At 38.7% G+C, this 461,373-nt stretch carries 376 protein-coding genes, 21 tRNA genes, 3 rRNA genes, 1 other RNA gene and 10 pseudogenes (2 of these 411 only partly in view); 233 read left to right on the top strand and 178 right to left on the bottom strand.

The features are described 5' to 3' along the window. The 4 genes in view from cbiE to cobM are tightly spaced (at most 35 nt apart) and all read left to right on the top strand, a layout consistent with a single transcriptional unit that may run on beyond the window. Positions 1-22, top strand: the final stretch of a protein-coding gene (cbiE, locus tag AAGD37_RS03940) for a precorrin-6y C5,15-methyltransferase (decarboxylating) subunit CbiE (RefSeq protein ID WP_341760232.1). The gene continues 1,199 nt to the left of window position 1, outside the view; only the last 22 of its 1,221 coding nucleotides appear in the window; the start codon falls outside the window, past its left edge; the stop codon is at positions 20-22. Continuing rightward, a complete protein-coding gene (gene cobI / locus AAGD37_RS03935) occupies positions 19-735 on the top strand; it encodes a precorrin-2 C(20)-methyltransferase (RefSeq protein ID WP_341760231.1) in 717 nt (238 codons plus the stop codon). The genes cbiE and cobI overlap by 4 nt, the downstream gene beginning before the upstream one ends. 35 nt (positions 736-770) lie before the next feature. Further along, positions 771-2,609, top strand: a complete 1,839-nt coding sequence (gene cobJ, locus AAGD37_RS03930) for a precorrin-3B C(17)-methyltransferase (RefSeq protein WP_341760230.1) — start codon at positions 771-773, stop codon at positions 2,607-2,609. Between the two features lie 2 nt (positions 2,610-2,611). Next, on the top strand, positions 2,612-3,379 hold the full coding sequence (gene cobM / locus AAGD37_RS03925; RefSeq protein ID WP_341760229.1) for a precorrin-4 C(11)-methyltransferase: 768 nt from the start codon (positions 2,612-2,614) through the stop codon (positions 3,377-3,379). A gap of 34 nt (positions 3,380-3,413) precedes the next feature. On the opposite strand, the gene AAGD37_RS03920 is transcribed toward cobM, so the two are convergent. Beyond that, a complete protein-coding gene (locus AAGD37_RS03920) occupies positions 3,414-4,094 on the bottom strand; it encodes a cobalt-precorrin-6A reductase (RefSeq protein ID WP_341760228.1) in 681 nt (226 codons plus the stop codon). Then, complete coding sequence (locus AAGD37_RS03915) at positions 4,081-5,193, bottom strand: cobalt-precorrin-5B (C(1))-methyltransferase (RefSeq protein ID WP_341760227.1); 1,113 nt, start codon at positions 5,191-5,193, stop codon at positions 4,081-4,083. Before AAGD37_RS03915 ends, AAGD37_RS03920 begins: the two co-directional genes overlap by 14 nt. A 56-nt stretch (positions 5,194-5,249) precedes the next feature. Between AAGD37_RS03915 and cobA the strand changes: the two genes are divergently transcribed. From cobA to cbiB, 4 genes are read left to right on the top strand one after another with little or no spacing between them, the layout of a single operon-like run. Continuing rightward, positions 5,250-6,092, top strand: a complete 843-nt coding sequence (gene cobA, locus AAGD37_RS03910; protein WP_341760688.1) for a uroporphyrinogen-III C-methyltransferase — start codon at positions 5,250-5,252, stop codon at positions 6,090-6,092. 4 nt (positions 6,093-6,096) lie between these two features. Continuing rightward, the gene (locus tag AAGD37_RS03905; protein ID WP_341760226.1) at positions 6,097-7,398 is read left to right on the top strand and encodes a cobyrinate a,c-diamide synthase; all 1,302 of its coding nucleotides are present in this window, start codon (positions 6,097-6,099) and stop codon (positions 7,396-7,398) included. Beyond that, positions 7,395-8,387 carry a threonine-phosphate decarboxylase CobD gene (cobD, locus tag AAGD37_RS03900; protein WP_341760225.1) on the top strand — a complete coding sequence of 331 codons (993 nt, stop codon included), beginning with the start codon at positions 7,395-7,397 and terminating at the stop codon, positions 8,385-8,387. The genes AAGD37_RS03905 and cobD overlap by 4 nt, the downstream gene beginning before the upstream one ends. Next, entirely contained in the window at positions 8,388-9,383 is a 996-nt protein-coding gene (gene cbiB / locus AAGD37_RS03895; RefSeq protein WP_341760687.1) for an adenosylcobinamide-phosphate synthase CbiB, read from the top strand. On the opposite strand, the gene miaA is transcribed toward cbiB, so the two are convergent. Then, positions 9,380-10,270, bottom strand: a complete 891-nt coding sequence (miaA, locus tag AAGD37_RS03890; RefSeq protein ID WP_341760224.1) for a tRNA (adenosine(37)-N6)-dimethylallyltransferase MiaA — start codon at positions 10,268-10,270, stop codon at positions 9,380-9,382. The two genes, cbiB and miaA, sit on opposite strands and share 4 nt — an antisense overlap. 18 nt (positions 10,271-10,288) lie before the next feature. Here miaA and serB point away from each other — a divergent pair, with 18 nt between their 5' ends. Beyond that, complete coding sequence (gene serB, locus AAGD37_RS03885) at positions 10,289-11,179, top strand: phosphoserine phosphatase SerB (RefSeq protein WP_341760223.1); 891 nt, start codon at positions 10,289-10,291, stop codon at positions 11,177-11,179. Positions 11,180-11,300: 121 nt separating this feature from the next. On the opposite strand, the gene prfB is transcribed toward serB, so the two are convergent. The 10 genes from prfB to AAGD37_RS03835 form a co-directional block, all read right to left on the bottom strand. Continuing rightward, positions 11,301-12,398: a peptide chain release factor 2 gene (gene prfB, locus AAGD37_RS03880; RefSeq protein ID WP_341760222.1), complete on the bottom strand. Its 1,098-nt coding sequence runs from the start codon at positions 12,396-12,398 to the stop codon at positions 11,301-11,303. A gap of 335 nt (positions 12,399-12,733) precedes the next feature. Then, the gene (gene rpsD, locus AAGD37_RS03875; protein WP_341760221.1) at positions 12,734-13,351 is read right to left on the bottom strand and encodes a 30S ribosomal protein S4; all 618 of its coding nucleotides are present in this window, start codon (positions 13,349-13,351) and stop codon (positions 12,734-12,736) included. Positions 13,352-13,835: 484 nt separating this feature from the next. Next, positions 13,836-14,531, bottom strand: a complete 696-nt coding sequence (locus tag AAGD37_RS03870; RefSeq protein ID WP_341760220.1) for an ABC transporter ATP-binding protein — start codon at positions 14,529-14,531, stop codon at positions 13,836-13,838. Continuing rightward, complete coding sequence (locus tag AAGD37_RS03865; RefSeq protein WP_341760219.1) at positions 14,524-15,747, bottom strand: lipoprotein-releasing ABC transporter permease subunit; 1,224 nt, start codon at positions 15,745-15,747, stop codon at positions 14,524-14,526. The genes AAGD37_RS03870 and AAGD37_RS03865 overlap by 8 nt, the downstream gene beginning before the upstream one ends. Before the next feature lie 61 nt (positions 15,748-15,808). Further along, positions 15,809-17,158 carry a proline--tRNA ligase gene (gene proS, locus AAGD37_RS03860; RefSeq protein WP_341760218.1) on the bottom strand — a complete coding sequence of 450 codons (1,350 nt, stop codon included), beginning with the start codon at positions 17,156-17,158 and terminating at the stop codon, positions 15,809-15,811. A 185-nt stretch (positions 17,159-17,343) separates the two neighbouring features. Then, a complete protein-coding gene (gcvP, locus tag AAGD37_RS03855; protein WP_341760217.1) occupies positions 17,344-20,139 on the bottom strand; it encodes an aminomethyl-transferring glycine dehydrogenase in 2,796 nt (931 codons plus the stop codon). 89 nt (positions 20,140-20,228) lie between these two features. Next, entirely contained in the window at positions 20,229-20,597 is a 369-nt protein-coding gene (gene gcvH, locus AAGD37_RS03850; RefSeq protein ID WP_341760216.1) for a glycine cleavage system protein GcvH, read from the bottom strand. A gap of 35 nt (positions 20,598-20,632) precedes the next feature. Then, on the bottom strand, positions 20,633-21,700 hold the full coding sequence (gene gcvT, locus AAGD37_RS03845; protein WP_341760215.1) for a glycine cleavage system aminomethyltransferase GcvT: 1,068 nt from the start codon (positions 21,698-21,700) through the stop codon (positions 20,633-20,635). A 286-nt stretch (positions 21,701-21,986) separates the two neighbouring features. Next, complete coding sequence (tgt, locus tag AAGD37_RS03840; protein ID WP_341760686.1) at positions 21,987-23,123, bottom strand: tRNA guanosine(34) transglycosylase Tgt; 1,137 nt, start codon at positions 23,121-23,123, stop codon at positions 21,987-21,989. Positions 23,124-23,373: 250 nt separating this feature from the next. Continuing rightward, a complete protein-coding gene (locus AAGD37_RS03835; protein ID WP_341760214.1) occupies positions 23,374-24,840 on the bottom strand; it encodes a DEAD/DEAH box helicase in 1,467 nt (488 codons plus the stop codon). Between the two features lie 283 nt (positions 24,841-25,123). Between AAGD37_RS03835 and AAGD37_RS03830 the strand changes: the two genes are divergently transcribed. Continuing rightward, entirely contained in the window at positions 25,124-26,056 is a 933-nt protein-coding gene (locus AAGD37_RS03830) for a lipid A biosynthesis lauroyl acyltransferase (RefSeq protein WP_341760213.1), read from the top strand. A gap of 169 nt (positions 26,057-26,225) precedes the next feature. Then, positions 26,226-28,259, top strand: a complete 2,034-nt coding sequence (locus tag AAGD37_RS03825) for an ATP-dependent helicase (protein WP_341760685.1) — start codon at positions 26,226-26,228, stop codon at positions 28,257-28,259. Positions 28,260-28,338: 79 nt separating this feature from the next. On the opposite strand, the gene AAGD37_RS03820 is transcribed toward AAGD37_RS03825, so the two are convergent. Continuing rightward, positions 28,339-28,413, bottom strand: a tRNA-Asn gene (locus tag AAGD37_RS03820). Between the two features lie 147 nt (positions 28,414-28,560). Between AAGD37_RS03820 and AAGD37_RS03815 the strand changes: the two genes are divergently transcribed. After that, positions 28,561-28,634: transfer RNA gene (locus AAGD37_RS03815), tRNA-Cys, on the top strand. A gap of 136 nt (positions 28,635-28,770) precedes the next feature. On the opposite strand, the gene rpoC is transcribed toward AAGD37_RS03815, so the two are convergent. The 9 genes from rpoC to ndk form a co-directional block, all read right to left on the bottom strand. Then, entirely contained in the window at positions 28,771-32,988 is a 4,218-nt protein-coding gene (gene rpoC, locus AAGD37_RS03810) for a DNA-directed RNA polymerase subunit beta' (protein WP_341760212.1), read from the bottom strand. Between the two features lie 127 nt (positions 32,989-33,115). Next, positions 33,116-37,276 carry a DNA-directed RNA polymerase subunit beta gene (gene rpoB / locus AAGD37_RS03805; protein WP_341760211.1) on the bottom strand — a complete coding sequence of 1,387 codons (4,161 nt, stop codon included), beginning with the start codon at positions 37,274-37,276 and terminating at the stop codon, positions 33,116-33,118. 231 nt (positions 37,277-37,507) lie between these two features. Next, positions 37,508-37,891: a 50S ribosomal protein L7/L12 gene (gene rplL / locus AAGD37_RS03800; RefSeq protein ID WP_341760210.1), complete on the bottom strand. Its 384-nt coding sequence runs from the start codon at positions 37,889-37,891 to the stop codon at positions 37,508-37,510. Positions 37,892-37,972: 81 nt separating this feature from the next. Then, positions 37,973-38,482 (bottom strand): 50S ribosomal protein L10, encoded by a 510-nt coding sequence (gene rplJ / locus AAGD37_RS03795; protein WP_341760209.1) that lies wholly within the window; start codon positions 38,480-38,482, stop codon positions 37,973-37,975. Positions 38,483-38,699: 217 nt separating this feature from the next. After that, positions 38,700-39,401 carry a 50S ribosomal protein L1 gene (rplA, locus tag AAGD37_RS03790; RefSeq protein WP_341760208.1) on the bottom strand — a complete coding sequence of 234 codons (702 nt, stop codon included), beginning with the start codon at positions 39,399-39,401 and terminating at the stop codon, positions 38,700-38,702. A 5-nt stretch (positions 39,402-39,406) separates the two neighbouring features. Beyond that, the gene (gene rplK, locus AAGD37_RS03785; protein ID WP_341760684.1) at positions 39,407-39,835 is read right to left on the bottom strand and encodes a 50S ribosomal protein L11; all 429 of its coding nucleotides are present in this window, start codon (positions 39,833-39,835) and stop codon (positions 39,407-39,409) included. A gap of 196 nt (positions 39,836-40,031) precedes the next feature. Next, positions 40,032-40,562, bottom strand: coding sequence for a transcription termination/antitermination protein NusG (gene nusG, locus AAGD37_RS03780; RefSeq protein WP_341760207.1), 531 nt, complete (start codon positions 40,560-40,562; stop codon positions 40,032-40,034). Positions 40,563-40,591: 29 nt separating this feature from the next. Next, positions 40,592-40,783, bottom strand: a complete 192-nt coding sequence (gene secE, locus AAGD37_RS03775; RefSeq protein WP_341760206.1) for a preprotein translocase subunit SecE — start codon at positions 40,781-40,783, stop codon at positions 40,592-40,594. A gap of 214 nt (positions 40,784-40,997) precedes the next feature. After that, complete coding sequence (ndk, locus tag AAGD37_RS03770; protein WP_341760205.1) at positions 40,998-41,420, bottom strand: nucleoside-diphosphate kinase; 423 nt, start codon at positions 41,418-41,420, stop codon at positions 40,998-41,000. Positions 41,421-41,770: 350 nt separating this feature from the next. Between ndk and AAGD37_RS03765 the strand changes: the two genes are divergently transcribed. Next, complete coding sequence (locus tag AAGD37_RS03765) at positions 41,771-43,066, top strand: TolC family outer membrane protein (protein WP_341760204.1); 1,296 nt, start codon at positions 41,771-41,773, stop codon at positions 43,064-43,066. Between the two features lie 68 nt (positions 43,067-43,134). On the opposite strand, the gene AAGD37_RS03760 is transcribed toward AAGD37_RS03765, so the two are convergent. The 4 genes from AAGD37_RS03760 to gatC form a co-directional block, all read right to left on the bottom strand. After that, positions 43,135-44,337, bottom strand: coding sequence for a pyridoxal phosphate-dependent aminotransferase (locus AAGD37_RS03760; protein ID WP_341760203.1), 1,203 nt, complete (start codon positions 44,335-44,337; stop codon positions 43,135-43,137). A 268-nt stretch (positions 44,338-44,605) separates the two neighbouring features. Then, a tRNA-Thr gene (locus tag AAGD37_RS03755) sits at positions 44,606-44,681 on the bottom strand. A gap of 137 nt (positions 44,682-44,818) precedes the next feature. Continuing rightward, positions 44,819-46,324: an Asp-tRNA(Asn)/Glu-tRNA(Gln) amidotransferase subunit GatA gene (gatA, locus tag AAGD37_RS03750; RefSeq protein ID WP_341760202.1), complete on the bottom strand. Its 1,506-nt coding sequence runs from the start codon at positions 46,322-46,324 to the stop codon at positions 44,819-44,821. Positions 46,325-46,373: 49 nt separating this feature from the next. Further along, positions 46,374-46,661 carry an Asp-tRNA(Asn)/Glu-tRNA(Gln) amidotransferase subunit GatC gene (gene gatC, locus AAGD37_RS03745; protein ID WP_341760201.1) on the bottom strand — a complete coding sequence of 96 codons (288 nt, stop codon included), beginning with the start codon at positions 46,659-46,661 and terminating at the stop codon, positions 46,374-46,376. A 335-nt stretch (positions 46,662-46,996) separates the two neighbouring features. On the opposite strand from gatC, the gene tilS reads away from it, so the two are divergent. From tilS to glmM, 3 genes are all read left to right on the top strand, one after another. Next, positions 46,997-48,124, top strand: coding sequence for a tRNA lysidine(34) synthetase TilS (gene tilS, locus AAGD37_RS03740; protein WP_341760200.1), 1,128 nt, complete (start codon positions 46,997-46,999; stop codon positions 48,122-48,124). A gap of 117 nt (positions 48,125-48,241) precedes the next feature. Beyond that, positions 48,242-50,164, top strand: a complete 1,923-nt coding sequence (gene ftsH / locus AAGD37_RS03735; RefSeq protein WP_341760199.1) for an ATP-dependent zinc metalloprotease FtsH — start codon at positions 48,242-48,244, stop codon at positions 50,162-50,164. Positions 50,165-50,314: 150 nt separating this feature from the next. Next, entirely contained in the window at positions 50,315-51,673 is a 1,359-nt protein-coding gene (gene glmM / locus AAGD37_RS03730; RefSeq protein ID WP_341760198.1) for a phosphoglucosamine mutase, read from the top strand. Positions 51,674-51,777: 104 nt separating this feature from the next. Here the strand turns inward: glmM and rpoH are convergent, their stop codons facing one another. Together rpoH and AAGD37_RS03720 are read right to left on the bottom strand one after the other, a co-directional pair. After that, on the bottom strand, positions 51,778-52,665 hold the full coding sequence (gene rpoH, locus AAGD37_RS03725) for an RNA polymerase sigma factor RpoH (RefSeq protein WP_341760197.1): 888 nt from the start codon (positions 52,663-52,665) through the stop codon (positions 51,778-51,780). A gap of 331 nt (positions 52,666-52,996) precedes the next feature. Further along, the gene (locus tag AAGD37_RS03720) at positions 52,997-53,764 is read right to left on the bottom strand and encodes an RNA methyltransferase (RefSeq protein ID WP_341760196.1); all 768 of its coding nucleotides are present in this window, start codon (positions 53,762-53,764) and stop codon (positions 52,997-52,999) included. A gap of 379 nt (positions 53,765-54,143) precedes the next feature. On the opposite strand from AAGD37_RS03720, the gene AAGD37_RS03715 reads away from it, so the two are divergent. The 4 genes from AAGD37_RS03715 to gltA all read left to right on the top strand — a co-directional run bounded on the left by AAGD37_RS03715 (position 54,144) and on the right by gltA (position 58,640). After that, a complete protein-coding gene (locus AAGD37_RS03715) occupies positions 54,144-55,367 on the top strand; it encodes an NADP-dependent isocitrate dehydrogenase (protein WP_341760195.1) in 1,224 nt (407 codons plus the stop codon). A gap of 181 nt (positions 55,368-55,548) precedes the next feature. Next, a tRNA-Ser gene (locus tag AAGD37_RS03710) sits at positions 55,549-55,638 on the top strand. A 130-nt stretch (positions 55,639-55,768) separates the two neighbouring features. Further along, positions 55,769-57,142, top strand: coding sequence for a glutamate--tRNA ligase (gene gltX, locus AAGD37_RS03705; protein WP_341760194.1), 1,374 nt, complete (start codon positions 55,769-55,771; stop codon positions 57,140-57,142). A gap of 199 nt (positions 57,143-57,341) precedes the next feature. Next, positions 57,342-58,640, top strand: coding sequence for a citrate synthase (gene gltA / locus AAGD37_RS03700; RefSeq protein ID WP_341760193.1), 1,299 nt, complete (start codon positions 57,342-57,344; stop codon positions 58,638-58,640). Between the two features lie 135 nt (positions 58,641-58,775). Here gltA and AAGD37_RS03695 read toward each other — a convergent pair whose 3' ends face one another. Both AAGD37_RS03695 and AAGD37_RS03690 read right to left on the bottom strand, forming a co-directional pair. Further along, positions 58,776-60,152: an NAD(P)(+) transhydrogenase (Re/Si-specific) subunit beta gene (locus AAGD37_RS03695; protein WP_341760192.1), complete on the bottom strand. Its 1,377-nt coding sequence runs from the start codon at positions 60,150-60,152 to the stop codon at positions 58,776-58,778. A gap of 13 nt (positions 60,153-60,165) precedes the next feature. After that, positions 60,166-61,749 carry a Re/Si-specific NAD(P)(+) transhydrogenase subunit alpha gene (locus AAGD37_RS03690; protein WP_341760683.1) on the bottom strand — a complete coding sequence of 528 codons (1,584 nt, stop codon included), beginning with the start codon at positions 61,747-61,749 and terminating at the stop codon, positions 60,166-60,168. A gap of 524 nt (positions 61,750-62,273) precedes the next feature. On the opposite strand from AAGD37_RS03690, the gene AAGD37_RS03685 reads away from it, so the two are divergent. Then, positions 62,274-62,840, top strand: coding sequence for a CDP-alcohol phosphatidyltransferase family protein (locus AAGD37_RS03685; protein WP_341760191.1), 567 nt, complete (start codon positions 62,274-62,276; stop codon positions 62,838-62,840). A 229-nt stretch (positions 62,841-63,069) separates the two neighbouring features. Here the strand turns inward: AAGD37_RS03685 and argC are convergent. After that, a pseudogene (argC, locus tag AAGD37_RS03680) lies at positions 63,070-64,004 on the bottom strand (N-acetyl-gamma-glutamyl-phosphate reductase). Positions 64,005-64,397: 393 nt separating this feature from the next. Here argC and AAGD37_RS03675 point away from each other — a divergent pair. Beyond that, positions 64,398-64,474: transfer RNA gene (locus tag AAGD37_RS03675), tRNA-Arg, on the top strand. Positions 64,475-64,517: 43 nt separating this feature from the next. Here AAGD37_RS03675 and AAGD37_RS03670 read toward each other — a convergent pair. Then, a tRNA-Lys gene (locus AAGD37_RS03670) sits at positions 64,518-64,593 on the bottom strand. A 174-nt stretch (positions 64,594-64,767) separates the two neighbouring features. Between AAGD37_RS03670 and AAGD37_RS03665 the strand changes: the two genes are divergently transcribed. The 3 genes from AAGD37_RS03665 (at position 64,768) to queA (ending at position 67,304) form a co-directional block, all read left to right on the top strand. Beyond that, positions 64,768-65,529, top strand: coding sequence for a cytochrome c biogenesis CcdA family protein (locus tag AAGD37_RS03665; protein WP_341760190.1), 762 nt, complete (start codon positions 64,768-64,770; stop codon positions 65,527-65,529). Between the two features lie 52 nt (positions 65,530-65,581). After that, on the top strand, positions 65,582-66,100 hold the full coding sequence (gene coaD / locus AAGD37_RS03660) for a pantetheine-phosphate adenylyltransferase (protein WP_424945444.1): 519 nt from the start codon (positions 65,582-65,584) through the stop codon (positions 66,098-66,100). A 124-nt stretch (positions 66,101-66,224) separates the two neighbouring features. Further along, a complete protein-coding gene (queA, locus tag AAGD37_RS03655; RefSeq protein WP_341760189.1) occupies positions 66,225-67,304 on the top strand; it encodes a tRNA preQ1(34) S-adenosylmethionine ribosyltransferase-isomerase QueA in 1,080 nt (359 codons plus the stop codon). Between the two features lie 152 nt (positions 67,305-67,456). On the opposite strand, the gene map is transcribed toward queA, so the two are convergent. Further along, positions 67,457-68,281, bottom strand: coding sequence for a type I methionyl aminopeptidase (map, locus tag AAGD37_RS03650; RefSeq protein ID WP_341760681.1), 825 nt, complete (start codon positions 68,279-68,281; stop codon positions 67,457-67,459). A gap of 541 nt (positions 68,282-68,822) precedes the next feature. Between map and dnaE the strand changes: the two genes are divergently transcribed. The 7 genes from dnaE (at position 68,823) to AAGD37_RS03615 (ending at position 83,385) form a co-directional block, all read left to right on the top strand. After that, on the top strand, positions 68,823-72,293 hold the full coding sequence (gene dnaE / locus AAGD37_RS03645; protein WP_341760188.1) for a DNA polymerase III subunit alpha: 3,471 nt from the start codon (positions 68,823-68,825) through the stop codon (positions 72,291-72,293). A gap of 442 nt (positions 72,294-72,735) precedes the next feature. Then, positions 72,736-76,686 carry a hypothetical protein gene (locus tag AAGD37_RS03640; RefSeq protein WP_341760187.1) on the top strand — a complete coding sequence of 1,317 codons (3,951 nt, stop codon included), beginning with the start codon at positions 72,736-72,738 and terminating at the stop codon, positions 76,684-76,686. Positions 76,687-77,040: 354 nt separating this feature from the next. Further along, positions 77,041-77,976 (top strand): VOC family protein, encoded by a 936-nt coding sequence (locus AAGD37_RS03635; RefSeq protein ID WP_341760186.1) that lies wholly within the window; start codon positions 77,041-77,043, stop codon positions 77,974-77,976. After that, entirely contained in the window at positions 77,960-78,829 is an 870-nt protein-coding gene (kdsA, locus tag AAGD37_RS03630) for a 3-deoxy-8-phosphooctulonate synthase (protein WP_341760680.1), read from the top strand. Before AAGD37_RS03635 ends, kdsA begins: the two co-directional genes overlap by 17 nt. A gap of 282 nt (positions 78,830-79,111) precedes the next feature. Next, positions 79,112-80,473, top strand: a complete 1,362-nt coding sequence (locus tag AAGD37_RS03625) for a sigma-54 dependent transcriptional regulator (protein WP_341760185.1) — start codon at positions 79,112-79,114, stop codon at positions 80,471-80,473. Between the two features lie 66 nt (positions 80,474-80,539). After that, on the top strand, positions 80,540-81,916 hold the full coding sequence (trkA, locus tag AAGD37_RS03620; RefSeq protein ID WP_341760184.1) for a Trk system potassium transporter TrkA: 1,377 nt from the start codon (positions 80,540-80,542) through the stop codon (positions 81,914-81,916). Then, positions 81,916-83,385 (top strand): TrkH family potassium uptake protein, encoded by a 1,470-nt coding sequence (locus AAGD37_RS03615; protein WP_341760183.1) that lies wholly within the window; start codon positions 81,916-81,918, stop codon positions 83,383-83,385. Before trkA ends, AAGD37_RS03615 begins: the two co-directional genes overlap by 1 nt. A 33-nt stretch (positions 83,386-83,418) precedes the next feature. Here the strand turns inward: AAGD37_RS03615 and rpsI are convergent, their stop codons facing one another. Together rpsI and rplM are read right to left on the bottom strand one after the other, a co-directional pair. Next, positions 83,419-83,967, bottom strand: a complete 549-nt coding sequence (gene rpsI / locus AAGD37_RS03610; protein WP_341760679.1) for a 30S ribosomal protein S9 — start codon at positions 83,965-83,967, stop codon at positions 83,419-83,421. Next, positions 83,967-84,434: a 50S ribosomal protein L13 gene (rplM, locus tag AAGD37_RS03605; protein ID WP_341760182.1), complete on the bottom strand. Its 468-nt coding sequence runs from the start codon at positions 84,432-84,434 to the stop codon at positions 83,967-83,969. The genes rpsI and rplM overlap by 1 nt, the downstream gene beginning before the upstream one ends. 407 nt (positions 84,435-84,841) lie before the next feature. On the opposite strand from rplM, the gene guaA reads away from it, so the two are divergent. From guaA to proC, 3 genes are all read left to right on the top strand, one after another. Beyond that, positions 84,842-86,398 carry a glutamine-hydrolyzing GMP synthase gene (gene guaA / locus AAGD37_RS03600; RefSeq protein WP_341760181.1) on the top strand — a complete coding sequence of 519 codons (1,557 nt, stop codon included), beginning with the start codon at positions 84,842-84,844 and terminating at the stop codon, positions 86,396-86,398. 236 nt (positions 86,399-86,634) lie between these two features. Next, positions 86,635-88,029 carry a cysteine--tRNA ligase gene (cysS, locus tag AAGD37_RS03595; RefSeq protein ID WP_341760180.1) on the top strand — a complete coding sequence of 465 codons (1,395 nt, stop codon included), beginning with the start codon at positions 86,635-86,637 and terminating at the stop codon, positions 88,027-88,029. A 379-nt stretch (positions 88,030-88,408) separates the two neighbouring features. Beyond that, positions 88,409-89,254: a pyrroline-5-carboxylate reductase gene (gene proC / locus AAGD37_RS03590; RefSeq protein WP_341760179.1), complete on the top strand. Its 846-nt coding sequence runs from the start codon at positions 88,409-88,411 to the stop codon at positions 89,252-89,254. A gap of 40 nt (positions 89,255-89,294) precedes the next feature. On the opposite strand, the gene ychF is transcribed toward proC, so the two are convergent. The 4 genes from ychF to AAGD37_RS03570 all read right to left on the bottom strand — a co-directional run bounded on the left by ychF (position 89,295) and on the right by AAGD37_RS03570 (position 93,366). Further along, a complete protein-coding gene (ychF, locus tag AAGD37_RS03585; protein WP_341760178.1) occupies positions 89,295-90,395 on the bottom strand; it encodes a redox-regulated ATPase YchF in 1,101 nt (366 codons plus the stop codon). Positions 90,396-90,490: 95 nt separating this feature from the next. Further along, positions 90,491-91,081 (bottom strand): aminoacyl-tRNA hydrolase, encoded by a 591-nt coding sequence (gene pth / locus AAGD37_RS03580; RefSeq protein WP_341760177.1) that lies wholly within the window; start codon positions 91,079-91,081, stop codon positions 90,491-90,493. A gap of 67 nt (positions 91,082-91,148) precedes the next feature. Further along, positions 91,149-91,736, bottom strand: coding sequence for a 50S ribosomal protein L25/general stress protein Ctc (locus AAGD37_RS03575; protein ID WP_341760176.1), 588 nt, complete (start codon positions 91,734-91,736; stop codon positions 91,149-91,151). 181 nt (positions 91,737-91,917) lie between these two features. Then, positions 91,918-93,366, bottom strand: coding sequence for a M23 family metallopeptidase (locus tag AAGD37_RS03570; protein WP_341760175.1), 1,449 nt, complete (start codon positions 93,364-93,366; stop codon positions 91,918-91,920). Positions 93,367-94,402: 1,036 nt separating this feature from the next. On the opposite strand from AAGD37_RS03570, the gene AAGD37_RS03565 reads away from it, so the two are divergent. The 5 genes from AAGD37_RS03565 to rrf all read left to right on the top strand — a co-directional run bounded on the left by AAGD37_RS03565 (position 94,403) and on the right by rrf (position 99,457). After that, positions 94,403-95,888, top strand: a 16S ribosomal RNA gene (locus AAGD37_RS03565). Positions 95,889-96,068: 180 nt separating this feature from the next. Next, positions 96,069-96,145, top strand: a tRNA-Ile gene (locus AAGD37_RS03560). Between the two features lie 25 nt (positions 96,146-96,170). After that, a tRNA-Ala gene (locus AAGD37_RS03555) sits at positions 96,171-96,246 on the top strand. A gap of 279 nt (positions 96,247-96,525) precedes the next feature. Beyond that, positions 96,526-99,272: ribosomal RNA gene (locus AAGD37_RS03550) — 23S ribosomal RNA — on the top strand. A 70-nt stretch (positions 99,273-99,342) separates the two neighbouring features. Further along, positions 99,343-99,457: ribosomal RNA gene (gene rrf / locus AAGD37_RS03545) — 5S ribosomal RNA — on the top strand. Together the 16S, 23S and 5S rRNA genes with 2 tRNA genes alongside form the textbook arrangement of a ribosomal RNA operon. 29 nt (positions 99,458-99,486) lie before the next feature. On the opposite strand, the gene AAGD37_RS03540 is transcribed toward rrf, so the two are convergent. After that, positions 99,487-100,830: a folylpolyglutamate synthase/dihydrofolate synthase family protein gene (locus AAGD37_RS03540; protein WP_341760174.1), complete on the bottom strand. Its 1,344-nt coding sequence runs from the start codon at positions 100,828-100,830 to the stop codon at positions 99,487-99,489. 381 nt (positions 100,831-101,211) lie between these two features. Here AAGD37_RS03540 and AAGD37_RS03535 point away from each other — a divergent pair. From AAGD37_RS03535 to AAGD37_RS03510, 6 genes and pseudogenes are all read left to right on the top strand, one after another. Further along, positions 101,212-101,303: transfer RNA gene (locus AAGD37_RS03535), tRNA-Ser, on the top strand. Positions 101,304-101,414: 111 nt separating this feature from the next. Then, a pseudogene (locus tag AAGD37_RS03530) lies at positions 101,415-101,690 on the top strand (integration host factor subunit beta); the annotation flags it as partial. 127 nt (positions 101,691-101,817) lie between these two features. Next, on the top strand, positions 101,818-103,458 hold the full coding sequence (locus AAGD37_RS03525) for a GMC family oxidoreductase (RefSeq protein ID WP_341760173.1): 1,641 nt from the start codon (positions 101,818-101,820) through the stop codon (positions 103,456-103,458). A 690-nt stretch (positions 103,459-104,148) separates the two neighbouring features. Then, positions 104,149-105,285, top strand: a complete 1,137-nt coding sequence (gene ribB, locus AAGD37_RS03520; RefSeq protein WP_424945462.1) for a 3,4-dihydroxy-2-butanone-4-phosphate synthase — start codon at positions 104,149-104,151, stop codon at positions 105,283-105,285. Between the two features lie 171 nt (positions 105,286-105,456). Next, on the top strand, positions 105,457-105,711 hold the full coding sequence (locus tag AAGD37_RS03515) for an exodeoxyribonuclease VII small subunit (protein WP_341760172.1): 255 nt from the start codon (positions 105,457-105,459) through the stop codon (positions 105,709-105,711). Between the two features lie 205 nt (positions 105,712-105,916). Next, positions 105,917-106,405: a single-stranded DNA-binding protein gene (locus AAGD37_RS03510; RefSeq protein WP_341760171.1), complete on the top strand. Its 489-nt coding sequence runs from the start codon at positions 105,917-105,919 to the stop codon at positions 106,403-106,405. Positions 106,406-106,443: 38 nt separating this feature from the next. Here the strand turns inward: AAGD37_RS03510 and der are convergent, their stop codons facing one another. The 3 genes from der to rpoZ all read right to left on the bottom strand — a co-directional run bounded on the left by der (position 106,444) and on the right by rpoZ (position 109,002). Further along, positions 106,444-107,835 carry a ribosome biogenesis GTPase Der gene (gene der / locus AAGD37_RS03505; RefSeq protein ID WP_341760170.1) on the bottom strand — a complete coding sequence of 464 codons (1,392 nt, stop codon included), beginning with the start codon at positions 107,833-107,835 and terminating at the stop codon, positions 106,444-106,446. 4 nt (positions 107,836-107,839) lie between these two features. Further along, positions 107,840-108,505: a tetratricopeptide repeat protein gene (locus AAGD37_RS03500; protein WP_341760169.1), complete on the bottom strand. Its 666-nt coding sequence runs from the start codon at positions 108,503-108,505 to the stop codon at positions 107,840-107,842. Positions 108,506-108,603: 98 nt separating this feature from the next. After that, positions 108,604-109,002: a DNA-directed RNA polymerase subunit omega gene (gene rpoZ, locus AAGD37_RS03495; RefSeq protein ID WP_341760168.1), complete on the bottom strand. Its 399-nt coding sequence runs from the start codon at positions 109,000-109,002 to the stop codon at positions 108,604-108,606. A 580-nt stretch (positions 109,003-109,582) separates the two neighbouring features. Here rpoZ and lepB point away from each other — a divergent pair. The 6 genes from lepB (at position 109,583) to nadC (ending at position 116,729) form a co-directional block, all read left to right on the top strand. After that, entirely contained in the window at positions 109,583-110,263 is a 681-nt protein-coding gene (gene lepB, locus AAGD37_RS03490; RefSeq protein ID WP_341760677.1) for a signal peptidase I, read from the top strand. Between the two features lie 8 nt (positions 110,264-110,271). Next, positions 110,272-111,012 carry a ribonuclease III gene (gene rnc, locus AAGD37_RS03485; RefSeq protein ID WP_341760167.1) on the top strand — a complete coding sequence of 247 codons (741 nt, stop codon included), beginning with the start codon at positions 110,272-110,274 and terminating at the stop codon, positions 111,010-111,012. Further along, positions 110,967-111,920, top strand: a complete 954-nt coding sequence (era, locus tag AAGD37_RS03480) for a GTPase Era (protein WP_341760166.1) — start codon at positions 110,967-110,969, stop codon at positions 111,918-111,920. Before rnc ends, era begins: the two co-directional genes overlap by 46 nt. 1,036 nt (positions 111,921-112,956) lie before the next feature. Further along, positions 112,957-114,048, top strand: coding sequence for a quinolinate synthase NadA (gene nadA, locus AAGD37_RS03475; protein WP_341760676.1), 1,092 nt, complete (start codon positions 112,957-112,959; stop codon positions 114,046-114,048). A gap of 175 nt (positions 114,049-114,223) precedes the next feature. Further along, entirely contained in the window at positions 114,224-115,819 is a 1,596-nt protein-coding gene (locus tag AAGD37_RS03470; protein WP_341760165.1) for an L-aspartate oxidase, read from the top strand. Between the two features lie 52 nt (positions 115,820-115,871). After that, on the top strand, positions 115,872-116,729 hold the full coding sequence (nadC, locus tag AAGD37_RS03465; protein ID WP_341760164.1) for a carboxylating nicotinate-nucleotide diphosphorylase: 858 nt from the start codon (positions 115,872-115,874) through the stop codon (positions 116,727-116,729). A gap of 106 nt (positions 116,730-116,835) precedes the next feature. Here nadC and rlmN read toward each other — a convergent pair whose 3' ends face one another. Then, positions 116,836-117,984 (bottom strand): 23S rRNA (adenine(2503)-C(2))-methyltransferase RlmN, encoded by a 1,149-nt coding sequence (rlmN, locus tag AAGD37_RS03460; RefSeq protein WP_341760163.1) that lies wholly within the window; start codon positions 117,982-117,984, stop codon positions 116,836-116,838. 364 nt (positions 117,985-118,348) lie between these two features. Here rlmN and dnaK point away from each other — a divergent pair, with 364 nt between their 5' ends. The 5 genes from dnaK to pyrF all read left to right on the top strand — a co-directional run bounded on the left by dnaK (position 118,349) and on the right by pyrF (position 123,753). Beyond that, a complete protein-coding gene (gene dnaK, locus AAGD37_RS03455) occupies positions 118,349-120,256 on the top strand; it encodes a molecular chaperone DnaK (RefSeq protein ID WP_341760162.1) in 1,908 nt (635 codons plus the stop codon). 125 nt (positions 120,257-120,381) lie between these two features. Next, complete coding sequence (locus AAGD37_RS03450; RefSeq protein WP_341760161.1) at positions 120,382-121,278, top strand: FkbM family methyltransferase; 897 nt, start codon at positions 120,382-120,384, stop codon at positions 121,276-121,278. Next, on the top strand, positions 121,275-122,405 hold the full coding sequence (gene dnaJ / locus AAGD37_RS03445; protein ID WP_341760160.1) for a molecular chaperone DnaJ: 1,131 nt from the start codon (positions 121,275-121,277) through the stop codon (positions 122,403-122,405). Before AAGD37_RS03450 ends, dnaJ begins: the two co-directional genes overlap by 4 nt. A gap of 29 nt (positions 122,406-122,434) precedes the next feature. Beyond that, positions 122,435-123,031, top strand: coding sequence for an NAD(P)H-dependent oxidoreductase (locus AAGD37_RS03440; protein WP_341760159.1), 597 nt, complete (start codon positions 122,435-122,437; stop codon positions 123,029-123,031). Positions 123,032-123,042: 11 nt separating this feature from the next. After that, entirely contained in the window at positions 123,043-123,753 is a 711-nt protein-coding gene (gene pyrF, locus AAGD37_RS03435) for an orotidine-5'-phosphate decarboxylase (protein WP_341760158.1), read from the top strand. 44 nt (positions 123,754-123,797) lie between these two features. Here the strand turns inward: pyrF and ubiB are convergent, their stop codons facing one another. Further along, positions 123,798-125,378, bottom strand: a complete 1,581-nt coding sequence (gene ubiB / locus AAGD37_RS03430) for a 2-polyprenylphenol 6-hydroxylase (protein ID WP_341760157.1) — start codon at positions 125,376-125,378, stop codon at positions 123,798-123,800. A gap of 4 nt (positions 125,379-125,382) precedes the next feature. Further along, on the bottom strand, positions 125,383-126,126 hold the full coding sequence (ubiE, locus tag AAGD37_RS03425; protein WP_341760675.1) for a bifunctional demethylmenaquinone methyltransferase/2-methoxy-6-polyprenyl-1,4-benzoquinol methylase UbiE: 744 nt from the start codon (positions 126,124-126,126) through the stop codon (positions 125,383-125,385). A gap of 419 nt (positions 126,127-126,545) precedes the next feature. Here ubiE and AAGD37_RS03420 point away from each other — a divergent pair. Continuing rightward, positions 126,546-127,032: pseudogene (locus AAGD37_RS03420) on the top strand (Rrf2 family transcriptional regulator). A gap of 92 nt (positions 127,033-127,124) precedes the next feature. On the opposite strand, the gene miaB reads toward AAGD37_RS03420, so the two are convergent. Both miaB and AAGD37_RS03410 read right to left on the bottom strand, forming a co-directional pair. Continuing rightward, positions 127,125-128,507, bottom strand: a complete 1,383-nt coding sequence (miaB, locus tag AAGD37_RS03415) for a tRNA (N6-isopentenyl adenosine(37)-C2)-methylthiotransferase MiaB (RefSeq protein ID WP_341760156.1) — start codon at positions 128,505-128,507, stop codon at positions 127,125-127,127. A gap of 292 nt (positions 128,508-128,799) precedes the next feature. Continuing rightward, a complete protein-coding gene (locus AAGD37_RS03410) occupies positions 128,800-129,723 on the bottom strand; it encodes a rhodanese-related sulfurtransferase (protein ID WP_341760155.1) in 924 nt (307 codons plus the stop codon). A gap of 296 nt (positions 129,724-130,019) precedes the next feature. Here AAGD37_RS03410 and AAGD37_RS03405 point away from each other — a divergent pair, with 296 nt between their 5' ends. Next, on the top strand, positions 130,020-130,322 hold the full coding sequence (locus AAGD37_RS03405) for a YggT family protein (RefSeq protein ID WP_341760154.1): 303 nt from the start codon (positions 130,020-130,022) through the stop codon (positions 130,320-130,322). A 267-nt stretch (positions 130,323-130,589) separates the two neighbouring features. Here AAGD37_RS03405 and parE read toward each other — a convergent pair. After that, positions 130,590-132,518 (bottom strand): annotated as a pseudogene (parE, locus tag AAGD37_RS03400) (DNA topoisomerase IV subunit B); the annotation flags it as partial. Between the two features lie 584 nt (positions 132,519-133,102). On the opposite strand from parE, the gene gltX (AAGD37_RS03395) reads away from it, so the two are divergent. From gltX (AAGD37_RS03395) to AAGD37_RS03275, 25 genes and pseudogenes are all read left to right on the top strand, one after another. Next, positions 133,103-134,473, top strand: a complete 1,371-nt coding sequence (gene gltX, locus AAGD37_RS03395; RefSeq protein ID WP_341760674.1) for a glutamate--tRNA ligase — start codon at positions 133,103-133,105, stop codon at positions 134,471-134,473. Between the two features lie 182 nt (positions 134,474-134,655). After that, positions 134,656-135,285, top strand: a pseudogene (nuoE, locus tag AAGD37_RS03390) (NADH-quinone oxidoreductase subunit NuoE); the annotation flags it as partial. 71 nt (positions 135,286-135,356) lie between these two features. Continuing rightward, the gene (nuoF, locus tag AAGD37_RS03385) at positions 135,357-136,658 is read left to right on the top strand and encodes an NADH-quinone oxidoreductase subunit NuoF (RefSeq protein ID WP_341760153.1); all 1,302 of its coding nucleotides are present in this window, start codon (positions 135,357-135,359) and stop codon (positions 136,656-136,658) included. 197 nt (positions 136,659-136,855) lie between these two features. Beyond that, complete coding sequence (nuoG, locus tag AAGD37_RS03380; RefSeq protein ID WP_341760152.1) at positions 136,856-138,922, top strand: NADH-quinone oxidoreductase subunit NuoG; 2,067 nt, start codon at positions 136,856-136,858, stop codon at positions 138,920-138,922. A gap of 4 nt (positions 138,923-138,926) precedes the next feature. Then, positions 138,927-139,973 carry an NADH-quinone oxidoreductase subunit NuoH gene (gene nuoH, locus AAGD37_RS03375; RefSeq protein WP_341760151.1) on the top strand — a complete coding sequence of 349 codons (1,047 nt, stop codon included), beginning with the start codon at positions 138,927-138,929 and terminating at the stop codon, positions 139,971-139,973. Positions 139,974-139,976: 3 nt separating this feature from the next. Continuing rightward, on the top strand, positions 139,977-140,468 hold the full coding sequence (gene nuoI / locus AAGD37_RS03370) for an NADH-quinone oxidoreductase subunit NuoI (RefSeq protein ID WP_341760150.1): 492 nt from the start codon (positions 139,977-139,979) through the stop codon (positions 140,466-140,468). Positions 140,469-140,634: 166 nt separating this feature from the next. Then, entirely contained in the window at positions 140,635-141,249 is a 615-nt protein-coding gene (locus AAGD37_RS03365) for an NADH-quinone oxidoreductase subunit J (protein WP_341760149.1), read from the top strand. A 4-nt stretch (positions 141,250-141,253) separates the two neighbouring features. Beyond that, positions 141,254-141,562: an NADH-quinone oxidoreductase subunit NuoK gene (gene nuoK / locus AAGD37_RS03360; RefSeq protein WP_341760148.1), complete on the top strand. Its 309-nt coding sequence runs from the start codon at positions 141,254-141,256 to the stop codon at positions 141,560-141,562. A gap of 25 nt (positions 141,563-141,587) precedes the next feature. Next, positions 141,588-143,597, top strand: coding sequence for an NADH-quinone oxidoreductase subunit L (gene nuoL / locus AAGD37_RS03355; RefSeq protein WP_341760147.1), 2,010 nt, complete (start codon positions 141,588-141,590; stop codon positions 143,595-143,597). 5 nt (positions 143,598-143,602) lie between these two features. Continuing rightward, complete coding sequence (locus AAGD37_RS03350; protein ID WP_341760146.1) at positions 143,603-145,087, top strand: NADH-quinone oxidoreductase subunit M; 1,485 nt, start codon at positions 143,603-143,605, stop codon at positions 145,085-145,087. A gap of 61 nt (positions 145,088-145,148) precedes the next feature. Next, a complete protein-coding gene (gene nuoN, locus AAGD37_RS03345) occupies positions 145,149-146,576 on the top strand; it encodes an NADH-quinone oxidoreductase subunit NuoN (RefSeq protein ID WP_341760145.1) in 1,428 nt (475 codons plus the stop codon). Positions 146,577-146,593: 17 nt separating this feature from the next. Continuing rightward, positions 146,594-147,373 (top strand): biotin--[acetyl-CoA-carboxylase] ligase, encoded by a 780-nt coding sequence (locus AAGD37_RS03340; RefSeq protein ID WP_341760144.1) that lies wholly within the window; start codon positions 146,594-146,596, stop codon positions 147,371-147,373. 10 nt (positions 147,374-147,383) lie between these two features. Further along, positions 147,384-149,057 (top strand): ribonuclease J, encoded by a 1,674-nt coding sequence (locus AAGD37_RS03335; protein ID WP_341760143.1) that lies wholly within the window; start codon positions 147,384-147,386, stop codon positions 149,055-149,057. 76 nt (positions 149,058-149,133) lie between these two features. Further along, positions 149,134-149,433 (top strand): DUF1467 family protein, encoded by a 300-nt coding sequence (locus tag AAGD37_RS03330; RefSeq protein WP_341760142.1) that lies wholly within the window; start codon positions 149,134-149,136, stop codon positions 149,431-149,433. Between the two features lie 138 nt (positions 149,434-149,571). Continuing rightward, positions 149,572-150,303, top strand: coding sequence for a UMP kinase (gene pyrH, locus AAGD37_RS03325; RefSeq protein ID WP_341760673.1), 732 nt, complete (start codon positions 149,572-149,574; stop codon positions 150,301-150,303). A gap of 30 nt (positions 150,304-150,333) precedes the next feature. Continuing rightward, entirely contained in the window at positions 150,334-150,894 is a 561-nt protein-coding gene (gene frr, locus AAGD37_RS03320) for a ribosome recycling factor (protein WP_341760141.1), read from the top strand. 95 nt (positions 150,895-150,989) lie between these two features. After that, entirely contained in the window at positions 150,990-151,676 is a 687-nt protein-coding gene (gene uppS / locus AAGD37_RS03315; RefSeq protein WP_341760672.1) for a polyprenyl diphosphate synthase, read from the top strand. Continuing rightward, positions 151,673-152,500 carry a phosphatidate cytidylyltransferase gene (locus tag AAGD37_RS03310; protein WP_341760140.1) on the top strand — a complete coding sequence of 276 codons (828 nt, stop codon included), beginning with the start codon at positions 151,673-151,675 and terminating at the stop codon, positions 152,498-152,500. The genes uppS and AAGD37_RS03310 overlap by 4 nt, the downstream gene beginning before the upstream one ends. A 73-nt stretch (positions 152,501-152,573) precedes the next feature. Further along, the gene (locus tag AAGD37_RS03305; protein WP_341760139.1) at positions 152,574-153,665 is read left to right on the top strand and encodes a M50 family metallopeptidase; all 1,092 of its coding nucleotides are present in this window, start codon (positions 152,574-152,576) and stop codon (positions 153,663-153,665) included. 120 nt (positions 153,666-153,785) lie between these two features. Further along, positions 153,786-156,176, top strand: coding sequence for an outer membrane protein assembly factor BamA (bamA, locus tag AAGD37_RS03300; protein ID WP_341760138.1), 2,391 nt, complete (start codon positions 153,786-153,788; stop codon positions 156,174-156,176). Positions 156,177-156,199: 23 nt separating this feature from the next. Beyond that, entirely contained in the window at positions 156,200-157,279 is a 1,080-nt protein-coding gene (gene lpxD / locus AAGD37_RS03295) for a UDP-3-O-(3-hydroxymyristoyl)glucosamine N-acyltransferase (RefSeq protein ID WP_341760137.1), read from the top strand. A 2-nt stretch (positions 157,280-157,281) separates the two neighbouring features. Continuing rightward, on the top strand, positions 157,282-157,746 hold the full coding sequence (fabZ, locus tag AAGD37_RS03290) for a 3-hydroxyacyl-ACP dehydratase FabZ (protein WP_341760136.1): 465 nt from the start codon (positions 157,282-157,284) through the stop codon (positions 157,744-157,746). Continuing rightward, positions 157,736-158,533 (top strand): acyl-ACP--UDP-N-acetylglucosamine O-acyltransferase, encoded by a 798-nt coding sequence (gene lpxA, locus AAGD37_RS03285; protein ID WP_341760135.1) that lies wholly within the window; start codon positions 157,736-157,738, stop codon positions 158,531-158,533. The genes fabZ and lpxA overlap by 11 nt, the downstream gene beginning before the upstream one ends. 7 nt (positions 158,534-158,540) lie before the next feature. After that, positions 158,541-159,395: an LpxI family protein gene (locus AAGD37_RS03280; RefSeq protein WP_341760134.1), complete on the top strand. Its 855-nt coding sequence runs from the start codon at positions 158,541-158,543 to the stop codon at positions 159,393-159,395. Next, the gene (locus tag AAGD37_RS03275) at positions 159,385-160,587 is read left to right on the top strand and encodes a lipid-A-disaccharide synthase (protein WP_341760133.1); all 1,203 of its coding nucleotides are present in this window, start codon (positions 159,385-159,387) and stop codon (positions 160,585-160,587) included. The genes AAGD37_RS03280 and AAGD37_RS03275 overlap by 11 nt, the downstream gene beginning before the upstream one ends. Positions 160,588-160,873: 286 nt before the next feature. On the opposite strand, the gene AAGD37_RS03270 is transcribed toward AAGD37_RS03275, so the two are convergent. Then, positions 160,874-161,824, bottom strand: a complete 951-nt coding sequence (locus AAGD37_RS03270) for a calcium/sodium antiporter (RefSeq protein WP_341760132.1) — start codon at positions 161,822-161,824, stop codon at positions 160,874-160,876. A 232-nt stretch (positions 161,825-162,056) separates the two neighbouring features. On the opposite strand from AAGD37_RS03270, the gene AAGD37_RS03265 reads away from it, so the two are divergent. From AAGD37_RS03265 to AAGD37_RS03255, 3 genes are read left to right on the top strand one after another with little or no spacing between them, the layout of a single operon-like run. Further along, complete coding sequence (locus AAGD37_RS03265; protein WP_341760131.1) at positions 162,057-163,886, top strand: M3 family oligoendopeptidase; 1,830 nt, start codon at positions 162,057-162,059, stop codon at positions 163,884-163,886. 44 nt (positions 163,887-163,930) lie between these two features. Then, positions 163,931-164,320 carry a hypothetical protein gene (locus AAGD37_RS03260; protein WP_341760130.1) on the top strand — a complete coding sequence of 130 codons (390 nt, stop codon included), beginning with the start codon at positions 163,931-163,933 and terminating at the stop codon, positions 164,318-164,320. A 60-nt stretch (positions 164,321-164,380) separates the two neighbouring features. Beyond that, on the top strand, positions 164,381-164,614 hold the full coding sequence (locus tag AAGD37_RS03255) for an aa3-type cytochrome c oxidase subunit IV (RefSeq protein ID WP_341760129.1): 234 nt from the start codon (positions 164,381-164,383) through the stop codon (positions 164,612-164,614). 42 nt (positions 164,615-164,656) lie between these two features. On the opposite strand, the gene rpsU is transcribed toward AAGD37_RS03255, so the two are convergent. The 4 genes from rpsU to AAGD37_RS03235 form a co-directional block, all read right to left on the bottom strand. Next, positions 164,657-164,881 (bottom strand): 30S ribosomal protein S21, encoded by a 225-nt coding sequence (gene rpsU, locus AAGD37_RS03250; RefSeq protein ID WP_341760128.1) that lies wholly within the window; start codon positions 164,879-164,881, stop codon positions 164,657-164,659. Between the two features lie 170 nt (positions 164,882-165,051). Then, positions 165,052-165,705 carry a copper chaperone PCu(A)C gene (locus AAGD37_RS03245; RefSeq protein WP_341760127.1) on the bottom strand — a complete coding sequence of 218 codons (654 nt, stop codon included), beginning with the start codon at positions 165,703-165,705 and terminating at the stop codon, positions 165,052-165,054. A 206-nt stretch (positions 165,706-165,911) separates the two neighbouring features. Beyond that, positions 165,912-166,145, bottom strand: coding sequence for a hypothetical protein (locus AAGD37_RS03240; RefSeq protein ID WP_341760126.1), 234 nt, complete (start codon positions 166,143-166,145; stop codon positions 165,912-165,914). Between the two features lie 106 nt (positions 166,146-166,251). Next, entirely contained in the window at positions 166,252-166,815 is a 564-nt protein-coding gene (locus AAGD37_RS03235; RefSeq protein ID WP_424945443.1) for a DUF1134 domain-containing protein, read from the bottom strand. Between the two features lie 326 nt (positions 166,816-167,141). Here AAGD37_RS03235 and AAGD37_RS03230 point away from each other — a divergent pair, with 326 nt between their 5' ends. From AAGD37_RS03230 to AAGD37_RS03220, 3 genes are all read left to right on the top strand, one after another. Further along, on the top strand, positions 167,142-168,308 hold the full coding sequence (locus AAGD37_RS03230; protein WP_341760670.1) for a phosphoserine transaminase: 1,167 nt from the start codon (positions 167,142-167,144) through the stop codon (positions 168,306-168,308). 25 nt (positions 168,309-168,333) lie between these two features. After that, on the top strand, positions 168,334-169,935 hold the full coding sequence (gene serA, locus AAGD37_RS03225) for a phosphoglycerate dehydrogenase (protein WP_341760125.1): 1,602 nt from the start codon (positions 168,334-168,336) through the stop codon (positions 169,933-169,935). A 180-nt stretch (positions 169,936-170,115) separates the two neighbouring features. Next, positions 170,116-171,441 (top strand): adenylosuccinate synthase, encoded by a 1,326-nt coding sequence (locus AAGD37_RS03220; protein WP_341760124.1) that lies wholly within the window; start codon positions 170,116-170,118, stop codon positions 171,439-171,441. 165 nt (positions 171,442-171,606) lie between these two features. Here AAGD37_RS03220 and carA read toward each other — a convergent pair whose 3' ends face one another. Beyond that, positions 171,607-172,788 (bottom strand): glutamine-hydrolyzing carbamoyl-phosphate synthase small subunit, encoded by a 1,182-nt coding sequence (gene carA / locus AAGD37_RS03215; RefSeq protein ID WP_341760669.1) that lies wholly within the window; start codon positions 172,786-172,788, stop codon positions 171,607-171,609. A 275-nt stretch (positions 172,789-173,063) separates the two neighbouring features. Here carA and dnaG point away from each other — a divergent pair, with 275 nt between their 5' ends. After that, positions 173,064-175,001 (top strand): DNA primase, encoded by a 1,938-nt coding sequence (gene dnaG, locus AAGD37_RS03210; RefSeq protein ID WP_341760123.1) that lies wholly within the window; start codon positions 173,064-173,066, stop codon positions 174,999-175,001. Between the two features lie 249 nt (positions 175,002-175,250). Further along, a complete protein-coding gene (gene rpoD, locus AAGD37_RS03205) occupies positions 175,251-177,287 on the top strand; it encodes an RNA polymerase sigma factor RpoD (RefSeq protein WP_341760122.1) in 2,037 nt (678 codons plus the stop codon). A 142-nt stretch (positions 177,288-177,429) separates the two neighbouring features. Here the strand turns inward: rpoD and AAGD37_RS03200 are convergent, their stop codons facing one another. Beyond that, positions 177,430-179,025, bottom strand: a complete 1,596-nt coding sequence (locus AAGD37_RS03200) for a FumA C-terminus/TtdB family hydratase beta subunit (RefSeq protein ID WP_341760121.1) — start codon at positions 179,023-179,025, stop codon at positions 177,430-177,432. A 262-nt stretch (positions 179,026-179,287) separates the two neighbouring features. Here AAGD37_RS03200 and ybeY point away from each other — a divergent pair, with 262 nt between their 5' ends. Both ybeY and AAGD37_RS03190 read left to right on the top strand, forming a co-directional pair. Continuing rightward, positions 179,288-179,770, top strand: coding sequence for an rRNA maturation RNase YbeY (gene ybeY, locus AAGD37_RS03195; protein ID WP_341760120.1), 483 nt, complete (start codon positions 179,288-179,290; stop codon positions 179,768-179,770). A 33-nt stretch (positions 179,771-179,803) separates the two neighbouring features. Beyond that, a complete protein-coding gene (locus AAGD37_RS03190) occupies positions 179,804-180,880 on the top strand; it encodes a hemolysin family protein (RefSeq protein WP_341760119.1) in 1,077 nt (358 codons plus the stop codon). A 192-nt stretch (positions 180,881-181,072) separates the two neighbouring features. On the opposite strand, the gene AAGD37_RS03185 is transcribed toward AAGD37_RS03190, so the two are convergent. The 3 genes from AAGD37_RS03185 to grxC form a co-directional block, all read right to left on the bottom strand. Continuing rightward, entirely contained in the window at positions 181,073-181,693 is a 621-nt protein-coding gene (locus AAGD37_RS03185; protein WP_341760118.1) for a superoxide dismutase, read from the bottom strand. Positions 181,694-181,824: 131 nt separating this feature from the next. After that, positions 181,825-182,253, bottom strand: a complete 429-nt coding sequence (locus AAGD37_RS03180) for a DUF1178 family protein (protein WP_341760117.1) — start codon at positions 182,251-182,253, stop codon at positions 181,825-181,827. Between the two features lie 215 nt (positions 182,254-182,468). Further along, positions 182,469-182,726 carry a glutaredoxin 3 gene (grxC, locus tag AAGD37_RS03175; protein WP_341760116.1) on the bottom strand — a complete coding sequence of 86 codons (258 nt, stop codon included), beginning with the start codon at positions 182,724-182,726 and terminating at the stop codon, positions 182,469-182,471. A gap of 182 nt (positions 182,727-182,908) precedes the next feature. On the opposite strand from grxC, the gene AAGD37_RS03170 reads away from it, so the two are divergent. From AAGD37_RS03170 to AAGD37_RS03070, 21 genes are all read left to right on the top strand, one after another. Next, positions 182,909-183,733, top strand: a complete 825-nt coding sequence (locus tag AAGD37_RS03170; RefSeq protein ID WP_341760115.1) for a 3'(2'),5'-bisphosphate nucleotidase CysQ — start codon at positions 182,909-182,911, stop codon at positions 183,731-183,733. A 230-nt stretch (positions 183,734-183,963) separates the two neighbouring features. Next, on the top strand, positions 183,964-185,268 hold the full coding sequence (locus AAGD37_RS03165) for a 3-deoxy-D-manno-octulosonic acid transferase (RefSeq protein WP_341760114.1): 1,305 nt from the start codon (positions 183,964-183,966) through the stop codon (positions 185,266-185,268). Positions 185,269-185,280: 12 nt separating this feature from the next. Continuing rightward, complete coding sequence (gene lpxK, locus AAGD37_RS03160; protein WP_341760113.1) at positions 185,281-186,291, top strand: tetraacyldisaccharide 4'-kinase; 1,011 nt, start codon at positions 185,281-185,283, stop codon at positions 186,289-186,291. A gap of 54 nt (positions 186,292-186,345) precedes the next feature. Then, on the top strand, positions 186,346-189,438 hold the full coding sequence (gene addB / locus AAGD37_RS03155; RefSeq protein ID WP_341760112.1) for a double-strand break repair protein AddB: 3,093 nt from the start codon (positions 186,346-186,348) through the stop codon (positions 189,436-189,438). A 4-nt stretch (positions 189,439-189,442) separates the two neighbouring features. Next, positions 189,443-192,973 (top strand): double-strand break repair helicase AddA, encoded by a 3,531-nt coding sequence (gene addA / locus AAGD37_RS03150; protein ID WP_341760111.1) that lies wholly within the window; start codon positions 189,443-189,445, stop codon positions 192,971-192,973. A gap of 55 nt (positions 192,974-193,028) precedes the next feature. Next, positions 193,029-193,349 (top strand): thioredoxin, encoded by a 321-nt coding sequence (gene trxA / locus AAGD37_RS03145; RefSeq protein WP_341760110.1) that lies wholly within the window; start codon positions 193,029-193,031, stop codon positions 193,347-193,349. Between the two features lie 95 nt (positions 193,350-193,444). Then, positions 193,445-194,323 carry an acetylglutamate kinase gene (gene argB, locus AAGD37_RS03140; protein WP_341760109.1) on the top strand — a complete coding sequence of 293 codons (879 nt, stop codon included), beginning with the start codon at positions 193,445-193,447 and terminating at the stop codon, positions 194,321-194,323. Between the two features lie 150 nt (positions 194,324-194,473). After that, positions 194,474-194,550: transfer RNA gene (locus AAGD37_RS03135), tRNA-Met, on the top strand. Positions 194,551-194,697: 147 nt separating this feature from the next. Further along, complete coding sequence (locus AAGD37_RS03130; protein WP_341760108.1) at positions 194,698-196,305, top strand: lysine--tRNA ligase; 1,608 nt, start codon at positions 194,698-194,700, stop codon at positions 196,303-196,305. 253 nt (positions 196,306-196,558) lie between these two features. Further along, positions 196,559-196,975 (top strand): MucR family transcriptional regulator, encoded by a 417-nt coding sequence (locus AAGD37_RS03125; protein WP_341760107.1) that lies wholly within the window; start codon positions 196,559-196,561, stop codon positions 196,973-196,975. A 168-nt stretch (positions 196,976-197,143) separates the two neighbouring features. Further along, complete coding sequence (locus tag AAGD37_RS03120; RefSeq protein WP_341760106.1) at positions 197,144-197,623, top strand: Na+/H+ antiporter subunit E; 480 nt, start codon at positions 197,144-197,146, stop codon at positions 197,621-197,623. Between the two features lie 46 nt (positions 197,624-197,669). Next, positions 197,670-197,951 carry a monovalent cation/H+ antiporter complex subunit F gene (locus tag AAGD37_RS03115; RefSeq protein ID WP_341760105.1) on the top strand — a complete coding sequence of 94 codons (282 nt, stop codon included), beginning with the start codon at positions 197,670-197,672 and terminating at the stop codon, positions 197,949-197,951. Next, positions 197,944-198,321, top strand: coding sequence for a monovalent cation/H(+) antiporter subunit G (gene mnhG, locus AAGD37_RS03110; protein WP_341760104.1), 378 nt, complete (start codon positions 197,944-197,946; stop codon positions 198,319-198,321). The genes AAGD37_RS03115 and mnhG overlap by 8 nt, the downstream gene beginning before the upstream one ends. Before the next feature lie 21 nt (positions 198,322-198,342). Continuing rightward, positions 198,343-198,912 (top strand): DUF4040 domain-containing protein, encoded by a 570-nt coding sequence (locus AAGD37_RS03105; RefSeq protein ID WP_341760103.1) that lies wholly within the window; start codon positions 198,343-198,345, stop codon positions 198,910-198,912. Further along, on the top strand, positions 198,912-199,349 hold the full coding sequence (locus AAGD37_RS03100; protein ID WP_341760102.1) for a Na(+)/H(+) antiporter subunit B: 438 nt from the start codon (positions 198,912-198,914) through the stop codon (positions 199,347-199,349). Before AAGD37_RS03105 ends, AAGD37_RS03100 begins: the two co-directional genes overlap by 1 nt. Positions 199,350-199,376: 27 nt before the next feature. Then, on the top strand, positions 199,377-199,796 hold the full coding sequence (locus tag AAGD37_RS03095) for a cation:proton antiporter subunit C (protein ID WP_341760101.1): 420 nt from the start codon (positions 199,377-199,379) through the stop codon (positions 199,794-199,796). Between the two features lie 13 nt (positions 199,797-199,809). Beyond that, positions 199,810-201,354, top strand: coding sequence for a monovalent cation/H+ antiporter subunit D family protein (locus AAGD37_RS03090; RefSeq protein WP_341760100.1), 1,545 nt, complete (start codon positions 199,810-199,812; stop codon positions 201,352-201,354). Further along, positions 201,354-202,829 carry a proton-conducting transporter membrane subunit gene (locus AAGD37_RS03085; protein ID WP_341760099.1) on the top strand — a complete coding sequence of 492 codons (1,476 nt, stop codon included), beginning with the start codon at positions 201,354-201,356 and terminating at the stop codon, positions 202,827-202,829. Before AAGD37_RS03090 ends, AAGD37_RS03085 begins: the two co-directional genes overlap by 1 nt. Positions 202,830-202,840: 11 nt before the next feature. Further along, on the top strand, positions 202,841-203,191 hold the full coding sequence (locus AAGD37_RS03080) for a hypothetical protein (protein ID WP_341760098.1): 351 nt from the start codon (positions 202,841-202,843) through the stop codon (positions 203,189-203,191). Further along, positions 203,184-204,914, top strand: coding sequence for a Na(+)/H(+) antiporter subunit D (locus AAGD37_RS03075; protein ID WP_341760097.1), 1,731 nt, complete (start codon positions 203,184-203,186; stop codon positions 204,912-204,914). Before AAGD37_RS03080 ends, AAGD37_RS03075 begins: the two co-directional genes overlap by 8 nt. A gap of 211 nt (positions 204,915-205,125) precedes the next feature. After that, positions 205,126-207,210, top strand: coding sequence for a S9 family peptidase (locus AAGD37_RS03070; RefSeq protein WP_341760096.1), 2,085 nt, complete (start codon positions 205,126-205,128; stop codon positions 207,208-207,210). A gap of 2 nt (positions 207,211-207,212) precedes the next feature. Here the strand turns inward: AAGD37_RS03070 and AAGD37_RS03065 are convergent, their stop codons facing one another. Beyond that, positions 207,213-207,614 (bottom strand): (deoxy)nucleoside triphosphate pyrophosphohydrolase, encoded by a 402-nt coding sequence (locus AAGD37_RS03065; protein WP_424945442.1) that lies wholly within the window; start codon positions 207,612-207,614, stop codon positions 207,213-207,215. A 198-nt stretch (positions 207,615-207,812) separates the two neighbouring features. Between AAGD37_RS03065 and ffs the strand changes: the two genes are divergently transcribed. After that, positions 207,813-207,910: signal recognition particle sRNA small type (ffs, locus tag AAGD37_RS03060), an RNA gene on the top strand. A 126-nt stretch (positions 207,911-208,036) separates the two neighbouring features. Next, positions 208,037-209,710 (top strand): DNA polymerase III subunit gamma/tau, encoded by a 1,674-nt coding sequence (locus AAGD37_RS03055; protein ID WP_341760095.1) that lies wholly within the window; start codon positions 208,037-208,039, stop codon positions 209,708-209,710. 66 nt (positions 209,711-209,776) lie between these two features. On the opposite strand, the gene rpmE is transcribed toward AAGD37_RS03055, so the two are convergent. Next, a complete protein-coding gene (gene rpmE / locus AAGD37_RS03050; RefSeq protein ID WP_341760094.1) occupies positions 209,777-209,998 on the bottom strand; it encodes a 50S ribosomal protein L31 in 222 nt (73 codons plus the stop codon). A gap of 228 nt (positions 209,999-210,226) precedes the next feature. Between rpmE and AAGD37_RS03045 the strand changes: the two genes are divergently transcribed. The 5 genes from AAGD37_RS03045 to topA all read left to right on the top strand — a co-directional run bounded on the left by AAGD37_RS03045 (position 210,227) and on the right by topA (position 217,438). Beyond that, complete coding sequence (locus tag AAGD37_RS03045) at positions 210,227-211,927, top strand: ABC transporter transmembrane domain-containing protein (protein ID WP_341760093.1); 1,701 nt, start codon at positions 210,227-210,229, stop codon at positions 211,925-211,927. A 126-nt stretch (positions 211,928-212,053) separates the two neighbouring features. Next, on the top strand, positions 212,054-213,019 hold the full coding sequence (locus AAGD37_RS03040; protein WP_341760092.1) for an aspartate carbamoyltransferase catalytic subunit: 966 nt from the start codon (positions 212,054-212,056) through the stop codon (positions 213,017-213,019). 41 nt (positions 213,020-213,060) lie between these two features. Further along, a complete protein-coding gene (gene pyrC, locus AAGD37_RS03035; protein WP_341760667.1) occupies positions 213,061-214,344 on the top strand; it encodes a dihydroorotase in 1,284 nt (427 codons plus the stop codon). A gap of 27 nt (positions 214,345-214,371) precedes the next feature. After that, the gene (gene plsY, locus AAGD37_RS03030) at positions 214,372-214,959 is read left to right on the top strand and encodes a glycerol-3-phosphate 1-O-acyltransferase PlsY (protein WP_341760091.1); all 588 of its coding nucleotides are present in this window, start codon (positions 214,372-214,374) and stop codon (positions 214,957-214,959) included. Positions 214,960-215,110: 151 nt separating this feature from the next. After that, positions 215,111-217,438: a type I DNA topoisomerase gene (gene topA / locus AAGD37_RS03025; RefSeq protein ID WP_341760090.1), complete on the top strand. Its 2,328-nt coding sequence runs from the start codon at positions 215,111-215,113 to the stop codon at positions 217,436-217,438. Between the two features lie 136 nt (positions 217,439-217,574). Here topA and AAGD37_RS03020 read toward each other — a convergent pair whose 3' ends face one another. The 11 genes from AAGD37_RS03020 to infA form a co-directional block, all read right to left on the bottom strand. After that, a complete protein-coding gene (locus AAGD37_RS03020; protein WP_341760089.1) occupies positions 217,575-218,429 on the bottom strand; it encodes a D-amino-acid transaminase in 855 nt (284 codons plus the stop codon). 264 nt (positions 218,430-218,693) lie between these two features. Beyond that, on the bottom strand, positions 218,694-219,797 hold the full coding sequence (locus AAGD37_RS03015) for a class II histone deacetylase (protein ID WP_341760088.1): 1,104 nt from the start codon (positions 219,795-219,797) through the stop codon (positions 218,694-218,696). Between the two features lie 10 nt (positions 219,798-219,807). After that, a complete protein-coding gene (locus tag AAGD37_RS03010) occupies positions 219,808-220,503 on the bottom strand; it encodes an ABC transporter ATP-binding protein (RefSeq protein ID WP_341760087.1) in 696 nt (231 codons plus the stop codon). Between the two features lies 1 nt (position 220,504). After that, a complete protein-coding gene (locus tag AAGD37_RS03005; RefSeq protein WP_341760086.1) occupies positions 220,505-221,254 on the bottom strand; it encodes an ABC transporter ATP-binding protein in 750 nt (249 codons plus the stop codon). Then, the gene (locus AAGD37_RS03000) at positions 221,190-222,233 is read right to left on the bottom strand and encodes a branched-chain amino acid ABC transporter permease (RefSeq protein WP_341760085.1); all 1,044 of its coding nucleotides are present in this window, start codon (positions 222,231-222,233) and stop codon (positions 221,190-221,192) included. The genes AAGD37_RS03005 and AAGD37_RS03000 overlap by 65 nt, the downstream gene beginning before the upstream one ends. Further along, a complete protein-coding gene (locus tag AAGD37_RS02995) occupies positions 222,234-223,091 on the bottom strand; it encodes a branched-chain amino acid ABC transporter permease (protein WP_341760084.1) in 858 nt (285 codons plus the stop codon). It abuts the gene before it with no gap. 184 nt (positions 223,092-223,275) lie between these two features. Further along, positions 223,276-224,466, bottom strand: coding sequence for an ABC transporter substrate-binding protein (locus AAGD37_RS02990; protein ID WP_341760083.1), 1,191 nt, complete (start codon positions 224,464-224,466; stop codon positions 223,276-223,278). 210 nt (positions 224,467-224,676) lie between these two features. Further along, positions 224,677-226,161, bottom strand: a complete 1,485-nt coding sequence (locus tag AAGD37_RS02985) for an alanine/glycine:cation symporter family protein (RefSeq protein ID WP_341760082.1) — start codon at positions 226,159-226,161, stop codon at positions 224,677-224,679. 418 nt (positions 226,162-226,579) lie between these two features. Next, positions 226,580-226,654 (bottom strand) — tRNA-Phe (locus AAGD37_RS02980). Between the two features lie 117 nt (positions 226,655-226,771). Beyond that, positions 226,772-227,422 (bottom strand): Maf family nucleotide pyrophosphatase, encoded by a 651-nt coding sequence (locus AAGD37_RS02975; RefSeq protein WP_341760081.1) that lies wholly within the window; start codon positions 227,420-227,422, stop codon positions 226,772-226,774. Positions 227,423-227,457: 35 nt separating this feature from the next. Then, positions 227,458-227,676: a translation initiation factor IF-1 gene (gene infA, locus AAGD37_RS02970; RefSeq protein ID WP_341760080.1), complete on the bottom strand. Its 219-nt coding sequence runs from the start codon at positions 227,674-227,676 to the stop codon at positions 227,458-227,460. A gap of 417 nt (positions 227,677-228,093) precedes the next feature. Here infA and AAGD37_RS02965 point away from each other — a divergent pair, with 417 nt between their 5' ends. Next, complete coding sequence (locus AAGD37_RS02965) at positions 228,094-229,425, top strand: NAD(P)H-dependent oxidoreductase (RefSeq protein WP_424945441.1); 1,332 nt, start codon at positions 228,094-228,096, stop codon at positions 229,423-229,425. A 111-nt stretch (positions 229,426-229,536) separates the two neighbouring features. Here AAGD37_RS02965 and AAGD37_RS02960 read toward each other — a convergent pair. Beyond that, positions 229,537-229,621, bottom strand: a tRNA-Leu gene (locus AAGD37_RS02960). Positions 229,622-229,968: 347 nt separating this feature from the next. On the opposite strand from AAGD37_RS02960, the gene AAGD37_RS02955 reads away from it, so the two are divergent. Then, a tRNA-Thr gene (locus tag AAGD37_RS02955) sits at positions 229,969-230,043 on the top strand. A gap of 184 nt (positions 230,044-230,227) precedes the next feature. Then, the gene (locus tag AAGD37_RS02950) at positions 230,228-231,700 is read left to right on the top strand and encodes a TrkH family potassium uptake protein (RefSeq protein WP_341760079.1); all 1,473 of its coding nucleotides are present in this window, start codon (positions 230,228-230,230) and stop codon (positions 231,698-231,700) included. On the opposite strand, the gene AAGD37_RS02945 is transcribed toward AAGD37_RS02950, so the two are convergent. The 4 genes from AAGD37_RS02945 to AAGD37_RS02930 all read right to left on the bottom strand — a co-directional run bounded on the left by AAGD37_RS02945 (position 231,665) and on the right by AAGD37_RS02930 (position 238,908). Then, a complete protein-coding gene (locus tag AAGD37_RS02945) occupies positions 231,665-235,222 on the bottom strand; it encodes an efflux RND transporter permease subunit (RefSeq protein WP_341760078.1) in 3,558 nt (1,185 codons plus the stop codon). The two genes, AAGD37_RS02950 and AAGD37_RS02945, sit on opposite strands and share 36 nt — an antisense overlap. 11 nt (positions 235,223-235,233) lie before the next feature. Further along, on the bottom strand, positions 235,234-236,625 hold the full coding sequence (locus AAGD37_RS02940) for an efflux RND transporter periplasmic adaptor subunit (protein WP_341760077.1): 1,392 nt from the start codon (positions 236,623-236,625) through the stop codon (positions 235,234-235,236). Positions 236,626-236,790: 165 nt separating this feature from the next. After that, positions 236,791-237,708: an ornithine carbamoyltransferase gene (argF, locus tag AAGD37_RS02935; protein WP_341760076.1), complete on the bottom strand. Its 918-nt coding sequence runs from the start codon at positions 237,706-237,708 to the stop codon at positions 236,791-236,793. A gap of 3 nt (positions 237,709-237,711) precedes the next feature. Next, positions 237,712-238,908 carry an aspartate aminotransferase family protein gene (locus tag AAGD37_RS02930; protein ID WP_424945440.1) on the bottom strand — a complete coding sequence of 399 codons (1,197 nt, stop codon included), beginning with the start codon at positions 238,906-238,908 and terminating at the stop codon, positions 237,712-237,714. A gap of 325 nt (positions 238,909-239,233) precedes the next feature. Here AAGD37_RS02930 and AAGD37_RS02925 point away from each other — a divergent pair, with 325 nt between their 5' ends. Then, positions 239,234-239,749, top strand: a complete 516-nt coding sequence (locus tag AAGD37_RS02925; RefSeq protein ID WP_341760075.1) for a GcrA family cell cycle regulator — start codon at positions 239,234-239,236, stop codon at positions 239,747-239,749. Positions 239,750-239,826: 77 nt separating this feature from the next. Here AAGD37_RS02925 and AAGD37_RS02920 read toward each other — a convergent pair whose 3' ends face one another. From AAGD37_RS02920 to folD, 9 genes are all read right to left on the bottom strand, one after another. Then, entirely contained in the window at positions 239,827-241,008 is a 1,182-nt protein-coding gene (locus AAGD37_RS02920) for an FAD-dependent monooxygenase (RefSeq protein WP_341760074.1), read from the bottom strand. 106 nt (positions 241,009-241,114) lie between these two features. Next, positions 241,115-242,008 carry a polyprenyl synthetase family protein gene (locus AAGD37_RS02915; RefSeq protein ID WP_424945461.1) on the bottom strand — a complete coding sequence of 298 codons (894 nt, stop codon included), beginning with the start codon at positions 242,006-242,008 and terminating at the stop codon, positions 241,115-241,117. Positions 242,009-242,136: 128 nt separating this feature from the next. Then, positions 242,137-242,889: a tRNA pseudouridine(38-40) synthase TruA gene (gene truA / locus AAGD37_RS02910; protein WP_341760664.1), complete on the bottom strand. Its 753-nt coding sequence runs from the start codon at positions 242,887-242,889 to the stop codon at positions 242,137-242,139. 7 nt (positions 242,890-242,896) lie between these two features. Next, positions 242,897-243,832 carry a methionyl-tRNA formyltransferase gene (gene fmt, locus AAGD37_RS02905; RefSeq protein WP_341760072.1) on the bottom strand — a complete coding sequence of 312 codons (936 nt, stop codon included), beginning with the start codon at positions 243,830-243,832 and terminating at the stop codon, positions 242,897-242,899. A 23-nt stretch (positions 243,833-243,855) separates the two neighbouring features. Further along, positions 243,856-244,410, bottom strand: a complete 555-nt coding sequence (def, locus tag AAGD37_RS02900; RefSeq protein WP_341760663.1) for a peptide deformylase — start codon at positions 244,408-244,410, stop codon at positions 243,856-243,858. A 98-nt stretch (positions 244,411-244,508) separates the two neighbouring features. Beyond that, positions 244,509-245,090 carry a cob(I)yrinic acid a,c-diamide adenosyltransferase gene (locus AAGD37_RS02895; RefSeq protein ID WP_341760071.1) on the bottom strand — a complete coding sequence of 194 codons (582 nt, stop codon included), beginning with the start codon at positions 245,088-245,090 and terminating at the stop codon, positions 244,509-244,511. A 93-nt stretch (positions 245,091-245,183) separates the two neighbouring features. Continuing rightward, the gene (gene lspA / locus AAGD37_RS02890) at positions 245,184-245,672 is read right to left on the bottom strand and encodes a signal peptidase II (protein ID WP_341760070.1); all 489 of its coding nucleotides are present in this window, start codon (positions 245,670-245,672) and stop codon (positions 245,184-245,186) included. A gap of 196 nt (positions 245,673-245,868) precedes the next feature. Beyond that, on the bottom strand, positions 245,869-246,855 hold the full coding sequence (locus tag AAGD37_RS02885) for a GlxA family transcriptional regulator (protein ID WP_341760069.1): 987 nt from the start codon (positions 246,853-246,855) through the stop codon (positions 245,869-245,871). Between the two features lie 15 nt (positions 246,856-246,870). Then, positions 246,871-247,779 (bottom strand): bifunctional methylenetetrahydrofolate dehydrogenase/methenyltetrahydrofolate cyclohydrolase FolD, encoded by a 909-nt coding sequence (gene folD, locus AAGD37_RS02880; protein ID WP_341760662.1) that lies wholly within the window; start codon positions 247,777-247,779, stop codon positions 246,871-246,873. Between the two features lie 333 nt (positions 247,780-248,112). Here folD and AAGD37_RS02875 point away from each other — a divergent pair, with 333 nt between their 5' ends. Next, positions 248,113-248,277, top strand: coding sequence for a hypothetical protein (locus AAGD37_RS02875; RefSeq protein WP_341760068.1), 165 nt, complete (start codon positions 248,113-248,115; stop codon positions 248,275-248,277). Between the two features lie 68 nt (positions 248,278-248,345). After that, positions 248,346-250,496: a diguanylate cyclase domain-containing protein gene (locus AAGD37_RS02870; protein ID WP_341760067.1), complete on the top strand. Its 2,151-nt coding sequence runs from the start codon at positions 248,346-248,348 to the stop codon at positions 250,494-250,496. A 43-nt stretch (positions 250,497-250,539) separates the two neighbouring features. Here AAGD37_RS02870 and AAGD37_RS02865 read toward each other — a convergent pair whose 3' ends face one another. The 13 genes from AAGD37_RS02865 to pdxH form a co-directional block, all read right to left on the bottom strand. Beyond that, positions 250,540-251,124 (bottom strand): YqgE/AlgH family protein, encoded by a 585-nt coding sequence (locus AAGD37_RS02865; RefSeq protein ID WP_341760066.1) that lies wholly within the window; start codon positions 251,122-251,124, stop codon positions 250,540-250,542. A 280-nt stretch (positions 251,125-251,404) separates the two neighbouring features. Next, the gene (gene rnhA / locus AAGD37_RS02860) at positions 251,405-251,893 is read right to left on the bottom strand and encodes a ribonuclease HI (protein WP_341760065.1); all 489 of its coding nucleotides are present in this window, start codon (positions 251,891-251,893) and stop codon (positions 251,405-251,407) included. Positions 251,894-251,919: 26 nt separating this feature from the next. Then, positions 251,920-252,861, bottom strand: coding sequence for a homoserine kinase (gene thrB, locus AAGD37_RS02855; protein WP_341760064.1), 942 nt, complete (start codon positions 252,859-252,861; stop codon positions 251,920-251,922). Between the two features lie 24 nt (positions 252,862-252,885). Continuing rightward, positions 252,886-253,920, bottom strand: a complete 1,035-nt coding sequence (ispH, locus tag AAGD37_RS02850; protein WP_341760063.1) for a 4-hydroxy-3-methylbut-2-enyl diphosphate reductase — start codon at positions 253,918-253,920, stop codon at positions 252,886-252,888. Between the two features lie 3 nt (positions 253,921-253,923). Further along, a complete protein-coding gene (locus tag AAGD37_RS02845) occupies positions 253,924-254,640 on the bottom strand; it encodes an SURF1 family protein (protein ID WP_341760062.1) in 717 nt (238 codons plus the stop codon). A gap of 3 nt (positions 254,641-254,643) precedes the next feature. Then, positions 254,644-255,033: a DUF983 domain-containing protein gene (locus AAGD37_RS02840; RefSeq protein WP_341760061.1), complete on the bottom strand. Its 390-nt coding sequence runs from the start codon at positions 255,031-255,033 to the stop codon at positions 254,644-254,646. Between the two features lie 8 nt (positions 255,034-255,041). After that, positions 255,042-255,920 carry a cytochrome c oxidase subunit 3 gene (locus AAGD37_RS02835; protein WP_341760060.1) on the bottom strand — a complete coding sequence of 293 codons (879 nt, stop codon included), beginning with the start codon at positions 255,918-255,920 and terminating at the stop codon, positions 255,042-255,044. An 84-nt stretch (positions 255,921-256,004) separates the two neighbouring features. Then, positions 256,005-256,526 carry a cytochrome c oxidase assembly protein gene (locus AAGD37_RS02830; protein ID WP_341760059.1) on the bottom strand — a complete coding sequence of 174 codons (522 nt, stop codon included), beginning with the start codon at positions 256,524-256,526 and terminating at the stop codon, positions 256,005-256,007. Between the two features lie 16 nt (positions 256,527-256,542). Then, positions 256,543-256,770: a hypothetical protein gene (locus AAGD37_RS02825; RefSeq protein ID WP_341760058.1), complete on the bottom strand. Its 228-nt coding sequence runs from the start codon at positions 256,768-256,770 to the stop codon at positions 256,543-256,545. A 1-nt stretch (position 256,771) separates the two neighbouring features. Continuing rightward, positions 256,772-257,698 (bottom strand): heme o synthase, encoded by a 927-nt coding sequence (locus AAGD37_RS02820; RefSeq protein WP_341760057.1) that lies wholly within the window; start codon positions 257,696-257,698, stop codon positions 256,772-256,774. 46 nt (positions 257,699-257,744) lie between these two features. Beyond that, the gene (ctaD, locus tag AAGD37_RS02815; protein ID WP_341760056.1) at positions 257,745-259,346 is read right to left on the bottom strand and encodes a cytochrome c oxidase subunit I; all 1,602 of its coding nucleotides are present in this window, start codon (positions 259,344-259,346) and stop codon (positions 257,745-257,747) included. A 42-nt stretch (positions 259,347-259,388) separates the two neighbouring features. Beyond that, on the bottom strand, positions 259,389-260,306 hold the full coding sequence (gene coxB / locus AAGD37_RS02810; RefSeq protein WP_341760055.1) for a cytochrome c oxidase subunit II: 918 nt from the start codon (positions 260,304-260,306) through the stop codon (positions 259,389-259,391). A 241-nt stretch (positions 260,307-260,547) separates the two neighbouring features. After that, positions 260,548-261,156 (bottom strand): pyridoxamine 5'-phosphate oxidase, encoded by a 609-nt coding sequence (pdxH, locus tag AAGD37_RS02805; RefSeq protein ID WP_341760054.1) that lies wholly within the window; start codon positions 261,154-261,156, stop codon positions 260,548-260,550. Positions 261,157-261,540: 384 nt separating this feature from the next. Here pdxH and fabI point away from each other — a divergent pair, with 384 nt between their 5' ends. After that, complete coding sequence (gene fabI / locus AAGD37_RS02800; protein WP_341760053.1) at positions 261,541-262,359, top strand: enoyl-ACP reductase FabI; 819 nt, start codon at positions 261,541-261,543, stop codon at positions 262,357-262,359. A 118-nt stretch (positions 262,360-262,477) separates the two neighbouring features. On the opposite strand, the gene AAGD37_RS02795 is transcribed toward fabI, so the two are convergent. Then, entirely contained in the window at positions 262,478-263,182 is a 705-nt protein-coding gene (locus AAGD37_RS02795; protein ID WP_341760052.1) for an orotate phosphoribosyltransferase, read from the bottom strand. A 3-nt stretch (positions 263,183-263,185) separates the two neighbouring features. After that, positions 263,186-264,229 (bottom strand): dihydroorotase, encoded by a 1,044-nt coding sequence (pyrC, locus tag AAGD37_RS02790; RefSeq protein WP_341760051.1) that lies wholly within the window; start codon positions 264,227-264,229, stop codon positions 263,186-263,188. A 471-nt stretch (positions 264,230-264,700) separates the two neighbouring features. Between pyrC (AAGD37_RS02790) and AAGD37_RS02785 the strand changes: the two genes are divergently transcribed. Genes AAGD37_RS02785 through AAGD37_RS02775 form a run of 3 tightly spaced genes read left to right on the top strand, consistent with a single transcriptional unit; the run spans position 264,701 to position 267,990 of the window. Next, positions 264,701-266,527, top strand: a complete 1,827-nt coding sequence (locus AAGD37_RS02785) for an ABC transporter ATP-binding protein (RefSeq protein WP_341760050.1) — start codon at positions 264,701-264,703, stop codon at positions 266,525-266,527. Between the two features lie 4 nt (positions 266,528-266,531). After that, positions 266,532-267,353 (top strand): 4-hydroxy-tetrahydrodipicolinate reductase, encoded by an 822-nt coding sequence (gene dapB, locus AAGD37_RS02780; RefSeq protein WP_341760049.1) that lies wholly within the window; start codon positions 266,532-266,534, stop codon positions 267,351-267,353. A 13-nt stretch (positions 267,354-267,366) separates the two neighbouring features. Further along, positions 267,367-267,990: a 2,3-bisphosphoglycerate-dependent phosphoglycerate mutase gene (locus tag AAGD37_RS02775; RefSeq protein ID WP_341760048.1), complete on the top strand. Its 624-nt coding sequence runs from the start codon at positions 267,367-267,369 to the stop codon at positions 267,988-267,990. A 122-nt stretch (positions 267,991-268,112) separates the two neighbouring features. Here AAGD37_RS02775 and AAGD37_RS02770 read toward each other — a convergent pair whose 3' ends face one another. Beyond that, positions 268,113-268,868: a pyridoxine 5'-phosphate synthase gene (locus AAGD37_RS02770; protein ID WP_341760047.1), complete on the bottom strand. Its 756-nt coding sequence runs from the start codon at positions 268,866-268,868 to the stop codon at positions 268,113-268,115. 217 nt (positions 268,869-269,085) lie between these two features. Here AAGD37_RS02770 and rpe point away from each other — a divergent pair, with 217 nt between their 5' ends. From rpe to acs, 9 genes are all read left to right on the top strand, one after another. Next, the gene (gene rpe / locus AAGD37_RS02765) at positions 269,086-269,754 is read left to right on the top strand and encodes a ribulose-phosphate 3-epimerase (protein WP_341760046.1); all 669 of its coding nucleotides are present in this window, start codon (positions 269,086-269,088) and stop codon (positions 269,752-269,754) included. Positions 269,755-269,874: 120 nt separating this feature from the next. After that, complete coding sequence (gene purB, locus AAGD37_RS02760) at positions 269,875-271,179, top strand: adenylosuccinate lyase (protein WP_341760045.1); 1,305 nt, start codon at positions 269,875-269,877, stop codon at positions 271,177-271,179. Positions 271,180-271,396: 217 nt separating this feature from the next. Continuing rightward, positions 271,397-272,170 (top strand): phosphoribosylaminoimidazolesuccinocarboxamide synthase, encoded by a 774-nt coding sequence (gene purC, locus AAGD37_RS02755; RefSeq protein WP_341760044.1) that lies wholly within the window; start codon positions 271,397-271,399, stop codon positions 272,168-272,170. Then, positions 272,167-272,424, top strand: coding sequence for a phosphoribosylformylglycinamidine synthase subunit PurS (gene purS, locus AAGD37_RS02750; protein WP_341760043.1), 258 nt, complete (start codon positions 272,167-272,169; stop codon positions 272,422-272,424). The genes purC and purS overlap by 4 nt, the downstream gene beginning before the upstream one ends. A 92-nt stretch (positions 272,425-272,516) precedes the next feature. Continuing rightward, entirely contained in the window at positions 272,517-273,194 is a 678-nt protein-coding gene (gene purQ, locus AAGD37_RS02745; protein WP_341760042.1) for a phosphoribosylformylglycinamidine synthase subunit PurQ, read from the top strand. 54 nt (positions 273,195-273,248) lie between these two features. Then, positions 273,249-275,456, top strand: coding sequence for a phosphoribosylformylglycinamidine synthase subunit PurL (gene purL, locus AAGD37_RS02740; RefSeq protein WP_341760661.1), 2,208 nt, complete (start codon positions 273,249-273,251; stop codon positions 275,454-275,456). Positions 275,457-275,484: 28 nt separating this feature from the next. Then, entirely contained in the window at positions 275,485-275,718 is a 234-nt protein-coding gene (locus tag AAGD37_RS02735) for a BolA/IbaG family iron-sulfur metabolism protein (RefSeq protein WP_341760041.1), read from the top strand. A 116-nt stretch (positions 275,719-275,834) separates the two neighbouring features. Next, positions 275,835-276,188: a Grx4 family monothiol glutaredoxin gene (grxD, locus tag AAGD37_RS02730; RefSeq protein ID WP_341760040.1), complete on the top strand. Its 354-nt coding sequence runs from the start codon at positions 275,835-275,837 to the stop codon at positions 276,186-276,188. 181 nt (positions 276,189-276,369) lie between these two features. Continuing rightward, positions 276,370-278,316 carry an acetate--CoA ligase gene (acs, locus tag AAGD37_RS02725; RefSeq protein ID WP_341760039.1) on the top strand — a complete coding sequence of 649 codons (1,947 nt, stop codon included), beginning with the start codon at positions 276,370-276,372 and terminating at the stop codon, positions 278,314-278,316. Positions 278,317-278,406: 90 nt separating this feature from the next. Here acs and acnA read toward each other — a convergent pair whose 3' ends face one another. Next, on the bottom strand, positions 278,407-281,109 hold the full coding sequence (gene acnA / locus AAGD37_RS02720) for an aconitate hydratase AcnA (protein ID WP_341760038.1): 2,703 nt from the start codon (positions 281,107-281,109) through the stop codon (positions 278,407-278,409). A 192-nt stretch (positions 281,110-281,301) separates the two neighbouring features. On the opposite strand from acnA, the gene AAGD37_RS02715 reads away from it, so the two are divergent. Continuing rightward, entirely contained in the window at positions 281,302-281,916 is a 615-nt protein-coding gene (locus AAGD37_RS02715; RefSeq protein WP_341760037.1) for a septation protein A, read from the top strand. 14 nt (positions 281,917-281,930) lie between these two features. Here the strand turns inward: AAGD37_RS02715 and AAGD37_RS02710 are convergent, their stop codons facing one another. From AAGD37_RS02710 to AAGD37_RS02670, 10 genes are all read right to left on the bottom strand, one after another. Continuing rightward, positions 281,931-282,509, bottom strand: a complete 579-nt coding sequence (locus tag AAGD37_RS02710) for a DsbE family thiol:disulfide interchange protein (RefSeq protein WP_341760036.1) — start codon at positions 282,507-282,509, stop codon at positions 281,931-281,933. A 14-nt stretch (positions 282,510-282,523) separates the two neighbouring features. Then, the gene (locus AAGD37_RS04125; RefSeq protein ID WP_424945460.1) at positions 282,524-282,616 is read right to left on the bottom strand and encodes a hypothetical protein; all 93 of its coding nucleotides are present in this window, start codon (positions 282,614-282,616) and stop codon (positions 282,524-282,526) included. A gap of 68 nt (positions 282,617-282,684) precedes the next feature. Next, positions 282,685-283,458 carry a heme ABC transporter permease CcmC gene (gene ccmC, locus AAGD37_RS02705; RefSeq protein ID WP_341760035.1) on the bottom strand — a complete coding sequence of 258 codons (774 nt, stop codon included), beginning with the start codon at positions 283,456-283,458 and terminating at the stop codon, positions 282,685-282,687. Between the two features lie 68 nt (positions 283,459-283,526). Beyond that, positions 283,527-284,186 carry a heme exporter protein CcmB gene (gene ccmB / locus AAGD37_RS02700; protein WP_341760034.1) on the bottom strand — a complete coding sequence of 220 codons (660 nt, stop codon included), beginning with the start codon at positions 284,184-284,186 and terminating at the stop codon, positions 283,527-283,529. Further along, positions 284,186-284,794: a heme ABC exporter ATP-binding protein CcmA gene (gene ccmA, locus AAGD37_RS02695; protein WP_341760033.1), complete on the bottom strand. Its 609-nt coding sequence runs from the start codon at positions 284,792-284,794 to the stop codon at positions 284,186-284,188. Before ccmA ends, ccmB begins: the two co-directional genes overlap by 1 nt. 18 nt (positions 284,795-284,812) lie before the next feature. Beyond that, positions 284,813-286,048 (bottom strand): signal recognition particle-docking protein FtsY, encoded by a 1,236-nt coding sequence (gene ftsY, locus AAGD37_RS02690; protein WP_341760032.1) that lies wholly within the window; start codon positions 286,046-286,048, stop codon positions 284,813-284,815. 25 nt (positions 286,049-286,073) lie between these two features. Continuing rightward, positions 286,074-287,372: a tRNA (N(6)-L-threonylcarbamoyladenosine(37)-C(2))-methylthiotransferase MtaB gene (mtaB, locus tag AAGD37_RS02685; protein ID WP_341760031.1), complete on the bottom strand. Its 1,299-nt coding sequence runs from the start codon at positions 287,370-287,372 to the stop codon at positions 286,074-286,076. Next, positions 287,372-288,232, bottom strand: a complete 861-nt coding sequence (gene dapF, locus AAGD37_RS02680; protein ID WP_341760030.1) for a diaminopimelate epimerase — start codon at positions 288,230-288,232, stop codon at positions 287,372-287,374. The genes mtaB and dapF overlap by 1 nt, the downstream gene beginning before the upstream one ends. 191 nt (positions 288,233-288,423) lie before the next feature. After that, positions 288,424-289,662 carry an argininosuccinate synthase gene (locus AAGD37_RS02675; RefSeq protein WP_341760029.1) on the bottom strand — a complete coding sequence of 413 codons (1,239 nt, stop codon included), beginning with the start codon at positions 289,660-289,662 and terminating at the stop codon, positions 288,424-288,426. 67 nt (positions 289,663-289,729) lie between these two features. Beyond that, a complete protein-coding gene (locus AAGD37_RS02670; protein ID WP_341760028.1) occupies positions 289,730-290,257 on the bottom strand; it encodes a hypothetical protein in 528 nt (175 codons plus the stop codon). A gap of 427 nt (positions 290,258-290,684) precedes the next feature. Here AAGD37_RS02670 and AAGD37_RS02665 point away from each other — a divergent pair, with 427 nt between their 5' ends. From AAGD37_RS02665 to AAGD37_RS02650, 4 genes are read left to right on the top strand one after another with little or no spacing between them, the layout of a single operon-like run. Next, the gene (locus AAGD37_RS02665; RefSeq protein WP_424945439.1) at positions 290,685-291,566 is read left to right on the top strand and encodes a metal ABC transporter substrate-binding protein; all 882 of its coding nucleotides are present in this window, start codon (positions 290,685-290,687) and stop codon (positions 291,564-291,566) included. Beyond that, positions 291,563-292,444: a manganese/iron ABC transporter ATP-binding protein gene (locus AAGD37_RS02660; RefSeq protein ID WP_341760027.1), complete on the top strand. Its 882-nt coding sequence runs from the start codon at positions 291,563-291,565 to the stop codon at positions 292,442-292,444. The genes AAGD37_RS02665 and AAGD37_RS02660 overlap by 4 nt, the downstream gene beginning before the upstream one ends. Next, positions 292,437-293,276, top strand: a complete 840-nt coding sequence (locus AAGD37_RS02655) for a metal ABC transporter permease (RefSeq protein ID WP_341760026.1) — start codon at positions 292,437-292,439, stop codon at positions 293,274-293,276. Before AAGD37_RS02660 ends, AAGD37_RS02655 begins: the two co-directional genes overlap by 8 nt. 12 nt (positions 293,277-293,288) lie before the next feature. Next, positions 293,289-294,122, top strand: a complete 834-nt coding sequence (locus AAGD37_RS02650; RefSeq protein WP_341760659.1) for a metal ABC transporter permease — start codon at positions 293,289-293,291, stop codon at positions 294,120-294,122. A gap of 170 nt (positions 294,123-294,292) precedes the next feature. Here the strand turns inward: AAGD37_RS02650 and AAGD37_RS02645 are convergent. Further along, positions 294,293-294,369: transfer RNA gene (locus AAGD37_RS02645), tRNA-Arg, on the bottom strand. 363 nt (positions 294,370-294,732) lie between these two features. Here AAGD37_RS02645 and AAGD37_RS02640 point away from each other — a divergent pair. The 11 genes from AAGD37_RS02640 (at position 294,733) to gmk (ending at position 305,583) form a co-directional block, all read left to right on the top strand. Continuing rightward, positions 294,733-295,509, top strand: a complete 777-nt coding sequence (locus AAGD37_RS02640) for an ABC transporter ATP-binding protein (RefSeq protein ID WP_341760025.1) — start codon at positions 294,733-294,735, stop codon at positions 295,507-295,509. A gap of 10 nt (positions 295,510-295,519) precedes the next feature. Then, a complete protein-coding gene (locus AAGD37_RS02635) occupies positions 295,520-296,221 on the top strand; it encodes an ABC transporter ATP-binding protein (RefSeq protein WP_341760024.1) in 702 nt (233 codons plus the stop codon). 9 nt (positions 296,222-296,230) lie between these two features. Then, positions 296,231-297,241, top strand: coding sequence for a branched-chain amino acid ABC transporter permease (locus AAGD37_RS02630; RefSeq protein WP_341760023.1), 1,011 nt, complete (start codon positions 296,231-296,233; stop codon positions 297,239-297,241). Next, positions 297,238-298,608, top strand: a complete 1,371-nt coding sequence (locus AAGD37_RS02625) for a branched-chain amino acid ABC transporter permease (protein WP_341760022.1) — start codon at positions 297,238-297,240, stop codon at positions 298,606-298,608. Before AAGD37_RS02630 ends, AAGD37_RS02625 begins: the two co-directional genes overlap by 4 nt. A 143-nt stretch (positions 298,609-298,751) precedes the next feature. Then, on the top strand, positions 298,752-299,939 hold the full coding sequence (locus AAGD37_RS02620; protein ID WP_341760021.1) for an ABC transporter substrate-binding protein: 1,188 nt from the start codon (positions 298,752-298,754) through the stop codon (positions 299,937-299,939). A gap of 195 nt (positions 299,940-300,134) precedes the next feature. Further along, positions 300,135-301,073: an ACP S-malonyltransferase gene (fabD, locus tag AAGD37_RS02615; protein ID WP_341760020.1), complete on the top strand. Its 939-nt coding sequence runs from the start codon at positions 300,135-300,137 to the stop codon at positions 301,071-301,073. A 59-nt stretch (positions 301,074-301,132) separates the two neighbouring features. Further along, positions 301,133-301,870 carry a 3-oxoacyl-[acyl-carrier-protein] reductase gene (gene fabG, locus AAGD37_RS02610; RefSeq protein ID WP_341760019.1) on the top strand — a complete coding sequence of 246 codons (738 nt, stop codon included), beginning with the start codon at positions 301,133-301,135 and terminating at the stop codon, positions 301,868-301,870. Positions 301,871-301,979: 109 nt separating this feature from the next. Beyond that, positions 301,980-302,216 (top strand): acyl carrier protein, encoded by a 237-nt coding sequence (locus AAGD37_RS02605; protein WP_341760018.1) that lies wholly within the window; start codon positions 301,980-301,982, stop codon positions 302,214-302,216. A 110-nt stretch (positions 302,217-302,326) separates the two neighbouring features. After that, the gene (fabF, locus tag AAGD37_RS02600; protein WP_341760017.1) at positions 302,327-303,586 is read left to right on the top strand and encodes a beta-ketoacyl-ACP synthase II; all 1,260 of its coding nucleotides are present in this window, start codon (positions 302,327-302,329) and stop codon (positions 303,584-303,586) included. A gap of 228 nt (positions 303,587-303,814) precedes the next feature. Then, positions 303,815-304,789 carry an endolytic transglycosylase MltG gene (mltG, locus tag AAGD37_RS02595; protein WP_341760016.1) on the top strand — a complete coding sequence of 325 codons (975 nt, stop codon included), beginning with the start codon at positions 303,815-303,817 and terminating at the stop codon, positions 304,787-304,789. Positions 304,790-304,932: 143 nt separating this feature from the next. Next, a complete protein-coding gene (gmk, locus tag AAGD37_RS02590; protein WP_341760015.1) occupies positions 304,933-305,583 on the top strand; it encodes a guanylate kinase in 651 nt (216 codons plus the stop codon). Positions 305,584-305,670: 87 nt separating this feature from the next. Here the strand turns inward: gmk and rsmA are convergent, their stop codons facing one another. From rsmA to AAGD37_RS02560, 6 genes are all read right to left on the bottom strand, one after another. Beyond that, positions 305,671-306,552 (bottom strand): 16S rRNA (adenine(1518)-N(6)/adenine(1519)-N(6))-dimethyltransferase RsmA, encoded by an 882-nt coding sequence (gene rsmA, locus AAGD37_RS02585; protein ID WP_341760014.1) that lies wholly within the window; start codon positions 306,550-306,552, stop codon positions 305,671-305,673. Next, positions 306,549-307,613: a 4-hydroxythreonine-4-phosphate dehydrogenase PdxA gene (pdxA, locus tag AAGD37_RS02580; protein WP_341760013.1), complete on the bottom strand. Its 1,065-nt coding sequence runs from the start codon at positions 307,611-307,613 to the stop codon at positions 306,549-306,551. The genes rsmA and pdxA overlap by 4 nt, the downstream gene beginning before the upstream one ends. Before the next feature lie 20 nt (positions 307,614-307,633). Then, the gene (locus AAGD37_RS02575) at positions 307,634-308,575 is read right to left on the bottom strand and encodes a SurA N-terminal domain-containing protein (protein ID WP_341760012.1); all 942 of its coding nucleotides are present in this window, start codon (positions 308,573-308,575) and stop codon (positions 307,634-307,636) included. Continuing rightward, positions 308,572-310,878: an LPS-assembly protein LptD gene (locus AAGD37_RS02570; RefSeq protein WP_341760011.1), complete on the bottom strand. Its 2,307-nt coding sequence runs from the start codon at positions 310,876-310,878 to the stop codon at positions 308,572-308,574. The genes AAGD37_RS02575 and AAGD37_RS02570 overlap by 4 nt, the downstream gene beginning before the upstream one ends. Before the next feature lie 6 nt (positions 310,879-310,884). Next, entirely contained in the window at positions 310,885-311,967 is a 1,083-nt protein-coding gene (locus AAGD37_RS02565) for an LptF/LptG family permease (protein ID WP_341760010.1), read from the bottom strand. A 93-nt stretch (positions 311,968-312,060) separates the two neighbouring features. Further along, the gene (locus AAGD37_RS02560; RefSeq protein ID WP_341760009.1) at positions 312,061-313,083 is read right to left on the bottom strand and encodes an LptF/LptG family permease; all 1,023 of its coding nucleotides are present in this window, start codon (positions 313,081-313,083) and stop codon (positions 312,061-312,063) included. A gap of 260 nt (positions 313,084-313,343) precedes the next feature. Here AAGD37_RS02560 and AAGD37_RS02555 point away from each other — a divergent pair, with 260 nt between their 5' ends. Together AAGD37_RS02555 and AAGD37_RS02550 are read left to right on the top strand one after the other, a co-directional pair. After that, a complete protein-coding gene (locus AAGD37_RS02555) occupies positions 313,344-314,846 on the top strand; it encodes a leucyl aminopeptidase (protein WP_341760008.1) in 1,503 nt (500 codons plus the stop codon). Positions 314,847-314,899: 53 nt separating this feature from the next. Then, entirely contained in the window at positions 314,900-315,370 is a 471-nt protein-coding gene (locus tag AAGD37_RS02550; protein ID WP_341760007.1) for a DNA polymerase III subunit chi, read from the top strand. A gap of 25 nt (positions 315,371-315,395) precedes the next feature. On the opposite strand, the gene AAGD37_RS02545 is transcribed toward AAGD37_RS02550, so the two are convergent. The 3 genes from AAGD37_RS02545 to AAGD37_RS02535 form a co-directional block, all read right to left on the bottom strand. Then, the gene (locus AAGD37_RS02545) at positions 315,396-316,448 is read right to left on the bottom strand and encodes an NAD(P)/FAD-dependent oxidoreductase (protein WP_341760006.1); all 1,053 of its coding nucleotides are present in this window, start codon (positions 316,446-316,448) and stop codon (positions 315,396-315,398) included. 55 nt (positions 316,449-316,503) lie between these two features. Beyond that, complete coding sequence (locus AAGD37_RS02540) at positions 316,504-316,824, bottom strand: 2Fe-2S iron-sulfur cluster-binding protein (RefSeq protein ID WP_341760005.1); 321 nt, start codon at positions 316,822-316,824, stop codon at positions 316,504-316,506. Between the two features lie 222 nt (positions 316,825-317,046). Then, complete coding sequence (locus tag AAGD37_RS02535) at positions 317,047-320,769, bottom strand: vitamin B12-dependent ribonucleotide reductase (protein WP_341760658.1); 3,723 nt, start codon at positions 320,767-320,769, stop codon at positions 317,047-317,049. A 918-nt stretch (positions 320,770-321,687) separates the two neighbouring features. On the opposite strand from AAGD37_RS02535, the gene AAGD37_RS02530 reads away from it, so the two are divergent. From AAGD37_RS02530 to AAGD37_RS02495, 8 genes are all read left to right on the top strand, one after another. Next, positions 321,688-322,443 (top strand): antibiotic biosynthesis monooxygenase family protein, encoded by a 756-nt coding sequence (locus AAGD37_RS02530; RefSeq protein WP_341760004.1) that lies wholly within the window; start codon positions 321,688-321,690, stop codon positions 322,441-322,443. Positions 322,444-322,452: 9 nt separating this feature from the next. Continuing rightward, entirely contained in the window at positions 322,453-323,007 is a 555-nt protein-coding gene (locus tag AAGD37_RS02525) for a cytochrome b (protein WP_341760003.1), read from the top strand. Then, positions 323,004-324,077: a CDGSH iron-sulfur domain-containing protein gene (locus AAGD37_RS02520; RefSeq protein ID WP_341760002.1), complete on the top strand. Its 1,074-nt coding sequence runs from the start codon at positions 323,004-323,006 to the stop codon at positions 324,075-324,077. The genes AAGD37_RS02525 and AAGD37_RS02520 overlap by 4 nt, the downstream gene beginning before the upstream one ends. A gap of 204 nt (positions 324,078-324,281) precedes the next feature. Continuing rightward, a complete protein-coding gene (gene rplS / locus AAGD37_RS02515; RefSeq protein WP_341760001.1) occupies positions 324,282-324,665 on the top strand; it encodes a 50S ribosomal protein L19 in 384 nt (127 codons plus the stop codon). A gap of 223 nt (positions 324,666-324,888) precedes the next feature. Continuing rightward, complete coding sequence (gene dxs, locus AAGD37_RS02510) at positions 324,889-326,772, top strand: 1-deoxy-D-xylulose-5-phosphate synthase (RefSeq protein ID WP_424945459.1); 1,884 nt, start codon at positions 324,889-324,891, stop codon at positions 326,770-326,772. 168 nt (positions 326,773-326,940) lie between these two features. After that, positions 326,941-327,564 carry an SCO family protein gene (locus AAGD37_RS02505; RefSeq protein WP_341760000.1) on the top strand — a complete coding sequence of 208 codons (624 nt, stop codon included), beginning with the start codon at positions 326,941-326,943 and terminating at the stop codon, positions 327,562-327,564. 205 nt (positions 327,565-327,769) lie between these two features. Then, the gene (locus AAGD37_RS02500; protein WP_341759999.1) at positions 327,770-328,714 is read left to right on the top strand and encodes an L-threonylcarbamoyladenylate synthase; all 945 of its coding nucleotides are present in this window, start codon (positions 327,770-327,772) and stop codon (positions 328,712-328,714) included. A gap of 21 nt (positions 328,715-328,735) precedes the next feature. After that, positions 328,736-330,169: an FAD-binding oxidoreductase gene (locus tag AAGD37_RS02495; protein ID WP_341759998.1), complete on the top strand. Its 1,434-nt coding sequence runs from the start codon at positions 328,736-328,738 to the stop codon at positions 330,167-330,169. A gap of 66 nt (positions 330,170-330,235) precedes the next feature. Here AAGD37_RS02495 and ubiA read toward each other — a convergent pair. Next, positions 330,236-331,251, bottom strand: a pseudogene (gene ubiA / locus AAGD37_RS02490) (4-hydroxybenzoate octaprenyltransferase). 41 nt (positions 331,252-331,292) lie between these two features. Between ubiA and purD the strand changes: the two are divergent. Further along, a complete protein-coding gene (purD, locus tag AAGD37_RS02485; protein WP_341759997.1) occupies positions 331,293-332,603 on the top strand; it encodes a phosphoribosylamine--glycine ligase in 1,311 nt (436 codons plus the stop codon). Positions 332,604-332,688: 85 nt separating this feature from the next. Beyond that, positions 332,689-333,984, top strand: coding sequence for a UDP-N-acetylglucosamine 1-carboxyvinyltransferase (gene murA / locus AAGD37_RS02480; protein WP_341759996.1), 1,296 nt, complete (start codon positions 332,689-332,691; stop codon positions 333,982-333,984). Between the two features lie 22 nt (positions 333,985-334,006). On the opposite strand, the gene ettA is transcribed toward murA, so the two are convergent. The 3 genes from ettA to AAGD37_RS02465 form a co-directional block, all read right to left on the bottom strand. Continuing rightward, entirely contained in the window at positions 334,007-335,653 is a 1,647-nt protein-coding gene (gene ettA / locus AAGD37_RS02475; RefSeq protein WP_341759995.1) for an energy-dependent translational throttle protein EttA, read from the bottom strand. A gap of 92 nt (positions 335,654-335,745) precedes the next feature. After that, positions 335,746-336,663 (bottom strand): 4-(cytidine 5'-diphospho)-2-C-methyl-D-erythritol kinase, encoded by a 918-nt coding sequence (locus tag AAGD37_RS02470; RefSeq protein WP_341759994.1) that lies wholly within the window; start codon positions 336,661-336,663, stop codon positions 335,746-335,748. A gap of 112 nt (positions 336,664-336,775) precedes the next feature. Next, entirely contained in the window at positions 336,776-337,792 is a 1,017-nt protein-coding gene (locus AAGD37_RS02465; RefSeq protein WP_341759993.1) for a polyprenyl synthetase family protein, read from the bottom strand. 437 nt (positions 337,793-338,229) lie between these two features. Between AAGD37_RS02465 and AAGD37_RS02460 the strand changes: the two genes are divergently transcribed. From AAGD37_RS02460 to gyrA, 5 genes and pseudogenes are all read left to right on the top strand, one after another. Further along, positions 338,230-338,985, top strand: a complete 756-nt coding sequence (locus tag AAGD37_RS02460; RefSeq protein WP_341759992.1) for a tRNA1(Val) (adenine(37)-N6)-methyltransferase — start codon at positions 338,230-338,232, stop codon at positions 338,983-338,985. Positions 338,986-339,070: 85 nt separating this feature from the next. Beyond that, on the top strand, positions 339,071-339,949 hold the full coding sequence (locus AAGD37_RS02455; RefSeq protein ID WP_341759991.1) for a S49 family peptidase: 879 nt from the start codon (positions 339,071-339,073) through the stop codon (positions 339,947-339,949). Positions 339,950-340,006: 57 nt separating this feature from the next. Then, positions 340,007-340,177, top strand: coding sequence for a hypothetical protein (locus tag AAGD37_RS02450; protein ID WP_341759990.1), 171 nt, complete (start codon positions 340,007-340,009; stop codon positions 340,175-340,177). Positions 340,178-340,252: 75 nt separating this feature from the next. After that, on the top strand, positions 340,253-341,191 hold the full coding sequence (locus AAGD37_RS02445; RefSeq protein WP_341759989.1) for a glycine--tRNA ligase subunit alpha: 939 nt from the start codon (positions 340,253-340,255) through the stop codon (positions 341,189-341,191). A gap of 313 nt (positions 341,192-341,504) precedes the next feature. Continuing rightward, positions 341,505-344,138: pseudogene (gene gyrA / locus AAGD37_RS02440) on the top strand (DNA gyrase subunit A); the annotation flags it as partial. Positions 344,139-344,152: 14 nt separating this feature from the next. Here gyrA and aspS read toward each other — a convergent pair. Continuing rightward, entirely contained in the window at positions 344,153-345,928 is a 1,776-nt protein-coding gene (gene aspS / locus AAGD37_RS02435) for an aspartate--tRNA ligase (protein ID WP_341759988.1), read from the bottom strand. A 337-nt stretch (positions 345,929-346,265) separates the two neighbouring features. Between aspS and glmU the strand changes: the two genes are divergently transcribed. The 14 genes and pseudogenes from glmU (at position 346,266) to AAGD37_RS02365 (ending at position 361,364) form a co-directional block, all read left to right on the top strand. Next, entirely contained in the window at positions 346,266-347,615 is a 1,350-nt protein-coding gene (gene glmU / locus AAGD37_RS02430; protein ID WP_341759987.1) for a bifunctional UDP-N-acetylglucosamine diphosphorylase/glucosamine-1-phosphate N-acetyltransferase GlmU, read from the top strand. Positions 347,616-347,746: 131 nt separating this feature from the next. Further along, entirely contained in the window at positions 347,747-349,573 is a 1,827-nt protein-coding gene (gene glmS / locus AAGD37_RS02425) for a glutamine--fructose-6-phosphate transaminase (isomerizing) (protein WP_341759986.1), read from the top strand. A gap of 68 nt (positions 349,574-349,641) precedes the next feature. Next, entirely contained in the window at positions 349,642-350,343 is a 702-nt protein-coding gene (locus AAGD37_RS02420) for a DUF502 domain-containing protein (protein WP_341759985.1), read from the top strand. Between the two features lie 211 nt (positions 350,344-350,554). Continuing rightward, positions 350,555-350,830, top strand: coding sequence for a succinate dehydrogenase assembly factor 2 (locus tag AAGD37_RS02415; RefSeq protein ID WP_341760655.1), 276 nt, complete (start codon positions 350,555-350,557; stop codon positions 350,828-350,830). Between the two features lie 299 nt (positions 350,831-351,129). After that, positions 351,130-353,145: pseudogene (mfd, locus tag AAGD37_RS02410) on the top strand (transcription-repair coupling factor); the annotation flags it as partial. A gap of 20 nt (positions 353,146-353,165) precedes the next feature. Then, the gene (gene eno, locus AAGD37_RS02405) at positions 353,166-354,455 is read left to right on the top strand and encodes a phosphopyruvate hydratase (protein WP_341759984.1); all 1,290 of its coding nucleotides are present in this window, start codon (positions 353,166-353,168) and stop codon (positions 354,453-354,455) included. A 14-nt stretch (positions 354,456-354,469) separates the two neighbouring features. Next, positions 354,470-354,808, top strand: a complete 339-nt coding sequence (locus AAGD37_RS02400; RefSeq protein WP_341759983.1) for an FtsB family cell division protein — start codon at positions 354,470-354,472, stop codon at positions 354,806-354,808. Between the two features lie 182 nt (positions 354,809-354,990). Further along, the gene (gene pdhA, locus AAGD37_RS02395) at positions 354,991-356,034 is read left to right on the top strand and encodes a pyruvate dehydrogenase (acetyl-transferring) E1 component subunit alpha (RefSeq protein ID WP_341759982.1); all 1,044 of its coding nucleotides are present in this window, start codon (positions 354,991-354,993) and stop codon (positions 356,032-356,034) included. 92 nt (positions 356,035-356,126) lie between these two features. Beyond that, positions 356,127-357,134, top strand: a pseudogene (locus AAGD37_RS02390) (pyruvate dehydrogenase complex E1 component subunit beta); the annotation flags it as partial. Positions 357,135-357,270: 136 nt separating this feature from the next. Continuing rightward, on the top strand, positions 357,271-358,533 hold the full coding sequence (locus AAGD37_RS02385; protein WP_341759981.1) for a dihydrolipoamide acetyltransferase family protein: 1,263 nt from the start codon (positions 357,271-357,273) through the stop codon (positions 358,531-358,533). 161 nt (positions 358,534-358,694) lie between these two features. After that, positions 358,695-360,140: a dihydrolipoyl dehydrogenase gene (gene lpdA / locus AAGD37_RS02380; RefSeq protein ID WP_341759980.1), complete on the top strand. Its 1,446-nt coding sequence runs from the start codon at positions 358,695-358,697 to the stop codon at positions 360,138-360,140. A 103-nt stretch (positions 360,141-360,243) separates the two neighbouring features. Beyond that, positions 360,244-360,319 (top strand) — tRNA-Trp (locus AAGD37_RS02375). Between the two features lie 201 nt (positions 360,320-360,520). Continuing rightward, positions 360,521-360,913: an NADH:ubiquinone oxidoreductase subunit NDUFA12 gene (locus AAGD37_RS02370; protein ID WP_341759979.1), complete on the top strand. Its 393-nt coding sequence runs from the start codon at positions 360,521-360,523 to the stop codon at positions 360,911-360,913. Continuing rightward, positions 360,876-361,364: a DUF2155 domain-containing protein gene (locus AAGD37_RS02365; protein WP_341759978.1), complete on the top strand. Its 489-nt coding sequence runs from the start codon at positions 360,876-360,878 to the stop codon at positions 361,362-361,364. The genes AAGD37_RS02370 and AAGD37_RS02365 overlap by 38 nt, the downstream gene beginning before the upstream one ends. Positions 361,365-361,487: 123 nt before the next feature. On the opposite strand, the gene AAGD37_RS02360 is transcribed toward AAGD37_RS02365, so the two are convergent. Both AAGD37_RS02360 and AAGD37_RS02355 read right to left on the bottom strand, forming a co-directional pair. Next, positions 361,488-361,563, bottom strand: a tRNA-Val gene (locus AAGD37_RS02360). Between the two features lie 12 nt (positions 361,564-361,575). Next, positions 361,576-361,652 (bottom strand) — tRNA-Asp (locus AAGD37_RS02355). A gap of 203 nt (positions 361,653-361,855) precedes the next feature. Between AAGD37_RS02355 and AAGD37_RS02350 the strand changes: the two genes are divergently transcribed. The 13 genes from AAGD37_RS02350 to AAGD37_RS02290 all read left to right on the top strand — a co-directional run bounded on the left by AAGD37_RS02350 (position 361,856) and on the right by AAGD37_RS02290 (position 372,749). Beyond that, positions 361,856-362,221 (top strand): NADH-quinone oxidoreductase subunit A, encoded by a 366-nt coding sequence (locus AAGD37_RS02350; RefSeq protein ID WP_341759977.1) that lies wholly within the window; start codon positions 361,856-361,858, stop codon positions 362,219-362,221. A 63-nt stretch (positions 362,222-362,284) separates the two neighbouring features. Beyond that, positions 362,285-362,812, top strand: coding sequence for an NADH-quinone oxidoreductase subunit B family protein (locus AAGD37_RS02345; RefSeq protein WP_341759976.1), 528 nt, complete (start codon positions 362,285-362,287; stop codon positions 362,810-362,812). Positions 362,813-362,821: 9 nt separating this feature from the next. Continuing rightward, positions 362,822-363,424 (top strand): NADH-quinone oxidoreductase subunit C, encoded by a 603-nt coding sequence (locus AAGD37_RS02340; protein WP_341759975.1) that lies wholly within the window; start codon positions 362,822-362,824, stop codon positions 363,422-363,424. A gap of 70 nt (positions 363,425-363,494) precedes the next feature. Then, positions 363,495-364,724, top strand: coding sequence for an NADH-quinone oxidoreductase subunit D (locus AAGD37_RS02335; RefSeq protein WP_341759974.1), 1,230 nt, complete (start codon positions 363,495-363,497; stop codon positions 364,722-364,724). Positions 364,725-365,060: 336 nt separating this feature from the next. After that, a complete protein-coding gene (locus AAGD37_RS02330; RefSeq protein WP_341759973.1) occupies positions 365,061-365,252 on the top strand; it encodes a Trm112 family protein in 192 nt (63 codons plus the stop codon). Between the two features lie 5 nt (positions 365,253-365,257). Further along, the gene (locus tag AAGD37_RS02325; protein WP_341759972.1) at positions 365,258-365,944 is read left to right on the top strand and encodes a carbonic anhydrase; all 687 of its coding nucleotides are present in this window, start codon (positions 365,258-365,260) and stop codon (positions 365,942-365,944) included. A 78-nt stretch (positions 365,945-366,022) separates the two neighbouring features. Then, positions 366,023-366,097 (top strand) — tRNA-Gly (locus tag AAGD37_RS02320). 173 nt (positions 366,098-366,270) lie between these two features. Next, complete coding sequence (locus AAGD37_RS02315) at positions 366,271-367,896, top strand: alpha-D-glucose phosphate-specific phosphoglucomutase (protein WP_341759971.1); 1,626 nt, start codon at positions 366,271-366,273, stop codon at positions 367,894-367,896. A gap of 313 nt (positions 367,897-368,209) precedes the next feature. Beyond that, positions 368,210-368,776, top strand: coding sequence for a ubiquinol-cytochrome c reductase iron-sulfur subunit (petA, locus tag AAGD37_RS02310; RefSeq protein ID WP_341759970.1), 567 nt, complete (start codon positions 368,210-368,212; stop codon positions 368,774-368,776). Between the two features lie 2 nt (positions 368,777-368,778). Then, positions 368,779-370,029 (top strand): cytochrome b, encoded by a 1,251-nt coding sequence (locus tag AAGD37_RS02305; protein WP_424945438.1) that lies wholly within the window; start codon positions 368,779-368,781, stop codon positions 370,027-370,029. Between the two features lie 62 nt (positions 370,030-370,091). Next, complete coding sequence (locus AAGD37_RS02300) at positions 370,092-370,955, top strand: cytochrome c1 (RefSeq protein ID WP_341759969.1); 864 nt, start codon at positions 370,092-370,094, stop codon at positions 370,953-370,955. Between the two features lie 374 nt (positions 370,956-371,329). Next, entirely contained in the window at positions 371,330-371,536 is a 207-nt protein-coding gene (locus AAGD37_RS02295; protein WP_341759968.1) for a cold-shock protein, read from the top strand. Between the two features lie 280 nt (positions 371,537-371,816). Then, positions 371,817-372,749 (top strand): ribose-phosphate pyrophosphokinase, encoded by a 933-nt coding sequence (locus AAGD37_RS02290; RefSeq protein ID WP_341759967.1) that lies wholly within the window; start codon positions 371,817-371,819, stop codon positions 372,747-372,749. A gap of 77 nt (positions 372,750-372,826) precedes the next feature. On the opposite strand, the gene AAGD37_RS02285 is transcribed toward AAGD37_RS02290, so the two are convergent. Continuing rightward, the gene (locus tag AAGD37_RS02285; RefSeq protein WP_341759966.1) at positions 372,827-373,687 is read right to left on the bottom strand and encodes an undecaprenyl-diphosphate phosphatase; all 861 of its coding nucleotides are present in this window, start codon (positions 373,685-373,687) and stop codon (positions 372,827-372,829) included. Positions 373,688-373,779: 92 nt separating this feature from the next. Between AAGD37_RS02285 and AAGD37_RS02280 the strand changes: the two genes are divergently transcribed. The 13 genes from AAGD37_RS02280 (at position 373,780) to tsaE (ending at position 388,238) form a co-directional block, all read left to right on the top strand. Next, positions 373,780-374,472: a glutathione S-transferase family protein gene (locus AAGD37_RS02280; protein WP_341759965.1), complete on the top strand. Its 693-nt coding sequence runs from the start codon at positions 373,780-373,782 to the stop codon at positions 374,470-374,472. A gap of 168 nt (positions 374,473-374,640) precedes the next feature. Next, positions 374,641-375,549, top strand: a complete 909-nt coding sequence (locus AAGD37_RS02275) for an SDR family oxidoreductase (RefSeq protein WP_341759964.1) — start codon at positions 374,641-374,643, stop codon at positions 375,547-375,549. Positions 375,550-375,724: 175 nt separating this feature from the next. Further along, entirely contained in the window at positions 375,725-376,381 is a 657-nt protein-coding gene (cmk, locus tag AAGD37_RS02270; RefSeq protein ID WP_341759963.1) for a (d)CMP kinase, read from the top strand. 222 nt (positions 376,382-376,603) lie between these two features. Further along, on the top strand, positions 376,604-378,313 hold the full coding sequence (gene rpsA, locus AAGD37_RS02265) for a 30S ribosomal protein S1 (protein ID WP_341759962.1): 1,710 nt from the start codon (positions 376,604-376,606) through the stop codon (positions 378,311-378,313). A gap of 122 nt (positions 378,314-378,435) precedes the next feature. Continuing rightward, the gene (gene xseA / locus AAGD37_RS02260) at positions 378,436-379,947 is read left to right on the top strand and encodes an exodeoxyribonuclease VII large subunit (RefSeq protein WP_341759961.1); all 1,512 of its coding nucleotides are present in this window, start codon (positions 378,436-378,438) and stop codon (positions 379,945-379,947) included. A 99-nt stretch (positions 379,948-380,046) separates the two neighbouring features. Further along, positions 380,047-380,123 (top strand) — tRNA-His (locus AAGD37_RS02255). Between the two features lie 258 nt (positions 380,124-380,381). Next, positions 380,382-382,034, top strand: coding sequence for an iron ABC transporter permease (locus AAGD37_RS02250; RefSeq protein WP_341759960.1), 1,653 nt, complete (start codon positions 380,382-380,384; stop codon positions 382,032-382,034). A gap of 377 nt (positions 382,035-382,411) precedes the next feature. Next, positions 382,412-383,608 (top strand): methionine adenosyltransferase, encoded by a 1,197-nt coding sequence (gene metK / locus AAGD37_RS02245; RefSeq protein WP_341759959.1) that lies wholly within the window; start codon positions 382,412-382,414, stop codon positions 383,606-383,608. A gap of 223 nt (positions 383,609-383,831) precedes the next feature. Then, positions 383,832-383,966: a 50S ribosomal protein L34 gene (rpmH, locus tag AAGD37_RS02240; protein WP_341759958.1), complete on the top strand. Its 135-nt coding sequence runs from the start codon at positions 383,832-383,834 to the stop codon at positions 383,964-383,966. Continuing rightward, a complete protein-coding gene (gene rnpA, locus AAGD37_RS02235; RefSeq protein WP_341759957.1) occupies positions 383,941-384,447 on the top strand; it encodes a ribonuclease P protein component in 507 nt (168 codons plus the stop codon). Before rpmH ends, rnpA begins: the two co-directional genes overlap by 26 nt. A gap of 34 nt (positions 384,448-384,481) precedes the next feature. After that, positions 384,482-386,254 carry a membrane protein insertase YidC gene (yidC, locus tag AAGD37_RS02230; protein WP_341759956.1) on the top strand — a complete coding sequence of 591 codons (1,773 nt, stop codon included), beginning with the start codon at positions 384,482-384,484 and terminating at the stop codon, positions 386,252-386,254. A gap of 32 nt (positions 386,255-386,286) precedes the next feature. Continuing rightward, positions 386,287-387,684 carry an adenosylhomocysteinase gene (gene ahcY, locus AAGD37_RS02225; protein ID WP_341759955.1) on the top strand — a complete coding sequence of 466 codons (1,398 nt, stop codon included), beginning with the start codon at positions 386,287-386,289 and terminating at the stop codon, positions 387,682-387,684. Positions 387,685-387,764: 80 nt separating this feature from the next. Next, complete coding sequence (tsaE, locus tag AAGD37_RS02220) at positions 387,765-388,238, top strand: tRNA (adenosine(37)-N6)-threonylcarbamoyltransferase complex ATPase subunit type 1 TsaE (RefSeq protein ID WP_341759954.1); 474 nt, start codon at positions 387,765-387,767, stop codon at positions 388,236-388,238. A 37-nt stretch (positions 388,239-388,275) separates the two neighbouring features. Here tsaE and AAGD37_RS02215 read toward each other — a convergent pair whose 3' ends face one another. The 9 genes from AAGD37_RS02215 to AAGD37_RS02175 form a co-directional block, all read right to left on the bottom strand. Next, positions 388,276-389,319, bottom strand: a complete 1,044-nt coding sequence (locus AAGD37_RS02215; protein WP_341760653.1) for a Fe(3+) ABC transporter substrate-binding protein — start codon at positions 389,317-389,319, stop codon at positions 388,276-388,278. Positions 389,320-389,605: 286 nt separating this feature from the next. After that, entirely contained in the window at positions 389,606-391,015 is a 1,410-nt protein-coding gene (gene lpdA / locus AAGD37_RS02210; protein WP_341759953.1) for a dihydrolipoyl dehydrogenase, read from the bottom strand. Between the two features lie 44 nt (positions 391,016-391,059). Further along, positions 391,060-392,268, bottom strand: coding sequence for a 2-oxoglutarate dehydrogenase complex dihydrolipoyllysine-residue succinyltransferase (gene odhB / locus AAGD37_RS02205; protein WP_341759952.1), 1,209 nt, complete (start codon positions 392,266-392,268; stop codon positions 391,060-391,062). 39 nt (positions 392,269-392,307) lie between these two features. Next, the gene (locus AAGD37_RS02200) at positions 392,308-395,241 is read right to left on the bottom strand and encodes a 2-oxoglutarate dehydrogenase E1 component (RefSeq protein ID WP_341759951.1); all 2,934 of its coding nucleotides are present in this window, start codon (positions 395,239-395,241) and stop codon (positions 392,308-392,310) included. 48 nt (positions 395,242-395,289) lie between these two features. Further along, the gene (gene sucD, locus AAGD37_RS02195) at positions 395,290-396,192 is read right to left on the bottom strand and encodes a succinate--CoA ligase subunit alpha (RefSeq protein ID WP_341759950.1); all 903 of its coding nucleotides are present in this window, start codon (positions 396,190-396,192) and stop codon (positions 395,290-395,292) included. A gap of 234 nt (positions 396,193-396,426) precedes the next feature. Beyond that, positions 396,427-397,632 (bottom strand): ADP-forming succinate--CoA ligase subunit beta, encoded by a 1,206-nt coding sequence (gene sucC, locus AAGD37_RS02190; protein WP_341759949.1) that lies wholly within the window; start codon positions 397,630-397,632, stop codon positions 396,427-396,429. Positions 397,633-397,666: 34 nt separating this feature from the next. Then, positions 397,667-398,629, bottom strand: a complete 963-nt coding sequence (mdh, locus tag AAGD37_RS02185) for a malate dehydrogenase (RefSeq protein WP_341759948.1) — start codon at positions 398,627-398,629, stop codon at positions 397,667-397,669. A 208-nt stretch (positions 398,630-398,837) separates the two neighbouring features. Continuing rightward, positions 398,838-399,440 carry an AprI/Inh family metalloprotease inhibitor gene (locus tag AAGD37_RS02180; protein WP_341759947.1) on the bottom strand — a complete coding sequence of 201 codons (603 nt, stop codon included), beginning with the start codon at positions 399,438-399,440 and terminating at the stop codon, positions 398,838-398,840. Positions 399,441-399,570: 130 nt separating this feature from the next. Beyond that, on the bottom strand, positions 399,571-400,779 hold the full coding sequence (locus tag AAGD37_RS02175) for a mandelate racemase/muconate lactonizing enzyme family protein (protein ID WP_341759946.1): 1,209 nt from the start codon (positions 400,777-400,779) through the stop codon (positions 399,571-399,573). Between the two features lie 337 nt (positions 400,780-401,116). On the opposite strand from AAGD37_RS02175, the gene rpsT reads away from it, so the two are divergent. The 4 genes from rpsT to dnaN all read left to right on the top strand — a co-directional run bounded on the left by rpsT (position 401,117) and on the right by dnaN (position 405,221). Next, entirely contained in the window at positions 401,117-401,404 is a 288-nt protein-coding gene (gene rpsT, locus AAGD37_RS02170; protein ID WP_341759945.1) for a 30S ribosomal protein S20, read from the top strand. 273 nt (positions 401,405-401,677) lie between these two features. Continuing rightward, a complete protein-coding gene (locus AAGD37_RS02165; RefSeq protein WP_341759944.1) occupies positions 401,678-402,130 on the top strand; it encodes a rhodanese-like domain-containing protein in 453 nt (150 codons plus the stop codon). A gap of 151 nt (positions 402,131-402,281) precedes the next feature. After that, complete coding sequence (gene dnaA / locus AAGD37_RS02160; RefSeq protein WP_341759943.1) at positions 402,282-403,994, top strand: chromosomal replication initiator protein DnaA; 1,713 nt, start codon at positions 402,282-402,284, stop codon at positions 403,992-403,994. A 111-nt stretch (positions 403,995-404,105) separates the two neighbouring features. After that, the gene (gene dnaN, locus AAGD37_RS02155; protein ID WP_341759942.1) at positions 404,106-405,221 is read left to right on the top strand and encodes a DNA polymerase III subunit beta; all 1,116 of its coding nucleotides are present in this window, start codon (positions 404,106-404,108) and stop codon (positions 405,219-405,221) included. Positions 405,222-405,691: 470 nt separating this feature from the next. Here the strand turns inward: dnaN and xth are convergent, their stop codons facing one another. The 8 genes from xth to ccmI form a co-directional block, all read right to left on the bottom strand. Continuing rightward, entirely contained in the window at positions 405,692-406,495 is an 804-nt protein-coding gene (xth, locus tag AAGD37_RS02150; protein ID WP_341759941.1) for an exodeoxyribonuclease III, read from the bottom strand. A gap of 64 nt (positions 406,496-406,559) precedes the next feature. After that, positions 406,560-407,192, bottom strand: coding sequence for an outer-membrane lipoprotein carrier protein LolA (locus AAGD37_RS02145; protein WP_341759940.1), 633 nt, complete (start codon positions 407,190-407,192; stop codon positions 406,560-406,562). 59 nt (positions 407,193-407,251) lie between these two features. Then, entirely contained in the window at positions 407,252-409,768 is a 2,517-nt protein-coding gene (locus AAGD37_RS02140; protein WP_341759939.1) for an FtsK/SpoIIIE family DNA translocase, read from the bottom strand. A gap of 217 nt (positions 409,769-409,985) precedes the next feature. Continuing rightward, positions 409,986-412,943 carry a bifunctional [glutamine synthetase] adenylyltransferase/[glutamine synthetase]-adenylyl-L-tyrosine phosphorylase gene (locus AAGD37_RS02135; RefSeq protein ID WP_341760620.1) on the bottom strand — a complete coding sequence of 986 codons (2,958 nt, stop codon included), beginning with the start codon at positions 412,941-412,943 and terminating at the stop codon, positions 409,986-409,988. Between the two features lie 55 nt (positions 412,944-412,998). Further along, positions 412,999-413,460, bottom strand: coding sequence for a cytochrome c-type biogenesis protein (locus AAGD37_RS02130; RefSeq protein ID WP_341760619.1), 462 nt, complete (start codon positions 413,458-413,460; stop codon positions 412,999-413,001). Between the two features lie 5 nt (positions 413,461-413,465). Next, complete coding sequence (locus AAGD37_RS02125; protein ID WP_341760618.1) at positions 413,466-415,406, bottom strand: heme lyase CcmF/NrfE family subunit; 1,941 nt, start codon at positions 415,404-415,406, stop codon at positions 413,466-413,468. Positions 415,407-415,416: 10 nt separating this feature from the next. Next, positions 415,417-415,845, bottom strand: a complete 429-nt coding sequence (locus AAGD37_RS02120) for a cytochrome c maturation protein CcmE (protein WP_341760617.1) — start codon at positions 415,843-415,845, stop codon at positions 415,417-415,419. 74 nt (positions 415,846-415,919) lie between these two features. Continuing rightward, positions 415,920-416,774, bottom strand: coding sequence for a c-type cytochrome biogenesis protein CcmI (ccmI, locus tag AAGD37_RS02115; protein ID WP_341760616.1), 855 nt, complete (start codon positions 416,772-416,774; stop codon positions 415,920-415,922). Between the two features lie 412 nt (positions 416,775-417,186). Here ccmI and AAGD37_RS02110 point away from each other — a divergent pair, with 412 nt between their 5' ends. Further along, complete coding sequence (locus tag AAGD37_RS02110) at positions 417,187-417,351, top strand: hypothetical protein (RefSeq protein WP_341760615.1); 165 nt, start codon at positions 417,187-417,189, stop codon at positions 417,349-417,351. 211 nt (positions 417,352-417,562) lie between these two features. Here the strand turns inward: AAGD37_RS02110 and AAGD37_RS02105 are convergent, their stop codons facing one another. Continuing rightward, positions 417,563-418,024 (bottom strand): peptidoglycan-binding domain-containing protein, encoded by a 462-nt coding sequence (locus AAGD37_RS02105; RefSeq protein WP_341760614.1) that lies wholly within the window; start codon positions 418,022-418,024, stop codon positions 417,563-417,565. 492 nt (positions 418,025-418,516) lie between these two features. Here AAGD37_RS02105 and pgsA point away from each other — a divergent pair, with 492 nt between their 5' ends. Beyond that, complete coding sequence (gene pgsA, locus AAGD37_RS02100; RefSeq protein WP_341760613.1) at positions 418,517-419,125, top strand: CDP-diacylglycerol--glycerol-3-phosphate 3-phosphatidyltransferase; 609 nt, start codon at positions 418,517-418,519, stop codon at positions 419,123-419,125. A 161-nt stretch (positions 419,126-419,286) separates the two neighbouring features. On the opposite strand, the pseudogene lon reads toward pgsA, so the two are convergent. Then, positions 419,287-421,645: pseudogene (lon, locus tag AAGD37_RS02095) on the bottom strand (endopeptidase La); the annotation flags it as partial. A gap of 400 nt (positions 421,646-422,045) precedes the next feature. On the opposite strand from lon, the gene AAGD37_RS02090 reads away from it, so the two are divergent. Continuing rightward, positions 422,046-423,305 (top strand): FAD-dependent monooxygenase, encoded by a 1,260-nt coding sequence (locus tag AAGD37_RS02090; RefSeq protein WP_341760612.1) that lies wholly within the window; start codon positions 422,046-422,048, stop codon positions 423,303-423,305. Between the two features lie 99 nt (positions 423,306-423,404). Here AAGD37_RS02090 and AAGD37_RS02085 read toward each other — a convergent pair. From AAGD37_RS02085 to AAGD37_RS02055, 7 genes are all read right to left on the bottom strand, one after another. Beyond that, a tRNA-Pro gene (locus AAGD37_RS02085) sits at positions 423,405-423,481 on the bottom strand. Positions 423,482-423,660: 179 nt separating this feature from the next. Beyond that, complete coding sequence (locus tag AAGD37_RS02080) at positions 423,661-424,563, bottom strand: protease modulator HflC (protein ID WP_341760611.1); 903 nt, start codon at positions 424,561-424,563, stop codon at positions 423,661-423,663. Beyond that, positions 424,563-425,660, bottom strand: coding sequence for an FtsH protease activity modulator HflK (gene hflK, locus AAGD37_RS02075; RefSeq protein WP_341760610.1), 1,098 nt, complete (start codon positions 425,658-425,660; stop codon positions 424,563-424,565). The genes AAGD37_RS02080 and hflK overlap by 1 nt, the downstream gene beginning before the upstream one ends. Before the next feature lie 149 nt (positions 425,661-425,809). Continuing rightward, positions 425,810-426,319 carry a dihydrofolate reductase gene (locus tag AAGD37_RS02070; protein WP_341760609.1) on the bottom strand — a complete coding sequence of 170 codons (510 nt, stop codon included), beginning with the start codon at positions 426,317-426,319 and terminating at the stop codon, positions 425,810-425,812. Positions 426,320-426,329: 10 nt separating this feature from the next. After that, positions 426,330-427,124, bottom strand: a complete 795-nt coding sequence (locus AAGD37_RS02065) for a thymidylate synthase (protein WP_341760608.1) — start codon at positions 427,122-427,124, stop codon at positions 426,330-426,332. Between the two features lie 108 nt (positions 427,125-427,232). After that, positions 427,233-427,538 (bottom strand): membrane protein insertion efficiency factor YidD, encoded by a 306-nt coding sequence (gene yidD, locus AAGD37_RS02060; RefSeq protein WP_341760652.1) that lies wholly within the window; start codon positions 427,536-427,538, stop codon positions 427,233-427,235. 15 nt (positions 427,539-427,553) lie between these two features. After that, entirely contained in the window at positions 427,554-427,991 is a 438-nt protein-coding gene (locus tag AAGD37_RS02055) for an iron-sulfur cluster assembly scaffold protein (protein WP_341760607.1), read from the bottom strand. A gap of 265 nt (positions 427,992-428,256) precedes the next feature. On the opposite strand from AAGD37_RS02055, the gene folE reads away from it, so the two are divergent. Then, the gene (folE, locus tag AAGD37_RS02050; protein ID WP_341760606.1) at positions 428,257-428,925 is read left to right on the top strand and encodes a GTP cyclohydrolase I FolE; all 669 of its coding nucleotides are present in this window, start codon (positions 428,257-428,259) and stop codon (positions 428,923-428,925) included. Positions 428,926-429,355: 430 nt separating this feature from the next. Here the strand turns inward: folE and AAGD37_RS02045 are convergent. The 5 genes from AAGD37_RS02045 to plsX all read right to left on the bottom strand — a co-directional run bounded on the left by AAGD37_RS02045 (position 429,356) and on the right by plsX (position 432,353). Next, positions 429,356-429,432: transfer RNA gene (locus AAGD37_RS02045), tRNA-Pro, on the bottom strand. 30 nt (positions 429,433-429,462) lie between these two features. After that, on the bottom strand, positions 429,463-429,909 hold the full coding sequence (locus AAGD37_RS02040) for a MerR family transcriptional regulator (RefSeq protein WP_341760605.1): 447 nt from the start codon (positions 429,907-429,909) through the stop codon (positions 429,463-429,465). Between the two features lie 34 nt (positions 429,910-429,943). After that, positions 429,944-430,252, bottom strand: a complete 309-nt coding sequence (locus tag AAGD37_RS02035) for an integration host factor subunit alpha (RefSeq protein ID WP_341760604.1) — start codon at positions 430,250-430,252, stop codon at positions 429,944-429,946. 79 nt (positions 430,253-430,331) lie between these two features. After that, positions 430,332-431,303, bottom strand: a complete 972-nt coding sequence (locus tag AAGD37_RS02030) for a beta-ketoacyl-ACP synthase III (RefSeq protein ID WP_341760603.1) — start codon at positions 431,301-431,303, stop codon at positions 430,332-430,334. After that, on the bottom strand, positions 431,304-432,353 hold the full coding sequence (gene plsX, locus AAGD37_RS02025) for a phosphate acyltransferase PlsX (RefSeq protein ID WP_341760602.1): 1,050 nt from the start codon (positions 432,351-432,353) through the stop codon (positions 431,304-431,306). 399 nt (positions 432,354-432,752) lie between these two features. Between plsX and AAGD37_RS02020 the strand changes: the two genes are divergently transcribed. Further along, entirely contained in the window at positions 432,753-433,238 is a 486-nt protein-coding gene (locus tag AAGD37_RS02020; RefSeq protein WP_341760601.1) for an outer membrane protein assembly factor BamE, read from the top strand. A 56-nt stretch (positions 433,239-433,294) separates the two neighbouring features. Here the strand turns inward: AAGD37_RS02020 and AAGD37_RS02015 are convergent, their stop codons facing one another. The 7 genes from AAGD37_RS02015 to glyA form a co-directional block, all read right to left on the bottom strand. Further along, positions 433,295-435,445, bottom strand: a complete 2,151-nt coding sequence (locus AAGD37_RS02015) for a sodium-translocating pyrophosphatase (protein WP_341760600.1) — start codon at positions 435,443-435,445, stop codon at positions 433,295-433,297. Positions 435,446-435,825: 380 nt separating this feature from the next. Then, positions 435,826-436,734, bottom strand: coding sequence for a thiamine-phosphate kinase (thiL, locus tag AAGD37_RS02010; protein WP_341760599.1), 909 nt, complete (start codon positions 436,732-436,734; stop codon positions 435,826-435,828). Positions 436,735-436,814: 80 nt separating this feature from the next. Further along, the gene (gene nusB / locus AAGD37_RS02005; protein WP_341760651.1) at positions 436,815-437,213 is read right to left on the bottom strand and encodes a transcription antitermination factor NusB; all 399 of its coding nucleotides are present in this window, start codon (positions 437,211-437,213) and stop codon (positions 436,815-436,817) included. Positions 437,214-437,259: 46 nt separating this feature from the next. After that, the gene (ribH, locus tag AAGD37_RS02000) at positions 437,260-437,709 is read right to left on the bottom strand and encodes a 6,7-dimethyl-8-ribityllumazine synthase (protein ID WP_341760598.1); all 450 of its coding nucleotides are present in this window, start codon (positions 437,707-437,709) and stop codon (positions 437,260-437,262) included. 70 nt (positions 437,710-437,779) lie between these two features. Further along, positions 437,780-438,409, bottom strand: a complete 630-nt coding sequence (locus AAGD37_RS01995) for a riboflavin synthase (RefSeq protein WP_341760597.1) — start codon at positions 438,407-438,409, stop codon at positions 437,780-437,782. A gap of 2 nt (positions 438,410-438,411) precedes the next feature. Next, on the bottom strand, positions 438,412-439,503 hold the full coding sequence (gene ribD / locus AAGD37_RS01990; protein WP_341760596.1) for a bifunctional diaminohydroxyphosphoribosylaminopyrimidine deaminase/5-amino-6-(5-phosphoribosylamino)uracil reductase RibD: 1,092 nt from the start codon (positions 439,501-439,503) through the stop codon (positions 438,412-438,414). A 68-nt stretch (positions 439,504-439,571) separates the two neighbouring features. Beyond that, on the bottom strand, positions 439,572-440,885 hold the full coding sequence (glyA, locus tag AAGD37_RS01985) for a serine hydroxymethyltransferase (protein WP_341760595.1): 1,314 nt from the start codon (positions 440,883-440,885) through the stop codon (positions 439,572-439,574). Between the two features lie 460 nt (positions 440,886-441,345). Here glyA and rpsF point away from each other — a divergent pair, with 460 nt between their 5' ends. From rpsF to purF, 7 genes are all read left to right on the top strand, one after another. Next, entirely contained in the window at positions 441,346-441,741 is a 396-nt protein-coding gene (rpsF, locus tag AAGD37_RS01980) for a 30S ribosomal protein S6 (protein WP_424945455.1), read from the top strand. 23 nt (positions 441,742-441,764) lie between these two features. After that, the gene (gene rpsR / locus AAGD37_RS01975; protein ID WP_341760594.1) at positions 441,765-442,013 is read left to right on the top strand and encodes a 30S ribosomal protein S18; all 249 of its coding nucleotides are present in this window, start codon (positions 441,765-441,767) and stop codon (positions 442,011-442,013) included. Positions 442,014-442,139: 126 nt separating this feature from the next. Then, entirely contained in the window at positions 442,140-443,087 is a 948-nt protein-coding gene (locus AAGD37_RS01970) for a hypothetical protein (protein WP_341760593.1), read from the top strand. A gap of 36 nt (positions 443,088-443,123) precedes the next feature. Continuing rightward, positions 443,124-443,603, top strand: a complete 480-nt coding sequence (gene rplI, locus AAGD37_RS01965) for a 50S ribosomal protein L9 (RefSeq protein WP_341760592.1) — start codon at positions 443,124-443,126, stop codon at positions 443,601-443,603. A gap of 85 nt (positions 443,604-443,688) precedes the next feature. Next, complete coding sequence (locus tag AAGD37_RS01960) at positions 443,689-445,164, top strand: replicative DNA helicase (protein WP_341760591.1); 1,476 nt, start codon at positions 443,689-443,691, stop codon at positions 445,162-445,164. Positions 445,165-445,422: 258 nt separating this feature from the next. Then, on the top strand, positions 445,423-445,971 hold the full coding sequence (locus tag AAGD37_RS01955; RefSeq protein ID WP_341760590.1) for a CvpA family protein: 549 nt from the start codon (positions 445,423-445,425) through the stop codon (positions 445,969-445,971). A gap of 46 nt (positions 445,972-446,017) precedes the next feature. Next, entirely contained in the window at positions 446,018-447,415 is a 1,398-nt protein-coding gene (gene purF, locus AAGD37_RS01950) for an amidophosphoribosyltransferase (protein WP_341760589.1), read from the top strand. 161 nt (positions 447,416-447,576) lie between these two features. Here purF and pssA read toward each other — a convergent pair whose 3' ends face one another. The 5 genes from pssA to parC form a co-directional block, all read right to left on the bottom strand. Next, the gene (gene pssA, locus AAGD37_RS01945; RefSeq protein ID WP_341760588.1) at positions 447,577-448,449 is read right to left on the bottom strand and encodes a CDP-diacylglycerol--serine O-phosphatidyltransferase; all 873 of its coding nucleotides are present in this window, start codon (positions 448,447-448,449) and stop codon (positions 447,577-447,579) included. A gap of 3 nt (positions 448,450-448,452) precedes the next feature. Beyond that, complete coding sequence (locus AAGD37_RS01940) at positions 448,453-449,154, bottom strand: phosphatidylserine decarboxylase (protein ID WP_341760587.1); 702 nt, start codon at positions 449,152-449,154, stop codon at positions 448,453-448,455. 190 nt (positions 449,155-449,344) lie between these two features. Next, complete coding sequence (locus AAGD37_RS01935) at positions 449,345-451,210, bottom strand: ABC transporter ATP-binding protein/permease (RefSeq protein ID WP_341760586.1); 1,866 nt, start codon at positions 451,208-451,210, stop codon at positions 449,345-449,347. A gap of 531 nt (positions 451,211-451,741) precedes the next feature. Further along, positions 451,742-452,956: an N-acetylmuramoyl-L-alanine amidase gene (locus AAGD37_RS01930; RefSeq protein WP_341760585.1), complete on the bottom strand. Its 1,215-nt coding sequence runs from the start codon at positions 452,954-452,956 to the stop codon at positions 451,742-451,744. 155 nt (positions 452,957-453,111) lie between these two features. Continuing rightward, entirely contained in the window at positions 453,112-455,409 is a 2,298-nt protein-coding gene (gene parC, locus AAGD37_RS01925; RefSeq protein WP_424945454.1) for a DNA topoisomerase IV subunit A, read from the bottom strand. A gap of 262 nt (positions 455,410-455,671) precedes the next feature. On the opposite strand from parC, the gene rpmG reads away from it, so the two are divergent. Together rpmG and AAGD37_RS01915 are read left to right on the top strand one after the other, a co-directional pair. Beyond that, on the top strand, positions 455,672-455,839 hold the full coding sequence (gene rpmG, locus AAGD37_RS01920) for a 50S ribosomal protein L33 (protein ID WP_341760584.1): 168 nt from the start codon (positions 455,672-455,674) through the stop codon (positions 455,837-455,839). A gap of 174 nt (positions 455,840-456,013) precedes the next feature. Further along, on the top strand, positions 456,014-456,478 hold the full coding sequence (locus AAGD37_RS01915; RefSeq protein WP_341760583.1) for an HIT family protein: 465 nt from the start codon (positions 456,014-456,016) through the stop codon (positions 456,476-456,478). Positions 456,479-456,502: 24 nt separating this feature from the next. Here AAGD37_RS01915 and AAGD37_RS01910 read toward each other — a convergent pair whose 3' ends face one another. The 3 genes from AAGD37_RS01910 to AAGD37_RS01900 form a co-directional block, all read right to left on the bottom strand. Continuing rightward, positions 456,503-457,939: a DegQ family serine endoprotease gene (locus tag AAGD37_RS01910; RefSeq protein WP_341760649.1), complete on the bottom strand. Its 1,437-nt coding sequence runs from the start codon at positions 457,937-457,939 to the stop codon at positions 456,503-456,505. A gap of 418 nt (positions 457,940-458,357) precedes the next feature. Then, positions 458,358-459,731 (bottom strand): glutamate--cysteine ligase, encoded by a 1,374-nt coding sequence (locus AAGD37_RS01905; protein WP_341760582.1) that lies wholly within the window; start codon positions 459,729-459,731, stop codon positions 458,358-458,360. Positions 459,732-459,831: 100 nt separating this feature from the next. Further along, entirely contained in the window at positions 459,832-460,584 is a 753-nt protein-coding gene (locus AAGD37_RS01900) for a 16S rRNA (uracil(1498)-N(3))-methyltransferase (RefSeq protein WP_341760581.1), read from the bottom strand. A gap of 545 nt (positions 460,585-461,129) precedes the next feature. Between AAGD37_RS01900 and AAGD37_RS01895 the strand changes: the two genes are divergently transcribed. Then, positions 461,130-461,373 carry the start of a penicillin-binding protein 1A gene (locus AAGD37_RS01895; RefSeq protein WP_341760580.1) on the top strand. The gene runs 2,237 nt beyond the window's last position, so the window shows 244 of its 2,481 coding nt (coding positions 1-244); its start codon is at positions 461,130-461,132; its stop codon lies beyond the right edge, outside the window.

The following is a 461,373-nucleotide window of genomic DNA, read 5'->3' as shown; positions in this document are numbered from 1 at the left end:
GAAGTCTTGGAGAAAGATGTGAGTACAGGAAGACTCTATGGCTTAGGTGTAGGTCCAGGAGATCCAGAATTGCTCACTCTGAAAGCTCACCGTCTTTTAACTTCTTCAGATGTAGTTGTTTATCCGTCTCCGGATAGTGTCAGCGGGGAGAGTTTTGCTCGTTCGATTGTTTCGCGCTATCTATTGTCTACGCAAGTAGAAATTCCTTTTGTTATACCCGTGCGCGTTGACTCCTTCTTAGCAAGAAGTATTTACGATCAGATTTCTTTAAAAATCTCTTCGTATTTAGATTTAGGTCATGATGTGGCCATTATATGCGAAGGAGATCCCTTTTTTTATGGTTCTTTTATTTATTTATATCATCGTTTAGCGATTCGTTATTCGTGCCAGGTTGTGCCTGGTATTTCATCAATTATGGCCTCAAGCGCTTATTTTGGTAGGCCTTTAGCCGCTCGTAATGATATCTTGATTATCATTCCCGCTCCTGTTGATGATGTAGTATTGGAGCAGGCGCTGGACCACGCTGATGCTATTGCGATCATTAAGATCGGACGGCATTTTGAACGGATGTATGAGAAGATTGTTACAGCAGGACTCCTTGAAAAGGCAGTATATCTTGAAAGAATATCTCTTGATAAGCAAACAATTTTGCCTCTTTCCTTGATGTTAGGTAAACAGGCTTCTTATTTTTCTATGATTTTGATTTACAAAGGAGAGGAAGCGTGGATCAAATAGTTTCCTTTTCTTGAATTAGTTAGGGAGCAGGTTTGATGAAAAATCGTCCAGCAATCATTCTCCTATCAGAATCTGGTATGGGAGTTGCTTCTGAGGTTAGTGCGCTAACTCAGGGTGAGATTCATGGATTTACGAAGCGTGTTAGTCAAGTAGATGTTAGTTTTGATAATGCGAGCGATCATGTTGCACGATTGTTTCTTGATGGGCGGACACTAATTGGTGTTATGGCCTCGGGTGCTATGATCCGACTGATTGCACCGCATTTGAGTGATAAGTACAAAGATCCTTGCGTGTTGAGTATTTCTGATGATGGATCGAGTGTTGTGCCTCTTTTGGGTGGACACCATGGTGGCAATCAGATGGCTCGTGTGATTGCTAACCACCTAGGTGGCTTTGCAGCTGTTACCACTGTTGGGGATGTTCGTTATGGTGTCGCTCTTGATGAGCCTCCTCGTGGATGGAGACTGAGTAATCCAATGGATACAAAGTTAGTTATGGCAGCTTTACTAATAGGAGAATCAGTGGTTCTGGATGGCGATGCAGCAGAAAAGGCGGATTGGCTCCACAATAGTGATCTGAAATTTTTCAGTAACAATAAAAATGAGACAGCCGCTATTCGTTTGACAGCTACCGTTTATCGAACTTCAGCGCTTGATAAACAATTAGTGTTTCATCCTCGTTCTCTTGCTATTGGTATTGGATGCCAGCGAGGTGCTGATTCTAAAGAATTGATTCAGCTGATTGAGAAAATTTTAATACGTGAAAATCTTGCTTCTGAATCGATTTCTTGTTTTTGTACTATTGATTTAAAAGCTGATGAAGCGGCTATAAATACGGCAGCCAAGTATTTTGATGTTCCGCTCCGCCTTTTTGATGCGAAAGTACTCGAACAGCAGAAAAAGCGACTCAAAAATCCTTCTGGTCTTGTTTTTTCAAAAGTAGGATGCCATGGGGTATGCGAGAGTTCTGCTCTTGCAGCAGTTGGCAATGATGGTGTTTTGCTGGTAGAAAAGGTCAAATCACAATCTGTGACAATTGCTGTGGCCCTATCTCATTCTGTCCTTTATGAAGAAAAAGTAGGGCGACCCCGTGGTCACTTATTTGTTGTTGGCATTGGACCAGGTATAGATGTATGGCGTTCTCCAGAAGTTTCAGGCTTAATTTCAGTCTCAAGTGATCTGGTTGGATATTCTCTTTATCTTGATCTTCTAGGTCCACTTACCGAAGGTAAGAATCGTCATGATTTTGATCTAGGTCAAGAGGAGTCACGTGTGCGACATGCTATGGAGCTTGCTGGTGAAGGGAAGAAGGTGTCCCTTGTTTGTTCAGGTGACGCAGGAATTTATGCGATGGCAACACTTGTTTTTGAGATTTACGAAAGTAAGGTTTTAAGTGATTCTGCAACGCGCATAAATATTCAGGTTTCTCCTGGAATATCAGCTTTACAGGCTGCAGCAGCAAAAGCTGGAGCACCTCTTGGTCATGACTTTTGTACGATTTCATTATCGGATTTACTCACTCCTTGGGAAGTGATAAAGGGTCGAATCAAGGCTGCAGCCCAGTGTGATTTTGTCATTGCTTTTTATAATCCAGTATCAAAGAACCGTCGGACTCAATTGTCTCATGCAAAGGATATTTTATTAGAACATAGGCCTTATGTTACCCCGGTAATTTTGGCTACGAATCTTGGACGTCAAGGGGAAACTGTTCAAGTGATATCGCTTGGTGATTTGGATAGTCATCAAGTCGATATGCTCACTATTGTGATTGTAGGTTCATCGAAAAGTCGCTCTTTTGTGAACGGTGAAGGGAAAAAATGGGTTTATACACCTCGCGGTTATCCTACCCCTCAAAGCCCTTTGCTAGCGAAATGAACATGAAAGTTTATTTTATAGGTGCAGGGCCAGGAGCTCCTGATCTCATTACTGTGCGGGGTCTCAAGTTTGTCAAAACATGTCCTGTATGTCTTTATGCTGGGTCTTTGGTTCCTAAGGAATTAGTGGCTCTTGCACCTTCCGATGCTCTGATCATGGATACTGCACCAATGCATCTGGAGAGCATCATTGAAGTGATTCAGTCGGCTCATCGATGCAATCAAAATGTAGCACGTCTTCATTCCGGTGATCCGTCTATTTATGGTGCTATTGCTGAACAAATGCGATGGCTTGATAGGATCGGTGTTAGTTATGAAGTCGTACCAGGAGTTCCTACTTTTGCTGCAGTCGCAGCAAAACTGAAAACGGAACTTACTTTACCTGAAATTGCTCAAACCGTTATTATTACTCGTACTAGAATGAAAGCATCAGTCATGCCGGATCATGAACAACTAGAGATATTAGGTCGTTCGAGGTCAACACTGGCGATACACTTGTCTATTCGGAATCTACCTTATATACGTAAAGCCTTGGAACCCTATTATAAATCTGACTGCCCAGTTGTCATAGCTTATCGAGCTACTTGGCCAGATGAACTTTATATACGGACAACTTTGTCCAAGATGAATCAAGATGTACGTAAAGTCAAGATTACACGCACTGCACTTGTTCTTATCGGATCTGTATTAGGTGATGTCAAGTTTCGTGATAGCGACCTCTATAATCCTAACTACAAACATGTTTTGCGTAATTATGCAAAAAAAGACTGAACTCAATAAAGTCCTTTTTAAAAGCTTTCTATCCTTATAGGGGATAATTGATAATAATAACAGGTAAACTGAGATTACGTGCTGCTTTTATTTTGCTATAGGCTTTCTTACCACCCGAATTTCTGCAGACAATGTAAGTAACTCGATTCTGTATTAGCAATTTCTCCTCGCTTTCTATCCTATTAGAAGGTTTGCCTGTTATGAGTGTATAATCAGAAAACGGTAATGATTTGATAGGATTATCGATCATGCGGATAATAAAATAGCAATCATCTCGTTTAATGAAGGAGTGAAGATGTTGTGATCCCAATGCAAGAAACACACGGGCTCTTAATGGTATAGCGATAGCGGCTTCAATATGTGAAGAAACCTGAATCCAATTGTCACCATTGACTTTTTTCCAGGGTGGGCGAGTATGAACCTGTAGTGGAATATTAACTTGTCTTGCAGCTTCGATTGCATGTTTACTGATTTTTTGTGCAAAAGGATGACTAGCATCAATAACTCGATCAATTTTTTGATTTTTTAACCATGTCACCATTCCTTCAATACCACCAAAATTGCCGATCCGCAAACTGCCGCTGACAGGATCTGGTGTACGCGTCTTTCCAACGAGTGATGTGATAATTTCATTGCCAGCCATGCTCAGGTTTTTAGCGATTTTAATCGCTTCTGTTGTGCCACCCAATAACAAAATTTTTTCATTCTGAATCATATTGAGCAATCATTTCTCCTTGTCTATTTGTTATGATAATCTCAACAGAGATTGGTGCATCTCGCAAAATACTTTGTGCTGTTTCATGACACAGTCGGGCAATCGTTTGGGGTAGTTCAATTTGAAGATTCTGAGTTATCTTAAGGATTTCAGCAATAGTATTTGCAGAAAAGATCTGATTCTTAAAATTTTGATTCACCCGTTCTGGTGCTATACTGGTTATGATTTCCAACAACCATTCTAAATCAACCTGACTACGGCCTGAATGTAAGTCGAGAGCGCCCTTTGCAAACTTAATCGCCTTTGCAAAGCCAAGAGCGATCGTGAGACGAGGAATTGGATTGGTGTGGAGATACTTAAGAAGCCCACCTGCGAAATCTCCCATATCGATTATAGCTGTTTCTGGCAAGTGGTAATAAGATTGGGCTGTGATCTCAGATGTTGATCCGGTTGCAGCAATAACGTGTTCAAATCCTTCAGAACGGGCTACATCAATACCATAGCGTATAGAATGTATCCAAGCGGAACAGGAAAAGGGGTGGACAACACCAGTTGTTCCCAAAATTGAAATCCCTCCTATAATACCTAGGCGAGGATTCCATGTTTTTTTAGCAATTTCTTTTCCTCCTGGAACCGTGATTGTAACCTGAAAATCTGGAGCGAGCTGGTGATCATTACAAAGTTCTTTAATGGTATTCTGAATCATCTGACGTGGTACGGGGTTAATAGCTGGTTCACCAGGAGGAAGTGGTAGACCTGATTTTGTTATAGTACCTACACCTAGACCAGCTTTAAATACGATTCCAGAGCGGGAGGGTAAAGGGATCACATGAGCAATAATTGTTGCACCATGTGTTACATCAGGATCATCGCCGGCATCTTTTACAATTCCCGCATACGCGCCATTGACATTCAGTTTTTCATAACACAGAGAAAAGTTAGGTGACTCCCCTTTAGGGAGGGTAATAGAAACAGGATTGGGGAATTGTCTCGTAATTAATGCGGTCAATGCAGCTTTGGTCGCGGCTGTTGCACATGCGCCCGTTGTCCAGCCTCTTTTTAGTTTGCCTGCTTGATTATCGCCTCCATCTCTGATCATAATTTTCTTATAAGTCACCTCTTTGAGGTGTAAAAGTGATGGTTTTCATTTATATAATGATGCATAATAAAAAAGTGGAAATTTTTATTGATACATTGCCGGAATTTGAACCTGGATGGGTGTGGTTAGTTGGGGCAGGTCCTGGTGATCCAGGATTGCTTACCTTGCATTCAGTTAATGCGCTTTGTCAGGCTGATGTTATTGTATATGATGCTCTCGTGGATCATTCGATATTGAGCATTGCTGATCCTCATGCTGAATTTCATTATGCTGGGAAACGTGGTGGAAAACCTTCCCTTAAACAGCAGGATATTTCTCTTAAACTGGTTCAACTCGCAAAAGATGGTCGTCGTGTTTGTAGGCTAAAGGGAGGAGATCCTTTTGTTTTTGGTAGGGGGGCTGAGGAAGCACTGACTTTAGTTGAAAATAGTATCAGTTTTCGTGTTATTCCTGGTATCTCTGCAGGAATAGGTGGGTTAGCCTATGCAGGTATCCCTGTTACTCACAGAGATACGAACCATAGTGTGACATTTTTAACCGGTCACGATGCCGGCGGTGTGGTGCCTGATACGATCGATTGGCAAGGATTAGCACGCAGTTCTCCTGTAATAGTTATGTATATGGCCATGAAACATGCTGAGCTAATTGCTAGAAAACTCATGGATGCCGGACGTGCAGCCGATGAACCGATGGCCTTTGTTTGTCATGCGACAACACCGACCATGACAGTTCATGAAACAACTTTAGGTACTGTCGGTAATTTATCTGATCTAGGTTTTACCCCTCCGGCAATTATTGTCATTGGCGAAGTCGTTAAATTACGAGTTGCTCTGGACTGGTTTGGCTCACTTCATAGCCATAAACTATTGAAAAATTCTTATTCACAAGTTAGAGCCTGATTCTTTGAAAAAGGGATTTATTGTTGCAGCAACTCACTCAGGCAGTGGAAAGACTACAATAACGTTAGGAATCTTAAGGGCGTTAAAGAATCGTGGTCTGCTTATCGGGTCAGCAAAAGCTGGTCCTGATTTTATTGACACTGTGTTTCATCAACAATCTAGTGGATACGATTGTTTTAATCTTGATCCTTGGGCAATGCGCGAAGAGCTGATCTTTACCTTAGCCCGCCAGCAACTCAAACAGGGTCTACTGATTGTGGAAGCAATGATGGGCTTATTTGATGGTGCCGACAATGGAAAAGGTTCTTCTGCTGATTTAGCTCAGTTGTTGGGACTTCCTATTGTTCTTGTTATTGATTGCACGAAACAGTCTCACTCAGTTGCAGCGACGGTTTGTGGATTCCGGGATTTTAAATCTGGATTATTTTTGGCCGGTGTCATTCTAAATAATCTAGGCAGCGAACACCACAGTCAGATAATGCATAGAGCGATGTCAAGTATTGGTATCACGGTGTTCGGTAGTGTGATGCGCAATCCCACTCTGAGAATGTCATCACGGTATCTTGGTTTAGTTCAATCAGAAGAATATGTTGATATTGAAAGTTTTTTAGAAAATGCAGCGACTATTATTGAGCATTCTATTCATCTTGATGCATTGCTGAATCTTGAAATTTCATATTGTTATCCTGATGGGAATGCACAATCTTTTATATCACCAGGCAAGAAATTGGTCATTGCTCGGGATCGAGCATTTTCATTTTTCTATCCTCATATCTTGAATGCCTTGCGAAAGAGGAACGCTCAATTTTCTTTTTTTTCTCCACTGGCAAATGAATCACCCGCTTTGGATGCCGATGCTGTGATACTGCCAGGTGGATATCCTGAATTATATGCAGAACAGTTAGCTTCGAACCATGTATTTCTACAAGGCCTATGGGATGCCGTAAAAAGGGGTGCCTTTGTGTACGGAGAATGCGGTGGTTATATGGTTTTAGGAACTTTTTTGATAGACTCAAAGGGCCAATATCATAAAATGGCTAATCTTTTGCCACTTATAACTAGCTTTGAGAAAAAAAAATTAAGTCTAGGGTACAGAGTAGTGAAGCCTTTAAAACAAATCCCATTTTTGACCGATTCTAATACTCATTACACTGCTCATGAATTTCATTACTCCACCATTCTTGAAGAAGGCACTACAGAACGTTTATTTGACGTAGCCGATTCACGTAATCGATCTCTTGGTAAGTGTGGATTGCGTAAAGGGAATGTGATGGGATCTTATATGCATCTTATAGATCAGATATGATACATGGTGGGAGTTTAGACGAAGCTGTGGGCCTCTATGGTGGCAATAGATATGATTGGCTTGATCTTTCAACCGGAGTTAATCCTAATCACTGGCCTATTCCTAGACTAGCTGATAATATATGGTCAACTTTGCCTGATTCTGATGCCTATTCTAAAGCTGAATCTGCTGTTCGAAAGGCTTATTCTGTACCTGATCGAGCAGCTATTTCTCTCGCTTCTGGTACCCAATCTCATATACAGTGGATACCTTTCCTGTTTAAGCCGCAGGCCGTAGCCGTTGTTAACTTTACTTATCAAGAACACATTTCTTGTTGGCGAAGGGCAGGTCATAAGGTCTATGTTACTGAGGGATTAGAAAGTGCTGAAAGGACTGCGAATATTATTATTGTTGTTAATCCCAATAATCCTGATGGACGCCAAATCCATCGAGATATCTTAAAAGATCTTGTACACAGATTAGGTGCAAAGGGAGGATTATTAATCGTTGATGAAGCTTTTTGCGATGTTACTCCAGATATTAGCATTATTGGTGAGACCGGATTGGATGGGCTTTTGGTTTTGCGGTCTTTAGGTAAATTTTACGGATTAGCTGGGGTTCGTTTTGGTTCTGTGATTTCTTTTAAAAGAATGGTAATGCGCTTAAATGAAGGGTTAGGTTATTGGTCAGTTTCTGGGCCAGCACTGGCGATTGCGGCAGCCGCTCTTGTAGATCAAAAATGGCGATTCCGGACGCTCAAACATCTCTCATATTGGCGAATCAAGTTTGAAGCTTTACTTCTTAAAAAAGGTTATCGAATCGTAGGAGGTACAGATTTATTCATTCTTGTTGAGATCAAGAATGCGTCTGAGATCTTCATTCGGTTAGTAAGATATCAAATTCTAGTGCGGTCATTTGATGCTAAGCCTAATTGGATTCGTTTTGGTATCCCGCAAAGTAACCAATCACTTGATCGTCTCGAAAAGGCGTTAACAATCATTGAGGACTAAATTGGAGAAAGGGAGAGAAAACTGGAAATTTTAATCTTTGCTTTAGTACTGGATCTTTGGATTGGGGATCCGGATTATTTTTGGGGCAAAATTCCTCATCCCGTTGTTGTATTTGGATATTTAATTAGTTGGGTTGATGAATTACGAAATGACATTGTCCTACCCTTTCGAACCCCCTTAGATGCTGATAAGAATGATTTTTATTTAGGGATCGCTCTTGTATTTATTTTACTGATTCTTTGTTTATTGGTTTCCATGTTAGTTAGCGTGGTGAGTTGGAGCTTTTTTGTTTTAGGTTGGAGCCTTGAGTTGCTAATTGTTTTTACATTGATCGCCCAAAAAAGCCTTTATGATCATGTTCGTGCAGTCTTTGTATCTTTTCATAAAAAAGATTTGATAACGGCAAAAAAGGCTCTTTCTCAGATTGTTGGGCGCGATATTTCAAATTTTGATGAAAGCAGCGTTAGCCGTGCAGCTATTGAAAGTTTAGCAGAGAATTTTTCTGACGGTGTTTTAGCTCCTGTCTTTTGGTATTCTGTTTTAGGCCTTCCAGGCATTCTTTTCTACAAAGCGATCAATACAACAGATTCTATGATTGGTTACCATTCAATAAAATATGAATATTTTGGAAAGGCAGCAGCTAAAATAGATGATTTCTTAAACTGGCCTGCTTCTCGTTTATCTGCTGGATTAGTCATAGTAGCTGGGTTATCTCAGGGAAAATTAGATGCCATAGGGGATTCTTATAAGAATATGAGAGATGCTAGTCTGCATCCTTCACCTAATTCAGGATGGCCAGAGATGGCGTTTGCGTCTGTGTTAGGAATCATGTTGGGTGGAGAACGTTGCTACACTGAAGGAAGGATTCAGGATTTTCTTATCAATGCAGAAGGGAGAGAAATTCTAACAGCAACCGACATAATGTCGGCTCTTAGTCTATATAAGAGAACCTGTCATATATTATTAATCCTTGTTATTTCGTTCGTAGTTTTTTAATAGGATGATAAGATTTTCCAGCTTTCATCAAATTGATTTCTAAACCAAGTCGATTGTCTTTTGGCATATTGACGGGAACTTAGCTTAACTTGGTCAATACAGGTATGAATGTCTAAATTCTTTTCTAGATAACGAGTGATCAGATCAACCCCAATAGCTCTCGATATGCCACAATTGGTAGGGATTTTCTGTTTCAGAAGAGTTGAAACTTCTTCAATAGCTCCATTATTGAATATAGACTCGGTACGACTATTAATACGATCATTCATCACAGAGTGTTCTGGTAATAAGAGTAATTTGAGTTGACTCTCATAGGAAAACAATGGGGACTTGGAACAGGTTTTTTGAAAAAGTAATAAAGACTTTTCTGTTGCAAGAATAACCTCAAGTGCTCTTGCAACACGCTGTCCATCACTTGCGTGAATCCGTTTGGCTAAAAAAGGATCTAGCGTTTCCAGTTGTTGGAATAGAGATTCTTTCTTCCCTTCACGCAACCGTTGTCTGACTTCATTCCGAATCGTTGAAGGTATTGCTGGCACCTCGGCCAATCCATCTAGTAAGGCACGGAAATATAATCCTGTCCCTCCTACAAATATAGGGATTTTCTCACGTAATTTCAGGTCATCCAAAACTGATGAGACATGTTGAAGCCATTTTGATACTGTGTAGACTTCATAAACTGGAACACAACCATAGAGGTGGTGAGTGATTCTATTGAGATCAAGTTGGGACGGTCTTCCCGTCAGAACATTTAATAGATCATAAGCTTGCATTGAGTCAGTATTAATAATCTCACCATGATTTTTTTCTGCTAAATCAAGGGCAAGGGCGGACTTGCCGCTTGCTGTTGGGCCTGCTATTAAGATCACATCTGGTCGACAATTCAAAACTATAAATTCTTTCTTATGTCAGAAACCGCGCGCGTCGCAACACTTATCGCTAATCCCAATCACCCTTGTCTTTATCCCGAATTAGTTTGTGCTGCAAGAGATTCTTTGGGAGCATCTTGTCTTCATTACCTTGCTGATTCCATTGCCTGTGATATTCCAATTCCAATCCATTGTGATTCGCCTATGTTGATACTAACCGATCTCCTTAAGAATCAACCCATTGATATTATAGTTCAAAATTCCGATAAGCGTAGAAAAAAGATCCTAGTTGCTGATATGGATTCAACTCTTATTCTTCAAGAATGTATAAATATCCTCGCGGAGGAAATTGGTATCGGTAAGCAGGTAGCCAAGATTACAGCTAGCGCTATGAATGGAGAAATGGACTGTGAAACCGCTTTAAAAAAAAGAGTTTCACTCCTTAAAGGCCTTCCTGTTAGTACCATACAGTCGATCCTTTCAAACAGGATAGACTTAATGCCAGGAAGCCGAACACTAGTTCAAACTATGAAAGCTCATGGCGCTTATTGCGCTCTGATTTCTAGTGGATTTACTCATTTCACAAACGCCATTGCATCGAGACTGGGTATGGATGAAAATCGGGCAAACATTTTGGAAGAACGTGAAGAGAGGCTCACTGGCAACGTTATACTCTCAATTTCAAGCGGGACCGCAAAAGTTGAAGCGCTAAAAAAAATAGCACATTCCTGTGGTATTTCAGTTCGTGAAGCGATTGCTGTTGGTGATGGTGCCAATGATCTAGGAATGTTAGCATTGGCTGGCACCGGCGTCGCTCTGCATGCAAAACCTATCGTTATCAAACAGTCTGAACACTGCATTGAACATAGTGATTTAACAGCACTTCTCTATATACAAGGATATCATCAATTAGATTTTGTTGTATAGTTCAATGAACTTTTTTCCAACCTTTAGAAGATCTTCTTGGTTTCAATTTATCTGTGAATAACAAACAGTAGAAAAATAGAAAAGTGTTGTATGTAAATGTAAGCTCGAGATAATCATATTTTCAATTTTGAACATGATGTGCCAAGGCAGCTTCCATAAAAATGTTAAGATCACCATCTAAAACAGCTTGAGGATTAGTTGACTCAACTCCGGTACGAAAATCTTTGACAAGTTGATACGGTTGGAGAACATAAGATCTAATCTGATGACCCCAGCCAATTTCTGTTTTACTTTCATGGGCAGCTTGCGTAGCTTGCTCTCTCTTTTTTAATTCAAGATCATGAAGGCGTGCTCTCAGCGCTTTCAAAGCATTAGAGCGGTTTTGGTGTTGTGATTTTTCTGAAGAAGTAACGACAATGCCAGTCGGAATATGAGTAATCCGAACAGCAGAATCTGTTGTATTAACATGTTGCCCCCCTGCCCCTGATGAGCGATAGGTATCAATACGAATATCAGTTTCAGGAATAGAAATTTGGATATTATCATCAATAACTGGATAGATCCAGATAGAAGAAAATGAAGTGTGACGACGAGCATTATTATCATAAGGTGAAATACGAATTAGACGGTGAACGCCACTTTCATTTTTGAGCCAACCATAAGCATTATGTCCTTTGATCAGCACAGTCGCTGACTTAATTCCAGCTTCATCTCCTGGTGTTGTTGCCTGGATTTCAGTTGTATATCCGTTTTGTTCAGCCCATCGAAGATACATACGCAACAGCATATTTGCCCAGTCATTGCTTTCTGTTCCACCAGCACCAGAATGTACTTCAAAGAAGGTGTCATTCGAATCAGAGTTTCCAGATAAGAAAGTTTCAATTCGACGTTTACCTAAATCGATATGTAACATTCGGATCATATCCTCTGCTTCATTTAAAATCTCTGAATCCTCTTCAATTTCTGCAAGTTCTATAAGGTCTTCTGCGTTCTTGAGATCAGATTTAAGAAGATGGATCTCCGTAATGTTTTTTAGGAGCAATTGTCGTTCACGCATCAGTAACTGTGCCTTTTGGATATCTTTCCATAAATCCGGTGCTTCAGCAGCACAATTGAGTTCTTCGAGGCGTGATTCTGCATTTTCCCAATCCAAATGGCGTTGAAGCAAACTGATTCCCTTTTTGATCTCATCAAAAAGTGATTGAATCTCTGAACGCATTTAAATTCCTGAAAGTTAAAATCAGAGAGAAAATGCCTTCTCACTTAGCAAGGGCTTTCTCTCTCTTATAATTGGTTAAGAGAATAGGATTTACGAAAATATTTTTCTCATTTTCGTTTTTATTGTTTTAGATTGTTGAGAACATACATTTCCTTAGATTTAGATCAGAGTAGAGAAGGACTGTCATCAGTTTATTAAAATAACTAAAGTCGCTCTTAAGTCTTCTTATAAAAGAAAAGATCAGTCTTAATCATCTTTACTTACCTTTAGGAAGGATTTAGAATCAGTTAAAGTTAGATCCATATGATGATTTTTTAAACTCTTAATGCATATTCTTAGCGTGAATAAAATTCGACAGTTAAATTGGGTTCCATAATGATTGGATAGGGAACATCTGAAAATGTAGGAATATGGATCAAAGAAGCTGTCAGTTTCTTATGATCTATAAGAATATATTCAGGAACATCACGTTCAGCGAGCTGAATAGACTCCAAGACAATGGAAAGCTGCTTTGATTTCTCACGCACTCCAATTACGTCACCGACTTTACAGCGATAGGATGGAATGTTTACACGACGATCATTTATATTAATATGGCCATGATTGATGAATTGACGAGCAGCAAAAACAGTGGGTACGAACTTAGCACGGTAGATAATTGTATCTAAGCGACTTTCAAGAAGACCAATTAAGTTCTCAGAAGAATCACCCCTTAATGCATTGGCATGATCATAAATCTTACGAAATTGCTTTTCTGAAATATTGCCATAGTAACCTTTCAGCTTTTGCTTCGCACGAAGTTGAAGACCGAAGTCTGATAATTTACCCTTTCGACCCTGTCCATGCTGCCCAGGACCATAATTACGACGATTGATTGGAGATTTTGGACGACCCCATATGTTTTCACCCATACGGCGGTCAATTTTATATTTAGTGCTTAATCGCTTGCTCATTGAACTTCCTAAAGAGACCTAACCGTTCCAGGATTAGATGAATCCAAACCGAAAAATAAAAATGATACCCTTCTATGATCCTTCTCCTTAATAAAAAACAAAGATTTGAATAACGTAGGAATAGGTACACGAATCATATGATTAAAACCATATACTTCGCAACCGGTAAAAGGTAAGATTAAATATGTCAAGTCTATACAAAATGAACATCATAACTTTTTGATCATGCTCTTTCAATTTCAAAGAGGTTAATGAGATTATAGAAAAAGCGTATCAATCGGAAAAACTCTTATCGTGTTTAACACGGGCACTGGTCTATATGAAAGCTTCTTCCAATCGAAGATAATATTGTTACTCCCCCCTCAAGTCAAGAATGAAGTATCATTTCAAAATTATGTAAATTCACTGATTAGGCAGTGAACAGCATATGACAAAAATTCATTGAAATAATGATCCCGCATTACGAAAGAATAAAGAATTTTAATTAGTAATTATGAATTTCGACAATCTTATGGTTTCTAATAGTTACAATACGGTCCATGCGAGCCGCTAATTCATGGTTGTGTGTTGCGATCAAAGCTGACAATCCCTTTGACTGAACTAATTTCACTAAAGTTTCAAAAACAAGATTAGCCGTGCAGGGATCAAGATTTCCAGTCGGTTCATCAGCCAATAATAATTTTGGATTATTTGCAACAGCCCTCGCAATAGCAACCCGTTGCTGTTCACCACCAGATAGATCTGATGGCCTATGGTGTGCTCTTTGTAAGAGTCCTAGATGCTCTAGTAATTTTTTTGCTCTGTGATTAGCCTGATGGACAGATTTTCCACAGATCCGCTGAGGAAAGGAGATATTTTCCAGTGCATTTAAATCAGGTAATAAGTGGTGAAATTGGTAGACAAAACCAATATCAATACGGCGTATACGTGTGCGTTCATCCTCACCTAGAAAACTACATTCTATACCTGAAATGATTAAGGATCCAGAATCAGGTTTCTCCAACAATCCAGCTAAATGAAGAAGCGTTGACTTACCTGCACCTGAGGGGGCAATAAGTGCGACCAGTTCTCCTCGTCTGATCTCAAGATCCGCATCTTTAAGAATTATCAGGGAATGATCGTTTTTACGGTAAGTTTGATTGATTCGACATAAGGAAAGAACCAGTTCAGAATTACTCATAGCGTAAAGCTTCAACTGGATCCAGACGCGCTGCTCGCCAAGCAGGAAACAAAGTGGCAAGAAGAGATAGACCCAATGCCATGAAAACCACAGTCATTGTCTCCCATATATCAAGACGTGCTGGAATTTCACTTAAAAAACGAACTGTTGGATCCCATATATTTTCTTCAGTAATTGAATGAACAAAATTCTGTATTCCCTTAATATTTAAACAAAAAAAAGTCCCAAGACAGACTCCTGAAAAAGTACCCAATATACCAATGCTGGATCCCGTAATTAAGAAAACACGCATAATTGAACCACGACTCATCCCCATAGTTCTTAACACAGCGATATCACGGCCTTTATCCTTAACAAGCATAAAGAGACCAGAAACGATATTTAAAGCTGCAATCAAAATAATCAAGGTCAGTATAAGAAACATAACATTGCGCTCAACCTCGAGTGCACTTACTATTCCGATATTTTTTTGACGCCAATCACTTATGTAAACAGGTCTTCTTGCCGCGACTTCGAGTGCGCGGCGCATAGTATTCGTATCGTCTGGATTCTCGACAAAAACTTCAACGAGATCGGTCTTTCCTTCCTTGTTAAAATACCACTGAACTTCGTTCATCGGAAGAAAGATAATTGAACTATCATACTCTGACATGCCCATTTCGAAAATGGCTACAATCGGATAATACTTAACTCTAGGCATTATTCCAAATGCCGTGATATCCCCTTGAGGGTTGATGAGCTTGATATTCTCACCCAATGTGAGACCCATTTTTTCAGCCATACGAACCCCAATTACGGCTCCTGCGTTCCTATCAAACCCATCGAGGCTTCCCTGGTTGATATTACCATGCAACGCTGGTAGGCGTTTTAAATCAACTTCAAAAATACCGCGCACAATAGCACCCGTGCTCCCTTGTCTACCCGATACAAGAGCTTGCCCCTCTATCAGAGGTAAAGCTAGTATAACACTTTCAAGGATTTCAAAACGCGTGTCTATAGCTTCATAATCAGTCATTTCTGTGTGAGCCGGTTGCACGACCATATGACCATTCATACCTAATATACGATTAAGAAGTTCGGTACGAAAACCGTTCATTACGGCCATGACGATTATTAATGTCGCAACGCCAAGCATAATCCCAATGAACGAAATGACAGAAATGAACGAAATAAAACTTTCCTTGCGGCGACTACCAAGATAACGGCAAGCTAACATCCACTCAAATGACGAAAACAAACGAGTTCAAACCAAGAAAAAGGTTAAGGTATGACCGGTTTTAAATAACAAAAGATTCTCCTTTTTTTAAAGTAAAAAGCTTATTGAGAGCTGCTTCAAGGGATAAGATTTCCCGTTCACCAGTAGATCGATTTTTAATTTCAGCCTCATCGTTTGAAAAAAGACGGGGACCAATTATCATTTGCCAAGGCAGACCTATAAGGTCAGCTAAAGCAAATTTTTCTCCAGCATGACGATCGATATCATCATAGAAAAGATCAAAACCGGCATTTAACAGTTTGGTATAAAGATCAGAACAAGTGGCGTCTATCCCTTTATCACCTACGCGGAGATTTATCAAAGCTAGATCAAATGGGGCCACTGATTCGGGCCAAATAATCCCCTTTTTATCATGACAAGCTTCAATGAGTGCAGCAACCAACCTGCTAGTTCCAATACCATAAGAACCCATAAAGACCGGTCTTTTTTTTCCGTCGGGTCCCATCACTTCTGCTCCCATAGGCTTTGAATATTTTGTACCAAAATGAAAAATGTGTCCGACTTCAATTCCTTTTATATTAAGCTGATTCTTTGGATTCAGCTGTGACCAAAGCGCTTCATCGTGAAGATCATGAGTTCTGGCATATAATTGGTTCCACTGATTAAAAATATCAGCCATCAGGAGATCATCTGAATAATCAACTTCAGCACCTGGTACCAACAAACTCAGATAATCTTTATCACAAAAAATTTTACTTTCCCCTGTATCAGCACAAATCAAAAATTCATGACTTAAATCCCCACCAATTGGACCTGTATGAGCACGGATAGGGATAGTCTTTATCCCCAAACGGTCAAAGATTCTGAGATATGAGGTAAACATACGGTAATAAGAGGTCCGGGAGGAAGCTTCATCAAAATCAAAAGAATAAGCGTCTTTCATTCGAAATTCACGACCGCGCATCACACCAAAACGAGGCCTAACTTCATCACGAAATTTCCACTGCATATGATATAGATTCAAAGGCAAATCCTTATAAGAGTGAACATAAGAACGAAAAATATCGGTAACCATCTCTTCATTTGTTGGACCGAGTAGTATTTCACGTCCATATCTGTCATAAATCCGAATCATTTCCTTGCCATAATCATCATAACGTTTAGATTCATGCCATAAATCAGCAGACTGAAGTGATGGCATCAGTAATTCAACTGCCCCGGCACGGTTTTGCTCTTCCCGTATGATGTTCTCCACTTTCCGCATGACTTTGAGACCTAAAGGCAACCATGAATAGATTCCAACTGATTGTTGCTTGATCATGCCAGCACGTAGCATCAACTGGTGCGAAATAATTTCCGCTTCGCGAGGTGCTTCTTTCAAGGCAGGAAGAAAATATTTAGAAAGGTACATCTCATTCTCAAATAGAAAACTTATTACTCACTATAATAAGTTTGAAGTTCATAAGTAGAAAATATCTGTTATTTCAGATGAACGAGTAAACTCGTTATATCCTCTTTGGGAAAAAGATACTTCTTTTAACAATTTATTATTAGAATCGTTCTTCAAGATCTGAGTCATATTTTTGTGCAATTCTCTCATCCCTCAATTGGTATACATGTACATACCAAATTTCTATCACCATATAGATTATCTACACAGCTCACAGGAGGCCAGTATTTCTTATCTGACCGAACACCGTTCGGATAAGCCGCAAGTGATCTTGGATAAGGGTGATGCCAATTATCAACCATCAAATCTTCAGAGGTATGCGGTGCATTACAGATAGGATTATCATCCTGTGGCCATTCACCATCCGCAACACGTCTTGCCTCGTCTGCGATAGCAATCATTGCATGAATAAAGCGATCTAATTCAAGCAAAGGTTCAGACTCAGTGGGTTCAACCATTAATGTACCAGAAACTGGCCATGACATGGTAGGAGCATGAAAACCATAATCAATCAAACGCTTTGCTACATGATCGACAGTCACACCAGCAAGAGATTTAAGAACTCTTACATCAATGATACATTCATGTGCACAACGCCCATAATCACCTCTGAATAAAACCGGGTAATGATTAGATAATTTTTGCGCGATATAATTCGCATTCAAGAGGGCGACTTCACTTGCTCTCTTCAATCCCTCAGCGCCAAGCATACGAATATACATCCAAGAAATAGATAGAATTGATGCAGAACCTTCAAAATTTGCCGAAACAGCATAAGATCCTCTTTCGGAGAGGTTCCCTTCTGCACCATTACTTGGCAAAAAGGGCAAAAGATGTTTCGCTACACCGATTGGTCCTACGCCGGGCCCTCCCCCTCCATGAGGAATACAAAAAGTCTTGTGTAAATTCATGTGACAGACATCACTACCCAAATCAGCTGGTCTAGCAAGACCGATCATAGCGTTCAAATTAGCACCATCTAGATAGACTTGCCCACCATTTTCATGGATAATCGAACAGATAACTTTAATACTAGACTCAAAGACACCGTGAGTTGAAGGATATGTAATCATAAGAGCGGCTAGTCGTTCTGAATGATATACGGCCTTATCTCGGAGGTCATCCATGTCTATATTACCATTCTTCCTACATTTTATAACAACAACATCATAACCCGCCATTCTTGCTGAGGCTGGGTTCGTACCATGAGCTGATGAAGGGATTAAACAAATATCACGGTTGACCTCTCCCAGAGATCGATGATAGGATCGAATGGCTAAGAGTCCAGCATATTCACCCTGACTGCCGGCATTGGGTTGAAAGCTGATTTTAGAAAAACCGGTTATTTCAGAGAGCCATATATCTAAATCATGAATCATTTCTTGATAACCGATTCGGTGATTCTCAGGAGAGAATGGGTGGATATTTGCAGTTACATCCCATGAAATTGGCATCATTTCTACTGCCGAATTCAGTTTCATAGTACAAGATCCTAACGGAATCATGGTTCGATCAAGAGCCAAGTCTTTATCCATGAGAGTACGCAAAAACCGCATCATTTCTGTTTCGGAACGATAAGAATGAAAAATCTTTTGTGTAAGAAATTTTTCACTACTACGATGTGACAAGAGTTTATCTTCGCTTATTTTTGAGATACGAAGATTAAAAATCCTGCATAGACAGTGCAGATCACCTTCTTTGATCGTTTCGTCAAAAGCAACAGAAATTGTATCTTGATCAATCACACGAAGTAAAATACCGTCCATCTCTGCAACCTTCGCAAATTCTTTAGAACGCCCAGGTACTGAAAATGTCACAACATCGAAAAAATGCCTCGGAATCTTAATTCCTTCTTCTTTTAAAGAAGAAGCAAAACGACTCGCCATTCGATGAACGCGATTGGCAATTTCTTTTAATCCAGACGGCCCGTGCCAAATGGCGTACGCTGAAACCATATTGGCGAGCAAAGCTTGAGAAGTACAGATATTCGAAGTCGCTTTTTCACGGCGTATGTGCTGTTCACGTGTTTGCAAAGCAAGACGGTAGGCTACACGGCCATGAGAATCAATAGACTGACCAATAATGCGGCCAGGAATCAGACGAGTTAATATATCTGTCGTTGCAAAATAAGCCGGATGTGGCCCTCCATTGCCCATAGGAACACCAAAACGTTGCATCGAACCAACACAAATATCAGCTCCCCAGTTACCAGGAGATTGAAGCAAAACTAGAGAAAGAGGATCAGCGGAAACAATAACTAAAGATCCAACAGACTGAGCTTGGCTAACAATTTCGCTGGGGTCATCAAGCGAACCAAAAGTATCTGGCATCTGCAACACAACGGCAGCTACGTTATCATCTATGGTACCATGATCAACACTATATTCAGCTGTTTCAGAACGTGTCTTCAGAACTGAAAGAGTTTGTGAATGTATAGAATTGGCAACAACTACGCGAGACCGATTTCCTCGATAATATCTAAAAGCTAAACTCGCAGCTTCAGAAACGGCTGTCGCTTCATCTAAAAGAGATGCATTAGCAACAGGTAATCCTGTTAGCTCAGAAATAAGAGTCTGGAAATGGAAAAGCATTTCAAGACGACCTTGAGAGATTTCAGGTTGATAGGGAGTATAGGCTGTATACCAGCCTGGATTCTCAAATAGATTACGCCGGATAACAGGAGGAACATGCGTACCATGATAACCTTGTCCGATCATAGCTTTAGCTACAAGGTTTTTCCTCAACTTCGATTCAATTTCTGCTAAGGCCTCCTCTTCACTAATTCCATGAGGTATATTCAGACTACCCTTAAATCGGATGGATTCTGGGATTGTCTGACTAATGAGAGCCTCAAGGGAGGTTACATTCAGTGCATTGAGCATCACAGATTGTTCTAAAGACTTAGGACCAATGTGGCGATCAAGAAATGGGCTGACAGTCATTGTTTGTTATCTCCTTACATCATATTTTCGATAATCCAACACGTCTTTTCTTGCCTAGTCAGTGCAATTAAATAAAAACCGAAATGTCTTTAACCAATCAAAGCTTTGTAGGCTTCCCACTCCATCAACTTTTCGAGTTCATGCTTATTAGTGAGTTGTATTTTATAAAGCCAGCCATCCGACTCAGCATCAGAATTGACTAGCGCTGGTTTATGGCTAAGAATTGAGTTAATTTCAACTACCTTTCCAGAAGCTGGTGCATAAACATCTGATGCTGCCTTAATGGATTCAATAACAACTCCTTCATCTCCATATTCCAAACTTTGACCGACTTCTGGCAGTTCTATAAACACGATATCACCGAGTTGTTCTTGCGCATAATCAGTAATGCCTATAGTGGCGACGTCACCTGCAACATTCAGCCATTCATGTTCATTTGTATAATATATTCTACTCATATTTAGATGTCCTACACTGTCTTTTAATATATAGCTCAACGTTTATAAGAATGAGAAACAAAGGGAAGAGAAACATGTTTCATTGCAATTTTCTTCCCTCGGATGTTAGCAAAAAGATTCGTGTTAATAGCATCTATATCAACAAATCCCATTGCAATAGGAATCCCAAGACTAGGACTAAACCCTCCCGATGTTACTCGACCAACTTGCATCCTGTCCGCTAATTGTAATTTAGTGCCGCCGCGCACAAGATGACCATCAGAAATCAAACCAATACGCATTTTTTTTCGGCCTTCTAATATCTTTTTTTTAAGAGAAAAAGCTCCAATAAACTCACTCTGATGTAAATCTTTGGGGATTGCCCATAGTAAACCAGCTTCATGGGGGGTGATGTCGTCTGAAAGATCCTGTCCATAAAGAGGGAATCCTGACTCCAGTCGTAAGGAATCCCGAGCACCGAGACCAATCCATTCAACATCCACATGATCGAGTAAAGATTTTGCAAACCCTGAACACTCTCTCAATGGCATAGCAATCTCAAAACCATCTTCTCCGGTATAGCCTGTACGAAAAATAAACCACCCCTCTTTGAATTCACGGGCGCTCATAAAAACCATATCAGTTACATTAAAATAATTTTTCAAAATAGATTCGGCTTTCGGTCCCTGAAGGGCAAGAAAGCCGCGTTCAATTACATTGATCGAAACATCAAAACAGCCAGAAACATTTTCAATATGTGAAATATCCTTTTCTGCGCACCCCGCATTAGATATTATAAGATAACGTGTAAGATCTAGACGAGTCACAATCATATCATCAATAATACCCGCATTATCATTGAGCATGTAAGAATAGCGGGATCGACCAACTAACTGTTTTCGAGCTACATAAGGGCAGAGACGGCTAATCAAATCAGAAGCTTCATTTCCTTCAATTTCTATATGAAGCATATGAGAAATATCGAACAAACCAGCTAACACCCGCGTATGCAAATGCTCTTTAATAGTGCCCAACCGATAAAAGAGAGGCATATTAAATCCAGAAAATGATCCCATTCGAGCTCCTGCAGCTTTATGAAGATCAAAAAAAGGCGTTCGTTTCACACCCCCCCCTCAGCATGAGTAGAGCTTAACTATATCCTCTACCTCTGGCATAATGACGAATACAACGTTCTAGATTAGAGTTGAAGAATACCAGTTATTCTTAGAGAACAGAAGAAATTCTTCATCCAAAAACGAAAAAAATGATACATGCTTTTAAAAAGGTAATCGACCCTTTTTATAAAGTTCACAATCTCAAAAGTTAGTCTACGCAACTTAAAATCCAATGTAAGATTCAAGAAGTCACCAACAATCTCAATTAAGAAATCATAATCTTGGTGTTCATTACTTATGGAGTGATATCACCATTATTCCATTCTTGGGAAGCTTGAGCCATAAAATCAGAATATCTTCCTTCTTTGATAGCCATTCGAGCATCAGCGATGAGATTTTGATAGTAAGAAAGATTATTCCAGGTTAACAGCATCCCGCCAAGAGATTCATTAGTACGGACTAAGTAATGAAGATAAGCTCGGCTATAATCTCGTGTTGCAGGACATTTAGATTCTTCATCTAGAGGTCGCTTATCTTCTGCATGACGAGTATTGCGTAGATTTATTTTTCCAAAACGAGTATAGGCCGTCCCATGGCGTCCTGCACGAGTTGGTATAACACAATCAAACATATCGATACCACAAGCTATAGATTTGAGTAAATCATCGGGTGTTCCGATTCCCATCAGATACCTTGGTTTTTCAGATGGTAATTCAAGACAAGTAGTATCAATAATTTTTAGCATCATTGCTTGCGACTCGCCAACAGCCATGCCACCAATGGAGTACCCCTCAAGGTCTAAATCTTTTAGAGCACGGGCTGATTCAATACGCATATTAAGATCATCACCACCTTGAACAATACCAAAAACAGCTCGCTTATGATGATCAGGCTGGGCAAGAAAGGATTTCTTGCAACGTTCAGCCCACCTTAAAGACCGTTCCATAGACTGACGCATCTCTTTTTTCGATGCCGGCAATCTAAGACATTCATCAAGCTGCATCTGAATATCACTGTTCAATAAAGCCTGAATTTCCATGCACCGTTCCGGTGTTAGCTCGTATTTTTGACCGTCAAGATGGGATTTAAATGTGACACCAGATTCATTAAGTTTTCTAAATTTTGCTAAGGACATTACTTGGAATCCACCAGAGTCTGTTAAGATTGGCTTTTGCCAGCGTATGAAATCATGAAGACCACCGAGTCTCGCAATCCGTTCTGCGCCAGGCCTTAACATCAGATGGTAACTATTGCCTAAAATAACATCTATTCCCATCTCGTGAATCTGACTCATATACATGGCCTTGACTGTACCATATGTCCCAACAGGCATATAAGCAGGCGTTACAATAAAACCACGGGGAGTAGAGATAACTCCTTGTCTAGCTTTGCCATCAGTAGCTGAGATAATAAATCGAAAGTTGGTTGAGATCCGTTCAGATTCTGTCTTTTTCACATAGATACTTCTTCAAAATGATCACTAACATAAAGAATGAGATTCTCGTTTGAGTAAGAAATTTTAAAAAAGATAAAGATAAAGCATTCTTATATCTTATAGATATTCCTTAACATCATAATTATGATGAACTTCCCTTATCATCAAAGCCCCCTCCTTCATAAGGAATGGATGCTACTATCACCCCATCAGAATCAGTTGCTTTTGATATAATGAATATACCTTCTCATAAGGTGGCCTTTCGCTTTTTATCTATTGATTTTTTCTTAGATTGCGATTTGGGGAAGAAAGTTCTACGCTTTCTTTTGTTGTCAACTTTTTTCCTTTTATGCGAGAATGAACTCGATTGATGAAATTTAGTATTATCCGTGTTTTCAACTGAAACTTCTAGGAGTTCTTCTGGTGCCAATAATTTTGATTGGCTTAATCTCAAAAAAGCCGCTGCAATTTGTTCTGGATTATGAATTGCCATCAAGTCCAGTATAAATCTCTGTTCACTTATTTGTATGGGATCTGTTAAATAGGAATTGGCAAGAATACGTTCTTGATCATGCCTAATAATATCACTAGCAGTGGGGGCTTTTACCCAGTTTGCAGTAATTTTCCCTTTCTTCAACAAGCACTTTGCATTATAATTCGATTGAGCATCGACAATGAGAACACTTATACCTTTTCGCCCGGCGCGACCAGTCCGGCCGCTTCTGTGTAACAATATTTCGGGATTCTGAGGCAAATCCGCGTGAATGACGAGTTCCAGGTTGGGTAAATCAATGCCTCTGGCAGCGACATCAGTAGCAACACAAATCCGAGCTTTCCCATCACGCATCGTTTGTAGTGCTCGTATGCGTTCGTTTTGAGTGAATTCTCCTGATAGGGCAACAACAGAAAAACCTTGATCATTTAACCGGGAAGCAATGTGATTAACAGCAACTCTTGTGTTACAAAAGACCAGTACATTTTGTGCATCGTAAAAGCGTAAAATATTAATAATAGCCTTCTCATGGTCCTTTTTGTGAACAGGAATCACCTGATATTGAATATCAATATGTTGTTTATTACTATCAATTGTTTTTATCCGGACTGCATGGTCTTGGTAACGGCATGCCATTTTTTCAATCATTGATGGCAATGTTGCTGAAAATAATAAAGTTCGATGTTTGTTTGAAGCCGAAATAAGAATAAACTCTAAGTCATCTTTGAAGCCTAGATCTAGCATTTCATCAGCTTCATCAAGAACAATCGCCTTTATGCCTAATAAATTAAGTGATTTTCGTTGGATGTGATCACGTAATCGCCCCGGTGTACCAACTACAAAATGAACACCATGCTCTAGCTTACACTTTTCTTTTCGGTAGTCCATACCGCCAACGCAGGAAGCAATTAAGGCTTTAGTTGGTGCATAGAGCCAATCAAGCTCACGTTTCACTTGTGCTGCTAATTCTCGTGTTGGCGTGATAATTAGACCCAAAGGAAGGTGGCTACTCTGAAAAGAATCTTTTTTATCAAGTAGAGAATTGGCTAATGCTATACCAAACGCTATAGTTTTTCCAGAACCAGTTGGTGCCGAAACTAGAATATCTGGGTTGGAGTGTTCAAGATTTGCGATAGCACGTTGGACTTGTGTTAGTTCTGTATAACCTCTCTTATTGAGTGAGGTCCGAAGTGGCAGAGGAACACCTTCAAAGTCAGTCATGTAAAATCTTTAAAAATCTGATCATCTTAATTGACGTCCATCGTCCGTTGACTTGATATCATAAATTATTAAAGCCCGACTTATCTTATTGAGTAGCAGCTTTCTGGAAAATTCAATAGCCTAGAAAGACTTGAAAGAACGAAAAGAACGAAGAGTTTGAAGAGCACTTGCGTATTTACTCCTTCTAATATAGGCAGCTATCATATCTTTGTAAAGTAAATATTATAATCTAACGGGCGGATGACTTTGAAAAGAAGGGTCTGTATTATAACTGAATAGAATCATGGTGACATCACTATCTAATCTAAAAACTGCATATAATTGGATCGTCTCTGCGTTAGTCAGCATATTGCTACGGATAGCAAAAAAATTACCACCGGATCAATCAACAGCGATTGCGGAATCAAGTGGCAAACTACTCTCTCCGTTTCTGCCTCGTTCAAAACTTGCCAGAAAGAACCTTAGATTAGCTTTTCCTCACTATAAACAACAAGAAATTAATGAGATTGTTCGATGTGTTTGGGGTAATGTTGCTCGAACCTTAACAGAATATGTTTTTCTTGATGATCTCTTTAACTACGATCTCGAAAAACAAGGGGAAGGGAGAATCGATATCAATGGTGCTGAGAATTTTAGAAAAATTCTTGAAAGTGACAAGCCAAGTATAATATTCACAGCGCATACTGGAAATTGGGAAATTCTACCCATTGCTGCAGCAAACTATGGCCTTGATATTACCGTTCTCTTTCGTCCTCCCAACAACCGATTCTTAGCTCAACGTCTATTAAAAGCACGACACATGAAGTACTGTCGATTTGTGCCGTCATGTAGAGGGGTAGCCGCAGCCTTGACACTATCGAGGGTGCTTAATTCTGGAGGAATTGTTGGACTATTAGCTGATCAAGCTTTTGCCAAAGGCCCACGTATCCAATTTCTTGGACGTCAAGCCAGTGCAAATCCTCTTGCTGCAAAGTTAGCCCTTCGTCATCATTGTGACATCTATCCTTCTCGATGTATAAGACTTCCTGGTGGACGCTTTCGTATCGAACTGAATGATGCAATTAATATACCAGATCATCAAGATCAAAAGAACAAGGTAGTAGAAATAACTCTACGTATTAACGAGATCATCGAGAGCTGGGTTAAGGAATACCCAGATCAATGGCTATGGCTACATGATCGATGGAAGTTAAAAGAAATCCTCCCTCCACTATAGCTTATATTAGGATAAAGTCCTAATTTTATTAGGAATTAGGAGAAAGAGTTTTTTTCATGTTACTAGACTTTAAAACAGTCTCTTCAAAACTGAAGAGACTTGATATAACCCCTCAATATGGTTCTCAATTTTTGATCATTATACCATATTTAGAACTTCATAAGTGAAAATGAATAGTCGTAGTTTTCTTTCCTTACCTTACCTTAAGGGGTTGAACAGTAAGCAAACTGAAGCAGTCCTCTCAACTGAAGGGCCGCTTTTAGTGTTGGCAGGAGCTGGAACAGGTAAGACTCGTGTCCTCACAAGCAGAATTGCTCACATCCTAGCACAAAAGAAAGCGTTTCCAAGACAAATATTGGCAGTAACATTTACCAACAAGGCCGCACAGGAAATAAAATACCGTGTTGCTAATACAGTTGATGAAATTGTAATGCCTTGGCTCGGTACTTTTCATTCCATTGGTTTCAAAATACTACGCCGGCACAGCAGTCTTGTTGGCCTAAAGTCTAATTTTTCAATCCTCGATAACGAGGATCAGATTCGTCTACTCAAACACTTAATTCATCTTGAAGGCATTGATAATAAAAGATGGCCTGCTAAACAGTTAGCCCAATTAATCAACATTTGGAAGAATAAGGCTTTAAGATCTGATGATCTTTCTGAATCTGAAGTCTATGCCTTCGGTCATGGACATGGCCGTACCTTATATGAATTATATCAAAAAAACCTGAAAACTCTGAATGCATGTGATCTGGGTGACTTGCTTGTCGAATGCATAAGATTATTCAGAGAATATCCTGATATTTTAGTCAAATACAACCAACGGTTTCGTTATATTCTCGTAGACGAATATCAAGATACAAATATTGCCCAGTATATTTGGCTCCGTCTCCTTGTTCAACCGCCTAAAAAACGACAAGTTAAATCAGAACATGTTTCTTATGAAAGCAATATCTCAGATTCCATAGCCAATATATGCTGTGTTGGAGATGATGACCAATCAATTTACGGATGGCGTGGTGCAGAGATCGATAATATCTTGCGATTTGATAAAGATTTTCCTAATGCAAAACTTATTCAACTTCAGGAAAATTACCGATCGACAAGACATATTTTAAGAGTAGCCTCGCACTTGATTACTCATAATGAAAAACGATTAAAGAAAAAACTTTTTACAAATTTAAACGACTTAGACGAAGAAAAAGTTAAAATTTCAATCGGATGGGATAGTGAAGAAGAAGCTAGAACTATAAGCGATGAAATAAAGAATCTTCAATCAAAAGGTCACTTACTTAAAAATATAGCGGTTTTGGTTAGAGCATCATTTCAAATGCGCGAATTTGAGGATCAGTTTGTATCTCTCGGAGTTAATTATCGTGTAGTTGGTGGTCCTAGATTTTATGAACGCAGAGAAATCCGTGATGCAATTGCCTATTTTCGTCTTACCTGTCAGCCTACTGATGACCTATCATTTGAACGAATCATCAATCAACCTAAGCGTGGTTTAGGCAGTACTACAATCCGTATTATCCGCGACTACGCAGGACTTTTTAATATTTCTATGTTGGCGGCATCTCATGAACTGATCAATACAGAAGAGTTAAAACCAAAACAGAGAAAAACACTAAGATTAGTTACTCTTAACTTTTCTCGTTGGTCACATTCAATGCATGATACCTTGCATACACGCTTAGCACAACAAATTTTAGACGAATCCGGATACACTAAAATGTGGAAAAATGAGAACAATCCAGAGAGTCAAGGTCGTTTAGAGAATCTAAAAGAATTAATCCGCTTTATGGAGGCATTCGAAAGTTTGCATGAATTTCTTGAACATGTCTCCCTTGTTACAGATTCTGACAAGAACCTTCATACTCATATAGATGCAGTCAATCTTATGACACTGCACTCCGCAAAAGGGCTAGAATTTGATACTGTATTTTTACCAGGTTGGGAGGAAGGCTTGTTTCCTCATCAACGAAGCCTTGATAAGGGTGGTAGGTTGGGATTAGAAGAAGAAAGACGACTGGCCTATGTTGGGATAACTAGAGCGCGTAAGCGAGCTAATATATGGTTTGTTTCCCATCGATTAATTCATGGACAGTGGCAAAACGCTAGACCTAGTCGTTTCATTGAGGAATTGCCCTCCGAAAATGTTGAAATAGTCAAAACGGTATGTAGGAGATATCGACCGACTAAATAAAAAAACAACGAATTTTGATCTCCATAAAATGAAGAAGAAGTATTTATCGATTTTTATCGAATCTCATCTCTTATGGCTATGGCTCCCCGGGCTGGATTCGAACCAGCGACCAATTGATTAACAGTCAACTGCTCTGCCACTGAGCTACCGAGGATCACCAAAATGAAATATTATCTTGCAAAAGTAGAAATCATTATGCAACCTTTTAAAGGAAGCATAAGAAGAAAATTTTAATAACTCAACACTTGGCAACTTTCTGGCTATTTGTTAGTAGTATCTTCATTCTTTCTTTGTAGAAAGGGGCCTTGTGGCGGAGTGGTTACGCAGAGGACTGCAAATCCTTTTACCCCGGTTCGAGTCCGGGCGAGGCCTCCACGAATGATTTTTCTATCAACACTATGAAGGTCTGTAGACAGACATAGACATCATCACCTCTCCCAATCATAATCATGGCAGGTAATGATTGTCATTATCACGCCTCATGAATAGCTTGATCTTGGTACCTCTCTCTTTATTTAACAATCCTCGTTCTATTTCTCTGGACTTCAGATTCCGACATATCAATTAACATCCTTGCTTCAGATTCATTAAATTTATTTTTCTCTTCAATAATCAACTCATCGCGAGCCTTGGCAATACGACGAATATGATTCATAACACCTCCTGTACCAGCAGGTATTAAACGACCAACAATTACATTTTCTTTTAGACCTTCCAATGTATCTGATTTACCAGAAACTGCGGCCTCAGTCAAAACACGCGTAGTTTCTTGAAAGGAAGCTGCTGAGATGAAAGAGCGTGTCTGTAGGCTGGCTTTCGTGATTCCTAAAAGAATCGGATGACCAGATGCGGGGAGTCGGCCTTCCTCAGAAAGCTTTTCATTCATTAGATCAAGTTCGATTCGATCCATCTGCTCACCACGAACAAGACCAGAATCACCAGGTTCAGTGATTTCAACTTTCTGTAACATTTGACGTACAATAACCTCAATATGCTTATCGTTAATAGTTACACCCTGCAATCGGTAAACTTCTTGAACTTCATCAACTAAATAGGATGCAAGAGCCTCAATACCTTTAATCGCAAGGATGTCATGAGGAGCAGGATTCCCATCGAGAAGGTAATCACCCTTTTCGATGAGATCACCATCCTGATAGTGAAAAGGTTTTCCTTTCGGGATTAGGTATTCAACCGATTCAAGTTCAAGGTCTGATGGTTCGATATATACACGACGTTTATTTTTGTAGTCCCGTCCAAAACGTATCACACCGTTAATATCTGCAATAACCGCAGCATCTTTAGGGCGACGGGCCTCAAAAAGCTCCGCAACGCGTGGCAAGCCACCAGTAATGTCTTTAGTTTTAGCACTTTCCAAAGGTACACGAGCTAAAACATCACCTCTCTTAATTTCTTCACCAGGTTCAACAGAGAGGATAGCATTAACAGGAAGCAAAAAGCGTGCTTCTCCACTCTGTTCAGAGATCACCAAATCACCCTTATTATCCTTGATAATAAGGGCTGGTTTCAAGTCTGTACCACGTGGATTTGAACGCCAATCAATAATTACACGTTTAACAATACCTGTGCTTTCGTCTGCCGATTCAGAAACAGAAACACCATGAATAAGATCTTCAAATTCAACTATACCTCCTTCAGATGTTAAAATCGGTCGCGTATAGGAATCCCATTCAGCAATCCGCTGACCTTGTTTAACAGAATCTCCATCATCAACGTGAAGGCGAGAACCATACGCGATACGGTGAACTGCACGTTCATAATTTTGATCATCCATAATCAATATTGCCATATTGCGCCCCATAGCTATGAGGTAACTATCAGAATCTCTCACCACATTACGGTTACGTATTTTGACAGAGCCTTCGTAGGAAGCTTCGATAAAAGATGAATCAACAACCTGAGCGGTCCCTCCTATATGAAACGTACGCATCGTTAACTGAGTGCCTGGCTCACCGATGGACTGAGCTGCTATTACACCAACAGCTTCCCCCATATTAACAGGCATACCACGTGCTAAATCACGACCGTAACAAGTACAGCAAATACCAGTACGAGTTTCACAAGTTAAGGGGGAACGTATCTTGACTTGCTGAATACCGGCCTTTTCGATAGCTAGAGCATCAAATTCCTCAATCGATTGACCCATAGCAATAATCAATTCACCAGTTTCAGGATGACTGATATTTTCTGCTGCTGCGCGACCTGCAATCCGCTGTCCTAATGAAGCAACAACCTGACCTGCATCTACAATTGACTGCATCGTTAATCCCTTTTCAGTGCCACAATCCTGTTCATTAACAATACAATCCTGAGCTACATCGACTAACCGTCTCGTGAGATATCCAGAATTGGCAGTTTTTAAAGCTGTATCAGCTAGGCCTTTTCGAGCACCATGAGTGGAGTTAAAGTACTCCATAACCGATAACCCTTCCTTAAAATTCGATATAATTGGGGTTTCGATAATTTCACCTGAAGGTTTTGCCATTAAACCACGCATTCCCGCTAATTGCTTCATCTGAGCTGGAGATCCACGGGCTCCAGAACGGGACATCATGTAAACGGAGTTCATTTGAAGCTGACGACCAGAAGCATCAAATTTAGTTTTCTGAAGCTGATTCATCATTTCATCAGCGACTTTATCACCACATTTAGCCCAGGCATCAACAATCTTATTGTACTTTTCTCCTTGAGTAATTAAGCCATCATTGTATTGTTTTTCAAATTCTTTAGTGAGAGCTTGAGTTTCTTCAACAAGTAATTCTTTTGTTGGTGGCACCACCATATCATCCTTACCAAAGGAAATACCAGCTTTACAAGCATAAGTGAAACCAAGTCTCGTAATCTGATCACAGAAAACAACCGTGTCTTTCTGACCACAACTCCTATAGACTCTCTCAATCATAGTAGAGATATTTTTCTTTGTCATCTCTTGATTGATAATATCAAAGCCAACATTTTCTTTCTTAGGCAACAAATCTCCCATCAACATACGACCTGGAGTCGTATCATAAATTTCAGAAACTGTATTTCCTTCTTTATCAAGAGTCTTATAACGACCTTTGATCTTTGTGTGCAAAGTAACCACACGGTTATCAAGTGCATGATGCAATTCACCCATATCACCAAAAATCATTCCCTGACCAGGTTCATTTTGAGCCTCAATTGATAAATAATAGAGACCTAAAACAATATCTTGAGAAGGAACAATAACAGGATGACCATTAGCCGGATGCAAAATATTATTTGTAGACATCATCAATACCCGTGCTTCTAACTGAGCTTCTAAAGACAAGGGTACATGAACAGCCATCTGATCTCCATCAAAGTCAGCATTAAATGCAGCACAAACAAGGGGATGCAAGTGTATGGCTTTCCCTTCAATCAAAACAGGCTCAAAAGCTTGAATACCTAAACGATGTAGTGTTGGTGCACGATTCAACAACACTGGATGTTCACGGATCACTTCATCAAGAATATCCCAAACTTCTGGCCTTTCTTTCTCCACCAATTTTTTAGCCTGTTTGACAGTAGAAGAGTATCCTTGGGCATCAAGACGAGCATAAATAAAAGGTTTAAAAAGTTCTAAAGCCATTTTTTTTGGCAGACCACACTGATGTAGCTTCAATTCAGGACCAACAACAATAACGGAACGACCAGAATAATCGACACGTTTCCCTAAAAGATTTTGACGAAAGCGTCCTTGTTTTCCTTTAAGCATGTCAGATAAAGATTTGAGTGGTCGCTTATTTGCACCCGTTATGGTACGCCCACGACGGCCATTATCGAATAGTGCATCAACAGATTCCTGTAGCATACGTTTTTCGTTGCGTACAATAATATCAGGAGCGCGTAGTTCAATTAGACGCTTAAGACGGTTGTTGCGGTTAATAACACGGCGATATAAATCATTAAGATCAGACGTCGCAAAACGTCCACCATCCAAAGGCACTAAAGGACGAAGATCTGGTGGAATAACAGGAATTGTCTTCAGAATCATCCATTCTGGGCGATTACCAGAATCAAGGAAAGCCTCTGAGGTCTTCAAGCGCTTAGAAAGCTTTTTATATTTTAGCTCCGATGTCGTTGTTGCAATCTCCTCACGGAGATTATTGACAAGTTTTTCAAGGTCTAGAGATGATAACATCTCATGAATGGCCTCAGCACCAATCATAGCTGTAAAAGCATCATCACCATACTCTTCCTTAGCAGTAAGATACTCCTCTTCAGAAAGAAGCTGGAACTCTTTTAAAGGAGAAAGCCCAGATTCAAGAACAACAAAATTCTCAAAGTATAAAATCCGTTCAAGATCTTTCAGCGTCAAATCCAGAAGAAGCCCTATACGTGATGGCAAAGATTTTAAAAACCAAATATGCGCCACAGGAGATGCAAGCTCGATATGGCCCATCCGCTCTCGGCGTACACGCGAAAGAGTGACTTCAACACCACATTTTTCACAGATGATACCTTTGTACTTCATGCGCTTGTATTTACCGCAAAGACATTCATAATCCTTTATAGGACCAAAAATACGTGCGCAAAATAGACCTTCACGCTCTGGTTTGAACGTACGATAATTGATCGTCTCCGGTTTCTTGATTTCACCAAACGACCACGATGGAATTGTCTCTGGACTAGCAATTGATATACGGATTGAATCAAAGGTCTGTGCACGGACCCGTGGATTGAAGAGATTCATGACTTCATGGCTCATGTTGTTTTCTCCTTATTTTATAAGGCATTTGCCCTGTTTTTGAGATCTTCTGTATTGATAGCGAAGTACGCAGGGATCGAAAATCAGATGGTCGAGAGAATCAAGTATTGATAACTATTTCTCTTAACTATTCAGATCCCTTTGAAATATCAAAGTTATTTTCTTCATTTTTGAGTTCAAGCTTTGAATTCCCTAGCTCAACTGATAAACCAAGAGATCGCATTTCCTTAACTAAAACGTTAAAGGATTCAGGAATACCCGATTCAAAGGTATCGTCACCACGAACGATGGACTCATAAACTTTGGTCCTGCCTGCAACATCATCAGATTTTACTGTTAGCATTTCCTGTAAAGTATAAGCCGCACCGTAAGCCTCCAAGGCCCAAACTTCCATCTCGCCAAAACGTTGACCTCCAAATTGGGCCTTACCCCCCAGGGGCTGCTGGGTAACTAACGAATAAGGACCGATGGAACGAGCATGAATTTTATCATCAACTAGATGATGGAGCTTCAGCATATAAATATAACCTATAGTGACCGGGCGATCGAACTTCTCACCTGTGCGACCGTCGTATACGGTCGACTGACCAGATCCATCAAGACCAGCCTTCTCTAGCATCTTAACAATGTCTGCTTCATGTGCACCATCAAAAACCGGTGTTGCTATACACACACCATTTTTTAAGTGATTAGCAAGACACTCAATAGAATCGTCACTCAAATCCGCTACGGGTTCATTCCGATCATTGGACGGATAAAGAGATTCAATTTCTTTACGTAGATTACTCAAATCAGATGATTTCTTATAATTTTCTAGCAAATCATCAATTTTATGACCCATGCCTACACAAGCCCAGCCAAGATGCGTTTCAAGAATTTGCCCCACATTCATGCGCGATGGCACACCCAGAGGATTTAAAACAATGTCCACGTGAGTCCCATCTTCTAGAAATGGCATATCCTCAATTGGCAAGATTCGAGAAACCACACCTTTATTGCCATGGCGACCAGCCATTTTATCACCAGGTTGTAATTTACGCTTAGTAGCTACAAAAACTTTGACCATTTTCATAACACCAGGTGGTAATTCATCGCCGCGCTGGAGTTTTTCTACCTTATCCATGAATCGACCTTCTAGAAGAGACTTAGATTCTTCATATTGATCGCGAAGCACTTCAATTTGTTCCTGAAGATTCGTGTTATCGATCACGAACAGCCACCATTGACTGCGAGGATATTCGTCCATTACTTTGCACGAAAGATTCGTGCCTTTTTTATGCCCTTTAGGACCAGAAATTGATTTCTGACCTTTCAGCATATCATAAAGACGACTATAAACGTTACGGTCTAAAATTTCTTGCTCATCATCTCGATCTTTTGCAAGTTTTTCTATTTCTTCACGCTCAATAGCCATAGCACGCTCATCTTTTTCAACACCATGACGATTGAAAACACGCACTTCAACAACTGTACCGAAGGCCCCTGCACTCATTCTTAGAGATGTATCACGTACATCAGATGCTTTTTCACCAAAAATAGCTCGGAGAAGTTTTTCTTCCGGAGTCATGGGACTTTCTCCCTTTGGGGTGATTTTACCGACCAGAATATCACCAGGACCAACTTCGGCACCGATATAGGTTATGCCAGCCTCATCGAGGTTTTTAAGTGCTTCTTCAGATACATTAGGAATGTCACGTGTTACTTCTTCTGGTCCCAATTTAGTATCACGAGCCATCACTTCAAATTCTTCAATATGAATTGATGTGAAGACATCGTCGCGTACAATGCGCTCAGAAAGAAGGATAGAATCTTCAAAATTGTAACCGTTCCAAGGCATAAAGGCAACAAGCACATTCCGTCCTAAAGCCAAATCTCCTAAATCTGTTGATGGACCATCTGCTATAATGTCCCCTTTTCTTAATAAATCACCTACACGTACTAAAGGACGCTGATTAATACAGGTTGATTGATTTGAGCGTTGAAATTTCTGCATCTTGTAAATGTCAACACCTGGCTTGCCAGGATCAAGATCTTCAATGGCACGAACAACGATACGGGTGGCATCTACTTGATCTACAATACCACTACGGCAAGAACTAATAGCTGCTCCTGAATCACGAGCTACAATCGCTTCCATACCAGTTCCAACATAAGGTGCTTCTGCACACAATAGCGGAACAGCCTGACGCATCATGTTCGACCCCATCAAAGCACGGTTCGCATCATCATTTTCTAAAAATGGAATAAGCGCTGCGGCAACAGATACAAGTTGTTTTGGCGATACATCCATCAGATCCACAGAATCTCTTGACATCATCTGTACATCGCCACCGTGACGGGACACAATAAACTCATTAACGAAAAAACCATGATCGTCAAGTTCAGCATTAGCCTGAGCTACTGCATATTTAGATTCTTCCATCGCAGAAAGATAAACAACATTGTTTGTCACTTGACAATCAACGACCTTACGGTAAGGACTTTCAATAAATCCATATTTATTAATACGGGCAAATGTTGCAAGTGAATTTATAAGACCAATATTAGGCCCTTCAGGCGTTTCAATTGGGCAAATCCGCCCATAGTGAGTCGGATGAACGTCACGAACCTCAAAACCAGCTCTCTCGCGAGTCAAACCGCCAGGTCCAAGCGCAGATAAGCGACGTTTGTGAGTAATTTCTGATAATGGATTCGTCTGATCCATAAATTGAGATAACTGAGAAGAACCAAAAAACTCACGTACAGAAGCAGCCGCTGGTTTTGCATTAATCAGATCCTGAGGTGTGACAGTACCGATTTCAATTGAGGACATACGCTCTTTGATGGCACGTTCCATACGTAGTAATCCAACCCGATACTGATTTTCCATCAATTCTCCAACTGAACGAACACGACGATTGCCTAGATTGTCAATGTCATCAATCTCCCCGATACCATCGCGTAACTCGAGAAGTTTCTTTACGACGGCTAGAATATCGTCTTTACGCAGAATGCGTACGGTATCCTCAACATTGAGATCAAGTCGCATGTTCATTTTGACACGACCGACTGCAGATAAATCATAACGTTCGCGATCAAAAAAGAGAGATTGGAACATTGCCTCTGCTGTTTCCATGGTAGGAGGTTCACCAGGACGCATGACCCGATAAATATCAAACAGTGCATCTTGACGAGATTGATTTTTATCAGCAACTAGAGTGTTACGAATGTAACCACCAATATTTACATGATCAATGTCGAGAACATCAAGGCAAGAATAGCCAAGATCAGATAGCGTAACAAGATTATCTATATCTAATTCATCACCAGCTTCAAAATAGATTTCGCCGGTTTCCATATTAACTATATCATCTGCGAGATATTTACCATGAATCACTTCCGAAGCAACACGAATGGTTTTTATTCCTTTCTCTTCTAGCTGTTTAATTAAGCGATGAGTTACTTTCTGTCCTGCTTCAATAATGATCCGACCAGTCTCAGCATCAACGATATCTTCAACGGGTTGAGTTCCTTTCAAACGATTACTATCAAACGGTAAAAGCCAGTTATCACCATCCTTTCGATAGGAAGTTCGGCTATAGAAGTGGTTTAATATATCTTCACCATCCATCCCCATAGCCATCAATAAAGAAGTAACTGGAATTTTCCGGCGTCGATCAATACGAGCATAAATGATCTCTTTGGCATCAAATTCGATGTCAAGCCATGAACCACGATACGGGATAATACGAGATGAAAACAATAATCGTCCAGAGGAATGACTTTTTCCTTTATCATGATCAAAAAACACGCCTGGAGAACGGTGCATTTGCGATACAATAACACGCTCTGCGCCATTGATAACAAAGGTACCATTGTCGGTCATAAGTGGCATGTCACCCATAAAAACTTCTTGTTCTTTGATGTCTTTAACCGATTTTGCACCAGTCTCATCATCAAGATCAAATACAATCAGTCTCAAAGTTACTTTTAATGGAGCTGAATAAGTCATATCTCGCTGACGACACTCTTCAGTATCGTATTTAGGTAGTTCGAAATCATAACGGACAAAGTCAAGCTGTGCAGTACCGGTAAAATCTTTAATTGGAAAAACTGAATTGAAGACGGCTTGAAGACCTTCATCTCCACGACCGTTTTCAGGTTCCTTAACCATCAAAAAACTGTCATAAGACGACTTCTGAACTTCAATAAGATTAGGCATATCGGTAACTTCTGTGATATGACCATAAACTTTTCTCATTCGTTTACGTCCGTTAAAAAGATTAACTCTTGAAGAAGACTGAGCCATTATGCTCCTCGTAATTTTTAAAAAAATAGATTTGATCGTGCATAGAATCAGTGTTATGCACTCCGGAAAGAGCATAAACTCGACTATTCATCTCCAATATTAGGATACCTTCTAAGAAGAATAGAATGACTTTCAAGGATTGAGGAGGATCTCTCTTCCCCCATCCTCGAACATTAGGATTTTATACAGAAGACTAAACTGAAAATATCATTCAGACAAGCTAGAGAAGAATTACTTGAGTTCGATGGTTGCCCCAATTTCTTCCAATTTTTTCTTAAGTTCTTCAGCTTCATTCTTCGATATACCTTCCTTAATAGGTTTAGGAGATCCTTCAACGAGATCCTTGGCTTCTTTCAGTCCAAGACCTGTAATGCTCCTAACTTCTTTAATAACATTAATTTTCTTATTGCCAACAGAAGCAAGTATAACATCGAATTCGTCTTTTTCTTCAACATTAGAAGAATTAGACGAATCAGGATCCTCACCACTAGCGGCCACAACAACTGGAGTTGCCGCTGAAACACCCCATTGATATTCTAACATTTTTGAAAGTTCTGCAGCTTGTAACACGGTTAGCTCAGAGAGATCATCTACAATCTTTTGAAGATTAGCCATTGTTTATATTCCTTATCAGTTGAAATAATATTTTCAGAATTATGCATCTTGAGTCTGCCTGTATAGCCTTCATCTTTGTATTCAATCGACCTCCCGGTTTAACCCGATTAATCGTACCAAAGAGAGGGCTGGTGCGTTGGCAAGAATTGTGATAGCCTGTGAGGGCGTCTTGAGTATACCAATAATTTTTGCCCGTATCTTATCGAGTGATGGTATCGCTGCAAGCAGCTTGACGTCATTATCATCAAGATTTTTGGCCCCCATAGCACCACCAAGAATAGAAAATTTATTGTTTTCTTTGGCAAAATCACTAGTTACTTTGGGAGCGGCTATTGGATCATCTGAATAGGCAATTAATGTAGGACCTGAAAACAAATCAGAAATATACTCCATTTCTGTTCCTTTAAGAGCAAGTTTGATAAGACTGTTTTTTGCTACTGTAATCTTACCACCACCCTCGCGCATATTAGATCGCAATTCTGTTATATCAGCTACAGTCAGACCCGCATAATGCGCTACAACAAAGGTGCCTGTGCTTGAAAGGACACCTCTCATATGTTTAACAAATTCTTGTTTTTCTAATCTATCCAATTTGGTTCTCCATTTAACCTCGCAGAAAATATTGATTTAATAAAATAGATCATATTCATATCTGCTTAACGTGAGAATATTGAGGTTGTCATTTTAATTACCTCACCGGTGGTAAGTTTATCAAAAACACAAAACAGAAATCTTTTCCAACACTGTCAGTCCTACCCCCCCCAAAGGTTCGTAAACTTTCATGAAAAGTCAATTTAAAGACAATCATTCACGAAACAGTAAGGATAGTTGAGGGATCAACTTTGATACCAAGACCCATAGTAGAAGTTACTGTCACTCTTTTTAAAAAAGGATCCTTTGTACCTGATGGCTTAGCTTGCTGTACAGCACGAGCTAACGCAATAATATTTTGCTCGATAGCTTGAAGATGAAAGCTTACTTTTCCAACTCCTGCATGAATCAAACCAGCTTTTTCAGCACGAAACTCTACAGAACCCCCTTTAGCATCTTTAACTGCCTGAGCAACATCGAAAGTAACTGTACCAACACGAGGATTTGGCATAAGACCACGCGGTCCTAAAATTTTACCTAACCGCCCAACAAGCACCATCATATCTGGCGTTGCGATGATCCTATCAAATGGGATATCTCCACTTTGAATCCGCTCCACCAAATTTTCTGAACCTACAACATCAGCACCTGCAGACTCCGCTTCTTTAGCTTTTGCATCACGTGCAAAAACAGCAACATTCATCATACGCCCGGTACCATTAGGTAGCCTTACAACACCACGAACAATTTGATCAGTACGACGAGAATCAAGACTTAAGCTGATAGCTACTTCAACAGTCTCATCAAAATTAGCTTTAGCCATACTTTGAATCATGAAAATTGCATTATTCAGAGAATATACTCTTTTCAAATCGACACTTTCCCTTGCGGATTTTAGCCGTTTTCCTAAAGGTGCCATAATTATCAAACCTCTATTTCCAGACCCATTGACCGTGCTGATCCCTCGATTATCAATATTGCCTGATCTATACTGTTAGCGTTGAGATCCTTAATTTTAACCTTGGCAACCTCACGTAGTTGATCCTGAGTTATAGATCCCGAAATCAAACGACCTGGCTCTTTCGAGCCAGATTTAAGATTCGCTGCTTTTTTCAAAAGATAAGAAGTCGGAGGAGAATTGATTTTAAAGGTAAAAGACTTATCCGAATAAATTGTGATCGTGCATGGAACAGGAGAGCCCCTTTCTATGTTCTGCGACTCAGCGTTAAACGCTCTACAAAAATCCATAATATTCAAACCACGCTGTCCGAGTGCCGGACCAATCGGTGGTGATGGAGACGCATTGCCTGCAGGAACTTGAATCTTCAAATATTCCTGAATTTTCTTGGCCATCATCTCTGCCTTTATCTTGAGATTCGGTATACCGAAAGTTACTTCATTTACCCGATCCAATTATTGGTCGGAACTAAAAGGGTGAGTAAGGATAAAGAGAGAAATCGAAACGCCCCCCCCCTTTGCCTTCTACACTAATTGAGGGACTATGTAATCCTATTCCAAAGTTGGATTAAATCCCGATTTGGACTGCACGTCATACCTTCTCTACCTGACCATACTCTAAATCAACAGGCGTTGCTCTTCCAAAAATCGAAACCTCTACCTTTAAACGAGCACGATCCTCATCAACTTCCTCAACAGTACCACTGAATGAAGCAAATGGACCATCAGAAACACGAACACTTTCACCAACTTCAAACTGAATAGAAGGCTTTGGCCTGTCAACACCTTCCTGGACTTGATGAAGTATTTGATCGGCCTCTTTATCTGTAATCGGTAATGGCTTCTTATCTGAACCTAAAAATCCTGTTACCTTTCTTGTATTTTTAATAAGATGATAAGTTTGATCTGTCATAACCATGCGCACCAAAACATAGCCTGGAAAAAATTTACGCTCACTATCAACACGACGCCCTTTTCGAATTTCAACCACTTTTTCAGTAGGGACAAAAATCTGATCAAAAAGATCATTTAACCCCTTTTGATTGGCTTGTTCTTGAATTGACTCAGCTACTTTTTTTTCAAAGTTTGAATAAGCATGAATGATATACCATCTCATTTCCATGAGTCTATTCCACTCCATTTCGGTAAATGTTAACCAAAAATCAAGCTTGTTCCATAAATCAACAGTTGATCTACAAAAAAGAAAAATAAAGCAGTCAACAAGATCAAAGTAAGAGTCATAATTGTCGTTATCATTGTCTCGCGACGACTTGGCCAGACAATTTTTAAGACTTCAGAACGAACTTGACTAAAAAAAATGAAAGGATTTGTTGTAGCAATCACGGATCGAAACTCTTAACTAAGGAATCGGCAGTTAAAATTCTAACACTTTATTTTTTCAATCAGGTGACCTTGGCTTCAATTTTACCTAACACACCTGACCAACATAGTACATAATTATAGCTCTATTTTCACAAGTGCAAGTCTCTAAAAAGAAAAATTAAGCATGTTCCAATCACCATTATACCATTAATCTTGTCTTAATTGAGTTACATTTTTATACTACGATTTCACTCTCACTAAACCAATAAGTAATTTCTTTTTTAGCACTTTCAAGTGAATCAGATCCATGGACCGAATTTTCAATCAAAGATAACGCAAATTTTTTACGAATAGTACCATCAGTGGCCTCTACAGGATTCGTGGAACCGATAATTTCACGATTTTTCATAATTGCTTTTTCACCTTCAAGAACCTGAACAATTGTTGGACCTGATGACATAAATTGTGTCAATTCAGTAAAAAATGGTTTTTTTCTGTGCACTGCATAAAATCTTTCTGACTGATGCAGGCTCATGTGAATACGTTTAGAAGCAATAATACGCAATCCCGCTTCTTCAAGGTGAACAATTATAGCACCTGTAAGATTACGTTTTGTAGCATCTGGTTTAATCATAGAAAAAGTACGTTCAATGGCCATCGATGAAATCCTATCAATACTAAAAATGTAGCGAACCTATATCCTCAATGTCTTTAGACAGCAAGAACAGAGATTATCCATCACAATTGATATAGAGATCTTATCGAAATACTATTCAACTGTTCATACGAATACTTTAAAATGAAAAAATCAGAAACACTCATTTTACTAAGTTTACAGATTGATGAGACAACAAGCTCACTAAAAGCTAAAAAATAGTAAACAGGATTTAGACGATTGAATGTTGAGTAAGTTTTTTTTAGCCTTTATCATTACATTTATAATATGGAAATCTTTATTTCATTGTCTTTCTATAACAATAAGTGGTTTCATGAGAATGGATTATATTTGTGCAATTTCTTAATTTTTTGTTTGGAATTGGTGTTGTATTCTTTATTTTAGATTCAGCCCATGCTGAAAATTTAAGATCAGCATTATCTTCTGCATATCGCTATAACGCGACGCTAAAAGCACAGCGCGCTGCTGAACGGGCCTCTCATGAGTCTTTACCGCAATCAATGGCCTATTTTCTGCCCCAAATATCAGCACTTGCTGATATAGGTGTTTCTGATACTGTCCTTAAACACTCTAACGTTTTAATAGATAACGATAAAAATATTATCCTAGGGGGATTGGGGCTTACGATCAAGCAGAACTTGTTTAATGGATTTCGTTCGATAAATTCCTTAGCGGTTGCTAAAGCTGATATTTTAGCTAATCGCGAGATCTTACGTAATTTAGAACAAGATATCCTTTTAAAAGCGATAATTGCTTATATTGATGTGATCAGAGATCATAAAATGGTCAAGATTCAACGTAAAAATCTAGACTTTTTAAATGAACAATTACGTTCATCTCAATCACAACTTAATGTAGGAGAAGGAATCTACACGGATTTGGTGCAGAGTCAGGCGCAATTATATCTTTCACAGGCAAAACTTATTGCTTCTAAGGCTAACCTCAAGGCTGCTAGAGGAACGTATTATAAGATCATCGGCAATGATCCTAAACAACTCACTTGGCCAAAGTTACCTTTTCATCTTTACCCAGGCGATTTGCAGAAAGCTATTGCTGTTGGTCTTGTAGAAAATCCTGCTGTAGTGAGGACTCAATATTTGGTTGATAGAGCCTTGTTCACTGTAAAAATATCTGAAGGGGCTTCACTTCCCACCTTAAATGCTCAAGTCACTGCAAGCCGTAATTATAATAAACCAACTGATGGTGATATATCAAACCTCTTGAGTGCGAAATTAAATTTAAAAATCCCTCTTTATCAAGGAGGGATCCTCGAAAGTCAGGGGCGTGCTAACAAAGCTATTCTTAGTCAAAGACGTTTTGAATTAGATCAAGCTCGTAATAATGTACGGAATTTAATTATATCAGCCTGGACGAAACTCGAGTCTGCGCGTGCAAGGTGCAAAGGAAATCAGGTACAGCTGAGCGCTGCTAAACTCTCTTTATCCGGCATACTAGAGAAGAGTCATGTCGGACTAAGTACAAAACTGGATGTTCTAATCGCAAAAAATAGCCTTTTTCAGGCAAAAGAAATGGCTATCCAATCACGCCATGCCGAGATCATAGCAGGTTATTCTCTTATTTCCGCAATAGGTCGTTTAAACACTAAACAGTTGAGTCTAAACTTTTAAAGGCAAAACACAAAACTATATATCGTAAAGAGTAACACACAAGTCTAAGAAAATTGTTTAGATTATGATTATACGAGATTTTGACAAAAACGCTGAATACGTTTACAAGCAGATGCAAGTAACTCTGTTGATGAGGCGTAAGAAATACGAAAATGAAGCTCTAATCCAAAAGAGGAGCCTTGAACTACAGCCACACCTTCTTCTTCTAATAATGCGGTTACGAAGTCTTCTTCAGTTGAAATGATCTTACCACTTCTAGTTTTCTTACCGATCAATCCACTACAGGATGGAAAAACATAAAACGCACCATCTGGCTTTGGGCATCGGATACCAGTGGCCTGATTCAGCATAGAAACTACCAAATCACGACGTTCCTCAAATATTTTGCGGCGTTCTTCAACCAAATCCTGTGGACCATTCAAAGCTTCTACAGCGGCCCATTGAGCAATGGTATTACTGTTGGAAGTTTGTTGTCCCTGAATCAAATCCATAGCTTTAATCAATTCTCTAGGACCACCTGCATAACCTATGCGCCAACCGGTCATAGCATAGGCCTTAGAAACACCATTCATGGTCAATGTTCGATCGTATAACTTCGGTTCTAATTCAGCCGGGGAGAATAATCTAAATTCCCCAAAAACAAGATGTTCATAAATCTCGTCAGTTAATACCCAAACATGAGGATGATTAACCAAAACATCGATAAGCGCCTTTAGTTCATAGTAGCTGTAGGCAGCTCCAGATGGATTGGATGGTGAGTTAAATATAAACCACTTCGTTTTAGGAGTAATAGCATCTGCTAATTCTTCAGGTTTAATTTTGAAGTTATTTTCAACACTTGCTTTCACATAAACACACTCACCGCCACACAGAAAAACCATCTCAGGATAACTGACCCAATACGGAGTTGGAACGATAACTTCATCACCTCGATTCAAAGTTGCCATAAAGGCATTGAATAAAATCTGTTTCCCCCCACTCCCAACAATAATCTGATCTGGTATATAGTTGAGATTATTGTCTCGTTTGAACTTAGTGCAAATTGCTTCGCGCAATTCTATTATTCCAGAAACAGCTGTGTACTTATTTTCACCGCGAACAATAGCATCTATTGCAGCCAGCTTGATATGATCAGGGGTATCGAAATCAGGCTCTCCTGTTCCCAGACCAATCACATCGAATCCTTCAGCTTTCAATTTCCTTGCCTTTTGGGCGATAGCGATAGTTGCAGAAGGTTTGATACGTGTTAAAATATCCGCAGTAACTGCCACAGTACTTATGTCTCCAATTAATACTGAAAAGATTAGATCGTCAGTTTTATTCTTTTTGAATCACGTTAACAAGAGAAAGTTTTAAATCTGATCACAAAGATTGAGTAGGATTTTGACCGTTTAAATTCAATTTATAGATCAGAAAATATCTTCTATCATGTTTTTAGATCGTCAGTTTTAAAGAATATGTTTTTGTTTTTCTCTGTTTTAGTAAAATTCCTAATTCTTCCTAACTGGCTTGAATTTGAGACCATAATCTTGAAGAGTTTGGTGCCGCATAGGTGATTCGAACACCTGACCTCATCATTACGAATGATGTGCTCTACCAGCTGAGCTAATGCGGCATGTTTTTCTTATTTTTCTTATCGATAGACACAATTGAGAGAGCTGATAAAAAATACTGTGATCACATGATAAAGAGATGAATATCAAAATTCAGTTGTCTATCTATATCGAATCTGGGTTCGAGAAAAATAATTAATTATAGCCATTTAGGCGGTCGAAATACACCTGCAGCCTTCTCGATAACACTGGCAATCTGAAACAAAGTTTCCTCCTCAAATGATCGACCAATCAGTTGTAGTCCTAATGGGAGATTGTTATTGGAGATTCCAGCAGGTACTGTGATAGCTGGTAATCCTGCCATGTTTACTGTTACAGTGAAGAGATCGTTGAGATACATGTTAATAGGATCGGATTGCATATCCTTATCTCCAATAGGAAAAGCCGTAGAAAGAGTGACAGGTGTTATTATTGTGTCTATACCTTTAGAAAAAACATGATCAAAATCATTTTTGATCAACCTTCGTACCTTTTGAGCGCGTAAATAATAATCATCGTAATAACCGGATGAAAGGACGTAGGTACCTATGATGATCCGCCGCTTAACCTCTTCACCAAATCCTTGGGCACGAGTATTTCTATACATATCGATAATATTTTCACCAGTGCGGCGCAAACCGTAACGTACTCCATCATAACGTGCTAAATTCGAAGAAGCTTCGGCGGTTGCCACGATATAATAGGCTGGGAGTGCATATTTCGTATGAGGCAAAGAGATGTCAACAATTTTAGCACCCGCTTCCTTAAGCCAAGCGACTCCCTCCTGCCATACGTCCTCTATTTCTTGAGGCATAGAGTCAATTTGATATTCTTTCGGGACACCAATCCTCATACCTTTAATGGACTTCCCAATAAAACTTTCATAATTAGGGACCGGTATGTCCATACATGTTGAATCTTTGAGATCGAATGATGCCATTGAACGCAGCATCAAGGCAGCATCGTGAACATCACGTGTGATAGAGCCGGCCTGATCTAAAGAAGAGGCAAAAGCTATGATGCCCCAGCGTGAACAACGGCCATAAGTTGGTTTAATCCCGACTGTTCCTGTAAAAGCTGCAGGCTGACGGATAGATCCTCCAGTATCAGTTCCTGTCGCTCCCGCACACAAACCCGCAGCAACAGCTGCAGCAGAACCACCGGATGAGCCACCCGGAACAAGTAGTGTTTTATCTAGATTAGAATCAGCGATATTATCTTCTTTTCGACGCCATGGATTGATTACCGGACCGTAATAGGAGTTCTCATTAGATGATCCCATAGCAAACTCATCCATATTGAGTTTGCCCAGCATCACCGCGCCATCACTCCATAAATTTTCTGTAACAGTCGATTCGTAAGCTGGCCTAAACCCTTCTAATATACGACTACAAGCCTGAGTATGAACTCCCTTGGTAGCGTACGCATCTTTGATACCTAAAGGGATTCCATCCAGTAAGGCTGATTCACCCTTTGCTATTCGCTTATCAGAAACCAAAGCCATAGCATATGCCTTATCAGGAGTTATGGCTACATAAGCATTCAAAGTATTGTTGAATTTATCAATCGCTCTCAGATATGCAGTAGTAAGCTCCACAGAAGAAAATTCTCTACTGTCAAGAGCTTTACGAGCCTGGGCTATAGTAAATTCAGTGAGATCAGTCATTCCATTTTGGTATTTAAAGGTTCTTAATATATTTTTTAGTACTACTCTTCTATTCAAGAACTTTAGGAACTATAAAGAAACCATGTTCTTTGGCAGGGGCATTAGCAGTAATATCATCGACTTTATTGCCGTCTGTCACTTTATCCATACGTTCATGCATATTTATTTCAAAGATCGATTCCATGGGCTCAACACCATCAACATTGACTTGCATCAATTGTTCTACAAATCTCATAATAGTATTTAATTCACTTTTCATAGCCCTCATGTTCTCATCAGTTATTGCAATATTTGACAAAAGAGCGAGACGTTTAACTGTGACCATATCTAACAACATATTGAACCCCTAAACAACATGGAAAATGAGAACTGATTCTCTTTTACTTTAGATTTGAAATAAGATCTTTATTCGTTTCATACTTGCTATATCTACAGTATTGTACGATAATTGACTTTATATTGAAGTTCGAAAGTTCCAGTTCATGAAGAAATATTACAAAACTATTCGCTAGTCCATTCATTTTTTCAGGGATGGAAAATCATATAGAACGGTTACATCACTTCCTGAATCGAACGATCAAACAATACATAAACGCTTGAAAATTAATATGTGAAAAGTATGGATAAAGATAACTCAATCAGATTATCTTAGATCCATATGGATTAACGATTTTGTTCAACTCTTCTCTTATAAATGATCTGAACACACTTTTTTCGCCCGTATCTAGCTACAAAAAAATTATCGCTGCTGTATCTGGAGGAAGTGACTCGATTGCACTTATGTTTCTTTTACATGAGTGGTTAAATCAAAGCCCCACAGGTCCTCATGTGAATATAGTAACTATTGATCATGGTTTGCGTAAACAATCTTCCCAAGAAGTAAGGTGGGTTCGTCAGACTTCTCTTTCCTTAGGATTTAAACATTATACTAAAATATGGGAAAACGAAAACAAACAAAAATCAGCTCATAGTGCCCGCTCCGCTCGCTATGAGCTTCTAATTCAGCAAGCCAGAGAAGTTAAGGCATCGATTATTTTACTGGGTCATACTCGGAACGATCAGGCAGAGACTATTTTGATGCGCTCTCTTCGTGTTAATAACCAGAGTGGAACATTAGGACTCTCTGGAATGAGCTCAAAATCAAGTTACGAGGAAATTTCTTTATATAGACCGCTTTTGAATTATGATCGTATAGATATAAGAAATTATTTAAAGACTCAATCTCAAGGTTGGATTGATGATCCTACAAATGAAAATAGAAATTATGAGAGGGTTCGTGCCAGACAAGCTTTATCCACATCTTCACATTTTCCATCAGTAAAGATGATAGCAAGATTTGCCGAACTTAATAACAAAACTAGACTTTGGATGAATAGAAAAATCTGTCCATTTCTTGAAAAAAACGTTTGGAAAACAAAGAGTGATTCTTTGATTTTTTCAAATAGCCAATCTCTACCTTTGGCAATTTTAGTCAATTGTTTTTCAATACTAATACAACTTGCTGGTGATCAAAATTATCGTCCCCCAGAACGAAAGGTGATCGCAGTAGCAAAGTCATATAAACAAGGAGAAAAGAGAAAATTTAGCGTTGGTAGGTGTCTAATCACTATTAGAAATTCCGAAGTCAAGTTTGAATTTGAGCATCGCAGACAATTGAAAGTCCCTCAGAGTAGGGAAGGAAAAGAGATATCAGTCCGACCTTTACAAAGATTTCGCTCACAATCGGACGATCTTCTCTATCAATATGCTCTAAGGATGATCAAAAAATACGATAAATTAGTTTCTTTAAAATTGGAATGAATAAACGTATTTATCGAGTTGTACCTTGGCAATGAGTAAATTGAAACCTATCTTCAATTCAAAAAAGCACGGTCTGAAGGGCTGAGCTAATAACCATCAGATCAGGATTATCTCAAAATGAATTCGAATTTCCGCAATTTTGCGCTATGGGGACTTATCGCGCTCCTTTTAATTGCGCTATTTCAGATGTTTCAGACACCTCATGGTCATAAGACAATTCGAGAGATTTCTTATTCGCAATTCCTTGGTGAGGTTGATGATAATCGTATTAAATCAGTAACCATTGCTGGTGATCGTATTTCTGGAGAATATTCAGATGGAGTTGGTGGCTTTACCACTTATGCTCCAGAAGATCCAGAATTAGTCGGACGCTTACAGGAAAGTGAGATAGAGATCGCAGCCAAACCAGCTATAAGCAATCGAAATACGTTAATTGGAATGCTAATCAATTGGTTACCTTTGTTGCTGCTAATAGGTGTCTGGATTTTCATTATGCGCCAGATGCAATCAGGTCAAGGAAAAGCTATGGGGTTTGGGAAAACTAAAGCGAAGCTTCTAACAGAAACACATGGTCGTATTACTTTTGAAGATGTCGCTGGGATTGACGAAGCAAAAGAGGATTTAATCGAAATAGTAGAATTTCTGCGCGATCCTCAAAAATTCCAACGTCTTGGTGGTAAAATGCCTCATGGTGTGTTGCTCGTTGGCCCCCCCGGAACAGGAAAAACTTTGACAGCACGGGCGGTTGCGGGTGAATCTAATGTTCCTTTCTTCACAATTTCAGGATCCGATTTTGTTGAGATGTTTGTAGGTGTAGGTGCAAGCCGAGTGCGTGATATGTTCGAGCAGGCTAAAAAAAACGTACCCTGCATTATCTTTATTGATGAGATCGATGCTGTTGGACGTCATCGTGGCGCTGGCTTAGGTGGTGGTAACGATGAACGTGAACAGACATTGAACCAGTTACTAGTTGAGATGGATGGGTTCAAAATCAATGAAGGGATCATTTTAATTGCAGCTACAAATCGTCCAGATGTTCTGGATCCTGCATTACTAAGACCCGGTCGTTTTGACCGTCAAGTAGTTGTTCCGAATCCTGATATTATTGGGCGTGAGGCTATCCTTAAAGTCCATATTAAAAATGTACCATTAGCATCTAATGTGAATTTGAAGGTAGTCGCTCGTGGAACTCCAGGATTTTCTGGTGCGGATCTTATGAATCTTGTCAATGAGGCTGCTCTTCTTGCTGCGCGTCGTGAGAAACGACTCGTAACATCACAAGAATTTGAAGATGCAAAAGACAAAATTCTCATGGGGACGGAACGTCGTTCAATGGCAATGTCAGAAGAGGAAAAACGAAATACTGCTTATCACGAAGCAGGTCATGCTCTCGTTGCTATAACTGTACCAGCTGCCCATCCAGTACACAAAGCAACAATTATCCCTCGGGGGAGAGCATTGGGGATGGTCATGCAATTGCCAGAACGCGATGAGATCTCTATGACTTATGAACAAATGACATCGCGTCTTTCTATTATGATGGCAGGCCGTGTTTCTGAAGAGCTTACTTTTGGGAAAAAAAATATCACCTCGGGAGCCCAGTCAGATATTGAGCAGGCAACTCGGTTAGCACGAGCGATGGTTACCCAATGGGGCTATTCAGATAAGTTAGGTAAGGTTTCTTATGGAGAAAACCAGCAGGAAGTATTCCTAGGTCATTCTGTAGCACAACAAAAGAATGTTTCTGAAGAAACCGCACAAATTATTGATGAAGAGGTTCGCCGTCTTGTCGATGATGGATTTTCTTCTGCAAAATGCATTTTAACAAGACGTAAAGAAGACCTTGAAATATTGGCACAAGGCCTTATAGAATTCGAAACTCTTTCAGGAAAAGAGATTCATGATTTATTAAATGGCAAAGCTCCAAACCGTGAATTTGGTAATGATGTTCCGCCATCGAGAGGAAGTTGTATTCCTAAATCAGGAAAAAAACGGAACCCAAAGGGCGGTAATACTGAAATGAAGCCACAACCTTCTTAATATCAAGGTCTATTCAATCCATTCCCTAGAAATCAGATCAGGTCTTCTTATCTTTAACTATATTGTTATTTTCATTCTTAACATCGGTTAGTTATGGCATAATCAGAAAACAAAAAATATTCCTCTGTGAAATAGAACGAGAAAAGTACAATGGTGAATAAAATTCATAAGTATTTCGGTACAGATGGAATCCGTGGTTATGTTAATAGATCACCAATGACAGCTGAAACTGCAATGAAGATTGGTATGGCTGTTGGTCTTCTCTTTCGTTGTGGTAGTCATCGTCATCGTGTGGTTCTTGGAAAAGACACTCGCCTTTCTGGATATATGCTTGAAAATGCAGTGGTTTCAGGCTTTACTGCTTCTGGTATGGATGTATACTTGCTCGGTTCAGTTCCAACACCTGCTGTCGCTATGCTTACTCGTTCACTACGAGCTGATATAGGTGTAATGATTTCTGCTTCCCACAATGCTTATCATGACAATGGTATCAAGCTTTTTGGACCCGAAGGAACTAAATTCTCTGATGAAACGGAAGAGAAGATTGAAGCGCTAATAGATCAGGATCTAACAAGAAAAATGGCTGATAGCGCAAGAATAGGTCGAGCTAAACGCATTGAAGGTATATATGATCGTTATATCGAATTCGCAAAACGAACGGTGCCGCGTAATCTCTCTCTTGATGGTCTACGTGTCGTTATTGATTGTGCAAACGGAGCAGCCTACAAAGTAGCACCTGCTATACTTTGGGAATTAGGTGTTGATGTTATTTCAATTGGTGTTGAACCTAATGGTATGAATATAAATGCCAAATGTGGTTCTACACATACGAAACAACTAGAAAAAAAAGTTAGGGAAACACATGCAGACATCGGGATTGCACTGGATGGTGATGCTGATCGTGTCATCATTGTTGATGAAAAAAGTAATATTATCGATGGTGATCAATTAATCGCCGTAGTCAGCCAGTTCTGGAAAGAAAAAGGCCTGCTCTCTGGTGATGGGGTTGTTGGGACAATTATGTCTAACCTTGGTCTTGAGCGTTTTCTTAGTAGCATGGGCTTATCACTTACGCGTACACCTGTTGGCGACCGATATATAGTTGAATGCATGCGTAAAAACGATTTTAATATCGGTGGTGAGCAATCCGGCCATATCGTTCTATCTGATTATGCCCCAACTAGCGATGGTCTAGTTGCGGCTCTACAGTTATTAGCTATAGTAAAATCTTGGGATAAATCAGTAAGCGAAATTTGTGGTCGCTTCGAGCCCGTTCCACAGATATTGAAGAATGTTCATTATAGCAGAAAAGATGACTTTCTAAAAGATGAACAGGTGATTGAGGTAATATCTGATGCGCGCAACCGACTTGAAAATAAAGGACGCTTAGTCGTCAGAAGATCTGGAACTGAGCCAGTAATAAGAGTGATGGCAGAAGGTGATGATAAAGAGATAATAGAAACGGTTGTTAATGATATTTGTAATTCATTAACAAAAAAATGCTTCTGATGCTTAATGTTTCGAGATTGGATGCCATTCTTCCTTTCCTTCCAGATTGTCTAGAAGAGGCAAGCGCCAAAACCTTTTGGTTAAAAGATTTTATTGCCTGAAAACTAATTAAGTGAAATTTGATATTTTTCAATTTTTTGGTGATAATAAATCATTTTTTTTTGGACTTTTTCAAAAGCGCGCACTTCGATCTGACGCACACGCTCACGACTGATTTCCAATTCATTAGATAAAGTTTCAAGGGTTAACGGTTCTTCGTATAATCTACGAGCTTTAAAGATACGTTGTTCTCGCTCGTTCAATACTGAAATAGCATCACGTAGCATTTCTCGACGTACTTGAAGTTCATCTTGCTTAATTAACAAAGATTCTTGACTCTCATTTTCATCTACCAACCAGTCTTGCCATTGTCTATTCTCGCCTTCTTTCATACGAATCGGCGCATTAAGTGAAGTATCACCTGATAGACGTTGGTTCATCGAACGAACTTCATCTTCTGAAACATTCAATTTTTTAGCAATTTTCTGGACATGATCATTTTTTAATTCACCATCTTCAAGAGCTTTTATTTTTCCTTTTAGTTGACGTAGGTTGAAGAATAGACGCTTTTGACTGCTAGTTGTCCCAATTTTAACGAGACTCCACGAACGTAATACATATTCCTGAATAGATGCTTTAATCCACCACATTGCATAGGTCGCTAAACGAAATCCCCGCTCAGGATCAAATTTTTTCACGGCTTGTATAAGACCTACATTGCCTTCAGAAATAACTTCTCCTATAGGCAAACCATAGCCACGATAATTCATAGCAATTTTAGCAACGAGGCGAAGATGGCTTGTTACTAACTTGTGGGCTGCCTGAGGGTCATGATGCTCCATATAACGTTTGCCTAGCATATATTCTTCCTGAGGTTCAAGAATAGGAAATTTGCGAATCTCGTCTAGGTATCTTTGTATTCCATACGTAATAATAGGAAGTGTATTGACCATTGATTTTTCTCCTTCCAGAGGCATAAATCCCGTAATCCATGATACCTTAAATACGAATCTTAATTCTTCTTCATTACTTTTATTCACCGAAAATGAATTAAACGAGATTAATTGAGTTTAAAATTGAAGCTCTAGTATTAGAGAATCCTTTATTCATCAAATTAAACTAATTATAATTCTTTTCTGGTCAAGTTTTTTACAGTGGAATCTGATAGTATACAAATAATGTACCGTTCCTGAATCTATAGATTCTTAAGATAGATAAGAATCTCTACAATGATGACCTTTCATATCCACCGTATCAAAAGGATAAAATCTTAATTTAAGACTCTTAATTAGATCTGGAACGTAGATTTTTACCTTCTAGAGTAGTTAAAACACCTCGTAAGGCCTGAATTTCTTGTTTACTAAGCCTAGCTTTCTGAAAAATGTTTCTTAATTTTTCTACCATAGTGGAACGTTTATGTGGTGGATAAAAATGATTCTTACGATCTAGTGCACCCTCTAAATGATCAAATAATCGAAAGAGATCGTCCTTCTCTGCGGGTTGACTCGATTCAATCTTCATTGGCAAATGAGTTGTAACTGATGTCATCCATTCATAACTCATTAACAAAACTGACTGAGCAATATTAACTGAAGTAAAGTCTGGATTAACAGGAAAAGTGATAATTTCATCAGCTAATTCTATTTCTGAATTCTTCAGCCCAGCCCGTTCACAACCAAAAAGAATGCCAGTTTTTTGTCCTGAACAGTGACGCAGACGTAACTCCTGAGCCGCTTCTCTTGGACTCCGTATTAGTTTTAACATAGCCCTCTGTCTGGCCGTTGTTGCATAAACAAATTGTAAGTCGTATAGTGCTGATCTTAAATCATCAAAAATAGTGACATGATCTATGATGTGGTAAGCTTTAGCTGCATTAGAGCGTGCAGAAGGGCTGGGCCAACAGTCTCTTGGATTGACTAACCTTAAATCTACTAATCCAAAGTTAGCCATGGCACGGGCTGCAGCACCGATATTTTCACCCAATTGGGGATTTACTAAAACAATAATAGGACCGTCAGTCAGTGGATCTTTATTCTCGTTAATTACGGCCATATTTACAGTTTCGTCAAACGCTTGATTATAAAAGAAATTCTAATTTCTGAGTCTCAAGAACTCTAGAGACAAGACCTGAACTGACTCTTGTCTATGGCGTTTAATTAATACAATACATACTATACATACTATAGATAAAGAGAAGGAAAAAATAATTTATGGAACATTATGATTTTACATTTAAATAGATGAGGGATTCTTCATTTTTGGTAAAAGTCAGGATTGAAGAATAGCCAAGCATCTTGAAGGCAAGAGAGTAGGAAAATAAAGGTTTCTTTTTTCTTGGTCCTGACCTGATGTCTGATTCATGAAACTTTATCACTATACTTTGATTATAATATAGAAGTTGATATAGAATATAAAAAAAAGGGCTAACCGTATGACAAAGATTAAGGTCGATAATCCGTTGGTTGAACTCGATGGTGATGAAATGACCCGTATTATCTGGCATGACATCAAGGATAAGCTTATTCATCCCTATCTCGATATCAACCTAAAATATTATAATTTGAGTCTTAAGGCTCGCGATAATACGAATGATCAAATCACAGTCGATTCAGCCGAAGCGATCAAGAAATATGGTGTAGGTGTAAAATGTGCAACCATTACGCCTGATGAAGCTCGTGTTAAGGAATTTAACCTTAAAAAAATGTGGCCTTCTCCGAATGGCACTATTCGTAACATTCTAGGCGGTGTAATTTTTCGAGAACCTATCATCATAAACAATGTGCCGCGTTTAGTTCCTGGATGGAATCAGCCTATTATAATAGGGCGTCATGCTTATGGTGACCAGTATCGTGCAACAGATTTTTTGTTTTCTGGTAAAGGAAAACTGACCATGAAATTTGTTCATGAAGATGGTAGAAGCAAAGAATATGATCTTTTTGATGCTCCTTCTTCCGGAATTGCTATGGGTATGTATAATCTGGATAAATCGATAGAAGATTTTGCTCGAGCCTCTCTTAATTATGGTTTGCAACGCTGTATGCCAGTTTATCTATCTACAAAAAATACCATTTTAAAAGCTTATGATGGTCGTTTTAAAGAAATTTTTCAGGAAATTTTTGAAAATGAATTCAAAACACAGTTTGATAAGAAAAAGATATGGTATGAACATAGGTTGATTGATGATATGGTTGCTGCCAACCTGAAATGGTCTGGCGGATATATATGGGCCTGTAAAAACTATGATGGTGATGTGCAGTCAGATCTTATAGCCCAAGGCTTTGGTTCCTTAGGCCTCATGACATCGGTGTTGATGACACCCGATGGTAAGGCGGTTGAATCAGAAGCCGCTCATGGTACTGTAACCCGCCACTATCGGGCACATCAAAATGGTGAAGAAACATCAACCAACTCAATAGCTTCCATCTTCGCATGGACTCGTGGTCTGTTGCACAGAGCCAAACTTGATGGTAATAAATCACTTGAAAAATTTGCTAAAATTCTTGAAACTGTTTGTATTCATACAGTTCAAAGTGGCAGTATGACCAAAGATCTTGCCCTTCTCATCGGACCTCATCAGCCTTGGCTTTCCACAACAGGATTCCTAGATAAGATCGATAAAAACCTTCAAGAAGTCATGAACAAAGTACATCTTTAATTCCCATAGTTTTTTTGAGCAGTAGGTCAGTAGATCCTTAACCAAGGAAAATATATAGGCCTCATTCCCTTTTTTGAACATAAGAGGTTTTTTGAATTTTCCTTCCTGTTTTAATTTTTAAGAAAAGATTGCTTGATTTTATACGAGGAATGCACCATAGCCTTTTTCATTCCTTGGACATGGACAGGTGGCCGAGCGGTTAAAGGCACCGGTCTTGAAAACCGGCGTGCGCGAGAGCGTACCGTGGGTTCGAATCCCACCCTGTCCGCCACCTTGAATGAAGTTAACAGTCTCTGAATCAGTTCTCTCTTGTATGAGATTAATTCTATGCTAAATGGTGAGTCTGATCTCTTTATTGTGTGATCTATTTTCAATCTATTGCCTTTAACGAACGTTCTTTAATGATCCAAAGTAATAATTGTCCTGTCATAACCCGTTTTGCACCATCGCCAACAGGAAATTTACATATTGGGGGTGCCAGAACAGCGCTCTTCAATTGGCTTTTAGCACGTGCTAACAGAGGTAAAATGTTCTTACGGATTGAAGATACGGATCGTGAACGATCAGATGATGTCATAATTAAAACGATTCTTGAAGAATTAGTTTGGCTTGGTCTTGACTGGGATGGTGAGGTTATTTCACAATCTAGCCGTATTGAACGTCATCGTGAAATTGCTGAACATTTGCTGTTTAAAGGTGCTGCTTACAAATGTTATGATTCTGACCAATCATGGAACCATTCTGGTGATGAAAACAAGACAAGACCTGCCATCCGTTTGCGCAGTCCCTTAGAAGGTGAAACGATAATTCAAGATTCTATACAAGGAAAAATTCGTATACCTAACAAGGATCTGAATGATCCTATTCTTCTACGATCGGGTGGTATGCCAACGTATATGCTAGCTGTTGTTGTTGATGATCATGACATGGGTATTACCCATATTATTCGTGGTGACGATCACCTCATAAATTCTGCCAAACAGATAATTATATATAACTATCTAGGTTGGGATATTCCGAAAATGTCACATGTCCCGTTGATTTATGGAAAAGATGGGAAAAAACTTTCCAAGCGACACGGCTCTCTTGGAGTCAAAGTTTATCGCGCAATGGGCTATCTGCCTAATGCTCTCCGTAATTATCTGCTTCGGTTAGGCTGGTCGTATGGTAATCAGGAGTATTTTTCTCAGACTCAGTTAGATAAAATATTCAATCTATCCTCTATTGGGAAATCACCTGCCCGATTTGATTTAACAAAGCTTAAAAACATGAATGGTCATTATATTCGTGAGAGTGATGATGAAAGTCTTCTCAATGCAATAGAATCGATTCTCCCAGATCTTGAAAAAGGAGCTTGGATTAAAAATCATTGGACTCAGGCTGGAAGAGAAAAACTTCTTTTAGCAATGCCTGGATTGAAAAAACGAGCAAAAACACTCCTCGATCTGATTGATGAATCCCGGTTTATTTTTTATTCCTGTCCTTTGCCAATGGAGGAAAAGGCAATCGTACTCCTCGAAGCTAATCATAAAGCAGGCCGGTGTATTTTGTCGGCTCTTGTGCCTAGGTTATCTAGGCTCTCTATTTGGTCAAGAAAAAGCCTAGAATCCGAAATTAAGCAATTTACTGATGAGAAAAAACTAAAACTAGTACAAGTTGCAGAGCCTATTAGAGCGGCCCTAACAGGAACAATAACTGCAATTGGAATTTTCGATCTTCTTTTCATTCTGGGACGCGATGAATCCTTATCCCGTTTTTCTGACCAATTAGATTAAGAAAAGAGTCCTGTCCTTTGAAAAACTTGTTTCTGGTGAATAAATCGATTATCAACAGTATGTTTTAAGAACAGTCATAACCTTATGTTCTTGATTAGGGTTCAAAAGAAAAAGGGAAAACGCAAGAGATTAATCACAATGCTCGGCATTCAATCGACTCGACACTGATAACAGTGTTGTCGAACTTAGAAGGTAACAAATGTTTAATCAAAAAGCTATCTTAACAATAGAGGAAGAAAACTATGAACTTCCTGTCTTTCATGCCGAGTTGGGACCAGATGTTCTTGACATCACTCAACTTTACAAAAAGTCAGGACGATTTACATTCGATCCTGGATTTACCTCAACAGCCTCCTGTAAAAGTGCTATTACATATATCGATGGCGATTCTGGAACCCTATTATACCGAGGCTATCCCATAGATCAGTTAGCAGAACAAGGTGATTTTTTAGAAATTTGTTTTCTGCTATTATATGGTAACTTACCATCAAAAGAACAAAAAACGAGTTTTAAGGATCAACTAACATATTACAAGATGCTTCACGATCCAATAACAAAATTATTCAGTGGGTTTCGAAAAGATGCTCATCCTATGGCGGTAATGTTGGGTGTTGTTAGCGCATTATCAGCTTTTTATCATGATTCTACTGATGTTAAAGATCCAAATCAGAGAATCATTGCATCTCTACGGATGATTTCTAAAATGCCAACTATCGCTGCGATGACATATAAACATTCATTAGGGAAGCCTTTTGTATCTCCGCGTAATGATCTCGATTATGCTTCAAATTTTTTGCATATGTGTTTTACTGAACCAAATGAAGACTATGAAATTAACCCTATTTTAGCTCGAGCTATGGATAGAATTCTTATTCTTCATGCTGATCATGAGCAAAATGCTTCAACATCAACAGTGCGTATGGCTGGTTCTTCAGGTGCAAACCCATTTGCTTGTATTGCAGCAGGTATAGCTTGTCTTTGGGGTCCTGCCCATGGCGGTGCAAATGAAGCTTCTCTCAATATGCTCTATGAAATTGGAACTCCAGATCGTATTCCAGAATTTATCAAGCGAGCAAAAGATAAAAATGATTCATTTCGATTAATGGGGTTTGGACATCGTGTTTATAAGAATTATGATCCACGCGCAAAAATTATGCGTAAAACAACTCATCAAGTACTGGAAGTTATAGGTAATCGTAACGATCCTATTTTAAATATCGCCGTAGAGTTAGAAAAAATTGCACTTGAAGATGATTATTTCAAAGAACGCGGCCTTTATCCCAACATTGATTTTTATTCTGGTATTACCCTTAAAGCTTTAGGATTCTCTACTAAAATGTTCACTGTTTTATTTTCACTGGCCAGAACTGTCGGTTGGATTGCCCAGTGGAAAGAAATGATTGAAGATCCAAAGCAACGGATAGGACGTCCTCGCCAACTATATACTGGAAAAAAACAACGTGACTATATCCCTATCGAAAAAAGAGATAATAAATAAGAAATGAACCAAGCGATCTAGAGCTAGCTAGTATTAGGGTGAAGGATAAGGATGATCAAAAAATAGAGTTTATGACTGATATTGACTATTGATCAGCGATTTGATTTTCGAAAATCTTATTGAGATTATAGATGATCAATTGATTATCTTGAGCAATGAATCTAATGATGCTTTTGCATCTCCATACAACATACATGTATTTTCTTTGAAAAAAAGAGTATTTTCAATACCTGAATACCCTGTGCCATGACCACGCTTGAAGATGATGACTTGTTTTGCCTTCCAAACTTCAAGAACTGGCATACCGGCAATAGGAGAGTTAGGATCTTCTTGTGCTGAAGGGTTAACAATATCATTTGAACCTACGACCATTACGACGTCAGTCTTTGAGAGATCGTCATTGATTTCATCCATATCTAAAACAATATCATAAGGAACATTGGCTTCTGCCAATAGCACATTCATGTGACCAGGTAAGCGGCCTGCAACAGGATGTATAGCAAATCGAACCTTTTTACCAGCTTCACGGAGGCGGTTGGTTAACTCTGATAAAGACCTTTGTGCTCGCGCAACAGCCATTCCGTATCCCGGAACGATTATAACTGTATTACTTTTATCTAGAGTAGCTGCTACAAAGCCTGCCTCTACCGAGACAATTTCACCTTCAACTTTTTTCATAATGGAGCTCGAAGAATTGCCAAGACCACCGAAAATTATGGAGATAAAGCTACGGTTCATCGATCGACACATGATGTGGGAGAGAATGGCACCTGAAGACCCAACTAGAGCTCCTGTTACGATCAATAGATCATTTTCGAGCAAAAATCCAGTGGCTGCTGCAGCCCATCCTGAATAAGAGTTCAGTATTGACACGACAACAGGCATGTCTGCGCCGCCAATGGCTATAATCAGATGTGCACCAATAATAAAAGAAGTCAATGTAAGAGCAAGGAGGATCGATACTTTAGGATCTTCCATGAATTTATAACCTAGAATAAAACAGAACACTAAACCTGAAAGATTCAGGATATGCCGACCCTGCAATATAACAGGGTTACTTTTGATTATACCCTGTAATTTACCAAATGCGATAATTGATCCAGTAAATGTGATTCCGCCAATAAAGATACCTAATAAGATCTCAATTTGATGGATGATTAATTCAGTGCTGCCAAAATGAGAAGATAGAGTCATGGATGAGCTAATGCCAATAAAAACAGCCGCTAGACCTACAAAGGAATGCAGCGCTGCAACTAACTGAGGCATACTCGTCATCTCAACTCGTTGAGAAACGAAGGCACCTACAGCTGATCCTGCCATGATTAAGGGGATCAGAAGCCAATAGTTACCAACAATAGGAAATAAAAGTGTAGCAGTGATTGCTAGTATCATTGCAAAGATACCATACCATACAGACCGTTTTGCACTTTCTTGATTGTTCATTCCACTGAGTGAAAGAATAAAAAGAATGCTAGCTACTATATAAATTGCCCTGATAAAACTAACGCTCATTAAATTAGGTTCCCTAACTTTTTTGAAACATGGCGAGCATACGTCTTGTAACTGCAAAACCACCAACAACGTTAATCATTGCGATGAAAATTGAAATTGATGAAAGCATAACAACAATCCAATTTTCATTCCCTATTTGTAGTAAGGAACCCAACAATATGATGCCAGAAATAGCATTAGTTATAGACATGAGGGGTGTATGAAGCGCATGTGAAACATTCCATATGACCTGAAAACCAACAAAACAAGCCAGAACAAATACAACTAAATGTTGCATAAAGTTTGCTGGAGCATAAAAACCTAGCAGGAAAATAAACAGTGCGCCCACAATCAGTATGCTCGTCTCTTTAATAATGGCTTTAAGATGTAACGTTGATGGTTGCTCTTCTTTTTTATGTTTTAACTCATTCTGAATCTTAGTCTTAAGAGGAGATTTTTTAACCTCCTTCGGTTCCGGCTTCTTTATAGCTAGTATAGGAGGTGGTGGAAATGTAATACATTTTTTATATGTCACAGTCACTGCACGGATAATCTCATTTTCCATGTTATGGACGATCATTCCATTTTTTTTAGGTGTCAACTCTTCTATCATGTGGAGAACGTTGTTCGAGTATAATGTCGATGACTGCCTAGCCATTCGGCTTGTAAAATCAGTAAAACCAACAATAGTGACCCCATTTTTAGTTTCAATCTGCTTATTTTTGACTGTAAGGTCACAATTTCCTCCCTGCTGGGCAGCGAGATCAATAATGATAGATCCTGACTTCATAGAAGCAACCATGTCTTTCAACCAAAGTTTAGGAGCTTCTTGATTAGGGATTAGTGCTGTTGTAATAACAATATCAATGTCTGGTGCTTGAGAGCGAAAAAGTGTGAGTTGCTTCTCATGAAACTCAGGGGAAGAAGGGGTTGCATATCCGCCTTCTCCTGATCCATCTTCTTCAAAATCTAGAGACAGAAACTCAGCCCCCATTGATTCAATTTGTTCGGAAACTTCCTTGCGGACATCAAAGGCTCGTACAATAGCACCAAGAGATTGTGCTGTACCGATTGCAGAAAGTCCTGCTACACCTGCACCGATAACGAGAATTTTAGCTGGAGCAATCTTCCCTGCGGCCGTGATTTGGCCTTTCAAAAAACGATCAAAATGATTGCTAGCTTCTATGATGGAGCGATATCCATCTATGTTGGCCATTGAGGATAGAGCATCCATCTTCTGGGCTCTCGAAATACGAGGGACCATATCCATGGCAATCAGAATCGCATTGCATTCCTTAGCAGCATTAAGCAATGCTTTATTTTTTTGGGGGTAAACAAAACTGATGATTGTTTGGCCGGATCGTAGTCTATTGGTTTCTGTTAACGATGGAGGATCAACTTTAAGAATAACATCTGATTCTAACCATAGTTCTGTTTCACTCTCTACAATCTTGACACCAACTTTTTGGTAATCTACATCGTGAAACCTAGATCCTATACCAGAACCTGACTGTATAATACAGGAAAATCCAAGTCTTTGTAATGCTTGTGCGGATTGCGGTGTCATTGCAACTCGCTTCTCTCTCCTTGCGGATTCTTTCAGTGTTCCGATGATCATCATTGTGAGCTGGATATTCCTAATGTAAAAGAGAACAGGTGTTTAAAACATCAGGATGCACAATACTAGAAAAAGTATTATAAGTCCAACTGATATCTTATCACTCTGAATCTATTAACAATCTTAGTCGTAGGCACCTCATCCTTTCGATCACTCTTCACATTTCATATTGATAATCTTTAAACTGTGGAGTCAGAAGAAAGTCCCTATTTTAAATGAGAGATCATCTCTCATCAAAAATAAAAACGGAAAGGCTCCAGAAAACAATATAGAATAATATCGTAAGTATGAAATTGTTCGTTATTAGGAAGTTGGACACCTTCTTTTTCAGATCTAGGTATACCTTCGTTAAGCTATTAGAGAGTAAATGTATATAAAAAGAAGCTGCTACAAACCTTAAATAACTGATAATGGATTATTTCTTTCCTAGAGTGAATCTATTGTAAGGTTTGTTTTTGTTGCGAATTTTTAGATCGATACCCACATTCTTTTTGATTATCTTCCTAAGAAAGTTATATTTTAAATTGACAGTAGCCAATCTTATTACGTTTTTGAGAGTTTTATTGGTACCGTTAATTGTCTGGGCTATGCTTAGCGATTGTATTTTGATTGCCTTCGTTTTGTTAATTCTTGCTGGATTATCCGATGCTATTGATGGCTCTGTAGCTAGGCTTTTTAATCAGCAAAGCAAATTGGGCACTCTTCTCGATCCTTTTGCTGATAAAATTCTCCTTGTATCTGTTTTTATTGTCTTGAGTTATCTTGGGCATTTGCCAATTTGGCTCGTTGTTTTAGTAGCAAGTCGAGATATGTTGATTCTTTCTAGTATAATCATTGCTTTCTTTTTAGGTAAGCCACTGTTGATAAAACCCTTGTGGATTTCCAAGCTGAATACGTTAACACAAATTATTCTTACTTCTCTGATATTAGGATTTTTGGTTTTCAATGTTAAAATCCCAATCTTGAAAAGCAGCTTAGAATGGATTACAGGTTTCCTGACAGCTCTTTCTGCAATTATCTATAGTATACAAGGAAGTCGTCATTTTATGTCCACTAACACTAAATCACCTTTGATCGAGAGTATCGAATAATCACTGTTGTTTTTTTTAGACATTCATTGCTAATGAAGAACCTTGTTGAACCCATTGAGTGTTACATAGTTACTAATCAATTTGAATAATCAAAGAATTTAATCGTCGTTGACGCGCTTGAAGAGAGCCTTCTAGGGTTCGATTTAACAAAATTGAAAAAAATCGAAAGAGACTTTTTCTTGATAAATTAAATGAGGAAACCAAAAAACAGATTTATTTGAGACTAATATCATAGATTATTTTTATTACCCATCATAAGATCAAGATTCTGTATACAGGCTCCGGCGGCTCCTTTTCCAAGATTATCTAGGATTGCAACTAGATTAATGTGTTCGTCGTTGCCAAATACATGTAAAACCATGTTATCTTTCCCCTTAAATGAGCTTGGATCTAACCGTATTAAATTGTTGGTTTCATCGATAGATAAAACACGAACATATTCTTTTCTAAAATAATGATCTGTCATCACTTTGTGTATTAAGAAACGATCCACTTTTTTTTTAGTAGTGCTCTATGCAATGGAACTTGCACTATCATTCCTTGTTCAAAACGTCCAACAGATGGTGAGAATAGTGGTGCATTTTTTAGCAGACTGAATTGAGTAATTTCTGCTATGTGTTTGTGTTTTAATTGAGTTTCATAAATAAAATAGGGTGCTGTGATTGCTTTATCATGGGATTTATTTTCCATCCTTGATATTAGCTTTTTGCCTCCACCGGTGTATCCTGATATTGCACTAATGGTTATTAGTGCATTTTTAGAGAGAATACCAGCTTGAGTCAGAGGTCTAATTAGCGCAATTGCTCCAGTTGAATAGCAGCCAGGATTTGATACATAACGCGCAGATGCAATTCTTTCTTCTTGTCCTTCTTCTAGTTCTGGAAAACCAAATATCCAATTAGGGTCAGTTCGATGTGCAGTTGAGGTATCAATTAAGCGAGTCTTGCAACCAGCCACTATTTTTGCTGCTTCGCGTGAAGCATAATCTGGTAGACAAAGGATAGAAAAATCTGATTTTTGTAAAAAAATTTTTCTTATATTTTGATTATGTCGCTTTTTATGCGGAATTGAGAAGAGATCAATATCATTACGCTTTTGCAACCGAGAGAAAATCTGCAACCCTGTTGTACCGTATTCACCATCGACAAAGATTCTTTTTTTGATCATCTTTAAAACCTCTTAAACTTGATAAAAACGATTAAGAATTTCCCTCGTTCTCTTCTTTAATCATTTTTCTTTCTCTCTTCTTCAAATTGATTTTCTACAATCAATGCAATAAACAAATTTTAGAATACCAGAAATTTCGATGATTTTTAACATAATCAATTACTGTCTTTAAATAATGTTAATGCTTTTATAAACAATTCTCTCTTATTTATTAGTGTTTCACGCTAATCTTTTTAAGAAACAATTGATGATGAAAGATGTTGGAAATCCATCTTTTTCTCTATTGTTTTTATGCTAAAATGAGTATTATATTTTTTTGAGTGAATATATTTTGAGACTCTTTTTGTATTGTATTTTTTATTTTAAGTAGAAAAGTATTGACTTCTCTATGGTCCCTTAGCTCAGCTGGATAGAGCAACTGCCTTCTAAGCAGGAGGTCGGAGGTTCAAATCCTCCAGGGATCACCATAACCCTTAGATAATGATCAATCCCTCTAGATTAATATAGTATTGGTGAGCCCGCACGGACTCGAACCGTGGACATCCTGATTAAAAGTCAAGCGCTCTACCAACTGAGCTACGGGCTCTCAATGATGAAACTTAAAAGCAAATAGTAACATAAGTAAACCCTATCTTAGCGTCAAGAGATGATACAAAAGAGTTAACAGTCTGTGCTACTCTAATCGTTCATCAAGAGTTAAAACTTAAAAGAGCTCAATTTTTCAAAAAGCTTAAATGATTTAAAACAAAAAGAAGGATTTATGAGTAAAGATCTGACATTTATTAGTATGTTTATTGCTGGAGTGATTTCTTTTATCTCTCCGTGTGTTTTACCGCTTGTTCCTCCCTATCTCACTTATTTGGCAGGCATTTCAATTAATGAAATATATCGAAATTCAGATAATAATTCTAATATCAAAGTATCTGTTCGCAACAAGGTATTAATTAACGCTTCATTTTTTGTATTAGGATTCTCATTTGTTTTTATCTCTTTGGGTGTAGGTGTATCTAGCATTGGTTTATTGATTAGAAGTTACCGAGATATTTTGTCAATCATTGCTGGATTCTTCATTATCCTTATGGGATTACACTTTCTAAAGCTAGTTCCAATTAATTTGTTTGATCATGAAGCGCGTTTTCAACTAAGCGATCATATAATCAAGAGAGCGAGATTATCAGCTTCATTTTTAATGGGATTAGCATTTGCTTTTGGCTGGACACCATGTATCGGTCCAGTCCTAGCAACAATTTTAGGCGTTGCGAGTACGTCTGATTCTATCGGTCAAGGGGCCATAATGCTTGCAATCTATTCTGCTGGTCTTGGTTTTCCATTTTTACTGGCATCCGTATTTTTAAATTTCTTCATGAATAGATTGAAGTATTTTAAGCAACAATTAATTAAGGTTGAGCAGATTATGGGTTCTTTGTTGATTCTAACCGGTATTGTCTTTTTAAAAAATGGGACTCAAACAATAGCCTTCTTTCTGATTGATTTTTTTCCATTATTAACAAATAATCAGTGAGTCTAGATTGATGTTAATAGAATCATTAAATTTTAAAGTTGTATTACATTTTATGATTAAGAAAGCTCTATATCCTGGTTCTTTTGACCCTTTTACCAATGGTCATCTAGATATATTGATTCGTGCTCTTAACATTGCTGATCATGTGATTATTGGAATCGGCAAGCATGCTACAAAAGAAAGACTTCTTACGTTTAATGAGTGCAAGTTTTTGATTGAAAAAATTCTTTATGAAATTAATAAGATTTACCGTGATCGTATTTCTATTCATGTTTTTGATAATCTTGTAATTGATGTAGCTCGATCCTTAAAAGCAACGATTTTGATACGCGGATTACGTGATAGCACAGATTTGAATTATGAAATTCAGATGGCTGGTATGAATAGTAGTATGGCCTCTGAGATTCAGACGGTTTTTCTACTATCTAGTCCAGAAGTTCGTTTTATTACTACTAAACTTGTACGTCAAATTGTTCAAATGGGTGGAGATATTAAATCATTTGTACCTAAAGCCGTTGCAGATACTCTGGAATCAAAATTATCTAAAAATCTTTTTGCTAATTTTTTTTAGCTCTAAGTTATTTAATAGTCTTAAATGAAAGAGGATTTGATACTTAGTAAGATCAGTCGTTCATTAAATTGATAATATTAATAAATATTAAATTTCTATGAATTCTTTCATATGGATTAAGGGGATGCGAGTAGATATATTTGATTTTGAATTACCTAAACCTCTTATAGCCACACGTCCAGCTAACCCACGTGATCACTCACGCCTAATGGTTATTAATAAAAATGGTAGAGGTTCCTTGGATGATCGCTATTTTTTAGACATAGAATATGAAATAAAGCCCGGTGATGCTTTGCTATTTAATGATACAAGAGTTATTCCGGCTCAGTTGGAAGGCTTTAGGGTGCGACGTGGTCATCGTACCCCAATTAGCTTAACTCTTCACATGCGGATTTCAGGAAATCGATGGCTTGCCTTTGCACGAGGTGCATCAAAGATACAATCGAATGACCGACTCGAATTTTACTCTCAGAATTCAAAGAGTATAAAAGATCTTCTTATTGCATACGTGATTTCCAAAAAGGAAATGGGAGAAATTGAGTGTGAATTTAACTTCACAAATGATATACTAGACTTAATGCTAACAATTGTTGGCAAAATTCCTTTGCCACCTTATATTGCATCGCAAAGGGCACAAGATACTCGTGATTGGATCGACTACCAAACAGTGTACGCACGAGAAAATGGAGCCGTTGCTGCGCCAACGGCTGGGTTACACTTCACTGAAGATCTTTTACTTCGTCTTCAGAAAAAAGGAATTTTTTGTCAAAATCTCACACTCCATATCGGAGCAGGAACGTTTCTTCCTGTAAAGGTTAGTGATAGCGACGATCATATCATGCACAGCGAAATTGGGTTCATTAGTGAGGAAACATCAAAGGTTATCAATCGAGTTAAAAAAAAGGGTGGTCGTATCTTTGCTGTTGGTACAACTTCTTTGAGATTATTAGAGTCGGCCTCAGATGATAAAGGAAATATTGATCCATGGGCTGGCAAGACTGATCTTTTCATAACCCCTGGTTATAATTTCAAAACTGTTGATGCTCTGATTACCAACTTTCATCTTCCGCGATCTACTCTTTTCATGCTAGTCAGCTCTTTTTCTGGACTAAATATAATGAAAAAAGCATATTCTCATGCCATAAAAAATCATTATCGGTTTTATTCATATGGTGATGCATCCTTACTTTACTTGGATCGTTGAATAAATTCGATTCTCTAGAATGAGAAAAGTCTGATTAATTTCTATATCTATTACCCTCTAAGGACTAATAATATCTCATGATAATTTTATCTAGAATTACTAAAGTAAAAACAAAAAGTCCTTAGAGATCCAGAAGCGTAACACGAATGTTCCTAAAAATTAGGATAAGGAGGTTTTAAGTGTCCGGAAGGGGATTGTGTGAATATCTCACAGCCGTCATCTGTTACACCAATAGAATGTTCAAATTGAGCTGATAAAGAGTGGTCACGAGTGACAGAGGTCCATCCGTCTTTGAGAATTTTAACATGATGTCTGCCAAGATTAATCATAGGCTCGATCGTGAAGATCATTCCTGACCGCATTTCTATACCGTCTTGACTCGTTCCATAATGTAGAACATTAGGTGAATCATGAAAAAGTTTACCTAATCCATGACCACAAAAATCACGAACGACACTACATCGTTCTTTTTCAGCAAGTTCTTGAATGACAGCTCCAATTGCACCCATACGGATCCCAGGTTTTACTTGAGCAATTCCAGCCATCAAACAATCGTATGTCAAGTCAATTAATCTTTGAGCTGCTCTCTTGCAATTTCCCACAATGTACATTCGACTAGAATCTCCATGCCATCCATCTAGGATAAAAGTGATATCAACATTTAAAATATCTCCGTTTCGTAGAGGTTTTGAGGATGGAAATCCATGGCAAACAACATGATTGATGGAAATACAACTAGAATAAGGATAACCACGATAATTCAGTGTTGCCGGCACTGCCCCATTATCCTTGCCAAATTGATACACAAATTCATCAATCTCTGATGTAGGGAGTCCTGGCTTGATCATACTAGCAATTTGATCAAGACAACGAGCTGTTAATTGACAAGCATAGCGCATGCCATCAAAATCGTCTTTACTGTAAAGTTTTATAGCACTAGTACTGCGTAAAGGAAATTCTTTTAGATAATTCATCATCATAAATTAATTCTATCATTCATTCAATTTAATTTTGAAAGTGTTTTCTATTCAAGAATTCAAAAAAAATAGAAGTAAATATCTTAATATTCAACTATTTCATTCTAACTTTATAGATTCTAGACTCCATCTATCTCTCCGAGAGTTAATTCAAATGATTTCCTTATTTAGGAAGAATACAAAGTAAGGAAAAACAATCCTCATAAATTTCTTATTATTAGTGATAATTATAGAAGAATTTGATTTGATCTTTCAGAAAAGAGAATCCAGGAATCTAAACTAGTAAGACATCAATAGTTAATATTTTTGGTCACATGGATCTCCTGACTGTGACTGTGATTATCAGATAGCATGATCTATGACAGCAAAACATTGTATAGCGTGAGGAAGACAATCTATAACCTGCGTAGATACAGATGATCGTTCATTACTTTTTATCTATGATAAAAATAAGTTTTTTGAAGATTGATAGGAACTTTGGTGGATTATGAATCCATACTTCTTATAAATCTGAGCTAATATGATATTTGGGGATGATCCTATGAAAAAACAGATGCCCTTTGTTCATCTTCATGTTCACTCGGCCTATTCTTTGCTGGAAAGTGCTCTTCCGTTAAAGAAAATTATTGACCTTACTATTTCTGATAATCAGCCCGCACTTGCCGTAACGGATCGCAATAATCTTTTTGGTGCTCTAGAATATTCTGACCTTGCTTATAAATCAGGTCTTCAACCAATTATTGGGTGTTCTTTAGATGTAGATCTTGTTTTGAGTGGGAATAAACCATTAAGAACCCTGAGGACAAAGAATTCGAAAGAAGAGAGAAATGGGTTTCCTAATCTCATTCTCTTAGTGTCTAATGCTAAAGGTTATAGTAACCTGACCCGTTTAGTTAGTTTCGTCCATTTGGATAATGATTCTTCTTTTAAACCCCATATCACATTACATCAACTTTTTAAGTATAGTGAAGGGTTGATTGTTCTGACAGGCGGTTCTCATGGTCTAGTGAATCAGCTCTTATCAAAGGGATGGATACAGGAAGCACGTGATACTTTGAAGCTATTAAGTCAGGTTTTTCCAAACTATCTCTATATCGAACTTCAAAGATACTTAGATTTTAATACGTTTATTGAAGACCAAATTGTAGAATGGGCATACGAATTTGATATTCCGTTAGTTGCAACTAATGAAGCCTATTTCTCAAAACCTGAAGATCATGAAGCTCATGATGTACTGATTTGTATTGCTGAAGGAAAAACCCTTGAAGACGATGATCGCCGCATGCTGAGTCCTGATCATTATCTCAAAACATCTTCTGAAATGAGAACATTGTTTTCGGATCTGCCAGAAGCTCTTGATAACACACTTGAGATTGCACAGCGTTGTGCTTTTAGAATTCCTTTTTCTGATCCCATTTTGCCATCTTTTACTAAAGTAAAAGGAGGAAGGGAAAGAGTGTTCTTGGCCGAGTCAAAAGAATTAGAGCAGCAGGCTATTAGTGGGCTTGAGGATCGATTAAGTAAAAATTCCATTGCAAAGGGGTACTCTTATCAAGACTATACTAAAAGGCTCGAATTTGAGCTTAATGTTATTCAGAAAATGAAATACCCAGGATATTTTTTGATCGTTTCTGATTTTATCAAATGGTCAAAAAGTCAGGGTATTTCAGTTGGGCCAGGGCGAGGCTCTGGAGCGGGATCATTAGTTGCCTGGTCTTTGATGATTACTGACTTAGATCCTATCCGTTTTTCGCTTATTTTTGAACGTTTTTTAAACCCAGAGCGTGTTTCTATGCCTGATTTTGATATAGATTTTTGTCAAGATAGGCGTGATGAAGTTATTCGATATGTTCAAAATAAATATGGCCACAAACAGGTAGCACAAATTATCACCTTTGGGACATTACAAGCGAGAGCCGTTTTACGTGATGTAGGACGAGTTTTACAGGTGCCTTATGGACAGGTGAACAGACTTTGTAAAATAATTTCCCAAAATTCAGTAAATCCAATTTCTTTAGCAGAAGCGATTCAAACTGAATCGAGTCTAATCGAGGCACGTAATTCTGAACCTATAGTTGATAAGATGATTTCTATTTCTTTGAAGCTTGAAGGGTTATACCGTCATACTTCAACTCATCCAGCAGGGATAGTGATCGGAGATAGAAATCTCAATACTCTTGTTCCTCTTTATCGCGATCCCCGATCGGATATGCCAGTGACTCAGTTTAATATGAAGTGGATTGAAAAGATTGGTCTTGTGAAATTCGATTTTCTTGGATTGAAAACACTGACCGTTATTCGAAAAACACAAGAATATCTGGAACAACGAGGAATATATTTTAATATAAATAGTTTATTATTAAATGATCAGAATACCTTTAAAATGTTACAAAAAGGTAAGACGATGGGTGTATTTCAGTTAGAATCTACAGGAATGCGCAAAGCTTTGATCGGCATGAAACCTGACTGTTTTGAAGATATAATTGCTCTTGTTGCGCTTTATAGACCCGGACCTATGGAAAATATTCCAGTCTACAATGCTCGAAAGCATGGCAAGGAAAAAGCCCATTATTATCATGATAAAATAACTCCGATTTTAAAGGAAACTTATGGTGTCATTATTTATCAAGAACAAGTCATGCACATTGCTCAAGTTTTGTCTGGATATTCGCTTGGGGAAGCTGACATGTTACGCCGTGCTATGGGTAAAAAAAATCGTGAAGAAATGGAAATACAGCGTAAACGGTTTATAAAAGGTGCCGTGAGAGGTGGTTTGAAAGTAGTTCAAGCGGATCGTCTTTTTAATGTGCTAGCAAAATTTTCTGGTTATGGTTTCAATAAATCACATGCAGCAGCTTATGCATTACTATCCTATCAAACAGCATGGCTAAAAGCTAATTATCCAATTGAATTCCTTGCAGCTTTAATGAGTTTAGATATGAAAAATGCAGATAAACTCAATGATTTTTATCAGGAAGCGAAAGACTCTAATATTGAATTTATTGGTCCCTCAATAAATAGGTCTGAAGTTAATTTTAGTGTCATGGATGGTAAGATTCAGTATGCTTTGGCTGCAGTTAAAGGCGTTGGAATTCAAGCTGCAACCCATATTGTGGATGTTCGTAAAAAAGGTGGCCCCTTCATTAATCTTACTAATTTTTTTTCTCGCATTGATCTTAAAATTCTGAACAGAAAAATGCTTAAAAACCTTATATACGCAGGGGGCTTCGATAGTTTTTCTTTGCGAAGAGAACAAATGATCGCAGGTCTTGATCGATTGATTGGTTACTCTAACCGCGTTTCTGATAATATCGCTATCGGAATAAGAGATCTCTTTAATGAAGATTGTCTTGAAACTGAGGTACAATTACCTATTGTGAATATCAGGTCTTCATCTGAAGAATTATTTCATGAGTTTCAATCACTTGGCTTTTACTTATCTAGTCATCCACTTGATGAATATGCTTCCTTGCTAAAGAAAATGAGAATTCAAAACTGGTTAGATTTTCAGTTAACGGTTAAGGCAGGTGGAAGTAGGGGGTGGCTAGCAGGTGTCCTAAACTCTCGTCATGAGTGTAAAAGCAAAATGAGGAAACGTCTTGGAATCGTTCAACTTTCTGATCCTACAGGTCAGTATGAAGCTGTTATTTTTTCTGAAGGTCTGATTCAATACGGTCATCTTTTAGAACCAGGGAATTTAGTAATTCTTTTAGTAGATGCAGTCAATAAACCAGAAGGTATTTCTTTGCGTATTCAATCTGTTGAATTACTCGAGAATAAAGCAAAAACTGTCCAGAACCATATGCGTATCTTTATAAAAGATGAAAGGCCTTTAACATCTATCTCAAAACGATTAGAAAAAGGAGGGGAAGGAACTGTTAGTTTGGTTGTTATGATAGAAAATGGTAAAAGCTCAGTCGAAATAGAGCTTGATGGTAAAAGAATTATTTCTCCCCAAATTTCTAGTACTATAAAGACCATTCCTGGTGTTATTCATGTTGAAACTATTTAGATAGTTGTCAAGATTGAATGAATAAATTCTTTATTCACTTTCTTGTCAAGCTAATGAATATAAGTTATTCAACATCGTTTAACTTTTATTAATCATTCATTTCTTTATTAAAAAAATAATTTCTGGGGCAAAGTTAAAGTAAGAACTGAGTCGATCTGAATATGATTTAACATGCTCATCTGCCATCAGTATGATGGAGTAGTCTAGTCTAGACTTCTTAGATTTTTTATCTTTATCAAAGATCTCTTCATTTTTAAGTATGTTAAAAATCTTATAAAACCAATTAAGATAATCGGCTCTATAACTCTTCACCCTTTTATTAAGAGATAGTTTCCATTTCTATTTAAAGAAGGTATCCTTTCGTTACTAGTCAGAGAAAGCGTATTATTTTTAGTCACAATGACTCCATGCAGAACCTATATTAACTCATGAGGCATATTCAATGGAAAAGGACGCTGCTGATAAAATAAAAAAAATAGATGAACAGCTAGAAGGAAGAGGAGAAGGATCACTGGATAGTAATTTTGATCGAGAAGAAAATGTTCCTGATGAAATTAACAAGATAAATGTTTCCAACTCTTTTTCTATCAACAAAGAGTGTTCAGAAAATCAGGCTAAGAATCATGAAAGTCTCATACCTCATCTAGAGGATAATAATCACCTCCCTTTTAGCATACTCGACACTTTAGATAAGAAACCTTCCTCCTTATCTCTTTGGATTGCTTTTTTGATTTCAGCAATGTGGGGATTCGGTGTTTTAGGGGTCAATTACGAATTTTTCAGTAAGACGCTTATTAGATTTAGTACATGGTCAACTTTTTCTAACGATCTCAACTTCCTTTATCTTTCTGGCATTCTCATTATTCCAATTCTATTGACTTGGTGTTTTACTATTTTGATTAGACGTGCTGAAGAGTTAACATCCGCAGCTCGTTCTCTAACTCAAGTAGCTTACCAATTGGTAGAAAATGATGTTGAAGCTGAATCTAAAATTCGTAGCGTAGGTCAAGCTGTTCGTTTAGAAATATTAGCATTGAATGATAGCATAGAACGTGCAATACTACGCGCTAATCAACTGCAGTTACTCGTTAATAATGAAGTGCAGTCTCTTGAAAAATCCTATTTTGATAGCGAACTAAGAATACGTAGTCTCGTAGAAGAATTCTCTCATCAAAGAGAATCAATTATAAGTCACACTGAAAATGTACGATTTTCTATCGTAGATGAAACCGAAAAGCTTCATGAAGGACTATCTAAAGTCGCTGAGGTGATTAATCAAAATATCGCTAATGCTCAGTATGAGTTTAATGCATTACTCGAAAAGACTGGAGATGATATTGAGACATCACTTAAATTTTCCAGTCAAGATTTGATGGAGCGCTTAAATAGCAAGAAGGTCGAAATTAGCGAAAAGATCCAAAATATTAGTGAAATTCTCTTAACAAAAATTGATACAGCAACTAAGAAGATCCAAAAATCTGCTGAAATAACCCAGGTATCAATGGAATGCGCTGCTGATAATCTTTCTCAATCACTTCAAGTAAAAGGTGATGAAGTAGCCTATTGTATAAATAAAAGTAGTGAGAACTTAGTTGATCAGATTAAAAAATCTAGTATCTCAACAAGCAATGCGATTAATATCAAAGTGAATGAATTAATTAAAAGAATTAATATAATTTCTGATGATTTACAGACTCATGTTGAAAATAAAATTAATAAAATAGAAGATTCGATTAATACTGCTAGTTCTCTTCTTGGAAGTTCATTCTGCAAAAATATAAATGATCTTAGTGAGATGTTGAATGATGGCACAGGTAAAATCGATTCTTTAATGGAATCTCATTTATCATCATTGAGTATTTCTTTTGATGGTAGAGTAAACCGTCTGATATCAGAAATCCAAGAAAAAAGTGCTGGGATCAGCGCTAATATCAGCAGAATTGATGCTACTCTTGGCAATAAAAGCAGAATGATCAACGAAATCCTTGTTGAAAGGACTAAAGAAATTGCCATTACCTTCAGTGAAATTCAGAGATCTATTCAAGATAATTTCAACCTACAAGTAAACAAAACTCATGAAATTCTTGACACTCAGTTAACAAAATTATGTTTTATTCTTTCTTCAAAAATTGAAAAATTTAACCATTCTGTCGACCAGAAAGCAGAAAATCTCGATAAAAGATTAGTTGATCGAATCCAATCAGTAAGCTTGATTCTTGATCAAGGCTCAAAAGAAATGGAGAACTCTCTCCTACAAAAAACTTCAGAATTTTGCGAAGCAGCTGATAGTCAGATCAAAAGCATTGATTCTAAGCTTGATGAACGTACCAATCGACTTACAAAGACATTAACAGGTAGTTACGAAAAACTCACTGAATCCTTTTCAGGAATAGAGAGTATTTTAAATGAAAAAATAGAAGATATCGAAAGAAATATGCTTGAACAAGCTAAAGGAATTAATATGGAACTCGGCTCGCAAGTCGAGAATATTAATAGTGTACTAGAAGATAAGATTTCCTATTTTGTAAGTCAACTCTTTAAGAGTGGAGATACTTTAAAGCTCTCTTTTGACACTTTGGAGAACCAGCTGAATAGATCTATAGACAAAGCTGATACTGTCCTTAATGTTCGTGTTGAGCGAGTTATTCAATCACTTGATCATCAGAAAGAAGAGTTAAATAAAGCTCTTTTGGCCTTCTCAAATGAATTAAGTCAATTGCTTGTACATGATACCCTTCCTTTACTACGTGACTTTGAAAGAGAAGGGATAATGGTAGCAGAAAAAATTTCTGAATCGACGAACACCATCAGAAATGGATTGACTGATCATCTAAATCAATCTGCTGCTCAATTTCATCAAGTTGCTAACTCTGCAGTTGATAATCTGAGCGCGATTGCCAGTAGTGCTACTAAACGTCTTGAAACTGCAGCTTCAAAAACCAATGAATCGATTACACTGAAAACTGAATCAGCGACTCAATCATTAGAGATGGCTATTTTATCGTCAAATGAACGCCTTGAATTTGTAACAAATGCTTTTTCTCTTAATTTGACTACTCAATCCTCTTCATTAGAGGATAGAAGTGCTAATCTGATAGAGAATTTATTAGCTAAAGCTGATCATCTTTCAAATCTTTTAGAAAAGCAGTCTTCAAATATAACCGAATCAAGCTCACTCTTATCTGATAAAATGATTCAAGTAGGTGACGTATTTTCTAATAGAATGATAGACACTGGTGATCTTTTTTCTAAAAAAGTAATAGAAACTGGGAACCACCTTTCCAGAAAAATAATTGACACTGGCAACTCTCTTTATGATGGAATGATTCAAGTTTCAGATAATTTTTCAGAACAGATCTCTTCTGAAAGCGTTGATCTTTTGAATTCTCTAAAAGAGAATTCAAAAGAGTATCTTGCGATGGTCTTCCAAAATAATCAAAAAATTAAAGGGGATCTTACATTACTCTTTGAAAATCTTTTATCTGCTAATAAAGAACTATCAGAATTGCTTCTCTCGGCCAATGACAATCTCAGTACAGTGCAGGATTTTATTTCTGTAAAGACAAGAGAACTTCATGAGCTTGTTAAACAAGCTTCATATGAACTTAATGCATCATCTCAACTTATTGAATCTAATTATTCAGGATTTAGAAATCTTTCTTCTTCATTGTTAATAGATCTTAACACAATTTCGAGCCGTTTTGAAACTCAGTCTAATGCTCTTTCCTTAGTTTCACAATTACTAGAACAGACACAATCAAATATTGCAGTTAGTTTGGATGAACGTTGTCATGTTATTGAAATACTAACAAATAATCTTATAGCTAAGTCTTATGATCTTGAAAAAACTTGGCAAAGGTTCAATAAAATCATAAATGAATCTGTTAGGGATATGAGCTCCCATTCTCAGTATCTCTCTGATACAATCAATGAAGAAAGACTTTATAAGTCTTTACAAAAAAAGATCAATGAGAATCAAGGTGATTTAAAAGTAGATTCGATCAATTTACCAGAAAAAACAAAGAAAAGCAAATCTCAAAATAATGATTCACTATCTATTAATAATCCAATAGGAACTTTAACAAAAGTCTCTCACACTGGAAACAAAAAGTCTCAAAATAATGAACTTTCTAACGAATCTATTTCAAAAATAGAACCGAAATCTTCAAATATTTTATTGAAAACTATCCAGAAAGAAGACTTTTTACCTCTTTCATCTCAATTAAAGAGAATTGATGTTCATCAGGTGCAGGAACATGAATCTGAATCAGATTGTCTATTCTCTAGAGAAGAATTGCCTATATCTTTAACCCATAGGAAGGATTCTGCTATTAATCAAACCTCTCCTAGGAGAGGATGGCTGAAAGATTTATTATTTCGTTTTTTAAAATAGAACTAAAGATCTTGATATCCTCATGACTACATAGAAAAAATAAGATACAAGCATAAAATTAAAGGTTGCACGATGATCTCTCACACTGAAGCTGAAGGAGTGATGGATTCGAGCTCATGCATCAATAATAAACTTAAGAAGATTTTGTGATCGTTCCTTATCGAAAAAACTCTTTGAACTTGCTTACTAAAAGTTAAGATTAACGGTGAAGCTAGCTTTCTATTTATCTATCATATACTACTATTGGTATATTGAGATTTAAAAATAAGAATCGCTTTTCGTTTTTTTGTTGAACGACAATGTCTTAATATGATGTTGTATTATGTTATCAAGTATGATCTAGTCGTTTATTATATGAGAACAGACTTTGCTAAAAAGATTAAAAAAACAAGAGTAATTGACCATCTTGTTCTTCCAGTCGCAGACATAAGTATTGCGATATCGCGTTATGAAAAAATAGGTTTTACTGTTTCTCCTATAGAAAAATATCCTCTTGGTATAAAAAGTTGCTGCGTATTTTTTTCAGATAATACATTTCTTGAGTTTTTAGCGATTGACCATCGTAAAACTTACGAGATGCATGCATATCAAGGAAATACCTTTATTCGTAATGATCAGGCTTATCGATTTAGGTGCGGAGAGAAAGGTGTATCGCACATGGTTATTAAGTCAAATGATGCTAGTCAAGATGATATCATTTACCGAAAAGCTGGAATAAGTGGTGGTCCCAATGTTCATTTTGAACGTGTATTCACTAGCTCTTTTTTTTCTCAAAAAAAGGAGCTAGAAAAAGTAGAATTCTTTTTGTCATTTGCTCAGGATATCCGTTCACCAGATTCTAGTTTCTTCTCTTGTGAAATTAAAAGTGAACGGATTCACAATCCTTTCGTTTTGAAAAGCCACAAAAATCATATTCTTGGATTAAAAGAAATTGTTTTAAGTGAATCTAATCCTGCTGATTTTCAATATTTCTTTCAGACTTACCTTGGTCAGCGTGAAATGAAAGCTGACTCTTTCGGTCTTTCTTTTCATGCTGATAATGGGGTAGTTCGTATTTTAACACCTATTGGTCTGAAAAGACTCTATGGGTTAGAGATCACTAGAAGATCAAGAGGACTGCGTTTTGAACTGGCTGTTCTTATCTCAGAAAAACTTGAAAAAACAAAAGAATGGTTCAATAAAGAGAAGATTCACTATGATGAGTACAATAATCATTTGTGCATAAATGCGTTACCAGGTCAAGGATTCCCATTGATAATAAAGAAAGTAAACAATTATGATAGCAAATGAAATGGTTTCTCTTGGGAAAGTAAGTTTTTCAAATTCAAAGCAATTTTCATTAATCGCAGGACCTTGTGCGATGGAAAGTTGCCAACATGCATTTGATATGGCTGGTATGCTAAAAGAAATTTGCCAAAAACTCAATCTTGAACTTGTATACAAGTCATCATTTGACAAAGCTAATCGTACGAGTCTCTCGGCAGAACGTGGCATTGGCCTTGATAAGGCAATAGAAATTTTTGATGCTATAAAAATGGAATTTGATATCCCTATACTGACAGACATTCACAATAATGAACAGTGTCAGATTGTAGCGACTCATGTAGATATTTTACAGATACCTGCTTTTTTGTGTCGACAAACTGATCTTTTGGTTTCAGCTGCTAGAACTAATATTGTTATCAATCTTAAGAAAGGTCAGTTTTTAGCTCCTTGGGATATTAGAAATGCTCAAGCTAAAATTGTAGAAAGCGGTAATCCCAATGTTCTGTTAACAGAGCGCGGAACTTCATTTGGTTATAACACACTTATCGTGGATTTTCGTGGATTGCCAATAATGGCATCTATGGGATCACCAGTTATTTTTGATGCGACTCATTCAATACAACATCCAGGTGGTGATGGCAAATCAACCAGTGGTAACCGCGAGTTTATATCCGTTTTATCTCGTGCTGCAATTGCAGTAGGAGTAGCTGGTATTTTTATTGAAACTCACAACAATCCTTTAACTGCCCCCTCGGATAGTAAAAGTATGATGCCACTTAATGAAATGCCTGCATTCTTAGAACAATTGCTTGAATTAGATCGGGTAGCAAAAAACAATCTTAATGTTAGTACGAGAGCATTTTATGATGGAATATAAAGATATCGAGTTATTATGTTGTTGATTCTAATGCTAAAAATTATGATGAGGCTAATGATAGCAGAATGATAAACACAATGAGAGAAGTCTTAACACTATCGGCCAAGAAAGGGGTTATGGGATAATCTAATTATTGAGCATAATAATGAATACGTCTCTTAGGCGTTCCGAAGAATATAGAAGAATGATTAAACTATAAGTCTATAGATAGTGTAATTGACGCTATGAATGATAACATTATTTCTAATGAAATTATCAAAGAAATATAAAAGGAATCAAATCATGACTTCTGATATTCTAGTTGTTGATGATGAATCAGATATCCTTAACTTAGTTTCAGGCATCTTAGAAGATGAAGGCCATGATGTTCGCAATGCAAAAAATAGCGATGAAGCATTATCGGAAATTGTAGACCGACGACCATCATTAATATTTCTTGATATCTGCCTCCAAGGTAGTCAATGCGATGGCTTAGAACTCTTAGATATTATTCATGATCGTCATCCAGAACTTCCTGTGGTTATCATATCTGGTCATGGCAATATTGAAACTGCTGTTTCAGCTATTAAGCATGGAGCTTATGATTATATTGAAAAACCGTTTAAGTCTGATCAATTAATTTTAATTTCAGAGCGTGCGCTTGAAATGTCAAGTCTACGGAAAGAGATAAAAGAACTCAAGAAAAAATCGCGTGATATGCCTGAAATACTAGGCTCTTCATCAGCAATAAATCAGTTACGTACTACTATAGAAAAAGTAGCTCAGACTAATTCACGAGTGATGATCATAGGCCCTTCTGGTTCTGGAAAAGAAACTGTTGCCCGTGCCATTCACAAGAATTCTAGTCGATCGGAGAATCCATTTGTTGTTTTAAATGCTGCTGCTATCACATCTCAAAATATGGAAGTAGAACTCTTTGGTGTTGAAACAACAAGTACTGAAGAGGGTAAAGTAGGGGCGCTTGAAGAAGCTCACAAGGGAACTTTGTTTTTAGATGAAGTGGCTGAAATGCCGCGTGATACTCAAAATAAAATACTACGTGTACTAGTTGAGCAGAAATTTCAACGTGTTGGCGGTAATAAACAAGTGACTGTGGATGTTCGCATTCTTTCATCTACTTCTGTTGATATAGAAGAGCGTATTTTCGCAGGTCAATTCCGTGAAGATTTATTTTACAGACTAGCAGTGGTTCCTGTAAGAGTTCCTGCCCTTTCTGAACGTCGAGAAGACATTCCAGAGTTGATAGCAGCTTTTATGGAACAAATCCAATCTCAAACAGGAGTCAGAGGTTGTCAAATTAGTACTAATGCTATGGTAATTCTTGAATCACATTCATGGCCAGGTAATCTAAGGCAGCTACGTAATAACATCGAACGCCTTATGATTCTCTCACATCGAGACGATTGTGGGATGATTGGTCCTGATTCTCTTCCTGAAGAAATTGGAAACATGCTCCCTAAAACGTTAACTATAGATGGTGGTCACATTATGTCAATGCCTTTAAAGCAGGCACGTGAACTTTTTGAGAAAGATTATCTAGCTGCTCAGATCAATCGTTTTGGCGGAAATATATCGAAAACCGCTTTATTTATTGGTATGGAGCGTTCAGCTTTACACCGAAAACTTCGGTCGCTTGGAATATGAATTTCATATTCATATGATAGTAAAAGGTTTTTAAGAATCTAGAATCCATAGGATCATGACTCAACTATGAAAGTAATTATTTGTGGAGCAGGCCAAGTTGGCTACGGCATTGCAGAGCGGTTAGCATATGAAAATAATGACGTAACTGTTATCGACAATTCGAATAATCTTATTCATCGTATTCGAGATGAGTTAGATGTCTGTGGTATTGTAGGACATGGCTCTCAGCCAGACGTATTATCGGCGGCCAGAGCAGAAGATGCAGATATGATTATTGCGGCGACCTTATATGATGAAGTGAATATGGTCGCTTGTCAAGTAGCGCACTCTTTGTTCGATGTCCCAACAAAAATAGCTCGTATTCGTGCTCAGCCATATCTTGAAAGTCATTGGAGTGACCTCTTTTCACGTGAACACATGCCGATAGATGTTATTATTTCACCAGAAGTTGAAGTTGGAGAGATGGTGATGCGTCGTATTGCTTTGCCTGGTGCTACAGATGCAGTCCGATTTGCTGATGGTGAGGTTTCTATGATTGCTATCGAGTGCCTTGAAAATTGCCCAGTTATTGATACCCCTCTCGGTCAGTTAAGTGAATTATTTCCTGATCTATCAGCTTTAGTCGTAGGAATATGGCGTTCTGGTAACCTATTTGTTCCTCGTTCGAGCGACGTTATGATAGCTAGTGATTTAGCTTACGTTATCGTCCGTACTGATAGGGTGCGTAGAACACTTAATATATTTGGTCACGAGGAGCAAGCCGCAAGCCGTATTGTGATTATGGGAGGTGGTAATATTGGATTATATGTTGCTTCTGCTATTGAAACACGTCAACCAAATGCCAAGGTAAAGATTATTGAGAATTCACGCGAGCGTGCAGTATTAATTGCTAACAATCTGTTACGTACTATAGTTTTGCACGGCAATGCTCTTGATCAGCAAATTTTGTTAGAAGCTGATATTGAGAATGCAGATCTTATGGTTGCTCTTACTAATGATGATCAGATCAACATATTATCCAGCGTTATGTCCAAACGCTTGGGATGTCAATCTAGCTTAACGCTTTTAAACAATACGAGCTATTATGAATTTACAAAAAATTTAGGAATTGATGCCCACCTCAATCCCCGTTCGGTTACAATTTCTAAAATTCTTCAGCATGTTCGGAGAGGAAGGATTCGTTCTGTTCATTCAGTTCAAAATGGAGCTGCAGAAATTATCGAGGCTGAAGCTTTGGAAACTTCTCCACTGTTAAATACATCTATTCGTAGTCTTTCTCTTCCTAATGGTGTAAGGATTGGAGCTATTTATAGGGATAATGTGGTAGTCGTTCCCAATGGAAATACTGTAGTAAAAGCACATGATAGGATAATTATTTTTGCAACTGCTGATCGATTGCGTCAAGTAGAACAAATGTTCAGGGTCAGTCTAGAATTTTTCTGATGGTGCTCGCATTTTTTTATTTGGGTTGTATTGGATTAATCCTTTCTCTTTCACTTTTACTCCCTGTATTTGTTGGTTTGATAGCCGGGGAAATGAATGTAGCTTTCAGACTTTTAGCTTATTTAATGCTCGGCGCATTTATTTTTGGTGGTCTATTGTTAGCAACACTAGAACGGCAAAATCAGACAGATCAGATTACCAATCTTTTATTGATGGTTCTAGTTTGGACATTGATTCCAATCTCTGCTGCTATTCCTATCATGGATATTTCTAACTTAACTTTTGTTAATGCACTATTCGAATCCGTATCTGGATTGACAACTTCTGGTGCAACAATTCTAACAAAAATAGAGAACTGGCCACAATCTTTGATATTTTGGCGTATACAACTGCAATGGTTAGGAGGTTTTTTAGCGTTGATAACCTTCATTGTTATTTTAGCTCCTATGGGGTTTGGAGTTGTATCAACACAATACATGTTATCCGGAGGTAAGAGAGGTTTTGGACTTGGAAGTATACGAGTCAGTCAACTAGTTATAAATATCTGGTTTATGTATATCATTTTAACATTTCTCTGTTCTTTATGGCTTTTATTATCAGGGATTCGCCCATTTTATGCAGTAACACTTGCTATGACAGCTGTATCTACAGGTGGATTCTTACCATTTGATACAAGTCTAAAGGAAACAGTAAATCCGGCTGCTCTTATGGCAATAGGTGTATTTCTGAGTTTAGGTTCAATTAGTATTTTTTTTCAACGATCACTGATAGATTTTCGCTTTCGAAAACTTTCATATGATCAAGAAAATTATTTTGTCTTGGGCTTAATTCTAATTATGACGATTTTTTTCGCTCTATCACTCACTGTGATTACGGAGGGCGAAGAGAACATTCATTTCATTTTTTTAATCGAAGCCTTTATGAATTCTGCCTCTCTAGTTTCCACTAGTGCAATAGAATCACGACCTGGAATTATGACTTTAATCCCTTTAACTGTTATATTGTTTATCATTATTTTAGGGGGCAGCGCTTTCTCTATATCTGGAGGAATAAAACATTATAGGATTGGTGCGATGGTTTTTCGATCTTTAAATGAAGTTGATCGTCTTATATATCCTAATATTGTCATCTCTGACTTATTTCGATTAAACTATAACAATAACCACTTGATGAATGCCATCTGGAGCTTTTTTATTGTAGCTGTTCTAGTGGTATTGGCTGGTACAGTGATGATTACCGCTACAGGGATTCAATTTGAGGCTGCACTTACCGTAACCATTGCTGCCTTTTCAACTTCAGGACCACTTTATAGTTCCGCTTGGTCAGAAATTGGAGAAAAAGCTTGGCCTGGATATAGTGATTTTTCAACCATGGCAAAAGTTACCATTATGATTATTAGTCTTCTAGGTCGACTAGAAATTCTATCCGTTTTGGGATTTTTGAGTTTAAGGGATTGGAGAAGACGATGACCTTCTCAAATTTAATCTTCTTAGGCCTTATCCTTAACGTTTTGAAAACTGAAAAGAACGACGTGCCTTTGCATGACCATACTTCTTTCTTTCAACAGAACGGGAGTCACGTGTCAGAAACCCATTCTCTTTAAGAATTGAACGTAAGCCTGGCTCAAAATATGTCAACGCTTTTGAAATACCATGGCGTAAAGCACCGGCTTGACCAGATAAGCCCCCTCCAGAAACAGTTGCCATTACATCAAATTGAGATTCACGACCGGTTATAACTAAAGGTTGTTTAATAATCATTCTAAGAACAGGCCGTGCAAAGTAGGCAAAGAATTCTAGCTTTTTAGCTGCTTTAGTCTCTTTTTTACGATTATTCTTGTCAATAAGACGATTCTTGGCGAGACCTTCGATTATGATTCGACCAGAGCCAGGACGTAACCAAACTCGAGCGACAGACTCTTTACGCTTTCCTGTTGCATAAGCACGACCTAAATCATCAACTTTTCTCTCATATACATTGATATTAACAGAGCAAGAATTCTCTTGCTCAATGTTTAGAGATGAATTTTCAAGAGAATGATCCTCAAGCATCATTGGTAACTCCTTTTATTTTTTGAATTAATAGCAGAAAAATCAATCATTTCAGGCTTTTGAGCTTCGTGCTTATGCTCGGAACCAGAATAGAGGTAAAGATGTTTCATCTGGCGACGCGCCAGCGGTCCTCTAGGCATCATGCGCTCAATAGCTTTTCGGATTATTCTCTCCGGAAATCGACTATTTAAAAAATCAAATGCTGTACGCACTTTGAGGCCACCTGGATAACCAGTATGCCATTGATATTTTTTATTGTTTAGCTTCTTACCAGTAAACCAAACTTTATCTACATTTACCAAAATAACATTGTCACCATCATCTATATGTGGCGTATAAGTAGGCTTATGCTTACCTCGTAGACGGTTTGCTACAAAAGGAGCAAGACGACCAGGAACAAGATCTTTAGCATCAACAAGAATCCATTTTTTCTGAACTTCTGCTGCTTTTTGAGAAAAAGTCTTCATTATTAAGAGGTATCCTTCATTTAAGATTGTTACAATAAAAGAAAGTGAGACACTGAAAGAAAATTCAGGGTGTAGAGTCAAGAAAATATACCTCAACTTGTTTATATGTCTGGGATGAAAATCTACATCTCTCTCACATTCTTTCCGTTAGATTCTAGGGATGCATTTATATTTAGATTATGAAGATCCATATTTTCTTTTTTTCCAACCTAGTTGAATTTGCTCATCTTTTAGCAGATATAGTGTCTCTTCATCCTAATTAAGAATAAGGAACTTAACAAGACTTTGGAATATGAAATTAAATAAAATTTGCGACCTTTTAAAAATTAGTGTATGATATTTTAGTTACTTCTCTTATTGCTGTTGGTTTTCTTTGAAGAATTTGGGAATGATTGGGATTAAGATTTTTGACTTTTCATACTGATTCTATCCTTGTTATTGATTTTGGCAGCCAATCAACACAGTTGATTGCACGTAGGATACGCGAACTTGGTGTTTATTGTGAAGTTGTTCCCTTTTATTCCTCTCAAGATAAATTTGAGAAGCTAAAACCCGTTGGAGTTATATTCTCAGGAGGACCTGAATCTGTTTTAAATGAAAATTCACCAAGGGCTCCTCAATGTGTTCTGGATTCAGGTGTACCTATTTTCGCGATTTGCTATGGTCAGCAGACCTTATGTTATCAGCTGAATGGCTTTATTGAATCCGGTACTAGCTGTGAATTTGGCAGATCTAATGTTGAAATTATTAAGAATAGTCCTCTTTTTGAAGATTTTTGGTCTGTAGGTTCTTCCTATCCTGTTTGGATGAATCATCGAGATAGAATAACACAACTTCCTGATGGTTTTGAAGTAGTTGGTCGTTCTCCGAATGCACCCTATGCAATTGCTGTTAATGAAGACCGTCAATATTATTCAACAATATTTCATCCTGAAGTTGTTCATACACCTGATGGCACTAGGTTATTATCCAATTTTCTTTATAAGATCATTGGTTTAAAAGGAGCTTGGAGTCTGTCTTCCTATCGTAATCAGATGATCCAAGAAATCAGAGAGAAAGTCGGCTCCAGTCGAGTGATATGTGGATTATCAGGAGGAGTTGACTCATCTGTTGCCGCGATACTCATTAACGAAGCAATTGGCAATCAACTTATTTGCATCCTAGTTGACCATGGATTCATGCGTGTCAATGAACCATTGGATGTGACTCAAATGTTTCGTCAATATTACAATATACCATTGATGAGAATAGATGCTTCTGATCGTTTTATTAATGAACTTAAAGATGAAAGTGATCCTGAGATAAAACGGAAAAAAATTGGTAAATTGTTTATTAATATTTTTGAAGAAGAAGCGAGAAAGATAGGTGGTGTTGAGTTTCTAGCCCAGGGAACTCTTTATCCTGATGTTATTGAAAGCATTAGCGTTTCTGATAGTCCATCAGTTACCATCAAATCTCATCATAATGTAGGTGGATTGCCTGAATATATAGATATAAAACTTATTGAGCCCTTGCGTGGATTATTTAAAGATGAAGTAAGAGCACTTGGTAGAGAACTTGGGTTGCCAGATCACTTTATTAAGCGTCATCCGTTTCCTGGTCCTGGTCTTGCAATTCGTTGTCTCGGTAGCATAACTCGTGAAAGATTAGAAATTTTACAGAAGGCGGATGCAATTTATCTTGATGAAATTAAATCTTTTGGTCTTTATGATGAAATATGGCAAGCATGTGCCATTTTGTTACCAATTCAGACAGTTGGTGTCATGGGGGATAGTCGAACATATGAATCTGTTTGTGTCCTTCGTGCAGTTGTCTCCATTGATGGTATGACAGCTGATTTTTACTGTCATGACATGTCATTTCTTGGCAACGTAGCAACACGTATCATTAATGAAGTCCGAGGTATTAATCGTGTCGTATACGATATCACTTCTAAACCTCCAGGAACTATCGAATGGGAATAGCCTCAATCCAATCGCAATAGAATTATGAAATGCATGATAGATAATAGATAAAAGTATATCTTTATTTAAAAGTACTTTTTTAAAATTTTATATTTGAAATTATTGGCTATTAGAAATAGTTTTTCATTTCTTGATCATAATCCACTACTTCATTAGAAATGATAATAGATTCTGTCTTTGAGTTAGTAAATACTTTTACTTTTATGTACTCGATCCATGGAAACGAAAACATAACAATGAAAATTAGAATTTATAATACGCTAACGCGAGGCAAGTCTATTTTTGAACCGATCGATGAAAAGAATGTAAGACTTTATGTTTGTGGTCCAACGGTTTATGGTTTTCCTCACCTTGGAAACGCAAGGCCGGTTATCATTTTTGATGTGTTATTTCGACTGATGCGTTATATTTATGGTTCGAATCATGTTACATATGTTCGGAACATTACTGATATCGATGATAAAATTAATGCTGATGCAGCAGTTAAGTTCCCCCACTTACCTCTTAATCAAGCTATTCGTCAATTTACTAGAAAAACAGCAACTCAATATCAAAATGATATGAAACAATTAGGTTGCTTAGATCCTACTCATCAGCCGAGAGCTACTGATTTCATCTTGCCGCGCACTGATGAAAAGTTTGATATGGTATCAATGATTAGACAACTCATAGATCGTAATCATGCATATATTGCTCACGGAAAAGAAGGACGTGAAATATTGTTTCGCATTAATTCGATGGTTGACTATGGATCTTTATCCAAAAGATCTTTAAAAGAACAGAAAGCAGGAATTCGTATTCCAGTAGAGAGTCATAAAGAAAATCCATTTGATTTTGTGCTTTGGAAAGAGTCCACTGAAAAAGAGCCGGGTTGGACCGCTACTTTTGGTTGTGAAGAAATTAGAGGACGTCCAGGCTGGCATATTGAATGCTCAGCTATGACTTGTGCTTATCTTGGGAAAGTATTTGATATTCATGGTGGTGGCCTTGATCTCATGTTTCCTCACCATGAGAATGAACTTGCTCAGTCTCGCTGCTGTTTTGGTACCAAAGTTATGGCTAATGTTTGGATGCACAATTCACTTTTGCGTGTTGACGGGAAAAAAATGTCTAAGAGTTTGGGTAATTTTCATACTGTTCATGAAATATTATCAACTCCAAAGATAGGAGGACGGTATTGGCCGGGGGCAGTTATACGTTTAGCAATGCTGATGACTCATTATCGTGAGCCGATTGACTTTAATTTAAATCGTCTACAAGAAGCTGAAAATATCCTTACTAAGATTATGCGTCGTGTCTCAGGGCATCAAAGAGAAATTTTAGATCAACTTTTTTTAGATGATCTTGCAAATGATCTCAATACAACAACATATCTAAAAAGAATGCTATCTCAGAATATAAGACCAGGTATGTTGTATGCAGCAGCTGAATTTATTGGACTCAATTTGTCTAAATCCAATACTGATATCGATATTAAAAGGATCATTCAGATCCGATTGAATCTTATTGCTAAAAAAAAATGGGTAAAAGCTGACCGTATTCGTGATTATCTTTTGGATCGAGGAATTAAGCTAAAAGACTCAAAAGATTCAGAAAATGGTGAGAGAATCACAAAGTGGGAAATTAACTGATCAATTAAGGAGACTTCTCTTTGAAAAGTTCAATCTATTATTTTCTAGTCATTTAGTTTTATATCTTGTATACTTTAATTTATTTTACCTGATTAATTTCCTAATTAAAGAATAAAATATATAAGCTAGAGGAAGTTAGTTTTATTTTTTCTCTATTATAAAGATGACTTAGTTTCAATTAATTATTATTAACGTCCAAAGCATTATTAGAGATTATATAGATTGTGATGTCAATTTTTGAGGAATTGAGATAAATAATAAGATGCTCCAGATATTAAGTATAACTTAACTAGTAATTAATCAAAAGATAGGAAATTATGCTCCTTTTCTGATGAGTTTTAATAAATATTTTCATTTTATTATTTTTTGTATGGACTCCATGAGTAGTTTTTCTTGTTCAATCAATATATGCCTTGTCGGTGCTGGTCATATGGGAGGCGCAATGCTATCTCGCTGGCTTGCTGATGGCTATGAAGCTAAGAATATCACCGTCATTGATCCTAATCCTTCATCTAACATTAGTAGAATTATCCAAGAACATGGAGTGGTACATTTTAAGAATTTAGTTGATATTCCTCATCCTGATATAATTGTCATTGCTATAAAACCACAGATTATAGAATCAATCTTAATATCATTATGTGATCTCATTGATAGCAAAATGCTCATTCTTTCAGTGACAGCTGGTTCAACCCTTGCACAGTTGTTAAGAGTCTTTGAAAAGGATGGAAAAAACAATGTTTGTCTAGTTCGATCCATTCCTAATATACCAGCTATGATTGGGATGGGAATTACCTGTTGCGTTGCCAATCAATTTGTTACGAAATCTCAAAGGGAGATAGTAAATCAAATCCTTTTCACTATTGGCAAAGTAGAATGGATTGATGATGAATATCTTATTGATGCTATCACAGCGATATCGGGAAGCGGTCCAGCCTATGTGTTTTATTTAACAGAAGCTTTGGTAGAGGCAGGTAAATCTGTTGGCCTTTCTACTCACTTGTCATTGCAGCTAGTCATTGCAACGATTTATGGCTCCGGTGCTCTATTAGATAGTTCTAATCTCTCTCCTGAAGAATTGCGTAAAAAGGTAACTTCTCTTCATGGAACAACAGAAGCAGCGCTGAATGTATTGATGAAAGAAGAAGCTTTAATAAGATTGATAAAAAGAGCGGTTAAAGCCGCAACTAATCGATCACGTCAGTTGGCAAATCATCACGATTGAAAGAAGCCTGCGATTTTCGAAATATTTGTATATATTTTCATCAACTAAATTTGAACAGTATGATATCACCATCTTTAACGATGTATTCTTTCCCTTCATCACGAGTTTTTCCAGCCTCTTTAGAAGGTCCTTCGCCTCCTAGAAAGATATAGTCATTAAAAGCTATAGTTTGAGCCCGTATGAATCCACGTTTAAAATCTGTATGAATAACGCCAGCGGCCTCTGGTGCTTTTGTTCCAGATACGACCGTCCATGCACGAGTTTCTTTTGGTCCAGCTGTAAAGTAAGTAATTAAAGAGAGTAGTTTGTAACCAGCACGTATCAGTCGATCAATACCTGATTCTTCTAATCCAATCATTTCAAGGAATTCATGTTGTTCTTTTTTCGAAAGTTGAGCAAGTTCTTCTTCTAAAGTTGCTGAGAGGGTAATACTTTCTGTTTTTTGTCCTTCTGCTATTGCTTTTATTTTTCTGCTGTTTTCATTTCCATTTATCGCATCTCTTTCAAGAACGTTACAAACATAAAGAACTGGATTTGCTGTGAGTAAATTGAGTCTTTTGAGGCGTTTTAAATCGTCAGAACTACTCTTCTTAGCAATAAGACGGGCAGGTTTTCCCTTATTAAGACAATCCATAGCTTTTTCCATTATAGGAAGTATACTCATCTCTTCTTCATTCTTTCTATTTACTTTTTTGCTAATCTGTTTAATCTGTCCCTCTAAACTTTCTAAGTCAGCAAGCATAAGTTCAGTTTCGATTGTATCTACATCATTAATTGGATTAACTTTTCCTTCCACATGAGTAATATTATTGTCTTCAAAACAACGTAGAACATGAATGATAGCATCTACTTCACGGATATTAGAAAGAAATTGATTGCCTAAACCTTGACCTTTTGAAGAACCTCGAACAAGGCCTGCGATATCGATAAAAGATATCTGAGTTGGAATGATTTTTTTTGATGATGCTATCTTAGAAATTTCATCAAGCCGTATATCAGGGACGGTAACTTCACCAGTATTAGGCTCGATTGTACAAAATGGATAATTTTCAGCTTGAGCTGAATTAGTTCTTGTTAGAGCATTAAAAAGTGTAGATTTTCCGACATTTGGTAATCCGATGATCCCGCATTTGAAACTCATGATTTTTCCGATTGAGTTTTTGTGATTAAGTGGTTTTTTAAGCGTTCTTATTCAGCTTGATATACATAATTATAAAATTTTCAGATATATCTTCTTTAGCTTTTAGAGAGTAAGCTTATTTTTTGAGTGCATAAATTGACCTTATTCATAAAACCAAGGGCATCGTCTTTTGTAAGATAAACGAGATTGCATGCAATTGAATCAATAAGTGGTATTAACCATATCTGATCAGAAATAGAGAAATTGCTCAGAACATATTTATATACTTTTTCTTTATAGCCTGGATGTCCTATACCAATACGAACACGTTGATACTGTTTTCCAATATAGGCATCAATCGAACGAATGCCATTATGCCCACTAGATCCACCTCCTATTTTAACTTTAATTCTGCAGGGTTCTAGATCTAGTTCGTCATAAAAAACGAGGATTTTATCTGTTGGAATTTTATAGTACTTTAAAGCTTCACTTACTGCATTGCCTGACTTATTAATGAATGTCATTGGTTTAATCAGCAAAATTTTATGGAATTCAATATTCCCTTCAGCAATTAAAGAATGAAATTGGGGTCTCCAATCCGATAATTCATAGTGACGATGTATTGCATCGATAACCATAAAGCCGATATTATGTCGATTTTTCTCATATCTTGGTCCTGGATTTCCTAATCCTACAATTATTAACATTGTAATCCATCAAACTTTTAAAAGTATAATTATCCTAATCATTTCTTTAAAGTATTTTTATCTTTTATCATTCACCATCAGAAAGAGCCTTTATAGGCATTGAAATAGTAGCAATCGTATCATCTTTATCCACAATTGTAGAAACGATATGAGTCGGGAATTTGATCGCAGAAACTTTAACTGAATCGCCAAGATCAAAAGGGGTTAAATCAACCCTAAATAATTCTGGTATTGCATTGGCATGACATTGAACTTCAATTGTATGCCGGATGATATTAAGAATACCACCACGTTTGATTCCTAAGCATATTTGATCATTTTCGAATGATATCGGGATATCAACTGTTACTATGCTTTTCTTTGAAACTCGAAGAAGATCAAGATGAATGATAAAATCATAAACCTTATCCAACTGAAAGTTTTTAGGAAGAACATCATATTTTACTTCATTTACTTTGATATTAAGAATGGTTGTTAGAAAGCTTCCTTTTCTGATTCTCATACTAATTTCTTTGTAAGAAAGTGCAATTGGCAAAGGGGGAGATTCACCTCCATAAATAATAGCTGGTATCATGGAATTTCGACGAAGATCACGTGCGGAGCCCTTTCCTATACTTTTTCTAAGCTGGGCGACGAGCTGATTATTTATGCTCATAAACATGCTCCTAAGTTATCCGAGAGTCATCTATCTGAGTTGAGATTGAGAACCCATCATGAATAATGTCATAGTTCAGAAATCACAATATTAATTGACTCATAATTTCTCAAAAGTTCTTAACTTGAGAAAACTATCATCAAATACAATGAGAAATTCAATTTTGCAACTCTCTGTTATGTTATTTCAAGAGAAGTTTTTTCTTCATCAGGAGATCAATTTGATTTTTCTCTTTCATAAAAGAGTTTAGCAGACGACCTTTTAGAAAATTCTCTTTAGGAAGACGAATTTTCATAGGGTTAACACGACTATTATTGACTTTAATTTCATAATGAAGATGAGGGCCTGTAGAATGCCCAGTTGATCCAACAGTACCAATAATCTGACCCTGACTTACATGTGTACCGGGTACAATACCTCGAGCAATTTGATGTTGATGACTATAGGATGTTTTATATCCATTAGCATGTCGAATAACAGTTAAGCGTCCATTGCTACCAGACCATCCAGCTTTTTCGACAATTCCATTGCCGGCCGCCAAAATAGGTGTACCTAAAGGTGCTGACCAATCAACGCCACCATGAAATTTATAAACACCCGAGATTGGATGACGACGCATCCCAAAAGGAGAGTTAAATTTGCTATTAGGAACAGGTTTACGTAAGAGAAACTGGTTTGTACTGTTACCATTTTCATCATAGAATATTGGGGAATCATTACCATTCACTTTAAAGCGATAGTACTTATATTTTACTCCATTAAAAGTTACTGAAAAGAATAGAATCTGTGAATCATCAGTTGCTTCTTTTTTATTTCCTGATAGGGAATACAAGATTTCCAGTTTATCTAAAATTGATATTTTTTTTCTGAAGTCAATATCAAATGTAATAGTATGAAGAATGGTTTTTGCATGATTTCGATTAAGTCCTTGTGAGAGAATAGCTCGATAAATACTATCATATCTGCTAGGTAAATTGTCTTCATTTAAAATTTTGCCAACTATCCGTTCAGTTGATTGATTCTTTTGTTTATTAATGGGAGAAGGTTCCTTAGCCCAAACAACTTCCTTAGCATCATTGAGCGCAATGCTGGCTTGATGGTTTCCTAAATAATAAACTGTTATACGATGTGGTATTCGTTTTTCAGAGCCCTTTTTATGTTCTAAGGCTACACGCAATTGTGTTCCTGGTTCTAGATTATTTTTCCTCATTTTTCGAACTAATTGAGAAGCCATTCTTCTCAATATATTTGATTTCAGATTTAGGTGAGATAATGAAGTTATTAATGATTGTGATTGTGTTATTGTGATCAATTCCTCTGAATAGAAGAATCTATTTCTCTCTGATTGATTTATTGGAGTGAATCTGGATTCATTTTCAGCGACCACTTTTGTTTTAAGTGGAGATAAAGAAAGTGATTGTTTAGCTTTTTCTTTAAAATAAGGAATAACTGCATGTTTAGTATTAAAATCCTTAAGTGAGCTTAGCGTATTTTTGACAGCTAATTCAGTTTCTAACAATGTAATATTGTTTGCTTGATCATACTGAACATTTGAGAGATCGAAGGGGGTTTGACCTGTTGTTACTTCATTCTCAATATCCGAAATGTCTATAGTATTTTTAGAAACCAAGTTCTTATTTATATCATACAAAAAAACATCAAACGGATTGAATTTAGGGTAGTTGAATTTGGGTATTAATTTAATAGCTAATGGTGTAGAAACATATGCAAGAAGACATTCTTGAGTGGAATTACTCGATTTTTCATCACGTTTTTGTATTTGTATTGGAACATAAAAAATTTTTTTTTAAAGGGGTTAACTTCTAAAAGCTCAATAATTCTATTTCCTCTTTTTTTATATTTTTTTTCTGATCTAAAATGAATAGAATTTCTTTTAAAAAAAGTAGCCCGTTCAATGATCTGTTTCTGTCTATTTAATGTTGTGTAAAATGCACAATACATTAGAATTAATGATGCCATGCCCATTAAAACGGATCCCCAAAACCATCGAACATTAATTTCACGTATACTTAATCGAGGATAGAACTGTCTAATGATCAATGGGTTTTGTTTATCGATTCTCTTCTTTATGATATTAAGTTCACACCAATGATTTTTCATAAAGCCTATTCTTTGATTGAAATCTTAACTTCTAAGCTAAATTATTATTAGAATAATAATATGATTAATCATTTTCTAACTCAATTTTAGTTTTTAAGATTAATAATAAATTTTATTTGCTCATTGATAAAAATCTTAATTTTTCAAGAAGCCTTTTGAGAAAAAGGTAAAATATTTTATTGACAAATAAAATATTTATATTGTAGGTAAGGAAATTAGCTTTTCTTAAGCTTATTTTTGATCTAGCGGTTGTTATGACTACGACTACTAATCTGTTCTTTGATATTTGAATAGGAAGAAAGAGAAACGTGGACGGCGATTTCTGATAAATTGAAATTAAGATTTCGGCGTACTCGTTTTTGAGAATGTTACACCAAAGACTATATCTATAATGTAGTAATGTAGTTTTGTGTTTAAAAATAATTCTCGTCAATTTGAGCACTCCTGATAAACAAGGAGTGGCGCAATCTCTAAAATTCATAGAGTTCTAGAGGCGTTACTATATCAATTTTAAGAGTTGATAAAATTAGCTGATATCTTAGATCAAACTTGAGAGTTTGATCCTGGCTCAGAACGAACGCTGGCGGCAGGCCTAACACATGCAAGTTGAACGCTCTCTTCGGAGAGAGTAGCAGACGGGTGAGTAACACGTGGGAATCTACCTATCGGTAGGGAATAACGCATAGAAATGTGTGCTAATGCCTTATAGCTCCTAGGGGATAAAGATTAATCGCCGATAGATGAGCCCGCGCTTGATTAGTTTGTTGGTGAGGTAAAAGCTCACCAAGACTACGATCAATAGCTGGTCTGAGAGGATGATCAGCCACACTGGGACTGAGACACGGCCCAGACTCCTACGGGAGGCAGCAGTGGGGAATATTGGACAATGGGCGAAAGCCTGATCCAGCTATGCCGCGTGAGTGATGACGGCCCTAGGGTTGTAAAGCTCTTTCAACGGTGAAGATAATGACGGTAGCCGTAGAAGAAGCCCCGGCTAACTTCGTGCCAGCAGCCGCGGTAATACGAAGGGGGCAAGCGTTGTTCGGAATAACTGGGCGTAAAGAGCGCGTAGGTGGATTTTTAAGTTAGGGGTGAAATCCCAAGGCTCAACCTTGGAACTGCCTTTAATACTGTTAATCTAGAGTTCGAGAGAGGTGAGTGGAATTCCGAGTGTAGAGGTGAAATTCGTAGATATTCGGAGGAACACCAGTGGCGAAGGCGGCTCACTGGCTCGATACTGACGCTGAGGTGCGAAAGCGTGGGGAGCGAACAGGATTAGATACCCTGGTAGTCCACGCCGTAAACGATGGAAGCTAGCCGTTAGGTAGTATTCTACTTAGTGGCGCAGCTAACGCATTAAGCTTCCCGCCTGGGGAGTACGGTCGCAAGATTAAAACTCAAAGGAATTGACGGGGGCCCGCACAAGCGGTGGAGCATGTGGTTTAATTCGAAGCAACGCGCAGAACCTTACCAGCCCTTGACATGCCAATCGCGGTTACCAGAGATGGTTTCCTTCAGTTAGGCTGGATTGGACACAGGTGCTGCATGGCTGTCGTCAGCTCGTGTCGTGAGATGTTGGGTTAAGTCCCGCAACGAGCGCAACCCTTGCCGTTAGTTGCCAGCATTTAGATGGGCACTCTAACGGAACTGCCGGTGATAAACCGGAGGAAGGTGGGGATGACGTCAAGTCCTCATGGCCCTTATGGGCTGGGCTACACACGTGCTACAATGGTGGTGACAGTGGGCAGCGAAACGGCGACGTTAAGCTAATCTCCAAAAGCCATCTCAGTTCGGATTGTTCTCTGCAACTCGAGAGCATGAAGTTGGAATCGCTAGTAATCGTGGATCAGCGTGCCACGGTGAATACGTTCCCGGGCCTTGTACACACCGCCCGTCACACCATGGGAGTTGGTTCTACTTGAAGGCGTTGTGCTAACCGTAAGGAGGCAAACGACCACGGTAGGGTTAGCGACTGGGGTGAAGTCGTAACAAGGTAGCCCTAGGGGAACCTGGGGCTGGATCACCTCCTTTCTAAGGGTGTTTCTTAGTATGATAATGCTAATGAATCTCTTAAAAACATGGATGAGTTTACTTTTTAAGCTTATCTTTATTATATTATAGGGAAGTCGCCGTCTTCATTTCTCTTTCTTCTCGAATGGATACTCATGCTGGTTTTTACTACTATTAAATAAACTGTATTTATCAGGGATTGGGCCTGTAGCTCAGTTGGTTAGAGCGCACGCCTGATAAGCGTGAGGTCGGCAGTTCGAATCTACCCAGGCCCACCAATTTTTTGAGGTTTTTCCAGAAATTGGGGCCATAGCTCAGTTGGGAGAGCGGTAGCTTTGCACGCTTCAGGTCGTCGGTTCGATTCCGACTGGCTCCACCATTATTCGAGGATTAAGGTGAGGTTTCGCATGTTGATAAATCAACATGCTTGTTCATTAAGACATTGTATAGAGAAGATCTGACTGGCTAATTGAGCTATTTATTGCTCATGATTTTTATGATGCCTATCCACGCATCGTCTTTCAGATCTCGTGAAACTGGTCTTTATGTTAGAATTAGTCTGAATTTATTGTTAAATTTCAAATTAATCCTGACAACAAGTTAACTAGATTATTTACCAAAGAAAGATTTTTTATAAATTGTCATTGGTAATGAGAACGATCAAGTGTCTTAAGGGCGTTTGGTGGATGCCTTGGTATGCACAGGCGATGAAGGACGTGATACGCTGCGATAAGCGTTGGGGAGCTGCGAATAGGCTTTGATCCGGCGATTTCCGAATGGGTGAACCTACCTCAGAATTAAATGGGGTATCCACATCTGAATACATAGGATGTGAGAAGCGAACGCGGGGAACTGAAACATCTAAGTACCCGTAGGAAAAGACATCAATAGAGATTCCGTTAGTAGTGGCGAGCGAATGCGGATCAGGCCAGTGGCATTTTGAAGACAAGTAGAACCTTCTGGAAAGGAGGGCCATAGTGGGTGATAGCCCCGTATACGCAATTCTTCTTCTTGTCCTTGAGTAAGGCGGAACACGTGAAATTCTGTCTGAATATGGGGGGACCATCCTCCAAGCCTAAATACTCGTGCATAACCGATAGTGAACAAGTACCGTGAGGGAAAGGTGAAAAGAACCCCTATTAGGGGAGTGAAATAGTACCTGAAACCGAATGCCTACAAACAGTAGGAGCCCGTAAGGGTGACTGCGTACCTTTTGTATAATGGGTCAACGACTTAGTGTAACGAGCAAGCTTAAGCCGATAGGTGTAGGCGTAGCGAAAGCGAGTCTGAAAAGGGCGTTTAGTTCGTTGCATTAGACCCGAAACCGAGTGATCTATCTATGGTCAGGCTGAAGGTGTGGTAACACTCACTGGAGGGCCGAACCCACGCATGTTGCAATATGCGGGGATGAACTGTGGATAGGGGTGAAAGGCCAATCAAACTCGGAGATAGCTGGTTCTCCGCGAAATCTATTTAGGTAGAGCGTTGACTGTATACCCTCGGGGGTAGAGCACTAAATAGGCTATGGGGGCTTATAGCCTTACTGATCCTAATTAAACTCCGAATACCGAGGAGTAATGGTCAGCAGACACACTACGGGTGCTAACGTCCGTAGTGGAAAGGGAAACAACCCTAATCGCCAATTAAGGCCCCTAAGTTATGGCTAAGTGGAAAAGGAAGTGAAAATCCCAAAACAACCAGGATGTTGGCTTAGAAGCAGCCATCATTTAAAGAAAGCGTAATAGCTCACTGGTCTAAATTAAGGATTTTTGCGCCGAAAATGTATCGGGGCTAAAGCCATACGCCGAAATTGCGAGTACGTTTTACGTGCGGTAGCGGAGCGTTGTGTAAGTCTGTGAAGGGATATCTGTGAGGAATCCTGGAGATATCACAAGTGCGAATGTTGACATGAGTAACGATAAAAGGGGTGAGAAACCCCTTCGCCGAAAGTCCAAGGTTTCCTGCTTAAAGTTAATCTGAGCAGGGTGAGTCGGCCCCTAAGGCGAGGCAGAAATGCGTAGTCGATGGGAAGCAGGTTAATATTCCTGCACCTGGTGGTAGTGACGGATTATTTAAATTGTCTATTCTTATTGGATTGAGTAGGCTTTGACATAATCACAGGAAATAGCTCCACCGTTTAAGACCGTACCCCAAACCGACACAGGTGGACAGGTAGAGAATACTAAGGCGCTTGAGAGAACTATGCTGAAGGAACTCGGCAAATTGCATGCGTAACTTCGGGATAAGCATGACCTTAAGAAAGGTAACTTTTTTAAGGTGTCACAAAATAGGGGGTGGCGACTGTTTACCAAAAACACAGGGCTCTGCTAAGCCGTAAGGCGATGTATAGGGCCTGACGCCTGCCCGGTGCTGGAAGGTTAAAAGGAGAAGTGCAAGCTTTGAATTGAAGCCCCAGTAAACGGCGGCCGTAACTATAACGGTCCTAAGGTAGCGAAATTCCTTGTCGGGTAAGTTCCGACCTGCACGAATGGCGTAACGACTTCCCCACTGTCTCCAGCATAGACTCAGTGAAATTGAAATCCCCGTGAAGATGCGGGGTTCCTGCGGTTAGACGGAAAGACCCCGTGCACCTTTACTATAGCTTCACACTGGCATCAGTGATAATATGTGTAGGATAGGTGGTAGACTGTGAAGTTGAGGCGCCAGCCTTGATCGAGTCTCCCTTGAAATACCACCCTTACTATTATTGATGTCTAACCGCGGCCCGTTATCCGGGTCCGGGACATTGTGTGGTGGGTAGTTTGACTGGGGCGGTCGCCTCCCAAATTGTAACGGAGGCGCGCGATGGTTGGCTCAGTCCGGTCGGAAATCGGACTTTGAGTGCAATGGCATAAGCCAGCCTGACTGCGAGACTGACAGGTCGAGCAGAGACGAAAGTCGGTCATAGTGATCCGGTGGTTCCTTATGGAAGGGCCATCGCTCAACGGATAAAAGGTACGCCGGGGATAACAGGCTAATGACCCCCAAGAGTTCATATCGACGGGGTTGTTTGGCACCTCGATGTCGGCTCATCGCATCCTGGGGCTGGAGTAGGTCCCAAGGGTTTGGCTGTTCGCCAATTAAAGCGGTACGTGAGCTGGGTTCAGAACGTCGTGAGACAGTTCGGTCCCTATCTGCCGTGGGTGTAGGAATATTGACAGGACCTGTCCCTAGTACGAGAGGACCGGGATGGACGTATCACTGGTGGACCTGTTGTGATGCCAATTGCATTGCAGGGTAGCTATATACGGAAGGGATAACCGCTGAAAGCATCTAAGCGGGAAGCCTGCCTGAAGATAAGTATTCCCTTAGAGTCGTCGAAGACTACGACGTTGATAGGCTGGGTGTGGAAGCACGGTAACGTGTGAAGCTTACCAGTACTAATAGCTCAATCGGCTTGATCGTTCTCATTTCTTATGACTATTGACTATTCTATTTTTTGATTGTTTAAAATATGGACTTTACGTTTTGTTGACTTGGTGGTTATTGCGAGGTTCCTACACCCGATTCCATTCCGAACTCGGAAGTGAAAAGCCTCTGCGCCGATGGTACTTTGTCTTAAGGCATGGGAGAGTAGGTCGCTGCCAGGTTTACTAAGCGTATTTTAGGGATTTAATTCTCATAAAGATGTGATTTCATTGAGAGTCATTGTATTATTGACCAGATATAAAGAACCACAAATGAGTATTCGAGATTTTTCTCTTTTAGTATGATTTTTAATAAATAACATGGCATCATATAGAGATGGAAATGGTAAGGTTTTCAATCCACATTTATAAGCTATTCTGCTTAATTCTTCTGCATTATAACTAGAAGTCCTAGATTTAATTGAAACAGTTAGAACTTCCTTAGCTAAGCATTTAAATTCATTGAAATAACCACTAGCATCTTTTGTTTTCAACATGCCACATATTAAGATCAACTTCTTCCTTTCTTTTTTTTCAAGTTCTTTCATGAAATCAGCTATGACTTTTGCAGCTCCTGGATTGTGGCCTCCATCCAACCAAACTTCGCTTCCTTGAGGGAACATATTAATTAAAGGACCTTGTTTTATTCTTTGCATACGTCCTAACCATTCCGCTTCAAGAATTCCACGTTCTAAGGCTTTTTGAGTTAATGAAAAACCGACTTTGTGAGAGAGAGCTCTAACAGCCGAAATAGCAACAGTTGCATTTGATATCTGATGACTACCATACATTCTCGGAAGGGGCAAACTAAGGAATTCTTTTTTATCTTGATAGATAAGTTGTCCATTTTTTTCTAGACCTAAATAGTTCTGATTCATTATCTGAATTGGTGCAAGACGATATGATGCTTGTTGTTCAATAATTTTAATCACTTCATCTTTTTGGGCACTGACAATTACAGGAACATTGTTTTTGATGATCCCAGCCTTAGAGAAAGCTATTTCTGATAATTTCTCTCCAAGAAGAGCTTCGTGATCGAAGGAAATTGGTGTAATAACTGTAATAGCAGGGTTATGAATAACATTAGTTGCATCTAGACGACCACCAAGGCCAACTTCTACGAGAGACACATCAGCTGGATTTTCTGAAAATAAAATAAACATTACCGCCACGAGTATTTCAAAAACAGTGATGTTCTGATTCCCATTGGCTGCTGCAACTTTATCAATTGCAATAGAAAGTTTCTCATCATCAACAAACTTTCCTTTCCCTTTGTATTGTCCGATTCGATATCGCTCATGCCATGAAAAAATATGAGGAGATGTATGAACGTGGACTGCTAAACCATTAGCTTCTAATATTGATCTCATGAAGGCGATAGTTGAACCTTTTCCGTTTGTCCCAGCTACATGGATAACTGGTGGAATCCGTTCCTGAGGGTTACCCAATTTTTCCAACAACACACTTATGCGCTGAAGATTTAGATCATATCCTTTAGGATGAGCATACATAAGTGTTTCAATTTTTTCTTTTGCGCTTCTAATTCTTTTATTCATCCTTTTCCATCTTTTTATTTGACGATTAGAGTTAAATAAAGTGAATTTGATTCTAATTCTCAGCTGAGCTTTTCGATCCCATTCAGGTCATGAAGATAAATCTATAGCATCAGTTAATTGAAGATCAACTCCTTGGACGTAAGACATATCCATCATTAGCTTTTTAGCTGATAAATTTTTTACTCCTAGATCCTAGCCTAGCATTTTTTCTGCAACCAAACTATCGCCAATGAAGATAAAGTGTGGTTAGTCCTATTCTTCTTCATTGAATTTATTCAAAAAATTTGATTGATTGAACCGTATAGATCTACTGAATAATAATTCAAGCTAGACAGATCAGATTCCTTTTAAATTATCAAAACTATTCCCTAGCTCAATGAAGGAGAGGTGGCCGAGTGGTCTAAGGCGCACGCTTGGAAAGCGTGTAGATGGTAGATTCTGTCTCCGGGGTTCGAATCCCCGCCTCTCCGCCAGTCATATAATTACTATTATCTTTATCTCAATATATTTTATAGAAATAAATGGGATAAAAAGAGATAGATATCAAAAATGATCAATGTTATTGCTATTAGGAGAATGCCCTGATGATTAAGTCCGAGCTCGTTAGGATTATTGCACAGAAAAACACCTACCTCTATCAGCGTGATGTAGAACATATAGTTAATACGGTCCTAGAAGAGATTAGTTCTGCTTTAGCTAATGGTAATAGGGTTGAGTTACGCGGTTTTGGATCCTTTTTTGTCAAATCAAGAGAATCGAGAATTGGAAGAAACCCTAGAACTGGTGAACAAGTTGATATTGAAGAAAAAAATGTACCATTCTTTAAAACAGGAAAGAATTTGCGTGAACGTATCAATAAAGAATTAGATAAACTCTCTTTAGATCAGGAAACAAGAATATCAATTCAAAATGACAGTATAGAAATAAAGAATAGAAAAAGGATCAGTGAATCAACTCTTAATAGACCATAGTTTTGAGGGTAATTCAATGAATTTTAATCCTACAAACATAGAATCTTATCACTACATCATCATCGGTGCAGGCTCAGCAGGTTGTGTTGTAGCCAATCGATTGAGTGAATCTCCCAAGCATAGAGTCTTACTTCTTGAAGCAGGAGGTAGTGATGATAACTTTTGGATAAAAGTACCTCTTGGTTATGCGAAAACCTTTATGGATCCATCTGTAAACTGGTGTTTTTCAACGCAAGCTGATCCAGGCTTAAACGGACGATTATCCTATTGGCCTCGTGGACGTGTTATTGGAGGATCTAGTTCTATTAATGCAATGTCTTATTTCCGTGGCTTACCTCATGATTTTAATGATTGGGAACTGGCTGGTGCCACTGGTTGGAACTGGAATATTGTTAACAAAACCTATGAGCAGCTCGAATCTAATGATGAAATTGACTCATTAGGAAATCGAAAAATCCGTGGAAGTGGACCGGTTTGGGTGAGTGATCTCAGCGATCAGATGCATCCATTTTCACAATATTTTTTACAGGGAGCACGAGATTTAGGCTGGCCTGTATCATACAATATTAATAGCAATCAAAATGAAGGTCTTTCACCGATACGCAGTACAGTACGCTCTGGCCGACGTTGGTCAGCCGCAGATGCTTTTTTGAAACCCGTGAAACACAGGCAAAACCTGCGGATTTTAACCAGTGCAATCGTTCAAAAAATTGTTCTAGAAAAGATGCGGGCAACTGGTCTTATTTATCGCCAAGGAGAAAAGCTAGTACAGGTACATGCCTACGAAGAGGTAATTGTGTGTGCAGGTGCTATTAATTCTCCACATCTTTTACAATTATCAGGTATTGGGCCACCAGATTTGCTCAAAAGGCATGGTATTACAATTGAAAATAGTCTCAATGCTGTAGGTTGTGGACTTCAGGACCATCTAGCACTCTCGCATTATTATCGTGCAAAAGAGCCGACCTTGAATAATCAGTTGGGCTGGTTTTTTGGAAAAATAACAGCTGGTATTCACTATTTATTAACACGCTGCGGCCCTTTAAGTGTCCCAATTAATCAGATTAGTGGTTTTATTCGCTCAGATAACGATGTATCGTCACCTGATGTTCAGGTTTATTGCAACCCTATATCCTATAAAATACAGACATCTGGTTTACCTAAGATTAATGCAGAAGCTAGTTTTTTACTATCTGCACAACCCTGCCGACCGAGCAGCAGGGGTACGATACAGCTTGCATCCTCTAATCCCCTAGATGCCCCCCTTATACAACCCAATTCTCTATCGACTGATGAAGATCGTGATATGGCCATTAAGGTAGGTAAAATACTACAAACCCTTACACAGGCTCCTTCTATCCAAGAAGTTACACAAGAGCCCTTATTGCCAGATATTACCGTAATGAATGATAAAGAATTACTAGAAAATTTTCGTAATCGTGCACAAACAGTATTTCATCCTTCTTGCACCTGCCGTATGGGAAGGAGTAAAAAGGATTCGGTTCTCGATAGCAAGTTGCGTGTTCACGGTATCTCTAGTTTAAGAGTTATAGACGCTTCCTCTTTCCCAAATATCACTTCAGGAAATACCAATGCCCCGACCCTTATGCTGGCTTCGCGCGCTTCTGATTTCATTCTTGAAGAGAAGAGCGGATAAGACAATAAGATGAATTGATAAAATTAATTCGAGTTTTCATCAAGATATTCTAACTCCCGTCCTATAGCGACACCATGAGCTAAACGTGAAATAGCTATTTTAGAATCAACCATTATCTAATTCTATATGCCGTTTGATAATTAATACTAGAGTAAATTTATAAGCTTATTAAAAACCTGAGAAATCCTTTTATATAAAAATACGATTTCGTTATCTCTATCATTGGAACATTTTTGACTATATTGCTTCGTTAGGAGGCTAAGCAAGTTTAGCATTAGCATGAACACAGCAACGTAGTAATTTTCGTAAGTTAATCAATTTGTATATACAATATACAAACCTATGTTTATTTTTCTTAGTTTAAAACTTGGTGTGAGTCTCATGGATTCTCTATTAAGAGAAAAGGAGATCAGAAAGATATTTCTAGATGAAAAATAGGATCAAAAGATAGCGAACACCTTAATAGTGAAATTGAAACTGGTTTTGACATTGCTTTGATGAGTGGAGAAATATATCATGGAAAGGACTGTTTTTAAGAGTGGTTGCAGCGTTCTATATACTCTTTTATCAGATAAATCTTCAGTTTCTCTATTTTCTACAAAACCCACTTCACTTCTTATTCCTTACTAAAGATAGCCCCTATATCTACAACAGAATCGCTATCGCTGACAAAACAGGAGAGTAAGATTGATAGCAACTAGTATGGAGAACGTATTCAAGGCCATTCGCACCTTTGAAAAAGGTGAAATACTTATAGTTACAGATGATGATGATAGAGAAAATGAAGGTGATCTGATTGTTGCAGCAGTACACTGTACACCAGAAAAAATGGCTATGATTATTCGTTACACTAGTGGCATTGTATGTACACCTATGCCAAACGAAGAAGCTCGCCGACTTCAATTAACACCAATGGTAGCTGAAAACGATGCTCCCTATTCAACTGCTTTTACAGTCTCTGTTGATTATCGATATGAAATGACAACGGGGATTTCTGCTGAAGAACGTTGTGCTACAGTTCGCGGTTTAGCTAATCCTAGTTCTTGTGCTGAAGATTTTTTTCGTCCTGGACATATCTTTCCACTAGTAGCACGATCAGGTGGTGTATTGATGCGATCTGGTCATACAGAAGCTGCTGTTGATTTGTGTAAATTGGCAGGTTTGCCACCTATAGGTGTCATTTCTGAATTGATAAATGATGATGGGACAGTAATGCGAGGTCCCCAGATCAAAGATTTTGCTATAGAAAAATCCCTGAGAATAATTACCGTTGCAGAGATAATTTCCTATAGACAAAGACAAGAACGCTTGGTTCAACGGATTGAGGAGTTTAACACACAAACATCCATTGGATTAGCTCGAGCTTATACTTATACAACCGATTGGGATCCCATGCATCAATTAGCCGTTGTTTATGGAAAAATCGGTAATGGAAGAGATGTGCTTGTTCGCTTACATGTTGAATCGGTTTTAGATGACGCATTTGGTGGATCATCTTCTCTGAACAAAAATTTAACACTGATTGAGAAGGAGGGTAGAGGAATTATCGTATATCTTCGTGAAGGCTCTGTTGGTGTTTCGTCAGGTAGTACTCGTAATAACCTTGGATTATCCAGCCTTAATGTCACTAAATTGGATGATAATCAAAAACAATATAGTGCTTCACGATTTCGAAAAGAGGAATGGCTAGAGATAGGTCTTGGTGCACAGATTTTAAGAGATTTAGGTGTTTCATCCATAAAACTTATTGCATCAAAAGAACGTCATTATGTTGGTTTATCAGGGTTTGGTATCGAGATATCTGATACAGTTATTCTAAATAGTTAATCTTTCTTGGTTAAAGATGAATTTAACGAAGAAAAATTTTAAGTTTATAGAAGCTAATTCATTGATTAAATTTGATTCAAATCTGTATTTTATTGGCCTAGATGAATTGACTATAGAAGATGCATAATCTTTTATGCCGGGCGGGAGTCATCTATAAATTAGGAACTGTTCATGTCTAAAATATCAAAGATTACTAACATTTCTACGCTGAGTTTTGAAGAAGCATTAGAACAACTAGAAAAGATTGTTAACAATCTAGAAGGTGGGGATGTTTCACTCGACGAATCGATTACATTTTATGAGCAAGGTGAACTTTTAAAAAAGCACTGTGCGAAATTGCTACAGGCAGCAGAAGATAAAGTTGAGAAAATCCGCCTTGGTGTTGACGGTTCGATCAAAGGGACTGAACCCCTAATTAAATCCTAAGTTAAGATATAAAGTTGGCCTCTTTTGGAATTCTTCAATTTTTAAGGGTTAAGGCTTACAAAACAAGTGTTATGTCTTCTTCTAAAGGAGATTGAAGATTGTTTCGTATTAGTTTAAATATAAACCTAATTTTGGCAAACAATAACACTCTATCCTGCATTTACAGCTGATGCTAACGGGTTTGAGATAATAAGGAGTGCGATTCATGGTAGGAAGTGTCAACAAAGTTATTTTAATTGGAAATCTGGGTACGGATCCTGAAATAAAACGCACTCAAGATGGTCGAAAAGTCGTTAATTTGTCTATTGCAACATCTGAATCGTGGCGAGATAAAAATACCGGTGAACGCAGGGAGAGGACCGAGTGGCATCGGGTTGTCATTTTTAATGAAAATTTATCTAAGATCATCGAAGAGTATCTTAGAAAAGGTTCTAAGGTTTATATTGAAGGACAGTTACAAACCCGAAAATGGCAGGATCAAAATGGCCAAGATCGTTACTCAACAGAGGTAGTTCTTCAGAATTTTAATAGTAATCTCACAATGTTAGATTCGCGCAGTGATAGTAGTTTTCGTTCTAGTGATCTTACTAGTATTAAGGATTATCATACCCAGTCTATATCATCACCATCTACATCTAGGCCAGCTTCCATGATGGAAGGGGGAGACGATCTGGATGATGAAATTCCTTTCTAGGGCTACATACTCAATATAAAGAATTCACCTGAATCATTTCAGTTAGCCAAATCTTTAGTTCTCCTGTACGGATTATCTTTCTTACGCAATTGCAATCTTAATGGAATGCCATGGAGTTCAAAACTTCTTCGAAGTTCGTTTATCAAATAACGTTCATAAGAATCTGGTAGATTTTCAGGATGAGGCCATTGAGCGAAAAAGGTTGGGGGACGGGTTTTGATCTGTGTAATATACTTAAATCGCATGCGCTTCCCAGAAAAAAGGGGGGGAGGATGATGCTCTTGTACACATTCAAGCCAACGGATTAATTTTGACGTGGAGATCCTCTTCTTCCAAACAGATTCAATATCAACTATCGCATCCATTAAATATTGAAGACCTATCCCATTTTTTCCAGACAGAGGGACAGTTTTTATACCTCTGATCTGAGGAAGAACATAAGCTGTCTTTTTATGAAGATCGGAAAGTAACTCTTTCTTATCTTTAATAAGATCCCATTTATTGAAAACAATGACCGGTGCACGTCCTTCTTGTACTACTAAGTCAACAATCTGAATATCCTGTTTCTTCAACGGACTCGTTGCATCGAAAACTATGATTACAACTTCAGCGTGTTGGATAGAGCGTAAACTATCTGAAACTGATAATTTTTCTATTTTCTCATGAACTCGAGCTTTCTTACGCAGTCCAGCTGTATCAAAGATTTTGATTGATCGATCTTGCCATTTCCAATCGACTGGAATGGAGTCACGAGTTGTACCCGGATCAGGACCAGTTAGCAGTCGTTCTTCTTTGATAATTTGGTTAATAAGAGTTGATTTTCCAACGTTAGGTCGACCCACAACTGTAATTTTTAGAGGTTTATTTGCATTCTTTTGATTTTCTATGGTTTTATGATCATTCATAAATTTCAAAGCTAAGGCGTTTTTTCTATTTAACGCATCATCTATTGCATTTTTTAAATCTATCATGCCATCGCCATGTCTGGCAGATATGGTGACTGGATCACCAAACCCCATCGAACAGGCCTCATAAATGTTATGTTCATCTTGAGCTCGCTCTACTTTATTAGCTACTAAAATGACAAATTTTCCTAATTTATGGAGCATGGACGCACACTTGAAGTCCAGTGAAAAGAGTCCAGAACGCCCATCAATCATGAAAAGAATAATATCAGATTCAACGATTGCTAATTTTGTTTGATCTTGTATACGAGCTGATAAACTACCAAAACTACCAGACTTAATATCCTCTAGTCCAGCTGTATCCACTATGCGGAAATTCAAGTCTCCTAATTGAGCATTACCCATACGCCTATCTCTTGTAAGACCTGGCTCATCATAAACTAGAGCGAGTTTTCTTCTCGCTAGACGGTTGAAAAGTGTAGATTTACCAACATTGGTCCGTCCTGTTATTGCTGCTGTTATCATTTTATTATTCCGTGGTAGCGCCTCCAGATTTTATCAGTTCCAACATGATCTGTACACGGTCTTCAAGACCAGCAGGAATACCTTCTTCCTTCTGAAGAGCACTAAATTGCTGAAAGGCCTTTTGGAAGTCTCCAATCTTTAAATAGGCTAATCCTAAAACTTCTTGAGCAGAGTATTTATAGGCACCCTCTGGTCTTACAAGGGGGCCAACTATTTCCTTAACATCTTCAATAGAACCAATATCTACCAATATCATACCACTACGAATTCTTGCAATATCCCTAAAATTTCTATCGACTGATATATTATTAATAACAATATTATATTGTTTTACTGCTTTCTCTAATTCACCAATATTTGCTAGTTTTGATGCAGTTAACAAGTTTGATAATACTTTGTATACACCTCTTCCCTTTTCTCTTAATTTGGCTAAAATCTGATCAGATCTTATATCCTTTCCAAGGCGAATAGAATCGATGAAAGAGTCGCCATCTGAAGCAGCTTTATGAATCATATTCCATTGATAAAGCTCTAGAGAAATGGTTATAAAAACCAACGCGATAGATGCCGCTATTAAAAATTTCTTGTATCTCTTCCAAAAGAATTGATTTTTTTCTCTCTGAATCTCTTTTTCAATTTCATCAATCAATGAACCATCCGAATCGAACATAAATCACTAAATTATCACTATTCCTAGCAGCAGAAAGTAAAAAAGGGAAAAGAGAAAGAAGAATCTTGAGGGCCTAATCTATACATTATCGTTATAATTTATGAATCTTCATCTTTTTTTTCTGGTGGAACTAAACACTGAATGCTAGTCAAAAGATCATCTTCAGAGAAAGAATCAAAAGAAAGAGCCTCAGGAGATTTTAAGATGCTACTATCAGGTTCTTCTATATACTCTATATCTAGGTTAGATATAGTTTCTGGCTCGTCTATCTCAACTTGCTTCTGCAGAGAATGGATTAAATCTTCTTTGAGATCTCCAGGAGAAAGACGCTGTTCAGCAATTTCTCGCAAAGCGACAACTGGATTCTTATCATTATCACGGTTAACAGATATTTCTGATCCTGATGAAATCTGTCGAGCTCTATGGCTAGACAAAAGCACTAATTCAAAACGGCTTGAGACTTTATCAATACAATCTTCAACGGTAACACGAGCCATAGATCAATTCCTAATTTATTTTATTAAAGTATAGAGAGATTTGTACAGTCATAATCCGCTCATCTCAAGGAAATTCAATTCTAAAAATCATTTCTATATTCTTGATATTGAAGGTTGAATATTTTCCTGCTATGATTGGATTTGTTTACTCTGTTTTCTATTTTCCTTTTATTTAAAGAATGATTGAGATCTTTAAATATCAGTTTTTTAGTTCGAATGTATTAATTTTTACTCATTTATTAAAATAGTTGGTGCATGATTGTAGATTAGATTAGGATGAGTGTATTTAATGGTATTCTCTTGACTGATCCTGGTCACTTCTAATAGAAGATGCCGTTTTTCTGAGAAAAGGAAGACTTTCATCTTTTACATTGATACCTTGAAAAAAAACAATAGATGATATTTTTTTAACAAGTCAAATCCTCTCTTTTCTCATAAATGCTTTAAATCTCTTCATGTTCGAATGAGAAGACAGCATTAGAATGAATGTGGACAATGGACTATAATTTAAAAATGAAGGATATGGCAGTTGTTATCAGTTGAAAAAAAGAAGGTGTGGTGGGAAACAATTTCAGTTATTATGCAAGCGATTCTTCTTGCTATGGTATTACGAACTTTTTTATTTCAGCCCTTCAGTATTCCATCCGGTAGCATGAAACCAACATTGCTCGTTGGTGATTATATATTTGTATCCAAATATAGCTACGGATACTCTAAGTATTCATTTCCATTTCGCCTCCCATTCTTAAGCGGTCGGATTTGGGAACGGATCCCCGAGCGTGGTGATGTTGTTGTTTTTAAGTTTCCAGTTGATACCAACAAAGATTACATTAAACGCCTCATTGGGTTACCCGGTGACAAAATCCAAATGATCGATAGTGTGATTCATATCAACGGTATACCTGTTCGGAGGGTTGAAAATGGAATTTTTTTTGATAAAACTCGTTTTTATCAGCCAATAATCCCAGAATTTGAAGAGAGTATGCCCAACGGTCGAAGTTACAAAACAATTGATCTATTTCCAGGTGATGTCAGTGATACAACGGGCATTTTTGAAGTACCAGAAGGTCACTATTTCTTCCTTGGTGATAATCGTGATAATTCTTCTGATAGTCGTTACGATGTTGGAATGGTCCCAGCTGAGTTATTAGTTGGAAAAGCACAAGTCATTTTTTTATCTCTTGATAATGATGTTGCTGCTTGGAAATTATGGCGATGGCCTAAAGATATGAGGTGGAATCGTATATTTACGTTTCTTTGAGAAAGAATATGAAATCTCCCTATATTTCAGCTGATAAAATAGAAAACCTTGAGAAGCGTATTGATCACAGGTTTAAAACACATGAACAATTAGTGAGGGCGTTAACACATGCTAGCGCAGTCCCATCATTAAATGATTTTTTACATTATGAGAGATTCGAATTCTTAGGCGATCGTATCTTAGGATTGTGTATTGCTGAACAGTTATTTTTCAGTTTTCCAGAGGCCTGTGAAGGAGAAATGGCTATGCGCTTGAATATATTAGTGAGTGGGAAGACTTGCTCTGATGTTTCTGATGAAATTGGTTTGCATGAGTTTATATTTACTGGCACTTGTTTAAAAGAACTGACAAGCGACCGTATGCGTAGCGTGCGCGCCGATGTAGTGGAATCTCTCATTGCAGCAATTTATCTAGATTCTGGAATAGAAAGTGCCAAGAAATTTATTTTCAAATTCTGGAATAATCGTATCCATGCTACTCAGACTGTAATACGTGATAGTAAAACATCTTTACAAGAATGGGCTCATTCAAAAGGATACGCAACGCCAGTTTACTATGTTTCCAGACAAACTGGTCCTGATCATGCTCCTCGCTTTGTGGTTGATGTTATTATTGAAGGCATACAAAGTGCTTCAGGATCAGGTCGTTCTAAACGAGGAGCGGAACAGAAGGCAGCTGAAATTATTTTGATAAATGTAGGCAAATGGATAAAGCACGAGGATGGTACAATACAGGAACACAATGTTTGACAAGCAGTAAAGAAATAAAAACAAGAGCTGGTCTTATTACACTCATCGGAGCACCCAATGTTGGTAAATCGACTTTACTCAATCAGTTGGTTGGCGCTAAAGTTTCAATTGTAACTCATAAAGTTCAAACAACCCGAAGAAGGGTTCATGGAATAGTAATATGTAACAATGACCAGTTCATATTCGTTGATACGCCAGGAATATTTGAATCTCGGCGGCCTCTCGATCATGTAATGGTTAATAAAACGTGGAGGCAAATCAAGAATTCTGATGTTGTTTGTCTTGTAATAGATTCTGCAAAGGGTCTTAAAGGCGAATCTGAAGTTATTTTAAGAAAAATTTCGTGCATCAAACTCCCCAAAATTTTGTTAATCAACAAGATCGACCGAGTAAAGCGTGAAAAACTTTTTCAATTAGTTATTAATGCAAATGAGTACACATATTTTGATAATACATTCATGATTTCTGCTTTGAATGGAGATGGCTGTAAAGATATTTTGAATCATATTCGTAATTTTTTACCTGTTGTACCGTGGCTTTATCCACCCAATCAGGTATCAAATGTTTCTCAACGTATGCTATCATCTGAAATTACCCGTGAAAAACTTTATCTCTGTCTTCATCAGGAATTACCCTATTCAGCTCGTGTGGAAGTTGAGTGTTGGGAGGAAAAGATCGATGGTAGTTTAAAAATCGATCAGACTATTTATATTGAGAGACTTTCTCAAAAGAGAATACTGATCGGTAATAAGGGAAAAACGATCAAGAGAATTTCGTCTATGGCTAGAAAAGAACTCTCTGAGCTTCTCAAACGTCAGGTTCATTTGTTTTTGTTGGTAAAGGTACGTGAGAGATGGGTTGATAATTCTGAACCAGATCCAGAAATGGGTCTATCGTTTCTAGACTAAAGAAAGATTAGCTAACTTGGAAGGGACAGATGAAGTGATTAGATTGGGCAATCATAAATTATGAGGCTAACTCTTCATCTTCAGCTGTTCAATTCGGTTATTTTCACTTGGCGTGCACGGTTAAGTAATAATTTAGGCCAATTCAATTCAAGATTGAATCAAATTCCTTACGTGGCCCAACAGCAACAAGTCATCGAAAAAGCTCACGGGATTTATGCTCTTCAATCCTTAGTTCCGCCTATTAGATTATGACCTGAACGTTATTCTTATCTCCTCTCTTACAAAATAAAATACTCTTGACCCCTTCATTTTAATTAGTTGAATATTTTAGGAGAATTGTTCGTTAATTTTGAGATTTTTCTTCTTCAAGAGTTTGGCTTTGGCCTTAATATAATATGAATTGTTGTGCGTTGACTCGCAAAACACAAAAATTGATTTATATATCGCCTAGAACAGGGTGTTCGGTTAGTTGATCAGATTAAAATCCTTATTACAGTTCAGTTATTCTCATACAATCCCTAATTAACGATATCATCGATGGGTTTTCTCCGTCTATCGTTCACATCCATCATGGCCTCCTTCAAAAATAACAAGTCTCTTAGCGCTTCTAAAACGCCATCGTTAAGAATCGGATTCTTACTGAAACGCCCGCTCTCCACTTTACTTCTAAAGTGAATAACATTCTAATATTGAAAGAATATCAATCTTACATTAACGTATTCATTTTTATACTGATCAATGGTTGTGTAATTCAGCATTATAGATACAATTTTTAATGATTTAGAAAAATTATCAGTGTTTACAGGGATTATAATTAAATTTAAGATTAATTTTCTTTTTATTTAGAATTTTGAAGAGTGAGTTACTCCTTTTTCGATAAAAAGGATATGAATTACATCAGATTGATCCCCTTAACCAGGTAATATTATCTGATAAAAATATTTTATTTACTTCTCTCTAACCTTGTTTTTCACTCTCTTTATACTCAAAATGATCGTAGGGTCATGACCTGACAGGAAAGCAGAATAACATGAATATGCCAGTGTCTGTGGAGAAGGACAGTATAACTCCCACTAAATGCGACTTTATCCGCCTTTCGAATGGACTTTCTTATGAAAGATTCTCTCAAGATTCTTTAGAATTTAACTCTAAAGTTGAAAGGGAAACAGCCCATCTTTATGAAAAAGTTCGTAACCATATTCCTGAAATTGAATGGCCATTCCATGCACCATATATCCACGCTATTAACCAGTTAAAAGTTGACCGCAATGCGTCAATTTTAGCACATAATTATCAAATGCCTGAGATCTATCATTGTGTTGCTGATATTTGTGGTGATTCACTTCAACTGGCACAGGAAGCTAGCCGTATTAAAACGGATATTATTATTCAATGTGGTGTTCATTTTATGGCAGAAACGTCGAAATTGTTGAATCCAGACAAGACTGTTTTAATTCCGGATTTGAAAGCTGGATGTAGTCTTGCAGAATCAATTACAGGAGAAGATGTACGAATATTGCGATCAGCTAATCCTAATGTTCCTATTGTCACTTATGTAAACACATCAGCTGATGTAAAGGCCGAAAGTGATATATGCTGTACATCATCAAATGCGGTTCAGGTTGTTGAGAGTTTTGGTGTTGACAAAGTTTTTCTTATTCCTGACGAATATCTCGCAAGAAATGTTGCCAAACAAACAAATGTCCAAATCTTAATTTGGAAAGGTCATTGTGAAGTTCATGAAAGGTTCACTGCGGAGGAATTACTGGTTTATAAGGAAGCAGATCCAGAACTTAAGATTCTGGCTCACCCCGAATGTCCGACCGAAGTGACTGACATTGCTGATTTAACAGGCTCTACAAAGAGCATGATTGATTATACTATGAATCTTAAGCCAGGTTCAAAGATTCTATTAGTTACTGAATGTTCAATGGCCTCCAATATTCAAATAAAAGCTCCAAAGGTTGAATTTATCAAACCTTGCAATTTATGTCCGCATATGCAGCGTATTACCTTACCTAAAATTCTCGATAGCCTTTTAGTAATGGAAGAAGAGGTTATTATAGATGATTTAGTAGCAAAAAAAGCACGTATAGCTGTGGAACGGATGGTCAATTTAGAAAATTAAGGAATTCCTATTTCATGGATATGGATATTGACTTAAAGCTAAGGCTTACTCTTACTGAAAAATAGAATAGAAGGATCTTCTTCTGCTGATAGTTTTCTGATTCTTCGTGGATTGAATTTTGAAGGATTGATGAATTAGAAATGTCAGTTCACTCAATAAAAAGTTTTTAATTGTGATGAGCAAGCAATTGTCTTCTGGTATTAACGATGTGATCATTATTGGTGGTGGATTAGCTGGTTTATTTTGCGCTCTAAAGCTGTCTCCAAAACCAGTGACTATTTTAACTTCTTCCTCGCTAGGGAAGGGGAATTCTTCTTCATGGGCACAGGCTGGTATTGCTGCAGCGGTATCTGAAACTGACTCCGTAGAAAAGCATTTAGCTGATACGCTAAGAGCTGGTGCTGGAATTAGTGATGAAAGTATTGCCCGCCTCATGGTCTCTCAAGCCCCCGATCGTATTTTAGATCTTCTGGAATTTGGTGTTCCCTTTGACCAGGATCGCAAAGGCAAACTTAGGGTATCGCAAGAAGCGGCTCATAGTGAGAAAAGAATTATTGGTGTCCGCGGGGATATGGCCGGTAAGGTGGTCATGGATGTCCTGGTGGATATTGTAAAAAAAACCCCATCTATTCGTGTTCTAGAAGGATATGTTGCTCAGGATTTATGGGTTCAAAGAAGGCGTGTTACCGGTGTGATTGCACGGAATGAAGAACAAGATGGAAACAATCATATAATATTGTCAACACAGGCTGTTGTAATCGCAACAGGTGGCATAGGTCATCTTTACCTTGTCACAACGAATCCTGTCGAAGCCTGCGGTGATGGTATTGGTATAGCAGCAAGGGCTGGTGCTATTCTTGCTGATATGGAATTTGTTCAATTTCATCCGACTGCGATTGATAGCGGTACAGATCCAGCACATCTAGCGACGGAGTCCCTTCGTGGTCATGGTGCAATTTTGACTAACAAAAATGGAACTCGATTTATGAAATCGATCCATCCGGATTCTGAATTAGCACCTCGCGATATTGTTGCAAGGAGTATATTTAACGAAGTTCAGTCCGGCCGAGGTGCTTTTTTAGATTGCAGGCAAATAATTGGAAAAGAATTTGAGAAGCTATTTCCAACCGTCTTTTCTTCTTGTCAAGAGGTGGGCATTAATCCAGGAAAGGATCCAATCCCCATTATTCCAGCTGCCCATTATTCTATGGGAGGTGTTTTAACAGACGTCAACGGTCGTACTACATTAGAGGGACTTTGGGCATGTGGAGAAGTCACATCGACGGGAGTCCATGGGGCTAATAGACTGGCTTCTAATTCGCTTTTAGAAGCAGTCGTTTTTTCAGGACAAGTTGCCAAGGATGTTTTTTCGATCTCCAAACGGCCAAGTCCTGCAGGGCAGGATCACTGCTTTGAATCGAAGAATCTAGAATGCAGACAGAATGAGAAAGCGATGCAACAACTAAGACAAATCATGTCTGCAGAGTTTGGTGTCGTGAGAACACCGCATGGTATGCAATATGGCCTCCAGAAAATTATTAAACTCGAATCTGACAATAACAACAAGCAATTTTCAAATTCTTTGATAGCAGCAAAATCTGTTGCTGTCTGTGCATGTGCTAGAAAAGAAAGCCGTGGCGCCCATTTCAGATTAGATTTTCCTAAAGAGAGAGCTAAATGGGCAAACCGAAGTTTTTTTACACTCAATGATATCAATGAATTAGCTAAAAAAATTGTAGATGCAGATTATTCTATTCTTGAACAGAGATGATATGATGAACTTATTTTTTCGATCTGGTCTATTTTAGTAAAAGCAGTGTGTGATGATTTCAACTATTCCTTCTTTGTCACCAATAGCTATTAAGTCCGCTGTTCAAGATGCCTTGTCAGAAGATTTTGGTCTTCATGGTGATATCACGAGCTCGGCAATTATATCAAGCGAGGAAACCGCTAAAGCTGTTTTGACTGCTCGTGACAGCGGTATTATAGCTGGGATTGCGATTGCTCATGCAACGTTTTTTGAACTTGATGAAAAAGTTCATTTTATAGCTAACGTTCGTGACGGTGAAGAAGTAAAAAAAGGTACGAAACTAGCAGTAATCAAAGGATCAGCACGGGCCCTTTTAGGAGGAGAACGAGTTGCACTTAATTATCTTTGTCATCTTTCAGGTATTGCAAGCTATACAGCTAAATTTGTAAAACTGATCCAGCATACCCATGCGAAGGTTTGCTGTACGAGAAAAACAATACCTGGTTTGAGGACCTTCGAGAAATTTTCAGTCAAATGCGGAGGGGGATCCAATCATCGCTACAGTTTAGGCGATGCTATTTTGATTAAGGATAACCATATCTCAGTCGCTGGTGGTGTCATTCAAGCAATTAAAAAAGCAAGAAACTTTTGTGGTCATCTTTTAAAGATTGAGGTCGAAGTCAACTCCATCGATGAGTTAAAGCTAGCACTCACAGCTAAACCAGATATTGTCATGCTCGACAATATGACTCCCTATGAATTGCGCAAAGGTGTTGAACTCGTTGATAGAATAATTCCTATTGAGGCTTCCGGAAATGTATCCATAGATACAATTAAGGAGATTGCAGAAACAGGTGTTGATTATATTTCAACAAGCCAGTTAACTATGAATGCTCCTATTCTTGATCTTAGCTTAGATGTTGTCATTTAACTTTAAAATATACCGATCTTCTCAATTAGTTACTTAATGGAATCGTTTACTATAAACCAATAAATCAAATCAGAAAGATAGTATGAGAGGATATTTTAATCTTCTTTCATAGACTCAATCGATAAACGGTCTCCTTAAATCGTTGGGATTGAGATTTCAACTGTCCGCAAGCCGCCAAAATATCTTGACCTCTTGGTGTACGTATCGATGAGGGATAACCATTAAGTTTTAAAAGACTTGCAAAGCATTTAATTTGCTCCTGTTCAGAAGATTCATACTCCGAACCAGGCCAAGGATTGAAGGGTATTAGATTTATTTTTGCTGGAATGCATTTTAATAATTTCACCAATTCTCTTGCATTCTGTAGAGAATCATTAATACCTTTTAACATAACATATTCAAAAGTAATGCTTTTCGCATTTGAATTTTCAAGATATGTCCGGCACGCCTCCAGCAGTTGAGAAATAGGATATTTTTTGTTAATGGGCATAATTTTACTTCGGACTTCATCTCTGGTTGCATGTAGAGAAACAGCCAACATACATTTAATTTCAGTTCCTATTTTTCTAATGTTGGGAATAACACCAGATGTTGATAGTGTAATGCGTCGTTTTGATAAAGAGAGACCTTCACTATCAGATATGATAAGTAGGGCCTTCTTTACATTTTCAAAATTATAGAGCGGTTCACCCATACCCATCATGACAATATTAGTTACTTTACGATTTTTTTCGAAGGAATTCTCGGTCTTCTCAAGAAAATCACCAAGCTTTTCACGAGCGACAATTAACTGCATAAGTATTTCTTCACTAGTCAGATTTCTTACAAACTTTTGAGATCCAGTATTGCAGAAAGAACAATTGAGTGAACATCCTACCTGTGAAGATAGACAAAGAGTACCACGGTTGTATTCAGGAATATAGACAGTCTCAACTTCAATAGGCAGGGGAGTACCTCTAAAGCGTAGTAACCATTTTATAGTTCCATCTTCTGATCTTTGCTCATTGACAATTTGAGGGCGGATGAGACAGTACTCGCGAGTTAGATCAGATCTAATTTTTTGATCTAAATTTGTCATTCCATCGAATGATCGATGTCCTCTTAGATAAATCCACTGCCAGATTTGTGAAACTCGCATGCGAATTTTCTTTTCGGGGATACCAATTTTTTTTTCTAATTCAAGGGATAACTCATCACGATCCAATCCAATGAGATTAGGCAGGGCTAATTCTCTATGAGTACTTCTGTAAACCATGAGAAAGACTGAACGAATTAAGATCTTATCTTTTCAGTACAGCAGTTAAAAATATTTGTCAATAAGATTCTATCATAGGATCATTCTATTGAGAATGATCTCTAATCTCCTCATTAAAATTTTCTTTTTAAGACTGCTCTTGCAGCGAATTAGTGGCCTTCTTATATAAATCTTTTAATGGCATAAAACACGAGGGAACGTGGAGTGTCATAGTATTTAGTGATTAGTGAAGCCAGCGAGGGGTATCGGTGAGTTTCGATCCAGTGATCGATCTTTTTCAAGCCTTCCGTTATCCGGGATACCCTCAGTTCCAGACTTTGTGGACGAGACTGGTTGGTTTGGATAAATTGGAGAAGTAAAAACGATGGCGAAAGTTATTGGTATTGACCTGGGTACAACAAATTCTTGCGTTTCAGTTATGGATGGTAAAGTCCCCAAGGTTATTGAAAATTCTGAAGGTGCACGTACAACACCATCAATGGTTGGTTTTTCAGATGACGGTGAACGTCTTGTTGGTCAGCCTGCAAAACGTCAGGCCGTAACCAACCCGGAAAATACTTTCTTTGCAGTCAAGCGCTTAATAGGTCGCCGTTTTGATGATCAGGCTGTTAAGAAAGATCAGAAGCTCGTTCCTTACAATATTATAGAGGGCGAAAATGGTGACGCTTGGGTTCAGAGTCGTGGTGACAAATATTCTCCTTCCCAAATTTCAGCAATGATTCTCCAAAAAATGAAGGAAACGGCTGAAACTTATCTTGGTGAAAAAGTTAATCAGGCTGTTATTACGGTTCCAGCTTATTTTAATGATGCTCAGCGCCAGGCAACTAAAGATGCAGGGAAAATTGCGGGCCTTGAAGTTCAACGTATTATTAATGAGCCAACCGCTGCAGCTCTTTCTTATGGAATGGATAGAAATGAAGGAAAGACGATCGTTGTTTACGATTTAGGTGGAGGTACTTTCGATGTATCTATTTTAGAAATAGGTGATGGTGTTTTCGAAGTAAAGTCGACCAACGGTGATACATTTCTAGGTGGTGAAGATTTTGATATCACTTTGGTTGATTATCTATCTAAAGAATTTAAAAGGGACCAGGGTGTTGATCTAAAAGGTGATAAACTAGCTCTTCAGCGTCTGAAAGAAGCCGCTGAGAAAGCTAAGATCGAATTGTCATCTTCCTCTCAGACTGAGATTAATTTACCATTTATCACTGCAGATTCTTCAGGTCCTAAGCACCTAACGATGAAACTTACACGTGCTAAATTTGAATCTCTTGTTTCTGATTTAGTTAAGCGAACAATAGATCCCATGCAGGGGGCTTTAAAAGATGCTGGCTTATCAACTAGCGAAATTAATGAGGTAATTTTGGTCGGTGGCATGACTCGCATGCCAAAAGTTCAAGAAACTGTGCAAAATTTTTTCGGAAAGGAACCTCACAAGGGTGTGAATCCTGATGAAGTTGTTGCTATGGGAGCAGCGATTCAGGCGGGTGTTTTACAGGGTGATGTCACTGATGTTTTACTTCTTGATGTCACGCCTTTATCATTAGGAATCGAAACCCTTGGTGGTGTCTTCACACGCTTAATTGATCGTAATACGACGATCCCTACGAAGAAATCTCAGACTTTTTCAACTGCTGAAGATAACCAAAATGCTGTTACTATTCGTGTTTCCCAGGGTGAACGTGAAATGGCATCCGACAACAAGTCACTGGGGCAATTTGATTTAGTTGGTATTCCGCCTGCACCACGCGGTGTTCCTCAAATTGAAGTTACATTTGATATTGATGCGAATGGTATTGTAAATGTATCTGCTAAAGACAAAGGGACAGGAAAATCTCAAGAAATTAAAATCCAGGCCTCTGGCGGTCTATCTGAAAAAGATATCGAAAAGATGGTTAAAGATGCTGAGGCGAATTCTGATTCTGATAAAAAACGTCGTCAAGCAGTTGAAGAAAAAAATCAAGCAGAAACACTTATCCATTCAACTGAGAAATCTTTAACTGAACATGGGGATAAAATCAGTGACGAAGATAAATCGATGATTCAGGAAGCTATAAAAAATCTTAAATCAACCTTAGAATCAGATGATTTAGATGATCTGAAAGCCAAGTCTCAAGCCTTAGCTGAAGCTAGCATGAAGATGGGACAGATGATCTATGAAGCTCAGAAGACATCTGATAAAGAAGGAGCATCCACTGATGCTCCAGATAAAAATATCGTTGATGCTGATTTTGAGGAAATAAAAGACAAGAACGGAAAAAACTCTGCATAGCAGTATTTATCTTGATCTTTAAAAAAAATGAAGCCCTAGCGCTTGTAAAGAATCATCGTTGGGGCTTCTCTTTCTTAAAGCAGGTTGAAGTTGATTTTCATTCCATTCATTCTTAATGATCGTTGATGATCCAGATCTCTCATGAAAAACCTTTTGGGACTTTCTCGCTTAATTTTTGGCGTGAATATATCCGTAATCTGGCTTCACTGGCTCCTCATTCACGTCTGGGTATGTGGATGATTTCCTTTTTTCGTAGAATAGCTCTTTTAGGACACAGAACAGGAATGGCCGGTCCCCTTGATGTAACAGTTTCTGCTGGTATCAAGGCCCGTCTTTACCCAGGATCTAACCGGTGCGAAAAACGTGCATTTGCTGGTATACATATCTGGGACACTAAAGAGCGCCAAGCACTGATTGATGCGCTTTCAAACTATAGATGCAGATGTAAGTACGAACGTCCTTTTGTTTTTATAGATGTTGGTGCAAATGTGGGACTCTACACCATGTTTGTATACGCGGCCGCCCAAAATCTGGGTCAATCTACACAACTATTAGCTATTGAACCTGATTTTAAGAATCGAGATCGTCTTATCTTTAACCTGATGATAAATGGGTGCAATGCGTTAATTGATTCGTCAGGAGTTGCTGCTGAAGTTGGCACTGGTACTCTTGTTATGGATCAAAAGAACCGTGGTGAAATGAGTGTTTGTCTTGAAGGCGAAGGTACCCCGATCAACATTAATACATTACAAAATATTATTGTTGAAAATCATTTTCACTATATTGATGCTATGAAGATTGATATTGAAGGTTATGATTTTCAAGTATTGAAAAATTTTTTAACAAACGCCCCCTCTGACTTTTGGCCTCAACTATTGATTGTTGAAACCTTCAACCTTGAAGGTCAAAAAATAATCTTAATGTTAAAGGAATATGGATATGTATTGCAGTGTCGTACAAATATTAATGCAATCATGATTCATACAACAGAATTAGAAAATTCAGGACTGATAAATGTATGAGTAAAACAGACTATTATGACCTTTTAGGCGTTTCACGGGATGCAGATGAAAAGACGTTAAAAAGAGCATTTCGTAAACAGGCTATGAAATATCACCCTGATAAAAATCCAGGAAATAAGGAAGCGGAAGCCAAATTTAAAGAAATTGGTGAAGCTTACGAAGCTTTGAAAGATCCACAAAAGAGAGCTGCCTATGACCGTTTTGGTCATGCCGCTTTTGAAAATGCTGGATCGGCGACGAGTGATCATCCTTTTTCAGGTGGATCGATGGGGGATATATTTGAAGATATTTTTGGTGAAATGATGGGGGGAGGACGCCGATCTTCTAGCGCTCGTTCTCGTGGTGCTGATATACGATACAACATGGAAATTTCTCTGGAGGAAGCCTTTACAGGAAAAACAGCTGAAATTGAGATTCCTTCTTCTATAACATGTGGTTCTTGTTCTGGTCGCAGGACGAAGAGGGGAACCTTTCCAACAAAATGCGGAACTTGTGGAGGGGTTGGTCAGGTCAGAGCAAGCCAAGGATTTTTCTCAATTCAGCGAACATGTCCATCTTGTCAGGGACAAGGGGAAGTTATCAAGGATCCCTGTCCTCAGTGTTCTGGATACGGTAAAATAACTGAAAACAAATCGATTTCAGTTAATATTCCATCAGGCGTAGATGATGGAACGAGGATAAGATTGTCTGGTGAAGGTGAATTCGGAATGCGTGATGGTCCACAGGGTGATCTTTATATATTTCTATCGATCAAACCTCATCAATTCTTTAAACGGGATGGTTCTGATATCTATTGCCATGTTCCTATTTCTATGACAACAGCTGTGCTAGGTGGTCAATTTGAAGTGGGGACTATCAGCGGCGGTAGAACACGCGTAAAAATTCCTGAAGGGACTCAAAATGGTAAACAGTTTCGATTGCGTTCAAAGGGAATGCCTGTTATGCGTTCTAGCCAAGTAGGTGATATGTATATTCAGGTAGCAATAGAAATACCACAAAACTTGACAAGGCGTCAGCGTGATCTTTTAATTGAGTTTGAAAAGGAAAGTTCAGCTGATAACAGCCCTGAGTCTACAGGATTCTTCTCTCGCATGAAAGGATTCTTTGATACCTTATCCGAAGGATGATACCTCTTATCAAAGAGAGTAAAAAAACTATGATCCCACGAGTACTCATTATTCCAGGTTCAGATCGTCATGGATCCTATAATGTTCATCTTTCTGGCCTTATCGCTGAAGGGATTCAAACATACGGAGGGCAAGCTACGATTCTATCGTTATCTGATTATGAACTTCCTTTGTTTAGTCAAAATATTGAAGAGAAAACAGGAGTTCCTGATGGTGCTAAGAAGCTTGGTTCTTTTATGGAAAAGAATGAAGGAATAATATTAGTAACTCCGGAATATAATGGATCCCTTCCGCCATTGCTCAAAAATGCACTAGATTGGTTAAGCCGTGATCTTGATAATATCACTCCTTATCAAAATTGTACTTTTGGGCTTGCAGCTTGTTCACCGAGCAATTTAGGTGGTATTCGTGTCCTTTCTCATCTCAGAGAGATTTTGGTAAGCGTAGGAGCTGATGTAGTGACACCGCAGTTAACAGTAGGAAATGCGAGCAATGCCTTTAACGAAAAAGGTCAACTATTAAATAATAAGACCAACGTTTTACTACAAAAGCTGTTAATAACTGTTATAGAAAGAGCGAAATTCTGTTTACAGGATAAAATCAAATCGAGCTTTAGAATTTCTTAAAAGTAAAATCTATGGGTTTAGATGATAGGTTAATTGTTGGTTTGGATGTTCCAACCCTTAAACAGGCTCGTGAAATTATTGATGAGTTAGGAAACTTAGTTTCCTTCTATAAGATTGGGCAACAACTGTGTTGTACTTCCCCTAGAGATGCTAATGCTTTTCGAAATGGCTTTCATTTAGCACAAGATCTTATTTCGGAAAATAAGAAAGTATTTCTTGATCTTAAATTATTAGATGTACCCAATACAGTAGCAAATGCTGTGGAACGCATTGCTGAGACAAGGGTTCATATGCTTACTATTCATGCATATCCAAAAGCAATGGAGGCCGCAGTTAAAGCGGCTCAAGGTCATCCTTTAACTTTGCTAGGGGTTACGGTTCTTACTTCATTAGATGATCTCGACCTGATCGAGGCTGGATATGCCTATAATGTTTCTCAATTAGTTAGAAGACGTGCGATTCAGGCGCGCGATATTGGCATGAATGGCATTGTTTCTTCTGCCTGTGAGGCCTTGAACGTCAGGGAAATAGTTGGCCCTGATATGGCTGTTGTGACACCGGCAATTCGACCAGCTGGTGTTGATTATGGTGATCAGAAGAGGGTTATGACACCTAAAGATGCTTTGCAGGCTGGCGCTTCACACATTGTTGTGGGTCGCCCTATTATTTTGGCTTATGATCGTCGTGCTGCTGTAAAATCAATCATTTCTGAAATGCAGTAAGAACCTAAATTCTTAGTCTGATGACTTAGTTTTCTTATTATCAATCATCCAAAAGTCCAAATTGCATATAACAAAGATAATAAGATACCCCATAAAGTGAATCTATCATACAGACCATATCTGTTTTTTTTCATGGCATGAATCGTTCTTTTATCTAAGCATCCCCCTTCAACAACGTTTCTGTGAATCTCAGAAGAAATTTTTTCAGCACGAGCCACCCAATCCGGTGTTAGTTGTGCCAACTGCCCTACAGCAGAAATCACCTGACGTGCATCATCTAAACATCCAACTGGGCCCAAAATATGTTGTAATTGGGCTTTAACAACCGGTGCAGCTGACTGCCACATGTTAAATTCCGGATCCAATTTTCTTGCTACCCCTTCGACAAGAACCATGGTCTTTTGTAATAATAAAAGTTGCGGTTGTGTCTTCATATCAAATAATTCTGTAACCTCGAACAGTAAGGTTAATAGTCTAGCTATTGAAACTTTTTCAGCTGATTGTCCGTGAATAGGCTCACCAATTGCCCGTATAGCTTGTGCAAAATTTTCAATATCATAGTTTTCAGATACATAACCAGCCTCAAAATGAACTTCGGCAACACGCTTATAATTACGTGTTATAAATCCGTAAAGAATTTCAGCAAGATACCTCCTTTCAGCTTTTTTTAGTCGTCCTGTGATCCCCATATCAACAGCAACAACATCTGAATTTTCGTCTATAAATAAATTGCCAGGGTGCATATCCGCATGAAAAAAACCATCCCGGAGAGCATGCAAAAGGAAGCTTTGGTTTAGTCGATTAGCGATCCTTGCAGAATCAAACCCCTGTTCTCGTACGCACTCCATACGAGTTAATTTGATCCCTTTTACCCAATCCATCGTCAGACAATCTCGACCCGTTCTATCCCAGTTTACGGAAGGCACTCGAAAGCCTTTATCATTTTCAATATTTTCTCCCATTTCAGAAAAAGCAGCCGCTTCAAACCGAAGATCCATCTCAAGCTTTATGGACATGGCTAACATATCAATCACCTGTACTAGCCGCAATCGATTGGCAATCTTAAACCAATATTCCATTGCATGAGCTGCAACATAAAAAAGTTGCAAATCCTTGGCGAATCTGGTCCGAATATCAGGTCGAATAACCTTAACAGCAACGGTTTTTATGCCTTTGGGGGTTTCAATCTTTGCCTTGTGGACTTGTGCTACTGAGGCAGCTGCTTCGGCAGGACCAAATTCTATAAATAACTCATGAATCGGAGCTCCGATCGTTAATTCTACCTTTTTTTTTGCTTCTTCAATAGGGAAAGAATCCATACGATCTTGGAGAAGCTCCAAGTTCATAGCAACGGATTTACCAACAATATCCGGACGCGTAGCCAAAAATTGTCCAAGCTTAACCCAAGATGGTCCTAGGCGATTCAAGGCTTTCGAAATATTTTCCGATTGAGTTTTATCTTTTGATAGTTGACATTCAATTAGACGAGCAACAGATTTTACTAAACGGATAGAAATAGACTGATCAGACTGATCTTGATCATCCAGAAATCCTGTAACAACTCCTTCACGGACAAGCACATAACCCAAGAAAATAAAAGAAAAAAAAGCCTTAATGAAAGTCATCAGGTTAAATTTTCCAACCTGTATATAAGGTAGCAATCCCAAAATTCATATTTCTGTATATGACCCGGGAAAATCCAGCGTTTTCAATAGCTGCTAAAAAAGTGTTCTGATCGGGAAATTTACGAATTGACTCAATTAAATATTGATATGAGTCTTTGTTTGACATGGTCAAATAGGCAATAGCTGGAATGATACAAAAGGACCAACTTTCGTAAATTTTATCTAGGATAGGAGCCTGAACTTGCGAAAATTCGAGACACAAAAATTGTCTTCCTGGCTTTAGAACACGATAAGCTTCCTTTAGAGCTAAATCAATCCTTGGAATATTTCTAATTCCAAAAGCAACTGTATAGGCATCAAACGTATTATCAAGAAATGGGAGTTCTTCTGCATTAGCTTGAACAAAATGAACATGACCATCTAGCCCATTTTTCTTAGCCCTTTTCTTGCCTACTTCCAGCATAGAACTGTTAATATCAAGAACGATAACTCTGGCCTTAAGATTAGAATCTTCAACAATCTGAAAAGCAATATCACCTGTTCCCCCTGCTACATCCAACGATTGCCACTCAAAACCTTTGGAAGGGGCCGTTCGATTGACCATGATTTTTTTCCAGATACGATGAATACCTAGTGACATGAGATCATTCATGAGATCATATTTTTGCGCAACCGAATGAAACACTGAATTAATGTGAACTTGTTTCTCTGTTTCAGAAACCTGAAAAAATCCATAAGTTGTTTTCATTTCTTCAATACTTTGAGATTGTTGCCAGTTTTTTTGAGTTTCGATGGTGCTGCTTATGATTGGTTTCATTTTTATACCTTTCAAATGATTGAGTACGTAATATAATCCAATGATTAGATAATCATTGGATTAAAAGGAAAGGAGCTCCTCCTCTCATCATATGATCTAAAAGTGCAATTTTTCTAAAATAGATTTTAACATGTGATTCTTGTCAGCTGTTAAGCTTGACCCAAAATCAGTAACGGCATAATATGGAGAATGAAGAGGATAAGGAAGATCTTAAAATGTTAAGAAAATTTCTTCATGTTGACGGTTAATGAGGTTGAATGACTTTCTTTTTTCTCATTAGTTAAAATTGAACTATCAGTACAACTGTTTATATTTCAATTCCGAATTCCTTCGAAAGTTGAAAACCAGCTATGCGACTTACAAAGCAAACAGATTATGCAATCCGAATGATGATGTATTGTGATGCGACTGATGGTGATGCTCTTATTCAAGTAAGTGCTATTGCAAATTTCTATAACTTATCTGAGAAATTTTTATTGAAAATCCTTCAGGTTCTTACAAAGGCTCATCTTCTTGAAGGAATTCGTGGCCGTAACGGTGGAATCCGTCTGACTCGGCCTTCTGATCGAATAGGACTTGGTTAAATCATTCGTTTAACGGAAGATAATTTTTCTCTTGCCGAGTGTTTTGAAATAGGTAAAACTATCTGTCCTCTAGTAAGCAACTGTGGTCTTAATCAAGCCTTATCTCAAGCACTTAGTGAATTTTTCTGTCATTGATAGTTATACCTTGTCAGATCTAACAAACAATAAAAGCAATTTGCATGTTTTGTTACAATTAGAATCGTTAACACGTATTCCTTTGAAAGCTAACATTAAGAACACTTCCTCCGAATGATTAAGATTCAATATTCGACTCTCTCATTCGCTAGCGATCGTAAAATAAGATGATTTATTTTTCTTCTAGTCAATAGAATTCGTAGAAAAATATTAAGATAATTCAGCATGGAGACTATTGAGAGTTGCGCCCGTTACCTTGACTGAAATCAAATCACCAATAGAACCTATTTTTGAATCTACAATGACTGACTGAAGCCATGGTGACTTACCGATCAGCTGATTAGCATCACGACCTGATTTTTCTAGAAGAATATCAATTACTTTACCAATGCAGTCTGTGTTAAATGATAACTGTTGTTTTTTCAGTAACGACTGTAACCTTTCAAGTCTTTCGGATTTGACTCCCTCATCAACCTGATTCTCCATATCTGAACCAGGTGTTCCAGGTCGTCTTGAATATTTAAAAGAAAAGGCTTGAGAGTAACAAATCTGCTGGACTATTTCGAGTGTATCCTGAAAATCACGATCTGTCTCACCAGGAAAACCAACGATAAAATCACTGGAGAGTACAAGATCAGGGCGAGCAATACGTAATTGATCTACAATTGAAAGATAATCTTGTACCGTATGCTTGCGATTCATAGCTTTTAATATACGGTTTGAGCCAGACTGTATCGGCAGATGCAGATAAGGCATAAGACTTTCCAAATCACGATGAGCATTGATCAAACTCTTATCCATATCAAGAGGATGACTCGTCACATACCGTAAGCGTCTGATACCTTTTATCATCGCAAGTTCATTCAGTAATCCACCTAAACCGATCTCCCCCCCATTAGCATCTTTTCCATGCCAAGCGTTGACATTTTGACCCAGCAAAGTAATTTCTTTCACTCCAACATCCACGAGTGCTGACGCTTCCTCTAAGATCTGATTTCTAGGGCGAGAGAATTCTGGGCCGCGAGTATAGGGAACAACACAGAAGGTACAAAACTTATCGCATCCCTCCTGTACAGTTAAAAATGCAGTTATACTTCTCCTTTTAAACTGGTTATGACTGGCTAGCAGAGGCAGACGCTCAAATTTCTCCTCAACAGAATATTCTGTATCAATCTGTGGACCATGTTTTCTAGAACGTTCCACTATATCGGGCAAACAGTGGTAATTTTGAGGACCCACCACTAGATCAACGGCACTTTCCCGACGAATAATCTCCTTGCCTTCTGCTTGGGCAACGCAACCTGTAACACCAATAGTTAGAGGGCGGTTACTATCAGCACGATTCCTCTTTAATTTTCTGATTCGGCCAAGACTAGAATAAACTTTTTCTGCTGCTTTCTCACGGATATGACAAGTATTAAGCAAGACGAGATCAGCTTCTTCTATCTGATCAGTTCTCATATATCCATTAGACTCTAATACATCATGCATGCGAGTTGAATCGTAGACATTCATTTGACATCCCCACGTTTTGATAAAAAACTTTTTGGTCACACCTTTTGATAAATCTGAGGGATTATCTGCTTTTTCCATAAAATGGCCTCTTTTAAATTTGCCAATTCGTTTTTGGCTCAATCTACTTTTTATCAGCGATTCGAACTGAATCTTGATACTAAAATCAAGATCTCTACTCATCAATGCCGTTGAATAGTAAATAGTATCTTTATTTGAAGAAGATGGATAAAGAAGATAGTGAAAACTCTCTTTTCTCTGATGGAGATCTCCTAAGATGTATTTCTATACTTAGTTAACGATTGATTGAGTTTTTGAGATCGAATCTTTCTTTCATATTTTGTGAATAAGGTTAGTGAATTAGCTGATAGATTCAGAGTCGTTTACCAATATCCAAACAACATTGATTGTTAGAACTTCTCTTCTTTTTTGCTTTCGCTAACTCAAGATTAACTGCAATATGTTTAATCCTTCCCTTTTTTTCATCCAGAGTTTGAATACAATGTGGACAGGAAATTCCGATTTTGTAATCTTTATGGAGTTGTTCTTGTTTTCTTAAAGGCATCTTACAAGAGTAACACATCTCATAACTACCGCGATTCAAGTGATCATCAACTGATACTCGTTGATCGAAAACAAAACATTCACCTTTCCAGAGACTTTCACTCTTTGGAACATCTTCTAAATATTTCAAAATACCGCCCTTAAGATAAAAAAGGTTACTATATCCTCTAGATTTTAGAAAGGCGATTGACTTTTCACAGCGTATTCCGCCTGTACAGAACAGGGCAATCTTACTATCTTTATTGGCATCGAATTTCTTATCCACCCATTCAGGAAATTCTCGAAAGCTTCTAGTATTAGGATTGAGGGCTCCTTTAAATGTTCCAATAGCTACTTCATAAGCATTTCGCGTGTCCACGAGGAACACATCTGAATCTTGAAGAAAATTATTCCAATATTTAGGATCTACGTAATTTCCTCTTTGATTCGCAACATCAATATTAGGAATACCAAGTGTGATAATTTCTTTCTTGAGCCGCACTTTTATTCGGTGAAAAGGAGGGGTACTATTCCAAGATATTTTGATATCGAAAGGAGTTTCCTTAAGGATAACCTCAAGATACTTTAAAACACTACGAACACTGTACGGATACCCAGAAATCGTTCCGTTAATTCCCTCAGGAGCAAGTAGTATAGTACCGACAACATCATGTTTCTCGCATTGTTTGATAAGGAGATGTTGCATATATGAGGGGTTGTGGAGAGTAAAAAAATTATAAAAACTTACGATCATATATTTTTTCATGGCTTTGTTATTTTCGATTTTGAAATCTAATAGCTGAAGCTTAATAGTATTTGCAGAATTGAACTGACTTCAATATAAGTCTCGACAGTGATTAATTTTACAGTTCTTTTTGATAAAAGAATAACGAAAAGGATTTAGAAATGTATATTTTGCTCATGGCTATATTTGCGATAGTACTTACACCACTCCTTTATGCACCATTCTTTTAGTTAAGAGTTATGAGATCATCTATTGAGTTAGGAGTTGGAGTTTAAAGCCTAAAAAGTGAACTTGGAAGTCTAATTATGATAGCAATATTTTCGATTCTTCATTACATTTTGGATCTTTATTGGTGGATTGTTGTCGGGTCGGTCATCATAACTTGGCTATATGTTTTCAATGTTCTCAATCCTAACAACCAGTCCGTCCGGTTAATTAAACGCTTTTTGCATGATGCAACCGAACCTTTATTAATTCCCCTCCGACGGCTCATACCTCATCTGGGTACTATCGATATTTCTCCAATCATATTGCTCTTGGGAATTTTATTCGTTCAACTGTTTCTACGGACAACAATAGCTCCTGCATTAGGAATTCATCACTATTAAATCGTTTATCTTTTTTACTTATCAGAATGATTTGCTATCCGATATCCATTTTAGTATACTTGAGTATAAGGAGGAATGAAGTGATTTTCAGATTCTTAGGATTCAACTCGAGATTGAGTTTATTCTTATGTCTTCAAGATCAATCTCAAGAATCAAAAGCACTCGATTATCCTTTACTCCATCAATCCATTCTTATCCAAGAATTATTACTAATTATCACTCGTTATCCTTATCGTTATTGTGTTCTTCTTGCAATCTTGAAGAAAGCTAAACATCCAATAGTGCATCATTAGCAAATTCTGCATTTTTCTGAATGAATCGAAACCTAAGTCCTGGTTTGTTTCCCATTAACTGATCAATCGATTGTTTTGTTAGTTCTTGGTGATTGATAGAAACACGCAAAATCTTTCGCTTCAAAGGATCCATTGTTGTTTCTTTCAGCTGGTACGGCATCATTTCTCCTAGTCCTTTAAAGCGCCTAATTTCGATTCTCTTGTTCCTATTAAACTCATTGACCAGTAACTCCTCTTTATGGCTATCATCACGGGCATAAAGGGTTTTCCCTAACTGGGTTAGTTTATAGAGTGGAGGAACTGCAAGATAGAGTCTACCTGAGGTAATAATTTCAGGCATTTCTTGATAGAAAAAGGTAATCAGCAACGAAGCGATATGGGCACCATCAACATCGGCATCAGTCATGATGATAACACGATCATAGCGCAAATCATGAATTGAAAATTGTGTTCGAGTACCGCAGCCGAGTGCTTGTATCAGTTCAGAAATTTGTTCGTTCTTCCTCAATTTCTCGTGAGACGCAGAAGCTACATTCAAGATTTTCCCGCGTAAGGGCAAAATAGCTTGATTTTTTCGATCTCTGGCCTGTTTAGCTGAACCACCCGCAGAATCGCCTTCAACAATGAAAATTTCAGTTCCCCCTTTGGCACTTTTAGCACAGTCCGCCAATTTTCCTGGCAATCGGACTTTTCGTAAGGCCTTTTTTCGAGAATTTTCTTTATCTTGACGACGACGCAAGCGATCTTTAGCGTGGCTGATTATCCATTCAAGAAGCTTAGAGGCCTGATTCGGCGAAGCGGCAAGCCAATGATCGAAGGCATTTCGAATTGCTGTATCAACAATACGCTGTGCTTCAACTGTCGCTAATTTGTCTTTTGTTTGACCAGTAAATTCTGGCTCAGAAATGAATACTGATAACATAGCCGCTGCGGAAATCATTACATCATCAGTGGTAATAAGAGAACCCTTCTTATTACCAATAATTTCAGAGTAATTCTTTAAACATCGCGTTAATGTTGAACGAAGACCAGATTCATGAGTTCCACCGTGTCTAGTGGGTACTGTATTGCAATATGACTTAACAAAACCATCATCATCAAACCAGGTAATTGCCCATTCAACATAACCATGACCGCGTTTCTTTTTTGTCGATCCTGAAAACGGTTCTCCTATAATCTGGTTGCATTTGCCTATTCTTGCGATCAGATAGTCCTTTAGACCAGCTGGAAAATGGAATAGATCCTTTTCTAAAATCCTATTTTTAGACGTTAGAAGCTGAGAATCGCAGGACCAACGAACTTCAACTCCACCAAAAAGATAAGCTTTCGATCGTGCCATCTCATAAAGTAACAATGGCTCAAATTTAGCGGATGCACCGAATATATCAGTGTCAGGTAAAAAGCGTATTCTGGTGCCGCGACGATTCTTTATTTCACCAATAGTTTCAACACTCGATGTGGCCAATCCACGAGAAAATGTCTGCCGATACAGTTTGCGATCACGAGCAACTTCTACGATCAAACTAGAAGATAAAGCATTAACAACGGATATTCCTACACCATGCAACCCCCCTGATGTCTCATAGGCTTTTCGATCAAATTTTCCCCCAGCATGAAGTGTTGTCATAATAACTTCCAAAGCAGATTTATTTTTGAATTTTGGGTGAATATCAACAGGAATGCCTCGACCGTTATCAGAAACAGTCAGGTATCCATCGACCTCTAAATCTACTTGAATCCAGCTTGCGTATCCAGCAATTGCCTCATCCATTGAATTATCTATTACTTCTGCAAATAGATGATGCATCGCTTTTGAGTCAGTACCACCAATATACATACCAGGTCTCCGCCGAACAGGTTCGAGACCTTCAAGTACCTCGATATTAGAGGCTATATAATCATTTTCTTTTTCTTTTTTTATAGTCAATTCTATTCTTTCATATCTGCGATATGAGTTTCTATTCTTGAAGAAAACTTATTCTCTCATTGAATCTCTGTAAGATAACAATCATACGACCGTCAATATACATTAAGAATAATAAACGCTTCGCCACCTTGCCTTGAAACTAAAGATGATTTCTTCAATTGAGACTTATGATCAATAAAGAATGACACAATTTTAACGATTATTTGAATAATTCAAATGAATCAAGTTTCTTTAAAAATCAGAAAATCTAAAAATGCCAATATATGTTATATGTTGTCTCCCTATTGAATTCTTGATTTCATCAATTTTAGAGTTCAGTCTGGAATGAGTCGACTCATTCGCTGAATCAGATAGGATCAAGTGATCCAGTTCTGCAGAAAAGAACTTCATATTTTTATGAACAGCTATTTTGGGGGGGGATCTTCGATGGATATCAATATTCACATCAAAATACATCGAATCAGCTAAAACAAACAGAATAGAAATAATTGATCATATTGTGTCATCGTTGAGTTTGCTTATTTCTACTTTAATAAAAGATTCATGTTATGAAAATTCAGATTAACCCCGTTGTTCGATTTGCACCTTCTCCAACAGGTAAACTACATATTGGGAATATTCGTACTGCTCTCTATAATTGGTTTTTTGCCAAAAAATATAAGGGTCGCTTTATCTTGCGCCTTGACGATACGGATAAGGTTCGTTCTACTCATGAATTTTCGGAGAGCATTCTTGAAGATTTACAATGGCTTGGGATCATTCCAGACTCTATTGAAAAACAATCTGAAAGAGTTTCTGTTTATGATGGAGTTATAGATCGATTGAAGTCTCATGGCTGGCTTTACGCTTGCTACGAATCGCCTGATGAAATTGAGTGCCTTCGTAATCGCCTGATAGCGAGAGGATTGCCGCCCATTTATGATCGTTCTTCCCTGAAGATCTCAAATGAAGATCATGCTAATTTATTGGCGCAAGGGAAAGAATCACATTGGCGGTTTCTTTTGCCTAATTTTGAGGTATCTCCGTTTGAACCTAAACGGACTGAAATTTACTGGAATGACCTGATAAGAGGTCCTCAACGTATTGATTTAGCCTCTATTTCTGATCCTATATTGGTTAGATGTGATGGAACGTATCTTTATACTTTGCCATCTGTCGTTGACGACATTGATATGGGGTTAACACATATCATTCGTGGTCGTGATCATGTTACCAATACAGCAGCTCAGATTGCCTTATTTAACGTACTTGATGCGAATATACCGGCATTCGGACACCATAATCTGTTAGTAGATTCTTCAGGGGAGGGATTTTCTAAACGCAAGGGAGCGTTGTCAATTCAAACTTTAAGAAAAAATGGATATGAGCCCATGGCTGTTTCTTCTCTTGCTTGTTTGATTGGCACTAGTCAATCGGTTCACGTTTACGAAAATCTTTCCCAATTATCTGATGTATTTGATCCCCAAAAGATTTCTTGCTCTGATGCCAAATTGGACATTTTTGACTTAGGTAAACTAAGTCAAAAAATCTTAAGTCGTCTGAGTTACGCTGATGTACGTTCCCGTTTGGTAGCTTCACATTCTGACCTTGGTGAATCCTTTTGGAATAGTGTGCGCCCTAATCTGAAAATATTTTCTGATGTGATTCAGTGGCGTGACGTCGTTAATGGCAACTTTATCCCTAGAATATTTTCTAATGATGAAATCGAGTTTTTAAAGTTTTCTGCCTTTCTCTTATCAGATGAAGTGTGGGATTCCTATGTGTGGAAGCGATGGACAGATCTACTAAAAATTAGAACAGGGCGTAAGGGTAGATCTTTGTTTATGCCGTTAAGACAGGCTATTACCGGTCAGGATTCAGGTCCTGAAATGGCATCTTTGTTATTACTCATTGGAAAGGATCGGACCATTCGTCGATTGCTCCTTCTCTAACGCTTAATTCATATCTGATGGGCCTGGAAAAATTCTTATCTAACGATTTTTCTGGAGCTTTTCTAACTTTTGGAAAAGAAAATAAAAATTCTCCTTCTGTCATTTCTTATCAGCTCTGGTAATTTAATTAACTTATGCTAAAATTGTGGTTATAAAAGTCAATCCAAACGTAACCATTACGCATGTCGATACGCCGTCTTGCTGAGGATTCAGTTCAGCCCTCTCACTTTTTCTTCAATGGTCCGAATGCGACATGGGCGAAGCATAAATTGAGACATTACCCTAAAGGTCGTGAATCCTCTGCTGTTATTCCTCTTTTAATGCGAGTTCAGGAGCAGGAAGGTTGGGTGAGTCGTGCAGCAATTGAATATGTATCTGTTATGCTTGATATGCCTGAAATCCGTGTTTTAGAGGTAGCAACCTTCTATACTCAGTTTCAGCTAGCCCCTGTTGGGAAAAAAGCTCATATTCAGGTATGCGGGACAACGCCTTGTATGTTACGAGGAGCCTGTGATCTTATGGAAGTATGCAAAGACAAAATCAGTCCTAATCAATTTCAGATTACCGAAGATAAAGAGATGTCTTGGGAAGAAGTTGAATGTCAGGGGGCCTGTGTCAATGCACCCATGATCATGATTTTTAAGGATACCTATGAAGATCTAACACCTGAGATATTGAAAACCATCATTGATAAATTTGCAGCAGATGAAGGCCAAGATGTGACTCCAGGTCCCCAGATCAACCGAACTTATTCGGCTCCGTTTGGTGGTTTAAGAACATTAGTAGGATGTTCTGAAAGGAAACAGAAGAAGTAAAAGCCTCATCGATCGTGCGAGGAAACCTCAAAGAAGAGGTGAACCATTTATAATGAGGGTGAAGAAAATTGTTACAGGATAAAGACCGAATTTTCACTAATATCTACGGATTGCATGACAAATCGTTGAAAGGTTCGATGGCGCGTGGTCATTGGTCTAACACTAAAGAAATAATAAAAAACGGCCCTGATTGGATAATTGCACAGACGAAAAAATCAGGGTTGCGGGGCCGTGGAGGGGCAGGATTTCCAACTGGTCTTAAATGGTCTTTCATGCCCCCTAAAGTCTCCGATCGTCCTCATTATTTAGTTATTAATGCAGACGAATCTGAACCAGGAACCTGTAAGGATCGTGATATCATGCGTCATGACCCTCATACCTTGATTGAGGGTTGTCTGATTGCTGGTTGTGCTATTTCCGCTCATGTCTGTTACATTTACGTACGTGGGGAGTATATTCGTGAGCGTGAGAGTTTAGAGAGAGCCATAAATGAATGTTATGATGCTGGATTACTGGGTAAAAATAACAAGAATGGTTGGGAGTACGATATATACGTTCATCATGGTGCAGGAGCCTACATCTGTGGAGAAGAAACAGCTTTATTAGAATCTCTAGAAGGCAAAAAGGGTCAGCCCCGCCTGAAGCCACCATTTCCGGCTAATTTTGGTCTCTACGGTTGTCCAACGACAGTCAATAATGTTGAATCAGTTGCAGTGGTTCCTACAATTTTGCGAAGAGGGCCAGATTGGTTTGCATCGTTTGGTGCTGAAAATAATCATGGGACCAAATTATTTTGTGTTTCTGGACATGTAGAGTCACCTTGTACGTTTGAAGAAGCTATGTCTGTACCCTTTCGCGAACTGATTGAAAAACATTGTGGTGGTGTTCATGGAGGCTGGAGTAATCTTCTTGCTGTCATTCCTGGAGGATCATCTGTCTCTTGTGTCCCTGCTGAACAGATTATTGATTGCCCCGTGGATTTTGATTCTCTTATCAAATTGAAATCGGGTTTAGGTACTGCTGCTATTATCGTTATGGATAAATCTACTGACATCATTCGCGCCATTGCTAGGCTTTCCTATTTCTATAAACATGAATCTTGTGGCCAGTGTACACCTTGTCGAGAAGGCACAGGTTGGATGTGGCGTATAATGGAAAGAATGGTCCAAGGTCGCGCCCAAAAACGCGAAATTGATATGCTCTTTGATGTGACTAAACAAATTGAAGGTCATACCATCTGTGCTTTGGGTGATGCCGCAGCATCACCTATTCAGGGTTTGATCACACATTTTCGCTCGGTTATTGAAGAACGTATTGATAGTTATATTTATAATTCAGATAGGGATAGTTCGATTTTTGAGCCATCGTAATCAGTTGAATGCTATGATATTAATTCTCACGGCTCTCTCTCAATTTATGTGTCGATTGTCGGACGCTGAAATGACTTCTCTTTGCACATTGATAAATGCTGATCTTCTGTAAAATTTTAAAAACGTGACGATTGGGTTGAAGTAAAATTCATTGATCGCTAATTAGCCATGTCAGAAAAGAATAGGAAAGTCTAGCGATGGTCAAGATAGTCATTGATGGGATTGAAAGGGAGGTTCCAGAACAATCTACTCTCTTGGAAGGGATCGAATCCTTAGGTATAGAAGTGCCACGCTTCTGTTTTCACAAGCGTCTTTCTATTGCTGGGAATTGCCGCATGTGTCTTGTTGAAATAAGAAGCTCATCAGCGAAACTTGTCCCCTCTTGTGCGATGCGTTTTCATGATTTATCCCCTGGTCTAGACGGTAAAGCACCAGAAATATTTACCAATACACTCATGGTCAAAAAGGCGCGTGAAGGGGTGATGGAGTTTCTCCTTATCAATCATCCTCTAGATTGCCCGATATGCGATCAAGGCGGTGAATGCGATTTACAAGATCAAGCCATGGCATTTGGCATGGATAAATCTCGTTATAGTGAAAGGAAACGGGCTGTAGAGGATAAGAATGTTGGACCACTCGTAAAAACAGTCATGACACGTTGCATTCATTGTACACGATGTGTAAGATTTATGAACGAGGTCGCTGGTATTTCTGAATTAGGACTTATTGGCCGTGGTGAAGATGCAGAAATTACCACCTATCTTGAAAAAGCTATGGCTTCTGAATTGCAAGGGAATGTGATTGATCTTTGCCCAGTAGGTGCTTTAACATCAAAACCCTCTTCTTTACAGGCTCGACCTTGGGAACTCAATAAGACAGATACGATTGATGTGATGGACGCTGTCGGTTCAGCAATCCGAGTTGAGACATTTGGCTCTGAAGTTATCCGTATTGTTCCACGAACTAATGAAAATGTGAATGAAGAATGGATTTCTGATAAAACACGCTTTATTTTCGATGGTCTGCGTACACAAAGATTAGATCATCCCTATATTCGTAAGCAGGGAAAACTGGTTTTAGCCACATGGAAAGAAGCCTTCTTAGTTATTTCAGAAAAAATTGATTCCCTTGATTCTAGTAAAATAGGAGCGATTGCGGGTGATTTGGCATCGGTAGAAGAAATGTATGCAATGAAACAACTTATGAAAATGCTGGGTTCAAAAAATATGGATTGCCGTGAACAACAATCTGCACTCGATCCAGCATTGGGACGCTCTAGCTATCTCTTCAATTCCACAATTAGTGGAATTGAAGAGTCTGAATTTCTCTTACTTGTCGGGACGAATCCTCGTAAAGAAGCGGCCGTTTTAAACACTCGTATCCGCAAACGATGGATCACAGGAAAACTTGAGATTATGCTGGTTGGTGAGAATGCAGATCTTACTTATGATTATCATCATTTAGGTTTGGGACCTGATTCAATTCAAAAAGTCGTCGATCATCTGCTGATCAGAAGGAAAAATCCTATGATCATAGTAGGGCAGGGGGCTCTTAATCGTGAAGATGGTGCTGCTATTCTTTCTTCACTTGCTCAAATAGCGCAATCTTTTGGTGTTGTGACTGATAGATGGAATGGATTTAATATTCTCCACACAGCGGCAGGACGAGTTGGGGGGTTGGATCTTGATTTCGTACCAGGAAAAGGTGGACACAATAGAGAACAAATGCTTGAAGATTCAGAAATTTTATTCCTTCTAGCCGCTGATGAAGTGGATATAATGAAACGCAGATCTGGATTGACAGTTTATATAGGCAGCCACGGTGATGTAGGTGCACATCATGCCGATATTATTTTACCTGGTGCTGCTTATACTGAAAAATCAGGGACGTGGGTGAATACAGAAGGTCGTGTTCAGATGAGTAAGAGAGCGTGTCTTGTACCTGGTGACGCGCGCGAAGACTGGGCAATATTACGTGCTCTTTCTGAAGCTTTGGGAAAAACTTTACCTTTCAATTCTCTTCAGCAGTTACGCTTAGCGCTCTATAATGAATACCCTCATTTTTCGGATATTGACAAAATTACTTATAGCGACAATACAGGAATTAATGCACTGGCCCTTCGCAAGTATCAGCCTTTGAGTAAATCCGTCTTTAAACCTCATGTGGAAGACTTTTATTTTACAAACCCAATAGCACGATCATCTTCTATTATGGCGTCCTGTTCCCTCTCTGCTCAGGGCACTTCAACAGAGATAGAAAAGTAGAGTTATGGATAGTACTCTCTCAAATAGCTATATCGGTCCACTTTTAACAATGATAGCACAAAGTTTACTCGTCTTGGTGCTTCTATTATTTTCAATTTCTTATATTCTTTACGCTGATCGAAAGATTTTTGCTGCTGTTCAAATGCGGCGAGGTCCTAATGTTGTCGGGCCTTGGGGCTTACTTCAGTCTTTTGCTGATCTTCTAAAATTTGTATTCAAAGAACCAATCATTCCTGCTAGGGCTAACAAGGTTTTTTTTCTTTTAGCGCCCCTAGTTACGAGTGTTTTGTCTCTTTCTTCTTGGGCTGTTATTCCTTTTGATGAAGGATGGTCAGTTGCTGATCCAAACCTTGGGTTGTTGTTTGTCTTTGCGATCTCTTCACTTCAGGTTTATGGCATAATCATGGGAGGATGGGCCTCTAATTCTAAATACCCTTTCCTTTCTGCAATCCGTTCGGCTGCCCAAATGATCTCTTATGAAGTTTCTATGGGATTTATCATTATTAGTGTTCTTTTATGTGTTGGTTCATTGAATCTAACAGATATTGTAAATGCACAAAAAGATGGTTTGGGTACGATGATGGGGATCCCCAATTCTGTCTTGGATTGGCATTGTTTTGCTCTCTTCCCGATATTTGTTGTATTTTTTATTTCAGCAATAGCAGAAACTAACCGACCCCCCTTTGATTTAAGTGAGGCTGAATCAGAGCTCGTTGCGGGCTACATGGTTGAATACTCATCGACCCCTTTTTTATTATTCTTTTTGGGTGAGTTTGTATCAATTACTCTGATGTGTGTACTGATAACCCTATTGTTTCTTGGTGGATGGCTGCCTCCTATTGACGTGACTCCATTTCATCTTGTACCAGGCATTATATGGTTTATTTTAAAGGGACTGTTTGTTTTCTTTTGCATGGCCATGATTCGCTCCATTGTCCCACGTTATCGATATGACCAATTGATGAGGCTCGGTTGGAAAGTTTTTCTACCTCTTTCAATTTTCATGGTTTTTGCAACAGCGTTTTTACGTCAGTATATGGGATGGAACTGATAAATGTATTCTTTATTAAGATATGGTAAATCACTATTTTTGTTAGAATTTTTAAAATCTTTTGGCTTAGGATTACGCTATTTCTTTAGTCCTAAAGTAACAATCAACTATCCCTTCGAAAAAGGTCACACGTCAGTCCGATTTAGAGGAGAACATGCGCTGCGGCGTTACCCCAATGGTGAAGAACGATGCATTGCCTGCAAGCTATGCGAAGCGATTTGCCCAGCACAAGCCATTACTATTGAATCAGGTCCGCGCAGTAATGATGGTACGAGGAGAACAATTCGTTATGATATTGATATGGTGAAATGTATATATTGCGGCTTTTGTCAAGAAGCCTGTCCTGTGGACGCTATCGTTGAAGGTCCGAACTTTGAGTTCGCCACTGAAACACGACAGGAACTTTATTATGACAAAGAAAAATTGCTAGAAAACGGCGATCTCTGGGAAAGTGAACTCTCCAAAAATATCATGATGGATGCACCTTATCGGTAATTTCTTTTCATTAAAATCACCCCCTAGAAATCATGACGAGTATAGACGCCGAGTTGTATAAACGCTAGGATAGCCTACAAGATAAGGGCGCAGTTGGTTCTAAGAATCAACCGCAAACAGGAAAAATCTACTGAAACGGAAAGCAGTGAGAGGATAAGGGCGGTTTATGCCAATTGTAAATCTCTTTTTTTATCTTTTTTCGTTCGTTGCTATTCTATCAGCTTTTATGGTTATAGGATCTAGGAATCCTGTTCACTCTGTCTTTTTTTTAATTTTGACTTTTTTAAATTCTGCTGGTTTGTTCATGCTCATGGGGGCAGAATTTTTAGCGCTAGTACTCATTCTTACTTATGTTGGTGCTGTTTTGGTCTTGTTTGTTTTTGTAATCATGATGCTTGATCTTCGTTTTTTAACCATGGAGAAAAGTGTTCTGAAGTATTTACCTGTTGGTGGTTCTGTGGGTCTGATTTTACTTATCGAACTTATAGCTGTTTTCAGTGGCAATGCACTTGATAGTCAAGAATTAGTAAGCGCTGTACAACCAATTCCTAATATAACTGAAGTATCAAATATCAAAGCCTTGGGGAATCTATTATACACCCGTTACATCTTGTTTTTTCAATTATCAGGGATAATTTTGCTCATTGGTATGGTTGGAGCGATTGTTCTTACATTGCATCATAAACGTAACATTTACAGACAAGATGTCGAATCACAAGTAGAACGAGATCCTCATGATTCCGTGATACTAGTGTCTGTGAAGCCCAACGAAGGGATTTAGTTCAATGACAATTGGTCTTTATCATTACCTTGTAGTCGGTTCGATTTTATTTATCTTGGGTATTTGGGGTATTTTTCTGAATCGTAAAAATATCATAGTGATTTTTATGTCAGTTGAACTTATTTTGCTTGCCGTGAATATTAATTTTCTTGCTTTTTCCCAAGAAAATGGTGATTTAATCGGACAAGTTTTTGTTTTATTCGTACTGACTGTATCGGCTGCTGAGGTAGCTCTTGGTCTCGCTATACTCGTTATCTTCTTTAGAAAAAGAGGATCTATCGCTGTTGAAGATCTCAATATGATGAAAGGTTAAGCTGGATGAGGCTGAAGTTTAATCCATGATTCACTTGATCGTTTTTCTTCCTCTAATTGGGTTTTTAATTTCTGGTTTTTTTGGTCGTCAAATTGGCCATAGGGGTGCTGGATATTTAACCTCAGGCCTTTTAGTGATTTCAGCTTTCTTAAGCTTCATCATGTTCATTCGTTTCGGGTTTGGTCCTTCTAAAACTCAATCCATTTTAATTATGCGCTGGATTCAATCTGGCCATCTGACGGCCGACTGGTCTTTTCGGCTAGATACGTTGACCACTGTTATGCTCGTTGTTGTGAACACTATCTCTTCGCTCGTACATATCTACTCAATCGGATATATGCATAATGATCCGAATCGTTCACGTTTCTTCGCTTACTTATCATTGTTTACTTTTACAATGCTTATGCTCGTAACCTCTGATAATCTTATCCAAATGTTCTTTGGATGGGAAGGAGTCGGATTAGCATCTTATCTTCTGATTGGCTTTTGGTTTAAAAAACCTTTAGCCAATGCAGCCGCTATGAAAGCCTTTATCGTCAATCGTGTTGGAGATTTTGGCTTTTTGCTAGGAATATTCGGTTTATTTTTTCTTTTCGATTCTATCGACTTCAGTACTATTTTTTCGAGAGCAGCGAGTTTTTCTGTTGATTCAGCTGAAGAAGCAAATCGTGTTTTTATAAGCTTATTAGGCTATGATTTTAATAAATTAGATGCAATTACTGTTGTGACTCTTTTTCTATTTATGGGGGCCATGGGTAAATCTGCACAGTTTTTTCTTCATGTTTGGTTACCTGATGCTATGGAAGGTCCAACACCAGTTTCAGCTTTAATTCATGCCGCTACAATGGTGACTGCAGGGGTTTTCTTGGTCGCTCGTTTATCCCCGATTTTTGAACTATCAATGATGGCATTAACAGTTGTGACATTTTTTGGTGCAATAACTGCATTTTTTGCAGCTACTGTTGGTTTAGTTCAAAATGATATTAAGCGTGTTATAGCATATTCAACCTGTTCTCAACTGGGCTATATGTTTGCAGCTCTGGGGGTAGGGGCTTATGGTCCTGCCATATTTCATCTATTTACTCATGCCTTCTTTAAAGCTCTTTTATTTTTGGGATCAGGCTCTGTTATTCATGCGCTTTCGGGTGAACAGGATATGAGAAAAATGGGAGGATTACATAAAATAATTCCTCGGACCTACTGGATGATGTTGATCGGAACACTTGCCCTAACTGGTTTTGGTGTTCCTGGAACAATAATCGGAACCGCAGGTTTCTTTTCTAAGGATTCTATCCTTGCAAGTCTTTACGTAGGACAGAATCCTTTTTCTATTTATGCATTTTGGTTAACTCTTATTGTTGTACTGTTTACTAGCTTCTATTCTTGGAGGCTTATTTTCATGACCTTTCATGGAAAAACAAGAGGATCTGCTGATATCATCAAAAATGCTCATGAAAGTCCAATCGTTATGATGGTTCCGCTTTATATTTTAGCAATTGGGTCCCTTTTTTTTGGTGTTTTCTTCTACCGTTTCTTTGTTGGGTCCCATCACGAATCTGGCCATCTTGATCCATATTACCTTTCTTTTTGGAAAGAATCTCTTTTTTTAGGTGAAGAGAATACTATCTTACAAAACATTCATAGTGTACCTAAAGTGATTGAATGGTCTCCCTTTATTATGATAATTCTAGGGCTCTATCTATCTTGGCAGTTTTATATTCATAATCCTAAGCTGCCGATTAAACTATCTCGTCAATATCCCCGCCTATATCGTTTCTTATTTAAAAAATGGTATTTTGATGACTTATACGATTTTCTATTTGTTCGAACGATGAAGTCCTTGGGTTATTTCTTATGGAAAAAAGGAGATATCGGTGTAATAGATCGTTTGGGCCCGGATGGAATTTCCAAACGTGTTATCGATATTAGCCATATGTTAACTAAGTTTCAGTCTGGTTATCTTTATCACTATGCATTTGCGATGGTTATTGGTGCAACCGCTCTAGTAACGGTCATGATGTTTTCGGGGAAATAAATTTCGTGGCTAGCTTACCTCTGCTCTTGATTGTTACTTGTTTGCCATTGATTGGTGCTGCAATGATCTTTCTGATCTGGGAGGATAGTGATATTGCTCATCGGAACATCCGTTATGTGAGCTTGCTAACTACCATTTTTACTTTTTTCGTTTCCCTCGGAATTTGGTATAATTTTGATAGCACTCAAAATAGTTTTCAGATGGTTGAGAAGTTCGATTGGATAGGTGAAGGGGGGATATCTCTTCATATGGGTGTGGATGGTATATCTATCCTCTTCATCATCTTAACAACTTTCCTCATGCCTCTTTGCGTCCTCGCTAGTTGGGAGTCCATTACTTTACGGTTACGTGAATACATGATTTCATTTCTATTGCTCGAAACTTTAATGATCGGTGTCTTCTGTGCGCTTGATACCGTTTTGTTTTATGTCTTCTTTGAAGCGAGCCTGATTCCAATGTTTTTAATTATCGGAGTTTGGGGTGGAAAAAAGCGTGTTTATGCAAGTCTAAAATTTTTCTTGTACACTCTTCTGGGGTCTGTTCTGATGTTACTAGCTATCATAGTAATGTATTGGCAGGCTGGAACGAGCGATATCACATTATTGCTGAATTATAGGTTTCCAGAATCTATGCAAACATGGTTATGGCTCGCTTTTTGGGCTTCATTTTCTGTGAAAATGCCAATGTGGCCTGTGCATACATGGTTACCTGATGCACATGTCGAGGCCCCAACAGCAGGATCCGTCATTTTAGCTGGTGTTCTTTTAAAGATGGGAGGCTATGGTTTCTTACGTTTCTCACTACCTATGTTCCCTCAAGCAAGCGACTATATGCAGATTTTTGTTTTTATTCTTTCAGCAATTGCTATTGTTTATGCCTCTTTAGTTGCCTTAATACAGGAAGATATCAAAAAGTTGATTGCTTATTCTTCTATTGCTCATATGGGGTATGTAACCTTTGGTATTTTTTCAGCTAATATGCAAGGTATCCAGGGAAGTATTTTTCAAATGGTTTCTCATGGTCTTGTATCTGGAGCTTTATTTCTATGTGTTGGCATGATTTATGATCGAATGCACACCCGTCATATTAACGCCTATGGTGGCTTAGTTAACCGAATGCCGAAATATTCGTTTGCCTTTCTGATTTTTACAATGGCTAATATTGGATTGCCGGGTACCAGTGGGTTTGTTGGTGAATTTCTGACCCTTTTAGGAGTCTTCAGATCTAACCCTGATGTAGTTTTATTCGCAACAATCGGAGTTATTTTATCAGCTTCTTACGGTTTGTGGCTCTACCAACGCATCATATTAGGTTCAATAGATAAAGAGTCTCTTAAATCAATTCTAGACATCTCAGGACGAGAAAAGTTTCTTTTGTATACTTTACTCTCTTTGATTATCCTTTTTGGTTTATATCCAGCTCCGATTCTTGATATCACTCATGAATCTGTAAAATCTTTGATTAGCAATTACAATAACGCCTTACAATAACGCGATTGAGGTGATAGTTTAGGGACTGTTGCAGCTGAAATGACATGAGATATACCATATCATGATAGACATACCCCACCTTCTTCTTGCTGCTCCTGAAATAGCTTTGGCTTTAGGGACAATGGTGCTCCTGATGGTTGGTGTTTACTTTGGTGAAAGTAGTACACCTATAGTTATAGGTCTATCTGTTGCCCTTTTCATTTGCGTCGGTTCTTGGCTGGTTTGGTATCCTGCAGGTGGAATGGCTTTCTATAATGCGTTTGCCATGGATTCTTTTGCCCGTTTAATGAAAGTTCTTGTTCTTATTGGGTCAACAACGACTATCGTGATGTCAGTAGGATTTTCTCGTTATGAGAAATTTTTACAGTTTGAGTATCCTATCTTAATCGTTTTTGCAACATTGGGCATGCTGTTAATGATATCAGCTAATGATATGATGTGTCTCTATTTGGGTTTGGAGATACACTCACTATCTCTTTATGTTCTGGCTTCTATCAATCGAGACTCTCTGCGCTCGACAGAAGCAGGACTGAAATATTTTGTTTTGGGTGCTCTATCATCCGGTATGATGCTTTATGGTATATCTTTAGTCTATGGATTTAGTGGCTCTACTGAATTTAGAAATATTTCAGACGTGATCGCCGTTGAACGATCCTTAGGTCTCCTATTGGGGATTGTTTTTGTCCTTGTAGGTATTGCTTTTAAAATTTCTGCAGTTCCGTTTCATATGTGGACACCTGATGTTTATGAAGGTGCGCCGACACCAGTAACTGCGTTTTTTTCATCTGCCCCCAAAATTGCTGCGATGGCGATGCTTATTCGGGTCATACACAGCGCTTTTGGACCAGCTTCAGCCGACTGTTATCAGATTATTACTTTTCTTTCGATCGCTTCTATGACGCTTGGTTCATTCGCGGCAATTGGTCAATTTAATATCAAACGCCTGATGGCCTATTCTTCAATCAGTCATATGGGGTTTGCGTTAGTAGGGTTAGCTTCAGGATCTCAGGAAGGTGTGAGTGGTGTTATTCTTTATATGGTTATATATATGGTCGTCACTTTGGGTACATTTTCTGGTATTATGGCTATGCGTTTTGATGATGGTGCTCAAGAAAATATTAGCAGTTTAGCAGGACTCTCCCGTACGAATCCAATGATGGCATTGATAATGACGGCTTTAATGTTTTCTTTAGCTGGCATTCCTCCATTTGCAGGTTTTTGGGGAAAATATTTTATATTCTTTGCGGCTATTCATGAAAAACTATATTGGTTATCTGTGATTGGTGTTCTCAGCAGTGTCGTTGGTGCTTTTTACTATTTACGCTTAGTCAAGATCATTTGGTTTGACGAACCTGAATTCAGATTCTTGCCAATGGTATCGGAGTTGCGTCTGGTTCTTACTGTTTCAGGTATATTTACTATGTTCTACTTTATCATAGCTGGTTCCTTCTCTGAAAGAGCAATGATTGCAGCCCTTACGTTCTTCTAATTTTTTGAGAAAAATAATTGCTATATCCTTCTGAAGGTTGGCGATCTCGTCATTTTATTCGTGTCTGTTCGACCAATGTTGTAGCTGCTGAAATTGCTAATGAAGGTGATCCTGGCCACTTGTGGATTACTGCTGATGAGCAGACGAATGGTAAAGCTCGCCGCGGAAGAAAATGGATATCGGAACATGGCAATCTCTATGCCTCTTTACTACTGATCGATCCAGTACCAGCTAACAGACTCAGTAATTTGCCATTGGTTGCTTCGCTAGCTTTACATCGTACAATTACAGAATTTCTTCCTAATAACAGACAAGATCTTCAATGCAGCTTAGTTATTAAATGGCCTAATGATTTGCTTTTTGATGGCAAAAAATTATCAGGTCTTTTATTGGAAGCAACCCTTGATCGTTATCATCGAATGGCAGTTATTATAGGATTTGGAGTCAATTGTGCGCATTCTCCTGATAATCCACTTTATCCCGCTACATCTCTATCAGAGATCGGATGTTCAGTTAACCCAATGGTATTGAAAAAAGTTTTAGCACGCCACATGGCATCTGAGCTTTTTTTATGGAACAAGGGATATGGATTCAATCTAACGAGAAAGGCATGGCTTGAGAGGGCTTTCGGTTTAGGAAAGCAGGTGATTGCTAAAATGGATGATTATGAGGTAACTGGACGCTTTCAGACAATTGATGATGAAGGTTTTCTTATTCTGAAAAAGGATGATGGTTCATCTCAAAAAATTTCTGCCGCAGATATATTTTTTGGTAACCTCAACGACTCCAAGGGATAAAAATAAATATATGATTAAAAAAAATAAAGATGAGTTATTTTTCTTACCTCTTGGGGGTGTAGGAGAGATTGGTATGAATCTTGCGCTATATGGCTATGGTTCTCGGAAAAAATGCCGATGGATAATTGTTGACGTTGGGATAACATTCCCTAATAATAATTTTCCTGGTACGGATTTAGTGGTCCCAGATATTGCATTTGTACTTGAGAGAATAGAGCAATTAGATGGGATTATTATCACCCATGCACATGAAGACCATTATGGAGCTTTGTTTACTCTATGGCCTAAATTACGTGTTCCTGTTCATTGTACACCGTTTGCTGCCAAAATGTTAGAAGCCAAAAGGCTCTCGGAGCTAAATGCCCCGAATATTCCCTTAAAAATTTTCAAAACTGAGGAACCGTTTTCTATTGGTTCTTTTACAGTTGAAGGTGTTCATGTTAATCACTCAATACCAGAACCTGTTTCCCTCATGATCCGCTCACCGCTCGGTAATATCATCCATACTGGTGATTGGAAAATAGATCGGAAACCAACAATTGGTCATCTGACTAATGAAGCATATTTCCGTTGCTTAGGAAATGAGGGGATTCTAGCATTAGTCTGTGATTCGACTAATGCAATGCAGGAAGGGATATCGGCTTCTGAAGAAGAGGTTTTAGAAAGTTTAATTGATATCATTGACCATGCGCCTGGCCGAGTTATTGTTACAACTTTTTCATCAAATGTTGGACGTATTCGATCGGTTGCACTGGCCGCTGAAAAAGTTGGCCGCCGAGTGATGATCATTGGCCGTTCTCTTTTGCGTGTTGTTGATGTATCTCGAGATCTTGGTTATTTAGATGGTGTTGCTCCTTTTCTTGATGAAAATGAATTTCAGTCTGTTCCACGCAAGAAACTGGTGGTGATCTGCACAGGATCTCAAGGTGAATCTCAGGCAGCCCTTGGAAAGATGGCACGTGATGATCATCGTAATGCCAGGCTGGTACCTGGTGATCAGGTAATTTTCTCATCTCGTTCTATACCAGGAAATGAAAAAGGGATTTTATCTATTCAAAATGCTCTTGTTGATAAGGGAGTTACCATTGTTCTTGATGAAGAAAAACTCGTTCATGTTTCTGGCCATCCTCGTCGAGACGAACTTTCACAAATGTATGAATGGACACGTCCTACAATTGGTGTGCCAGTTCATGGAGAAGCGCGTCATCTCATGGCTCATGCTAATTTAATGGAGGTGATTGGGATTCCTAATGTAGCAGTAGTCCGCAATGGAGATATGTTACGCTTGGCTCCGGGACCGACTAAAATTATTGATAAAGTTGTCCATGGACGCGCTTATAAAGATGGTAGATTGATTGGTGATCAATCTTCTATGGGCATTGACCGTCGTCGAATTTTATCCTGTGTTGGACATGTTGTGATGTCCTTAGTTGTTAATAAAGATGGTTATCTTCTTGCGGAACCCAAAATCGTTTGCGAAGGATTGCCAAAGATAGTTGATGGGGAGGACAATTTTAAAGATTTACTTTATGATGTTGCGGTCAGTGCTTTTGAGCGAATTCCACTCCCTAAACGTAGGGATCACGCAAGGATAAAGCAAGTTCTTCGTAAGGCCTTGAGAAATGAAGTTGTTGAAGTTTGGGGAAAAAAATCGATTGTTACGATTTTTGTGACGACTGTATAGAGATAATATTTAAAAGCATTTGATCGATCATAAATGTCAATTTGATACAATCAATGTCTTTGTAAAAGAATAGTCTATGAAGTTTGAAAGTAGTCTAGACATGAATATAGTCACTGGAATTGCTATCTATTTCATAATCTGGTGGCTTCTCTTGTTTATAATCTTGCCATTTAGGGCTTCATCTCAATTGAAACAGGGGCACGTGGTCAGAGGTACTGATCCAGCAGCCCCTGTAAATCCTCAAATTTTGAAACGTATTCTTTGCAACACTATAGTTAGTGGCTTCATATTTTTTCTCTACTGGTTAGTAGTTTACTATTTTGGGTTTAGTGTTGATTCGTTCCCTGAATTTATTCCGATTCGCAAAATAGGATAATCAAATGATTCAATGAAGAAAATTAAAAAATAAAACTAAAGATTAGGTTATATGAAGGCCCTGAGTGACAATACAGAACTCTTCGTGTATGCAAGTAGAAATTTAATCACCTTCTGTCATGGATTCGTCGATATTCATATGCCGAAGCCACTCTTCTCACGTGTATTATATAAAATTTCGGGGGAAGCTTTGATGGGTAATCAAGGCTTTGGGATTGATCCTAATATGGTAGATCGCATTGTCAGCGATGTCATTGAAGCTCATGAACTCGGTATCTCGATTGCTTTAGTTGTTGGCGGAGGAAATATCTGCCGTGGTGTTTCTCTTGCTATTGAAGGAGGTGACCGCGTTACCTTTGATCATATGGGTATGCTTGCTATCGTGATAAATGCATTAGCATTAAGGACAGCATTTGAATCTCGGAAGGTGAAGGTGACATTGTTGTCTGGTCTTGCTGTTCCTCAAGTCTGTGAACTGTTTACACAACGAGCTTTGGCAATAGCACGAGAAGCAGGTGATATCATCATTTTTGCTGGTGGTATTGGTAGCCCTTATTTTACTAGTGACACTGCAGCAGCGCTACGTGCATCAGAGTTCGGCGCAGATGTTTTGATCAAAGGGACACAAGTTGATGGTATTTATTCAGAAGATCCACAAAAAAATCCTGATGCTGAACGGTTTGATACCTTAAAACACAAGGACATAATCGAACGTGGATTGCATATTATGGATGCCTCAGCGGTTATGCTAGCGGAAGATAATAACATTGACCTCATTGTATTTTCGATTCACGAAAAAGGTGGTCTTATGCGTGTTTTATTAGGACAAGGTCGATTTACACGGGTCAGTCAGGATAGAGTTCGAGTTTGAAAGTTGAAAATTTGAAAAGGAAAAGTAATCATGTCAGCTAGAATTGATCTCAATGATATCAAAAATCGGATGAATTCTGTGCTTCAGGAATTTCAAAAATATCTTCAAGGTCTTTCTACAGGGCATGCATCTACTGCTATTTTTGATCCGATCATGGTAGAAGCCTATGGACAAAAAATTCAGATTAGTCAGGTTGCAACCATTAAAATCTCTGATCCTAAGTTGATTTCTATTCAAGTTTGGGATAAATCAATGGTTAACGCTGTTGATAAATCTATTCGCGAAGCACGACTTGGTCTTAATCCAATTGTTGAAGGTCAAAATCTCCGCATTCCACTTCCAGATCTCAGCGAGGACCGCCGTCGGGAATTAGTAAAAGTAGCTAAGGATTATGCCGAAAACGCTAAAGTTGGTATTCGTCACGTCCGGCGTCAAGGTATGGAATTTTTAAAAAAATCAGAAAAAGAAAAAGAAATGAGTCAGGATGAAGCGTGGTCATCATCAGTAAAAGTTCAAAAATTGACCGATGAATTGATCATAGAAGTAGACACCATTTTGATTAAAAAAGAGGCTGAAATTATGAAAATTTGAGGTCTATATTATAGAGTCTAATGATCTTCGAAGAGGCTTAAATTTTGCAGTCAAAATTTCTGGGTGAAGGGGTTCCCGCTCACGTTGCTATTATCATGGATGGCAATGGTCGCTGGGCTCAATCGCGAGGACTTCCTCGTTCTAGCGGTCATAAGAAAGGCGTTGATGCAGTGCGTTCGGCAATTCGAACGGCAAGTGAATGGGGTGTTAAGACCTTGACTTTATTTTCCTTTTCATCAGAAAATTGGAAAAGACCTAAAAGTGAGGTGAACGATCTTATGTGCTTATTAAAGTCATTCATTCGACGAGATCTGTCTGATTTACATAAGGAAGATATTAAAGTTTGTGTCATTGGGGCTCGAAAAGGTATTCCTTCTGATGTTTTACCTCTTCTACAGGAAGCAGAAAATCTAACCTGTAATAATTCATCTACTAGGTTGGTCATCGCATTCAATTATAGTGGGAGGGAGGAGATTGTTTACGCCGCTAAAGAATTAGCTAAATGTGTGGCTAAAGGAGAAATCTCATCTGATGAGATCACAGAACATCTCTTTTCGAGGGCACTTTATACCGCTGAATGGAGTGATCCTGATCTGATCATCAGGACTTCAGGAGAGTTGCGTTTATCTAATTTTCTTTTGTGGCAAGCCGCGTATTCAGAGTTTGTCTTTCTAGATTGTTTGTGGCCTGATTTTGATCAGGCACAATTTGAACACGCTCTCAGTGAGTTTGATTCAAGGATACGCCGTTTTGGAAGTCTTGTTAGAAATACAGTCACATGATTTTTCTGCGATCTTGCCAGTTTTGGCAAAGCGATCTTGGTCTTCGTATATTACCCTCGATTGTGATGATAATAGCTATTATTAGTATTAGCTACTATGGTGGATTTCTATTCTTGTTTTTGTCTGTTATTTTGTCGTGTTTTTTATTCTACGAGTGGACAATGATCGTCAAGCAAGAAGAATTTGATAAAAATTTCTTTTTTTCTCTTTCTGTATTCATCATAGCGATGATGTTAATCCTTCTTAGATTTAATGACATTGCTTTTCTTTTACTGATTTTTTCTGTTCTATTTACTATCTTTATAAACTCAAGTTATGAAAGAATTCGAGCAATTTGGCTTGTTGGTGGTGCTGTCTATTCATCAATACCTGCACTAACTTTTTGTCTCATTAGAGGTGAAATGACTCGGTTCGAAGGGGGCAGTTTCGCACTACTGATGTTTATTTACTTTTCTGTCTGGGCTACGGATATCTTTGCTTATCTCTCCGGTCGTTTTTTTTGTGGACCCAAATTATTGCCAATTCTTTCGCCTCAAAAAACTTGGTCAGGAGCTATTGGTGGACTTTGGGGTGCGCTTTTTGTTGGATTTATCTTTTTCATAAAAATTGATGGGTTTCATTTGCGATCAATCATTCTTTTTTCTGCTTTTTTATCTGTTATTTGTCAGATCGGCGACTTGTTTGTATCTTGGGTTAAGCGATGCTTTAGCGTAAAAGATTCAAGTCATCTAATCCCTGGTCATGGAGGAGTTCTCGATCGAGCCGATAGCTTGGTAGCTGCTGTTATTCCTGTTGCTATTTTTTTAGTACTAAATTCGCCTTGATTTTAGACCATTTGGAATCTCTTTGTATTCCCTTAAAATCAGAACTTCTATAATTTTAGATAGATTTAGAAAGTTGTTAGAATTGCTATCCGCATCAGTTATTTCATTGGTTGTTCTATCTTTTGTTATATTTTTCCATGAGTTAGGGCATTTTCTAACTGGGCGCTGGAATAAAGTTAAAATTGAAGTTTTTTCGATCGGGTTTGGTCCAGAACTGTTTGGTTTTTGGGATCGTCATCAAACTAGATGGAAAGTTTCTGCTATACCCTTGGGAGGTTATGTCAAATTTTTAAGAGATTTTGATATCTCCGGGGATAGTACAGGGACAGGGGCTCTTGACAGGAAGGCCTTGTGGCAGCGGGCTATGATTATTGCGGCTGGTCCAATTTCCAATCTCATTTTGGCAATTTTTGTTTTGACTATAAAATTCATGATATATGGGGAAACCAAGGTTCCTCCAATTGTTGATACAGTTCTGTATCAGTCGGCTGCTCAGGATGCAGGAATACAATCAGGAGATAGGATAATACAGGTTGATGGTCATCCCATTGATAGTTTCAGTGATATACTGAATATTACATCAGTTAGTTCTGATAAAGACTTGATGTTCAAACTCTTACGAGATGGGAAAGTAGTTTCCATTCTCCTAACTCCTCGTATGATGGAAAGAATAGATTCTTTAGGGAATAAGTATAATGTTTCTCTTATAGGTATTTCTGTCAACACTTCATTGCATGCAAGTGAAACGATCCAATATGGCTTTTTAAGTGCGACCAAACGATCCTTTATTGAGGTTTTTCTCTTACTCTACCGTACTTACAATTTTTTGTGTGAGCTTGTAGAAGGAAAACAAAGACTATCTGATTTTCGTGGTCCTATAGGAATCGGTCAACTAACATCACAAGTTGTTATGAAATTTGAATTGTCCCAGATTCTGACTCTTATAGCCTTTATTTCTGTCAATATTGGTGTTTTCAATTTATTGCCTATACCCATGCTGGATGGCGGTTATTTATTTTTTTATCTGATTGAAGCTATTCAGGGACAAGCACTAAATATAAAAACGCAGGAGGTTGCTCTTAAAATAGGGTTGATAGTTTTGGGAGCATTTACTTTATTTTGTACTTTCAATGATTTTATCAGAATAATAGGGAATTCCAGTTGATTGGATCAAAGAAGTTCTTAGATTGTGCTTTTTGAGATCCCCTTCATCAAGGATTCTCAAAGATAATGTTTATTAATTGTCGAGAATGAGTTCCTTCTCTCTGAGTTTTGGGTAAAAATAATGCGATTAATTCTACAATCTTTCCAAAAATTGATTCATACTGTAATGCTATCAGAGGAAAGTGTTAGGATAATCGCTCTATGGTTTTCATTACTTAGCATTGATATTATTTTTTTAGTGTTTTCTTCTACGAGCTTGCAAGCTGCAATTGTCGATCAGATTTATGTTCAGGGAAACAAAATCGTTGATTCGGATACAATTCTTTCTTATGTGAACGTCAAACCAGGAAAGGAATTTTCTTCATTTGATACTGACGACTCCTTGCGGTCATTATTTTCTACAGGCTTGTTTTCCGATGTGCAGATTGATCGAAAAGAAAGAAGGCTAATTGTTACGGTTGAAGAAAACAAGACTGTCAATGCTATTCACTTTGAGGGAAATGATAAAGTCAAAGGTGAGTTTCTGAGAACACTTGTGCAGCTGAAAAGTGGCAGCGTATTTAGTCAGGAAAAATTGGATATTGATCTTGCCAGTTTGAATAAGGCTATGCATCGTTCTGGCTATTCTCTCGCATCTGTCAGTTCAAATGTAATAGGACTCAACAAAAACCTAGTTGATGTCATATTCATTATTAAAGAGGGTGAGAGAACGAAAATATCCGACATCACTTTTATTGGTAATACTGCATATAGTGATCGTCAGTTAATAGACGTAATTTCACACAGAAAAAGCACGTTTCTAAGTTGGTTAAAACACGATGATATCTACGATTCAGATAAGCTTCGAAGTGATGAAGAAAAATTGCGCGTATTCTACTTCAATAGTGGTTATGCTGACTTTAAGATTATTTCTTCTTCTGCTCATCTCGATGAAGACAAAAATAGCTACTCTATAACGATAACTGTGGATGAGGGTCATCGTTATCATTTTGGTATAGTCGATGTTGATAATGTTTTACAGGGTGTAGATGTCCCTTCTCTTTTGAAACAATTGCCGATCAAAGAAGGTAATCTATACAGTGCAGGTGCGGTTGAAAGGTCTCTTATTAAGATGACTGAATCGATAGCAGAAAGTGGATTTTTATGCGCAGAGGTTACTCCGAGAGGCAAGCGCGACTTTGATAATAGTAAAATTGATATCACATTTTTCGTTAATAAAGGGCCTTGCGTTTATATTGAACGGATTAATATATCAGGTAATTTTAGAACACGAGGTTATGTTATTCGACGCGAATTTGATATTTCCGAAGGGGATGCCTATAATCGTTTTCTTGTAAACAAAGCTAAGAAACGTCTTGAATCTTTGCATCTTTTTGACCATGTGACGATTTCCGCACATGAAGGTTCAATTCCTGATCGGATTGTTCTTAATGTTGATGTCACTGATAAGTCGACAGGTGATATTTCTATTGGTGGTGGTTATTCAACCACAGCTGGACCAGTTGCTGAAGTTTCTATTACTGAGAAAAATTTTCTTGGACGCGGTCAATATCTGAACTTGTCAGGTGGTCGTGGTGAAAATTCCATTCAATACAACATATCTTTTACTGAACCATATTTCTTGGGATATAAAATTGCCGTTGGATTAGATCTCTCTAAGGAGAGATTAGATCTTGGAGAAGAGGTGAGCTATTCACAAGATGTGAGTACGATTCAACTGCGTGGAAACGCACTTATAAATGATAAGTTATTATTTGGCATAAATTACAATTATAAATCTCAAGAGCATTCTGGAGAACAATCTCAATTTATCTCACCAGCTATCTTGGAATCAATTAATCAGAGTCCTTATACCGCTTCAACTCTAGGTTATTCTTTTATTTATTCTACTTTGGATAATCATGTTCTTCCTCGTAATGGTGTTTATGCTCAGTTTGATCAGTCTTATGCAGGTATAGGGGGTGATTCTAATTATATTCGTACCACTGGTCGTCTCTCTTCCTATCATTTATTGTCTGAAGATTCTGATGTTGTTCTTCTAGGTACTCTTGGTGGAGGACATATTTATGCATTAGATAATAAGTCCATGAGAATAACTGATTATTTCTTTCACGGTCATCAGAATATTCGAGGTTTTGAATCTCGTGGACTGGGGCCGCGTGATCTGGTAACTGGCGATGCTCTTGGTGGTTCAATATATGGAAATTTTACTGCTGAACTTCATTTTCCAGTCCCTTTGTTGTCTAAGTCTTATGGATTGCGGTTGGCTTTTTTTGGAGAAGCTGGAACTTTGTATAACAATGAGTATCGTGGACCACTAGCCGGAAGCATAGAAGAACAGTCATTGTCACGTTCAACATTTGATCATTTTAGCATTCGTTCTTCTTTTGGTGGTTCTATTATCTGGGATTCGTCATTTGGACCATTAAGATTTGATTTTGCACATCCAATCCATAAAGAAGAATATGATCGAACACAATTTTTCAGATTTGGTGTTAGCTCAAAATTCTAGCTAATCGTTTTGAATCTGTTTTGATGGGGTATCTTTCTTTGTCAGAAAAATTGATATTCTTTGACATACCATCACCTGTTAGATTACATGATCTCGCCCTAAACGTTGGTGCCGTTCTTCGGGATAACATTCATCGTGATCGTCAAATTTTTTCCATAGAGCCTATTGAAACGGCCGAAGAAGGGTGTCTTTCATTTATCAATAATGCTAAATATCTGCTAGCAGCTCAAAATACAAACGCGTCTGCTGTAATATGTAGTGAGAACCATGCCCTCTCTATTCCTAATGATGTGGCAGTTCTGATTTCTAAAAATCCTTATAAAAGCTTTGCCAAGACTATGGCACAATTCTTTCCTCTAGGTCTGAAACCACAGCCTCAATCAGGTGAAATGGGAATTTCATCTCATTCTTCTATTCATGAATCAGCGGTTCTTGAAAATGATGTTATCATTGAATCAGGAGCTGTTATTGGACCGGAAGCACATATAGGTGCTAGAACATTTATCGGTGTAAATGCACTCATAGGCAGGAAGGTTCAGGTAGGCAGAGATGCAAGTATTAGTTCTCACGCTTCTATCATACATGCCATTCTAGGTGATCGTGTCATTATTCATAATGGTGTACGTATTGGCAGTGATGGGTTTGGTTTTGCAATGGAAAAAGGAGGTCATCTTAAGATACCACAGATCGGTCGTGTTGTTATTCAAGATGATGTTGAAGTTGGTGCTAATACATGTGTAGACCGTGGAGCGAATAGAGATACGATTATTGGTGAAGGAACGAAAATAGATAATCTAGTTATGATTGGGCATAATGTAGTCATTGGTCGTCATTGTATCATTGTAGGTCAAGCTGGTGTTGCAGGTAGTGCAGAACTGGGTGACTATGTCGTTTTGGGCGGTAAAGCTGCAATTAGTGGTCATGTCAAAATCGGGAAGGGTGCCCAAATTGCTGGTCTCAGCGGTGTTTCAGGGAACGTCCCGCCTGACGTGCAATGGGGTGGCATCCCGGCCCGTCCTGTCAAACACTGGATGCGGGAGATTGCAAGCCTAAAACGCGAAGCTCATGATATGGATAGAAAAAGAACGAGTAAGAAAGAGTAAGTATGTCTAGGAACGCAGCACTAAAATCTATAGATGTCAACAGGATTATGGAATTGCTGCCTCACAGGTATCCATTTCTGCTTGTTGATCGTATTGTTGATATAGATCAGGATTTATCTGCTCGTGGCATAAAAAACATTACGATAAATGAACCACAATTTACAGGTCATTTTCCAGATAATCCTATTTATCCTGGTGTTCTAATAATAGAAGGTATTGCGCAAACAGCAGGAGTGATCTGTGCAGACCATGCTTATCATGGGGAAGGACGTTCCGTTTATTTTATGACTATCGACAAAGCCAAATTCCGGAAGCCAGTTATACCAGGAGACCAGCTTGAATATTTACTAACCAAACTCAAACAGAAGCGAAATACTTTCAAATATTATGGTATTGCGATGGTAGATGGTCAAAAAGTTGCTGAGGCTGAAATCAGTGCAATGATGGTAGGAAAGAATGGTCAATAATAACACAATACATCCTAGCTCGCTTGTCGAATCCGGTGCAGTCATTGGCTCTGATACCATTATTGGTCCTTTTTGTCATATAGGTGCTGAAGTCAAATTAGCTGAAGGGGTTAAAGTTCTAAGCCATGTTAGCATTGCAGGAAAAACCTCTGTAGGTTCGCATACCCGAATTTTTCCATTTGCATCCATCGGTCAAGAACCTCAGGATCTCAAATTTTCTGGTGAGGATGTTTTTTTGGAAATCGGTAGCGAATGCACTATCCGTGAAGGGGTCACAATGAATCCTGGGACATTAGGGGGGGGAGGGGTGACCAGAATCGGCAATAAATGTACTTTTTTAGCTAATTCTCATGTTGCCCATGATTGTATTATTGGAAATAATGTCATTTTTTCAAATAACGTGATGCTCGCCGGTCATTGTGTTGTTGGTGATTTCGTTATTTTTGGGGGTGGAGCCGCAGCCCACCAATTCTGCCGTGTTGGCCATCATGCCTTTATTGGAGGCCTTTCTGGAATAGAGGGAGATGTTATTCCCTTTGGAATGGCTATTGGTCCCCGTGCTTCTCTTGCAGGAGTTAATATTGTCGGTATGAAACGTGCGACTGTTTCAAGAGAAAGCATTAATGCAATGCGAAAGGCTTATATAGAAGTCTTTTCTCGTCATCGACCGATACGTGAAAATGCACAGGCATTAAAATCAGAAGCAACCAATACACTTGTGATTGATATTCTTGATTTTGTGCTTGAATCAGCTGATAGACCGCTTTGTATCCCATATCCGGACTGAAGTGACAATGACTTCAAACGGTGATAAAAATACCATTGGTATCATTGCTGGAAACGGGATGTTGCCACGGGATGTTGCGTTTGCATTAGAAAGAAAAGGTCAACAAGTATTTATAATTGGTATTGCAGGAGAATGTAGTGGTTCTATACGGCAATTTGATCATAAGATTGTGACATGGGAACAGGTTGGGTTACTCCGAAAACTTTTAAAAAAACGTGGGATTTCGAAGATTGTTTTAGCCGGTGGGATTTTACGACGCCCAGAAATGAATTTTCTGAAGATGGATTGGGAAGGAATTTTGAGTTTTTTAGAAATTTTTACGACATTATTATCTGGTGATAATAAGATTCTGACGAATGTTATTGATGTCTTTGAAAAGCGTGGGCTTGAGATATGTAATCTTGTGACTTTACTCCCTGAGTTATTCGTGAAAGAGGGACTAAACATTGGTCCTAGAATTGGTCAAAAAAATCTTGAACGAATCCGTTATGCGGCATCTATCACTAAACATCTTGGTAGTTTTGACATTGGACAAGCCGCTGTTATCGTTGGTAATCGTGTCGTCGCTTTAGAAGGAGCCGAAGGTACAGATGCTATGTTGTGCCGCGTTTCTAATCTAAGAAATATTGGAAGAATATCAAGAAAAGCTGGAGGGATACTATATAAGTCTGTAAAACCAGGTCAGGACGAGCGTGCTGATCTGCCTTCGATAGGCCCCAGAACTGTTCACCATGTGTTTGCTGCTGGACTGAATGGTATTGGTGTTGAAGCGGGTAAAACAATTGTTATCGAACAAAGAAAAACTTTCGCATTGGCACAGCAGCACCAAATTTTTATATATGGTCTGACTGATGCCTTATAATTATAAACCTATGATCTATTTTCTCATTGGTGAAGAGTCGGGTGACGCGTTAGGGAAGGATTTGTATAATTCACTTCAACGATGCGCGAAACGACAGAGGATTGAACTTGATATTCAAGGACTTGCTGGAACAAGCCTTAGTGAGTTAGGTGTTAAGTCATTATTTAACATTGAAGATATTATGGTGATGGGTATTTTTTCTGTTGTTGCCCGTCTACCTACAATCATTAAGTGTATTCTGATGACTGTATCAGATATTGTAAAAAAGAAACCAGATTTGATTGTACTGATAGATAGCCCTGATTTTACTCATGCTGTTGCTAAACGTGTTCGAAAGAAATTACCTCAGATTCAAGTTATTAACTATGTTTGCCCTAGTATTTGGGCTTGGCGCTCAGGGCGAGCGCGTAAAATGAGAGAATTTGTTGATCATGTTCTAGCTATTTTACCCTTCGAACCGAAAATTATTGAGGAGTTGGGCGGACCAAAATCAACTTACGTGGGGCATAGTATGGTCACGAAGATTGATAAGGTTCGTCTAACACAGGTGAAGGCTTTAAATAATGAGAAGCCGATCCTACTTCTTTTACCCGGTTCACGGTCAACTGAATTAAAACATTTACTTATAATTTTCGAAAAAACTCTTGATATTCTTACTAAAAGAGGTGTTCCTTTTCAGGCGATTATGCCTGCCGTCCCTCATTTAAAAAAACGATTATGTAAAAAAATCTCGCAATGGGCAACACCAGTGCGTATCGTTGATAGTTCACAAAATGATCATACCTTTGCCAAGGCTGATGCAGCTTTGGCTACATCAGGAACTGTATCTCTACAGCTTGCCCTTCATCGTATTCCTATGATTCTTGTCTACAAACTTGATATCCTAGCACGACCTCTCCGTTTTCTGATTAAGACGTGGTCTGTCGCACTGCCAAATCTTATCGCAGGTTGGCCTTTAATACCAGAAGAATTGAATGAAATGTTAGACCCAGAAAGATTGGCACGCCATATTGAACGTCTCTTGATCGCAACACCAGAACGGGATGCTCAACTTGCTGGTTTTGATTATATAAGAGACATTATGAAAACAGAAATAGAACCTGCAGAAAAATCTGCAGCGATTATTATGAGCTATCTAGTAGAGAAAAAACAAGACAACAGATTAGATTCTTGTCGATCTCTCCTATCCTAGATGTTGTCCACTTTCAAGCGAAATCATTTGTCCAGTTAAGTTATACAAGATGTTTCTGCTAAGTAGAGAATCGTACGCGCGAAATCGGTTCTTCGTTTTAGAAGTGGAAAGCGTCTTTTGTTTTGTCTGCATCTTGCCGCTTGGCAAAGCTGGACCGCTCTCCAATACCCTATCCCCATAGGGTTGATTTAGAGAAAGTATAAGAATAGAATTTTAAAGAATAAAATTTTGGTGTGAGCGTTCCAAACACGTCCTCAAAAGTAACAGTGCTGTCTTTCTTATTTCTTCACAAAAAAATGATCCCTGCTATATAGAAGCAATAAGAAACTAGCAGAATCGCTCCCAAGCGTCTTTCTAAAACAAATCCTAAAACAGAAGTTGTAATTAGGAACAAAGTTGTAGCTAGCATCACCCACATATCAAAACTAAGAATACGGTTATCAGCTGAAATAGGAGCCATTATAGCGGTTAGCCCCATGATGCCAGTAATATTGAATATATTGGAACCAACTACATTACCTATTGCTACGGATGCATTTTTGTATCTTGCAGCCATAAGACTCGTCATAAGTTCAGGCAAAGAGGTTCCAATCGCAATAATTGTTATGCCAATTATTGTTTCTGATACATTCCACTGCTTAGCAATATCAGAAGCGGCATCTACCATAAGATGAGATCCTAATGGCAAAGCAATCATTCCAATAATAATTAGTTTAGCAACGGCCCATCCTGAAGTAGGAATCCTACCGATTTCCTCACGGTAGAAATATTCGATGTCTTTATCATTTTGATGGGTTTTCATCTTATAAAACTGTATGCTTAAAAACACTGCTAAAGATATGAATAGAAGAATGCCATCCAGCCTTGATATCGGACTAAAATAAATTTGAATCATGAAGAAAATAGTCACCAAAGCAAGAAAAAAGAGGGAAAAGCTAAGATTCTTCTCTTTGCAACTAATTGGCGAAATTAAAGCAGGTACTGCTAATACCATTAATATATTGGCAATATTTGATCCCACTACATTTCCAACAGCCAGCCCACCAAATCCTGAAAGCGCTGCTTGTAATGATATAAGGAGTTCCGGTGCTGATGTGCCCAGAGCAACAATTGTAATACCAATAATAAGGGTAGGAATATCTAGTTTTTCAGCAAGGGCTATCGAACCCTTTACTAACCAGTCACCACCAAAAAGCAACAAGAAAAGACCGACTATAAACATCAAATAAGAAACCATGAAGCATCCAGATTAAATAGAATTGGCGGTCGCGATCGAAAAGAAATATATTAATTTTATAGAGCGTCAAGAGTTCCGCTTTTCTACTGATCATTCATTTGATCAAATGAAGAAGGTGAGATAAAATCCAACCCTAATTGAAATTATTGACGTCTCTTGATCAGCTATAACCTTTTGACATGAGAAGTAAAATAGGAGGGCAAGATCGAGATGTCTACAGGGAGCAGCATATATGAGTAATACGGTATCGGAAGAACAGGATGTTGGAGTCGAAAATAGTTTAGGAAAACTTCCTGAATGGAATTTAGGAGATCTTTATCCTGGGATGGACTCAGAACTTTTTGGGGCCGATTTTAAGAATTCTATACCGAAGGCTCTGGCCTTTGAAAAAGCTTACAAAGGCCATCTATTATCACACTTACAATCCTCCGCAGATCAATTAGCGAACATCATTGTCAAGTATGAAAAATTGCAGGATTTCCTTGGCCGTATCAGTGCCTTTTCGGTCTTATTATATTCCGAAAATTCTTCCGATCCCAAACGGATAAAATTTTATGGTGATGTACAAGAAAAAGTGATACAAGCCGTAAATCATCTTACTTTTTTCAGTCTCGAACTCAACAAAATTGAGGATGAAACACTGGACTCTGCATTTTCTCTGAGTTCAGCTCTCGCTTTCTATCGTCCTTGGCTCCTTGATTTACGTATCAGAAAGCCATATCAGCTAGATGATAACATTGAGCAGTTATTTATTGATAAAGAAGCGACTAGTCATTTAGCTTTTAACCGCTTATTTGACGAAACAATATCAAGATTACGGTTTGAAGTTAACCGTTCTCGTCTTCCTATCGAACCAGCACTCGCTCTTCTTCAGGATCAACAAGAATCAACAAGAAAAAAAGCTTCCGACGCTCTTGCATTAACTTTTAAGGATAATCTTCCTTTGTTTACTTTGATCACGAATACACTGGCGAAGGACAAACAGATATCAGACTCTTGGAGAGGATTTGAAGATGTTGCTGACAGTAGACATCTTGCTAACAGAGTTGAACCATCGGTTATTGATGCTCTAGTTATCGCTGTTCAAGATGCCTTACCTCATATATCTCATCGTTATTATACTATGAAAGCAAAATGGTTAGGCCTTCAGTCTCTCAATCATTGGGATCGAAATGCTCCATTGCCCAAGAGTTTTGATTCGCCCATTCCATGGAGTCACGCCAAGGATACTGTTTTGAAAGCATACAATAGCTTTGCACCGGAGATGGGGACAATTGCAGAACGATTTTTTACCCATGGCTGGATTGATAGTTTAGTACGTCCAGGTAAAGCGCCGGGTGCATTTTCACATCCTACTGTGCCATCTTCTCATCCTTACATTTCAATGAACTATCAAGGCAAACTACGTGATGTTATGACTCTTGCTCATGAGTTGGGACATGGGATCCATCAAGTTCTGGCTGCTCAGCAAGGTGCTTTGATGGCATCACCTCCTCTGATATTGGCAGAAACAGCAAGTGTATTCGGTGAAATGCTCACATTTCAATCTTTGCTCAATCAAACTCTGACAAGGGAAGGACGTAAGGCTATATTGGCAGCAAAAGTTGAAGATATGATCAATACGGTCTTTCGTCAAATTGCTTTTTATCTTTTTGAACGAACGGTACATAAGGAGAGAAGGAATGGAGAACTTACCTCTGATCAGCTCTGTCAGATTTGGTTGAATATTCAAAAAGAAAGTCTCGGGCCTTCAGTCAGAATCGGCGATGGTTATGAGACCTTCTGGGTTTATATTCCTCACTTCATACATTCGCCTTTTTATGTTTATGCTTATGCCTTTGGCGACTGCTTAGCAAATTCGCTTTACGCTTGTTATCAAGATTGTAAATGCGGGTTTCAGAAAAAATATTTTGAGATGCTGAAAGCCGGAGGAACAAAGCATCATAAAGAGATATTAGAACCATTTGGCCTTGATGCTTCGGATCCTGGATTTTGGTCTCAAGGTTTATCAGTTATCTGCTCTTTGATCGATGACTTGGATCACATGGAACACCAAAATTGATCCCATCATAATAATGTATAACTGAAGGGATAGGAAAATCAGGAATGGGGGCCTCCTTAGCAAAAAAATTGATATTACTGCTTGTTCTAAACGCCCTAACTGGTTGTGATATTTTGAGGATTCAGTCTTTTCACTTTATGGATAAGTCTGACACAATGAGTATCGATGGTATTTGGTTTCCTACAGATCTAGAGACTCAAGGTGTTTATTTTGCAGAATTCAAAGATAGAAGGTTTGTCTCCAGGTCAGGTTATGATAAAAAAATAATGGCCGTAGGCAATTACGTCGTTCGTTCACCAACTCAGGTTGAGCTAGTTTTTAAAGGAGAAATTTCAAAGTCAATTGTAACAGCAAAGTGCCATCTAAAAACTCCTCTTAATCTTTATTGTCTCCCCTCAGTTGGCTCTCCGTTTAATCTTGCAAAGAAAAGTTGACAAAAATGATAAAGTCTGTTCTGTTCAATCAATCTCTTCTCTCTAATTTAGGATTAGAGTATGCCCCATCAGTCTTTAGAGTATGATGTTGATAAAGTGAGATCTTGTGATTCAATGGACAACCAGGATCATGAACGTACCTATGCCATTTTTTTATCATTGGTCAAATGGGCCGTTCTCATTGGCTTTTTTTTAATTATCTCAATGGCTGTCGGATTCATGATTGCTAAAAGTTTTTTAGCTGGTCTTTTGACGTTTATAACTCTAATTATCCTGTCAAAGACAGTGGCATGAATTACACTATCTTTTTATTGTATGAATAAAAAGAGATATTATTTAGCGACTTACCTTACCTGGAATCAAACCTTCACGCTGAGCTCTCTTGCGAGCTAATTTACGAGTTCGACGGATGGCTTCTGTCTTCTCACGGACTCGCTTTTCTGAAGGCTTTTCATGAAAATTACGCAACTTCATTTCTCTAAAAATACCCTCACGCTGAAGTTTCTTTTTCAGGGCACGAAGGGCCTGATCTACATTATTATCACGAACAACAACTTGCACTAGCTATTCCGATTCTTCTTCTTCATTCTAGATGGTGAATCTATCAGAATCATTATGAACTGTCTAGTGATTCAATATTTATCGATGACGGGAAAGTTCTAAATAAAGAGGAATCAGAAGATGGTTTTTTAAAAATCTTGTAAAGATTTCTTCTTGAGTTTTTTCTATACTTAACCAACAATGAGACTATTCTCATAAGCTTGAGGGATCTTGTTTTTTATTTTCAATGTTTCAGCAATAGATATCACTTCGAATTGAACTTCAACCTTTCCAGCATTCTCAAATTCCAAAATTGCTTTATGAAGATCACCAACTTTCATTGGTTTTGATAGTTTTATAAACATCAAATGGTAGCTGCTAGGTTCAAGTTTCACTGTTTCTCCGACTCCAATTTTTAGTCCATCTTCAAGAGTGCGCATTTTAGTGATTTCCATTTCCGATCGTGCAACAATAGTTTCATGTATTCTGACCTTTTGAGCAAAATCAACTCTTACACTGATTAGACGGTCTTCAATTGATCCATTGTTAGTGATCATAAGATATCCAGCTCCTATTTCTGAACCTGGTTGGGTCATCCGAATAACAGGATCATGAAGAATTAATTTCCCTGCTCTAATTTTTGTAGAAATAGTTTTGGATAGGACTAAGGTCGAATGATTCATTGAAAATAAGATAAAAAGAACAATCTTTCCTAGGAGGAACCCCATTTTTGATAATACTGGTAAATTCTTCAGCACGAATGATTTTCTTTTTTTGACGTTCTGTTTCATCGATTGTGCCATTATTAAAGATGGCCTTACCCTTAAATCATCCTGTTCACTCATTGACACTCATCCTCCATTTTTAGATTGCACAGTTGATCTCTACACAAGTTTCTGGATCTTCCAATGAGTAGATTGATTCAAAGATTATCTAATTCTTAGATTGAATAAACTGGTTTAAAGTGCAATCAATGCGTGACTCGTTACAATATATAAATTACTCTTTAATTTTATGGGATACTAACATTTTATTCAATCAATTGAATTCTCTAGTCTCTTTTAAAATCAACATCGTAATCAAAATCAATATCAGTTTCTGTTGACTCTTGACTCAGTATTCTGTGGATTGGGGAATTATGTCCTTGGACATCAGCAATTCTTGCTATGACTTTGATAGCTAATTTGTTAATTGTTTCACGAATGATTTTCTTTTTTTGATATTCTGTTTCATTGGTTCTGCCATTAAAAGATGGCCTTACCCTTAAATCATCCTGTTCACTCATTGACACTCATCCTCCATTTTTAAGATTGCACAGTTGATTCATTTCTGTGTTTTCATCTTTGAAGCATGTATGATCCAACTCAATGTTGGATTGAACTCATAAAGAATCAAAAAGGATTCCATGTAGCATATGGACGGATTTTTAGATATCCCACATTAAAACCAAGTCTCGCACCTACACCAGTATGGATAGGAATAATGATTGTATCGCCGTTTTTGAGAACTGTCATTCCTAAACCACCAATAAGATATGCAGAACCTGAAAGACCAATATATCGGCGATAGATTTTACTGATATCCTTGAGATTATAGACCAACATCATAGTCCTATTTCCATCACCACCAAAATCCCATCCAATGGAGGGACCTTGCCAATAAATTTTGCAATCACCAGCATTTTGTGTGATTAATACCCCTTCTCCATAACGTAACCCACCTATCATAGAGCCTGATGCTTCCTCGCCTAAAATATAACCGTTTGGCTGTCCATATTGTTCAAACGATTTTTCAATTAGACTGGCCAAGCCACTAGAAGCTATACCAAAAAAATGATGACCAACATTAACTAATTCATTTTTTGAGTACCTCACTTGACGGTCTGCTAATGCCGATGTGACACAAGACATTATTGTGATAAGATGGATGATAATTGCAATGAAAGGCAACCGCATGGTACTCTCCATGAAATTGAAGTCACAAAGAAGTTGTATCAATTATGTTTCGTCGATTTGAATGAGATTAAAATCCATAATGATGATTGAGAGAAGTCTTCCTATATATCATCATCTTTTTGATTATCAAGGTCATTTTGATATGATTTGATCTTTCTTCAGAATAGTGAGCTCTCCTCAATTCCTCTTTGGAACATGACATTAAAATCTAGGTATTACTCATTTAGTGATCCTTAGTGAAACTTCTTTTTTCTTGATTTTTCATGCCTTAGCTCTATACTAATATATCTGTTAATTCTCCTAAACGACAGGAAGTTATGGTTATGATGACAGGATCGCAGTTCGCGGTTCCCACCGTCCGTCCCTACAATTCTTCCTTCTCTTCAGGACCGTGTTCTAAGCGCCCAGGTTGGTGTTTTGAGTTGCTCTCGGATGCGAGTCTTGGACGCTCTCATAGAGCTACTCATTCTAAATCAAAGCTTAAACAAGTGATTGAGTTAACAAAAGATATTTTAAATATCCCTGTTGATTACCGTGTTGCTATTGTACCAGCTTCGGACACTGGTTCTGTTGAAATGGCTCTCTGGTCTCTTTTGGGACCATGTTCAGTTACTGTCATGGTGTGGGAAAGTTTTGGCGCTATTTGGTTGAATGACGTTGTTAATCAGTTGGGACTCAAGCCTATTGCGTTGACCGCTGACTATGGTTTTTTGCCTGATTTAACCTCCATTAATTTTGATCATGATCTGGTTTTTACTTGGAATGGAACAACTTCAGGAGTTCGGTTACCTGATGGTAACTTTATTTCTAGTGAACGGAAGGGATTGACGATCTGTGATGCGACGTCTGCTGTCTTTGCTCAGAGATTACCTTTTAATAAGCTCGACGTAGTGACATTTTCTTGGCAAAAAGCTCTTGGTGGTGAGGCGGCACATGGTATGCTGATTCTTAGCCCAAGGGCCGTTGATCGTCTTGAAACTTATACTCCTCCCTGGCCTTTGCCCAAAATTTTTAGGCTAACCAGACAAGGGAAGTTGATTGATAGTATTTTTGAGGGAGAAACTATTAATACACCATCCATGTTATGTGTGGAAGATTATCTGGATTCTCTCAATTGGGCGAAGAGGATCGGTGGATTCAAAGGACTCCATTCCCGTGCTAATGAGAATCTATCTATCTTGACCCAGTGGGTTGACAGAACCGATTGGATTGATTTTTTAGCTAAAGATACATCAATTCGTTCTAATACTTCTGTTTGTCTATCAATAATTGATCCTGACTTCGTGCTTTTGTGTGAAAGAAAACAGCGTGCTTTTGTAAAAAACCTGACGGGGTTATTAGAAGATAGAGGTGTTGCCTACGATATTAGTGGCTATCGCGATGCTCCTCCAGGATTGAGAATCTGGACCGGTCCTACAGTTGATCACTTCAATCTTGAAGCTTTGCTCCCTTGGCTTGATTGGGCATTTGAGACTACAAAATACGCTTATTAAAAATTCTTTAGAGAAATATTATTTTATGCTTCATAAGACTCCTCGCGTCCTTATCACAGATCTCTTATCTGAAATGGTCATTGATGTATTCAGTAAATACGGCATTCATGTCGATTTTCAACCTGATCTTGGTAGAAAAAAAGAAAAGCTGTATAAAATCATAAATAGCTATGATGGTCTGGTTATTCGTTCTGTGACTAAGGTCACAGAACAGCTTATTGATAATGCTGACAATCTTAAGGTCATTGGCAGAGCTGGTATAGGAGTTGATAATATTGATCTGAAATCTGCTTCTCGCCAAGGTATCATTGTTATGAATACGCCATTTGGAAATTCCATCACAACAGCTGAACATACGATTTCGATGATGATGGCTGTAGCACGTCAGATATCGGCTGCAGATAGATCTACACAAGATGGAAAATGGGAAAAATCTCGGTTCATGGGTGTAGAAGTGAATGGGAAGGTTTTAGGTCTGATTGGTTGCGGTAACATTGGTTCAATTGTTGCCAACAGAGCTATTGGTATGAAGATGAGGGTCATTGTTTTCGATCCATTTTTGGGAGAGGAAAGAGCAACCCAAGTTGGTGTAGAAAAAGTGGAACTGGATAGGTTGCTTGAGAGAGCAGATTTTATTTCACTACACACACCTTTAACGAGTAAAACGCGTAATATTATTAATGCTGTAACTCTCTCTAAGATGAAGAGAGGAGTGCGTATTATCAATTGTGCTAGGGGGGGGTTGATTGTTGAAGCCGATTTAGCCAATGCCTTGAAAAATGGAATGGTTGCAGGTGCAGGCATTGATGTATTTGAAGTAGAACCAGCTCAGGACAATGTTCTTTTTGGCATCCCTAATTTTGTCTGTACTCCTCATTTAGGTGCTGCAACAATGGAAGCTCAGGACAATGTCGCACTCCAGGTAGCAGAACAAATGTCAGCTTATCTCATACGTGGTTCTGTTACTAATGCACTGAACATGCCTTCTATTTCTGCTGAAGAAGCTCCATTGCTCACACCATTTGTAAAGCTAGCTGAAACGTTGGGTAGTTTTTTGGGTCAAGTGACTGATGAGGAAGTCAAACAAGTGAAAATTCTCTATGATGGACATATAGCTGATCTCAATACAAGAGCACTGAACAGTGCAATTTTAGCAGGATTGATGCGGCCAATCATGGTAGAAGTCAATATGGTTTCTGCACTCATTATCGCATCAGAACGCGGTATCAGAATAACAGAAATAAGGCGTGAGAAGTCAGGTATTTTTGAAGGTTATATTAAATTAACAGTTATTACTGAGACCGAAACATACTCGGTTGCTGGTACTGTATTCTCTGATAGTAACCCTCGTTTTATTCAGATTAAAGGAATTAACATGGAAGCAGAAGCGGGATCTCATATGTTGTATGCTACCAACCGTGATGTGCCAGGTATTATAGGAAAAATTGGTAGTATATTTGGTGAATCAGGTATTAATATTGCCAATTTTTATTTGGGTCGAGACAAAAAAGGTGGAAATGCCATTGCACTGATTGAGCTGGATGACAAAGTACCAGAAGGATTCCTTTCTATCCTTAGAAATATCCCTGAAATTGACTCGACAAGAGCGCTGGAGTTTGATCTTTAATCTCAAGCCATTCAGCGCTCAGCTCAAAATGAGTGTTCTCTTTGAAAGAGAAGATCAGAAAACTCAATATATTGGTGGATTTAATCTATAGAAGAGAGACTGGATTGACTCGTGAAGTGGTTTGCTTTTACCGTACTTATAGAGCTGACTTGAGTACAATAGAATCGAGGAATTTCTGATATGGCCAATGTTGTGGTCGTAGGTTCACAGTGGGGTGATGAAGGTAAAGGCAAGATCGTCGACTGGTTGTCGGAGCACGCTGATTTTGTTGTCAGATTTCAGGGTGGACACAATGCAGGCCATACCCTGGTCATTGACGGTGTTAGCTATCGACTCAACCTTTTACCTTCTGGTGTTCTTCGAAAGGGGAAAATAGGTATCATTGGTAATGGTGTGGTCATTGACCCTCATGCTTTGATTCATGAAATTAGACAGATCGAAGAGCAGGGCGTTCATATTTCTCATGAGAATTTGCGCATTGCTGATAATGCGACACTTCTCTTGTCTTTACATCGTGTACTAGACGAATTACGGGAAGATTCCAATCATTGTACGAAAATCGGTACTACACGTCGTGGTATTGGTCCCGCTTATGAAGATAAGGTTGGCCGTCGAGCTATTCGGCTGATTGATCTTGAAAATTTAGAAACACTGCCCCAAAAGATCGAAAATTTATTAAATCATCACAATGCACTATTGCGTGGATTTGGCAGAAATGAAATTTCTGTCAGTTCTATATTCAATGAATTGACGTCTGTGGCTGATCGAATCCTCTCGTTTAAGGAAAAAGTATGGACCTTACTAGACGATGCCAATCGTGTTGGAAAGAGAATATTGTTTGAAGGCGCTCAGGGAGCTTTACTTGATCTTGACCATGGAACGTATCCTTTCGTAACTTCCTCGAATACGGTTGCCAGCCAAGCCGCTTCCGGTTCTGGTATTGGACCGGATTCTTTAGATTTTGTTCTTGGAATTACTAAGGCTTATACAACACGGGTTGGTGAAGGCCCCTTTCCGACTGAACAGATAAATGAAATTGGAGAATTTCTTTGTAAAAAAGGTCGTGAGTTTGGCAGTGTGACCGGGAGAAAGCGACGGTGCGGTTGGTTTGATGCCGTTTTAGTCCGTCAGGCAATTAAGACGAACGGAATTACAGGGATTGCCTTAACTAAATTGGATGTTTTCGATGGGGTTAAAGAAATCAGGATTTGCCGAGGATACAAACTGGATGGCAAAGATATGTTATATTTACCTTCTTCTCAAGAGGAACAGTCTCGTGTCGAGGCAGTCTATGAAATCTTGCCAGGCTGGAGTAAGTCCATCATAGGTGCAAGGACTTGGAATGATTTACCTGTAGAGGCCATTCAATATATCCATCACGTCGAAAAATTCGTTGGGGTATCGGTTATAATGTTATCGACGAGTCCTGAGCGTGAAGATACTATCCTTGTTGAAAATCCATTTAATGACTCAAATGAATCAGGAGAACAAAAAGAGTCTGAATAAATATTGCCACATTCTTTCTAAATCTGTCTACTTAACAGTAGAGAACCCAGTGTTAGGGAAAGGTTGTTTTCTGATGTCAACAGAAAAGATCAGTCCCCAATTCCCTAAGAATAGTAAACTAAACACCAAATTATAATAAATCATGCCTAGGATCATCAAGAAGAATTACTTAATTGATTTGGATTCATGAATCATATTTATGAATCTGCAAAAAAGATAGTAGCTATCCTGAGGACCTGGAGATGATTCTGGATGATATTGGACAGAAAATACTGGTTCTCCTGATAAGCGCAGGCCACAATTTGTGCCATCGAATAAAGAAATATGTGTTTCCTCTAAGTTAGAAGGAAAAGTTTGGCTATCGACTGCAAAACTATGATTCATAGAAACGATTTTAACCTTGCCGGTACCGCAATCCTTGATCGGATGATTGGCTCCATGATGGCCTTGATGCATTTTGTATGTTTGAGCTCCCAGTGCCAAAGCTAATATCTGATGGCCGAGACAGATCCCAAAAACCGGTAGCTTTCTTTGAATTAGTTTTTGAATTTCAGGGATTATATATTGTCCTGTTGCCGCTGGATCGCCCGGTCCATTTGATAAGAAAATCCCATCGGGCTTTAAGGATAAAATGGCTTCAGCTTTTGTTGTGGCTGGTACGATAGTGACCTTACAATTTAGCTGAGTGAAAAGGCGCAAGATGTTACGCTTAACACCAAAGTCTATCGTGATTATGTGATATCGAGGTCCTATCTTTTCACTGTCACTTTGATCATCTTCAATCCAATTTAATGGATTCTTTGTGGTTACATGAGAGATAAGGTTCAAACTTTCTATTCCTCCCCAAGCCGTCGCGCGTGCTTTTAGTTCTTGAATATCAAAGATTCCATCAGGGTCATGTGCAATGATAGCATTGGGAGACCCCATTTTACGAATGTAAACTGTGAGTGCACGAGTATCAATACCGCATAGTGTGATAATGTTTTTCTTTTTGAGCCAAGTGTTAAGATGTTCAGAGGAGCGGTGATTTGATGGATCGGTGATAGGGAAACGAAATATCGCGCCGACAGCCCCGTAAGGGGAATTTATTTCTATACTTTCCGTATCTTCATCATTAACACCAACATTTCCAATATGTGGAAATGTAAAGGCAATCACTTGACATGCATATGATGGGTCGGTTAATATTTCCTGGTACCCTGTCATGGACGTGTTGAAGCAAACTTCTCCCTCACAAACCCCCGTTGCTCCCGCTCCTATACCTTCAATGACTTTTCCATTCGCCAAGACAAGAACACCGGTGTTTTTCTCTTCACTCCAGGCCAATGATGAGGCGTTATTATACATCTTTTCATTACCTTTCTTTTTGTTCATATTGTTCATATCATATCTCTACTTAAAGACTCTTCTTTGAAAAGATTTGCCTTTCAGCTATGGATAGTGTTATGATAAATTACATTTAGCTTTCTTGCCTGCAGCGTGAAAGCCTCTTTTCATAGGAATGATTTTGTTTATTGTCAGGGATAAAGACATGACAGAGCGAATATGATTAAAAAGAAACTGGAATCTGCTCGCATCTGAGAGTGATGTCACTCCATTCAATAGGATCATCCTTTTTAAATATGCATTTTTCACCTTCATTTCTTGAAGATCTTCGGGATCGGATTCCCATTTCTAACATAGTAGGTCGTAGGATTACTTTTGATTTAAAGAAAAGCAATCCTTCAAAAGGTGATTTTTGGGCCTGTTGTCCGTTTCATGGTGAAGAAACCGCTAGTTTTCATTGTCAAAACACAAAAGGTCGCTACTACTGCTTTGGATGCGGAGTATCAGGAGATCATTTTCGTTTTATGATGGAGCTAGATGGATTAAGTTTCCCTGAATCGGTGAAAAGATTATCTGAAGAAGTTGGTATTTCTGTGCACTACATCGACTCTGGTATAAGTATGAGTGAAGAAAAAAAATATTCGCTTTATGATTTGATGATGCTTGCAGCACTATTTTTTCAAGATCAATTACAGACCGAAAATGGTGCTAAAGCACGCTTATATCTTCAAAATCGAGGCATTCCAATATCTGTTCAACGGGAATTTGGATTGGGATATGCACCTAGCAGTTATAATGCATTGAAAAAATTTTTGAGCGAAAAGAAAATCGAGGAATCTAAGATTGAAGCTTGTGGTCTTGTTGTTTTTGGACCCGATATTGCTACATCATATGATCGTTTTCGGGACCGCATTATGTTTCCTATACTGGATGAGAAGGAAAGGGTTATTGCCTTTGGTGGGCGTTCATTATCTTCTGGTGGTTTTGCAAAGTACCTGAATTCTCCAGAAACTGAATTATTTTCTAAATCCAAGGTTCTGTATAATTACTCAAAAGCACGAAAAGCTATTCAGCGTAATGGTAATCTTATTATTGCTGAGGGTTATATGGATGTTATTACGTTGTCTTCTGCAGGATTTTTTAATGCTGTTGCGCCACTTGGGACTACGTTAACACAAAGGCAATTAGAACTAGCTTGGCGTGTTGGTGCTGAACCTATTTTATGTTTCGACGGTGATGAAGCAGGGATGCAAGCTCATTATCGAAGTATTGAAACGGCATTTTCGGTCTTGAAACCAGGAAAATCCATTTGGTTCGTTTTATTACCCAATCATGAAGATCCTGATGATATTATCCGTCATTCAGGAGGGAGAGCCTTTGGAAAAATTTTGCAATCCCCTTTTTCGTTATCTGATATGTTATGGATCCGTGAAACTAAAGGCAGAAAATTTGATACGCCCGAGCGACGAGCTCATCTTGAATTGAAAATTAAGACAGTTATACGCAAAATTTTTGATGAGACTGTGCGTCGATATTATGAAAAGGAAATGGATGACCGTCTGAGATATTTTTTTGGTGTTATTAAAGAGAAATCCAAACGATGTTTTAACGATTCTCAGAGAGGTAATCCGTTGAAACCCGTTTTTGCTAAGAGTCCAAATCAGTTTTCTGTATCTGAAAGGTTGATGAATTCTGCCTTAGTCAACCGAGATTCTCATTTACTTCCTCTCCGTGAGTCGACTCTGATGGTGACTGTGATCAATCATCCCTTGGTTGCTTTGAGTCATTTCGAAGAATTTTCCTTTCTGGATAGTGAAAATCCTCGTTTTAAGCGTATCCAATCTGCTCTTCTAGACTTTTTTGCTGCTGAAGGAGAAGGAGAAAAAAGTGTATCATCCAAATCTCTTCGGAATTTTTTAGATTCAAGAGAATTCTCTCTTGATCTTGATCAATTGGAGAGGCAAGTAGAATCGAGTCGTGTCTGGCAGGCTTTGCCTTGTGCAGCATTTGAGGATGCACGAGAGGGTTGGATTCAGGCATATGCATTGCATATGCGTGCTCGTTATTTAAATAATGAACTCAGGCTGATGGAAAAAAACTTTGCAGAGCTTGGAGATGAGGCCAGTTATGAAAGGCTTGTTGGTCTTCAACTGGAAATTGAGAATGTGGATAGAATGGAGGGACTGATTGAAGGATTCGGTGTTTCTTCTGGTCGTCCAGTACGGGTATTCTGATATTAATATCCATTACAAGGTAATGAGGCTTGCCACTCAGTTTAAAATTAGGGATTAAAAGGGTTAATCAGGAGTTAGTAATGTCAAGGTTTTGCTTCCTCAGCTGAACAAAGCAAGACAATCGCTAATTTAAGCGACATATGGTTTGCTTCTGATACTTTCAATTGCAATGCTAAATCTATTGACTGTTCGGTTTGGTACGATCCAGACAGAAGACAGCTTTAGATGACTTGCTGGAGAGAATTTTATATGAAAACGCATAATACAGCTACCCAAAATGCAGAGGAATCAACTGAGCAATCATTTGAACGTCCTTTACTGAATCTCAATAGTGATTCTGTAAAAAAGATAATCAAAACTGCAAAGAAGCGTGGATTTGTAACTGTTGATGAACTGAACGCGCTCATGCCTGCTGCTGAGGAGCTTAGTTCGCATCCGATCGAAGAGATCATGTCAATTCTATCCGATATAGGCATTACTATCCTCGAAGAGGAAGACTCTACAGAAGAAATGTCTTCTGAGCTTGTCGCATCTGACAAGAAAGCAGTAGTGAGTGTTTCTAATAAAAAAGAGCCTACGGACCGAACCGATGATCCTGTCCGTATGTATCTCAGAGAAATGGGTTCAGTTGAGCTTCTCTCACGAGAAGGTGAAATTGCTATTGCTAAGCGAATCGAGGCTGGTCGTGAGACCATGATAGCTGGTCTTTGTGAAAGCCCTTTAACCTTTCAGGCCATTATTATCTGGCGTGATGAATTGCTAGAAGAAAATATTCTTTTGCGGGATATTATTGATTTGGAGGCAACTTATGCTGGTCCCGACGCGAAACAGAACGTTCCTGTTAATCCTAATGCACCAGCTTCAATTGCTGAAGCTGTGCGTCAGGGTTCTGGAGGAGAGCATTCACCGGAAGCAATCGCTCGTCGTAAGGCTATTTCTGAAGGTCTTAATCCTGATGAAGTGAAAAATGAAGAGTTGTTATCAGAAGAAGATGATGATGAAGAAACTGATGAAGTCAATTTATCGCTAGCTGCAATGGAGACAGAACTCAAACCTAAGGTTTTGGAGATTTTTGATTCTATTGCTTTGAAGTATCAGAAATTACGTTCACTTCAAGATCAGTATGTTGAGAAGCGGATGATAAGTAAGAAGTTGTCACCGAATCTGGAACTTCGTTTAAGGAAGCTGAAGGATGATATTGTTGAATCAGTGAAAAGTCTGGAATTAAATCAACATCGTATTGAGTCGCTAGTTGAGCAGCTTTACGATATCAATAAACGCTTGTTAATATCCGAAGGCCGTTTGATGAGGCTCGCTCAAAAGCATGGTGTAACGCGCGATAATTTTCTGGAGGAATATCGGGATTGGGAGCTTGATCCAAACTGGTTATGTCGAATTTCAAATCTTTCTGCTAGAAGTTGGAAAGAATTTAATAAGCATGAAAAGGATAATATAAACGATTTACGCGCTGACATTCAACTTCTATCCCATGAAACAGGTCTTGAGATTTCTGAATTTCGACGGATTGTTCATATGGTACAAAAGGGTGAACGTGAATCATGCCAGGCAAAAAAAGAAATGGTGGAAGCTAATCTACGTCTCGTGATTTCAATTTCGAAAAAATACACTAACCGTGGCCTACAATTCTTGGATCTCATTCAAGAAGGTAATATTGGTTTGATGAAAGCAGTTGATAAATTTGAATATCGCCGAGGATATAAATTTTCAACTTATGCGACGTGGTGGATTCGTCAAGCAATCACTCGTTCAATTGCCGATCAAGCTCGAACAATTCGTATTCCGGTTCATATGATTGAAACAATCAATAAAATTGTTCGGACGTCACGCCAGATGTTGCATGAGATTGGTCGTGAACCAACGCCAGAAGAATTATCTGATAAATTAGCCATGCCACTTGAGAAAGTCCGAAAAGTTCTGAAAATAGCCAAAGAACCAATCTCTCTTGAGACTCCTATTGGAGATGAAGAAGATTCTCATCTTGTTGATTTCATTGAGGATAAGAATACAACATTGCCAGTTGATTCAGCAATTCAGTCAAATCTACGGGAAACAACAACACGTGTTCTCGCAAGTCTCACCCCACGTGAAGAGCGTGTTTTACGTATGCGTTTTGGTATTGGCATGAATACGGATCATACATTAGAGGAAGTGGGTCAACAGTTTAGTGTAACCCGTGAACGAATTCGGCAAATCGAAGCAAAAGCTTTGCGTAAGCTCAAACATCCAAGCCGCAGTCGAAAATTAAGGAGCTTTCTGGACAGCTAATGATCTGTGTCTTCCGTTTCTAGCTTATTCTGAGCCGTACCTAGAGACCTCCTCTGGTTTGAAAGCTTGCGTAGAAAAAGATAAAATGACTTCACAGGAATAGAGATCACAAATCCTTGAACTTAAGTTCAGAAAATCTCTATTAGCTCATTTTGAATTCTGAAAAAAAATCGTTCCCTTTGTCGTCGATCACGATAAAGGCAGGGAAATCTAAGACTTCAATTTTCCAGACCGCTTCCATTCCTAGTTCAGGATATTCTATAATTTGTACTTTTTTGATACAATCTGAAGCTAGTCGTGCTGCAGATCCACCAATTGAGCCTAAGTAAAATCCACCATTTTTTTTGCATGCTTCCCGTACCTTCTTCGAACGATTGCCTTTTGCAATCATAACCATAGATCCACCAAAAGATTGGAATAGGTCTACATAGGAATCCATCCGGCCGGCTGTTGTTGGTCCAAATGAACCAGAAGGCATACCTTTCGGTGTTTTTGCTGGTCCGGCATAATAAACAGGATGTTCTTTCATATAAGGAGGCATCGTTTCTCCAGCTTCTAGTCTCTCTCGTATTTTTGAATGCGCTAAATCACGTGCTACAACCAGAGTTCCAGTCAATGATAAACGAGTTTTAACTGGGTACCTCGATAGCTCCGCTAAGAGGGCTGCCATCGGCTGATTGAGATTAATAGGAGATACTCCAAACTCAAATTCTCTTTCGTCAATATCGGGCATATAATGAGCAGGTTCAGTCTCTAGAGTCTCAAGAAATACGCCGTTAGCAGTAATTTGACCCTTAGCTTGCCGATCTGCTGAACAAGATACACCAAGACTAATAGGTAAAGAAGCGCTATGACGTGGAAGGCGGATCACGCGTACATCATGGCAGAAATATTTTCCACCAAATTGAGCACCTAGGCCTATATTCTGAGTCAGTAAATGAATATGTTTCTCGAATTCCTGGTCGCGAAATGCATGACCTCTTTGAGAGCCTTTTTTGGGGAGATCATCTAAATAACGAGCAGATGCGAGTTTAAGAGTTTTAAGATTTTGTTCAGCTGACATTCCCCCGATAACGATAGCTAGATGATAAGGTGGACAGGCAGATGTTCCTAGAGTTATAATTTTCTCTTTCAGAAAATCGATCATACCTTGATGTGTAAGAAGAGAAGGTGTTCCTTGATAGAAGAAAGTCTTATTTGCAGACCCTCCCCCTTTCGCTAAAAAAAGGAAATTATAAGCATCTGTACCCTGGCTGTAAATATCGATTTGTGCAGGTAGATTATTGCATGTATTAATTTCTTCAAAAAGAGATATCGGTGCTAGTTGTGAATAGCGGAAGTTCTTTTTCTCATAGGCATCTAAAATACCCTGATTTATTGAATCTTCATCCGATCCTGTTGTTAAAATTTGACGACCTCTTTTTGCCATAACTATAGCTGTTCCAGTATCTTGACACATTGGTAAGAGACCACCAGCGGCAATATTAGCATTTTTTAAGAGATCAAAAGCAACAAAACGGTCGTTTTGAGTTGCTTGAGGATCCTCCAAGATGGAAGCTAGCTGGGCAAGATGGGTAGGGCGTAACAGATGATTGATATTAGAAAAAGCCTGTTCCGTGAGAAGACGAATAGCTTCTACATCTATTTTCAAAAATCTATGAGGGCCAAGTTCAATCATCTCAACATACTCTTTTGTCAGAAGATCGAACGACGTGTTATCTCTAGTCTGTGTAACCATTTTCTTATTTTCATATCTTGTTTTTTATATACTGAATCTCGGAAGACTTAACATATCTTTTAAAAGAAGGATCTGATCGAGGATCTAGACATCTAGTTTAGATTTTCATCCCCTCCCCATCGAAGAGTATAAGAATCAGGAATTAATATCTGAATCAAATCATTTCTTCCTTTTTGAAGAAACAGACTTTATAGACAATTCAGTTTTCGTTACCCTATAGGGGTTCGTGAGATAAAAATTGTCTAAATGAATGAGTCTGTCAATGATCACCATTGATTTTATCGACGATAGTAGAGTGTGGCCACCACTTCCTCCTCTGCAGTCACGGATTGAGTCTGCAATCTCTTGTTCTCTGATGACAATAAAACCACGACTTCCTGAATATGCTGAAGCAGCTTTTATTTTTTCTGATAATCAAAGGGTTCAGTCCCTTAACCTTCGATGGCGAGATGAGGATAAACCAACGAATGTTTTATCTTTCGCTAGCAATAAGGATCATGAACCATATTCTCCCCTTTTAGGGGATATCTTTCTTGCTTTGGAGACAATAAAATCTGAAGCAGATGAACAGTCAAAATCTTTTGAGGATCATCTGATCCATTTGAGCATTCACGGATTTTTACACTTACTTGGATATGATCATGTTTATGAAGCTGATGGAGTTGAAATGGAGCAGTTGGAGATTAAGATACTTTTTCAATTAGGAATTGTAGATCCATACGGCTTGGAGAATAATCGACAATAGATTATTGGTAACAAGAAACAGGAATAATCACCGATGAAAGATCGATCTTCTAAGCGCGTGAGTCTGGAGGTCAAGACCACGGATGATCACTCCTGTGATGATGATAATCAATCTATCAAGGAATCGTCAAAATCAGTTGGCTGCAAGCTTATTATAATTGAATATAAGAAAAGTTTAGCGGACGTTTTTAAGAGATTCTTGATAAATTTAAGATTTTTTTCTGATGAAAGTCTCCGTGAGAATTTGAATGAAGCTCTTTCTGGGAAGGGATCTGCGAGTCATGTTTTTACCCCTGAGGAAAGGGCGATGCTTCAGAATATTATGCACTTGCGTGAAAAACGTGTCGTTGATATCATGGTTCCCCGTGCTGAGATTGAAGCCGTTGAGGGAACAATTCGCCTCGGCGAATTGCTACATCGGTTTGAAGAAACCCGCCACTCTCGACTCCCCGTTTATAATGAAACATTAGATGATCCAAAAGGCATGATCCTGATTAAGGACCTCCTATTATATATGACGACCTTATCATCCTATGAAGTTGACGAAGAGGAAAGAGTCACTAAAAAAAGAGATCTTACAAAGATCAATCTCGAAACACCTCTTTCCAAAATAGATATTTTACGCAGTGTTTTGTTTGTGCCACCTTCGATGCTTGCTGCTGATCTTATGGCAAGAATGCAAGCCAATCGCACTCAGATGGCTCTGGTTATAGATGAATATGGAGGAACTGATGGGCTTGTATCTCTTGAAGACATAGTTGAAGAAGTGGTGGGTGAAATCGAAGATGAACATGACTCTCATGATGATTTGATTGAAGTTTCTGGCGAGGGCCTTTGGATAGCTGACGCGCGTTTAGAACTAGAAAAGTTAACAAAGATTATAGGTTCATCATTTAACTCTAGCGAATACATTGATGACATTGATACGCTGGGTGGTCTGGTTTTTGCCTTAGCTGGCCATATTCCTGTGCGTGGTGAAGTTGTCTCTGGCATTGATGGGTTTGAATTTAGAATACTGGATGCTGATCCCCGCCGGATTAAGCGGATTCAGATTGTTCAGATGAGTTTAGGTGACCGGCGTCGTAAATCTTTAAAAGAGATCAGTTTTTAGTTAGAATTGAATATTCATAAATTGTGTACTCAGTCAGTTTTTATATTCAATTCTTTGGGGGGCGAGATCATATTCTAATATGGATGAAGAAGAGGCCTTCTTTCTCCACAACGAACCTATGAGATAGTCGAAAAAGGAAGGCCCTTTGAATCATTTGAATCAGATGTCCATCGAATATAGCATAATCATTCTTTATAAAGATGATTGAGAGTTTCTTTGAGCTGACTCGAATAATGTATTGACATATTCCCAGTTTATCAGTTTATCTACAAAAATGTCCAGATATTTGAGGCGAGCATTGCGGTAATCAATATAATAGGAATGTTCCCACAAATCGCATCCCAAAATGGGAATGGCACCATGTACAAGAGGATTCTCACCATTTTCTGTTTTAGAGATTTCTAACTTTTCATTTTTTAAGGAAATCCAGCACCACCCTGAACCAAATTGGGACATTCCTGTTTCAATAAAATTCGTTTTGAATTTTTGATATCCACCCAGATCAGATTCTATGGCTTTTTCCAGAGCTCCAGACATATATCTTCCTCCCCCCCCTGGTTTCATCCAGTTCCAGAAATGGATATGATTGTAATGTTGCGCTACGTTGTTAAAAAGTCCTCCGTTTGTACAGAAGCTTTCTTTTATAATATCTTCAATGGTTTGGTTGGAGATCCCTGCATCGGAAGATAGTCTATTGGCATTATCCACGTAAGCATGGTGATGTTTATCATGATGATATTCTAAAGTTTCAGCTGAGATGAAGGGATGGAGCGCATCATAAGCATAGGGAAGGTCAGGAAGTGAAAATAACATGAAGGGTTCTCCTTAAAGTAAAAAATTATGAGAGATCTTATAAAGCATTTGGCAAAGATTCATAGCATGAATCAGATCGAAAGCTCGAATTATTGAACATCATATTCTCTCTGCTTAGAGACAAGCAAACTTTAATTTGCATCATCTGGAATGATAGGAAGAGGCATAATGTGAACTCCTTCTTTGATAAGGGTTTCAGCATCTTCCTTTCCTACTTGACCATAAATACTACGTTCTTCCGATTCACCATAGTGAATTTTCCGCGCTTCTTCAGGAAATTTATCGCCAACATAGTCAGCATTTTCGGTTATTTTGTCACGAATCTTACGCATATGTGATATCAACTCTTTGCGTACTGAATGCTCTAGAGAAAGCGATTGAGTTTTATGATTACTTGACTTAGATACCTGTGGAGTCATTAAAGATTTTTCAATGTTAATTGAATTGCAAATTGGACAAGCAATTAGACCGAGACTCTTCTGCTTCTCAAAATCCTCAGAAGAAGAAAACCAACCATCGGAAATATGATCCAATGCGCAGGTCAAACTAAATCGAATCATAGTCTCACTCTTTGCTGTTTCACCTTGGATCGAAACTAACCAATCCCTGAAAAAATCTGGAAAAATAGAGGTTCCCTCATTTCCTAGACTCTTCATTTGACAGAAAGATAAAAATGAGTCGCAACCAGAGACAGTGAATCCAGAAGCTCTTAGGACTTGATTTTGATAGAAGCCCTAACCTCCTTCTATCACTCCTATCACTCCAAAAATGGAAGTCAAGGCCTTAAAAGGCTGTCCAGTTCACCAGAACGCTCCATACTTTCGAGGTCATCATAACCCCCAATATGGTGATTGCCAATAAATATCTGAGGGAATGTTGTCCCTCCGCCTGACTTTCGTATCATCTCCTCGCGAAGAACAGGATCGAATGTCGCATTATTCTCAGTAAAAAAGATACCCTTCTTGAGGAAAAGATCTTTAGCTGCACTACAATAACAACAACCATCCTTAGTATAGACTATGACATTCTTCATTTATCTTATGGCCCCTTGATTTTGAATTAAATGACTCATAGTTTCAATCTTGTCAAGATTCTTCCTTAAAAAATTCTTGAAATTGATAGAAAAAGATCATCATGGATAATTATCCATGATGATCTTATCTAGTCAACGAGTTATAAGACTAAGACAGTTTAAGATAGTTGAGGGAATAATAGGTGTTAGCAGCTGATGATAATCACCACGATCTAGATTTATTGCAAGAGCTAGGGCATCAAGCTGGGAAAATTGCCTTAAGTTATTTTAAAAACAAGCCTCAAATGTGGATGAAGGAGGGCAATTCTCCTGTTACTGAAGCTGATCTAGCAGTTGATTTATTCTTGAAAGAAAAACTGCTTGAAGCCCGGCCGGATTATGGTTGGTTATCAGAGGAAACGAAAGATAATGTAGAACGGTTAGGCCGTAAAAGAACATTCATCGTCGATCCCATTGATGGAACCCGCGGTTTTATTAATGGATTGTCCCAATGGTGCATTAGCATTGCAGTTGTAATGGATAACCGCCCGGTTGTTGGTATCTTAGAGTGTCCTGTTTTGTGTCAATCTATAGGAGCGGCTCAGAAAAATGGCGCTAAACTTGATAATGTTGCTTTGGACCTGAGCCAAATTGATTCAGAAATTCGACAGCGTCTTCCCAAAATAACAGGACCTCAGAAATTTTTAAAATCAATCGAAAAAACAGATCCAGGTACCTTTGATAAAATCGCTTTTATACCATCCTTAGCTTATCGAATTGCTATGGTTGCTATGGGGGACCTTGATGTAGCGGTTGCTAAAAGTAGTGCTTACGACTGGGACCTTGCCGCTGCTGATTTAATTGTGCACGAAGCAGGTGGTCGTCTTACTGACATTCGAGGAGCAAAACTCCACTATAATTGTTCATCAATTCGACAGGGAACCTTAGTTTCATCTGCGGCTAGTCATCATGAAGAGATGCTTCAATTGACCCAACAAATAATGAATGAAACAACGGAAAGCTTTTAAGAGAATAGAATAGAAAAAATCATTTTCTGACAAATGATAAAGATTTTAAGGAACATGGATTTTCAAAGACAGTTAGCCGATCATCTCATTCATTTTCATTGTGCATTTCTATAAACTATTTTATTTTTAAGTTCTATGATTGGGGTTCAGTGGTGTTAAAACGAGGAATCAGATATTGGGAGAAGATAGGGGCTAAAATCAGCATCTCATTATATCAGTTTTTAGGTAGAATGGCCTATCCATTTCTGGTTTTTCTGTTCATATTTAGAGCAAGAAGAGGAAAAGAAGAACATGAGCGTCTTCGTGAACGTTATGGTTATGCGAGCTGTAAACGGACGGTTGGGCCGTTAGTATGGTTACATGCCGCCAGTGTTGGTGAATTGCGAGCCGTCGTTCCTCTGATTGAAAGTATAGAAAGATTTGGTCTCAATCTGGTTTTGACGACCGGAACCGTATCGTCAGCAACTATTGCTCGGGATTGTATCTCAGAACGAACTCAACACCAATATAGTCCTTTAGACATCACGTGCTCAATTTCCAGATTTCTAGATCACTGGCAACCCGATTTGGCGGTATTTACAGAATCTGAAATCTGGCCAACTACAATTCATAAACTAGCGAAACGAAAGATACCACAGGTACTCGTCAACGCCAGGATATCGGATCGTTCCAATAATCGCTGGATGAACTGTTTGACATTGGCTAATACGATCTTTAGTCAATTTTCTCAGGTGATCGCCCAGTCAGAAGTTGATTCTGAAAGATTTTGTGCACTTGGAGCTCCTTGGGTTGTTGTTGGTGGCAATCTAAAAAATGATGTGGCGATTCCTGTACCGAATCTTCATGAATTAAAACGCTATCGTACCATGATTGCAGAACGACCAACATGGATAGCTGTTTCTACACATCAAGGCGAAGAATCCTGTATCGCAAAAGTTCATCATATGTTATCTCAGCATGCTCCTGGAATTTTAACAGTTCTTGTTCCCCGGCATCCGAATCGTTCGAATGAAGTTGAAAGGGAAATGAAAAAGAAGGGCTTACGTATTGTAACCCGCACTTCTGGTCATTTGATCGATCATGATACCGATATATTGTTAGGGGATACAATTGGTGAAATGGGATTTTATTTAAGGCTTTCTGAAATCGCTTTTATGGGAAAATCACTGAAACTTAAAGCCAAAGGTGGACAAAATCCTATTGAACCAGCGTTGACTGGGTCCGCTATTTTGTCTGGTAGATTTGTACATAATTTTCAGGAAACTTATCAAAAATTTCTAGATTCTGGGGGAGTACGATTTGTTGATGATGAAAAAATGCTCGCAGAATATGTTCTGCATCTGTTAAAAAACCGAAGCGATCTCAAATTGATGCAAGATTCAGCTAGAAAGACCGTATCAACAATGAAAGGTGCTTTGGAGTACTCAATTGAGATGCTCGATTCTTACATTCGACCGTTGCGATTATATGCTAGTTTGCAGAGAAGTCATCACTATCATTCGAAAATTCTAAGTTCAAAAAACACGTCTCATTGACTTGGACTCCTCGTGAACAAAACGCCTCCATTTTGGTTTCAAAAACAGGGAATCACCGCATTTTCTCTGTCACCTTTTTCATTTATTTATGGGAAAATAGCCGGCTATCTTATGTCGAGACCACCGGATGTTCATTCTCAATATCCGGTTGTTTGCGTTGGTAACTTGATAGTCGGCGGATCAGGAAAAACACCAACCGTGATTGCTCTTTCAAAGATTGCGAGAAAATTGGGATATCAACCTGGTTTTCTTAGCCGTGGTTACGGAGGTAGAATTTCTGCTACAACTCTTGTTCTCTCTCAGATTCACACTGCAAGAGATGTTGGAGATGAGCCTTTGATTCTAGCAAGATATGGACCAACCGTTATTGGTGTTAATAGGAGACACAGCTTAGAATTATTGCAACAGCAATCTGTTGATCTTGTCATCATGGATGATGGGTTCCAAGATTCTTCCCTCCAGAAAGATTTTTCTTTGATTGTTGTTGATGCCAGGCGTGGTGTTGGCAATGGATACTGTATTCCATCGGGACCAATACGAGCCGATATGAAAAAACAGCTCTCGATGGCTACAGCCATTTTACGTGTGGGGCAAGGAAGCGGAGCTGATTTAGTTGTTCAGATGGCTAAACGTATGGAAAAACCGGTCATTTCTGCAATAATCAAGCCAGATGATTTCAAACAGTATTCTGGTATCAAGGTATTAGCGTATTCTGGTATTGCTGATCCAGTAAAGTTTTACCAATCTTTAGAGGCTTCTGGTGCGGATATACAAGAAAGATACTCATTCAACGATCACCATTCATTCTCTTCTGAAGAGTGTTCTGATTTGATAGCGCGATCTCAGAAAAATCAACTAATTTTAGTAACAACTGAAAAAGATGCGATCCGATTATCAGGTATAGGACCCCTTCAAGAAAAATTGTTAAAAGAATCTAACGTACTTTCTGTTAGTCTTCATTTTCAAAATCCAAAGCAAGTAAAATCTATGCTGCAGTATGTCATCAATTTCGAAAACTCGTGACCTGATTAAAATAAAAAAATTAGTAGAAAGAATATTATGTTAAGATGAAGTATAATGCCTAATGTTGTCTCTATTCCTCCAGGGGTTCCCTTTCTTGCTACTTTAGTTGAGAATTTATTTTCTGGAAATCTTATTGAGGGCTTTCAACTAGCAGAAGATCCTCTTGCACTAGCAAGAGTTACGATTTGGCTCCCTACACGACGGTCTGTGCGGAAACTTCAAGGAGAAATTCTCTCAAAATTGGATTCAAACTCTGCAGTTTTGCCTAATATAAGGGCACTGAGTGAACCTCAAGAAGAGACGTTTCTATTTACGGATCAGAGCAGTTTGAATCATGTCTCTGTTAGTTTGATTGATAGGCAACTAATTTTGGGCCGTTTAATTCATTCTTGGGCAACCATATTGAATCAAAAACAGCAATCTCTTTATGAAGGAGCCGAAATTATCATGCCATCCTCAATGGCTGATGCTGTATTTTTTGCCGACGATCTCGCTCGATTGATCGATATAGTGATGACCGAGGAGTTGGACTGGTCTCGCCTCGAGGAATTTGTCCCCGATGAACACGCTGAATGGTGGAAAGTGACTTTAAAGCTTTTAAAAATTGCTATCAAAGCTTGGCCAGATTATCTTAATGAAAGGGGATTGTGTGATCCTAATATAATACGTACAAAAGCTCTTCATCATCAGGCCGCAATCTATCGCAACCAAGACCCTCAATTGGAGGTAGTCATCGCTGCTGGCTCTACTGGATCGATACCTGCGACAGCAAAGCTACTCAAAACTATTGCAAACATGGAGAAAGGTCTAGTAATTTTGCCAGGACTCGATCGTGATATGGATCGAGAAACCTGGGATAAAATCGATTTAAATGAAGATAATGATTCTAGAAAAAGTGAACCAGCACATCCACAATTTGGATTAAAACGCTTACTCTCTTATTTAAAGATATCAATTGACGAAGTAAATCACATTGGAACTGTAGACAAAAAATCAGCAAGAGTCAGAGAACATCTTGTCAGCGAGGCCCTTCGTCCTTCCTTTTCGACCGATCGATGGCAAGAATTCCTATTACAATGTTCTAGTAAACAACGTCAAGAAGCTCTTTCTAATGTTGCTTTAATTGAAGCTTCTAGTGAACATCAAGAAGCTCTGGCCCTGGCCCTGGCTCTTCGAGAGACTTTGGAATCGCCTTCAAAAACAGTAGCCTTGATAACACCTGACCGAAATTTAGCACGCAGGGTTAGATCTGAACTGAAACGATTGGGTCTTGAATGTGATAATTCAACAGGTATGGAATTAAGAAATTTACCACAGGGCCAATTTCTTCAACTGATTGTTCATGTTGCCTTTTCACGATCAGATCCTATAGCGTTAGTCAGTCTTCTTAAACATCCTTTTTCCTACTTTGGGTTACCGGCCGAAACTCATATTCGTGGAGCTATCACGCTTGAGCTAACTGTTTTTCGTAATTTCGCAAATCCTATCAGACCTCATGAAGTACCCAGCCGCTTAGCAAAAGCGAAATCAAAGATCACTAAAGAGAATCACTTTTCTTTTTCGAAAATTTCGACGGCAGATTGGGAGAATGCTGCTATACTAGCAAAACAGGTGGCCGCTATCTTTCCAGAAACCGAAAATGAAATTAAAACCTTATCAAATCTTGCACTATCAACCATCCAGAAAGTTGAAGCATGTGGACGAACAAATCAAGATAGTTTAAATCATATCTATGATGATGAATGTGGTAAAGCCTTATATCAATTTCTTGCTGAGATGCTGGATTGCGATGGCTCTTTTGTTGTATCGTCTATCGAATGGCCAAAAATTGTTGATTCTCTTTTATCAAAGAGAATGGTTCGTTTGGTAGAGACCAATTGCTCTCGATTGTCGATACTCAGTCCGATTGAGGCAAGATTGCAGCAATACGATCGTGTAGTTTTGGGAGGTCTGAATGAGAAAAGATGGCCCGTTGTTACTCAGAATGATCCTTTTCTATCACGTTCCCAAAAGTCAGAACTCTTCTTGCCATCACCTGACAGACTCATCGGTTTAGCCGCTCACGATTTCCAAATGTTGATGGGTATTGAGGATATTATTCTTTCCCTCTCTAAAAATTTAAGAAATACGCCTTCAGTTCCTTCTCGCTGGGTCCAACGCATATGTTTGCTTGGAGGTGAGGAATCCGTTAATGCAATGCGGAAAAAAGGAACCCGATTTATGGATTGGGCTGATCAGATAGATCAACCGCAGGGGCAAGGAAAATTGATATCACAACCTGCACCGAAGCCTCCTGTTCACGATCGGCCTATGAGTTTATCCGTGACTGAGATTCAATCTTGGATAGAAGACCCTTACGTCATCTACGCGCGTCATATCTTGAAACTTCGTCCGCTTGGATCATTGATCCCTCAGGAAAAGGACCAGGACCGTGAAAAAGGTATTCTTTATCATGCTATTTTGGAAGATTTATCTCTTTTGAGATCTCAGACGACTGAACCCTTATGTGAAGATCGATTACAGAGGCTCATGAAAAAGCATTTTGATAGAGCGAATATCAGGAGAGATCAGTACAATCTTTGGTGGATCCACTTTGAAGAAATTTTGAACAATTTTCAATTATGGGATGAATCTCAACGACAACGAATTATCGATTCCTATGTCGAAATTTATGGCAAGATGCAATTGGAAAGTGGTTTTGTTCTGAAAGGCAAGGTTGATCGTATTGATGTTAAGATCGGCGGTGGTGTTGAAATTATTGACTATAAAACCAGTCAAAGACCAACTAAGAAATCGGTGAAACAGCTTGAATCTCCTCAACTACCATTGGAAGCTTTGATGGTTTATGCAGGTGCTTTCAAGTCCCTAGGGATTCGTTCTGTTGAAGAATTAAGTTATGTACGTCTATGTCCTAATGGTGAAATTAGGATTGATGGCCTAACGTATGGACAGAAAAACCTTTCTGCCAATCAACTGTCTTATCAAGTTCTTGAAAAACTGAGAACTCAGATCAAGGCCTATAATAATCCTAATCAACCCTATTTGTCAAAAGCGCGCTTGATTCAGGGTCAGCGATGGCCAGATGACTACGACCATCTGGCTCGCGTTCGAGAGTGGTCGATAAATGGAGAGATTAAGGACGAATAGAATAATGAATGCAGATCATAATATTGATCTTCATACCTTACAACAGCAGACATTAGCATATGATCCTTCGAATTCAGTCTGGGTTTCTGCCAATGCAGGTTCAGGAAAAACCCATGTTCTCACTCAAAGAGTTGTTCGTCTTTTGCTCGATGATTGTGATTCATCTCGTATTCTCTGTCTTACTTTCACAAAAGCTGCAGCTAGTGAAATGACTCATCGAATTTTTGAAACTCTTGGTCGTTGGGCTACATGTGAAGAGGATATACTTAAAGATCAGCTCCGCATGGTTTTAACTAATGAGCCATCAAATGACATACTTCTTCATGCTCGCACGTTATTTTCTAGAGCACTTGAAACACCTGGTGGTCTAAAAATCCAGACGATCCATGCTTTTTGTGAAGCTTTACTGCACCAATTTCCGATTGAAGCCAATGTTCCTGGCAATTTCTCTGTTATGGATGAGAATCAGCAAAGAGAGCTTTTAGAACGGTCCCGACGAGCGATATTTGAACAATTATCATCTCGTGATCATCTAAAAATAGCTCTGAAGATGGCGAGTGATCTTAAGGTAAAAGAGGCATTAAAAGAACTTATCGCTCGTTATCATGAAGTCGGCAGCTGGTTACAGTCAGTTGGTGGTGTAGAATCATTTACACGTTTTGCACATCAAAAATTTAACTTTCTTGAATATAATACGCTTGATGAATTGTATGAGTCCGCAGTTGATGGATGCCTATTTTCTAAAACAGAACTTAAAGAACTATCTATGCAATGTGCTCTCTCAGATAAATCAAGTAACGAGAATTTAGCGAATCGATTGCATATCTTTTTCAACAGTACGAATGTGAAACAGCGATGGACTGCCTTAAGTGATATTTTTTTAAAATCAGATGGAAGTCTTCGAGACTATTCTCGATTGTGTACTACTGATATCAAGAAACTTTTTCCTGATCTAGAAAATCGTTTCTTTAATGAAGGATTCCGTCTTATTGAGGCAAAAAAAAGGGTGAACTTGTATCTCATAATTGAAGGAAGTGAAGCCTTATTTTTTATAGCTCATGATTTGATGAACCACTATCAATCCCTGAAACGGAAACAGGGTCTTCTTGATTACGACGATTTGATCAGCTCTACAGCAAATCTATTGCGCTCACCGTCGCGTGCGTGGATCCTTTATCAACTTGATAGAGGTGTTAATCATATTCTTCTTGATGAGGCGCAAGACACGAGTCCAGGGCAATGGAAGATTATCAGAGCGCTGGTAGAGGAATTTTTTTCCGGAGAAAGTGCAAGAACAGATCGACGTACTATTTTTGCTGTAGGGGATGAAAAACAATCCATCTATTCTTTCCAAGGCGCCCATCCCAAACTGTTTTATGAAAATAAGAAATGGATTGAAGACAAGGCCATCTCTTCCAAACAAGGATTTTCTTCTATATCTCTAAACCGTTCCTTTCGTTCAACACCGGATATTTTGCAAGCGGTAAATGCGGTTTTTTCTGTCCCAGAAAACAGGAAGGGAGTGACCTTTGATGGTGATTTCATCCCTCATTCTGCTCATCGTCAATTCTCATCGGGACAGGTAGACATTTGGCCGAGGACTCAGGGAGAAAAAGGAATCTCACCTGGTGAATGGCATGAATCGGTTGATCTCAATAGCAATAAGCATCAAGCTGATATTTTAGCTAAAAAGATTGCAGTCCAGATCAGCAATTGGTTGCGCACCGCAGAATTCTGCGAGACGACTCAAAAACGAATTCAGCCAGGTGATATAATTGTTCTAGTACGAGCGCGTGACCGTTTTACATTGGCGTTGACGAGATATTTGAAGAATGCGAACATTCCTGTTGCTGGTTCTGATAGACTGAAGTTAATAGATCATATAGCGACTCAAGATCTTCTCTCACTTGCTTCATTTGTTCTTATGCCAGAAGATGATTTATCTCTTGCTGTATTATTAAAAAGCCCGCTTATTGGTTTCAATGAAGAACAATTATTCACGGTTGCTTCTCATCGAAAAGGGAGTCTGTATGAATCTCTTATACAACATTCTAATGATCCTTTTTATAGCTGTGTTGTTGACAGGCTTCGATGTTGGATGAAGAGAGCATGGAAAATGCCCGTTTATGAATTTTATGCATTACTTTTAGGTCGAGATAAAGGGCGTCAAAAGATTTTGACACGATTAGGTTATGAAGCCAACGACGTTCTGGATGCTTTTCTCATGCTTACCTTAGAATATGAAAAAGAGGAAATTGCTGGATTACAGGCTTTTGTTGAAGCCGTGAAACAAAAGGCACCAGAAATAAAACGTGAATTTGATCAGAAAAGGGGAGAAGTTCGGATTATGACAGTCCATGCTGCCAAAGGGCTAGAAGCCCCTGTTGTTTTTCTTGTTGATAAAGGAAGCCCATCTTTTCAACATGAGAAGTCAACATCATTTTATAAATGGGGGATGACAAATTCGGATTCTGATCTAGGTGGATATTTGTGGTTGCCAAAGAGTCAATGGCATAATGATGTAACATTGGCAGCAAAGAAACAATTGAAAGAAGATGCCGAAGATGAATATCGCCGGCTTTTATATGTTGGTATGACAAGGGCAAAAGACCGCCTAATTATTTGCGGCTACGAAGGAACTCCAAAACCTAAGATGCCCAATTGGCATACAATGGTGTTAAATGTTTTGGGCCCAAAGACGAAGAAAGTTAGAGATGAGAGTGGAATGATCTACTCTCACCGTTGGCAGATTTGTCCTCAAATATCAAATCCTTACACCTCTTCAACCTTAGATCAATCACAGCCGTTTTTAAAACGGAATGCACTTCCTCATTGGATAAAGTATGAACCACCCCGTGAAAAGAGCCCTTCAAAACCTTTATCTCCATCAAGTACACAGTCACTAATTGATGGATCAGATGATAAAATATCTTCTTTACTGAATTTCCTGAAGGAAAAGGATATCAAAAGCAATGACAATCCTCGTCGCCGTGGTATTATCGTACATCGTCTATTTCAGCTCTTACCAGATATAGATTCTAGGGAGAGACCGTCATTTTCCTTCAATTATCTTTCTTCTATCTGCCCTGAGTTAGAAGAAAAGGAGCGTTTAGAAATGGCTTCAACAGTCATTAATATTATTGAATCTCCTGATCTTAAATGTTATTTTCATCCATTAACAAGCCGCGCTGAAGTATCGGTTATGGGAACCATTGATCTCTCATCGGGTCCACGAGCAGTATCTGGTAATATTGATCGAATTTCTATTTTAGGTAATGATGTTCACTTGTTAGATTTTAAAATTGGTAGATTGGTTCCTGAATCGCCGGACAGGGTTGCGAAAGAGTACCTAACACAAATGGCAATCTACCGTTCGCTTATTCAACCTCTTTATCCAGGGAAGGTAGTCAATTGTGCATTGATCTGGATTCATGCAAGACCCAATCGTATTGTGATGCGATTGCCGAATGTCATATTAGATCAAGCTTATGAAACGTTCTCGATGGAGGAATTGGTTGACCAATTGACCAACTGAAATCGTTTCTTTAGCCCTATTAAGAAGCTTAATGAACATCGCAATGGAAACTATAATGTCAACGATAAGCATAGATGACTGCAGTTTTGAGTCTGACGTCCTGAGTTCAGATCTGCCTGTTCTTGTTGATTTTGGGGCAGAATGGTGCGGACCGTGTAAACGGATCGCAAAAACTCTGGAGGAGATTTCTTATGAAAGGAGTCGAGATATCAAAGTTGTCAAGGTCAATATAGACAAAAATCCTGATTTAGCTTCACAATATCGTGTCCGCTCCATTCCTACTCTCTTCATCTTCAAAGACGGGCAGCCTGTTTCTATTCGAGTGGGCGCAGGCTCTAAGAGTCAGTTATCTGCTTGGATCTCTAGTGAAATATGATGTAGAATCAGAGAGAAGTTCTATGTTTCTCAATTACTCATCCATCTATTTTTCTGAATTAGATAGACAATTTGAGTACTCAAAAAAGATCTCAGATGGTTAGGAGTGAGCAGGCTCTTTTGTTGTCAAACGCATTACCTTATATGCGGAGATATGAGGGTAAAACCGTTGTGATAAAATATGGTGGGCATGCTATGGTAGATGTAAGCCTAGGTAAGGTATTTGCTCGTGATGTTGCGCTGCTTCATCAATCGGGGATCCAAACGGTCGTAGTCCATGGTGGCGGTCCGCAGATTGCCACCATGTTGAGTCGGATGGGAATAAAAAGCAAATTTTGTGGTGGTCTTAGAGTAACGGACAAAGAAACAATTGAAATTGTTGAAATGATTTTAGCAGGATCAATCAACAAAGGCATCGTAGCGAATTTTAACACCGAAGGTGCTCGAGCGATTGGTTTGTGTGGTAAAGATGGTAATATGGTCACAGTAACTAAGGAACTCTGGCACCATCGTGATCCCAACAGCTGTGTTGAACAAGTCATTGATTTAGGCTTTGTTGGGAAACCTAAAATAGTTGATGTTGAAGTCCTCAACAAGGTTGTAGGGTCAGGTCTGATTCCCATCATTGCGCCTGTAGCCTTAGGGGAGGATGGTGAAACTTATAATGTCAATGCAGATACCTTTGCAGGTGCCATTGCCGCTGCTATAGACGCAGAACGGTTGTTATTCCTCACTGATGTACCGGGTGTATTAGATCAAGATAGTAAAATCATTAAACACCTTTCAATTAAGGAAGCGCGTTCTATGATTGAGGGTGGACTAATCTATGGGGGTATGATTCCGAAAGTAGAAACCTGCATTGAAGCCTTAAACTGTGGTGTTGAAGCTGTTGTTATCGTCAATGGCAAGGTGCCACATGCTCTTTTGCTAGAACTCTTCACTGATCATGGTGCCGGGACCATGATCGTAAACTAAAATTTATATAAAATAACTTTTATTTATAATTTAAGTACTTTCCAAGTAGCAAGAAAGGTTATAGGATTCAAATTGTTTTCTTCTGGTTTTTGAAAAATCAGCTGATCATATCCTTGATTTTCGGCTTGAATGTTAGGAAATGAAGTGTGACGCGGGGTGGAGCAGTTCGGTAGCTCGTCAGGCTCATAACCTGAAGGTCGTAGGTTCAAATCCTACCCCCGCAACCAATTTATACTTTAAAAAGGTGTTTTTCTTTTTTCATATTCAAGATTGGATATGGTTTTTGTCTGATGAGTATCAAACGATGACTCTTAGTGTCTTATCTTCTTATGTCATCTTGCTCTCATGACAAACAAGATAACTTCGTTATATAAATGAAAAATAAAGATTTTCCGCCTCTAGAGATATCATCTGAAATGATTGAAGCTGCGCATTTAAGCAGAGCATGGCCATTTCAGGAGGCAAGAAAACTTGTCAAACGCTATCAGTATGATCGATATCCTGATGAGGTGATATTCGAGACCGGATATGGTCCCTCCGGATTGCCTCATATCGGGACATTTTGTGAGGTGACAAGGACGTCAATGATTGTCAATGCCTTTCGGCTTTTGACAGAAGACAAAGTTGCTGTTCGGCTCATTTGCTTTTCTGACGATATGGATGGGATGCGTAAAGTACCCGATAATATTCCTAACAAACATGTTATCGAAAAGCATCTTGGTAAACCCCTGACTCAGGTTCCCGATCCTTTTGGGATGGGATATAAAAGTTTTGCTCATCATAACAATGCCCAACTAAGATCTTTTCTAGATCATTTTGGATTTTCTTACGAATTTGCAAGTGCCACTGAATATTATACTTCAGGTCGTTTTGATCACATTCTCAAGGTTGCAGCCCAAAAATACCAAGAAATTATGGATGTCATCTTACCAACACTCGGGGCCGAACGACAAGAGACTTATAGTCCCTTCTTACCTATTTCTCCTAAATCTGGCCAGATTCTTTACGTACCTATGAAGAAAGTAGATGCTGAATCTGGCACAATTACATTTGATGATGAGGACGGAGAAGAGGTAACACTACCGATAACCGGCGGACACGTGAAAATGCAATGGAAGCCTGACTTCGGGATGCGATGGGCTGCTCTGGGGATCGATTTTGAGATGTATGGTAAAGATCACGAAATAAACGGCAAAGTCTATGACAAAATTTGCTGTATTCTGGGTGGCAACGCACCTGAGCATTTTGTTTTTGAATTATTTCTTGATGAAAAGGGTGAAAAAATTTCCAAGTCTAAAGGAAATGGCCTTTCTATCGAGGAATGGTTAACTTATGCTCTCCCTGAAAGCCTCTCATTGTTTATGTATCAAAAGCCGAGGACAGCTAAAAGGTTATATTTTGATGTGATTCCTCGTCAGGTTGATGACTATTTTCAACATCTATCTGTGGTTCATGGTGTGGAGACGATCGCTAAACTAGAGAATCCAACTTGGCATATTCATGCTGGCAATCCCCCCATAATTTCGATGCCGATTTCCTTTTCCATGCTTCTTAATCTGGTAAGTGCGTCCAACGCTTCCGAAAAAAAAACATTATGGAGGTTTATCTCGAAATATGATGCGTCTGCGACGCCACAAAACAATCCAAAACTCGATGAAATGGTTGGTTATGCAATTCGTTATTTCGAAGATTTTGTAAAACCTCATCAACAGTTTCGGAGGCCTACGGCGAGGGAGCGTGTTGCACTGGAAGATCTTGCAGAAAGACTTTCAATAATGCCCCCTCATAGTAAGAGTCAGGACCTACAAACAGAAGTTTATTCGGTAGGTAAAGATCACGGGTTTCAAAGGCTACGTGAATGGTTTGAGGCACTTTATCAAATTCTTCTTGGTCAGAATCAGGGGCCAAGATTTGGTTCATTTGTAGCAATATTAGGTCCAGAGAAGACAGTTAAGATGATTAAAGAGGCGTTAAGAATTTAAAGATATAGTAAAGATGAAATTAAAACGGGAAATATAGATAATTCTTACTAGGTATTTATCAAGAACTTCCTAAATCTTACTATATATGAGGAGTCTTTATTTGATCATAGCATTACAATGAATTATTTCCTTTTATTATGATTAAAACGGAATAATTTGCCTTTGTTAGAGTTTTGGTATTTTAATTCTCGTTAAAACTATAAAATATGAGAATAAATTGATATAAGTTACTCTTAACGAACGGGGCCTTTCGATGGAAAACTCTGATAATCAGAAAAATAAGATCTTATTGGAGCTAACATCCAAGGTAGTTAGCGCCTATGTTAGTAATAATCCGATCGCACCATCAGATTTGTTTGCTCTTATTAAAGATGTTTACTCTGCAATTGAATCAACAGGGAATACAACACCGTTTTCGGATGGAGAAAAACAAAAACCTGCTGTTTCAATTCGTAAATCCTTGGGATATGATTATCTTGTTTGCCTTGAAGATGGCAAAAAATTTAAGTCCTTGAAAAGACATTTGAAAACTCATTACAATCTCTCTCCGGATGCCTATCGTGATAAATGGGGCTTACCTTCCGATTATCCAATGGTTGCACCGGCATATGCAGAAGAAAGATCAAGACTTGCTCATCAGATGGGCCTTGGGCGCAAGCGGAGTTCTTGAAGACCTATTCTTTATTCTCCCAATTCAGTAGCAGTAGGGCGATCACTCATTGAATTTATTAACCATAGCGATTGAAAAATCGACCGATATTGAATTTACTGATAGAGACTATGAGAATATCATTCTATAAATTCCCATGCTGCCTATTTAATAAGGACGACAGGGACCATGACCAATCGCTGTATAGTGCTGTTTACAACACTTTTCATTCTTTGGCTTCTTATGTCTGGAATATACAATCCGCTTACTATCTTTATGGGGTTTATCTCTTGCGGTTTGGTTGTTTGGATTGTTCGAAGTCTAGGGTTGTTAGATCAGCATCAGCCCCCTATCATGATGAAGGGGATCTTGAGCTATGTTGTCTGGTTGATTATAGAAATCGCAAAAGCTAATTTGATCATGACTAAAGTTATTTTAAGTGATCAATTGCCTGATAATCAAAGACTCATTAGAGTGAGTTCTACACAGAAATCAGATCTTGGAAAAGTACTGTTCGCTAACTCTATCACGATGACACCGGGTACAATCACTGTAGAAACGGAACCCAGTTTCTTTTTCGTTCATGTAATTACCGATGACGCGATAGATCAAAATACCCTTATAGCTATGAATAACCGCGTTTCCCAACTAGTGTCTAACCCTACATAGGTGTTATCGATTGTTTGTTTTCATTACTCTCACGATTTTGATATCAATGATCATAATCATGATCCGGCTTTTTGTTGGTCCAACTCTTTATGACCGAGTTTTAGCATTGAACGCATTTGGAACCTGCACGGTTTTGTTCATTGGCACTTCTGGGTTATTGTTGGGTAGGCCTGATTTTATTGACATAGGCCTTCTCTATGCTCTGATTAACTTTATCGGAACAGTTGCAGTTCTAAAATTCTTCCGCTATCGCCGATTAGGTGATGCACATGAATCTTCTCATCTAATCAAAAAAACAATCGAGGGACGCGGAATAGTTGATGATTGATCTATTGATAAACATCATTTCTTGGCTATTGTTGATAGTCGGTGGGTTCTTTTTATTTATAGGATCTCTTGGATTAATCAAATTTCAGGATTTTTGGTCCCGGTTGCATGCTGTCTCGATGATTGATTCTGCGGGTGTTGGATTGATTATTGGGGGGTTGATGTTACAGACTGGATTGTCCTTTGTAACAATTAAATTTGCTATTATTGTCATCTTTTTATTTCTCACAGGTCCCACTGCGTCCCACGCGATTGCGAATGCTGCTTTTGTATCAGGGTGTCGCCCCTCTAAAATTCTAGACTTAGATATAGATAAAGAAGATAATTTTCTGAAATTAAAGGTTAAAGTGAAAGAGAAAACAATAGGTTAAGTTTTAAAGGAGAAAAAGGTGATGGAAATTTCAGTGATTCTTTTTCTGTTTTCATCCCTTGTGGCAACGGGGGTTTCTATTGTTCTATTGCGCAGCCTGTTTGCTGTTGTCATGCTATCAGGTGTATTTAGCCTATTGTCTGCCTTGCTTTTTCTTGTGATGGATGCTGTTGATGTCGCGTTTACAGAAGCTGCGGTTGGCGGCGGTATTTCTTCTATATTGCTGCTGGGCACAATTGTGTTGACATCACGTTTTGAAAAGAAAGGGAATCATCATTCCCTGATTCCTTTAGCGATCGTCATACTGACAGGAGCTGTGTTGATCTACGGTACACTTGATATGCCGACCTTTGGTTCACAAATGGCACCTGCACAATTGCATATAGGTCGAGATTATCTTCAACGGACACCGCAAGACATCAATATTCCTAACGTTGTTACAGCTATTCTAGCAAGCTACCGCAGCTTTGATACATTTGGTGAGATAATTGTTGTATTAACTGCAGGGTTAGGTGTTATTTTGCTATTGGGATTGGGGAGGCCATCTGGACGATCAGATCGTCGTCATATTAGAGAAACCAGGAAAAGATAATGGTTCATCATCTCATTTTACGGATTATCTCAAAATTGCTGATCGGACCTATTCTCCTTTTCGGACTTTATGTCCAATTTCACGGAGATGTTGGACCAGGTGGCGGTTTTCAAGCGGGCGTAATTTTCGCTGTTGCTTTCGTTTTATATGCACTGGTTTTTGGACTAGATCGATTAAAATGTCTTTTCTCAGAAAAGACAATTCATTCATTAGCAGCATCTGGTGTTCTCATCTATGCAGGAATAGGCATTATGACAATGTTGAAGAAAGCTAATTTCCTTGACTATAACGCTTTGAGTAAATCAGCTCTTATGGGTCAGCATCTTGGTATTCTTGTTGTAGAATTTGGCATTGGCGTTACTGTTTTTGCGGTCATTCTTACGATTTATTACGGATTTGCGAGCCGAAAACCCAGTTTTAATGATAAAGATTGGTAAAACAGGATCGCGGAAGAACAATGGATCATGGATAGACTTTTCAACTTCTCCTTTATTATAGGTCATATGAACTACTGGCTCTTTGTAATGTTAATGATGACAGGACTTTACATAGTCGTTTCTTGTGGCAATTTGATAAAAAAAATAGTTGGTCTTAACCTCTTCCAGGTTGCTGTTTTTATGCTTTATATTTCAATGGGTAAAATCACTGGCGGAACAGCACCTATATATATCAAAAATCCTGAACAGATATATTCAACACCTCTTCCCCACGTTCTTATTCTCACTGCTATTGTTGTTGGGATTGCAACGACTTCATTAGCTTTGGCTTTGATTGTACGAATTAATGAAGAATATGGGACAATTGAGGAAGATGAAATTCTTGCTATTAACCTTGAGAGCCAGGCGATCGCTTTACGTAAAGCGTCTCAGTCCTCAGAGAACTAGAATTGTAGAATTGATGGTTCCTTTTTTAACTCAATTAATACAGAATCAGGGTCTCATCCTGATCATTTTAGTACCATTAATCTCCGCCCCTTGTCTCCTTTTGATTTCTAACCGAACGGTTGCATTTTCAGTTAGTCTTTTTTCTACTATGATATCATTGTTTCTTGCAATTGCTATCATGTTTATAGTCAGTGATGGCCTGGTTCTCTCATATCACCTGGGTGGATGGGCCCCTCCACTTGGTATTGAATATCGGGTTGATGCAGCTAACTCATTTGTTTTACTGATCATTGCGATTATCGGGGTAACTGTTTTGCCTTACGCACGAACAAGTATTACGAAGGAGATCGACACGAAATCTCATCCACTTTTTTATGCAACCTACCTATTATGCTTTGTTGGTCTCATGGGAAGTAGCATTACAGGAGATGTGTTTAACGTATTTGTCTTTTTAGAAATTTCTTCACTGTCAACATATATTCTTGTTGCCTTGGGATCACAGAAAAACAAACGCGCACTACCTGCAGCCTATGATTATTTAGTTCTGGGAAGTATTGGGGCCACTTTCTTCGTTATTGGATTAGGCTTAATCTATATGGCTACAGGGACATTAAATATGGTTGATCTAGCACAACGCCTCTCTGTTATGGAAGATAATCGAACCGTCCGTGCCGCTTTTGCTTTCATCCTAGTTGGCATGGGTCTAAAAGCAGCAATTTATCCCTTGCATCGATGGCTGCCAGATGCTTATTCTTATGCACCATCAGCAGTCTCTGCTTTTCTCTCGGCAACAGCAACAAAAGTTGCGATCTACTTGATTCTGCGGTTTACATTTTCTATCTTTACTATTGATCATGACTACCTGCGGATTGTTCTTCAAATTCTTGTTTTACCGCTTGCGGTGATTGGCATATTTGTTTCTTCTTTTGTTGCCTTTTTTCAGATCCAACTCAAAAGAATGCTAGCTTATTCGAGTATAGCCCAAATTGGCTACATGTTGTTAGGAATTGTTCTTCTGAATATAGGCGGGTTAAGCGCAACAATAATTCATCTATTTAATCACGCCCTCACTAAAGGAGCGTTATTTCTAGCTATTGGAGCCACTTCTTTCAGGACAGATTCATCCTCTTTATCATCGATAAAAGGACTGGGAAAACAGATGCCATGGACCTCTGCTGCCATTGTCTTAGGAGGATTAAGTCTTGTTGGGGTTCCTGGAACAGTAGGATTTGTTTCAAAATGGATTTTGATTAGTGCAGCCCTAGATAAGGGCTGGTGGTTGATGGCCATTCTTATTGTTGCTTCATCCCTGATTACCGTCGCTTACGTATGGCGGATTATTGAAGCTTTATATCTGATGTCTGAACCTTCTGAATCATGTATAAAAGAAGCACCATTGACACTTCTTATTCCAACCTGGATCTTTATCATTGCCACGATTGGATTTGGTATTGATACCCATTTCACAGTAAGCATCGCACAAACAGCTGCAGAAAGTCTTTTCAAGGGTAATTTCTGTCTTGGTACGCCATCTCTTATCGGATTAGAGGGTAGATAATGAGTGGAACAATTTTTTTATTACTTTCAATGATATTTCCTTTAATGACAACGGTTCTTTGTGCTTTAATGAGAACACAAAAGAATAAGCGTGATTGCCTGGCTCTTTTTGCCGCTGTGATGACATTTTTATGTGTTCTTGGGGTTCTTTCATCGTTCAAATCGACCGATGACGTCGGTATTCATCTGATTAACTTTCAACCGGAATTGATGATTGCATTTGGTGTCGAACCACTAGGGATCGTTTTCGCGTTGTTAGCATCTGGATTTTGGATTATCACTCATATCTATAGCATCGGATATATGCGAACCGAAAACGATAAAAAGCATGCCCGTTTCTTTGCCTTTTTTTCCTTTTCTATTTTTTCTACACTCGGAATCGCTTATTCATCTAATTTATTGACCCTGTTCGTTTTCTATGAGTTACTCACAATTTCGACTTATCCTTTGGTTGCACATAAGGAGACTAAAGAAGCAACATTAGGTGCTCGTATTTATTTAGGAATTTTAATGGGAACCAGCATTGTGTTCCTTCTTCTTGCTGTAATATGGACTTATCTGTTGACAGGGACGCTTGATTTTGTTTCCGGCGGCATTCTTGCTGGTAAAACAAGCCCTTTTTTAATGGCTTTATTGCTTGGTTTTTTTGCCTTCGGCATCGCTAAGGCTGCTCTTATGCCGTTTCATCAGTGGCTTCCGTCGGCAATGATTGCTCCCACCCCAGTCAGTGCTCTTCTCCATGCTGTTACTGTTGTGAAAGCTGGAGTTTTTTCTATGCTCAAAGTTGGCATTTACATCTTTGGGATTAAAACCTTGGAAACGACCGGTGCCTCTATTTGGCTTATCTGGCTCTCTGCTTTCTCAATTCTCATGGCTTCGTTGATCGCAATGACAAAAGACAATCTTAAAGCTCGCTTAGCTTATTCTACCATCAGTCAGTTATCTTATATTACATTAGGCATGGCACTTGCAACCTCAATGGGAACTTTGGGCGGATGCCTTCATATTGTGACTCATGCCTTTGGTAAAATAACCCTTTTTATGTGTGCGGGGACAATCTATATTGCTACGAAAAAGACTGAAATTAGTACCATGCGTGGTCTTGGGCGCACGATGCCCTTCACTTTTATATCTTTTGGTGTTGCAGCTCTTAGTATCATAGGTCTTCCTCCTTTTGGTGGATCTTGGAGTAAATGGTCGCTATTAGTTGCTGCGGCTGATGTTAATCAGCGAATCATTATCGCTGTTATTATGCTCAGCTCTATATTGAATGTTATGTATTTAATCCCTGTGTTTGCCCGTGGATTTTTCAGTGACTGCCAACCAGTATCAATTAGAAAATCTAATGGTATTTTCGAAGCTCCTCTACTTTGTGTACTCCCATCCTGCCTAACTGCTTCTGGATGTATAGTCTTGTTTTTCTATTCACTATCCATTCAGGACTTTCTGATACCTATCCTGACCATCAACAATTAGGAGAGAGGATAATGACTGAAAAGAAAAAAAATAATAATGAATCTATCCATCCGATTGGCGTCTTGATAACTCCGATAGAAAAGACCAAAAATCTTAATCGTCTTATCGTGCTCTTGGTTATCATTTGCATATTGCTATTGATCAGTGATCTGATCGTTCACAGACATACCTTGTTTCAAACTGAAGCAATTGCAGGGTTTTACTCCTTTTTTGGTTTCTGCGCATTTTCTTTCATTATCATCTCAACTAAATATCTGAAACGGATCTTAGGGCGGCCAGAAGATTATTATGCTCCACATTCAGTAGATGCTGAAAGTTATCCGGAAGCAGATATTGAACGAAAAGAATTTGGTTATGATTGAACTTTCTAGTACCATAGTCACCATACCCGTTTTCTATTTTTTTCTCGGTTCTATTGTTCTTCCCTTTCTCCCAAAAGGTAATTTACGCGCACTGTTAACTATAATGGTCCCTTTTATGAGTGGATTTTTGATTTGGCATGCCGATCAGGGATCTTTTTTGACTGTGCAACTCTCTCAGTTTTCTCTTGAGTTTATGCGTGTTGACAAATTATCGATAATTTTCGGTCTTATTTTTTCTATTGCTGCTTTTATATCGTCACTTTATGCTTGGCACATTCGTGATACTGTACAGCAGATAGCTACCCTTCTCTATGCTGGTTCAGCTATCGGCGCCGTTTTTGCGGGTGACTTTATCTCCTTGTTTATATATTGGGAATCTACGACTCTTGCATCCGTCTTTTTAATCTGGGCCCGTAGGACAGAAGGTTCTTATCAAACTGGTATCCGTTACTTGATTATTCAGATCGGATCAGGTGTCATACTGATCTCTGGTATTGCCCTTCATTATAGTTCTGGCAACAGCATTGTTTTTTCTTCCCTGACAGATGGAGGAGTACAAACATGGAATGCAGGTGTCTGGCTTATCTTTCTTGCTTTTGGGATTAAATGTGCTTTTCCTTTTTTACATAATTGGCTACAGGATGCTTATCCAGCTGCAACCGTCACAGGAACCGTTACACTCTCAGCCTTTACCACAAAGATGGCAGTCTATTGTCTTGCACGATCCTTTCCGGGTACGGAAATTCTTATCTATATAGGTGCTATCATGACAATTTTTCCAATTTTCTTTGCTGAGATTGAAACCGATCTACGTCGTGTTCTTGCTTATTCCATCAACAACCAGTTAGGTTTTATGGTTGTTGGAATCGGTATAGGGACTGAATTATCTTTAAACGGAAGTGTCGCCCACGCTTTTGCGCATATCCTTTATAAAGCCCTTTTATTTATGAGTGTTGGTTCAGTTCTTTATAGAACTGGTACATCGAACACTTCAGAACTTGGTGGACTTTACCGTACTATGCCCTACACAATGATTTTTTGTATTGTTGGTGCTGCATCTATTTCTGCCTTTCCCTTATTTTCTGGTTTTATAGCTAAGTCGCTTATTTTAGATAGTGCTGCTAAAGAAAATTATCATATAGTCTGGGCTTTTCTGGTTTTTGCATCAGCCGGTGTTCTTAGTCATTCAGGGATAAAAATCCCTTATTTTACTTTTTTTTCTCATGATAGTGGTAAACGACCAAAGGAAGCACCTGTCCATATGCTGTGTGCGATGGGGATAACGGCTTTTCTATGTTTATTAATTGGAGTTCGACCAGAATTTCTCTATTTTCTTCTCCCTTATGAGGGAAAATATGAAGCCTATAGTTACAGTCACATTATCACTCAAATGCAACTTCTTTGTTTTGCACTCCTTGCTTTCGTTTTGCTAGTAACATGCAAAGTTTATCCGGATGAAGAGCGTGGTATAAATGTTGATACCGACTGGATATACCGAAAATTCGGACCCTCAGTTATCAATTTTATTCTTAAGTTTATTTTGACTGTATGGAATGAGATAAGACGCGGAGGGAAAATTTCAATTGATATGATCATAAAAACACTTCTACACTGGTTTGGCCCTTACGGAGTAGTGGAAGCCAAATTACCGACAGGACGCATGGTTCTTTCTCTTGCGATATTTCTTGGTGCAGTGATGGGTGTTACCCTTTTCAAATTTTAAAATTCTTTGATATGAATTTTATGATTCACTTCATTAAATAAATCTGTATATGCTTTTCAAACTTACAGATCATACTAGATGTTCCTCACACGCATATTTTTTCAGATCTTCTGAGTATCGGATTCGGAATTTTTTAAGAATGCACCAACGGTGTATCTATAATATTTTTTCTGTTCTATACTCTTAAAAAAGATGAAGAAGAATCAACTTTATGATAATAAAAGCTCCTGCTTCTCCCGTTGCTAAAACATGTCCCATAACGAGTAAAAATCATGGAATATCAAAAATAGATAATTACCATTGGTTAAAAGCGAAAAACTGGCATGATGTTATACGTAACCCTATTTCTTTACCAGAGGATATTCGGACCTATCTGGAAGCTGAAAATGCTTATCAAGAAGCATATTTTCATGACACAAAAAAATTGCAGAATATTTTAATCAATGAGATGAAGAGTCGCATCAAGCAAGATGACTCGTCAATTCCAACAAAAGATGGTAATTTCTTCTATTTTAGCCAATACAATGAAGGAGATCAGTATCCACAGTTTGTTCGTTCTTCTATCCATAATAATAAAATAGAAATTTTATTTGATGGTCCTAAAGAAGCAAAAGCGTTCGAGTATTTTTCGATTGGTTTGATATCTCATTCACCGGGTCATGACAAGCTAGCATGGAGTCTTGATAACAATGGTTCAGAATTCTATGAACTCTATATTCGCGATCTTAATTCTGGCCTTGATAACGAAACATCAATCAAGGATGTAGACGGCTTTACTTGGTGTGCTGATAATAAGAGTTACTTCTATGTTCATGTCGATGAAGGTCATAGACCTAATCGAGTTTTTCTCAAACTTCCTCACAACCCCGAACCAAAGTTAATCTATCATGAAAAAGATCCTCAGTTTCATGTTAGAATTAGCTCCTCTCTTGATGGTTTATGGATTATAATCCATACTGGTAAAAACGATCAAGACGAAATTCGAATTATTTCGAGTCTTTCTCCAACATCCAATCCTATTCTCATTCAAGTGCGTCAGGAAGGACATGAATACAGTGTCCATACACATGGTAATACCCTATACATTAGGACAAATTCCAATGAATCTCAAAATTTTCGGCTAGTGACAACGCCTGTTAATAATCCTGGAAAAGAGAATTGGAAGGAGATTGTTCCTCACCGTGATACTGTTCTGCTTGATAGTGTCATTATTTTTAAACATTATATGATTCTTCTAGAACAAGAAAACGTACTGCCTCGTATTAGATTTCGGCAATTTTCTAGTGACCGCGAGCGTATACTCCGTTTTGAGGAAGAAGCTTATTCCCTTAGACTCTATTCAGGTTATGAATTTGATGCAATGAGTCTTAGATATTGCTATTCATCACTTTCCACACCCACTCAGATTTGGGATATCAATCTAAACTCAGATAAGAAGACTCTGCTCAAAGAACAAGAAATTCCCAGTGGTCATGAGCCTTCTGAGTACCTTGTCAGAAGACTCAGTGCATGTGCCAGAGATGGTGAGAGCATTCCTTTGACTGTACTCATGCATAGAGATTCAATTTTGGACGGCTCCTCTCCCTGTCTTCTTTATGGCTACGGTTCATATGGTATAGGTGTTCCTGCTAGTTTTTCTTCCAACATTATCAGCCTTGTGAATAGAGGCTTTATTTATGTCATTGCACATGTTCGGGGTGGTAATGAAAAAGGGCGCGATTGGTATGAGCAAACTAAAAAGGCTGGAAAAACCAAAACATTCACAGACTTCCTGGATTCAGCGCATCATCTGATTAAGAATAATTTTACTAACAAGGGTAAGATCATTTCTATGGGGAGTTCGGCGGGGGGATTACTTGTTGGTGCATCTTTAAATCTTGAACCTGACCTGTTTTCTGGTGTTATTGCTCAGGTTCCTTTTGTGGATGTCCTTAATACAATGCTTGATTCTTCCCTTCCGCTGACTCCTACTGAATGGTGTCAATGGGGTAATCCAATTGATAACAAAGAGGAATATAGTATTATTGCCGATTACTCTCCCTATGAAAACATCAAACCTACTGATTACCCCGCTATTTTTGTTCTTTCAGGCCTTACTGATCCGCGCGTACAATACTGGGAATCATCAAAATGGGTTGCAAAACTCAGATCTGTAACAACTGGTCATCAACCCATTTTGTTAAAAACCAATATGCGCTCAGGCCATTTTGGAAAAACAGGTCGTTTTTCTCATTTAGAAGAAGTTGCTTTGATGTATGCATTTGCGCTGAAAATTACAGGAAAACACGTTAACTGAAACTAAGATGACCTAAGAGGTAAGTCCAGATTTTGTAAAAGTGGAATTAATCGAAGATTGGCTATCGGCATAGGATAGTCCCCAAGATTATCAGCTCGGACCCATTTTATATTTTGTCCTTCTTTGGACTCAAGAATTCCCCACCAGAAATGACAAATGAAAACCGGCATTAATAAATAAAAATCATCATAGGAGTGACACACAAACCGTAGAGGTTTTAGATGAGTTTTTTCAGTTTTTATACCTAGTTCTTCTTGAAATTCGCGAATTAATGCAGCTTTAGGATGTTCGTTATTTTTAATCTTGCCACCAGGAAATTCCCAAAGACCGTCCATCGGTTTGCCTTTAGGACGTTGTGATAATAAGATTCTACCATTAATATCAATCAGTGCGGCAGAAGCCACAAAAATAAATTTCTTGATCAAAACTTAATAACCCATTATGGTTTTCAATCGTATCTTAGCTTCCTATCCAAATACCTTTTTTCTATCAAGCCTGTATCAACATTCATCACGTAATGATGAATCTGAAACAGAGAAAAATTAAAAATTCTGAACCAGACTCTTGCCTTTCTCCTTGAAAAGCTTACTTTGATAAAGTAAGGAGGCTGGTTATGGACGAACAGATCGCCAACTGGGTCAGGCCTGGAAGGGAGCAGCCCTAACGAGTTTTTGTACGGGTCATTCTGCCAGTCTCCACCTTATTAGGGAATCAGAGTTTTAGAGGATCAATTTCATCGTACTTATTTCATATATCGCTAAATTTGAGAGTGATGAGATGAGCCATTCACCGAATACTCTTGATGGATTGATCATGAAGACATTTTATGCCTTATACGAGTAACTATCTGATTCTTGCTCGTAAATATCGTCCCTTATCTTTTGACAATCTTATTGGTCAAGAGCCTATGGTTCTAACCTTATCAAATGCATTTAAAACGGGACGCCTTGCACAAGCTTACATGCTTACCGGAGTACGCGGGGTGGGCAAAACGACGACTGCACGGATCTTGGCACGTGCACTTAATTACGAGACTCCAACTATTAGACGTCCTACACTCAATTTCTCTGAATTTGGTATACACTGTGAATCGATACTGGAAGGCACTCATGTTGACGTGATTGAGATGGATGCTGCATCCCATACAGGTATTAGTGATATTCGGGAGATTCTTGCATCAGCCCGTTATAAACCTGTTTCTGCGCGTTATAAAATCTATATCATCGATGAAGTGCATATGCTTTCAACGGCTGCGTTTAATGGCCTTTTGAAAACACTTGAAGAACCACCGGAGCGGATGAGATTTATTTTAGCCACAACAGAAATTCGTAAAATACCAATGACAGTGCTTTCACGATGTCAGCGATTTGATCTGCGGCGCATTGATACAGATGAACTGATTAAATATCTTGACAGAATTGCCAAGCGAGAAGGCATTGATGTAGAACAAGAAGCCCTCGCCATGATTGCTCGTGCATCTGATGGTTCAGTCCGTGATGCTCTTTCAATTTTAGATCAAGGGATAGCCTATGCATCTGGTTGTTCCATTAGGAAGTTGCTATCTGTTGATATCCGATCAATGTTAGGGCTAGCTGACAGATCAAGTATTATCGACTTATTTGAACATGTCATGAAAGGTGAGATCAGAAAGGCCTTAAATGAACTAAAATCTCAATATGATTTGGGGGCCGATCCTGCTACGGTTCTGAGTGATCTCGCTGATTTTACCCATTTAATCACCCGTCTTCGCTACGTTGAAAGCGCGCTCGATGAACGTTCTTTAAGCAAGGAAGAGAAAAAAAGGGTTCAAGGATTTGCAAACCAATTAACACCTCGGATCTTAGACCGTGCGTGGCAGATTCTGTTGAAAGGAATTCTAGAAGTTGAATCAGCTCCAAGACCCATTGCTGCTGCTGACATGGTTCTGGTCCGGTTAACTCATGCTGCTGACCTTCCCACACCGGATGAACTCCTTAAAAAAATTTCTAAAAATCACGATCGTTTATTATCGAGTCCTTCAATGAAAGAAGAAGGCATAAGTAATAATAAGACTCCTATCCCGAGTCTTGGAGAGCGCCCTCAGTTAGTAGTAAGAAATGACCAAGCGTTTAATGAAAACATTGATAGCTTTTATGATCTTCTCAAAATTGCTGAGAGGAAACGCGATATTCGATTCAAACTGATGATGCGTAATAATTTTAGTGAGATCTCTTTTGAAAATGGTAAGATTGAGTTTAGTATAGTAGGGGATGCACCTCCTGATATGCTTAAAATAATGCATACAAAGTTGTATGATTGGACTGGAAAACTATGGGAAATTAGGGTTTCCGAATCCAAAGGTCATACTACGATAAAACAGCGTGAAGAAATTCATAGTGAAAAAATACTTAAAGAAGCTGCACGGAACCCCGTTGTATCAGCTATTTTAGCCCTGTTTCCTGAATCAAAAATCATTGATACGCGATTTTGTGATGAAAAAAAGATGTCTTTGGCAACCTGAGAAATGGATAAAGCTAGAGACTTAAATCTGTTAACCTCATAATCCTAGACCTGAGATATAATGGGATCAAAGACCCAAGCTGCCGAATTTGTTGTTAAATTTTGATACCCTGCCATCACGATCTAGTATGGTACCGGCACTCCCCGTCCAAGCATGATGGGATTTCGGATCAACATCCAAGTTCATCACATCACCTTGATTTCCCCATGTTGAACGCGTTTCATATTCTGTACCATCAGTCATGATAACTTTAATAGTGTGATAGTCAGGATGTATATCAGATTTCATAGTTCTGATTTCCTTTTATAGAAGTGAGATGTTGATCTGTGTGCATGAATTTTGAAACCGACTTTCAATTTCCTAGAAGAGTCTATACATCAAGGTTTTTAACAACACAATAAGTGTGTTCGTTTTGGGCTAAATCTGTCGTCGAGGTTCATGTCAGTGAATCCCCAGTTTATAAAGAGAAAAGGCAAAAGGAGGGACTTGAAGTCTTTTTTCTGTTTATTTGCCTATATGTTAAGTTATAAAGGTCATGTTTTAGGAGCTTTGCTATTTTTAATTCTCGCAGCTGCCAGCACCTTAATTATACCATTAGCCATACGACGTATGTTAGAGAGTGGATTTTCTACTAAAAATGCGCAATTTATTGATAGTTATTTTATGGTCATGATTGCGGTTTCTGCCGTACTCGCCATTTCGAGTGCTAGTCGATACTATTTTGTTACCTGGCTTGGTGAAAAGATTATTGCAGATTTGAGACGTGATGTTTTTGTACATATAACAACACTTTCAGCCTCTTTTTTTGATACGGCAAAGACCGGTGAATTAGTCTCACGCCTGACCGCTGATACAACGCAAATAAAGTCTGCGGCAGGTACTACAGCTTCTATAGCTTTGCGTAATATTCTTCTTATGATTGGGTCCATTTGGGGTATGGTTTATACTAGCCCACATTTATCAGGATTGGTTCTGATTGCGATTCCTGTGATTGTTTTACCTCTTTTTGCATTTGGACGCCTTGTTAGAAAGCGTTCTCGTTTAGCACAAGATAGTTTAGCACATGCGACAGCGTATGCATCCGAATCAATCTCTTATGTTCGTACTTTACAATCTTTTTCTAACGAAAAAATGGTATCAAATCGATTTTCAGAGACACTGGAGCATTCTTTTTCCGCTGCACGAAAATCTTTTCTTGCTCGTTCTGTCCTGACTGCATTTTCTATTTTTTCTATTTTCTCAAGTATCATCGTTGTTCTATGGATCGGAGCAAATGCAGTTCTCGATCAGACTCTGAGTGCAGGAGCACTGGGACAGTTTTTGCTCTATTCAGTCTTTGCAGCAGGATCCATGGGAGCCCTTTCAGAGGTATGGGGAGAGCTGAATCAAATAACAGGTGCTGCTGAGAGGTTGAGTGAATTGCTAACAACTCCATCTGACATTACAATACCTGCTGCGCCTATTCCCTTGCCATTTCCGCCGTTAGGTCATTTGCGTTTTGATAATGTTTCTTTTTCTTATCCAAATCGTTCAGGTCATCGTATTATTGATGGCCTTACTTTTTCTGTTTCTTCTGGTGAAACTCTCGCGCTTGTAGGATCATCTGGTTCTGGAAAAAGTACAGTCTTTGCTCTGGCTCTTCGTTACTATGATGCTACATCAGGATCTGTTTTAGTAGATGAGGTACCTGTTAATGCGGCGGCTCCTGAAGAAGTTAGGAATCGGATCGGTCTTGTACCGCAGGATACAGCCCTTTTTACAATGTCTGTAGCCGATAATATTCGGTTCGGTCGACCTGATGCATCAGATGAAGAAGTTCAGCAGGCCGCTAATTTAGCTTTAGCCCATGAGTTTATCATAGGAATGGAAAAAGGTTACCAAACTATTATCGGTGAACGTGGTATTATGTTATCTGGAGGTCAGAGGCAACGTATAGCAATTGCGCGGGCGATTCTGAAAAATTCTCCTATCTTATTGCTAGATGAAGCGACAAGCGCTCTTGATGCTGAAAGCGAAAGCCTGGTTCAAAAAGCATTAGATGAGTTAATGATGGATCGTGCCACTATTGTGATAGCACATCGTTTGTCTACGGTTCTCAAAGCTGATAGGATCTTAGTTATGGATAAGGGGCGTATCGTTGAGGAAGGAACTCACGATACTTTGCTCAAACAGGGTGGTATCTATGCTGGTTTAGCAAAATTACAGTTCTGTCTATAGACCTGATATAGATTAAGAGATACTAGTAAAGTTGAATGGAAAGCTATACTGGGGCTATATTTTCTAAAAAATAAAATCTCAAAAACCAATCAGAATAGGGTTTCCTTTGTTAGGAAAGGATTTTTAATGACTCAATATGATTCATCTTCTCCCTCCAATGTTCAGTCATCTTCTTTTTTTTCAAATCACCTTCTTGCCATTGAAGACCTTTCACCCTCTGATATCACTTTTCTTTTGGATCAAGCAGAGAAGATGGTTAAAATTTCTCGTCTCGTTGAAAAAAAACACCATTCGCTAAGTGGACGCACTCAGATCAACTTATTCTTTGAAACATCAACTCGTACGCAGTCATCATTCGAAATCGCTGGTAAACGCCTTGGTATGGATGTGGTAAATATGACGATTGATCAGTCTTCAGTCAAAAAAGGAGAAACACTTCTGGATACAGCCTTAACCCTCAACGCCATGCGACCTGACCTTCTAGTAATACGCCATTATTCCGCAGGGGCTGCCGAGTTGCTCGCTCAAAAAATGAGTTGCCCTGTCATCAATGCTGGGGACGGTGCCCATGAACATCCTACACAAGCATTGCTTGATGCACTAACAATTCGTCGTAAAAAAGGATGCATAGAAGGATTAAAAATCGCTATTTGTGGAGATATTTTACATTCACGTGTAGCACGATCCAATATTCTAATTTTTAATGCTATGGGAGCATCTGTACGAGTTATTGCTCCTTCTACACTTTTACCTCATTCCATTGAAAAGTTAGGGGTAACAACTTTTTCTAAAATGGAAGAAGGCATAAAAGATTGCGATGTTGTGATGATGCTACGCTTACAATATGAAAGGATGTGTGGCACATTCGTGCCATCTATGCGGGAGTATTTTCGATATTTTGGTCTTGATTTACAACGAATTACATATGCTAAACATGATGCGATCGTCATGCATCCCGGGCCTATGAATCGAGGGATCGAAATTTCTTCTGAAATTGCTGATGGTGTTCAAAGCGTTATTGTTGAACAAGTAGAGATGGGAGTTGCTGTGCGTATGGCAATTATTGAAACCCTGCTTCAGGGTCAGGGGTGAGAAAGAGTTTGTTCATGAGTATAGAAGAGCACCCTCCTCAAATGAGCTTGTTTATCAATGCCCGTGTTATGGATCCACTATCGGGGTTGGATCAACATGCGGATGTGCTTGTTGCAAATGAAACTGTTGCTAGAATTGGAAAATCTTTACCTCTACATGAGCTCAGATCGGATTCAAAGATTATTGATTGCAAAGGCCATGTATTAAGTCCTGGTATTGTAGACATGCGAGTTTTTATTGGTGAACCAGGGGCAGAACACCATGAAACTATGAAATCAGCTAGTAATGCCGCAGCAGCGGGTGGTGTCACCACTCTCATAATGATGCCGGATACCAATCCGGTTATTGATGATATGTCTTTAGTTGAATTCGTCCGTCAAACTGCACGTTCAAGGTCTTTAGTCAGAGTTTTTCCTACAGCAGCTCTGTCACAGGGGCTATTGGGAGTTAAAATGACCGAGTTTGGTCTGTTAAGTGATGCGGGAGCCATCGCTTTTACTGATGGTCGATCTTCTACTCTTGATTCACAGATGATGTCCAGAGCGCTCACCTATGCTAAAGACTTTGGTAAGCTGATCATTTCGACTAACCATGATCTCTCTCTCGGTAGTGGTGTTATGAATGCAGGTCTTAATGCAACACGCCTTGGATTATCGGGAATTCCCCGAGAATCTGAGATCATTCCTCTGGAACGTGATATGCGTCTTGTTGCAATGACAGAAGGCAAATATCATGCAGCTACTTTATCTACATCGAGTAGTGTAGAGGTAATTGCCAATGCAAAAAAAAAGAATCTAGATGTAACCGCTGGTGTTGCTATCGCTAATTTGTGTTTGAATGAACTGGACATCGGTTCCTATCGAACCTTTTTCAAAGTCTTACCTCCTCTTCGCTCTGAAGATGATCGTCAGTCAATGATCTCTGGAATTAAGGAGGGAATCATCGATGTCATTTGTTCTAACCACGATCCACAGGATGTTGAGACAAAGCGTCATCCTTTTGCAGAAGCTGCTGATGGAGTGATTGGTCTAGAAACACTTTTGTCTGCAAGCCTTCGGCTTTACCATACGGATAATGTTCCTCTAATGCGATTGCTAACCTGTCTAACCAGCGCACCGGCTGAACGGCTTGGTCTAAAAACCGGACGGATACAAGTAGGTGCTCCTGCTGATATGATGCTTTTCGATCCAGACTATCCCTGGATTCTGAGAAAAGAATTGTTACACTCGAGATCAAAGAATACTGCGTTTGAAGGTGCTCGGTTTCAGGGAAAAGTTTTAAAAACAATAGTTTCTGGAAAAATAGTTTTCTCAATGGACGAATAATATATTCTGTTCTTTAAGGTAAATTTTGTGTTCGAATCGTTTTTGTTTATTATAAGCTATTTTTGCGGCTCAATTCCCTTTGGTCTTCTTTTGACTCAATTTTCAGGAATCGGTGACGTTCGTACAATAGGATCAGGGAATCTTGGCGCGAGTAATGTTCTACGGACAGGAAACAAAGCACTTGCCCTAGCTACATTCATAGGAGATTCCCTCAAAGGGGCTTTGCCTATCTGGATTATGAACAAGTATGATATAGAAGTGTTGGTTATTGCCGCTTCTGGTGCATTTCTAGGGCATTTGTTTCCTATATGGCTAAAATTTAGGGGAGGGAAAGGTGTTTCTACTTATGCTGGCTTACTTTTTGCTTTCTCGATCCCTGCTTTCTTTGGATTTGCAGCAATATGGATCTTTTGTGCCGCTATGTGGCGCTATTCATCACTGGCAGCTTTGGTCGCAACGTTCATCTCTCCGTTAATCGTTTATTTTTTTATTGGATCTGCTAGTGTATCTCTTTTTTCAGGGATGAGTCTACTGACTTGGTTAAAGCATCGCAAAAATATAAAGCGACTCTTAATTGGTAGTGAAAGGAAGATCGGAGACATCCAGATCCTCTAAAAGAGAGATAGAAAGTTCTATAGATCACTGAAAATCGAAAAATCATCGTTTCATAATCTAATTGATAGTCTAGTCTAGTCTAATATTAATAGATTTTCTTTTTTTCGTTTTCCTGCCGTTAACAATCGAATTATATATTATATATTCACTCATGAAACTGGTCGTCGTAGAATCACCCACAAAAGCCAAGACAATTAACAAGTATCTTGGCTCTGGCTATAAAGTCATTGCCTCTTATGGTCATGTTAGGGATTTATCAGCAAAAGCAGGCTCCGTCCTCCCAGAGGAGGATTTTTCGATGTCATGGACCGTAGATAAGAAATCAAAATCACGACTCACTGACATTACCACTTTAGCAAAAAAAGCAGATAGCCTTATTCTAGCCACAGATCCTGATCGTGAAGGAGAGGCTATATCTTGGCATGTTGTCCAAGTACTCAATGAAAAAAAAATTTTAAAGGATAAGACAGTTGAAAGAGTTGTTTTTAACGCTATTACTAAAAGATCCGTTTTAGAAGCAATGGAACGCCCACGTCAGGTTAATAAACCTTTAGTTAATGCCTATTTAGCTCGTAGGGCCCTTGATTATCTCTTTGGGTTTACTCTTTCTCCGATTTTATGGCATAAACTTCCTGGTTCACGCTCGGCGGGAAGGGTCCAATCGGTGGCCCTGAGGCTGATTTGTGAACGTGAAGAGGAGAGAGAGAGTTTTCAACCAGAGGAATACTGGTCAATTTTAGGAAAGTTTAAGAATTCTAACCAGGATCTTTTTGATGCACATCTTGTTAATTTGAATGGTGAAAAATTACAGCCTATTGGGATTAAGAGTGAGGAACAGGCAAGAGATATCAAGGATATGCTTATCAGTGCTCATTTTAAAATTCAGTCTGTAGAAGCTCGACTAAGAAAACGAAATCCATACCCACCCTTTACAACCTCTACGTTGCAGCAAGAGGCCTCTAAGATTCTTGGATTTTCTGCCTCTCGTACCATGCATATTGCGCAAAAGCTTTATGAAGGAATTGACCTTGGAAATGAAAGCGTTGGCTTGATTACTTATATGCGAACAGATAGTGTACGGATTGTACCAGAATCGATTAATGAAATTCGTAAAATTATTAGTGAATTATTTGGTACTATGTATTTACCAGAAAAGGCGCGTCTTTATTCATCGAAGTCGAAATACACACAGGAATCGCATGAAGCAATTCGCCCTACATCCTTGGATCGAATTCCTAAAGAATTAGCATCAATTCTCGATGATGATCAGGCAAAACTTTATGAATTGATATGGAACCGTACGGTTAGCAGCCAGATGGCGTCTGCTAAAATTGAGCAAACAAGAGCAGAGATCAAAGCGATCTCCAACCGTCGTGTAGCGAGCCTAAGGGCTGTCGGCTCAGTGATTCAGTTTAACGGTTTTCTTTGTCTTTATAATGATTTCTTAAAATTAGAGAAAAATTCTGATAAGCCCTTGGTTCCACTAATTAAAGGAGAAAAAATAAGCCTAGAAAAGATTGAAGCGACTCAACATTTTACTGAGTCTCCTGCCCGTTACTCGGAATCGACTTTAATTCGCAAGCTAGAAGAGCTTGGCATTGGACGCCCTTCGACCTACGCCTCCACTTTAGTAACTCTTAGAGAGCGTGAATACATTATTGCGGACAAGCGTAAGCTTGTTCCCCAAACAAAAGGGCGTCTAGTCACCTCATTTTTAGAAAGTTTCTTCAAACGCTATGTTGGATATAGTTTTACTGCTGAACTCGAAGAGCGCTTAGATAAAATTTCAACGGGGGCTCTCGAATGGAAGGATGTGCTGCGGGATTTCTGGCAAGACTTTTCTAATCATGTTTACGAAACTAAAGATCTACGTATAACAGAAGTTCTTGATACTTTAAATGAAACCCTTGCTCCTTTTATTTTTCCTCAAAAAAAAGATGGTAGTGCTCCCCGTATATGCCCTACATGTACAAAAGGTCAGCTGAGCCTCAAAATTGGTAAATTTGGTGCTTTTATCGGTTGTTCAACCTATCCCGATTGCAAATTTACACGACAATTAGGTTTAGGTTCTGAGAATCCAGAACAGACTGATCTCGCTAGCAATCGACTGAAAGTTCTGGGTCTGGATCCCACAACAAAAGAAAAAATAACGTTTAGAACCGGTCGATACGGTCCATATGTTCAGCGCGGTGAGGGAAAACAAGCAAAGCGAAGCAGAATACCTCAGTTATCCTCTTTTTCTGAAATTGATTTTGAAAAAGCATTGTGTCTGCTTGACTTACCTCGTCTCGTTGGCAAGCATCCGAAGACAGGTAAAGATATTATTACTGGTCTTGGTCGCTATGGTCCCTTCATATTGCACGAAGGTAAATATGCCTCCTTGGAAAAGGAGGATGAGGTTTTTACAATAGATTTAAATCATGCTGTTATAATTCTTGCAGAAAGTAAAGGAAGAGTTAAGGGGAAGATGAAATCATGAGATTCCTTACTGATATTTTGACTGGAGTTGTGTTATTCTGATCTAATCATAGAAAGAAGATTAAGGATTGTTGAAGTGTTTGATGCCAATCGAGAGAGAGAAGAAATGATAAGCTTCCTATCTCAAATAAAGAATCTCAAAGAGATGATTTCATCATCTTTTTGAGATAGGTTGTTCTAAGTTTTTTACTGACTGGACCAGGTCTTCCATTACCAATATTATGTCCATCGATTTCGATAACTGGATTTATGAATCCAGAAGCGGAAGTTGTAAATGCCTCATCGGCTGCATATGCTTCCGCTAGGGTAAAAGGACGCTCTTCTACTTCAATCTCTAGTAATCTTGCGCATTCTAGAATTGATTCACGAGTAATACCTTGTAGGATATCGTTGGACAGGTTGCGAGTAATGGTACAGTTATTTTTCACAATATGAGCATTGCTTGAGGCTCCCTCAGTTACAAAGCCCTCCCAAACAAGCCACACATCATCCGCACCTCTTTTAACTGCTTCCATCTTGGCCATAGAAGGATAAAGCAGCTGAACTGTTTTAATATCGTTCCTTCTCCAACGTAGATCATCAAGTGAGATGATTTTTAACCCTTTTTTTTCAATAGCCGTGTGAAGAATCTGTCTTTTCTGCGTAAAAACAAGAACTGTTTCTGGTATATCAGTTTTTGGAAAGAGAAAATCGCGGTCTCCTGAATTACCACGCGTCACCTGTAAATAGACAATGCCCTGATCAACAGAGTTGATCTCTACAAGATTATGATGAACATCAAGCAGCTCATCGTTAGTCATAGCTAAGGGTAAAGATAATTCATTCAAGGATCTACGTAACCGTCGAGTATGCTCAACGAAGTCTAGCAGTTTTCTATTGACAACAGCTGTAACTTCATAAACGGCATCAGAAAATAAAAATCCACGGTCAAAGATTGAAATGGATGCCTCATTTTCGAGAACATAGTTTCCGTTTAGATAAACTGTACGCATAATGTCAACAAGAGTGGAAGATAAATCCGGCGCGATAGATGTTCAGGATGTTAAGCCTAAGCTGGTCACTATTGTTCATCGTTAAGGCGTTAAGGATTGATTTAATCATTTTTATATCCAAGGGGTTTAAGGTTACAAAAATGAAGAGAAAGAGATTGTTCAATATTTAAACTCTTCATAACAGATCTAATAACGCCTATATAACGATCTTAGTTCTATTTTTTCAGTGATATCAATCAGCATACTTCAACAAATAAGCTGAAGCTAAGTCTTCAGCTTAAAGTATTCGACCATTTCCGAGATTAAATTAGAATGAAATGAACAAATACGTTCATTAGGTTGTTGCTGATTAATGCGTGTTTCCAACGGATCCTTCGCATGAATTTTAGATCCTGACATTTCTTCGAGCATTGCATGACCACAAAAGGGAACGTAAAGTTCCGAGTAACCACCCTCATGGGCTGCTACTAGAGAACCATCTGTGATATCCATGATACGTGCGGTCATCTCACGGAAGGTTTGAGCAGAGCACATCATCCGAGATAACGGATCAAAGCCACCAGCATCAAAGCCACATGCGATGATAACAAGATGTGGCTTATATTCTCTTAATTTTGGTATAATTAGGCGTTCCGTAGCTTCTATGTATGCTTGATGACCACATCCAGGAGGCAGTGGAATATTTAGATTCGCATTCATTCCGTTTTCATGACCTGTTGAGTGGATAAATCCTGTATTATGCGGATAACATCGTTCTTGGTGTATTGAGATGGTTAGTACATCATCACGATCATAAAATATGGATTCTGTTCCATTTCCATGATGGACGTCCCAGTCGACAATTGCAACACGATCAAGCAAGCCTTTAGCTTTAGCAGCTTCAACTGCAATCGCAACATTTGCCATTAAACAAAACCCATTTGGCCAATCTGGTAAACAATGATGACCAGGGGGTCGAGATAAAGCATAAGCATTTTTATATTGATTCCTTAGAACTCCTTCGACTGCATTGATCACAAGACCTGCGGATAGTGCAGCTATCTCAAAAGCACCGGGTCCAAATGGTGTTCTTAGTCCAAGCTCACCACCACCTTGATCTGACATTTTTTTAAATTCTTCCAAATATGACTTTGGATGAACTCTCAATAAATCTTCAAGGGTTGCAGACGAGCCATTGATCATTTCTAAATCATTAGCTAAAGTTGTCACTTCTAAAAGATTTTTTAGACGCCTTTTTGTTTCGGGGGCTTCAGGTAAGCCACCCGATACGAGAGGCTGAACTAACCCTCCTACAGGAGAAAGTAACGCATAATTGCCACCAAAATGCCAAAAGCACTTTTCGTTTGAAATAAATGCTGTATTCTTCATTGTTCATTCCTTAGACTGATAGGTATTTATATTTTATAGCTGCAGATTCTGGGGAGAGAAAATCATCCTTTTTAAATTCGTGAATAACCCGACCCTGCTCAAAAATATAATGACGATCGGCTAATTTTTCACAAACACGAAGGTTTTGTTCAACAAGCAGTATAGGTATTCCTGATTCTTTGATTCTTTGAAGTGTAGATACAATTTCTTGAATAATGACAGGTGCGAGACCTTCCGAAGGCTCATCACATAGAAGGATTTTAGGTCCATTGAGTAGAGCTCTAGCAATTGCAAGCATTTGTTGCTCACCAGCTGAGAGCTGCCCGCCCCCATTCTTCTTTCGTTCTTCAAGTCTTGGAAATAATTCATAGATATCCTTGATCTCCCATTGACTATTTCCCTTTTGGGCAATTTGAAGATTCTCTTCGACCGATAGAATTTGAAAAATATCACGTTGTTCAGGGATCAAGCATACACCTAATTCAACGATTTCATGAGTCAGTAATCCAACAAGACTTATTCCATTAAATTTTATTTTTCCGATAACATTGGGAACAAGACCAAGAATTGAATTGAGTACTGTTGACTTTCCAGCTCCATTACGACCTAATAAGGTAACAATTTCTCCTTCTCTGACGTCGATAGAAACATCAAAGAGCACATGGCTTTTCCCATAAAGAGAGTTTATGTTATCAAGAGTTAGCATCTTAAATACCCTCCCCAAGATAGGCTGTTTTCACCTTTCGATCTTGAGATATCTCTGCTGGGGTACCCTCAGAAATAATAACACCACCTTGCAAAACTGTTACAAAATCACAGACTTCAGTGACGAGGGCTACATTGTGCTCAATAAGAACAATCGTACACTCCTGTTTTAGAATCTTGAGCAATTTAATCATTTGGGGGATATCACTGATCCCCATACCAGATGTCGGCTCGTCAAGAAGCAGGACACGCGGATTTGAGCAAAGAGCCATACCAACCTCTAAAGCTCTCTGTTGTCCGTGAGAGAGTACTGAGACAAGAGTATTCTTCTCGGAGAGTAAACCGATTTGCCCTGCTATATGTTTAATAATATCTAAAGGAGGTCCTGTATTTTCAACAGCCCGCCAAAAAACGAATCCTCTGCTTGGTGTTATCGCTTGCGACGCTAACCGTAGATTTTCTATTACTGTAAAGTCGTTAAAGAGGCTAGTAATTTGAAAGGAACGACCCAAACCAACCAAAGGCCTAGCATGGTGAGGAAGATTCGTGATATCCTTGCCATCTAGATTGATGCTACCTGTTGTTGTCGACATTGTACCAGCCAGACAATTGAAAAGTGTTGTTTTTCCAGCTCCGTTTGGGCCAATAATACCGTGAATTGAACCCGACTCGACACAAATATTAACATCAGAATTTGCTAAAAAATCGCCATAACGTTTTGTCAGCGACTTTGTTTCGAGAATCGTCTGCATCGCTATTACTCTTTTCATTTTCGTGTGATCCCCTAAGTTTAGTAACTAAGGTTTGTATAGCTTCTGATACCCCACCAGGCATATAGAGCATGAATATTATCAAAAAGAGACCAAGAGAAATCATCCAACGGGGCCAGAGTGCAGAAAAAAAGTCTGATGCAAGCAAAAAAATAGCTGATCCTAGAAGGGAACCGTAAAGAGAACCAAGACCCCCTAGAACTGTCATAAACATGATCTGCTCACTCGTTTCAACATCAATATTTGATAGAGGAGCAAATTTGAGCATGAAAGCATAGAGTGCCCCCGCTAGAGCAGTAACAGCTCCTGAGAAAGCAAAAACTGCAATCTTGTAAAGTTTAACTTGATATCCGATGGCTTCAGCTCTGACCTGATTTTGTTTGATTGCCCCTAAAACGGACCCAAACGGAGAATCTACCAAGCGTTGCATTAATAGAAAAACCAGAATGAAAACTACAGCCGTCAAGATATAGAAGGAACGATCGTTTGTAAATTCAAACTCATAAATAAATGGAATCAAGAGAGAAGGCCGCTCGATTCCTAGTAATCCATCCTCACCACCAGTGAGAGTTTCTGTTAGAAAAGCAATGTAGTAACCAAGTTGGGCAAAAGCCAAAGTCAACATAACAAAATAAATGCCTATTCTGTGGATTGCGAAATAACCAACGAACACTGCAATCAGCGCTCCAGCAAAAATCGTTGTAATAAAAATTTGTAACAATCCGACACTGAAATGTGTAGACATTAATCCAGCTAAATAAGCTCCAGAACCAAAGAACAAGGCTTGTCCAAATGATAAAAGTCCAGTATATCCCAAGAGTAGGTTGCAACCTATCACAGCCAAGCCGAATATGAGAATCTCTGTAGCCAGTACATAAGAGGGCACTATAATAGGCAATATAAGTAAAATTGAGGCTACTGCAATGCAATGAAATCTCAGTGGTAGACTCTTTCTCATCATTTATGCTCTCCCGAATAAACCGTTAGGACGCAAAAGTATGATGATAGCCATGACTGAATAAATCATGACGTTCGTTCCTTGAGGCCACATTATTGCCGTAAAGCTTTGGACAAGACCAACTATCAATCCCCCAAAGAGAGCACCTGTAAAACTTCCCATACCTCCAATCACAACAACAACAAATGCTATACCAAGAACTTCGTTACCAGAGAACGCATCGGCTCCACGAATAGGAGAAAGAAGAGCTCCTGCAACTCCTGCTAATGCAACACCCAAGACGAAAGTATAAGCAAAAAGTTTGTTGGCGTTTATACCAAGCAAGTAAACCATTGTTGGATTTTCGCTACCTGCCCTGATCATAATCCCAAATTTTGTCTGTTCTAGCAAATACCAAACCGAAAAGCCAATAGCAGAAGCAATCATAACAATAAAAAGTCGATATTTAGGATAAACAAAGTCCCCAAAGGAAACAACTCCACTTAAAAGTGATGGTATTGAAACAGGATTAGGAACCGTTCCCCAAATAATCAGTATGCTCTCACGTATTATGAGCATTAAACCAATCGTAATTAAGATTTGTACAGCATGTTCCAGCTTATAGAGTTTTCTAACTAAAATTTTTTCTAGAATAAATGCAAAGAGTCCAATGAAAAGAGGTGTAAGAATCAGTCCAATCCAGTAAGAATGGGTTAATTCTGTGACTTGATAACAGATAAAGGCACCAGCCACGTAGAAAATGCCGTGGGAGAAATTAACAAAACTCATCATTCCAAAAATTATAGTTAATCCCAGACCCATTAGAAAATAGATCATCCCCAAGCCGATGCCATTTAGAAGTTGGAACAGATAAAGACTCACAAGCGTCTCCTTTTGAGAGAGATACGGATCACCTTCTAACCACAATGACCTTCTAACCACAATGTTAAATAACAAAATTGCGTAACTCTGATAATTTTCGGAATTTCTGAAATCATATTATGATCACCCCCCGTGACTGATCGAAAGTAATGAGGTGCTCAGGTCCAACGCACATGAATAAAAACTATCTTACGCAACCGACTTGCTGTCCAGGTAAAAAATATTTACCCTTATAAACTACATCAGCGAAATCATTTTCATTGGACATGCTGACTTTATCTTTTCCAAGAAGGAGATAATAATTTTTCGTTACTTGGTTGTTATCAGATGAAATGGTCTCCTGACCAGTAACCCCATCATAGGACAAACCAGACAAATGGGATTTTAGCTTATCTGGATCAGCACTTCCAGTCGCTTTAACGGCATCAATCATTAGCTTAGTCATCTGATAGTAAGAAGCCATAGGATAGTTAGGAGCTTCACCAAACTTCTTAATTGAAAGATCTACAAAAGACTTATTTCCGGCGGCATCTTCTTCGTGCCAGTATTGTGCACCAAAGTAGACACCACTTGAACCTTCGGTGCCTAGAATCTTCATCGTATCTAAACCACTACTCCAAACCATTAAAAATTTCATGCGATCTTTTAGACCAAAATTAATTGCCTGCTGTAAAGATGAAACCCCTTGTGATCCAAAATTAAGAAATAACAGTAAATCAGGATTTGTTGCCTGCGCTTGCGCAATGATTCCTGAAAATTCCTTGTCTTTTAAAGAATGATAACTATTACCAGCCAGTTTAAGTCCTTTTTCTTTAAGAATATTCTTTACATTCAATAACATTGCTTCACCGAAAACGTATTGTGGTGTAATGGTATAGACTTTTTTAATGGCTAAATTTTCATCTAAAACCGGTCGAAGGCTTGCATTCACAGCGCTATAAGTAGGAGAACTCCAACGAAACATAGATGGATTACATTTAGTACCAGTTAGCTCATCAGCACCTCCACCACTGATATAGATTCCACCCGCATCATTAACTGCCTTTCCAACGGCAAGTGCGGTTGATGAAAGAGCAGTCCCGACAAAAATTCCAGATCCATTTTCACTCAGAGCAGATCGTACTTTACTCACGGCTTTACCAGAATTGCTTTCTGTATCAATTGTAACCATTCTTAGATTCATTCCTGCAACGTCACCAGCTTGTTCAATAGCAAGACGAGCACCTCTTTCAGCCTGTTTTCCAAAATTAGCAAAGGCCCCAGACATACTGGCAACATTATATATCGTCAGTTCCTTATCTTCTCCATATGCAAAAAATGTAATAAGTGTAGTCGCAAGTGTACAACTGACAAATAGCCTTTTAAACTGGTTCATTGTTAACCCTCCCTTAAGAATTGATGATCATCAGCCTCCCCGTAACCACGAAACCTTTAAGCTATAAAATATGAATTATTCAAAAATGAAATGATTTCAAGAATCATGTTTTATGTTGCCTTTAAGTCAATTCTAAAAAATAGATGGCCAGCATGGATCACCTATCTGCTGGCCATTTGATCTTCTACAATCATTCTTTATGTTGTTATCTCAACGTTCTCTTATGCAATGAAGATATTCTTTCATTTCTTTTTTTACAACGGGTGCAAGTAAGTACAATGCTAGAATGTTTGGGACACAAAGAAGAAATACAAGAGCGTCTGAGAGATCCAAAATTGGTTTTAGTTGGATCATACATCCTAAAACTACGAAAGCGCAGAATATCATTTTATAAAGTATTTGTGTGTTTTCACCAAATAGGTAAGTCCAGCCTTTTAGGCCGTAATAGGCCCACGAAATCATTGTGGAGAATGAAAACAAAAGCACTGCAAAGGCAAGACCATAGGGAAACCAGCTAATTTGTCGTTCAAACGCTGCAGATGTCATTGCAACGCCTGTCGTATCTCCAGCAAAATTAGGATCAGCGACTTGAGATGTTCCAATGACTAAGGCTGTTATTGTGCAAATAACAATCGTATCTATAAAGGGTTCAAGTAAAGAAACATACCCTTCGGTTACAGGTTCGTTAGTTTTGACCGCAGCGTGGGCAATGGATGCTGAACCAATCCCTGCTTCGTTCGAAAAAATAGCTCTTTGAAAACCAATAATCAAAGCTCCTAATGCTCCACCAGCTACCCCTTCGGCCGTGAAAGCACCAGAAAAAATATTCCACACTGCTAATGGAAGATAAGCTCCATTCATCAAGATCACAATAATTGCGAATCCGCAGTATAAAATAGCCATGAAAGGAACTATTTTTTCAGTAACAGCTGCAATTGATTTTATGCCACCAATGATGACAGAAAAAACTACGCCAGCCATGATCAAGCCAACGAGCCAACCGAAATCATCAAGCCTTCCTCCTGCTACGATATTCAGCTGAACATAGGCCTGATTGGACTGAAACATGTTTCCCATTCCAAGAGCACCAATAAAAATACCTGCAGCATAAAATGTACCCATCAAGGATCCCAAACCAGCTTTACCTTGGTATTTTAAGCCTTCACGCATATAGTACATTGGGCCACCGGACACCGATCCGTCCGGATTTTCCTGACGAAATTTTACCCCAAGTGTGCATTCTACGAACTTAGTAGACATACCAAGGAAGGCCGCAAGGATCATCCAAAAAGTTGCTCCAGCCCCGCCAACAGTAACAGCCACTGCAACACCACCGATGTTACCAATCCCGACGGTGCCTGACACAGCAGTGGACAGCGCTTGAAAATGTGATACTTCTCCGGCATCGTTAGGTTTAGAATAGTCATTACGTATCAGTTCAATTGCATGTTTGAGACCTCTGATATTCACAAAATCCATATAAATGGTAAAAAATACTGCACCAATGATTAACCAAAGGACCATCAAAGGGAGTTGCGCCCCTAAGATGGGTATTTTAAAAAATACCGTTTCACTAACTAATGAAGAAATAGGTTCTGTCAGATCATTAATAGTATCATCAATGCCGGCATATGCGGAGCGTGGAATCAGTAATGTGATCACAAAAGACATTATATATTCAAAGTACTTTATCATTATGAACTCCTTGAGTTAGACTAAGTGTGGTTTCCGATCTATGTGATGAAAAGAATAGGCGGTTCACTTAGAAAAAGCTTAGACAACTAATTTTAAGATCTCTTTCCTCACTCTCCTCACTGGGGAGGATAATGATTTATGCAGAATCAATCTCCTAAGCAACCAAAGCAAGAAGTTCTACACTTTTGCCATCGTGCATTACTATACTATCTCTCCGGAAATAGCTTTATCCTTTATAGTCTATTGATGATTGATGGTATAATCGATCCTGTCTCTGTCTCTACTCTCCAAAAGTAAAGAGAAATGGTCAGGATATTTAGAGATCACGGATCTCTTACCGTGTAAAGGGAAGGGAATCGATGAATGACGCTTCTCCTGGATTCCTATTGACCTATAACGTATCAGGAAAAATTTATAGTGGTGCCCGGGGGCGGAATCGAACCACCGACACGCGGATTTTCAGTCCACTGCTCTACCCCTGAGCTACCCGGGCATCGACGCAAAGCCACTATACACCAGACCCATCTCATGATCCTAATGATCCAGGGTTAACCGGACTCATTATAGTTACGAGATCAGGCCTTGTCTAGCAAAGTTTTCTAGGCAAGAATTAACTTTTTTCATGGTTGTTGAGTTTATGATTCATGACTCTCCAGTTTGACTGGATTGGATATCCTTCTCCTATCAACAAGGAACACGTTTCATATAGTGGTAACCCAACAACATTTGAATAAGAACCGGTTAATTTGATAACAAACGCACCAGCAATTCCTTGAATTGAATAACCCCCAGCCTGTCCTTGCCATTCCCCTGATATGAGATAATTGTTAAATTCGTTATCAGACAATTTTTTAAAACCTATTCGCGTTTCTACTAACTTATGACGAAACGTTTTCTTAGGTGTATAAAGTGTTAGTCCAGTATAGACGCGGTGTGCACGACCTGAAAGCAAGCGTAGATAACGAGCGGCTTCATCTAGTACCTCAGTTTGAGGTAAAATACGACTTCCTACACTTACTACGGTATCAGCGGAAAGTATATAAAACTTTCCAGTGTAACCTAATTTTTTAAGACTTTCTATCGCTATTTCTGATTTAGTTTTGGATAAACGTTTTGCTAAAGAGCTTGCAGTTTCCTTTTTACTAGGATTCCTGTTGATATCAGTAGGGTACAACATATCAGGCTGAAGACCAACTTGCTGCAACAAAGAAATACGTTCCGTAGACTGTGAAGCCAGAACTAATTGAGAGCGCAGAACCATTCTAAATCTCAATACATTAGAGATGTCAAGATATATCACTTGAACCGATAAGTGATTCGGCCCTTAGTAAGATCATACGGTGTCATTTCTACTAGAACTTTATCACCAGCTAACACACGAATTCTATTCTTGCGCATTCTCCCAGCAGTATGCGCTATGATTTCATGATCATTTTCGAGCTTGACTCGAAACGTCACGTTAGGGAGTAATTCACTCACAATACCTGGAAATTCCAGAACTTCTTCTTTTGCCATACTGGTTGATATTCCTCATCAAAGCTGTGTTTTTGTTAGTGAAGTCTCCAAAACCTACCCGAAAATCTTTCTTTTGTGAACTGCTCGAGTTATTTATTTCTTACTGGATCACTAAAAGTAGACTTTATCTCGTCTTTCCTGATAATCCTTTAGCTCTGTTTTAGGAACAGAGGGGTCAGACTTAAGAATCCGCATATCGAACTTCTTGATCTTTTACATTCATCATTCTAAGTAATTAGGAATAGGAAACTGTTCCTACAGTGTATTTCTTCTTCTCTCCATGAGCAATGTAAGAAAGGGATTAATTGAACAAATACGTAAGTAAATTCTTACCCAAAACACTTGTTCGATGATAGGATGTAATCGGATCTCATTGTTGAAACAACATTTAGTAGTGATTAAGATTAAGAAGGAAATATGTTGTACAATAACAAGATTTTATCAATGAATCTGGCAACTGATTTAAATGAGTTGCAGTCTTGCGGCAAGTCTGTTCGTGTATGTGTCGTTGGATCCGGTCAAATGGGGACTGATCTTGTCACTGCTATCCGACAAATGAACGGAATGAAACTCGCCTCTCTTGTCGCTCGTCGTCTGATCTCTGCCCCCAAGGTCATGGAGATTGCTGGTTATTCAGCACAGGATTGGTCCGTTTGCGATAGTGATCGTATGATCACGCATTCAACGGAAGCTGGTAAAATTCCGGTTGTGGAAGATCCCAATTTGGCTCTCTCTCATGAAATGGTGGATGTAGTGATTGATGCAACAGGTTCTCCTGATGCCGGAGCTGAGCTTGGCATGGCATCATTAAAAGCTGGTAAACATCTAGTGATGATGAATGTTGAAGCTGATGTCACCGTAGGTGCTATCCTGCAAAAAGAGGCTGAACGCAAAGGAGTCGTCTATACAGTTGGTGCTGGTGATGAACCAACAGCTACAATGGAGCTTTATGATTTTATAACTGCATTAGGTCATCCAGTTGTCGCTGCAGGGAAAGGAAAAAATAATCAATTGAATATCGATGCCATTCCAGATGATTATCGTGAAGAAGCTGAGCGAAGAAATATGAATTCCCGCATGTTAGTGGAGTTTGTTGATGGTTCTAAGACTATGTTCGAGATGTCATGCCTTGCGAATGCAACAGGATTAGTTCCTGATGTTCCGGGTATGCATGGTCCGGACTGTTCTTTGGAGAATTTACATAACATCTTGTGCCCTGTAGAGGACGGTGGTATTTTGTCCCAAAATGGTTGCGTAGATTTCACCGTAGGTAAAGGTGTAGCACCGGGTGTTTTTGTGATCGCTGACATACGTAGTTGCCGTTTGCGTGAACGCTTGAACGATCTCCATTTAGGAAAAGGTCCTTACTACACTTTTTATCGTCCTTTTCATCTAACTAGCTTAGAAGTTCCATTATCTGCTGCACGTGCGTTTTTGTATGGTCATAGTGATATGAAATCTTTGGATCGACCTGTTTCCGAAGTCTGTGCATTGGCTAAACGTGATTTAAGGGCAGGTGAACAACTCGATGCAATTGGTGAAACTTGCTATCGGTCCTGGATAATGAAAGCAAGTGAAGCGCGCAAAGAAAAAGCTATCCCTGTTAGCCTTCTTCATGAAGGTACAGTAACCAAAAATATCAGTAAAGGCGCGTTGTTGACTAAAAATAACGTGACTATTTTGAGAAAGACTTCTTTGTTTAAGCTAAGAGAGGAGCAAGATAAGTGGCTTGGTTATTCGAGATTTTAATCGTAACCCCCACAGATCAAACCATCTATTATGAAGGCTTTCATTTTCAAAAGAAAAGGTTGATTTAACCAAGTTATCGAAATGCTGTTGCTAGCCCTCATTTCAGTTAAATGGTGCCCTCCGCCGGAATTGAACCGGCACTCCCTAAGGAACTAGATTTTGAATCTAGCGTGTCTACCAGTTTCACCAGGAGGGCAGATTGATCTATTACCTGTCAGACAAATGATCTAGAAAAAGAACATCAATCACGAATTCACTTGATTCTTAACTTTGATATGATCCTTCTTAACTTTGATATCTTCTTTTATACGAATCTTCTGCTTCCTCTTTCTGAGATTCTCTCGCAAAGCTTCTTTTAACACAGTCTCACGATCTTTTCTTACCATATAATTTTGAGTGACTTCTTTTCGTTCATGCTTTATTGCAACCTGATTAGTTATGTTTTAAAATAGATGTGTCAAGAATTTTCAGTAGATTCTTGCAATAAAGTGACTCTTATGAGATAAAAAATTTCTGCTTGCTGATGGACTTTTCATGACTATTGCTGTTGTAGCTCAGGGGTAGAGCACTTCATTGGTAATGAAGAGGTCGACAGTTCGAATCTGTCCAACAGCACCACTCTTCGATATTTCCGTATTTCCGTCCTTATCTGATCCTTTATGCTTCACGATACCATGATAAATATAACCTAAAATTATTCTAAACGACTGTTAGGAAATTATTCTAAACGACTGTTAGGGCCCTTTCAGTGATCCGTCTAGATTGAGGTGGACATCCTACTATTATCACTTACTTACTTTAGATGAAGGAGTTGATCTTAGCTGTGTATCTAGATCCACGGCCTGTTGCTGTAGTTGTTGGTTTGTTACTCGGCATTTTGGGTTTGACTATGTTTTTCCCTGCTGTTGTCGATTATCTCGAACACAATTCTGACTGGCAGGTCTTTTTTGTATCTGGTCTTGTGACAACTGCATTTAGTGGCCTTTTGTTTTTAGCGGTACGTAGCCAGAACCGTATTATGACAACCAGACAGGCCTTTATTATGACGGCTTCGGTCTGGATCTCTCTGTCAGCTTTTGGGGCCCTGCCATTTTACTGGTCCGGTTTTTTCCCTACTTATACGGACGCTTTTTTTGAATCAATTTCTGGGTTAACCACTACAGGTGCTACAGTAATGACTGATCTAGATTTTATGCCGCCTGGGATATTATTGTGGCGTGGTATTCTTCAGTGGTTGGGTGGTTTAGGCATTATTGTGATGGCCGTGGCTGTTCTCCCTATGCTTCAAATTGGTGGGATGCAACTATTTAAAGTTGAAGCCTTTGAAACCTTAGAAAAAATTTTGCCAAGGGCTACCCAGATTTCTGGGTTTATTACATTGATCTTTTTGAATGCTACAGTACTTTGTATGTTGGCTTATCTTATGGCTGGTATGAATATTCTAGATGCTGTTGTGCATGCGATGACGACTGTCGCGACAGGAGGGTTTTCAAATCATGATGAGTCACTAGGCTATTTTGATAGCATGCTCATTGATTACATTGCAATAATATTTATGATTATTGGTTCGTTGCCTTTCCTTCTTTTTGTTCAGGCGTTTCAGGGGATGCCAAAATCAATCTTTTTTGATAGTCAGGTACGAACATTTTTCATGCTTCTTATGTTTCTAGTACTGATAGCTTGGATTATTGAAGAATCTCTAGGTATTCGCACAGGGATACAAGCCTTACGTTTTGCAGCTATTAATGTGACATCTATACTGACTGGCACAGGATATGCTACTGAAGCTTATGATCATTGGGGCCCTGTTTCAGTTTCTTTCTTTTTCGTCATTATGTTTATAGGTGGTTGTGCAGGATCAACTTCCTGCGGGATCAAAATATTTAGATTTCAGGTTTTATTTCAAAATGTTCGTCAGCACATTGCACGCGTTTTATATCCTCATGGTATTTTTATACAAAAATTTAACGGTCGACCGATTAGTTCTGATGTTATTTCAGCGGTGATGAGTTTCTTTTTTCTTTATCTCATGACTTTTAGTGTCTCTGTAATCGCACTCTCTTTTTTCGGTGTGGATCCGCTTACAGCATTGTCTGGTGCAGGGTCGGCAATCTCTAATGTTGGTCCAGGACTAGGAAATATTATCGGCCCATCAGGGAATTATAAATTGCTTGGAGATATTCCAAAGTGGATTCTAGCCTTCACAATGCTGATAGGACGTCTTGAATTATTTACTATTCTAGTTTTGTTTTCCCCACGGTTTTGGCGGAGCTAAAAGCCTAACAGCGTTAACGAAAACGCACTTTGATAGGGTAGCCAAATCGGTTCCTATCCCAATCAAAACAGGGACAAGAAATAAAACCAGAAGTGTAGCCAGAGCTAAGCCAAAAACCATTGTTGTAGCCATAGGTAAAAGAAACTGAGCTTGCAAGCTCTTTTCAAACATGAGAGGGATTAACCCTCCAATTGTCGTGAGCGATGTCAAAAGAACAGCACGGAGACGATCTTTGCTCGCACCAACTGCGGCTTCTAAGTTACTATCACCATTTTTAATACGCTCGTCCAAACAGCTAATCAAAATAATGGAATCATTGACTAAAATGCCAGTCAATCCTAGCAAGCCAATAAATGATAGAATTGTGAGTTTCATTCCTACTAACCAGTGCCCAACAACCGCTCCAACCATTCCAAATGGGATTATTAACATAATAGCAAATGGACGCCAATAATTGGAAAAGATACTAGCTAAAATAATATAAATAACTAATAAGGCTATGATCGTTCCGATTCCAAGGTCATTAAATGCGTTAATCCGTTCTTCGGCGCGTCCAGAATATCGATAAGTTATGCCGTAACGATCTGCAATCGTCGAGATTCCAAACTCTTCTAACTGCTTCTGTGCTTTTTCTGTAGTATTCCTTTTCAAGTCAAGATTAGCCATTAATGATACAGTCGCCTTGCCATCAATCCGTTCAATCGATGAAAAACTCTGATCTTCTTCGATGAAAGCAATATCTGTCAGAGGGACAAATTCACCCTTTGAATTACGAAATTCAAAATGACGTAAGGCTGAAGACCCCTTTTCTCTTGAAATTTTAGAAACGCGAACGGTGATCTCATCATCCCCATCAGAAAACCGTTTTGGGATTGCTCCTTCAAATGCGTCACGGAGTTGTTTACCAACATCATCAATTGTAAAGCCGAGTGCACGTCCTTTGGGTTTCATCCTTATAACGAGCTCTGGCTTTCCATATGGCAAATCATCAGATAAACTTGTTGCGCCAGGAATACTTTCAATAATCGGCATTATCTCAATAGCTGCCTTTTTCAACTGAACAATAGAATCACCCTGTAATTGAATCTCAATATCGCGGCCAGGTGGTCCTCCACGTGGTTCATGAAAAGAAATTCTTCTTATATTTGAAATTTTGGGAACCATCTCTCTCCAAGCTTTCACAATATCTGGAGTACGTATCGTGCGTATCTCCGATGGTGTGAGCTGAACCTGAATATTTGCCACATTATCTCCAGTGTTACGTCCTGCCTTTCCAAAGGTTGAAAATGTGGCTATTATTACTTTTTCCTGACCATCAGTGACCTTTTTTTCTGCATCATATAGTGATTCTTCGATACAGCGAATTGCCTCAATTGCCTTACTTTCAGGTGTACCTGCATTAAAAATAATGCGGGCATTGATATCTTCAGATTCTGCAGAAGGGAAGAAGACAAACTGAACCTTTTCACTTTTGATTAAACCATATGAACCAACAATCGCGGCTGCCAATGCAAGTGATAAAGTGACATAACGCCATCGGAAGGAGAGACGAAGGAGCCAATCGAAGATTCCATCACGAAAAGTATTAAACTTATTATCAAAGGCAATTCTGAATCTATTGTTTCGTCTGCTATTAATAAAACTTTTCTGATCTCTTCGAAAAAGAAGGTCTCGCATACCTTCAATCAATAGTAAAAGAATATAGATGATAAAAGCAATTGTGCCGATAAATATCGGTAATTTCAGATGAGAGCGTGTTGCCTGTATCCACCTGATAACACTCTCAATCAAATGAGAAATTTCCTCGATAGAGATATAGCTTTTCATCAATGCTATTAAAGAAGTTTCGTTTATCGAAAGGTCCCTTCCTTCACTTGAAACGAAGATGATGAATGTACCAATGATCAGCGCGATCCCCAATATTCCCAATCTTCGCCAATGAGAAGACTGGTATGGCATCAAGCGAGTCTGCAATGCATGAGCCAAATGGCCAGGTAATATAAGAAAGCATTCGATCATACTCGATAGGACTACAACGATAACAACAAGGGGCATAACGCTGATAATTTGCCCTAAAACATCCCCGATGAAGAACATGGGGGCAAAAGCCGCTACGGTTGTTATCATAGCTGCCGAAACAGGCACAACCATATATTTTGCCCCATTCTTTGCAGCTTCAAAGGGTGAATCACCATTAGAAAAACAGGTAGAGGTATGTTCACCGATGACAATAGAATCATCTACAATAATACCGAGCATCATAATCAGTGCAAATAACGAGACCATGTTGATGGTTTGGCCAGAGATCCACATGAAACCAATAGTTGCCAGCATTGCAACAGGGATACCTGCAGCTACCCAAAACGCAATACGCGCATTGAGAAAGAGAAACAAAATGCTTGCAACAATGGCTAGGCCACCAATGCCATTTCGAACAAGCAACAAGATCCGTTCTGTCAGTGCATTGGCTTGAATATCATATTGATAAATATGAATTTTAGGTGGTAATTGTCTTTCAACCTCTCTCACATAGTCAGAGAGGATTTTGTTTGTCTTTAACGTATCAGCTGTCACTGCACGCTGAACTTCAATCTCAATTGCGCGAAGACCATTAATAAAGCCTTGCGGCTGGCTTTCATTGAATCCTTCTCTGATCTGAGCAATGTCTTTCAAAAAGATTTTCTCTCCGCTAACAAAAGATCTTATTTCTAGTTGCGAAAAATTTTTAACGCTCTTTACATGAGCAACCGTGCGTAACTGTTTTTCAACAGCCCCTTTTATTTGACCAGACGGTAAATCTTTAATATTGCGTGCTATGTGTCTGGATACATCACCAATAGTTAACCCAAGACGGCGCAATTCATATTCATCAATATCAATCTGTAATTCACGGTTACGCATACCCGTATAAACGATTTTATCGATGCCACGATCGATCAGATCATCACGTATTTTCTTAGCATAAAACTGTAACGTTTTTTCGGATACATCTCCTGTAATAGCCAATCGGGCAACCCTATCAAAGAAAATCGCTTGCTTGATGATTGGCCTTTCAGCATCTTTTGGTAAATTCCTGACAGCTTTAACTGCACTTTCTACCTCACGCTGTGCAGTTACCATGTCATAACCAATTTCGTATTCAAGACCAATCAATGCCATTCCTTCCCGTGCACGGGAAGTGAGGCGCTTTACACTATTCAAATAACGTAATTCAGGTTCCATAACTGCGAGAATATTAGCTTCTACATCTTCAGCACTGGCACCAGGCCATGAAATAGCTACAGTGACAACTGGAATGCTGATAGTGGGCAAAAACTGCGTATTGATCCTTCCAATGGCAAATATGCCGAAGATAATCATAAAAATCATCATCATATTCGCAGCGGTGCGATGGGTTACGAAGAGATCAATCAATCCTGATGAGGAAGAGGATCGGGTAAGCATTGCCATTACAATCGGGGTTTGCAAGGATGGTGGGGGTAGGACATCGAGATTAAAAGCTGAAATATATTCACCATTCACTCCTTATCTTATCAATTAGTATTTGATGGAACCCAATTATTCATTGCGGGTTCTGTACGGACACTTAATCCTTCATGGACTCCTGTCATTCTGGTTGTGAGCACTTGATCGCCATTTTCTAAGCCAGAGGAAAGAATAATAGATTCCCCATCAAATGCTAAAATATTGACTATTTGTTTTTTTAATTTTCCGTCAACAACACAGTAAATTGCATTAGATTCATATAGTGCTGAATCTGGAATCCGATAAGTATCTTTGAAAAGAAGATCAGGCATTTCGATCTTGACAAAAGTATTAGGACGTAAGGTAATCGTGTTATTTTGGGTACTAATCCGGGCAAAGACTTCTATACCGCCGTTAGTTGAACTAACTTCAGCGCTCAGTCTCTCAATTTTTGCTGGCCAGCGATATCGTTGTTCTCCTAAAATCCAGGTGATGGTAATAGCACGTCCGATCAGTCCAGTTTTGCTACTTTGAATACGACCATATTGTTCATCAGTTAGTGTGAATTTTACCTCTAGTGTATTTGATTCATAAAGAGATACCACGACATCGTTTGCCATAATCATCCGTCCGATACCAGCAGTGCTAGATTTTACAATTCCTGTAAAGGGAGCAATAAGTGTTGTAGATCTTAGTTTCTTTTTTGCTTGCTTTATTCTCCATTTTAGCCGGAAAAGAGAGGCGTTGAGTTGTTTAACCCTCGCCTCTTGTACTTTGATCATGTTTTTTGATAAATCGAATGCCTGCTGACGTTGACTGAGGATCAATTTTCGATTTTCGAGTTGTTGTTGTGTCATAGTTCCAGATTGATACAACTGTTTAGCTCGCTCAATGTCCAATTCTGCAAAAGCTAATTGTTCGCGAGCAGAATTAAGTTTACTATATTCTAACGAAATGTGAGCTTGACTCTCGGTCATACGTGCTTTGGTTTCTTTCAGATTTGATTGTGCTTCTACCAAGGCTACCTCATAATCAAACCGGTCAATCTTAACTAACGATTCACCTTTGGCAATTTTTGCCCCTTCCTTCAAACGTGGATTAACAGAAACAATTTCACCGGAAACAAGTGCACGCAGATCAACATTTCTAGCAGCAATCGTTTGACCATATGTAACGATAATTGGCTGATTATCAGCTTTTTGTGCTTGATAAGTTTCAACTGTATAAACAGGGTTAAAGACTGGTCTTTCTTGGGTTCGAGGCTTATTATCGATCATATGGCTTGATAAGATATAGGCACCGTAAAGGATGGAAAATATGATTAGGAATTGCAATGGCACGAGAATAAAAAGAGGTAATGGCCAGAAAGTATCTCTGTTCTTTTTACTTAGCTTTTGAGAAGAAGAAGAATCAGCTTCAATGTCCTCATTTTCCTGAACATTGTTAACTGTGTTGAGCATGATTAACTTTCCTCAATGCGATCAGAATACAAGATAGAATTTATAAGGATCAAGCTAAATCTCTAGACTTTACTTTAGATCTGTAGATGAGTGCAGTCTCAATCGGTGATTCCTTTTACTCGCATCCTGAGATGATGTAGTATTAAAGATTTAGTGAGGCCTCGATTAAGCATCTAGGCACCAAACCAAGATTCCTTTCTGGGTATGAAGCCTGTTTTCAGCTTCATCAAAGACGACTGATTGAGGTCCATCCATGACTGCATCGGTGACTTCTTGACCACGATGAGCAGGAAGACAGTGCATAAAAATTGCATCTTTTTTTGCTTTGGCCATTAATGATTCATTAACTTGATAAGGTGCAAAAATATTGTGACCAACCATGACAGTTTCTTGACCTTCACGACCCATAGACTCCCAAGTATCTGTGATCACACAATCTGCATTGGTTACAGCCCAGATAGGATCTGTCGAATACTCAATATAGGCTCCTTTTAATCGAGCTGAGTTCAGGTAATTTTCTGATGGCTTGTGGGGTTCTGGGGTTGCCACACGCAGTTTGTATCCAAAGTGAACCGATGCCTCCATCAGTGAATTTAAAACATTGTTGCCATCCCCGGTCCAAGCAATGACTAGATCTTGTAACATTCCTTTATGTTCTTCTAGAGTCATAATATCCGCCATAATCTGGCAAGGGTGAGTTTCATCCGTCAAACCGTTAATGACAGGAACCGTAGCATGATTAGCTAACTCAAGAAGACGTTGATGATCCGTTGTACGGATCATGATTGCATCTACGTATCGTGATAAAACCTTTGCTGTGTCCGATATTGTTTCTCCGCGATCTAATTGAGAGGATACCCCTTCAAGAACAACTGTTTTTCCACCTAATTGACGCATACCTACATCAAATGATATGCGCGTTCGTGTTGAGGGTTTATCAAAAATCATCGCTAGAATTTTGCCTTCAAGAGGGCGTAGATTGTCTTCCTTTTTTAACTCAATTTTCATAGAATGTGAAATCGCAATAATATCTTTTAAGTCCTTATTCCTGATGGACGCAATATCCAGGAAATGTTTGATCATAGCTTAGTCCGATTTTCTAATTTTAGATAAAGCAGCATCCATTTTCTTATAGGCATCGCAAATATCGTTTTCACTAATCATCAGTGGGGGGAGTAACCTAACCACATTGTTCCCTGCAGGTGCGGTCAATAAATTTTGATCACAGAAAGCACGAACGATTTTGATGTTAGAAATTTTGCATTTGAGTCCCTGCATCAAGCCTGATCCGCGAAATTCTTGAATCAAATCAGGGTAATTATTCGTTATTTTAGCGAGTTTTTGAGTAAGTAGAAGTGTAGTCCTTTGGATGTTTTCTAGAAAACCTTCCTCCAAAATAATGTCTAGAACTGCATTTCCGACAGCCATAGCCAGAGGATTCCCACCATAGGTGGTACCGTGAGTTCCAGGTTGCATTGCACTGGCTGCTTTTTCTGTTGCAAGACAGGCCCCCAAGGGAAATCCTCCCCCAATTCCTTTTGCAATAGCCATAATGTCAGGAGCAGCCGAATCGGCCCATTCGTAAGTGAATAATTTTCCAGTTCGACCTACACCGCATTGAACTTCATCATATATTAGAAAAATACTTTCTTTGTTGCACAATTCACGCAAATTACGGAGACAATTATTGGGAATTGGTCGTATACCGGCTTCCCCCTGAACCGGTTCTATCAAAATGGCGGCCGTTGTCTTGCCAATAGCGTCTGTTAATTTATCGAAATCATCGAAAGGAACTTGAATAAAACCGGGAGCCTTAGGACCAAAACCTGTTGTATATTTTTCATTTCCACTGGCGGCTATTGCACCAAGAGTCCGACCATGAAAGGCTCCTTCGAAGGTAATGATATCAATTCTTTCAGGTTCACCATTAGCATAATGCCATCGGCGCGCCGTTTTAAATGCACATTCAATGGCTTCTGAGCCAGAATTAGTAAAAAATACACGGTCGGCAAAACTGATTTCGCAAAGACGCTTTCCAAGCTTAAATTGGCCTGGTATCTCATAGAGATTTGAAACATGCCAAAGTTTTTTAGATTGAGATTTTAGGGCTTCTACTAAATGAGGATGGCTATAGCCCAATGAATTTACTGCGATTCCAGCTGCAAAATCAAGGTATTCCTCCCCGTTATGTGTAAAAAGTCGTGACCCTTCACCATAATCAAACTGCAATGGTAGACGTTCAAATGTATCATAGAGGGGTCCGTTAGATCCAGAGATGGCCATACCGATCTGCCTGGTTATCATTATTAAGAATTAGTAATCACAATGCCAAAACGGCTTAACTTAAGGACAAAGATTTCGTGAAGCTCAGGTTAAAAAGGATCTATGACGGATTACATGATCCGTGTCAATCTCATAAAGTTTACTACAAAAAGCTTGAGGAAATTTCACTTCTATAGTTTATAAAGGCTCTAAGTTTTCAGAATAATAATGAAGAGATGGGAATCTTTCGCTGATCCAAAATACAAGACAAGACTCTAGCCTCGTATTGTAGGGAGTTTTAGATATAGTTTTTTATATTCTGAATTGGATTGAGAGGAGAGAATTGATGTCATGGACTGATGAAAAAGTCACACAATTGTCCAGACTTTGGGCAGATGGATTCAGTGCGAGCGAGATTGCAAGCGAGTTAGGTGGTGGTATTACCAGAAATGCAGTGATTGGAAAAGTATATCGATTAGGTTTGTCTAGTCGGACGCATTCATCAACATCGGATAAGCCCAAGTCGTATCGAAAACAAAATAAACCGGGGTTAGGTGATGTTCCGTGTACACTAATTGCTACTAGAAAGACTCATCATAAAGTTGAGGTCACTACGCTGAAAATGGTCTCTTACCTTGATGAGATCAAAAGAGTTAAGCCATCTGAAGACATAGTGATTCCTATTTCACGTCAACTCGAACTTCTTCAGCTTACAGAATCAACGTGCAGATGGCCAACAGGTGATCCTATGATGCCAGGTTTTTCTTTTTGTGGCCATCAAACTTCAGAAAATAAACCATATTGCACCTTTCACTCCAAGTTAGCCTTCCAAACAACAAGCGAACGCCCTCGTCGCCACTGATTAGAATGAAGACTGTTCCAGAACGAGAACTTAACCGAACAAACTTCAAATTACTTGACCGTTAAGAAGGATTGTGTTTAGCTCGATGCCTGATTGATAAAGAATTGTTTTAAGGTTGGAGTCCGGTCAACGATACCTAATCCTATCATACGAACAAATCTGAGAAGGCTATGGTCGTTTGAAAAGAGCCTATTGAGCATGTCCGTCATAATGCTCATTTTAACGGTATCAAAACGTCGAGATCTCTGATAATGTTCTAAAATAGTGAGTAAACCTATATCTAAATTCAACCTTTCGGCCTCAACAATCGTTTTTGCTAGTGCTGACACATCTTTAAAACCAAGATTCAGACCCTGACCCGCGATTGGATGAATTACATGGGCAGCATCCCCAACCAGAACAAAACGATGCCGAACAAATTCTCTCGCCAATGTCAAAGTAATTGGAAATCCTTTATGGGGACTGTCAACATATATAGGACCAAGCTTATGACCCAAGCGATTCTGGAGGACTCGTGAAAATGTTTCTTTATCAGACGCTAAAAGCTCTTTTGCAGCCAATGTTGGTTCACTCCAAACCAGAGAAGTACGATTATCTCTTAACGGGAGCATAGCAAACGGACCCCCAGGCAATAAATGCTCTTCTGCTCGCCCATTATGGTCTCTTTCATGGGTTATGGTTGTTACGATTGCCGTTTGATTATAATCCCAACGAACCACGCGTATAGACGACTGTTCACGCAAAGATGAATTCACACCATCAGCAGCAATCAACAATCTAGTATGAAGTTGATTGCCTGATTTCAAAGTGATACAGGCCGTTAGATCAGAAGTTGTAAACGAGTGAACTTTATCATCATGAATTGTCTCAATCTCTAACTCCCTGACTCTATTACGTAAAGCCATGATAAGAGAACGATTAGGTACCATATAGGCAAAAATTTCAGTGGGTTTTGATCTACCAAATGTCAAAAAAATTGGACGAATAGGGTCATCTGTTCTACTATCTGTCACAATCATTTCACGGATCGATTGGGCCTCATCCTTGACTAAACGCCATATACCTAGTTGATTTAGCATGCGTGATGCGGAAACTGCAATGGCAGATGCACGCTCGTCATGACAAATAGCTTCTTCGGGGGCTGAATCAACAAGGCATATCTTCATATGTGGAGCAGATGCCTTGACAGCGATGGCAACCGATAAGCCAATATAACTACCTCCAGCAATCAAACAATCATAAAGATAACTGATCGGCATCTCCCTGTTCACAACCTCATTTTTGAGAAAAACAAATATTATATTCTCTATCACTTACAAAATATTAACGGATCTGTCGACTCTTCATACAATAATCAACATTAGGTTAGGCTTTTCGTTCACCAATAAATTGCGAAATTTCATTCAAAACTCTCGCCCGCTCGCCAAAATTTTTCAACTGATCGTTAGCCTGACTAATTAGATTTTTCATCTGCTTTTGAGCGGACTCAAGTTTCATTAATGAAACTATCGTTTTCTTTCCTCTTTGATGATCTTTTGAAACTGCTTTTCCTAAATTTTCCTCTGTAGAGAGGACATCCAATAAGTCATCTGACAATTGGAAAGCAAGACCTATTATCTCTCCGTATTTTACTAACGCTGCACGCTCATTTTTATTAGCCTGACCTATAATTGCGCCAGCTTCACAGGCAAATCGGATCAGGGTACCTGTTTTCATCGACTGAAATTGATGAATTTGATTTTGATTCAGCGTTCTGCCTTCTGCTTCAAGATCTAAGATTTGACCTCCTACCATTCCACCTAAACCAGCAGCACGTGCTAATAGCATAGTCAGTTCAACACGCATATCAGAGTTAAGGTTTTCTTGATCTGAAGCAATCAGATCGAAAGATAGAGTCAAGAGTGCATCACCAGTCAGAATAGCAGTTGCTTCATCAAATTTTCTGTGCACAGTAAGCTTTCCACGCCGTAGATCATCGTTATCCATCGCAGGCAAATCATCATGCACAAGCGAATAGCAATGCAGACATTCCAGAGCACAGGCAGTCTGAAATACACTTTTTTTATTTGCACCTAGAAAGGAAGCAATTTCCACCATCAAATAGGGACGTAATCGTTTTCCACCATTAAAAACGGCATGGCGCATTGCAGAGACTAACTTATGAGGACGGAAAATTTCAAAATTCTGATTAGATTCAGTCAGAAAAGAATCAAGCTTCTTGTTTATAGCTCGTTCAAAATTATTCAATCTCTCCAAAATCTCTGGTATCCACTTCTTTTCTTGATGTGTGTCTTGTGAACTCAGGTCGCTACAAGGCTCAAAAGATAATGAGATTCCCTCTCCGATATCTAGAAAATCATAGCTACAAAAGAGGTGGCCTCCTAAAGCTATTCATAATAAACCTCTGTTAAATAAAGACCACAGGCAGGTGCTATGGGTGCACAGGCTTTTCGGTTCCGTGCTATGAGTGCTTCTTGAAGATTCTCTGATGTCCATTTACCCTCACCTACATATTTCAAACAGCCTACAAGAGATCGAACCTGTTTATGAAGATAAGAGCGAGCAGTCGTTGATATTATAACGATCATTTTTTCTGAATCAGCCACCGCATTGACATCGAGTGTATCCAATGTTTTAACTGGAGACGTTACTTGACACTCTGTTGACCGAAACGTGGTAAAATCATGGTTACCAATTAATAGTTTAGCGGCCTCCTTCATGGCTGTTAGATCAAGGTAGGTTCTTACATTCCAAGCCAAACCACTATCAACTGTCAGCGGAGCTCGCCTTTGGATAATCCGGTAGATATAACGCCTCTTGATTGCAGAAAATCGTGCATGAAACTCATTATTTGCTCCTTCGCATGACAGGATCGCTATACCTGACTGCCTGAGATTTGCATTGAGAGCTTCCATAAGTCGAAAAGACTGCCATCTCTTTTGGAGATCAGTATGAGCAATCTGACCAGTTGCATGTACACCGGCATCAGTACGTCCTGCACCGTGAACAATTGCATTCAATTCACCAATTTTTGTCAAAGCAGCTTCAATCTCACCTTGAACGGACGTCAGATTTGTTTGACGTTGCCAGCCACAAAAGGGAGTTCCATTATATTCGATCTTAAATCTATAGCGCTTCATATTCATATCAGTTTATTTCTGGATCTAAAGAATTTCCTAGCAAAAAATCACTTCCTTTGATTACTTTCGATCCTGTTTTTTGAATATAGAGCAATCGAACGGCCCCTCTACGGCAAGAAACTAAGAGTTCATCATCGATAATGGCGATACCAGGAGAATTTGATTCATATTCGACAGGTTGAGAACGAAGAATCTTAACACGAGTTGGCTTGTTATTAATCTTCATTTCGCACCATGCCCCTGGAAAAGGCGAGAGCCCCATAATTTGTCGATGGCATATGTAGTTAGGCTGGTCCCAGTTGATACGGGTTTCATTTTTACTGATTTTTTTCGCATAGGTAACCCCAGTGTGAGGCTGAGATGTTAAAAATAGATCCCCTTGCTCTAACTTTTTGAGAGCTCTTACTATCAAACTTGCACTCATCTCTGCAAGCCTATCGTGAAGACCGCCTGATGTAATTTGCTCATTAATTGATATTTTTTCAGTGAGAGCAATAGGTCCTGTATCTAATCCTCCATTCATTTTTATAATTGTCATCCCGGTATACTCATCGCCATCCATGATGGCTCGCTGAATAGGCGCTGCCCCTCGCCATCTCGGCAAAAGCGAAGCATGTGCGTTATAACAGCCAAGCTTAGTTATCTGAAGGATTGAAGTCGGCAAAAGCATGCCATAGGCCACCACGATAGCAACATCAGCATTGAATTTCTTAAATATTTCATGCTCCTCCTTCGCATTAAAGGAAGTCGGAGTTCTCACTTCAATGCCACGCTCAATAGCTAATTGATGAATCGATGACTTTTTCAAGACTAATCCACGACGACCTGCAGAACGAGGAGGACAAGTATAGCAGGAAGAGAGTGTATGCCCTGCCCCTATAATCGCTTCTAGAGAGGGAACTGAAAAATTCGGAGATCCCATGAAGATGACACGTAACGCCATGCACTAATAGACTGAAATACTAATTAACCAATAAAACATGTCCCGTTCTGTTTTGAAATTTTTGTAAATTTCTTAAGCACCGTATCTCTCTTTAATTTTGAAAGATAGTCAATAAAAAGAATACCATTTAAATGGTCTAATTCATGCTGAATGCAGGTTGATAAGATTCCTTCAGCGTTCAGGCGTTGTTCTTTACCATCTCTATCGAGATATTTGACAGTACATCTAGAAGGGCGTGCAACATGCGCATAGTAGTTGGGTATTGATAAACAACCCTCATCATGGACACTTGGTTCTTCCGTGCAATGAAGTATTTCTGGATTAATCAGAATTATGGGTTGTTTTTCCTGATGAGCATTATTTTCTTGATCCTCACAAGACTGTTGAGAACAGTCAACCGTAAAAATCCTTATTGGTTGACCAACCTGAACAGCTGCAAGACCGATTCCAGTCGCGTCGTACATAGTTTCTAACATAGAATCAAGAAAATCGCCCAAATCATCATCAACACGTTCAATTGGCTTTGAATGAACACGCAAAATAGGATCAGGAAGTTTTACAATAGGAAGGATGGACATAAAGGTAGAGATATCAACATAAATTAAATTTTGCGTGCTCATTTTTTGATATACGATATAAAATTAACCCATCTTAATACTCAAAAATTATACCAACTTTACCTATTTTTACCGGGTACCCAGAGGACATCATCATCACCATGATGATTGACAACCCGTGCTGCAACAAACAAAAAATCTGAGACTCGATTCATATACTGAATAACAAAGGGATTCAGGTTTTGTTGAGAGTCTTGAGCCATTTGAACTATCAAACGCTCCGCTCGGCGAGCAATCGTTCGACTCAGATGAAAATGTGCGGCAGCAGATCCCCCGCCGGGCAATACAAATGAATGCAAAGGAGTAAGACCAGAATTGAGTTGATCAATTTCTGACTCTAGCCTAGCTACTTGACTCTCGATAACCTGCAAAGCCTCAGAGTCAGTGTTCTCTCCTGCTTCAGGATTTGCTAGATCTGCACCTAAATCAAAGAGATCATTTTGTATCCGACTGAGCATAGTATCGATGACTGGATATTGGTTCTGCGTATAAAGCCGTAATATCCCTATAGAGGCATTTGTTTCATCAACAGTTCCATACGCCTCTACCCGAACATCATTTTTTTTAACACGAGAACCATCGACAAGTGCTGTAGTCCCATCATCACCCGTTTTTGTATAAATTTTATTCAGTAAAATCATTTAAAAATCATCTTTATAGAGAATCATAACTGATTATTAATCATAGGTTCCTCTTTTAAAAATGCTATATCTATATAAAGGATTCACTTGTTTTTAGATTTTTTCACTCCTCCGTTTCTCGTTAGGGTTAAAAACTATTTTATCAAGAATGACAGCTATAGCACCAAGAGTGATAAAAGAATCCGCTGCGTTGAATACGGGGAAAGCCCAGTTTTCAGTATAAAAAAGAAGGAAATCTACCACGTGACCTCGCATCAAACGATCGATTAAGTTACCGATAGCTCCTGAAATGAGGATAGCAAAACCGAAATGGGAAAAATGGTTATTGATTCGAAAATTCTCCCATAAATTCAGTAAAAATAAAATAATCAGAAATATTAGGCCTATCAACAGTATACGATCCATTGATGACAACATTGAGAACGCAATCCCTTTATTGTGCGTCCGAAATAGTGCTAGAAATGGAAAGACATCAACTTTATCACGAAAGAGCAAATGAGTTTCTACTACCCATTTACTCAGTTGATCAATCGAAACCAATGCAATAATTAAAAATTTATATCGAAGATCGAACTTCATCATATGATTGTCTCATAGACTCTAACTCATCTCTAACGCCTGCAACTAGTCTCTTCAAAAAGTGAATTTGTAGATCAAATTAAAGCATCTGTTGAAATGAATCGTTTTAGCTAATAACTGAGGAGAGGAGACTCACAATTTCTGATCCCAGATCTTATCTATCATCTTGGAGAAAGAGTTCTATTAAAATATCCTCCATCTATAATAAATGATCACTCGAAATATCCTCATGACAAGCACGACGGTCCTCTGACGGAGAGAACCCAAAATGTGCACGATAGCTTTGTGCAAAATAGGAATGAGATGTAAAACCAGTTGATAAGGCAACATCCAATATTGATAAATCAGTATGCCTGAGTAATTCACGTGAACGATCCAATCGGATACTCATATAGTAGCGCCCTGGTGTGCACGAGAGATGGCGTAAGAATAAACGTTCTACCTGACGCAATGAAAGTCTTACACGTCTAGCAATTTCTAGTGCAGATAAGGGCTCTTCAACATATTCTGCCATCAATTCCACAGCTTTTTGCAGCTTTTGTGATTTTCCAATTAGATTCCGTTCTGATCCCACTCTTTGGCGGTCTTGATCAGTACGAATGCGTTCATGCTGAAACTGATTAGCAACTTCATTAGCGATAACCTCACCACAATCATCTTTGATAATTTGCAACATCAGGTCAATCGATGTTGTACCTCCTGCTGAAGTATAACGATTGCGATCAATCTCAAATACATTTCCTGTACAACATACATTGGGAAACCTTTCTTGAAAGGCAGCTCGATTTTCCCAGTGAATTGTGCACTCATAACCATTTAAAACTCCTGCTTGAGCTAAAATATAACTACCTATAGACAGAGCCCCTAGTGACCCTCCTTGTCGGGCGTGTTCTCTCAATTTGGCAAGGAGGTGATTGTGGCCAGGAATTTTGAGATTTTTTCCTGCACAAACGAACAAAATATCACATTCTGGTAATTCATCGAGCGAATAATCCGCTGAAATTAGAATGTTATTTGAACCATATACGGGTTTACCATCCAAAGATATTGTGCTCCAGTTATAATAATCAATGCGAGCCATGCAGTTTGCAGATCTTAGAGAATCTATTGCAGCAGCTAGACAGAACATTGAAAACTGATCTATGACTAGAAACGCAAAATGTCTTTTATTTGTTTCTGATGCCATTTATCCCTCGGATTATCAAAATTTAGGAATTTTGTATCCTGCAAACCGGCAAGCAGATGCAAGTGTATTAGCCATAAGTAAAGCGACAGTCATAGGGCCAACACCACCAGGTACTGGCGTTACATATGCTGCGTTTACAAGCGCTCCTTCATAATCAACATCACCTATGAGACGGAACTTCCTCTCACCATGCTCAGAGGTTACAATACGGTTAATACCCACATCAATAACCATGGCTCCAGGTTTAATCCAATCCCTTTTTACCATTTGTGGTTGTCCCACAGCTACAACCACAATATCAGTGATCCGTGTTAACTTCGACAAATTATTAGTCTGACTGTGGGCGATGGTAACCGTACAATTCGCATTCAGTAATAGATGAGCCATTGGTTTCCCAACAATATTGGAACGCCCAATAACAATTGCATTCAAACCAGACAAATCGTCTCCTAAAAATCGACGGATAAGGAGCATCACTCCAGCAGGTGTACAGGGAATGAAAGTTGAAGAAAGATCTCCTCTCCCTAATTTTCCCACATTGAGAGGATGAAACCCGTCAACATCTTTTTCTGCTGCGACCGTCTGTATTACGGTTTTTTCATTGATATGATCTGGGAGGGGCAATTGAACAAGAATACCGTGGATCGTTTGATCATCATTCAGTTTTCTAATGTGATTGAGCACTTCTTCTTCTGTAGAATCTGCAGGCAGGGTACGCTGTATCGAATGAAACCCGCAATCGTTCGCTTTTTGGCTTTTAGAAGCTACATAAATTAAACTCGCAGGGTTTTCTCCAACAAGAATAACAGCAAGCCCCGGAGTTACATGAGTCTCTTGAATCAGTTTTTTTGTTTCTGATTGAATGCTAGATATAACATCTCTAGCAATCACTTGACCATCAATTCTTTTCTTTTTAGTGATCATCTCTTTCATTGTGGCGTTCTTTGTTATCATCGCTCTCGTATTTTCAGAATCGATAATCAAAAATATTATCGATTTTGGAGAAATTCAGAGACTCATGAAAGCACCCTATCATAGAGTTCTCTCTTGTCCTCCTGATATATATATTGGATAGTATCTTAAGAAGATAAATCTATTATAAAGTTGACAATAGCAGTCGATTATGATTCTCGGCTAACTTCAGAGAATTACATTGCTTTAAAATTTATCTAGCATATCCTATTTTACTAGTCTTTTCGTCGCACTATCCTTATCTACAGGAGGTGCGATATCACCTAAAGGATAAGTGAATTGAAGATGGCTAACAATAGCAAGACTATTGGGGATAAGAAGGTAAATCATCAGTCAATCGCAGTTCTAATGACAATAGCGATCCTTTGGGGCATTGCGTTTGGTGTCCAGATGCGAACCAAGAGTGATGCATCACAGGACTCCATTTTATTTTCAAACCTCTCTCTTTAATCAAAAAATGTATTCAGTCTGCTGTTTACCTGCATCTTTAATCTATCAATGAGCATAACTTTATAAAGATGCTGAATTGTAATTTTCCAATATTGATGAATAGGCAGATTACGATTGTGCTAATTACCGTAATCGTGCTTATTTTTTTGATTCATCCTGCCATTGCGCTAGAAGCCATTGACGTTAGACTGGATAAAAAAGCCATTGATCTATCCAATAGCTATAAGCTCCGTTTTCACAAGGAAGGAAATATTCAGGTTACAACGGCTCCTAACGCAGAAGGGATCGTCAATCGTATTGAAATACTTTCAAGTGCGGGATCTAAACACTGGATAGTTTTTGCTCTTGCTAATAATTCGGTTGAGAAGATAGATCGTCTTCTTGTTTCACCGTATTTTCGGCTTGCATCATCTGGCTTCATTTGGCCAGATCTAGGAAAACAGCATATTCGTTCTGTCATCCCATCCGAAGGCTTCTCGCTTAAACGACAAGCAAGCGAAGAGGCCGATATTTTTGAAATCACACTTGATCCTGGCTCGGTGATTACTTTTGTAGCAGAGCTTTCTGATCCTAAGATTACCCAATTGATTCTGTGGGAACCAGAAGCCTATAAAAACGCTATTAATAGCTTCACTTTATACGCAGGTATTGTATTAGGGATCTCAGCTTTACTTGCATTATTTCTAACCCTGATTTTTGTTATCAAGGGTTCTCCTATCTTTCTGGGAACAGCTACGTTAGCTTGGTCTGTATTGGCCTATGTTTGCATGGATTTTGGATTTCTAAGCAAAATTTTCTTGATGACTCCAGATGAGCAGAATATTTGGCGTGCAGAAACAGTTATCTTTTTCTCCACAGGCCTCATCATTTTTCTCTATACTTATCTACATTTGAATCAATGGAATAAACACTCTTATTCCTTAATATTAATATGGTTATTAGGTCTGACAGGACTATCTGCATTAGCTATATTTGCACCATCAGAAGCTGTAGGTCTGGCTCGTATATCAATTGCTACCACGGTTATTTTCGGTTTTTTTACGATATTGATTTTCAGCTTATACAAATTTGATCGTGCGATCATGTTGATTCCTGCCTGGTTGTTGATGACAACATGGCTCATCGCTGCATTTATGCTTATCAACGGAATGATCAACAATGATCTTGTTCATCCGGCTCTCATTGGGGGACTGGTTCTGATCATGTTGTTAATCTCATTCACTGTTATGCAACATGCTGTCAGGGGAGGTCAAATGACTCAAAGATTGCTTTCTGATCTGGAACGTCAAGCTCTTGCGTTTATAGGATCTGGCGATAGCATATGGGACTGGGATGTTTATAGAAATAAAATATATACAGGACCTCATATTCTAGTGTCGCTTGGACTTAACTCAAGGGGATTGAACGGTTCACTGAGTCATTGGATCCTGCGATTACACCCTGATGACAGAACTCCCTTCAAGACTGCATTGGATCGAGTGCTTTACGATCGTGATAGTAAAATCTCTCATGATTTTCGGATTCGGTCCCATGGGGGAATATATCACTGGTTGAATATTCGAGCAAGACCGGTTTTCAATGATAGTGGTGAAGTGATTCGATGCATGGGTATTATTACTGACGTTACTGAAGATCGAATTTCTCAAGAAAGGCTCTTGCAACAAGCTGTTCACGATAATCTGACGGGTCTTCCTAATCGTAAACTCTTTTTAGACCGGCTTCAAAGTATGATAGCGATTGCTACTTCAAACGTGATTGTAAGACCGTCTCTCCTTCTCATTGAGATAGATCAGGTCTCTAAAATTAATGAATCCTTGATTCTATCAACAAGAAATTCTATCTTTTTGATCATTGCACAGCGACTGACGCGTTTATTACAATCGCAAGATTCTCTTGCTCGACTTAGTGGAGATCAATTTGCCCTGATCTTGCTATCTGAGAATGATCCTGACCTCATTGTATCTTTTGCTGAATCTGTGAGAAAAACACTCAAAAGACCGATAGAATTTTGTAATGAATACATTCATGTAACTGCTTCAATTGGATTAGTGAGTTGGTCCCTTAACTATTCCTCACCAGAATATATGATTAGGGATGCGGAAATTGCAACATTTCAAGCTAAGAAAAGGGGAGGTGATCGTATCGAAACATTTCGTCCTACCTCCTACCTTAAGGAGGAAAGGGATTCATCAATTCATACGGATGCAATAACGCAATAGAGAAGACCGTCGATTCATTTCCCTTAAGTGGAAATAACTAATCTCAAGCATGACCGATTATTGACGATAAAGTCGCTTCTCTGACACCCAACATACCTAGAGCTTTATTATAACGATTTGAATAAGGAGTATCAAAGACGAGTATAGATGTTGCTTCAACAGTTAACCAATAATTTTCTGTTATCTCCCTCTCTAACTGACCGGATGACCATGCAGCATAACCAAATGCTAAAAAAGATCGTGCGTGAGATTTTTTATTAGTTAGCCATTTTAAAGCATCAAGCGTACAGGTGACACCACAAATACTGCCGACTGTGGCAGTATTGATACTGCTGTAATCGAGACTATGAAGGACAAAGGCACGACCTTGTTCGACAGGTCCACCTCTAAATATTTGTATATCCTTCTGTTTTATGATAGGATCAACGTAACTCTTCAATTCTTGAAGGATACTTCTAAAAGCTGATTTTTCTACTGGATGATTGAGAACAAAGCCCATACTGCCATCTTTGGAATGAGAACAAATAAGGATGACGGAACGATCAAACCGACAGTCCTGAATCCCTGGCATTGCAATGAGACACTTCCCAACAAACTCATAATATCCATCGTTAGTTTTTCTACACACGGTTAATCGTACCCAAAACTCTTGAGTTAGTTTTCAAAATAACCGGATCAGAAAATAATGAGAACAAATAGAGTCCATCATTATAATCATTCGCTCTTATCCAGATATCATTCATTAGAGGGTTACTGGATGCTTTTCAAGGCATGACATACATAGACACAATACAAATCACCGATCCTTAAAAGAAAGAGAATTTTTCAATGAACCTGAAAAACAGATTCGATCATTTTCTAAATCTTCCCTAATTGTTAAGAGATGATGAAAAAAAGCTAAACAAAAACTATTCAGTCCCTTCTTTTTCAAAAAAAGAAGAATACTGCCAACCACCATCTTTATAAGGTTTCATCCCTTGTTGGGCAAGGCCGTCGGCGCGACTGTTTTCTTCTTGTCCTGCATGACCCCTCACCCAACACCAACGAATAATATGTCTTGACGTAGCATCGTCAAGAGCAGACCATAGGTCTGCATTTTTGACTATCTTTTTTGCTGATGTTTTCCAACTATTTTTCTTCCAAACATGAATCCAATTTGTTATTCCATCCTTTAAGTACTGAGAGTCCGTATGAAGACAAACGTTGCAAGGCTGATTTAAAGCTATCAGTGCCTCAATCGCTGCCTGTAATTCCATACGGTTATTAGTGGTGTTAAATGCACCACCACATAATTCTTTCTCACTGTTGTGAAATTTAATAAGCACTCCCCAGCCTCCAGGTCCAGGATTTCTTGAACAGGCACCATCTGTCCAAATATCGATATCTTCATAAGTCATAATTATCAAATAGATCTCTATCTGATTCAAATCAAATGAGACTGACGCCAGAATATTAGCCGAGAGATGAATGCTTCAGGATTGTGTAATACAACTAATCGATCCTTTTGCACATCCAACCAGTCTCTGAGTCGTGTCAATAAGAAGCGAAGAGCAGCCCCTCGAACAAGAATAGGAAGAGATTGTATTTCTTGTACTGTCATTGGACGAATAGTGTTATAACCGCTTATAAAAGAATTGGATAGACCTGGTAAAAATCGAAAATTATTATCAAAACACCAAGAATTAAGGGCTATGGCTACATCATAAGCAAGAAAATCATTGCATGCAAAATAAAAATCAATGACGCCAGAAATTTTTCCATTTAAAAAAAGGGTATTATCCTTAAACATATCTGCATGAATGACGCCACTTGGTATTGACTTTGGCCAATTCTTTTGAAGATACTTTAATTCGTCATCGATCAATTCTTGCAAGCTTTCTTCGACAGAGGACATTTGATCTCTTGTGGCCATTATTAGTTCTAGCCTTTTAAGATCAAAAGAATTGGTTCTCCTCATCTGAAAATTGGCTGCTGCCAAATGTAACCTAGCCATGGTCTGGCCGGCTGAATAGCAATGGCCTTCTTTTGGACGCTTTACTTCAATTCCCTCTACAAAACTCATAATAGCAGCCGTTTTTTTTTCTAACTTACCCAAAACCATCCCCTTTCTATTACGAATGGGGGTTGGGCAGGAGAATCCATTCTGCGATAAATGTTCCATCAATCCGATAAAAAATGGGAGGTCATCTTCATTGACTCTTTTCTCATAAAGAGTCAGAATAAACTTTCCTGAATCCGATTTTAGTAAGTAGTTTGTATTTTCTACCCCCTTTACTATTCCCTTAATAGAATGAGTCTTACCGAGATTGTAATTTTTCAAGAATTGCGCTAGTGTTTCTTCTTCTACCTTTGTGTAGACGGCCATTGATTTCCTATTTCTGCTTCTATGCTACATGCTACCATTAAAAAACGCCATATCCTCTCGCTCAAGTGGCATATCTATCAAATCTTTCATAACTGTAAAATGCTCATTTTCTTCTTTCGTTCCTGAAGGGATAATCGATAACTTAAATCTCGATTGAAAGGCCTCAATAACTTGAAAAACGATAATTTCAGGTGCTGATGCCCCAGCCGATACTCCTATTGAAGGACTATATATATCTTGAATCACCTTCCATGGTATATCTTCTACGCTTTGAATAAGAGCTGTATACTTTGCTCCATACCGAGTGGCGACTTCAACGAGTCTTTTTGAATTCGATGAATTTGGTGCACCAACGATAAGAAAGAGATCAGTATGGGGTGCTGCCATCTTAACTGCTAATTGACGATTGGTTGTTGCATAGCAAATTGATTCCACAGATGGTGCAACAATATGAGGTATTTTTTTTCTCAGATGTTTAATGATATCATCTGTATCATCTATCGAAAGTGTTGTTTGAGTTACATAACCAAACTCCATACTATGACTTTTTTTAAGTTTATCCACATCACAAAGCGTTTGGATTAATGTTACAGATCCTTCTGGTACTTGACCCATCGTACCAATGACTTCTGGATGGCCTGCATGACCTATAAGAAAAATATGGCGACCCCGTTTTCTATGTAGAATTGCCTGCTTGTGAACCTTTGAGACAAGTGGGCATGTTGCGTCAAGAAAAAATAAATTTCGTTTCTGAGCGAATTGTAAAACGGATCTGGGAACACCATGAGCTGAGAAAATGATAGGTTGACGGGTAGGTGGAATTTCCTCTATCTTTTCCACGAAGATCGCTCCAATCTCCTCCAGTCCTTTGACAACATAACGATTATGGACAATCTCATGACAGACATAGACAGGTTTACCATATTTCTTAATAGACAAGACTACAATCTGAATAGCACGTTCAACTCCAGCACAAAAGCCTCTCGGTTTACACAAGAATAACTGCGCTTTTTTCTCACGTTTATAATGTGACAATAATCTTTTCAAATCTAGGTCCATGTCTTAATTCCTGGAAGTCAAAATGTTCTTTGATATAAAGAAGCTCCCCACATAAAACAGCACGATTGCTAGTCCAAACCACGTGATCGCATACTGAAGATGTCTATTATTCAATACTATGGTACTAACGGCAGGGATCGGCAATCCTCCAGAAATGGGTTCAAGACCAGAATCCAAAAAATAAGGCAAAACTAGAACCTTACCTTCAGGAAAGGCACGTTCAGACATCTGTTTTAATGATTTCCAATAAAAGATATTTTTCTTTATATTGTTATCCGGTACAAAATAATTTGGTTTTATTCTTGACGCAGAACGAGCAAAGCCCTGAATCGAAATTGGACCCGACAAGAAACTGTCAGCTCTTTTACTGATTGGCTTAAATGAGTTCGGAACGAAACCCCGGTTAACAAAGAGAATTTCCCCTCCATTCATTTCAAGAGGTGTATAGAGATCAAACCCTACTTTGCCTTTATAAGTAGTAAAAAAGTGTTGCTCCCGATCATGAAGAAACTTACCAAATGCCTGTATTGATTTGAATTCAATATCAGTCCCATTTTTTAACGATTTATTGATATCATCTATGGTTAAAGGAATCTCTCTAGTGGCCATATTCACACGCTCTATCAGGGTCTCTTTCCAATCTAGACGTTCTAATTGCCAAAAACCGAGTGAACTTAATAAGCTAATGCCTAGAAAGAGAAAACAAATATTGCGGAACATAACCTAGTGATCTTCCTCAATATGACCTTCGGATGCATCATAATTATATTGAAGTGTAATCAATATGCCTTTCACTATGCGAATAGCAGGAATACCAGTTGAGAAAATCAAAGGCAGCCACAGCAAGATATGAATCCACATTGGAGGGAAATAATGCAGTTCAACAAAAAGAGCGCTCCCCAAAACAAAACAACCAAGGCCCATCATAATAAATACGGTTGGTCCATCACCTACATCTCTTTTTTCAAAACTTAATGAACATATCAAGCAAGATCGGTTTAGTTTCAGAAATCCTTCATAAAGATTCCCCTTCCCACATCGAGGACAACGACATTTAACGCCAGCTGAGAGATATCCCAAAAGAGAAAAACGAAGGTCATTGAAGATATTCATCTTCATTCTCATGGAGAAAAAATAAGACCTTTTGATGGCCATATGTAAAAAGAAAAAAACAAAAACAACCAAACAACATCAACAAAGTGCCAATACCAGGAAGCAGCTTCGAAGCCAAAATGGTTTTTTTGAGAAAAATGACCCATCTTAGCACGTACTAAACACACGATCAAAAAAATCGTCCCCACAAGAACATGGAATCCATGAAACCCTGTTGCCATAAAGAATGTAGCACCGTAAAGGGATTCAGAAAAAGAGAAGGGTGCATTAACATATTCAAGAATTTGGACAGATAGAAAGATTATGCCTAAAATAACGGTTAAGAACAAACCATAGATTGTGCTTTTTCGGTCTTCTTGCAAAAAAGCATGATGTGACCAAGTCAATGTTGTACCTGATAACAGCAATGTCACCGTATTGAACAATGGTAAATGAAGTGGTTCCAAACCCTCTATACTTGTCGGCGGCCATTGGCCACCTGTATATTCAAAACGTGCGAATTGATGCGGGTCTCCAGCAAAAAGAGCAGCATCAAAAAATGCCCAAAACCAAGCAACGAAGAACATAACTTCAGAGGCAATGAACAAAATCATACCATAGCGAAGATGCAGAGATACGACGGGGGTATGATCACCAGAACCAGCTTCTTTTATTGTATCTCCCCACCATCCGTACATTGTGTAAAAGATAACCGTAAGACCTAAAAAAAATAACCAAGGGCCGTATAAATCTAATCCTAACACACTGATACCTAAGCCCCCATTCAGGGAATGCATATAAGTTATGCCACCGATTGCTATCAGAAAAATTCCTATAGAACTCAAAAGCGGCCAAGGGCTTGGATCAATAATATGATAATCGTGATTTTTCGTATCTACATGGGCCATCTGAAGTCTCCAGATTTTCTTAAGATTAAGCTTAGCTTAAGGGAAAATTAATAAAACTTATCTATACTCTCTGCTACCTTTTATTTAAGAAGTTTTCTTTTTAAAATTCTTATCAAGAAAGAAAGTGTAGGAAAGAGTGATTGTCTTTGTCCTTTTCAAAAGGGGATCATTTAGAATTTCTGGATCGACAAAGAAAACAACAGGCATATCCATCGATTCTCCCGCTGATAGTCTTTGTTGAGTGAAACAAAAACATTCTAATTTGTTAAAGTAAATGCCAGCGGCCTGAGGGGATACATTAAAAGAAGCCGTTCCATAACTTACCTTATCCGTGACATTTCTTGCCTCGTAAATCGCTTTACTTATCTGTCCGAGTTTAATTGATACGGAACGTGACTTCGGTATAAACTTCCAACCTAAATCATGTGATACATTCGCATCAAAACGAACTCTTATCCTCTGATCACTGACGAATTTAGATTTTTCCTCCGCTCTCTGGATCGTGCCACCATAACCAGTAATCTGGCAAAAAATCTTGTAAAGTGGAACAGCAGCATAAGAAAGGCCAAGCATACTAAATGTGATGGAAATGCATATCATAGCCATCCATGTTTTGATTTGCTTATTCCTTTTTGAATTGATTGCCATGATTATTATTTTCTGCTTTCATCAGAAATGAAGGATTATCCCTTTTCGGCTTCAAGCGACTAATTGTTGCGGAATAGAAAACCAGAATCATAACAACAAGACAAAGAGCAATGGCTCTATTTCGGATCCTTCTAGCCTTTTTATGATCTCTGGAAAGATGAACAAGCTCCAGATTCTCGATTTTCTGGTGAGCATCCTTCATATTATCTAATCCAAAGCAGTTTTGCCAAAGCCTCTATCAACAGAATGACAAATAAAGAAAGTAAGTAAAATATAGAAAACCGGAAGAGTTGTTTTTCTGCCTTTAGATCACTGTCGTGGCTATCAACAAGCCAGACTCTATAGGTTAACACAACAAAAATAAGTCCTAAAAAAAGAGAAATAACTCCATAAATTGGAGATGCAAAATCAAATAACCAAGGTAAAATACCAATAGGAGCGAGGAACAATGAGTACACCAACATTTGATTCCGCGTTGATCGCTGGCCAGCTATATTGGGCATCATAGGAATCGATGCATGTTCATAATCAGCTTCTTGATATAGGGCTAATGCCCAAAAATGTGGCGGCGTCCAAATAAATATAATAGCGAAAAGGACTAGACTCCGAAGACTTAATTCTCCTGATACACAGGTCCAACCAATCATTGGCGGAAGCGAACCAGCTACACCTCCTATGACAATATTTTGAGGGGTATAGCGCTTTAGCCACATCGTATAAACAACAACATAAAAGAAAATTGTAAAGGCAAGCAAAAAACCAGCAACCCAATTGACCAGAAGGCCGAGCATCAAAACCGAGAAAATTGAGAATACCATACCAAAATTGAGCGCCTGACTTTTGGTCACCCTTCCATCTGGAATGGGACGGGCTACAGTTCGTCTCATCATACAGTCAATATCAGCATCATACCACATGTTCAGTACTCCGGCTGCCCCTGCACCAAGTGCAATACATAAGATAGAGATGATGCCGAGAACCAGATCAATCTCACCTGGAGATAACAACAGTCCTGTCACAGCCGTTAAAATAACCAACCACATAACTCGAGGCTTCATAAGTTTAAAATAATCACTTGGCATGGCTAAAGATAATTCAAAATCGACAGAACTGGTTTCAAATTGAGACATCAAATTATCCAGTGGATCATGATTGGATACATTATGTGATCTTGAATTACTTTATACGTGGAAGTTGTTGCCACTGGTGAAATGGTGGTGGAGAAGTCAATTCCCATTCCAGCGTTGTTGCTCCTTCTCCCCAAGGATTATTCCCGGCCTCACGCTTGTAGATGAAAGCTTCTGCAATTGTGATAAAAAAAATCAAGACACCAAAGGCTGATATATATGAACCTATAGAGGAAATATAGTTCCAACCGAAAAACGCATCAGGATAGTCAACATATCGACGTGGCATGCCAGCCAGACCAAGAAAATGTTGAGGGAAGAAAATGATGTTAACACCAACAAAAATAAACCAAAAGTGCATCTTGGCTAAAAATGAATTATAAAGATAACCGGTCATTTTAGGAAACCAATAGTACCAAGCAGCAAAGATCGTAAAAACTGCTCCCAAAGATAATACATAATGAAAGTGTGCCACAACATAGTAGGTATCATGATAGGTACGATCCAAGCCAGCATTGGCAAGTTGAACACCTGTTACGCCGCCAATAGTAAAAAGAAAGATAAAACCAATAGCCCAGAGCATAGGAGTTCTGAACAGTATAGAGCCCCCCCACATTGTAGCAATCCAAGAGAAAATTTTAATACCGGTTGGCACGGCAATTACCATAGTTGCGAACACAAAATAGCGTTGCGTGTTCAGCGATAATCCAACCATATACATATGATGAGCCCAAACAATAAATCCAACAGCACCAATGGCAACCATGGCATAGGCCATTCCTATATAGCCAAAGATTGGTTTTCTCGAAAAAGTTGAAACGATATGACTTATGATTCCAAAACCAGGTAATATCAGGATATAAACCTCAGGATGGCCGAAAAACCAGAACAGATGTTGAAATAAAATTGGATCCCCCCCCCCTTCTGGCGTAAAAAATGCTGTTCCAAAATTGCGATCAGTTAACAGCATTGTGATAGCACCAGCAAGAACGGGTAGAGATAAAAGTAAAAGGAAAGCAGTCACCAATACAGACCAAGCAAACAAAGGCATTTTGTGCAAAGTCATCCCAGGAGCTCGCATATTAAAAATTGTAGTGATAAAATTGATCGACCCCAAAATAGATGAAATCCCCGCAATATGAAGTGCTAGAATTACAAAATCAACAGCAGAACCAGGTTGTCCTGTTGTCGATAGGGGTGGATATATAGTCCAACCCCCGCCAACACCGTTAGATCCACTCGGACCTGGCATGAAGATGGAAACAGTTATCAGGATTAGTGCTGGTGGTAACAACCAAAAGGAAATGTTATTCATGCGAGGAAAGGCCATATCAGGTGCACCAATCATAATAGGAATCATCCAGTTAGCAAACCCACCAATGAGAGCTGGCATCACCATAAAGAAAATCATGATTAGGCCGTGAGCTGTGGTCAATACATTATATAAGTGAGGATCACTAAAAATTTGTAGCCCGGGTTCCTGTAATTCAATACGCATCACTATAGATAGAAGTCCGCCATAAATTCCTGAAAATATAGAAAAAATGAGATAGAGAGTCCCGATATCTTTGTGATTGGTTGAGTAAAACCAACGCTTAAAGAAACCAGGATTTACATCATTTTTATAATCTTGAGTTGATGAGTAGAACATATGCCATTACTCCTACTAGTTCTCTAGCCAATTCAATTACTTTTAGTTAGCGGCAACCTCAATTATTCTTGTTGATTTCTTCAAAACCAACAACTTATTAGCGGCATCGATGTTATGACTAGCCCTCTTTTTCCACATCTCAAATTTATCAAATGAAACAACTCTAATTGCCAAAGGCATGAAAGCATGATCACGGCCACATAATTCAGAACATTGTCCATAATAAAGCCCTTCTTTTGTTGCCTGAAAAAAGGTTTCATTTATCCGACCAGGAATCCCATCCATCTTTAGGCCAAAAGCTGGTAAGGCAAAACTATGTATCACATCTCCACTAGTCACGAGTAACCGAACAACTTCACCAACTGGGACGACGATTTCTTTGTCAACAGCAAGAAGCCTTGGATATTTTTTCAAATCATTTTTTCCATACTCTTCTCGCTCTTTTATGATCTTATCGGCACTATCTGGAGATCCTTCGTCACGACCAATTAAACGAGTTTCAAATGAAATCTCCGGATCATCTTGATATTCAAACCCCCAATACCACTGATATCCAGTTGCTTTAATCGTCACTGTTGGTTCCTTGGAAGGATGAAACTGCGATGATAATAACTGGAAAGATGGAATCGCAAGAAAGACTAACAAAACGACTGGACCCAATGTCCATAGAATTTCAATGATGGTATTGTGGGTGATTTGGGATGGTTCAGGGTTTGAAGAGGCACGAAATTTGATCATGACATATGCTAGGAGTCCCATCACAAGCAAAATGATAGGAATGATGATGTATAGAGTGAGTATATTAAATCTCTCAATAGCTTCCATATTGGGTGAGGCTGCACTCTGCATCCAAATTTGCCATGGCAAGGGTTGTCCGGCTTCAGAACGAGCTGAAATTAAACAAGTAAAGACAATTGATAAAAGTGATAAACCTGAAAATTTAGTGATGGGACTCTTCATCCAACCGATCTCCGGAAAAGATTTTCAACGGGAACTTTAACTTCCCATCTTTTGATGTGACCCTTCAAAACCACAAGAATGACTTCACCGCAAGCATTCATGAAGGAAAATTCAGTCACCATAAAATTTTAACAGATAAAAGTCTATATGGACAATTGCTAGTTCTTAACTCTCTTATCTACTGTACTAAACATGATGCGCCCCAAAGCAAAGGACTGAGTTAAATATTGATAGAAAGGAGTTAAGGATTGAGGAATTGACTTTTCCATCCCCCTCCAACTTTTGAGCGTTCAAAAAGGATTCTTTCATGCAATCTGAATTTCCCATCCTGCCAAAACTCGATTGACTGAGGAATCAGCCTAAGTCCTGACCAATGGGGGGGCCTAGGAATGTTCTCTCCGCTGTATTTTTTTCTATATTCTTTCACCCGTGTGATAAGAGTCTGTCGATCTTTAAGTGGCTGTGATTGATATGAAGCCCACGCCCCGATCTGACTCTGACGATGACGTGAATTAAAGTAGGCATCGGCTTCCTGTTTCGTAACCTCTTCAACCTTCCCACGAACCCGTACTTGACGACGCAAACTTTTCCAGTGAAAACCCAATGCAACTTTAGGAAATCTTAGAATTTCTTGTCCTTTTGTGCTTTTAAAATTGGTATAAAAGACATATCCTCTTTCATCATGAGCTTTGAGAAGGACTATTCGTATATTCGGCATACCATCTTCACCAACAGTTGCAAGTGAACCTGCTGATGGATCATTAATCTCTGATATTTCAGCTTCTTTTAACCATAAGTGAAACAAAGTAACAGGATGAATATTCTTTAAAGAAATTACAGTTTTCTTCATCGAAATTATGACCTTATTGATAAGATAGATCAAGTAAAAATGATAAAAGCTCAGTATATTGTTTAGCTATTTATTAGGAGCTAACAAATTAATAAATGCATCTATTAGAAAATAGGGTAATTCATGCTAATATATATTCACATACTAACTCAATCATGTCATCATTTCAATGAGCTGACATAAAATTACTTTATCTCACAATTATTTGAAGTCGGGTAACTTAGAATGTAACTATTTTTTATGAAAAACTATAATAACTTTCAAGAATAATTTTAGATTAGTAAAGATCGTCAATACGATCTAATATCTTGAAGCAAGTCGAACGCTATGTAATACTATTACGTTATCAAGGGCACGCCCCTCATTGTAAGGCACTGGTTTTTAATGAATTCTATGAACGGTTTGCTCAAAGGTAAGTCTGGCCTAATTATGGGTGTCGCCAATAATCGTTCTATCGCTTGGGGTATAGCGAAAGCTTGTTCAAACGCTGGAGCAGATGTTGCCTTTACCTATCAAGGAGAAGCCCTAAAAAAAAGAATAGAACCACTGGCACAAGAGTTAGGAGGATGGATTGTCGGTCATTGTGATGTCAGTGATGTTCGGACAATTGATCAAATTTTTTGTCATCTCAACCAAAAATGGGGAAAGATTGATTTTCTTGTTCATGCTATTGGTTTTTCAGATAAAGACGAACTGACAGGTCGATACGTTGATACATCACCAGAGAATTTTTCTAAAACCATGGATATATCTGTTTATTCTCTCACGGCTGTGACCCAGAGGGCAGAGAAACTCATGGATCATGGTGGATCAATTCTTACATTAACCTATTACGGCGCTGAAAAAGTTATGCCACACTATAATATCATGGGTGTAGCAAAAGCTGCACTCGAGGCTAGTGTGCGTTATCTTGCCGTTGACCTTGGTAAATTCAATATTAGAGTTAACGCTATATCGTCGGGTCCAATCAAGACTCTCGCGGCCTCTGGTATTGGCGATTTTCGCTATATCCTGAAATGGAATGAATATAATGCCCCTCTCAAGAAAACGGTGACTATTGATCAGGTTGGTCAATCTGCCCTTTATCTGTTATCTGATATGTCAAGTGGAGTAACCGGTGAAATTCACCATGTCGATTCAGGATATCACACAATTGGTATGAAAGCCGTAGATGCTCCTGATATTTCTGTTGTAAAAGAATGACTACACTATCAAATTCTTTTTATGAAAGTCAGCTCTTTATAGTCTCCTTTCGCTTCCTCTATGATTTAGACACCAGATTCTTGAGGATAGTAGAAAATCAAACATATCTTGATTAAGATTAACGAGGTTTATATCTAAAATCAGAAATACCTCCATGAGATGCAGACCATTCTAAAGGTGAATCTAGAAATTTTTTAACTTCATATAATGTCAACGGATCAAATAATGCCTCATTTCTGGCTACAGACAACACATCTTTCCACGTAGTCAGATAATGCAATTTTATACCATATTGAGCTAAAAGAGTAGGAGCATGCCTGAAGATATCATAATAAAATACACACAAAATATCTGAAACTATAGCACCTGCTTCTCGAATAGCTTGTGCAAAGGAAAGTTTTGAAGTACCATCAGTAGTCAAGTCCTCCACAAATAACACATGTTGTCCTGCCTTGAGATCGCCTTCTATCCTAACATTACGACCAAATCCTTTAGATTTTTTACGGATATAGATCATCGGTAGCCTCATGCGCTCTGCTATAAAGGCTGCATAAGGAATACCAGCTGTTTCACCACCTGCAACAACATCATACTTCTCAAAATCTACATCTCTCATAACAGTGACTACACAAAAATCAGATACAGCTGAACGTATACGTGGATAAGAAATCAGCTTACGACAGTCAATATAAACGGGGCTTTTTAATCCTGATGTAAATGTGTAAGGCTCCTTAGAACGAAAATTTACAGCTTTAATTTCTAATAGCATTTTTGCTGTTTTAAGAGCAATCATAGCCTTATTTTTAGCCTTATTTTCAATCATATTTCAACCCTCGACTTGCCAATAAACATCAAAGCCAGGATCAAAAACTGTTACATTCCCCTCTCTCGTTTGAATCTGTTTCGGCCATAGGACTGGCTCAGATTGTTTTTTTAAGATGAGTGTTTCTGTATTCGCTTCTAAAGCATAGAATTTGGGACCGTTGAGACTCGAAAAGGGTTCCAAATTTTCTAGAGACTCTTCTTCTTCAAAGACATGGGCCAGTAAACTCATCGTATTGATTGAGGTAAAGCACCCTGCGCAACCACAAGCATTTTCCTTCATGCTTGTTACATGAGGTGCACTATCTGTACCAAGGAAAAAATGGGAGCTACCAGATGTTGCTGCTATTCTCAGTGCTTGTCTGTGTTTCTGACGTTTCGCTACTGGTAGACAGTAATAATGAGGATGAATCCCTCCTACCAATATATGATTTCGGTTTATAATGAGATGATGGGGAGTAATTGTTGCTGCTAATAAACTAGAAGCTTGACTTACATAATCAACAGCATCTGATGTCGTTATATGTTCCATGATTACTTTGAGTTCTGGCATCCGAGTACGTAAAGGATCTAAGACGCGATCAATAAAAACGGCCTCACGATCAAAAATATCAATTTCTGGATCTGTGACTTCGCCGTGCACACACAATGGTAATCCGATTTCAGACATCCGTTCTAAGATTGGTCTTACTCTTTCAAGATCAAAAATACCAAATTGAGAATTTGTACTGGCACCTACTGGATAGAATTTAACTGCATGAATTACTCTGTTAGCTGCAGCCTTCTCTACATCATCAGGATCTGTACCTTCAGTCAAATATAAAGTCATCAATGGTTGAAAGATATGCCCTTCAGGAATCGCTGATAATATAAGGTTCCGGTAGAAAATTGCATCTTGGCTGTTTACTATAGGAGGAAAAAGATTCGGCATAACGATTGCGCGAGAAAAATGTTGAGAGGTGAACCTAATGATACTTTTAAGCATCTCACCGTCACGCAAATGCAAATGCCAATCGTCAGGACGACGTATTATTACAGATTTTGACATTCAATGGGCCTCATCATATATGAATATGAGTTAAACTGCTTCTGCCGCTGATTTAAACGAAAATCTAGTCCGATCAGATTCGATTTAACACTCTAAACAGAAGCAAAGAAAGAAAAAGCCTATTTTTTTCTTTGCCCGTGTTATTTTATTGGGAGATTAAGATCATTCACTTGTTCTCGCTCAAATCAATTCAATCTTTATTAAGAAAACTCAGTACAGGAGGGAAAAAATAATATGAGAATGTGCGCCGTTTTCTAATATTTTCTCTTTAATTTAGATGACCAAACAATAAGGCTAGAGAAAACAAGCTCGGATTTTCTGATTTATGATTTAATGATCGAATAATTGAATTGAGAACGATAAGATTGAGTCCCCATGATTCCAATCAAGCAAATCGATAAGCTGTGCCTAATCTCAGAGATGAGATAATTCGAAGAAAAACCTTTAATAATTTTAAGGCATAATGACACTGTGAACAGACTGTATCAATATCTAACCTGCGACCAAGAAAAAGCATCTGTATTGAGACGTATAATCGGTGAAAACCTCATGTTATATCACCGTGATTACATTCTTGCAATTTCGAGTTTGATCGTGATTGCAGGAACGACTGCTTTTAGTGCATGGTTGATGGGATCCGTTGTAGAAGATGTTCTCCTTGGCAAGAATTTGCACCAAGCCTATTTTCTCGCACTTATTGTTATTATAATCTTCACAATCAAAGGAGTCATGACCTACGTTCAATCCGTTACGCTCAATAAAATTGGCAACAAGATTGTTGCTCGCTTTCAAAGAAGGATCTATTCACATTTACTATCTCTAAGTATAGGATATTTTTCTAGTCGGCATTCAGCCTTTTTAGTTGGAAAAATAAACCAGAATATCGCACTTGTTCGTGATATGATCAACGCTCTCGTTCTAGCTGCTGCCCGTGATCTTCTCACTTTATTAGGATTAATTACCGTTATGCTGATATCTGACCCGATCATGTCAGCAATTATTTTTCTTGCAGGCCCCCTCTCATTATTCACACTGAGAAAATATGCTCGGCGTATTAACACTATAGCCGAACAGGAAGTCGATCTCCATGCAAGGGTTACAGCAGGTATTCAAGAAACAGCAATCGGCATTCAAATTGTCAAGGCTTTTACTATGGAAAGACAATTGTATGCCAGCTTATTTAAGCTCACTCATCAATTAGAACAACGTGCTAATACAATTGCTCGGATTACTGCTAGAACGAGTCCATTGATGGAAACTCTAGCTGGATTTTCTATCGCCGGTATTATTGCTTATGGTGGCTGGAGAATGGTGACACAAAGTTACTCTACAGCCAATTTATCTGCTTTAATGACAGCTTGTTTAATGGCCTATGAACCAGCAAAAAGACTTGCACGTCTAAAAGTTACACTAGAACAAAGCCTTGTAAATGCAAGAATGATATATGAATTTTTGGATACACCACCTGCCTTGACAGAACTGAAAGGTCAAGAACCTCTTATTCTTGATAGTGGCGATATTGTCTTTGAAAATGTATCATTTACCTATAATTTTGATTCAGAAACTAGAGAGAATGGTCTCATTAAGGAGAATCTTCACCATCAATGCCACCTCATTTTAAAAAATATTTCCTTTCGGGCAGATGGAGGTAAAATAACAGCACTTGTTGGACCGTCAGGAGGTGGGAAGTCAACTGCCTTAGCTCTTTTACAACGATTTTATGATCAACAGTCAGGTATTATTACAATTGATGGCCAAAATATTCATAACATTGATACTCAGTCCTTGCGTTCTCAGATTGCATACGTTTCACAGAAACCTGTCCTTTTTCAAGGTACAGTGGATCAAAATCTACGCTTTGCTTGTCCCAATGCAACACAGTCTGAGATAAAGGAAGCAGCGTGCAAGGCACAAGCCCATCACTTTATTTTGTCTCTCCCTAATGGATATGACACGGTTTTATCCGAAAATGGTAATAATTTGTCTTGTGGACAACGTCAAAGATTGTCAATTGCTAGGGCTATTTTGCGCAATTCGCCAATCCTCTTGCTGGATGAAGCAACATCTTCTCTAGATAATGAGTCAGAATCTTTGGTTCAAGAAGCTCTAGAACAATTGATTAAAGGACGAACAACACTAGTCATTGCCCACCGGTTTTCCACTATTTCCAACGCTGATTCTATTGTTGTTTTTGACAACGGAGAAGTAGTTGATCAAGGGACTCACGATCAACTCATGAAGAGTGAAGGTGGCATTTATGCACGCCTTTATCGATTATCAATTTCTAGAAAGAATTAATTCTATGTCTGATATGAAACTTGTCGTTGGTGGCGCTTCAGGGCGCATGGGACGAGCGTTAATCCGCGCTATTCATGAAACGCCAGGTGTCGTTCTCTGCGGTGCTGTCGAACATGAAAATCACGAAGATCTAGGAGAAGATAGTGGAGAAATTGCTGGTATAGGGTACAATAGCATACCTATTATCGATGATCCCTATCTTGTTTTTCTTGATTCGGATGGTGTCTTAGATTTTACTGTACCTGAATCAAGTGTTCAATTTTCAATCCTTGCCGCGCAATTAGGTATCGTACACGTGATCGGAACAACGGGATGTACCGTAACTGATGAAGAGAAATTTGATGCGGCATCTCACCAAACAAGGATTGTCAAATCGGATAATATGAGCCTTGGTGTTAATCTTCTTGCCGCTCTGATTCATCAGGCTGCTAGAACACTCAGTGCCATAGATTTTGATATTGATGTTCTAGAAATGCATCACAAATATAAAGTGGATGCCCCCTCAGGTACCGCGTTATTCTTAGGGGCCGCGGCAGCTGAAGGCCGAAATATTGATCTTGACACAAATAGCGTTAGAACACGGAATGGTATTATAGGCCAACGGAAAGTTGGTAGTATTGGTTTTGCTACACTACGTGGTGGATCGGTAATCGGTGATCATTCTGTTCTTTTTGCAGGAGAAGGTGAAATCATTGAACTCTCGCACCGAGCCTTTGACCGTCAAATATTTGCAAAAGGAGCAGTCAAAGCAGCCTTATGGGCACATGATAAAATTCCTGGCCGTTACGACATGTATGATGTTCTTGGACTATCAAAGAAAATGTAAATAAGGATTATCAATGTCTGGAACTCTGGTACTGGTACGACATGGACAAAGCGAATGGAACAAAAGGAATTTGTTTACGGGTTGGAAAGATCCGGATTTGACAAAACGAGGCGTTAATGAAGCTATTAAAGCAGGTCGTCATCTTGTCAAGAAGAATCTTAGCTTTGATATTGCATTTACTAGCACCCTTATAAGAGCTCAACGAACTTGCCAAATTATACTTGATATAATGGATCAATCGTATCTTAAAGTCATTAGGAATCAAGCTCTTAATGAGCGGAATTATGGTGATCTAGCAGGGCTCAATAAAGATGAGGCCTGTGCTAAATGGGGAGGAGAACAGGTTCACATTTGGCGACGATCTTATGATAAGCCACCACCAGGAGAGGAAGGAGAAAGCCTTAAAGACACTGGAGCTCGAATCTGGCCATATTATATATGCGAAATTCTACCACGTCTTCTAGATCATCAAAAGGTATTGGTTGTCGCCCACGGAAACTCACTACGATCGCTTATCATGATTCTCGACCGAATCGATACACAAAAAATTACTGATCTGAATCTTATGACTGGAATACCAATCATCTACACGTTGAAGGCTAATAGCAAAGTCGACAGTAAAATCATTTTAGGATAAAATGTCTTGAATTGTGCATTGTATGTGAAAGTATTAAGATTCTGATTGTCTGGATGTTCGGACTCATTTCCCAACTTCAGATCGAAAAAGAACCTCAAGTGAGAAAGCTAACTTTTTAGAATTTATGTTTGAATTCTATCCCCACTACATACCTTTAAAAATCGCTTGACCGTTTGAGCCATTCCATATTCGAGGGCATCAGCAGTTAATGCATGGCCGATGGAAACTTCGGCTAAATAAGGAATACGCGCAAGGAGGGCCGAAAGATTCTGAATCGTGAGATCGTGACCAGCATTGACATCTATACCTCGTGACTGTGCAGTGTCAGCAGTTTGGACAAGTCTTTCAAGTTCTTCTTTCGACTGTTCTGGATCCAGATACGTTGCTCCATAAGGGCCTGTATAAAGTTCTATACGATTACAGCCTGTTTGAGTTACCCATTTTATGACTTCTGGATTAGGATCAGTAAAAAGAGAAATCCTCATACCTCCTCCCTTTAATCGTGCAACAATGGGAGACAATTTCTTATAGCTAACACGAAAGTCCCAACCATGATCTGATGTTGTCTGGACTGGATCATCAGGAACCAACGTTACCTGTTTCGGTCTATGTTTCTCGCAAAGGAGAACAAAATCATCTGAAGGGTAACCTTCAATGTTCAATTCACGATCAGGAAACTCATTATCAATCAAGGCAAGTAACTCGCCCACATCACTAAAACGAATATGGCGCTGATCAGGACGAGGGTGAATCGTAATCCCTTGTGCTCCACTGTTCAACGCTACTCGTCCCATACCGATTACCGATGGCCATGGTAGATTCCGTCGATTTCGTAATTGAGCAACTGCGTTAAGGTTAACAGATAAGGCGACAGACATAATATTTCTTTAAATTTTGAGAGTCAAGAGGCCTTTACAAAACTTTATTAAACATAGTGTGTGTCGCATGTCAAATGAATAATGGAAGTCTACACGAGGGATAGCCTCATTATAAAGGCTCGATTATGAGCTGGCTAGTTTCTCACTCTCCCTAAACTTTCCCTAAAATGGATTCTTTACTATTGCTTAACCATTGCATTCATGATAGTCGACTTCGATGTCTTCACCGATCATCATTTCTTCTTCTATATTAGCAGCTGATTTTTCTAGGATTGGATGTGAAGTCAAGGATGTTTTAGAGGCCGGAGCTGACTGGATTCACCTAGACGTGATGGATGGACATTTCGTTCCGAATATTTCGTTTGGGCCCCTTTTAATAGAGAGTTTGCGTCCGCTGACAGATACTGTCTTTGATACACATCTTATGATAACTCCATGTCAACCGTATATTGAGTCTTTCGCAAAAGCTGGCAGCGATATCATAACAGTCCATATGGAATCGGAGCCGCATATCTATTTCACTCTGAAAGCTATTCGTGCACTAGGAAAAAAATCAGGTATATCGCTAAAACCTGAAACACCGGTTTCAGAACTAGAACATTTAATCAATCTCGTTGATCTAGTCTTAATTATGACCGTTAATCCAGGATTTGGTGGACAGAAATTCATTTCTGAATCAAGTGCTAAGATCGCACAAGCCAAATCTCTGATTGGGGACCGCACCATAGATCTAGAAGTTGATGGAGGAATAACAAAAGATATAGCTCCTCTCGTCGTACGAGCTGGGGCAAATGTTCTAGTAGCTGGATCCTCAATTTATAATGGAAATGATCGAAGGGCATACGCTGAAAATATTACAGCACTCCGAAATACTATCCCGATATAACTAACGTATTTTATCAGTTTTTCTCTCCTAGGAGAGAGTCAAACATTGCTATGTTTGTCAGTCAGTGTTAGAAGTTGCACGTTATTTTCCTAATTGATATCTATCCATAAAATACCAGCTATGATCTCACGATATTCCCGGAAAGAAATGACTGATATCTGGTCAACTGAATCAAAATTCAAGATTTGGTTTGAGATCGAAGCTCATGCCTGTGATGCTTTGGCAAAAAATTGTGTGATCCCTCAAAAAGCTGCTGAAACGATCTGGAAAAAAGGAAAATCGGTTTTATTTGATGTTAATCGGATCGATGAAATTGAACATGAAACAAAGCATGATCTTATTGCCTTTCTTACTTATCTTTCAGAGATTATTGGTCCAGACGGCCGATTTTTACATCAAGGAATGACTTCCTCTGATGTTCTTGATACCTGTTTTAATGTTCAACTCACTAAAGCAACTGATCTTTTGCTTCAGGATCTTGACAAACTACTAGCTGCTCTGAAATCTCGTGCGTTTGAACATAAAGAAACAATTACAATCGGACGTTCTCATGGAATTCACGCAGAACCAACAACATTTGGTATCAAACTTGCGCAGGCATATGCAGAATTTAAACGTTCTAAATCACGATTGATTGCAGCAAGATCAGAAGTTGCTACCTGCGCTATTTCTGGAGCTGTTGGAACCTTTGCTAATATAGATCCCTCAGTTGAAGAGCATGTTGCAAAGGCTATGGGGTTGATACCCGAGCCCTTATCAACTCAAGTGATTCCGCGTGACCGTCATGCTATGTACTTTTCAACCTTGGCAATTATTGCCTCATCTATTGAACGATTATCGACAGAAATACGAAACCTTCAAAGAACAGAAATTCTCGAGGTTGAAGAATTTTTTTCTCATGGACAGAAAGGTTCTTCTGCTATGCCTCATAAAAGGAATCCAGTGCTAACAGAAAATTTAACCGGACTTTCACGAATCATACGCTCTTCTGCTATGCCAGCCATGGAGAATGTTGCACTTTGGCACGAGCGTGATATCTCTCACTCTTCTGTTGAGCGAATCATTGGTCCTAACACAACGGTGATATTGGACTTTGCTTTGGCTCGACTGACGGATGTTATTGAAACATTGATTATCTATCCCCATAATATGAAGAAGAATATTAACCAACTTCATGGAATCATTCACTCTCAGCGTATTTTGCTAGCCTTGACACAAGCAGGGTGTTCACGTGAACATGCTTACCAATTGGTTCAACGCAATGCAATGAAAGTTTGGGAAGAGGAAAAGGACTTTTTGACTGAGATTTTGGCTGATGAAGAAGTTCGTGATATACTATCGGAGAAGGATATTCGAGAAAGATTTAACCTTAGTTATCACATACGTCATGTCAACACAATTTTTAATCGCGTATTTAATAATTGAGAGGGCTATGTCTTAGAAAATCTTAAGAAGGATTTAAGGTTAATATTTAATTATCAAAACTCTTTTTTTAGTTTCTGAACGATTCAATTGAGGCTTTCATAGTTATTGTATTCGTCAATAATTAACTTTATGAGGAGAAGTATGAAGCTGTAGGGAGACTGGTATTCCGCCCACAGAGAAGGACAATCTACATCTGCATAGTCGAGATATTTAAATAATGAATAGACGCCGCCGTATTTATGAAGGGAAGGCCAAAACCCTCTATGAAGGACCTGAACCGGGAACGCTCATCCAATTTTTTAAGGATGATGTTACTGCATTTAACACTAAAAAACACGAAATATTTGATGGGAAGGGTGTGCTGAACAATAGAATTTCTGAGTATGTATTCGACAATTTAAATCGTATTGGCATTCCTACCCATTTCATTAAGCGTATGAATATGCGTGAGCAGTTGATCAAGGAAGTAGAGATGATTCCTCTTGAAATTGTTGTTCGAAATATTGCTGCTGGCCAAATGATTCAACATCTCGGAGTTAAAGAAGGGACAGTTCTTCCCCGTTCGATTATTGAGTTCTACTACAAAAATAATGCCTTAAATGATCCCTTGGTATCAGAAGAGCATATCACAGCCTTTGGGTGGGCTTCACCATCTGAAATTGATGATATGATGGCACTGATTATTCGCGTAAACGATTTTTTATCTGGACTCTTTTGGGGTATTGGCATCCAACTTGTTGATTTTAAAATTGAATGTGGTCGTTTGTTTGAAGGCGATTTAATGAGGATCATTGTAGCGGATGAGATATCCCCAGACTCGTGTCGTCTCTGGGACATCAAAACAAAACGAAAAATGGATAAGGATTGTTTCCGTGAAAATTTGGGAGGCATGATCGAAAATTACTGTGAAGTTGCTTTTCGTCTTGGCATTATAAATCAAAAGGAAACTCAGCGTGCAACTGGCCCTATATTGGTAAAATCAGATCAATGAGATTTAAAACTTTTCGAGCACGTGTATCAGTAACACTCAAAAAAAGCGTATTGGATCCACAGGGAAAAGCTATAGAAGGAACACTCGCCTCACTTAAGTTTAAGAGAATTTGTGAAGTGCGTCAAGGAAAACTCTTTAATATTCAACTAAAGGCGTTATCAGAAAAAGAAGCAAAGGATCTATTATTTGCAATGTGTGAAAAGCTTTTGGTGAATACCGTTTTTGAAAATTACGAGATTGAAATAGTCGATTGATTGTTGTTGGAGAATCGAATACTCTATTTGTTAATATTTTTCATAACATTCCTATTGTTGTGAGTTAGAGAATCTTAAACAGCGAGGCTGTTTTGAAAGTCGCGATCCTACAATTTCCAGGTTCCAATCGTGAAAGGGATATGATAAAGGCCATTAAGCTTGTGAGTGGTCACAGTCCTAGTTTAGTTTGGCATACGAATGCAGAACTTCCTGATTCGGATCTTTACATTATCCCTGGTGGATTTTCTTATGGTGATTACTTACGGTCAGGAGCACTTGCAGCTAGATCTCCTATTATGAATTCTTTATACGATGAGAGTAAATCTGGTAAGAGAATACTTGGTATATGTAATGGATTTCAAATTCTTACTGAGGCAGGTCTTTTGCCGGGTTGTTTCATGAAGAATAAAAATCTTACTTTTGTATGCAAGTTAGTTTGCTTAGAAGTATCAAATAATAACAATCCGTTCACTTTAGGTTACAAAAGAGGAGAGGTAATCCGTTTACCTGTAGCTCATCACAACGGCAATTTTTTTTGTGATGATCAATCCCTGAAAGAAATTGAAGATAATAATCAGGTCGCTTTTCGATACGCTGAAGGCACAAATCCGAATGGATCAGTTAATAATATTGCTGGTATATTTAATTCAAAGGGTAATATCCTGGGTATGATGCCTCATCCAGAAAATTTAGTAGAATTGACCCATGGTGGAGAAGAAGGCAAGCGACTTTTTGAAGGTGCTCTCAATTTATTAGAGACTGAGTATTAAAATATCAACTTGAGAAATAACCTCTCTAACCTCATATCACAGTATTTTAACATGATAGAGAAAGATAATACACTTTTAATCACATCAAAAGTGATTTCCGAACATGGCCTCAGTGATGAAGAATACGCACACATTGTTGCACTGATGCAACGAACCCCTAACTATATTGAGCTTGGCATATGGTCCGCTATGTGGAATGAACATTGTTCTTATAAATCTTCTAAAAAATGGATAAAAACTCTACCGACTGAAGGAGAATACGTCATCTGTGGGCCTGGTGAAAATGCAGGCGTTATCGATATAGGCGATGATGATGTTCTTGTCTTCAAAATGGAAAGCCACAATCACCCTTCCTATATTGCTCCTTATCACGGTGCAGCTACAGGAGTTGGAGGCATTTTGCGTGATATTTTTACAATGGGCGCGCGTCCAATTGCAGTCATGAATGCCTTACGTTTTGGTGAACCTCACCATGAGAGAACTCGTCATTTAGTTTCAGGTGTTGTTGCAGGTATAGGCGGTTATGCGAATTCATTCGGTGTCCCTGTTATTGGTGGTGAGGTAAATTTTCATAACCGATATAATCAAAATATTTTAGTCAATACCTTTGCAGCTGGAATTACAAAGAAAACCGCTGTTTACCTTTCTAAAGCGGAAGGGATTGGTCTTCCTATTGTCTATTTAGGTGCTAAAACAGGTCGTGATGGTATTGGCGGATCAACTATGGCATCAACAGAATTTGATGATTCAATCGATAAAAACCGTCCTACGATTCAAGTGGGTGATCCTTTTACAGAAAAATGCTTACTAGAAGCTTGCCTTGAGCTTATGCATTCCGGTTCAGTTATTGCCATTCAAGATATGGGGGCGGCAGGATTGAGTTGCTCAGCTATTGAGATGGGAGCACGTGGGAATCTTGGCATTACACTCAATCTGGATTGTGTTCCTGTCTGTGAAGATAATATGAATGCTTATGAAATGATGCTATCCGAAAGCCAAGAACGTATGCTGATGGTGCTCAATCCTGAAAAGGAATCAGAAGCTAAAAGCATTTTAGTCAAATGGGGTCTTGATTTTTCTATTATTGGTGAGACAACCGATGATCTACGATTCCGTATACATCATCTGGGAAAAGAGGTAGCAAATCTCCCTATAAAAGAATTAGGTAGCAAAGCTCCTGAATATAATCGTTCTTGGGTAGAACCGATTCTCCCTGTCTCTCAGGAACCATATTTATTTGATCTACCTTATGACTGTAATATAGCTCTTCGCAAAATTTTAGGATCACCGGACATAGCCTCAAAACGATGGGTATGGGAACAATATGATACATATATTCAGGGGAATTCATTGATATTACCTGGTGGTGATGCAGGTGTTATTCGCGTTGAGGGACATCCAACGAAGGCACTGGCTTTTTCATCAGATGTTACACCCCGTTATGTTGATGCTGATCCTTTTGAAGGCGGAAAGCAAGCAGTAGCAGAATGCTATCGTAATCTTATTACAACAGGTGCACAACCACTTGCGACAACGGATAATTTGAATTTCGGTAGCCCTGAAAAACCTGAGATCATGGGCCAATTCGTCGCTGCGATTCGCGGTATCTCAAAGGCTTGCTCAGCCTTAAATATGCCTATTGTATCAGGGAATGTATCCTTTTATAATGAGACTAATGATAGATCAATCTTGCCAACACCTACTATTGCTGGTGTTGGTATAATACCTGATTATACTAAAATAGCTCGGGTTGGTGGTGCTCATAAAGGGGATCTTTTATTCCTAGTCGGAACTGAAGGGACCCACTTAGCACGCTCTATTTATCAGCGTGAAATACTGGGGGAAGAAACCGGTCCGTCTCCAGAAGTTAATTTACTTATGGAATGGGCACATGGAGAATTCGTTAAAGGAGCAATTCGCTCAGGCTATGTATCAGCTTGCCACGATATTTCAGACGGAGGCATTGCTATTGCACTCGCTGAAATGTGTATAGCATCAAATTACGGTGCACACTGTGAAATCAACTTCAGCGATCGACATCCACATGCTGCTTTATTTGGTGAAGATCAGTCCCGCTATATTGTCGCAGTAGACAAAAAATGGGAAGATCTATTTTCTTCGTATTTAGAAGATTCCGATATCTCTTCTTCTTATATTGGCATGGTTGGAGATCAGAGACTCATTATAAATGATTTGATTAACATAACAGTGGAAGAGATAAAAGAGGTGTACGAGTTCTGGTTTCCTAATTATATGAGATAGAATTAATTAAAAAGTCAGGAGTCATATCATGGCAATGAATGCGGTAGAAATTGAAAATTTGATTCTAGAAGAATTACCTAATGCAAAGATAACAATACATGATTTAGCTGGAGACGGTAATCATTATGCGGCCGAAGTCGTTGATCCTGAATTTTCAGGAAAATCTCGTATTCAACAACATCAGCGAGTTTATGCGGCGCTAAAAGGGAGTGTAGGAAGACGATTGCACGCTCTTACGATTCAAACGAGAGCACATGATTAAGAAAAATTAAATACTATCTACCCTATCCTAATAGTAGAAAAATGGTACTATATACTATAGATGGATGGTGAGAAGTGTGTTGAGAAAAATTGAAGATTTAAAGAAGGAACGGAACCATGAGAATGAATAGTTTCATTGATTCTGAGGTTAAATCTCATGATATACTGGTCTTCATGAAAGGTACACCTGACTTTCCACAGTGTGGATTTTCAGGCCAAGTTGCTCAGATTATGACTCATTTAGGAGCTGATTGGAAATATATGAATGTACTTTCCGATGATAATCTGCGTCAGGCTGTTAAAGATTATACGAACTGGCCAACACTTCCTCAAGTATATGTCAAAGGTGAGTTTATTGGAGGCTGTGATATTCTTCGTGAAATGTTCCAATCCGGTGAGTTAAAAATTCTTTTGGAAAAAAAAGGAATCGTTCTTAGCGAGAAGGATAGTGTATCATCTTCTAGTCTGTGATGAGAAAACTCGTGTTCTTGACGTTCAATGATTCAAGAATTAAGCTCTTTCTATCAAGAAACAAAATTTTACAATTATAAAATTGATTCTATCTCTTTTATCAAAAAGAGACCGTTAACTTCTGATTTAGGATCAGGATAATTTGTCAATAAAAGATTTATCCTTGAAACAGGAGAATTTTATGAACATGAATGTCTATCCAGTGCCAATAAAATTAGCTGCCACTGCACATATTGATAATGAAAAATACAAAAATATGTATAAAAGTAGCATTGCTGAACCGGATAGATTTTGGGCAGAACACGGTAGAAATATTGATTGGATCAAACCTTTTACAAAAATTCAAAATTGGACGTATGAATATCCCAATATTTTTATTAAATGGTTTGAAGATGGGACCTTAAATGCTTCAGCTAACTGTATAGATAGGCATCTTAAACATCGAGGGCATCAGATTGCGATCATTTGGGAAAGTGATAACCCAGATAATAGTTTGAAGATTACCTATTATGAATTACACAATCATGTTTGCCGACTTTCCAACACCATGAAAGCGCATGGAATAAGAAAAGGGGATCGTGTAACAATTTATATGCCCATGGTACCCGAGGCTGCTTATGCGATGCTGGCTTGTGCACGTATAGGTGCCGTTCATTCTGTTGTCTTTGGGGGATTTTCATCGGATGCATTAGCAGATCGCATTATTGATTGCCAATCACGTTATGTCATTACAGCTGACGAAGGTATTCGTGGAGGTAAAACGATTCCTCTGAAAACGAATACTGATAGAGCTATTGCTATTGCAAGTAAGCAGGGAATAGATGTTGATAAAGTATTAGTAGTCAAACGAACTGGGGGAGCAATTCATTGGGATAAGAGTCGTGATATCTGGTATCATGAGATTTTAAAAGAAGCATCATCTTATTGCTCCCCCGAAGAAATGAATGCGGAAGATCCACTTTTTATTCTCTATACATCCGGATCCACAGGAAAACCAAAAGGTGTATTACATACAACAGGAGGTTATTTAGTCTGGTCGGGCATTACCCATCAATATACATTTGACTATCACGAAGGTGAAATCTATTGGTGTACAGCCGATGTGGGTTGGATAACAGGTCATTCCTATATTATATATGGTCCACTTGCTAACGGGGCAACAACATTGATGTTTGAAGGTGTCCCCAATTATCCGGATTATTCTCGTTTCTGGCGGATTTGTGATAAACATAAAGTCAGTATTTTCTATACATCTCCAACGGCTATTCGTTCTCTCATGCAAGCTGGTGATTCTCCAGTTAAAGCTACTGATAGATTGTCCTTGCGGATATTGGGAACCGTAGGTGAACCTATTAATCCTGAAGTTTGGAAATGGTATTATCACATGGTTGGCGGTGGACGCTGTGCAATTGTTGACACGTGGTGGCAGACCGAAACTGGTGGTCATATGATTACACCTTTGCCTGGGGCAACAACACTGAAGCCAGGATCCGCAACACTGCCATTTTTTGGTATTCAACCACAATTGGTTGATAATAGTGGCAAGCCCCTTGAAGGGATTGCTGACGGTAACTTGTGTATTACACACTCATGGCCTGGTCAGATTCGTACGATCTATGGTGACCACGCGCGTTTTATCCAAACCTATTTTTCTAACTACAAAGGAAAATACTTCACCGGAGATAGATGTCATCGTGACGAAGATGGTTATTATTGGATAACCGGTCGCGTAGACGATGTCATCAATGTTTCAGGGCACAGAATGGGAACAGCAGAAATAGAATCTGCCCTAGTTTCACATGAATCTGTATCCGAATCAGCCGTTGTTGGTTACCCTCATAATATCAAAGGTCAGGGAATTTATTGCTATGTTACTCTGATGATCGGAATCCATGCAACTGATGAACTCAAAATTGATCTATGCAATCACGTACGCAAAGCAATCGGACCAATTGCCTCTCCAGATGCCATCCATTTTGCAAAAAGATTACCTAAAACCCGCTCCGGAAAAATCATGCGTCGGATCCTGCGTAAGATTGCAGAAAAGGACTTTAACTCTCTTGGTGATACATCAACTCTAGTTGATCCTAAAGTTATTGATGAACTAATAAAAAACGGTCAAAACTAAACTAAAACATAATTTTTTGAGAAAAATATTATGTTTTATTCTAAAATAATGTATGACAATTAATCTGAATCTAGAGACCTATTCATTACATTACACATTAGAATTACAGGTAGAAAATTTTAGATGACGCAACACATAATGGAGAATCCCTCCATTATGGAAGTAATCTAGTTCGTCTTTCGTATCAATGCATGACAATAAAGTGATTGTTTTTTTCTCCCCATGATCAAACTGAATCTGTGCATTAATCTCTTGACGAGGTGACAAATCAGATAAGCCACTAAGAGTCACTCTTTCTTTACCAGAGAATCCTAGACTGACCCAACTATCACCATTGGTAAAGATTAGTGGTAAAACGCCCATTCCCACTAAGTTAGAACGATGAATTCTCTCAAAACTTTCAGCGATCACAGCACGAATACCAAGTAAATAGGTTCCCTTTGCAGCCCAATCTCGCGAGGAGCCTGTGCCATATTCTTTACCAGAAAAGATAACCAACGGCACCTTTTCATTTTGATAACGCATTGCTATATCATATATAGTACCTAGCTTCCCTGAAGGATAGTGGATAGAATATCCACCTTCTACATTATCTAACATCCGGTTTCTAATGCGGATATTGGAAAATGTGCCCCGCACCATAACATCATGATGGCCCCGCCGCGAGCCATAAGAATTAAATTCCATGGGAGGTACTTGATGACTTACCAGATAAGTCGCTGCAGGGCTATCACCTAAGATGCGACCAGCTGGAGAAATATGATCGGTTGTGATAGAGTCATTAAATAAAGCTAACACTCTAGCATTCTTAATATCAGTGACCTTTCCGAACTCCGTAGACATACCCTGAAAATAAGGTGGCTTCTTTATATAGGTAGAAGTAGAGTCCCAGCTATAAGTATCACTTTTTCTAGCGTCAATAGCTCGCCATTGTTGATCTCCTTTAAAAACATCTTTGTAACGTGACTTGAACATGCTTTCATCAATATTTTTTCGGATGATTGCAGTAATTTCTTTTGATGATGGCCAGATATCTCTTAGATAGACTGAACAACCATTATAATCCTGACCCAAGCTATCTTGGGTCAGATCGACATAAAGCGATCCCGCAATCGCATAGGCGACAACTAGCGGTGGTGAGGCGAGATAATTAGCGCGCACATCAGGAGAAATTCTCCCTTCAAAATTACGGTTTCCTGAAAGGACCGAACAGACAACTAAATCATTATAATGAATAGTTTGTGAAATTTCTTTTGCTAGTGGACCAGAATTACCAATACAAGTCGTGCAACCGTATCCAACCAAATGAAAACCAAGGCCATCAAGGTCTCTTTGCAAATTGGCTTTATTAAGATAATCTGTTACTACTTGAGATCCTGGTGCTAGTGATGTTTTTACCCATGGTTTTACAGATAATCCTTTAGCTAGTGCCTTCCGTGCGACCAAACCGGCAGCAATCAAAACCGATGGATTGGATGTATTTGTGCACGAAGTAATTGCCGCAATGACCACATCGCCATTTCCTAGATCATGATTTCGATTCTCCACGGACACGCGTTTAGCAGGTTTAAATATCCCAAATTCGGACTTCATAACTCCTGAGAAGGCCACTTTAGCAGATGTTAGTTTAATAAGATCCTGTGGACGTTTGGGACCAGAAACTACAGGAACAACATTACGAAGATCAAGCGATAGTATATCAGTGAACACTGGATCAACGGTTTTGTGATCTCGCCATAGACCCTGCTTTTTTGCATAAAACTCGACCAATTGTATCTGCTGATGATCTCTCCCAGTGAATCTCAGATAATTGATCGTATCCTTATCTATAGGGAAGAAAGCACAAGTTGCTCCATATTCAGGAGCCATATTAGAAATAGTTGCCTGATCTTCAAGACTAAGATTATTGAGACCTGAACCAAAGAATTCGACAAACTTGCTAACCACACCTTTATCCCGCAGTATTTGGACAATCGTAAGTCCAAGATCAGTTGCAGTGACTCCTTCAGTTAATTGACCGTTCAATTGAAAACCTATAACTTCGGGAAGGAGCATAGTAATGGGCTGGCCCAGCATCGCAGCCTCCGCTTCAATACCCCCTACACCCCAACCTAGAACAGAGAGACCATTAATCATCGTTGTATGGCTGTCTGTACCCACGACAGTATCAGGATAGGCAAGGGTTTCGCCATCTACATCTAAGGTCCATACAGTCCGAGCAAGATACTCTAGATTAATTTGATGACAAATACCTTTTCCTGGAGGTACTACACGTAAATTATCAAATGCCTTCTGACCCCATTTCAAGAAACTGTAACGCTCACGATTGCGTTTGTATTCCTGTTCAACGTTCTTCGTAAATGCACCAACTTCTCCAAAAGAATCGACAGAAATAGAATGGTCAATGACCAAGTCAACAGGTATTTGCGGATTAATAACAGATGAGGAGCCCAATAAATTACATGCTGCATCACGCATTGCTGCTAAATCAACTAAGACAGGAAGTCCCGTAAAGTCCTGCATTAAAACTCGGGCTGGACGATAAGCAATTTGGATTCCTGATGATCCTCTATCGTAAGACCAAGTTGAAAAAGCATGAATATCGTCCACATGAACAGAACGATTATCCTCAAATCGTAATAGATTTTCTAAAAGAATTTTAAGTGTAAATGGTAACTTCGATATACCTTTTAACCCATTCTTCTCAGCCTCAGTCAAGCTAAAATAAGTATATTTTTTTTGACCAACTGTGATGATTTTCTTACATTTAAACGTATCGAGAGAAGAATTCATTGCTGACAATGACCCTGTTTTTATATACCATAAAGATGATATTGCTACCACTTACCTTGTTAGATTAAGAGATGTCTTTCTTTTTAAGAAACAAGAGAAATCTCTTAATAAGAGAAGATAGATCAAAATAAGAGATAGCAAATTACTATAATAATGCAATAGAAACAACTGAAAGAGAAGTTGATAAATATTATGAGTACAGGAAAAATGAATTCATTTTTGAAAACTCTGCTTGAGATTGCTCCTATGACTCTATTTGTTCTAGCTTACAATAAGGCTGATTGGTTTATAAGACTTATTCAGCTACCAGAAGTCTTACAAAAACCGATCTTTCTCGCAACTGTTAGCTCCATGATTGCTACGCTTCTAACCTTTAGTACATTCTGGCTATTAACACGCACTGTTCCTCTCATGCCCTTAGTAACACTAGTTATACTTTTCATTTTTGGGGGGCTGACTCTTTACTTCAAAGACGATTCTTTTATCAAAGTTAAACCAACTATCATAAACACCTTGTTTGGTACTATACTCATTTCTGGTGTCATCTTAAATCATTCTTTTCTCAAATTAATACTAGGAACATCTTTTCAAATCGATAATGAAACTTGGCGTATACTCTCCCTTCGATGGGGTCTCTTTTTCTTTTTTCTTGCTGTTCTCAATGAGATGATCTGGCGCAATTTTTCTGAAGAATTTTGGGTTAGTTTTAAATTCTGGGGAATGACAAGCCTGTCATTTCTATTTATGCTAACACAAGTCCCCTTAATAATTCAAAGATCGAACTTACGAGAAGAGAATAAAGATTAACAGGAAGAGCAACATTATTTTATCATTTTTATAATTTCTTCTTTAAGAAGGTCTATATTACTCTCGTTGATAGGACCAACAATCTTATGGCGAATAACGCCACTAGAATCCACCAAAAATGTTTCAGGAATGCCATAAACCCCCCAATCAATTGCTACATCCCCATCTTGGTCAACTCCAACACGTTTATATGGATTACCCAACCCCCCAAGAAAACGAAGGGCATTCCCTGTCTTATCCTTATAATTGATTCCTAAAACATCAATTATTCCTTCTTTTCCAAGAGACATCAAGAACGGATGTTCTTCGTGACAAGGAAAACACCAAGAAGCAAAAATGTTAATAAGACTCGGCTGGCCCACTAAAGATGAATCTGATAATCCCAATATGGGAATCCCTTTGTGATTGAGTCCCTTAAGACCTGGGAGATCGAATTCTGGAACCTGTTTTCCGATCAATACAGAGGATAAATCAGAAATTTTAGAAGCAGAATTAAGTTGTATGAAGAAAACAACAGCTAATCCACTAAATATAACAAAAGGAATAAACCGAAAAATGATACGGGCAGGGCTCTTAATAACAGAATCTTTCATGGATCAGATATGATTCAGGGGTTGGATTTTGATCGATCTTCTTCAAGACTCTTCAACATTAGAATCCTTTTTTTATAAATTACTATTATCGAGATAATCAGCAACATAATCACCAAGAAGGTAATCCCGAATGCAGAAAGGATAAAGCCGAAATACTGAGTCCTAAAGAGACTGCTCATGATGATTTATCAGGAATAAAAACCTGTCCCATCGCTTTTTTTCTTTGGAGTGTTCTAATGTGTCGTCTCATAATTTCATTGCGCATGATCATAAAATGCAATGTTATAAACAAAGAAAGAAAACCGAGACCCATAACTAGCAATGGCCATAGAAATGCAGGATCAAGCGAGGGCCCTCCAGCTCGCACGATACTAGGTCCTTGATGCAAAGTTGTGAACCATTCAACTGAAAAACGAATAATAACCAGATTGACGGACCCGACTAACACAACAATAGCTGCCATATGTGCGGCCTTTACTGGTTCTTCATAAGAAGACCACAAGGTTATCAGAGATAGATAAATAATAAGAAGGATCAAAAAACTAGTCAAACGTGCATCCCAAACCCAGTACGTCCCCCACATTGGACGACCCCAAATAGAACCTGTAATCAGACCAAGAAAGGTAAATACCGCTCCGATTGGTGCAGCCGATCGTGCTGCTACATCAGCTAGTGGATGCCGCCAGATTACAATCCCTAGTGAACCAAAAATCATGACAATATAAGCACTTAAAGCAATCCAAACAGAAGGAACATGCACATACATAATTCGCACAATGCGGCCCTGTTGATAATCATCAGGGACTGAAAAGATCATCCATAAACCAACTGTCAGTATTAAACATGTCAAAGCTATCAGATAAGGTAATGCAATAGAGATTAATCTTAGAAACCGAGCAGGTTGAGCAAGTGTCAAGAAACCTTTAGGTTTTGATATTATTTCAGTCATCAAATTCCTCATAACTATCATCATAGCAAAAAGATGATTCCATAATCAACAAAACTCATTATTATAGTTTAATTATTGCTTTTTTTAAGAGCACATGCAGCAGCAAAGGGACCCAAAACTGCAAAGAATAGTGTGACAGAACACATTAAAAGAAAGGGTGCAAAAAACATCTCAGTCTTGAGAATTGTACTTTTTACTGCGCCAACACCAAAAATGATAACCGGAATGCATAAAGGTAGAATCAAACTCGAAAGTAACAGTCCTCCTCTCGGAAGAGAAAGAGTGACTGCAGCTCCGATCGCACCTATAAATGAAATCGCAGGAGTCCCGAATAGAAGCGTAACAGCAACTGCTTCAATAGTGATTCGATCAAGTGATAAAAAAAAGGCAAAGACGGGAGAGATCATTACAACCGGTAATCCCGTAACCAACCAATGAGCTAAACACCTAATAAAGATAATAAAAGATAGAGGAGTAGATGATAACAACATCTGATCGAGAGATCCATCTTCAAAGTCAACCTGAAACAACCGGTCAAGACCTAGTAACCCTGCTAGTAATGCAGAAAACCAAAGAATAGAAGGACCGATTGTAGCTAACATCAAAGGTTTGTTACCAAAGACTAAAGGGACAACTACAATGATCACCAAATAAAATAATAAGACGGTCATAGCGCTACTATTGGATCTCAGAGCGAGAGACATATCTCGTTTGAACAGCGCTAACATCAATCTGTAAGGGTAAGAGTTACGAATCGGTTTACAGTCAAAGGCAAATGGCTTGCAACAAGGATCATGCCCCCATCATCTAGATGTGTATTCATCAGTTGGCAAAATTGCTCCTGCGAAGCTTCATCAAGACCTGAAGTGGGTTCATCAAGCAACCAAATTTGGCGATAACTAACCAGCAATCTTGCAATTGCAACCCATCGTCTCTGGCCTGTGGATAAAAGAGAATAAGGCAGAGAACTCAATCCACTTAGTCCCACAACTTCTAAAGCTTTTTCTATATTTAGATAATGATTTCCCAAAAAATCTCTCCAAAACATAAGGTTTTCCTCCACGCTAAACGTCATTTTCATTCCATTCTCATGACCGAGATAATGGCATAGCTCACTTATTGAGTGTTGATGCAATCGCTTCGGTCTTGCCCTAAGCTTGATCAGACCGGACTCAATTGGCAGTAATTGTGCAACTGATCGGATCAAAGTTGATTTTCCTGAACCGTTCATTCCATGAATAACTAATGCGTACCCAACTGGAACTCTAAAAGAGAGATTAGAAAAAACTATCTTTCCTCCCCGTATAACCTTAATCTTATCGGCAACAAGTTCCACTGAACTGCTCTCCAATAATCAAATTTCTAGGCCTGCAATGGAGCGAGCAAATTCGCTCGCATCAAATGGTTCCAGATCTTCTACTTTCTCTCCAACACCTATGAAATAAAATGGTAATTTATGCTTAGAAGCAATCGCTACCATAACGCCACCACGGGCCGTACCATCAAGTTTCGTCATCACAAGTCCATTAACCTTCGCTACATCTTTGAAAATGTTAACCTGACTCAGCGCATTCTGACCCGTTGTTGCATCAAGGGTTAATAAAACTGTATGAGGAGCTTTAGGACTTTGTTTTTTTAAAACTCGGATTATTTTTTCTAACTCATCCATCAATTCTTTTTTGTTCTGCAGACGACCGGCTGTATCAATAAGCATAACATCACTCCCTTCATCACGCGCTTGTGCAAATCCTTTAAAAACGAGACCAGCAGGGTCAGAACCAGGAGGGGATGATATAATTGATGAATTCGTCAGATTACCCCAGATTTTTAACTGTTCAATTGCTGCTGCTCGAAAAGTATCTCCTGCTACAAGCAGGACAGAATATCCAACATCACAAAGCTTTTTACTGAGTTTACCAACTGTTGTAGTCTTACCTGAACCATTAACACCAACGACTAAAATAACATGAGGCTTGTGTTCTAGATCCAATTCTAACTCAGCAGCGACAGGTTCTAAAACTTTCTCAATTGCATGAGCCATAAAAATTCTTACTTCCTCGTCGCTTATATCTTTACCCATGCGTTGACTAGCAAGTAAATCAGTAATCTTTACAGCCGTTTGAACACCTAGATCAGCTTGAATTAAAATATCTTCAAGGTTTTGAACTGTCTTCTCATCGAGTTTACGATTGATTAAGATCGATTTAATACTTTTCGATAGCTCATTCGAAGAAAGAGCAAGACCGTTTCTGAGACGTGAAATCCAGCTTTTCTTTCCAATAAAGACTTCTTTCTTTCTGTTTTCTTTGGATAGTCTTTTCGTATGCGTTTCTGATTCTAAGTATTTTCCTTCGCCTTGTTTACAATTCTCTCGGAGAAAGTGACGACGATCGTATTGGTTCGCTTTTTGATCCTTCTTTTGCAGACTTAGAGGTATAGATTCATGCCCTTGATCAATGGACTCTGATTCCAAACCTTCAGATTCAACCTGTTGTTTCTTATTATGAGGATCAGAGAATCCACCATCGTTCTCTTTTTCTTTTCTAAAACGAAAAAACCTCTTAAGAACTCTCTTTTTTTCTTTAGACATACGTATTTCAAGCGCTGCGCTATCGCTATACTGCTTTATTATTCGAGTCGAGTTGACCGATGAGTCGTTTTCCATCATTTCCTGTTATCATCATTCTAACAACCATGCCATGGTTGAGATTATTGACTTGAACCGGAATAAATTGCGGAGTCCTACCTAAATTGTTACGTTCAATTAAAACATATTCCTTTTTTCCTGTACGACTCTCTAGCAAGCACATTAGCATTTTTTTACCATACATTCTCAACAATGAGGCACGTTCTTTAATCGTTTTTTGATTTACCTGTGGCATACGAGATGCCGGTGTCCCTTTCCGTAAACTAAAAGGAAAAACATGCACGAAAGAAAGACCTGCTTCATGAATAATCGATAAAGAATTTTGAAACATTGCCTCTGTCTCTGTAGGAAATCCTGCTATGATATCAGCACCAAAAACAACATCAGGACGCATACTCCTCACACCGTCACAAAAACGCAAAATATCATCCCGAACATGTCGGCGTTTCATTCTTTTTAAAATCATATCATCACCGGATTGAAGAGATAGATGAAGATGTGGCATTAACCGTTTATCATCTCCAATTGCATCTAGAAACGGTTCATCTACTTCGATTGAATCAATGGATGATAACCTCAAGCGTGACAATCCCCGAACTCTTGTCAATAAAAGCTGCACTAAACGACCTAGACGAGGTGATCCTGGTAAATCGATTCCCCAGGCAGTTATATCCACTCCTGTCAAAACAATCTCAGAATAGCCATTATCGCACAATCTTTGAACTTGATCAACAATATCACCGGCAGGCACAGAGCGTGAATTCCCACGTCCATAAGGTATAATACAAAATGTACAACGATGATTGCATCCGTTCTGTACCTGAACAAAAGCACGGGTCCGGTTTTCTATCGATTCAATCATATGTGAGGCCATCTCTTGTATGGCCATAATATCATTGACCCGAACTTTCTCGAAATCATTAACACCAAAATCTGGCAATTGGCGGTATGAATGAGCTATTAATTTTTCTTGATTACCGAGAACTAATGCAACTTCTTCCATATCAGAAAAAGTTTCAGGTTCAGTCTGTGCTGCACATCCTGAAACAATAATCCGTGCCTCAGGATTTTCACGAGCCGCTTTACGAATGGCCTGTTTTGCCTGACGGACAGCTTCTCCTGTAACAGCACAAGTATTGAATATAATAACTCCACCAGGAAGTTGATCAAGGCCAGAGACTTCCGCCTCTCGTTTTATCACCTCAGATTCATAGATGTTCAATCGACAACCGAATGTACGAATCTGAAAGGGAGTTTGATGAGTCATCAAAAAAACCGTTCCCATTCACCTGTGATTGGATCAAATTGACCGGAAAATTCATATTCAGAGGGACCTGTCATGACAACATAATTGTTTTCTTTCCAATCGATTTCTAAATGGCCACCTGTTACATTTACCAACACTTTTCGCCCAGTAAGGCCGATTCGTGCAGCACAAACGGCCGCTGCACAGGCTGCTGACCCGCAGGCAAGAGTTAGACCAACACCTCTCTCCCAAGTCCTAATCATCACTTCGCTCTCATCAATAACCTTTGCAGCAGAAATATTAGCACCTTCAGGAAAGACACTATGATGTTCTAGTAAAGGCCCAAGTTTTTTTAGTTCAAAGCTAAAAAGATCTTTCTTAATCCAAAAAATAGCATGAGGATTACCGATATTCACCACGGACAGAGTGCATAAAATCTCTTTATTAACAGGACCCACCTTTACTTTAATAAAACGCGTATCAGTAAATGGTTTAACTAACGGAATCTCATTCCACTGAGTCCGGGCCTTCCCCATATTGACGCTAATCAGTTTGTCGTCACGTATATTGGCATCTATGAATCTCCCCTTAATTTCAAAAGAAAAGTGAACATCACCTGTTTTCTCATGTAACCAGCGAACAACACAACGTATTCCATTGCCACAAGTATCTGCTTTTGAACCATTAGCATTAAAAATTATGATCTTGGCATCACAATGAGGGTTTTCGGTTTTATGAACAACCATCATCTGATCGAAACGAATAATTTGATTCTGAGCCATTTTTAAGACTAATTGAGGTGTCATATAAGTAGATGTTTCCAACATATCGACAACAAGAATCTTATTACCCAGACCATTCATTTTATAAAAAGGAACCATAATTGTATAGTACTCGTAAGACACCATATGGCAGAAATAGCTGCAAACGTCTAAATTTATACTAGAAGAGAGCTAAGTGCTATTTTCTTTCCTCACATATTGAAGTTTTTAATAAGATAAGAATAGAGTCATTACTATCTCGTGTAACGAACGAAGGGTCATTAATAGTTGAGGATCATTATCCAATAATTTTATTGGTTCCGTGAGCGTTCGTTTCTATATGCTAGTGTTCGTAGCCTTAAAGCGTTAAGATGGATAAATCCTTGTGCATCCTCTTGATTATAAGCTCCTGAATCATCTTCAAAGGTCACAAGCTCTTTGGAATAAAGTGAATGTTTACTTTTCCGACCTGTAATCATGACATTGCCTTTATAAAGCTTAAGAAACACCTCCCCTTCAACATAACGTTGGCTATGATCAATAGCAGACTGAAGCATTTCACGTTCTGGTGAAAACCAAAATCCATTATAGATTAATTCTGCATAGCGTGGCATCAGTTCATCTTTCAGATGGGCTTCACCGCAGTCGAGCGTAATAGATTCTATCGCACGATGCGCTTTCAAAAGAATCGTACCTCCAGGAGTTTCGTAGATTCCACGGGATTTTATGCCAGTAAACCGATTTTCTACTAAATCTAAACGTCCAATACCGTTATCATGACCTAGCTGGTTCAATTGGGAAAAAAAATCTGTTGCTGACAGATACTTTCCGTCGAGGGAGACAGGATTACCATTCTCAAAACCAATTCTAATACTTGTTGTTTTATCCGGAGCAGACTGAGGATCAATTGTACGCATATATACGTAGTCAAGAGACTCAATGGCGGGGTCTTCTAACAACTTACCTTCAGAAGAAGAATGAAGCAAATTTGTATCAACTGAAAAAGGCGCCTCTCCCTGTTTGTCCTTAGCTACATGGATTTGATGATTACGCGCAAAAGTGATCAAATCAGTTCGCGATCTAAATGACCATTCCCGCCACGGTGCTATGATTTTTATATCAGGGTTAAGTGCATAGGCAGAGAGTTCAAACCGTACCTGATCGTTGCCTTTTCCTGTAGCACCATGAGCGATAGCATCAGCACCTGTTTCATGGGCAATCTCGACAAGACGTTTTGAAATCAAAGGACGAGCAATAGACGTTCCGAGAAGATATTCCCCTTCATAGGTAGCATTGGCACGAAACATCGGATAGACAAAATCCGTAAGAAACTCTTCACGCAAATCTTCGATGAAGATTTCCTGAACTCCCATTTCTTCAGCTTTGCAGTGTATATGAACAAGTTCATCATCCTGACCAAGATTGGCAGTGAATGTAACAACTTCTGCGTCATACTGGTTTTTAAGCCATTTGAGCATGATTGATGTATCAAGACCACCAGAATAGGCCAGAACAATTTTTCGTATATCTTCTTTGTTAGTTTTGGGCATTGATCAATTATCCAGATGATATTATGATTTCTACCAATAGAGGAGATACCTTGTCTCGATGCGTACATTAATTGCAGCTGATTATTTCTTCCAAAGCAAGGGTAATACCTGATAGTGAATACGTATAGGTTGTTTGTGTCCCTCGAATGGATTGAGCTTCTACCTTCATAATTTTTCCAGCACGCATAGCATCTAACAATTCACCTTCCTCACTGATATTTTTTAGCCAAGCGCTATTATCTTTTGTGAACATATCAAAAGATTTCTTTCCTATTGTTATGACCACTGGATAACCTAATTTTAGCGGATATCCAACCTCAAGCTGTGGTTCAAACCCGGAAGATCCATCAAGCTTTTGACTCACAAGAAAGAAGACATCTCCATGATCACGATCAATAGGTTTCTTTGTTTTAGGAACGGATAGAATATAACAAATTTTACCAAAACGGTCATCTGTATAAGTATAAATACTCCAGTCATCATGGTTACTAATTTTTTCAGGCCTTTGTGCAAAAGAATGAAGTGTCGTTAATGAAACCAAGACTAAGCTTTGTACTAATAAGGTAATTAATTTGTTAGTCTTATCCTTGATCATAATAATTCCTAAATAGCGCTATCAGCGATAGATATGATAATAATTAAAATTAAATTGCAAGAGGTCAGTCAAAAAAGTTATAGAGTGCTAACACATTCGGTTAGAATGACATTAAGATTTAACTTTACTCAGTTCATATCCCTTTATCGGATTAAGCTTATCCTTAAAATATGAAGACCTCCTCAGTTGTTAACTTTTAAGATCCATCTTAAACGACTCGTAAAAAGAGTACCTAGTATCTTAGCATCTCCTGCCTAATGATCCAGAATTTCTACCCCAAAATTATTCATCACCTAGCTAAATGAGAAAGTTTCTAACCCCTCGGAATAGCCATTGACACTTTCTAATTGCTCACATATTGCGAAACCATTGTTAAGATAAGATAGTGAGTTAACATGGAGGAAAAGTAATATCTTTTAAGTCTGTAATGAGATTTGTGGTGATTGTAGCATTTGTTATTATCTTTCAAAGTAAAGCATTGGCAAATGATGATTTTAAAGTTGTGACTGTTTTTACCGTCATCGCAGATATTGCCCGTAATGTTGCTGGTGATGCTGCTCTTATCGAATCAATTATAAAGCCAGGTGCTAAGATTCATGGTTATCAACCAACCCCACGCGATATGTTAAAGGCACGAGACGCAGACCTTATCCTTCAAAACGGACTTAATTTAGAGCTATGGTTCGAAAAGTTTTTCTACCAGCTTAAAGATGTTCCTATCATAACGCTCAGCGATGGAATTAACCCCCTAAGTATTGAAGAAGGCCCTTCTGCTGGAAAACCGAATCCTCATGTATGGATGTCTTTAGATTCTGCTATGGTTTACGTCAATAACATTCGCGATAGCTTTATGTTGCATGATCGCCAAAATGCAAAAATCTATAAGACTAATGCAGAAAATTACAAAAAAGAGCTCAAAGCCGCAATCGCTCCATTAAAGGCTCGGATAGAGGCAATCCCAAAGAGTCAACGCTGGCTAGTGACTAGCGAAGGTGCATTTAGCTATCTTGTTCGTGACTTTGATATGCAAGAGCTTTTTTTATGGTCGATTAATTCAGATCAGCAGTGCACTCCCCAGCAGGTACGTAAAGTTATTGACACAGTTAGAATTCACAATATTCCTGTTATTTTTTCAGAAAGTACTGTATCCGATAGGCCTGCTAAGCAGATTGCACGAGAGTCAGGTGCTCGTTATGGTGGTGTGCTTTATGTGGACTCGCTCAGTGAAAATAATGGACCTGTTCCAACCTATCTAGATATGTTACGTGTCACTGCAACGACTATAGCCGAAGGTCTAGAAAAACGGTGAAAAAAAAAGAACCTAACAAGGGTAATCAAGGACTTTATGTCTATAATTTGACCGTTACCTACCGTAATGGATATACGGCCCTTCATGATGCTAGCTTTTATATTCCGACAAGCAGTATTGCAGCACTTGTCGGTATCAATGGTTCAGGAAAATCCACCTTATTTAAAGCGATAATGGGATTCATTCCAATAAGCTGCGGTCAAATTACAATTTTTGGTAAAGATGTCAAGAGTTCTCTTCGCTGTCAAGCCATTGCCTATGTTCCTCAGACAGAGGAGATTGATTGGAGTTTTCCAGTTCTAGTTGAGGATGCTGTCATGATGGGACGTTATGGACACATGAATTTCATGCGCTTAACCAGAGCGGAAGATGAGAAAGCTGTCAGTGATGCTTTAAAGCGTGTAGATATGACACATTTTCGCCATCGTCAGATTGGAGAATTGTCAGGTGGCCAGAAAAAGAGAGTCTTTCTGGCTCGGGCTCTAGCTCAAAAAAGTCAAGGGATATTACTCGATGAACCCTTTACAGGCATTGATGTTAAAACAGAAAGATCCATTATCGAATTGCTCTGCGAATTGCGAGAAGAAGGGGCTCTTGTTCTCATTGCAACTCATAATTTGGGAAATGTTCCTGAATTTTGTGATCAAACCGTATTAATTAAAGGTACAATATTAGATTATGGGCCCACATCAAATGTCTTTACACAAGAAAATTTGGAAAATACTTTTGGAGGTCTTTTGCGTCGTTTTGTTTTGAGCGGAACGGATCTACATAAAGATGAGGATTCTCGACAACTGACTGTGATTAGCGATGGTGAACGTCCTTTTGTTGTTTATGATACTCAAACCAAGAGGAAGACAGAAAAAAAGTATGATTGATCTTCTTTTACAACCTTTCGGCTATTCTTATATGGTTAATGCAATGTTGGTCAGTTCCTTGGTTGGCGCAGTCTGTGCCTTCCTATCAGCTTACTTAATGCTAAAAGGCTGGTCTCTGATTGGGGATGCTCTGAGTCATTCGATCGTACCAGGTGTCGCCGGAGCTTATATGCTAGGCCTTCCTTTTGCTTTGGGTGCTTTCTTATCAGGCGGACTTGCGGCCAGTGCGATATTGTTTTTGAATCTACGTTCGGATCTAAAAGAAGACACCATCATTGGATTAATCTTCACGTTCTTTTTCGGATTAGGTCTCTTTATGATCTCTCTGTCGCCAACATCAGTCAATATACAGACAATTACGCTCGGAAATATTTTGGCCATTACACCGGAAGATACTTGGCAGCTAGTTATTATTTCTATTATTTCTCTTACCATCTTAACCATAAAATGGAAAGACTTTATGGTTGTAATATTTGATGAAGCTCATGCTTCTTCGATCAATTTGAATCCTAATTTCCTTAAGGCTTTATTTTTCGTCTTATTATCTGCCTCTACAGTTGCCGCTCTTCAGACAGTCGGGGCCGTCCTCGTGGTTGCTATGGTTGTGACACCTGGAGCTACTGCTTATCTGTTGACTAATAGATTTCCTAGCCTTTTGATCCTCAGTATATTGATTGGTGTCTTAACAAGCTCTTTTGGCACTTATCTAAGTTATTATCTTGATGGTGCAACAGGGGGGGTGATTGTTTGTTTACAAACGTTACTGTTTCTCACAACCTTTTTTTTATCTCCAAAACAGGGATTTTTAAAGTCTAAGATAAGAGATGTTTAGATAAAGTGTTAAATTCGAAAGTATAATAGCGTGGAAGAATTATTACTTCCTTTTCAGTTTTCTTTCATAATCAATGCGTTGATTATCTCGTTAGTCATTTCTATCCCAACAGCACTTTTATCTTGTTACATGATTCTTCGGAGATGGTCCCTGATGGGTGATGCGATCGCTCACGCTACTTTACCAGGTATAGCGATCGCCTATTTTTTCAAAATACATCTCATTATTGGTGCTTTTCTCTCTGGTATGATCTGCACATTGGTTACAGAATTTTTAAAAGAGAACTGTAGAATAAAACAGGATACAATAATGGGTGTAATATTCTCTGGTATGTTCGGATTAGGTATCGTTCTTTATGCGAAAATTCGACCCGGTGTACATCTAGATCACATTCTGTTTGGCAATATCCTAGGCATTAGTGTAGATGATATTATGTTAAGCACTATAGTTGCCATCGGAGTTACAGTCGTTATTGCACTAAAATGGCGTGACTTGCTTCTAGATTCATTTGACTCTATACAAGCAAGAATTGTCGGTCTTCCAGTGAGATTAATTCGCTATGGACTGTTATCAATGATTGCATTGAGTATTATATCAGCCTTAAAAGCAGTGGGGATTATTCTTGTAATGGCCTTATTAGTGACACCAGGTACCATAGCCTTATTGATAACACAGCGTTTTAGCACTATGTTAGTCGTTGCTACACTTGTTGCCATCTTTTCCTCTTTTTCTGGAGTTTATCTGAGCTTTTTTCTGGACAGTGCACCTGCCCCAACCATTGTACTCATTATGATCATGATCTTTATCACCGTATTTGCTAAAAATAGAATACGTATATTCCAGTGATATAGCCTCCTTCAGCGTTGAGGAATCCCATCAACCTTCTCCCTACAAAGAAAAGCCAAAGCGTTTCAAGGAGAACATTGAAAATTTATAGAAAACTTTCCGAGGATTTTGAAATTCGGAAAACGTCTTCACTGACTTGATCGGTCTATTTCATCTACAATCATCTACAATGGCGCACCCGGGAAGATTCGAACTCCCGACCTCTTGATTCGTAGTCAAGTACTCTATCCAGCTGAGCTACGGGTGCGCTAGTCTACCATTGCTAACAGATCAAACTAAGGATCGATCTAAATCCTTAAGAAGTTGATTGCAAGCACCAAAATTCTCAACGCAGAAACGAAGAGCTTATGACCATATAGGATTCAGAAATTGGTTTTTAAAGAATCTTGCATTCATTTCACATTCTGATTTATAAAGAATATTTTTCTACTATGAAGCGAAGATGGAGTTGTTCAGAATGCATAATCGTTCAGTGGTGAAAATAAATGAATGTGTTAACCAACAGTTGAGTTTATTAGTTTAATAAGATATTGGCTTAATTATAAGATAAAGTTGGAAGAATGATTGTCACGTACGTATACGATTGGACATTAGACTTAAAGTGTAAATAATGATCCGCATTGAATCTGTTACTAAACAGTTTGGAGGTATCTTTGCTGTTAATAATGCATCGATGGAGATTGAGAAGGGGTCAATCACTGCCCTTATAGGGCCTAATGGTGCAGGCAAGACAACACTCTTTAATATTGTAGCAGGGCATTGTCTTCCAACAAGTGGTTATATCTATCTTCAAGGTGAAGATATTACAGGCCTTCCTCCTTACAAACTGTTTGCCAAAGGCCTTCTGAGGACATTCCAAGTCGCTCATGAATTTTCTACGTTGACTCTCCTTGAGAACCTGATGATGGTACCATCTGGTCAGCTAGGTGAGACACTAGTTAATACCTGGTTTCGTAGGAGTCAGGTGAGAGTACAGGAACAAGAAATCGAAGCGCGTGCGCGTGATGTTATAAATTTTCTCAACCTCGATCATCTCGTTAATGAAAAAGCGGGCAATTTGTCTGGAGGTCAAAAGAAGTTGCTTGAGCTTGGACGAACCATGATGGTCAAGGCTAAAATTGTTCTATTGGACGAAATAGGCGCAGGTGTAAATCGTACTTTACTCGCTAAGATTGGTGATTTGATTATGAGACTCAACCAGGAATACGGTTACACATTCTGTATGATTGAGCATGATATGGACTTTATTAGTCGCCTTTGTAATCCTGTAATCGTAATGGCTGATGGTGCTGTTTTAGCACAAGGTTCAGCGCGAGACATGACCAAAAACGAAGATGTTATCGAGGCCTATCTTGGGAAAGGGCCTCAAAAGAAAAAAACAGAGTAGAAGTCGCTTGATGTATATACAGGGAGTAGATCTTGTCGGCGGATATGGGGGCTCTGATGTTCTTAAGGGGTGTAGTATTGGTGTTGATCTTGGAGAGGTTGCCGTCATTGTAGGACCTAATGGTGCTGGTAAATCAACCGCTATGAAGGCCATGTTAGGCATGCTATCCATACGAGAAGGGATGATTCTTCTCGATGGTAAGAATATTACTTCTCTCAGTACTCAGGACAGAATTGCTGCCGGCATTGCTTTCGTTCCCCAAACAGATAATGTTTTTACTGGATTGACAGTTGAAGAAAACCTTGAGATGGGTGCTTTCTTACGGGAAGATGATTTTTCTTCAACTTTAAAAACGATCTATGATTTATTCCCTGTCTTATGTGAGAAAAGGCTCCAATTTGCAGGGGAATTATCTGGTGGACAGCGACAACAGGTCGCTGTGGGTCGTGCTTTGATGATCAAACCATCTGTTCTTATGCTTGATGAGCCGACAGCTGGTGTTTCCCCTATTGTCATGGATGAATTATTTAGTCGTATTCTTCAAATTAGTCGTACAGGCGTTGCCATTTTGATGGTTGAGCAAAATGCTCGACAGGCACTCAATATCGCAGATCGAGGTTATGTTCTTGTTCAGGGTCAGAATCGATTTTCAGGTACTGGTGAAGCACTTCTGGCCAATCAAGAAGTTCGAGAATCTTTTTTAGGTGGATAGGAGAAGTCTGTGGATTTTCTGAATGCCATAATATTACTTGCTAATTTTGTTATTGTTCCTGCGCTCACCTATGGTTGTCAACTCGCTTTGGGTGCACTGGGTATTACCCTGCTCTACGGAATTTTGCGTTTCGCGAATTTCGCTTATGGTGATACAATGGCATTTGGCACAATGGTCGTAATTTTGTTGACCTGGTGGTTAAAATCGATTGGTATTAGTACAGCTCCAATACCCACTGCATTGTTTGTTCTACCATTTGGGATTGTATTGACATCCCTTTGCGTTCTGGTGACTGATAAGCTTGTTTACCTGCACTATAGACAGACCAAGGCTCCTCCGATCCGTTTGGTCATGGCATCTGTCGGTGTTATGTTTGTTATGAGTGGTCTTGTTCGATTCATGATTGGGCCCAATGATCAATCGTTTATGGATGGTGAACGGTTTTTGACAACAGCTCGTACCTTCAAAACAGTAACAGGCCTTGATGAAGGATTGGCAATCAAAACTTCCCAAGTTTTAACAGTTGTTATTGCTATTATACTGGTTGCACTCTTATTTTGGTTTTTGCAAAATACACGCACTGGAAAATCCATGCGTGCTTTTTCTGACAATGAAGATTTAGCATTGCTTTCAGGTATCTCTCCTGAGAAAGTTGTGAATGTAACCTGGATGATTGCTGCAGCTCTTGCCACTGTCGCTGGTGTTCTTTACGGTCTTGATAAGAGCTTCAAACCTTTTACTTATTTTCAGCTCCTTCTCCCTATGTTTGCCGCAGCAATTGTTGGTGGAGTTGGACTACCAATAGGTGCAATCATTGGTGGTTTTCTTATAGCTTTTTCTGAAGTGCTCGTTACTTATGCCTACAAGAAGTTTCTTACCTATCTATTACCTTATGGCTATGAACCGGAAGGTCTAATGCAATTGTTGTCAACCGATTATAAAGTCGCGGTTTCTTTTATTGTATTAGTTGTTGTTCTGTTAGTCAGGCCAACTGGTCTTTTCAAAGGGAGAGTGATATGAACCTCTCCTTTAGAGGATTTTTTTATTTTCTCAGTCTTGTCATTGCTTTTTTGACTGTAGGTTTTTTTCAGTCATGGAATGTTATGCTAGCGATTTTAAATCTTTGTCTCATTTCTTCGATTATGGCACTTGGGGTCAACATCCAGTGGGGGTATGCTGGAATTTTTAATGTCGGGATCATGGGATTCTCGGCTTTAGGTGGTGTTGCTGCAGTATTGGCGTCGAGAGAACCAGTTCCTTCCGCTTGGCTTGCTGGTGGAAGTAATCTTGCTATGGCTGGTCTAGTGATCATTTTAGTTGTTGTTGTAGTTCTTTTTTGTTTGCGTCAGCTGACTTCTGGATTGACTCGAACTTTTATTTTGGTTTCTGTTATTGTAACTGGTTACGTTGCGATGCGTTCTTTTTATGATCCTGCAGTTTTAGCGATTGAAGCGAACAATCCTTCTGAATCAGGCTTTTTAGGGGGTATGGGAATACCTATTATTTTTTCATGGGCTCTAGGCGGCGTATTTTCTGGTTTGGTCGCCTGGCTTATTGGTAAAGTTGCCCTCGGCCTTCGGTCGGATTATTTAGCAATAGCGACTTTAGGTATTTCTGAAATTTTGGTTTCTGTTATCAAAAACGAAGATTGGCTGACACGAGGGGTTAAGAATGTTACCGGTCTAGGTCGTCCTGTTCCTTATGAAGTTGATCTTCAGAAAAGTAAAGAATTTATATCGTGGATTGAATGGTTTTTCTCTGTTCATTTGAATAGTTTTTATGGAGATGAGCGAACAGAAGTTTTACGAAATTTAGTTGTGGAGAGTTCAAGTATTGTTGTAAAAATTTCTTATAGTATCCTTTTTTTTATAGTTTTGTTATTCATTCTAGTTCTTTGTATTCTTTCTCTTAGTTCTCCTTGGGGACGTATGGTGCGTTCAATTCGTGATAATGAAACGAGTGCCGCTGCTATGGGGAAAAATATTAAAGCACGTCATTTGCAAATTTTTGTCTTGGGCTCTGCGGTAATAGGAATTGCTGGTGCTATGCTCACAACCTTGGATGGTCAATTCACACCCGGCTCCTATCAACCTTTGCGGTTCACATTTTTGATATGGGTCATGGTTATTGTTGGAGGTTCAGGGAATAACTTTGGTGCAGTACTCGGTGCATTTATAATATGGTTTATTTGGATCGAAGCAGAACCTGTAAGCAATTGGATAGTAGATATAGGAACTTTGTGGATGGGTCCTTCCAGTCTCATTCGAAGTCATTTGCTTAATAACGCCCAACACATTCGACTTCTAACTATGGGGTTATTTATGTTGTTTATCATGAGATTTAGTCCTGATGGTCTTTTACCAGAGCAATCAAATAATCGTTCCTGATCTTATTACCCCTCAATTCACTCACTTTTGATGTTAATACAAGGTAAAGGAAAGGTTCCCAATTGAAGTTGAATACCTATTTATTCTTATCACAATTCAAAACGGAAATCATTTAAATGAGAGAAGAGTTGTAGGGAGATCTTATGCAAAGACTATTTATTGCATTAGCTATTTTTTTAAAGTTGACTAGCTCTGCATTTTCTGATGGTCAATTAATTAAAGTCGGTGTGATTCTCGGTTTTACAGGTCCAATTGAATCATTGACTCCAGATATGGCTTCTGCTGCTGAATTAGCTATGAAGGAAACGGCTGGCAATGTACTTGATGGAAAAACGGTAATTTCTGTTCGTGCTGATTCAACCTGTTTAGATGCAGCAGCAGCGACAGCCGCAGCGGAACGGTTAATTACAGCTGAAGGTGTTGTTGGAATTATAGGAGCAGACTGTTCCAGCGTTACAACAGCTATAGCTAATAATGTTGGTATCCCCAATGGAGTTGTCATTATATCACCTTCCGCAACATCCCCAGCACTTTCTACAATTAAGGATAAAGGTTTGTTTTTTCGCACGGCGCCATCTGATGCCCGTCAGGGTCAAGTTCTAGCTGATATTCTGAAAGTGAAAGGAATCACCAAGGTTGCTGTTACCTATACCAATAATGATTACGGTAAAGGATTAGCTGATTCATTTGGCATTGCTTTTCAAGCCCATGGTGGTGAAGTTGCTATTAGTGCTTCTCACGAGGATGGTAAGGCTGATTATTCTGCTGAAGTAGGTGCCCTCGCAGCTGCAGGTGCTGAATATCTTGCCGTTTTTGGTTATGTAGATCAAGGGGGTAAAAGTATTATTCAAACATCTCTTGATACAGGTGCTTTTGAAAAATTTATCCTTGCTGATGGCATGATTAGTAATAGCCTAATTGCAGCTATCGGCTCTGATCTCAACGGTACGATTGGCACGTTTCCTGGTTCACATTCATCAGGTTCAACTAAATTTAGAGCAGTAGCAAGTGCTTCTAGTTTTAAGAAAATTGACGGTCTATATATGCCGGAATCTTATGATTCTGCAGCCTTGATGATTCTTGCTATGCAAGCGGCTGGTTCGGCTGATCGGTCTTCTATCCCGAAGCATATCATGGATGTAGCCAATCCACCAGGTCATAAAATTCTTCCTGGTGAATTGAATAAAGCTCTAGAAATTCTAAAAGAGGGCGGTCAGATTGACTACGAAGGGGCATCCAACGTTCGGTTTACAAAAGTAGGTGAAGCAACTGGTTCTTTCAAGGAAATAGAAATTAGAAACAGCAAATTTGAAACTATTAAAATTCACTAAAACTCTTTATATTTTCATAATGATAAATAGTTAAGAGTTGATCTATTCGATTACAGTAAAAAAACTGTAGTTAATACTTTACGTCTTGACAAAATACTTTTAAATTGTCAGCATCACTAAGCCAGATTTCTCGATCTTCTTCGATGTTTAGCTTATTTTATTCAGTAGATTAGTACATTAGTACAGGAGTACAAGATGCTGGCCCTTACATTTCCTGGTCAAGGCTCTCAGTTCGTTGGTATGGGTCGTGATCTTGCCAATTCATATCCAGAATCTAGAGCTGTTTTTGATGAAGTTAATGAGGCACTGAATCAGAAACTCAGTGCACTGATGTGGGAAGGGGACGAGAATGAGTTGAAACTCACAGCTAATGCTCAGCCCGCTTTAATGTCTGTTAGTCTTGCGGTCATCAAGGCCCTAGAGTCTAAGGGGTTTCAAGTTAAAAATTCAGAATTTGTTGCTGGTCATAGTTTAGGGGAGTATTCAGCACTTGCTGCCGCTCATTCTTTGAGCATTTTTGATACAGCTCGCCTTTTGCGTATTCGTGGTAATGCTATGCAAGAAGCTGTTCCTGTTGGGTTGGGTGCTATGGCAGCTATTATCGGTCTTCAGGAAGAGAAATTAGAATTAATATGCGAATTAGTCTCTAGTTCTTCTTTATCGTGCCAAATTGCCAATGATAATGGTGGTGGACAATTAGTAATTTCTGGAAACAAATTGTCTGTTGATAAAGCCTGCGAAATGGCGAGGGAATATGGAGCGAAGCAGGTGTTATTGCTTCCTGTATCCGCACCATTCCACTCTTCTTTGATGGAACCCGCTGCCCAAATTATGGCTGAAGCTCTTGAGAAGATCTCAATAAACCCAACCATAGTACCATTGATCTCTAACGTTTCGGCAAAACCAATTTCAGACCCAGATGATATCAAGAAAAGATTAGTAGAGCAGGTTACTGGTCGAGTTCGATGGAATGAAAGTATACGTTTTATGTGCTCCAAGGGAATAAGACATATTTGGGAGATAGGTCCTGGTAAAGTATTAAGTCGTCTTATTCGCCGTATTGATCATCAGATAGAAACGAGAACAATCGGCGATTCTGATGATATTAATCAAGCCCTTAAATCGATTTCTTGATACCTTGACTTTAGGACTGAGGATTTTTAATTTTTCTGTATTTCTATTTGGAGATATCCATGTTTGACCTCACCGGTAAGAAAGCCCTTATTACAGGTGCATCTGGTGGAATAGGAGAAGCTATTGCAAAGCACATGCATTCTTATGGTGCTATAGTTGGCCTTCATGGTACAAGAGAAGAAAAACTTTTCTCTATAGCTAACCAATTAGGTGAGCGTGTTTATGTTTTTTCTTTTGACCTTTCAGTTGCTTCTCATGTTAAATCTCTTGCGAGAACAGCAGAGAGGGATATGAAAGGTGTTGACATTTTAGTCAATAATGCAGGTGTTGCCCGTGACAGTCTTTTTGTACGTATGAGTGATGAAGATTGGAATCATGTTATTACTATCAATCTGACCTCTATATTTCAGTTAACACGCAAGATGATTTATCCGATGCTACGTAGAAGGTTTGGCCGTGTTGTGAATATTACCTCAGTAGTTGGGATCATCGGAAATCCGGGTCAAGCAAACTATTGTGCCTCCAAGGCTGGTATGATTGGCATGTCTAAATCTCTTGCCATAGAAATCGCGAGCCGTGGTATTACAGTTAATTGTGTAGCGCCTGGATTCATTAAAACACAGATGGCAAATACACTCGATGATAAGAAAAAAAATGCGATTCTTAGCTCAGTTCCTGCCAAAAGGCTTGGAAAACCTGAGGAGGTAGCGAGTGTTGTAACTTACTTAGCAGGAAGTGAGGCCTCTTACATTACAGGTCAAACAATACATGTCAACGGTGGCATGGCAATGATCTGAAATACCTGTGAATTTATGAACGTACCAGATCTGTCTAATTACGCTTGATCTGTGAGCTCGCCTTAACTAGTTAATAGCAAACACAAGCGGATAAACCGGAGAAATGAAAATGAGTGACACTTCAGAACGTGTAAAAAAGATCGTAATCGAGCATCTTAGCGCTGATCCTGAAAAAGTTATCGAGGCGGCATCATTTATCGATGATCTTGGTGCGGACAGTCTTGATACAGTTGAGCTAGTTATGGCTTTCGAAGAAGAATTTGGTGTTGAAATTCCTGATGATGCAGCTGAAACAATTCAGACTGTAGGTGATGCAGTGAAATATCTTGAAGAGAACAAAACCTGATTTTTAATCGGTGTTATCATAATCAATTTATTTTTGCTTGTGTCCCCATATTCTTTCATTTTTCTAACTTTTGTCATTTCATTAAGTTTCTTTAAAAAGTGGGAATGACGATGAGACGTGTCGTAGCCACAGGCATTGGTTCTGTTACACCGCTTGGCGGTGATGCTGAAACAACTTGGTCAAATATCCTAAAAGGAAAAAATGCTGCCGCCAGAGTCACAAAATTCGAAGTTGAAGATTTACCATCCAAAATTGCTTGTGAATTACCAATCGGTGATACCGCTTCTGGTCATTTTAGTCCTGATGACTGGATGGAGGTCAAGGAGCAACGTAAAGTTGATCCATTTATTGTCTATGCAGTTTCAGCGGCTTCCCAGGCTTTAAATGATGCTGGATGGCATCCCTCTACTGATGAAGAAAAAAATACTACCGGTACAATTATCGGTTCTGGTATCGGTGGCTTGCAAGGTATCGAGCAAACATCTTTTCTTCTCGCCGAACGAGGACCGCGTCGGGTTAGCCCATTTTTTATTCCTGGTCGATTAATCAATCTTGCATCAGGTTATGTCTCCATCATGCACGGCTTACGAGGGCCCAATCATTCTGTTGTCACGGCTTGTTCAAGCGGAGCACATGCGATTGGTGATGCTGGTCGTATGATTGCATTGGGTGATGCTGATGTTATGGTAGCCGGAGGCGCTGAATCACCAGTTTGTCGTTTATCACTGGCAGGATTTGCTGCCTGTAAAGCTTTATCGACGAGTTATAATGATACTCCGAAAAAAGCATCCCGTCCATGGGACAATAGTCGCGATGGATTTGTTATGGGAGAGGGAGCCGGTATTGTTGTACTTGAAGAATTAAAGCATGCAAGAGCACGTGGAGCAAAGATCTATGGTGAACTCATTGGTTACGGTTTGTCAGGGGATGCCTTTCATATTACAGCACCCTCAGAAAATCATGAAGGGGCCTACCGCGCAATGTTTGCCAGTTTAAAACGTGCAAGAATTGATGCTTCTGAGATTGATTATGTAAATGCCCATGCGACATCTACAATGGCTGATACAATGGAATTATGTGCAGTCCAGCGTCTTGTAGGTAAAGCCTCTTTTAAACTCTCAATGTCTTCGACAAAGTCAGCTATTGGTCATTTGCTGGGAGCCGCTGGATCCGTTGAAGCTATTTTCTGTCTTCAAGCGATGCGGGATAATAAACTTCCCCCAACTCTTAATCTTGAGAATACAGATATCAAGACACCAATCGATCTGGTTCCTAAAGTTTCTAAAGAAAAAGAACTAACAACAGTCTTGTCGAACTCATTTGGTTTTGGAGGAACTAACGCTTCTCTGATTTTCCGTAAAATGATTTAGGATCTGATTTTTTTCGATGGTTACTTCTCTTCGTTATCAGACGATAAGGATGATATCAAGAACTTAATTTGGTTTGCATAGAACTCAAATTATCATCTAAAATCAGGAGTATGTAGATAATGTTTTTTATATCAAAAGAATCCAATGCAGTTAACCTTAGCAAATAATCTTCTGATTTATTTTCTCTCTTTCTTTAGATTTTTTATATTAGTTACTCTCTTTCTGTTTATGCTCCTCTTCCTCTCTGCCTGGTATGGAAATAAAAAATTTAAGGATGAGGGTCCATTAAGAAAAGAAACAACTTATGTAGTTCAAAGAGGGTCAACATTTCATTCTATTGAACCAGATCTTATTGCACGTGATATCATTCCTCGCCAAGGAGGATTAGATATGTTTTTATGTGCTGTATGGATGTTAGGAAAATCATCACAGCTGAAAGCGGGAGAATTTCTATTTTTACCAGGGATGAGCATGTATGATATTGTAAAAACGCTCACAGAAGGACCTGTTATTGAATATTCGATCACTTTTCCTGAAGGTTGGACATCTTATCAGATTATGAAAAAGATCCAGGTTGACACAAGACTAGTTGGGGGACTTCCCTCTATGCCCTTGGAGGGAACATTGCTTCCCAATACATATTTTTTTCCGCGTGGAACCAGTCGTATAGAGCTTATCAATAGAATAAAACAAGCTCAAAAAAAAGAATTAGCAAGAATTTGGGCGACGCGCTCTGAGGGATTACCTGTTAAAACAGAATCAGAATTGGTCATTTTAGCTTCAATTGTTGAGAAAGAAACTAGCATTCATAATGAACGATCTCACATTGCATCTGTATTTATGAATCGGCTTAATAAAGGGATGCGACTCGAATCAGATCCCACAATCATATATGGAATATTTGGTGGAAAAAGGAAACCAAAGGGAAGGCCAATATACCGCTCGGATATACGCCATGCGACACCTTATAACACCTATCGAATTAATGGGCTCCCACCAACACCAATCACCAATCCTGGATTGGCATCCATGAAAGCTGTTGCTCAGCCTCTGAAAACTAGTGACTTGTTTTTTGTTGCTGACGGGAGGGGGGGGCATTTTTTTTCTGAAACACTGCAACAGCATAACGATAATGTTTTAAAATGGCGAAATCTTAAGAAGAAAAAGGAAAGCATTAAGGTTCACTATCATCAATATCAGTAAAGATATTAAAGACAATAAAACTAAAATCCTATATTTTTAAAATTCTAGTAAGAATTTTATGTCAATCAAATGAATTCTTTAATGGGATAAGTAGGTTTTTAAAGTCAAATTTTAATTTATCAGCTACTATATGTGAAGTAAGAATGCATAGACTCAGCCAAAAACTTAACTTTTCTTTTGAAAGAAAAGGACTGATGTTTGTATTGTCATCTCCTTCTGGTGCAGGAAAATCAACGATTGCCCGTCATCTTTTGCAAGAGGAACCACGCTTATCTCTTTCAGTTTCTGTTACTACTAGGAAACGACGTCCTAATGAAATTGAAGGAACCGATTATCTATTTAAATCCAAAAATGAGTTCGATATGGTTCGTGAAGGGAATGGTCTTTTAGAATGGGCAAACGTTCATGGCAATTTTTACGGTACTCCGTTGGAGCCAGTCGAGCAAGCCATGGCTGAAGGTCGGGACATGTTATTTGATATTGATTGGCAGGGTGCCTTAAAAATTTTTGAGAGAGCGCCGGCTGACATTGTTAGCGTCTTCATACTACCACCATCGATAGCCGAGTTAAAGAATCGTCTTATCTTTCGTGCTGAAGACACAAAAGATGTTATTGACGAACGACTGGAGAATGCCCGTAATGAGATTGGACATTGGATTGATTACGACTATATTGTTATTAACGATGATTTAGATAGGGCATTTTCAGAAGTTAAGTCCATCTTACAATCTGAACGACTCAGGCGGGATCGTCAGGTTGGTATTGGTAATTTTATCTCAGATATGCTGACCTAGAAATGAATAGAATCATCAAACATAACACAGCATTGTTCTTGTCAGACCGTTTTCATTATAGAAAAACTTAAAGTAAAATCTCTTTCATTAATTATGCTCTATCTGAATTTCTGAATTGTTAGAGAATCTTTCCATTGCTTGTGCTAAGGCTACAAATTGCTCTAAAATGAGTTCTTCTGCTCGTGCTGTGGGATTGATATTAACTTCTGTCAGAAGAGCAGCACCACCAATTGATTTTAGATTCTGTCTTAAAGTTTTTCGTCTTTGCTGAAAAGCCATTTTTGTTACGAGGATTAGTGATTCCTTTGATACTAGAAGAGGACTGGTTCTTGGATAGATAACGACAACAGATGTTGAAACTTTGGGAGATGGAAAAAATACTTTTGGAGATAAATCAAAAGTAATTTTGGACCATGTTCGCCAACTCGAAAAAACCCCTAGTCGTCCCCATGATTTATCACGTGGGGATGCAGTAATGCGTTGGGCTACTTCTTTTTGAAAAAGGAGAGCCATTGCGTTCCAACCTGCAGGCCATCGGTCTCCACTTAACCAGCTCATCAACAAGGGGGTGGCAATGTTGTACGGTAGGTTTGAAATAATTTTGTAATTTACAGAACCAGTTATTTTTTTTACGATATCATCTATGTTAATCTTGAGGGCATCCCCAATATGGTATTCTAGTCGACCGTTGCTAGCAGAACAAATTTCTTCCAATACTGGAATGAATCTCTCATCCCGTTCGATAGAAATAACTTTCTGAGCTCCACTAGAGAGTAAAGCACGTGTTAGACTACCGGGACCTGAGCCTACTTCAACAACAGTTTCTCCGTTTAACGAACCGAGCTGTCTAGCAATCTTCATATTGATATTCAAGTCGAGAATAAAATTCTGGCTGAATTTTTTTTGGGGAGTTAGATTATATTTTTCAATAATCTTGCGCGGAGAGGGAAGACGATCAAGATAGCTCATATCTGATCAACTTTATCGACTCTATCTTCTTGTGCTTTCATGGAGGCGACCATATGGAGGGCTGAAATGAAACTTAAAGGATTGGCTTTTCCTGTACCTGCAAGATCAAAAGCAGTTCCGTGATCTGGAGAGGTACGAATAAAAGGTAATCCCAGTGTTACATTAACTGTTTGGTGAAAGGCAAGAGTCTTCACAGGTATCATAGCCTGATCATGATACATACAGATTGCTACATCATAATTTCGTCTTGCCTCTTCATGAAACATGGTATCACTGGGGAAAGGTCCAAAAGCTTTAATTCCTTTTAATTTTAAAGCTTCAACTGCTGGAGAAATAATCATTCGGTCTTCCTTACCCATTAAACCATTTTCTCCAGCATGGGGGTTAAGACCAGAAATTGCCAACCTGGGACTAGAAATACCAAATTGGGTGATTAAGCTTTGTGTAGTGATTGTACAGATTTCAACAATTAACTGTGTGTTAAGATGATGTATAATCAGTTGAAGAGGAAGGTGGATTGTAACGGGAACAGTACGAAGTTTAGAGTTTACTAGCATCATAACAGCTTGTAATTTTTTATTTTCTTCAGTCCATTTTCGTGCGAGATGAGCCAGATATTCAGTATGTCCTGAATAGCAAAATCCAAAATCGTAAAGTGTTTTCTTGTTGATCGGTAAGGTGACAATACCACAAACTTCTCTCTCCCATGCCAATGTAATACACTTATCAATAGATTCAATCACACCTACATTATCAGAAAAGTTAGGTTTTCCAGGTAAGGCTTCAAATGAATAGCCTAACGGTATAACCTTTACACTATAATCATTCTTTGCCTTATGCGAAGAAACCTCATGTAGAGATACTTCAATAATTGGAATGTTAATTGATAAAAGTTTAGCTCGTTCTCGCAAATGTTCTGGGTCTGCGACAACAATAAAGAAAGGTAGAGGATCAATGACGCCTTGATGAGCTTTTTTGCAAGCTAGCAATAAAACATCAGCACCAACTCCAGCTGGTTCTCCGATGCTGACAGCGATAGGAAGAAGATTATTTGTTAACATTGGTCAATACGATTCGTATTCTATCTATATTTGATAATACTGCGCGTTTTGATCAAATCAAAATAATCTTTTTCAATTTTTTTTATAGACTCTTTTGAATAGCGATCATCAAAAAAATCGATCGCATTGTCTGAGAACACCGTGCGTATCTTACAAACCGCTAGCATCTCAATCCCACGATCTGTAAACTGAGGATTCGATATTCCTCCAACAGGTGTTGTTTTCAACAAATCCCTCCATCTCTTGGGGAGCTCGTCTCTTAATTTTCGGCCCCTATCGATTACGGCAACATCGTTGAACTCTTGTGCTAAAGCAAGAGAGGAATCACACCCTTTAAATTTTTTTCTAAATTTTTTAGACTCTGTCTGTCTATGATTAAGAATCAGTGAACGTTGTGTTATAGGAATGGTAAATACAACTTGCTGAAAGGTGTATTCTGTAGTGTTCTTAACCGATTCTTCAATAGGAGATAGCCATGATTGACTTCTCTTTTCGATTCTTGATCTGTTAATCATCTTGGTACTAACGGCCCTTTGCCAACTAATTTGCGTCCTAATATATTTCTTGAATTCTATAATGGTGATCCCTGATTCATTCATGATTTGATTAAGTCTGCTAAGAGAAATTTTATTACTCTTAGCAAAACCAAGATAAGCAATCTCTACCTCCTTTTTGTGAGCAACAGTACCAATTCTGTTAGCTTCTTGCATTTTTAGAACTTCATCAATGAGTTCTTGTAAAACTTTTTTTTTGATATTTCCTTGTTCACCTCTTAATCGAAAAAAGGCGGTTCGATGTCTTATATCATTGTTCGTGATGATCTGATTGTTCACGATAATTGCTATTTGGCTACTAGCTTTGGCAAAGGGAGAAAACAGTGAGTCTCCGACAATTGTCAAAAGAGTAGCAATCAACATTACACCTTGTATCTGGATAGTAAATTTAAGATCTGCTAAATTCATTGATAGTCTCCAATTGTTCGCAAACTGATATTGAAAGTAACTGATCTTCTGATTTCATTGAGTGAGTCATAAGATTTCTCCTCTGAAAATTCCAATGAGAAGTTGAAGCAATTATTGTTGTATGATAATCTCAAATAATCCTCGATAATCTTATTTTGGTGGATGTTAAACAAAGCCGAACTTAATAAATTCCAATTCTTTTTAAACTTATAATTTGTAGATATACCAATGTATTGGTTAGAAAGAGGTGATTCATAATGATTCATAGGTTGGATATAGGTATAGTTTGTGCTAAAAGATAAGGTTTGTGTTCTGTAATTGATTCTCGTTTCTGCACGCTGAGGCGTGAATTTATCTTTGTCAAAGCGTGCGTTTGCAATGACGTCTAATCTTGATGAGGTATTTACTTCCAGAGATGCAACATAATCAGATCGTTCTGTTTTTAGTCCAGAAACAACTATGAATCTTTCTAGATTCCTTTCTAGAGCGTAAGGGTTCTGTCCGTTGAGATGAAAAGATTGACTAAATAAGGCATCAAAAGTGATACCGTTTTGAATAATGCCTGAGTATTGGACACCAATATTAGTCCGCAATCCCCTTTCGATAGGATCAAATCCATAGAAATTATTATAAGAAAAAAGTCGGTTCGTATCAAAAACCAGTCTTTGTACTTCTTCTTTATCCGGATAAAGACCCTGAGTCTGATGGGCAAGATCAGGTCTTATAAGCATTTGCATAACAGGCTCGATAATATGCCTGGATGTCTTTGTTCGAAGCAGAAGCGGATAACGTACTTCGAGTGCAGCCATTGGCATAAAATCACTGACTAGTATTGATTTTAACATAGTTGGATTTGTTGTGTTAAACTTAGTCCAATCTCCTTTCATTGAAAAGGATGGGGTTAGCATCAATCCTTCAGAAGTTATAACTGTTTTTTTCCAGATGAGGTCTGATGAAATTCGAGTTCTTTTCTTATATGCCTCATGTAAAGGAGTTAAAACAGAGGACTCAATCCCGTAATCTCGATCAAGATTAGTAACACTGACATTAAGATTTATTTCTCCACCTGCATAATTGTCACTTGTGACATAGTTATAGTCAAATAAAGGTAGCACTTTTTCCTGATAGTTTAGAATAAGAGAATCAGTAATCTGAATTTTGTATTTTCTGGCAGACAGGTTGAAGAAACTTCTTTCATAGGATCCCGTTAGATAAATCTTGTTAACGAATTTTTCGTCATTGTATTCGTCGAGTTTAAAAGTAAAGGGAAAATTGCTGTCTGTAGTAGCTAGAATCGTCCATCCCAATATTAAAGGTAAGGGTAGATTAAATTTAAGTTTTCCGTTTGAAGCGATGAGGCCACCTATTTTTTTTGTTTTATCAGGAGAGCTATCAAGAGTTTTTTCTGAACGGTGCCTCATTCCCGATGCTTTTAGCGAATAGAAGCCATTTTCGAGTTGATGTTGCCATTTCATATCTACGAACAAACCTTTTCGATGGGAAGCCGTAGTCGTTAGAGTGAGATCATAGGAGGTACCGCTTGCAATAAAATAGGGTTGCCTATACCAAACTCCTAGTTTGTCATTATAGCCAAACTCTGGTATCTGAAATCCAGTTTTTAGGTTAGAATTTGAATAAGCGTGACGGAACCAAGGGAGATAAGCTATTGGTTTCCCCAAAAATTCTAAGTACGCTTTTTCATAAGTTACAATTTGATTTGTTCTATCAATAATTATCTTCTCTGCTTTGGCTTGCCAAATAGGATCCTCTTCAACGGACTCACAGGCAGTATAAACGCCATGATTAAAAATTATTCTTTGCCTGGTAAATTGTTGAGCACTCTCCGATGAGATCCAAGTATTATCTGGTGTCTTGATGCGCAATCCTTTGGCAAATCCCTCTCCGAAATCATTCGTGATGTCAATTTCTTCTGCATAAATATGATTTCCGTTCGGTTCAACAATTTCTACATTACCTAATCCATAAATACGTTTTGTTTTCTGATTGTAGGAAAGCCTGTTGGCAAGCATAGTATAGCCATCATATTTCATATGAACATTATCTTTAGCTATAATGATCTCTGACTTTTTATCATAAATCAGCTGACCGGCGGTCAAAAAGAGTCGATCTTGCAGAGAATTCTCAAAGAGAGTATTTGCATATACCGATAACAAAGATATACTAACACTGAAGGCATAAAAACTAATTGTTAAACTTGCTAACAAAGGGAGCGAAACGAGATTTTTCCACAAGAAAGGTAGACTGAGGGGTCTGTATGCAATTGCATTTTCTGTGAAAGTCATTTTTTCTTAACCATCTTCCTGATGTAATAAAATGGTAATGCTCAGCAACGTTGCGACGAATGGAGGGGACCAAGCCGCTAAAACAGGTGATATTAGTCCATTATTAGCAAAAGTCAGGACCAATTCTGCTACGATGTACAGCATAAAAGCGATCAGAATGCCACTCAAAATGACTAGATTGCTAGTTCCTTCTACCAATCTTAGAGAAAAGGAAGCTGCAATTAAAACCATAGCAACGAACAAAAGAGGTTGAGAGAGCATAGCGTGAAATTGAGTCAAAAATGGGTTTGGGTTTCGGCCCGCATCTTCTGCGCGACTAGCTTGCTCACGTAATCTCCAGAACGGCATAGATTTTGCATCGGTTTTCTTGATCAAAAGATCATATTCGTTAATGTCTACGTTTAGATCGACGCTTGTTATTTTCTTTCTGACTTTTCCTGATTCAGTGGCTACAACATCCATGAGTCGGTAACGGGCTATGCCATTTTCTCCCACTAGGAAGTGAGCTTGTTCTGCATCAAACCGAACTCCTATTTCCCCCTCCAATGTGAATAGATAGGCTGTTACACCTTTCAGATTCTTACCTGACTCTCCACTAACTCTTGCATAAATAATCATTTCACCATCGCTACTCATGGCCCTTAACCAAAATTTTTTTGAATTATTAGTAAAAACCGACGCTTCTACACTTTGAGATTGAATCTGACTCTTAAGAGCTAATGAGTGATAGACCAATGAAGAGAACAGCCCTATCGCAGCAGCTGTCATGATAAACGGTGTTAAAATTTGCCAGACTGAAATCCCGGATGCACGTGCAATCACTAATTCGAATGTTTGATTTAGTCGGAAAAATGAAGCCATTGCAGCAAATAAAACGATAAATGGTAAAATTTGACCGGAAAAATGAGGAGCTCGCAAGAATGCGATCTTAATAATATCATAGAAGATTATACTTTTTTGTGTTGCTAATTTTCGAGAAAGCTCGATCAGATCGAAAGTAAAGATCAAAAAAAAGAAAACTATGTATAAGAAGACAATTTTTCGAACAAAATCTCTCGTGAGATAAAAGCCCATTTTGGATAAAATCATATTGTTACCGATTCCAAAGACTCTATTAGACTCTTTTCCTTTTTTAAAATCTGTACCTATCTGTGGTTAAATTTTTAAGAAAATTAGAATTTATTATCTACGAGATAAAGAGTAGGCCGTAATGAAAATAGATAAAATAGGAATTCCCCAGACGACGAAGAGCATTAAGGGTTGAGTCCGAAGGATCTCTTCTGCAAAAAGAGTTATAGCACGAAGAAATAGGCATGTTATTGTTGGAACAATCAGGGATAATCTAGAGCTCACTCCTCTGGGATGCGGTCTGAAGGCAGAAATAAGGAGCAACAAAGTTACTACTATGGGGTAAAGACCTCCGGTCAGTCGGCTGTGTAATTCCACCCGATAATCGCCTTTCTTTTCTTTGAAGAGGCGATCATTTTGCTCAGGATTTAAAAGATGAAAAGTTGAGATTTCTATCTGACTGACAGGACCTGATTTTTTGGGTTTAGAGAATGCTGATAGATTGAAAGCGTAAGAATTAAATTCAATAATTGAAATTGTCCTTTTGTTTTTGATCTGATGATGAATTTGACCATTTTTGATAACTAGAAAAGCTTCTTCTTTGATTTTTTTTATTGTTCCTGACTTGGCTAGATAAGTAAAAGTTTCGTTCGGATCACGCGTATCAACAATGAAGACGCCTTTCAGGATACCACCTGGCTCACGGCTGGAAACATGGAAAGTCAGCCCTTTGCCAACACTCTGAAATCGTCCTTCTTTAATAACTACAGATATAAGATCTGATTTCACCTCTGTTCCGAAACGACGAAGGGTTGCCATTGAGATAGGACCAAGCCATAAATGGAGTGTGTAGACTAGTAAGGATGTGAGGAGGCCAAGTACTAAAAATGGTTTTACCAGCAACATCTGAGACAATCCGGTTGAATGTATTGCAACCATCTCAGAATTGTTATTAAGGTTGTTGATCGTATAGCTCAATCCAATAAGAAGGGCCAATGGAATAGTAGATGCTGTCAGCATAGGAACGGATAAACTGGTCATTTGCAAATAGGTCAGGATACTTTGACCTTTGCTGAGAAGAAGATCAACTTCCTGAATAGCACGGATAACCCATACTAAGCTAATGAGTAAAGCCATTGTTATAAGAAATGAAATAAGGGCTTTGGTGAATAAGTACCGCTCAATAAGCGACAGCCACATTACTATCATCCAAGACTAAGTTTAACTTGAAAAAAAAGTGTGTGAAGATGTCGATGGACGAAGACAACTCATGGATTCTCCTAGAATAATCGGTAAGAACGATTGAAATGCTACTGTTTCTTAAAATACATTTATTATTTACACTTAATCATCAAATAGGCATAATGGTTCCTTGAATTTTTCCTTTCGGAGTTCTTATGAGTCAGTTAGTAGATATTAAATTTTCCAATGCTCTTTTACCTAAAAAAGGCGTGATAGTCATCCTTTGTGATAAGGAGATAAAATGGGATCCAAGTTTTTATAACTGGCCGATCCTCCCTGCTGTTAAAAAAGCAATCAAGTCTAGCGGATACAAAGCTGATTTTACTGAGACACTTAATATCTTAACTCCTGAAGGAAGTGAACTCGACTCTGTTATCCTTCTTGGATTAGGAGATCGAGATAATCTCGTCGATTATTCATGGTTAACACTTGGTGGTAAGATAATGGATAATCTTAGTAAATTAAGTACAAAGGCAAAGGGTTGTATAACAATATGTCTTGATTTGGATTTATCCTCAGGCGAGAGAGCTAATGCGAGCCAAGCAACAGACTTTGCTTTGGGATTACTGTTATCTTCTTACCGTTTTGATAAGTATAAAACAAAAGATAAGAAGATAGAAACAGCAGTGAGAGTGACTATTAAAACAAAAGTAGTTAGGACTGCTAAAAAAATATGGGAAGAAAAGTTGGGTCTTGGTGAAGGTGTGATACTAGCCCGAAATTTAGTCAATGAGCCGGCGAACGTCTTGATTCCAAAAGAACTTGTTAATCGCAGTAGCGAGTTAACAAAGATGGGATGCAAGGTCGACCTTCTCTACGAGAAGGATATGAGAGAACTAAAAATGGAGTCACTTTTGGGAGTGGCTCAAGGCTCGAGGAATTCTCCTTGTGTAGCTATTTTACGCTGGAATGGAGGGAAGCCGAAGGAAAAACCTATTGCCTTTATTGGTAAAGGAGTGACCTTCGATACAGGTGGAATATCCATTAAGCCAGCTGCTAGCATGGAGAATATGAAAGGTGATATGGCAGGAGCTGCAGCAGTTGTTGGCCTGATGTATGCACTAGCTTCTCGTAAAGCCAAAACAAATATTGTTGGTATTATTTCTGCAGTCGAGAATATGCCAGATGGCAATGCGCAGAGACCAGGAGACATCGTTACATCAATGTCAGGTCAGACAATTGAGATTGTGAATACTGATGCAGAAGGGCGCCTCATCCTCGCCGATATTTTATGGTATTGTCAATCCGAATTCAAACCAAGATCTATGATTAATTTAGCAACACTAACTGGGGCTATTTTAGTTTCTCTCGGCAGGCATCATGCGGGTTTGTTTTCTAACAGTGATGAATTATCTGAGCAACTGGTAAAATCAGGTCTAAAAACAGAAGAAAGAATCTGGCGGATGCCTTTAGGTGTTGAATATGATAAAATGATCAACTCTGAGAATGCTGATATGAAAAATATTGGTGATCGTTTTGCTGGTTCAATAACTGCAGCTCAGTTTTTACAACGCTTTGTTAACAAAACCCCTTGGGCTCATCTAGATATTTCAGGAGTAGCTATCGAATCAACTCAAAATGCAATTAATTACTCTTGGGGTTCAGGCTATGGCGTGAGATTACTCGATCGTTTTGTTGCGGATTATTGTGAACGTTAAAATGAGAACGAACTAAGGATGATGAGAAGCTCATTTTCAATTTTTGAAGTCTTGTGACCCAAATTCTGTTTTACCATTTAAATAATCAATCTTTGGGTAAGGTCTTACATAGACTTTTAGAACGCAGTCTGGAGCGCGACTGGCGTGTTGCTATTCAGTGCAAGACTCGTTCCCGTCTTGATGCTTTAGATACATACCTTTGGACTTTTAGCGATGAAAGTTTTTTACCTCACGCGGCAGAAGGATCAATGGTTGAAGAAGCCACTTTCCATCCTATATGGTTGACAATTAAAGATGATAATTTAAACAACGCCCACATTCGATTCCTGATTGATAATGCAGAGCCACCTGATATGAGAAACTATGAGCGTTGTGTTTTTATGTTTGAAGGCAGTGACTTAGAAGCCGTTTCAGGCGCACATATTCAATGGAAGGCCTTAAAATGTCAAAATCATGAATTGATCTATTGGCAACAGAATGGAAGAAATTGGATAAAAAAAACGTCTTTATCAAGACAAGATTAAGAGACTTGATCAAGGAAAATTCTGATTAATCCGAAACGTCAACGCCAAGCTTCTTATGTAAGCTTGTTGATGATGTTGTATATTGAAAAACGTTGTTTTCGTGGGGTGTAATGTATTTCTTAGCACTATGGGCCATCAGAGCAGCCTCATGAAAACCAGAAAGAATCAGTTTAAGCTTACCAGGATAAGTATTAATATCTCCGATTGCATATATGCCAGATTCATTGGTTGAAAACCTCTCGGTGTCAACAGGAATAAGATTCTCGTTCAGGTTTAATCCCCAATTCGCTATTGGACCTAACTTAATAGTCAAACCAAAAAAAACCAGCATACGCGAACAAACTATTTTTGATAATCTTCCGTCACTATCTTTGAGTAAAGCACCCCTTAATTTATTATTATCACCATACAATTCGGTGATTTGACCCAACCGAAATTGTATTTTTTTAGCTTCAATCAGTGCTTTGACCTTGATTACGCTATTAGGAGAAGCTCTGAATCTGTCACGTCTATGGACTAACGTTACAGAATTAACAATCGGTTCTAAGCTAAGCGTCCAATCGAGGGCGGAATCTCCACCACCAAGGATCAATAAATCATGATCTCGAAATTCTTCAATATAACGAACAGAATAAAAAACTGATTGATTTTCATAATGTTTAATACCAGAAATAGGAGGACGTTTGGGCTGAAAAGACCCTCCACCAGCTGCAATGACAACGACCTTTGCATTGATTCGTTCATCTTTATCTGTTGTTATTGTAAAAGAGTGATTCTTTTCACGATGGAATGATGTTACCATGCTGTTGAGATGAAAAACCGGATTAAAAGGTTGAATTTGATTCATCAAACGATCAGTTAATTCCTGTCCTGAAATTTTTGTCCATGCAGGAATGTCATAAATTGGCTTTTCCGGATAGAGTTGAGCGCATTGACCTCCAGTCTTATCCAAAATATCAATAAGATGGCAGTTGAGACCCAACAATCCTAGCTCGAAAACAGCGAAAAGACCAACGGGTCCAGCTCCTACTATTATAACATCTGTTGATTGAATTTCTCTCGCTGGCTTTTGAATCATTAAGGCTATCTATTCTTTGAATAAGAATGGTCTTCACTTTTTTCAAGTCAAGTATTTAAGCTTGACGCTCAGGAACATGAACAACTAAACCGTCCATCTCATCTGTTACTTTGATTTGACACGATAGACGTGATGATCGCTGAACAGCATAAGCGAAGTCAAGCATATCTTCTTCCATAGGATCAGCTTGACCAATCTTTTCTATCCATTTCTCCTCTATGTAAACATGGCAAGTTGCACATGCACATGCACCCCCACATTCTGCTTCAACACCTGGAACTGCATTTCTGATTGCGTTTTCCATAACGGTGGATCCATTCTCCGCCTTAACTTCAAAACGTGTTCCATCATGCACAATATAGGAGATCTTCACCATATTCTAAGACTTTATCGTTGGTCAGCTATATGCTCTCAGATATAGGTAAGAGAAAGAAACTGCAAGGAAAATGCATAAAAATAGAAAAGAAGAGATTTAAAGATGAAACCGTCAACTGAAAAAAAACTTTTTTATCACTGTTTTAATGTCCAAATTAATTATCATTAATGCTTTCAGAAACAACTTTTTTGTTGATCCGATAAACATTGGAGAGAATACTTTCTAGCTACACCCTGTGGTCGATCCGCAAGTCTCACATTTAAGACATGTCCCGTTGCGAACCATTGTAAAATCTTGACATTCAGGACAACTCTCTCCTTCATATCCTTGCATTTTAGCAATGACACGTCTTTCTCTTCTAGACAATTTGAGGCTTCTTTCTTCTGAAGAAGAACTATCCTTACGCTTGAAAGAGTTAATATTTTCTTGAATTCGCGTGTTCGGTATCTGTGCTTCTACATTAGCCGACATTGTAGAGAAAAAGCTACCACTTAATGCCGAGTTCTCATAAAAAACCTCTTCACTTTTTGTATGGACTGAGCTCTCTGAATCAACCTCATTGGTTTTACTAGAGATAACAGAGAGTTTATGGCCACGGGTAAGACCATGAGAAACTGCTTCGGTCTTTCCTTCTTGCATTCCTTTGCCAAGAGCAGTAGAAGCAAAGTTGGACGTATCGACATGACCAAGATCATGACGACCAAGGTAAGAAATAGCAAGCTCACGGAATGTGTAATCAAGAATAGAGGTTGCATTTTTAATAGCATCATTCCCTTTCACGAGACCAGAGGGTTCGAATTTCGTGAAGGTAAAAGCCTCTACATATTCCTCTAATGGGACTCCATATTGTAGACCGAGTGATATCGCAATAGCAAAATTATTCATCATAGCACGGAATGCAGCACCTTCCTTGTGCATATCAATAAATATTTCACCTATGCGACCATCATCAAATTCACCTGTTCGTAAATAAACTTTATGACCACCAACAACTGCCTTTTGTGTATAACCCTTGCGGCGATTTGGCAATTTTTCTCTCATTTTTATTTCAACAATCCGCTCGATAACTTTTCCAGAGATCTTTTCCGTAAGTTGTGTGGTACGGGCTACAGTTGGGGATTCAATAAAATCATCAAGACTCTCCTCCTCATTTCCTTCTTCTTCAATCAATGAAGAATTCAGAGGTTGTGAGAGTTTTGAACCATCTCGGTACAGGGCATTTGCTTTCAGTCCCAGTTTCCAAGATAACATATACGCGGCCATACAATCTTTAATAACCGCATTGTTTGGTATATTTATTGTCTTGGAAATAGCACCAGAGATGAAAGGTTGAACAGATGCCATCATAAAGATGTGGCTTTCGGTGGATAAATGGCGTTTGCCAATACGACCACAAGGATTTGCACAGTCAAAGATAGGTAGATGTTTTTTATGTAACCCAGGAGCGCCTTCCAGAGTCATCGAGCCACAACAGTGAACATTAGCAGCTTGAATTTCTTCTTTCGTGAAGCCGATGGCATCTAAGATATCAAAGTTAACATCATTGAGTTGTTTATCTGAAAAACCTAGTTTCTCTTTACAAAAACCTTCCCCAAGAGAAAATTTATTGATCGCAAATTTGAGATCAAAAGCTTGAGATAGGTAAGATTCTACGGTATCTATCTGTTGCTTGCTAAACCCTTTTTCTTCTAGTGCACTATGAGAGATAGATCGAGAATCTTTTAGTGTTCCTTTGCCTAAGGCATAGGTAATAATATCTTTAATTGTATCACTGTCATAACCAAGATTGGCAAGAGCTTTCGGTACAGTACGATTTATAATTTTAAAATAGCCACCACCAGCAAGCTTTTTAAATTTCACTAATGAAAAATCAGGTTCGATCCCGGTTGTATCGCAATCCATTAAAAGACCGATCGTACCGGTAGGTGCAATAACAGTCGTCTGAGCATTGCGGTAACCATAGAGACTCCCAAGTTCAACAGCTTTATCCCATGCTGATTTGGCATGTTGAGAAAGTCGAGTATCAGAAATATGTTCATGATCAAGGGGCATAGGTTTCACTGAAAGACCTTCATAGCCATCTTCTATCCCATGAGCAGCACGTTGATGGTTACGCATAACACGGGACATATGTTTTGCATTAGGTAAATATTGAGAGAAGGGACCCTGTTCCTTAGCTATTTCAGCGGACGTAGTATAGCAAATTCCAGTCATGATAGCAGCAATTGCACTACAAATTGCGCGGCCTTCATTCGAATCATACGGAATCCCTGCTGACATCAAAAAGCCTCCAATGTTAGCAAAACCAAGACCAGTGGTGCGGTAATTATAAGAACGTTGTGCAATCTCTTTTGATGGAAATTGCGCCATCATAATAGAGATTTCGAGTACTATCATCCACATACGGCAGGCATGTTCGAAGGATTCGACATCGAAAGTGTGATCATTCCGCTGAAATTGGATCAAATTTAGTGAGGCAAGGTTACATGCTGTATTATCAAGAAACATATATTCTGAGCAAGGGTTAGATGACCGAATCGGACCATCAGCAGGGCATGTATGCCAATCATTAATCGTCGTATTGTAATGTAGTCCAGGATCGGCTGACTGCCATGCTGCCGCTGCGATTTGTTCCCATAAATCACGGGCTCGGACAGTTTTGGTCACCGAGCCATCCTTTCTCGCAATAAGGTTCCAATTTCTATCATTTTCAACAGCTCTAAGAAAATCATCTTTGAGGGAGACTGAATTATTAGAATTCTGTCCAGAAACTGTTAGATAAGCTTCCGAATCCCAATCAATATTGTAAACAGGGAATTCAAACTTAGTGAATCCCTGTTTGGCAAGCTGAATGACCCGAGAAATATAGTTTTCAGGAACAGCAGATTTTTTTGCTGCATAGATTGCCATTTTCAACTCAGGATTATGATTAGGGGTAAAGCACTGATCATCATCACCTTTGCAGGTCAAGCAGGCCTTCATGATAGTTTTCATATGATAAGAAATAATTTTGGAACCTGTGACAATAGCAGCCACTTTCTGTTCTTCACGTACTTTCCAGCCTATGTAACTTTCTACATCGGGATGATCGATATCAATGACAACCATCTTTGCTGCACGACGAGTCGTTCCTCCAGATTTGATCGAACCTGCTGCACGGTCACCGATCTTCAGAAAAGACATTAAACCAGATGACTGCCCTCCACCAGAAAGAGGCTCGTTTTCTCCACGGATATGTGAGAAATTAGAACCGGTACCGGATCCGTACTTAAATAAACGTGCTTCACGGACCCAAAGATCCATAATGCCTCCATCGCCAACCAAATCATCACTAACGGATTGTATAAAACAAGCATGGGGTTGGGGATGTTCGTATGATGATTGAGACTTAGTTAACTCACCAGATTGATAATCTACATAGTAGTGACCCTGAGCGGGTCCATTAATTCCATAAGCCCAGTATAGACCTGTATTGAACCATTGTGGAGAATTAGGAGCAACTTTTTGCGTGGCCAGCATATAGCATAATTCATCATAAAAAGCTCTAGCATCATTTTCGCTATCAAAATATCCTCCCTTCCAGCCCCAGTAGGTCCATGTACCTGACAATCGATGAAACACTTGCTTAGCATCGGTTTCTGAGACATAACGCTTTGCCTTTGGCAATTTTTTAAGCTCTTCCTTGTTTTCAACAGATCGCCAAAGCCATGATGGTACACCGTTCTCTTCAACTCTTTTCAGGACCGCAGGAACACCCGCTTTCCGAAAATATTTTTGGGCTATGATATCACTTGCTACCTGACTGAACTGCTCTGGAACCCAAATCTCTTTAAGGCAAAATACAACAGAACCATCCAGATTTTTGATTTCGCTCTTTGCCAAGCGAAAGGGTACGTTTTCGAAGGGAGAAAGTCCTGATTCTGTGTAGCAACGCTCAATCCGCATTTTTTTTATCATCCCTTGTTTGGATAAGAGAGTTTGATTTAATGCTCTCTCTCTTGCTGTTGGTGCAGTTTGCTCTTCTGCCTTGATTCTTTTGTTTGATTTGACTCATTGTTCTCTTAAGGTTCCTACTGAAAAATAGAGACTAGAAAATAAATGACCGAACGACGGTAGGTGATTTTTAAATGACAGTCTTCAGTCTTATGCTGATTAAAAGTTTGCCATTCAGAACGGAAGAATGAATCAGGAGATCTCTTACGTCAACGCGCTTTAGCAGTTTAAAAGTTAATATAACCTTCTCTTAAAGAGTTTTTCCACAATAGAAAAAAATGAATAAACGGCTTTATTTAAAGACTTTTAACCCTTTCGTTTAAAGTTTTCAACGATCCTCTTTTTTAAGAGAAACAAATATAAAGGTTCCTATCATTGACGCTAGGTTCTCGTTTTTACTTAATCAAATAAGCTCTCTTAAGTATTTCGAATCTTTAGCGGTTGACCTTTTTTCAGCCTCTAGGTATAATTTCAGGTTTTGAATCCTATTCCTATTTTGAGGGTTTAAGACCTACTCCGTGCAGGGCTAGGGCTCTATCTCTTGATCAGATTTATCATATCGAATAGACGCTAACTTGTATGCTTTCTAGTAAAGGAAAATGTCTCTCTTGACAAAAGGATTATCATTAGACTGCCAGATTGGATCTAAATATCTAGGAATTCTTTGATTGCTTAGAGTTCCTTTCCTTGTAGAACATCCGTGGACGCTTAACAAATTTAATATACTTATTTTTTTCTTTAGACAAAAATGTGTGAAGAGATAAAATTATATGTCTTGGTTAAAGAAAGTCCAGTTCTCATATTAGAAATCCTTCAATTTACGAATTCTAATTAAAGATCTAATAAGTATCAAAGGGAGTATATATAAAGATGAAAAGGTGGGGATTAATAAGCGCAGTTTTGTTTTTCTGGACTTCAAATTTTGCTTCGGCCTTAGCTTGGGACAAGGAATTAGAGAATCTCAATTTGACTATTTTCCATTCTGTTGATGCTAATGAAGATGGTTTAGTCTCTAACCGCGAAGTTGAGCATTTTAGGAATTTAGTAATGCTATCTATGGATAGCAACGATGACGAGGAAATAACTCTATCAGAGTTTATGTCTTGGGATGTAGGATGGAAGGGAATTGCAAAAGAACGGAACAAAGAGGCTCAATATCGAACATCTCTTATTCAACTCTTCAAGAGTTGGGACCTAAATGGAGACACTAGTCTCTCCTTACAAGAGCAAAAATTATCACAATCCTACATCTCATCAAACGAACCCATGGATTTCAAGAATTTTTCTACTCACGTACAGATAATGGCAGTAATGAACAAAGCGATTGCTAAAAAATCTAATTCAGCAATACTTGTTACTTTTTTCTCAGTTCCTGCTGGAAAAGAAGAGGAATCTATAAAATATTGGGAAAATACTGCTAAATTTTTGCGGAGCCAACCAGGTTATATTTCCAGTGAACTCCATCAAGCCCTTTCCTCCAATGCAAAATTTCCTCTTGTTAATATTAGTAAATGGGACACCATTGATTCTTTCGATAAAGCTACCATCGCAATGAATAAATCAAGTACAATCAAATCAGTTGACGGACTCAATACTCATGCTTCATTATATAAAATTATACGTTAGGAATAAAAAATGATCAATCGAAGTGATAACTCACATTATTGCATTGTAGCTCTTACAATTCATTGGTTGTCAACGGTGCTTATCATCTCTCTTCTAGGATCAGGTTTTTCATTAGGACAAATCAGTAATCCGTTGATGAAAAATGATATTCTAAGATTACATTTTTTAATGGGCATTGCAACTCTCATTGTGACATTTAGCCGTATAGTTTGGTGGTTCCATTTTGATAAAAAACCCGATTTCCTAGAATCTTATCCAACGTGGCAAAAATTATCTGCCAGAATCGTTCATTTCTTATTCTATATTATCATTTTGGGTATGATAATAACTGGCCTCAGAATGTTCTCTTTGTCAGGAGCAGGAGTCCAGTTTTTAATTTTCGGGAATTTAGAAGATGCTTTGCCAGATTTTACTCTTTATTTTCCACGATCTCCTCATGCATTTGGTGCAAAGCTAATGATGGCCTTACTCCTGTTCCACGCTAGCGGAGCTATATATCATCATTTTATAAAAGACGATGATACACTACGCCGGATGTGGTTTGATAGTAAGGGTAGAAAATGAAAACAAAAATCCATTCCATTGCCGGATGCATTGGCTTCTTGATTGTGCTAATATTTTTTTTATCAACAGTCTATTCTGAGCTATTTGGTTCTTATGAAGATATTGTATTAGTCAAATCTAACATTCTAAAAGGAATTTTTTTCCTGAGCGCAACTATGATCATTGCGGGCGGGTCAGGGATTCGGTTAGGGGCCAATCGTATTGACTCGAAAGTTATAACAAAAAAGAGAAGGATGCCATTCATTGGAGCAAATGGTCTCCTAATTTTGGTCCCTGCTGCTTTTTATCTCGAATACAAAGCCTCCTCAGGCTCCTTTGACACTAAATTTTATTTAGTACAAGGATTGGAACTCATAGCTGGATTAACAAATCTCGTCATGATGGGCTTGAATATCCGTGATGGATTGATCCTCACGGGACGGATTCCTGAGAAGGCTCATGCTAAGAAGAGTGTATCAAATGGATCTAGCATTGAAGAAAGAGATGGTGGTCCTCTCATTGTAAAAGGGGTCAGTCGATTAATAAATGAAGATGGAATTCCTCTCGATACGAAGCCGATCATGGCCTTGTGCAGGTGTGGTGCATCTAAAAACCAGCCTTACTGTGATGGATCTCATAATGACATTGGTTTTGACAGTCGATGTTTGAACGAATATACATCTGGTTCTTTTCAGGAATACAAAGGTCGAAATATAACAGTCTATTATAACCGTTTGCTCTGCTCTCATGCTGGAGAATGTACAAAACACCTCAAACCAGTCTTTGATACATCAAGAACGCCTTGGATTATCCCCGACAATGCTTCAAGGGATAAGATTATTTTTATCATCATGACCTGTCCATCGGGTGCTTTATCATATAGATTAGACACTGAGGCGCCTCGACATGAAATAAGTAAGGAAAAAGGAATCAGTATCGATAAAGATGGTCCTTATCGTGTTGTGCGTATCCCGCTTGTATCTTCATCTTCTATCCAAGGTGCCTGTTCTAAAAAATTCGTTCTTTGCCGCTGTGGAATCTCAAAAAATAAACCTTATTGTGACGGTAGCCACAAAGAGAGGAAAGGGTAAAAGAGATGGTTTTCATAATACATTAAATCGCACAAATCATTGTATTCTGATCATTTTTAATTTATCATGATGGACTAGCTTGATTCTAGGAAATCATTTTTGATTATAGTTAGGAAGATTTGTAAAGATAGGTCACTTCTTCAGCCTTATTAAGGTTATAATTTTTCTAACTAGCTGAAATCCTTTTATAAAGAGGTTTTAATTATGGCTAATATCATTGAGCAACTTGAAAAGGAGCAGTCTCAAAACATTGAAACGAAGCGAAGATTACCGGATTTCTCTCCAGGCGATACTCTTCGTGTTCTGGTTCGTGTAACAGAAGGCACTCGTGCACGAATTCAAGCTTATCAAGGTGTATGTATAGCCAGAAAAGGTTTTGATCTGAATGGAAGCTTTACCGTTCGCAAAATTTCATATGGGGAAGGTGTCGAACGTGTTTTTCCGCTCTATTCACCGATGGTTGAAGGGATTGAAGTACTACGTTTAGGTCGCGTTCGCCGGGCAAAGCTTTATTATCTACGTGGCCTTCGTGGAAAATCAGCTCGCATTACTGAAAAGACAGCAGGGCGTTCTGCCAAGAGTAAATAATCTTTCCTGATTCCTAAAACAATGTCTTTGGTAGTATGGTTCTTTTCTGCTTACAAAAACCAATATAGTTTCCATTGTAATGAGCTCTATAGTCTCCTTATGAGATAGTATTTTTTGCTGAAAGAAATTGTTAAGACTAACCACCGTCATCAGTATAATCGATGAGACTAAAGGCAATGTAAAGAATGATTTAAAATATATCATCCTCATTGTTGGTACACCTGTGATTTCAAAGACCCCACTTCTTGATACTATTAGTCTTCCATCTGATTTACGCCAGTTGAAGGATTCAGCACTCAAACAAGTTGCTGAAGAACTCCGAAATGAGATGATTAATACTGTTTCTGTTACTGGTGGTCATCTAGGAGCTGGGCTTGGCGTAGTAGAATTAACGATTGCTTTGCATTATGTATTTAAAACTCCTCAAGACCGTATTATTTGGGATGTAGGACATCAGTGTTATCCGCACAAAATATTAACAGGTAGACGGAACCGTATTCTTACCTTAAGAAAAAAAGGAGGATTATCTGGATTCACCAAACGTTCTGAAAGTGTTTATGATCCGTTTGGAGCGGCTCATTCATCCACCTCAATTTCTGCTGGACTCGGTATTTCTGAAGCCTCTCGACTTGAAGGGGTAGAACGCGATGTTGTTTCAATTATAGGTGATGGTGCGATGTCGGCTGGCATGGCCTATGAGGCGATGAATAATGCAGGACACTTGAATGCCCGCCAGATCGTTATTCTTAACGACAATGATATGTCAATTGCGCCTCCAACAGGTGCAATGAGCGCCTATCTTGCTCGTCTAGTATCAGGAAAAACCTACTTATCGATTCGTGAAACAGCAAGGCAACTGACTGCTTATTTGCCTAAGTTTTTCTATGAAAAGGCAAGAAAAACGGAAGAGTTTGCAAGAGGGTACTGGATGGGTGGTACCATGTTTGAAGAACTAGGATTCTACTATGTGGGTCCGATTGACGGTCATAATTTAGATCATTTATTACCTGTCTTACGTAATGTAAGAGACGCTAAAGATCGCCCTATTCTTATTCATGTAATTACAAAAAAAGGTAAAGGATATGCTCCTGCGGAGGGAGCGTATGATAAATTGCATGCTGTTGCCAAATTTGATGTGGCGACTGGAAAGCAAGAAGAGAGATCAACCAATGCACCCTCTTACACTAGCGTTTTTGGGCATTCTCTTGTTCAGGAAGCTCGGAAAGACAAAAAAATTATAGCAATTACAGCTGCTATGCCGAGTGGTACAGGAGTTGATATTTTTCAAGAAAACTTTCCTGATCGAACCTATGATGTTGGGATTGCCGAACAGCACGCTGTCACTTTCGCAGCAGGCATGGCAAGTGAGGGTTACAAACCATTTTGCGCTATCTATTCAACATTTTTGCAAAGAGCCTATGATCAAGTGATTCACGATGTATCCATACAAAATCTCCCTGTTCGATTTCCTATAGATAGGGCAGGATTTGTTGGCTTTGATGGTGCCACGCATGCCGGTTCTTTTGATCTAGCTTATCTTTGCTGCCTTCCTGGATTCACTGTTATGGCTGCATCTGATTCAGCTGAACTTAAGAATATGGTCAAGACAGCAGCAGCTTTTGATGAGGGGCCGATTGCTTTTCGATATCCCCGTGGAGAAGGAGCAGGAGAAATCCCTAAAAAAGGTCAGATCCTCGAGATCGGTAAGGGACGAATTGTAAAAGAAGGCACAAAGATTGCGATTTTGTCTATAGGATCACGCCTAGGCGACTGCCTACTCGCTGCAGAAGAACTTGAAATTCATAATCTATCAACTACTGTCGCTGATGCCCGTTTTGCGAAACCTTTAGACACCGACCTTTTATCACAGCTTGCCCATCATCACGAAATATTGATTACAGTTGAAGAAGGATCTGCTGGTGGATTTGGATCACATGTTTTACAATACCTAGCTAGGCAAGGGTTTTTGGATTCAAACTTGCGTGTTCGTCCTCTTGTAATGCCTGATGTTTATATAGATCAGATGTCATCAGAAGAAATGCTGACTCTTTCTGGCCTTGATTGCAAGTCAATTATCCAGACTATATTTAATACCTTGCTCATTTAATTTAGTTGACTAATATTAATTAAATGCATGATTTATGTTTTTTGATTTTGATAAAGTGAAAGACAAGAATTAATACTTCATGTATTTTTGACTAAGGTATCGCCTATCCTCCTGTTTTCGAGGTATGAGAGGCGTCTTATCATGTATAATAGAATTTATAATAGGAGAATGAAGAGAAATAATGAAGAGAATGCACTACACTCTGTGGGGTTCGATTTTCCTGCTTGTTTTTTTTTCTCTTATTTGACCGTAAACTGGAGTTTAGAACAATGGGGAGAAGATGAGAAAACTATTATAGAAAAAACGAGTATTGGCGGTCCCTTTTCAGCCTTGCGAGCGAATGGAACTCAGATCACTTGGGATGATATGAAAGGACGGCCTCATATTCTTTTTTTCGGTTTTACACATTGTCCAGATATATGCCCAACTACTTTACATCAAATTGGTTTATGGCTCGATCAAATTGGTCATGAAGCAGACAAAATCGATGCATATTTTGTTACCGTTGATCCAATGAGGGATAAACCTGAAATCTTATCAGCTTATTTATCGGCATTTAATAAACGAATCACGGGAATTACAGGATCAAAAAATCAGATTGAAAAAATTATTAAGGCTTGGGGTATCTTCGCTGAAAAAGTCTCTTTTAAGGATGAGGACTATGTAATGAACCATATTTCATCAGTCTATCTCATGGATTCATCAGGCAAATTTTGGGGAACAATAGGGCATGGTGAAGATATGAAGATTGCAAAACAGAAATTATTACGTTTGTTATCTAGTGCAAATTAATCAGATTCTGATCTGAATCGAAGAGTAGCTAGAAACTATCATCCTTCAAAATATGTTTCGTTAAAAGTAATAGAGCTCTTTAAAAGAAGTATTTATAGATGTGAGACCATCATACATATAAATCAAAATTTATCAGTTGGACTTGTGCATTTTCTTACGGTTCTTATGGGTAATGGGTGTGCTCTTTGATATTCAAACCTCGTTAATGGAAGGCTTAAACGCGGCAAGAACTGCGCTTTATGATGGCCAGTTGGTTGGAGTGCCAACAGAAACAGTTTACGGTCTGGCAGCTGATGCTACCAACTGTGAGGCTGTGGTCCGTATTTATACAGTCAAAAACAGACCATCTTTTAATCCTCTGATTATCCATGTTTCTAATCTCGCTATGGCCCATAAGTATGGTCAGTTCAATGCCATTGCCGAGCATCTGGCCTTAGCATTTTGGCCAGGACCGTTGACACTCGTCGTCCCATTGAATGATAGTAGTGGAATCAGCCCTGTCCTAACTTCTGATCTCAAAACGATTGCGCTTCGTCAACCACAGGGAGTCATGGCAACCTTATCAGAACTTCTTCAGAAACCTCTAGCGGCTCCTAGTGCTAATGTTTCAGGTAAACTGAGTCCAACACGTGCATCACATGTTCAAGATAGTCTTGGTGATTCTGTGGATGTTATTCTTGATGCAGGGCCCTGTATAGTTGGACTAGAATCTACTATCATTCAGATTGATGATCTTGGCTGTTTTCTCCTACGTGAGGGGGGGATAGCAAGTGAAGATATTGAATTAATCCTAAAACAGAAATTTAAATCTATGAATCTGAAGAAAAAAGAGGGCTCTATTATAGCACCTGGTATGCTATTATCACACTATGCCCCTTCAAAACCTCTAAAATTAAATGTAAACAGCATTAGCATTAATCCTAAAGATGCACTACTTGCTTTTGGACAACAACCGATCCACGAACAGACATGTGTTGCAGTACGTAATCTTAGCACCAGTGGAAATCTCGTAGAGGCTGCAAAAAATCTTTTTGCTATGCTTTCAGAACTGGATAAAACCGATGCATCCTCAATTCTTGTACAACCAATCCCTTTTGAGGGATTAGGTGCTGCTGTTAATGATCGTTTAAAACGAGCTGCTTCAAGATAAAAATATTAGGATATAAACCTCATGACCTGTCTAATAAATCCAGGTTTGATTGATGAATTTTCAACCATTGTTGGTAAAAGATACACTCTAACAACGTCAGAAGATGTTCATCCTTACACAAGGGATGCACGGGGTCGCTATAATAATCCAGCACAGTTGGTATTGAAACCTAGTACAGTCAAGCAGGTTTCAAATATCCTTAAGCTGGCAACAAAGACAAGAATAGGAATTATTCCACAGGGGGGAAATACAGGATTATCCGGTGGAGCACTCCCTCTGAATGGAGGGGATAAAAACGAGATTATCGTTTCAATGGAGCGGATGAACTTGATTTTAGAACCAGACCTTGAAACTAATACAATGGGAGTTGAAGCGGGCTCAATCTTACGAGATGTACAAAAAAAAGCGGATGAGGTTAACCGTCTTTTTCCTTTATTCTTGGGATCAGATCGTAGTTGCCAGATCGGTGGCAATATTAGTTCCAATGCGGGTGGGATGGGAGTTTTAGCTTATGGCAATACGCGTGAACTGATCATGGGGCTAGAAGTCGTTCTGCCCAATGGTGATATTTGGAATGGCTTGAGCTGTTTGCGTAAAGACAATACTGGCTTTGATTTAAAAAATCTCTTTATCGGCGCTGAAGGTACACTAGGGATTATCACAAAAGCGATCTTAAAATTATGTTCTAAACCGAGAGGCCAAAAAGTGGCACTGGTGTGTTTGGAAACCCCTTCACAGGCACTTCAGTTACTCAATCAATCGCAATTTATTGCGGGTGGTGAGTTGACAGGATTTGAACTCATGTCATCTCTAGCCATGGAGTTTACATTGAAATATAAAGCTGATAATATTCAGCGCCCCTTCATAAGGACAGCACCATGGTATGTCCTCATAGAGATTTCCTCTAGAATATCCAATCAAGATGCTTACGATAAATTGAAAACTATCTTGACCTTTGCTTACAAAAATGATCTGATAATTGAAGATAATGTTTCTCTTTCATCTGATCAGAACGAATCATTCTGGCGCTTGCGGAGAACTTTATCTGAATCACAAAAATCGCAAGGGGCGTCAGTTAAGCATGACATCTCTCTACCTCTTAATACCATTCCTTCCTTTATAAACCAGGCAGATAGAGCAATTATGAACTTAATACCTGGTGCTCGTATTTGCAATTTTGGCCATTTAGGGGATGGGAATCTACATTATAATATTACGCAACCAGTGGATTGGAATAGTGCTGACTTCTATAAACATGAAGCAGAAATACAGACTTGTATCTATGAAATAGTAGAGAAATTTCAGGGATCCATTTCTGCAGAACATGGAATTGGGCAGATGAAAACAGATAAACTAGAACAGATAAAAGACCCTATTGCTTTATCAATGATGAAGAAGATCAAACAATCATTTGATCCTGGATATATTATGAATCCAGGAAAACTTTTAAAGTAGTTTATCTGACTTTGTTCATTGAGTAATAAGATTGCACCTTAAGTTTTGTTTAAAGAATTTCATATTTCACAGGAACTTGATCAGTATATCAATCAACAGACCAATAAAGAGTATGAATCCAAAATCACTATTTGACTGAAAAACCTTCCAACATTGAGACGCATTATCGATATCAAGACGTATTAGCTGCCAAATCATATGTCCTGTACCAATAAAAAGCCCAAAATAAGAGAACCATCCAGCCTTTGCATATACATAAGCCATGAAAAAAAACAGTAAAGCAAGTGCATAAAGAATGAGAATCGCTATTTTTGTTTTTTTTTAAATAATAAAGCCGTTGACTTTACGCCAACGAGAATATCATCCTCTTTATCCTGATGTGCATAAATTGTATCATAACCGATTACCCAAAAAATAGATCCAATATAGAGAAAGTAAGCTGACGTAGATAATGAGCTATACAGAACGGCCCATCCCATTAACCCACCCCAAGAAAAAGCAAGACCCAAGATCAACTGAGGCCAATAAGTCACCCGTTTGGCGAAAGGATATAAGGCTATGATGACCAAAGATATTATTCCTAAACACATAGCAAAACTGTTAAACCTTCTACCCAGGCAGCAAAGAGCTAACAAAATTAAAGCTCCTATTATTGCTTGCAGTAATAAAAAATACTTTGCCTGACTTTTTTTCACTCTACCTGACGAAATGGGTCTGTATACTGTGCGTGTCACTTTCATATCAATATCAACATCCACAATATCATTGTAGGTGCAACCCGCTCCGCGCATTGTGATTGCACCGAGGCCAAAGAGGCTAAAACTAACCGTAGCCCCAAATATAAATGGCCATTCCGGAAGTAATTGGGAACATAAATCTTCAATTTTACCATTTTTCAAGGCTAAAGATAACGACCACCAACAGGGCCAAAGCAGTAACCACCAACCAACAGACCGATCCCAGCGCGCTAATTGAGCATATGGCCATAGAAAATCTGGTAGAATGCGGTAAACCCAGAGATTCATCATTGCATCTTTCATCTGAAAGTTCTTGATTTTTTTTTGTTGAGTCTCAGAATCCATGGCAATCTGGCATTCGATTTTGAAATAAAGTAAGTAAATTTGTGAGTGTAAACACACAGAAAACGGTTGAAAAAATGAATATCCTTCTTATTGGATCAGGAGGTCGCGAGCATGCCCTCGGCTGGAGGATTTCACAATCCCCTAAATGTAGAAAATTGTTTATAGCTCCTGGTAATGGTGGTGTAGAAAATATTTCTGAGCGTATTGATCTTGATATTAGTAACCATGATGATGTTCTCACATTTTGCGAATTAACGAATATTAACTTCGTAGTAATCGGGCCTGAAGCGCCTCTTATTGAAGGTCTAACGGATTCATTACGCAATGCTGGCATTCTAACATTTTCTCCATCGTCTGCAGCGGCTCAACTGGAGGGATCAAAACATTTTACAAAGACTCTATGCGACCAGATGAATGTTCCGACAGCTGACTATCGTTATTTTACAGATGCAGTCAGTGCTAAACAGTATGTTGCTCATACCCCTATTCCACTTGTTATCAAAGCTGATGGTCCAGCGGATGGAAAAGGTGTAACGGTCGCAAAAACTCTTAAAGAAGCCTATATTGCTATTGATTCTTGTTTTGATGGGCTGTTCAAGAAAAGCAAATCGAAGGTCATTATTGAAGAATTTCTAACAGGAGAAGAGGTGTCAATGTTCTTTCTATGTGAAGGAAGGGATGCTATCCCTTTTGGTACGGCTAAGGACTACAAGCATGTTGGTGACGGTAATACTGGACCTAATACCGGAGGAATGGGAGCCTATTCCCCCTCACCTCTTGCTAATGATGCAATGGTTAATCAGGTCCTAAACTCAATTATTTTACCTAGTCTTCAAGGTTTATCCGATTCAGGGATTTCTTTTTCAGGTATTTTGTTTGCAGGACTTATAATTGGAGATGATGGTCCTAAATTAATCGAATATAACACTCGTTTTGGAGATCCAGAATGCCAAGTTTTGATGATGCGGCTGCAAAGCGACTTGCTAACAACTTTACTGGACTGTGCACAAGGACGTTTAAAAGAGGTCACTCCTATTTGGTCTAATAAAATTGCCCTTACTGTTGTGATGGCAGCTTCTGGTTATCCTAGCCTATACAAAAAAAACAGTCAAATTAAGGGTCTAGAAAATATTGATCATGATAATGTTCATGTTTTTCATGCAGGGACAGAGCATATTAACAATCAGATTCAAGCAATTAGAGGGCGCGTCCTGAATGTAACTGCATTAGGAAGAACCTTGTTAGAAGCCCAAAAAAAAGCCTATGATTTTGTCAAAAAAATAGACTGGCCTGAGGGATTCTACCGAAGAGATATTGGTTTTCAGGGCATTCAAGAAAAAGAAAACAATTAAGTACATTCCTTTTTAGGAACTAGTTTTCTGAAGAATCATTTTGATTTTCTAAATCCTATTTTAGGTTCAGCGTCAGAGGTTATCTATGGATAAAATTCTAATTCAGGGAAATAGTGTCCTTAATGGTATTATACCTATTTCTGGAGCAAAAAATGCAACATTACCACTGATGATAGCTTCTTTATTGACTCATGAATCCTTGATTCTTGAAAATATTCCGCGCTTAGCTGATGTATTCGTTCTTCAATCTATCTTATCAAATCACGGTGTTGACTACCATGTTATGGATAATCAAACTGATGGCTCTAATCTAACAGGTAGAAGGGTAAAATTTTGCGCTGCCAAAATTGTTAACACAATCGCTCCTTATGAGCTGGTACGGAAAATGCGAGCTAGCTTTTGGGTCATTGGTCCCCTTTTAGCACGGATGGGTGTTGCTACGGTTTCACTCCCAGGTGGATGCGCTATCGGAACTCGCCCGATTGATCTGTTTGTTGAAAGTCTCAATGCACTTGGTGCAAAGATTGATATCGATTCTGGATATATAGTTGCCAAAGCACCCAAAGGGTTACAAGGTTCTTACTACTGCTTTCCTAAAGTCTCTGTTGGTGCTACTCATGTAATGATGATGGCTGCTAGCTTAGCAAACGGCGAGACAATTATCGAAAATGCAGCTCGTGAACCGGAAATTTCTGACTTAGCCGAATGTTTGAACAAAATGGGAGCAAAGATTACTGGTATTGGAACGTCCAAACTCATCATAAAGGGAGTATCATCATTGCACGGAACAACCCATACAGTTTTACCCGATAGAATTGAAACTGGAACCTTTGCCGCTTGTGTTGCCATGACAGGCGGTGATATTTTTCTTAAAAATGCGCGGTCTTCTTTATTAAAGCAGGTACTTGATGTTCTGGCTACGAGTGGTACTTGCATTCAAGAAGACAGTGATGGACTGCGTATATCCAGAACTGATTCTATCATTCAGCCCATTTTAGTTAAAACTGGTCCATTTCCTGGATTTCCTACAGATTTACAAGCTCAATTCATGGCATTGGCAACACGCGCAGATGGTGTTTCTCATATTAAAGAAACGATATTTGAAAACAGGTTTATGCACGTACAGGAACTTACAAGGCTCGGCGCTAACATATCTGTGAACGGACAAACTGCAAGAGTCATAGGTGTGAATAATTTATCTGGAGCTCCAGTTATGGCTACTGATCTTCGTGCATCAATGTCTCTTGTTATCGCTGGTCTCGGCGCTTCAGGTGAGACTGAAGTACACAGAGTTTATCACCTAGATCGTGGCTTCGAACTTTTGGAAGAAAAACTATCCGCTATTGGTGCAAACATTCGACGGGTAAGAACTTCAACTTAAGGGTAGTAAAACTTTATTCGTCCTAACGATTTAGCGATTTGAAATGAATTCGTTTAGGAGTGCTTGACTTTGCTTTTTTACTAAAGCGAGCGATTTTACTCTTTTCATAGTCCTCAAAATTCCCTTGAAACCATTCAACATGTGAATGCCCTTCGAAGGCTAGGATGTGCGTGGTTAACCGATCTAGGAACATCCTATCATGAGAAATAATAACTGCACATCCGCCAAATTCCTCGAGAGAGGTCTCTAGAGAAGAAAGAGTCTCCGTATCTAAATCATTGGTCGGTTCATCTAGCAATAGAACATTTGCACCAGACTTAAGCATCTTAGCAAGATGGATACGGTTACGCTGACCACCGGAAAGCATTCCTATCTTTTTCTGCTGATCACCTTTTTTGAAGTTAAACGAGCTCACATAGGCACGACTATTTATTGTATGTCTGCCAAGTTTGATCAGTTCTGCGCCGCCGGAAATTTCTTCCCAGACAGTTTTACAAGCATCAAGAGAATCCCGATTTTGATCCACATATCCAAGTTTTACGGTTTCACCTATCCGTATGGTTCCACTGTCTGGCGTTTCTTCACCTGTAATCATTTTAAAAAGCGTGGACTTGCCTGCACCATTAGGCCCGATAATACCAACAATGCCACCAGCAGGTAGTTTAAAATTTAAATTCTCAATCAGTGGGCGCTTATCAAATCCTTTACTGAGACAGTTCGCTTCAATTACGATCTGTCCTAGACGTTCTGCTACTGGAATAAAAATTTGGTTATCCGTTGGCTTTCGTTCATTAGCAGCTTCAACGAGTTCATGATATTTATTGATACGAGCCTTTGATTTCACCTGACGAGCTTTCGGAGATTGTCCTATCCATTCTCGCTCGCGATCTAACTGACGCATACGGGCATCTTGCTCACGTCCTTCTTGAATCATCCTTTTTTTCTTTTTCTCTAGATAAGCTGAATAGTTCCCTTCATATGGAATACCATGACCTCGATCCAGCTCCAGAATCCAGTTGGTCACATTGTCCAAGAAATAGCGATCATGAGTCACCATCACAACCGCTCCTTTAAATTCTCGCAAGTGTTGTTCTAGCCAAGAAATAGTTTCCGCATCCAAGTGATTCGTAGGCTCATCCAGCAGAAGCAAGTCAGGTTCAGATAAGAGTAGACGGCATAATGCTACACGGCGACGCTCGCCTCCTGAAAGAAGTTGAACTGGCATATCAGTATCAGGGCACTGCAGGGCACTCATAGCGGCATCAACTTTGATATCCAAATCCCAAAGACCTTCAGAGTCAATTTGATCTTGCAAAGAGGCAACCTCATCTGAATAATTCATCATTGATTCATTGTAGCGTTCCAAGAGTGCGGTCTTATCGGCTATACCATCCATCACATTTTCACGAAGGGTCTTCCTACTATCTAACTCAGGTTCTTGCGCTAGATAGCCAATCTTAGTTCCTTCTGACGACCAGGCCTCACCTGAAAAGTCCCTATCAATCCCTGCCATAATTTTAAGCAAGGTCGACTTACCTGAACCATTCGGCCCTAATACCCCAATTTTAGCATTCGAATAAAACGATAATTGCATATTATCGAGAACCTTCTTTCCTCCTGTGTAAAGCTTGTTTAAATTCTGCATATGATAAATAAACTGAGAAGCCATAGAACTCTTTCAAGGAAAAAAACGGTTTGTCTGAATGATCTTCTACTCTATTAATAGGAAATCATCTTGAAAACAAGCTTCCGCGCGATATTCTACATTCTACCTTTCTTGATGTGAAAATTTTCTTCAACTCGTTGTGTTCGTGTTTGCGTATATTGAACCCACCATTGCGGATATTGGGAAGCGATTGCAATTCGGGCTTGTTGAGCATCTTCAGGCTTAGAAAAAATACCAAAACAGGTTGGACCAGCACCAGACATTCTAGAAAGCATCAGTCCAGATTGTGAGGATAGAGCGTCAAGACACTTACAGATCTCAGGCATTATATTCTTTGCAACTCTCTCAAGAGAGTTGTGACAACAACTCAGATACTCAACAAGATCAAATGAATTTGTAAAGATAGGGATCGATTTTAGTTGCATCTCTCTTAAATTTTTTTTTGGGGGGGAGAGATCCGGTTTTTTGAAGACATCCGCTGTCGATAAACCTCGTCCTGGATTCACGAGCACAAGTGACAATGAAGGCAATAAAACAGGCTGGATTATTTCTCCAATACCAGAAATATAAGCAGGAATACTAGAGAGACACATCGGTACATCTGCTCCTAATGTTAGTGCACGTTCTTCCACGATCGCTTTATATGAGTTCATTTTCCAAAACTTCGTCAAAATACGAAGAGTTGCAGCAGCATCAGCTGATCCTCCTCCAAGACCTGAAGCAACCGGTAGTTTTTTTTCCAGATGTAAAATTGCATGAGCTTTAGGACCTGAAGTCATCTTATAAAGCATTTTGGCGGCTCGCCAGACTAAATTGGATGATGAAACAGGCAAATGACAAGCAAAAGGACCGGTAATCCTCAGTCTAAGGCGCTGGCGCTGCGAGGGAATCACAGTTATCCGGTCCCCTACATCGCAAAATACAACAAGCGTTTTCAAAAAATGATATCCATCTTGGCGTTGACCAAGAATATGAAGATAAAGGTTGATTTTAGCTGGAGCAAAAGCGAACAATGATATCTCCGAAACTTAAAGGATTGACTCTCAAGAAATAAAAGGAAGCATAATCTTTTTATCTGCCTTATAGGCTTAACAGGAGAAAGTGATGACTGATGGGCAATGATTCTTAATTGATACGACTTACACAAAATTCTACTACATCTAATAAAGCTTGCTTACGCATACTTTGTGGAAATTCTGACAAAGCATCACGGGCAATTTTTCCGTAATGTCGCGCACGTTCCACTGTATCAGAAATTGCACCATGCTTACGAAGCAAAATCATAGCTTCATCCATTTTATCAGCACAGGTTGCATCACTTTCCATAGCTTTTTTCCAGAATTTACGCTCGCTTTCACCACCGCGGCGATACGCAAGCAATACTGGTAATGTGATTTTACCTTCCTGAAAATCATCACCTATATTTTTTCCAAGATTATCCTTTGAACCACTATAGTCAAGCGCGTCATCTACCAACTGAAAAGCAATACCGAGATTAAGGCCATAAACTCGGAAGGCATCACGAACATTCTTATCTGATTGAGCTAAAATAGGACCAACCTCGGCAGCAGCAGAAAACAAGGTAGCGGTTTTGGCTTGGATCACGACGAGATAATCATCTTCCGTTGTTTCCATACTTCGTGCAGAAGCCAGTTGCATTACTTCACCCTCTGCAATAATCATAGAAGCCTTCGATAACAATTTAAGCGCATCCAGTGAACCCACATCAATCATCATCTTGAACGCTTGTCCCAGAAGAAAATCTCCAACTAGAACACTAGCCTGATTGCCCCAGACTATACGAGCTGTCTCTTTTCCCCGCCGCATATCACTTTCATCAATCACATCATCATGCAATAGCGTTGCTGTATGCATAAACTCAATACTTGCAGCTAGATTGATATGACCATCACCTTGATATCCGCAAAGCTGAGCAGCTGCGAGAGTCAACATGGGCCGTAAACGCTTTCCACCTGAACTAATCAGATGCTTTGCTATTTGGGGGATCATGGGTACATCAGAATTAGTTTTTGAGACTATAAATTGATTGACACGCACCATATCATCAGCAGTTGATCTTACCAAAAGATCGATGCTGGCAGCAGTTTCTCGTGCATGGCTCAGCGGCAGAACACTATCCATTTATTTGACTTAGACGTATTAGAAACTTAATACACTTCATCCCTTTTTATACAAGTAATATCAAGTCTTATTGAGTGAGTATTGACACTGTTTTTAGGGATCTGAGCATTATCAATTTGCTTGTATTATTATATGGAACCGTTTATAATTTTATGATTATGAAGTATTGGGCTTTTCAAAAATCAAGTTTATGTTTTCGTCATTTTTTCTTAAATAATATGATTTTAGGTTAGCAGCTCAATCCTCTCCTCTTTACTCATCAAAAGCTCAGTTTACATTGAAAGATGTGATATTCTGATCTTAGACATGAAAATATTCATTTCAAGTACTGTTACAATCACTGTTAGAAAAGGCAATAACACTGTGATAAATGAAATGGTTAGAGATTAACTCATTTTTTTGACTACTTGATTAAAGATATGGATTCTTGAAATTTGATGAATGGTGATAACATCACCAAGGACGCATTTCTAGATGGTGCGTTTTTTGTTCTCCAGCCTGCATCCGGCGCACACCGGAGCGGTATTGACGCATTGTTGCTTTCTGCTAGCGTATCACAAAAAGCAAAGGGGTTGCTGGTAGCAGATTTGGGTGCGGGTTGTGGAGTTGCTGGTTTAGCCGTAGCCCAACGTAATCAGTTGACGAGTGTAGATCTCGTCGAGGTTGATCCAACTATGGTCAGTTTAGCTCTGAGATCACTCAAACTCCGTGAAAACAAACATCTTGGGAATAGAGTCAATGTTATATCTGCTGATGTACTAGCATCAGGAAAAGATAGAAAAATCAATAAATTAATAGATAATAAATATGATCACGTAATTGCAAATCCACCTTATAATACCACCAATTTTCACGCATCTGATTATACATTAAAAGCCAAAGCTCATGTGTTGAAATCTGGAGGTTTAGAGGGATGGTTCAAAACGGCTACTTCAATTTTGAAATCTTCAGGTCAGTTCTCTGTTATTCTTCGCCCAGATAGCTTATCGACGGCTTTGAATGCTCTTACTGGCCGGATGGGGAATATTTCTGTTTGTCCAATTCATGCAAAATCTGGAGAACCGGCTAGCAGGATAATTATTACTGCAACAAAAGGATCACGAGCTCCCTTTCAATTGATGAGCGGTAAAATTTTACATAAAAAATCAGCATGTTATGCGCTATGGGCTGAAAATATATTCAGGGGTCGATAACAGTAAATGTAACAATTTAGCTTGCAATCTAGTTGTCAACGTCACATGTAGGTCTGCTAATATTAATTAAGATAGAGGAATAGATTTGGCTCTTTTTTTTAAAAAAATTCTTCCTAAGAAACTCCAAAAAACCACTACTACTATACCAGTAGTTAAGCTTACTGGTGCCATTATAGCAAATAACTCACAATTGAGGCCTGGGCTTAATCTGACATCATGTGCTGAACAATTGCAAAAAGCCTTTGAAAGAAAAAATAGCCCTGCTGTTGCAATTATTATTAACTCACCAGGTGGATCACCAGTTCAATCTCGGTTGATATATCAACGTATTCGTGATTTATCTTCTGAATATAACAAAATTGTTCATGTATTTGTTGAGGATGTAGCAGCATCAGGTGGATATATGATTGCATGCGCAGGTCATGATATTACAAGCGATCCTTCTAGCATTGTCGGGTCAATTGGCGTCATCTCTGCTACATTTGGTTTCGAAGAGGCGATTGATAAAATCGGTATCAGGCGACGCATTTATAGCGCTGGAAAAAATAAATCCATGCTGGATCCTTTTCTACCAGAAAAAAAACAAGATATTGCTCGATTAAGAAAATTGCAGTTGGAAATCCACGATATCTTCATCAATTTAGTGAAGGAAAGTCGAGGCGATAGATTGATTGATACGAATAACGAGCAATTATTCACTGGATTTTTCTGGACTGGACTCCAAGGTAAGGACCTTGGACTCGTTGATGCGATTGGTGATATTCGAGGATCTATCCGATCCCGTTATGGTGAAACAGCAAAGCTGAAATTTATCGAGCCTAAAAAAAGCCTCTTTGGACGTCGTTCCATGATCTCAATGTCAGGAGTTCTTGGTATAGGATCTGAAAAAATCATCGCACAGGCTGCAGATGGATTCCTATCAGCACTTGAAGAAAAAGCACTTTGGTCACGTTTAGGCCTTTAATTTTTATCTTCAAAGATTATCCTGTCAATATAAATATAAGCAGGGGGAAGTGTTAAAATGGTACAATTAATGACTGCCGTTCTTGTCAGCAGCCTTGCAGGTCTTGCTTACTCATCTTTTTGTAGGTACATAGCAGCTATCCATCAAGATAAGCGTGATAAGAAAGACACTCGACCCACTGAACTGGAAGAAGATCCCGTGACAGGTGTTTATAAGCCTAAAAAATGACCATCTCTTTGTATGAGACTAAGGTTCAATTTATTTAAATTTTTAAATTAAAAAATCTGTAAAAATAATGCTATTATGAGATATGCCTCTCAACATTCATTCCAAGAATTGATTCTAAATCTACATCATTATTGGAGAGAGTATGGTTGTATTCTTCTGCAGCCCTATGACATAGAAGTGGGGGCAGGGACATTCCATCCATCAACGACTTTAAGGGCTTTAGGGCCACAAAAGTGGAATGCAGCCTATGTTCAACCATCACGTCGACCAAGAGATGGTCGCTATGGTGAGAATCCGAACCGTCTGCACCATTATTATCAATATCAGGTGTTGTTAAAACCATCTCCGCTTGACATTCAGGAAATTTATATTGGCTCATTGAAAGCTATTGGCATTGATCCAGGATTGCATGATCTCCGTTTTGTAGAAGATGATTGGGAAAGCCACACCTTGGGGGCGTGGGGGCTTGGATGGGAAGTATGGTGCGATGGCATGGAAATATCACAGTTTACATACTTCCAGAAAATTTGTTGTCATGAATGTTCTCCTGTTTCTGGAGAACTAACTTACGGTCTTGAACGGTTGGCTATGTATCTTCAGAATGTCGATAATGTTTATGATTTAAATTTCAATGGGGGGCTTGGCAATGAACGTATCAGTTACGGAGATTTATTTAGGCAAACCGAACGTGAATATTCACGTTGGAATTTTGATGTCGCTAACACAAATACCTTGCTTAAACATTTTGAAGATGCTGAACTAGAGTGTGGCCGAATTCTTGATTCTCATCCCATTGATCCGAAAAAAGGATATCCTATCGTGATGGCTCATCCGGCCTATGATCAGTGCATTAAAGCCAGCCATATTTTTAATTTGCTGGATGCCCGTGGTGTCATTTCAGTTACTGAGCGCCAAAGCTATATTTTACGTGTTCGAACTTTATCTAAAGCCTGCGGAGAAGCCTTTTTAAAGACAGAAGCTAGTGGAGTAAAAATACATGATAGTCTCTTATAATCAGTTTCTAAAAAATGACAATCATTCTTAAGAATGAACTCTCAAATGATTTGAATGTAAAATGTTCCTTTATTTAGTTTTTAATTTCAAAAGATAACGCAAATACCATTGCATATTTGCTCTGTAATCGAAGATCTTATAAATTAAGAAATAAGTAATGATTCTCTACTTTTTCCTTGAAAGGGCTATTCTTTTGGTCGCTGAATACATTCCAGAAAATAAAATTTCACCTGTTGAAACGGGTGATAACATTAGATCTCAATTAAATGATAAAAATGTAGCAGGATATCAATCAATCTCTATAGTTGATGAGATGCAGCGCTCTTATCTCGATTATGCGATGAGCGTTGTAGTGAGTCGCGCTTTGCCTGATGTCCGTGATGGACTTAAACCGGTTCATCGCCGTATTCTCTATGCAATGCACAAAATGGGACTAGATAGTTCAAAAGATTATCGAAAATCTGCGGGTGTTGTCGGTGAAGTTATGGGGAAATTTCATCCCCATGGTGATGCTTCTATTTATGATGCACTGGTGCGGATGACACAAGATTTTTCTATGGGGGCTCCCTTAATCGACGGACAAGGAAATTTTGGTTCTATCGACGGTGACAGGCCTGCAGCAATGCGCTATACAGAATGTCGTCTAGAGAAAATTTCTAGTGTTCTTCTTGCTGATATCGAGAAAGAAACGGTCCCTTTTCAAGCCAATTATGATTCTCGTGAACGCGAACCCATCGTATTGCCCGCATCTTATCCTAATTTGTTGGTTAATGGTGCAGGAGGTATTGCAGTTGGCATGGCAACCAATATACCCCCGCATAACCTTAACGAAGTTATCGCAGGATGTTTAGAACTTATCGATAATCCGAAGACGGAACTGAACCGTCTATTGGAACTCATTCCGGGACCAGACTTTCCTACCGGGGGTCAAATATTAGGACATAGTGGAATTCGCTTAACTTATGAGAAGGGTTATGGCTCCATATTGATTCGTGGGAAAGTGAATATCGATACTTTGGTCGGAGGGAGACAGGCAATCATTATCACTGAGATTCCTTATCAAGTAAATAAGGCAACAATGGTTGAGAAGATTGCAGAGCTCGTGCGTGATAAACGTATAGAAGATATTACTGATATCCGAGATGAGTCTGATCGTCATGGATATCGAGTTGTGATCGAGCTACGCCGGGATGCAGTAGCTGATGTAGTATTAAACCAATTGTATCGGTTCACGACACTTCAAACATCGTTTAGTTGTAACATTGTTGTCTTGAGTGACGGTAAACCCCTTCAGATGAATCTCATCGATCTTCTAAATGCTTTTATCTCTTTTCGTGAAGAGATAGTGACACGTAGGATAAAATATCTTCTCCATAGAGCTCGTAATCGTGCGCATATTTTAGTGGGTCTTGCAATTGCTGTCGCTAATATTGATGAAATTATTGTTCTCATTCGTTCGGCATCGGATTCTTTAACAGCACGATCTAAATTAATGGAACGCCGTTGGCTCGCTAAAGATATGGGACCATTAGTTACATTAATTGATGATCCAAGATACCACCTCAGTGATGAGGATACTTATCTTCTCTCTGAAGAGCAAGCCCGTTCTATTCTTGATCTCCGTCTTCAACGTCTCACTGCCCTTGGTGGAGATGAGATTGCTGATGAACTGAATGATATTGGTATAGAAATTCGCGATTATCTTGATATTTTATCTTCACGTATCCGAATTCAGTCAATCATCAAAGATGAACTGATCGCTGTTCGTAATCAGTTTGGTATGCCAAGAAAAACAGAAATTATTGATTGCGTTTTTGATGTTGATGATGAAGATCTTATTGCTAAAGAAGAAATGGTTATTACTGTTAGTCATAGCAGTTATGTCAAGCGAGTTCCTTTAGTAGCCTATCGTTCTCAAAAACGTGGAGGCAAAGGTCGCTCTGGTATGAGCACGAAAGACAAAGATTTTGTTACCCATTTATTTATCGCTAATACACATACTTCAGTGCTCTTCCTTTCATCAAGGGGGCTTGTCTACAAGTTGAAGGTTTGGAAATTACCTTTAGCTCTCCCGCATGCAAAAGGCAAATCATTGATCAATTTTCTACCATTGGAGCCTGGAGAGAATATGACTACAATTATGCCGCTTCCAGAAGATGAAAATTCTTGGGAAAATCGTGATGTGTTATTTGCGACTAAGTCAGGTAAAGTACGACGGAACAAATTATCTGATTTTACAACGATCAATAAAAATGGTAAAATAGCCATGAAATTAGAGGATCATGATGAAATCGTTAATGTTGCAACATGTTCAGTACATGATGATGTCTTACTTACAACTGCGATGGGTCAGGCAATACGGTTTACTGTTTCTGATGTTCGTGTTTTCTCTTGTCGTCACTCTGTCGGTGTACGAGGCATTCAGCTGGGAAAGAATGATCATGTCATTTCAATGGCTATTATCCAGCATTTTGATGCTAACGCATCTGAGAGAATTACATATCTGAAGCAAGGAGATTTGAATCTCCATAATTTAAATTTAGAAGAAGATATTGCTTCTGTCAGCGCTAAAGAGGTCAAAAAAACTGAGTATGATATCAATATGGAGCGCTTGAGTGCCATGAAAACATCAGAGCAATTCATTTTGACGATCACCGAAAAGGGTTTTGGAAAGCGATCTTCTAGTTATGATTTCCGAGTTTCCAATAGAGGTGGAAAAGGTGTTAAGATAATAGATCAATCTAAAATTTCTGAAATTGGTTGTTTGGTTTCAGCATTTCCTGTCGATGATACAGATCAGATTATGCTGGTATCTAATACTGGCCAATTGATCCGCGTTCCTGTTGATAATATCCGTATAGCTAGTCGAATTAGCAAAGGCGTGCGTGTTTTTAGAACAACAGGTGGAGAAAACGTAGTCTCTGTAGAGAAGATTCATGATTCAGATTTATAAAGTTAACTTTATGAAATCAATCGTATATGCAGATCACTTAATTGCTTTTTATCTACATCACTGGGTGCATCCATCAGAAGATCCTTTGATTGTTGATTCATAGGAAACATGGTGACCTCACGTAGATTTTTAGCACCACAAAGTAACATAACGATTCGGTCTATGCCAGCAGCCATACCACCATGAGGTGGCGCTCCATATTGAAAAGCGCGATAAATTCCACCAAAATGCTCTTTGACTTTATCTTTTGAAAGACCAACGATCTCAAAGGCTTTGACCATAATATGTGGAAGATGATTACGAATACCACCTGATCCTATTTCAAAACCATTACAGACTAGATCGAACTGCATCGCAGAAATAGAACAAGGATCTTTGTTTTCTAAGGCCTTAATCCCACCTTTTGGCATTGAAAAAGGGTTATGAAAAAAATTGACTTTTTTATTCTCTTCATCCCACTCATAGAATGGAAAATCAGTAATCCAACAAAACTCATAGCTGTTTTCGTCAATTAACTTAGCATCTGTTGCCGCCTTGTTTCTTGCTTCAGCAGCAAAAGATATAAAATTTTTGGGAAGACCAGCTATAAAAAAGACAGAATCACCAATCTCAAGACCAAGTTTCATTCTTATCGATTCTGTTCTCTCTTCACCTATATTTTTAGTAATGGGACCGGTTGGCTCCAATCTTCCTCCTAATTCACGCCACAGGATATACCCCATTCCGGACTGACCCTTTTTCTGGGCCCATGAATTCATTCGATCGCAATATTTTCGACTTCCTCCTCCTTTAACAGGGATAGCCCACACTTCTACATTAGGATCGCTTTCAATCATTTCTGAAAAGACTTTGAGATCTGAGTCACGAAAAAACTCTGTCATATCCTGCATCTGAATAGGATTTCGTAGATCAGGTTTATCGGTACCATATTTACGAATTGCTTCCTTGTAAGGAATACGCGGGAATTGGGGTGTTACTCTCTTCCCTTCAGCGAATTTTTTAAAACAGTCCTTTAAAATTGGTTCGAATGTTATCCAAAGATCTTCTTGTTCAATGAAGCTCATTTCAAGGTCGAGTTGATAAAATTCTCCTGATAAACGGTCCGCTCTTGGATCTTCGTCTCTAAAGCAGGGTGCAATTTGAAAATAACGATCGAATCCAGAAATCATGATTAGCTGTTTATATTGTTGTGGGGCTTGTGGTAGTGCATAAAACTGCCCTGCATGTATACGGCTTGGTACTAGAAAGTCACGAGCACCCTCCGGTGAAGAAGCCGTTAGAATGGGTGTTGAGAATTCATTAAACCCAGCCTCATGCATACGGGAGCGAAGATCATGAATAATATTTTGACGGCGTATCAAATTACGGTGTATTGTTTCACGGCGTAAATCAAGAAACCGATATTTCAGACGGATATCTTCAGGATAGTCAGGTTCACCAAAAACTGGCAGTGGAAGATCAGATGCTCTCGAAAGAATTTTCATACTGATTGCACACACTTCAATCTCACCCGTTGGTAAGTTAGGATTTCGAGTATTAGGAGTACGGGATTCTACATAGCCATCAATCTGAATAACCCATTCAGGTCGCACCTTTTCTGCGCTGAGAAGCCCATCGCAATCAGAATTGACAACAATCTGAGTCATGCCGTAATGATCTCGAAGATCTATGAAGAGGACTCCACCGTGATCCCTGATTCGATGCACCCAACCCGATAGACGGATCCTCATGCCAACATGAGATGTACGAAGGTCAGCACAAGTATGACTACGATAATGATGCATAAAGAGTTCCTAAAAAATTTGTTGCACAGTCAGGTACTATCATGATCATGATGTCTTTGGCCATGTTAAAGAAAGAAAGTCAAGTCAGTACCGTTATGCATTTTAGAGAGATCTAAAATGATATATCTAAGGTGATCGCATATTCCCCTTATATGCCGACTTGATGAATGACTTTTATAGAATTAAAAGAGGATAGTTGTCTGAATAATTTTTTCTTCTGATCAGAAAATCAATCCATGAAATGATCAATTGATACTCATTTCTTTGAATAAGGATTGGAATTAACATCTAGGTCTTTTAGGTCTTTCTGGTTTAGATCCTTTTGTTAGGTTATTGTATGAGCACAGATTGTTTGGCTGTTATTTTAGCTGCCGGAGATGGAAAACGTATGAAGTCAGACCTACCCAAGGTTCTTCATCCGATTGCAGGATTACCAATGGTAGCTCATGTTATTAGATCGGCAAAGCTAGCTGGTATTAGTCATACTGCTGTTGTTGTTGGAGAAAAATCGGAGCTCGTAGGCGAATGTGCTCGTCGGGCAAATGAAATGTCAACAATACACATTCAAAATGAACGATTGGGAACGGCCCATGCTGTTCTTGCTGCACGTGAATTAATGAGCAGTAATTTTAATGAGGTTCTGATTCTTTATGGGGATGTCCCCTTGATTACACCAAATACAATTAATCGTGCAAGAAAGTCTGTAGCTCAAGGTTCAGATTTATCTGTTCTGGGATTTGAAACTTGCAAACCATTTGGATATGGGAGAATGGTCATGCAAGGGGGAAAATTAACTTCCATCATAGAGCACAAGAATGCATCAGAGAAAGAAAAAAAAATAACCTACTGCAACAGTGGGATAATGATTTTTAAATTCCCATATATCCTCGATATCCTCGAGGAAATAAAAAAAAACAATTCTCAAAAGGAATATTATCTTACTGATGCTGTAGAAGTTGGCATTAATATGGGATTGCGTGTCCATGCACTTGATGTTGACGAAGAAGAAATACTTGGTGTTAATGACCGTGTTCAGCTTGCTCATGCTGAGCAGAGATGGCAATTCCGTCGCCGGAGAGAATTGTTGATGTCAGGGGTTTCAATGTCTGCACCTGATACTGTTGTTTTATCTCATGATACTGTTGTTTATCCTGATGTTACCATCGAACCAAATGTTATTTTTGGAGAAAATGTATTAGTTATGTCTGGTGCCAAAATTCGTGCCTTCAGCTATCTGGAAGGTGCTCGTGTAGGTTCGAATGCAGTGATTGGGCCTTATGCTCGTTTGCGCTCTGATACACGGATTGATGAAGGAGTCAGAGTTGGATGCTTTGTAGAAACAAAAACGACTTATGTGGGGCCTTATGCAAAGATTAATCATCTTTCTTATGTCGGGGATTCTGAGATTGGGAGCAGGACCAATGTAGGGGCAGGAACAATTACTTGCAATTATGATGGATATAGCAAATACAAAACAGTTATTGGCGAAGATGTATTTATTGGATCCAACACTTCACTAGTTGCCCCTCTTAAAGTTGGATCTCGTTCTAATACAGGTGCAGGAAGTATAATTTATAAGGATGTTTCTGAAGACACACTCGCAATTGAACGCAATGATCAGATCAATAAAGAAGGCTATGCTAAATTCTTGCGCAACCGCAATAAAGCTAAGAAATTCAGATCATAAATTGTTCGCTACTTGTTCAAACTGATTTGAAACGACTAACCTAATTCTTAAGACTCTTTCATGTTTAGCAGACAAAGATTTTTTGAAGAAAACCAATTTAACTAACTCTAAAATTTAAAGGTCAAAATTAGATGTGTGGAATTATTGGTATTGTGAGTGCTCGCCCGGTTTCTTCTTTGATTCTTCATGCTTTGAAACACCTTGAATATCGCGGTTATGATTCAGCTGGTATTGCGACTCTTCAAGAAGGATCTCTCGAGAGAAGACGATCTGAAGGGAAGCTGATTAATCTAGAAAAGCTACTCAAAGCATGTCCTTTGCGAGGAACAATTGGCATTGGTCACATACGCTGGGCAACCCATGGTGCACCCATTACGGACAATGCTCATCCTCATTTTTCAGAAGGTGTAGCGGTTGTTCACAATGGTATTATTGAAAATTTTCGCGAATTAAGATTTGAGCTAGAGTATGAAGGTTTTTCATTTTCTTCTCAAACAGACACAGAGGTAATCGCCCATCTTGTCTCCAGTGGTTTAAAGAAAGGGCTAACCCCTAAAGAAGCGGCTTATCAGGCACTCCTTCGCTTGCATGGAGCTTTTGCTCTTGCTCTTGTTTTTGAAGGTGAAGATAATTTAATGGTTGCAGGTCGCAGAGGCCCTCCGTTAGCAATAGGTTATGGTGAAAAAGAAATGTATCTAGGTTCAGATGCCGTGGCGCTTGCACCTTTTACAAATCGAATTACATATCTTGATGATGGAGACTGGGCGATCATAAAATCCCAATCTGCTGAAATATTTGATATGCATCGTAACCTTGTGAGTCGTAATGAGCAAGTGTCTTTAGGATCCTCTTTGAAGGTGGAAAAAGGTAGTTACCGTCATTTCATGCTGAAAGAAATTTATGAACAACCTGAGGTTATTGGTCATACACTTTCTAGCTATATCGATTTTAACGAAGAGAGGGTCGATCTGAGCAAAGAGAACTTGCCCCCCTTTACTCATCTAGATCGGTTGTTCATTACAGCCTGTGGTACTGCGTTTCTCGCAGGTCTTATTTCAAAATATTGGTTTGAACGACACGCTCGACTCCCTGTTGAGATCGATATTGCTTCTGAATTTCGTTATCGTAATATACCTATGTCTCCTGGTGGTTTGTCTATTTTTATTTCTCAATCTGGTGAGACTGCTGATACACTTGCAAGTTTGAAATTTTGCGAAGAGCAGGGTCAGAATTTGGCAGCGATCGTTAATGTCAAGGAATCCACAATTGCACGTTCATCTAACTTTGTGGTTTCAACACTTGCAGGACCAGAAATTTCTGTGGCATCAACAAAGGCTTTCACGTGTCAGTTATCTGTACTTGCTATCTTGTCAATCATCGCTGGTGTCAGGCGTGGTCACATCGATCGAATAAGAGAGAAGCAGTTTGTTCGCGAATTATCTGAAATTCCTCACCTTGCCTATGAGGTCTTAAAGTTAGAACATGAAATTGTTAAAATCGCCCATAGTTTAGCTCATAAAAAACACGTTCTCTATCTTGGGCGTGACACTAATTATCCTCTAGCACTTGAGGGTGCTTTGAAGTTAAAAGAACTTTCTTATATTCATGCGGAAGGCTATGCGGCAGGTGAATTAAAGCATGGGCCCATTGCCCTCATTAATGAGGAAATGCCAATTATAGTGATTGCTCCTTATGATCATATATATGAAAAAACAGTATCCAATATGCAGGAAGTTGTTGCTAGAGGAGGAGAGATTATCCTGATCACAAACAAACGCGGCGCATCCGAATGCGGTCTAGATTTAGATAAGAAAATTATTATGCCAGATATGCCAGAAATTGCAACACCAATTGTTTATTCTTTACCAGTCCAGATGTTAGCCTATCATACAGCAGTGATAATGGGAACAGATATTGATCAACCTAGAAACCTAGCTAAATCAGTAACTGTGGAGTAGAAGTTTATTTTTGAAAATTCTACTCTATCACCTGAGATGATTGAGATAATAGAGACGTGTAATTACTTGTGCTAAGAGAACGAAAAAAATATCCAAGAGCCTCCAAGATATCTTCTGCGGCTCGTCTTCGTAATTATTTCTTTACGGGGTTAGTCATTTGTGCGCCGCTTGCTATTACTACCTATCTAACATGGACGCTTGTTCAATGGGTTGATAGCTGGGTCAAACCTTATCTTCCAGATATCTATAACCCCGACTCTTATTTTGATGTCAGCATTCCTGGTTTCGGTCTTATTGTTGCGATTATCATAATCACGATTGTTGGCTTTATGACAGCCAATCTGATCGGTCGATCGATTGTTTCTTATGGTGAATTTTTGATGTCTAGAATGCCTGTTATTCGGAATGTTTACTCTGCGTTGAAGCAGATATTCGAGATGGTTTTTAGAGATAATGCTAACATTTTGAAAAATGTTGTCTTGATTGAATATCCACGTCGTGGCTTATGGGTTCTTGCCTTTGTTGCAACCGATACTCTCGGTGAAATACAAGAAAGATTAGAAGATAAGGCAGAAAAAACAATAAGCGTATTTCTTCCGACTACGCCAAACCCGACTTCAGGGTTTTTATTATTCGTTCCAACCAAGGATGTTATTCAATTAGATATGACAGTTGAAGAAGCTGCTAAACTTGTCATTTCTGCTGGTCTTGTCTCTCCTGAATTTAAAGGTACTAAGAATCAATCTGTGCCTAAAGATAAGGAATCTTAATGAATCTCATCTTCAAACTTTCCCTCTTCCATGAGAAGTAGCTTTAACATGGATCCATAAAGTCTCCACTGAAAAAAAATGATTACTGTTGGCATTTTCTTTTTCAGTTGGGTATGAGTCAGTGATCACCTAGTAATGGACTAGTCTTTCATCAAAATGTACTCAGATGATTAAGAGATAACACAAAAGTGGGATTATCCTTGTGAAAACAATGATACGGAGCAGTTCTGATTTGGATCATCGACGTAAACGAATTTTGTACCGTGCTTGGCATCTTGGTACATGTGAATTCGACTATATTCTAGGTCATTTTGTAAATCAGACCATTGCAATATTAAATGATGATCATCTCGATCAGCTTGAACAATTAATGAAGAATCCTAATCTTTCCCTTTCTCAATTCCAGTCTCATTCAACATCAATACCAAAATGGAATTCAGATGTATTAGACTTAATCAAGCAATTCCATTTAGAGAAAACTTCATGAGCATGAGCGACAAAGCCCAACGAATATTCTTCAATTAAATATTCATTTTTTGTTAGAAAAAAAGGACAGAATCTTGTTTCTCTATTCAAAAGCATCTTGTGATCGTTGGAGACTCAAGGGCCTGTTTAACCTCAATCTCTCCAAGAGGCTGGTCATACTAACTCTATGAGAATCAGTGATTGGAATGAAATACAATCTTTGACACTTTCGGTAATTTCTTTTTCCATTATTAGTCTTACTGACGGGGTTTGAATTCAATGAAATATAAAGGACAAGGACTCGAAACTTCTGATCGAAACTCAGAAGTTTCGAGTTTTTACTCAGGCGATATTGTAGTTCATATTGAACATGGGATTGCGCGATTTCATGGTCTTATTGCTATTGAAACTCTTGGTATAGCTCATGACTACTTAGAGCTTCATTATCATGGAAATGATAAACTATACTTGCCAGTAGAAAATATTGAGCTGTTATCACGTTATAGATCCAGTCACTCCCAAGTCTTGCTGGACCGGTTAGGTGGAGCAACCTGGCAGGCACGTAAATCGAAAGTCAAAAAACGGATTCTGGATCTGGCAAAACAGCTTATTCAAGTTGCGGCTGAACGGCATATGCTTAAAACGAAGTCTGTTACGATCCCAGATGGTTTATACGATGACTTCACTGCACGCTTCCCGCATGAGGAAACGGAAGATCAAATGAATGCCATCAACTCTGTGCTCAAGGATTTAGCTTCTGGTTATCCAATGGATCGGCTTGTGTGTGGTGATGTTGGTTTTGGGAAAACTGAAGTTGCCCTTCGAGCTACTTTTTTAATAGCGATGGCAGGTTATCAAATAGCCGTTATCGTTCCCACAACTTTGCTGGCGAGACAACATTATAAAACCTTTATCGATCGATTTCACGGTTTACCGTTAACAATTACTCAAGCATCACGGTTGGTAGGAGGTAAGGCCTTATCTCAGGCCCGGGAGGGTGCAAAAGATGGTTCAATTGATATCATTGTAGGAACCCATACGATTCTAGAAAAATATTTTTATTTCAAACGCCTGGGTCTTATCGTTATCGATGAAGAACAGAGATTTGGTGTAAAACAAAAAGAACGGTTAAAAGAGTTACGATCTGGAGTTCATGTTCTTACACTTTCCGCTACACCTATACCGAGAACACTGCAATTAGCGCTTACCGGTGTTCGTGATTTGTCATTGATCAAAACGCCTCCGATCGATCGCATAGCTGTGAAGACCGTTGTGATCCCTTTTGATTCTTTTGTTGTGCGTGATGCTCTATTGCGTGAGAATTCTCGAGGAGGACAAAGCTTTTATATTTGTCCGCGTCTCTGTGATCTTCGGGGGAGGGAGGCATTTTTAGCTGAACATGTACCAAAACTAAAAGTCGCTCTTGCTCACGGAACCATGCATCGGGGTGAATTAGAAGATGTTATGAATGCGTTTTACGAAGGTCGGTATGATATTTTGCTATCAACTCCTATTGTGGAATCTGGTCTCGATATCCCAACAGCTAATACAATGATTGTGCATCGATCTGATATGTTTGGTCTCTCTCAATTGTATCAGATGCGCGGACGTATTGGTAGATCCAAAGTACCTTCTTATGCTTTTATGACCCTGACGCCAGATAAAGTTTTAACAGTCTCAGCCGATCGAAGGCTTAAAATTTTCCAATCTTTGGATACACTTGGGGCTAATTTTGAGGTGGCGAACCACGATCTAGATATCAGGGGATCAGGAAATCTTTTGGGTAAAGAGCAATCTGGTCAGGTACATGAAGTTGGTTATGAACTGTATCAAAAAATGCTCGAAGAGGCTATTTCTGAACTAAAGGAGGGTAAAGATATTTCAGATCCTTGGTCGCCGAAAATAGTAGTAAGAACAGCGATTTTAATTCCTGAATCTTATGTACCAGACCTGACTTTACGCATGACTCTCTATCATCAGCTAGCCAATTTGAACTGTGCAGAAAAAATTAACCTTTTCGCAGATGAGTTAGTGAACCGTTTTGGTACACTCCCGCCTGAAGTTGATCATCTCCTTAAGATTATGTTAATTAAGTCTTTATGCAAAAAAGCCAATATTGAGAAACTAGATGTTGGAGAGAAAGGAATCGTTATTCATTTCCGTAATCAAGAATTTCCGAATCCTTTTTTATTGGTCCAGTGGATTAAAAAACAGGAGAATTTAGCAAAAATTCGTCCTGATCAATCACTCATTTTAAAACGGAACTACTCTACACCAGAAAAACAGTTAAGAGGCACAGAAGAAATTGTCACTCAACTAGCCGAAATGAATGCTTAACGCTTGAGGAGCATATTAAAATGACCAAAATTATTGATATCCATGCCCGAGAAATTCTTGATAGCCGAGGGACTCCAACGATTGAGGTTGATGTGATCTTAGAAGATGGATCTTTGGGACGTGCAGCTGTACCATCTGGGGCTTCTACAGGTTCACATGAAGCTATAGAACTGCGCGATGGTGATGAACGCTATCTTGGTAAGGGAGTTGAAAAAGCTTTAAAGGCTGTAAATGAAAAGATTTTTGAAGAAATTTGTGGGTTACAAGCAGAAGATCAGATTTCCGTTGATTCAGCCATGACTGAACTCGATGGATCCAGTAACAAGAAGAATCTTGGAGCGAATGCAATTTTAGGGGTTTCGATGGCGAATGCAAGAGCTGCTTCAAAAGCATTAGGATTACCTCTTTATCGCTATCTGGGCGGACCCTTTGCCCATATTTTACCGGTTCCTATGATGAATATCATCAATGGTGGGGAACATGCTGATAACCAAATCGATATCCAGGAATTTATGATTATGCCGGTAGGAGCTCATTCATTTAAAGAGGGAATACGAATGGGATCTGAAGTTTTCCATACACTAAAAAAGAGCTTATTTCATGCAGGTTATGATACTAATGTTGGCGATGAAGGTGGATTTGCACCGAGTCTAAGATCAGCTATTGAAGCACTTGATTTTATAATGCTTTCTATTGAAAGAGCGGGATACGAAGCAGGAAAAGATATTTATATCGCTCTTGACTGTGCATCAACAGAATATTTTAACGATGGAAAATATGATATGAAAGGGGAAGGTTGTGTTCTATCATCAGAAGAGAACGCGGCTTATCTTGCTAATTTAGTGAATCATTATCCTATTATTTCTATTGAAGATGGAATGGCTGAAGATGACTGGAAAGGGTGGAAGTTACTGACTAGCAGCATAGGCAACACTTGCCAACTTGTGGGTGATGACTTATTTGTCACAAACTCTACGCGCTTATGTAATGGGATATCGATGGGCATCGCTAATTCTATATTAGTGAAAGTTAATCAGATCGGTACGCTAAGTGAAACTTTCGATGCTGTAGATATGGCGCACCGCTCTTCTTATACCGTAATTATTTCTCATCGTTCAGGTGAAACAGAGGATAGTATCATTGCTGATTTAGCCGTGTCTACGAATTGCAGGCAAATCAAAGCTGGTTCTCTGTCACGCTCGGATCGTTTAGCAAAGTACAATCAGCTTTTACGTATTGAAGAAGAATTGAGCAAACAAGCATCTTATGCTGGTCTTTCAGTATTACCTTTTAAGGTCAATCTCACCTGAACGATGCGAATTTCGTGTTATATAGTTTATTTCTTCCCATGGCGGTTCATTCTACAAAAAAACATTTTTGGAGTAGATTTCTTTCTCCTGTTATGACTCTAATGATGCTTAGTTATTTTGGATTTCATGCTATTAATGGACCACATGGTTTGCGCTCTCTTTGTCTTATGGACCTCCGCATTGCTGAGCTAGAGCTTAAAATTGAGAAAAAGATTCGTAGGTGCAAAGCATTAGAAAAAAGAATTGCTCTTCTACGTGATGGTAGCATGGAAAAAGACATGGTTGATCAATATATACGCTCACAACTTAATATGTTACGTCAAGATGAGGTGGCTATAATTGGGCTTAACTGAATTATGGTTTCATCATGAAAATTAACTTGAAAACTAGAAAAGAGCATGCTTAGTTTTGATAGTGATATCTTTCCTTCCAATTCTCTTCCGAGAACAATTTTCATTTTCACGAAGGATTGCGAAAGGAACCCTATCATCGATAATGAGATTGATGATTCTAAGATAAGGATCGGAGTCTTCACGTGACAACGGCCCAGTCGATATCCATCTTAAAAGAAAAAGGTGGGATTATTCCCGCGCCCTTACCACTTGCTTTTACAAAGTCTCAAGAACTGTTTGGTTATCGGCAAATGCTGTTGATCCGGCGGTTTGAAGAGAAAGCAAGTCAGCTTTATGGAATGGGATTAATTGGTGGGTTTTGTCATCTGTATATAGGACAAGAGGCAATTGTTGTTGGAATGCAAAATGCATTAACTGATGGTGATCAGGTCATTACTGCCTATCGTGATCATGGTCATATGCTTGCTTGTGGGATGAATCCAAACGGTGTGATGGCAGAATTAACTGGAAGAAGAAGTGGCTACTCACGAGGTAAGGGAGGGTCAATGCATATGTTTTCAAAAGAAAAAAACTTTTATGGTGGTCATGGCATTGTTGGTGCCCAGGTTTCACTGGGGACTGGTATTGCATTTAGTAATCATTACCTCGAAAATAGAAAGGTTTGCTTAACTTATTTAGGAGATGGTGCTTCTAATCAGGGCCAAGTCTATGAGAGTTTTAATATGGCTAAACTTTGGAGTTTACCTGTTGTTTATATAATTGAAAATAATAAATATGCCATGGGGACATCAGTTTCTCGTTCTTCTGCTTTAACAGAATTTTCACGACGAGGTTCTTCTTTCAATATTCCTGGTATTGAAGTAGATGGTATGGATTTACGGGCCGTTCAAGCAGCAGGAGAAGTTTCTATTAAATGGTGTCGTGATGGTAACGGCCCCATTATACTTGATATGCAAACATATCGCTATCGTGGTCATTCAATGTCGGATCCAGGAAAATATCGGACTAGAGATGAGGTACAAAGAATGCGAGCAGAAAATGACCCGATTGAGCGAGTTAAGCAGCGTATTCAAGAAAAAAAATGGTCAACTGAAGAGATGTTAAGGGGGATAGATAAGGACATTCGCTTAGTCATAGCCAAAGCTGCAGAGCTTGCCCAAGGCGATCAAGAGCCCGATCCAAGTGAACTTTACACTGATATTCTGAGTGAACCAGCTGGATCATGATTCATGTCTGAGGTGCTTCTCGCAAAGTGGATGGTCGAAAAAGAGGATACGGTAGTGAGGATCAAGTGAAGGGACAAAAGCAAGGATTAAAAGATCCTGATGGTTTCATAGGAACAAGCTATACATCTATGACCGTTAGAGAAGCTCTACGCGATGCGATGGCGGAAGAAATGCGTCGCGATGATCGAGTCTTCGTGATGGGAGAAGAAGTTGCAGAATATCAAGGCGCCTACAAAGTTACTCAGGGATTACTGGACGAGTTTGGTAAAAAAAGGGTTATAGATACACCTATTACCGAACACGGTTTTGCTGGACTAGGAACCGGTTCAGCGATGGTCGGGTTACGACCAGTCATAGAGTTCATGACCTTTAATTTTGCTATGCAGGCAATTGATCATATTGTGAATTCAGCTGCAAAAACCCTGTATATGTCAGGTGGTCAAGTAAGTGTGCCAGTAGTTTTTCGTGGTCCTAATGGGGCGGCATCGCGAGTAGGTGCTCAACATTCTCAATGTTATGCGGCTTGGTATGGTCATATTCCTGGTTTGAAGGTGATTGCACCCTATTCAGCAGCCGATGCGAAAGGTTTGTTAAAATCAGCCATTCGAGATCCCAATCCTGTTGTGTTTTTAGAGAATGAAATTCTGTATAATCAGAGTTTTGATGTTCCTGATCTTGATGACTATGTATTACCTATTGGTAAGGCACGCATCCATCGAATAGGTTCTGATGTAACACTTGTTACCTTTGGTATCGGGATGAGATATACAGAAGAGGCCGCTAATATTTTGACTGAATTTGGTATTGCAGCAGAGATTGTCGATCTTCGAACCATTAGGCCTCTTGATATTGAATCCGTGTTATCTTCAATTTACAAAACTAATCGCTGTGTTACTATTGAAGGGGGATTTCCACAATCTGGTATCGGTGCTGAGATTGCGGCACAAATCATGCATCATGCATTTGATTATCTGGATGCACCTGTCCTTCGGGTAACGGGTAAAGATGTCCCAATGCCATATGCTGCTAATCTTGAAAAGCTAGCTTTACCTAGTGTAGACGAGATTATCGAATCAGTTCGTGCGGTCACATATAAATGACTATCTTCTATTTAAATTATCCTGAACGAACTCCTTATTCTCCTCGATTCTATAATGTGATCGTCAGGATTCATATTTTCGAGTTCGTAAGTAACATTGATACCCATGAAAGTTGAATCCATGCAGGAGAAAAGACATGAGTGTACACGTTAGAATGCCAGCGCTCTCTCCAACAATGGAAGAAGGGAGTTTGAGTAAATGGATTGTTAAAGTTGGAGATACCGTATCCGTTGGAGATGTTCTCGCCGAAATAGAGACAGATAAGGCTACGATGGAAGTCGAAACGGTCGATGAAGGGATTGTTGCACAGATTCTAGTTGATGAAGGCTCGGTTGGAGTTAAAGTCAACACGGTTATTGCTATTTTGGCAGAAGAGGGAGAAGATCCTTTATCAGTGATCATAGACCCTACTGTCAAAATGCCTATTCTAGACGTTGATAAAGATGAAACTATGATTTCTGATTCTCAAATGCAGGTCAAATCTGAACAGCGTCTAGGAGACAGCGACTTCCGTTTGGTCTCTCCATTAGCGCGTCGCCTTGCTAAAAAGAGCGGGATCAACCTCCATAATGTAATAGGTTCGGGTCCACGTGGGCGGATTATCAAGTCAGATGTAGATCATGCGCTTAGGGAAAAGGAGAGCGTTCCCAGTCCTCTTCCTCTTGTCACATCCCTTCCACACCTTAAAGAAGATAATATTTCTGAAAGGAGAACGCACGACAATATGCGAAAAACTATTGCTCAACGTCTAACAGAGAGTTCAATATCGATTCCTTTCTATTCTATTATGGTCGAATGCAGGTTAGATCATCTGCTCACATTACGGAAAGAGCTCAATATAGCATCTCCTATTGGAGATGATCATCAACCTCTATATAAAATTTCAATCAATGATTTTGTTATTAAAGCTCTAGCTACGGCTTTAACAAAAGTCCCTCTTGCCAATGTTTCCTGGACTGAGACTGAACGCATTTTTCATAAACATGTGGATGTTGGCGTTGCAGTTTCTGTAGAAGATGGATTATTTACCCCTACTATACGTCAGGCAGATATTAAAACTCTTTCTGTTATTTCAGGTGAGGTCAAGGATATGGCAACACGTGCACGAAATCGTCAATTACGGCCGGAGGAATATTCAGGCGGTTGTACAGCTGTTTCCAATCTTGGTATGTTTGGAGTTAGAGAATTTACTTCAATTATTAATCCCCCTCAAGCCTCGATTCTTTCTATTGGTGCAAGCGAAAAACGACCCTTTGTTCAAGATAACAAATTAGCTATTGGGACAATGATGTCAGTCAACTTTTCTTTTGATCACCGTGCTATTGATGGTATGTTAGGAGGGGAGCTTGTATCCTGTTTTAAACATTATATTGAAAGACCCGAAATGATGCTGATTTGATGGAGATAGCTTAAGCTTAGTTATTTTTTATGATAATTCTGGATTAGTAAAAGAGTTGATTATAGTTATTGGTGCTCAGCCAATTACTGCTGAAGAGTTCTTCTTTTTGGAAGAAACCTCCACTCTTTCCTCATAATACACTTGTTTTAATAAGGTTTTTCATGTCTTACTTTTATGATTTGATTGTTGTTGGATCCGGACCTGGTGGTTATGTAGCAGCAATTCGAGCTGCTCAGTTGGGCCTTAAAACAGCCATTGTTGAGCGTGAACATCTCGGGGGTATTTGCCTCAATTGGGGCTGTATTCCTAGCAAAGCTTTACTTCGGTCCGCTGAAATTTATCGATATATGAGCAATGCCAAAAGTTTCGGTTTGAAGGTAGAAAACCATAGTTTCGACATCAAGGACATCGTAAATCGCTCCCGTTCTATTTCTAGAAAACTTAATGAAGGAGTTAGATTCTTGCTAGAAAAAAATAAAATCGATGTCATCTGGGGACAAGGTCATCTCACGAAATTGGGTGAAATAACGGTTTCAAAATTTACGAATAAGACTTCTTACCGTCACCTTCAGCATCCTGTTCCTGAAAAAATATTAGGGGAGGGAAGTTATCATGCGAACCATGTTATTATTGCGACAGGTGCCCGTCCAAAGCAACTTTCTGGTATAGAAGTTGATGGTAAAAGAATCTGGTCATATTTTGAAGCACTTGTTCCGAAGATCATACCTAAATCGCTTATTATCATGGGATCTGGATCAATAGGCATGGAGCTTGCTTCCTTTTATAACACTTTGGGTTCGACTGTCACCGTTATTGAGTTAATGAATCAAGTGATGCCGGTTGAAGATCAAGAAATATCTGATCATGTAAAGAAGCAATTTGAAAAAAAGGGTGTGAGGATAATTCTTGATTCAAAAGTTATCTCTTTTTCAAAAGAGGATAACAGTATTCTAGCTACCATAGAAGACAAAGATGGATTAACGAAGAATATCTCTGCTGAATACATTGTGTCAGCTGTTGGGGTAGTTGGAAATATCGAAGGGTTAGGACTTGATAATTTGGGCATTGCTCATGACCATGATATCATATTAGTTGATTCTTATGGTGCTACTAATGTTCCAGGAATTTACGCAATTGGTGATATTGCAGGCTCGCCTATGTTAGCACACAAAGCGAGTCATGAGGGTATAGTTTGTGTTGAAAAGATAGCTGGACTGAATCCCCGTCCTTTGAATAAAGAGATGATACCAGGATGTACTTATTGTGACCCGCAAATTGCTAATCTTGGTATGACAGAAGGTGCAACCCAAAAAGCAGGAAAGAAGGTGAAGATAGGACGCTTTCCATTTTCAGGAAATGGTAAGGCCTTAGCTTTTGGGGAATCAGAAGGATTAATAAAAACCATATTTGATCTTGATAATGGGCAATTGCTTGGTGTCCATATGATTGGGGTTGAAGTGACTGAATTGATACAGGGATTCGTTGTCGCAATGAATTTAGAAACCACTGAAGAGGAATTGATAAATACTGTTTTCCCTCATCCGACTCTATCAGAAGTGATGCATGAAAGCGTACTGGATTCTGAGGGTCGTGCCCTCCATATCTAAATTCATTCAATAAATAAGAATCCTAAGCAAATTTACTGATCTAGTTTATCAAACGGCTTGAATACAGATTTTATACACGGTAGAAATATTTATTTTGGACAGCAGGGGTATAGCTCAGTTGGTAGAGCGGCGGTCTCCAAAACCGTAGGTCGTGGGTTCAAATCCTGCTGCCCCTGCCAAAATTTCGGTTTCAAGAAGTTAGGGATTGATGTCTGATCTTTCTGCATGGTTAGAATTCAAGATGCTGAGAAGAATTCTAATTTATCAATAATAAATTACTGATTTTTAGAGAAGATGAATCTTGGATAAGAGGTATGATCTGTGGACTTAATAAAAATTTTAGGGAAGAATGCCCCCTCTATCTCTTTAGATAATTTGTTATGAGGAAGTTCATATTAGAAATTTTTACCTGGTGGAATGGACAAACTCTGGGAACTCGTTTTTTTACTTGGCGTAAAGGGAAAAAAGTAGGAAAAGATGAGGACGGTAATACTTATTACCAGAGTTGCGAAGATCGACGTTGGGTTATCTATCATGGGCCGATTGAGGCAACTCGCATTCCTGTAAGATGGCATAGCTGGATTCACCATCGAACAGATTTAGTGCCTTCAAATACGGACCATGGGGATGGGGAACGCAATGGGAAGATGAGACATAATAAGAATAAGGAAAATAAGACTGGGAGATCTCAAGTCTATAATCCTAACATTTCGATAGCAGGTCAGAAAAAAGAGAATGCTGGCGCTGGCGATTATGAAGCCTGGACTCCCTAGAAGATTCTCTAGAAGATTCTCTATCAATTTTATACTATATCCAGAATTTTCAGCCATTTCAGGACTTTACCAATATTTCTCATCACTTAAATTATTGGTGAATCCGCTTTTTCTGACCCTTTTCCTTTTTCCCTATCTAGCAATCGCGAAAGGGATCGAAAATCCGATTACCATGCTTTACGGAATCGATAAAATTACCGGTCGAATAACAAAATTTAGCATACCTATTAACGAGACAGTTCGGTTTGGTCAACTGCGAATTACACCACGTGTATGTTATTCTCGTCCGATCAGCGAGCCACCTAAAACCACGGTTTTTCTTGAAATTGACGAGATCACTTTTGATAATCAAATCCGACGAGTCTTTACGGGTTGGATGGTTGCTGAAAGCCCTAGTCTCAATGCATTAGAACATCCCATTAATGATGTTTGGCTGGTCAGTTGCAAGTAGTTATTTGATCTTACTCCATAATTTTACGATGAACCTCGGTTTCAATTATTACCGTTCAAAACAGATCGGACATTTCGTACTCAGAATTTGTCAGATGATTAGCTCAGTCTTAGTCTGGTATTCTGGTGGGCGATGAGAGACTTGAACTCCCGACATCTTCGGTGTAAACGAAGCGCTCTACCAACTGAGCTAATCGCCCTTCTTTCAGATATGGCGCGAGTGACGGGACTCGAACCCGCGACCTCCGGCGTGACAGGCCGGCACTCTAACCAACTGAGCTACACCCGCGAGTACTTTTTAAAAGATTACTCTCTCTCATAAGAATAAGTTTCAGTATATGTCAAGAAAAGTTTTAGCGATCTTTTAGGAGATTGTTCAAACAACAAACTTAAAATTACATATTTAAAGAATTAGGAAGTTGACAAAATTGAAACTTGCATTTCAAATGAAAATTCTGGTTCAGTTTTTAACAAGGAGCTCTTAAAAAAATCATGGAACAATTGATTACTTCATATTTACCTGTTTTTATTTTTATGGGCGTTTCTTTTCTTATCTGTATAGCCTTGTTGATTTCACCATTTTTAATTGCTTTTCGCGCACCTGACGATGAAAAACTATCCCCTTATGAGTGTGGATTTAACGCTTTTGATGATGCACGTATGAAATTCGATGTACGCTTTTATCTTGTGGCTATTCTTTTTATTATTTTTGATCTGGAATTCGTTTTTCTCCTTCCTTGGTCCTTAAGTTTCAGTAATATGGGGTGGTTTGGATTCTGGTCTATGATGATTTTTCTCGGTATTCTAACTATTGGATTTATATATGAATGGAAAAAAGGGGCGCTTGAATGGGACTAATAAAAAAACTCCATTTATGATTAACCTGAAAGGTACTTTTTTAGAGAGGCCCCAAAAAATCTTATGGATAAAGTTGATAGAAAGTTGATAGACAAACAGAACGCTTCCTTTCAAGAAATTACTGGTAGATTGACAGATAAAGGTTTTCTTGTAACTTCTGCAGATCAGTTGATCACCTGGGCACGTACCGGTTCTTTAATGTGGATGACCTTTGGTTTAGCGTGCTGTGCCGTTGAGATGATGCAGTTATCTATGCCGCGCTATGATGCTGAACGGTTTGGTTTTGCTCCTAGGGCTTCACCTCGTCAGTCGGATGTCATGATTGTTGCAGGAACATTGACAAACAAAATGGCTCCTGCGCTCCGTAAAGTTTATGATCAAATGCCAGAGCCCCGTTATGTAATTTCCATGGGTTCTTGTGCTAATGGTGGTGGATATTATCACTATTCCTATTCTGTTGTCCGTGGATGTGATCGCATTGTGCCAGTTGATATTTACGTACCGGGTTGTCCACCAACGGCTGAAGCGTTATTATACGGCGTTTTACTTTTACAGAAGAAAATCAGACGCGTTGGGACGATTGAGAGATAAGGATAATCAGTGGATAACTCATTTCTGAATGAATTGAAGACCTATGTTTACGAGCATAGGTCTAATGAGGTATTAGACATTTCTGTTCTCTATAATGAGATAACTATTATTTCTTCGCCAGATCATATTGTTTGTTTACTTCGTTTTCTACGTGATGATGTTCAAACCCAGTTTATTTCGATCATTGACATATGTGGTGTTGACTACCCTGAGCGAGAGAACCGTTTTGAAGTTGTTTATCATTTGCTAAGTCCGCGTCAGAATCTTAGAGTTCGGGTAAAAGTCAATCTTCATCCTGATATTTTGATGCCGAGTGTTGTTGGATTGTTTCCTGGTGCAGACTGGTTTGAGCGCGAAGTTTATGATATGTATGGTATCTTGTTTAGTGGACATCCTGATTTGCGGCGTCTTCTGACAGATTATGGATTTGAAGGCTATCCCCTAAGAAAAGATTTTCCGCTCTCCGGATTTACTGAAGTACGATATGATGTTGAACAAAAACGCGTTATCTATGAACCTGTTCACTTCCATCAGGAATTCAGAAATTTTGATTTTATTTCACAATGGGAAGGAACGAATTATCTTTTAAGAGGCGACGAAAAAACAGATTAAGAAGTCTTCATTATTTCCTCAAACTTATTCTCGTTATTCGAAGCCCTCTTGATTTTTTAGAGGATTGGTAATGTCTGAAAGTCAACAGGATATTCCTGAAGTCAACATAAGAAATGAACCCGACATAAGAAATTTTAATATTAACTTTGGACCTCAGCATCCTGCAGCCCACGGTGTCTTAAGATTAGTACTGGAATTAGATGGAGAAGTAGTTGAACGAGTAGATCCTCATATTGGTTTGCTGCATCGTGGAACTGAAAAACTTATTGAGCAAAAGACTTATTTGCAGGCGCTTCCTTATTTTGATCGGCTCGACTATGTGGCGCCTATGAATCAGGAGCATGCATTTTGTTTAGCAATTGAAAAACTTATGGATCTTGAAATCCCTAAAAGAGCCCAGGTGATACGTGTCTTGTATTCTGAAATAGGGAGAATTCTTTCTCATATTTTGAATATCACTACTCAAGCGATGGATGTTGGTGCCTTGACGCCTCCGCTTTGGGGATTTGAAGAACGGGAAAAATTAATGATATTCTATGAAAGGGCCTCTGGTTCCCGCATGCACGCTGCTTATTTTCGTCCTGGCGGTGTACATCAGGATTTACCTGCAGGACTTGTTGATGATATTGGCGATTGGTGTGATCCTTTTTTGAAAATTTGTGATGATATCGAGAAGTTGTTAACTAATAACCGTATTTTTAAACAGCGTAACGTGGATATTGGCATTATCAGTCTTGAAGATGCTTGGGCTTTAGGATTTTCTGGTGTTATGATTCGTGGCTCTGGTGCTGCTTGGGATTTACGTCGTTCTCAGCCTTATGAAGTTTATAGTGAACTTGATTTTGAAATTCCGGTCGGTAAGAATTGTGATAATTATGATCGTTATCTGATTCGAATGCTGGAAATGCGTGAATCCGTAAAAATCATCAAGCAATGTGTTAGGAGGCTTAAAAAGACAGATAGAAATGGGCCTGTTTCATCAATTGATAGGAAAGTCGTTGCCCCCATACGATCAGAAATGAAGCAGTCAATGGAAGCGCTCATTCATCACTTCAAGCTCTATACGGAAGGATTTAGAGTACCAGTTGGCGAGGTCTATGCAGCGGTTGAAGCACCTAAAGGCGAATTTGGAGTCTACCTGGTCTCTGATGGTTCGAACAAACCTTATCGTTGTAAACTTCGAGCACCTGGTTTTGCTCACCTTCAGGCGATGAATTTTCTATGCAAAGGATACCAACTCGCAGATGTAAGTGCGATCCTAGGATCGCTTGATATTGTTTTTGGTGAGGTAGATCGATAACAGCCTCTATGCTAAATTAAGAAACTAAGAACTGAACGGTGAAAAAAGTGAGGTTTATTCCATTATGTTCTTTGATATAGATCTGATTTAGTGGATCCTGATTGAGTCAGGTTTTTGAAAAATGGCCAGTTCCTTTTGCAATCTGAAATCCTTTTCTATTTTTTTCGATGTCTGTCATTATTTCTTCAAGTCGTTACGAGAATATTGCATCGTATATACCCGTTATTGGGGACTTATAAATGAAAAAAACATTATATCTACAAAAAGCTAAGCGACTCTGTCTGGTTAACATTGATCCTTATAAAGAGTTTTACTCTTTGTGATTCGAACCCTAAAATGGATAGAAAAATGCTAGATTTGTTAGTTTGTCCGAAGACGAAAGCTGTCCTTGATTATGATGAAGTAGCACAGGAATTGATTTCCCAAACCGCAGGACTGGCTTTCCCGATTCGTGATGGTATACCGATTCTTCTGATATCAGAAAGTCGAGAGCTTGATCCTGAGCAAGAATTGTCTAAAGAAAGATAGATGTTGTGACTAAAATACTCGAGGGAACTGAATCTGCTGTTATATCTGATGGATTCCCGCAAAAACTTCTCGATGGTTACCATTGTTTTAGGAATCATCGCTTAATTGATGAGAGTGAGCGTTATCTAGAATTAGCTAAAACGGGGCAAAAGCCAGAAATCATGGTTATTGCTTGTTGTGATTCTCGTTCGTCTCCTGAGGTTATTTTTCAAGCAGCCCATGGAGAAATGTTTGTAGTACGCAATGTGGGAAATATGATACCACCTTACATGTCCAATGGAGATTATGGCATATCAGCAGCTTTGGAGTTTGCCGTTCAAGGACTGTTTGTGAAGCATATTATTGTAATGGGACATCGACAGTGTGGTGGCATTCAGGCGTTTCAAAAAAAGATAGAGTGTGGTATAGGCAATCCATTGTCACCGGATGATTTTATAGGAAAATGGATTTCTTTTTTGCAACCTATTGCGGACTGCTTTTCTCTTAACGGTCCTGAAACAGGAGAAGACTTGCAACGAAAGCTTGAAGAACAGTCGATTCGTCAATCAATTTCAAATTTGAAAACGTTTCCTTACGTTTCGAGTTTGCTTAAAAAAAATCAGATTCACCTTCATGGTGCCTGGTTTGATATTTCATCAGGTGATTTATGGACTTTGGATTCAAGATCAGATCTTTTTCTTAAGATTTGTTAACATAAGATAGATTTTCTGATTGCAATCTAATATTTTTTGTATGATGATAAACTCATTGTCATTATTATTTCAGTATAAGCGGGTGTAGCTCAGGGGTAGAGCACAACCTTGCCAAGGTTGGGGTCGTGAGTTCGATTCTCATCGCCCGCTCCATCTTTTTAATGCTCTTTTCTAATCCTTTCTTATCATCAACTCATTGGAGGTCTTTCTTCTTAAGAGAGATACTATTACAGTCTTCAATTATTTGAATACTGTCATGATAATGAAGAATAAAATTCTCAAATGACTTCACTCAACATTTCAATTATGATCATAAAGTAGAATTTATGACTTTTGTTCGAACAATCTCTTTTAGGGATCAAAAACCTGGGACATCAGGCTTACGTAGGAAAGTTAGTGAATTTCAAACTCCTCATTTTTTGCAAAATTTTGTTCAATCAATATTTGATTGTCTTCACAATAAATACGGCCAGACATTGGTTCTAGGTGGTGACGGACGTTTCTTCAATGAAACAGCACTTCAGGTCATCATCAAGATGTGTCAAGCGAATGGTTTTGGAAAATTGATTGTTGGTCAAAATGGACTGTTATCGACTCCTGCGGCTTCTCATCTTATTCGTCTCTATAAAGCTTATGGTGGCATCATTTTATCAGCAAGTCATAATGCTGGAGGTCAAGATGGTGATTTTGGCATCAAATATAATGTTAGTAATGGTGGTCCAGCCCCAGAAATCTTCAATCGTCTTGTTTATCAAAGAACGAAAACTATCCAATATTATCAGATATCAGATTTTGAGGATATAGATTTGAGCAATATTGGTGAAATTAATACAGGCACTATGCGTATCTGTATTATTGATCCTGTATATGATTATACACTTTTAATGCAATCATTAATTGATTTTGATCTGGTCCGAAAAATTATAAAAGATGGCTTTACCTTTTCATTTGATGCTATGCATGCCGTAACAGGTCCTTATGCAAAAGAAATTTTTATCAATCTTTTAGGTGTTGATGAGAGTTTTATTTTAAATAGTAATCCTAGTCCGAATTTCGGAGGGGGACATCCTGATCCTAATCGTGTTTACTCTAAAATTCTTTACGATTCTGCAATAACAAGTGACGGTCCGGACCTTTTTACGGCCTCTGATGGGGATGGGGATAGAAATGTGATTGTGGGCAAAGACTGTTTTGTCACTGCTTCGGATAGTCTTGCAGTTCTTGCAGCCAATGCACATTTGGTCCCAGGATATAGGTCAGGTATTAATGCTGTTGCCCGTTCTATGGCAACAAGTCGTGCTGTTGATCAGGTTATGAGCTTTCAGGGTAGGAGAGTTTTTGAAACACCGACTGGATGGAAATTTTTTGTTAATTTACTTGAGGCCGGTGAGATCAGTCTTTGTGGTGAAGAAAGTGCAGGAACCGGATCAAAGCATCTGCGCGAAAAGGATGGTATCTGGGCTATTTTGATGTGGCTGAACATACTCGCTGTACGAAAGCAGTCTGTTAAGGAAGTGATGCAAGATCATTGGCGAATCTTTGGGCGTAACTATTATACAAGACATGATTTTGAAGAAGTTGATACAGAGTCAGCGTGTAGATTAATGGTTTCGTTAAAGCAGCGGTTATCATCCCTTCAGAAAAAAGAAACAATCATTAGTCGTATCAATATTGCTGATGAATTCTCATACAGGGATCCTATTGAACAGTCCGTGATTCATAATGAAGGCATCCGGTTAATTTTCGAAGATGGCTCTCGGATTATGTTTCGCCTTTCTGGCACTCGAACCGTTGGGGAGACGCTCCGCATTTATATGGAGCGTTATGTTGGTCCAGATGGGAACCATAGTTCAGATATTTTAGATGTTATTTTTGATCTTGTTACATTCTCATATGATATAGCTCAAATTGAATACTTTACTGGCAGAACATCTCCCTCTCTCATAGCATGAAAGAAAGGGATCTATTCTTGGAGTCAACAACATAATGAAAGCGTTCAAATACCCTATCAAAAAGATTCGATTTTAGGGAACATTACTCCCTTTCTGATTTCCTTATACTTTAAGAATTGTGAACTCTCTGGGAGAATTGTTGATGAATCCTGAACAACTTATCTTGAGTTGCTCTTAAAAGTCTGGACAAAGAACATCTATCAAGCTTAGAGAGATAATATCAATCCTGTTTGGGTTACTCTTTGTTATAGATTGAAATCTTAAATATGGAGTGAGCAGGATTCAATGACTTAATGCTGGAGAGGTTGGCTCCATGAACAAACGTGATGGTCGCGTCCTAACGCGAAGAGATTTTCTTTATACTGCAACAGGCGTAGCTGCTGCGAGTGCTGCGAGCGGTGCTATTTGGCCTTTGATTAGACAACTCGCACCTAATGATCGCGAAAAGGCAGCAGGAGAACCAGTTGAAGTTGATATTTCTGCGATTAGCCCTGGTCAGCTTGTTACTGTTATTTGGCGTGGAAAGCCTTATTTTATACGTCATCTAACAGATGAGGAGCAGGCTGCGGCTCAAAGTGCGGATGAAGATGAATCTGTTTTTCGTGATTTCGAATCGTCTAACCAGCGTATTATCTTAACGAATGATAAAAACAAGAGAAATGCATGGGCAGTCGTTTCTGCCAATTGCACCCATCTAGGATGTGTACCAAAGAAAGTCAATGCAGGGTTTGAAGGTTGGGTTTGTCCTTGCCACGGCTCAAAATTTGATGTGACAGGCCGAGTGATCAAGGGACCCGCTCCTACTAATCTTCCTTTACCACCTCACACTTTTGCAACTAAGGATCTTTTGGTCATTGGTGTTGACAAGACGGAAGCATAATTATGAAGGAACATTCAACTTATCAACCCCAAAATGGGTTTGGAAAATGGATAGACACACGGTTGCCATTTATACGTTTGATTCATGATAGTTTTGTTTCTTATCCAGTACCAAGAAATTTAAATATATGGTACACATTTGGAGGCATTCTATCCTTTATGTTGATATCTCAGATTATTACCGGGATAGTCATTGCGATGCATTATACATCGGATGCCACTCTTGCTCATGATTCCGTTCAGTTCTTTCGTCGTGATGTTCCTTATGGTGATCTTCTGCAAAGTTGGCATGCTGTTGGTGCCTCTATGTTTTTTGCTGCCGTCTATATCCATATATTCCGAGGTCTTTATTATGGATCCTATAAAGCTCCTCGTGAGGTTTTATGGATTTTGGGTGTAGTTATCTACCTCCTAATGATGGCAACTGCTTTTATGGGCTATGTGCTCCCGTGGGGACAAATGAGCTACTGGGGTGCACAAGTTATTACCAGCTTCTTTAGTGCCATACCATTCATAGGTGAGACCGTTCGTGAATATCTACTTGGTGGTTATGCCGTAGGTAATGCAACTCTTAATCGTTTTTTTTCTTTGCATTATCTTTTACCTTTTATGATTCTCGGTGTTGTTATCTTGCATGTGTGGGCACTTCATGTGGTAGGACAGAATAATCCTTTGGGAATCGACATTAAACAGAGCAATGAGACTGTACCTTTTACTCCTTATGCTACAATAAAAGACGCTTTTGCCATAGTTTGTTTTTTCATTATCATGGCCTACTTTGTGTTTTATCTCCCTGATTATTTGGGGCATGCTGACAATTATATTAAAGCCGATCCTTTAAAAACACCTACCCATATTGTTCCTGAATGGTATTTTCTTCCCTTTTATGCCATGCTAAGAGCTTTTGACTTCAGTATAGTCGTCCCCTTTACAGCCATCGTTGTTATGGATTCTAAATTGGGTGGTGTTCTGACTATGTTCGGTGCCATTTTACTTCTATTTTTTGTACCTTGGCTGGATACTTCACATGTACGATCGTCTAATTACCGTCCTATTTACAAAGTCTTTTTTTGGATTTTCGTGATTGATACCGTATTTCTTGGCTACTTAGGTTCAAGGACAGCTGAGGGGATCTGGATTTTCTTGATGAAGATGACGACGTTCTGGTACTTTCTTCATTTTCTTGTGATCATGCCAGTGTTAGGTTGGTTAGAGAAACCATTACCCGAACCCAAAAGTATTCGTACTAATTGACGCTCTCACGCTAGATAGGAAAGGCTACTCTTCACTATAACCAGAGCTGGATAATAAGATCAATGATTAGGTTTTTTTCAAAAATTTCTTTATCTATTTTTGCCTTCGAGGTGATAATTACACTTTTTTCAGTTGTTGCTTACCCTTCTGAACAGGATTCTACACTTCACTATCCTTTGAAGATACCTGTGAAGCAAGAATGGAGCTTTTCTGGTCTTTTTGGAAAATGGGATCAAGGTCAATTGCAACGTGGTTTTAAGATCTATGTTGAGGTTTGTGGAGCGTGTCACTCACTCGATCTAGTTTCTTATCGTAATCTTGAACAACTGGGATACTCAGAAGCGCAAGTTAAGGAATTTGCCTCTGAATACACAGTTGTTGATGGTCCTAATGATGATGGTGAGATGTTTGATCGATCTGCTCAGCCTTCTGATTTCTTTTCAAGCCCTTATGAAAATAAAAAAGCAGCGATTTCTTCGAATAATGGTGCTTTACCACCGGATATGTCATTACTGGCTAAAGCACGTGCACCAAGCAGGGGGGGGCTTTCTTTCATCTTGGATCTTTTTACCATATATGCAGAACATGGACCTGATTATATTTATTCGCTGTTGACTGGATATCAAGACGCACCAGAAGGAACCAATATCGATGAGAACCTTTACTACAATCCTTATTATATTGGAGGGGATGCGTTGGCGATGGCTCCACCTCTTTATGATCAATTGATCAGCTATGACGATGGGATGCCTGAGACAGTTGATCAATATGCAAAAGATATTTCAGCCTTTTTGATGTGGACAGCTGAACCGGGACTTGCGGCTAGAAAACAACGTGGCTTTGTTGTTATCTTATTTTTGATGACCTTTGCAGGACTTGTATATTATACTAAAAAGAGAATCTGGTCTAATGTTGTTCATTGTTGAGAGATTTTTAGCTTTCCTTTCGAACTTCTTGAAGGTTTGTAGAGTAGAGGGATGCCTAACGAGAATATGTGTATGTTGATCAAACTTAAGGAAAAGAGAAACTATATCCCAATCCAGATCCTAATTAGAAAATTAAAATGAATAATGACTTGCTACTGTCACATTCTCATTCCATAATGTCTTAAAGACTGGAACCAAACTGCAAGGCCAAGACGAACCTGACAGGCATTATTAGAGTCCCAAAATTTAATCTTTATAAATGCTATCAATTAAGAAATGCTATTTTCTTTCCCCGATTACAGAACTCGACTTAAGCACGGTGCGATTCCGAATTAAAATCAAAATTTCTCTAACAGGAAAAAGGAATATTTCTTATGCAAGGCACAGTAAAATTTTTTAATAATGCTAAAGGTTATGGCTTTATTACTCCCAATGATGGCAGTAAGGATATTTTTGTGCACATCTCAGCAGTTGAACGCTCTGGAATGAGTACACTGAGCGAAGGACAGATCGTTAATTTCGACATTGAGTCTGATATGAAAGGAAAAGGCCCTAAAGCTGTACAATTATCAGCAGAATAAGCGGAAATGATTGAATAGGTTATTTCTGATTAGGGTTAAAAGAAAAGTACATTTCTTCCTTGTACCATAACATAGGTACAATCCTCTTCTATAAAAGAGTTGTTGTATGACTTTTTCCTATCCATCTTTAGATGTGGAGGTGAATTCAGGAGTCTTAAGCTTATTTTCTAAAATTAAGATTAAGACTCTTCATAGATTATAATGATCTTCAAAATCTTAGCTTGCTTAAACTTCACCCCTTTCTACTTCTTTCTTGCTTTGTTATGAGTAAACAACTCTAATGAAACTATTCTCAGGAAATGCTAATCAAAGTTTAAGCGAAGAAATAGCTAATTATCTCAATATTCCACTCGGTAAATGTGTAGTCCATAAGTTTGCAGATCAAGAAATTTTCGTAGAAATAAAAGAAAATGTGCGGGGCGAAGATGTTTTCATTGTACAATCAACATCATATCCAGCCAACGACCATTTGATGGAATTGCTAATTATGATTGATGCGGTACGAAGATCATCGGCACGACGGATAACGGCTGTTCTTCCCTATTTTGGTTACGCTCGGCAAGATCGAAAACCTGGACCAAGAACTCCTATTTCGGCTAAATTGGTTGCTAACCTCATAACAGAGGCAGGTGCTGATCGTGTTCTAACACTTGATTTACATGCAGGACAAGTACAGGGTTTTTTTGATCTTCCCACCGACAATCTGTTCGCAATACCAGTTATGAGTCGAGATCTTCAGGCGAATTATAATATCAATAATTTAACGGTTGTTTCGCCTGATGTTGGTGGAGTTGTTCGTGCAAGAGCCTTGGCAAGGCGTGTAGATTCACCGCTTGCAATTGTTGATAAGCGGCGAGATTCACCGGGTGAATCTGAAGTTATGAATGTTATTGGTGATGTTTCTGGTCGTGACTGCATCCTCATTGATGATATTATCGATTCAGGTGGAACTCTTTGCAATGCTGCAAAAGAATTACTTTCAAATGAGGCTCTGAGCGTTACAGCCTATGTATCACATGGTGTTTTATCAGGTGCTGCTGTAACTCGTATTATGTCTTCAAAGCTTAAAGAACTTGTAATAACAAATTCAATCGAACCAACAGTTTCGATTAATGTTGCACATAATATTCGTGTTATTTCAGTTGCAGATTTGCTAGGAGAAGCAGTCAATCGAACTGCTCTTGAGAAATCCGTTTCCAGTTTATTTGATTAAAGATCGTTTCATAAAATAATATAGTGAATTACCATTTAGATGAAATGACTGAAGTAAGGACTAGGTTAGGATGATCATTAAGAAACATGAGATAAGGATGGTAGAACGCTAGGAAACCAATCATAAAGCATTATTAAAATTAGGAAACCAAGGGCAATGCGATAAACAACGAAAACTAAAAGTGATGTGTGCTTGACAATTGCGGTAAGGACAGTAATTCCGATTAGGGCAGTACAAAATGTCAAAAAAGCAGCCCAGTAAGCATCCTTTGGGATAGGGATTCCAAGTTTCCAAGCTTCTAGAAAGGTAAAGATGCACGCTGCTAAAATGGCCGGTATGCCAAGCAAAAATGAAAAACGTGCCGCTTCACTTCGTTCAAATCCTAGAAATCGAGCCGCTGTTATGGTGATTCCTGATCGACTAATACCAGGAATAAGAGCAAGCGCCTGAGCAAATCCGATGGCTATAGCTTGGTTAAATTTCATATTGTTTATTGTACGGAAATGCATTCCGTAACGGTCTGAAAAGTAAAGAACGATTCCAAATAGGATCGTCCCATAAGCAACCACTTCAACACTTCGAAGTGCCGTCGAGAGACCTGACAGCTTCAAAAGGGTCCCAAAAGCAAAAGCAGGAAGGGTAGCAAATAGGATATATAGTGACAACCACGAATAATAGGATATTTTTCCCTGAAAAATCTCAAAAAATCCCACAATTAGTTTCCATACGTCCCGTCTAAAATATACTATAACAGCAAATAATGAACCCATATGAACCATAACATCTGTTGCGATACCCTGATCGCACCACTCCATTAATGCAGGAATAAGGATAAGGTGTCCAGATGAGGATACTGGTAAAAATTCTGTCAGTCCCTGCACAACGGCTAAGGAAATTAGCTGTTCAAGACTCATCGTTGCTCCAGAATTTTCCCTCATTCTATAGATTTATGCTGACTGTTCTAGCTTTAGTTAAGGTAGAAGTATCTGTTTTGTTCATAACCTATGTTTGGATCAGTTGGCTATAGTTCATGTTGACTTTATTTCACCATCCTATGTCTGCGAGCTCTAGGGCCATTCGTCTCTCGATGGCTGAATATAATCTTCATATTAATCTCATTGAGGAACAACTTTGGCAAAGGCGTGAAGAGTTTCTTGCACTGAATCCTGCTGCAACACTTCCTGTTTTGCTTATAGATGACAATCTACCCATTATTGGCGCCACAGTCATTGCTGAATATCTTGATGAAACACAGGGTATCTTACATAGAGATCGACGCTTGTTTCCTGAATATCCAGTTGCACGCGCTGAAATGCGACGCATAGTTGACTGGGCTCTAACCAAGCTTGAGGCAGAAGTTATACGTTATACTATTACTGAACGGTTCACTAAAAGACAGATGGTAACTGATAAAGGCGGAGCGAGTCCTAACTCAACTGTTCTTAGAGTTGCACGAAAAAATATTCGATATCATCTCAATTATCTTGAATGGCTCGCAGGTACACGAAACTGGATCGCAGGATCTACTTTTACTTATGCTGATCTTGCAGTATCAGCCGCACTCTCTACGTTAGATTATCTAGGAGAAATCGACTGGGAAAGATATCTAATACTTAAGGATTGGTATACACGTCTAAAGTCACGACCTTCATTTCGGACTCTTTTGTCAGATCGGTTGCGAACTTTGCCTCCTGTTTCCCATTATGTTGATTTGGATTTTTGATTCTCTTGATCTACTATCATAACCTCATGATGTCTACGGTTTCTGAAAAATTTTGAATAACAATACCATATCGGGAAGCTATCCTCTTTTTTTGAAGAATCATTTAAAGGGGTTAATCAAAAAGGATGAATATGTCATCGAATATGTCATCGAAAAGGAAAGAGTCTAATGAAGCATGTCCTTATTCTAGGAGCCGGTTTTTCAGGAAAAGTTTTAGGAAAATTATTTGTTGACTATGGGTGGATTGTGATAGGAACAAGTCGTCATTCTCGTTCATTTGAAATCATGAAAAGAATGGGATTACATCCTATTCTTTTCGACGGTGAGAGGATGAACGAGCACCTAATCAAGGCTCTATACCAAACCACGCATCTTGTAGTTTCTCTTCCTCCCTCCCAGATCAATTCTTCCTGCAAAAGATCTGTTGATCCATTTTTGTCCGTTGTTTTAGAGTCTCAAGTGGTTCATCTTGCTCCAAACCTCCAATGGGTTGGATATTTGTCGACTGTTGGAGTTTATGGGAACCATCATGGTGATTGGGTCGATGAAACTTCAACTGTGAAACCAATAGCAGCCCGTTCTAAAAGAAGAATGCTTGCTGAGAATGAGTGGTTAAAGTGGTCAGATATGACTCATATACCTACTACCATTTTCCGATTATCAGGCATTTATGGACCGGGTCGCAACGCACTCTTGACTCTTTCTAGAGGTAAGTCACAAATAATAGTAAAGGAAGGACAGGTCTTTAACCGTATCCATGTAGAAGATGTTGCTCAGGCTGTCGTTTATTCTGCAGAAAACATGATAAGTGGAGTGTTTAATATAACAGACAATTTGCCTGCACCCCCACAAGATGTTATGATTTTTTCGCATAAATTGATGGGGATTTCATCACCATTGACTTTATTAGATTTTGAAAGCGTTGAGCTGACACCGATGGTCCGATCCTTTTATAAAGAAAATAAAAGGGTTTCAAATCAAAAATCTAAGACAGTTTTGAATATGAATTACAAGTGGCCCGATTATCGTACAGCTCTAAGAATCATGTGGTATGAAAATCTATGGAATTCCAATTGATGGATTCAAAATAACATTGAAATTGTGTCATGAATCCGATAACTAGGAGAATCTTAGTGCGACGCAGTTAGGATAAAAATATAACATATAACCTCATTCAGGTTCAAAAAACAGAATGCCTCTTCAACGGCATTAGATCCAATATGTTAATGATTAGTAAAAAATAATATTAGAAATGCCAAAGCCAAAGCATTTTATAATTACTATTGACGGACCAGCTGCATCTGGAAAGGGAACCGTTAGCCGTTTGTTAGCTGATCACTTGAAATTACCTTATCTAGATACTGGTTTGAGTTATAGAGCTGTTGCCCATGTCCTGAAGACTCAGAAAAAATCACTCGATAATATAAAATTGGCTGAGCAAGTAGCAAAAAAAATTGATTTTAATGACTTCAATAAAGACCTTCTATCCAGACACCCCATCGGTAATGCAGCATCTAAGATAGCTGTTATGGGTTCAGTACGCCGTATTCTTGTTCAGCAACAACGAAATTTTGCAAACATACCACCCGGTGCCATTTTAGATGGTCGCGATGTTGGAACAATCGTTTGCCCTGATGCACAAGTTAAGTTTTATATCATCGCTAGCGACACGATTCGTGCTAAACGTCGCTGGGAGGAGATGATGAATAAGAGAGAGGGAAAAACTGAAAATTATGATCGTATTTTGGAAGATATTCGCCAACGAGATACCCGAGATCAATCAAGAGAAGACTCTCCCTTGCATCCAGCTAATGATGCCTACTTGATTGATACATCTAAAATGTCTATAGAAGAGATGTTTCGAGCTTGTCTTGAGATTGTCAATCGACACAAGTATCTAGAAATATAAAGGATGTAGTGTGGTTTCTTGTTGCCTTAAGATTCAATTCTATTAGGCTGAAGTCAAAATATTATTTTAATGCTAGTTTTCTTTTTTCAAGTATGTCCATTCAGTGCTCATTGCGCTATGGAGATTGCATCTTTATAATAGATCATGGTCCTAAATTAGCTAAACATAAATCAAATCCGATGCGTTATATATATAACAGCGTTGGGACTCATTGGAGCTTAAATGTCAGATATGAATCCCTCAATAGAGGACTTTGCAGCCCTCTTAGACGAATCCCTTGCTAACAACTTGATTCAAGAAGGCACTGTTATTGAAGGAATCGTGACCGCCTTTGAAAAAGATATGGCTGTCATTGATGCAGGCTTAAAAGTTGAAGGTCGCATCGCTTTAAAAGAATTTGGAATGGCAGCTAGAGATGGTAACCTGAAAATTGGAGATACAGTCGAAGTTTACCTTGAGCGGCTTGAAAATGCTCTTGGAGAAGCCGTTCTGTCTCGGGAAAAAGCCCGACGTGAAGAAAGTTGGATTAAACTTGAGAAGAAATTTGAAACAGAAGAAAAAGTAGAAGGGGTCATTTTTAGTCAAGTCAAAGGTGGATTTACTGTTGACCTTGATGGTGCTGTCGCTTTTTTGCCACGATCTCAGGTAGATATTCGTCCCATTCGAGATATCACACCGCTGATGAATAAAACACAAGCTTTCCAGATTTTAAAAATGGATCGCCGGCGTGGGAATATTGTTGTATCCCGCCGCACAGTTTTGGAAGAGAGTCGTGCAGAACAACGGTTCGAGATTGTGCAGAAACTTGAAGAAGGCCAAATTGTTGAAGGTATAGTCAAAAATATCACTGACTATGGTGCATTTGTGGATTTAGGTGGCATCGATGGCTTGCTCCATGTAACAGATATGGCTTGGCGCCGTGTTAATCATCCAACAGAAATTTTATCAATTGGTCAGAATGTTGAGGTTCAGATTATTCGTGTTAATCAAGAAACTCATCGCATTTCACTAGGTATGAAACAGCTAGAAAGTGATCCATGGAATATTATAGGCACAAAATATCCAATTGAATCAAAAGTCAAAGGGCGGATCACCAATATTACGGACTATGGTGCATTTGTTGAGCTCGAGCCGGGTATCGAAGGTTTGATTCACGTATCTGAGATGTCTTGGACTAAAAAGAATATTCATCCTGGAAAAATCGTATCAACTTCTGAAGAAGTTGAAGTGGTTGTTCTTGAAATTGATTCATCTAAGCGTCGTATTTCGCTTGGCCTAAAACAGAATCTATCCAATCCATGGGATAGGTTTTCTGATCAATATCCCAAAGGTACAGTGGTCGAAGGTGAAGTGAAAAACAAAACTGAATTTGGTCTCTTTATTGGCCTTGATAGCGATGTCGATGGAATGGTTCATCTGTCTGATCTTGACTGGAATCGATCTGGTGAAGAGGCTATTGAAGACTTTAATAAAGGGGACATCGTAAAAGCCATTGTTCTAGATATTGATGTAGAAAAAGAGCGTATTTCACTTGGGATTAAACAGCTTCATGGAGCTGATCCAATGGAACGGGGTGATGCCGGTGAGATTCGTCGCAACTCTATAGTAACCGCAGAAGTTTTAAAGGTGACTGATCAGGGTCTTGAGGTCAGAATTGTTGACACAGAAATTGATTCTTTCATTAAGCGCCATGATTTATCTCGTGATCGAGATGAGCAACGCTCAGATCGTTTCTCCGTTGGTCAAAAAGTTGATACACGAGTCACTTTATTCGATAAGAAAAACCGTAAAGTTAATCTTTCAATTAAGGCACTAGAAATTGCTGAAGAAAAAGAAGCTGTTAAGCAGTACGGTTCTTCTGACTCAGGTGCATCCCTCGGTGATATTCTTGGTGCAGCCCTTAAAGGGCGTGAAGAGAAGTCTTCCCAATAAATCAAAGATGAACTGATCATAGATCATAAAACTGAGTTTATTTAAGGCTCCTGTTCTTAATTCAATGAAATTATCTGTTTCGATCTGACTCAAAATGAGAGGAAAATGTTTCAAATTGAGACATGAGACTTGTTGCTTCTATGCCTGTTCTTGATACTATTGATCTTTCTGTTTCTGAACTGTCTTTCACATTGAGGAAAACACTTGAGTGTGCATTTAGATCCGTCCGAGTGCGTGGTGAACTAGGGCGAGTCAGTCGACCCAGTTCGGGTCATATTTATCTTGATTTAAAAGATGAAAAATCAATAATTTCAGGCATTATATGGAAAGGAAAAGCGATTGAACTAACTTGTCAACCTGAAGAAGGACTTGAGGTTGTCGTAAGTGGGAGATTAACTACATATCCTGGGCAATCTCGCTATCAAATTATTGTTAATACTCTTGAGCTAGCAGGTGCAGGGGCTTTAATGGCCTTACTCGAGGAACGAAGGAATAAACTGAGAGCAGAAGGCTTGTTTAACGATGACCGTAAGAAATCTCTGCCTAGTATGCCTAAGGTTATTGCGGTTTTAACTTCACCAACAGGCGCTGTGATTCGTGATATTCTTCATAGAATTTCTGATCGCTTTCCTTGTTTTGTTCTCGTTTGGCCTGTATGTGTGCAAGGGAAAAGCTGTAGTGCTGAAGTTACTAACGGGATTGAACGTCTTAATGCTCTTCCTTCTGATGGAGAATTACCTAAACCGGATTTAATTATTGTCGCACGAGGTGGTGGAAGCCTTGAGGATTTATGGGGATTCAATGATGAATCGATTGTTCGGGCAGTTTCGGATTCTAATGTTCCCTTGATTTCAGCCGTAGGCCATGAAACTGATTGGACATTAATTGATTATGTTGCTGATTGGCGAGCTCCTACGCCTACTGCTGCTGCAGAGAAAGCCGTTCCAGTGAGGATAGAACTCGAAGTCTATCTAGTCAATTTGTCAGAAAGATTAAATGACACCATTCTGCGTTTTTTGGAACGTTGCCATTTAGATAGATGCTCTGCCGCACGAGGCTTAATGAGTTATAATACTTTAATCATGTTCCCTCAGAGAAAATTTGATGAAGTCTTAGCAAGAGCCTATCAAGCATCTTTCTATTCCAAGGAACGGAAAAAGTTCTACTTGAATAAATATAACACTCTTTTATCAAAGAGAACTTTAACCCATCTGATCGAAGAGAATACGTTCCGTTTGAATGAACTATCAGCAAATCGTAAACACTCGTTATCACATTTGATTTTATTAAAAAAGACTGACTATAAAGCTATAGCGTATCAAATAAGCGCATATTCTACTTTAGAAAGAAAAAAGCGCACGCTACAGAGCTTTGAATGTCAACCCAATATTAGCATTAAGACTCTTATTTCTGATCAAAAAGATAAATTAATTGTGGTATATCGACTCTTTAATAATCTGAATTATAGCAATGTGTTATCAAGAGGCTATGCTGTTATATACGGCTCAGATAATAGGCCTATTAGCAGAGTTAAATCCGTTGTTAGCGGTCAAGTCCTCACAATAGAAATGTTTGATGGGAAACTTAATGTAGTTGCTGAGAAAGAAATTTCGGAAATTTCTCGTATATCTTAAAATATATCTTTAAGATTTTTAGTCTAATCTAATTAAAGATAATTCTCGTTAATTTCAAGCTTGTCCGATTCGTTGTATAAGATTAAAATAAATCATCATGCGACTGTAGCTCAGTTGGTTAGAGCGCTGGATTGTGGATCCAGAGGTCGAAGGTTCAAATCCTTCCAGTCGTACCATTTTCAGTCCCTCTATAGAAGAGAGTTCGGGTTGCTAGTCAATGGAAGATGAGTAAAATATTTTTCCTAATATTGGCATCAATAAAGCTTGAAATGAGAAAACACACTGCTTGGAAAGGTAGTGAGAGAATTTTAGCAATATATTGACACTTTATCTTTCCAATTTTATCCTGCTCAGAAAGATTGGTCTCCTCTACCTTGGTAAAGGGACATGTCATTGATGCTGAATACAAGCCTGGTTAGTGTAGGATCCTCCTCATGAGGACCATGATCAGTTTATGGAAATCTTATTCCCTCTTATCATCTTTTTTGGTTAGCTTTATACTGGTCGTTGTTACTATCCCTTTTGCAACATTTATTTTCTTTGCATCAAAGGGATCAGAAGATACATGGCCTCATTTGCTGAAATATGTTATTCCACAAGCAACAATTCAAACGATGCTTCTCCTTATTTTTGTTGCTATCGGAACAGGCTTTATCGGTACTGGTACAGCTTGGTTAGTTACACTGTGTCAATTTCCTGGTCGAAAATATTTTCAATGGATTCTCATATTACCGATCGCCGTTCCTAGTTACATTGCTGCATATAGTATGGTAGAAATACTGGACTATAGTGGCCCAGTGCAATCTTTTATTCGAACAATTGGTGGTTATAGCAGGAGTCAAGATTATTGGTTTCCTGATATTCGTTCGTTGTTCGGAGCAGGCTTGATGTTAAGTTTTATTCTATATCCTTATGTATATATGGCCTGTAGAATAGTTTTTTCGATGCAGGGATCCTCAGCACTGGATGCTTGTAGAAGTCTTGGTGCCGGCTCCATACGTGCATTCTTTCAAATTGGCTTACCTATGGCCCGTCCTGCTATAGCTTCTGGTGTGACATTAGCCATGATGGAAACCTTAAATGATATAGGTGCGGTTGAACTTCTTGGTGTCAAGACACTAACATATGCAGTTTTTGAAACCTGGTTCAACCGGGATAGTCTGTCCGGTGCTATGCAATTGACGATTCTAATTCTGATCATTATTGCGGTATTGATTTCCGTTGAACGCACAGCTCGGAGCAAGCGTTCTTATACTCCAAATCAAAACGAAAGACATCCTGGTCAAATCCAAATGTCTCCATTGAAACAGATGATCTCAGTCGTTGCTTGTCTTTTTCCTATTTTCATAGGGTTGGGTATACCTATCTATGTATTGATCCAATATGCTGGACACCGCTTGGATGGGTTTTGGGAGATTGAATTATATAGTGCGGCATGGAATAGTTTCTGGATAGCCAGCTTAACGGCTTTCTTGACAACTTTGATGGCCTACATCTTTTTGCTCAGTTATCGGTTGACATCAAAGCCAGGCATTTTCTTTGCACGAAAAATAGCGGAATTAGGATATACTTTTCCAGGCACAATCCTTGCAATTGGACTGCTAGTCCCTTTTGCAGCTTTTGATAACTATTTAGATCATATTATGCAGATACGCTTCGGTATTTCAAGCGGACTAATAATAAGCGGCTCGGGCATTCTTATCATATATGCATGTTCATTACGTTTTTTCGCAATTGCCTGTGGAACCTTAGAAAGTGGATTCAGCCGAATTTCCTTAAATATAGATATGACAGCTCGCACGCTTGGAAGTACTCCTATCCAACTTGGATTTCAAATACATACACCTATTATGGCAAGAGCCCTAGGAGTAGCGAGCTTTCTAGTTTTCGTAGACACAATGAAAGACTTATCATCTACATTGCTTCTACGCCCTTTTAACTTCCAGACACTTTCAACTTTAGTTTATGAGCGTTCATCTCAAGGAGTACCAGAAGAAGCGGCCATAGCGGCACTTATGATTGTTTTTATTGGATTGATACCTGTGATACTGCTTTCTGACATTGATTCAATAAAAAGATCAGTTTAAAATATCCAAAAACCCATATTTTGAATGGAGTTAGAATTTGATTGAATCACTTCAAGTTGAAACAATATCTGATTAACATTTCTTATTGGATCTAAGACTCACGTTATCGATTCTTCTTTATTTTTCTTATTGGATGCTGGTTTTAATGTTAGCTATTTTCTAGTGGCCTTTTCTCAAATCTTTTCATCGATCTCACGATCATTAATTTAATGACTTTTCACATCAAGCATTAAAAAATTAATGCTCCTTGACTTAATCAACTACAACACTCTAAGCTATGTATACCATAAAGAAACGTTTTTGGCACCCTGCTTGTTGCGTTTCTTCTCTCAATTTTCGCTCGACTCGCATATGAGGACAACTAAGCTAGGGAAATCATGCCTCGAAATAATTACCTATTCACTTCTGAGTCTGTCTCTGAGGGACACCCGGATAAAGTTTCTGATCGCATCTCAGATGAAATAGTAGATTTATTTTTTACTCGTGCGATTGCAGATGGAATGGATCCTTGGGAAGTTAGAGTCGCTGCTGAAACCTTGACAACAACTAATCGTATTGTCATTGCTGGTGAAACGCGTGGTCCTGCCTCTCTTTCAAATGATGAGATTGAACAAGTTTCTCGCGATGCAATCAAAGATATAGGTTATGAGCAGGATGGGTTCCATTGGAAGCATTCTACTATTGAGGTTTTGCTTCATGGTCAGTCTGAAGATATTGCTCGCGGCGTAGATTCTCGAATCGGTAAAGAAGAGGGTGCAGGTGATCAAGGTATTATGTTCGGATATGCATGTCATGAAACCCCTGATCTAATGCCTGCTCCGATTTATTACAGTCACTTAATTTTAAAAAATCTTGCGAAAGCACGAAAAAATGGATCTATTCCTGAGTTGGGACCAGATGCAAAAAGTCAAGTCACAGTTGCATATGAACATGGTAAGCCAGTTCGTGCTACTTCTATTGTTCTTTCCACTCAACATCTTGATGAGACAATGGAATCTTCTGATGTACAGAATTTAATAGAACCAGCAATTCTTGATTCCCTCCCTGAAGGTTGGATCTCGGATGAAACAGAGTGGCATGTAAATCCTACCGGGAAGTTCGTTCTTGGTGGACCTGATAGCGATGCGGGTTTAACAGGACGAAAAATTATTGTTGATACTTATGGTGGTGCCGCACCTCATGGTGGTGGAGCGTTTTCAGGCAAAGATTCAACAAAAGTTGATCGATCAGCAGCTTATGCTGCACGGTATCTAGCAAAAAATGTTGTTGCCGCAGGTCTAGCTGAGCGATGTACAATACAATTAGCCTATGCTATCGGCATTTCAAAGCCGCTTTCTATCTATGTTGATACTGATGGAACAGGAGTTGTTGACGCTCATATCATCGAGAAGATTCTTGAAAAAGAAATGGATTTATCCCCCCGAGGTATCCGGAAACACCTGCAGCTTAATCGACCAATTTATGCTCGTACGGCTGCCTATGGGCATTTCGGCAGGAAACCTGATAAGGATGGTGGATTTTCTTGGGAAAAAACTGATTTAGTTGATTCTTTGAGGTTAGCCATTCGATTCTGATTATTAGAGTACTCATAATTCTTCTTCAACTTTTAGTTCTCTTGTTCAGTGGTTGACTTCTCAAAGAATGATTCCTATAATTTATCAGGATGACTCCTCTATTTGACACGGTTGATTTGAATATTTTTAGTTTTTGAGAGGGGAGTGTTACATTGAATCAACTCATTGCCTTTTTAGCTTATTTTGTTAACCTCTCGTTTTTTGGCAAAAACGGATTATAACTATGAAACGTACCTATCAACCCAGTAATTTGGTTCGCAAAAGGCGTCACGGATTTCGTTCTCGTATGTCAAAAGCACCAGGGCGCCGGGTAATCGGACGTCGCCGCAACCATGGACGTAAAAGACTCAGCGCCTGATAGTGATATTCAAGTCAAGGCTTTTCGCTTTAAGCTGATGAGTTTGAAGAAGCGGAAAGACTTTTTAGAAATACGAAATGGAGTGCGCTCACATAATCGTGCTTTTGTTTTACAAATGGTTCAACGATCAAGGTGTATATCTAAGAGTAAGGGACTTGCGATTATAAGAGAGGATCCTCATGTTTTTAGAATCGGTTACACGATTACTAAAAAGATTGGTAATTCTGTTGACCGAAATCGTATCCGTCGTCGCTTGCGTGAAGCAATGGTTTGTTTTTTTTCACATAAAGGAAATTGCTCTGAATTTTCTGGTTTCGATTGTGTTTTGATTGCGAAGCGTGAAGCAATGACCATGTCTTTCTTGGTTTTGAATAAAGAAATTGATCGTGCATTGCACTTCTGTGTTAAGAAGGCCGTTTCACATTCTTCATTTCCTAAGCGAGGTAAACCAGATTCAGCTAATAAAGTAATAAAGCGTTAAATGCTTATAATTCGTCTGAACATGGAACCTTTTGATGGATAGTCAACGTAATTTTCTTATTGCTGCAATGTTATCGTTAGCCATTATTTTTTTGTGGCAAGAATTTATCATAAATTTTCGTCAGGATCACGATACAAAAATCGAAAAGAGTGAGACGATTGATAAGGATGAGCTTAATACAATTGAAAAATATGATGATTTACTGTCTAAAAACAGCGCTGCTCTCACTATATCGACATCTTCTAAGAATCAGAATGAGACTCTGGAAACAAGACGAGTTGTTTTTAAATCTGAGAAGTTAGAAGGTACGATCAACCTGAGAGGGGCCCGTATTGATGATCTACACCTTAGCGATTATCGTGAGACTATTGATTCTGATAGTCCTACCATTCGCTTGTTAAAGCCATTTTCAGATAGAGAGGCTTACTTTGCAGAATTTGGCTGGTCTTCGGAAACAGTTTATGGGGCGTTGCCCGGACCTTCAACAAACTGGACTCAGATTTCAAAAGGTCATCTTACTCCGGAAAACCCGCTTATTTTAGAATATGCTAATGAAAAATCACTCACATTTCGTCGTATGATTGAACTCGATAATAGATATATGTTTTCTGTTACAGATACAGTTTTAAATGATGGTCCATCACCAGCTTCTTTGAAATCCTATGGCCGTATCGCTCGATATGGTGAACCTAAGGTTTCAGGAATCTATGTTTTGCATGAAGGAATGATTGGTCTAATTGGAGATCAAAATCTTGATGAAATTGATTATGAGGATATCCAAGATGATAGGAGGATTACTAAAGACTCAGCTAATGCGGGTTGGCTCGGTATTACCGATAAGTACTGGGCAGCTGTACTTGTGCCTGGTCAAGCTTTTGTCGGTCGTTACAATTATTATAAAAACAATCGTCCTTTCTATCAAACGGATTTTATTTCTGATTGGATTATGGTACCTAGTGGAGGGGCTTTAACAATTTCTAATAAATTATTTGCCGGGGCGAAAAAAGTCGATATCATCGATCGCTATGAAGTCAACGAAAATATAGACGGTCTCTCATACCTAATTGACTGGGGCTCTTTCTATTTTTTGACTAAACCTCTCTTTTACATTATTGACTACTTCTTTAAACTCTTTGGTAATTTTGGTGTAGCTATTCTGATAGTCACTGTGCTTTTGAAAATTTTGTTTTTTCCTCTAGCCAATAAATCTTATGTCTCAATGGCAAATATGAAAAAAATGCAGCCGGAAATGACTTCAATTCGCAAACGATTTTCAGGTGATATGGTATCGCTGCAAAAAGCAATGATGGAACTCTATAAAAAAGAAAAAATAAATCCAGCAGCGGGTTGTTGGCCTGTCCTCATTCAGATTCCTGTTTTCTTTGCGCTCTACAAGGTCATTTACATCACCTTGGAAATGCGTCATGCTCCTTTCTTTGGATGGATACGAGATTTATCCGCTCCTGATCCCACTTCTCTCTTCAACCTTTTCGGATTATTACACTATGATTTACCTCTCTTCTTGATGATTGGTGTATGGCCATTATTGATGGGAATGACCCTTTTTATTCAAATGCAAATGAACCCAATGCCACCAGATAGAACCCAGCAAATGATTTTTAAATGGATGCCGGTTGTTTTCACATTTATGTTGGCAACTTTTCCTTCGGGTCTTGTCATCTATTGGGCTTGGAATAATTTTCTTTCAATAATCCAGCAAGGCACGATTATGAAACGTCAGGGTACGAAGATTGAGTTATGGGATAATCTTAAGGGACTTATGAGAAAAAAAACAGATTCTTACTGATATGATTAAAAGACTGAGAAAGATGTTATTCAATGAACCATTATGATTATATTGTCAAAGATATTAACCTTGCGGATTTTGGTCGTAAGGAAATTCAGATTGCTGAAAACGAAATGCCGGGTCTTATAGCCTTGCGTAAAGAATTTAGCGTAGAAAAACCTCTTAAGGGGGCCCGTATTGCTGGTTCGTTACACATGACTATTCAGACAGCTGTTTTAATTGAAACGTTGGTACATCTAGGTGCAGACGTAAGATGGTCTTCATGTAATATTTTTTCAACACAGGATCATGCTGCTGCGGCAATAGCTGCTGCTGGTATACCTGTATTTGCTATTAAGGGTGAAACATTAAGAGAATATTGGGATTATGCCGATAGGATTTTTGATTTTAGCGACGATGGTGCTAACATGATCCTTGATGATGGTGGTGATGTAACCCTTTATATCTTGATTGGTTCTCGTGTAGAAGAAGGTCAGACTCATCTGATTCAGCGACCAAAATCTGAAGAAGAGGAAGCTTTTTTTGCTCAGATCGAAAAGCGTTTATCTGAAAGACCAGGATGGTTTGTTAGTCAGCGTGATCGAATTAAGGGTGTTTCGGAAGAAACCACAACTGGTGTGCGTCGTCTTTATCATCTTGAAAAAAACGGTCATTTGCCATTTCCCGCTATTAATGTGAACGATTCTGTCACTAAATCAAAATTTGATAACAAATATGGCTGCAAAGAATCTCTGGTTGACGGAATTCGTCGTGCAACTGATACTATGCTTGCTGGCAAAGTCGCTATAGTTTGTGGTTACGGAGATGTTGGTAAGGGATCAGCAGCCTCACTATGTGGTGCAGGGATGCGGGTAAAAGTTACTGAAATTGATCCAATTTGTGCTTTACAAGCATCAATGGATGGATTTGAAGTTACATCACTAGAAGAATCAATATCTTCTGTGGACATCGTCATTACTGCAACTGGAAACAAGGATGTCGTGCGCATTGAGCATATGCGAGAATTGAAAGACATGGCAATTGTTGGCAACATTGGTCATTTTGATAATGAAATTCAAGTATCGGCACTAAAAAATTATAAGTGGACTAATATTAAAGAACAAGTTGATATGATTGATCTTCCCAATGGTAGGCGGATCATTCTTCTATCAGAAGGGCGATTGCTTAATTTAGGTAATGCTAATGGCCATCCTTCCTTTGTTATGTCAACCTCTTTTACAAATCAGGTTCTAGCCCAGATCGAACTTTGGTTAAAAGGTGATAAGTATAAAAACAAAATCTACATGTTGCCCAAGGAGTTAGATGAAAAAGTTGCTTCCTTGCATCTTGATAAGATTGGTGCCAGATTAACAAGACTTTCTAATGAACAAGCAGACTACCTTGGTATAGGAATACAAGGTCCTTTTAAACCAAACCACTATCGCTATTAAAGATGTCAAAGTCTGAGCATCCTCTTCTTGTTTTATTGCTATTCTAAATACTCAATTTTCTATTTGACAATTTTTTAGATATGAACCAATTTTGTCTTACAGTTAGATGTTTCAGCGAATACGAAACAATAGAACTGGCAAAAAAAGTTTCCTTCTTACTCAAATCCGGTGATATAGTTGCTCTGGATGGCGAGATAGGATCAGGAAAAACCTTCTTCACACGTTCTATTATTCAACACTCCATACACAAAGCCCAAGAAGTCTCTGTCCCTAGTCCGACATTTACAATGATTCAATCATATTCTGGTCTAGTCCCTTTTGGAAACCTAATCCATGCGGATCTCTATCGTTTATCTAATCCTAAAGAATTAGAAGAACTGGGACTCCTAGAAGGGGATTATAAAGGAGTTGTGATGATTGAATGGTCCAAAAACGGTATTGGGTACCTTCCTCATTTTAACTTGATCATTTCTATTGAATATGGAGAAAAAGAGCGAGAAAGGATTTTTCATATCGAAGGCTCCAAGAGCAGGATAGAAAAAATAAGCTTCTAAAAAAAGAAAGAAACAAATAAAAAAAACTTTCATTACATCATAATAATGGTCCATTATCAAAACCGATTTTGTCGACTAATTCAGAAGCTGTTTTTCTGTTCTTTGCAATATCAGAAAGAGACAGAGAATCAGCTTTTAGTATTCCCCAAGATGATGTTCGTTCATCAGCAGCAATATCCGGATTAACTGGATACTCATAGTTTGCAGAACCATAAACATGCTGTGCTTTAGCGCTAGAAAGAAACTCCATCAGTTTCTTAGCATTTTCTATATGAGGTGCATATTTTGCCATCACCATACCTGAAAGATTAACATGAGTGCCACGATCTTTGGCATTAGGGAACAATAATTTTACAGAAGATGCCCATTTTTTCTGTTCAGGTTCTTTTGTGTTAGTTTGCATTTTTCCCATGTAATAGGTATTACCAAGAGCAATATCACATTCACCAGAATAGATCGCTTTTACTTGTGAACGGTCATTACCAGTAGGCTTGCGCGCTAAGTTATTTTTAACACCCTTCAACCACTTTGTAGTTTTTGTCTCACCGAAATGAGCAACCATAGATGCAATCAAGCCTATTGAATAGACATGTTGGCCGGACCGAGTGCAAATTCGCCCTTTCCATTTAGGATCAGCCAGTTCTTCATAGGTTATGCTATCTTGTTGTACTCTTTCTTTTGATGCATAGATGATACGGGCACGGGTAGTTACCCCGAACCAGTGGTTATCCGGATCACGATACTGAGGAGGGATATTAGCTACGATGATATCGCTGTAGACGGGTTGTGTAATACCTTGTGTCTTAGCTGCTTCTAAGCGCCCAATATCAACAGTCAAAAGAACATCGGCAGGAGAATTCTCGCCTTCAGAGTTAATACGCTGACCTAATCCTTTTTTAGCGAAGAGAATCCTTGTATTAACGCCAGTCTGAACTGTGAAAGCATCTAACAGGGGCTTTAAGAGAGCTGGTTGACGGTAAGAATAAATATTGACAAAATTATCAGCAAATGATGCAATAGGATTGAGTGTTGATAGAGTTAAAGTGAGTATTTTGAGAGAGGTTTTGATAAGAAAGTTCATAATCGTTCCGCAAGCATCTGTTTTCAAAAACCAGGATTCTTTTCTGGAGCATGAGTTTTGATTATTAAAAAGGAGTTTTAGAGTCAAGTTCTATCGAAGTTTAATCATTCGTATCATCATGATGAAGTCAATCAAATTTTTCTAGTAATTTCTAGTTCATCTTCTTCATTGTGTGTTTCTTTTATCTTATCTCGATCTCTGATTCTCTTTACTTAATTCTGCAGCTTCAGAAATCGATATTAAGCGAATAAGGACTTGTCTATTCCTTCTTCCCTTTCTTGATTTTCTATATATGAAGAGGTTTAGAAAAAGTAGCTAGGGCTGCTTCCTTAATAACTTCTGAAACAGTTGGATGAGCATGGCAAATTCGTGCTAAATCTTCTGAACTGCCACTAAATGCCATCAATACAGCTATTTCATGAATGATGTCACCAGCACAAAGGCCAATGATATGTGCACCTAAAACTTTATCCGTTCTGGTAGATGCTAGGATTTTTACAAATCCATCGGTTTGGTTCATAGAACGGGCTCGTCCATTGGCTGAAAACGGAAAATGTCCAACAACATAATCAATCCCGTCTATTTTTAATTGTTCTTCTGTTGCACCCACTGACGCCACTTCAGGCATTGTGTAAATCACGCTTGGAATGATGCTATAGTTAACATGACCGACCTGTCCAGCTATTATCTCGGCTACAGCAACACCCTCATCCTCCGCCTTATGCGCAAGCATAGGACCGGAAGTGACATCACCTATTGCATATATACCCTCGACGCTAGTACGCCAATATGAATCTGTTTTCACCATGCTGCCTTCAGTTTCAATACCTGTTTCTGCAAGTCCAAGCCCATCAGTAAAGGGACGGCGCCCGGTAGCAACTAACACAACATCAGCTTCTTTCGTTTGTGAAAGACCACCTTCTATTGGCTCAAAGGTAACTAGGCCTTTATCTCCCTTCTTTGAAACAGCTGTTACTTTCGAACCCATATGAAAGAAAAAGCCCTGCTTTTTTAAAATATTTTGAAACTGTTTCGACATACCATAATCTGAACGCCCTAAGATCTTGTCCATATATTCAATGATCGTCACTTCTGCACCTAGTCGACCCCATACAGAGCCGAGTTCAAGACCAATAGCACCACCACCTACAACAATCATTTTTCTTGGTATTTTAGTCAGAGCAATAGCATGCTCTGATGAAACAATGACAGTGTCATCAAAAGTTATATCAACTCCGGGTATACCGGAAACTTCAGAACCTGTTGCAATAACAATATTAGTAGCCTTGATTCTCTCAGAGGAACCGTCTCTTCTAGTAACACTTACATTCCCTTTACCTGTAATTTTACCCCATCCAATAAATGAAATGATCTTATTTTTATTTAAAAGGAATTCAATCCCTTCTACATTGGATTTGACTATTTCATCCTTATACTTCATCATCTCTTTAAGATTAATTTTTGGTTTATCTACTTGTATACCTAGATTTTTAAATTGAAAATTAGCTTCAAGAAACCGTTCAGAGCTATAAAGCAAAGTCTTGGAAGGAATACATCCTAGATTTAAACAGGTCCCACCAAACGTATGCATCTTTTCTACAAGAGCTGTTCTTAAGCCTAACTGAGATGATTTTATGGCACATACATAACCACCTGGGCCAGAACCAATAACAACAACATCGAAACAATCAGACATGATAGTTTTCCTTATTCATTTCTAGAGCCAATATTTCTATGAACTCATAAATCCAACACTAACCGTTGTGGATCTTCTAAAATTTCTTTAACTCGGATGAGGAAAGTAACAGCTTCTTTTCCATCCACGATACGGTGATCATAGGATAACGCTACATACATCATCATTGCTACTGTGATCTGACCACTACGAACGACAGGGCGTTCCTCTATTTTGTGCATGCCTAAAATACCAGACTGCGGTGCATTCAAAATAGGTGTAGACATCAAAGAACCATAGATACCACCATTTGAAATGGTGAATGTTCCACCTTGCATATCAGACATCATCAGTTTTCCAGATCGAGCTTTTTTTCCAAGATGGTCAACTTCATGCTCAATCTTGGCAATTGACATCTGATCAGCGTTTTGGATAACTGGAACAACTAAGCCTTTTTCTGTGCTAACGGCAATTGCAATATTGACATATTGTTTGAAAATAACATCTGTACCTTCTATATGAGCATTAATTATTGGAATTTCCTTCAAAATATGACAAACTGCTTTGGTAAAGAAGCCCATGAAACCAAGTTTCACACCATGTTTTTTCTCAAAAATGTCCTTGTAAGAGTGACGTAAAGCTATCACTTGCCCCATATCAACTTCGTTGAAAGTCGTAAGCGTAGCTGCTACGTTCTGTGAATCCTTCAAGCGACGGGCAATCGTCTGGCGTAGTGGAGTCATCGGTATACGATTTTCATCGATCTGCTTTTGAGAGTCAGTTAAAGAAATCGATTCTGGAGATTCTGGAACACTCAAAGCTTCTGGAACACTCTTTTCTTCTTCTATTTTAGAAATGATATCCCCTTTAAGAATCTGACCACGCTTACCTGTACCGGAAATGGATGTGGTATCAACGTTATTTTCTATACTCCATTTTAATGCTGCTGGTGATATTGGTTGATCCCTTGCTTCAGAAGCCGACGTTCTTAAATCCTGAACATCAGAAACTATGTTTCTGTTTCCTTTTCTAGGTTCTTCTTCGACTAGAAAGCCTAATAACCTATTGATACCTACTGTTTCACATTCTTTTACCAGAATGGATTCCAATACGCCGTTAACAGGAGCTGGAATATCTATTGCTACCTTATCTGTCTCTAGTTGAACCAACGACTCATCAGCGACTACTAAATCTCCAACATTTTTTAACCATTTAACAATTGTTGCTTCCGTAACAGATTCTCCTAATGTCGGCACGCGAATTTCAGTACTCATGTTTTCATCCTTGTGTGACTATTGAAAAAAATGATTGAATTAAAACCTAAATGCTTCTTCTAATAAAGCTTTTAACTGTATAAGGTGTTTTGACATTTGACCAGTTGCTGTCGAGGCTGTTGCCAAACGACCAACATAACGCGCACGTTTGTTCTGAGTCTCTATATGAGTGAGAACCCATTCCAGATAAGGTTCAATGAAAGACCAGCTCCCCATATTTTTAGGTTCTTCTTGACACCAAACAATCTCTGCCCTTTTAAATCGTGATAATTCAGCAATTAAAGCTTTAGCAGGAAAAGGATAAAGTTGCTCAATGCGCAAAAGATAAATATTGTTGATGTTCCTTCTTAATCTTTCTTCATAGAGATCATAATAAACTTTACCAGTACACAAAACAACACGTCGAATATTATTGTCTTTTTCTAACTTGATCGGTTGATGTTTTAGATTTTCGGCATCGTCCCAGAGCAAGCGATGAAAGGTTGAACCTGTTGAAAATTCTTCAAGAGATGAGACTACACGTTTATGACGTAACAGTGATTTTGGTGTCATTATCACTAGTGGTTTACGAAAATTCCGCTTTAACTGACGGCGTAGGACATGAAAGTAATTGGCTGGCGTCGTGCAATTAACAATTTGCATATTGTCTTCTGCACAGGCCTGTAAAAATCGCTCCAGGCGAGCAGATGAATGCTCTGGTCCTTGTCCTTCATAACCGTGGGGCAGCAACATGACCAAACCACACATACGCAGCCATTTACGTTCTCCTGAAGAAATAAACTGATCAATAATCACTTGAGCGCCATTGACAAAGTCACCAAACTGCGCTTCCCAGACTGTTAATCCATCAGGATTCGCTAACGCATAACCATATTCATAACCAAGAACAGCTTCTTCTGAGAGCATCGAATTGATAACTTCATAATCGGCAGCCCCCTTTCCAAGGTTAGCAAGTGGTATATAGCGATCTTCAGTTTCCTGATCATAGAGGACAGAATGCCTTTGTGAAAAGGTTCCTCTTTCACAATCTTGTCCGGAAAGGCGGACCCTTCTCCCTTCAGTCTGTAGGGAAGCAAAAGCCAGTGCCTCACTAGTTGCCCAATCGAGACCTTCACCTGTCTCAATCATTTTTGCCCGTTTTTGTATGAATCGTTTGATTGTTCTATGAACAGAAAAGGATTCCGGTATCTTAGTAATTTTTTTTCCTAAAATCTTCAGTTGTTCTAAAGGAAAACTGGTTTCTCCACGTCTTGGATCTTCACCAGAATTAGCAACTGTTAAACCTGACCATGCCCCGTCCAGCCAATCTGCCTTGTCAGGTTTATAACTATCAGAGATCCTAAATTCATCATTAAGAAGATTATGAAATGATGATATTGATTCGTCTAAACTGCTATCTGACAAAAGCCCTTCTTCTTTCAAACGCCGGGAGTAAAGCGATAAGGTAGATGGTTGTTGTTTTATCTTCTTATACATGATTGGCTGAGTGAATGCAGGCTCATCACCTTCATTATGACCAAAGCGTCGATAGCAGAACATGTCGATAACTACAGACTTACTGAATTTCTGACGAAATTCAATCGCAATTTTTGCTGCATAGACAACGGCTTCTGGATCATCTCCATTGACATGAAAAATAGGAGCCTCAATCATCTTAGCAACATCAGAAGGATAAGGCGAAGAACGAGACAATCGTGGATTCGTTGTAAATCCAATCTGATTATTAATAATCATATGGATTGATCCACCGACCCGATGGCCTTTAAGGCCAGATAACCCAAAACATTCTGCTACAACACCTTGTCCAGAAAAAGCGGCATCTCCATGTAATAATAAAGGGAGAACAGTCTTGCGCTGCCGAATCCCATCTTTATCTGATTTCTCAAGGTACTCTTGCTTTGCCCTCGTTTTACCCATAACGACAGGATTTACAATCTCAAGATGAGAAGGATTTGCTGTCAAAGAAAGATGAACTTTATTCCCATCAAATTCGCGATCAGAAGAAGCTCCAAGATGATATTTGACATCTCCTGATCCTTCCACTTCATCAGGCTTAAAAGAGCCTCCTTTAAATTCATGAAAAATTGCACAGTAAGGCTTCCCCATCACATTAGCAAGCACGTTCAGTCGTCCTCTATGGGCCATACCCAGAATAATTTCTTGCAAGCCAAGTTGTCCACCACGCTTAATAATCTGTTCGAGAGCAGGAATCAGAGATTCTCCTCCATCAAGACCAAAGCGTTTGGTTCCCTTATATTTGAGATCGATGAATTTCTCAAACCCTTCCGCTTCAACAAGTTTCTTAAGAATTGCTAATTTACCATTCTTGGTAAATTCAATAGATTTATCTGGTCCCTCAATACGCTCCTGAATCCAAGCTTTTTCAGTCGGATTCGAAATATGCATGAACTCAACACCCAGTGTTGAGCAATAGGTTCGTTTCAAAATTTTTAGCATCTGGGAAATTGTAGCAAATTTCATACCAAGCACATGATCAAGAAAAATTTCTCGATTGTAGTCCGACTCCGTAAATCCATAAAAATAAGGATGCAATTCATTATAGGCTTCACCTTTTCCTGCAATTCCAAGCGGATCTAGATTCGCATGCAAGTGTCCTCGCATACGGTAGGCACGTACCATCATGATTGCACGAATTGAATCTCTGGTGGCCTGTTGAATAGATGTCTCTCCAAGAGCATGAACGTTAGTTTTTAACTTTCCAACTCCCTTATGACTCCTGCAAGTGTCTAGAGATGACAAGTGACCCAAAGAAAGGGACTCATATGAACTCTTGCAAGAACCAACATTATCACGAGTTAAATTATAAAGTTTGTCAAAGAATTCACGCCATTGGGGATCTACTAAAGTAGCATCCTCTTTATATTGAGCATATAATTTCTCTAAATAAACGGCATTATCACCATACAAAAAAGATGTAGTAGAAAAAAGTTTACTTTGTTCTTCATGTGCCATATTGTCTCCTGGAACCATTTCCAGTTTTCCCTCATCCGCATCAGGATCCTATTTTTTCAATATTTCTAGCAATGTTTCTCCTATGGTTGCTGGTGAAAAGGATACATGAATTCCAGCATTCTGCATGGCTTCAATCTTCTCTTCAGCACCTCCATCACCACCGGAAATTACCGCACCAGCATGCCCCATAGTTCGATTTGAAGGAGCGGTTCTCCCAGCAATGAAACACAAAGTAGGCTTTGATCGACCTTTTTTTGATTCATCCGCTAAATATCGTGCAGCATCTTCTTCTGAAGAACCGCCGATTTCCCCAATCATGATAATTGAACGAGTTTCTGGGTCAGAAAGAAAGAGATCGAGTATATCAATAAAGTCAGTACCCTTAACCGGATCACCGCCGATACCAACCGCTGTTGTTTGTCCAAGTCCAACATTAGTTGTCTGTAAAACCGCTTCATAGGTTAATGTTCCAGAACGGGAGACTACACCAACAGAACCTTTTTTGAAAATACTACCAGGCATGATTCCAATCATACATTCGTCAGCACTGAGTAATCCCGGACAATTCGGACCAATGAGACGCGAAGAGGACTTATCAAGCTTAGCTTTAATACTGATCATATCCAAAACCGGAATCCCTTCAGTAATGCAGGTAATGAGTTCAATGCCTGCATCAATCGATTCTTCAATTGCAGCCGCCGCCTTGGAAGGTGGTACATAAATTACCGAAGCAGTGGCACCCGTTACTTCTTTGGCTCTCAAAACTGAGGTAAAGATAGGTAATTCTTGTCCTCCCGAACCAATCCATGCTTCACCATCCTTTTGAGGATGGGTGCCTGCTACCATCTGCGTACCGTGATAAGACATTGCCAGTTCCGTATGAAAGCGTCCACTTTGGCCCGTCAGGCCTTGTACAATAATTTTAGTTGTATGATCTATAAGTATGGACATCGGATTGTTGGCTCCTTTAAGTCCTCGTTATTTCAGTAAAATTTATTATAATCAGAAGTTAATTCTAATACGTTGATGAAGAGAAAAACGATGATGAGCTGTGTTTAATTTTACAGCGTTCAATAGATAATATTAGTCAAGAAATTAATCAGATGTCATCAAGTCTGCACAGAAGCTCTCCTAAAATCAGAAAATAAAGAAGTCGATGACATGATAACATAACGTGAATAATATTCACCCCTTAACAGCTTTAACAATTTTCTGAGCAGAGTCATCAAGTCCATCAGCTACGATCAAGAACTCTAGATTACTAGTTTTTAAAATAGCCTTTCCTTTCTCTACGTTTGTGCCTTCCAGACGCACCACTAGCGGTACGGTCAAACTTATCTCTTTTACTGCAGTTACAACACCTTTAGCGATGACATCGCAGCGCATAATACCACCAAAAATATTAACAAGAATCCCTTTAACGTTGAGGTCGGACATAATTATTTTAAGAGCAATGGCAACTTTTTCTTGGCTTGCTCCTCCTCCAACATCTAGGAAATTTGCAGGCTCTGCACCATAAAGCTTGATGAGATCCATTGTAGCCATCGCTAAACCAGCCCCATTCACCATGCATCCAATGTTTCCATCAAGTGATATATAAGCAAGATCATATTTTGAGGCTTCTATTTCTTTTGGATCTTCTTCCGTTATATCTCGTAATTTTTCAAATTCAGGATGGCGGAAGGCTGCATTATTATCAAAAGAAATCTTGCTATCTAGTACAAGAAATGAACCATCTTTCAAAAGTACTAAAGGATTAATTTCTAGCAGACTCATATCATTTTTCATAAAAACCTCATAGAGCATACGGAAAAAAATCTCCCCGTTATGTTTTGAGGTCTCTGATAACTGAAAAGATGATATTAATTTAGCAACCTTGATATCGCTTAAGCCATCATTTATACTAATATCTGTAGTATGTATTTGATGAGGTTTTTCTTTTGAAACGGACTCAATATCGATTCCTCCTTCGCTTGATGTAATAAAACAGACCTTACCACTTTTTCTGTTCACTAGAAGTGAACAGTAAAGTTCACGAACAATGCTTACACCATTTTCAATGTAAAGACGATTAACTCGCTTACCCTGTGGTCCAGTTTGTTTTGTCACAAGCGTATTACCAAGCATTTCCTGCGCATTAACTTTAGCTTCATCAGAAGAAACAGAAATACGAATCCCCCCCTTTTTACCGTCATCTAATTCTTTTAATTCTTTAAATCGGCCTTTTCCGCGCCCACCAGCATGAATTTGGGCTTTCACTACCCAAACTGGACCAGGCAGTGAATCAACAGCTTCATCAATATCGTTCTTTGAAAAAACTACTGCACCCTTAGGAACTGGCACTCCGAAACGCTTTAAAAGAGATTTGGCTTGATATTCATGAATGTCCATAGAATCAATCTCTGTAATAGATAGAAAAACCAACTTACTTCAAATTGGGTGCGATATCAGCACAAGTTTTGCAAAGGTGATCAACAGCAGAGACTGATTTTATGAAGTCCTTTTCTTCTATCTTGGATAGATCAATCTCAATGATACGCTCGACTCCCTTAGATCCGATAACCGCTGGCACACCAATATATAGATCGCTCGTGTTATATTCACCTTTCAAATAAGCCGCGCACGGCAAGACTCGCTTTTGATCATGAAGATAACTCTCTGCCATCAAAATCGCTGATGCCGCAGGCGCGTAATAGGCCGAACCGTCTTTAAGCAAGTTAACAATCTCACCGCCACCTTTGCGAGTACGATCGAAAATTTCTTCCATCTTTTCTTTGGTCAGCCACCCCCTTTTAACGAGATCTAGCAAAGGAATACCAGAAACACTAGTGTACTTTGCTAATGGCACCATTGTATCACCATGACCCCCTAACACGAAAGTCGATATATCGTGAATAGATACATTTAATTCATCAGAAAGAAACTTCTTCAATCGCGCAGAGTCAAGAACACCAGCCATTCCTACAACCATATGAGAAGGCAAGGCAGAGAATTTTTGGAGAGCCCAGACCATTACGTCTAGAGGGTTAGTAATACAAATTACAAATGCGTTAGGTGCATAGTTTTTAATAGCTTCTCCGACTTTTTCTATTACTTTTAAGTTAATACTCAAAAGATCATGACGACTCATGCCAGGTTTACGAGGCTTACCAGCTGTAATAATACAAACATCAGCATTATGAATGGATTGATAGGATTGTGTACCGGTTAGTTTAATATCGAATCCACTCACTGAAGAGGATTGAGCTATATCAAGAGCCTTACCTTGAGCAATCCCTTCTGCAATATCCAAGAGAATTACATCACCTAGATTTTTTAACCCAATGAGATGTGCTATAGTCCCTCCTATCATACCCGATCCAATGATCGCGATTTTATTGTTCATCATATGATCTTTCCTTTCTCTTTTAGGTAAAGATGATAATTGAGATATAGGGATTATCGATAAATTCTTCAATCTAATGAACTCTATTTTAGACTCCCTTCAATCATCATGACTCATTAATGAAGCTTTTTGATTAAAAATAAGATGATGCTCAACATCACATCAGCGATATTTTAAACTTCATGGGATCGGAAATTTTGAAATAAAGAAATTAACGTGACAATGAGATAGCGTTTCCAATATTGGTCAAACCATCAAAATGTAGAGTTGAATCTTTATACAAAGCAGCGACAATAAGTCTGTTTGAGTCTAACAAGATCAACTGACTATCACGGATATCCCAAGCTTGAATATCCAAAATACTAGGAGATTGACATCCCCGTGAAGCAGCTCTATATCCACCAGACCATTTTGTAAGTGCTAGAAATATCTGACAGCTCGATCCACTCACAGTCATTGTCCAAGCTCCTACCATAGATTGGTAAGTCATGGGAACCGGAGAGACCGGAGCCTCCATGCCAGGCCTAGGTATAAGATGAGACTTTTCGGATCCGTTTGGATTTGCTAAAATACCATCTATTTCTCTTGAAACATCGTCATGAACAGGTTCCACATGATCTTCATCAACATCAGGGATCTTTTCTAAGGAGACTGGAGCAGGAGGAATGGGCTTGTCCAAGAGATCCTGACCCAAAATTGAAAGACCAGAACACCCTCCAATCACTAGTAACAGTGAAAATGCTGTTAATATTCCAAGAGGGCTCAAACTCTTAACAAAGAAGGTGCCTTTCTGTATCGTTATAGTCCTTTTCATATCCATCTCCTTATTTCTATATCTGAAAAAAACAAAACATCGATAGGATCGTTTAAGAGAAATTGTCTCTAACAAACAACACGGAGTTGATGAAATGATCTGGTGATTAATTTTAATAAAAACGCTTCTTCTAAATCGAAGAAAATGAAGAATCATAGGGCATATCTTGCATCTCAAGATGCAGATTACTTCCATGATAAGGATGACTACGTGCTACATCTTCATTCAACTCATGACCTAATCCAGGACGATCGGATAACAAAACATAACCGTCTTCCCAAACAATAGGGTGATTCAAAAGTTGAGCGTGAAATCCCTCAAACTTTCCAATTGATTCTAAGATTAAAAAATTAGGAATGGAAGCAGAATATTGTATATTTGCCAATGCTTGAAGGGGACCACAATAAAGGTGAGGTGCTATTTGAGCATAGTGAACCTCGGCAAGAGCGGCTATTTTTTTGGATTCCCAAATCCCTCCAACACGTCCTAATGCAGGTTGCAGGATTGAAGCTGCTCCTAACCTTAAAATTCGAGCGAATTCATATTTCGTACTCAGTCTTTCGCCAGTTGCAATAGGGATTGTCGATTGACTTGCAACTTTGGACATTTCTTCCGGCATTTCAGGGGGGACAGGCTCTTCAAACCAAAGAGGTTGATACTCTGCAAATCTTTGAGCAATTCTAATAGCCCCGCTAGAGGTAAACTGGCCATGAGTACCAAACAACAAATCAGCCTTGCTGCCAACAGCTTCTCGAATGAGATGACAAAATTTTGCGCTACGCTCTATATCAATAATAGAAGGTTGGCGGGGATCATAAATAGTATAGGGGCCAGCAGGATCGAATTTGATAGCCGTAAAGCCTTCCTTAACATATCTAGCAGCTGATTCTGCCGATAGATATGGATCATGATAGAAAGATTCAGGATCATCAAGATCATCAGGATAAAGGTAGCTATAAGACCGAATTCTAGAATTGACTCTACCACCTATTAAATCATAAATTGGTTTATCGAGGGCTTTTCCGACAATGTCCCAACAAGCCATTTCTATGGCCGAAAAAGATCCCATGATCGTTGGATCGGGGCGCTGGGAAAAACCAGACGAATGAAATTTTCTGAATAATTTCTCTATAGCATGTGGAGATTCTCCAATACAATATCTCTCAAAGAGATCTTCAGTCACAAGAACTTGAGCACCAGGACCAACGCTGGATGCATACATTTCACCATAACCGATAATACCATTATCCGTTACTAGTTTGACAAACAAAAAATAACGCCCCCCAAATGATGGGGGTGGATTGTTTACAACAAAGGTTTCAATGTCTTTCAATCTCATTAACAAACTCTATTTGCATGAACTATTACTCTTTGACTATTGCATGGGATAGAATTTCTAGCATGTCTTCTGAGAAGATAGGCTATTATTTTTCAATAACAATCTGTTAAATTCAGTATAGTAAAATACTGTAGCTAGTAAAGCATTTCTGATATTTTTTGAAAAACACTTTAATTAAAGAATTGACTTGCGTTCGGTTTAAAGGCATTAGTTATGATAAGTACGAAGCTTAGAAAGCCTTTTTAATTGTCCACAATTACAGTGATGATCATTCTCAACAATAGAGCCGATTTTTACACTATTTAAATATTTTGATTTTTCTAGAAAGGGCTTGCTAATGGCTAATACTCCCTCAGCAAAGAAAGAAATCCGTAAAATTAATCGCCGTACGGCGATTAACAAATCCCGTCGCACTCGTATGCGTAGTTATTTGCGTAACATTGAAGAGGCGATCAGTAATGGTGATGAGAATTCTGCTTCTCAGTGTTTTAGACTAGTCCAGTCCTCTTTAAAGAGGTCAGCAAGCAAAGGGATCATCCATAAGAATACAGCATCGCGTAAAATTTCTCGTTTGTCAGCACGTGTTAAGACACTAAATTCAAAGAGAGAGAACCGTGTTCTCTAATTGACAAGAAAACTTTAAAAATTACCTATTTAAAAATCAATCATTCTAAATTATTTTAACTTTTGACTTCTACTTATTTAACGATCACGATTAATTTGGTTTTTATAGTGTTTGTTATTACTTTATTATTTTCTGATCTTCTCTCAATTGAAGACTAAATTTTAGAATTGGATATTTTGATATTTAGATAAATTCTTTACTTCCAGAACTTTCCAATTCTATTATTTAAAAATATAATCTTTATAAAAAAAGTTACAGGAGTTCTGGAGTTCTATGTTAATATCATCCCAGTTGGAGGTGACACCATCTTTCTGCTTCAAAGAACTGATGTCTCATGATCAAGCCATTCTTGTTGATGTACGTACCCGTGCAGAATGGTCATTTGTTGGTATTCCAGATATTCAGACAACACAGAAGAAACTGATTCTGCAGCAGTGGCAAACATATCCCGATATGTCTGTTAATCACCAATTTGCAGAGACTCTTTTGGCTGAACTGAAAAATATCGGTTTGAAGAAACATGACCCTCATTTATTCTTTTTGTGCCGTTCAGGAGTGCGTAGTCTGGCTGCAGCCAGATTAATGAAAACGAAGGGATATCTGAATACGTTCAATGTTAAAGATGGATTTGAAGGCCCACTGGACGAGAATGGTCAAAGAGGTCAAGTGAAAGGCTGGAAAGCCGAAGGTCTTCCATGGAGACAGGATCGTATGGATACCGTCTAAACCAGGATAGGAAACAATCAAGATTAGATTATTCCTCATTTATGCAGCTCTGAGCTTCTAATGAAGAGAATAACAAAAATCGAATGACTTGATTCTGAAATTTGACTAAGGCTAAAAATGATTTAGCTATTGAGATAAGCACACACTATCAATGAAATCGATCAGTGACAGAAACGAAAATCAAGGCCTTTGTTTGGATTCTAAATCAGTACCGTTAACTCAAGGAAATCACGAGGTTGTCCCAAAGACAAGCATTAAAAATAAAAAAAACTATGGATCTGTTCAAAGCACGATACTTATTCAAAATAGATCCATAGTTTCAACCCTTGATATCCAAAAATGGAAGCGCGTTCAAGTGCACTTGAAATCAAGTTTAGGTCTTGATGTCTTTACTAGCTGGTTTAGCAGATGCCGTCTAGAAGAGATCTCGAAATTTCACCTCACTCTTTCGGTGCCAACGATTTTTCTGAAAAGCTGGATCAAAATTCACTATAAAAAACTTCTTCTTGAACTATGGCAAAAAGAAAATGAAGACATTTTGCGTCTTCATATAGTCGTTCGCAGCGCCCTGCGTTCTACAAGTTACAAGAGAAATAGTGAGAAAGAAACAACCATGCGGATTGATACTCAAAATGCAGACCATCAAATTCTTCTTGGCAATATAGAAACTGAAAATTGTCATCGTTCTTTTGCTAAATTTTTAAGCAACGAGAATCGAAATAAGCTCGGGATGAGTCATCGAATTTCACAGGACGACGTTATTTTAAACCCTCTTGATCATAATTCTGATCCTAAAGACTCAGGGTTCTCAGGTTCTCCTCTTGATTCCAGCTTTACATTTTCAACTTTTGTAGAGGGAAAATCAAATCGGATGGTCTTTTCAGCCGCTAAATCCATAGCAGAATCAGATGGCTCAGCTCTTCCTTTCAACCCTTTATTTATTCATTCTTCGGTTGGACTTGGAAAAACCCACTTGTTACAGGCTGTCGCTTGGAAAACCACTGAAAGGAATTCGAATGCTAAAATCTTGTATTTGACCGCCGAATATTTCATGTGGCACTTTACCTCATCTCTTCGTGATCACAGTGCAATTTCTTTCAAAGAAACTTTACGAGATATTGATTTACTTCTGATTGATGATATGCAATTCCTTCAGCGAAAATCCATTCATCAACAAGAATTTTGTTACCTTTTAAACGTACTTATTGATAATGCCAAACAAGTAGTTGTTGCTGCCGATCGTTCTCCATCAATGCTCGAATCACTAGATGAGCGTGTCAAATCAAGACTAAAAGGTGGTGTTGCGTTAGAGATCAAATCACCTGAGCTTGAAATGCGACGGGAAATGCTTGAGACTCTCTACCGTGAAGCCAGAAAAGATGATCCTCTTCTCGATCTTTCCACAGATGTTTTAAATTTTGTTTCTGAGAAGGTTTCTTCATCAGGTCGTGATCTGGAAGGAGCATTTAAACAACTTCTTATACAGCATCGTTTTTCGGATAGGTCTGTTGAGGTCGATTTTCTAGATAAGATGCTAGGACACCTTGTTCAGTCGAACGAACAAAAGCGTGTTCGTATAGAAGATATTCAAAAAATTGTAGCCCGTCATTACAATGTTACTAAAAATGATCTTCTTTCAAATCGTCGAACTCGTATTATTGTACGTCCTCGTCAAATTGCGATGTTTTTGTCTAAACTTTTAACTCCACGTTCATTACCTGAAATTGGTCGTCGTTTTGGGGGACGTGATCACACAACAGTGATTCATGCGGTACGGAAAATTGAAACACTGCTTGGTGAAGATAAGAATCTTCTTCATGATATTGAGCTATTAAAGCGATTAATTCGAGAACTTGGTCAATAAATTAGCATTTTAGTCTCTTGAAGATTCTCTCTTTCCTAACTCTTGTTTAGATTCTTGAATATAATATGAGTTGTCTGTATTTATACGGAATCAATTTCGGAACAACTAATCATGCGTCTTGTACTTGAACGCTCCAATTTACTAAAATCTCTGAGTCACATTCAGCGAGTTGTAGAACGTAGAAATACGATTATGATACTATCTCATGTGTTGTTGAAGGCAGAACATGATTCCTTAAATCTGAAAGCAACTAATCTTGATATTGAAATAACAGAAAATATACCGGCTCTCGTAGAACAAAATGGATCTGCGACTCTATCTGCTCACATGCTCTATGGTGTCGTCCGTAAACTCAGCGACCAGTCTGAAGTCAGCATATTCATGCGAGATGATAAGAACTTATATATGGCTGCTGGTCGTTCACAATTCCAATTTAAAATATTGTCAGAATCTGAGTTTCCGGATCTGACGGCGGGAGAATTTTCTCATGTTTTCCGAATTGATAGTGCTGACTTTAAGGAACTTATCAGTGATACTCAGTTTTCTATGTCAACTGAAGAAACCCGTCACTATCTGAACGGCGTTTATCTGCATTGCGCCGAAGAGTCTGGTAATATTATGTTAAGATCTATTGCAACTGACGGTCACCGTTTAGCCCAAGCACAAACTCAGGCACCAGATGGAGCTGATGGTATGCCTGGTGTTATTATCCCTCGTAAGACCGTCTGTGAAGTTCAAAGATTATTGGAAAATTCCGATTCTTTGGTTAAAATTGAATTATCAGATACAAAAATTAGATTCACTTTTGGCTCTATTGTTTTAACTTCAAAGCTGATCGATGGTACGTTTCCGGACTATAATCGTGTTATTCCTGTTAACAATGATAAGGAAGTAATCCTAGATCGAAAACTCTTTGCAACAGCCGTTGATCGTGTATCAACTATAACCTCGGATCTTGGACGAGTAATAAAGCTATCACTCACAAAAGATAACCTTCGATTAAGCGCCAACAATCCCGATTCTGGCAGTGCAGAGGAGGAGATTTCTGTTCAGTATTCATCACATGCTCTTGATATTGGTTTTAACTCTAAATATTTGCTTGATATTCTAAACCAGATGTCGAGTAATAAGGTAAGATTTATGTTCTTTAATTCTGGTTCCCCAACGTTGATTCAGGAAAAGTTAGATGCAAGAGCTCTTTATGTTTTAATGCCTATGCGTGTCTAATCTGTTGGTTATAGGACCGTCAAAAAGTTTGGATAAAAAATCTCAGATTAGGTAGATTTCGTAATCAGAAACTGAGTCTCGATCCACATCATATTGTGTTGATGGGTAAGACAAGACTGGTGGTGGATAACCCAATTTTCATCATTTTTATCGCCTGACCAAGAACTATCAGAATAAAGCCTTTCCTATGGCTGAGTTGGTTTTACAAGGTATTTTATATCCTTGCAACATACAGGACTTGTAAGGAATACATCAGTTCTATTGCTTTATAAAGAGCTAGAGCTGCCTTATTAAAGTTTATCGATACAATTAGCTATCAAACTTGGATGACAGGAACAAGGTCTTTCACTTTTTTTCAGCTATTAAAAATAAAGAAAATTTTTTTCGTTGACTCAGGCTGAGATGACTGATCTCTCTCGAGATCTTCTTTTATTAGGAGGAAAGGTTAAGCGCACATAGATGATCAAAGATCAGATTTTGAATAGAGCTATAACAGGAACATGGTCAGATGGCTGCTCCCATCCTCTAGCATCACGAAAGACAATCAGATCATCTAACTTTTTAGCAAGTGATTCTGAGGACCAGATATGATCAAGCCTACGCCCTTTATTTGTCTTATTCCAATTATAAGAGCGGTAACTCCACCAAGTAAAAAGCTTTTCTTCTGGTGGTATACGCTGTCGAATCAGATCAATCCATCCGCCTTGTACCTGAATATCAGCGAGCATATTGGTTTCAACTTGGGTGTGACTGACAACTGTCAATAGCTGCTTATGAGACCAAACGTCTGTTTCTAATGGTGCGATATTTAAATCACCAACCAAAATAGAGGGAACTCCATCATCATCATGAGATAATGATTTCATCTCTTCAAGAAATTTCAACTTGTAATCAAATTTAGGGTTCTTTTCTATATCCGGGTCCTCACCACCAGCAGGAACATAAAAATTATGAATTCGCAATTTCGTTAAACCGATGTTCAGCTGGCATTCTAAATGTCTACTATCATTCATATTACAGTAATTCGTTGATTCTATTTTAAATAAGGGATGTTTAGATACAATAGCGACTCCGTTGTAGGCTTTTTGTCCATGAATCGCAAAATGCCTATATCCCATTTTTTTAAAGATTTGTTCAGGAAATTGATTATTTTGACACTTGATTTCTTGCAAACATAGAATATCAGGCTGATATATCTCTAAAAAACTTTTAACAGTGTTAATTCTGAAACGAATGGAATTGATATTCCAAGTAGATAACTTGAATAGATTCATGATCGTTATCAATAATTAAATGACTCTGATAGAGAATAAAAGTCTCAGATACCAGTTCAGAGGGTTAATGATTAGAATTTTTTTCTACCGTGATTTTATTGATTCCAAATAGCCTTTTGGACAATTTTACATTATTCTCAACATTAAAAACCATTATTGTTGTCTCTTTTCCTTGATGATCTGTAAGGGTCCATTGGCACAGTTTATAGCTTAGAGAATCAAACATCAAAGTAATTTTGGAATCTCCAAAAACGGATTTGTTCCTCAGAATTATTTTGATAAATTGACCGTCTTTTTTAATTGATTTTATTGATTGATCATCAGGATTAATTTTTTCTTTGAGCAAAAAACGAAGAGGTGTTTTATCTAAAGGAAAAAAAATCCATGTTCTTAGCTTACGGTTATTAACTCCAACAATACGACCATCCGATTTAATCGTCAGTGGTGAAGGTTTATGATAATCAAAGCGCATTTTCCCCGGTCTTTGTATATAAAATTGACCACTAGTTTTTTCTCCATCAGGCCCAAATTGAATAAATTCACCCTTCATTGAAGGTATGGATAAGAAATGTCTATTGATCTTTACAATCGTTTTTGCGTTATCATCAGACTCTACTTCTGATGATTCCAAAGGGTTACTCAGTAACCACATGGGTAGTAATATAATAATAAATAGGGTCTGTAGAAGGCGGACCATGTATCTATTTCCATAGAAATAAGGGGCAAGATCGTCAGAAAAAAGAGGAGAAAGAACTTTTATTTTTCACCAGAAACCAAGATCTCACGTTTTCCAGAATCATTAGCAGAACTGATAAGACCTTCCTTTTCCATACGTTCAATAATAGATGCAGCCCGATTATAGCCAATTGACATTCGCCTCTGAATATAAGAGATCGATACTTTCCGATCCCGCAAGACTATAGCAACAGCCTGATCGTAGGCATTATTCGTAATATCCAGACGATTTCCTGCAGAATGAGTTCTGGCTAGAGAATCACTATCTTCATCTTCTTCAGTAATTGATTCCAAATATTGAGGAACACCTTGAGATTTTAAATGATTGACGATATTTTCTACTTCATTGTCATCAACAAAAGGTCCATGAATGCGTGTTATTCTGCCACCACCTGTCATATAAAGCATATCCCCCATACCTAATAACTGTTCTGCCCCCATTTCGCCAAGTATTGTTCGACTATCAATTTTTGATGTAACCTGAAATGAAATTCGATTTGGGAAATTGGCTTTAATTGTACCAGTGATAACATCAACCGATGGTCTCTGTGTAGCCATAATGACATGAATACCAGCAGCACGTGCCATTTGGGCTAATCGCTGAACGGCACCTTCGATATCTTTTCCGGCAACCATCATTAGATCAGCCATTTCATCAATCACAACGACAATAAAAGGTAGCAATTCAGATTCGATTTCTTCTGTTTCATAGATCGGTTCACCAGTTTTGTGATCAAAACCAGTCTGTAATGTTCGTGATATGATCTCACCTTTTTGTCTCGCCTCCTCAACACGAGCGTTAAATCCATTAATATTACGAACTCCTAGCTTAGACATTTTTTTGTAACGCTCTTCCATTTCACGGATGGTCCATTTGAGAGCGACCACTGCCTTCTGGGGATCAACGACAACTGGTGATAATAAATGAGGAATGCCATCATAAATAGATAATTCCAACATTTTAGGATCTATCATAATAAATTTACATTGTTGGGGAAGCATTCGGTATAAAAGGCTTAGGATCATGGTATTAATCGCAACAGATTTACCTGAACCTGTTGTCCCCGCTACAAGCAAATGAGGCATTTTCGTGAGGTCGACGACAATCGGTTCTCCACCAATTGTCTTACCTAAACAAATGCCCAATTTGGCTTTGCTCTCTCTAAATGCCAGGCTTGACAATTGCTCACGGAGATAAACAGTTTCCCGCTGTTTGTTTGGTAATTCTATACCAATAACATTGCGACCAGGTACAATGGCAACACGTGCTGCAACTGAACTCATAGAGCGAGCAATATCCTCTGATAGGCTAATCACACGTGATGACTTCACACCCGGTGCGAGTTCAAGCTCGTATAAGGTAACAACAGGACCAGGATATACTTTGATGATTTGACCTTTAATACCAAAATCCTCTAGGACTCCTTGTAGAGTTTTTGCATTTTCATCAATCGTTTCATTAGAAAGATATGAACGATTGTCCATCTTCTGTCTTTCTCTAAGAAGAGAAAGGAAGGGCAGTTGAAACGAACCAACTGTTTTATTCTTTTGAATTGAGATATCATTCTCCCTTTTTGTACGTAAAATTGAGTCATATCGTTTATCTTTACTATGAATATGAGACTCTGAGAACGGTTGAGTACATGAATCCCAATCATTTATGCATCGGATCTCATCGTTTGTCTGAACAGTATAATCAGTATAATCTGGAGGAGAATTTTTATCGAAATCGATGGAAGAGTAAGGTTCGCTTTCTGCTAAATTGTGTGAGTTGAAAATAAGAGTATGATGGTTACGACGAAAAGTGTATCTTAGGATTGCTGCAGTACTATATCCACAATGTAATATTTGGCCAATTGGAGCGGAAATGAGGATCCTCCATTCATGGTTATTGTCTGTCTTCTCATCAAAATTTCTTGTCTCCAAAGAATAAGATTCTCCAATTAAACTAATATTTGTCTGATTATTCTTCTTATTTTTCCCTAGTATTATCTGTCTTAAGTCACAGGCTCGTATAGTAAGTAATACTGCTGTTAACCCAAGCATCATCTCAAAAACGAGAGCCCAAACACCGTTAGAGGATGACTCAAGAAAATTAGGTAGTATACTAAGGATAAGATCCCCAACGACACCTCCCAAGCCCACTGAAAGAGGCCATCTCTCCGGTACTTTAATACCAGCAGCAAAAATCGTCCATGCAATCAGCGCAAAAACCCAAGCGATCAGCCTGCTCCATAATTGAGATAAAGGATGATTGATCAATGAGAAGATACTCCAGAAAATTGGAGGAATAATCACAGTCACGGCAGCTAGACCCAAAAATTGAATCGAAAGATCTGAAAAACTAGCTCCCCAAAATCCAAGCCAGTTTTTAGGAAGACCATTTGTATCAAAAGTAAAGCTGGGATCGCTAACAGACCATGTCATCAGTGCAAAGGCACCTAAAACGGCTAAAAGACCAACAATAACACTAACAGTTTTCTTAATCCAAACTCCTAAAAGAGCGAAAATAGCAACATCAGCTAACTGAATCATCATCTCACGGAATGCTTATATCCCCAGAGTTATCATAGCGGATATACTGACTCTCTACTACTAATCAACTGTTTTAACTTAATGTTTAGGATCCAACTTCTTACTTCTTACTTCATGTTCAATAAGTAAATTTCTTGAGGAAAATCATCTTTTAATTGTTCTTACAGTTTGATCTGATTCGCTATAATGGATTCATCCCCAAGCCAAGATATGATCTGTTTTATCTTTTCATAAACCGTAAAAAAATAGATCTTACTTCCTTATAGGATCTGTTTAATTTTCTTTCTACCTGATCAAGTGTTCTACAGCCAACTTCTCTTGTCAGTTTCTCAATAAAACAAACAGGCCAAGTGTATCGATCGAGGTCCTTATCAACGCATAATCGTATTAATTGCAAAAGAGCTAAATAGGTAGAAAAGCATTTATGCAAAATCATGCTATCATTTTTTAATTCTTCTTCATCTATCGATTCTAATATATCAGCCGTTGATCCTGATGATTTTGCAACCCTAGCTAATATTGCCCACTGAGCCAAAAATTCTATATCAGTTAATCCCCCTTTTGTCCGTTTCAGATCAAAATTATTTTTTGGTTTTCTTTCTTGTTCCATTATTCGGCGCATTTGAAGCACATCAAAGGATAATTTTTCTAAATCTCGAGGGGTTTTTAAAATATTCTTGATGCCTTCTGATATCCGATATTTGAAGGCAACCGATCCGACGAGGGGCCGAGCACGTGTCAGTGCCAGATGTTCCCATGTCCAAGCGGTTGTCCTTTGGTAATTCATAAATGAGGAAAATGAAGTGGTTAACGGACCAGCATTACCGGATGGCCGCAATCTGAAATCGAGGACGTATATGAGTCCTTCTGATGTTAGCGCGCTCATTGCTGCGATAAGACGTTGTCCTAATCTAGAAAAATACTCCGATAAATATAATCGCCGTCTACCATTTGATTCAGAAACGGAGTTATCATGGTCGAATAATAAAATTAGATCGAGATCAGACGTAGCTGTCAGTTCATATGTTCCTAAATTTCCCATACCAACAACAGCAAATTCTGAACCTGGAATTACACCATGAATATGGGAAAACTCGTTCCAGACAAAGAAAAGTATTTCTTGTAAAAGAACTTCAGCTAACCTGGTATAATAGCGCCCCAAATAACCTAGCGGAATGATCCCTCTCAGTGCACGAACCCCTATCAAAAATTTTTTCTCATTAGCAAAAATCCTTGCATAATCCATCCCATCTTCATAATTTTGGGCCTGACATAGAGATTGTCTCAAACTATGTTGCATCTCTTTTCTACCTAAATCAGAATGAAAAGAGTCCATATCTAAAATACCATCAAAAACATGAGGTTTTCGACGAATCGTGTCAGATAATCTCGGTGCGACTCCCAAAATATTAACAAGTAAATTCAAGATTTCAGGATTATTTTTCAAAATTGAGAACAGCTGAACGCCAGTTGGTAATCCTTTCAAAAAATCATCAAATGCGTTAAGTGCACGGTCTGAATTGCCTGTTTTTGAAAAAGAAAACAGAAGGGCGGGGGTCAGTTCAGTCAACATTTCCCGTGATTGTGTAGAAATCATAGCCGGATAACGACCATAGTGCCAACTACGAATGATCTTGATTGCAGTCTGAGCTTGCTGAAAACCAAGATTATGGAGAGAATCTAGAGTTCCAGGGTCAAAATCATCACCAGAAAAAGACAAATTCCCCTGTGACAAGGAAAGGTTAGGAGAATCACAAAAAAGATTGCTATAGTGATCTTCTACTCTGACTAGATGTCTTTTCGTATTATCAATAAAGACTTGATTGCTTTTTATTCCACACAATGCAGCAATAATTTTAATAGATACTTCTGCATCTGGAATCGTATGTGTTTTCTTATCTGAAACCATCTGTAATCTATGTTCGATATCACGGAAATACAAATAAGATTCAGTTAATTCATTCCTTACATTGGTATTAATCCATTTTTTTTTCGCCAACTGGTCAAGAACTGACAAGGTATCCTTTGCACGCAAATCGATATTTCTACCACCTGCAATCAATTGTTGAGTTTGAACAAAAAATTCAATCTCACGAATTCCACCTCGCCCCAATTTTATATTATGCCCAGCGATTCTCATCTTTGTCATTTCTTTATGCAGTTGTATCTGACGCTTGATCGAGTGGATATCGGAGATTGCTGCATAGTCGAGATATTTACGCCATATAAACGGTTCTAGACTTTTGAGAAATTCATTGCCAAGGTCTCGATCACCAGCAATAAACCGTGCCTTAATAAAAGCAGCTCGTTCCCAATTCTGACCCCTTGCTTCATAATAATTGAGTGCCGTTTGAATGGGGATCGCGAGTGGCATTGAGCTTGGATCTGGACGCAAGCGCAAGTCTGTACGAAAAACATAACCATGTTCAGTACGATCCTGCAAAATACGGACGAGAGATTTTGTAATACGAATAAGAGTCGTCTGAGCTTCACTAGCGTCCTCAAAAGCAGAGATGTGCGGATCAGTAATGATGATTAAGTCAATATCGCTAGAATAATTAAGCTCTCCTGCACCAAGTTTTCCCATGGCTAAAACAGCGTAGCCACTCCCTAATCCTGGCTTATTGACATCTAGCAATTTGATTTTGCTACTATTTTTTAGAAAAATCATAAGATAATCGACTGCAATAGATACTGCTTTATCAGCAAATTTTGATAATTCCTGGCTTACTGTAACAGAGGACAACCAACCTCCTAGATCTGCGAGACCTAAAGCAAGGGAGATCTGTTGTTTAGCAGTTCGGAGTACTGTCATAATGACATTTTCATCGCTGCAGTGACTAATGGATGCATCAATATATTGATTGATCGAATCAATACACTCTTTAAATCCCTTGTCTTTACAAAGAAAAATAATATGAGGATGATGGAGGGCAAGAGTCCTTAAATAAGGCGAAAAATAAAATACTGATCCGAGAAATGATAGAATCTGTCTATCTTGTGATAACTGAACTCTTTCTTGGACAGTTAAATGGGTTTCATTAAGAAAACTTTTCAAAAAAACACTTGACTCTACATAAGGAACTTCAGGCAACCTAATGAGTGGAGGACCAAGTAAAACTGATAGATCAGGATGAGTATTGCGCTTAATTGTGAAAATTCGACGATCGACTGTCATTCTATTCTAATAGAAATTAGATACTTAATCATTTTATGAAAAAAACTCAACTCTTTCAATCAAGCTTATCGAGAATTTTATTAACCGTTCGTTCTTCCTCATGACTCAATTCAGGAGTCGTATGATCAGACTTTTTGAACCAATAGTACCATGTACAAATAGATCCCAAAACTAAAACTCCGAATGGACTGGACCACAATATCATTGTATGAAGCCCAAATACTGGCTTAAGAAGAATAAACTCTCCATATCGGGATACTAAAAATGAAAGGATCTGTTTATTCGATTTTCCATACTGTATTTGCTTCCTTACAAGGTTCCGCAAATCTACTGCTATCTCAGCATGAGAATCATAAAGAGACTGATTTTGACAAACTACACATCTAAGCTGTTTGAATAATAAATGTGCACGGATCTCATTTGTTTCTGATATTACAGTATCAACTCTCTTACCCCAAGCGAATGGAATAGGTCGAACCCCTAATAGTAAAAGAAAGATCAAAATTTTCTGTATCATCTATGCTATCTCTTGCTGATTTTGTTCCTTTTAAACAATAAGGAGAGCATAGCGCCGAACACCATAAAGACAGATCCTAACCAAATTAAGATAACTTGCGGTTTCCACCACATTTTTATAGAAACCGATTGATCCTCATTAATATCACCAATAGCTATATACAATTGCGAAAATCCAATTGTATGAATGGATGTCTCTCTTGTTGGCATTTTCTGAGTAAGATAAAATCTCTTAGCGGGTTCTGCAAAAGCAAAAAATTGGTTGTCTTTTGTAATATTCATCTTAATGACTTCCTCTCCAAAATTGGGTCCATTGCGGTATAGATAGTCAGAATAAGTAATCTCATAACCAGCCAATTTTATTGAATCACCGGGTTGCAAAAGAGTGCTTCTTTCTTGCTCAAAAGCAGTCGCGCAGACCACACCTAAAAGAGTGACTCCTATACCGAAATGTGCAAGGGGAGTTGCCCATAAAGTTATAGGAAAATTTAGTATTATATGAACTGAGCGTTTAACAGAAAGCTTTCCAATTCCCGAACGATGTATAAGACTCGCAAAAGAGCCAATTATCAACCAAATCGATAATCCTATTCCAAAGGGTGCAAGCCAGGGACCAGAATCAATGAGGGCTAGTGCAAAGGTGAAAGATAGAAAACTTGCTCCTAATGCAACATATAACCTTTGCAAAGCTCCGCGTGCATCCCCCTTCTTCCAGGCAAGAAGGGGCCCAAAAGGTATGACAATTAAAAGGGGAATCATCAGCGGACCTAATGTCCTATTAAAAAAAGGACCTCCTACAGAGATATTCATACCTGTGAAAGACTGATATACGAGGGGGTAAAGAGTGCCTATCAATACTGTAGCTGTTGCAGTGATCAGTAAAACATTGTTGACTATCAGTGTTCCTTCACGTGAAATAGGAGCGAAAAAACCACCAGTCTGTAACCGTCTACACCGAAATCCAAACAACAAAAAAGAACCGCCAACAAATATACAAAGAATAATCAGAATAAATAAGCCTCGTGTTGGATTAGTAACAAAAGTATGAATAGACATTAATATTCCAGAACGCACTAGAAATGTACCAAGCAATGAAAGAGAAAAAGTTAAGATAGCAAGCAGGATAGTCCATATTTTGAGCGCTTCACGCTTTTCCATTACCAGTGCTGAATGTAGTAAGGCTGTACCTGATAGCCAAGGCAATAGTGATGAATTTTCAACAGGATCCCAAAACCACCATCCCCCCCATCCTAATTCGTAGTAGGCCCAGTAAGAACCTACAGAAATACCAGCTGTAAGAAACATCCAAGACACTAAAACCCACGGTCGTACCCATCGTGCCCAAGCAGAATCAATTTTACCATCTATCAAGGCAGCAATTGCAAAGGAAAATGTGATCGAGAATCCAACGTATCCTAGATATAGAATTGGTGGATGTATTGCTAATGCCAAATCTTGAAGAATAGGGTTTAAGTCTTTCCCTTCAGGTAAGGGATTTTGGCGAGCAAACGGATTAGATGTAAAAATAATAAACAATAGAAATATGGATAAAATGACTGCCTGAATCCCCTGAATATTGGCTTTTAGTTTTATCGGCAAATTCGATCCGAACATTGTGACAGAAACTGAAAACAGAGAGAGAATAAAAACCCACAGAAGCATAGATCCTTCATGATTCCCCCAAAGAGCAGTAACCTTAAATAAGATTGGCATAGTAGAATGAGAATTTTTCCAGACATTTACAACTGAAAAATCAGAGGTTGCATATGCCCACGTCAGGGCAAGAAACGAGGCAGAAATAAAAAAGAAAATACTAAAACTACTTGTATTACCGGTCTTCATGAGTTTATAATTTTCTGTCAAAGTCCCTAAAATGGGTAATACAGACTGAACTAATGCCAAAGAAAAAGCGACAACAAGTGCAAAATGTCCTAACTCAATAATCACTTCCTGTCCTTTACTTGAGTTTCCAAACTTCTTTTCTTAAATCCGAAAATTCTTTTGGAGAGTAATTTTCATCATGCTTTGCTAAGACCATCTCTGCAAGAAAAACCCCCTTTTCATTGAGATGCCCTTCGATGATTATGAGCTGATTTTCACGAAAAAGATCAGGAAGAATATCATTAAATAAAACAGAAATAGAATTTCTTAAATCTGTAAGCACAAATGAAACCTTGATTCCTTCTAACTTTTGAACTGATCCTTTCTTTACTAAACCCAATAAACGTATACGGTCACCAACTGGGATATTCCTCTCTTTGAATTCACTGATGCTCATAGCATAAGAAAGTCCATCACGCAGTGCAAATAAGGTTAGACCAACTGCTGTAAAGATGACAATGCCTACACCTAATATCCAAAATAGACGGTATTTCTTGCGTGTCATTTTGGGAGACTTTTGCCTTTGCTCAGTGTCATTGCATTGCTAAAGTGAAAGTATGAAAGACTGGCCTTAGGCAGCTATTCAAAGGAAGTTCTTAAGAGAGATGACAGTCTTTCAATTTGAAGATCAATAAATTTACTTGACTTTATTGATTCTGGGATGATGGTATCAACTTTCATCCATATTTCAAGAGATTCATTCAGTTTTCCTTCTTGCTCTAATGCAAAAGCTAGATGTGATTGCGCAACTACATCATTGATATTCCAAGATAGAGCTTCTTTGAAAAGAGTTTTTGCCTTATCGGATACGATACCATGATTGATCAGTGTCAATTGTGCGCCAAGACGAGAAAGTAAGTATCCTGAACGGCCCTTTAATCGTATCAGATTTCGGAGTGCTCTTCTAGCTTCCGATGGATAGTTATTCATTTCATAATAGTTAGCTAATACATTCCAGCCACGGGCATCATTTGGATTTTTTTTCAAAATATCTTCAATCGTTGCGACAAGAATTTCGATTTTCGAAGTGCTTGTTGCTATTTTTTTCTGTGATGACAAAGGAACATCTGATCTTAAAGGATCTCCGACGATTGTGTAGAGGATCAGTGATACAGTCGGAATCATAATCAAAACTAAACTACTCCCACAATATACTGGCCATCTTGGAGATGGTTGAAGGGGATTATTCTTTGATTCAAAGGCTACTTCTTCGATTAAACGCCTAGCAATCTCAGTTCGTTCAGCCATCAATACGTCTGTAGATAAAGAATTATTTTTTGTTTCTATCCTATTATTAATTTCTCTTAGTTGCATACGACGAAATTCTATTCTTTCTTTGCTAGAAAAGAAGACTTCAGAATCGTGTGACATCGGTAGAAGGATCAAAAAAGTGGCTCCTAACAATATTAGTAAAATAATCAGCCAAAATACCATTCTTTAATATCTCCTTAAGTAAGCTTGGCCTCATTAGAATAGTTTGATGCTTAATGATAATGATACCAATCCAAATGAGACTAGGCTGTCAAAAAAGTCTTATAAAAATCAAAAAATATAGACTTCTCCGAAGAGAGCTATGGGTATCTAGAATTAAAGCGTAGAGGATATCGGTACAGTGCAACCAATTGTCTGTATGAAATGGGGAAACACGTTTCGGATTTCGTCAATCGTCTCTGGTCAATGAATATAGTCAAGGAATTGCTCCTGCAGTTATCATTGAGCAATAAATTAAATATCCCGGAAAGCGTAGCATGGACTCCCTGGAAAAAATATATTTGGAAAGCTGGTCTGGCAGATTTGTATGGAGGTCTGGAGACATTTTCTTTTTTGATTTGGATATGATTGATTGATGTCTTCTTTTCTTTTGAACCAGAACCAGAACGTTAATGTGTTATCTACAACTGGACGAAACCCGAATACCCTTTATTTCAGGGTTCCATTTGGTAAATTCGTTCATATTTTCGATAATTTTGATGCGAATACTGCACTTATTCTCGCTCAATATATCTCATGAGTGGACTATCAATCTGATACCGCATTAACAATTTCTTTTACAAGTACAGGGAAACCTGATCTTAACGAATCTGCTATAGATCAATGGCCCGTTAAATTGAGATTGAAAAGAAACATGTGCGTCCCAAAAAATCGATTACAGACTACTGGCAATAAACAATAAGGTCTTAAGCTAAGCTTAAGCATCTGAGTGTTTAAATCTATGAAAACAACTATCGGGAAGGCATCTGATAACCTTCTTGATCGTTTCTTTTCGATTTTTCTAATGTTGTCTTAGTCACAAGAAGTTTGCGCGGCTTGGGAATCGTAACGACGTGCGGGAGAGAAGAGGGCGAAAGCAAAATCTGTTTTAGCAAACGAATTGAGGCCTTGCCATCTTGATTCAAGTCATTATCATCTTGGAAGGTCAAGATAGCTTTTTGAGTTCTTGATCCATAGAGTCCATCGATTGTTCCGATATAATATCCACGAACTAAAAGTTCTGACTGAATCTCACGCATCAATTTTTTTGTTGATTCTTGTTCCAGACAAATCTCATGCGAGATGAGTCGATCCCTAATCGTCGAAGTATGCTTATGCTCACTCCTTGTTTTCAGAAAATGAGCGTTCCTTGTGACAAATAAGGGAGAAGGATGTCGTTCTGATTGGAACAAAAGCGCGTTGGAAAATATCATCGTCATCACGAAAAAAGAAAGAAAGGAAATGAAAAGGAATATCAGATCCTTTCTTAATAATTTTATAAATATAATTTTGAACAATTCACTTGATCTCTGATATTTAGGCCTGTCCACAATCAATTCTAATATTTCCTGAGTTAGAAAGAAAGCATTTAGAAATAAGCTAAGCCATAATATTAAAACTAAAACACAGCCATTATTTATTAAGTTCTTTCTTCTCCATACATATAGTGATTATGAAACAAAATTATCACCTTTGAAATAAGACCCTACTTCTCTAAAAAAGAAGAGATCCGTTCAAATTATCAAAACAGGCTTCTGATTCAATTCAAAATTACCGTATCGCAATCATGCGATTGTGGATCTCAGTTTCCTAGGGTTATCCAGAGGCAGAGGAAGTTACTATGAAAAAAAAGTTATAAAATGATATATTCTTTATTACCAGAATGATTGATATTAATTAAGAAGAGTTAAGGTTTCACTCTTGCGATGAGAGAAATTTCCCCCCAAAAACAGCATGCAGGTCCTTGGAGTATTCCTAATCTTCTGACTTATGCCCGAATTGCGATTGTTCCAGCAGTCGTCTTATGTTTTGACTTGTCCGAGCGAATGAATTCTTCAGATATAGAACGTTGGTATGCCCTCGCATTGTTTGTATTCGCCAGCATTAGTGATTTTCTTGATGGATTTCTAGCGAGAGTCTGGAAGCAAACTTCTTCCCTTGGTCGTATTCTTGATCCGATCGCAGATAAGCTTCTCATTTCTGTCTCTTTATTACTGCTCGCAGCCGATGGTACAATAGCAGGTTTCTCTATATGGGCAGCAGTTGTTATCCTCTCACGCGAAATTTTGGTTTCTGGCCTAAGAGAATTTTTAGCAGATATCAAAGTTGGTATTCCTGCAACTCAGCTAGCAAAATGGAAAACAACACTGCAGATGATTGCGATTGGTTTTCTTATTGTTGGACCTGCAGGAGATAAAATATTACCAAGATCAACAGATATAGGACTCGCTTTACTTTGGATTTCAGCTATTGTGACATTATACAGTGGTTATGATTACTTTAGTTCTGGATTAAAGCAGATCATAGGAGAATAGAATAAATCATTTCAATTCCCCTTATGAATTCTCCTCAGAAAAAGAAGGGCCGTTAGTATTTTTACTGACTTTCGGTCATCGAATCTGTAATTAGTGCGCTGTTAGTAATGCTTCATCTCTAGAAGATTGTTTCGTGGCGAGTACACTCGACTTTGTGTCTTCTTCGATTGCCTCGGGTATAGTTACACACGCATGCGGTAAGACTTCATCTAGATGACTAACAGGAATAATTTCCAGAGTATTCTTTACATTCTCTGGAATCTCGGAGAGATCCTTCACATTATCCGTAGGTATTAGAACCTTCTTAATACCACCTCGCAGGGCAGCCAAGAGTTTTTCTTTAAGACCACCGATTGAAAGTATACGGCCCCGTAAAGTGATCTCACCTGTCATGGCGACATCTGCTTTTACTGGAATTCCAGTCAACATGGAAATAATAGTTGTTGCCATAGCTATACCAGCAGAAGGACCGTCTTTTGGGGTTGCTCCTTCAGGAACATGCACATGAATATCATTCATTTCAAATAATGTTGGTGCAATACCAAAATCAACTGATCGCGAACGAACATAACTAGCCGCTGCTGAAATTGATTCTTTCATTATATCACGCAGGTTACCGGTCACAGTCATCTTCCCTTTACCAGGCATCATGATACACTCAATCGTTAGGAGTTCACCACCAACCTCAGTCCAGGCTAATCCCGTTGCAATGCCAACTTGATCTTCTGTATCAACCTCACCAAAACGAAAACTCTGAACGCCAAGATAATGAGGTAAATTACTAACGGTGATTTTAACATTCTTCTTTTTTGTTTTCAAAATCTCAGTAACAACTTTTCGTCCAAGAGTTGCAAGATGACGTTCCAGATGACGAACCCCTGCTTCACGAGTATAAAGTCGAATAACATTTCGCAACGCCTTATTTTGAATAGTCCATTCACCAGATTCGAGTGCATGGCTCTCGATTGTTTTCGGAATAAGATGACGGCTAGCAATCTCCATTTTTTCATCTTCAGTGTAGCCCGAAATTCGGATAACTTCCATCCGATCGATCAGAGGGGTAGGAATATTCAGCGAGTTTGCTGTGGTAACAAACATCACGTTTGATAGATCATAACCAATTTCCAAATAATGATCACCGAAAGAATTGTTTTGTTCAGGATCTAAAACTTCTAATAAGGCGGATGAGGGATCACCGCGAAAATCCTGGCCGATTTTATCAATTTCATCAAGTAGAAAGAGCGGATTAGCTTTCTTAGCCTTTTTCATGGACTGAATTATTTTACCTGGCATAGAACCAATATAAGTCCGTCTGTGACCTCGAATTTCAGCCTCATCACGCACTCCACCTAAAGACATACGAACAAATTCACGTCCTGTAGCTCTGGCTATGGACTTACCTAACGATGTTTTACCTACCCCTGGAGGGCCAACAAGGCATAAAATAGGTCCTTTTATTTTGTTAGAACGAGTTTGAACTGCTAAAAATTCGATGATCCGCTCTTTGATTTTTTCTAGACCATAATGATCCTCATCAAGAATCGATTCGGCCATCTTTAAATTTGTCATAACGCGGCTTTTTTTACTCCATGGAATACTCAAAATCCAGTCAAGATAGTTGCGTACAACTGTTGCCTCGGCAGACATAGGACTCATTTGCTTAAGTTTTTTGAACTCAGAACTGGCCTTTTCACGAGCTTCCTTAGACAATTTAGTTTTTTTGATCTTTTCTTCTAACTCGCTAATTTCATCATGGCCTTCCTCTCCATCACCGAGCTCTTTTTGAATCGCTTTCATTTGCTCATTGAGATAATATTCACGCTGAGTTTTTTCCATTTGTCGTTTCACACGACCACGAATCCGCTTTTCAACCTGTAAAATAGAAATTTCAGATTCCATCATGTCTAGAATTTTTTCTAAACGCTCCTTGATACTAAAAAGGCTTAAAATTTCCTGCTTGTTAGATATCTTAACAGCAAGATGAGATGCAACTGTATCAGAAAGCTTTTTGTATTCTTCAATTTGAGATACTGCGGTCGCTACCTCTGGCGAAATCTTCTTATTCAGCTTTACATAATTTTCGAACTCACTGGAAACTGAACGCGCGAGAGCCTCAATTTGAACCTCATCTTCCTCTACATCCTGAACTGGAACAACGTAGGCTTCATGATATTCATCATGGTTTGTGAACCTTGAAACAGAAGCACGCTCATGTCCTTCTAACAAAACTTTTACAGTACCATCAGGTAATTTAAGCAACTGTAAAACAGTTGCTAGTGTACCTATATCATACATAGCAGAAGGAGAAGGATAATCATCACTAGCATTTTTTTGGGTCAGTAATAAAATTTTCTTATCTGTTTGCATAACTTCCTCAAGAGCTGCAATTGATCGCTCTCGACCTACAAAAAGTGGCACAATCATGTGAGGAAATACCACAATATCTCTCAAGGGTAGAACTGGAACAATTCCACCATTAGCGTCAAAGTCAATCTCTTTTTTAGCATCTTCTGTCGCCATTTGGGTTTTCCTTAAACTTCTTTTGCCATGAGACTTGATTTTTAGGACTCTATGTGAGGTTTTTCACTTCTAAATATCTAAATCCTAGATTTGGATATTGCATTCAAGTCTTATTTTTTAACGATGATCACGATACTTAAACTCAATTAGGAATCATAATGTGGGAACTGGTATAAAAACTTCAAGCATCTTTTTAAGATCAACTGCGGTTTGTGTATCCTTGCAATATTTTATCCCTTTTCTACTTTTAAAGAAAATCGTATTGAATACATACATTAAAACTGTTGAATCGAAGATTATGATATATCATTTTTTCCTCAGAAATAGAGTCAACTTGATTACTGACCGAAAGATTGATAGGTTATGATGGTCTTTTACAGCTTTAAAATAGATTGAGCATGTGGATGAAATTGCAATCAATCATACCTTTCACTCAACTATGAGAAAATTCGATCCCCAATATTATGACATTGCAATAGTCGGAGGCGGCCTTATCGGTATAATTACTGCCCTCCGGATTGCCGATCTCTGCGAACAAAAAGATTGGAGAATGGTTTTTATTGCTCCCAAAAACGAACAGACAGATAATCGAACAACAGCGCTTTTTATGAAATCAATCAAGATGATTGACAAGTTAGGTGTTTGGGAAGCTTGTCACTCTCACTCTTCGCCTTTAAAAATCATCCGTATAATTGATGATAGATCACGACTGATAAAAACACCTATTATTGAGTTCAATGCAAAAGAAATGAATCAAGAAGCTTTTGGATATAACATACCGAATTCCATTTTTTTGAAAGCTCTAAATAATCAATTGTCTCTCTATAAGAAGCTCTATAAAAAGAGTTTTCAATCTATTGATGAGCCTCTCATTGGCGCAGAATCAACAAGAAAAAGCATGATGCTGACTCTTAAAAATAGGAATAGAATTAATGCACGTTTTGTTATAGCGGTCGATGGGAGGCGTTCTCTTTTACGAGCAGTTTCTAATATTGATTGTCATGAATGGCAATATGAACAAACTGCCCTGACATTCTCGTTTCAACATGAGCTACCACATAATTTTGTTTCCAACGAGTTCCATACAAAAAGTGGACCAATAACCCAGGTACCACTACCAAAGAATCATACCTCGCATCACCGTTCTTCTCTAGTTTGGGTTACCAAACCAGATAGAGCCTACCAATTAAAGGCTTTATCCCATATCACTCTTTCTAGAAATCTAGAAATTGCGCTGCATTCTATACTTGGCAAGGTTGTCATCGAAGAACCGATTCAGAGTTATCCAATTTTAGGAATGACTGTTAAAAGCTTTGGCTCTAACCGTGTTGCTCTAGCAGGAGAGGCTGCGCATGTTCTTCCTCCTATTGGAGCACAAGGTCTCAATCTTGGGTTACGCGATATTGACGACCTCACATCAGCTATTAAAACTACCACAGTAGGAGATTTTTTAAACATCAAAAACGTGATTCAGACCTATAACAAGGCCCGTAAAGTTGATGCATCTTTAACGACTTCTTGTATCGATATTCTCAACCGTTCATTGCTCAATAATTCATTGCTAGTTCAGTTAACACGTGTATTGACACTGTCTTTAGCTCAAGAAAGCTCAATACTGAGACGATTCTTGATGCATTACGGCATGGGAAACAGATGTTAAATAAAATAGAAAGAAACTGATTCCTAAATATCTTATAGAAAGTCCTGATCTTTAAGTATCTAACTAGATCACGTTTTTAAAAGTGATTGGTCAGTGCAGTGGTCGGGGCAGCAAGATTCGAACTTGCGACCCCCTGGTCCCAAACCAGGTGCGCTACCATACTGCGCCATGCCCCGCTATCATAAAAAACTCCCATTTCATTCTTAACAAGAGAGTATGCAGAGTCAATATAGTCAGGAGAAAAGAATACAAATACACCTAAGGATGATTAGCGATGAAAGCATTGTACAAAGTTATCAACAATCCTTTCACTAATTATAAATAAAAAACTAGAAGAACGTTTCTCCTAAAACTTCTATTGTTGAGATTTCTGATTAGATTCTTCATGAGAATCTTTAAAGAATCGAAAGAATTCTGAATTGGGTGACAATAAGAATGTTGTATTTGAACTTTGCAACGCTGTTCGGTAGGCTGCCATCGAACGGTAAAACTCAAAGAATTCAGGATCTTTATTGAAGGCGTTAGCGAAAATAGAATTTCGTTCTCCCTCTCCCTGGCCTCTTAAAATCTCAGCTTCTCGCTGTGCTTCTGCTTTAATTTCAACGACCTGACGGTCAGCTTCTGCAGTAATCCGTCGAGCTGCTTCTTGGCCGCGGGCACGAAGACGTTCAGATTCTGCATAACGTTCAGCTTTCATACGCTCATAGGTTTGGGCTGAGACTTCTCTTGTTAAATCTGTTCGTCGAATTCTAACATCCACAATTCGAATACCGAGATTATCAGCTTCTGGCCTTATTTGAGATCGAACTTCAGACATCATAGCAGTCCTTTCTTTTGACAAAGCTGATTCGAAACCGCGCAAACCATAAGTCTTACGAAGAGCTGCATCCAGACGTGTCCTTAAACGAGATTCTGCTGAGCTTATAGAGGCAGAGACTTGCTCTCTAAACCGACGTGGATCTGAAATCTTGTAAGTCATAAAAGCATCAACCTCGTAGAACTTACCGCCGGAAACCTGAACACGAATATCATCAAGATCAAATCTGAGCAAACGGTCCTCAACGATCTGGATTGAATCAAGACCCATAACAGAAAAGGGAAGCTTGAAAAATAATCCCGGTTTTTTTTGAACACGCTTAATTTCCCCAAACCGCAAAACGATGGCTTGTTCGCGTTCGCTGACAACAAACACAGACCCCCAAAACAACAAGGCCATCAATCCTATGATTCCCAGAAACAACGCTGAGCGATTACTCATTAATCCGAACCTTTCGACTGTTTTCTGATTTCAGGTAGTGGTAAATAAGGAATAACACCTGTTTCCTTATTCTCTATGATCACTTTATTGGAGCCAGCTAAAACAGACTCCATTGTTTCGAGAAAAAGGCGTTTGCGTGTCACTTCTGGTGATAGAGCATATTGCTCATAAACAGATAGAAAACGATCTGCCTCACCCTTTGCTTCTTCCACAACACGGTTCTTATAAGCTGCTGCATCTTCTCTGATTTGCGCTCCTTCACCACGAGCGATACCAAGCTCTTTATTTCGGTATTGATTCGCCTTTTCCTGAAACTCATCTTCGTTTTGTTCAGCGCGTTGAACTTCATCAAAAGCGTCAGCAACTTCGGAAGGGGGAGCAACATCTTCAATGTTAAGAGCACGGATTGTGATACCTGCGCTATAATCATCTAGTTTTTCTTGAAGAATGGCACGAACAGACTCTGATATTCCCTGACGATCGTCACGGAAAATATCCTGTGCAGGACGGCGTCCGACAATTTCACGCATCGCACTCTCAGCAACGTCTTCTAACATTCCCTCTGGATCGTTGACATTAAACAGAAACGCTTTGGGATCATAAACAGAATACAAAACAGAAAATGCGACATCAACTATGTTTTGATCACCTGATAACATCAATCCTTGTCGTGAACGGCCAGTCGATCCGATATTAACTTGGCGTTCAACGATTTTCACTTTTTCGGCATACTCGATTGGCCAGAATGCAAAGTGTAAGCCAGCCTCATTGACACTATCACGAGGCTTTCCAAAAACTGTCTCAACAGCCACTTCATCTGCTTCTACCTGATAGGAGGAGTATAAAATATAAACTCCAAGGATGATTGTGAGAAAAAAAATAAAAGCCAAAAGCGAAAACTGACCACCAGATCCACCACCGCCTAATATCATTCTTTTTAAATTCTTCTGCCAGCGCCCTAATATTTCTTCTAAATTAGGATGTTGACTCTCACCAGCAGGTTGGTCTCCTCGTGGAGACGGTCCCCAAGGTCCGCCATAATCACGGGCAAAAACACCATTTTTCTGTCCCGCGCTGGTCTGATGATTGAGGGGCATCTATTGTCCTTGTTTTGGAGTTAGGGCAAGGCATTTTATGCAAAGCCCTTTGAATCAATGATTTATTTTATAGAGTTTATCACTCTTGCTTTCAATAATGATTATTTCAATTGCTTTTAAAACTTGTGATTGAACCCTCTTACTGATGGTTAACAGCGCTGATAAACACAATGTTCAGTTCCAGCAGTGTCAAGATTACTCTTTGGAAGGGCCTGATAGGAAACTTCACGCCATATCTCTTTATCCATATGGGGAAACATGGTATCTCCAACTGGTTCCGCATCAACTTTTGTGAGATACAAAATGTTTGCATATTCCATTGCTTGATGATAGATATCGCCTCCTCCTGCAATTGAAATTGAATTTCTACCTGTTCTTTTTGCAATAGATTTAGCTGTCTCAATTGCTTTTTCCAGCGATGTAACTGTTAACACTCCCTTATAATACCATCTTGTATTACGAGTAACGACTAAAGTTGTTCGTCCAGGAAGAATTGAATTAATAGATTCAAAAGTTTTACGTCCCATAATCATCGGCTTTCCAATAGTTAGCTGTTTGAAAACCTTTAGATCAGAAGATAAACGCCAGGGCATAGACCCGTTTGCACCAATCACCCCATTTTTTGCAACAGCAGCAACTATAGCAATATCAATATTCATCGATCCCTTCCTATACAGCTACAGGTGCCTTGATATGAAAATCAGGTGTGTAGTTACGGATTTCAAAATCTTCATATTCAAAGGAAAAAAGATCTTTAATATCACGCTTGATATAAAGTGAAGGCAATTGTCTTGGTTGTCTACTTAATTGCTCATTTGCTTGTCTGAAATGGTTGGAATACAAATGCGCATCGCCCAATGTATGGATAAAGTTTCCTGGTTTTAAGTCACATACTTGGCTAAGAATAAGTGTTAACAAAGCATAGGAGGCTATATTAAACGGAACACCTAGAAAAATGTCACCTGACCGTTGATAAAGCTGACAAGATAAATGTCCATCCATTACATAAAATTGAAACAGACAATGGCAAGGTGGAATTGCCATTTCATCTATCATATCAGGATTCCATGATGATACAATTAGGCGACGAGAATTGGGTTGAGAGCGAATTTTTTCAACGAGATTGCTCATCTGATCAACTGTTCTGCCTGATGGTGTTGGCCAACTTCGCCATTGAACACCATAAATGGGACCTAATTCACCGTTTTCGTTAGCCCATTCATCCCAAATAGAAACGCCATTTTCATTCAGAAAATTAATATTAGAGTCCCCTTTTAGAAACCATAATAATTCATAGATCACGCTCCTTAAATTTAGTTTTTTTGTTGTCAAAGCAGGAAAACCATGAGTGAGATCAAATCTCATCTGATAGCCAAAGATTGAACGAGTTCCAACTCCTGTTCGATCTTGTCGATCATTCCCTTTCAAGAGAACAGTTTTCATAAGATCAAGATATTGGCGCATTTATACGATGATATTTTCTTCTTTAAAGAATCAACATAAGAAAAGTACATTAAAAATCTCAAACTGTCTCTTCATCAATTAAAATTTATATTAGCTCTTTCAAACATATCATTGTGTTAATTTATCCTCAGGAACAGGGTCATATCTCGTTTTCCAGTTGATTGAATAACAAGGATTACATCGAAAAACTCTTTTGATAGAGAGCATACTACCATAAACCAAACCATGTCTTGCAATCGCTTCATATCCATATTCTGAGCATGTAGGAATAAAGCGACATGAATTCCCGATAAAACTACTAAGTGTTAGCTGATATAAACGCACAACAGCAACGCCCAATACTCGTCCTAGCGTTTTTCGCCATGGTCCACGATAGTTACGTGTATATTGTTCACATCCCTTCAAGACAATAATATTCCTTGTTTAAAATCAACCTTTATGAGAGAGAGCCTGTTGTAGCGCTTCAATAGTCGCATCAAAAACTAACAAAACGGAAGGATGGCGTACAGGATAATCACGAACTGGCTCTAAAAATTTAAAATCGCAGAACTTGCCTTCTGGTAGAATACCATTTTTTTGGAGCATGGAATCCATTTTCTTACGAAGAGAAATCAAATCATCAAGAGATGAGTCAACGACACAAAAAGAAAAAATAGAAGCGGATGCCTTCCCCAAAGCACAGGCTTTTACATCATGAGCATAGTCGGAGACTAAACCATTATCGACTTTAATTTGAACAGAAACAGTTGAACCACAAAGCTTTGAGTGTGCTCTGCCTATGCCATCTGGAAACTCTAGTTTTCGTGAACAGTTGATTTTTCTAGCATATTCAAGTATTTTTGTATTGTAAACTGAACTGATGCTCATTCATTCTCAATATGAAAATTTTATTTTATGATTTTAGCATAGTAATTTGTTATTAGCAAGCTATTTTCAATTCTTGTTTATACTATATACTAGAAGTTCTGGGCTTATCTTAACATCACGATAGAAATTAGTCATTATAATGGGAACTCTGTAGCCTAAAAACCCAAGCTTATAAGCAGCTCTAAATATTCAGCGTGCCTTTTATGTGGAATTCAACTTGATATGGATCTCCGTAATTAAGAAGATGCTTAAGCAGGAGTTTTCCATGGATCAAATAGTGAACAAAAAAAAGAGTATTGCGAGAACAAGCATCAGTGATACGTTAAAACAACAAATCCAACCAAGTCCAAGTCGTGAACAAGTGGAAGAAGCTATTCGTACTTTGTTATTATGGACAGGTGATAATCCACAACGCGAAGGCTTAAAAGATACTCCAGCCCGTGTTGCGAAAGCCTATACTGAACTCTTTTCAGGATATAAAGAAAATCCAGATACGATTCTAGATCGCACGTTTGAAGAAGTGGCTAATTATGATAGTATTATTATTATGCGTGATATTAGCTTTTTCTCGCATTGTGAACACCATATGGTTCCGATAATTGGTAAGGCCCACGTTGCCTATCTACCAGATGGTCGTGTTCTTGGCCTATCAAAGATAGCGAGAGTGATTGATATCTATGCTAAAAGACTTCAGACTCAGGAAGGTATGACAGCCCAGATCGCTTATAAAATCCAGGAAGTTTTAAAACCACGTGGTGTTGCCGTCATGCTTGAAGCCGAACATATGTGTATGGCTATGCGAGGCATTCGCAAAAAAGGATCAACCACATTGACAACAACATTTACAGGCGGGTTTAAAGATAATCGACAAGAACAACTCAATTTTATTGCTCAACTCAACAGAACCTCTTCCCCAGAGAACGAAATTAAATGATACATGATCTTAATATACCATCTTACATGCTCATTTTTGTTTCGATAAGGATAAATGTGGATGATGGATTAATTTTTGTGAAAAAAGTGAGCGATTGTAACCCTTTAATGATAGCTTTTATGAGTTAATAATATTTACGATTGACACTAGAAACACGAGATGTTTATTTCTCTAATCAATCTCAGAAATCGCTATGGCATAACATTTGTCAATCTATTAGCTGTCCATGATGACTCTGATCAAAACAGTAAACAACAATCAAAGGATATGCATCGGCTTGCCATAAAGGGGGTAAATCTTGATTTTATCAAAAATTATCAACAGATAAAAAACACTTTTTAGCTAATAGTACAAGATAATTTAAAACTATTTTATTCCTTCCAAGAGAGCCGTCGCTTAATCTTAACTCATCTCATCCTTTGATGAAGGATGGTCGGAGTAGTAGGATTTGAACCTACGACCCCACGCCCCCCAGGCGTGTGCGCTACCAGGCTGCGCCATACTCCGAAAAATGATCTTACCGTTTAAAAACGGTATTTATCGTGTCCGATCTAACAAGTGTTTACACTCAAGTAATTCAGTAAGGGCAGAATGTAATGTTTCTTTGACGAAATTATCCTCTTTGTTTAGCGATTCATTTTCTACTATCTCAGAGACTCGCATAGCTTGTTTTTCAGGTGGCATGGAATCTGATATGATCAGATCATTATTCTGAAATATAGAAAGAACAAAGCTCTCACCTCGTTCTCTGAAAATCCTTTGAACGGCTTTGATTGTGTAACCCTCAAAATATAAAAGATACCGAATGCCTTTGAGTAACTCAACATCAATAGGACGGTAATAACGACGTCCACCAGCTCGCTTCATCGGTTTAATCTGATGAAATCGTGTTTCCCAAAATCGTAAAATATGCTGAGGAAGATCAAGAGATCTGGCAACTTCAGAAATTGTCAGAAACGCTTCAGAGTCTTTAGTTAGATGCATGAACTCAATCATCCTGAAATTGTTAAATTAATAATTATAGCTTAGACTTATTCTTTGTATCGACTAGCTCTTTTAGTATCGTAGATGGCTTAAAGACCATCACACGCCTTGGGGTAATAGAAACTTCCTGACCCGTTTTGGGGTTACGACCAATCCTTTCATTTTTTGATCGAATAAAGAATGTTCCGAATGAAGACAATTTAATTGATTCACCACGCTCAGCCGCTTTGCAAATTTCTTCAATGACGCATTCAACTAAATCAGCCGATTCTGAGCGAGATAAGCCAAATTTATTGTAAACAGATTCAAACAATCCAGAACGAGTTAAAGTCTTAGATTTCATCTTTTTCTCCCAAACAGCGATACATAGAAGATACGCTTCGCTGCCAGTTTACAAACTACTTTAACATCAACTTATCATTTTACCAACGCACTATAAGTGCACCCCAAGTAAACCCTCCTCCCATCGCTTCGATCAAAACTAAATCACCCTTCTTCAATCGTCCATCTTTACGAGCAACATCAATAGCTAAAGGGATAGAGGCGGAAGATGTATTTCCATGTTGATTAACAGTGATCACAACTTTTTTTGAATCAATATTCAGCATCTTAGCAGAGGCATCAATAATACGTTTGTTGGCCTGATGAGGAATAAACCAGTCGATAGAATCAGAATCTAATCCTGTCGCTTCAAAAGCTGACTCGACAACATCACGAATCATTCCTATAGCATGTTTAAAGACTTCACGACCCTGCATACGTAAATGGCCCACAGTCCCTGTCGTTGAGGGACCCCCATCAACATAAAGTTTTCCTTTATGAGAACCATCTGAGCGCAAATGATTGGTAAGAATACCGCGATCATCCATCATCCCATTACACTCTTGAGCTTCTAAGATAATAGCACCAGCACCATCACCAAATAAAACACATGTAGTGCGATCCTGCCAATCTAGAATACGTGAAAAAGTTTCAGCGCCAATCACAAGTATGCGTTTGGCTTGACCAGATTTAATATAAGTATCTGCAGTAGTCATAGCAAAAACAAATCCTGTGCAGACAGCCTGCAGATCAAAAGCTGCACCATGTTTCATACCAAGACGGTTCTGTATCTCAACAGAAGTAGCAGGAAATGTATTATTAGGGGTTGATGTTGCTAAAATAATAAGATCAATGTCATCAGGAATCAATCCACAATCCTTGAGGGCTAAACGAGCAGCACGCTCTCCAAGAGAGGCCGTTGTTTCACAACTATCAGCAATATAACGTTGTTCAATACCCGTACGTTGAACAATCCATTCGTCGCTTGTCTCCATCTTTTGCGCTAATTGATCGTTTGTAACAGAGTGTTTAGGCGTTGCGGCTCCTGCACCTAATACGACTGAGCGTATCATTCAGATTGCCTTTTGCGGTTCAATTACATCAAATTTTGCTTGATCCAAATCATAAGCAATTTTTTTCTGTAATTGATTCGCTGCCATGTTACGCCCAACATCAATAGCGCTGGCAATACCTTCAGAGTCTGTACCACCATGACTTTTTATAACTATCCCATTAAGCCCCAAAAAAACACCTCCATTCATCTTACGTGGATCCATTTTTGTTTGAAGTTTCTGAAAAGCTGATTTTACGAAAAAAGAGCCTATTTTTAAAACTAGGGTTCGAGACATCTCATGATAAAGATTTTGCCTAAATTGACGTGCAGTTCCTTCAGCACTTTTTAAAGCAATATTTCCTGTAAACCCTTCAGTGACTATTACATCAGCAATGCCTTGTCCTAAATCATTGCCTTCAACAAAACCAACATATCGTAAACTAGACAAATTGTTTTTTTTAAGCTTTCGTCCTGCTTCACGAATCTCTTCTAGACCCTTCATTTCTTCAGAACCAATGTTCAGTAGTGCAACAGTGGGTTCATCATGAGAGAACAAAGAACGAGACATGGCACTCCCCATTAAAGCATAATCTACTAATTGATCAGAATCAGCACCAATATTGGCACCTACATCTAGTACAATACTCTCACCGTAGAGGTGTGGCCATACTGCAGCCAATGCAGGACGTTCAACACCTGGCATCATCCGCAGACAAAATTTTGACATTGCCATCAATGCTCCAGTATTGCCAGCTGATACCATGACCGCAGCCCGTGTTTCTTTGACGTCTTCCAATGCATTCCACATGCTAGAACGCCATCTACCGCGACGCAATGCTTGACTGGGTTTGTCAGTCATCGCTATTGAAACATCACAAGGTTTAAAATCGGATTTAGATTGTAAATTTTCAAATTTATTAAGTTCTGGTAATACCTGATCAGGTTCCCCATGAAGAATGTATCTAATTTCAGGATAGCGTTTGCATGAAAGGTCAGCTCCCTCTAATACAGTTGATGGGCCGTGATCTCCTCCCATCACATCCAGTGCTATCTTGATTTCTTGTGTCATATGATAGCGTTGGATTTCCTTTTATCTTTGGCCTAAAGGGCTACTGAACAACCCATCATGATTTCAACCTCGTCACTTAAATATAAAAAAGATCTTCTTAGCGAGGAAAAACATGACAAGCCTCATCATTTTCAATTTTATCTAAATCTAAAACCGTAAGGAGACGAAGACATCTCCGATAAAATCTTGCTGTTATTTTATTTAAAACTCCGCGTTTACCAATCCAGCTCCAGGTCAAATCAATTGATTGACACATTGAAAATAGAATTATTTTACGTTAATTTTCAAATAAAAAAAGCATAATTGTAGAAAATTTATATGATCTCATCAAGAAAGTAGATATTATCTACTAAATTCATCTTGGTTTTGTTTGAATAAGTCATAAAAAGAAAATTTTATATGCGAGAGCCTCTTTGTAAAAAAGATCTGAGAAGGTTGATAGCTGCAACATTCATTGCTGCCCCATTGATCCTTTCTGCCTGTCATAGCCCTCAAATGTTCTTTCATGGCTACCAACTAAACGGAGAAAGACTAGCACTTGTTCTAACAGGCTCATCCCGTGATCAAGTTTTGCTGTTGCTTGGTACACCCTCTCATACGATTCTCCAACCGGACAAAACCGAAACATTTTACTATATTATCCAAAAGAAAAAACAACAATTTTCTTTTCAGCGTCCACGACTCGTTGATCAAAAAGTCATCGCTATCTCTTTTACCAAAGGAGAAACTGTTAGGAAGATTGCTCATTATGGTCTCAAAGATGGAATAATTTTTGATTTTATAAGGCAGAAGACCCCGATAGAAGGGAATGATCTAAGATTCATCAATCGATTGCTCCACTCAAGAGAAGAGATCAGAAAACCAATGACTCTAATAAATGGTTGAATCGTATCAAAAAAAAGACCCCCACAGTTTTAAACCCTGTGGAGATCTAAAGTGAATTAGTGAGATAGAGCAACCAAAAGAAGTAAAGCTACAATATTGGTGATCTTAATCATCGGATTAATAGCAGGACCAGCTGTATCTTTATAAGGATCACCTACCGTATCACCTGTAACAGAGGCTTTATGAGCCTCACTACCCTTTCCATGCTTCACACCATTATTGTCTATAAAGCCATCTTCAAAAGATTTTTTGGCATTATCCCAAGCACCACCACCAGCTGTCATTGAAACTGCAACATAAAAACCAGTCACAATGACACCCAAGAGCATAGCGCCCAAGGCAGCAAATGCATTTGCAGGACTAGAGATGAAGCAAACAAAATAAAAGACTAAAATAGGGGATAGAACTGGTAGAAGGGAAGGAAGAATCATTTCTCTTATAGCTGATCTTGTTAGCATATCAACAGCACGTGCATAATCTGGCCTTGATAGCCCCTTCATAATACCAGGATCAGATTTAAATTGCCGACGGACTTCTTCAACGACAGCACCGCCAGCTCTTCCTACAGCAGTCATTGAAATACCACCAAAAAGGTATGGTAATAACCCGCCAAAGAGTAACCCAGACACTACATAAGGATTAGATAAATCGAATAAAGTATCAGCATTAATCCCGAAAAAAACTGAATTCTCCTCAGCTTGTAAAGAGAAGAATTTCAAATCTTCTGTGTAAGCACTAAAAAGAACCAAAGCTCCAAGACCGGCTGAACAAATTGCATAGCCTTTAGTCACTGCTTTTGTCGTATTTCCGACAGCATCTAGTGCGTCTGTCGTTGATCTTACTTTGTGAGGTAATTCAGCCATCTCAGCAATTCCACCAGCATTATCAGTAACAGGACCAAATGCATCCAATGCTACAACAAAACCAGCCAGTGCTAACATTGCAGTGACAGTGATGGCTATACCAAAGAGACCCGCGAGACTATAAGTCGTTAAAATTCCAGCAATTATAATAATGGCAGGCAAAGCAGTTGCTTCAAGTGAAATAGCCAAGCCTTGAATAACATTTGTACCATGACCCGTTAAAGATGCCTGAGCAATCGAACGAACAGGTCGGTAGCCAATACCGGTATAATACTCTGTAACCCATATGATCAAGCCTGTAATAATTAGTCCAGAAGTCATACACCAGAACAAATCAGAAGACGTAAAAGTCATACCGTTTACCATAGTGAACTCTTCTGATCCACCTATCCATCCAAATACGATGTATGCAAAGGCTAAAAAGGATAGAATCGCACAAGCGATAAACCCTTTATACAAAGCACCCATGACTGAATTGTTATCACCAAGACGAACAAAAAATGTTCCAATAATTGAAGTGATCACACACACAGCTCCTATAATAAGCGGTAGAGTCATCATCATACGTGCAGTTTCACCAACAAAGGAAATAGAAGCCAGAACCATTGTGGCAACAACGGTCACAACATAAGTTTCAAACAAATCGGCTGCCATACCAGCACAATCACCAACATTGTCACCAACATTATCAGCGATAGTTGCAGGATTTCGAGGATCATCTTCAGGGATACCGGATTCAACTTTACCAACAAGATCACCTCCAACATCAGCACCCTTGGTAAAAATGCCGCCGCCAAGACGAGCAAAAATTGAAATCAGAGAAGCACCAAAGCCAAGAGCAACCAATCCATTAATAACAGTACGGTCACCTTCTGGTCCCCCTACAAGATATCCCATCGGCCCAACAAGGATATAATAATATACTGTTACTCCAAGTAGCGAGAGACCAGCAACCAAGAGTCCGGTAATAGCACCAGACTTGAAAGCGATTTCTAATCCTGAACCAAGACTGATCGATGCAGCCTGAGCGGTTCGAACATTGGCACGCACAGAAACAAGCATACCAATAAATCCAGCAAGTCCTGAAAGCAAAGCACCAATCAAAAAGCCAAAAGCTGGTATAGCGCTTAGTAGGAGCCAAGCAATTATAAAAACTACTGTGCCAACTATTGCAATCGTCATATATTGGCGCACAAGATAAGCCTGTGCTCCTTCTTGAATAGCGCTAGCAATTTCTTGCATGCGCTCACTGCCGGAATCAGAACTTATAACCGACCTTCCAGCCCAGATAGCATAGATAATCGAGAGCAATCCACAAAAGATAGCAAGATAAAGAGGTTGCATATTCTCAAATCCTCGTGAAACTATTAGCTCTGTTATCCCGCTTCGTTATTTGGCCGGGTAGCGCAGAGCGATTGAAAAAAATAGCACGGCACGGAAGCTACAAAGTGCTACATGATGCTTGCGATCAACAGTTAGACAGAAAGTTCTAAAAATCAAGACATCAATGAGATTCATACATTATTTCTTATCAGAATCGAATCTCGTCCTTCAATTCCGGCCTCATTCGTTTCAAAAAAACTGAACGAAAGCGATCAAATTCGATGAACAGAAATCTTTTAAGAGTTGATGAAAAACAAGGATTAGGCTTGTACTTTGGGGGAACTCTTTAATCATATCAACTCTGTTGTATAACGCTAAGCTAATGACTGGATTAATATTAATTAGAAGTGCTTGTAAGATTGAAGAGATATTGAAATGGGTACGCCTTCACTCATCAGTAGAAAGGATCCTGGTGTCCCTTCTATTATTTCACCAATCGAAGTAACATCAACTCCCATTTCCTGAGCTTCTCTCCTGCAAAGATCAACATCACGATGATTAATACAAAATAAAGTCTGATAGTCATCGCCTCCCCCACAAATAGTATTCCAAAACTCATGATCATCTTCAATAACACGCTGAGCACTTTTTGATAAAGGAATACGGTCACGATCAATTCGAGCTAAAACACCCGAATTTACTGCAAGTTTACTACAATCTCCAATCAAGCCATCAGAAATATCTATTGAAGCGGTTGCAAAACGGTTCACGATTGAATTCACAGAAAACGGAGGCCTTGGCAACCGGTAACGATCGAGAAGAAAAGCATCATCAGAAACAGAAATTGATAATTCTCCTAGAGCCACTTTCAGACCTAATGCCGCATCACCAACTGTACCGGTAATCATGATCAAATCTCCTACCATAGCACCTGAACGAGTAACATAACGCTCTTCTTTTAAAGGGGTACCAAACATGGTTATAGAAACGCATAAACCACCTGGTGAACGATAGGTATCTCCCCCTGTGAGCGAGAGATTATAACGCTTATGATCAGCCTCTAAACCTTGAGCAAATTTCATTATGTCTTCCTCTTCCCAGTAATCAGGAACTCCCAGTGCCATTGAATACAAAATAGGTTTTGCACCTTTGGCAATAAGATCCGAGATATTTACTCTTAGGGATTTTTTTGCAATCATGGAAACAGGATCTGATCTGAAAAAATGAATACCTTCGTTGAGAGCATCTTGCGTCAGAATAAGATGGTGATTCTTTGGATCAAAAGTTAAAAAAGCTGCATCATCGGTCAAATAAAAACTTCCTTCATTGGACAGAGGAGCGAAGTATTTATTAATCCATGAGAATTCACCGTTCATGTTGAATATGAACCTTAATTATCCAACTCATAACCACGAATTGGCCTAGCTACTCGATCCAATATACCATTGATAACTTTGGGTTCATCACCGTCAAAAAACGCTTTTGCAACTTCTACGTATTCTACGATAACAACTTTGGCCACTACATCTTTCTTTTTGATCAGCTCGAAGACACCAGCCCTCAGTATAGCACGCATAGTCGAATCAATTCTTGAAAGCGGCCATTCATTACTAAGGGCATTGTTAATGACAGGATCAATCGTTTTTTGACCTTTAACAACACCAGATAACAGATAACGGAACCAACTAGCATCAGCCTCTAAATATGTATTACCATCTAATTCTTGCCCCAAACGAAAATTTTCATATTCTTCTATAGTTGCTTTGAGACCTGTGCCAGCAATGTCCATCTGGTATAAAGCCTGAACTGCGGATAAACGGGCAATACTTCTTTTGTTAGCTTGTTTCAACAAGGAACCGATCACGCAATTTGATCATATCCAAAACAACATGCGCCGCAGAACCGCCTTTATTTTTTCTTTTAGTCGATGCACGGGCAAAAGCCTGATTCTCATTTTCAACTGTCTGGATTCCATTACCTAGAGCAATACATTTAGAAGTTGTGAGATGAACGATTGCACGAGCTGATTCAAAAGCAACAATATCATAATGAGAAGTTTCCCCCCGCACAACACAGCCTAGTGTTATAAACCCATCATAATGAGTCCCACACCGCTGCATGCCAGTTAAGGCCATTGAAAGAGTAGGAGGAATCTCTAAAACACCTGGAACCGAAACTGATTCCCATGTTGCCTCAGAAGCCTTAAGAACCTGCTGCGCTCCGTCCAGCAACAATTTTGATATTTCTGGATAATAGATAGCATTAACAATTAAAATATGGGACATGATAAAGAATCAATGAAAATTGAAAGATTAGATGAGAAAACATGTAACCTGTTGAAAAGCAAGAAAAATATTAATCACTTTCTCTTGGTAGAGAAAGTGATGATAATCCTATTAGTCGTTCTAGATATCGTGCTATCACATCAACTTCCACATTTATCATATGACCGATATCAAGCTTTCCCCAGGTTGTAATTTTTTGAGTATACGGAATTATGAGAACATTCAATTGGTTTCTATAAACAGAATTTATAGTTAGTGATACTCCATTTAGGCATATAGACCCTTTAAGGGCTATAAAGCTTGATAACTCAGCTGGTGTCTCAATTGTATAGCAAATTGAGCTTCCTTTCTCCTTGAGATCGACAATCTTCGCTATACCGTCTATATGACCTAAAACAATATGACCACCAACTTCATCACCGATTCTTAAAGGTCGTTCTAGATTCACCTCATGACCTTTTTGCCATGAACCACAAGTTGTAAGGCGTAATGTCTCCTCCCATGCTTCCACTTCATACCATTGATCATGATCAGAGATTGATTTATCAACTACAGTTAAGCAGACTCCATCATGAGCAATTGATGCGCCAATGTTGATAGTGGACGATAAATAATGGCTTGAAATGCGAAAAAGCTTCCCTTTCGGAAGAAGTACAACAGATTCAACGAGACCAATCTCCGTAATAATACCATTAAACATAACTAAGCTCTGAAAAATTGAGTCAGGCGATCGTCACCAAGATTCAAAGAGCGTCTCAACTGAAATTTTTTCGATATCTTCTTTTGTGTCAAAGGAGAAGGAATATCTCCTTCTTTCAAAGATTTTTTGCTTGTAAATAATGCAATTTCATCGACTAAATCAGCTTTCAAAAATGATTCAGCTACTTGAGCACCTCCCTCAACCATTAAGCTAGAAACTCCCTGAGCAGCAATATCTTCAAGAACCTCAAAAAGAGCAAGACCATCTTCAATAATTTCGGCAGATATTGTCCTAACACCAGAATAATAAAGTCTGTTAGACAAAACATATTTCCATGATGTAATTAAGGTTACAGGAACTGTGCAAGCCGTTCGCACCAACTGACTTCCAACGGGCAAGCGCCCCTTCTGATCCAAAACAAATCTGCGAGGAGAGCGATTCCTAAGACCAGGCAAACGGCATGTCAATAAAGGATCATCTGCTTCAACAGTTCCTCGTCCTACTAAAATAGAATCAGTCTCTGCTCTCATACGATGTCCATAATAGCGAGCCAATCTACCAGTGATAAGGATCTCCTTACCCTTGATTCCAAGCCAACCATCTGAAGATACAGCTAGTTTAAGTACAACATGTGGCCTGCGCTTTAACTGACGAGAAAAATATCCGCTGAGATCTTCTGAGGCATTTTTTCTGAAAAGTCCGGTTTGAGTTACGATACCAGCATCTTGTAGCATCTTGTGACCCCTTCCATTTACACGCTCATCAGGGTCAGAACAAGCTGTAACAACCCGACTTACACCTGCATGAATCAAAGCCTGGGCACAAGGCGGAGTAGATGCATGATGAGCACATGGTTCAAGGGTAACATAGGCGGTTGAACCAATAGCTAACTCCCCAGCGCAATCAATTGCGATGCGCTCTGCATGAGGTCGTCCACCGATTGCTGTCACTCCTCGACCAACAATCCTTGGTCCATCAGTTCCAAAGTGAACCAAAAGAGTTCCTACAGATGGATTAGAGGCTGTTAAGCCCCGATGGCGACGAGCGTAGCGTAAACAGGCTGCCATCAATTTATGATCATAATCATAATTCATATTTCTTACAGAGACGAACCATCATAGTAATTCTAAAGAGATAAAGCATAAAACAAGCGAATCTTAAACTAAAGAGACCCATAGATTGGAAAATCTTCCGTCAGTTTAAGGATACGCTTAGCTACTGCGTGTTCAACAGAAGTCTTCTCTGATTCTCTATTCATTGAAAGGCTATCAAGAACTTCAAGTATTGACTGACCAACGATCTGCAGTTCTAAGATACCAAAACCTCGCGTTGTAACGGCTGGAGTTCCTAAACGTATTCCTGAGGTAATCATCGGTTTTTGAGGATCAAAAGGAATACTGTTCTTATTACATGTTATATTTGAACGCCTGAGAGCCGCTTCAGCAGTTTTTCCTACCAAAGATTTAGAACGAAGGTCTACAAGAAGCATATGTGTATCTGTACCACCGGAAACCAAATGCAGTCCACCAGACTTGAGAGTTTCACCTAAAGCTTGCGCATTTTCAATAACCCGCTTGATATATAACTTATATTCTGGAGTCAGGGCTTCAGCAAAAGCAACTGCTTTTGCGGCAATGAGATGCATTAATGGCCCCCCCTGAATTCCTGGAAATATAGCTGAGTTGATTTTTTGAGCAATGGTTTCGTCATTTGTCAAAATGATTCCTCCCCGAGGCCCGCGTAGCGTTTTATGAGTTGTTGAGGTCACCACATGAGCATGAGGTAATGGATTCGGATGTTCCCCTGCAGCCACAAGCCCAGAAAAATGAGCCATATCAACCATAAACCATGCCTCTATGGTGTCAGCAATAGCACGAAATTTTGTAAAATCGATCTGTCTTGGATAGGCTGAGCCCCCTGCAATAATCAGCTTCGGTTTATGTTTTTTTGCAAGACCTTCAACTTCGATAAAATCAATTTGGTGATCTATTTTACAAACACCATACTGAATGGCATTAAACCACTTACCTGATTGATTAGGTGCAGCACCATGCGTCAAATGACCACCAGAATCTAGACTTAGACCCAAAATTGTATCACCAGGCTTAAGCAGAGCTTGAAAAACACCCTGATTCGCCTGATTACCTGAATTAGGTTGAACATTTGCAAAATTGCAGCCAAACAATTTTTTAACACGCTCAATTGCAAGATTCTCGGCGAGATCAACAAATTCACAACCACCATAATAGCGAGATCCTGGATAACCTTCAGCATATTTATTAGTCATGATTGAGCCCTGCGCCTGAAGCACAGCAAGCGAAACAATATTCTCTGATGCTATCAATTCTACTTCATAGCGTTGTCTTGCGAGTTCACCACGAATAGCGTGAAAAATTTCAGGGTCAATCTCATCCAAAGTTTTTGTGAAAAAACCATGATCCTTCTGGCAAGGAGCAGTTGTTTCAGAAACAGACATGGATTCTCCGATCCGAAGAGCATCATTTAAAATGAAGAGGTAAAAATACTCATTTTTAATAAAAAGTCTACTTCTAATGCACTATAAAAATTCTATGTATGTATAGACATCCTTTGAAGTCTTTGACGTCACCAACCTAATCTGAACTCAGAATATTTTATGAGGATGCCTTAATATCCATACTGGAGTTTCAGTCAAGCTATATATATAGGTATAGTTAAGCTAAGTCATAGATAGCTATCTGAATTCTAAGATAGTACCTTCATCAAATTTGCAGAAAAATATTGCAATCTTAGCTAATCAGTCCATACTATGAACTGTTATCAGAAGTCCAACCTTCTTCAGTATTTAGGAGTCTTTACTAACTATGTTGTTCTATATTCTACTTAATCTTATTCCTTACCTTATTCCTTAATTGAGCAGGAAGGTCTTATACTTTGTAAAGAAAGGGCTTTGTTTTATGCCGTTTTATGAACACATTTTTATGACACGTCAGGATGTTTCCTCTCAGCAAGTTGATGCACTTGTCGATAATTTTAAAACCGTTCTTGAGAAAAATGGAGGTTCCGTTCTTAAAATTGAAAACTGGGGTTTAAAAACTCTCCCATATCGAGTGAAAAAAAATCGTAAAGCTTATTATGCGTTGATGAATATTGAATCTGATTTTCCCGCTATTTTTGAAATGGAGCGCCAAATGCGCTTACATGAGGACGTGCTCCGTTACATGACTATTCGTGTTGATCAGCATGAAACGGGTCCATCAGTCATGTTACGCAAGCGCGAGCGAGAGGATCGACGTTCTTCTGGCGGACGAATGAGCCGATCTGAGGATCAGCCCGCTCCACTTGTTAGTTAATGTAATGGATAAGGAGAATTAAAATGGTATCAATCGAACAAATGCCAACTCGTCGTCCGTTTCAGCGGCGGCGAAAAACATGCGCTTTTACAGGAGAAAATGCTCAGAAGATTGATTATAAGGACGTTAGACTTTTGCAGCGCTATATTTCGGAACGCGGAAAAGTCGTCCCGTCTCGTATAACCGCTGTCAGTATCAAAAAACAGCGTGAACTCGCCATAGCTATTAAGCGGGCTCGATTTTTGGCTCTAATTCCTCATGTGATTAAGTAGAATGCTGTCTACAAGTAGTTATTTTTTCGGTTTTTTGAATTATGAATCAAGTTAAGCCGTTTAGGTTTGACTCTTAAAAAGCTGCACTAATTTCATGGAATCAACCTTTTCTCAGGACAGAAAGAAATGATTGATGGGCGAAATCTACCAATCTCAATTATCGCCGGTCTCCTCTCAGCATTTCTTTTTCTTGCACCCTTGACCTTTGGTAAGATGGGCTTTCTTTTCTCTAGTTTCACAACACTTCCTCTCTTTGTCAGCGTTTTAGGATTTGGGATAATTTCGGGCTTAGTTAGCAGTAGTGTTTTAATTCTTGTTATAGCGATGATCTTTGATGTTCATGATTCTGCAGAAGTGTTTATTATTACTCTTCTACCCACCCTTTGGATTGGTTACCTTGTAACACTTAGACGATATGATTCGGGATGTGAACAATGGTTTCCATTAGAGTCTGTTTTTTTCCGGATTGTACTCTTCAGCGGAGTAGTAGCTTTGACTTTTGGTGCTGTTACTCAGTATTCCACTGAAGCAAATATCCTAGCTATCAATGATCTTATAAAAGAGTGGATGCAAACCACTCCAGGGCTGGATCCCAATAATGCTGAAATGATCAGGATTCAGGCCCTTGCAATGGCAAACATAATGCCAATTGCGATGCCCATTTCGATTATGCTTTTGCTGATTCTTAACCTTCATATTGGTGTTCGGATTGCAGGGGCAAGAGGGTGGCTGTTAAGACCAAAAGATGATATTCCTTCTTCCACAAGTCTGCCTTTATATGTAGGAGTTATTTTCACAGCAGCACTGATTCTGTCATTTCTAAGTGGAAAAATCGGTCTTGTGGCGAAAGTGGTTTCTGGAACAAGTGGAGGAGCGTTTGCAATGGTTGGGCTTGCGACACTTCATAAACTAACAAAAGGGTTTCAATGGAGAAATTTTGTACTTAGTCTAACATATTTCTCTATTCTCATTTTCATTTTAATTACTGGACCACTCTTGGCAGCACTTGGGATGGCAGAGACACTCTTTCAACTACGAAAACGCCATACACTACCACCACCCTCTTCTATTTAAATTTGCTCTGAAGTTTATTCAATAAGGGAAATTAATATGGATGTTATTTTACTAGAGCGTATCACAAATCTTGGCAATATGGGTGATATCGTGCATGTCACCGATGGTTATGCACGAAATTATCTTCTATCCCACAGGAAGGCTTTACGTGCTAATAAAGCCAATATGGAATATTTTGAGGGGCGACGTTCTCAACTGGAAGCGCATAATACAGAACAGAAAATAAAAGCATCGTCTGTTGCTGAAAGACTGAATGGAAAAAGCTATTTTGTTATACGCTCTGCTGGCGATACAGGCCAATTATATGGCTCAGTTACTGCTCGCGATATAGTTTCTATACTAGCTAAAAATGGATTTAGCATTGGACGGAGACTAGTCAAGCTAGAGGCACCGATTAAAGTCATCGGTCTTCACAGGATTACTATCGTTCTTCATCCAGAAATAAAAGCAAAAATTACAATGAATGTGACACGTTCAAAGGATGAAGCGATGAATCAAGAGTCCGATTCCGGTTAAAATCTTATATGTCCTAATCTATTGTAATGAGGGCGATATTCAAACCGATAAGAAATAAAAGAGTAGCTAAGCTAAGGCTAAATATGTGAAAAACATAGCTCAAAAATCAGGCGCTTATCATTATCGCTCCGCACCTAATAACGTTGAAGCAGAACAAGCTCTTTTAGGGGCTATATTAGTCAATAACGATGCTTTCTACAGAGTTTCAGAATTTCTAGAACCTAATCATTTTTATGAACTTATTCATAGTCAGATCTACAAAATTACAGCAAATATGATTCGGGCAGAAAAACGAGTCAATCCCGTCACAATCAAGACCTTTTTACCAGAGAACCAAAAAATAGGAGAAATAAATTTAGCAACTTATCTTGCACGCCTTGCTGCAGAAGCAACTACAATTATCAATGCAGAGGATTATGGACGCTCAATCTATGAGCTATCTATACGAAGGAGTCTGATAAAGATCGGTGAAAACATAGTTAACGTTGCTTATGAAGCGCCTATAGAAATGACGCCTCATCTTCAAGTCGAAGAGGCAGAGCGGCGGTTATTCGAACTTGCTGAGAATGGTAAATATGATAGCGGTTTTGGTCCATTCGGTGATGCCGTCAGCAGCGCTATCGATATGGCTAGTGCCGCTTATCAGCGGAATGGGCATTTATCTGGGATTGCTACAGGGATCAGGACACTGGACAGGAAAATGGGAGGGCTGCAACTATCAGATCTCATTATTCTCGCAGGGCGTCCTTCTATGGGAAAAACCTCGCTAGCAACGAATATTGCTTTCAAAATCGCTGAGAATTACCAAGCGGAAGTCCAATCTGATGGTTCTTCAAAAGCTATTGATGGTGGTATTGTCGGTTTCTTCTCTTTAGAAATGGCTTCTGAACAAATAGCCACAAGGATTATTGCAGAGCAAACTGAAATCTCCTCTTCTAAAATTCGTCGAGGTGAAATCAATGATGTAGAATTTGAAAAAATTGTAACCTATTCACAAATGATGCATCGTATTCCACTATATATTGACCAGACAGGAGGAATTTCAATTTCACAATTGTGTGCACGTGCTAGAAGACTGAAACGACAACGTGGTCTGGATGTTCTTATTATCGATTACCTTCAGCTTATGAAAAGTAATAAACGTACTGAGAACCGGGTCCAGGAAATTACGGAAATTACTATGAGCCTTAAGGCTCTAGCTAAGGAATTGAACGTACCAATCATCGCACTATCTCAGCTATCCCGTCAGGTAGAAAACCGCGATGATAAACGTCCTCAATTATCTGATCTACGCGAATCGGGTTCAATTGAGCAAGATGCTGATGTGGTTTTGTTTGTCTATAGGCATGAATATTATCTACAAAACCGTGAACCAGAATTAGGATCCTCTGATCATGAACAATGGCTGGCCAAGTTAAATTCTGCTAAAGGCAAAGCTGATGTCATTATTGCTAAACAACGGCACGGTCCTACTGGCACGGTTCAACTTTCCTTCAAGCCTGAATTTACTCGTTTTTCGGATTTTGTTGAAGAAGAACATCTGCCGGAACGATTTGAATGAAATGAGATTATTGTTATAAGATACGTATCGAAAAGACCATCAATCACAATGGATCCAGTAGTTTTTCTTTTGAATCATTATCCCTTTGAGGGAAGCTTTTTTCTGGATCGGATACTAATAACGAATCTCCTTTTCGTATAGCTATTAAAACCGAACTATCACTATCAGTAGTTTCACTATTCTTCTTACTGGCGCTCAGAGAACGTCTGATGTTAGAAAAGATATATAAATATATATAAAGAGGGGGTTCTATCTCTAATGATTCTAGATAGCATTCTAATTGTAGTCATGTTAATTTCTGCCATTTTCTCAAAGATTCGTGGTTTTTCACGTGAGATCATGTCTATTTTTTCATGGATTTTCGCAGCAGTTATAGCTTTTTCTTATCATAAATTTCTATCTTCATTCTTTTCAGAAAAGATATTCTTCATCTCTAATCCTTTACTTGCGGAAGGTGTTTCTGTTTTTCTGATTTTCCTTTTTATATTATTCATTGCTAATTACTTAACAATGTTGTTGGCAGACAAGATTATAACGAGCCGTGTGGGTGTACTTGATCGGACACTTGGATTTTTTTTTGGTGCAGTTCGTGGTGTTTTTCTTGTTGTTATAACCTTAATCGGGTTTCTCTGGCTTGCAAATGGACATGAGCCTGATTGGATTGCTAATGCAAAATCTAAATCTATGCTCATAGCTATCGGAAAAGAGATGACTCATGTGCTTCCTCAAAACTTCAACACGTTTCTTAAAAAAATGATGAATCATCAACCTTCTTTAAAGAAAGGACATGAACCAATACCAACGTAACAGTCCTGTTTAAAATCAAAGTGTTTTCAGATAATGAGGCAAGAGAATGACAGACAAGTTTCACGAAGAATGCGGTGTCTTTGGTATTTATGGTCATACTGATGCTGCAACTCTTACCATTCTAAGCTTGCATTCATTGCAGCATCGAGGGCAAGAAGCGTCTGGTATCGTCACTTATGATGGATTTCAGTTTCACATAGAACGTCATATTGGCTTGATTGGAGATACCTTCACCAAACCATCTGTGATTAATAGGCTTCCTGGTTACAGTGCAATTGGGCACAACCGATATTCGACAACCGGTGAAGAGGAATTCAGGAATGTTCAGCCATTTTTTGCTGACTTTGCTGAGGGTGGATTTGCTGTAGCTCATAATGGAAATCTTACGAATGCAGCTTTTATCCGGCATTCTCTACAGAAGCGTGGTGCAATTTTTCATTCTACTTCAGATACAGAGGTAATTCTTCACTTAATTGCCATGAGCAGTGAAATAGACCTTGTGAACAGATTAATTGATGCTATCAAACAAATTGAAGGAGCATTTTCTTTAGTCGCTCTGTCGAGTAAAATATTAATAGGATGTCGAGACTCACTTGGTGTTAGACCTTTGGTTCTAGGTAATATTGAAGGTTCTTATGTTTTAGCATCAGAAACTTGTGCATTAGATATTATTGGTGCTCGCTATATCAGAGATATTAAACCTGGTGAATTAATAGTCATTACCGAATCAAAAATAGAAATTTTTTTTCCATTTGATAAAAAAAAACCGAGATTCTGTGTTTTTGAATACGTTTATTTTGCTCGACCTGATTCGATAGTGGAAGGTAAAAGTGTTTATGCTGTTCGAAAACGAATTGGCAAAGAACTGGCGAGAGAGTCTTCTATAGATGCAGATATTATTGTTCCAGTTCCAGATTCAGGAACACCTGTAGCCATAGGATTCGCACAGGAGGCTCAGATTCCTTTTGAACTTGGAATTATTAGAAATCATTATGTTGGGCGAACCTTTATCTCACCAACGGAGAATATCCGTCATATGGGAGTGAAACTTAAGTACAATGCCAACCGAAAATTGATCGAAGGCAAACGTGTTATACTTGTTGATGACTCCATCGTAAGAGGAACGACAAGCCAAAAAATCGTCGCAATAATACGGGATGCCGGAGCACTTGAAGTTCATATGTGCATTGCAAGCCCACCAACAATATCGGGATGTTACTATGGTGTTGATACGCCAGAAAAGAAGAATTTGTTAGCCTCACATATGAATATTGAGGAAATCGCAGAGTTTCTCAAAGTTGATAGTCTCTCCTTTCTGACAATTGACGGTCTTTACCAGGCAGTCAGTGCAGTTGATCGAAATAACCAGATCCCTCAATTTTGCGATGCCTGTTTCACCGGTGAATACCCCACAAATCTTACTGATCGTGAAGAAATGGATTGACTTATGATATAGCAAAATCTTTTTTTTGGCCTATCTTATTGCACCTAGGGAATTTTAGTTTGAATGCAAATGGAATCCAATATTCCCCTTCTCTTCTCTAAAAGAGCTATATGATTTCAAATCAAGACTTGAGAATTTGCTATCTTTCTAAATTGCAACCTTTATTGAAAGGATCTTGAGGCTTGACCTGTTTCATGACGATTCCAATCACGAATACTGAGAGGAATAGTTATCAGATAGGCGATGCATATGAAACTCATCATCTGCCATGGATAGCTAAATAAAAGGACTGCGAGCAAAACAACACCTAACATGATAGGTAAAACGAGCTTTCTAGATACACGTTGACCGATTTGCTTACCTGACCAAGTTGGAATATTAGATATAGTAAGGAAAGCGACAGCAAACAAATAGATCGCTGAAAGGCCTGTGCTAATAGAACCCAGCTCTAAGCCTAGTTGTGAAAGATAAAGAGGTAAGAGAGCTAAAGTAGCACTTGCAGGAGCTGGTACGCCGGTAAAAAAATTGATCTCCCATTCTTCTTTTTCAGGATTAGATAGCAATACATTAAAACGCGCTAACCTGAGGCAGACACAAATAGCAAAAATTAAGGCAATAACCCATCCCAAAGATTTAACTTCATGCAAAGTCCAAAGATAAATAATTATGGCTGGTGCAACACCAAAATTCACAAAATCAGCTAGTGAATCCATCTGTTTCCCAAAAGAGGTCTCTGCTTTCAAAAGTCTAGCAACACGCCCGTCGATTCCATCGAGAATAGCAGAAAACAATATCGAAATAATAGCTAACTCAAATCTCCCTTCCCAAGCTAAACGAATACTAGTTAAACCTGAACAAATGGCACCTAATGTAATCAGATTCGGAATGAGCATTCGCAAAGGAACATCACGAAGGCGGGATATATGGACGATTTCTTCACTAAATTGTGTTTGAGAACTGTCTTTTTTCATTTTGACAGGTGATTGTTGTATATTGTTTTCTTGTTCTTGAAATTCAGGAAATGGTGGTCTCATTATTCAGATCGTGCGTGGTATGGGGCTAGCTTTACACATATCGCCATGAGAAGCTAGAATAGTTTCACCTGCTACCATTGTCTGACCCAAAAATACGAGAGGGGTCGCTCCTTTTGGTAAAAAAACATCTACACGGGAACCAAATCTAATAAGACCTATCCGTTCTCCTTGCTCAAATCGCTTTCCTTGATCGGCAAAATTTAAAATTCGACGTGCGACAAGACCTGCAATCTGCACACAAACGATCGGCCCATGTGGGCCATCAATAATGATACTATGCTGCTCGTTAGCCTCTGATGCCTTATTAAGATCAGCCGATAGGAATTTTCCGGGTCGATAAATAGAGTTAATGATTTTTCCACGAACTGGTGCTCGGTTAATATGACAGTTGAACACATTCATGAATATGGTAATTCGTAATCTGGGTTCAGATCCTATTTCTAAATTTTTTGGCGGGACAAATGAACCAAGACTTGAGATAATCCCATCTGCAGGACTGAGGATTAAATCATCACTGACGGGTATAATGCGTTTAGGATCACGGAAAAAAAACGTGCACCAAATCGTGATTGCAAGACCAATCCAAAAAAGAGGCCCCCATATCAAGAGAAGAAATAAAGTAATCACGCCAAGGACAAGAATGAATCGATAGCCTTCAGGATGAATAGGGGTCAACACTGAACGGATTGAATTGATAATAGACATAAAAATGAACTCTTTTTATCAGATACTATAGTAATTTTCTAACTCTGAAATGAACTAGCTAACCTCTTAATTCATATTCCAAGTGATGAATGGTTTGATCACTGAATCGCAATGGATCTCACTGAAAAGTTACTTGACCGAATCAGATTACTTTAAATGACAAGATAAACGATGTCACGGCCGAACATTTTTAGCCAACCAAGGTATCATTTCTTTTTGCAGCTCTCAGACGCTCTTCAGCTTCAGATACTTCTCTTTGCCGATCCCACATCGTAGCATACAGGCCTTTTTTATCTATTAATTGGTTGTGAGTTCCTTGTTCTACAATACAACCCTGTTCAAGAACTATAATATCATCTGAATCAATAATTGTAGAAAGACGGTGAGCGATCACAATTGTTGTTCGGTTCTGAGATATTAGATCCAATGCTGTCTTGATTTCCTGCTCTGTCTGAGTATCAAGTGCAGAAGTGGCTTCATCAAGAACCAAAATAGGAGATGCTTTGAGGATTGTCCGAGCAATGGCTATCCTCTGTTTTTCACCTCCGGAAAGCTTTAAACCTCTTTCTCCTACCGGAGTCTCAAAACCTTGAGGTAATCTATTAATGAAACTACTCATTTGGGCTAATTTTGCTGCTTGTTTAATTTCTTTATCCGTCGCTCCCGTTCGTCCATACAAAATATTATAGGCAATAGTATCATTAAAGAGTACGCTATCCTGAGGTACGACACCTATAGATGCACGTAAGCTTAATTGTTCTACATTACGAAGATCTTGATTATCGATCAAAATAGCTCCTGACTGAATATCATAAAAACGAAATAGAAGCCTTGATATTGTTGATTTTCCAGAACCAGAAGGTCCAACGATAGCGAGTGTTGTTCCAGCAGGGACTTCAAAAGAAATATTTTTTAAGATCGGTCGGTCTGTTTCATAGTGAAAATTCACATTTTTAAAACTTATACACCCCTTTCCAACCTTCAACTTTGGAGCACTTTTTTTGTTTATGACCTCAGCAGGTACCTCAAGTAATTGAAACATTGACTCTATGTCAGTTAGGCCTTGACGTATTTCGCGATATACAAATCCAATAAAGTTCAACGGTATCGCAAGCTGCATGAGAAACATATTAATCAGAACAAAATCTCCTAAAGTTTGTTCATTCCTTTGAACAGCAAGAGCTGAAAGGACCATGCAAGCCATCATACCTATAGAGAATATAGCAGTCTGTCCGAAATTGAGCCAACCCAATGATGTCCAATTGCGTGTTGCTGCAAACTCATATTTGGCTATTGAGTTATCGAAGATCTGAGCTTCCATCTCTTCATTACCAAAATATTTAACAGTTTCATAATTGAGTAACGAATCAATTGCCTTTGAATTTGCATCGGTATCGTAATCATTCATGTCACGTCGAATTGTTATTCTCCAATTGCTAGCACGTACCGTAAACCACGCATAACACAACACAGTCGTAGCTATGATGGTGATATAAGAAATCCCAAAATTCCAAGCAAAAATAACAGCATATAGTAAAAATTCTAGAATGGTAGGAAAAGCATTGAGAATAGTAAATCTAACGATTGTTTCAATACCTTTGGTTCCTCTTTCTATAATACGAGATAGACCACCGGTTCGGCGTGCCAAGTGAAACCTCAAAGATAGTTTATGCATGTGCACAAACGTTCGATAGGCCAATTGACGGACTGCGTATTGACCAACACGAGCAAACAGTGCATCACGTAACTGGTTAAGGCCTGTCATTACAATTCTTGATGTATTATAGCCAATTACCAGCATTACTGGTGTAATAAGCATGGTCGGTAACCAAATAACATCTATGGTGATGCCTTCGAGAACTTCCGTGGTATATTTTAAAAAGAAGGGAATAATTGCGGTGATCAGTTTAGCTAAAACTAAGAAAATTGTAGCGTAAAATACCCTAATTTTTAAATCTGGGCGATCGACGGGCCAAATATAAGGCCAAAGATTAAAGACCGTAGAAAACGGATTTTTCGTTTTTTCCCTGTTAGGTTGATCGTTCAAAATACTCATTTAAAATGATACTGTATATTTTTTCTCTGAAAACCTTTTCTATAAGGACTTGCCATTTTGGAAAACTGTTAATGTCGAGCCATTGATGGTTTCTATTATATCTTAGCCTCCATATAAATCGTAAAGTTTTATAAATAGGTCTTCTATCTTTGGGTCAGTTTTATGATTTCTCTAAAGAATCAGCCTAAATAAATTTCGGATGTAATAAAAACAGTGTCATTAATGAATAAAATGTCAATGGGATAATCGTTATGAAGCTAGAGAAGAGTTTTCTGACTTTATCTGCTTGACTCCATTCATAATACAGTGAAGTGAAAGAGAATTGATTTGATTCTTATGAAGAAAGACACAGGAGCATCATTTACTTACAGGTTTATTTGCCTTCTAAAATGATATAAAGAAATATTTTCATTTCTATTTTTAACAAGCATTAGCAGAACGATTTAACGAATTATTTTCTTCTTCTATCCGGAACTCTATGAAATGATAAGTTATCTATGAAAATATGATGAGTTTTCTTTTTCTAAAGTGTTACTCAAATTGTGGATAATTCTTTGAGTCTTTTGAGTTCCTTGAAACATAATAAAAAAAATCTTGAATCGCTTCTTTTGTGATTCTTGCCGTTTTTTGAATCCACATATCATTCGTCATCAACTTCTTATCTTCAGCATTCGAAAGATATCCTAACTCAAGAAGAACAGAAGGAATATCTGGGATTCTTAATACGTAAAAATCTGCTGACCGAGTTGGATTATTAATTAGATGAATTTGATTTCTCAGTTTTATGAAAAGAAACTCTGCAAAACATTTTGAGAAAACTTCCGTCTCCCGCCGCGTTAAATCAATCAAAATATCTGTTATATCTTTTTCATGAATCGAGAGAGCTAATCTGATTGCTAAATCCTCTTTATTTTCTTGTAAGGTGAGATCTCTTGAAAGACTGTCGGAACCCTTTTTTGAAAGTGTATATATTGTTGCACCTCTAATTGAGGGATTATTTAAGCTATCTGTATGTACAGAAATCATTAAATCTGCTTTCTTAATGATAGCAAATTTAATGCGCTGACGCAAAGGAACAAATAAATCATCGGTTCGAGTAAGAAAAACATCAAAATTATCAATAGATTCTAATATTTCTTTCAGTTTTTTTGAAAAATTCAATGTGATATTTTTTTCAAAAATATTATGGTTGGCAATAGCTCCTCCATCGTTTCCCCCATGGCCAGGGTCAATAACGACAACTCTTCTGCGCAAACCGCTCTGAAATGGTATCACATTGGGTTGTTTATGTTGAGTTGTTATCTGTTCTTGAAACTCTTTTTCACTAGTTTTTACAAAGTCAATTAACAAATGATTGTTTTTATTAACTTTGGACTCCTTTTTCTTCAAATTTGAAATTTTAACTCGTTTTCTAAGCCCAATGATTATTCTAGAATTTCGTTCGGTACCAATTAGATTATTTATACGAGATACAGGACGGGAAGATCGATATACTGAATTTGATTTCAGTCCGAAAATTCTCTTCGGTAAGTTGATGATCAGTCGATGGCAAATATTACTTGTCAATGCCGAATCGAAATCAACTGTATAACCTGCTCTTTGGGAATCGTGAATTAGATTTGCAAGAAGAACTATCGAGATGAGCGATCCTTTATTTTCCTTTGACTGTGCTGAAGTAATTGTAATCTGGTATCCAAAGATCAAATGAATAATAATTAAAAAGGATAAAATGATGTATTGTTTCAACAAACTGACTAATTCCCTTTCAGGTCAGACAATGAATGAAAGATATATCAACGTTTAATTCAACGAAGCACGTTTTTACTTCAACCTTGGAATGGTTTTGCGAAAAGGGAATTTGCTACTTTCATCCTGCGAATTTTAAAAAATGCAGTAGTAGATTATCTAAACTTGCCATTTCTGGGGAAACCTTTAGGAACAAGCCGACCAATCTGAGCTCGTTCGCCACAATAGGTCATTAATTCAGACTTATAACGCGTATGGGTACGCCCTGCACTATCGATCCATGTTAGACCATTTATCATAGAAAAGATTTCTATATCCTTAATACCACCATTTCTATATTTCTGTAAACGAACGCCTTTTCCTCTTCTCATTTCAGGAATCTGATTGAGAGAAAAGATGAGCAATTTTCGATTTTCACCGACAATTGCTACACTATCAGGGCCATCTTTATCATGATCATGTTTACTGGCCATATCAATTGATTTACAAATCACAGCTTTTACGGGCATTGAAACATTCAAGATCTGCTTTCCCTTGCGCGTATTTGCAAGAACATCCGATTCCTGAACAAGAAAGCCATTTCCAACCGTTGATGCAACTAAAAGTTTGTGACCTGGAACATGAGAAAAAACTGAGATAAAATCAGAGTCATTATCTATATCGAACATAGTACGTATAGGCTCGCCGTGGCCGCGGCCTGTGGGTAATTTATCACCTATCAGAGTATAAAATTTTCCACCTGTTGTAAAAAGAAGGATGCGATCGGTAGTTTGTGCATGGAAAGCTGTTTTAAGTGAATCTCCTTCTTTGAAGATGAGACCATTGAAATTATCTAAGTGCCCTTTCAGGGCTCTAATCCAGCCTTTTTCCGATAACACAACCGTAATAGGTTCTTTCTGAAGAATCAAATCCTGTGCAATGACACTATCTATTTTTGTCTCTTTCATGAAGTTTGAACGTCGAGCACCAAGATCAGTATCCTTGCTAAATTTCTTTTTAATTTGTTCTACTTCCCAAGATATGCGTTCCCATTGACGTTCAGGACTCTTCAGAAATGATTCGACCTCACCTTTCTCTTTTTTTAAATTCTTGAACTCATCACTAATTTTAATTTTTTCTAGCTTATGGAGAGAACTTAACCGTGAATTGAGAATAGACTCAGCCTGATTCTCATTAATTTCAAACCGTTCAATCAGAATTTGTTTTGAGTTATCCTCATGACAGATAATTGAAATGACTTCATCAATATTAAGAAAAATAACCAAACGAGCACCGAGAATTTCAAGCCGTTTTTCAATCTGAGAAAGTCGGTATCGTGAGCGCCTGATTAAAACTTCTTTGCGATGATCGAGCCATTCCTTAAGAATTTCATAAAGGTTCATAACTCTAGGAACCTTTCCCTTCGAAAGAACATTCATATTGAGAGGAAAACGGCTCTCTAAATCCGTCAACTTGAATAGATGTTCCATCAGAATATTGGGATCCGCGAAACGGCTTTTAGGCTCTAGAATAATACGAATTTCTTCATCACTTTCATCACGAATATCTGCTAACAAAGGAACCCTTTTCGCGACTAGAAGCTCTGCGATTTTTTCTATCAGTTTAGATTTTTGAACTTGATAGGGAATTTCTGTAATCACAATTTGCCAGATACCTCTTCCGATATCCTCTTTTCTCCACACTGCACGTGTTCGGAATCCTCCTTTTCCTGTCCTATAAGATTCAAGAATCGAATCATGCGATTCGACGATAATTCCACCTGTTGGAAAATCGGGACCAGGCAAAAATTCAAACAACTCTTCAAAACGTGCGTTTGGAAACTTGATTAAGTGAAGTGCAACATCACATAATTCTGCAGCATTGTGCGGGGGAATACTAGTCGCCATACCTACTGCAATACCCGCTGTACCATTCGCAAGCAGATTAGGAAAAGCTGCAGGAAAAACAACAGGTTCTTCATCTTCTTCGTTGTAAGTTGGACGAAAGTCCACTGTATCTTCAGCAATACCATCTAACAGAGCAATGGCTACATGGGTCATCCTCGCTTCAGTATAGCGCATAGCTGCAGCATTATCTCCATCAAGATTACCGAAATTCCCTTGTCCATCAATTAGAGGATAGCGTGCAGTGAAAGACTGAGATAGACGGACTAATGTATCATAAATGGCCTGATCACCATGAGGATGAAATTTACCCATTGTATCACCAACAATACGTGCACATTTAGCAAATGATGATTCAGGAAGAAGTCGCAACAAGTGCATTGCGTGCAAAATCCTCCGGTGAACAGGTTTCATACCGTCACGAACATCAGGTAAAGCACGACCCATAATTGTCGAAAGTGCATAAGATAAATAACGATCTTCAAGAAAAATTCTTAGATCAACAGGCTCAACGCCAAAAAGATCAGAAGAATCACCAGATTCAGAGTAAGAAATCAAATTGCTTTTCATAAATGGTGATTAGTAACGTATTAAAAAACCCAGTGCAAGTCATAAAAAAAATGAAAAAATACTAATTCTGTATTATCTTATGGATGAGCTCTTTGTCTCTAGTTGGTCAAGCTCTCTATGTTAGGATTGATCATTTGTAAAGAAACGATTGGAAAAATTACTTTTCTTTTCTACTGACAAGTTCACGAAAGAAAGTGTTGACTCTTAAGAGACAGTCACTTTATCATATATTTTTATTATATCTCCGTTAAAAAACGATCCGATGTCAAAATCTATCACTATAAAGGTGAAATTAAATTCAACAGCCCGTACAGGCTTCTACTATGTGACGAAGAAAAACAGTCGCACGATGGCTAACAAGATAGTTAAGCGTAAGTATGATCCGATTGTTCGTAAGCACGTAGAATTTGTAGAAGGTAAAATAAAATAACAACTGACAAGCCTGTATGATTCTTGATTTTCTGAAGACCTCACGACCCTCATTACTGAGAATAAACTGAAAAATTGGCCTAAGGACAAACCTCTAGAAAAATAGGTTTGTTTCTTTTTATTTCTCTTTCCTCATCTTATAGAATTTATTTAATCGTTGTTAGGGAACAAGACCATGGCGATTTCTAATCACAAGACAGAATATAATCAAAACAATGTGTTCGCAAACATTCTGAAGGGAGATTTGCCATCCCATCAAGTCTACGAGGATACAATAACTTATGTAATAATGGATATCATGCCGTGGTCAGATGGCCATTGTCTCGTCATACCCAAGACTAAAGCCCGCAATATACTCGATGTAGATCCAGATATCTTGTCAGAGACAATAAAATCAGTACAGATAATATCAAAAGCAGTTATCAAGGCTTTTAATGCCGATGGTGTGATGATCCAGCAGTTCAATGAATCCGCTGGAGGACAGGTGATTTTTCATCTACATTTCCATATCATTCCTAGGTTTAGAGGGAAGAGAATACAGATTTGCAACAAAGAAATAGCAGACAATAAAATTCTTGCTGAACAAGCAGATAAAATACGAAGGACATTAAGAGAAAGAGAAAAGGAATTCAACATCTGATGATAGAATCCTAATTTTAATGATTTATTGGAGATTAAGAACGACAAAACTAGATTGGTGATCTTGAGTAAGAATCAAAAGTAATACTTTCTTTCGTCCTTCAGATTTCAATTCTTTTAGGCGTTTAATGACATCTTTAGGTTTTTTCACGGATTCCTGTCCAATTTCTAACAAAACAGAGCCTGGTCTTAGTCTTTTTTCAGAGGCATATGAATCTGGATCAACTCTAGTAATCAATACACCTTTTATATCTGAATCAAGATTAAATTTCTCCCGATTTTCATCTGTTAATTCAGAAAACCCCATACCCAAGGCTTCAACAGAATTGTCATTTGAGGATGATTGAGCATGATCAGCAAGTCTTTTTTCTCCATCTTCAAGACGACCTAGTGTAACACTGATAATTTTCTTCTGACCTTTGCGTAGTACTAAAACATCAACAGCTTTGCCCACTGCAGTATCAGCGACGATGCGTGGGAGATCACGCATCTGTAAAACAGATTTTCCATCAAATTTAAGAATAACATCACCTATCAAAATACCAGATTTTTGGGCTGGACCATTTTTAATAATTCCTGCAACCAAAGCTCCTTCTAGATTACGCATAGACAGACTTTCTGCAATATCATCAGTTATGGGTTGTATACTAACACCTAGCCAACCTCTTCGCGTTTCACCAAATTCACGTAACTGCGCGATAACATTTTGTGCAAGATCAGAGGGAATAGAGAAACCAATTCCGATGGATCCCCCTGATGGTGAGATGATTGCTGTGTTGATACCAACGACTTCACCAGCCATATTAAACAATGGACCACCTGAGTTACCTCTGTTAATAGCAGCATCTGTCTGAATAAAATTGTCATAGGGACCTGAGTGGATGTCTCTATTAATAGCAGAAATAATTCCTACTGTAACAGATCCTCCCTGTCCAAATGGATTGCCAATAGCCATAACCCAATCACCAATACGCGCTTTGCTTGAAGAACCAAAAGGAACAGCTTTTAATGGTTTATTGGGATTAACCTTTAAGACAGCAATATCAGTTTTAGGATCAGTACCGATTACCTTGGCAAGCAGTTTAGAACCATCTGAAAAATCAACTGTAATCTCGTCAGCATTAGCAATCACGTGATTATTTGTCACGATTGTTCCTTGTGAATCGATCACGAATCCAGATCCAAGAGATTGGGTACGGTGGCGGTGGTTTCCCTGATCTCTTTCTTTCTGTTGTTGCTTGAAAAAATCCTCAAAAAAATCCTGAAATGGTAATCCATCTGGAGTACGGAGACGTGGTACTTTTTGTAAGCTATCACCGACCTTGATGTTCTGTGAAGTAGAAATATTAACAACTGCTCCCAATAGACCTTCAACAAGATTGGCAACAGACGCAGGCCCTGAAGCATAAGCAAAGGAACAAATTCTAACTTGTAAATAAGGAGCACCAAGGCCAAGAATCATCAAAACCATTGTGAAAAAGCTTAGTCGAAAAAATCGGGCAAACCAGCTTCCACGAACACAAAGCATTTAAATTATCTCCAATTCAATCTTCAGCTATATATATTAAGCATATTCAAAATGTTTTATTTTCTCGATGGGAATCTATTATAATCCATAGATTATTTTGCTTCTCCTTTCTGAATCTCTTTTCAAAGAAAAATTCTTTGCTATGTAACTAAGAGTCTGTCTCATTTTTATCTTTTTTTAATCCATCATCAACGATGGATTCAATCCCCCCAATAAATTAAGACTCAAATAAGGTGATCATTTATCCTTACATCAAGTAAAATTAAGTCCTAAATCATCGAATGAAGAATGAAGGGAAGAGAGTAGAATACAATTCTGACTGAATGATGGCAAGCTCAATGATAGCACTCACTCAATCAGAATATTCTTCAAAGATTTTGTTGATATTACCATTCCATTTGCTCTTAAATTCCTTAATCAAATTCTCAGCTGGGGTCTGCCCCAATTCTATCACCTCATCGAGAGGAAACAGAAACTGATTTTCATCAACTTTTTCGTGATTAAAACAACCTCGTTCGCTAAGGCCTTTATGTGAAATATTGACCATATCTTTAGCTAGTTCAAAAACTGTCCGACGACCTACAGGTACCTTTAAGCCAAATCTAGGGACTAATTCACGTATATGTATCACGTCCTCTATACTGAGCTCATCTGTCAGAGTTTGAGCATCGGCCAATGCTCCTTCATCATATAAGAGACCAACCCAAAGTGCAGGTACAGCACAAAGAAGCCGCCAAGGGGCTCCATCAGCACCACGCATTTCTAGAAACTTTTTCAGACGGACATCAGGAAAAAGAGTTGAAAGATGATTAACCCAATCCCCTTCGTTCGCAACCCCATCAGGGATTTCACCTTTAAGGCTCCCCCCCATAAATTGTCTGAATGTAATGTGGGTGCAATCATAGTAAATGCCATCACGCATGACGAAATACATGGGCACATCGAGAGCCCACTCTACATAACGTTCAAAGGTTAGACTTCCATCTATCATGAATTCATGCAATCCTGCTCGTTGATTATCAGTGTCGCGCCAAATATCACTGCGCCAAGATAATAATCCATTAAGCTTTCCGTTGCTAAATGGTGAATTAGAAAATAAAGCGGCTGCAATAGATTGCAATTTTGTTGAAACTTGCATTTTTCTACACATATCTTCTTCAGAGGAAAAATCTAGATTAACCTGAATCGTGCAGGTACGATGCATCATATCGAGGCCTTGATTCCCGACTTTCGGCATATAAGCTCGCATGATATCGTAACGAGATTTAGGCATTTTCGGCGTGTCTTCGAATGTCCATTTTGGGCTTCCGCCAAGACCAAGGAACCCAATGCCGAGTGATTCAGAAATTTCTCGCACATCATTGATATGATGGTTGGATTCCTGAGAAGTTTCATGAATATTTCTTAGAGGGGCACCCGATAATTCAAACTGTCCTCCAGGTTCCAGTGAGATCGCCCCCATACCATCGTTTGCAGTTAGACCAATAATATTTCCTGCATCGATAATGGGATCCCAACCTTTTTTCAACTTCATTCCATTCAGTAGTGCACGTATTCCATTTTTACCTTCATAAGGCACAGGAGAATAGTCGATTTTGTAAAATCCAAACCTCTCATGTTCGGTTCCAATACGCCAATCTTTTTTCTGTTTACAACCACTAGATAGTTCTTGAACAAGTTGCTCTTTATCTTCGAGGGGTTTTGTATTGATAATGTCTTTTGCCATGAATGAAGGAGAATAGGAAAATGATTTGATAGAGCGCTAAACCAGCGCTCATCTGCTTTTTAAAGTAAAAATGGACCTGATTGAGCACTAAAAAAACGAATTATTGAGGGTCACTCCAATCTCCTATAGTAGCCTGAATAATTGCAAGTGCAGCGACAGAAGCTGTGTCTGCACGTAGAATCCTTGGTCCAAGAGAGATGGCAATGGTATGATGTTGGCTTCTGATTAATTCTCTTTCTACTTTTGAAAAGCCACCTTCGGGACCAATTAATAAATCAATGGGTCCACTGATTACATGTTTAAGTAAGGGGATTGGATTTTTATTGTTTAGGGTTTCATCACAAAAGATAAGAGTTGACTCGAAACGTCTGCCTGATAAGGCATCAGTCAATTTGATCAAGTTATCTACCATTGGAATCGTCAAGAGACCACATTGTTCAGCAGCTTCAATGGCATATCTCTGTATTTTATTTCGGTTAATCTTTCTTACCTTCGTATACTCAGTGAGTATGGGCTGAAGAATACCGGTTCCCATTTCGACTGACTTTTGTATTAAGTATTGCAGTCGTGCTTCCTTCAACGGTGCAAAAAACAGAGTAAGATCGGATAATACAAGCTGGGACCGTATCTGTTGAAGAAGTCTAAGCAAGATTCTTTGATTATATTGTTCTGATTCAATATACGCTGACCACTCACCATCTCGACCATTAAACACGAAGATATCATCACTTACTTTTCTACGTAACACATTCAACAAATAATGAGTCTGGTTACGATTCAATTCTATATTTTTATCTCTATGTAGATCATCTTCTACGAAAAGCCGAGGTTTTTTTAAATTCAATCTAGGCATTTTTATAAAGAACAAGTTTCCCAATCAGGATTAGTAAGCCTTTAATTCTGGGTCATAATAAGTGAATGACTCCTCATTTTCTAACAAGGGTTCTAGAAAAGACGATGAGTTAAGTAACTTTCTTACGGTTAACCTTTTTGTTCTTTGATTACCAGAAAATAGTTAGATAACATTTGATTTGAGATTCGTGTCAAGCGCGTAGAGAAAGGAATCCTAAATAAGAAGAATGGATTGGTTTAACATTCGTCCTAAAATAATAGAAGTTCTTGGCAATGCTTGAATGATGATTCAAGCATCGGAAAGGAAATACTTGACTAAAATTGGCATCTACATATTAGATCCTTAACACTTCACAATACAGATAAAATAATCAAAGAACGGAAAGGTTCGAGATCCTATCAGCGATCCCTTCCTTTAAATTCTGACGGCAGACGAATCTAGATCTCACAATTACTTCATAGAGTAAAGTGAAATATCTAAGATAGATTGTTTCAAAAGATGATTAATCTTCATTTGGAAAGGATTAAAATTAGGAACATTCCACAATGTTTTTGAGGTTTTTGGGCCATATGATTGGCATTGGTATCCTTGGAATTAGTTTGATTTTCGGATCCCTATTTTTCTATATCAGGGAAATTTCTAAGGAATTGCCAGACTATGATATCTTAAATCACTATGAACCCCCCGTGACGACACGTATTTATTCGTCTAATGGGAGCTTAATGGCGGAATATGCCCGTGAAAGACGTCTTTATCTACCTATTGATGCGGTCCCTTCGATCGTGAAGC

Source organism: Candidatus Endowatersipora endosymbiont of Watersipora subatra, assembly GCF_964026585.1.
In the GTDB taxonomy this organism is placed as follows: Bacteria; Pseudomonadota; Alphaproteobacteria; order Rhizobiales; family Rhizobiaceae; genus Pseudahrensia.
This window is presented reverse-complemented; position numbering and strand designations above follow the sequence as displayed.

What these genes read in the sequence shown, in the direction of transcription:
- cobJ (WP_341760230.1), top strand. Translation starts at nt 771, where the DNA reads ATGAAAAATCGTCCAGCAATCATTCTCCTATCAGAATCTGGTATGGGA.
- cobM (WP_341760229.1), top strand. Translation starts at nt 2,612, where the DNA reads ATGAAAGTTTATTTTATAGGTGCAGGGCCAGGAGCTCCTGATCTCATT.
- AAGD37_RS03920 (WP_341760228.1), bottom strand. Translation starts at nt 4,094, where the DNA reads ATGATTCAGAATGAAAAAATTTTGTTATTGGGTGGCACAACAGAAGCG.
- AAGD37_RS03915 (WP_341760227.1), bottom strand. Translation starts at nt 5,193, where the DNA reads ATGATCAGAGATGGAGGCGATAATCAAGCAGGCAAACTAAAAAGAGGC.
- cobA (WP_341760688.1), top strand. Translation starts at nt 5,250, where the DNA reads ATGATGCATAATAAAAAAGTGGAAATTTTTATTGATACATTGCCGGAA.
- cobD (WP_341760225.1), top strand. Translation starts at nt 7,395, where the DNA reads ATGATACATGGTGGGAGTTTAGACGAAGCTGTGGGCCTCTATGGTGGC.
- serB (WP_341760223.1), top strand. Translation starts at nt 10,289, where the DNA reads ATGTCAGAAACCGCGCGCGTCGCAACACTTATCGCTAATCCCAATCAC.
- prfB (WP_341760222.1), bottom strand. Translation starts at nt 12,398, where the DNA reads ATGCGTTCAGAGATTCAATCACTTTTTGATGAGATCAAAAAGGGAATC.
- rpsD (WP_341760221.1), bottom strand. Translation starts at nt 13,351, where the DNA reads ATGAGCAAGCGATTAAGCACTAAATATAAAATTGACCGCCGTATGGGT.
- AAGD37_RS03870 (WP_341760220.1), bottom strand. Translation starts at nt 14,531, where the DNA reads ATGAGTAATTCTGAACTGGTTCTTTCCTTATGTCGAATCAATCAAACT.
- AAGD37_RS03865 (WP_341760219.1), bottom strand. Translation starts at nt 15,747, where the DNA reads ATGTTAGCTTGCCGTTATCTTGGTAGTCGCCGCAAGGAAAGTTTTATT.
- proS (WP_341760218.1), bottom strand. Translation starts at nt 17,158, where the DNA reads ATGTACCTTTCTAAATATTTTCTTCCTGCCTTGAAAGAAGCACCTCGC.
- gcvP (WP_341760217.1), bottom strand. Translation starts at nt 20,139, where the DNA reads ATGACTGTCAGCCCATTTCTTGATCGCCACATTGGTCCTAAGTCTTTA.
- gcvH (WP_341760216.1), bottom strand. Translation starts at nt 20,597, where the DNA reads ATGAGTAGAATATATTATACAAATGAACATGAATGGCTGAATGTTGCA.
- AAGD37_RS03835 (WP_341760214.1), bottom strand. Translation starts at nt 24,840, where the DNA reads ATGACTGACTTTGAAGGTGTTCCTCTGCCACTTCGGACCTCACTCAAT.
- AAGD37_RS03830 (WP_341760213.1), top strand. Translation starts at nt 25,124, where the DNA reads ATGGTGACATCACTATCTAATCTAAAAACTGCATATAATTGGATCGTC.
- AAGD37_RS03825 (WP_341760685.1), top strand. Translation starts at nt 26,226, where the DNA reads ATGAATAGTCGTAGTTTTCTTTCCTTACCTTACCTTAAGGGGTTGAAC.
- rpoC (WP_341760212.1), bottom strand. Translation starts at nt 32,988, where the DNA reads ATGAGCCATGAAGTCATGAATCTCTTCAATCCACGGGTCCGTGCACAG.
- rpoB (WP_341760211.1), bottom strand. Translation starts at nt 37,276, where the DNA reads ATGGCTCAGTCTTCTTCAAGAGTTAATCTTTTTAACGGACGTAAACGA.
- rplL (WP_341760210.1), bottom strand. Translation starts at nt 37,891, where the DNA reads ATGGCTAATCTTCAAAAGATTGTAGATGATCTCTCTGAGCTAACCGTG.
- rplA (WP_341760208.1), bottom strand. Translation starts at nt 39,401, where the DNA reads ATGGCACCTTTAGGAAAACGGCTAAAATCCGCAAGGGAAAGTGTCGAT.
- rplK (WP_341760684.1), bottom strand. Translation starts at nt 39,835, where the DNA reads ATGGCCAAGAAAATTCAGGAATATTTGAAGATTCAAGTTCCTGCAGGC.
- nusG (WP_341760207.1), bottom strand. Translation starts at nt 40,562, where the DNA reads ATGGAAATGAGATGGTATATCATTCATGCTTATTCAAACTTTGAAAAA.
- ndk (WP_341760205.1), bottom strand. Translation starts at nt 41,420, where the DNA reads ATGGCCATTGAACGTACTTTTTCTATGATTAAACCAGATGCTACAAAA.
- gatA (WP_341760202.1), bottom strand. Translation starts at nt 46,324, where the DNA reads ATGACTGATCTCACTGAATTTACTATAGCCCAGGCTCGTAAAGCTCTT.
- gatC (WP_341760201.1), bottom strand. Translation starts at nt 46,661, where the DNA reads ATGTTGTTAGATATGGTCACAGTTAAACGTCTCGCTCTTTTGTCAAAT.
- ftsH (WP_341760199.1), top strand. Translation starts at nt 48,242, where the DNA reads ATGAATTCGAATTTCCGCAATTTTGCGCTATGGGGACTTATCGCGCTC.
- glmM (WP_341760198.1), top strand. Translation starts at nt 50,315, where the DNA reads ATGGTGAATAAAATTCATAAGTATTTCGGTACAGATGGAATCCGTGGT.
- rpoH (WP_341760197.1), bottom strand. Translation starts at nt 52,665, where the DNA reads ATGGTCAATACACTTCCTATTATTACGTATGGAATACAAAGATACCTA.
- AAGD37_RS03720 (WP_341760196.1), bottom strand. Translation starts at nt 53,764, where the DNA reads ATGGCCGTAATTAACGAGAATAAAGATCCACTGACTGACGGTCCTATT.
- AAGD37_RS03715 (WP_341760195.1), top strand. Translation starts at nt 54,144, where the DNA reads ATGACAAAGATTAAGGTCGATAATCCGTTGGTTGAACTCGATGGTGAT.
- gltX (WP_341760194.1), top strand. Translation starts at nt 55,769, where the DNA reads ATGATCCAAAGTAATAATTGTCCTGTCATAACCCGTTTTGCACCATCG.
- gltA (WP_341760193.1), top strand. Translation starts at nt 57,342, where the DNA reads ATGTTTAATCAAAAAGCTATCTTAACAATAGAGGAAGAAAACTATGAA.
- AAGD37_RS03695 (WP_341760192.1), bottom strand. Translation starts at nt 60,152, where the DNA reads ATGAGCGTTAGTTTTATCAGGGCAATTTATATAGTAGCTAGCATTCTT.
- AAGD37_RS03690 (WP_341760683.1), bottom strand. Translation starts at nt 61,749, where the DNA reads ATGATCATCGGAACACTGAAAGAATCCGCAAGGAGAGAGAAGCGAGTT.
- AAGD37_RS03665 (WP_341760190.1), top strand. Translation starts at nt 64,768, where the DNA reads ATGAGTAAAGATCTGACATTTATTAGTATGTTTATTGCTGGAGTGATT.
- coaD (WP_424945444.1), top strand. Translation starts at nt 65,582, where the DNA reads ATGATTAAGAAAGCTCTATATCCTGGTTCTTTTGACCCTTTTACCAAT.
- queA (WP_341760189.1), top strand. Translation starts at nt 66,225, where the DNA reads ATGCGAGTAGATATATTTGATTTTGAATTACCTAAACCTCTTATAGCC.
- map (WP_341760681.1), bottom strand. Translation starts at nt 68,281, where the DNA reads ATGATGAATTATCTAAAAGAATTTCCTTTACGCAGTACTAGTGCTATA.
- dnaE (WP_341760188.1), top strand. Translation starts at nt 68,823, where the DNA reads ATGAAAAAACAGATGCCCTTTGTTCATCTTCATGTTCACTCGGCCTAT.
- AAGD37_RS03640 (WP_341760187.1), top strand. Translation starts at nt 72,736, where the DNA reads ATGGAAAAGGACGCTGCTGATAAAATAAAAAAAATAGATGAACAGCTA.
- AAGD37_RS03635 (WP_341760186.1), top strand. Translation starts at nt 77,041, where the DNA reads ATGAGAACAGACTTTGCTAAAAAGATTAAAAAAACAAGAGTAATTGAC.
- AAGD37_RS03625 (WP_341760185.1), top strand. Translation starts at nt 79,112, where the DNA reads ATGACTTCTGATATTCTAGTTGTTGATGATGAATCAGATATCCTTAAC.
- trkA (WP_341760184.1), top strand. Translation starts at nt 80,540, where the DNA reads ATGAAAGTAATTATTTGTGGAGCAGGCCAAGTTGGCTACGGCATTGCA.
- AAGD37_RS03615 (WP_341760183.1), top strand. Translation starts at nt 81,916, where the DNA reads ATGGTGCTCGCATTTTTTTATTTGGGTTGTATTGGATTAATCCTTTCT.
- rpsI (WP_341760679.1), bottom strand. Translation starts at nt 83,967, where the DNA reads ATGCTTGAGGATCATTCTCTTGAAAATTCATCTCTAAACATTGAGCAA.
- rplM (WP_341760182.1), bottom strand. Translation starts at nt 84,434, where the DNA reads ATGAAGACTTTTTCTCAAAAAGCAGCAGAAGTTCAGAAAAAATGGATT.
- cysS (WP_341760180.1), top strand. Translation starts at nt 86,635, where the DNA reads ATGAAAATTAGAATTTATAATACGCTAACGCGAGGCAAGTCTATTTTT.
- proC (WP_341760179.1), top strand. Translation starts at nt 88,409, where the DNA reads ATGAGTAGTTTTTCTTGTTCAATCAATATATGCCTTGTCGGTGCTGGT.
- ychF (WP_341760178.1), bottom strand. Translation starts at nt 90,395, where the DNA reads ATGAGTTTCAAATGCGGGATCATCGGATTACCAAATGTCGGAAAATCT.
- pth (WP_341760177.1), bottom strand. Translation starts at nt 91,081, where the DNA reads ATGTTAATAATTGTAGGATTAGGAAATCCAGGACCAAGATATGAGAAA.
- AAGD37_RS03575 (WP_341760176.1), bottom strand. Translation starts at nt 91,736, where the DNA reads ATGAGCATAAATAATCAGCTCGTCGCCCAGCTTAGAAAAAGTATAGGA.
- AAGD37_RS03540 (WP_341760174.1), bottom strand. Translation starts at nt 100,830, where the DNA reads ATGAATAAAAGAATTAGAAGCGCAAAAGAAAAAATTGAAACACTTATG.
- AAGD37_RS03525 (WP_341760173.1), top strand. Translation starts at nt 101,818, where the DNA reads ATGAATTTTAATCCTACAAACATAGAATCTTATCACTACATCATCATC.
- AAGD37_RS03515 (WP_341760172.1), top strand. Translation starts at nt 105,457, where the DNA reads ATGTCTAAAATATCAAAGATTACTAACATTTCTACGCTGAGTTTTGAA.
- AAGD37_RS03510 (WP_341760171.1), top strand. Translation starts at nt 105,917, where the DNA reads ATGGTAGGAAGTGTCAACAAAGTTATTTTAATTGGAAATCTGGGTACG.
- der (WP_341760170.1), bottom strand. Translation starts at nt 107,835, where the DNA reads ATGATAACAGCAGCAATAACAGGACGGACCAATGTTGGTAAATCTACA.
- AAGD37_RS03500 (WP_341760169.1), bottom strand. Translation starts at nt 108,505, where the DNA reads ATGTTCGATTCGGATGGTTCATTGATTGATGAAATTGAAAAAGAGATT.
- rpoZ (WP_341760168.1), bottom strand. Translation starts at nt 109,002, where the DNA reads ATGGCTCGTGTTACCGTTGAAGATTGTATTGATAAAGTCTCAAGCCGT.
- lepB (WP_341760677.1), top strand. Translation starts at nt 109,583, where the DNA reads ATGCAAGCGATTCTTCTTGCTATGGTATTACGAACTTTTTTATTTCAG.
- rnc (WP_341760167.1), top strand. Translation starts at nt 110,272, where the DNA reads ATGAAATCTCCCTATATTTCAGCTGATAAAATAGAAAACCTTGAGAAG.
- era (WP_341760166.1), top strand. Translation starts at nt 110,967, where the DNA reads ATGGATAAAGCACGAGGATGGTACAATACAGGAACACAATGTTTGACA.
- nadA (WP_341760676.1), top strand. Translation starts at nt 112,957, where the DNA reads ATGCCAGTGTCTGTGGAGAAGGACAGTATAACTCCCACTAAATGCGAC.
- AAGD37_RS03470 (WP_341760165.1), top strand. Translation starts at nt 114,224, where the DNA reads ATGAGCAAGCAATTGTCTTCTGGTATTAACGATGTGATCATTATTGGT.
- nadC (WP_341760164.1), top strand. Translation starts at nt 115,872, where the DNA reads ATGATTTCAACTATTCCTTCTTTGTCACCAATAGCTATTAAGTCCGCT.
- rlmN (WP_341760163.1), bottom strand. Translation starts at nt 117,984, where the DNA reads ATGGTTTACAGAAGTACTCATAGAGAATTAGCCCTGCCTAATCTCATT.
- dnaK (WP_341760162.1), top strand. Translation starts at nt 118,349, where the DNA reads ATGGCGAAAGTTATTGGTATTGACCTGGGTACAACAAATTCTTGCGTT.
- AAGD37_RS03450 (WP_341760161.1), top strand. Translation starts at nt 120,382, where the DNA reads ATGATCCAGATCTCTCATGAAAAACCTTTTGGGACTTTCTCGCTTAAT.
- dnaJ (WP_341760160.1), top strand. Translation starts at nt 121,275, where the DNA reads ATGAGTAAAACAGACTATTATGACCTTTTAGGCGTTTCACGGGATGCA.
- AAGD37_RS03440 (WP_341760159.1), top strand. Translation starts at nt 122,435, where the DNA reads ATGATCCCACGAGTACTCATTATTCCAGGTTCAGATCGTCATGGATCC.
- pyrF (WP_341760158.1), top strand. Translation starts at nt 123,043, where the DNA reads ATGGGTTTAGATGATAGGTTAATTGTTGGTTTGGATGTTCCAACCCTT.
- ubiB (WP_341760157.1), bottom strand. Translation starts at nt 125,378, where the DNA reads ATGACTTTCATTAAGGCTTTTTTTTCTTTTATTTTCTTGGGTTATGTG.
- ubiE (WP_341760675.1), bottom strand. Translation starts at nt 126,126, where the DNA reads ATGAAAACAACTTATGGATTTTTTCAGGTTTCTGAAACAGAGAAACAA.
- miaB (WP_341760156.1), bottom strand. Translation starts at nt 128,507, where the DNA reads ATGGAAAAAGCAGATAATCCCTCAGATTTATCAAAAGGTGTGACCAAA.
- AAGD37_RS03410 (WP_341760155.1), bottom strand. Translation starts at nt 129,723, where the DNA reads ATGATCGTAAGTTTTTATAATTTTTTTACTCTCCACAACCCCTCATAT.
- AAGD37_RS03405 (WP_341760154.1), top strand. Translation starts at nt 130,020, where the DNA reads ATGATAGCAATATTTTCGATTCTTCATTACATTTTGGATCTTTATTGG.
- nuoG (WP_341760152.1), top strand. Translation starts at nt 136,856, where the DNA reads ATGGTCAAGATAGTCATTGATGGGATTGAAAGGGAGGTTCCAGAACAA.
- nuoH (WP_341760151.1), top strand. Translation starts at nt 138,927, where the DNA reads ATGGATAGTACTCTCTCAAATAGCTATATCGGTCCACTTTTAACAATG.
- nuoI (WP_341760150.1), top strand. Translation starts at nt 139,977, where the DNA reads ATGTATTCTTTATTAAGATATGGTAAATCACTATTTTTGTTAGAATTT.
- AAGD37_RS03365 (WP_341760149.1), top strand. Translation starts at nt 140,635, where the DNA reads ATGCCAATTGTAAATCTCTTTTTTTATCTTTTTTCGTTCGTTGCTATT.
- nuoK (WP_341760148.1), top strand. Translation starts at nt 141,254, where the DNA reads ATGACAATTGGTCTTTATCATTACCTTGTAGTCGGTTCGATTTTATTT.
- nuoL (WP_341760147.1), top strand. Translation starts at nt 141,588, where the DNA reads ATGATTCACTTGATCGTTTTTCTTCCTCTAATTGGGTTTTTAATTTCT.
- nuoN (WP_341760145.1), top strand. Translation starts at nt 145,149, where the DNA reads ATGATAGACATACCCCACCTTCTTCTTGCTGCTCCTGAAATAGCTTTG.
- AAGD37_RS03335 (WP_341760143.1), top strand. Translation starts at nt 147,384, where the DNA reads ATGATTAAAAAAAATAAAGATGAGTTATTTTTCTTACCTCTTGGGGGT.
- AAGD37_RS03330 (WP_341760142.1), top strand. Translation starts at nt 149,134, where the DNA reads ATGAAGTTTGAAAGTAGTCTAGACATGAATATAGTCACTGGAATTGCT.
- pyrH (WP_341760673.1), top strand. Translation starts at nt 149,572, where the DNA reads ATGCCGAAGCCACTCTTCTCACGTGTATTATATAAAATTTCGGGGGAA.
- frr (WP_341760141.1), top strand. Translation starts at nt 150,334, where the DNA reads ATGTCAGCTAGAATTGATCTCAATGATATCAAAAATCGGATGAATTCT.
- uppS (WP_341760672.1), top strand. Translation starts at nt 150,990, where the DNA reads ATGGATGGCAATGGTCGCTGGGCTCAATCGCGAGGACTTCCTCGTTCT.
- AAGD37_RS03310 (WP_341760140.1), top strand. Translation starts at nt 151,673, where the DNA reads ATGATTTTTCTGCGATCTTGCCAGTTTTGGCAAAGCGATCTTGGTCTT.
- bamA (WP_341760138.1), top strand. Translation starts at nt 153,786, where the DNA reads ATGCGATTAATTCTACAATCTTTCCAAAAATTGATTCATACTGTAATG.
- lpxD (WP_341760137.1), top strand. Translation starts at nt 156,200, where the DNA reads ATGGGGTATCTTTCTTTGTCAGAAAAATTGATATTCTTTGACATACCA.
- fabZ (WP_341760136.1), top strand. Translation starts at nt 157,282, where the DNA reads ATGTCTAGGAACGCAGCACTAAAATCTATAGATGTCAACAGGATTATG.
- lpxA (WP_341760135.1), top strand. Translation starts at nt 157,736, where the DNA reads ATGGTCAATAATAACACAATACATCCTAGCTCGCTTGTCGAATCCGGT.
- AAGD37_RS03280 (WP_341760134.1), top strand. Translation starts at nt 158,541, where the DNA reads ATGACTTCAAACGGTGATAAAAATACCATTGGTATCATTGCTGGAAAC.
- AAGD37_RS03275 (WP_341760133.1), top strand. Translation starts at nt 159,385, where the DNA reads ATGCCTTATAATTATAAACCTATGATCTATTTTCTCATTGGTGAAGAG.
- AAGD37_RS03270 (WP_341760132.1), bottom strand. Translation starts at nt 161,824, where the DNA reads ATGGTTTCTTATTTGATGTTTATAGTCGGTCTTTTCTTGTTGCTTTTT.
- AAGD37_RS03265 (WP_341760131.1), top strand. Translation starts at nt 162,057, where the DNA reads ATGAGTAATACGGTATCGGAAGAACAGGATGTTGGAGTCGAAAATAGT.
- AAGD37_RS03260 (WP_341760130.1), top strand. Translation starts at nt 163,931, where the DNA reads ATGGGGGCCTCCTTAGCAAAAAAATTGATATTACTGCTTGTTCTAAAC.
- AAGD37_RS03255 (WP_341760129.1), top strand. Translation starts at nt 164,381, where the DNA reads ATGCCCCATCAGTCTTTAGAGTATGATGTTGATAAAGTGAGATCTTGT.
- AAGD37_RS03245 (WP_341760127.1), bottom strand. Translation starts at nt 165,705, where the DNA reads ATGAGTGAACAGGATGATTTAAGGGTAAGGCCATCTTTAATAATGGCA.
- AAGD37_RS03240 (WP_341760126.1), bottom strand. Translation starts at nt 166,145, where the DNA reads ATGAGTGAACAGGATGATTTAAGGGTAAGGCCATCTTTTAATGGCAGA.
- AAGD37_RS03235 (WP_424945443.1), bottom strand. Translation starts at nt 166,815, where the DNA reads ATGCGGTTGCCTTTCATTGCAATTATCATCCATCTTATCACAATAATG.
- AAGD37_RS03230 (WP_341760670.1), top strand. Translation starts at nt 167,142, where the DNA reads ATGACAGGATCGCAGTTCGCGGTTCCCACCGTCCGTCCCTACAATTCT.
- serA (WP_341760125.1), top strand. Translation starts at nt 168,334, where the DNA reads ATGCTTCATAAGACTCCTCGCGTCCTTATCACAGATCTCTTATCTGAA.
- AAGD37_RS03220 (WP_341760124.1), top strand. Translation starts at nt 170,116, where the DNA reads ATGGCCAATGTTGTGGTCGTAGGTTCACAGTGGGGTGATGAAGGTAAA.
- carA (WP_341760669.1), bottom strand. Translation starts at nt 172,788, where the DNA reads ATGTATAATAACGCCTCATCATTGGCCTGGAGTGAAGAGAAAAACACC.
- dnaG (WP_341760123.1), top strand. Translation starts at nt 173,064, where the DNA reads ATGCATTTTTCACCTTCATTTCTTGAAGATCTTCGGGATCGGATTCCC.
- rpoD (WP_341760122.1), top strand. Translation starts at nt 175,251, where the DNA reads ATGAAAACGCATAATACAGCTACCCAAAATGCAGAGGAATCAACTGAG.
- AAGD37_RS03200 (WP_341760121.1), bottom strand. Translation starts at nt 179,025, where the DNA reads ATGGTTACACAGACTAGAGATAACACGTCGTTCGATCTTCTGACAAAA.
- ybeY (WP_341760120.1), top strand. Translation starts at nt 179,288, where the DNA reads ATGATCACCATTGATTTTATCGACGATAGTAGAGTGTGGCCACCACTT.
- AAGD37_RS03190 (WP_341760119.1), top strand. Translation starts at nt 179,804, where the DNA reads ATGAAAGATCGATCTTCTAAGCGCGTGAGTCTGGAGGTCAAGACCACG.
- AAGD37_RS03185 (WP_341760118.1), bottom strand. Translation starts at nt 181,693, where the DNA reads ATGTTATTTTCACTTCCTGACCTTCCCTATGCTTATGATGCGCTCCAT.
- AAGD37_RS03180 (WP_341760117.1), bottom strand. Translation starts at nt 182,253, where the DNA reads ATGATTCGATTTAGTTTGACCTGCGCATTGGATCATATTTCCGATGGT.
- grxC (WP_341760116.1), bottom strand. Translation starts at nt 182,726, where the DNA reads ATGAAGAATGTCATAGTCTATACTAAGGATGGTTGTTGTTATTGTAGT.
- AAGD37_RS03165 (WP_341760114.1), top strand. Translation starts at nt 183,964, where the DNA reads ATGGCCTATCCATTTCTGGTTTTTCTGTTCATATTTAGAGCAAGAAGA.
- addB (WP_341760112.1), top strand. Translation starts at nt 186,346, where the DNA reads ATGCCTAATGTTGTCTCTATTCCTCCAGGGGTTCCCTTTCTTGCTACT.
- addA (WP_341760111.1), top strand. Translation starts at nt 189,443, where the DNA reads ATGAATGCAGATCATAATATTGATCTTCATACCTTACAACAGCAGACA.
- trxA (WP_341760110.1), top strand. Translation starts at nt 193,029, where the DNA reads ATGTCAACGATAAGCATAGATGACTGCAGTTTTGAGTCTGACGTCCTG.
- argB (WP_341760109.1), top strand. Translation starts at nt 193,445, where the DNA reads ATGGTTAGGAGTGAGCAGGCTCTTTTGTTGTCAAACGCATTACCTTAT.
- AAGD37_RS03130 (WP_341760108.1), top strand. Translation starts at nt 194,698, where the DNA reads ATGAAAAATAAAGATTTTCCGCCTCTAGAGATATCATCTGAAATGATT.
- AAGD37_RS03125 (WP_341760107.1), top strand. Translation starts at nt 196,559, where the DNA reads ATGGAAAACTCTGATAATCAGAAAAATAAGATCTTATTGGAGCTAACA.
- AAGD37_RS03120 (WP_341760106.1), top strand. Translation starts at nt 197,144, where the DNA reads ATGACCAATCGCTGTATAGTGCTGTTTACAACACTTTTCATTCTTTGG.
- AAGD37_RS03115 (WP_341760105.1), top strand. Translation starts at nt 197,670, where the DNA reads ATGATCATAATCATGATCCGGCTTTTTGTTGGTCCAACTCTTTATGAC.
- mnhG (WP_341760104.1), top strand. Translation starts at nt 197,944, where the DNA reads ATGATTGATCTATTGATAAACATCATTTCTTGGCTATTGTTGATAGTC.
- AAGD37_RS03105 (WP_341760103.1), top strand. Translation starts at nt 198,343, where the DNA reads ATGGAAATTTCAGTGATTCTTTTTCTGTTTTCATCCCTTGTGGCAACG.
- AAGD37_RS03100 (WP_341760102.1), top strand. Translation starts at nt 198,912, where the DNA reads ATGGTTCATCATCTCATTTTACGGATTATCTCAAAATTGCTGATCGGA.
- AAGD37_RS03095 (WP_341760101.1), top strand. Translation starts at nt 199,377, where the DNA reads ATGGATAGACTTTTCAACTTCTCCTTTATTATAGGTCATATGAACTAC.
- AAGD37_RS03090 (WP_341760100.1), top strand. Translation starts at nt 199,810, where the DNA reads ATGGTTCCTTTTTTAACTCAATTAATACAGAATCAGGGTCTCATCCTG.
- AAGD37_RS03085 (WP_341760099.1), top strand. Translation starts at nt 201,354, where the DNA reads ATGAGTGGAACAATTTTTTTATTACTTTCAATGATATTTCCTTTAATG.
- AAGD37_RS03080 (WP_341760098.1), top strand. Translation starts at nt 202,841, where the DNA reads ATGACTGAAAAGAAAAAAAATAATAATGAATCTATCCATCCGATTGGC.
- AAGD37_RS03075 (WP_341760097.1), top strand. Translation starts at nt 203,184, where the DNA reads ATGATTGAACTTTCTAGTACCATAGTCACCATACCCGTTTTCTATTTT.
- AAGD37_RS03070 (WP_341760096.1), top strand. Translation starts at nt 205,126, where the DNA reads ATGATAATAAAAGCTCCTGCTTCTCCCGTTGCTAAAACATGTCCCATA.
- AAGD37_RS03055 (WP_341760095.1), top strand. Translation starts at nt 208,037, where the DNA reads ATGCCTTATACGAGTAACTATCTGATTCTTGCTCGTAAATATCGTCCC.
- rpmE (WP_341760094.1), bottom strand. Translation starts at nt 209,998, where the DNA reads ATGAAATCTGATATACATCCTGACTATCACACTATTAAAGTTATCATG.
- AAGD37_RS03045 (WP_341760093.1), top strand. Translation starts at nt 210,227, where the DNA reads ATGTTAAGTTATAAAGGTCATGTTTTAGGAGCTTTGCTATTTTTAATT.
- AAGD37_RS03040 (WP_341760092.1), top strand. Translation starts at nt 212,054, where the DNA reads ATGACTCAATATGATTCATCTTCTCCCTCCAATGTTCAGTCATCTTCT.
- pyrC (WP_341760667.1), top strand. Translation starts at nt 213,061, where the DNA reads ATGAGCTTGTTTATCAATGCCCGTGTTATGGATCCACTATCGGGGTTG.
- topA (WP_341760090.1), top strand. Translation starts at nt 215,111, where the DNA reads ATGAAACTGGTCGTCGTAGAATCACCCACAAAAGCCAAGACAATTAAC.
- AAGD37_RS03020 (WP_341760089.1), bottom strand. Translation starts at nt 218,429, where the DNA reads ATGCGTACAGTTTATCTAAACGGAAACTATGTTCTCGAAAATGAGGCA.
- AAGD37_RS03015 (WP_341760088.1), bottom strand. Translation starts at nt 219,797, where the DNA reads ATGAAGAATACAGCATTTATTTCAAACGAAAAGTGCTTTTGGCATTTT.
- AAGD37_RS03010 (WP_341760087.1), bottom strand. Translation starts at nt 220,503, where the DNA reads ATGCTAACTCTTGATAACATAAACTCTCTTTATGGGAAAAGCCATGTG.
- AAGD37_RS03005 (WP_341760086.1), bottom strand. Translation starts at nt 221,254, where the DNA reads ATGCAGACGATTCTCGAAACAAAGTCGCTGACAAAACGTTATGGCGAT.
- AAGD37_RS03000 (WP_341760085.1), bottom strand. Translation starts at nt 222,233, where the DNA reads ATGATGAGAAAGAGTCTACCACTGAGATTTCATTGCATTGCAGTAGCC.
- AAGD37_RS02990 (WP_341760083.1), bottom strand. Translation starts at nt 224,466, where the DNA reads ATGAACCAGTTTAAAAGGCTATTTGTCAGTTGTACACTTGCGACTACA.
- AAGD37_RS02985 (WP_341760082.1), bottom strand. Translation starts at nt 226,161, where the DNA reads ATGATAAAGTACTTTGAATATATAATGTCTTTTGTGATCACATTACTG.
- AAGD37_RS02975 (WP_341760081.1), bottom strand. Translation starts at nt 227,422, where the DNA reads ATGGTTCTGCGCTCTCAATTAGTTCTGGCTTCACAGTCTACGGAACGT.
- infA (WP_341760080.1), bottom strand. Translation starts at nt 227,676, where the DNA reads ATGGCAAAAGAAGAAGTTCTGGAATTTCCAGGTATTGTGAGTGAATTA.
- AAGD37_RS02965 (WP_424945441.1), top strand. Translation starts at nt 228,094, where the DNA reads ATGTTGTACAATAACAAGATTTTATCAATGAATCTGGCAACTGATTTA.
- AAGD37_RS02950 (WP_341760079.1), top strand. Translation starts at nt 230,228, where the DNA reads ATGAAGGAGTTGATCTTAGCTGTGTATCTAGATCCACGGCCTGTTGCT.
- AAGD37_RS02940 (WP_341760077.1), bottom strand. Translation starts at nt 236,625, where the DNA reads ATGCTCAACACAGTTAACAATGTTCAGGAAAATGAGGACATTGAAGCT.
- argF (WP_341760076.1), bottom strand. Translation starts at nt 237,708, where the DNA reads ATGATCAAACATTTCCTGGATATTGCGTCCATCAGGAATAAGGACTTA.
- AAGD37_RS02930 (WP_424945440.1), bottom strand. Translation starts at nt 238,908, where the DNA reads ATGGCCATCTCTGGATCTAACGGACCCCTCTATGATACATTTGAACGT.
- AAGD37_RS02925 (WP_341760075.1), top strand. Translation starts at nt 239,234, where the DNA reads ATGTCATGGACTGATGAAAAAGTCACACAATTGTCCAGACTTTGGGCA.
- AAGD37_RS02920 (WP_341760074.1), bottom strand. Translation starts at nt 241,008, where the DNA reads ATGCCGATCAGTTATCTTTATGATTGTTTGATTGCTGGAGGTAGTTAT.
- truA (WP_341760664.1), bottom strand. Translation starts at nt 242,889, where the DNA reads ATGAAGCGCTATAGATTTAAGATCGAATATAATGGAACTCCCTTTTGT.
- fmt (WP_341760072.1), bottom strand. Translation starts at nt 243,832, where the DNA reads ATGGCGTTACGTGTCATCTTCATGGGATCTCCGAATTTTTCAGTTCCC.
- def (WP_341760663.1), bottom strand. Translation starts at nt 244,410, where the DNA reads ATGTCCATCCTTCCTATTGTAAAACTTCCTGATCCTATTTTGCGTGTT.
- AAGD37_RS02895 (WP_341760071.1), bottom strand. Translation starts at nt 245,090, where the DNA reads ATGATTTTACTGAATAAAATTTATACAAAAACGGGTGATGATGGGACT.
- lspA (WP_341760070.1), bottom strand. Translation starts at nt 245,672, where the DNA reads ATGATGAAGTTCGATCTTCGATATAAATTTTTAATTATTGCATTGGTT.
- AAGD37_RS02885 (WP_341760069.1), bottom strand. Translation starts at nt 246,855, where the DNA reads ATGGCATCAGAAACAAATAAAAGACATTTTGCGTTTCTAGTCATAGAT.
- folD (WP_341760662.1), bottom strand. Translation starts at nt 247,779, where the DNA reads ATGATCACTAAAAAGAAAAGAATTGATGGTCAAGTGATTGCTAGAGAT.
- AAGD37_RS02875 (WP_341760068.1), top strand. Translation starts at nt 248,113, where the DNA reads ATGGCTAACAATAGCAAGACTATTGGGGATAAGAAGGTAAATCATCAG.
- AAGD37_RS02870 (WP_341760067.1), top strand. Translation starts at nt 248,346, where the DNA reads ATGCTGAATTGTAATTTTCCAATATTGATGAATAGGCAGATTACGATT.
- rnhA (WP_341760065.1), bottom strand. Translation starts at nt 251,893, where the DNA reads ATGACTTATGAAGATATCGATATTTGGACAGATGGTGCCTGTTCAAGA.
- thrB (WP_341760064.1), bottom strand. Translation starts at nt 252,861, where the DNA reads ATGGCCGTCTACACAAAGGTAGAAGAAGAAACACTAGCGCAATTCTTG.
- ispH (WP_341760063.1), bottom strand. Translation starts at nt 253,920, where the DNA reads ATGGACCTAGATTTGAAAAGATTATTGTCACATTATAAACGTGAGAAA.
- AAGD37_RS02845 (WP_341760062.1), bottom strand. Translation starts at nt 254,640, where the DNA reads ATGTTCCGCAATATTTGTTTTCTCTTTCTAGGCATTAGCTTATTAAGT.
- AAGD37_RS02840 (WP_341760061.1), bottom strand. Translation starts at nt 255,033, where the DNA reads ATGAATATCTTCAATGACCTTCGTTTTTCTCTTTTGGGATATCTCTCA.
- AAGD37_RS02835 (WP_341760060.1), bottom strand. Translation starts at nt 255,920, where the DNA reads ATGGCCCATGTAGATACGAAAAATCACGATTATCATATTATTGATCCA.
- AAGD37_RS02830 (WP_341760059.1), bottom strand. Translation starts at nt 256,526, where the DNA reads ATGGCTATGATATGCATTTCCATCACATTTAGTATGCTTGGCCTTTCT.
- AAGD37_RS02825 (WP_341760058.1), bottom strand. Translation starts at nt 256,770, where the DNA reads ATGAAGGATGCTCACCAGAAAATCGAGAATCTGGAGCTTGTTCATCTT.
- AAGD37_RS02820 (WP_341760057.1), bottom strand. Translation starts at nt 257,698, where the DNA reads ATGTCTCAATTTGAAACCAGTTCTGTCGATTTTGAATTATCTTTAGCC.
- ctaD (WP_341760056.1), bottom strand. Translation starts at nt 259,346, where the DNA reads ATGTTCTACTCATCAACTCAAGATTATAAAAATGATGTAAATCCTGGT.
- coxB (WP_341760055.1), bottom strand. Translation starts at nt 260,306, where the DNA reads ATGAAGAGTCCCATCACTAAATTTTCAGGTTTATCACTTTTATCAATT.
- pdxH (WP_341760054.1), bottom strand. Translation starts at nt 261,156, where the DNA reads ATGAAGAAAACTGTAATTTCTTTAAAGAATATTCATCCTGTTACTTTG.
- fabI (WP_341760053.1), top strand. Translation starts at nt 261,541, where the DNA reads ATGAATTCTATGAACGGTTTGCTCAAAGGTAAGTCTGGCCTAATTATG.
- AAGD37_RS02795 (WP_341760052.1), bottom strand. Translation starts at nt 263,182, where the DNA reads ATGATTGAAAATAAGGCTAAAAATAAGGCTATGATTGCTCTTAAAACA.
- pyrC (WP_341760051.1), bottom strand. Translation starts at nt 264,229, where the DNA reads ATGTCAAAATCTGTAATAATACGTCGTCCTGACGATTGGCATTTGCAT.
- dapB (WP_341760049.1), top strand. Translation starts at nt 266,532, where the DNA reads ATGTCTGATATGAAACTTGTCGTTGGTGGCGCTTCAGGGCGCATGGGA.
- AAGD37_RS02775 (WP_341760048.1), top strand. Translation starts at nt 267,367, where the DNA reads ATGTCTGGAACTCTGGTACTGGTACGACATGGACAAAGCGAATGGAAC.
- AAGD37_RS02770 (WP_341760047.1), bottom strand. Translation starts at nt 268,868, where the DNA reads ATGTCTGTCGCCTTATCTGTTAACCTTAACGCAGTTGCTCAATTACGA.
- rpe (WP_341760046.1), top strand. Translation starts at nt 269,086, where the DNA reads ATGTCTTCACCGATCATCATTTCTTCTTCTATATTAGCAGCTGATTTT.
- purB (WP_341760045.1), top strand. Translation starts at nt 269,875, where the DNA reads ATGATCTCACGATATTCCCGGAAAGAAATGACTGATATCTGGTCAACT.
- purC (WP_341760044.1), top strand. Translation starts at nt 271,397, where the DNA reads ATGAATAGACGCCGCCGTATTTATGAAGGGAAGGCCAAAACCCTCTAT.
- purS (WP_341760043.1), top strand. Translation starts at nt 272,167, where the DNA reads ATGAGATTTAAAACTTTTCGAGCACGTGTATCAGTAACACTCAAAAAA.
- AAGD37_RS02735 (WP_341760041.1), top strand. Translation starts at nt 275,485, where the DNA reads ATGGCAATGAATGCGGTAGAAATTGAAAATTTGATTCTAGAAGAATTA.
- grxD (WP_341760040.1), top strand. Translation starts at nt 275,835, where the DNA reads ATGAGAATGAATAGTTTCATTGATTCTGAGGTTAAATCTCATGATATA.
- acs (WP_341760039.1), top strand. Translation starts at nt 276,370, where the DNA reads ATGAACATGAATGTCTATCCAGTGCCAATAAAATTAGCTGCCACTGCA.
- acnA (WP_341760038.1), bottom strand. Translation starts at nt 281,109, where the DNA reads ATGAATTCTTCTCTCGATACGTTTAAATGTAAGAAAATCATCACAGTT.
- AAGD37_RS02715 (WP_341760037.1), top strand. Translation starts at nt 281,302, where the DNA reads ATGAGTACAGGAAAAATGAATTCATTTTTGAAAACTCTGCTTGAGATT.
- AAGD37_RS02710 (WP_341760036.1), bottom strand. Translation starts at nt 282,509, where the DNA reads ATGAAAGATTCTGTTATTAAGAGCCCTGCCCGTATCATTTTTCGGTTT.
- AAGD37_RS04125 (WP_424945460.1), bottom strand. Translation starts at nt 282,616, where the DNA reads ATGTTGCTGATTATCTCGATAATAGTAATTTATAAAAAAAGGATTCTA.
- ccmC (WP_341760035.1), bottom strand. Translation starts at nt 283,458, where the DNA reads ATGACTGAAATAATATCAAAACCTAAAGGTTTCTTGACACTTGCTCAA.
- ccmB (WP_341760034.1), bottom strand. Translation starts at nt 284,186, where the DNA reads ATGTTAGCGCTGTTCAAACGAGATATGTCTCTCGCTCTGAGATCCAAT.
- ftsY (WP_341760032.1), bottom strand. Translation starts at nt 286,048, where the DNA reads ATGTCTAAAGAAAAAAAGAGAGTTCTTAAGAGGTTTTTTCGTTTTAGA.
- mtaB (WP_341760031.1), bottom strand. Translation starts at nt 287,372, where the DNA reads ATGACTCATCAAACTCCCTTTCAGATTCGTACATTCGGTTGTCGATTG.
- dapF (WP_341760030.1), bottom strand. Translation starts at nt 288,232, where the DNA reads ATGGTTCCTTTTTATAAAATGAATGGTCTGGGTAATAAGATTCTTGTT.
- AAGD37_RS02675 (WP_341760029.1), bottom strand. Translation starts at nt 289,662, where the DNA reads ATGCCCAAAACTAACAAAGAAGATATACGAAAAATTGTTCTGGCCTAT.
- AAGD37_RS02670 (WP_341760028.1), bottom strand. Translation starts at nt 290,257, where the DNA reads ATGATCAAGGATAAGACTAACAAATTAATTACCTTATTAGTACAAAGC.
- AAGD37_RS02665 (WP_424945439.1), top strand. Translation starts at nt 290,685, where the DNA reads ATGAGATTTGTGGTGATTGTAGCATTTGTTATTATCTTTCAAAGTAAA.
- AAGD37_RS02655 (WP_341760026.1), top strand. Translation starts at nt 292,437, where the DNA reads ATGATTGATCTTCTTTTACAACCTTTCGGCTATTCTTATATGGTTAAT.
- AAGD37_RS02640 (WP_341760025.1), top strand. Translation starts at nt 294,733, where the DNA reads ATGATCCGCATTGAATCTGTTACTAAACAGTTTGGAGGTATCTTTGCT.
- AAGD37_RS02635 (WP_341760024.1), top strand. Translation starts at nt 295,520, where the DNA reads ATGTATATACAGGGAGTAGATCTTGTCGGCGGATATGGGGGCTCTGAT.
- AAGD37_RS02625 (WP_341760022.1), top strand. Translation starts at nt 297,238, where the DNA reads ATGAACCTCTCCTTTAGAGGATTTTTTTATTTTCTCAGTCTTGTCATT.
- AAGD37_RS02620 (WP_341760021.1), top strand. Translation starts at nt 298,752, where the DNA reads ATGCAAAGACTATTTATTGCATTAGCTATTTTTTTAAAGTTGACTAGC.
- fabD (WP_341760020.1), top strand. Translation starts at nt 300,135, where the DNA reads ATGCTGGCCCTTACATTTCCTGGTCAAGGCTCTCAGTTCGTTGGTATG.
- fabG (WP_341760019.1), top strand. Translation starts at nt 301,133, where the DNA reads ATGTTTGACCTCACCGGTAAGAAAGCCCTTATTACAGGTGCATCTGGT.
- AAGD37_RS02605 (WP_341760018.1), top strand. Translation starts at nt 301,980, where the DNA reads ATGAGTGACACTTCAGAACGTGTAAAAAAGATCGTAATCGAGCATCTT.
- fabF (WP_341760017.1), top strand. Translation starts at nt 302,327, where the DNA reads ATGAGACGTGTCGTAGCCACAGGCATTGGTTCTGTTACACCGCTTGGC.
- mltG (WP_341760016.1), top strand. Translation starts at nt 303,815, where the DNA reads ATGCTCCTCTTCCTCTCTGCCTGGTATGGAAATAAAAAATTTAAGGAT.
- gmk (WP_341760015.1), top strand. Translation starts at nt 304,933, where the DNA reads ATGCATAGACTCAGCCAAAAACTTAACTTTTCTTTTGAAAGAAAAGGA.
- rsmA (WP_341760014.1), bottom strand. Translation starts at nt 306,552, where the DNA reads ATGAGCTATCTTGATCGTCTTCCCTCTCCGCGCAAGATTATTGAAAAA.
- pdxA (WP_341760013.1), bottom strand. Translation starts at nt 307,613, where the DNA reads ATGTTAACAAATAATCTTCTTCCTATCGCTGTCAGCATCGGAGAACCA.
- AAGD37_RS02575 (WP_341760012.1), bottom strand. Translation starts at nt 308,575, where the DNA reads ATGAATTTAGCAGATCTTAAATTTACTATCCAGATACAAGGTGTAATG.
- AAGD37_RS02570 (WP_341760011.1), bottom strand. Translation starts at nt 310,878, where the DNA reads ATGACTTTCACAGAAAATGCAATTGCATACAGACCCCTCAGTCTACCT.
- AAGD37_RS02565 (WP_341760010.1), bottom strand. Translation starts at nt 311,967, where the DNA reads ATGATTTTATCCAAAATGGGCTTTTATCTCACGAGAGATTTTGTTCGA.
- AAGD37_RS02560 (WP_341760009.1), bottom strand. Translation starts at nt 313,083, where the DNA reads ATGGCTTTACTCATTAGCTTAGTATGGGTTATCCGTGCTATTCAGGAA.
- AAGD37_RS02555 (WP_341760008.1), top strand. Translation starts at nt 313,344, where the DNA reads ATGAGTCAGTTAGTAGATATTAAATTTTCCAATGCTCTTTTACCTAAA.
- AAGD37_RS02545 (WP_341760006.1), bottom strand. Translation starts at nt 316,448, where the DNA reads ATGATTCAAAAGCCAGCGAGAGAAATTCAATCAACAGATGTTATAATA.
- AAGD37_RS02540 (WP_341760005.1), bottom strand. Translation starts at nt 316,824, where the DNA reads ATGGTGAAGATCTCCTATATTGTGCATGATGGAACACGTTTTGAAGTT.
- AAGD37_RS02535 (WP_341760658.1), bottom strand. Translation starts at nt 320,769, where the DNA reads ATGCGGATTGAGCGTTGCTACACAGAATCAGGACTTTCTCCCTTCGAA.
- AAGD37_RS02530 (WP_341760004.1), top strand. Translation starts at nt 321,688, where the DNA reads ATGAAAAGGTGGGGATTAATAAGCGCAGTTTTGTTTTTCTGGACTTCA.
- AAGD37_RS02525 (WP_341760003.1), top strand. Translation starts at nt 322,453, where the DNA reads ATGATCAATCGAAGTGATAACTCACATTATTGCATTGTAGCTCTTACA.
- AAGD37_RS02520 (WP_341760002.1), top strand. Translation starts at nt 323,004, where the DNA reads ATGAAAACAAAAATCCATTCCATTGCCGGATGCATTGGCTTCTTGATT.
- rplS (WP_341760001.1), top strand. Translation starts at nt 324,282, where the DNA reads ATGGCTAATATCATTGAGCAACTTGAAAAGGAGCAGTCTCAAAACATT.
- AAGD37_RS02505 (WP_341760000.1), top strand. Translation starts at nt 326,941, where the DNA reads ATGAAGAGAAATAATGAAGAGAATGCACTACACTCTGTGGGGTTCGAT.
- AAGD37_RS02500 (WP_341759999.1), top strand. Translation starts at nt 327,770, where the DNA reads ATGGAAGGCTTAAACGCGGCAAGAACTGCGCTTTATGATGGCCAGTTG.
- AAGD37_RS02495 (WP_341759998.1), top strand. Translation starts at nt 328,736, where the DNA reads ATGACCTGTCTAATAAATCCAGGTTTGATTGATGAATTTTCAACCATT.
- murA (WP_341759996.1), top strand. Translation starts at nt 332,689, where the DNA reads ATGGATAAAATTCTAATTCAGGGAAATAGTGTCCTTAATGGTATTATA.
- ettA (WP_341759995.1), bottom strand. Translation starts at nt 335,653, where the DNA reads ATGGCTTCTCAGTTTATTTATCATATGCAGAATTTAAACAAGCTTTAC.
- AAGD37_RS02465 (WP_341759993.1), bottom strand. Translation starts at nt 337,792, where the DNA reads ATGGATAGTGTTCTGCCGCTGAGCCATGCACGAGAAACTGCTGCCAGC.
- AAGD37_RS02460 (WP_341759992.1), top strand. Translation starts at nt 338,230, where the DNA reads ATGAATGGTGATAACATCACCAAGGACGCATTTCTAGATGGTGCGTTT.
- AAGD37_RS02450 (WP_341759990.1), top strand. Translation starts at nt 340,007, where the DNA reads ATGGTACAATTAATGACTGCCGTTCTTGTCAGCAGCCTTGCAGGTCTT.
- AAGD37_RS02445 (WP_341759989.1), top strand. Translation starts at nt 340,253, where the DNA reads ATGAGATATGCCTCTCAACATTCATTCCAAGAATTGATTCTAAATCTA.
- aspS (WP_341759988.1), bottom strand. Translation starts at nt 345,928, where the DNA reads ATGCATCATTATCGTAGTCATACTTGTGCTGACCTTCGTACATCTCAT.
- glmU (WP_341759987.1), top strand. Translation starts at nt 346,266, where the DNA reads ATGAGCACAGATTGTTTGGCTGTTATTTTAGCTGCCGGAGATGGAAAA.
- glmS (WP_341759986.1), top strand. Translation starts at nt 347,747, where the DNA reads ATGTGTGGAATTATTGGTATTGTGAGTGCTCGCCCGGTTTCTTCTTTG.
- AAGD37_RS02415 (WP_341760655.1), top strand. Translation starts at nt 350,555, where the DNA reads ATGATACGGAGCAGTTCTGATTTGGATCATCGACGTAAACGAATTTTG.
- eno (WP_341759984.1), top strand. Translation starts at nt 353,166, where the DNA reads ATGACCAAAATTATTGATATCCATGCCCGAGAAATTCTTGATAGCCGA.
- AAGD37_RS02385 (WP_341759981.1), top strand. Translation starts at nt 357,271, where the DNA reads ATGAGTGTACACGTTAGAATGCCAGCGCTCTCTCCAACAATGGAAGAA.
- lpdA (WP_341759980.1), top strand. Translation starts at nt 358,695, where the DNA reads ATGTCTTACTTTTATGATTTGATTGTTGTTGGATCCGGACCTGGTGGT.
- AAGD37_RS02370 (WP_341759979.1), top strand. Translation starts at nt 360,521, where the DNA reads ATGAGGAAGTTCATATTAGAAATTTTTACCTGGTGGAATGGACAAACT.
- AAGD37_RS02365 (WP_341759978.1), top strand. Translation starts at nt 360,876, where the DNA reads ATGCTGGCGCTGGCGATTATGAAGCCTGGACTCCCTAGAAGATTCTCT.
- AAGD37_RS02350 (WP_341759977.1), top strand. Translation starts at nt 361,856, where the DNA reads ATGGAACAATTGATTACTTCATATTTACCTGTTTTTATTTTTATGGGC.
- AAGD37_RS02345 (WP_341759976.1), top strand. Translation starts at nt 362,285, where the DNA reads ATGGATAAAGTTGATAGAAAGTTGATAGACAAACAGAACGCTTCCTTT.
- AAGD37_RS02335 (WP_341759974.1), top strand. Translation starts at nt 363,495, where the DNA reads ATGTCTGAAAGTCAACAGGATATTCCTGAAGTCAACATAAGAAATGAA.
- AAGD37_RS02330 (WP_341759973.1), top strand. Translation starts at nt 365,061, where the DNA reads ATGGATAGAAAAATGCTAGATTTGTTAGTTTGTCCGAAGACGAAAGCT.
- AAGD37_RS02315 (WP_341759971.1), top strand. Translation starts at nt 366,271, where the DNA reads ATGACTTTTGTTCGAACAATCTCTTTTAGGGATCAAAAACCTGGGACA.
- petA (WP_341759970.1), top strand. Translation starts at nt 368,210, where the DNA reads ATGAACAAACGTGATGGTCGCGTCCTAACGCGAAGAGATTTTCTTTAT.
- AAGD37_RS02305 (WP_424945438.1), top strand. Translation starts at nt 368,779, where the DNA reads ATGAAGGAACATTCAACTTATCAACCCCAAAATGGGTTTGGAAAATGG.
- AAGD37_RS02300 (WP_341759969.1), top strand. Translation starts at nt 370,092, where the DNA reads ATGATTAGGTTTTTTTCAAAAATTTCTTTATCTATTTTTGCCTTCGAG.
- AAGD37_RS02295 (WP_341759968.1), top strand. Translation starts at nt 371,330, where the DNA reads ATGCAAGGCACAGTAAAATTTTTTAATAATGCTAAAGGTTATGGCTTT.
- AAGD37_RS02290 (WP_341759967.1), top strand. Translation starts at nt 371,817, where the DNA reads ATGAAACTATTCTCAGGAAATGCTAATCAAAGTTTAAGCGAAGAAATA.
- AAGD37_RS02285 (WP_341759966.1), bottom strand. Translation starts at nt 373,687, where the DNA reads ATGAGGGAAAATTCTGGAGCAACGATGAGTCTTGAACAGCTAATTTCC.
- AAGD37_RS02280 (WP_341759965.1), top strand. Translation starts at nt 373,780, where the DNA reads ATGTTGACTTTATTTCACCATCCTATGTCTGCGAGCTCTAGGGCCATT.
- AAGD37_RS02275 (WP_341759964.1), top strand. Translation starts at nt 374,641, where the DNA reads ATGAAGCATGTCCTTATTCTAGGAGCCGGTTTTTCAGGAAAAGTTTTA.
- cmk (WP_341759963.1), top strand. Translation starts at nt 375,725, where the DNA reads ATGCCAAAGCCAAAGCATTTTATAATTACTATTGACGGACCAGCTGCA.
- rpsA (WP_341759962.1), top strand. Translation starts at nt 376,604, where the DNA reads ATGTCAGATATGAATCCCTCAATAGAGGACTTTGCAGCCCTCTTAGAC.
- xseA (WP_341759961.1), top strand. Translation starts at nt 378,436, where the DNA reads ATGAGACTTGTTGCTTCTATGCCTGTTCTTGATACTATTGATCTTTCT.
- AAGD37_RS02250 (WP_341759960.1), top strand. Translation starts at nt 380,382, where the DNA reads ATGAGGACCATGATCAGTTTATGGAAATCTTATTCCCTCTTATCATCT.
- metK (WP_341759959.1), top strand. Translation starts at nt 382,412, where the DNA reads ATGCCTCGAAATAATTACCTATTCACTTCTGAGTCTGTCTCTGAGGGA.
- rpmH (WP_341759958.1), top strand. Translation starts at nt 383,832, where the DNA reads ATGAAACGTACCTATCAACCCAGTAATTTGGTTCGCAAAAGGCGTCAC.
- rnpA (WP_341759957.1), top strand. Translation starts at nt 383,941, where the DNA reads ATGGACGTAAAAGACTCAGCGCCTGATAGTGATATTCAAGTCAAGGCT.
- yidC (WP_341759956.1), top strand. Translation starts at nt 384,482, where the DNA reads ATGGATAGTCAACGTAATTTTCTTATTGCTGCAATGTTATCGTTAGCC.
- ahcY (WP_341759955.1), top strand. Translation starts at nt 386,287, where the DNA reads ATGAACCATTATGATTATATTGTCAAAGATATTAACCTTGCGGATTTT.
- tsaE (WP_341759954.1), top strand. Translation starts at nt 387,765, where the DNA reads ATGAACCAATTTTGTCTTACAGTTAGATGTTTCAGCGAATACGAAACA.
- AAGD37_RS02215 (WP_341760653.1), bottom strand. Translation starts at nt 389,319, where the DNA reads ATGAACTTTCTTATCAAAACCTCTCTCAAAATACTCACTTTAACTCTA.
- lpdA (WP_341759953.1), bottom strand. Translation starts at nt 391,015, where the DNA reads ATGTCTGATTGTTTCGATGTTGTTGTTATTGGTTCTGGCCCAGGTGGT.
- odhB (WP_341759952.1), bottom strand. Translation starts at nt 392,268, where the DNA reads ATGAGTACTGAAATTCGCGTGCCGACATTAGGAGAATCTGTTACGGAA.
- AAGD37_RS02200 (WP_341759951.1), bottom strand. Translation starts at nt 395,241, where the DNA reads ATGGCACATGAAGAACAAAGTAAACTTTTTTCTACTACATCTTTTTTG.
- sucD (WP_341759950.1), bottom strand. Translation starts at nt 396,192, where the DNA reads ATGTCCATACTTATAGATCATACAACTAAAATTATTGTACAAGGCCTG.
- sucC (WP_341759949.1), bottom strand. Translation starts at nt 397,632, where the DNA reads ATGGACATTCATGAATATCAAGCCAAATCTCTTTTAAAGCGTTTCGGA.
- mdh (WP_341759948.1), bottom strand. Translation starts at nt 398,629, where the DNA reads ATGATGAACAATAAAATCGCGATCATTGGATCGGGTATGATAGGAGGG.
- AAGD37_RS02180 (WP_341759947.1), bottom strand. Translation starts at nt 399,440, where the DNA reads ATGAAAAGGACTATAACGATACAGAAAGGCACCTTCTTTGTTAAGAGT.
- AAGD37_RS02175 (WP_341759946.1), bottom strand. Translation starts at nt 400,779, where the DNA reads ATGAGATTGAAAGACATTGAAACCTTTGTTGTAAACAATCCACCCCCA.
- rpsT (WP_341759945.1), top strand. Translation starts at nt 401,117, where the DNA reads ATGGCTAATACTCCCTCAGCAAAGAAAGAAATCCGTAAAATTAATCGC.
- AAGD37_RS02165 (WP_341759944.1), top strand. Translation starts at nt 401,678, where the DNA reads ATGTTAATATCATCCCAGTTGGAGGTGACACCATCTTTCTGCTTCAAA.
- dnaA (WP_341759943.1), top strand. Translation starts at nt 402,282, where the DNA reads ATGAAATCGATCAGTGACAGAAACGAAAATCAAGGCCTTTGTTTGGAT.
- dnaN (WP_341759942.1), top strand. Translation starts at nt 404,106, where the DNA reads ATGCGTCTTGTACTTGAACGCTCCAATTTACTAAAATCTCTGAGTCAC.
- xth (WP_341759941.1), bottom strand. Translation starts at nt 406,495, where the DNA reads ATGAATCTATTCAAGTTATCTACTTGGAATATCAATTCCATTCGTTTC.
- AAGD37_RS02145 (WP_341759940.1), bottom strand. Translation starts at nt 407,192, where the DNA reads ATGGTCCGCCTTCTACAGACCCTATTTATTATTATATTACTACCCATG.
- AAGD37_RS02140 (WP_341759939.1), bottom strand. Translation starts at nt 409,768, where the DNA reads ATGATGATTCAGTTAGCTGATGTTGCTATTTTCGCTCTTTTAGGAGTT.
- AAGD37_RS02135 (WP_341760620.1), bottom strand. Translation starts at nt 412,943, where the DNA reads ATGACAGTCGATCGTCGAATTTTCACAATTAAGCGCAATACTCATCCT.
- AAGD37_RS02130 (WP_341760619.1), bottom strand. Translation starts at nt 413,460, where the DNA reads ATGATACAGAAAATTTTGATCTTTCTTTTACTATTAGGGGTTCGACCT.
- AAGD37_RS02120 (WP_341760617.1), bottom strand. Translation starts at nt 415,845, where the DNA reads ATGACACGCAAGAAATACCGTCTATTTTGGATATTAGGTGTAGGCATT.
- ccmI (WP_341760616.1), bottom strand. Translation starts at nt 416,774, where the DNA reads ATGGTATTTTGGCTGATTATTTTACTAATATTGTTAGGAGCCACTTTT.
- AAGD37_RS02110 (WP_341760615.1), top strand. Translation starts at nt 417,187, where the DNA reads ATGTCTTCTTTTCTTTTGAACCAGAACCAGAACGTTAATGTGTTATCT.
- AAGD37_RS02105 (WP_341760614.1), bottom strand. Translation starts at nt 418,024, where the DNA reads ATGATATTTTCCAACGCGCTTTTGTTCCAATCAGAACGACATCCTTCT.
- pgsA (WP_341760613.1), top strand. Translation starts at nt 418,517, where the DNA reads ATGAGAGAAATTTCCCCCCAAAAACAGCATGCAGGTCCTTGGAGTATT.
- AAGD37_RS02080 (WP_341760611.1), bottom strand. Translation starts at nt 424,563, where the DNA reads ATGAGTAATCGCTCAGCGTTGTTTCTGGGAATCATAGGATTGATGGCC.
- hflK (WP_341760610.1), bottom strand. Translation starts at nt 425,660, where the DNA reads ATGCCCCTCAATCATCAGACCAGCGCGGGACAGAAAAATGGTGTTTTT.
- AAGD37_RS02070 (WP_341760609.1), bottom strand. Translation starts at nt 426,319, where the DNA reads ATGAATATTGATATTGCTATAGTTGCTGCTGTTGCAAAAAATGGGGTG.
- AAGD37_RS02065 (WP_341760608.1), bottom strand. Translation starts at nt 427,124, where the DNA reads ATGCGCCAATATCTTGATCTTATGAAAACTGTTCTCTTGAAAGGGAAT.
- AAGD37_RS02055 (WP_341760607.1), bottom strand. Translation starts at nt 427,991, where the DNA reads ATGAGCATCAGTTCAGTTTACAATACAAAAATACTTGAATATGCTAGA.
- folE (WP_341760606.1), top strand. Translation starts at nt 428,257, where the DNA reads ATGGATCAAATAGTGAACAAAAAAAAGAGTATTGCGAGAACAAGCATC.
- AAGD37_RS02040 (WP_341760605.1), bottom strand. Translation starts at nt 429,909, where the DNA reads ATGCATCTAACTAAAGACTCTGAAGCGTTTCTGACAATTTCTGAAGTT.
- AAGD37_RS02035 (WP_341760604.1), bottom strand. Translation starts at nt 430,252, where the DNA reads ATGAAATCTAAGACTTTAACTCGTTCTGGATTGTTTGAATCTGTTTAC.
- AAGD37_RS02030 (WP_341760603.1), bottom strand. Translation starts at nt 431,303, where the DNA reads ATGATACGCTCAGTCGTATTAGGTGCAGGAGCCGCAACGCCTAAACAC.
- plsX (WP_341760602.1), bottom strand. Translation starts at nt 432,353, where the DNA reads ATGACACAAGAAATCAAGATAGCACTGGATGTGATGGGAGGAGATCAC.
- AAGD37_RS02020 (WP_341760601.1), top strand. Translation starts at nt 432,753, where the DNA reads ATGCGAGAGCCTCTTTGTAAAAAAGATCTGAGAAGGTTGATAGCTGCA.
- AAGD37_RS02015 (WP_341760600.1), bottom strand. Translation starts at nt 435,445, where the DNA reads ATGCAACCTCTTTATCTTGCTATCTTTTGTGGATTGCTCTCGATTATC.
- nusB (WP_341760651.1), bottom strand. Translation starts at nt 437,213, where the DNA reads ATGGACATTGCTGGCACAGGTCTCAAAGCAACTATAGAAGAATATGAA.
- ribH (WP_341760598.1), bottom strand. Translation starts at nt 437,709, where the DNA reads ATGTCCCATATTTTAATTGTTAATGCTATCTATTATCCAGAAATATCA.
- AAGD37_RS01995 (WP_341760597.1), bottom strand. Translation starts at nt 438,409, where the DNA reads ATGTTTAATGGTATTATTACGGAGATTGGTCTCGTTGAATCTGTTGTA.
- ribD (WP_341760596.1), bottom strand. Translation starts at nt 439,503, where the DNA reads ATGAATTATGATTATGATCATAAATTGATGGCAGCCTGTTTACGCTAC.
- glyA (WP_341760595.1), bottom strand. Translation starts at nt 440,885, where the DNA reads ATGTCTGTTTCTGAAACAACTGCTCCTTGCCAGAAGGATCATGGTTTT.
- rpsF (WP_424945455.1), top strand. Translation starts at nt 441,346, where the DNA reads ATGCCGTTTTATGAACACATTTTTATGACACGTCAGGATGTTTCCTCT.
- rpsR (WP_341760594.1), top strand. Translation starts at nt 441,765, where the DNA reads ATGGTATCAATCGAACAAATGCCAACTCGTCGTCCGTTTCAGCGGCGG.
- AAGD37_RS01970 (WP_341760593.1), top strand. Translation starts at nt 442,140, where the DNA reads ATGATTGATGGGCGAAATCTACCAATCTCAATTATCGCCGGTCTCCTC.
- rplI (WP_341760592.1), top strand. Translation starts at nt 443,124, where the DNA reads ATGGATGTTATTTTACTAGAGCGTATCACAAATCTTGGCAATATGGGT.
- AAGD37_RS01955 (WP_341760590.1), top strand. Translation starts at nt 445,423, where the DNA reads ATGATTCTAGATAGCATTCTAATTGTAGTCATGTTAATTTCTGCCATT.
- purF (WP_341760589.1), top strand. Translation starts at nt 446,018, where the DNA reads ATGACAGACAAGTTTCACGAAGAATGCGGTGTCTTTGGTATTTATGGT.
- pssA (WP_341760588.1), bottom strand. Translation starts at nt 448,449, where the DNA reads ATGAGACCACCATTTCCTGAATTTCAAGAACAAGAAAACAATATACAA.
- AAGD37_RS01940 (WP_341760587.1), bottom strand. Translation starts at nt 449,154, where the DNA reads ATGTCTATTATCAATTCAATCCGTTCAGTGTTGACCCCTATTCATCCT.
- AAGD37_RS01935 (WP_341760586.1), bottom strand. Translation starts at nt 451,210, where the DNA reads ATGAGTATTTTGAACGATCAACCTAACAGGGAAAAAACGAAAAATCCG.
- parC (WP_424945454.1), bottom strand. Translation starts at nt 455,409, where the DNA reads ATGAAAAGCAATTTGATTTCTTACTCTGAATCTGGTGATTCTTCTGAT.
- rpmG (WP_341760584.1), top strand. Translation starts at nt 455,672, where the DNA reads ATGTCAAAATCTATCACTATAAAGGTGAAATTAAATTCAACAGCCCGT.
- AAGD37_RS01915 (WP_341760583.1), top strand. Translation starts at nt 456,014, where the DNA reads ATGGCGATTTCTAATCACAAGACAGAATATAATCAAAACAATGTGTTC.
- AAGD37_RS01910 (WP_341760649.1), bottom strand. Translation starts at nt 457,939, where the DNA reads ATGATTCTTGGCCTTGGTGCTCCTTATTTACAAGTTAGAATTTGTTCC.
- AAGD37_RS01905 (WP_341760582.1), bottom strand. Translation starts at nt 459,731, where the DNA reads ATGGCAAAAGACATTATCAATACAAAACCCCTCGAAGATAAAGAGCAA.
- AAGD37_RS01900 (WP_341760581.1), bottom strand. Translation starts at nt 460,584, where the DNA reads ATGCCTAGATTGAATTTAAAAAAACCTCGGCTTTTCGTAGAAGATGAT.